The organism is Nitratireductor mangrovi, from assembly GCF_007922615.2.
In the GTDB taxonomy this organism is placed as follows: Bacteria; Pseudomonadota; Alphaproteobacteria; order Rhizobiales; family Rhizobiaceae; genus Mangrovimarina; species Mangrovimarina mangrovi.
The window spans coordinates 3,711,826-4,156,561 of record NZ_CP042301.2 but is presented as its reverse complement, the minus strand read 5'-3'; the positions used below and the strand labels follow the sequence as shown (position 1 = coordinate 4,156,561).

General features: G+C 65.2%; 443 protein-coding genes, 5 tRNA genes, 2 pseudogenes and 1 other annotated feature (2 of these 451 running past the window's edge). Of the genes and pseudogenes, 207 read left to right on the top strand and 243 right to left on the bottom strand.

Annotation, left to right across the window (positions count from 1 at the left end):
• The 8 genes from acuI to sppA all read right to left on the bottom strand — a co-directional run.
• Positions 1-550, bottom strand: partial view of an acrylyl-CoA reductase (NADPH) gene (gene acuI, locus FQ775_RS20435; RefSeq protein ID WP_146300824.1) — the 5' portion only. The gene continues 446 nt to the left of window position 1, outside the view; only the first 550 of its 996 coding nucleotides appear in the window; its start codon is at positions 548-550; its stop codon lies beyond the left edge, outside the window.
• 57 nt (positions 551-607) lie between these two features.
• A complete protein-coding gene (gene lspA, locus FQ775_RS20430) occupies positions 608-1,075 on the bottom strand; it encodes a signal peptidase II (protein WP_146300823.1) in 468 nt (155 codons plus the stop codon).
• Positions 1,072-1,929 (bottom strand): TrmH family RNA methyltransferase, encoded by an 858-nt coding sequence (locus FQ775_RS20425; RefSeq protein WP_146300822.1) that lies wholly within the window; start codon positions 1,927-1,929, stop codon positions 1,072-1,074. The genes lspA and FQ775_RS20425 overlap by 4 nt, the downstream gene beginning before the upstream one ends.
• Positions 1,926-2,978 (bottom strand): RsmD family RNA methyltransferase, encoded by a 1,053-nt coding sequence (locus FQ775_RS20420; protein ID WP_146300821.1) that lies wholly within the window; start codon positions 2,976-2,978, stop codon positions 1,926-1,928. Before FQ775_RS20420 ends, FQ775_RS20425 begins: the two co-directional genes overlap by 4 nt.
• A 70-nt stretch (positions 2,979-3,048) precedes the next feature.
• Positions 3,049-4,014 carry a bifunctional Delta(1)-pyrroline-2-carboxylate/Delta(1)-piperideine-2-carboxylate reductase gene (lhpI, locus tag FQ775_RS20415; protein ID WP_146300820.1) on the bottom strand — a complete coding sequence of 322 codons (966 nt, stop codon included), beginning with the start codon at positions 4,012-4,014 and terminating at the stop codon, positions 3,049-3,051.
• Between the two features lie 48 nt (positions 4,015-4,062).
• Positions 4,063-4,398 carry a lipopolysaccharide assembly protein LapA domain-containing protein gene (locus tag FQ775_RS20410; protein WP_146300819.1) on the bottom strand — a complete coding sequence of 112 codons (336 nt, stop codon included), beginning with the start codon at positions 4,396-4,398 and terminating at the stop codon, positions 4,063-4,065.
• Between the two features lie 71 nt (positions 4,399-4,469).
• On the bottom strand, positions 4,470-4,751 hold the full coding sequence (locus FQ775_RS20405) for an integration host factor subunit beta (RefSeq protein ID WP_146300818.1): 282 nt from the start codon (positions 4,749-4,751) through the stop codon (positions 4,470-4,472).
• Between the two features lie 46 nt (positions 4,752-4,797).
• Complete coding sequence (gene sppA / locus FQ775_RS20400) at positions 4,798-5,778, bottom strand: signal peptide peptidase SppA (RefSeq protein ID WP_146300817.1); 981 nt, start codon at positions 5,776-5,778, stop codon at positions 4,798-4,800.
• A gap of 256 nt (positions 5,779-6,034) precedes the next feature.
• Between sppA and lptC the strand changes: the two genes are divergently transcribed.
• From lptC to ptsN, 6 genes are all read left to right on the top strand, one after another.
• Entirely contained in the window at positions 6,035-6,730 is a 696-nt protein-coding gene (gene lptC / locus FQ775_RS20395; RefSeq protein WP_167813072.1) for an LPS export ABC transporter periplasmic protein LptC, read from the top strand.
• Between the two features lies 1 nt (position 6,731).
• Positions 6,732-7,298, top strand: a complete 567-nt coding sequence (locus tag FQ775_RS20390) for an LptA/OstA family protein (RefSeq protein ID WP_146300815.1) — start codon at positions 6,732-6,734, stop codon at positions 7,296-7,298.
• 104 nt (positions 7,299-7,402) lie between these two features.
• Positions 7,403-8,116, top strand: coding sequence for an LPS export ABC transporter ATP-binding protein (gene lptB / locus FQ775_RS20385; protein ID WP_246730399.1), 714 nt, complete (start codon positions 7,403-7,405; stop codon positions 8,114-8,116).
• Between the two features lie 162 nt (positions 8,117-8,278).
• Positions 8,279-9,805 carry an RNA polymerase factor sigma-54 gene (rpoN, locus tag FQ775_RS20380; RefSeq protein WP_146300813.1) on the top strand — a complete coding sequence of 509 codons (1,527 nt, stop codon included), beginning with the start codon at positions 8,279-8,281 and terminating at the stop codon, positions 9,803-9,805.
• 249 nt (positions 9,806-10,054) lie between these two features.
• Positions 10,055-10,636: a ribosome hibernation-promoting factor, HPF/YfiA family gene (hpf, locus tag FQ775_RS20375; protein ID WP_146300812.1), complete on the top strand. Its 582-nt coding sequence runs from the start codon at positions 10,055-10,057 to the stop codon at positions 10,634-10,636.
• Positions 10,637-10,710: 74 nt separating this feature from the next.
• A complete protein-coding gene (ptsN, locus tag FQ775_RS20370) occupies positions 10,711-11,175 on the top strand; it encodes a PTS IIA-like nitrogen regulatory protein PtsN (RefSeq protein WP_146300811.1) in 465 nt (154 codons plus the stop codon).
• A 31-nt stretch (positions 11,176-11,206) separates the two neighbouring features.
• Here the strand turns inward: ptsN and FQ775_RS20365 are convergent, their stop codons facing one another.
• Together FQ775_RS20365 and FQ775_RS20360 are read right to left on the bottom strand one after the other, a co-directional pair.
• Complete coding sequence (locus FQ775_RS20365; RefSeq protein ID WP_146300810.1) at positions 11,207-11,458, bottom strand: BQ00720 family protein; 252 nt, start codon at positions 11,456-11,458, stop codon at positions 11,207-11,209.
• Positions 11,459-11,518: 60 nt separating this feature from the next.
• Positions 11,519-11,944, bottom strand: a complete 426-nt coding sequence (locus tag FQ775_RS20360) for an Hsp20 family protein (protein WP_146300809.1) — start codon at positions 11,942-11,944, stop codon at positions 11,519-11,521.
• A 116-nt stretch (positions 11,945-12,060) separates the two neighbouring features.
• Between FQ775_RS20360 and FQ775_RS20355 the strand changes: the two genes are divergently transcribed.
• Positions 12,061-13,002, top strand: a complete 942-nt coding sequence (locus tag FQ775_RS20355; protein WP_146300808.1) for a nucleoside hydrolase — start codon at positions 12,061-12,063, stop codon at positions 13,000-13,002.
• A 7-nt stretch (positions 13,003-13,009) separates the two neighbouring features.
• Here the strand turns inward: FQ775_RS20355 and FQ775_RS20350 are convergent, their stop codons facing one another.
• From FQ775_RS20350 to FQ775_RS20335, 4 genes are all read right to left on the bottom strand, one after another.
• Positions 13,010-13,627 carry a LysE family translocator gene (locus FQ775_RS20350; protein ID WP_146300807.1) on the bottom strand — a complete coding sequence of 206 codons (618 nt, stop codon included), beginning with the start codon at positions 13,625-13,627 and terminating at the stop codon, positions 13,010-13,012.
• A 23-nt stretch (positions 13,628-13,650) separates the two neighbouring features.
• A complete protein-coding gene (locus tag FQ775_RS20345; RefSeq protein ID WP_146300806.1) occupies positions 13,651-14,544 on the bottom strand; it encodes a ribokinase in 894 nt (297 codons plus the stop codon).
• A 100-nt stretch (positions 14,545-14,644) separates the two neighbouring features.
• The gene (locus FQ775_RS20340) at positions 14,645-15,538 is read right to left on the bottom strand and encodes a methylated-DNA--[protein]-cysteine S-methyltransferase (protein ID WP_146300805.1); all 894 of its coding nucleotides are present in this window, start codon (positions 15,536-15,538) and stop codon (positions 14,645-14,647) included.
• Between the two features lie 82 nt (positions 15,539-15,620).
• Positions 15,621-16,106 carry a DUF2244 domain-containing protein gene (locus FQ775_RS20335; protein WP_146300804.1) on the bottom strand — a complete coding sequence of 162 codons (486 nt, stop codon included), beginning with the start codon at positions 16,104-16,106 and terminating at the stop codon, positions 15,621-15,623.
• A 21-nt stretch (positions 16,107-16,127) separates the two neighbouring features.
• Here FQ775_RS20335 and nth point away from each other — a divergent pair, with 21 nt between their 5' ends.
• Positions 16,128-16,862 carry an endonuclease III gene (gene nth, locus FQ775_RS20330; protein WP_146300803.1) on the top strand — a complete coding sequence of 245 codons (735 nt, stop codon included), beginning with the start codon at positions 16,128-16,130 and terminating at the stop codon, positions 16,860-16,862.
• 325 nt (positions 16,863-17,187) lie between these two features.
• A complete protein-coding gene (gene rpsU, locus FQ775_RS20325; protein WP_146300802.1) occupies positions 17,188-17,469 on the top strand; it encodes a 30S ribosomal protein S21 in 282 nt (93 codons plus the stop codon).
• A 121-nt stretch (positions 17,470-17,590) separates the two neighbouring features.
• Here rpsU and FQ775_RS20320 read toward each other — a convergent pair whose 3' ends face one another.
• From FQ775_RS20320 to FQ775_RS20300, 5 genes are all read right to left on the bottom strand, one after another.
• Positions 17,591-18,874 (bottom strand): polyhydroxyalkanoate depolymerase, encoded by a 1,284-nt coding sequence (locus FQ775_RS20320; protein ID WP_146300801.1) that lies wholly within the window; start codon positions 18,872-18,874, stop codon positions 17,591-17,593.
• Positions 18,875-19,048: 174 nt separating this feature from the next.
• A complete protein-coding gene (locus FQ775_RS20315; RefSeq protein WP_146300800.1) occupies positions 19,049-19,585 on the bottom strand; it encodes a GNAT family N-acetyltransferase in 537 nt (178 codons plus the stop codon).
• The gene (locus tag FQ775_RS20310) at positions 19,575-19,868 is read right to left on the bottom strand and encodes a DUF1330 domain-containing protein (protein ID WP_146300799.1); all 294 of its coding nucleotides are present in this window, start codon (positions 19,866-19,868) and stop codon (positions 19,575-19,577) included. Before FQ775_RS20310 ends, FQ775_RS20315 begins: the two co-directional genes overlap by 11 nt.
• 22 nt (positions 19,869-19,890) lie before the next feature.
• The gene (gene pyrF / locus FQ775_RS20305; RefSeq protein ID WP_146300798.1) at positions 19,891-20,589 is read right to left on the bottom strand and encodes an orotidine-5'-phosphate decarboxylase; all 699 of its coding nucleotides are present in this window, start codon (positions 20,587-20,589) and stop codon (positions 19,891-19,893) included.
• On the bottom strand, positions 20,589-21,179 hold the full coding sequence (locus FQ775_RS20300) for an NADPH-dependent FMN reductase (RefSeq protein WP_146300797.1): 591 nt from the start codon (positions 21,177-21,179) through the stop codon (positions 20,589-20,591). The genes pyrF and FQ775_RS20300 overlap by 1 nt, the downstream gene beginning before the upstream one ends.
• Positions 21,180-21,312: 133 nt before the next feature.
• Between FQ775_RS20300 and FQ775_RS20295 the strand changes: the two genes are divergently transcribed.
• On the top strand, positions 21,313-21,777 hold the full coding sequence (locus FQ775_RS20295; RefSeq protein ID WP_167813070.1) for a lysozyme inhibitor LprI family protein: 465 nt from the start codon (positions 21,313-21,315) through the stop codon (positions 21,775-21,777).
• A gap of 9 nt (positions 21,778-21,786) precedes the next feature.
• Here FQ775_RS20295 and pmtA read toward each other — a convergent pair whose 3' ends face one another.
• The 4 genes from pmtA to dnaK all read right to left on the bottom strand — a co-directional run bounded on the left by pmtA (position 21,787) and on the right by dnaK (position 26,990).
• On the bottom strand, positions 21,787-22,377 hold the full coding sequence (gene pmtA / locus FQ775_RS20290) for a phospholipid N-methyltransferase PmtA (RefSeq protein ID WP_146300795.1): 591 nt from the start codon (positions 22,375-22,377) through the stop codon (positions 21,787-21,789).
• Between the two features lie 114 nt (positions 22,378-22,491).
• Positions 22,492-23,625: a molecular chaperone DnaJ gene (dnaJ, locus tag FQ775_RS20285; RefSeq protein ID WP_146300794.1), complete on the bottom strand. Its 1,134-nt coding sequence runs from the start codon at positions 23,623-23,625 to the stop codon at positions 22,492-22,494.
• Between the two features lie 157 nt (positions 23,626-23,782).
• On the bottom strand, positions 23,783-24,892 hold the full coding sequence (locus FQ775_RS20280; RefSeq protein ID WP_146300793.1) for an acyltransferase family protein: 1,110 nt from the start codon (positions 24,890-24,892) through the stop codon (positions 23,783-23,785).
• 181 nt (positions 24,893-25,073) lie between these two features.
• On the bottom strand, positions 25,074-26,990 hold the full coding sequence (gene dnaK, locus FQ775_RS20275) for a molecular chaperone DnaK (RefSeq protein ID WP_146300792.1): 1,917 nt from the start codon (positions 26,988-26,990) through the stop codon (positions 25,074-25,076).
• 250 nt (positions 26,991-27,240) lie between these two features.
• On the opposite strand from dnaK, the gene FQ775_RS20270 reads away from it, so the two are divergent.
• Positions 27,241-28,356 carry a zinc metalloprotease HtpX gene (locus tag FQ775_RS20270; RefSeq protein ID WP_146300791.1) on the top strand — a complete coding sequence of 372 codons (1,116 nt, stop codon included), beginning with the start codon at positions 27,241-27,243 and terminating at the stop codon, positions 28,354-28,356.
• A 429-nt stretch (positions 28,357-28,785) separates the two neighbouring features.
• Positions 28,786-30,480, top strand: a complete 1,695-nt coding sequence (locus FQ775_RS20265; protein WP_146300790.1) for a glycine/sarcosine N-methyltransferase — start codon at positions 28,786-28,788, stop codon at positions 30,478-30,480.
• Positions 30,481-30,545: 65 nt separating this feature from the next.
• On the opposite strand, the gene FQ775_RS20260 is transcribed toward FQ775_RS20265, so the two are convergent.
• Both FQ775_RS20260 and FQ775_RS20255 read right to left on the bottom strand, forming a co-directional pair.
• Positions 30,546-34,175, bottom strand: coding sequence for a CHAT domain-containing protein (locus tag FQ775_RS20260; protein ID WP_167813068.1), 3,630 nt, complete (start codon positions 34,173-34,175; stop codon positions 30,546-30,548).
• A gap of 76 nt (positions 34,176-34,251) precedes the next feature.
• A complete protein-coding gene (locus FQ775_RS20255) occupies positions 34,252-35,238 on the bottom strand; it encodes a Gfo/Idh/MocA family protein (protein ID WP_146302035.1) in 987 nt (328 codons plus the stop codon).
• A gap of 199 nt (positions 35,239-35,437) precedes the next feature.
• Here FQ775_RS20255 and FQ775_RS20250 point away from each other — a divergent pair, with 199 nt between their 5' ends.
• Positions 35,438-36,439, top strand: a complete 1,002-nt coding sequence (locus tag FQ775_RS20250) for an aldo/keto reductase (protein ID WP_146300788.1) — start codon at positions 35,438-35,440, stop codon at positions 36,437-36,439.
• Positions 36,440-36,457: 18 nt separating this feature from the next.
• Here FQ775_RS20250 and FQ775_RS20245 read toward each other — a convergent pair whose 3' ends face one another.
• The 7 genes from FQ775_RS20245 to infC all read right to left on the bottom strand — a co-directional run bounded on the left by FQ775_RS20245 (position 36,458) and on the right by infC (position 42,614).
• Entirely contained in the window at positions 36,458-37,060 is a 603-nt protein-coding gene (locus tag FQ775_RS20245; RefSeq protein ID WP_146300787.1) for a nucleotidyltransferase family protein, read from the bottom strand.
• Between the two features lie 19 nt (positions 37,061-37,079).
• Complete coding sequence (gene pheT, locus FQ775_RS20240; protein WP_146300786.1) at positions 37,080-39,527, bottom strand: phenylalanine--tRNA ligase subunit beta; 2,448 nt, start codon at positions 39,525-39,527, stop codon at positions 37,080-37,082.
• 4 nt (positions 39,528-39,531) lie between these two features.
• A complete protein-coding gene (locus FQ775_RS20235; protein WP_146300785.1) occupies positions 39,532-39,948 on the bottom strand; it encodes a GFA family protein in 417 nt (138 codons plus the stop codon).
• Positions 39,945-41,030 (bottom strand): phenylalanine--tRNA ligase subunit alpha, encoded by a 1,086-nt coding sequence (gene pheS / locus FQ775_RS20230; protein WP_146302034.1) that lies wholly within the window; start codon positions 41,028-41,030, stop codon positions 39,945-39,947. The genes FQ775_RS20235 and pheS overlap by 4 nt, the downstream gene beginning before the upstream one ends.
• Positions 41,031-41,165: 135 nt before the next feature.
• Positions 41,166-41,567 (bottom strand): 50S ribosomal protein L20, encoded by a 402-nt coding sequence (gene rplT / locus FQ775_RS20225; RefSeq protein WP_146300784.1) that lies wholly within the window; start codon positions 41,565-41,567, stop codon positions 41,166-41,168.
• A gap of 37 nt (positions 41,568-41,604) precedes the next feature.
• A complete protein-coding gene (rpmI, locus tag FQ775_RS20220) occupies positions 41,605-41,811 on the bottom strand; it encodes a 50S ribosomal protein L35 (RefSeq protein ID WP_146300783.1) in 207 nt (68 codons plus the stop codon).
• 266 nt (positions 41,812-42,077) lie between these two features.
• Complete coding sequence (gene infC / locus FQ775_RS20215) at positions 42,078-42,614, bottom strand: translation initiation factor IF-3 (protein WP_146300782.1); 537 nt, start codon at positions 42,612-42,614, stop codon at positions 42,078-42,080.
• Between the two features lie 208 nt (positions 42,615-42,822).
• Here infC and FQ775_RS20210 point away from each other — a divergent pair, with 208 nt between their 5' ends.
• Together FQ775_RS20210 and FQ775_RS20205 are read left to right on the top strand one after the other, a co-directional pair.
• Positions 42,823-43,602, top strand: coding sequence for an alpha/beta hydrolase (locus tag FQ775_RS20210; protein ID WP_146300781.1), 780 nt, complete (start codon positions 42,823-42,825; stop codon positions 43,600-43,602).
• A 169-nt stretch (positions 43,603-43,771) separates the two neighbouring features.
• Positions 43,772-44,212, top strand: coding sequence for a DUF2852 domain-containing protein (locus FQ775_RS20205; protein ID WP_146300780.1), 441 nt, complete (start codon positions 43,772-43,774; stop codon positions 44,210-44,212).
• An 81-nt stretch (positions 44,213-44,293) separates the two neighbouring features.
• Here FQ775_RS20205 and FQ775_RS20200 read toward each other — a convergent pair whose 3' ends face one another.
• Positions 44,294-44,557, bottom strand: coding sequence for a hypothetical protein (locus FQ775_RS20200; protein ID WP_146300779.1), 264 nt, complete (start codon positions 44,555-44,557; stop codon positions 44,294-44,296).
• A gap of 207 nt (positions 44,558-44,764) precedes the next feature.
• Here FQ775_RS20200 and FQ775_RS20195 point away from each other — a divergent pair, with 207 nt between their 5' ends.
• Complete coding sequence (locus tag FQ775_RS20195; RefSeq protein ID WP_146300778.1) at positions 44,765-45,523, top strand: M48 family metallopeptidase; 759 nt, start codon at positions 44,765-44,767, stop codon at positions 45,521-45,523.
• Positions 45,524-45,532: 9 nt separating this feature from the next.
• Here FQ775_RS20195 and FQ775_RS20190 read toward each other — a convergent pair whose 3' ends face one another.
• A complete protein-coding gene (locus FQ775_RS20190) occupies positions 45,533-46,624 on the bottom strand; it encodes an AI-2E family transporter (RefSeq protein WP_146300777.1) in 1,092 nt (363 codons plus the stop codon).
• Positions 46,625-46,776: 152 nt separating this feature from the next.
• On the opposite strand from FQ775_RS20190, the gene FQ775_RS20185 reads away from it, so the two are divergent.
• The 7 genes from FQ775_RS20185 to FQ775_RS20155 all read left to right on the top strand — a co-directional run bounded on the left by FQ775_RS20185 (position 46,777) and on the right by FQ775_RS20155 (position 52,545).
• Complete coding sequence (locus FQ775_RS20185) at positions 46,777-47,430, top strand: phosphoribosylanthranilate isomerase (RefSeq protein ID WP_146300776.1); 654 nt, start codon at positions 46,777-46,779, stop codon at positions 47,428-47,430.
• A gap of 76 nt (positions 47,431-47,506) precedes the next feature.
• Entirely contained in the window at positions 47,507-48,727 is a 1,221-nt protein-coding gene (gene trpB, locus FQ775_RS20180; protein ID WP_146300775.1) for a tryptophan synthase subunit beta, read from the top strand.
• 36 nt (positions 48,728-48,763) lie between these two features.
• Positions 48,764-49,003: a hypothetical protein gene (locus FQ775_RS20175; RefSeq protein ID WP_146298170.1), complete on the top strand. Its 240-nt coding sequence runs from the start codon at positions 48,764-48,766 to the stop codon at positions 49,001-49,003.
• 9 nt (positions 49,004-49,012) lie between these two features.
• Positions 49,013-49,336: a divalent-cation tolerance protein CutA gene (gene cutA / locus FQ775_RS20170; protein WP_146298169.1), complete on the top strand. Its 324-nt coding sequence runs from the start codon at positions 49,013-49,015 to the stop codon at positions 49,334-49,336.
• Entirely contained in the window at positions 49,333-50,175 is an 843-nt protein-coding gene (gene trpA / locus FQ775_RS20165; protein WP_146298168.1) for a tryptophan synthase subunit alpha, read from the top strand. Before cutA ends, trpA begins: the two co-directional genes overlap by 4 nt.
• Positions 50,176-50,208: 33 nt before the next feature.
• Entirely contained in the window at positions 50,209-51,141 is a 933-nt protein-coding gene (accD, locus tag FQ775_RS20160; protein ID WP_146298167.1) for an acetyl-CoA carboxylase, carboxyltransferase subunit beta, read from the top strand.
• Between the two features lie 75 nt (positions 51,142-51,216).
• Entirely contained in the window at positions 51,217-52,545 is a 1,329-nt protein-coding gene (locus FQ775_RS20155) for a bifunctional folylpolyglutamate synthase/dihydrofolate synthase (RefSeq protein WP_146298166.1), read from the top strand.
• Positions 52,546-52,614: 69 nt separating this feature from the next.
• Here FQ775_RS20155 and trxA (FQ775_RS20150) read toward each other — a convergent pair whose 3' ends face one another.
• The 12 genes from trxA (FQ775_RS20150) to FQ775_RS20095 all read right to left on the bottom strand — a co-directional run bounded on the left by trxA (FQ775_RS20150) (position 52,615) and on the right by FQ775_RS20095 (position 70,123).
• Positions 52,615-52,938: a thioredoxin gene (gene trxA, locus FQ775_RS20150; protein ID WP_146298165.1), complete on the bottom strand. Its 324-nt coding sequence runs from the start codon at positions 52,936-52,938 to the stop codon at positions 52,615-52,617.
• A gap of 71 nt (positions 52,939-53,009) precedes the next feature.
• Positions 53,010-56,525, bottom strand: a complete 3,516-nt coding sequence (gene addA, locus FQ775_RS20145; RefSeq protein ID WP_246730189.1) for a double-strand break repair helicase AddA — start codon at positions 56,523-56,525, stop codon at positions 53,010-53,012.
• A complete protein-coding gene (addB, locus tag FQ775_RS20140) occupies positions 56,522-59,650 on the bottom strand; it encodes a double-strand break repair protein AddB (RefSeq protein ID WP_146298163.1) in 3,129 nt (1,042 codons plus the stop codon). Before addB ends, addA begins: the two co-directional genes overlap by 4 nt.
• Entirely contained in the window at positions 59,647-60,351 is a 705-nt protein-coding gene (locus FQ775_RS20135) for a nucleotidyltransferase family protein (protein WP_146301819.1), read from the bottom strand. Before FQ775_RS20135 ends, addB begins: the two co-directional genes overlap by 4 nt.
• Before the next feature lie 23 nt (positions 60,352-60,374).
• A complete protein-coding gene (tsaE, locus tag FQ775_RS20130; protein WP_146298162.1) occupies positions 60,375-61,883 on the bottom strand; it encodes a tRNA (adenosine(37)-N6)-threonylcarbamoyltransferase complex ATPase subunit type 1 TsaE in 1,509 nt (502 codons plus the stop codon).
• A 6-nt stretch (positions 61,884-61,889) separates the two neighbouring features.
• Entirely contained in the window at positions 61,890-64,430 is a 2,541-nt protein-coding gene (locus tag FQ775_RS20125; RefSeq protein ID WP_146298161.1) for a sensor histidine kinase, read from the bottom strand.
• A 199-nt stretch (positions 64,431-64,629) separates the two neighbouring features.
• Positions 64,630-66,030, bottom strand: coding sequence for an adenosylhomocysteinase (ahcY, locus tag FQ775_RS20120; RefSeq protein WP_146298160.1), 1,401 nt, complete (start codon positions 66,028-66,030; stop codon positions 64,630-64,632).
• Positions 66,031-66,294: 264 nt separating this feature from the next.
• On the bottom strand, positions 66,295-66,588 hold the full coding sequence (locus tag FQ775_RS20115) for an HPr family phosphocarrier protein (RefSeq protein ID WP_146298159.1): 294 nt from the start codon (positions 66,586-66,588) through the stop codon (positions 66,295-66,297).
• A complete protein-coding gene (locus FQ775_RS20110; protein ID WP_146298158.1) occupies positions 66,585-66,986 on the bottom strand; it encodes a PTS sugar transporter subunit IIA in 402 nt (133 codons plus the stop codon). The genes FQ775_RS20115 and FQ775_RS20110 overlap by 4 nt, the downstream gene beginning before the upstream one ends.
• A 136-nt stretch (positions 66,987-67,122) precedes the next feature.
• Positions 67,123-67,590, bottom strand: coding sequence for an HPr kinase/phosphorylase (locus FQ775_RS20105; RefSeq protein ID WP_146298157.1), 468 nt, complete (start codon positions 67,588-67,590; stop codon positions 67,123-67,125).
• Positions 67,591-67,613: 23 nt separating this feature from the next.
• Positions 67,614-69,392: a sensor histidine kinase gene (locus FQ775_RS20100; RefSeq protein WP_146298156.1), complete on the bottom strand. Its 1,779-nt coding sequence runs from the start codon at positions 69,390-69,392 to the stop codon at positions 67,614-67,616.
• Between the two features lie 29 nt (positions 69,393-69,421).
• A complete protein-coding gene (locus FQ775_RS20095) occupies positions 69,422-70,123 on the bottom strand; it encodes a response regulator transcription factor (RefSeq protein ID WP_146301818.1) in 702 nt (233 codons plus the stop codon).
• Between the two features lie 351 nt (positions 70,124-70,474).
• Between FQ775_RS20095 and FQ775_RS20090 the strand changes: the two genes are divergently transcribed.
• The 3 genes from FQ775_RS20090 to FQ775_RS20080 all read left to right on the top strand — a co-directional run bounded on the left by FQ775_RS20090 (position 70,475) and on the right by FQ775_RS20080 (position 73,394).
• Entirely contained in the window at positions 70,475-72,085 is a 1,611-nt protein-coding gene (locus FQ775_RS20090; RefSeq protein WP_146298155.1) for a phosphoenolpyruvate carboxykinase, read from the top strand.
• 104 nt (positions 72,086-72,189) lie between these two features.
• Complete coding sequence (arfB, locus tag FQ775_RS20085) at positions 72,190-72,627, top strand: alternative ribosome rescue aminoacyl-tRNA hydrolase ArfB (protein ID WP_146298154.1); 438 nt, start codon at positions 72,190-72,192, stop codon at positions 72,625-72,627.
• A gap of 248 nt (positions 72,628-72,875) precedes the next feature.
• Entirely contained in the window at positions 72,876-73,394 is a 519-nt protein-coding gene (locus FQ775_RS20080) for a transglutaminase-like cysteine peptidase (protein ID WP_146298153.1), read from the top strand.
• A gap of 154 nt (positions 73,395-73,548) precedes the next feature.
• Here FQ775_RS20080 and FQ775_RS20075 read toward each other — a convergent pair.
• A pseudogene (locus tag FQ775_RS20075) lies at positions 73,549-74,445 on the bottom strand (ATP-binding protein); the annotation flags it as partial.
• 76 nt (positions 74,446-74,521) lie between these two features.
• Here FQ775_RS20075 and FQ775_RS20070 point away from each other — a divergent pair.
• The gene (locus FQ775_RS20070; RefSeq protein ID WP_146298151.1) at positions 74,522-75,475 is read left to right on the top strand and encodes an MrcB family domain-containing protein; all 954 of its coding nucleotides are present in this window, start codon (positions 74,522-74,524) and stop codon (positions 75,473-75,475) included.
• A 775-nt stretch (positions 75,476-76,250) separates the two neighbouring features.
• Here the strand turns inward: FQ775_RS20070 and FQ775_RS20065 are convergent.
• The 4 genes and pseudogenes from FQ775_RS20065 to FQ775_RS24045 form a co-directional block, all read right to left on the bottom strand.
• Complete coding sequence (locus FQ775_RS20065) at positions 76,251-76,424, bottom strand: hypothetical protein (protein ID WP_167813064.1); 174 nt, start codon at positions 76,422-76,424, stop codon at positions 76,251-76,253.
• Positions 76,424-76,888 (bottom strand): hypothetical protein, encoded by a 465-nt coding sequence (locus tag FQ775_RS20060; protein ID WP_146298150.1) that lies wholly within the window; start codon positions 76,886-76,888, stop codon positions 76,424-76,426. The genes FQ775_RS20065 and FQ775_RS20060 overlap by 1 nt, the downstream gene beginning before the upstream one ends.
• Before the next feature lie 172 nt (positions 76,889-77,060).
• Positions 77,061-78,614 carry a recombinase family protein gene (locus FQ775_RS20055; protein ID WP_146298149.1) on the bottom strand — a complete coding sequence of 518 codons (1,554 nt, stop codon included), beginning with the start codon at positions 78,612-78,614 and terminating at the stop codon, positions 77,061-77,063.
• A gap of 37 nt (positions 78,615-78,651) precedes the next feature.
• Positions 78,652-79,299: pseudogene (locus FQ775_RS24045) on the bottom strand (magnesium chelatase domain-containing protein); the annotation flags it as partial.
• Between the two features lie 156 nt (positions 79,300-79,455).
• Between FQ775_RS24045 and FQ775_RS20050 the strand changes: the two are divergent.
• Positions 79,456-80,430, top strand: a complete 975-nt coding sequence (locus FQ775_RS20050) for an IS1595 family transposase (protein WP_146298147.1) — start codon at positions 79,456-79,458, stop codon at positions 80,428-80,430.
• A gap of 279 nt (positions 80,431-80,709) precedes the next feature.
• On the opposite strand, the gene FQ775_RS20045 is transcribed toward FQ775_RS20050, so the two are convergent.
• Complete coding sequence (locus tag FQ775_RS20045; RefSeq protein WP_146298146.1) at positions 80,710-81,573, bottom strand: DUF3800 domain-containing protein; 864 nt, start codon at positions 81,571-81,573, stop codon at positions 80,710-80,712.
• Positions 81,574-81,578: 5 nt separating this feature from the next.
• Between FQ775_RS20045 and FQ775_RS20040 the strand changes: the two genes are divergently transcribed.
• Entirely contained in the window at positions 81,579-81,734 is a 156-nt protein-coding gene (locus tag FQ775_RS20040) for a hypothetical protein (protein ID WP_167813062.1), read from the top strand.
• A gap of 4 nt (positions 81,735-81,738) precedes the next feature.
• Here the strand turns inward: FQ775_RS20040 and FQ775_RS20035 are convergent, their stop codons facing one another.
• Together FQ775_RS20035 and gshB are read right to left on the bottom strand one after the other, a co-directional pair.
• Entirely contained in the window at positions 81,739-82,470 is a 732-nt protein-coding gene (locus FQ775_RS20035) for a protein kinase family protein (protein WP_146298145.1), read from the bottom strand.
• Between the two features lie 479 nt (positions 82,471-82,949).
• Positions 82,950-83,891 (bottom strand): glutathione synthase, encoded by a 942-nt coding sequence (gene gshB / locus FQ775_RS20030; RefSeq protein WP_146298144.1) that lies wholly within the window; start codon positions 83,889-83,891, stop codon positions 82,950-82,952.
• A gap of 211 nt (positions 83,892-84,102) precedes the next feature.
• On the opposite strand from gshB, the gene FQ775_RS20025 reads away from it, so the two are divergent.
• From FQ775_RS20025 to FQ775_RS20015, 3 genes are all read left to right on the top strand, one after another.
• On the top strand, positions 84,103-85,452 hold the full coding sequence (locus FQ775_RS20025; protein WP_146298143.1) for a putative bifunctional diguanylate cyclase/phosphodiesterase: 1,350 nt from the start codon (positions 84,103-84,105) through the stop codon (positions 85,450-85,452).
• Between the two features lie 111 nt (positions 85,453-85,563).
• Positions 85,564-86,331, top strand: coding sequence for an SDR family NAD(P)-dependent oxidoreductase (locus FQ775_RS20020; RefSeq protein ID WP_146298142.1), 768 nt, complete (start codon positions 85,564-85,566; stop codon positions 86,329-86,331).
• Between the two features lie 11 nt (positions 86,332-86,342).
• Positions 86,343-87,221: an SMP-30/gluconolactonase/LRE family protein gene (locus FQ775_RS20015; protein WP_146298141.1), complete on the top strand. Its 879-nt coding sequence runs from the start codon at positions 86,343-86,345 to the stop codon at positions 87,219-87,221.
• A gap of 27 nt (positions 87,222-87,248) precedes the next feature.
• Here the strand turns inward: FQ775_RS20015 and FQ775_RS20010 are convergent, their stop codons facing one another.
• From FQ775_RS20010 to FQ775_RS19975, 8 genes are all read right to left on the bottom strand, one after another.
• Positions 87,249-87,608, bottom strand: a complete 360-nt coding sequence (locus FQ775_RS20010) for a septal ring lytic transglycosylase RlpA family protein (RefSeq protein WP_146298140.1) — start codon at positions 87,606-87,608, stop codon at positions 87,249-87,251.
• A gap of 134 nt (positions 87,609-87,742) precedes the next feature.
• Positions 87,743-89,368 (bottom strand): glycoside hydrolase family 43 protein, encoded by a 1,626-nt coding sequence (locus tag FQ775_RS20005; RefSeq protein ID WP_146298139.1) that lies wholly within the window; start codon positions 89,366-89,368, stop codon positions 87,743-87,745.
• Positions 89,369-89,392: 24 nt separating this feature from the next.
• On the bottom strand, positions 89,393-90,550 hold the full coding sequence (locus FQ775_RS20000; RefSeq protein WP_146298138.1) for a Gfo/Idh/MocA family protein: 1,158 nt from the start codon (positions 90,548-90,550) through the stop codon (positions 89,393-89,395).
• An 11-nt stretch (positions 90,551-90,561) separates the two neighbouring features.
• Positions 90,562-91,308 (bottom strand): sugar phosphate isomerase/epimerase family protein, encoded by a 747-nt coding sequence (locus tag FQ775_RS19995; RefSeq protein WP_146298137.1) that lies wholly within the window; start codon positions 91,306-91,308, stop codon positions 90,562-90,564.
• A 34-nt stretch (positions 91,309-91,342) separates the two neighbouring features.
• Entirely contained in the window at positions 91,343-92,428 is a 1,086-nt protein-coding gene (locus FQ775_RS19990) for an ABC transporter ATP-binding protein (RefSeq protein ID WP_146298136.1), read from the bottom strand.
• Positions 92,429-92,430: 2 nt separating this feature from the next.
• Positions 92,431-93,360 carry a carbohydrate ABC transporter permease gene (locus tag FQ775_RS19985; RefSeq protein WP_146298135.1) on the bottom strand — a complete coding sequence of 310 codons (930 nt, stop codon included), beginning with the start codon at positions 93,358-93,360 and terminating at the stop codon, positions 92,431-92,433.
• Complete coding sequence (locus tag FQ775_RS19980; RefSeq protein WP_146298134.1) at positions 93,357-94,274, bottom strand: carbohydrate ABC transporter permease; 918 nt, start codon at positions 94,272-94,274, stop codon at positions 93,357-93,359. The genes FQ775_RS19985 and FQ775_RS19980 overlap by 4 nt, the downstream gene beginning before the upstream one ends.
• Positions 94,275-94,382: 108 nt before the next feature.
• Positions 94,383-95,633 (bottom strand): ABC transporter substrate-binding protein, encoded by a 1,251-nt coding sequence (locus tag FQ775_RS19975; RefSeq protein WP_146298133.1) that lies wholly within the window; start codon positions 95,631-95,633, stop codon positions 94,383-94,385.
• Positions 95,634-95,987: 354 nt separating this feature from the next.
• Here FQ775_RS19975 and FQ775_RS19970 point away from each other — a divergent pair, with 354 nt between their 5' ends.
• Positions 95,988-97,022 carry a LacI family transcriptional regulator gene (locus FQ775_RS19970; RefSeq protein WP_146298132.1) on the top strand — a complete coding sequence of 345 codons (1,035 nt, stop codon included), beginning with the start codon at positions 95,988-95,990 and terminating at the stop codon, positions 97,020-97,022.
• Between the two features lie 78 nt (positions 97,023-97,100).
• Here the strand turns inward: FQ775_RS19970 and FQ775_RS19965 are convergent, their stop codons facing one another.
• Both FQ775_RS19965 and FQ775_RS19960 read right to left on the bottom strand, forming a co-directional pair.
• Complete coding sequence (locus tag FQ775_RS19965; RefSeq protein ID WP_146298131.1) at positions 97,101-98,978, bottom strand: methyl-accepting chemotaxis protein; 1,878 nt, start codon at positions 98,976-98,978, stop codon at positions 97,101-97,103.
• A gap of 35 nt (positions 98,979-99,013) precedes the next feature.
• Positions 99,014-99,592, bottom strand: a complete 579-nt coding sequence (locus FQ775_RS19960; protein WP_206064784.1) for a hypothetical protein — start codon at positions 99,590-99,592, stop codon at positions 99,014-99,016.
• A gap of 292 nt (positions 99,593-99,884) precedes the next feature.
• Here FQ775_RS19960 and FQ775_RS19955 point away from each other — a divergent pair.
• From FQ775_RS19955 to FQ775_RS19925, 7 genes are all read left to right on the top strand, one after another.
• Positions 99,885-99,961 (top strand) — tRNA-Arg (locus tag FQ775_RS19955).
• Between the two features lie 275 nt (positions 99,962-100,236).
• Positions 100,237-101,550 carry a homogentisate 1,2-dioxygenase gene (hmgA, locus tag FQ775_RS19950; protein WP_146298130.1) on the top strand — a complete coding sequence of 438 codons (1,314 nt, stop codon included), beginning with the start codon at positions 100,237-100,239 and terminating at the stop codon, positions 101,548-101,550.
• A gap of 50 nt (positions 101,551-101,600) precedes the next feature.
• A complete protein-coding gene (locus FQ775_RS19945) occupies positions 101,601-102,197 on the top strand; it encodes a carboxymuconolactone decarboxylase family protein (RefSeq protein WP_146298129.1) in 597 nt (198 codons plus the stop codon).
• Between the two features lie 16 nt (positions 102,198-102,213).
• On the top strand, positions 102,214-103,164 hold the full coding sequence (locus tag FQ775_RS19940; RefSeq protein ID WP_146298128.1) for an MBL fold metallo-hydrolase: 951 nt from the start codon (positions 102,214-102,216) through the stop codon (positions 103,162-103,164).
• Complete coding sequence (locus tag FQ775_RS19935; RefSeq protein WP_146298127.1) at positions 103,161-103,430, top strand: hypothetical protein; 270 nt, start codon at positions 103,161-103,163, stop codon at positions 103,428-103,430. The genes FQ775_RS19940 and FQ775_RS19935 overlap by 4 nt, the downstream gene beginning before the upstream one ends.
• Positions 103,431-103,461: 31 nt before the next feature.
• Positions 103,462-105,072, top strand: a complete 1,611-nt coding sequence (locus tag FQ775_RS19930; protein WP_146298126.1) for an FAD-dependent oxidoreductase — start codon at positions 103,462-103,464, stop codon at positions 105,070-105,072.
• 13 nt (positions 105,073-105,085) lie between these two features.
• Positions 105,086-105,295 (top strand): DUF2783 domain-containing protein, encoded by a 210-nt coding sequence (locus FQ775_RS19925; RefSeq protein ID WP_146298125.1) that lies wholly within the window; start codon positions 105,086-105,088, stop codon positions 105,293-105,295.
• Here FQ775_RS19925 and FQ775_RS19920 read toward each other — a convergent pair.
• Positions 105,292-105,924 (bottom strand): helix-turn-helix domain-containing protein, encoded by a 633-nt coding sequence (locus FQ775_RS19920; protein ID WP_146298124.1) that lies wholly within the window; start codon positions 105,922-105,924, stop codon positions 105,292-105,294. The two genes, FQ775_RS19925 and FQ775_RS19920, sit on opposite strands and share 4 nt — an antisense overlap.
• A 155-nt stretch (positions 105,925-106,079) precedes the next feature.
• Here FQ775_RS19920 and FQ775_RS19915 point away from each other — a divergent pair, with 155 nt between their 5' ends.
• The 9 genes from FQ775_RS19915 to FQ775_RS19875 all read left to right on the top strand — a co-directional run bounded on the left by FQ775_RS19915 (position 106,080) and on the right by FQ775_RS19875 (position 115,235).
• On the top strand, positions 106,080-107,192 hold the full coding sequence (locus tag FQ775_RS19915) for an NAD(P)/FAD-dependent oxidoreductase (protein WP_246730187.1): 1,113 nt from the start codon (positions 106,080-106,082) through the stop codon (positions 107,190-107,192).
• Positions 107,192-108,481, top strand: a complete 1,290-nt coding sequence (locus tag FQ775_RS19910) for a TRAP transporter large permease (RefSeq protein ID WP_146298123.1) — start codon at positions 107,192-107,194, stop codon at positions 108,479-108,481. The genes FQ775_RS19915 and FQ775_RS19910 overlap by 1 nt, the downstream gene beginning before the upstream one ends.
• A 48-nt stretch (positions 108,482-108,529) precedes the next feature.
• Positions 108,530-109,507: a TRAP transporter substrate-binding protein gene (locus tag FQ775_RS19905; protein WP_146298122.1), complete on the top strand. Its 978-nt coding sequence runs from the start codon at positions 108,530-108,532 to the stop codon at positions 109,505-109,507.
• Positions 109,508-109,511: 4 nt separating this feature from the next.
• Entirely contained in the window at positions 109,512-110,063 is a 552-nt protein-coding gene (locus tag FQ775_RS19900) for a TRAP transporter small permease (RefSeq protein WP_246730186.1), read from the top strand.
• Positions 110,060-111,511, top strand: coding sequence for a M81 family metallopeptidase (locus FQ775_RS19895; RefSeq protein WP_146298121.1), 1,452 nt, complete (start codon positions 110,060-110,062; stop codon positions 111,509-111,511). The genes FQ775_RS19900 and FQ775_RS19895 overlap by 4 nt, the downstream gene beginning before the upstream one ends.
• A complete protein-coding gene (locus tag FQ775_RS19890) occupies positions 111,508-112,362 on the top strand; it encodes an alpha/beta fold hydrolase (RefSeq protein WP_146298120.1) in 855 nt (284 codons plus the stop codon). The genes FQ775_RS19895 and FQ775_RS19890 overlap by 4 nt, the downstream gene beginning before the upstream one ends.
• Positions 112,359-113,354, top strand: coding sequence for an ornithine cyclodeaminase family protein (locus FQ775_RS19885; protein ID WP_146298119.1), 996 nt, complete (start codon positions 112,359-112,361; stop codon positions 113,352-113,354). Before FQ775_RS19890 ends, FQ775_RS19885 begins: the two co-directional genes overlap by 4 nt.
• A 131-nt stretch (positions 113,355-113,485) precedes the next feature.
• The gene (locus FQ775_RS19880) at positions 113,486-114,460 is read left to right on the top strand and encodes a complex I NDUFA9 subunit family protein (RefSeq protein WP_146298118.1); all 975 of its coding nucleotides are present in this window, start codon (positions 113,486-113,488) and stop codon (positions 114,458-114,460) included.
• A gap of 49 nt (positions 114,461-114,509) precedes the next feature.
• Positions 114,510-115,235, top strand: a complete 726-nt coding sequence (locus tag FQ775_RS19875) for a sulfite exporter TauE/SafE family protein (protein ID WP_246730185.1) — start codon at positions 114,510-114,512, stop codon at positions 115,233-115,235.
• A gap of 3 nt (positions 115,236-115,238) precedes the next feature.
• Here FQ775_RS19875 and FQ775_RS19870 read toward each other — a convergent pair whose 3' ends face one another.
• Positions 115,239-116,045, bottom strand: coding sequence for an undecaprenyl-diphosphate phosphatase (locus tag FQ775_RS19870; RefSeq protein WP_146298117.1), 807 nt, complete (start codon positions 116,043-116,045; stop codon positions 115,239-115,241).
• Between the two features lie 151 nt (positions 116,046-116,196).
• On the opposite strand from FQ775_RS19870, the gene FQ775_RS19865 reads away from it, so the two are divergent.
• The 12 genes from FQ775_RS19865 to FQ775_RS19810 all read left to right on the top strand — a co-directional run bounded on the left by FQ775_RS19865 (position 116,197) and on the right by FQ775_RS19810 (position 127,015).
• A complete protein-coding gene (locus FQ775_RS19865) occupies positions 116,197-116,889 on the top strand; it encodes a glutathione S-transferase family protein (protein WP_146298116.1) in 693 nt (230 codons plus the stop codon).
• Positions 116,890-116,891: 2 nt separating this feature from the next.
• A complete protein-coding gene (queG, locus tag FQ775_RS19860) occupies positions 116,892-118,067 on the top strand; it encodes a tRNA epoxyqueuosine(34) reductase QueG (RefSeq protein ID WP_246730184.1) in 1,176 nt (391 codons plus the stop codon).
• Positions 118,064-118,942: an SDR family oxidoreductase gene (locus FQ775_RS19855; RefSeq protein ID WP_146298114.1), complete on the top strand. Its 879-nt coding sequence runs from the start codon at positions 118,064-118,066 to the stop codon at positions 118,940-118,942. Before queG ends, FQ775_RS19855 begins: the two co-directional genes overlap by 4 nt.
• 74 nt (positions 118,943-119,016) lie before the next feature.
• Entirely contained in the window at positions 119,017-120,030 is a 1,014-nt protein-coding gene (gene mepA, locus FQ775_RS19850) for a penicillin-insensitive murein endopeptidase (protein ID WP_146298113.1), read from the top strand.
• 95 nt (positions 120,031-120,125) lie between these two features.
• Positions 120,126-120,539 carry a methylglyoxal synthase gene (locus FQ775_RS19845; RefSeq protein WP_146298112.1) on the top strand — a complete coding sequence of 138 codons (414 nt, stop codon included), beginning with the start codon at positions 120,126-120,128 and terminating at the stop codon, positions 120,537-120,539.
• A 5-nt stretch (positions 120,540-120,544) separates the two neighbouring features.
• Entirely contained in the window at positions 120,545-121,573 is a 1,029-nt protein-coding gene (locus tag FQ775_RS19840) for a glucokinase (protein ID WP_146298111.1), read from the top strand.
• 218 nt (positions 121,574-121,791) lie between these two features.
• On the top strand, positions 121,792-123,573 hold the full coding sequence (locus FQ775_RS19835) for an ABC transporter ATP-binding protein (RefSeq protein ID WP_146301813.1): 1,782 nt from the start codon (positions 121,792-121,794) through the stop codon (positions 123,571-123,573).
• Positions 123,570-124,385, top strand: a complete 816-nt coding sequence (gene dapB / locus FQ775_RS19830) for a 4-hydroxy-tetrahydrodipicolinate reductase (RefSeq protein ID WP_146298110.1) — start codon at positions 123,570-123,572, stop codon at positions 124,383-124,385. Before FQ775_RS19835 ends, dapB begins: the two co-directional genes overlap by 4 nt.
• Positions 124,382-124,822: an EVE domain-containing protein gene (locus FQ775_RS19825; protein ID WP_146298109.1), complete on the top strand. Its 441-nt coding sequence runs from the start codon at positions 124,382-124,384 to the stop codon at positions 124,820-124,822. Before dapB ends, FQ775_RS19825 begins: the two co-directional genes overlap by 4 nt.
• 8 nt (positions 124,823-124,830) lie before the next feature.
• The gene (locus FQ775_RS19820) at positions 124,831-125,448 is read left to right on the top strand and encodes a 2,3-bisphosphoglycerate-dependent phosphoglycerate mutase (protein WP_146298108.1); all 618 of its coding nucleotides are present in this window, start codon (positions 124,831-124,833) and stop codon (positions 125,446-125,448) included.
• A gap of 85 nt (positions 125,449-125,533) precedes the next feature.
• Positions 125,534-125,618: transfer RNA gene (locus FQ775_RS19815), tRNA-Leu, on the top strand.
• 185 nt (positions 125,619-125,803) lie between these two features.
• Positions 125,804-127,015 carry a tyrosine-type recombinase/integrase gene (locus tag FQ775_RS19810; RefSeq protein WP_146298107.1) on the top strand — a complete coding sequence of 404 codons (1,212 nt, stop codon included), beginning with the start codon at positions 125,804-125,806 and terminating at the stop codon, positions 127,013-127,015.
• Between the two features lie 10 nt (positions 127,016-127,025).
• On the opposite strand, the gene FQ775_RS24040 is transcribed toward FQ775_RS19810, so the two are convergent.
• A complete protein-coding gene (locus FQ775_RS24040; protein WP_246730183.1) occupies positions 127,026-133,898 on the bottom strand; it encodes a Calx-beta domain-containing protein in 6,873 nt (2,290 codons plus the stop codon).
• A 187-nt stretch (positions 133,899-134,085) separates the two neighbouring features.
• Here FQ775_RS24040 and FQ775_RS19760 point away from each other — a divergent pair, with 187 nt between their 5' ends.
• The 11 genes from FQ775_RS19760 (at position 134,086) to hsdR (ending at position 144,844) form a co-directional block, all read left to right on the top strand.
• Positions 134,086-134,862, top strand: a complete 777-nt coding sequence (locus FQ775_RS19760) for a hypothetical protein (RefSeq protein ID WP_146298762.1) — start codon at positions 134,086-134,088, stop codon at positions 134,860-134,862.
• Positions 134,863-134,954: 92 nt separating this feature from the next.
• Positions 134,955-136,022 (top strand): hypothetical protein, encoded by a 1,068-nt coding sequence (locus FQ775_RS19755; RefSeq protein ID WP_146298763.1) that lies wholly within the window; start codon positions 134,955-134,957, stop codon positions 136,020-136,022.
• A 92-nt stretch (positions 136,023-136,114) separates the two neighbouring features.
• Positions 136,115-136,315, top strand: a complete 201-nt coding sequence (locus FQ775_RS19750; RefSeq protein ID WP_146298764.1) for a helix-turn-helix transcriptional regulator — start codon at positions 136,115-136,117, stop codon at positions 136,313-136,315.
• 28 nt (positions 136,316-136,343) lie between these two features.
• The gene (locus FQ775_RS19745) at positions 136,344-136,790 is read left to right on the top strand and encodes a helix-turn-helix domain-containing protein (RefSeq protein WP_146298765.1); all 447 of its coding nucleotides are present in this window, start codon (positions 136,344-136,346) and stop codon (positions 136,788-136,790) included.
• 4 nt (positions 136,791-136,794) lie between these two features.
• Positions 136,795-137,895, top strand: a complete 1,101-nt coding sequence (locus FQ775_RS19740) for a tyrosine-type recombinase/integrase (RefSeq protein ID WP_146298766.1) — start codon at positions 136,795-136,797, stop codon at positions 137,893-137,895.
• Between the two features lie 94 nt (positions 137,896-137,989).
• On the top strand, positions 137,990-139,441 hold the full coding sequence (locus FQ775_RS19735) for a class I SAM-dependent DNA methyltransferase (RefSeq protein ID WP_146298767.1): 1,452 nt from the start codon (positions 137,990-137,992) through the stop codon (positions 139,439-139,441).
• Positions 139,438-140,562: a restriction endonuclease subunit S gene (locus FQ775_RS19730; protein ID WP_146298768.1), complete on the top strand. Its 1,125-nt coding sequence runs from the start codon at positions 139,438-139,440 to the stop codon at positions 140,560-140,562. The genes FQ775_RS19735 and FQ775_RS19730 overlap by 4 nt, the downstream gene beginning before the upstream one ends.
• Before the next feature lie 24 nt (positions 140,563-140,586).
• On the top strand, positions 140,587-140,817 hold the full coding sequence (locus FQ775_RS19725) for a hypothetical protein (RefSeq protein WP_146298769.1): 231 nt from the start codon (positions 140,587-140,589) through the stop codon (positions 140,815-140,817).
• Between the two features lie 40 nt (positions 140,818-140,857).
• On the top strand, positions 140,858-141,706 hold the full coding sequence (locus tag FQ775_RS19720) for a hypothetical protein (protein WP_146298770.1): 849 nt from the start codon (positions 140,858-140,860) through the stop codon (positions 141,704-141,706).
• A gap of 226 nt (positions 141,707-141,932) precedes the next feature.
• Positions 141,933-142,499 carry a hypothetical protein gene (locus tag FQ775_RS19715; protein ID WP_146298771.1) on the top strand — a complete coding sequence of 189 codons (567 nt, stop codon included), beginning with the start codon at positions 141,933-141,935 and terminating at the stop codon, positions 142,497-142,499.
• 2 nt (positions 142,500-142,501) lie between these two features.
• Complete coding sequence (gene hsdR / locus FQ775_RS19710; protein ID WP_146301862.1) at positions 142,502-144,844, top strand: EcoAI/FtnUII family type I restriction enzme subunit R; 2,343 nt, start codon at positions 142,502-142,504, stop codon at positions 144,842-144,844.
• A 310-nt stretch (positions 144,845-145,154) separates the two neighbouring features.
• Here hsdR and FQ775_RS19705 read toward each other — a convergent pair whose 3' ends face one another.
• The 4 genes from FQ775_RS19705 to FQ775_RS19690 all read right to left on the bottom strand — a co-directional run bounded on the left by FQ775_RS19705 (position 145,155) and on the right by FQ775_RS19690 (position 147,759).
• A complete protein-coding gene (locus FQ775_RS19705; RefSeq protein WP_146298772.1) occupies positions 145,155-145,349 on the bottom strand; it encodes a hypothetical protein in 195 nt (64 codons plus the stop codon).
• Positions 145,333-146,820: an adenylate/guanylate cyclase domain-containing protein gene (locus tag FQ775_RS19700; protein WP_246730397.1), complete on the bottom strand. Its 1,488-nt coding sequence runs from the start codon at positions 146,818-146,820 to the stop codon at positions 145,333-145,335. Before FQ775_RS19700 ends, FQ775_RS19705 begins: the two co-directional genes overlap by 17 nt.
• A gap of 254 nt (positions 146,821-147,074) precedes the next feature.
• Positions 147,075-147,150, bottom strand: a tRNA-Ala gene (locus FQ775_RS19695).
• Positions 147,151-147,363: 213 nt separating this feature from the next.
• Positions 147,364-147,759, bottom strand: coding sequence for a TIGR02300 family protein (locus FQ775_RS19690; protein WP_146298774.1), 396 nt, complete (start codon positions 147,757-147,759; stop codon positions 147,364-147,366).
• A gap of 267 nt (positions 147,760-148,026) precedes the next feature.
• On the opposite strand from FQ775_RS19690, the gene aroA reads away from it, so the two are divergent.
• From aroA to rpsA, 7 genes are all read left to right on the top strand, one after another.
• Positions 148,027-149,367, top strand: a complete 1,341-nt coding sequence (gene aroA / locus FQ775_RS19685; RefSeq protein WP_146298775.1) for a 3-phosphoshikimate 1-carboxyvinyltransferase — start codon at positions 148,027-148,029, stop codon at positions 149,365-149,367.
• Positions 149,368-150,018: an FMN-binding negative transcriptional regulator gene (locus FQ775_RS19680; protein ID WP_146298776.1), complete on the top strand. Its 651-nt coding sequence runs from the start codon at positions 149,368-149,370 to the stop codon at positions 150,016-150,018. It begins immediately after the preceding gene.
• Between the two features lie 13 nt (positions 150,019-150,031).
• Positions 150,032-150,733, top strand: a complete 702-nt coding sequence (locus tag FQ775_RS19675; RefSeq protein WP_146298777.1) for an SDR family oxidoreductase — start codon at positions 150,032-150,034, stop codon at positions 150,731-150,733.
• A 75-nt stretch (positions 150,734-150,808) separates the two neighbouring features.
• Positions 150,809-151,951 carry a hypothetical protein gene (locus FQ775_RS19670; RefSeq protein ID WP_146298778.1) on the top strand — a complete coding sequence of 381 codons (1,143 nt, stop codon included), beginning with the start codon at positions 150,809-150,811 and terminating at the stop codon, positions 151,949-151,951.
• A 148-nt stretch (positions 151,952-152,099) separates the two neighbouring features.
• Positions 152,100-152,609: a hypothetical protein gene (locus tag FQ775_RS19665; RefSeq protein ID WP_146298779.1), complete on the top strand. Its 510-nt coding sequence runs from the start codon at positions 152,100-152,102 to the stop codon at positions 152,607-152,609.
• A gap of 145 nt (positions 152,610-152,754) precedes the next feature.
• On the top strand, positions 152,755-153,399 hold the full coding sequence (gene cmk / locus FQ775_RS19660) for a (d)CMP kinase (RefSeq protein WP_146298780.1): 645 nt from the start codon (positions 152,755-152,757) through the stop codon (positions 153,397-153,399).
• Between the two features lie 205 nt (positions 153,400-153,604).
• Positions 153,605-155,305, top strand: a complete 1,701-nt coding sequence (rpsA, locus tag FQ775_RS19655) for a 30S ribosomal protein S1 (protein WP_146298781.1) — start codon at positions 153,605-153,607, stop codon at positions 155,303-155,305.
• Positions 155,306-155,410: 105 nt separating this feature from the next.
• Here rpsA and FQ775_RS19650 read toward each other — a convergent pair whose 3' ends face one another.
• Entirely contained in the window at positions 155,411-156,100 is a 690-nt protein-coding gene (locus FQ775_RS19650) for a TetR/AcrR family transcriptional regulator (protein WP_146298782.1), read from the bottom strand.
• 21 nt (positions 156,101-156,121) lie between these two features.
• On the opposite strand from FQ775_RS19650, the gene FQ775_RS19645 reads away from it, so the two are divergent.
• Together FQ775_RS19645 and FQ775_RS19640 are read left to right on the top strand one after the other, a co-directional pair.
• Complete coding sequence (locus FQ775_RS19645) at positions 156,122-157,234, top strand: DUF2855 family protein (RefSeq protein ID WP_146298783.1); 1,113 nt, start codon at positions 156,122-156,124, stop codon at positions 157,232-157,234.
• A gap of 173 nt (positions 157,235-157,407) precedes the next feature.
• A complete protein-coding gene (locus FQ775_RS19640; protein ID WP_146298784.1) occupies positions 157,408-159,153 on the top strand; it encodes an alpha/beta hydrolase in 1,746 nt (581 codons plus the stop codon).
• A 9-nt stretch (positions 159,154-159,162) separates the two neighbouring features.
• Here the strand turns inward: FQ775_RS19640 and FQ775_RS19635 are convergent, their stop codons facing one another.
• The 3 genes from FQ775_RS19635 to FQ775_RS19625 all read right to left on the bottom strand — a co-directional run bounded on the left by FQ775_RS19635 (position 159,163) and on the right by FQ775_RS19625 (position 161,405).
• The gene (locus FQ775_RS19635) at positions 159,163-159,867 is read right to left on the bottom strand and encodes a glutathione S-transferase family protein (protein WP_146298785.1); all 705 of its coding nucleotides are present in this window, start codon (positions 159,865-159,867) and stop codon (positions 159,163-159,165) included.
• 67 nt (positions 159,868-159,934) lie between these two features.
• Positions 159,935-161,149 (bottom strand): beta-ketoacyl-[acyl-carrier-protein] synthase family protein, encoded by a 1,215-nt coding sequence (locus tag FQ775_RS19630; RefSeq protein ID WP_146298786.1) that lies wholly within the window; start codon positions 161,147-161,149, stop codon positions 159,935-159,937.
• Between the two features lies 1 nt (position 161,150).
• Positions 161,151-161,405, bottom strand: coding sequence for an acyl carrier protein (locus tag FQ775_RS19625; RefSeq protein ID WP_146298787.1), 255 nt, complete (start codon positions 161,403-161,405; stop codon positions 161,151-161,153).
• A gap of 227 nt (positions 161,406-161,632) precedes the next feature.
• Between FQ775_RS19625 and FQ775_RS19620 the strand changes: the two genes are divergently transcribed.
• Genes FQ775_RS19620 through FQ775_RS19600 form a run of 5 tightly spaced genes read left to right on the top strand, consistent with a single transcriptional unit; the run spans position 161,633 to position 163,993 of the window.
• Entirely contained in the window at positions 161,633-162,469 is an 837-nt protein-coding gene (locus FQ775_RS19620) for an urease accessory protein UreD (RefSeq protein WP_146298788.1), read from the top strand.
• A gap of 9 nt (positions 162,470-162,478) precedes the next feature.
• Positions 162,479-162,781 (top strand): urease subunit gamma, encoded by a 303-nt coding sequence (locus tag FQ775_RS19615; RefSeq protein ID WP_146298789.1) that lies wholly within the window; start codon positions 162,479-162,481, stop codon positions 162,779-162,781.
• 12 nt (positions 162,782-162,793) lie between these two features.
• Complete coding sequence (locus tag FQ775_RS19610; protein WP_146298790.1) at positions 162,794-163,051, top strand: DUF1272 domain-containing protein; 258 nt, start codon at positions 162,794-162,796, stop codon at positions 163,049-163,051.
• 31 nt (positions 163,052-163,082) lie between these two features.
• A complete protein-coding gene (locus FQ775_RS19605; RefSeq protein WP_146298791.1) occupies positions 163,083-163,676 on the top strand; it encodes a HupE/UreJ family protein in 594 nt (197 codons plus the stop codon).
• Between the two features lie 11 nt (positions 163,677-163,687).
• Entirely contained in the window at positions 163,688-163,993 is a 306-nt protein-coding gene (locus tag FQ775_RS19600; RefSeq protein ID WP_146298792.1) for an urease subunit beta, read from the top strand.
• Between the two features lie 30 nt (positions 163,994-164,023).
• Here FQ775_RS19600 and FQ775_RS19595 read toward each other — a convergent pair whose 3' ends face one another.
• The gene (locus tag FQ775_RS19595; protein ID WP_146298793.1) at positions 164,024-164,512 is read right to left on the bottom strand and encodes a hypothetical protein; all 489 of its coding nucleotides are present in this window, start codon (positions 164,510-164,512) and stop codon (positions 164,024-164,026) included.
• Between the two features lie 98 nt (positions 164,513-164,610).
• On the opposite strand from FQ775_RS19595, the gene FQ775_RS19590 reads away from it, so the two are divergent.
• From FQ775_RS19590 to FQ775_RS19540, 11 genes are read left to right on the top strand one after another with little or no spacing between them, the layout of a single operon-like run.
• A complete protein-coding gene (locus tag FQ775_RS19590) occupies positions 164,611-165,006 on the top strand; it encodes a DUF6980 family protein (protein ID WP_206064783.1) in 396 nt (131 codons plus the stop codon).
• Positions 165,007-165,009: 3 nt separating this feature from the next.
• Positions 165,010-166,722, top strand: coding sequence for an urease subunit alpha (gene ureC, locus FQ775_RS19585; protein WP_146298794.1), 1,713 nt, complete (start codon positions 165,010-165,012; stop codon positions 166,720-166,722).
• 2 nt (positions 166,723-166,724) lie between these two features.
• Complete coding sequence (locus tag FQ775_RS19580; RefSeq protein WP_146298795.1) at positions 166,725-167,546, top strand: hypothetical protein; 822 nt, start codon at positions 166,725-166,727, stop codon at positions 167,544-167,546.
• 51 nt (positions 167,547-167,597) lie between these two features.
• On the top strand, positions 167,598-168,200 hold the full coding sequence (locus tag FQ775_RS19575) for a hypothetical protein (protein WP_167813058.1): 603 nt from the start codon (positions 167,598-167,600) through the stop codon (positions 168,198-168,200).
• Between the two features lie 37 nt (positions 168,201-168,237).
• Positions 168,238-168,840, top strand: a complete 603-nt coding sequence (locus FQ775_RS19570; protein ID WP_146298796.1) for a glutathione S-transferase family protein — start codon at positions 168,238-168,240, stop codon at positions 168,838-168,840.
• Positions 168,840-169,370 (top strand): urease accessory protein UreE, encoded by a 531-nt coding sequence (ureE, locus tag FQ775_RS19565; RefSeq protein ID WP_146298797.1) that lies wholly within the window; start codon positions 168,840-168,842, stop codon positions 169,368-169,370. Before FQ775_RS19570 ends, ureE begins: the two co-directional genes overlap by 1 nt.
• A 58-nt stretch (positions 169,371-169,428) precedes the next feature.
• The gene (locus tag FQ775_RS19560; protein ID WP_146298798.1) at positions 169,429-169,710 is read left to right on the top strand and encodes a YrhK family protein; all 282 of its coding nucleotides are present in this window, start codon (positions 169,429-169,431) and stop codon (positions 169,708-169,710) included.
• The gene (locus FQ775_RS19555; protein ID WP_146298799.1) at positions 169,707-170,363 is read left to right on the top strand and encodes an urease accessory protein UreF; all 657 of its coding nucleotides are present in this window, start codon (positions 169,707-169,709) and stop codon (positions 170,361-170,363) included. Before FQ775_RS19560 ends, FQ775_RS19555 begins: the two co-directional genes overlap by 4 nt.
• Positions 170,360-170,800, top strand: coding sequence for a DUF3995 domain-containing protein (locus FQ775_RS19550; protein WP_146298800.1), 441 nt, complete (start codon positions 170,360-170,362; stop codon positions 170,798-170,800). Before FQ775_RS19555 ends, FQ775_RS19550 begins: the two co-directional genes overlap by 4 nt.
• Positions 170,797-171,435 carry an urease accessory protein UreG gene (gene ureG / locus FQ775_RS19545; protein WP_146298801.1) on the top strand — a complete coding sequence of 213 codons (639 nt, stop codon included), beginning with the start codon at positions 170,797-170,799 and terminating at the stop codon, positions 171,433-171,435. The genes FQ775_RS19550 and ureG overlap by 4 nt, the downstream gene beginning before the upstream one ends.
• 50 nt (positions 171,436-171,485) lie before the next feature.
• The gene (locus FQ775_RS19540) at positions 171,486-172,256 is read left to right on the top strand and encodes a class II aldolase and adducin N-terminal domain-containing protein (protein WP_146298802.1); all 771 of its coding nucleotides are present in this window, start codon (positions 171,486-171,488) and stop codon (positions 172,254-172,256) included.
• Between the two features lie 123 nt (positions 172,257-172,379).
• Here FQ775_RS19540 and FQ775_RS19535 read toward each other — a convergent pair whose 3' ends face one another.
• Entirely contained in the window at positions 172,380-173,816 is a 1,437-nt protein-coding gene (locus FQ775_RS19535) for an aldehyde dehydrogenase family protein (RefSeq protein WP_146298803.1), read from the bottom strand.
• A 229-nt stretch (positions 173,817-174,045) separates the two neighbouring features.
• Here FQ775_RS19535 and FQ775_RS19530 point away from each other — a divergent pair, with 229 nt between their 5' ends.
• From FQ775_RS19530 to FQ775_RS19515, 4 genes are all read left to right on the top strand, one after another.
• Positions 174,046-175,092, top strand: a complete 1,047-nt coding sequence (locus tag FQ775_RS19530) for an MBL fold metallo-hydrolase (protein ID WP_206064782.1) — start codon at positions 174,046-174,048, stop codon at positions 175,090-175,092.
• Positions 175,093-175,201: 109 nt separating this feature from the next.
• A complete protein-coding gene (locus FQ775_RS19525) occupies positions 175,202-175,972 on the top strand; it encodes a class I SAM-dependent methyltransferase (RefSeq protein ID WP_146298804.1) in 771 nt (256 codons plus the stop codon).
• An 84-nt stretch (positions 175,973-176,056) separates the two neighbouring features.
• Positions 176,057-176,851 carry a GNAT family N-acetyltransferase gene (locus tag FQ775_RS19520; protein WP_146298805.1) on the top strand — a complete coding sequence of 265 codons (795 nt, stop codon included), beginning with the start codon at positions 176,057-176,059 and terminating at the stop codon, positions 176,849-176,851.
• Between the two features lie 328 nt (positions 176,852-177,179).
• Positions 177,180-179,675, top strand: coding sequence for a caspase family protein (locus tag FQ775_RS19515; protein WP_146298806.1), 2,496 nt, complete (start codon positions 177,180-177,182; stop codon positions 179,673-179,675).
• 113 nt (positions 179,676-179,788) lie between these two features.
• On the opposite strand, the gene gyrB is transcribed toward FQ775_RS19515, so the two are convergent.
• Positions 179,789-182,236: a DNA topoisomerase (ATP-hydrolyzing) subunit B gene (gene gyrB, locus FQ775_RS19510; RefSeq protein WP_146298807.1), complete on the bottom strand. Its 2,448-nt coding sequence runs from the start codon at positions 182,234-182,236 to the stop codon at positions 179,789-179,791.
• A 255-nt stretch (positions 182,237-182,491) separates the two neighbouring features.
• On the opposite strand from gyrB, the gene FQ775_RS19505 reads away from it, so the two are divergent.
• Positions 182,492-183,862: a cytochrome P450 gene (locus FQ775_RS19505; protein ID WP_146298808.1), complete on the top strand. Its 1,371-nt coding sequence runs from the start codon at positions 182,492-182,494 to the stop codon at positions 183,860-183,862.
• A gap of 36 nt (positions 183,863-183,898) precedes the next feature.
• Here the strand turns inward: FQ775_RS19505 and FQ775_RS19500 are convergent, their stop codons facing one another.
• The 7 genes from FQ775_RS19500 to rph form a co-directional block, all read right to left on the bottom strand.
• Positions 183,899-184,726 (bottom strand): cyclase family protein, encoded by an 828-nt coding sequence (locus tag FQ775_RS19500; protein ID WP_146298809.1) that lies wholly within the window; start codon positions 184,724-184,726, stop codon positions 183,899-183,901.
• A gap of 102 nt (positions 184,727-184,828) precedes the next feature.
• Complete coding sequence (locus tag FQ775_RS19495; protein ID WP_146298810.1) at positions 184,829-185,206, bottom strand: YraN family protein; 378 nt, start codon at positions 185,204-185,206, stop codon at positions 184,829-184,831.
• The gene (gene rsmI, locus FQ775_RS19490) at positions 185,196-186,107 is read right to left on the bottom strand and encodes a 16S rRNA (cytidine(1402)-2'-O)-methyltransferase (protein WP_146298811.1); all 912 of its coding nucleotides are present in this window, start codon (positions 186,105-186,107) and stop codon (positions 185,196-185,198) included. Before rsmI ends, FQ775_RS19495 begins: the two co-directional genes overlap by 11 nt.
• 87 nt (positions 186,108-186,194) lie before the next feature.
• Positions 186,195-187,355 carry a radical SAM family heme chaperone HemW gene (gene hemW, locus FQ775_RS19485; protein ID WP_146298812.1) on the bottom strand — a complete coding sequence of 387 codons (1,161 nt, stop codon included), beginning with the start codon at positions 187,353-187,355 and terminating at the stop codon, positions 186,195-186,197.
• A complete protein-coding gene (locus tag FQ775_RS19480; RefSeq protein ID WP_146298813.1) occupies positions 187,352-188,005 on the bottom strand; it encodes a non-canonical purine NTP pyrophosphatase in 654 nt (217 codons plus the stop codon). The genes hemW and FQ775_RS19480 overlap by 4 nt, the downstream gene beginning before the upstream one ends.
• Positions 188,005-188,415, bottom strand: a complete 411-nt coding sequence (locus FQ775_RS19475) for a VOC family protein (RefSeq protein WP_146298814.1) — start codon at positions 188,413-188,415, stop codon at positions 188,005-188,007. The genes FQ775_RS19480 and FQ775_RS19475 overlap by 1 nt, the downstream gene beginning before the upstream one ends.
• A gap of 220 nt (positions 188,416-188,635) precedes the next feature.
• Positions 188,636-189,352 carry a ribonuclease PH gene (gene rph / locus FQ775_RS19470; RefSeq protein WP_146298815.1) on the bottom strand — a complete coding sequence of 239 codons (717 nt, stop codon included), beginning with the start codon at positions 189,350-189,352 and terminating at the stop codon, positions 188,636-188,638.
• A 154-nt stretch (positions 189,353-189,506) separates the two neighbouring features.
• Between rph and hrcA the strand changes: the two genes are divergently transcribed.
• Positions 189,507-190,577, top strand: a complete 1,071-nt coding sequence (gene hrcA, locus FQ775_RS19465; RefSeq protein ID WP_146298816.1) for a heat-inducible transcriptional repressor HrcA — start codon at positions 189,507-189,509, stop codon at positions 190,575-190,577.
• A gap of 113 nt (positions 190,578-190,690) precedes the next feature.
• Positions 190,691-191,512 (top strand): methyltransferase domain-containing protein, encoded by an 822-nt coding sequence (locus tag FQ775_RS19460; RefSeq protein WP_146298817.1) that lies wholly within the window; start codon positions 190,691-190,693, stop codon positions 191,510-191,512.
• A 417-nt stretch (positions 191,513-191,929) separates the two neighbouring features.
• Here the strand turns inward: FQ775_RS19460 and FQ775_RS19455 are convergent, their stop codons facing one another.
• The 3 genes from FQ775_RS19455 to FQ775_RS19445 all read right to left on the bottom strand — a co-directional run bounded on the left by FQ775_RS19455 (position 191,930) and on the right by FQ775_RS19445 (position 192,928).
• A complete protein-coding gene (locus FQ775_RS19455) occupies positions 191,930-192,319 on the bottom strand; it encodes a hypothetical protein (protein WP_146298818.1) in 390 nt (129 codons plus the stop codon).
• 36 nt (positions 192,320-192,355) lie between these two features.
• Positions 192,356-192,649, bottom strand: a complete 294-nt coding sequence (locus FQ775_RS19450) for a MafI2 family immunity protein (protein WP_146298819.1) — start codon at positions 192,647-192,649, stop codon at positions 192,356-192,358.
• 78 nt (positions 192,650-192,727) lie between these two features.
• Positions 192,728-192,928, bottom strand: coding sequence for a hypothetical protein (locus FQ775_RS19445; protein WP_146298820.1), 201 nt, complete (start codon positions 192,926-192,928; stop codon positions 192,728-192,730).
• Positions 192,929-193,151: 223 nt separating this feature from the next.
• Here FQ775_RS19445 and grpE point away from each other — a divergent pair, with 223 nt between their 5' ends.
• Positions 193,152-193,847, top strand: a complete 696-nt coding sequence (gene grpE / locus FQ775_RS19440) for a nucleotide exchange factor GrpE (protein WP_146298821.1) — start codon at positions 193,152-193,154, stop codon at positions 193,845-193,847.
• Between the two features lie 52 nt (positions 193,848-193,899).
• A complete protein-coding gene (locus tag FQ775_RS19435) occupies positions 193,900-194,535 on the top strand; it encodes a trimeric intracellular cation channel family protein (protein WP_146298822.1) in 636 nt (211 codons plus the stop codon).
• Positions 194,536-194,640: 105 nt separating this feature from the next.
• Here the strand turns inward: FQ775_RS19435 and FQ775_RS19430 are convergent, their stop codons facing one another.
• Positions 194,641-195,657, bottom strand: a complete 1,017-nt coding sequence (locus FQ775_RS19430; RefSeq protein WP_146298823.1) for an adenosine kinase — start codon at positions 195,655-195,657, stop codon at positions 194,641-194,643.
• A gap of 154 nt (positions 195,658-195,811) precedes the next feature.
• Here FQ775_RS19430 and FQ775_RS19425 point away from each other — a divergent pair, with 154 nt between their 5' ends.
• On the top strand, positions 195,812-196,525 hold the full coding sequence (locus FQ775_RS19425) for a sulfate transporter family protein (RefSeq protein ID WP_146298824.1): 714 nt from the start codon (positions 195,812-195,814) through the stop codon (positions 196,523-196,525).
• 6 nt (positions 196,526-196,531) lie between these two features.
• On the opposite strand, the gene FQ775_RS19420 is transcribed toward FQ775_RS19425, so the two are convergent.
• On the bottom strand, positions 196,532-198,142 hold the full coding sequence (locus tag FQ775_RS19420) for a GMC family oxidoreductase (protein ID WP_146298825.1): 1,611 nt from the start codon (positions 198,140-198,142) through the stop codon (positions 196,532-196,534).
• A 164-nt stretch (positions 198,143-198,306) separates the two neighbouring features.
• On the opposite strand from FQ775_RS19420, the gene FQ775_RS19415 reads away from it, so the two are divergent.
• A complete protein-coding gene (locus FQ775_RS19415; protein ID WP_146298826.1) occupies positions 198,307-198,762 on the top strand; it encodes a DUF2214 family protein in 456 nt (151 codons plus the stop codon).
• A gap of 24 nt (positions 198,763-198,786) precedes the next feature.
• On the opposite strand, the gene FQ775_RS19410 is transcribed toward FQ775_RS19415, so the two are convergent.
• From FQ775_RS19410 to cysG, 5 genes are read right to left on the bottom strand one after another with little or no spacing between them, the layout of a single operon-like run.
• Positions 198,787-199,323 carry a DUF934 domain-containing protein gene (locus FQ775_RS19410; RefSeq protein WP_146298827.1) on the bottom strand — a complete coding sequence of 179 codons (537 nt, stop codon included), beginning with the start codon at positions 199,321-199,323 and terminating at the stop codon, positions 198,787-198,789.
• A gap of 9 nt (positions 199,324-199,332) precedes the next feature.
• Positions 199,333-200,076 carry a phosphoadenylyl-sulfate reductase gene (locus FQ775_RS19405; RefSeq protein WP_146298828.1) on the bottom strand — a complete coding sequence of 248 codons (744 nt, stop codon included), beginning with the start codon at positions 200,074-200,076 and terminating at the stop codon, positions 199,333-199,335.
• Positions 200,051-201,721 carry a nitrite/sulfite reductase gene (locus FQ775_RS19400; protein ID WP_146298829.1) on the bottom strand — a complete coding sequence of 557 codons (1,671 nt, stop codon included), beginning with the start codon at positions 201,719-201,721 and terminating at the stop codon, positions 200,051-200,053. Before FQ775_RS19400 ends, FQ775_RS19405 begins: the two co-directional genes overlap by 26 nt.
• Before the next feature lie 27 nt (positions 201,722-201,748).
• A complete protein-coding gene (locus tag FQ775_RS19395; protein WP_146298830.1) occupies positions 201,749-202,057 on the bottom strand; it encodes a DUF2849 domain-containing protein in 309 nt (102 codons plus the stop codon).
• 18 nt (positions 202,058-202,075) lie between these two features.
• Positions 202,076-203,503, bottom strand: a complete 1,428-nt coding sequence (gene cysG / locus FQ775_RS19390; protein WP_146298831.1) for a siroheme synthase CysG — start codon at positions 203,501-203,503, stop codon at positions 202,076-202,078.
• 259 nt (positions 203,504-203,762) lie between these two features.
• On the opposite strand from cysG, the gene FQ775_RS19385 reads away from it, so the two are divergent.
• The gene (locus FQ775_RS19385; RefSeq protein WP_146298832.1) at positions 203,763-204,212 is read left to right on the top strand and encodes a baeRF12 domain-containing protein; all 450 of its coding nucleotides are present in this window, start codon (positions 203,763-203,765) and stop codon (positions 204,210-204,212) included.
• Positions 204,213-204,221: 9 nt separating this feature from the next.
• Here the strand turns inward: FQ775_RS19385 and FQ775_RS19380 are convergent, their stop codons facing one another.
• The 7 genes from FQ775_RS19380 to FQ775_RS19350 form a co-directional block, all read right to left on the bottom strand.
• Positions 204,222-205,061 carry an alpha/beta fold hydrolase gene (locus FQ775_RS19380; protein WP_146298833.1) on the bottom strand — a complete coding sequence of 280 codons (840 nt, stop codon included), beginning with the start codon at positions 205,059-205,061 and terminating at the stop codon, positions 204,222-204,224.
• Complete coding sequence (locus FQ775_RS19375; RefSeq protein WP_146298834.1) at positions 205,061-206,173, bottom strand: branched-chain amino acid ABC transporter permease; 1,113 nt, start codon at positions 206,171-206,173, stop codon at positions 205,061-205,063. Before FQ775_RS19375 ends, FQ775_RS19380 begins: the two co-directional genes overlap by 1 nt.
• A 5-nt stretch (positions 206,174-206,178) precedes the next feature.
• Positions 206,179-207,177, bottom strand: a complete 999-nt coding sequence (locus FQ775_RS19370) for a branched-chain amino acid ABC transporter permease (protein ID WP_206064781.1) — start codon at positions 207,175-207,177, stop codon at positions 206,179-206,181.
• Positions 207,178-207,280: 103 nt separating this feature from the next.
• Complete coding sequence (locus FQ775_RS19365) at positions 207,281-208,000, bottom strand: ABC transporter ATP-binding protein (RefSeq protein WP_146298835.1); 720 nt, start codon at positions 207,998-208,000, stop codon at positions 207,281-207,283.
• Entirely contained in the window at positions 208,000-208,770 is a 771-nt protein-coding gene (locus FQ775_RS19360) for an ABC transporter ATP-binding protein (RefSeq protein WP_146298836.1), read from the bottom strand. Before FQ775_RS19360 ends, FQ775_RS19365 begins: the two co-directional genes overlap by 1 nt.
• A gap of 120 nt (positions 208,771-208,890) precedes the next feature.
• Complete coding sequence (locus FQ775_RS19355; RefSeq protein WP_146298837.1) at positions 208,891-210,099, bottom strand: substrate-binding domain-containing protein; 1,209 nt, start codon at positions 210,097-210,099, stop codon at positions 208,891-208,893.
• Positions 210,100-210,199: 100 nt separating this feature from the next.
• Positions 210,200-211,744: an AMP-binding protein gene (locus tag FQ775_RS19350; RefSeq protein WP_146298838.1), complete on the bottom strand. Its 1,545-nt coding sequence runs from the start codon at positions 211,742-211,744 to the stop codon at positions 210,200-210,202.
• A 113-nt stretch (positions 211,745-211,857) separates the two neighbouring features.
• On the opposite strand from FQ775_RS19350, the gene FQ775_RS19345 reads away from it, so the two are divergent.
• The 4 genes from FQ775_RS19345 to FQ775_RS19330 all read left to right on the top strand — a co-directional run bounded on the left by FQ775_RS19345 (position 211,858) and on the right by FQ775_RS19330 (position 215,013).
• Complete coding sequence (locus tag FQ775_RS19345) at positions 211,858-212,415, top strand: helix-turn-helix transcriptional regulator (RefSeq protein ID WP_146298839.1); 558 nt, start codon at positions 211,858-211,860, stop codon at positions 212,413-212,415.
• Between the two features lie 120 nt (positions 212,416-212,535).
• Positions 212,536-213,567: a TRAP transporter substrate-binding protein gene (locus FQ775_RS19340; protein WP_146298840.1), complete on the top strand. Its 1,032-nt coding sequence runs from the start codon at positions 212,536-212,538 to the stop codon at positions 213,565-213,567.
• A 136-nt stretch (positions 213,568-213,703) separates the two neighbouring features.
• The gene (locus FQ775_RS19335; RefSeq protein ID WP_146301867.1) at positions 213,704-214,402 is read left to right on the top strand and encodes a D-lyxose/D-mannose family sugar isomerase; all 699 of its coding nucleotides are present in this window, start codon (positions 213,704-213,706) and stop codon (positions 214,400-214,402) included.
• Positions 214,399-215,013, top strand: coding sequence for a nucleoside/nucleotide kinase family protein (locus FQ775_RS19330; protein WP_146298841.1), 615 nt, complete (start codon positions 214,399-214,401; stop codon positions 215,011-215,013). The genes FQ775_RS19335 and FQ775_RS19330 overlap by 4 nt, the downstream gene beginning before the upstream one ends.
• An 18-nt stretch (positions 215,014-215,031) precedes the next feature.
• On the opposite strand, the gene FQ775_RS19325 is transcribed toward FQ775_RS19330, so the two are convergent.
• The 4 genes from FQ775_RS19325 to FQ775_RS19310 form a co-directional block, all read right to left on the bottom strand.
• Positions 215,032-215,883 carry an HTD2 family dehydratase gene (locus FQ775_RS19325; protein ID WP_146298842.1) on the bottom strand — a complete coding sequence of 284 codons (852 nt, stop codon included), beginning with the start codon at positions 215,881-215,883 and terminating at the stop codon, positions 215,032-215,034.
• A complete protein-coding gene (locus FQ775_RS19320) occupies positions 215,880-216,989 on the bottom strand; it encodes a CaiB/BaiF CoA transferase family protein (protein ID WP_146301868.1) in 1,110 nt (369 codons plus the stop codon). Before FQ775_RS19320 ends, FQ775_RS19325 begins: the two co-directional genes overlap by 4 nt.
• A 76-nt stretch (positions 216,990-217,065) precedes the next feature.
• Positions 217,066-217,710, bottom strand: coding sequence for a maleylacetoacetate isomerase (maiA, locus tag FQ775_RS19315; RefSeq protein ID WP_146298843.1), 645 nt, complete (start codon positions 217,708-217,710; stop codon positions 217,066-217,068).
• 109 nt (positions 217,711-217,819) lie between these two features.
• On the bottom strand, positions 217,820-218,656 hold the full coding sequence (locus FQ775_RS19310) for an alpha/beta fold hydrolase (RefSeq protein WP_146298844.1): 837 nt from the start codon (positions 218,654-218,656) through the stop codon (positions 217,820-217,822).
• A gap of 102 nt (positions 218,657-218,758) precedes the next feature.
• Here FQ775_RS19310 and FQ775_RS19305 point away from each other — a divergent pair, with 102 nt between their 5' ends.
• Entirely contained in the window at positions 218,759-219,274 is a 516-nt protein-coding gene (locus FQ775_RS19305) for a winged helix-turn-helix transcriptional regulator (protein ID WP_146298845.1), read from the top strand.
• 37 nt (positions 219,275-219,311) lie between these two features.
• Here FQ775_RS19305 and FQ775_RS19300 read toward each other — a convergent pair whose 3' ends face one another.
• The 8 genes from FQ775_RS19300 to FQ775_RS19265 all read right to left on the bottom strand — a co-directional run bounded on the left by FQ775_RS19300 (position 219,312) and on the right by FQ775_RS19265 (position 227,295).
• A complete protein-coding gene (locus FQ775_RS19300; RefSeq protein WP_146298846.1) occupies positions 219,312-219,653 on the bottom strand; it encodes a winged helix-turn-helix domain-containing protein in 342 nt (113 codons plus the stop codon).
• Between the two features lie 64 nt (positions 219,654-219,717).
• Positions 219,718-220,821 (bottom strand): molybdenum ABC transporter ATP-binding protein, encoded by a 1,104-nt coding sequence (gene modC / locus FQ775_RS19295; protein ID WP_146298847.1) that lies wholly within the window; start codon positions 220,819-220,821, stop codon positions 219,718-219,720.
• Positions 220,818-221,519 (bottom strand): molybdate ABC transporter permease subunit, encoded by a 702-nt coding sequence (gene modB, locus FQ775_RS19290; protein WP_146298848.1) that lies wholly within the window; start codon positions 221,517-221,519, stop codon positions 220,818-220,820. Before modB ends, modC begins: the two co-directional genes overlap by 4 nt.
• A gap of 2 nt (positions 221,520-221,521) precedes the next feature.
• A complete protein-coding gene (gene modA / locus FQ775_RS19285) occupies positions 221,522-222,322 on the bottom strand; it encodes a molybdate ABC transporter substrate-binding protein (RefSeq protein ID WP_146298849.1) in 801 nt (266 codons plus the stop codon).
• A 213-nt stretch (positions 222,323-222,535) separates the two neighbouring features.
• On the bottom strand, positions 222,536-224,590 hold the full coding sequence (locus FQ775_RS19280) for a bifunctional aldolase/short-chain dehydrogenase (protein ID WP_146298850.1): 2,055 nt from the start codon (positions 224,588-224,590) through the stop codon (positions 222,536-222,538).
• A gap of 60 nt (positions 224,591-224,650) precedes the next feature.
• Complete coding sequence (locus tag FQ775_RS19275; protein ID WP_246730181.1) at positions 224,651-225,058, bottom strand: cupin domain-containing protein; 408 nt, start codon at positions 225,056-225,058, stop codon at positions 224,651-224,653.
• A 243-nt stretch (positions 225,059-225,301) separates the two neighbouring features.
• Entirely contained in the window at positions 225,302-226,927 is a 1,626-nt protein-coding gene (gene groL / locus FQ775_RS19270; protein WP_167813056.1) for a chaperonin GroEL, read from the bottom strand.
• Between the two features lie 53 nt (positions 226,928-226,980).
• Entirely contained in the window at positions 226,981-227,295 is a 315-nt protein-coding gene (locus FQ775_RS19265; protein WP_146300553.1) for a co-chaperone GroES, read from the bottom strand.
• Between the two features lie 311 nt (positions 227,296-227,606).
• Here FQ775_RS19265 and htpG point away from each other — a divergent pair, with 311 nt between their 5' ends.
• A complete protein-coding gene (gene htpG, locus FQ775_RS19260) occupies positions 227,607-229,517 on the top strand; it encodes a molecular chaperone HtpG (RefSeq protein WP_146300552.1) in 1,911 nt (636 codons plus the stop codon).
• Between the two features lie 30 nt (positions 229,518-229,547).
• Here htpG and FQ775_RS19255 read toward each other — a convergent pair whose 3' ends face one another.
• From FQ775_RS19255 to FQ775_RS19235, 5 genes are all read right to left on the bottom strand, one after another.
• Positions 229,548-230,579: a histone deacetylase family protein gene (locus FQ775_RS19255; RefSeq protein ID WP_146300551.1), complete on the bottom strand. Its 1,032-nt coding sequence runs from the start codon at positions 230,577-230,579 to the stop codon at positions 229,548-229,550.
• A 113-nt stretch (positions 230,580-230,692) separates the two neighbouring features.
• Positions 230,693-231,850: an N-acetylglucosamine-6-phosphate deacetylase gene (gene nagA / locus FQ775_RS19250; protein ID WP_146300550.1), complete on the bottom strand. Its 1,158-nt coding sequence runs from the start codon at positions 231,848-231,850 to the stop codon at positions 230,693-230,695.
• Positions 231,847-232,875, bottom strand: a complete 1,029-nt coding sequence (locus tag FQ775_RS19245; RefSeq protein WP_146300549.1) for an SIS domain-containing protein — start codon at positions 232,873-232,875, stop codon at positions 231,847-231,849. Before FQ775_RS19245 ends, nagA begins: the two co-directional genes overlap by 4 nt.
• Positions 232,872-233,663 (bottom strand): GntR family transcriptional regulator, encoded by a 792-nt coding sequence (locus FQ775_RS19240; protein ID WP_146300548.1) that lies wholly within the window; start codon positions 233,661-233,663, stop codon positions 232,872-232,874. Before FQ775_RS19240 ends, FQ775_RS19245 begins: the two co-directional genes overlap by 4 nt.
• Positions 233,660-234,538, bottom strand: coding sequence for a glucosamine kinase nucleotide-binding domain-containing protein (locus FQ775_RS19235; protein ID WP_146300547.1), 879 nt, complete (start codon positions 234,536-234,538; stop codon positions 233,660-233,662). Before FQ775_RS19235 ends, FQ775_RS19240 begins: the two co-directional genes overlap by 4 nt.
• Before the next feature lie 196 nt (positions 234,539-234,734).
• On the opposite strand from FQ775_RS19235, the gene FQ775_RS19230 reads away from it, so the two are divergent.
• The 9 genes from FQ775_RS19230 (at position 234,735) to mgrA (ending at position 244,385) form a co-directional block, all read left to right on the top strand.
• Positions 234,735-235,658 carry an N-acetylmuramic acid 6-phosphate etherase gene (locus FQ775_RS19230; RefSeq protein ID WP_146300546.1) on the top strand — a complete coding sequence of 308 codons (924 nt, stop codon included), beginning with the start codon at positions 234,735-234,737 and terminating at the stop codon, positions 235,656-235,658.
• 22 nt (positions 235,659-235,680) lie between these two features.
• Positions 235,681-236,940 carry an ABC transporter substrate-binding protein gene (locus FQ775_RS19225; protein WP_146300545.1) on the top strand — a complete coding sequence of 420 codons (1,260 nt, stop codon included), beginning with the start codon at positions 235,681-235,683 and terminating at the stop codon, positions 236,938-236,940.
• Between the two features lie 58 nt (positions 236,941-236,998).
• Positions 236,999-237,928 carry a carbohydrate ABC transporter permease gene (locus FQ775_RS19220; RefSeq protein WP_146300544.1) on the top strand — a complete coding sequence of 310 codons (930 nt, stop codon included), beginning with the start codon at positions 236,999-237,001 and terminating at the stop codon, positions 237,926-237,928.
• Between the two features lie 10 nt (positions 237,929-237,938).
• Positions 237,939-238,778 (top strand): carbohydrate ABC transporter permease, encoded by an 840-nt coding sequence (locus FQ775_RS19215; RefSeq protein WP_146300543.1) that lies wholly within the window; start codon positions 237,939-237,941, stop codon positions 238,776-238,778.
• The gene (locus FQ775_RS19210; RefSeq protein WP_146300542.1) at positions 238,775-239,836 is read left to right on the top strand and encodes a Gfo/Idh/MocA family protein; all 1,062 of its coding nucleotides are present in this window, start codon (positions 238,775-238,777) and stop codon (positions 239,834-239,836) included. The genes FQ775_RS19215 and FQ775_RS19210 overlap by 4 nt, the downstream gene beginning before the upstream one ends.
• A gap of 31 nt (positions 239,837-239,867) precedes the next feature.
• Complete coding sequence (locus tag FQ775_RS19205; RefSeq protein ID WP_146300541.1) at positions 239,868-240,866, top strand: ABC transporter ATP-binding protein; 999 nt, start codon at positions 239,868-239,870, stop codon at positions 240,864-240,866.
• 47 nt (positions 240,867-240,913) lie between these two features.
• The gene (locus tag FQ775_RS19200; protein ID WP_146300540.1) at positions 240,914-241,780 is read left to right on the top strand and encodes a sugar phosphate isomerase/epimerase family protein; all 867 of its coding nucleotides are present in this window, start codon (positions 240,914-240,916) and stop codon (positions 241,778-241,780) included.
• A 110-nt stretch (positions 241,781-241,890) separates the two neighbouring features.
• Entirely contained in the window at positions 241,891-243,306 is a 1,416-nt protein-coding gene (gene gndA / locus FQ775_RS19195) for an NADP-dependent phosphogluconate dehydrogenase (protein ID WP_146300539.1), read from the top strand.
• A 32-nt stretch (positions 243,307-243,338) separates the two neighbouring features.
• Positions 243,339-244,385, top strand: coding sequence for an L-glyceraldehyde 3-phosphate reductase (gene mgrA, locus FQ775_RS19190; RefSeq protein ID WP_146300538.1), 1,047 nt, complete (start codon positions 243,339-243,341; stop codon positions 244,383-244,385).
• A 3-nt stretch (positions 244,386-244,388) separates the two neighbouring features.
• Here the strand turns inward: mgrA and FQ775_RS19185 are convergent, their stop codons facing one another.
• Genes FQ775_RS19185 through hutI form a run of 7 tightly spaced genes read right to left on the bottom strand, consistent with a single transcriptional unit; the run spans position 244,389 to position 252,843 of the window.
• Positions 244,389-245,939 carry a TRAP transporter large permease gene (locus FQ775_RS19185; protein WP_206064780.1) on the bottom strand — a complete coding sequence of 517 codons (1,551 nt, stop codon included), beginning with the start codon at positions 245,937-245,939 and terminating at the stop codon, positions 244,389-244,391.
• On the bottom strand, positions 245,936-246,439 hold the full coding sequence (locus FQ775_RS19180; RefSeq protein WP_146300537.1) for a TRAP transporter small permease subunit: 504 nt from the start codon (positions 246,437-246,439) through the stop codon (positions 245,936-245,938). Before FQ775_RS19180 ends, FQ775_RS19185 begins: the two co-directional genes overlap by 4 nt.
• Before the next feature lie 54 nt (positions 246,440-246,493).
• Positions 246,494-247,582 (bottom strand): TRAP transporter substrate-binding protein, encoded by a 1,089-nt coding sequence (locus FQ775_RS19175; RefSeq protein WP_146300536.1) that lies wholly within the window; start codon positions 247,580-247,582, stop codon positions 246,494-246,496.
• 44 nt (positions 247,583-247,626) lie between these two features.
• Complete coding sequence (gene hutU / locus FQ775_RS19170; protein ID WP_146300535.1) at positions 247,627-249,300, bottom strand: urocanate hydratase; 1,674 nt, start codon at positions 249,298-249,300, stop codon at positions 247,627-247,629.
• Positions 249,297-250,109, bottom strand: coding sequence for an N-formylglutamate deformylase (gene hutG / locus FQ775_RS19165; RefSeq protein WP_146300534.1), 813 nt, complete (start codon positions 250,107-250,109; stop codon positions 249,297-249,299). The genes hutU and hutG overlap by 4 nt, the downstream gene beginning before the upstream one ends.
• On the bottom strand, positions 250,106-251,638 hold the full coding sequence (hutH, locus tag FQ775_RS19160) for a histidine ammonia-lyase (RefSeq protein ID WP_146300533.1): 1,533 nt from the start codon (positions 251,636-251,638) through the stop codon (positions 250,106-250,108). Before hutH ends, hutG begins: the two co-directional genes overlap by 4 nt.
• Entirely contained in the window at positions 251,635-252,843 is a 1,209-nt protein-coding gene (gene hutI / locus FQ775_RS19155; protein WP_146300532.1) for an imidazolonepropionase, read from the bottom strand. Before hutI ends, hutH begins: the two co-directional genes overlap by 4 nt.
• An 82-nt stretch (positions 252,844-252,925) precedes the next feature.
• Between hutI and FQ775_RS19150 the strand changes: the two genes are divergently transcribed.
• The 3 genes from FQ775_RS19150 (at position 252,926) to hemA (ending at position 256,459) form a co-directional block, all read left to right on the top strand.
• Positions 252,926-254,296, top strand: a complete 1,371-nt coding sequence (locus FQ775_RS19150) for a formimidoylglutamate deiminase (protein WP_146300531.1) — start codon at positions 252,926-252,928, stop codon at positions 254,294-254,296.
• Positions 254,293-254,991 carry a histidine utilization transcriptional repressor HutC gene (hutC, locus tag FQ775_RS19145; protein ID WP_146300530.1) on the top strand — a complete coding sequence of 233 codons (699 nt, stop codon included), beginning with the start codon at positions 254,293-254,295 and terminating at the stop codon, positions 254,989-254,991. The genes FQ775_RS19150 and hutC overlap by 4 nt, the downstream gene beginning before the upstream one ends.
• A 253-nt stretch (positions 254,992-255,244) precedes the next feature.
• Positions 255,245-256,459: a 5-aminolevulinate synthase gene (hemA, locus tag FQ775_RS19140; RefSeq protein WP_146300529.1), complete on the top strand. Its 1,215-nt coding sequence runs from the start codon at positions 255,245-255,247 to the stop codon at positions 256,457-256,459.
• Positions 256,460-256,553: 94 nt separating this feature from the next.
• Here the strand turns inward: hemA and FQ775_RS19135 are convergent, their stop codons facing one another.
• Complete coding sequence (locus FQ775_RS19135) at positions 256,554-257,576, bottom strand: serine protease (RefSeq protein WP_167813054.1); 1,023 nt, start codon at positions 257,574-257,576, stop codon at positions 256,554-256,556.
• A 264-nt stretch (positions 257,577-257,840) separates the two neighbouring features.
• Here FQ775_RS19135 and FQ775_RS19130 point away from each other — a divergent pair, with 264 nt between their 5' ends.
• On the top strand, positions 257,841-258,914 hold the full coding sequence (locus FQ775_RS19130) for a trypsin-like serine peptidase (protein WP_146300527.1): 1,074 nt from the start codon (positions 257,841-257,843) through the stop codon (positions 258,912-258,914).
• Positions 258,915-259,132: 218 nt separating this feature from the next.
• Positions 259,133-260,941 (top strand): MORN repeat-containing protein, encoded by a 1,809-nt coding sequence (locus tag FQ775_RS19125; RefSeq protein WP_146300526.1) that lies wholly within the window; start codon positions 259,133-259,135, stop codon positions 260,939-260,941.
• On the opposite strand, the gene amrB is transcribed toward FQ775_RS19125, so the two are convergent.
• The 5 genes from amrB to FQ775_RS19100 form a co-directional block, all read right to left on the bottom strand.
• Positions 260,908-262,674: an AmmeMemoRadiSam system protein B gene (gene amrB / locus FQ775_RS19120; protein WP_246730180.1), complete on the bottom strand. Its 1,767-nt coding sequence runs from the start codon at positions 262,672-262,674 to the stop codon at positions 260,908-260,910. The genes FQ775_RS19125 and amrB overlap by 34 nt on opposite strands.
• The gene (locus tag FQ775_RS19115; RefSeq protein WP_246730179.1) at positions 262,671-265,724 is read right to left on the bottom strand and encodes a caspase family protein; all 3,054 of its coding nucleotides are present in this window, start codon (positions 265,722-265,724) and stop codon (positions 262,671-262,673) included. Before FQ775_RS19115 ends, amrB begins: the two co-directional genes overlap by 4 nt.
• Positions 265,725-265,794: 70 nt before the next feature.
• The gene (locus FQ775_RS19110) at positions 265,795-266,463 is read right to left on the bottom strand and encodes a hypothetical protein (RefSeq protein ID WP_146300524.1); all 669 of its coding nucleotides are present in this window, start codon (positions 266,461-266,463) and stop codon (positions 265,795-265,797) included.
• Positions 266,460-266,840 (bottom strand): hypothetical protein, encoded by a 381-nt coding sequence (locus FQ775_RS19105; RefSeq protein WP_206064779.1) that lies wholly within the window; start codon positions 266,838-266,840, stop codon positions 266,460-266,462. Before FQ775_RS19105 ends, FQ775_RS19110 begins: the two co-directional genes overlap by 4 nt.
• A gap of 9 nt (positions 266,841-266,849) precedes the next feature.
• On the bottom strand, positions 266,850-269,096 hold the full coding sequence (locus tag FQ775_RS19100; RefSeq protein WP_167813052.1) for a caspase family protein: 2,247 nt from the start codon (positions 269,094-269,096) through the stop codon (positions 266,850-266,852).
• Between the two features lie 196 nt (positions 269,097-269,292).
• Here FQ775_RS19100 and rpe point away from each other — a divergent pair, with 196 nt between their 5' ends.
• The 3 genes from rpe to FQ775_RS19085 are packed head-to-tail and all read left to right on the top strand — an operon-like array spanning position 269,293 to position 271,270.
• Positions 269,293-269,979 carry a ribulose-phosphate 3-epimerase gene (gene rpe / locus FQ775_RS19095; RefSeq protein ID WP_146300521.1) on the top strand — a complete coding sequence of 229 codons (687 nt, stop codon included), beginning with the start codon at positions 269,293-269,295 and terminating at the stop codon, positions 269,977-269,979.
• A gap of 29 nt (positions 269,980-270,008) precedes the next feature.
• On the top strand, positions 270,009-270,566 hold the full coding sequence (locus tag FQ775_RS19090) for a thioredoxin family protein (RefSeq protein WP_146300520.1): 558 nt from the start codon (positions 270,009-270,011) through the stop codon (positions 270,564-270,566).
• Positions 270,563-271,270, top strand: coding sequence for an HAD-IA family hydrolase (locus FQ775_RS19085; protein WP_146300519.1), 708 nt, complete (start codon positions 270,563-270,565; stop codon positions 271,268-271,270). The genes FQ775_RS19090 and FQ775_RS19085 overlap by 4 nt, the downstream gene beginning before the upstream one ends.
• A 9-nt stretch (positions 271,271-271,279) precedes the next feature.
• Here FQ775_RS19085 and FQ775_RS19080 read toward each other — a convergent pair whose 3' ends face one another.
• Positions 271,280-272,722 carry a methyl-accepting chemotaxis protein gene (locus tag FQ775_RS19080; RefSeq protein ID WP_167813050.1) on the bottom strand — a complete coding sequence of 481 codons (1,443 nt, stop codon included), beginning with the start codon at positions 272,720-272,722 and terminating at the stop codon, positions 271,280-271,282.
• Between the two features lie 194 nt (positions 272,723-272,916).
• On the opposite strand from FQ775_RS19080, the gene FQ775_RS19075 reads away from it, so the two are divergent.
• Positions 272,917-273,351: a Fur family transcriptional regulator gene (locus tag FQ775_RS19075; RefSeq protein ID WP_146300517.1), complete on the top strand. Its 435-nt coding sequence runs from the start codon at positions 272,917-272,919 to the stop codon at positions 273,349-273,351.
• Between the two features lie 9 nt (positions 273,352-273,360).
• Here the strand turns inward: FQ775_RS19075 and FQ775_RS19070 are convergent, their stop codons facing one another.
• The gene (locus FQ775_RS19070) at positions 273,361-273,927 is read right to left on the bottom strand and encodes a LysE family translocator (RefSeq protein ID WP_146302014.1); all 567 of its coding nucleotides are present in this window, start codon (positions 273,925-273,927) and stop codon (positions 273,361-273,363) included.
• A 60-nt stretch (positions 273,928-273,987) separates the two neighbouring features.
• Positions 273,988-276,918: a DNA polymerase I gene (gene polA / locus FQ775_RS19065; RefSeq protein WP_146300516.1), complete on the bottom strand. Its 2,931-nt coding sequence runs from the start codon at positions 276,916-276,918 to the stop codon at positions 273,988-273,990.
• Positions 276,919-277,355: 437 nt separating this feature from the next.
• On the opposite strand from polA, the gene FQ775_RS19060 reads away from it, so the two are divergent.
• The 3 genes from FQ775_RS19060 to FQ775_RS19050 all read left to right on the top strand — a co-directional run bounded on the left by FQ775_RS19060 (position 277,356) and on the right by FQ775_RS19050 (position 280,098).
• Positions 277,356-277,982, top strand: coding sequence for a hypothetical protein (locus FQ775_RS19060; protein WP_146300515.1), 627 nt, complete (start codon positions 277,356-277,358; stop codon positions 277,980-277,982).
• 95 nt (positions 277,983-278,077) lie between these two features.
• A complete protein-coding gene (locus tag FQ775_RS19055; protein ID WP_146300514.1) occupies positions 278,078-279,463 on the top strand; it encodes a dipeptidase in 1,386 nt (461 codons plus the stop codon).
• Positions 279,464-279,480: 17 nt separating this feature from the next.
• The gene (locus FQ775_RS19050; RefSeq protein WP_146300513.1) at positions 279,481-280,098 is read left to right on the top strand and encodes a ribonuclease D; all 618 of its coding nucleotides are present in this window, start codon (positions 279,481-279,483) and stop codon (positions 280,096-280,098) included.
• A 29-nt stretch (positions 280,099-280,127) separates the two neighbouring features.
• Here FQ775_RS19050 and FQ775_RS19045 read toward each other — a convergent pair whose 3' ends face one another.
• Positions 280,128-281,243 (bottom strand): acyltransferase family protein, encoded by a 1,116-nt coding sequence (locus tag FQ775_RS19045; RefSeq protein WP_146300512.1) that lies wholly within the window; start codon positions 281,241-281,243, stop codon positions 280,128-280,130.
• Between the two features lie 274 nt (positions 281,244-281,517).
• On the opposite strand from FQ775_RS19045, the gene FQ775_RS19040 reads away from it, so the two are divergent.
• The 4 genes from FQ775_RS19040 (at position 281,518) to FQ775_RS19025 (ending at position 286,449) form a co-directional block, all read left to right on the top strand.
• Positions 281,518-283,707, top strand: a complete 2,190-nt coding sequence (locus FQ775_RS19040) for a transglycosylase domain-containing protein (RefSeq protein WP_146300511.1) — start codon at positions 281,518-281,520, stop codon at positions 283,705-283,707.
• A 241-nt stretch (positions 283,708-283,948) separates the two neighbouring features.
• Complete coding sequence (locus tag FQ775_RS19035) at positions 283,949-285,076, top strand: 5-methyltetrahydropteroyltriglutamate--homocysteine S-methyltransferase (protein WP_146300510.1); 1,128 nt, start codon at positions 283,949-283,951, stop codon at positions 285,074-285,076.
• A 137-nt stretch (positions 285,077-285,213) separates the two neighbouring features.
• Positions 285,214-285,729: a peptidoglycan-binding protein LysM gene (lysM, locus tag FQ775_RS19030; protein ID WP_146300509.1), complete on the top strand. Its 516-nt coding sequence runs from the start codon at positions 285,214-285,216 to the stop codon at positions 285,727-285,729.
• Positions 285,730-285,825: 96 nt separating this feature from the next.
• Complete coding sequence (locus tag FQ775_RS19025; protein WP_146300508.1) at positions 285,826-286,449, top strand: alpha-ketoglutarate-dependent dioxygenase AlkB family protein; 624 nt, start codon at positions 285,826-285,828, stop codon at positions 286,447-286,449.
• Between the two features lie 27 nt (positions 286,450-286,476).
• Here FQ775_RS19025 and FQ775_RS19020 read toward each other — a convergent pair whose 3' ends face one another.
• Positions 286,477-287,496 (bottom strand): 1-aminocyclopropane-1-carboxylate deaminase, encoded by a 1,020-nt coding sequence (locus tag FQ775_RS19020; RefSeq protein WP_146300507.1) that lies wholly within the window; start codon positions 287,494-287,496, stop codon positions 286,477-286,479.
• 140 nt (positions 287,497-287,636) lie between these two features.
• On the opposite strand from FQ775_RS19020, the gene FQ775_RS19015 reads away from it, so the two are divergent.
• Positions 287,637-288,110: an Lrp/AsnC family transcriptional regulator gene (locus FQ775_RS19015; protein WP_146300506.1), complete on the top strand. Its 474-nt coding sequence runs from the start codon at positions 287,637-287,639 to the stop codon at positions 288,108-288,110.
• 20 nt (positions 288,111-288,130) lie between these two features.
• On the opposite strand, the gene coaA is transcribed toward FQ775_RS19015, so the two are convergent.
• Genes coaA through hisB form a run of 7 tightly spaced genes read right to left on the bottom strand, consistent with a single transcriptional unit; the run spans position 288,131 to position 292,757 of the window.
• Entirely contained in the window at positions 288,131-289,090 is a 960-nt protein-coding gene (gene coaA, locus FQ775_RS19010) for a type I pantothenate kinase (protein ID WP_146300505.1), read from the bottom strand.
• A gap of 28 nt (positions 289,091-289,118) precedes the next feature.
• Positions 289,119-289,442 carry a phosphoribosyl-ATP diphosphatase gene (locus FQ775_RS19005; RefSeq protein WP_146300504.1) on the bottom strand — a complete coding sequence of 108 codons (324 nt, stop codon included), beginning with the start codon at positions 289,440-289,442 and terminating at the stop codon, positions 289,119-289,121.
• Positions 289,439-290,239 (bottom strand): imidazole glycerol phosphate synthase subunit HisF, encoded by an 801-nt coding sequence (hisF, locus tag FQ775_RS19000; protein WP_146300503.1) that lies wholly within the window; start codon positions 290,237-290,239, stop codon positions 289,439-289,441. Before hisF ends, FQ775_RS19005 begins: the two co-directional genes overlap by 4 nt.
• Positions 290,236-291,012 (bottom strand): 1-(5-phosphoribosyl)-5-[(5-phosphoribosylamino)methylideneamino]imidazole-4-carboxamide isomerase, encoded by a 777-nt coding sequence (hisA, locus tag FQ775_RS18995; protein ID WP_246730177.1) that lies wholly within the window; start codon positions 291,010-291,012, stop codon positions 290,236-290,238. Before hisA ends, hisF begins: the two co-directional genes overlap by 4 nt.
• Positions 291,009-291,659 carry an imidazole glycerol phosphate synthase subunit HisH gene (hisH, locus tag FQ775_RS18990; protein WP_146300502.1) on the bottom strand — a complete coding sequence of 217 codons (651 nt, stop codon included), beginning with the start codon at positions 291,657-291,659 and terminating at the stop codon, positions 291,009-291,011. Before hisH ends, hisA begins: the two co-directional genes overlap by 4 nt.
• Before the next feature lie 2 nt (positions 291,660-291,661).
• A complete protein-coding gene (locus tag FQ775_RS18985) occupies positions 291,662-292,138 on the bottom strand; it encodes a DUF2628 domain-containing protein (RefSeq protein WP_146300501.1) in 477 nt (158 codons plus the stop codon).
• Positions 292,139-292,148: 10 nt separating this feature from the next.
• Positions 292,149-292,757, bottom strand: coding sequence for an imidazoleglycerol-phosphate dehydratase HisB (hisB, locus tag FQ775_RS18980; protein WP_146300500.1), 609 nt, complete (start codon positions 292,755-292,757; stop codon positions 292,149-292,151).
• A 162-nt stretch (positions 292,758-292,919) separates the two neighbouring features.
• On the opposite strand from hisB, the gene hslV reads away from it, so the two are divergent.
• The 4 genes from hslV (at position 292,920) to FQ775_RS18960 (ending at position 296,392) form a co-directional block, all read left to right on the top strand.
• Positions 292,920-293,468 carry an ATP-dependent protease subunit HslV gene (hslV, locus tag FQ775_RS18975; RefSeq protein WP_146300499.1) on the top strand — a complete coding sequence of 183 codons (549 nt, stop codon included), beginning with the start codon at positions 292,920-292,922 and terminating at the stop codon, positions 293,466-293,468.
• The gene (locus tag FQ775_RS18970) at positions 293,458-294,000 is read left to right on the top strand and encodes a GNAT family N-acetyltransferase (protein ID WP_146300498.1); all 543 of its coding nucleotides are present in this window, start codon (positions 293,458-293,460) and stop codon (positions 293,998-294,000) included. The genes hslV and FQ775_RS18970 overlap by 11 nt, the downstream gene beginning before the upstream one ends.
• Entirely contained in the window at positions 293,997-295,295 is a 1,299-nt protein-coding gene (gene hslU / locus FQ775_RS18965) for an ATP-dependent protease ATPase subunit HslU (protein WP_146300497.1), read from the top strand. Before FQ775_RS18970 ends, hslU begins: the two co-directional genes overlap by 4 nt.
• A 137-nt stretch (positions 295,296-295,432) precedes the next feature.
• A complete protein-coding gene (locus FQ775_RS18960; protein ID WP_146300496.1) occupies positions 295,433-296,392 on the top strand; it encodes a DUF1402 family protein in 960 nt (319 codons plus the stop codon).
• Positions 296,393-296,414: 22 nt separating this feature from the next.
• Here the strand turns inward: FQ775_RS18960 and FQ775_RS18955 are convergent, their stop codons facing one another.
• From FQ775_RS18955 to FQ775_RS18935, 5 genes are all read right to left on the bottom strand, one after another.
• On the bottom strand, positions 296,415-296,804 hold the full coding sequence (locus tag FQ775_RS18955) for a DoxX family protein (protein ID WP_146300495.1): 390 nt from the start codon (positions 296,802-296,804) through the stop codon (positions 296,415-296,417).
• A 65-nt stretch (positions 296,805-296,869) separates the two neighbouring features.
• Positions 296,870-297,232 (bottom strand): helix-turn-helix domain-containing protein, encoded by a 363-nt coding sequence (locus FQ775_RS18950; protein ID WP_146300494.1) that lies wholly within the window; start codon positions 297,230-297,232, stop codon positions 296,870-296,872.
• On the bottom strand, positions 297,229-297,789 hold the full coding sequence (locus FQ775_RS18945; protein WP_146300493.1) for a Smr/MutS family protein: 561 nt from the start codon (positions 297,787-297,789) through the stop codon (positions 297,229-297,231). The genes FQ775_RS18950 and FQ775_RS18945 overlap by 4 nt, the downstream gene beginning before the upstream one ends.
• On the bottom strand, positions 297,786-298,892 hold the full coding sequence (gene mltA / locus FQ775_RS18940) for a murein transglycosylase A (RefSeq protein WP_246730176.1): 1,107 nt from the start codon (positions 298,890-298,892) through the stop codon (positions 297,786-297,788). Before mltA ends, FQ775_RS18945 begins: the two co-directional genes overlap by 4 nt.
• A 7-nt stretch (positions 298,893-298,899) precedes the next feature.
• The gene (locus FQ775_RS18935) at positions 298,900-299,604 is read right to left on the bottom strand and encodes a Tim44/TimA family putative adaptor protein (RefSeq protein ID WP_146302012.1); all 705 of its coding nucleotides are present in this window, start codon (positions 299,602-299,604) and stop codon (positions 298,900-298,902) included.
• Between the two features lie 213 nt (positions 299,605-299,817).
• Here FQ775_RS18935 and FQ775_RS18930 point away from each other — a divergent pair, with 213 nt between their 5' ends.
• Positions 299,818-300,321: an FxsA family protein gene (locus FQ775_RS18930; protein ID WP_146300491.1), complete on the top strand. Its 504-nt coding sequence runs from the start codon at positions 299,818-299,820 to the stop codon at positions 300,319-300,321.
• Between the two features lie 122 nt (positions 300,322-300,443).
• Entirely contained in the window at positions 300,444-300,950 is a 507-nt protein-coding gene (gene secB, locus FQ775_RS18925; protein ID WP_146300490.1) for a protein-export chaperone SecB, read from the top strand.
• A gap of 33 nt (positions 300,951-300,983) precedes the next feature.
• Here the strand turns inward: secB and dnaQ are convergent, their stop codons facing one another.
• The 5 genes from dnaQ to FQ775_RS18900 are packed head-to-tail and all read right to left on the bottom strand — an operon-like array spanning position 300,984 to position 304,713.
• Positions 300,984-301,700 carry a DNA polymerase III subunit epsilon gene (gene dnaQ / locus FQ775_RS18920; protein ID WP_146300489.1) on the bottom strand — a complete coding sequence of 239 codons (717 nt, stop codon included), beginning with the start codon at positions 301,698-301,700 and terminating at the stop codon, positions 300,984-300,986.
• Between the two features lie 60 nt (positions 301,701-301,760).
• Positions 301,761-302,354 carry a dephospho-CoA kinase gene (gene coaE, locus FQ775_RS18915; protein ID WP_146300488.1) on the bottom strand — a complete coding sequence of 198 codons (594 nt, stop codon included), beginning with the start codon at positions 302,352-302,354 and terminating at the stop codon, positions 301,761-301,763.
• The gene (locus FQ775_RS18910; RefSeq protein WP_146300487.1) at positions 302,351-303,193 is read right to left on the bottom strand and encodes a shikimate dehydrogenase; all 843 of its coding nucleotides are present in this window, start codon (positions 303,191-303,193) and stop codon (positions 302,351-302,353) included. Before FQ775_RS18910 ends, coaE begins: the two co-directional genes overlap by 4 nt.
• Complete coding sequence (locus FQ775_RS18905) at positions 303,186-303,803, bottom strand: Maf-like protein (protein WP_146300486.1); 618 nt, start codon at positions 303,801-303,803, stop codon at positions 303,186-303,188. The genes FQ775_RS18910 and FQ775_RS18905 overlap by 8 nt, the downstream gene beginning before the upstream one ends.
• A 10-nt stretch (positions 303,804-303,813) precedes the next feature.
• Positions 303,814-304,713, bottom strand: coding sequence for a pyruvate, phosphate dikinase/phosphoenolpyruvate synthase regulator (locus FQ775_RS18900; RefSeq protein WP_206064905.1), 900 nt, complete (start codon positions 304,711-304,713; stop codon positions 303,814-303,816).
• A 324-nt stretch (positions 304,714-305,037) separates the two neighbouring features.
• Between FQ775_RS18900 and hemE the strand changes: the two genes are divergently transcribed.
• The 8 genes from hemE (at position 305,038) to FQ775_RS18860 (ending at position 313,903) form a co-directional block, all read left to right on the top strand.
• Complete coding sequence (gene hemE, locus FQ775_RS18895) at positions 305,038-306,066, top strand: uroporphyrinogen decarboxylase (RefSeq protein ID WP_146300484.1); 1,029 nt, start codon at positions 305,038-305,040, stop codon at positions 306,064-306,066.
• The gene (hemJ, locus tag FQ775_RS18890; protein WP_146300483.1) at positions 306,063-306,596 is read left to right on the top strand and encodes a protoporphyrinogen oxidase HemJ; all 534 of its coding nucleotides are present in this window, start codon (positions 306,063-306,065) and stop codon (positions 306,594-306,596) included. The genes hemE and hemJ overlap by 4 nt, the downstream gene beginning before the upstream one ends.
• Positions 306,597-306,742: 146 nt before the next feature.
• Positions 306,743-308,008 (top strand): transcription termination factor Rho, encoded by a 1,266-nt coding sequence (gene rho / locus FQ775_RS18885; RefSeq protein WP_146300482.1) that lies wholly within the window; start codon positions 306,743-306,745, stop codon positions 308,006-308,008.
• Between the two features lie 172 nt (positions 308,009-308,180).
• On the top strand, positions 308,181-309,515 hold the full coding sequence (gene mnmE / locus FQ775_RS18880; RefSeq protein WP_146300481.1) for a tRNA uridine-5-carboxymethylaminomethyl(34) synthesis GTPase MnmE: 1,335 nt from the start codon (positions 308,181-308,183) through the stop codon (positions 309,513-309,515).
• Positions 309,516-309,683: 168 nt separating this feature from the next.
• The gene (gene mnmG / locus FQ775_RS18875; RefSeq protein ID WP_146300480.1) at positions 309,684-311,555 is read left to right on the top strand and encodes a tRNA uridine-5-carboxymethylaminomethyl(34) synthesis enzyme MnmG; all 1,872 of its coding nucleotides are present in this window, start codon (positions 309,684-309,686) and stop codon (positions 311,553-311,555) included.
• Entirely contained in the window at positions 311,533-312,183 is a 651-nt protein-coding gene (gene rsmG, locus FQ775_RS18870; RefSeq protein WP_146300479.1) for a 16S rRNA (guanine(527)-N(7))-methyltransferase RsmG, read from the top strand. The genes mnmG and rsmG overlap by 23 nt, the downstream gene beginning before the upstream one ends.
• 25 nt (positions 312,184-312,208) lie before the next feature.
• Entirely contained in the window at positions 312,209-313,000 is a 792-nt protein-coding gene (locus tag FQ775_RS18865) for a ParA family protein (RefSeq protein WP_146300478.1), read from the top strand.
• A gap of 39 nt (positions 313,001-313,039) precedes the next feature.
• A complete protein-coding gene (locus tag FQ775_RS18860) occupies positions 313,040-313,903 on the top strand; it encodes a ParB/RepB/Spo0J family partition protein (protein WP_146300477.1) in 864 nt (287 codons plus the stop codon).
• Between the two features lie 18 nt (positions 313,904-313,921).
• On the opposite strand, the gene holA is transcribed toward FQ775_RS18860, so the two are convergent.
• From holA to FQ775_RS18835, 5 genes are all read right to left on the bottom strand, one after another.
• A complete protein-coding gene (holA, locus tag FQ775_RS18855; RefSeq protein WP_146300476.1) occupies positions 313,922-314,959 on the bottom strand; it encodes a DNA polymerase III subunit delta in 1,038 nt (345 codons plus the stop codon).
• A 95-nt stretch (positions 314,960-315,054) separates the two neighbouring features.
• Positions 315,055-315,489 carry a DUF1284 domain-containing protein gene (locus FQ775_RS18850; protein ID WP_146300475.1) on the bottom strand — a complete coding sequence of 145 codons (435 nt, stop codon included), beginning with the start codon at positions 315,487-315,489 and terminating at the stop codon, positions 315,055-315,057.
• Positions 315,486-316,064 carry a biotin transporter BioY gene (locus FQ775_RS18845; protein WP_349291487.1) on the bottom strand — a complete coding sequence of 193 codons (579 nt, stop codon included), beginning with the start codon at positions 316,062-316,064 and terminating at the stop codon, positions 315,486-315,488. The genes FQ775_RS18850 and FQ775_RS18845 overlap by 4 nt, the downstream gene beginning before the upstream one ends.
• A gap of 98 nt (positions 316,065-316,162) precedes the next feature.
• A complete protein-coding gene (locus FQ775_RS18840) occupies positions 316,163-316,825 on the bottom strand; it encodes a GntR family transcriptional regulator (RefSeq protein ID WP_146300474.1) in 663 nt (220 codons plus the stop codon).
• 139 nt (positions 316,826-316,964) lie between these two features.
• Positions 316,965-317,039: transfer RNA gene (locus tag FQ775_RS18835), tRNA-Gly, on the bottom strand.
• A 264-nt stretch (positions 317,040-317,303) separates the two neighbouring features.
• On the opposite strand from FQ775_RS18835, the gene FQ775_RS18830 reads away from it, so the two are divergent.
• From FQ775_RS18830 to FQ775_RS18815, 4 genes are all read left to right on the top strand, one after another.
• Positions 317,304-317,822, top strand: a complete 519-nt coding sequence (locus FQ775_RS18830; RefSeq protein ID WP_146300473.1) for a prolyl-tRNA synthetase associated domain-containing protein — start codon at positions 317,304-317,306, stop codon at positions 317,820-317,822.
• Between the two features lie 26 nt (positions 317,823-317,848).
• Positions 317,849-318,805: a thioredoxin gene (trxA, locus tag FQ775_RS18825; RefSeq protein WP_146300472.1), complete on the top strand. Its 957-nt coding sequence runs from the start codon at positions 317,849-317,851 to the stop codon at positions 318,803-318,805.
• A 64-nt stretch (positions 318,806-318,869) separates the two neighbouring features.
• Entirely contained in the window at positions 318,870-319,544 is a 675-nt protein-coding gene (locus tag FQ775_RS18820) for an LON peptidase substrate-binding domain-containing protein (protein WP_146300471.1), read from the top strand.
• Between the two features lie 7 nt (positions 319,545-319,551).
• Positions 319,552-319,776, top strand: a complete 225-nt coding sequence (locus FQ775_RS18815; RefSeq protein ID WP_146300470.1) for a Trm112 family protein — start codon at positions 319,552-319,554, stop codon at positions 319,774-319,776.
• Between the two features lie 27 nt (positions 319,777-319,803).
• Here FQ775_RS18815 and FQ775_RS18810 read toward each other — a convergent pair whose 3' ends face one another.
• The 3 genes from FQ775_RS18810 to FQ775_RS24035 are packed head-to-tail and all read right to left on the bottom strand — an operon-like array spanning position 319,804 to position 325,539.
• On the bottom strand, positions 319,804-323,166 hold the full coding sequence (locus tag FQ775_RS18810; RefSeq protein WP_146300469.1) for an error-prone DNA polymerase: 3,363 nt from the start codon (positions 323,164-323,166) through the stop codon (positions 319,804-319,806).
• Positions 323,163-324,617, bottom strand: coding sequence for a Y-family DNA polymerase (locus FQ775_RS18805; RefSeq protein WP_246730175.1), 1,455 nt, complete (start codon positions 324,615-324,617; stop codon positions 323,163-323,165). Before FQ775_RS18805 ends, FQ775_RS18810 begins: the two co-directional genes overlap by 4 nt.
• Positions 324,562-325,539 (bottom strand): ImuA family protein, encoded by a 978-nt coding sequence (locus tag FQ775_RS24035; protein WP_246730174.1) that lies wholly within the window; start codon positions 325,537-325,539, stop codon positions 324,562-324,564. Before FQ775_RS24035 ends, FQ775_RS18805 begins: the two co-directional genes overlap by 56 nt.
• Positions 325,540-325,731: 192 nt before the next feature.
• Here FQ775_RS24035 and FQ775_RS18800 point away from each other — a divergent pair, with 192 nt between their 5' ends.
• Together FQ775_RS18800 and FQ775_RS18795 are read left to right on the top strand one after the other, a co-directional pair.
• Entirely contained in the window at positions 325,732-326,154 is a 423-nt protein-coding gene (locus FQ775_RS18800; protein ID WP_146300467.1) for a metallopeptidase family protein, read from the top strand.
• Positions 326,151-326,615: an NUDIX hydrolase gene (locus FQ775_RS18795; RefSeq protein WP_146300466.1), complete on the top strand. Its 465-nt coding sequence runs from the start codon at positions 326,151-326,153 to the stop codon at positions 326,613-326,615. The genes FQ775_RS18800 and FQ775_RS18795 overlap by 4 nt, the downstream gene beginning before the upstream one ends.
• A 10-nt stretch (positions 326,616-326,625) precedes the next feature.
• On the opposite strand, the gene FQ775_RS18790 is transcribed toward FQ775_RS18795, so the two are convergent.
• Both FQ775_RS18790 and FQ775_RS18785 read right to left on the bottom strand, forming a co-directional pair.
• A complete protein-coding gene (locus FQ775_RS18790) occupies positions 326,626-326,832 on the bottom strand; it encodes a DUF1737 domain-containing protein (protein ID WP_146300465.1) in 207 nt (68 codons plus the stop codon).
• Between the two features lie 45 nt (positions 326,833-326,877).
• Positions 326,878-327,756, bottom strand: coding sequence for an HpcH/HpaI aldolase/citrate lyase family protein (locus tag FQ775_RS18785; RefSeq protein ID WP_146300464.1), 879 nt, complete (start codon positions 327,754-327,756; stop codon positions 326,878-326,880).
• A 107-nt stretch (positions 327,757-327,863) separates the two neighbouring features.
• Here FQ775_RS18785 and FQ775_RS18780 point away from each other — a divergent pair, with 107 nt between their 5' ends.
• The 6 genes from FQ775_RS18780 (at position 327,864) to FQ775_RS18755 (ending at position 331,979) form a co-directional block, all read left to right on the top strand.
• Entirely contained in the window at positions 327,864-329,033 is a 1,170-nt protein-coding gene (locus FQ775_RS18780) for an NAD(P)/FAD-dependent oxidoreductase (RefSeq protein WP_146300463.1), read from the top strand.
• 207 nt (positions 329,034-329,240) lie between these two features.
• On the top strand, positions 329,241-329,699 hold the full coding sequence (locus FQ775_RS18775) for a glyoxalase superfamily protein (protein WP_146300462.1): 459 nt from the start codon (positions 329,241-329,243) through the stop codon (positions 329,697-329,699).
• A gap of 106 nt (positions 329,700-329,805) precedes the next feature.
• The gene (leuD, locus tag FQ775_RS18770; RefSeq protein ID WP_146300461.1) at positions 329,806-330,411 is read left to right on the top strand and encodes a 3-isopropylmalate dehydratase small subunit; all 606 of its coding nucleotides are present in this window, start codon (positions 329,806-329,808) and stop codon (positions 330,409-330,411) included.
• A gap of 25 nt (positions 330,412-330,436) precedes the next feature.
• Entirely contained in the window at positions 330,437-330,682 is a 246-nt protein-coding gene (locus FQ775_RS18765) for a DUF2798 domain-containing protein (protein WP_146300460.1), read from the top strand.
• A 72-nt stretch (positions 330,683-330,754) separates the two neighbouring features.
• On the top strand, positions 330,755-331,573 hold the full coding sequence (locus tag FQ775_RS18760) for an Ivy family c-type lysozyme inhibitor (protein ID WP_146300459.1): 819 nt from the start codon (positions 330,755-330,757) through the stop codon (positions 331,571-331,573).
• A 13-nt stretch (positions 331,574-331,586) separates the two neighbouring features.
• A complete protein-coding gene (locus tag FQ775_RS18755; RefSeq protein ID WP_206064778.1) occupies positions 331,587-331,979 on the top strand; it encodes a hypothetical protein in 393 nt (130 codons plus the stop codon).
• Positions 331,980-331,992: 13 nt separating this feature from the next.
• On the opposite strand, the gene FQ775_RS18750 is transcribed toward FQ775_RS18755, so the two are convergent.
• Entirely contained in the window at positions 331,993-332,970 is a 978-nt protein-coding gene (locus FQ775_RS18750) for a M23 family metallopeptidase (RefSeq protein ID WP_146300458.1), read from the bottom strand.
• Between the two features lie 126 nt (positions 332,971-333,096).
• Here FQ775_RS18750 and leuB point away from each other — a divergent pair, with 126 nt between their 5' ends.
• The gene (gene leuB / locus FQ775_RS18745) at positions 333,097-334,206 is read left to right on the top strand and encodes a 3-isopropylmalate dehydrogenase (RefSeq protein WP_146300457.1); all 1,110 of its coding nucleotides are present in this window, start codon (positions 333,097-333,099) and stop codon (positions 334,204-334,206) included.
• Between the two features lie 9 nt (positions 334,207-334,215).
• Here the strand turns inward: leuB and FQ775_RS18740 are convergent, their stop codons facing one another.
• The 4 genes from FQ775_RS18740 to FQ775_RS18725 all read right to left on the bottom strand — a co-directional run bounded on the left by FQ775_RS18740 (position 334,216) and on the right by FQ775_RS18725 (position 337,732).
• Positions 334,216-334,869 carry a DUF805 domain-containing protein gene (locus FQ775_RS18740; protein WP_146300456.1) on the bottom strand — a complete coding sequence of 218 codons (654 nt, stop codon included), beginning with the start codon at positions 334,867-334,869 and terminating at the stop codon, positions 334,216-334,218.
• Positions 334,870-334,945: 76 nt separating this feature from the next.
• A complete protein-coding gene (locus FQ775_RS18735) occupies positions 334,946-336,787 on the bottom strand; it encodes a carboxyl transferase domain-containing protein (protein WP_146300455.1) in 1,842 nt (613 codons plus the stop codon).
• Between the two features lie 75 nt (positions 336,788-336,862).
• A complete protein-coding gene (locus FQ775_RS18730; protein ID WP_146300454.1) occupies positions 336,863-337,330 on the bottom strand; it encodes a DUF6644 family protein in 468 nt (155 codons plus the stop codon).
• 12 nt (positions 337,331-337,342) lie between these two features.
• Entirely contained in the window at positions 337,343-337,732 is a 390-nt protein-coding gene (locus FQ775_RS18725; protein ID WP_146300453.1) for a DUF6152 family protein, read from the bottom strand.
• A gap of 145 nt (positions 337,733-337,877) precedes the next feature.
• Between FQ775_RS18725 and FQ775_RS24130 the strand changes: the two genes are divergently transcribed.
• Complete coding sequence (locus tag FQ775_RS24130) at positions 337,878-338,003, top strand: hypothetical protein (protein ID WP_256378194.1); 126 nt, start codon at positions 337,878-337,880, stop codon at positions 338,001-338,003.
• Between the two features lie 101 nt (positions 338,004-338,104).
• Complete coding sequence (locus FQ775_RS18720) at positions 338,105-339,139, top strand: aspartate-semialdehyde dehydrogenase (protein ID WP_146300452.1); 1,035 nt, start codon at positions 338,105-338,107, stop codon at positions 339,137-339,139.
• 35 nt (positions 339,140-339,174) lie between these two features.
• On the opposite strand, the gene FQ775_RS18715 is transcribed toward FQ775_RS18720, so the two are convergent.
• The 7 genes from FQ775_RS18715 to FQ775_RS18685 all read right to left on the bottom strand — a co-directional run bounded on the left by FQ775_RS18715 (position 339,175) and on the right by FQ775_RS18685 (position 346,099).
• Positions 339,175-340,362, bottom strand: coding sequence for a M24 family metallopeptidase (locus FQ775_RS18715; RefSeq protein WP_146300451.1), 1,188 nt, complete (start codon positions 340,360-340,362; stop codon positions 339,175-339,177).
• Positions 340,363-340,526: 164 nt separating this feature from the next.
• A complete protein-coding gene (gene rpsP, locus FQ775_RS18710; protein WP_146300450.1) occupies positions 340,527-340,979 on the bottom strand; it encodes a 30S ribosomal protein S16 in 453 nt (150 codons plus the stop codon).
• Positions 340,980-341,019: 40 nt separating this feature from the next.
• Positions 341,020-341,355: a chorismate mutase gene (locus FQ775_RS18705; RefSeq protein WP_146302010.1), complete on the bottom strand. Its 336-nt coding sequence runs from the start codon at positions 341,353-341,355 to the stop codon at positions 341,020-341,022.
• A 23-nt stretch (positions 341,356-341,378) separates the two neighbouring features.
• The gene (gene ffh / locus FQ775_RS18700; RefSeq protein ID WP_146300449.1) at positions 341,379-342,953 is read right to left on the bottom strand and encodes a signal recognition particle protein; all 1,575 of its coding nucleotides are present in this window, start codon (positions 342,951-342,953) and stop codon (positions 341,379-341,381) included.
• Positions 342,954-343,248: 295 nt separating this feature from the next.
• Positions 343,249-343,731 carry a YHS domain-containing (seleno)protein gene (locus FQ775_RS18695; protein WP_146300448.1) on the bottom strand — a complete coding sequence of 161 codons (483 nt, stop codon included), beginning with the start codon at positions 343,729-343,731 and terminating at the stop codon, positions 343,249-343,251.
• A gap of 111 nt (positions 343,732-343,842) precedes the next feature.
• A complete protein-coding gene (locus tag FQ775_RS18690) occupies positions 343,843-344,778 on the bottom strand; it encodes an AraC family transcriptional regulator (protein ID WP_206064777.1) in 936 nt (311 codons plus the stop codon).
• A gap of 82 nt (positions 344,779-344,860) precedes the next feature.
• Entirely contained in the window at positions 344,861-346,099 is a 1,239-nt protein-coding gene (locus FQ775_RS18685; protein ID WP_146300446.1) for a flavin monoamine oxidase family protein, read from the bottom strand.
• A 149-nt stretch (positions 346,100-346,248) separates the two neighbouring features.
• Between FQ775_RS18685 and FQ775_RS18680 the strand changes: the two genes are divergently transcribed.
• A complete protein-coding gene (locus FQ775_RS18680; protein ID WP_146300445.1) occupies positions 346,249-347,067 on the top strand; it encodes a lytic murein transglycosylase in 819 nt (272 codons plus the stop codon).
• A gap of 9 nt (positions 347,068-347,076) precedes the next feature.
• Here the strand turns inward: FQ775_RS18680 and pyc are convergent, their stop codons facing one another.
• The 10 genes from pyc to FQ775_RS18630 all read right to left on the bottom strand — a co-directional run bounded on the left by pyc (position 347,077) and on the right by FQ775_RS18630 (position 360,420).
• Complete coding sequence (gene pyc, locus FQ775_RS18675; protein WP_146300444.1) at positions 347,077-350,544, bottom strand: pyruvate carboxylase; 3,468 nt, start codon at positions 350,542-350,544, stop codon at positions 347,077-347,079.
• Positions 350,545-350,698: 154 nt separating this feature from the next.
• Positions 350,699-351,793: a branched-chain amino acid ABC transporter substrate-binding protein gene (locus FQ775_RS18670; RefSeq protein ID WP_146300443.1), complete on the bottom strand. Its 1,095-nt coding sequence runs from the start codon at positions 351,791-351,793 to the stop codon at positions 350,699-350,701.
• Between the two features lie 167 nt (positions 351,794-351,960).
• Positions 351,961-352,323: a DUF6867 family protein gene (locus FQ775_RS18665; RefSeq protein WP_146300442.1), complete on the bottom strand. Its 363-nt coding sequence runs from the start codon at positions 352,321-352,323 to the stop codon at positions 351,961-351,963.
• Between the two features lie 11 nt (positions 352,324-352,334).
• Positions 352,335-353,069: an ABC transporter ATP-binding protein gene (locus tag FQ775_RS18660; protein WP_146300441.1), complete on the bottom strand. Its 735-nt coding sequence runs from the start codon at positions 353,067-353,069 to the stop codon at positions 352,335-352,337.
• Entirely contained in the window at positions 353,066-354,595 is a 1,530-nt protein-coding gene (locus FQ775_RS18655) for a helix-hairpin-helix domain-containing protein (protein ID WP_146300440.1), read from the bottom strand. Before FQ775_RS18655 ends, FQ775_RS18660 begins: the two co-directional genes overlap by 4 nt.
• Entirely contained in the window at positions 354,595-355,977 is a 1,383-nt protein-coding gene (livM, locus tag FQ775_RS18650) for a high-affinity branched-chain amino acid ABC transporter permease LivM (protein WP_146300439.1), read from the bottom strand. The genes FQ775_RS18655 and livM overlap by 1 nt, the downstream gene beginning before the upstream one ends.
• Positions 355,977-356,909, bottom strand: coding sequence for an ABC transporter permease subunit (locus FQ775_RS18645; RefSeq protein WP_146300438.1), 933 nt, complete (start codon positions 356,907-356,909; stop codon positions 355,977-355,979). The genes livM and FQ775_RS18645 overlap by 1 nt, the downstream gene beginning before the upstream one ends.
• A 325-nt stretch (positions 356,910-357,234) precedes the next feature.
• Positions 357,235-358,236: a 4-hydroxyproline epimerase gene (locus FQ775_RS18640; protein WP_146300437.1), complete on the bottom strand. Its 1,002-nt coding sequence runs from the start codon at positions 358,234-358,236 to the stop codon at positions 357,235-357,237.
• A 12-nt stretch (positions 358,237-358,248) separates the two neighbouring features.
• Positions 358,249-359,508, bottom strand: coding sequence for an NAD(P)/FAD-dependent oxidoreductase (locus FQ775_RS18635; protein WP_246730173.1), 1,260 nt, complete (start codon positions 359,506-359,508; stop codon positions 358,249-358,251).
• 18 nt (positions 359,509-359,526) lie between these two features.
• Positions 359,527-360,420, bottom strand: coding sequence for a dihydrodipicolinate synthase family protein (locus tag FQ775_RS18630; RefSeq protein WP_146300436.1), 894 nt, complete (start codon positions 360,418-360,420; stop codon positions 359,527-359,529).
• A 101-nt stretch (positions 360,421-360,521) separates the two neighbouring features.
• On the opposite strand from FQ775_RS18630, the gene FQ775_RS18625 reads away from it, so the two are divergent.
• Positions 360,522-361,175, top strand: a complete 654-nt coding sequence (locus tag FQ775_RS18625; protein WP_146300435.1) for a GntR family transcriptional regulator — start codon at positions 360,522-360,524, stop codon at positions 361,173-361,175.
• A 104-nt stretch (positions 361,176-361,279) separates the two neighbouring features.
• Here FQ775_RS18625 and FQ775_RS18620 read toward each other — a convergent pair whose 3' ends face one another.
• From FQ775_RS18620 to FQ775_RS18610, 3 genes are all read right to left on the bottom strand, one after another.
• Positions 361,280-361,639, bottom strand: coding sequence for a hypothetical protein (locus FQ775_RS18620; protein WP_146300434.1), 360 nt, complete (start codon positions 361,637-361,639; stop codon positions 361,280-361,282).
• A 135-nt stretch (positions 361,640-361,774) separates the two neighbouring features.
• Entirely contained in the window at positions 361,775-362,110 is a 336-nt protein-coding gene (locus FQ775_RS18615) for a hypothetical protein (protein ID WP_146300433.1), read from the bottom strand.
• Between the two features lie 438 nt (positions 362,111-362,548).
• Positions 362,549-364,045, bottom strand: coding sequence for a CoA-acylating methylmalonate-semialdehyde dehydrogenase (locus FQ775_RS18610; RefSeq protein ID WP_146300432.1), 1,497 nt, complete (start codon positions 364,043-364,045; stop codon positions 362,549-362,551).
• A gap of 159 nt (positions 364,046-364,204) precedes the next feature.
• Here FQ775_RS18610 and FQ775_RS18605 point away from each other — a divergent pair, with 159 nt between their 5' ends.
• Positions 364,205-365,086: a LysR family transcriptional regulator gene (locus tag FQ775_RS18605; protein ID WP_146300431.1), complete on the top strand. Its 882-nt coding sequence runs from the start codon at positions 364,205-364,207 to the stop codon at positions 365,084-365,086.
• A 16-nt stretch (positions 365,087-365,102) separates the two neighbouring features.
• Here FQ775_RS18605 and typA read toward each other — a convergent pair whose 3' ends face one another.
• Positions 365,103-366,923, bottom strand: coding sequence for a translational GTPase TypA (gene typA / locus FQ775_RS18600; RefSeq protein WP_146300430.1), 1,821 nt, complete (start codon positions 366,921-366,923; stop codon positions 365,103-365,105).
• A gap of 206 nt (positions 366,924-367,129) precedes the next feature.
• Between typA and FQ775_RS18595 the strand changes: the two genes are divergently transcribed.
• The gene (locus FQ775_RS18595; protein WP_146300429.1) at positions 367,130-367,399 is read left to right on the top strand and encodes a hypothetical protein; all 270 of its coding nucleotides are present in this window, start codon (positions 367,130-367,132) and stop codon (positions 367,397-367,399) included.
• A gap of 13 nt (positions 367,400-367,412) precedes the next feature.
• Here FQ775_RS18595 and FQ775_RS18590 read toward each other — a convergent pair whose 3' ends face one another.
• The 3 genes from FQ775_RS18590 to FQ775_RS18580 all read right to left on the bottom strand — a co-directional run bounded on the left by FQ775_RS18590 (position 367,413) and on the right by FQ775_RS18580 (position 371,704).
• The gene (locus tag FQ775_RS18590; RefSeq protein ID WP_146300428.1) at positions 367,413-368,498 is read right to left on the bottom strand and encodes a site-2 protease family protein; all 1,086 of its coding nucleotides are present in this window, start codon (positions 368,496-368,498) and stop codon (positions 367,413-367,415) included.
• 101 nt (positions 368,499-368,599) lie between these two features.
• Positions 368,600-370,012: an MmgE/PrpD family protein gene (locus tag FQ775_RS18585; protein ID WP_146300427.1), complete on the bottom strand. Its 1,413-nt coding sequence runs from the start codon at positions 370,010-370,012 to the stop codon at positions 368,600-368,602.
• A 114-nt stretch (positions 370,013-370,126) separates the two neighbouring features.
• Positions 370,127-371,704: an alkaline phosphatase D family protein gene (locus tag FQ775_RS18580; RefSeq protein WP_146300426.1), complete on the bottom strand. Its 1,578-nt coding sequence runs from the start codon at positions 371,702-371,704 to the stop codon at positions 370,127-370,129.
• 212 nt (positions 371,705-371,916) lie between these two features.
• Here FQ775_RS18580 and FQ775_RS18575 point away from each other — a divergent pair, with 212 nt between their 5' ends.
• Complete coding sequence (locus tag FQ775_RS18575) at positions 371,917-372,498, top strand: VOC family protein (protein WP_146300425.1); 582 nt, start codon at positions 371,917-371,919, stop codon at positions 372,496-372,498.
• Between the two features lie 23 nt (positions 372,499-372,521).
• Positions 372,522-373,214, top strand: a complete 693-nt coding sequence (locus FQ775_RS18570; protein ID WP_146300424.1) for a glutathione S-transferase family protein — start codon at positions 372,522-372,524, stop codon at positions 373,212-373,214.
• Between the two features lie 54 nt (positions 373,215-373,268).
• Here FQ775_RS18570 and FQ775_RS18565 read toward each other — a convergent pair whose 3' ends face one another.
• On the bottom strand, positions 373,269-375,317 hold the full coding sequence (locus FQ775_RS18565) for a M3 family metallopeptidase (protein WP_146300423.1): 2,049 nt from the start codon (positions 375,315-375,317) through the stop codon (positions 373,269-373,271).
• 129 nt (positions 375,318-375,446) lie between these two features.
• Here FQ775_RS18565 and FQ775_RS18560 point away from each other — a divergent pair, with 129 nt between their 5' ends.
• On the top strand, positions 375,447-375,920 hold the full coding sequence (locus FQ775_RS18560) for a MarR family winged helix-turn-helix transcriptional regulator (protein ID WP_146300422.1): 474 nt from the start codon (positions 375,447-375,449) through the stop codon (positions 375,918-375,920).
• The gene (locus tag FQ775_RS18555) at positions 375,917-377,170 is read left to right on the top strand and encodes a multidrug effflux MFS transporter (protein WP_246730172.1); all 1,254 of its coding nucleotides are present in this window, start codon (positions 375,917-375,919) and stop codon (positions 377,168-377,170) included. The genes FQ775_RS18560 and FQ775_RS18555 overlap by 4 nt, the downstream gene beginning before the upstream one ends.
• A gap of 11 nt (positions 377,171-377,181) precedes the next feature.
• Here the strand turns inward: FQ775_RS18555 and FQ775_RS18550 are convergent, their stop codons facing one another.
• The 4 genes from FQ775_RS18550 to FQ775_RS18535 are packed head-to-tail and all read right to left on the bottom strand — an operon-like array spanning position 377,182 to position 379,780.
• Complete coding sequence (locus FQ775_RS18550; RefSeq protein WP_146300421.1) at positions 377,182-377,826, bottom strand: carbonic anhydrase; 645 nt, start codon at positions 377,824-377,826, stop codon at positions 377,182-377,184.
• Between the two features lie 50 nt (positions 377,827-377,876).
• Positions 377,877-378,653, bottom strand: coding sequence for a DUF429 domain-containing protein (locus FQ775_RS18545; protein WP_146300420.1), 777 nt, complete (start codon positions 378,651-378,653; stop codon positions 377,877-377,879).
• Positions 378,650-379,528 (bottom strand): pyridoxal kinase PdxY, encoded by an 879-nt coding sequence (gene pdxY, locus FQ775_RS18540; RefSeq protein ID WP_146300419.1) that lies wholly within the window; start codon positions 379,526-379,528, stop codon positions 378,650-378,652. The genes FQ775_RS18545 and pdxY overlap by 4 nt, the downstream gene beginning before the upstream one ends.
• Before the next feature lie 3 nt (positions 379,529-379,531).
• Entirely contained in the window at positions 379,532-379,780 is a 249-nt protein-coding gene (locus FQ775_RS18535; protein WP_146300418.1) for a hypothetical protein, read from the bottom strand.
• Positions 379,781-379,937: 157 nt separating this feature from the next.
• On the opposite strand from FQ775_RS18535, the gene FQ775_RS18530 reads away from it, so the two are divergent.
• The 5 genes from FQ775_RS18530 (at position 379,938) to ppa (ending at position 383,268) form a co-directional block, all read left to right on the top strand.
• Positions 379,938-380,567 carry a LemA family protein gene (locus tag FQ775_RS18530; protein ID WP_146300417.1) on the top strand — a complete coding sequence of 210 codons (630 nt, stop codon included), beginning with the start codon at positions 379,938-379,940 and terminating at the stop codon, positions 380,565-380,567.
• Between the two features lie 74 nt (positions 380,568-380,641).
• Complete coding sequence (locus FQ775_RS18525; RefSeq protein WP_146302007.1) at positions 380,642-381,412, top strand: TPM domain-containing protein; 771 nt, start codon at positions 380,642-380,644, stop codon at positions 381,410-381,412.
• A gap of 2 nt (positions 381,413-381,414) precedes the next feature.
• Entirely contained in the window at positions 381,415-382,053 is a 639-nt protein-coding gene (locus FQ775_RS18520) for a TPM domain-containing protein (RefSeq protein ID WP_146300416.1), read from the top strand.
• A gap of 79 nt (positions 382,054-382,132) precedes the next feature.
• Positions 382,133-382,642 carry a GNAT family N-acetyltransferase gene (locus FQ775_RS18515; RefSeq protein WP_146300415.1) on the top strand — a complete coding sequence of 170 codons (510 nt, stop codon included), beginning with the start codon at positions 382,133-382,135 and terminating at the stop codon, positions 382,640-382,642.
• A gap of 98 nt (positions 382,643-382,740) precedes the next feature.
• Positions 382,741-383,268, top strand: a complete 528-nt coding sequence (gene ppa, locus FQ775_RS18510; RefSeq protein ID WP_146300414.1) for an inorganic diphosphatase — start codon at positions 382,741-382,743, stop codon at positions 383,266-383,268.
• On the opposite strand, the gene FQ775_RS18505 is transcribed toward ppa, so the two are convergent.
• The 3 genes from FQ775_RS18505 to FQ775_RS18495 all read right to left on the bottom strand — a co-directional run bounded on the left by FQ775_RS18505 (position 383,269) and on the right by FQ775_RS18495 (position 384,619).
• Complete coding sequence (locus FQ775_RS18505; RefSeq protein WP_246730171.1) at positions 383,269-383,886, bottom strand: hypothetical protein; 618 nt, start codon at positions 383,884-383,886, stop codon at positions 383,269-383,271.
• A gap of 121 nt (positions 383,887-384,007) precedes the next feature.
• Positions 384,008-384,322 (bottom strand): DUF167 family protein, encoded by a 315-nt coding sequence (locus FQ775_RS18500; protein WP_146300413.1) that lies wholly within the window; start codon positions 384,320-384,322, stop codon positions 384,008-384,010.
• A gap of 6 nt (positions 384,323-384,328) precedes the next feature.
• Positions 384,329-384,619 carry a YggT family protein gene (locus FQ775_RS18495; RefSeq protein ID WP_146300412.1) on the bottom strand — a complete coding sequence of 97 codons (291 nt, stop codon included), beginning with the start codon at positions 384,617-384,619 and terminating at the stop codon, positions 384,329-384,331.
• A 163-nt stretch (positions 384,620-384,782) separates the two neighbouring features.
• On the opposite strand from FQ775_RS18495, the gene FQ775_RS18490 reads away from it, so the two are divergent.
• Positions 384,783-384,858, top strand: a tRNA-Ala gene (locus FQ775_RS18490).
• A 76-nt stretch (positions 384,859-384,934) separates the two neighbouring features.
• Here FQ775_RS18490 and FQ775_RS18485 read toward each other — a convergent pair.
• Entirely contained in the window at positions 384,935-385,180 is a 246-nt protein-coding gene (locus FQ775_RS18485; RefSeq protein ID WP_146300411.1) for an aminopeptidase, read from the bottom strand.
• Positions 385,181-385,393: 213 nt separating this feature from the next.
• Here FQ775_RS18485 and FQ775_RS18480 point away from each other — a divergent pair, with 213 nt between their 5' ends.
• From FQ775_RS18480 to FQ775_RS18470, 3 genes are all read left to right on the top strand, one after another.
• Positions 385,394-386,176 carry a class I SAM-dependent methyltransferase gene (locus FQ775_RS18480; protein WP_146300410.1) on the top strand — a complete coding sequence of 261 codons (783 nt, stop codon included), beginning with the start codon at positions 385,394-385,396 and terminating at the stop codon, positions 386,174-386,176.
• A 45-nt stretch (positions 386,177-386,221) separates the two neighbouring features.
• Positions 386,222-386,884, top strand: a complete 663-nt coding sequence (gene betI / locus FQ775_RS18475) for a transcriptional regulator BetI (protein ID WP_146300409.1) — start codon at positions 386,222-386,224, stop codon at positions 386,882-386,884.
• A gap of 198 nt (positions 386,885-387,082) precedes the next feature.
• Complete coding sequence (locus FQ775_RS18470) at positions 387,083-388,504, top strand: aminotransferase (RefSeq protein WP_146300408.1); 1,422 nt, start codon at positions 387,083-387,085, stop codon at positions 388,502-388,504.
• 15 nt (positions 388,505-388,519) lie between these two features.
• On the opposite strand, the gene FQ775_RS18465 is transcribed toward FQ775_RS18470, so the two are convergent.
• Positions 388,520-389,608, bottom strand: coding sequence for a citrate synthase (locus FQ775_RS18465; RefSeq protein ID WP_146300407.1), 1,089 nt, complete (start codon positions 389,606-389,608; stop codon positions 388,520-388,522).
• An 80-nt stretch (positions 389,609-389,688) separates the two neighbouring features.
• Between FQ775_RS18465 and FQ775_RS18460 the strand changes: the two genes are divergently transcribed.
• Positions 389,689-390,897: a citrate/2-methylcitrate synthase gene (locus tag FQ775_RS18460; RefSeq protein WP_146300406.1), complete on the top strand. Its 1,209-nt coding sequence runs from the start codon at positions 389,689-389,691 to the stop codon at positions 390,895-390,897.
• Here the strand turns inward: FQ775_RS18460 and FQ775_RS18455 are convergent.
• The 11 genes from FQ775_RS18455 to hemC form a co-directional block, all read right to left on the bottom strand.
• A complete protein-coding gene (locus FQ775_RS18455; protein WP_146300405.1) occupies positions 390,894-392,096 on the bottom strand; it encodes an aromatic ring-hydroxylating oxygenase subunit alpha in 1,203 nt (400 codons plus the stop codon). The two genes, FQ775_RS18460 and FQ775_RS18455, sit on opposite strands and share 4 nt — an antisense overlap.
• Before the next feature lie 154 nt (positions 392,097-392,250).
• Complete coding sequence (locus FQ775_RS18450; RefSeq protein WP_146300404.1) at positions 392,251-393,318, bottom strand: extracellular solute-binding protein; 1,068 nt, start codon at positions 393,316-393,318, stop codon at positions 392,251-392,253.
• 53 nt (positions 393,319-393,371) lie between these two features.
• The gene (locus FQ775_RS18445; RefSeq protein ID WP_146300403.1) at positions 393,372-394,178 is read right to left on the bottom strand and encodes an ABC transporter permease; all 807 of its coding nucleotides are present in this window, start codon (positions 394,176-394,178) and stop codon (positions 393,372-393,374) included.
• Positions 394,175-395,068, bottom strand: a complete 894-nt coding sequence (locus FQ775_RS18440) for an ABC transporter permease (RefSeq protein WP_146300402.1) — start codon at positions 395,066-395,068, stop codon at positions 394,175-394,177. The genes FQ775_RS18445 and FQ775_RS18440 overlap by 4 nt, the downstream gene beginning before the upstream one ends.
• Positions 395,065-396,186, bottom strand: a complete 1,122-nt coding sequence (locus FQ775_RS18435; protein WP_146300401.1) for an ABC transporter ATP-binding protein — start codon at positions 396,184-396,186, stop codon at positions 395,065-395,067. The genes FQ775_RS18440 and FQ775_RS18435 overlap by 4 nt, the downstream gene beginning before the upstream one ends.
• A gap of 245 nt (positions 396,187-396,431) precedes the next feature.
• Positions 396,432-397,166 (bottom strand): glutamine amidotransferase, encoded by a 735-nt coding sequence (locus FQ775_RS18430; protein ID WP_146300400.1) that lies wholly within the window; start codon positions 397,164-397,166, stop codon positions 396,432-396,434.
• An 8-nt stretch (positions 397,167-397,174) separates the two neighbouring features.
• Entirely contained in the window at positions 397,175-397,648 is a 474-nt protein-coding gene (locus FQ775_RS18425; protein ID WP_146300399.1) for a tellurite resistance TerB family protein, read from the bottom strand.
• Positions 397,649-397,691: 43 nt separating this feature from the next.
• The gene (locus FQ775_RS18420) at positions 397,692-399,365 is read right to left on the bottom strand and encodes a heme biosynthesis protein HemY (RefSeq protein WP_146300398.1); all 1,674 of its coding nucleotides are present in this window, start codon (positions 399,363-399,365) and stop codon (positions 397,692-397,694) included.
• A 13-nt stretch (positions 399,366-399,378) separates the two neighbouring features.
• Positions 399,379-400,893 (bottom strand): COG4223 family protein, encoded by a 1,515-nt coding sequence (locus FQ775_RS18415; protein ID WP_146300397.1) that lies wholly within the window; start codon positions 400,891-400,893, stop codon positions 399,379-399,381.
• Between the two features lie 94 nt (positions 400,894-400,987).
• Positions 400,988-401,698 carry a uroporphyrinogen-III synthase gene (locus FQ775_RS18410; protein ID WP_167813048.1) on the bottom strand — a complete coding sequence of 237 codons (711 nt, stop codon included), beginning with the start codon at positions 401,696-401,698 and terminating at the stop codon, positions 400,988-400,990.
• 5 nt (positions 401,699-401,703) lie between these two features.
• Positions 401,704-402,633: a hydroxymethylbilane synthase gene (gene hemC / locus FQ775_RS18405; protein ID WP_146300395.1), complete on the bottom strand. Its 930-nt coding sequence runs from the start codon at positions 402,631-402,633 to the stop codon at positions 401,704-401,706.
• Between the two features lie 77 nt (positions 402,634-402,710).
• On the opposite strand from hemC, the gene tsaD reads away from it, so the two are divergent.
• The 6 genes from tsaD (at position 402,711) to FQ775_RS18375 (ending at position 406,720) form a co-directional block, all read left to right on the top strand.
• Positions 402,711-403,820, top strand: a complete 1,110-nt coding sequence (gene tsaD, locus FQ775_RS18400) for a tRNA (adenosine(37)-N6)-threonylcarbamoyltransferase complex transferase subunit TsaD (RefSeq protein WP_146300394.1) — start codon at positions 402,711-402,713, stop codon at positions 403,818-403,820.
• The gene (locus FQ775_RS18395; RefSeq protein WP_146300393.1) at positions 403,817-404,803 is read left to right on the top strand and encodes an NAD(P)H-dependent glycerol-3-phosphate dehydrogenase; all 987 of its coding nucleotides are present in this window, start codon (positions 403,817-403,819) and stop codon (positions 404,801-404,803) included. The genes tsaD and FQ775_RS18395 overlap by 4 nt, the downstream gene beginning before the upstream one ends.
• A gap of 41 nt (positions 404,804-404,844) precedes the next feature.
• Positions 404,845-405,141 carry a YciI-like protein gene (locus tag FQ775_RS18390; RefSeq protein ID WP_146300392.1) on the top strand — a complete coding sequence of 99 codons (297 nt, stop codon included), beginning with the start codon at positions 404,845-404,847 and terminating at the stop codon, positions 405,139-405,141.
• Positions 405,141-405,569 carry an EVE domain-containing protein gene (locus FQ775_RS18385; RefSeq protein ID WP_146300391.1) on the top strand — a complete coding sequence of 143 codons (429 nt, stop codon included), beginning with the start codon at positions 405,141-405,143 and terminating at the stop codon, positions 405,567-405,569. The genes FQ775_RS18390 and FQ775_RS18385 overlap by 1 nt, the downstream gene beginning before the upstream one ends.
• 10 nt (positions 405,570-405,579) lie before the next feature.
• Complete coding sequence (locus tag FQ775_RS18380; RefSeq protein ID WP_146300390.1) at positions 405,580-406,242, top strand: class I SAM-dependent methyltransferase; 663 nt, start codon at positions 405,580-405,582, stop codon at positions 406,240-406,242.
• Between the two features lie 70 nt (positions 406,243-406,312).
• Positions 406,313-406,720 (top strand): DUF1761 domain-containing protein, encoded by a 408-nt coding sequence (locus FQ775_RS18375; RefSeq protein ID WP_146300389.1) that lies wholly within the window; start codon positions 406,313-406,315, stop codon positions 406,718-406,720.
• Between the two features lie 2 nt (positions 406,721-406,722).
• Here the strand turns inward: FQ775_RS18375 and FQ775_RS18370 are convergent, their stop codons facing one another.
• Positions 406,723-407,232 (bottom strand): L,D-transpeptidase family protein, encoded by a 510-nt coding sequence (locus FQ775_RS18370; RefSeq protein WP_246730393.1) that lies wholly within the window; start codon positions 407,230-407,232, stop codon positions 406,723-406,725.
• A gap of 164 nt (positions 407,233-407,396) precedes the next feature.
• Between FQ775_RS18370 and FQ775_RS18365 the strand changes: the two genes are divergently transcribed.
• Together FQ775_RS18365 and FQ775_RS18360 are read left to right on the top strand one after the other, a co-directional pair.
• On the top strand, positions 407,397-408,080 hold the full coding sequence (locus FQ775_RS18365; RefSeq protein WP_146300387.1) for a response regulator transcription factor: 684 nt from the start codon (positions 407,397-407,399) through the stop codon (positions 408,078-408,080).
• Between the two features lie 57 nt (positions 408,081-408,137).
• Positions 408,138-408,590, top strand: coding sequence for a cyclic nucleotide-binding domain-containing protein (locus tag FQ775_RS18360; protein WP_146300386.1), 453 nt, complete (start codon positions 408,138-408,140; stop codon positions 408,588-408,590).
• 23 nt (positions 408,591-408,613) lie between these two features.
• Here the strand turns inward: FQ775_RS18360 and FQ775_RS18355 are convergent, their stop codons facing one another.
• The 6 genes from FQ775_RS18355 to tesB form a co-directional block, all read right to left on the bottom strand.
• Positions 408,614-409,420: an exodeoxyribonuclease III gene (locus FQ775_RS18355; RefSeq protein WP_146300385.1), complete on the bottom strand. Its 807-nt coding sequence runs from the start codon at positions 409,418-409,420 to the stop codon at positions 408,614-408,616.
• A 117-nt stretch (positions 409,421-409,537) separates the two neighbouring features.
• Positions 409,538-410,206, bottom strand: a complete 669-nt coding sequence (locus FQ775_RS18350) for an outer membrane lipoprotein carrier protein LolA (protein WP_246730169.1) — start codon at positions 410,204-410,206, stop codon at positions 409,538-409,540.
• A gap of 74 nt (positions 410,207-410,280) precedes the next feature.
• The gene (locus tag FQ775_RS18345; protein ID WP_146300383.1) at positions 410,281-412,809 is read right to left on the bottom strand and encodes a DNA translocase FtsK; all 2,529 of its coding nucleotides are present in this window, start codon (positions 412,807-412,809) and stop codon (positions 410,281-410,283) included.
• Between the two features lie 205 nt (positions 412,810-413,014).
• Positions 413,015-414,325 carry an ammonium transporter gene (locus FQ775_RS18340; RefSeq protein ID WP_167813184.1) on the bottom strand — a complete coding sequence of 437 codons (1,311 nt, stop codon included), beginning with the start codon at positions 414,323-414,325 and terminating at the stop codon, positions 413,015-413,017.
• 70 nt (positions 414,326-414,395) lie between these two features.
• A complete protein-coding gene (locus tag FQ775_RS18335) occupies positions 414,396-414,734 on the bottom strand; it encodes a P-II family nitrogen regulator (protein WP_146300381.1) in 339 nt (112 codons plus the stop codon).
• Between the two features lie 220 nt (positions 414,735-414,954).
• Complete coding sequence (gene tesB / locus FQ775_RS18330) at positions 414,955-415,827, bottom strand: acyl-CoA thioesterase II (RefSeq protein ID WP_146300380.1); 873 nt, start codon at positions 415,825-415,827, stop codon at positions 414,955-414,957.
• 107 nt (positions 415,828-415,934) lie between these two features.
• On the opposite strand from tesB, the gene FQ775_RS18325 reads away from it, so the two are divergent.
• From FQ775_RS18325 to FQ775_RS18315, 3 genes are all read left to right on the top strand, one after another.
• Complete coding sequence (locus FQ775_RS18325) at positions 415,935-417,170, top strand: ubiquinone biosynthesis hydroxylase (RefSeq protein WP_146300379.1); 1,236 nt, start codon at positions 415,935-415,937, stop codon at positions 417,168-417,170.
• Positions 417,171-417,341: 171 nt separating this feature from the next.
• Entirely contained in the window at positions 417,342-417,779 is a 438-nt protein-coding gene (locus FQ775_RS18320) for an OsmC family protein (protein ID WP_146300378.1), read from the top strand.
• A 188-nt stretch (positions 417,780-417,967) separates the two neighbouring features.
• Complete coding sequence (locus FQ775_RS18315; RefSeq protein ID WP_146300377.1) at positions 417,968-419,119, top strand: Leu/Phe/Val dehydrogenase; 1,152 nt, start codon at positions 417,968-417,970, stop codon at positions 419,117-419,119.
• 42 nt (positions 419,120-419,161) lie between these two features.
• On the opposite strand, the gene msrA is transcribed toward FQ775_RS18315, so the two are convergent.
• The gene (gene msrA, locus FQ775_RS18310) at positions 419,162-419,758 is read right to left on the bottom strand and encodes a peptide-methionine (S)-S-oxide reductase MsrA (protein ID WP_146300376.1); all 597 of its coding nucleotides are present in this window, start codon (positions 419,756-419,758) and stop codon (positions 419,162-419,164) included.
• 173 nt (positions 419,759-419,931) lie between these two features.
• On the opposite strand from msrA, the gene FQ775_RS18305 reads away from it, so the two are divergent.
• Complete coding sequence (locus FQ775_RS18305) at positions 419,932-420,648, top strand: alpha/beta fold hydrolase (protein ID WP_146300375.1); 717 nt, start codon at positions 419,932-419,934, stop codon at positions 420,646-420,648.
• 9 nt (positions 420,649-420,657) lie between these two features.
• Here FQ775_RS18305 and FQ775_RS18300 read toward each other — a convergent pair whose 3' ends face one another.
• The 10 genes from FQ775_RS18300 to FQ775_RS18255 all read right to left on the bottom strand — a co-directional run bounded on the left by FQ775_RS18300 (position 420,658) and on the right by FQ775_RS18255 (position 428,500).
• Positions 420,658-421,305, bottom strand: coding sequence for a YceH family protein (locus FQ775_RS18300; protein ID WP_146300374.1), 648 nt, complete (start codon positions 421,303-421,305; stop codon positions 420,658-420,660).
• Positions 421,306-421,412: 107 nt separating this feature from the next.
• On the bottom strand, positions 421,413-422,501 hold the full coding sequence (locus tag FQ775_RS18295) for a glycosyltransferase family 4 protein (RefSeq protein WP_146300373.1): 1,089 nt from the start codon (positions 422,499-422,501) through the stop codon (positions 421,413-421,415).
• Positions 422,502-422,615: 114 nt separating this feature from the next.
• Entirely contained in the window at positions 422,616-422,900 is a 285-nt protein-coding gene (locus tag FQ775_RS18290; RefSeq protein WP_146300372.1) for a hypothetical protein, read from the bottom strand.
• 158 nt (positions 422,901-423,058) lie between these two features.
• Positions 423,059-424,114: an alpha/beta fold hydrolase gene (locus tag FQ775_RS24025; protein ID WP_146300371.1), complete on the bottom strand. Its 1,056-nt coding sequence runs from the start codon at positions 424,112-424,114 to the stop codon at positions 423,059-423,061.
• 81 nt (positions 424,115-424,195) lie between these two features.
• On the bottom strand, positions 424,196-424,975 hold the full coding sequence (locus tag FQ775_RS18280) for a succinate dehydrogenase iron-sulfur subunit (RefSeq protein WP_146300370.1): 780 nt from the start codon (positions 424,973-424,975) through the stop codon (positions 424,196-424,198).
• 15 nt (positions 424,976-424,990) lie between these two features.
• Positions 424,991-425,302, bottom strand: coding sequence for a hypothetical protein (locus tag FQ775_RS18275; RefSeq protein WP_146300369.1), 312 nt, complete (start codon positions 425,300-425,302; stop codon positions 424,991-424,993).
• A 14-nt stretch (positions 425,303-425,316) separates the two neighbouring features.
• Complete coding sequence (gene sdhA, locus FQ775_RS18270; RefSeq protein WP_146300368.1) at positions 425,317-427,149, bottom strand: succinate dehydrogenase flavoprotein subunit; 1,833 nt, start codon at positions 427,147-427,149, stop codon at positions 425,317-425,319.
• Between the two features lie 8 nt (positions 427,150-427,157).
• Positions 427,158-427,541: a succinate dehydrogenase, hydrophobic membrane anchor protein gene (gene sdhD, locus FQ775_RS18265; RefSeq protein WP_146300367.1), complete on the bottom strand. Its 384-nt coding sequence runs from the start codon at positions 427,539-427,541 to the stop codon at positions 427,158-427,160.
• Positions 427,542-427,543: 2 nt separating this feature from the next.
• On the bottom strand, positions 427,544-427,960 hold the full coding sequence (sdhC, locus tag FQ775_RS18260; protein WP_146300366.1) for a succinate dehydrogenase, cytochrome b556 subunit: 417 nt from the start codon (positions 427,958-427,960) through the stop codon (positions 427,544-427,546).
• A 243-nt stretch (positions 427,961-428,203) separates the two neighbouring features.
• Complete coding sequence (locus FQ775_RS18255; RefSeq protein ID WP_146300365.1) at positions 428,204-428,500, bottom strand: MliC family protein; 297 nt, start codon at positions 428,498-428,500, stop codon at positions 428,204-428,206.
• A 211-nt stretch (positions 428,501-428,711) separates the two neighbouring features.
• Between FQ775_RS18255 and FQ775_RS18250 the strand changes: the two genes are divergently transcribed.
• Positions 428,712-430,973 (top strand): caspase family protein, encoded by a 2,262-nt coding sequence (locus FQ775_RS18250; RefSeq protein WP_167813046.1) that lies wholly within the window; start codon positions 428,712-428,714, stop codon positions 430,971-430,973.
• 219 nt (positions 430,974-431,192) lie between these two features.
• On the opposite strand, the gene FQ775_RS18245 is transcribed toward FQ775_RS18250, so the two are convergent.
• Positions 431,193-431,654: a GNAT family N-acetyltransferase gene (locus FQ775_RS18245; protein ID WP_146300363.1), complete on the bottom strand. Its 462-nt coding sequence runs from the start codon at positions 431,652-431,654 to the stop codon at positions 431,193-431,195.
• Positions 431,655-431,789: 135 nt separating this feature from the next.
• Here FQ775_RS18245 and FQ775_RS18240 point away from each other — a divergent pair, with 135 nt between their 5' ends.
• The 3 genes from FQ775_RS18240 (at position 431,790) to FQ775_RS18230 (ending at position 434,457) form a co-directional block, all read left to right on the top strand.
• A complete protein-coding gene (locus FQ775_RS18240; protein WP_146300362.1) occupies positions 431,790-432,137 on the top strand; it encodes a hypothetical protein in 348 nt (115 codons plus the stop codon).
• 107 nt (positions 432,138-432,244) lie between these two features.
• Entirely contained in the window at positions 432,245-433,612 is a 1,368-nt protein-coding gene (locus FQ775_RS18235; RefSeq protein ID WP_146300361.1) for a hypothetical protein, read from the top strand.
• Positions 433,609-434,457: a COG3904 family protein gene (locus FQ775_RS18230; RefSeq protein WP_246730168.1), complete on the top strand. Its 849-nt coding sequence runs from the start codon at positions 433,609-433,611 to the stop codon at positions 434,455-434,457. The genes FQ775_RS18235 and FQ775_RS18230 overlap by 4 nt, the downstream gene beginning before the upstream one ends.
• Before the next feature lie 4 nt (positions 434,458-434,461).
• Here FQ775_RS18230 and FQ775_RS18225 read toward each other — a convergent pair whose 3' ends face one another.
• The 4 genes from FQ775_RS18225 to FQ775_RS18210 form a co-directional block, all read right to left on the bottom strand.
• Positions 434,462-435,664: a GGDEF domain-containing protein gene (locus tag FQ775_RS18225; RefSeq protein WP_146300360.1), complete on the bottom strand. Its 1,203-nt coding sequence runs from the start codon at positions 435,662-435,664 to the stop codon at positions 434,462-434,464.
• Between the two features lie 142 nt (positions 435,665-435,806).
• Positions 435,807-436,115 carry a hypothetical protein gene (locus FQ775_RS18220; protein WP_146300359.1) on the bottom strand — a complete coding sequence of 103 codons (309 nt, stop codon included), beginning with the start codon at positions 436,113-436,115 and terminating at the stop codon, positions 435,807-435,809.
• Positions 436,116-436,205: 90 nt separating this feature from the next.
• A complete protein-coding gene (locus FQ775_RS18215) occupies positions 436,206-436,451 on the bottom strand; it encodes a helix-turn-helix domain-containing protein (RefSeq protein ID WP_146300358.1) in 246 nt (81 codons plus the stop codon).
• Positions 436,452-436,453: 2 nt separating this feature from the next.
• Positions 436,454-437,002, bottom strand: coding sequence for a DUF2975 domain-containing protein (locus FQ775_RS18210; RefSeq protein WP_146300357.1), 549 nt, complete (start codon positions 437,000-437,002; stop codon positions 436,454-436,456).
• A gap of 78 nt (positions 437,003-437,080) precedes the next feature.
• Here FQ775_RS18210 and FQ775_RS18205 point away from each other — a divergent pair, with 78 nt between their 5' ends.
• Entirely contained in the window at positions 437,081-437,668 is a 588-nt protein-coding gene (locus FQ775_RS18205) for a hypothetical protein (protein WP_146300356.1), read from the top strand.
• A gap of 43 nt (positions 437,669-437,711) precedes the next feature.
• On the opposite strand, the gene leuC is transcribed toward FQ775_RS18205, so the two are convergent.
• Entirely contained in the window at positions 437,712-439,118 is a 1,407-nt protein-coding gene (gene leuC, locus FQ775_RS18200; RefSeq protein ID WP_146300355.1) for a 3-isopropylmalate dehydratase large subunit, read from the bottom strand.
• A gap of 315 nt (positions 439,119-439,433) precedes the next feature.
• On the opposite strand from leuC, the gene FQ775_RS18195 reads away from it, so the two are divergent.
• Positions 439,434-440,129, top strand: coding sequence for a BA14K family protein (locus tag FQ775_RS18195; RefSeq protein WP_167813044.1), 696 nt, complete (start codon positions 439,434-439,436; stop codon positions 440,127-440,129).
• A gap of 134 nt (positions 440,130-440,263) precedes the next feature.
• Positions 440,264-440,674, top strand: a complete 411-nt coding sequence (locus FQ775_RS18190) for a hypothetical protein (RefSeq protein WP_146300353.1) — start codon at positions 440,264-440,266, stop codon at positions 440,672-440,674.
• Positions 440,675-440,765: 91 nt separating this feature from the next.
• Here FQ775_RS18190 and FQ775_RS18185 read toward each other — a convergent pair whose 3' ends face one another.
• The 5 genes from FQ775_RS18185 to FQ775_RS18165 form a co-directional block, all read right to left on the bottom strand.
• The gene (locus tag FQ775_RS18185) at positions 440,766-441,614 is read right to left on the bottom strand and encodes a universal stress protein (protein ID WP_146300352.1); all 849 of its coding nucleotides are present in this window, start codon (positions 441,612-441,614) and stop codon (positions 440,766-440,768) included.
• Between the two features lie 63 nt (positions 441,615-441,677).
• Positions 441,678-443,162: a SulP family inorganic anion transporter gene (locus FQ775_RS18180; protein ID WP_146300351.1), complete on the bottom strand. Its 1,485-nt coding sequence runs from the start codon at positions 443,160-443,162 to the stop codon at positions 441,678-441,680.
• A gap of 69 nt (positions 443,163-443,231) precedes the next feature.
• Positions 443,232-443,287 (bottom strand) — a sequence feature (sul1 is cis-regulatory element that is thought to sense ions involved in sulfur or methionine metabolism; They are found in Alphaproteobacteria).
• An 84-nt stretch (positions 443,288-443,371) separates the two neighbouring features.
• Positions 443,372-443,905, bottom strand: a complete 534-nt coding sequence (locus FQ775_RS18175; RefSeq protein ID WP_146300350.1) for an MgtC/SapB family protein — start codon at positions 443,903-443,905, stop codon at positions 443,372-443,374.
• A 40-nt stretch (positions 443,906-443,945) separates the two neighbouring features.
• Positions 443,946-444,584 carry a class I SAM-dependent DNA methyltransferase gene (locus FQ775_RS18170; protein WP_146300349.1) on the bottom strand — a complete coding sequence of 213 codons (639 nt, stop codon included), beginning with the start codon at positions 444,582-444,584 and terminating at the stop codon, positions 443,946-443,948.
• 56 nt (positions 444,585-444,640) lie between these two features.
• Positions 444,641-444,736 carry the end of an amino acid ABC transporter permease gene (locus FQ775_RS18165; RefSeq protein WP_146300348.1) on the bottom strand. Its footprint extends 717 nt past the window's final position, so 96 of the gene's 813 nt are visible here — the last part of the coding sequence; the start codon falls outside the window, past its right edge; its stop codon occupies positions 444,641-444,643.

Here is a 444,736-nt window from a genome sequence, read left to right as displayed (position 1 = left end):
CGGTCGACGCGATGACGTGATGGCCAAGCCTCGAAAGGAGCGAAACAGCGACCGAACCGACGCCTCCTGCCGCACCCGTCACCACAACCGGACCGCGTTCCGGCGTGATTCCGTGTCGTTCCAGCGCCATGACGCACAACATCGCGGTGTAGCCGGCCGTGCCGATTGCCATCGCCTGCTGGACGCTCATGCTTTCCGGCAACCCCACCAGCCAGTCGCCGTTGACCCGCGCGCGCGCGGCATAGGCGCCCATATGGGTTTCGCCGACGCCCCAGCCGTTGAGGATGACCTTGTCGCCTTCCTTCCAGCGGGAATGGCCGGATTTGAGCACGGTTCCGGCGAAATCGATGCCTGGGACCATTGGAAACCGGCGAATCACCGGCGCTTTACCGGTGATTGCCAGGCCATCCTTGTAGTTCACCGTCGTCGCCTCGACGGCCACCGTCACGTCGCCCTCCATGAGGTCGGCCTCCGAGATTTCGCTGACGGAGACGGACTGCTTCTTTTCCTCGTCACGCGTGACGAGGATGGCTCGGAAGGTGTCGGACATTTCTCTCCCCGGTCGTTGTTCGATTGGCGAAGACTGTGCTGGGTCGCGGCAAACAGGTCAACCGCGCTGACGACGCCAGGCGAAAAACTCCTCCAGCAGCACGAGGCCGGCACCCACCGTAATCATCGCATCGGCGAGATTGAACACAGCGAAGGACCAGTTCGGCGTGTGGAACAGCACGTAGTCGACGACGTAGCCGAGCGTGACGCGGTCGATCAGATTGCCGAGAGCGCCGGCGACAATGAGCGCAAAGCCCAGCCGTGCAGCCAACTGGCTTTGATCGGTGCGCGAGGCCAGCCAGAGGATAAACAGCACCACACCGGACGTCATAATGATGAGCGACAGGTCGCCGAGCGAGGAAAACAGCGAAAAGGCGATGCCGTAGTTGTGCGCATAAAAGAGCGCCAGGAACGGCAGCAGGTCGATCTGCTCGTGCAGCGTCATGTTTTGCGTCACGAGCCCCTTGATCCACTGGTCAAGGACGATGCCCGCCGCGGCGACCAGGACGCAGGCGAGCAGCCTCATGCGCCGTCTTTCTCCAGAGTGAGTGCCGGGCGACGAATCTCGTAGAGCATGACGCCTGTTGCGACCGCGAGGTTAAGCGAATCGGCGCGGCCGGCTTGCGGAATACGCAAAAGCCGGTCGCAAGCGGCGGCCAGGGTCTCCGGCAGGCCCTGCTGCTCGTTACCCATCAGGAGCAGCACCGGCTTGCCTTCGAAATCGACGCTGCGGTAATCGACCGCGCCCTTCAAATGCGTGCCGGCAACAAGGCCGGCAAACCCGGCACGCCAGGCCAGAAAGTCCTCCTGCGTCGTCTTCACCACCGGAACGGCGAAAACAGACCCCATCGTGGCGCGCACCGTCTCGATTCCGAAGGGATCAGTGCAGTCACCGACCAGAATGACGCCTTTGGCGCCGACGGCGTCCACGGTGCGAATGATGGTGCCGAGATTGCCCGGGTCGCGGACCCGGTCGAGCGCCACCCACACGTCGCCCCGTAAAGGCGATACCTTCCCCAGCGGCATCCATCGCTGCTCGAAGACGCCGGCGACCATCTGCGGATTGTCGCGCCGGGCAATGGAGGCCATCAACTTCTCGCTCGCTTCCAGCACCAAGCCACCGGCCGCGAAGACCCGGGCCGCGGTGGCCTCGACAGTGCGGTTGCCAAGCGCTGATTTGGCCAGAATCATGGTGCGCACACGCCAGCCGAGATCGAGCGCCTCGATCACCAGCTTCAGCCCCTCGGCGAGGAAGGCATTCTGCTGGTCGCGGAATTTCTTCATCGCCAGGGCGCGGATATCCTTAACGATCGGGTTGGAGAGGCTGGTTACCTCCTTTACCTGGCCGGAACGCCGTATCTCGCCGCCGCCTGCCCTCATTTCGGAACCCAACGCGAGAAAAGCGAAGTCGACAACGCGCGGCCCGCCGCCTTTTCGCGAATCACCAGTTCGCCCGATTCCACCCGCCCGCCGAAGCCGGCAAGGGCATCGCGCATCAGCGTGTGGATCGCAAAGAAGGAGGACCGGATCGAATAGGCAGTCAGGACAAGGGCCAGGGGCCGTTCGCCGAGGATGGCCCGGCAGTTGCCGACCATGGCCGGAAGATGCTCGAAAAGCTGCCAGACCTCGCCCTTGGGGCCGCGGCCGTAGGCCGGCGGGTCGAGGAGGATGATGTCGTATTGCCTGTCGCGGCGCACCTCGCGCTCGACGAATTTCGCGGCGTCCTCGCAGATCCAGCGAATCGGTCGGTCGGCAAGCCCGGCGACCTCCTGGTTTTCGCGCGCCCAGGTGATCGCCTTCCTGGACGCATCGACATGGGTGACCTCAGCGCCGGCGCGCGCCGCCACCAAGGAGGCGAGGCCGGTATAGCCGAAAAGGTTGAGCACCCTGACCGTCCGCCCCGCCGATCTGATGCGCGCTTCCATGTCGGCCCAGTGCGAGGCCTGTTCTGGAAAGACGCCCACATGACGGAAGGAGGTGAAGCGGCCGAGATAGTCGATGCCGTCATGGCGCATCGGCCAGGTCTCGCCCAAAGGCGCTTTTGGGAACCGCCAGCGGCCCATGCCTTCTTCGTCTGTATCGCCCGTGAAGATCGCATCGGCCGCCGCCCACTCCGCGGCCGGCAGAGCCCGCGCCCACAGCGCCTGTCCCTCAGGCCGAACAATGCGATAGGGACCATACTGTTCGAGTTTTTCACCATCGCCGCTGTCGAGCAGCGCATAGTCGGCGTTGGGGTTGACTTCGAGAATCAATGGCACCGTTTCGGCTGGCAAGGCGCCGCTCGGCCGGACGGTGCGGTCGCGCTCAGCGGCTGCCGGCACCTGCCTGCGTTCTGCCTTCGCAGCTTTGCCTGATGACGACGCCCGCTCTGCGCCGGCCTTGGCCGGCGCGCGCGATCGCCCGTGGCGCCTTTCGCGCGGCTGTTTCATCTGGAGCATAGTCCACTCGGCATCGCCGGCTTTTGGCACAGCGCCCGGAAACGCGCAACGCGGTCGCCCGTCAGGAAGAAAGCGCCTTGTAGACCGCGACCCCGGCGGCAAGGTCTTCGATCGCGGCGCCCACCGATTTGAACAGCGTGATCTCGTCCGCGCTTCGGCGACCAGGTGTTTCGCCGCGGGCCAGGCCATAAAGGTCGCCGACAATCGCGTCGCGGGAAAGCACGCCGGATTCCAAAGGCTGGACGATGTCGCCGGCCTCCTTTGTGGCCCCGCCAAGCGTATCGACATAGACGCTGGCAGCCCTGATCGCGTCGTCGTCGGCCTCGCGCATCGTCGGCGTAAAACCTCCGACAAGGTCGACATGAACGCCCGGACGCAGGGCCGCGCCGGCGATCAGGGGTTCGGTTGAAATGGTGGCGGCAGAAACAATATCGGCGCGACCGACCTCCGCGGCCAAATCACCGGCAACCGAGGCCGCTATGCCCATTTCCCGCAGGTCGGCGGCCACTTTTTCGGCATTGGCGGGCGTCCGGTTCCATATCCGCACCTCGCGGATCGGCCGCACGGCCGCGTGTGCCTGGGCGAGAAAGCGGCTCAGCGCGCCCGCACCGACGATCAGCAGTCGCGCGGCGTCCTCACGGGCGAGATAGCTCGCTGCAAGCGCGGAAGCGCAGGCCGTGCGCCATTGCGTCAAGCGCTGGCCGTCGATCAACGCCAGCGGCTCGCCGGTCTTGCCGTCGAGCAGCAGGTAGAGCGCCATCACGGCAGGCTTGCCGATCTGGTTGTTGTCGGGCGAGACAGTGGCGATCTTGACCCCGACATGGCCGCCGGCGGAGGTTCCGGCGCGTGTGAAATCGTTCCAGGCCGGCATCAGCAGCAAGGTGGACGCGGCGCCATCCGGCCGTTCTATCGTGTGGTGATGCCTGACCGGCTGTACCGCGCCGTCGCGGAACGCTGTCCGCAGGGTCTCCACCAGACCCGCAAAGCTGAGCGCGGCGTCGACCTCGCTGGCGGCGATCATGCGCATGGCGAACTCCGGTACCTGTAGCGAGAAGAGCGAAAGAGACTGGCGACGTCAGCCACGGGTCGCCGGCACCCCTGTCCCGGCATCTTCCCCACCAGCCGGCGGCCGGGTCTGCTGGAGCAGGTTCTGCACCTCACGGCGTTTCTCGCGCGCCTCGCGCCGGTAGCGTCCCTGCCGGAGCCAGGTCGCTACGCTGCCCAGAACAAGACCGATCGCCAGCGAGACGAAAAGGAGGACGAAAAGAGGCAGTTCCACAGTCAGCGCGCCATTGCCGGGATTGAACGGGTCGAGCGTGAAGGCGGCCGGAGTCCGGTTGGCGACCGCCAGCGCGATCAGCACCACCGCCACCGGCACCACCACCACCACAAGCACGACGCGGTTCAACATGTGCGCTCCTGCATATCCAGACAACGCCTACCGGGTAGCGCGCGCGCCCGGGCTTAGCAAGTTCCCGGCGCCTATTTGGAGTTGAGGCGCTCGCGCAATTCCTTGCCGGTCTTGAAGAAGGGTATCCACTTCTCCTCCACCTCGACAGCATCGCCGGTGCGCGGGTTGCGGCCGACACGCGCCGGCCGGTTCTTGACAGAGAATGCGCCGAACCCGCGCAACTCCACCCTGTTGCCGTCGGCCAGCGCATCGGTGATTTCGTCGAAGATAGCATTCACGATGTTTTCGACATCGCGCAGGAACAGGTGCGGATTGCGGTTGGCAATCGTCTGCACAAGCTCGGATTTGATCATTGGCCCGTATCCTGTCTGCCCCGAAAATCATTTATTGTTCCGGGATTTATCGTTCCCCCGTCGTGCCATGATCAGGTTGCCAGAGGGACACCAGACCGTCAAGGAAGAGGCGCTCTGCGCCAAGCCTTTCCGGAAGGTTCAGGCGCCCGCCGGCAAGCCCTAGTCCTTCTGCGATTGCGGCGCCAAGAGCGTCGAGCAGGAAATAGGATGCACGGTCGGGCTTGGGCTTCCACTCGATCACCTCGAGCGAGGCGTCAACACCCTTCGATTTGAGCCAGGCGACGGCCTCCTCCTCACCGCCCAGCGTGTCGACAAGCTTGCGTTCCAGAGCCTGACGGCCGGTGAACACGGAACCGTCGGCCAGTCGCTCGGCCTCGACGCGCGAAAGCGGCCTGCGATCGGCGACCAGCCCGACAAACCAGTCGTATGAATCGAGGATCATGGCCCGCAACATTGCCCGTTCCTCTTCCGTCGTCGGGTTAAACGGCGACGGCTCCGCCTTGAGCGGCGAGGACTTCACCTCCTCGAGCTTGATGCCGACCTTGTCCATCAGCCCGGTCAGGTCGGGAAACTGGACGAGGACACCGATCGAACCGACGATCGAGGACTTGCGCGCCACGATATGGTCGGAGGCGCTGGCGATCATGTAGCCTGCCGATGCCGCGAGCGTGCCGACCTGGGCAACAACGGGCTTCTTGTCGGCGAGCTTGCGCACGGCCTCGAAGATCGCCTCGCCGCCGGCGGTAGTGCCACCCGGCGAGTCGATGTTGAGGATGACTCCCTTCACCGCGTCGGACTCGGCGATCTTGTCGAGGCGTTCAAGCAGTTCCTCGTCTTCGGTGATGGTGCCTTCAATACGGACCTTGGCGATCTGGTCGGCACCCTGTCCCGGCAGCCCGTCGCCGAAGGCCTGCCAGGCGAAGGCAGCAATCGCCAATGCCGCGACCAGCAGCGCCGCGACACGCCAGAAGGTGAGTTTGCGCCGCAACCTGCGGCGATCGATCAATTCATCGGCTCTGAGCGCCATCTCCTGCCTCGTTCGCTGGACGGAATATCCCGGCTATCTAGACCTAAAGCAGCGCGAATGAAACGCCCGCTACCCGGTCGCGCGCACGTCTATCAGCGTTGGGACGAGGCTGGAGAAAGAAAAAACGAGGGCGGGAACGCCTTTGTCATCCAAAAATAACCATATTGGACTGGAATTCGACAGACGGGCGTGTATCCCGACCCACAGGGTTTCCTTGGGGGTCGCATCACGCGGGGTATTCACCGGGCAAATGGCAATGGCGCAGACTTCCGCGGAACAGAGCAGCGTCGCCGCAGGCGGCAACGCATCCGCGCGCCGCGACGAGGCCGCCTTCCTGGAAGCAAAGCGACATTCAACGCGGGTACGCGCCGTCAAACTCGCGCTACCTGTCATCGCAGCGGCGTTGGCGGCCGGCTTCTTCGCCTATTCCTACGCGCTTTCTCCGACGGGGCTTGCCATCGATGTCGAGGCGACGGCGATCCGCGACGGCAAGCTGGTGATGGCAAACCCGAAGGTCAGCGGCTACACCGACGAAAACCTGCCCTACACCATGACTGCCATACGCGCGATCCAGGATCTGTCGCAGTCCGGATTGATCGAACTGGAGGAGATCGACGCGACGTTTCCGGTCAGCGGCGGCAATGAGGCAACGGTGCGGGCGGCGACCGGCAAGTTTGACGAGGCCGGCAATACGCTTGACATCACAAGCCCGGTTACGTTCAAGACCAGCGACGGCATGACGGCCAATCTTGAATCGGCCTTCATCAACATCGATGCCGGGGAGCTCTCGACCGAAAAGCCTGTCGACATTGTGCAGACCGGCTCGCGGATCACCGCCGACAGTTTCCAGGTGCTCGAAAAAGGCAAGGTCTTCGTTTTCGAAAAGCGCGTTCGCGTGACGATCGAGCCAAAGCAGACGTCCGGTGAACCGGGCACGGCAGCGGGTGACTGACATGAACCGGATTTCCAGCGCCCTCACCGCGATCGTGTTCGGACTTTCCCTCGCGCCCGCCTATGCACAGACCAGCGAGACGTCGCGCGTGACGGGGCTCAAGTTGTCGGGCGACGAGCCGATCCAGATCGAGAGCGACCGCCTCGAAGTGCGCGACCAGGAGGGTCTGGCGATCTTCACCGGCAACGTCAACGTGGTCCAGGGCCCGACGGTGCTCAAGTCCGGTCGCATGCGGGTCTTTTACCTCAAGCAGGATGATGGGAGCACCTCGCCGATCGCGGGCGCGGGGGCCGGCAACATCGAGCGTCTGGAAGTCGACCAGAAAGTTTACGTCAAGACCGAGACACAGGTCGCCACCGCCGACGCCGCCACCTTCGACATGAAGACCGAGATACTGGTCATGACCGGCAAGGAGGTGGTGCTGTCCGACAGCGGCAACGTGGTGGTCGGCTGCAAGCTGACCGTCCACATGGCGACCGGCCAGGCGCTTCTTGATGGCTGCGACAAGGGCGCCAACGCGACCGGCCGCGTGAAGATGCTGCTCAACCCCAAGTCACAAAGCCAGTAAGGGCCGGGCATTTGACGGTCTTCTCGCGGCTTCTCGGCAGGTCGGACGGCGACGGATCGGCAGCGACCGGCGTCCGACCGGACCGGGAACGCTACAAGGGTACGCTGATCGCAAGGGGCCTTTCCAAGAGCTATCGCGGCCGCGCGGTCGTCAGCGGCGTATCGATCGGCCTGCGCGCCGGCGAGGCCGTCGGCCTGCTGGGACCCAACGGGGCCGGCAAGACCACCTGCTTCTACATGGTCACCGGTCTCATCCCGGTCGACGAGGGCATGATCGAGATCGACGGCTTCGACGTCACCTCGATGCCGATGTACCGACGCGCAAGGCTCGGCATCGGCTACCTGCCGCAGGAAGCCTCGATCTTCCGCGGCCTCACCGTGGAAGGCAACATCCGCGCGGTGCTCGAAGTGGTGGAAAAGAACCGGCGGCGGCGCGAGGAAAAGCTCGACGAGTTGCTGGAAGAGTTTCACATCCCGCATCTGCGCAAGGCGCCGGCGCTGTCGTTGTCCGGCGGTGAGCGGCGCAGGCTGGAGATCGCGCGCGCGCTGGCCTCCAATCCCAATTTCATGCTCCTCGACGAGCCCTTCGCCGGCGTTGACCCGATCGCGGTCTCGGACATCCAGCAGCTCGTGCGCCACCTGACGGCGCGCGGCATCGGTGTCTTGATCACCGACCACAACGTTCGCGAGACGCTCGGCCTCATCGATCGCGCCTATATCCTGCACGCCGGGCAGGTCCTGACCCATGGCCGGGCCAGCGACATCGTCAACAATCCCGACGTGCGGCGGCTTTACCTCGGCGAACGCTTCACGCTGTGATTTCGGCCCTGATCGGCCCGAAGCGTTGCGAATGGTTTACCAACTCAGCGCCCGAGAGGACCGTCAGCGCGCCTTTTGCTTGACAAGCAAGACGCGGGCCAGTTTCCTTATGTGACGTAATTCGTCCGGAATTCCGCCGGATGGGGCAAACGCGGAGCCGGGATGGCCCTGACAGCCAAGTTGCAGCTGCGCCAGGCGCAGTCGCTGGTCATGACGCCGCAACTGATGCAGTCGATCCGGCTGCTGCAGTTCACCCATGCCGAGCTGGAACGCTTCATCGACGACGAGATCGAGCGCAATCCGCTGCTTGAGCGCGGCGACGACGAGGCCCCTGAGCTTGAGCCGGCAGACGATGTCCAGCGCCGCGACGACACGACCGAGGAATGGTTCGAAGCCGACCTCGACCCGAGCGCCGAGAGGCTGGCCGGGCGGCTGGACAGCACGCTGGAAAACGTCTTTCCCGACGATCCGGGCGGCGGCGACCGCCTCGGCCCGGAACTCATGGCCAGTTGGCGCTCCGGCCTGGGCGCCGGCCCGGGCACCCATGCGGGCATGACCGATGGGTTCGATCTCGAGGATGTGGTGGCCGCGGCGCCGACCCTGCGCGACCACGTCCACCAACAGCTCGTCTTCCTTTTCTCGGGCATGCGCGAAAGGTTGATTGCCGCCGAACTGGCCGACGGCCTCGACGAGTGCGGTTACCTTCGACTCGAGCTCGACGACGTCGCCGACCGCCTGGGCGCGCCGCTGGCGGATGTCGAGGGCGTGCTCGCCGCGTGCCAGACAGTGGACCCAGCGGGGATGTTTGCCCGGGACCTTGCGGAATGCCTTGCATTGCAACTCGCGCGGCGGCAGCGGCTTGACCCGGCGATGCGAGTGCTCGTCGACCATCTCGACCTCCTGGCAAGGCGCGACTTTGCGACGCTGAGAAAACTATGCGGCGTCGACGAAGGCGACCTCATCGACATGTTGGCCGAAATCCGCACCCTGGACCCGAAGCCGGGTTCGGCCTTCCTGCACGACGGGATCGAGACCATCGTGCCCGACGTCGTGGTCAAGGCGGCGCCCGACGGCAGTTGGGCGGTGGAACTCAATCCAGACGCGCTGCCGCGCGTCCTTGTCGACCAGACCTATTTCGCCCGCGTGTCGGCCGACGCCGGCTCGGATGCCGACCGGGCCTTCCTGTCGGAATGCCTGCAGAACGCCAACTGGCTGACGCGCAGTCTCGACCAGCGTGCCCGCACCATCCTCAAGGTCACCTCCGAGATCGTGCGCCAGCAGGACGCCTTTCTGGTCCACGGCATCCGCCACATGCGGCCGCTCAACCTCAAGACGGTCGCCGACGCGATAGGCATGCACGAATCGACGGTCAGCCGGGTCACTTCCAACAAATACATGATGACCCCGCGCGGCATGTTCGAACTGCGCTACTTCTTCACCTCGGCGATCGCCTCGGCGGAGGGCGGCGACGCGCACTCCGCCGAGGCGGTGCGCCACCGCATCCGCGAGATGATCGACGAGGAAACGGCGGCGAAAGTGCTCTCCGACGACGCCATTGTGGATATCCTGAGGACAACCGGCATCGACATCGCCCGGCGCACGGTCGCGAAGTACCGGGAAAGCATGAGCATTCCCTCATCGGTGCAACGCCGGCGCGAAAAGCGGGCGCTTGCGGCGGCGGATCGCTGAGCGCGCGCACCGCCGGGCGATCTTCCGTTCGGAAAAATCCTCGCGTTGACAAAGCTCCCGACAGGGAATAGAAGCCCGCCACCCGAACGGCGGCGACATGTTCGCGCCGCGGCAGGATGATGACGGTAGCTCACTCCGGAACAATGGCTTAGGCCCTGGCGTTGATGACGCTGCGAAACCTTGTGCGCAGCGGCCACGGGTATAAACTCGCAATCGTGTTTGGTCTGGAGAGGAAAGGTCGGCGTTCAGATGGGCCTGCGAATTTCTGGCAAGCAGATGGAAATCGGCGACGCGTTCCGCACCAAGATCGATGACAGGATCGCCGAGGCAGTGGACAAATATTTCGACGGGGGATTTTCGGGCCGGGTAACGGTCGAAAAGTCGGGATCCCGCTATTCGGCTGACTGCATGCTCCATCTCGACACCGGAATGGCGCTGCAGGCCGAGGGCCGGGCCCAGGATCCGCAGGCCGCGTTCGATGCGGCGGCCGACCGGATCGAAAAGCGGCTGCGCCGCTACAAGAGGCGGCTGAAGTCACACCAGGGCGCGCCACAGGAAGCGGCCTGGACCGACGCAGCCTACCGGGTCATGGCGCCGGTCGCCGAGGAGGACGAAGAGGTGCCGGAGGACTTTTCCCCGGCTGTAGTCGCGGAGTCCTCGCTGCAGTTGAGGACCATGACCGTCGCCTCCGCCGTCATCGAACTCGATACCAAGGACAGTCCGGTCTACGTGTTCCGCAACGCCGGCACCGACAGCGTCAACATCGTTTACCGCCGCGCAGACGGCAATATCGGCTGGATAGACCCGTCCGAGACATCCGGCACGGCCTAGTCCCGTTTCTGACGACCGCGCCACCCGCCCTAGAGGGCCCGGCACCGCGGGAGCAGAGGAAGGAATGCAGAAAAATGGATCTCAGCGATCTGATCGAGGTTTCGGCAGTGATGCCGGCCTTGAAGGCGAATTCGAAAAAGCAGCTGCTCCAGATGCTGGCCGAGAAGGCGAGCCAGATCACCGGTATCCCGGAGCGCGAGGTTTTCGACACGATCCTGCAGCGCGAGCGGCTTGGCTCGACAGGTGTCGGCAACGGTATCGCGATCCCGCACGGTAAACTGCCGGGCGTGGAAGCTATTACGGGACTTTTCGCGCGGCTGGAAACGCCGGTCGAGTTCGAGGCCCTGGACGACCAGCCGGTCGACCTGGTGTTTCTGCTCATCGCACCCGAGGGGGCGGGTGCCGACCATCTGAAAGCGCTGTCGCGGATCGCGCGAGTGTTGCGCGATCCTGACACCGTGGCGAAGATCCGCGGCACCAAGGACGCCGCGGCCATTCACACTTTCCTGGCCTCCAAGCCCGCCTCGCACGCTGCCTGAGCGCTCCAAGGTTCGAGGCTTGGGAAAACCGTCAGTGGATGCTGAGCGGGGTAAGGTCGTTCTGGATTGCGGCGCCTAGCGCGCTTTCGCGCTCGTCAGTCAGCATGATCGGCTGGCCGTTGGCAGCGAAGAGTGCCCACAGTTCCAGGCCCGACGCTATCTCCGGCAGATTCGGAAAGCGCCCACGCAAGTCATCGCTGGACACCTTGCGCAGATAGGCCACGGCTCCCTCGCCGAGGTGGGCGAACTGGTCCTGGCTCATGGTCAGCTTGATATCGTTCATGTCAGCCTCCATCCGGGCCGCCCATCGGGCCGACCCTGTTCAGGGCTATCGCGGCGATCGTCAGTCTTTCACCGAGATGTTTATTTTCCGTACATGGCGCTCGGGCTCGGGCCGGTCGAGGTCGACCGACAAAAGTCCGTTCTTGAGCTCGGCGCCGGTGACCCGCATGCCATCGGCGAGGACGAAGGTGCGCTGGAACTGTCTCGCGGCAATGCCGCGGTGCAGAAAATCGCGCTCCACCTCGTCTACCTGCCTGCCACGGATGACAAGCTGGTTGTCTTCGGTGGCGACTTCGAGGTCCTCGTCGCAGAACCCGGCCACGGCCAGCGTGATGCGCAACCGGTCGTCGCTGCCGTTCATGCCGCGGATACGCTCGATATTGTAGGGCGGGTAGCCGTCCGCGGACTTGGAAACCCTTTCCAGGGTCTTCTCCATCGTTTCGAACCCGAGCAGCAGCGGATTCGAAAAAGGCGTCATTCGCGTCATCGACATGTCCTCAAAGAGCGACGTGGATGGCGGAAAAACCCGGATGGCATTCTCCCGCACCCTGCTGATATGGTCCGCCGCAACAGTGACTTCAAGTGGATACCGGAGGGATGCGAATGGCCGGCGGCCGCAAGATCATTATCGACACGGACCCCGGCCAGGATGACGCGATCGCCATCCTGCTGGCGCTGGCAAGCCCGGAACTGGAGGTGATCGGCATCACCACGGTGGCCGGCAACGTGCCGCTGGAACTGACCTCCAAGAACGCCCGCAAGGTCTGCGAACTTGCCGGCCGCCCTGACATACCCGTGTTCGCCGGCGCGATCCGACCGCTGGTCAGGCATCTGGTGACCGCCGAGCACGTCCACGGCAAGACCGGGCTTGACGGGCCGGTGCTGCCGGAGCCAGCGATGCCGCTGCAGGAAAGACATGCCGTCGACTACATCGTCGAAACCCTGATGGCGGAGCCGGAGCGCAGCGTCACGCTCTGTCCGCTCGGCCCGCTTACCAATATCGCATTGGCCCTGAACCGCGAGCCGCGGATCGCTGCGCGCATTCGCGAGATCGTGCTGATGGGCGGCGGCTATTCGGAAGGCGGCAATGTCACACCGGCGGCCGAGTTCAACATCCACGTCGATCCGCATGCCGCCGACATCGTCTACCGCGCCGGCGTGCCGATCGTGATGATGCCGCTCGACGTCACCCACAAGCCGCGCACCAGCAAGGCGCGCGTCGGAGCGATCCGCGCGCTCGGCACCCCGGTCGGGCTGGCGACGGCGCAGATGCTTGAATTCGCCGAACGTTTCGACATCGAGAAATACGGTTCCGATGGCGGGCCGCTGCACGACCCCTGCGTGATCGCCTATCTGGTCAAGCCGGAACTGTTTTCCGGCCGCATGTGCAATGTCGAGATCGAGATAAGCTCGGAACTGACGATGGGCATGACGGTGGTCGACTGGTGGGGCGTCACCGAAAGGCAGAAAAATGCCATGGTGATCCGCGACATCGATTCCGATGCCTTCTACGCACTGCTCACCGAGCGGCTCGGACGACTCTGACCAAACTTCACCGCGCCCGCGAAAGCGCGACCCAGAGACCGCCGCCGATCAGTAACGAACCGCCGATGCGGGCAATCTGGCGCATGCGCCGCGGCGTCAACCGCTTGCCGAAATTGCCGGAGGCGAGCGCATAACTGCCGTCGGAGATGGCCGAGAACAGGAGTGCGGTGGCGCCAAGGATCGCGATTTGAGCAATGTGATTGGCGGCTGGGTCAACGAATTGCGGCAAAAGCGCACCGAAGAACAGAAGCTGCTTGGGATTGCCCATCGAGACGAGAAAACCTTGCATGAAGAAGCCGCGGCGCGGGGCCGCGAGGCTGGCTGGATCGTTGGACGCGGCTCCGGCGGAGCGGAACATCTTCCAGCCGAGCCAACACAGATAGGCGGCGCCAGCAAGCTTCACCCAGCTGAACCAATGGCCGGCAAGCTCTATCAGCGACGTGAGTCCGATACCGGCGATGGCGATCATGACGGTCAACGAAAGCAGTGTGCCGGCAACGTTCATCAGCCCGGCACGCACGCCATGGCGGATGCCGTTGGCGACGATCAGCATGTTGGTCGGCCCCGGAATCACCGTTGCCACCAGGCAAACCAACACATAGGCGGTATAGATTTCGATTGACATCTCTTCCTCCCTTACGCCGCCGGTCACAGCCGATCGGCAACTTCCTTCGCCCTGGGAATGGCCGGCTGGGCCCCCGGCCTGAGGCAGGCGAGCGCGCCGGCAGCGGCGGCGCGGCGCAACGCCGCTTCGAGCGTTTCGCCAGCCTCGAGCGATGCGCCAAGATAGCCACAGAAGGTATCGCCGGCGCCGACCGTGTCGACCGGCTCAATGGCCGGCGACGGCACACGCAGGAAGGTCTCCGGCGTCGCGGCAACAACGCCCGCAGCCCCAAGCGTGACGACAATCGTGCGGCCGGTCTGGGCAACGAAGGCCTTCATCCGCGCCTCCCGGTCGGAACCGGGTAACGCCAACCTACCGGCGCAAAGGTCGAACTCGGTCTCGTTGGCGACGACCATGTCGGCAAGCGCCAGGAGATCGGCGATGTCGTCCGCATAGGGCGCGGTGTTGAGGATGGACGTCGCGCCAGCGCTGCGAGCAGCCTCAAGTGCCGCGCGGACGGTCTTCAGCGGGATCTCGTTCTGCAAGAGAAGCACATCCCGCTTTTGCAGCCGCGCCTTGTCCACGTCCCCCGGCAGCACCGAATCATTGGCCCCCGGCACGACGGCGATCATGTTTTCCCCGTCCTCGGCAACCAGGATAAGCGCGGTGCCCGTGGCCGCATGCGATTCGCCTATGCCCGAGAGGTCGACGCCCCCTGCCTTCAGCAGGGCCAGCGCCTCCTTGGCGAAGGCGTCCATGCCGACGGCGCCGATTATGCGAACACTGGCGCCGGCACGCGCCGCCGCCAATGCCTGGTTGGCACCCTTGCCGCCCGGCGCGGTGGAAAAGGCGTCACCGGCGACGGTCTCGCCCGGGCCGGGCAGCCGGCCGACGGTGGCGATAAGATCGAGATTGACGGAACCAATGACAACGACCACGCAAGGCCTCCCGCGAACGCTGTCGGGAGGCTAGACGATTTTCGGCATCGATTGGAATAGGCGGCCGGCCGCAACTGCCACGGCCTGAGTGCCGATAGGTTCAGGCGGCGGTCTGGCCCGCCTCCCAGCCAAGGATGGCGCGCTTGCGCGTCAGCCCCCAATGATAGCCGGTGAGCGCACCGGACTTGCCGAGCGCACGGTGGCACGGCACCACGAAGGAGAGCGGATTGGCTCCGACCGCCGCGCCCACGGCGCGGCTCGCCGCCGGCTTGCCGATCTCCTCGGCGATCGCCGAATAGGGCCTGGCGCGGCCCATCGGAATGCGCAGCAGCGCTTCCCACACCCGAACCTGGAAGTCGGTGCCGATCAGCACGACCTTCAGCGGCTCGTCGCGGCGCCAGCGTTCCGGATCGAAAATGCGGGCCGCATAAGGTGCGGTCGCGGCGATATCCTCGACATAGTCGGCATTCGGCCAGCGGCCAGCCATGTCGTCGAAGGCGGCACGCTCGCCGCCGGGATCGCAAAAGGCGAGACCGGCCAGACCGCGGTCGGTCACCATGACAAGCGCAATACCGAAGGGCGAGACGTGGTAGCCATAACGCATCACGAGACCGGCGCCCCGGGTCTTGTAGTCCCCGGGCGACATCGCCTCGTGCGTGACGAAAAGGTCATGCAGCCGGCCAGGTCCGGACATCCCTAGCTCGAGCGCGGTTTCCAGAAGCGGCGTGCCGTCGTCGAGCAGCCGCCGGGCATGATCAAGGGTGACCGCCTGAAGGAAACCCTTGGGCGAGAGCCCCGCCCAGCGCGTAAAGAGTTTCTGCAGCCCGGTCGGCGTCTCGCCAACCTCGGCTGCAAGCGCTTCGAGCGAGGGCTGGTCGCGGTAGTCGAGGCTGATCTTCTCGATGACACGGCGGACGATCTCGTAATCGCCGAAATCGGGGTGGCCGGAGGGTGGGGTGATGTCCTTCTTGAGGACCGCGGTGTGAGCGTTCATGATCAGATCTCCTTGACCGCGAATATCGCGCCGCGAGCGTCCTTTCTCCACCCGAAACTTGCCGATATGCGCGAGATTCGACCTAACCAGCCCTGGCTGTCGCCAGCGCCCGGCCGAAGGCGGAGGCAAAGCTCTCGCGGTCTTCGGGATTGAGAAAGCCGCCAAGCGGTACACGCCTTCCCTGGCCTTCCACGGCCATGCCGGTAATGCCGATCTCTTCATGCCGGGCGACCGAGAAGCGCGCCCAGAAAGGATTGAAAAGGTGCTCCTCGGTGCGCCCCGAGGGCGCGGTCTTGCGGATATCGACAAGGGTGCGCGAAACCGAGACTTCCTCGCGGGCGCGCGCAGCGCGGTAGTTGAGCCGGAAGGCGATGTAGACCGCCAGAAGGTCGAGACCGAAGAAGCCGAACACCGGCCAGGCGCCGATCGACAGGAAAAACAGGCCGACGGCGCCCCAGCCGACCGCCAGCACACCCATCAGCACCAGGAAGCCGGTGCGGCCCAGCGACCGGTGCGGCGTGAGCAGCGCCTTGAAGATCGGCTCGTCGGCGGCATAGGTTTCAGCCATGGGAGCGATTATAGAGGCGGGATGCGAAAGCCAAAGACCAAAAATGCCGCAGGACGGTCGGCGGGCCGCAGGACAGCCAAACGGGTGCGCTCACGCTACACCGCGGACGAGGTGCGCGAGATCTTCCGGCGGTTTTCGGTACAGCGACCGCAGCCGAAGGGCGAACTCGAGCATGTCAACGCCTTCACGTTGCTGGTCGCAGTCGTGCTTTCCGCGCAGGCGACCGACGTCGGCGTCAACAAGGCGACGCGGGCGCTGTTCGCCGTCGCCGATACGCCCGAAAAGATGCTGGCACTCGGCGAGGCGAAGGTGGGCGAATACATTCGCACCATCGGTCTGTGGCGCAACAAGGCGAAGAACGTGATCGCGCTGTCTGAAGCGCTGATCCGCGATCATGGCGGCGAGGTGCCGGACGAACGCGACCTTCTCACCACACTTCCGGGCGTCGGCCGCAAGACCGCCAATGTGGTGCTCAACATGGCCTTCGGGCAGCCGACCATGGCGGTCGACACCCACATTCTCAGGATCGGCAACCGGCTCGGCCTGGCGCCGGGCAAGACGCCTGAGGAGGTCGAGCGCGGCCTCCTGGCGATCGTTCCGGCCGAATATATGCGCCATGCGCATCATTGGCTGATCCTGCACGGACGTTATGTCTGCAAGGCACGCAAGCCGGACTGCGAACGCTGCGTGATCGCCGATCTGTGCCAGGCGGCGGAAAGGACGTCGGCCATTCCCGCCCCGTTGGAACCCGTCTGAGTGGCCGAAATCGGCGTCGGATCAAGTGCTTGTCGCCGGCATGCGGGTTCCCCAGCGCGCATGCGCCATGCATGATGCCATCGCCCGACAAGGTGTCACCTTCCTTGCACTTTGTGCCCGGATCGACTACATCGTGCCCACATCCTGATTTGCCCGGCGTACTCGCGGCAGCATCGGCTGCCGGTCGCCAGTTGGCAGCAGGCGCGTCATCGCGCCTCATCCGGGCAAGAACATCGTTCCGTGTCGAGCCAATTCGAGACGCGGGCCGGAACGGCCGCAAGGCCACCCGCAACAGCGGCGCACGCCGCGCAGAAAAGGAAGAACATTGCAGGTACTCGTCAGAGACAACAATGTCGAACAGGCACTCAAGGTGCTGAAGAAGAAGATGCAGCGCGAGGGCGTCTTTCGCGAGATGAAGTCCCGCCGCTCCTATGAGAAGCCGTCGCAGAGGCGCGCCCGCGAAAAGGCCGAGGCCGTGCGCCGGTCGCGCAAGGCCGCGCGCAAGCTGGCGCAGCGCGAAGGGCTGATTCCGGGGCCGAAGCGCAAGCCGCGGCCGGCCCGGCCCGGTGCTGCCGCCCGCCCGCAGGCCGCGTCGAGCCAGAGCTGAGGCTTCACGGACACCCGGCGACGCCCTCTATCAGGGGACATAGCCGGGTAGCCTTCCTACACCCTTCGAAAGCCGCGCTACGGGCGCGGCTTTTTTCTTGCCGGATAGAGCGCCAAAAATATCAGCCGTTGGCGCCGGCGCTCTTGACGAGGCGAGGACGCACGGGCATGCGGTTTTCACGACCGTAGCTGGTCATGAAGTCGACGATGCGGGGCACGATCTCGGAGCGGAAGCGCGAACCGTTGAAGACGCCATAGTGGCCGACGGCCGGTTGCATGTAGTGCACACGCATGTCGTCGGGGATGTTGGAACACAGCGTCTGCGCCGCCTTGGTCTGGCCAAGGCCGGAAATGTCGTCGTTTTCGCCTTCGACGGTCATCAGCGCCACCGAACGGATCGCCGACGGATCGACCGGCTCGCCGCGATGCGTCATCTCGCCCTTGGGCAACGCATGGCGGATGAACACCGTATCGACGGTCTGCAGGTAGAACTCCGCGGTAAGGTCCATGACGGCGAGATATTCGTCGTAGAAGTCGCGATGCTTGTCGGCCGAATCGCCATCGTTCTTCACCAGATGCATGAAGAAGTCCTTGTGGGCGATGATGTGCCGGTCGAGGTTCATGCTCATGAAGCCGGAGAGTTGCAGGAACCCCGGATAGACGTCGCGGGCAAAGCCGGGGTTGGGCCAGGGCACCTGCATGATCGCGTTGTCGCGGAACCAGGAAAGGTCCTTTTCCTCGGCAAGCTGATTGACGGCGGTCGGGTTGATGCGGGTGTCGATGGGGCCGCCCATCAGCGTCATGGTGGATGGCGCGAAGCGGTCGCCTCGCGCCTCCATGACCGCGGCCGCCGCCAGGACCGGCACCGAAGGCTGACAGACCGCCATCAGGTGGGTGTCGGGCCCCAGCGCATGCAGCATGTCGATGACGTAGTCGATATAGTCGTCGAGATCGAAATGGCCTTCCGCGAGCGGCACCATGCGCGCGTCGGCCCAGTCGGTAATGTAGACCTCGGCATGCGGCAGCATCGCCTCGACCGTGCCGCGCAACAGGGTCGCATAGTGGCCGGACATCGGCGCGACAATCAACAGCTTCGGATCCGGCCGATGCCCGCTCGGGACTGCGCGCTCGAAGTGGATCAGGTCGCAGAAAGGCCGCGACCAGGCGATGCGCTCTGTGACCGGCACCTCCTTCCAGTCGACGACAGTCTTCTCGATGCCGAACTCCGGCTTGCCGTACCGGCGCGTCGTCCGCTCGAACATCTCCGCGAAGGCCGCCGTGGAGCGCCCCAACGATGTGTGCGACAGCGGATTGAGCGGGTTGGTATAAAAAAGCCGCGTTGCGTCCGCGACCGCCCTGAAGGGCTGGATCGCGGCATGGTTCCATTCGTAGAACTGGTAAAACATCGAAATGACCCGCCTTCCGTTTCGATGGCCGACCAGAATCGCGCCGGCGGCGTTAATTAGTTATGAACGATGACGGTATCAGCCTTTTGCTGCAATGCAATAGAGAAGGACTGCCGCGCACAGATCGTGCGCTTCGCGCACCAGCCGCGAAAGATCACGTCGTCCTATGGATCATCAGCAGCCGTTGGCTCGGGTCGACGCCGGGCGGCAGCTCATTTTCAAATGCGGTGCGGAGCGACTGTGGCGCGTCGGCGACGGAAGCTCCTCGAAGCCGAGCTTCTTGTAGAATGGCCGGTTGAACGGCACATCGCGAAAGGTCGTGAGGCTTACGCCGCCGGCGGCCTGATGTTTAGCCGCCGCAAGCACTGTCCTTACCAGAGCGGCCCCGACGCCCCGGCGCCCGTGCGCCGGGTCGACCGACAACTCGCGCAAGTGCACAAGATCATCCAATGGACCGGCGACCGCATAGCCAACTGGAAGACCTTCCGGAGCAATCGCGACCCAGACACGGTTCGCGCCAATCATCGCGCGGAAATCCTCCATGTTATCGAAAGGATCGTCCGCCAGGTCGGGGTAACCGTGATTGCGAAAGAGTTCGGCGGCCCGGTTCTCGACCACCAGCAGCAGCGGATCATCCTCTACCCGCCGAAGCCGGATGGCATAGCCGGCCGGCACCAGCCATTTCGTGGACGCCTCAGCGTCAGCCTTCATACCCGTCCACGATCACCATGTCGGCGTCGGCGACGGTAACACGGATGGCCTTGGCGGCCTGGTATTCGGGCGAGTTGTAGCAATCGGTCGCGGCCTGGAACGATGGAAACTCGATCACCACGTTGCGGGCTCGGCCGGCCCCCTCCATTACCTCGTAGCTGCCGCCGCGGGCCAGAAACTTCGCGCCGAACCTCTCGAAGGCCGGTTTTGCGGTCGCGACATAGTCCTTGTAGCGCTCGGGATCGCGGACATCGACATGGGCGATCCAGTAGGCTTTGGGCATCTCTTCCTCCCCGAAAGTTCGTTCAGGCCTGTTGCATTTCGGCGATAATTTTCTGTGCGGCGGCACGGCGGTCGCGCGCGCCAACGATCGGGCGGGCGACGACCAGATGGCTGGCGCCGGCACGGATCGCGTCGGCGGGCGTCATGACCCGTTTCTGGTCGCCATGGGCGGTGCCGGCGGGGCGGATACCCGGCGTCACCACGGCCATGTCAGTTCCGACGATGTTGCGCACGGCGGCTGCCTCAGGCGCGGCGCAGACAACGCCTCCCATGCCGGCCTCGCGAGCCTGGCGAGCGCGGCGCTCGACAAGCGCGTGGGCATCGAAGCTGTAGCCGGCCTCGGCCAGATCGCGGTTGTCCATCGAGGTCAGTACGGTCACGGCAAGAAGCGTGAGTGCGCTGCCCTCGGCCGCGTCGACAGCCGATCGCATCGCCTTCGGATAGGCGTGAAGGGTGAGCATGGTGACGCCCATGCGCACCACATTCTCGACGCCTTCGGCAACGGTGTTGTCGATGTCGAGCAGTTTCATGTCCAGGAAGACCTTTTTGCCGTCGGCCACGAGATCGCGGGCAAAATCGAGCCCGCCGGCGAAGGCGAGGCGGTAGCCGATCTTGTAGAAACGAGCGATGCCGTCGAGTTCGCGTACCGCAGTCTCGGCTTCCGCGACCGTCGGCAGGTCGAGCCCGACGATCAGCCTGTCAGCGAAATCCGTTGCCGCCATCAGACCTCCACCCGCGTCGACAGCATGCGCGCGCGCTCGATCAGCGTGCGGCAGACCTTCTCCATCAGGTTGCGCTGGCGCTCGTTCTTCAACGTGCCGTCCTCGTCGAAGGCGTCGGCCGCGCCGGAGACCGAGCATTGCGGGGTGACCACCTCGGCTCCGCAGTTCATCAACACGGCGCGCAGGTGGTAAAGGCCGCGCGCGCCGCCGAAGCCGCCGTTGGAAGACGAACATAGGCCGACAGCGAGGTTGTCGTACGGCCCCAAAGGAGCGTTGCCGTCCTTTCTCACGCGGCTGACCCAGTCGAGCGTGTTCTTGAGCAGCGGCGGGATGGAGGCATTGTATTCCGGGCTCGCGACCAGAAGACCGTCATGGCCAGCAAACAGCCGCGCAAGCTTCATCGCATTCTCGGGGATGCCCTTTTCCTTTTCCAGATCCTGATTCATGATCGGAAGCGGGTAATCCTCCAGGGAAATGCGGGTCACGTCGGCGCCCTGGATGGCCAGTTCCTTCATGGCCGCATCCGCGGTCTTGCCGCTGAACGCGCCGGTGCGGATCGATCCGGCGAAGACGAGGATTTTCGGTATCATGTTTGCGCTTCAGTCCTCCGGTGCTCTCACGGGTATAGGGGATATGCCCGCCAAATCAATCGGGGCAAGGCCCGAGCGGTTACGTTCTTTCACAGCCACAATGGCGGTAGCCGGCGCGGTGCTGACTGTTTTCGTGTCCAGACCGGCTGTCGCCGACGAGTTTGCGCCGACCGAGGCGGACCGCGCCGCGATCGGCCGTTGCATCGAAGATGTCGGGGAAGCGCTGGAAGCGGGCGCCGACGCGCCGGGCGACCGGAACGACTGCATCGGCGTCGCGAGCGGGCCTTGCCTCGACGACGAGCGCAATCAGAGCACGGTCGGCCAGGTCATGTGCCTTGCCCGCGAGTCGGCGATCTGGGATGAATTCCTCAACCGCGACTACAACGCCCTGCGCGAAAAGCTGACGGCCGCGACATTCGAGCGGCTGCAGGATGCGCAACGCAAATGGATCGCCTATCGCGACGCCAATTGCGCGATGCCGCATGCCTTCTTCGAAGGCGGCACGATGGCACAGCCGATCGGTGCCCACTGCATAATGGAGATGACGGCAAGACGCGCCAACGAACTGGCGGTCTACCTCGACTGGGCCGGCCTTTAGCCGAACGGGTCAGGATGTCAGCGGGCGGCGATAGAGCCAGAGCTGCGCCGGAGGCAGGTTGCGAACGACGAAGTCGTAATGCTCGACCGTATAGTTGCCGCGCCGAGGCGGGACCGGCGACATCGGACCGTAGGTAATCTGGACGATCGGCCGGCCGGCCGGAATGCGGTCAAGAACATGCTCGACGAAGGCGATGCGCCTAGGTACCGGGAAATTGAGCAGCGGCACCCCCGAAACCACCGAATCGAAAACGAGGTCCGGAAGATGTGACAGCGTGGTGTCGAGATCAAACGCGTCGCCCTCGATGACGTTGACGCGCGGAAAGCGCTGCTTGAGATGGCTGACGAATTCGGGCGCATACTCCAGCGAATAGAGGTCTTCCGGCTTCACGCCCCGCTCGAGAATTGCCTTGGTGATGACACCGGTGCCAGCGCCAAGCTCCAGAACCGGCAGACCCGAGCCGGTGTCGATGACCGACGCCATGCGTCGCGCGGTGACCGAACTGGTCGGCACCACCGAACCCACGGCCCGGGGCTTGTCGATCCAGCCTTTGAAAAAACGGATCTCCTCGTCGAAACGTTGGCTGAGCGCCTTGCGCATTCATGTCTCCAGCGGGCAAAGCCCTGTCGTTACGTCACCTTGATATAGGCCCGCGCGGTAGGGTTGCGAACCCCGCGCGCAGCTTTTCCTCTTAATATTCCGGAATGTTGGCGTTTATTCGCCGAAGGATTCCAAAAAGTCTTTCATGCGCGCGAAGAAGCCACTCGATTGCGGGCTGTTTTCCTTCGATGACAGCTGCTCGAACTCCTCAAGCAGCTCGCGCTGGCGCTTCGACAGGTTCTGCGGCGTCTCGACCGCGACCTGGATGATGAGGTCGCCGACGGCGTGCTGGCGCAGCACCGGCATGCCCTTGCCCTTGAGGCGGAACTTGCGGCCGTTCTGGGTGCCCTCGGGCACCTTGACGCGCGCTTGGGTGCCATCAAGCGTCGTGACCTCGAAGGAGCCGCCAAGCGCTGCCGTGGTCATGGAAATCGGCACGGTGCAGTAGAGGTTCTCTCCGTCGCGCTGGAAAAACTCGTGCGGAGTGACCGAGAGGAAAATATAGAGGTCGCCCGTCGGCCCGCCGCGCAGACCGGCCTCGCCCTCGCCCGCGAGCCGAATGCGAGTGCCGTCCTCAATGCCGGCGGGGATGTTGACCGACAGCGAACGCTCCTCGACCACGCGGCCCTGGCCGGAGCACTTCTTGCAGGGATCCTTGATGGTCTGGCCGCGGCCGTGGCAGGTCGGACAGGTACGCTCGATCGAGAAGAAGCCTTGCGCGGCGCGCACCCGGCCGCTGCCCTGGCACATGCCGCAGGTGACCGGCTGCGTGCCCGGTTCGGCACCGGTGCCTGAACACTCGGCGCAGGCGATCGACGACGGGACGCGGATTTGCGCGGTCTTGCCGGTAAAGGCTTCCTCGAGCGGGATTTCCATGTTGTAGCGCAAGTCGGCGCCGCGTTCGCGGCCACCGGAGGAGCGGCGCTGGCGGCCGCCCATCATCTCGCCGAAGATGTCCTCGAAAATGTCGGAGAACCCACCGCCGCCGCCGGGGAAACCGCCGAAGCCGGCACCGCCGCCGCCGTTCTCGAAGGCGGCATGGCCGAAACGGTCGTAGGCGGCACGCTTTTGCGGATCCTTCAGGATCTCATAGGCTTCGTTGACTTCCTTGAAGCGGCGCTCGGCCTCGCCATCGCCCGGATTGCGGTCGGGATGACACTGCATTGCGAGCTTGCGGAAGGCGGCCTTGAGGTCCTTTTCGTCCGCCTCTTTGCTTACGCCAAGGGTCTCGTAAAAATCGGCCTTCATCTGTTTGCGATAAATCCTGGTTCCCGCCGCCACGCCATCCACCCGGCGCATCTTGCCCACGATTTAGTAAAGCTGCGCCACAAGTGCCATAGCAAGCTGCGGATTTTGTCGCGGTTTTTGCCGGTTTTTCGCGATTTCGGCGTGGAATTCCCGGATTTCATTCGGCCGGAGCGAGCGGCCTGCGCATCGCCAAGCCGCCGGCAAAACGTCCGGTGATCCACTTGCCCACCGGCCGCTCGAAATAGCGGTCGGAGAGGATCGCTACGACGATCACGACCAGCGCCGGCAGCAACCAGAAGACGTAGAAGCTGACCATGCCTGTCGGCTCGACCAGCTTGCGCCAGATGATGGCGAAGAAGATGCTCTCGATGACCGGGTGGATGAGATAGATGCCGAGTGACACCCTGCCGACCGGATGCAGGAAGGCGAGATAGGCCGAGCCTTCGGGCCGGTTGCGCTCGGCGACCGCCGCGCAGAAGATCGCCGCGCCGAGAAGGGCAACGATGACGTAGGAATCCTGTCGTGTGGCCATCGCGGCGACTGCGAGCGCAAAGGCGAGCCAGGCCGGCAGATGGCTTTGCAGCCGCCAGCGGCTGTCGCGCGCCGCCATCGCCACGAAGGCGCCGAGCGCGAAATCGGCGAAGGCGCGGTAGGCGCCCCAGGTGTTGGCTTCGAGCCAGCTGTCAAACGGGATCACACCCGCCGCGACCGCGACCTCCAGCGCCACGATCGACAGCAACGCCAGAGCCGCCAGGCCCGGCTTGCCGCCCCAGGCGAAAGTGAGCACGATCACCGGCAAAAGCAGATAGCAGAACCACTCCGCCGACATCGACCAGGCGACGTAGTTGAAGGTCAGCGTGTCGGTGAGGCCCCAGGCCTGCAGGAGAAAGAGATTCGCCGGCAGCGCCGACCAGTCGTAGCGGTCGGGATTGCCGGTCGAGACGATGCCGGCATCGATGGCCAGCGCGATGACGCAGAAGAAGGCGAGCGTCACCAAGTAGAGCGGATAGAAGCGGGCGATGCGGCGGATGAGGTAGCGGCGAAAAGAACCCGCATCGCTGAGCAGGCTGTCGAAGTAACGCTCCATGATCAGGTAGCCGGAGATCATGAAGAACATCTCCATGAGCGGCATCAGGCGGTAGAGCGCAGCACTCGCCTCCTCGTGGCCGGGAGGGGCGAAGCGAAGGAAATGCCACATCATGATGGCGAGCGCCGCCACGAGACGCCACGTCTCGAAGATGCGGTAATGCGTGTTCGGCTTCTGCAAGTCGAGTTCCCTGGACCGAAGCCCATTCCTTGCCCGGCTATTGTTGCAGAAAGCCTAATTTAGGGGATTCTTCAGGTCGACCTTTGCCGAACATTAGGGTTAACGAATTCTTGCGGTCGCCGGACCGCGCAAAGAAAAAGCCCGGCGCGCGACCGGGCTTTTCCTTTTCATGACTTCTCGATCAGGCCGACTTCTTCTTGTCGTCGTCGTCGATTTCCTCGAAATCGGCGTCGACCACGTCCTCGCCCGACTTGGCTGCGTCAGCCTGGGCGTCGGATTCGGCCGCCTCGGCCTGCGAGGCCTCATACATCGCCTGGCCGAGTTTCATCGAGACCTCGGCAAGCGTGTTGGTCTTGGCCTTGATGTCCTCGACATCGTCGCCCTCGGCAGCCGTCTTGAGCGCGGCAATGGCTTCCTCGATCGCCTTGCGGTCGTCCTCGGAAACCTTGTCGCCATAGTCGGCAAGCGACTTCTCGGACGAATGGACCAGCGCCTCGGCCTGGTTCTTGGCCTCGACCGATTCGCGACGCTTCTTGTCGCCTTCGGCGTTAACCTCGGCGTCCTTGACCATCTTCTCGATCTCGTCGTCGCTGAGACCGCCGGAGGCCTGGATGCGAATCTGATGCTCCTTGCCGGTGCCCTTGTCCTTGGCCGACACGTTCACGATGCCGTTGGCATCGATGTCGAAGGTGACCTCGATCTGCGGCACGCCACGCGGCGCCGGCGGGATGCCGACGAGGTCGAACTGGCCGAGCATCTTGTTGTCGGCCGCCATCTCGCGCTCACCCTGGAAGACACGGATGGTGACGGCGGACTGGTTGTCTTCGGCCGTCGAGAACACCTGGCTCTTCTTGGTCGGGATCGTGGTGTTGCGGTCGATCAGGCGGGTGAACACACCGCCCAGCGTCTCGATGCCGAGCGACAGCGGCGTGACGTCGAGAAGCAGCACGTCCTTGACATCGCCCTGCAGCACGCCGGCCTGGATGGCAGCGCCCATGGCGACCACCTCATCCGGGTTGACGCCCTTGTGCGGGTCCTTGCCGAAGAACTGCTTCACCGTCTCCTGGATCTTGGGCATGCGGGTCATGCCGCCGACGAGCACGACCTCGTCGATCTCACCGGCCTGGATGCCGGCATCCTTGAGCGCGGCCTTGCAGGGCCCGATGGTGCGGGTGACGAGGTCTTCGACCAGGCTCTCGAACTTGGCCCGGGTCAGCTTCATCGTCAGGTGCTTGGGACCGGACTGGTCAGCGGTGATGAAGGGCAAGTTGATCTCGGTCTGCGAAGCGGACGACAGCTCGATCTTGGCCTTCTCGGCGGCCTCCTTGAGGCGCTGCAAGGCGAGCTTGTCGTTCTTCAGGTCGATGCCCTGCTCCTTCTTGAACTCGTCGGCCAGATAGTTGACCAGACGCATGTCGAAGTCCTCGCCGCCGAGGAAGGTGTCGCCATTGGTCGACTTCACCTCGAACACGCCATCGCCGATCTCGAGGATCGAGATGTCGAAGGTGCCGCCGCCAAGGTCGTAGACGGCAATCGTGCCGGCCTTCTTCTTGTCGAGGCCGTAGGCGAGCGCGGCGGCGGTCGGCTCGTTGATGATGCGGAGGACTTCGAGGCCGGCGATCTTGCCGGCGTCCTTGGTGGCCTGACGCTGGGCGTCGTTGAAGTAGGCCGGAACGGTGATGACGGCTTTCTCGACCTTCTCGCCGAGATAGGATTCCGCCGTCTCCTTCATCTTCTGGAGCACCATCGCCGAAATCTGCGAGGGGGAATATTTCTTGTCCTGGGCCTCGACCCAGGCGTCGCCATTGTCTGCCTTGACGATCTTGTAGGGGACAAGCTTCTTGTCCTTCTCGGTCACGGGATCGTCGTAGCGCCGTCCGATGAGGCGCTTGACCGCGAAAACCGTGCCTTCGGGATTGGTGACCGCCTGGCGCTTGGCCGGCTGTCCGACGAGACGCTCGTCACCGTCGGAGAACGCCACGATAGACGGCGTGGTGCGCGCGCCTTCCGCGTTCTCGATCACCTTCGCGTCCTTGCCGTCCATCACGGCGACGCAGGAGTTGGTCGTTCCCAGGTCGATACCGATTACTTTTGCCATATCTTCTCTCCGCTAGCAGGCTTTCAGGACCCGATCAGGCGTTCCGGCGAAAGCCCCTTTTCAAACGAAAGCGCTCCACACAATCCCGGGAGGCGGGGTGCCGAGCGTTCGCGGCGTATATAAGAACAGCTGTTTTGGCGTGCAAGCGCCGGCAGGGGCGGTTTTCTCCTCGAAATGCATGCAGCGATACGGTTTTTCGCCGCATGGACGCCGACTCGGCAAACGGCCGTCGAGCCCCCATATTCGCCGCATGAGCCCCGCAACCCATCTCGACATCACCGAGCAGCGGCGTAGCCGGCTGCTCAACACGGTGCATACATGGCTGCTCGCCGGTGGCAGCCTCGCCATCCTGGCCGTCTGCGCCTGGGCTTTCGGCGGGCTCATCGCCGTCTTCTACGCGATCGGCGTCGGCGCGGTGTCGATGTATTTTATGCGGCAAGTCAGCCCGCGCGCGGTCCTGTCCATGTACAAGGCCCGACCGGTCTCCCGGGCCGAGTTCCCGCAGGGCGTCGCCATCGTCGAGGAACTGGCCGCGCGCGCCGAACTGCCGGCGGCCCCACGACTGCACATCGTGCCGTCACGGATGATGAATGCCTTCGCGGTAGGGCGGCGCGAGGACTCCGCGATCGCCGTAACCGACGCGCTGGCGCGCCGCATGACGGCGCGCGAATTCGCCGGCATCATGGCACACGAGATCAGCCACATCGTCCACGAGGACGTCCGCGTCATGGCATTCGCAGACATGGTGTCGCGCTTCACCTCGCTGATGTCGACCGTGGGGCTGTTCTCCCTGATCCTCAACGTTCTCGGCTTCGCCGGCGGCTATGCGGCGCAGGTGCCCTGGATCGCCGTCGTGGTGCTGATGGCGGCCCCGACCATCGGTGGCCTTTTGCAGATGGGCCTGTCGCGGACCCGGGAATACGACGCCGACCTGGGCGCCGCCATGCTGACCGGCGACCCGGATGGCCTCGCCTCGGCACTCGCCAAGCTGGAGCGCGCGCAGGGCCGACTGTGGGAGAGCCTGATGCTGCCCGGGGGGCGCATTCCCGACCCGTCGCTGCTGCGCACCCATCCGCCGACGGAAGAACGGGTTCGCCGCCTCAACGCCCTCAAGGGCGCGCGCGACCTGCCCGACCTGCCGCCGTCGCTCGACGCGACGGGAGCGCCGCGCACACGCCGGCCAAGCTTCATCCCGAGCGTCGGTGCCAGCCGGCGACACGCGTCCGACTACCGGCGCATTGCTTCGCTGATGCCGGCAGAGCGGCTGAATTTCCCCGAAAACGGACACCCCGGCCTGCACGCCAGCATCGACCCGCCGCGTCAGCAGCCGCGACTGCGGCCCGGCCGCGGCTACGTCTGGTGGTGACGGCGCCGAAATAGAACCGGGATACGGCATGGCTGCCGGACAAGGACGGCCGGCGCCGACAAATTCATCGACGGCAATTTCAACCGCCATTCCAAGAAGATGGCGGCATTCACGCCCCGCCGTGCAAGGAATGTCGCTATCAGACCTTGCAATGTCGCTGATCGGCTATATCCTGCGCCGCAACTGAAGTGGCCGCCCCGACCTCAGGGGCCTGCGCAGTATGCGCACACCGGTGCCACTTCGTCCTCGCAGCCTACAGACCGCGCGCTCCCGGCGCGCCGCTGCGCGGACAGCGCCACGCCCGGCTGGGCCAAGGCGTTTGACAAGCGAACCACCAGCGCGGCGCCGCTCACGGCGCCGCGCGCCTAGCGGGCTGCCTGTCCCGGGCAGGCCGCCGGACCATGCCGAACCGGCGAAACGGAGAGCGAAATGAACCAAGCAGCCCTGAAACAGACAAATGCCGAGCTCGAGCTCGACGAACAGGTTTATGGCGACGACCCGCTGGCCGACCGCGAGACCGACCTCTATCGCGGCGAATATGTGATGTCGTTCGTGGAAAAGTGGGACGAACTGATCAACTGGACCGCGCGGGCCGAAAGCGAGGGCCAGTTCTTCATCGACGTGCTGCGCGCCCGCGGCAAGGAAACCGTACTCGACGTTGCCTGCGGAACCGGCTTCCATTCGGTGCGGCTCAGCGAGGCCGGATTCAACGTGACATCGGCCGACGGCTCGGCGGCGATGCTGGCGCAAGCGTTCCAGAATGCGCAGTCGCGCGGCCTGATCCTGAAGACGGTGCAGGCGGACTGGCGCTGGCTCAACCGCGACATCCAGGGCAAGTATGACGCGATCATCTGCCTTGGCAATTCCTTCACCCATCTGCACACGGAGCAGGACCGCCGCCGGGCGCTGGCGGAATTCTACGCCGCGCTTAAGCATGACGGCATCCTGATCCTCGACCAGCGCAACTACGACACGATGCTCGACGAGGGCTTCAGCTCCAAGCACAAATTCTACTATTGCGGCGACAAGGTCACCGCCGAGCCCGAGCATATCGACGACAGCCTGGTGCGTTTCAAATACAGCTTCCCGGACGGCGCCGAATACACGCTGAACCTGTGTCCGATCCGCAAGAACTATGTCCGCAAGCTGCTGGCGGAAGCCGGCTTCCAGCGCGTGCGCACCTATGGCGATTTCCAGGAGACATACGCGGAGAACGACCCCGACTTCTTCATCCATGTGGCCGAGAAGTCGACGCTGCATGTGGTGCGCTGGGGCGGCGGCACGCGCGAGCACGGCGAAACCGACATTCGCGACGTCACCGAGGATTATTATGACGGCGACGACGCCGACACCTTCTACTCCACCATCTGGGGCGGCGAAGACCTGCATATCGGTATCTACGAATCCACGTCGGACATCCGCGACGCCAGCGTGGTGACGGTCGACCGGATGGCGGCGAAGCTGCCCGAGATCCGCAAGGACACCAAGATCCTCGACATCGGCGCCGGTTATGGCGGCTCGATGCGGCACGTGGTGAAGAAGTTCGGCGGCGAGGCGACCTGCCTCAACATCTCCGAAACCCAGAACGACACCAACCGCCACAAGAACCGGCGCGCGGGGCTTGCCGACCGGATCAAGGTCGTGCACGGCGTGTTCGAGGACATTCCCGAGGCCGATGCCAGCCAGGACATTGTATGGAGCCAGGATGCGATCCTGCACTCCGACCAGCGCGAGAAGGTGCTGGCGGAAGTGTGGCGCGTGCTGAAGCCGGGCGGCCATTTCGTGTTCACCGATCCGATGCAGGCGGACGACGTGCCCGAGGGCGTGTTGCAGCCCGTCTACGACCGGCTGCAGCTCAACAGCCTGGGCTCAATGCGCTTCTATCGCGAGGCGGCGCAGGCGCTCGGCTTCGAGGTGGTGTCGCAGGAAGAGCTGACCAGCCATCTGCGCACCCACTACGATCGCGTGCGCGAGGATCTGGAGGCCAATTACGGCAAGCTGCGCGACAGCGGCGCGTCGGCCGAATATCTCGACAAGATGGTGGTCGGGCTCAAGAACTGGGTGAAGGCGGCCGATGCCGGCCACCTCGCCTGGGGCATCCAGCACTTCCGCAAGCCGGGCTGATCAGGCCGGCATCCCCGATCAAGGGCGGCACTCCGGCAACGGGGCGCCGCCTTTTTCCGTGGGTGTCAGCGCGCGGCGCCGACCAGGATGAAGGGCGCCCAGGCGGCCGGGTCGGCGCGGGCGCCGCCGGCCTCGATCTCCGCGAGCATGGCACGGCGCAGCGCCTCGGCCCGGTCTGCAGCCGGGTCGGCGACCATCGCGTAGACGGCGCCGGTGACAAGATTGACGGCGGCGTCGGACTGGACCGGCCAGTGCGAAACCAGCAGCGCGCGGGCGCCGGCATAAAAGAAGGCCCGGGCGAGGCCGGAAAGCGCCTCGCCGCCGCCTTCGCCGGAAGCCGTGTTGCAGGCCGACAGGATCACCCAGTCGGCAGCGAGCCTGAGCGCGGTGACCTCCGAGGCGGTCAGGAGCCCGTCATCCTCGAGCGAAGGCGCGGCGGGCGGCGTAAGCACGATGGCCGGCTCGGCAAGGCCCGAGAAATCGCCGGAGACGAGGCCATGAGTGGCGAAATGCACGATGGCGGCGCGGGCGAGCCGGCCGTTGCCGGAAAGGCGTTTGACCTCCGCCTCGCTGGCATGACCACCGAGGCGGAGGGCATCGTCGGGCGCGGCCAGCGCGGAGGCGATGGCGCAGGCCTCGTCGGCGGTCTCCGGCAGCGGGATCAGCCGCCGCACGGCGTCGACATCGGTGGCGTTGCCGCGGTAGAGCGTGGCGGGCTCGGGGAGCACGGCCGCCGCGACCTGCACATCCGGAGACGGTGCCGGCCCGCAATCGTCCCGCGCGAAGGCCCTGCGGTCGTCCCCCGAAGGCCCGGTCAAAAGCGGATTGGCAAAGCCCAGATAGGGCTCGCGCCCGGGCGCCGGCGGGGCAGCGGCCCCGAGCGCGGCAAGCGCCGAGACCGAGGGCAGGACGGTGATCGCGTGGTCGCGCACGACCCAGCCGGCATCGCGGTAGCGGTCGCGGCTGGCCTCCGGCGCCGGCGCCGAGACCAGCAGATGGAAAGGCAGGCTCGCCAGGCTGCGCGAGGGCACCACGACGAGCTTCTTGCCCCCGATCAAGCGGGCGGGGGCAAGGACCGCGCCGTGGAGCGAGAGGGCGGCCTCGATGACCTCGCCGATCCGGTCGGCGCCGCCGTCGAGAACCAGCGATCTGGCGCCGCGCGTCTCGGGGCCGACCCGCATCAGGCCGCGCAGGCGGGCGACCTCGGCGGAAAGGTCGCCGCTTGCCGCTTCAAGCCGCAGCCAGGTCGCGGCGCCATTCTTGGGGACGACCCAGAGATAGGTCTCGAAGCCGATGGTGCCGAGCGGGCTGGTATCGGCGTAAAAGAGCAGCACCTCGTCGGCGGCGAGCGCGGCGCGCACTGCGGCAAAGCCGACCGGGGCCGGACGGCGCAAGGCAGCGTAGTCCGGAAACGCGGACGACAGCCGCTTGTCGATCGCCTTGATACGGCGGTCGACACCGGCGAGGCGCGATTCGAGCGCGGCGAGGTCGTCGCCAGCTTTCTCCGATGACAGTGCCGCGCGCTGCGCGGTCAGGCGGCGGTCGCGGCGTTGCCAGTCCTCGACCAGGTCCTGGCGCTCGCGGACCAGAGCGGCGAGGTCGCCGCTGCCGGCGGCATTGCGCGCACCGAGCTGGGACAGGGCGGCCGATGCGCGCGAATCGATGACGCGCTGCGCGACCAGGAATGCCTTCTCGGCCATTTCGGCGCGCCGCGCGGGCCGCGCCAGGGCCAGGCGGTCATAGGTCTTGACGAGGCGGTCGAAGATGGCGCCGCGGCTGATTGCCTGGTCCTCGATGGTGCCGGTGCGGCTGGCAAAGGCATTTCTGGCGTCGATCGCCGCCAGACGCTCGGTGATGGCGACGGCACGCTCGAAGGCGCTGGCGGCGGCGGCGAGATCATCGCGCATGAACGCCGCCTCGCCGACATCGTCGAGGGCGGAGACGATGTCGCTGCCATCCTTCCCGAACCGCGTTTCCAGCCATTGCAGCGAGGCCTCGAACAGCGCGGCCGCCTCGTCGAAGCGGCCCTGCGCCATGCGGACGCGGCCGAGCAGGGAGCCGGCGCGCACGAAGGAGCGCTGCATGGCCGGGTTGCTACGATGTATTTCGCGGGCGCGGATGGCGAGACGTTCGGCTTCGTCGAGTTCGTCGCGGTCGAGCCGGATATGCGCCAGAGTCACCATAAGTTCGGCGGCCATGGGGGCATCGGCACCGCGCGCGGCGGTTATCTCTTCAAGGGAATGCCGGGTGAGGTCGGCGGCCTCGTCGAGGCGGCGCTGGCTGAAACGCGCATAGGCGAGCGCGGTGCGGGCCAGCACGACATTGTCGAGCTGGTTGCCGGCGGCCTCCATGACCGCCAGCGCCCGCAAGAGCAGCGGGTCGGCCTCGCCAAAACGCTGCTGGCCGGAATAGAGCAGGCCGAGCATGAGGAAGTCGAAACCGGTCAGGATATCGTCGGGGCCGCGGGTCGCCAGGCTGATCGACAGCGAACGCTTGGAGAATATCTCCGCCTCGGCGGTGCGGTCGCCGGCATTGGCGGCGTTGGCGATCCAGCGCGCGATCTCGCCGACGCCGGCGCCGTCCGGCCCCTCCTTGCCTTCGCGCAAGGCGAGCAGCCGGCGGAAAACCTTTTCGGCCTCGACCGGGTGTTCGCCCCCCATCAAGGCCACGCCGATACGCATCAGCAAGGCGTCGGTCGCGGGCGATTCCGCGCCGTTCAATTTTTCGCGGATCGGCAGCGCGCGGCGATAGGCGGCCACCGCCTCGTCGTCGCGCCGCTGGCGCTCCAGCGCGCGGCCGAGGCCCTCGAGCGAGGCGGCGACGGCGGCGTGCCCGGGCCCGAGGTGAGCCTCGCGCGCCGCGAGCGCGGCGCGGTAGAGCTGTTCGGCCTCGGCCGGCCGGCGGGTTGAAAAAGACAGGTTGGCCAGCCCCTGGCGCCACGAGGCGAGATGGAGGTCGCCATCGGGGAAAGCCGCCTCCGCGGCGACAAGCACCCGGCGGTAGGCAGGCTCGGCGGCTTCGAGATCGCCGGCGTCGTGGAGGATGAAGGCGCGTTCGCCGAGCCACTGGATGACGGTGCGGTCGGCCTCGCCGGCGGCAACAAGGCCGACCTCGATGGCGCTGTCGAGCCGTTGCACCGCCGCTTCGGCATCGCCGCGCGCCTGCTCGAGACGCGCGAGCGCGAACCAGGTCCTGGCGACCTCCATGTGGCTGGCGCCGAAGGCAGCCTCGCGGATCGTCATCGCCCGGCGATAAAGCTCTTCCGCCTCGTCGAAGCGCTGCAGCGACTTCAGCGTGATGGCAAGATCGTGGACGGAATTGGCGATGTCCGGGTCGCCGGCGGGAAGCTTTTCCTCGCGAACCGCGAGCGCCTTGCGAAAGACCGGTTCCGCCTCGTCGTAGCGGCGCTGCTCGAACAGCGTGTCGCCAAGCAGCCGGTAGAGATTGGCGGTCGCGACAGCATCCTCGCCGAGCGCCGCCTCGGCCGCAGCGACAGCCGCGCGTGCCGTCGTCTCGCCGTCAACGGCGCGGCCGGCATCGATCAGTTGCTGGACGGCGGCCGCGCTCGTGTCCGCATCCTCTGCCGGCCCGGCATGAGACGGCGCCGCGATTGCCAGCGAAACGGCGAGGACAAGGCTGGCGAACCTGCCGCGCCGGTGATCGCCCCGCGCATATGGCCAAGAAAAATGCTTCATTACCCAAACCCGGACGCATCGAAGCGCGCGGGGATGGCCGCAGCAAGGCGCGGCGCGGAAAAAGCTGCGAGGTCGTTCAGACCGGCTCCCAGCCGTCATGGCCGCCGGCACGATAGATCGCGTCGATCAGCTTCTGGTTGTTGACCGAATCCTCAAGCCTGAAGACCTCCACGTCCTCGCCACGGGCGGCGCGCGCGAAAGCCTCGACCTGCAGCCGGTATTGGCGGGTCGCGGGAAAGCGGAAGACCGACGCCTCGGTGTGGTCCGCATTGTGCAACTCGATGCGGTGATGATCGTAGTCGCCGGCATTGAACGGCGCGTGGACCTCGACGAACCCCTTGTCGCCGTGGAAGACCATGGACTGGCGCAGGGCCATCTGTGTCGAGCAATAGAAGGAGAGCTCGAACTCGCCGAAATCGGCCTTGATGCTGGCGTAGATATCGGTTCCGAAATTGCTGTCGCGTTCGACCACGGCCTGCACGCGGCGCGGCTCCTGACCGGTGACGAAGCGAGTGGTGACGGTCGGGTAGACGCCGATGTCGGGCAGGCCGCCACCGCCGAGCTCGGGACGATTGCGCATGTTATCAGGGTCGACATTAAAATAGGCGAAGGCGCCCTGCACATGGCGCAGCCGGCCTATGGCGCCACCGCGGACCAACTCGCGCACCTTCTTCCATTGCGGGTGGTAGGTGACCATGAAGGCCTCGACGACCAGAACGCCGTTGCGGTCACGGGCCTCGATGACGCGGGCGATGTCACCGGCGGCAAGCGCCAGCGGCTTCTCGACCAGCACATGCTTGCCGGCATCGGCCGCCTTGACCGCCCATTCGACATGCTGGGACGTCGGCAGCGGTATATAGACGCCGTCGATCGCATCAGAGGCGAGAAGTTCCTCATAGGAGCCGAAGGCATGCGGTACGCCGAAGCGGTCGGCCAGCGCTCGCGCGCGGGTGACGTCGCGGCTGGCGATCGCCGTCGCAACCCCGTTTTCGGCTTCCTGAATCTGCGGCAGCAGGTGATCGCGGGCGATCTTGGCCGTTGACAGAATGCCCCAGCGAAACAATGAGGTGTCGGTCATTTGCAGTCGTCTCCTTGAAAGCGGGTGACGCGGCATAGCACGCTACAGCAAGCGAAAGCAGCCCCGCAGGCCAACGGAGCAGTCGACTCGCAGCCGATTGCCATTGCCCCCGACGCCCTGGCCTGCGAAAATCACTTCGGTCCGGCGTCCGCCGACGGCCAATCCACGATCAGGGTGAAGTGAGATGACGACGCGAAAACTCGGCGAACTCGAAGTGTTTCCGGTGGGGCTGGGCTGCATGGGCATGAGCCACGCCTATGGCGGCCAGGACGAGAAGGACGCCATCGCGACGCTGCGCCGAGCCGTCGAACTCGGCGTGACCCTCTTCGACACGGCCGAGGTCTACGGGCCGTTCACCAACGAAGTGCTGGTCGGCAAGGGGCTGAAGCCGGTGCGCGACCAGATAAAGATCGCGACCAAGTTCGGCTTCAATATCGCCCAGGGAGAGAACGGCCCGATGCAGGTGCCCGGCACGGCGGGCCTGAACAGCCGCCCCGAACATGTGCGCGAGGTGGCCGAGGCCTCGCTGAAGCGGCTCGGGATCGATGTCATCGACCTCTTCTACCAGCATCGCGTCGACCCGGACGTGCCGATCGAGGAAACCGTCGGGGCGATGGCGGAACTGGTGCGCGAGGGCAAGGTGCGCGCGCTCGGCCTTTCGGAGGCGGGTGCGGCCACCATCCGCCGGGCACACGCCGTGCATCCGATCGCCGCCGTACAGAGCGAATATTCGCTGTGGACACGCGACCCGGAGCCCGAAGTGCTGCCGGCCTGCCGCGACCTCGGCATCGGCTTCGTACCGTTCAGCCCGCTCGGGCGCGGTTTCCTGGCCGGGGCGATCCGGTCGTCGGACCAGCTCGGCTCCGACGACTTCCGCCGCAAGCTGCCGCGTTTCGAGGAGGAAAACATCAAGCGCAACCTGGCCGCGGTGGCGAAGCTCGAAGCGCTCGCTGCGGCGAAAGGCGTGACCGCGGCGCAACTCGCACTCGCCTGGGTGCTGGCGCAAGGCGACTTTATCGTGCCGATCCCCGGTTCGAGGAAGATCGCCAATCTCGAGCAGAACGTGGCCGCCGCCTCGATCGTGCTCAGCGACGCCGAGGTGGCGGAGATCGGCGGGCTCGTCGCGCCGGACGACATCGCCGGCGCGCGTTATCCGGAACAGATGGCCCGCGACGCCAACAGGTAAGGCCGGGCCGCTCCTGCCCTACCACGGCACGACCGTGACTTCCGGCCAGTTCCGACGCGCGCGGGCGCCTTTCTCTTCATGCGTGGCGCGGTTGTCGAGCACGCGGTTCGGCGTCATGCGGAAGGAGAATATGTCGTCGAGGCCGAACGGCGCTTCCAGTTCGACCTGACCGGCATCGTCGAGGCGGATGCCGACGGCGTGGGTACGCGAGGCAAACTGAGCGATGGAGGCACGGCAGGAGGCGAGCGGCGCGCGTTTCTGCCCGAAATGGTCTTCGTACCAGAGATGGACGCGGGCCTGATTCCTGATCTCGACCGGCTTCGGCAGCCCGGCGAAGATCGCACTGCCACGCCGGATGACAGCATCCTCGGCCTCCCAGGAGAGATCGCTACCGTCGAAATAGAACAGGTCGACATCCTTGAGGCCGTGGCCTGACGGGCGTCCGGTCAGTGCGTTCCAGACAGTGTTGTAGAGTGCGCCGGAGACGATCCACCAGTCGGGCAGGCCGAGCCGGCGGGCACCGCCAAGCGCCGCAGCCACCAGCGGGTCGGCCATCACGATGTCGAGAAAGGCGGCACGCTGTACCGACCCCGGCTGACCGGCGAGGCGCAAATGATCCATGGCGCCGCGCCTCCGAAGGTCAACCGCGCAACACGCCGCCAGTCTGCTTTTTCACGTTCTCCACGATGCGGCCGGCGAGCGCCTCGAAATCCTCGTCGGTCAGGGTCTTCTCAACCGGCTGGATCTGGACCTCGATCGCGACCGACTTGCGGCCCTCGCCAAGCGACGCGCCCTCGAAGACGTCGAAGACGGACACATTGGTGATGAGCTTCCTGTCGGCGGCCGCGACGGCACGCGTCAGCACACCGGCCTCGACATCCTTTTCGACCACGAAGGCGAAGTCGCGCCGCACCGCCTGGAACGGCGACAGGTCGAGCCGCGCCTTGGTGCGCGTCGCCTTGGCCTTGGGTTCGGGAACGGCATCGACGAAAATCTCGAATCCGCAGAGCGGGCCGGAGACGTCGAGCGCCTCGAGCGTCTTCGGATGGAACTCGCCGAACGTGCCGAGCACGACCTTGGGCCCGAGCTTGATGGTGCCGGAGCGACCGGGATGGTACCAGTCCGGGCCGCCTGCCTCGACCGTCAGCTTGTCGACCGGGGCGCCGCAGGCCTCGAGTGCTGCCAGCGCATCGGCCTTGGCGTCGAAGACGCCGACGGTCGGCGCATTGCCGGCCCAGTGGCGGCCGGCACCTTCCAGCGTCGCCGTGCCACGGCGCACGCCGCTGGCGACGCGGCGCTGGTCGTCGGGGCCATCGCCCTCATAGGTGCCGGAGACCTCGAACAGGGCGACGTCGTTGAAGCCGCGATCGGCGTTGCGCTGCGCGGCGGCGATCAGCCCGGGCAGCAGCGAGGGCCGCATGTCGGACATCTCGGCCGCGATCGGGTTCGACAGCTTCAGCCGCGGCTGGCCACCGCCGAAAAGCGCAGCGTGTTTTTCCGGGATGAAGGACCAGGTGACCGCCTCCATCATGCCGCGCACGGCGAGCGCGCGTCGGGCGGCGCGGGTGCGCAACTGAAGCGTGGTGAGGATGCGGCCGTTGACGGCGTCGTGGCTGACCATCGCCTGCGGCGCGATCTCGTCGACGCCGTGAATGCGCATCACCTCCTCGACGAGATCGGCCTTGCCCTCGACATCGGGACGCCAGGACGGCACCACGAAGCGGACGTTCTCGCCGTCGGTCGCGCCCTTCGGCATGAAGCCGAGGCGCCTGAGGATGTCGATGCTTTCGGCCCGGTCGACATCGAGCCCGGTCAGACGTTTCGTCTCCGCAAGCGGGAAATCGACTTCGCGATAATGATGGCCGGTTTCGCCGACGATTTCCCCTTCGGTGGAGGTCGGCGTGCCCAGCACGATTTCGGGCCCGGTGGGCGTGCCGCCGCAGAACTCGAGCACCATGCGGGTGCCGAGCTCCAGCCCGGCGCCCATGAACTCGGGGTCGACGCCGCGCTCGAAGCGGTAGCGCGCATCGGTGATAATGCCGAGCTCGCGGCCGGTGCGCGCCGTGACCATCGGGTCCCAGAGCGCCGATTCGATCAGCACGTCGGTGGTGCTTTCATCACAGCCGGACAGCTCGCCGCCCATGATGCCGGCGATCGATTCGACGCCGTTGTCATCGGCGATCACGCACATTTCGGGCGTCAGCTCGTATTCGTAGCCGTCGAGCGCCAGCACCTTTTCACCGGCGCGGGCCCGGCGGACGACGAGATTGCCCTTGACCTTGGCGGCGTCGAAGACATGCAGCGGGCGGCCTCGGTCGAAGGTCACGTAGTTGGTGATGTCGACCAGCGCATTGATGGGCCTGAGGCCGATGGCGACGAGACGCTGCTGCAGCCATTTCGGCGAGGGGCCGTTCTTGACGCCCCTCACCAGACGGAGCGCGAAGCCGGGACACATGTCCGGCGCCTCGATTGCCACCTTCACCGGGCATTCGCCCTTGCCTTCGACCGGCTCGACAGCTCCCGGCTTCAGTGTGCCGAGGCCGGCGGCGGCAAGGTCGCGGGCAATGCCGTGGACGCCGGTGGCGTCGGGCCGGTTGGGCGTGAGGCCGATCTCGATCACCGGGTCGTCGAGCTTCGCCCATTGGGCGAAGGAGGTGCCGACCGGCGCGTCCTCCGGCAGGTCGATAATGCCGTCGTGCTCGTCGGAGAGCTGCAACTCGCGCTCGGAGCACATCATGCCGCGGCTTTCGACGCCGCGGATCTTGCCGACCGAGAGCGTGACGTCGATGCCGGGGATCCAGGCGCCGGGCGCGGCGAAGGCGCCGACGAGGCCGGCGCGGGCATTGGGCGCGCCGCACACGACCTGCACGGGATCGCCGGAGCCGGTGTCGACGATGAGCACCTTGAGCTTGTCGGCATCGGGATGCTTTTCCGCCGTCAGCACGCGGGCGATGACGAAAGGCTTCAGCGCCGCCTTGTCGTCGACCGATTCGACCTCGAGGCCGATCATGGTCAGCCGCTCGACGATCTCGTCGAGCGAGGCCTCGGTCTCGAGGTGGTCCTTGAGCCAGGAAAGGGTGAATTTCATCTCGTCATTCCGTCGGTCGGGGCACGCTGGATTTCACATGGCGCGGCAGCGAATCCGGCATGTGCACGTAAGGAAGCTGTTCGCGCACCCAGGCGTGGTGGGTGGGCTTGTAGGCCGCCGGCTGGTCCATGGCGCCGAGCATGATCCAGATGTCGGCGGCAAGCCGGCTGTCGGCATAGGCGATCGGCGAACCGCAGGAGGCGCAGAAACTGCGCGCGACCGGGCCGTTCTCATGGCGCCTCGGGGCCTCGCCCTCGAAGCTGACACTGTCGGCGGCAAAACCGACAAAGGCGGAGACCGGCGCGCCGGAGGCACGCCGGCAGTCGACACAATGGCAATAGCTGACGTGATGCGGGGCGGCCGCGGCCGAAAAGCGCACGGCCCCGCAACGGCAGCCGCCGGTGTGGGGCGTGTCGGTCACGAGCTCAGCCCCCCGAACAGCGTCGGCAGGTCGAGCGGGCGGAAGCCGTAATGCTGGAGCCAGCGCACGTCGGCGTTGAAGTAGTCGCGCAGGTCCGGCATGCCGTATTTCAGCGTCGCGATGCGGTCGATGCCCATGCCCCAGGCAAAACCCTGATATTCGTCCGGGTCGAGCCCGCCGAAGCGCAGCACGTTGGGATGCACCATGCCGCAGCCGAGGATCTCCATCCAGTCGGAGCCCTCGCCGAAACGCACCTCGCCGGGCTTCGAGCGGTCGCACTGGATGTCGACCTCGAGCGACGGTTCGGTGAACGGGAAGAAGGACGGCCGGAAACGCATGTTGAGCGAGGAGACCTCGAAGAAGGCCTTGCAGAACTCCTCCAGTACCCACTTCATGTTGGCGACATTGGCGGTCCTGTCGATGACCAGCCCTTCGAGCTGGTGGAACATCGGCGAGTGGGTGGCGTCGGAATCCTGTCGGTAGGTCTTGCCGGGGATGACGATGCGGATCGGCGGCTTCTGTGCCTCCATGGTGCGGATCTGGACCGGCGAGGTGTGGGTGCGCAGGAGCTTGCGCTCGCCGCTCTCGTCGGGCGGGAAGAAGAAGGTGTCGTGCATCTCGCGCGCAGGGTGGCCTTCGGGGAAGTTCAGCGCGGTGAAATTATAGTAGTCGCTCTCGATGTCCGGCCCTTCGGCGATGGCGAAGCCGAGATCGCCGAAGATCGCGGCGATCTCGTCGATCACCTGGCTGATCGGATGGATGCGGCCGCGCTCGGCCGGCGATTGCCGCACCGGCAGGGTGACGTCGACCTTCTCGGCGGCAAGGCGCGCGGTAATGGCGGCGTCGCGCAACTCGGCGCGGCGGGCGGCCAGCGCCTCGGTGATGCGGTTCTTGAGCCCGTTGATGGCCGGGCCCATCTGCTGGCGCTCCTCGGGGCTCATCGAGCCGAGCAGCTTCAGCCGCTCGGAGACGGAGCCCTTCTTGCCGAGCGCGGCCACGCGCACCGCCTCGATCGCAGGCTCGTCGGCGGCCGCCTCGATCTCGGCGAGCAGCGTCGCCTCCAGGGTCTTCAGGTCAGTCATCTGTTCGGTCACGACGTCGCTCTTTCGTCTCGGCTACCGTGGTGCGTAGGACGCGGTTGCAAAGAAAAACCCGCGCCGGCCCTGCCAGCGCGGGTTTCCCAATTACCAGTTTTCGAAAGCTTGGGAAGGCGCTGGTTAGGCTACAGCGCTCTCAAAAGCGTTCGGCGTGGTGTCTTTCAGGTATTCGAGCGCGCCCTTCGACTTGGCGACCAGCGCGGCGAAGGCCTGCGGCTCGTGGATCGCCATGTCGGACAGCACCTTGCGGTCGACCTCGATGCCGGCCTTGTTGAGGCCGTCGATGAACCGGCCATAGGTCAGGCCGTGCTCACGCACCGCGGCGTTGATGCGCTGGATCCACAGGGCGCGGAAATTGCGCTTGCGGTTGCGGCGGTCGCGATGGGCGTATTGCAGCGACTTCTCGACCGCCTGCTTGGCGATGCGGATGGTGTTCTTGCGGCGGCCGTAAAAACCCTTGGCGGCTTTCAGGACCTTCTTGTGCTTGGCGTGGGCGGTGACGCCCCTTTTCACGCGTGCCATTGTCGGTTCTCCTTAATCTACGCTGTCGGGACGGGGCTCAGATGCCGCCGCCATAGGGCATGAACTTCTTCACGATCCTTGCATCGGGATCGGAGAGGACGGTCGTGCCGCGCGCATTGCGGATGAACTTGTTGGAACGCTTGATCATGCCGTGGCGCTTGCCGGCGGCCTGAACCTTGACCTTGCCGGACGCCGTGATCTTGAATCGCTTCTTGACCGAGGACTTGGTCTTCATCTTGGGCATTTTGCTGTCTCCGTTGTGGCTCACGGCGTGTTCGCTTTCGCTCACCGCCTCCGCCGGGGCGGCCGATCACGGCCGACGCGCGGTCGCGCTTGCCTCGCTTCGCTCGGAAAGCGCCTTTTGAGCTGTTTAAGCATTGAGAACCGCCACGGCATGCCCTGCCGGGCGGTTCGGAACGCGGCCTTATAGCGATGCGCCCGCAAAAGCGCAAGGCATCGAATCGGCCGCCGCGGATGGAAATTGCCGGCCGGGCGTTCCCGACCCAGCCGCTATTTCGGCGCCAGCACCATCATCATCTGGCGGCCTTCGAGCTTGGGTTCGGCCTCGACCTTGGCGATCTCCTCGACCTCGGAGCGCACGCGGTTCAGAAGCTGCATGCCGAGTTCCAGATGCGCCATCTCGCGGCCGCGGAAGCGCAACGTCAGCTTGACCTTGTCGCCTTCGTCGAAAAACCGGCGCACGGCCTTCATCTTGGTTTCGTAATCGTGGTCATCGATGTTGGGGCGCATCTTGATCTCCTTGATCTCGATGACCTTCTGATTGCGCCTGGCCTCGGCGGCCTTCTTCTGGGTCTGGTATTTCAGCTTGCCCAGATCGATGATCTTGCACACAGGCGGCTGCGCGTTGGGTGAAATCTCGACCAGGTCGAGACCAACGTCCTCGGCGGCGTCGAGCGCCTGCTGTAGGGGGATGACACCGCGGTTCTGGCCGTCGGCGTCAATGAGCTGGACCTCGGTGGCCCTGATGTCGCGATTGGCGCGCGGGCCTTCCTTGACGGGCGCCGCGGCTTTGTAAGGTCTGCGAATGGTCGTGTACTCCTCGATCTGATGACGTTCGGGACGATATTAGGCGGGACAATTTCGGGCCCCGGCCCGCATCGCGCGGTCTATGTCGGTGCGCCCGGGCGCATGTCAATAGCACGACAGTGCGAAAAAGACCACGCTTGAGCGGATTGCGGGCGGCAGGCTTTGCGTCGCCTCACGGCTGTGCCACAAGGCCGGCAGGAGGACAGGCATGGCCGCATTACCGTACGAAACCATCACCGTCGACAACACGCCGATCGCCGTGCGGCGGCGGGCAGGCAAGGCGCCCGGCGTCGCCTGGCTCGGCGGCTACCGCTCGGACATGCTAGGGACCAAGGCAGAGGAGCTCGACCGATGGGCCGCCGCCAACGGCCACGCCTATCTGCGCCACGACTATTCCGGACACGGGGAATCGGGCGGCGCCTTCCGGGACGGCACCATCTCGCGCTGGCTCGCCGAGAGCCTGGCCGTGTTCGACGCCTATGCCGAAGGGCCGCAGGTGCTGGTCGGCTCCTCCATGGGGGCGTGGATCGCGCTGCGCATGGTCGAGGAACTGAACGCAGCCGGCAAGGGCGACCGCGTCGCCGGGCTGGTGCTGATCGCGCCGGCGCCGGATTTCACCATCGAGCTGATGGAGCCGCAATTCTCCGACGCGCAGAGGGCGGCGCTGGAACGCGACGGTTATTTCGAGGAGCCGTCGGAATACGGGCCGGAGCCGAACATCTATACGCGCGCACTGATCGAGGACGGGCGCCGCAACCAGGTGATGAAAGGCATCGTCGAGACCCACTGCCCGGTCACCATCCTGCAGGGGATGCAGGATCCCGACGTGCCGTTTTCGCACGCGCTGAAACTGGTCGATCATCTGCCGGCCGAGGATGTGACGCTGACCCTGATCCGCGACGGCGACCACCGCCTGTCGCGGCCGCAGGATCTGGAACTGCTGATCCGCGCCGTGGCCGACATGGCGGCGCGCGCCTCAGCGGACTGACGGCGCGCCCAGAGGGTCCGGACCGCGCGGCTTCCGTCCCGAAAAACCGTCCCCTTTACAATACTTTACAAAGGCGGGCCGGCGATCCGTCTTGAATCCTTCCATGGTTGTTCCCATTTCGAAAACACGCAGCCGGATGGGCTGCCTCGAATGGAAGGAACCGAGACAGATGACCACTAGTGCACTGATCCGTCCGGCATGGACCCCGGCCACGATCGCGCTGATGGTGCTGGGCTTCATCGTCTTCTGGCCGCTGGGCCTGGCGATGCTCGCCTACATCCTGTGGGGCGACCGGCTTGACGGTTTCAAGCGCGACGTCAACGAGGCGACGGATGGCTTCTTCGCCTCCTGCCGCAAGGCCAAGGGCCGCCATCACGGACGCCACGCGCGCACCGGCAACGTGGCCTTTGACGAATGGCGCACCAAGGAGCTGGAGCGTATCGAGGAAGAGCGCCGCAAGCTAGACGAGATGCGCGAGGAATTCGACGCTTACATGCGCGAACTGCGCCGCGCCAAGGATCAGGAAGAGTTCGACCGCTTCATGGCCGACCGCGACCGCAGGCGCAACGAGAAGCCGAGCAACGACGAGACCGGTCTGCTCGACGACTGACCTCCGGCAGCAGTTCGAAAAACGACGGCGCCGCACACATCGTGCGGCGCCGTTTCTTTTGGTGTGAAACGGGCCTGACCCTCAACGGCCGCGGGCCTGACAACCGCCTGCGGCGCGGCATGACGTCTTGGCAGGCGCCTGTTTCGAACCCTTGTCGTTCGCCGACGTCTCACGTTCGATCGAGGAGACCGGCTGCTGCTGGCGGGCCTGCTGCTGCTTCAGGAGCTTGCGATAGACATGCGGCGGCGGGCCGCCGCCATCGCGGGCATAGGCTTCGCTGGCGAGCGACAGCGCGACCGTGCTGGAGGCCGCAATCAGCGCGACGGTGAGGATTTTCCTGAACATGGCTTTCCCTTCCCTGATTGGCGGCGGGCCTTTCCCGCCGCTCACCGTTGGTCGCGGCGCGCAGGGAAAAGGTTCACGCCTCCGCCCGGCGAGGCCGGCAAGGTCGGGGTCCGCATCGCATACGGGAGACGCGGCAAAACGCCTGTCATGGAGCAGCGGCATGATGGTCGTCTCCCCGTCCGCACCCGAATCGCTTAACGTCGCGCCATGATTCCCGGGTTTCGCAAATCGTCTTCTGCTCTCCCTCGCGCGGCCGCGCCGGAGCGCGTGCACGAGGTGGGCGGGCGCGCCCTGCCGCTGAAGATCGTGGAGAACGAACGCGCCCGGCGCCTGACGCTGAGGATCGACGCCGGCGGCCAGGGGTTGAGGGTCACGGTGCCGCCGGGGCTTTCGCCGCGCGAGATCGACCGCTTCCTGGAAAACCATCGCGGCTGGCTGGAAGCGCGGCTGGAAAAGTTTCCCGACCGGCCCCAGGTGCGCCCCGGCGTGAAAATTCCGCTGCGCGGCGTGCCGCATGTCATCGTGCACGAGCCGGGCAGGCGCGGCACGGTGACATGCGGCAGCGAGGGCGGCCTGCCGGCGCTGATCGTGCATGGCGAGCGGGCCTATCTGGGGCGGCGGCTCGCCGACTTCCTGAAACGCGAAGCCAAGCGCGACATCGAGGCGCTGGTGGCCCGGCATGCCGGGCAGGTCGGCCGGCCGGCGCGCGCCATCCGCTACAAGGACACGACCAGCCGCTGGGGCTCATGCACGGCGGACGGCGTGCTGTCCTTTTCCTGGCGCATCATGATGGCGCCCCCGACGGTGATCGACTACCTCGTCGCCCACGAGGTGGCGCATCTGAAGGAAATGAACCACGGGCCGAGATTCTGGAAGCTGTGCCGGGAACTGTGCCCGCGTACCGACGAGGCCAGGGCGTGGCTGAAGCGCAATGGCGGCGCGCTGCAGGCGATCCGGTTCGCCTGACGAGGCGTATCAGTCGCCGCGCGCCTGTCGCACCGCGGGAAAGATGTTGCTGACGATGGCGTACACGATCAGCAGCGCCGGGATGGCGACGAAGCCGCCGATCGGGCCCCAGACCCAGATCCAGAAGGCGAGCGCCAAGAGCACCAGGAAAGGGTTCAGCGTCAGCGTGCGGCCGAGCACCATCGGGGTGACGAACTGCGCCTCGACCAGATTGACCGACAGATAGGCCAATGGCGGCACGAAACTGCCGCCGAGCGTGTCGAAGGTGGACAGCCCGACGCCGAAGAGCAGCGCCACCATGACTGTCGGGCCGATGTAGATGACGAAGTTGAGCAGCGCTGCAAAGGCGCCCCAAAGCGCCGGCGACGGCACGCCGACGGCCCACAGCGCCAGGGTGACCGCAACGCCGAGCCCGGCATTGATGACGGCGATCGAGAGCAGATAGCGCGACACCAGCGCCTCCACGTCACGGAAGATATGCGCCACGCGCCAGCGCAGCCTGCGGTCGAGACAGAAACGCAGGATGCCGAGGCGGATGTCGTGCCGGGTGGCGATGAAGAAGAACAGGCTGGCCATGAACAGAAGCAGCTGCGCGACCAGCGCCGGCGCCATCACGGCGACATCCTCGACGCCGGCGCCCTCATCGACCTGAACGGTGACCTGCGAGCCGCCGGTCACCGACCGCAGTTCGCTCTGCAGTTCCTTCAAGGTGTTGATGGGCTCGCGCAACTGGGCGAGCTGGAACTGCAGTCTTTCCCAGATTCGCGGCAGTTCGCCGGCCCAGTAGGTGAGAGGACCGATCAGTGCGAGGAGAACGGCGCAGACCAGCACGATGAACAAAAGCACGACGATGGCGGCGGAAAGCCAGGCGCGCAAACCGCGGCGCTCCAGACGCGTCGCAACCGGCCCGAGCATGAGCCCGACGACCACGGCGAGGGTCACCGGTGCCAGAATGAACTGACCCTGGATGAGCGCGACGACGAAACCGAGCACGCCGAGCAGGACGATCGACGCGACCGCGGCGCGCGCCAGGATGGTGTCGAGATCGGGTTTGGCCCAGGACCAGCGCCCGGCCGGCCGCGGGTCGAGGAAAGGTTTCATGAAAAGCCCGCCATACAGCAGAACGTTCAACGCGGCAGGACGCGGTTGGTTCCAACCCGTCGTTTCACTATCGCCAGCATGTGCTGGAGCCGAGGTCGGGCCCAGGGCCCGGCGGCCTCGACAATGCCGCATGCGACCGCTATTGCCACGGGATGGACATCAAGATTTGCGGGCTGAAGACGGCGGAGACGGTCGCCGCCGCGCTGGACGGCGGGGCGAGCCATCTCGGCTTCAATTTCTTTGCCAGGAGTCCGCGCTATGTCACGCCCGAGGCGGCGGGCGGGCTGCGGCATGCCGCGCGTGGACGGGCGGAGGGCGTCGCCGTCATCGTCGATGCCGACGATGCCTTCCTCGACGAGATCGTGTCGGCGATGTCGCCTGACATGCTGCAGCTTCACGGGCGCGAGACGCCGGAGCGCGTTGCCGCGGTGAAGCAGCGATACGGGCTGCCCGTGATGAAGGCGCTGGCCGTTTCCGAACCGGCCGACCTCGAGCGGATCGGACCCTATCTCGGCGTTGCCGACCGGTTCCTGTTCGACGCCAAGCCACCGAAGGGCTCCGAGCTGCCCGGCGGCAACGGCCTCGCCTTCGACTGGCGCGTGCTGGCCGAACTTGACCGCGGCGTCGATTACATGCTTTCGGGTGGCCTCGGTGCCGCCAATGTCGGCGACGCGGTGCGGCTGCTCGACCCGCCCGGCATCGACCTGTCGTCGGGCGTGGAGAGTGCACCGGGCGTCAAGGATGCCGGTCTTATCGCGGAATTTTTCGCGGCCGTGGCGGCGGCGAGGACGGAGCGCATCGCGTGACCTGATGGCGGCGGCGCCCGACGATGTTACAGCGGTACGGGCGGAGATCGTCCGGCCCGGTTTTGAGGAATAGGCCATGGAAGCCGCGACGGCTACGAACTCGTTCCGTTTTGGACCTGACGAGAGCGGGATGTTCGGGATTTTCGGGGGTCGGTTCGTCGCCGAGACCCTGATGCCGCTGATCCTGGATCTGCAGGCGCACTGGGACGCCGCGCGCAAGGATGATGCGTTCCAGGCCGAACTCGAACATCTGGGCCGGCATTATACCGGACGGCCGTCGCCGCTCTATTTCGCCGAGCGGCTGACCGGGAAGCTCGGCGGGGCCAAGATCTATTTCAAGCGCGACGAGCTGAACCACACCGGCTCGCACAAGATCAACAACTGCCTCGGCCAGATCCTGCTCGCCAGGCGCATGGGCAAGACCCGCATCATCGCCGAGACGGGTGCCGGCCAGCACGGCGTGGCGACGGCGACGGTGGCGGCGCGCTTCGGCCTGCCCTGCGTGGTCTATATGGGGGCGACCGACGTCGAGCGGCAGGCGCCGAACGTCTTCCGCATGAAGCTGCTCGGCGCGGAGGTGCGGCCGGTGTCGTCGGGCCACGGCACGCTCAAGGACGCCATGAACGAGGCGCTGAGGGACTGGGTGACCAATGTCGAGGACACCTATTACCTGATCGGCACGGCGGCGGGCCCGCATCCCTATCCGGAGCTGGTGCGCGAGTTCCAGTCGGTGATCGGGCGCGAGACCCGGGAGCAGCTGATGGAGGCCGAGGGCCGGCTGCCGGACCTGCTGGTGGCCGCCGTCGGCGGCGGCTCCAACGCGATCGGGCTGTTCCATCCCTTCCTTGACGACCGCGAGGTCGCGATCGTCGGCGTGGAGGCCGGCGGCAAGGGGCTTTCCGGCGACGAGCATTGCGCCTCGCTGACGGCCGGCCGGCCCGGCGTGCTGCACGGCAACCGCACCTATCTGCTCCAGGACGGCGACGGCCAGATCAAGGACGGGCATTCGATCTCGGCAGGTCTCGACTATCCCGGCATCGGGCCGGAGCACTCGTGGCTGAAGGAAGCGGGCCGGGTCGACTATGTGCCGATCATGGATGACGAGGCGCTGGAGGCGTTCCAGCTCTTGACCCGGGTCGAGGGCATCATCCCGGCGCTCGAGCCCAGCCATGCGCTGGCCGAGGTGGTCAAGCGGGCGCCGAGGATGGGCAAGGATCAGATCATCGTCATGAACCTGTGCGGCCGCGGCGACAAGGACATCTTCACCGTCGGCAAAATGCTGGGCATGGAGCTCTAGGCACGTTTCGAGGCAAGCCATCCGGGAGGTGGACGCATGTTCGAAATCTACCGATCCAGACACAATCCGCATCATTACGTGGCGATCCGCACCGATGATGCGCGCGAGAACCCGCAAGGCATCCGCGAAAGCCGCAACCTCGCCTTCATGACGCGGATCGAGGACGACAACGAGCCGCGCATCGCGTTTGACGCCGGCATGGCGCGCAGCCGTATCGAGCGCGACGGCTTCTACGCCTTCGCGGTCACCATCGAGGTGCGCGAACATGCCGAGTGAGGTACGGCGATGATCGAGGTCCACGTGACGTTCGCCAGCGCCGAAGAGGCGGCCAGGCTGGCGCGCGCCGTCCTCGAGGCGCGACTTGCGGCCTGCGCCAACATCGTCGAGGGCGTGCGTTCGCTGTTCTGGTGGGACGGCCAGATCGCCGACGAGGCCGAGACGCTGGCGATCTTCAAGACCGGCGCGGAGCGCGCCGAGGCGCTGGAGGCGTTCATCGCCGAACATCATCCCTATGACACGCCGGCCATCATCCGCCACATGAATGTCGGCGCAAACCCGGCTTTCGAACAATGGATCGCGGCCGAGACCACGGCAGAAGGAAACGCATGACCGAGACCCGCATCGACCGCCGCCTGGCGAAGCTGAAGGCCGAGGGACGCCCGGCGCTCGTCACCTATTTCATGGGCGGCGATCCCGACTACGAGACCTCGCTGTCGATCATGAAGGCGCTGCCGGGCGCGGGCAGCGACATCATCGAGCTCGGCATGCCGTTCTCCGACCCGATGGCCGACGGGCCGGCGATCCAGGCGGCGGGCCTGCGCGCGCTCAAGGGCGGGCAGACGCTGAAGAAGACGCTTCAAATGGCGACGAGCTTTCGCGAAGATGACGACGAGACGCCGATCGTGATGATGGGCTATTACAACCCGATCTACATCTATGGCGTCGAGCGTTTCCTGACCGACGCCAAGGCGGCCGGCATCGACGGCCTCATCATCGTCGATCTTCCGCCGGAAATGGACGCCGAACTCTGCATCCCGGCCCTCAAGGCCGGCATCAACTTCATCCGACTGGCGACGCCGACCACCGACGACAAGCGGCTGCCCAAGGTGCTCGAAAACACCTCCGGCTTCGTCTACTACGTGTCGATGACCGGCATCACCGGCTCGGCACTGCCCGACACCAGCCGCATCGGCACCGCGGTGGCACGCATCAAGCACCATACCGAACTGCCGGTGTGCGTCGGCTTCGGGGTCAAGACCGCCGAGCAGGCGCGGGTGATCGGACAGGCCGCGGACGGGGTCGTCGTCGGCACCGCGATCGTCAACGCGGTCGCCAATGTCATCGGCCCCGATGGCGCCAAGACCGCCGATCCGGCCGAGGCGGTGACCACGCTGGTCTCGGGCCTTGCCAAGGGCGTGCGTGCGGCCCGCCTTGCCGCCGCCGAGTAGCGGCCCCATCTCTTTCCGGAAACGGAGCGTTCCATGAACTGGATCACCAACTACGTCAGACCGAAGATCAACTCGATGCTGGGCCGGCGCGAGATGCCGGAGAACCTGTGGATCAAGTGCCCGGAGACGGGCGAGATGGTGTTCCACAAGGATCTCGAGGACAACCAGTGGGTGATCCCGTCGTCGGGACACCACATGAAGATCCCGGCCCGTGACCGGTTGCGGTTCTTTTTCGACGGCGGCGAGTTCGAGCTGCTCGACAACCCCAAGGTCGCCGTCGATCCGCTGAAATTCCGCGACGAGAAACGCTACACGGACCGGCTGCGCGAAAACCGCGCCAAGACCGGGCTTGACGATACCGTGCTCGGCGCCAGAGGCACGCTGGAAAGCCTGCCGGTGATGGCGGTCGTGCAGGATTTCGCCTTCATGGGCGGCTCGCTCGGCATGGCGGCCGGCGAGGCGATCATCCACGCCTTCGAGACGGCATTGGCGGAGAAACGGCCGCTGGTGCTCTTCGCCGCGTCGGGGGGCGCGCGCATGCAGGAGGGCATCCTGTCGCTGATGCAATTGCCGCGCACCACCGTCGCCGTCGACCGGCTCAAGGAAGCCGGACTTCCCTACGTGGTGGTGCTGACCAACCCGACCACCGGCGGCGTCACCGCGTCCTATGCCATGCTCGGCGACGTGCATATCGCCGAACCCGGTGCGCTGATCGGATTCGCCGGACCGCGGGTGATCGAACAGACGATCCGCGAGAAGCTGCCGGAAGGCTTCCAGCGCGCCGAATATCTCATGGAACACGGCATGGTCGACATGGTGGTGCCGCGACCCGAGCTGCGTGCGACGATTGCGCGACTGGTCAAGATCCTCGTCCATGCGCCGGCAACGCAGGCGCAGCCCGAAACGACGCCGGAAGAAGCGCCGACGCCGCTTCCCGAGGCGCCTGCCGAGCAGCCGCAGGCCTAGGATCGATCCAGGCCGGGCGTGCCCGAAGGCGGCCGCAGCGGCCACCAGAGCGGATACCGACAGGACATGCAGTCGATGACGACGAAAGCCGACCGCGAGATCGCGCGGCTGATGACACTCCACCCGAAAGGCTTCGACCTTTCCCTCGACCGCATCACGCGGCTGCTGGACCGTCTCGGCAATCCTCAGGAGAGGCTGCCGCCCGTCATCCACATCGCCGGCACCAACGGCAAGGGTTCGGCGGCGGCGTTCTCGCGTTCGCTGCTGGAGGCCGAAGGCCACAAGGTTCATGTCCACACCTCGCCGCATCTCGTGAGCTGGCGCGAGCGCTACCGGCTCGGCGCCCAGGGCGGCGGGCGACTGGTGGAGGACGATGTGCTGGCCGACGCGGTGGTGCGGGCGGCCGAGGCCAATCGCGGCGAGACGATCACGGTCTTCGAAATCCTGACGGCGGTCACCTTCCTGCTCTTTTCCGAACATCCGGCCGACGCGGCAATCATCGAGGTCGGGCTGGGCGGCCGCTTCGACGCAACCAACGTCATCGCGCGACCGGCTACGGCGGTGATCATGCCGATCTCGCTCGATCATGAAGCCTATCTCGGCGACAAGGTCGAACTGATCGCGGTCGAGAAGGCCGGCATCATCAAGCGCGGCGCGCCAGTGGTGATCGGAGCGCAGGAATCGGAAGTCGCCCGCGACGTGCTGATCGAAACGGCCGACCGCCTGGAGGCACCGGCGATCATCTACGGGCAGGACTTCCTCGCCACGCCCGAACACGGGCGGCTTTCCTATCAGGACGAGGACGGGCTGATGGATCTGCCGCCGCCTCGGCTTGCCGGGCGGCACCAGTTCGCCAATGCGGCAGCAGCGATCGCGGCAGTCAAGGCGGCCGGTTTCGCAGTGTCGCTAAACGCCGCCGAACGCGCGATGGAGCAGGTCGAATGGCCGGGCCGGCTGCAGCGGCTGGAGCAGGGGCGGCTCACCCAGTTCGCGCCGGAAGGCGCGGAGTTGTGGATCGACGGCGGCCATAATCCCGGCGCGGGCGCGGCGATCGCCGAAACGCTGGCCGAGCGGGAGGAACGGCATCCAAGGCCGCTTTTCCTGATCTGCGGCATGATCAACACCAAGGACCAGACCAACTACTTCCGGGCCTTCGCCGGGATGGCCCGGCACGTCTTCACGGTGCCGGTCAACAGCAGCGACGCCGGCGTGCCCAACGCCGAACTCGCCCTGCGCGCCGGCGAGGCAGGGCTTTCTGCGGAGCCGGTGCATTCGGTCGCCAATGCGCTGATGCTGTTGCGCGACACCTGGGACCACAAGGAGCCCACGCCGCGCATCCTGATCTGCGGCTCGCTCTATCTGATCGGCGAGGTGCTGGCCGAAAACGGCACGCCGCCCGCCTGAACACCGGCCCTGCAACGAAAAAGCCCGGCCGGAGCCGGGCTTTCGAAAACATCCTCAAGCGAAAGACCGTCAGGCGATGGCGTTGCCGATCCAGGCCGACAGCGCGGTCTTGGGCGCCGCGCCGACCTTGATGTCGGCCACCTCGCCACCCTTGAACACCATCAGCGTCGGGATCGAGCGGACACCGAACTGGGCCGCCAGTTCGGGATTCTCGTCGATATTGACCTTGGCGACCTTCACCTTGCCGGCCATTTCCTGCGAAATCTCCTCCAGCGACGGGGCGATCATCTTGCACGGCCCGCACCACTCCGCCCAGAAATCGACCACGACCGGCTCGGCGGATTCGAGCACGTCGGTCTGGAAGCTGTTCTTGTCCGTCGTTACGGGGGACATGGCGTTCTCCTAAAAAGTCGCGTCGCGCAGCATGTGGGGATGGGCGTTCAGCCCGTCAAGCATATGTTGTGTCACGCCGGCGTGAGTCGAACAAGGGCCCCGTCCATAGCCTCCGCCGGCACATGCAGGAGCATCGGCGCCTCGGTGAACAGCAGCGCCGCCGTCACGCGGCGGCCCGGATAAAGCGGGCGCAGCAATTCGCGATAAAGCGCCATCTGCGCGACATGCCCGAACGGCACCTGCGACACGTCAGACGGCGGCGGACGACCGGTCTTGTAGTCGACGATCAGGACCTCATCCCCGGCGACCGCTATCCGGTCGATCTTGCCCGAAATGGCGCGGGGCACGCCGCCGACCTCGAGCGTGCCCATCAGGGCGACCTCGGCGCGGGAGCCGGGCGCGAAGACGTCGGCGAAGCGCGGCTCGGCAAGGATCGACATCACCGCCCGCAGCGCGGCCTCGCATTCGCCCGCCGGCCAGCCGCTTCCAACGCGCTCCAGATAGGCGGCCGCAGCCTCTTCGCGGGCTGTTACCGGCAGCTGCGGCAGGCTTTGCAGAAGGCGATGCATGGCGGTGCCGCGCGCGGCGGCAAAGGAGGGTGCGGCCGGGTCGAGAACCGGCGAGACGTTGGCCGCGACCGGGCCACGATCGGGCTCGATGATCGCGGAGGCGCCCGATGGCGCCAGCGGGCGCGGCAAACGCGCGGCGTGCGGCAGCGGCGCATGCAGGAAAGCGGGAACGGCCTGCGCACGAGGTTGCGGCGCGGGTTCCTCTTCCGCCCCGGCGCGGGGCCGCGGCGCCGTCACACGGAAATGCCTCACCCCAAGATCGGCGACGGGATGGCGTTCCTCGGTCGTCACCTCGTCATCCAGCGCCGTGCGCACCAGCGTATGCCAGATGCCCGGATCGGGCTCGTTGACGCCCCGATAGCCGCAGACGATCAACCGGTCCTCGGCCCTTGTCATGCCGACATAGAGGAGCCGCCGGTATTCCTCGCGCGCCTTGGCGGCGATGGCCTGCGATATGGCCAGCGAACGCGAATTGGCGCTGTCCCTGCCGGCGCGCCAGACAAAACCCTCGCCCTGCCACAAGCCTTTTTGCGACCGCATCGGCATCAGCCGCGGCAGGTGGCTTTCAGAGAACGGCGCGCTGCCATTGTCGACCAGGATGACCACCGGCGCCTCCAGCCCCTTGGAGGCGTGAACGGTCATGATGCGGACCTCGTCGCGCGACTGGTCCATCTCGCGGCGGATATCGGGGCCGGCATTCTCAAGCGTCGCCAGGAACGCCTCCAGGCCTTCGATGCCGGCCTTTTCGGACGCAAGGCAGAAGCTCAGGAACTCGTCGAGGATGTCGCCCGCCTCGCGGCCGAGGCGGCGCACCATCTGCTGGCGCACGCCGTCGCGCCCGAGAATGGCGGCGTAGAAATCGAAGACCGTCCTCGTGTCTGCCTCGTTGCGCCAGCGCGCAAGGCGCTCCTCGACGGCGGCCCAATGCGGCTCATGCTGCGCCTTGCGGCGCAGCGCCGCATGAAGGGACAGGTCACCGCGGTCGGCCGCAACGTCGAACAGGTCTTTTTCGCCGACGCCGAAGACCGGGCTTTTCAGGAGTGCCGCCAGAGACAGGTCGTCATGCGGCTGCAGCACGAAACGCCCGAGCGCGATCATGTCCTGCACGGCGATGTGGGTGCGCAGGTTGAGCCGGTCGGCCCCCGCGACCGCGATGTGGCGGTTCTTGAGGCTGCGCGACAGGGCATGGATGAAACGGTCACGCTTCCTGACCAGCACCAGCACGTCACCGGGCGCGATGCGTCGGTCCGGGCCTTCGAGGCGTTCACCCGTCTTGAGCCAGCGGTCGATGGTGGCGGCAACGATGTCGGCCAACCGGGCGGCCGGCGCCGTGGCGTGGTCGATCGCCTCGGTCCAGTCGTCAGGTTCATCGACCTGCTGTGGTGCAATCTGCTCCCATAGCTCGACATGGCCGGGATCGCCAACGCGGATCGCGCGGTGGTCGATCGGATCGCTGTCGCGCGTCAACCCGGCGCGCGCCTCGGGGCGGCGGAAAACGCTGTCGACCGCTTGAAGCACGTCTTCGGTCGAGCGGAAGGAGTGCGGCAAGCGCACACGCTCGAACCTGTGGCCCGCCGCCTCGACCCGGGCCGCGAAGTGGCGGCGGTAGTTCTCGAACGCCTCGGGTTCTGCCCCCTGGAAAGAATAGATCGACTGCTTTTCGTCGCCGACCGCGAAGATGGTGCGGATATCGTCGTCGCGGGCGCCGCGCCCGGCGAAGAACTCCTCGGCCAGCCGCGCGACGACACGCCATTGCTGCGGGCTGGTGTCCTGGGCCTCGTCGACCAGGATGTGGTCGATGCCCTGATCGAGCTTGTACTGGATCCACGGCCCGACGTCGGTCCGCGACAGAAGCGATGCGGTGCGGTTGATAAGGTCGTTGAAATCGAGATAGCCGCGCGCCGATTTCAGGCGCTCGTAGCGGGCGATCAGCCAGTCGGCGATGACAAGCGCAGCCCGGGTCTGGCTGGCCATGTGCCAGGCGGCGAGGCGGTCGACGGTGGCGGTGAAGGTCTGGGCCGCGCGGGCGAACTCGGCCTCGAACTCAGGGAAATGCTCGGCGACGCCTGCCGCCATGATCTGCCTGGTCTTGCGCGGGACCCAGACGCCGCTCTTCTTGTTTTCCAGAAAAAGATCGCGCGCCGCGGCAAAACCCGCAGAGGGCGAGGCGTCGCAGGCAGCGGCCAGAAGCTCGCCGAACCGGGTCGCAGTCTTCTTGCCGGCCGCCCTCGCGGCCGTCTCGAGCCGGGCGGCAAGGGCGGCATCGAACCAGGGATCAGGCCAGGCTGAGGCGATGATGCTCTCTTCGTCCTCGTGACCAGAGAAGCCGAACTCTTCGGCGACATCGCCGAAAGGCGGAGCCGTGCCGGCAATCTCGGTGATGAAGGCGCGCAAGGCATCGCGCTTCTGCACGATTTCGCCCAGCAGTTCCTCCAGCCCGTGTTCCCCTCCAGCCTTCAGCACGGCGGCAAAGGCCTCCGCCAGTTCCAGCCGCGCCGGATCGTCGATGCCGGCAAGCAGGTCACGGCGGGCTTCGGCGACCAGCGCCTGTTCCATGCGGCCGTCGAGAAGTTCGAAATGACCGGCGATATTGGCTTCGAGCGGAAAGCGGTGCAGCACCGCCTCGCAGAAAGCATGGATCGTCTGAATCTTGAGGCCGCCCGGTGTCTCCAGCGCGCGGGCGAAGAGCCGCCGCGCCAGCCGCAGCCTTTGCGGGCCGGGGCGGCGCTCTTCCAGTGCCTCGACCTCTTCGGCCAGCGTCGCATCGTCGAGTGTCGCCCAGCGGGCGAGGTCGCGGAAGACGCGCGTCGACATATTGGCGGCAGCGGCCTTGGTGTAGGTCAGGCACAGGATGCGTGAGGGGTCGACCTGGTCGAGGAGCAACCGCATCACGCGCCGCGAGAGCACATGGGTCTTGCCGGAACCGGCATTGGCCGAGACCCACGCGGACAGCCGCGGGTCGGAGGCACGCAGCTGGCGCTCGGTGGTGTCGGGCGGGATGGGGTGCTTCCGGCTCACGGCTCGCCCTCCGCGTCGTCCTCGGCACCGGCCGACCATTCGAGCACGCGGGCGAGATGATCGTAGTCACCGTCAGTGTCGCCCTCGCGGAAGGGCAGCGCGCGCGACAGATAGCCGGCTTCGGGATCGGAATAATGTGCCACCAGTTGCTCGAGCCGGCGCCAGGCATCGTCGGAGAGTTCGCCCGCCGGGCGCCGCTTTCGCTTGAACTCCAGGATCGAATCGACCAGCACTTCGCCGTTCGGACGCAGCCGCACATAGACGAGGTCGGTGGGATCGGCGGCACCGAGCGTGGCAAAGCCGCCGCGCTTGAGAACCGCGCCTTCAAGGGCAAGCTGCGGAGCCACCAGCGTGTGGGCCTGGCGGCGGGACGGCGAACTGCCGGTCTTGTAGTCGAGGACATCGGCGCGGCCATCATGAAGGACGTCGATACGGTCGGCGCGCCCGGTGATAACCGCGTCGGTGGCGCCGATCGGCAACGGACTGGCGGCGACTTCGGCGTGGCGCGAGCGCAGATGGTCGACTCGGGCGCGCTCGAACGCGATGATGTGCGGCGCCATGGCGGCAAAGCGCGGCCACCACACCGCCTCGACGTCGGGCGGCAGCGTCGCCTGACCGAAGCAGGCCCGCCCGATGGCAAGCAGCGCTTCGAGCGCCCGCCGGTCACGGGCGTCGACGCCCGATTCGGTGAACCGATGCAGAATCTCGTGGAAAAGCGTGCCGCGCTCGGCGGCTCCCGGATCGCTGACCAGCGGATCGAGCGGCGCCAGCCGCAGGATGCGCTTTGCATACACGGCGTAGGGATCGCGGCGCAGCGTCTCGACCTCGGTGACCGAGAACCTCTTCGGTCGGCTGGCCAGCGGCGGTTTCGGTTCCGGCCGCGGCACGAAATCGATGTCGGGCCCGGTGTCGATGTCACGCGCCCATTCGAGGAAACGTTTGCCCCGGTCATGCAGGCCGGCTGCGGCCGGTTCGCCGACGACCGCGAGGATTCGCTGCAGCCAGCGCGAGGCGACCGAGGGTGCGTCGCCCTGGCGCTGGGCGCGCGACAGGATGAGCTGCGGGCTGCCGCAGGCCATCATGAAATCGTGCGCGGCAAGGCCGATGCGGCGTTCGGGCGGCTCGAGCTCCATGCCGGTCTTCATGATGCGCGACATGAAGCGGTCGGCTTGTGCACTCGCCGGCCAAGTGCCTTCGTTGAGGCCGCCGATCACCAGCATGTCGACGCTCTGCAGGCGGGCCTCGAGCGCGCCCCAGATCGAGACGCGGCTGTCGGACGCGACCGAAGGCTTGACGGTTTCGCCGGACATCAGCGCGGCCAAGACGTCGGGCCATTCCATGGCGGCGAAGGCGAGGCTTGCTTCGGAAGCGATCAGGCCGCGCAGGAAGTCGGCCAGCTTCTCCCCGGCGTCGCCGCCGTAGAGCGCTTCGATGCTGCCGGCAGCATCGCGGGCGAGTGTCTCGACGACGGCAACGGTATCGCGCGCAAGCGCGGCAATATCCGCTTCACCCTCGTGCCTGCGCACGACAAGCGGCGCCAGTGCCGCGTCGAGGTCGCGCAACAACGAGCGCGCGGCGGCAATGTCGGCGGCGGCGAGGCGAGGAAGCCAGAACGGCTTTCGCGGCGCGGCCGCGATCTCGGCCCAGCGGCGCTCGAAATCGGCCGCGAGCGTCGACGCGTCGGGCCGGCCGCTGCCGCCGCGCAGGACGACCAGTTCCACCAGCTCGACCAGATGCCGGGTCTCGGCGCGTCCGCGCCCGAGCCGGAACAGGGGATGCTTCATCAGGGCCAGGATCGGCAAAGGATCGCCGGTGGAAAAGGCCGCCGCCAGCAACCCCGCCAGGAAACTGCCGGGCGGAGTGCGCGACAGCGGCGTGCCGCCGGAATCATCGGCGCGAATGCCGAAGCGCAGCAGTTCGGCCGCAACGCGTCGCGCCAGCTCGCGATCGCCGGTCACCAACGCGACGTGCGCTGCTGGTTGCTCCTCAAGCGCGGCCCGCAGGGCGATGGCGACCGCCAACGCTTCCTCGCGCTCATTGGCCGCCTCGATGAGGGCGACGTCGGCAAGCGCGCCAGCCTCGAGCGCAGCGTCGATGCGGACGCCGGCCGCGACCCAGGCGTCCGTCGTCTCGGCCGGGCGAAGCGCTTCGCAAACGATCGCCGCGCGGGCGGCAAGGGCATGCGACCGGCGGCCGATCTCCGCAACGTCGCCGCGCAGCGCGCCGATCACCGACAGGAGCTTCTTGAGCCCGAATTGCGGGTGGCCGAAGGCGGAGGCCGGCGAGCGGCTTTCGCCGATCGCCTGCCAGGAGGGTTCGTCGAGTCCGACGTCAAGCCCCGGAAGCACGACCGCGCCCAACGGCAGGCGGGCGACCACCGACAGGAGCCGCGCAGTGGCGGGAATGGAGCCGGTGGAGCCGGCGGCGACCACCGGCCCCGGCGGCGGGTTGCGCTGCAGCCGGATGGCTTCGGCCGCGATCATGGCGCTGCGGTGAGCAGCGGGATTGGAGCGGTCGCGCTCTGCCAGCACGGCCGGCCAGGCCTCGGTGACGATCGCCAGGAAGTCGAGCGTCACCTGCCACCACGCGGCCAGATCGCCTTTGACCAGCGATGCGAGCGCAGTCCAGTCGGCGTCTTCGGTCTCGACCTCGTCCATCAGCGCGGCAAGGTCGCGCGCCAGCCAGATCGCGTCGGCGGTCGAGGCCGGCACGACGACATCCTCTTCGAACAGGGCCGCGACATGGGCCGGCAGCCGGCGCTTCCAGGCCCGCACCAGCGGCGCCAGCGCCAGCAGCCGGTCGAGCGCCGGGATCGGCGGCGAAAGGTCCAGTGCGGCGGGGCCTTCGATTTCGAAGAGGTCGGCATCCTCGTCGAAATCGCCGAGCGGGCGGATCACCGGCAGGATCGCCGAACCCCGGTCAAGGCGGTCGACGAAGGTACTGCGCAGGGCGCGCGCGGCGCGGCGGGTGGGCACGTAGATGGTGACGTCGGCCAGCGTGAGGGGATCGCCATCATGCGAGAAACCCGGCACCAATTCGCCCGCGAGCAGCGAGTCGGCAAGGGTCGACAGAAACGGAGCCCCCGGCGGTACCGAAAAAAGCCGCGGAGCCGCGCGGCCGGTCACGGTGCCCCGGCCATGGCCGCCTCGACCGCGGCTTCGGCAAGCGGGATCGCATCGGGCGTGCCGACGGTGATCCAGCGGCCGGTCATCCTGTGGCCGAACAGGCGCCCGGAAGCGATGGTGTCGTCGAAATAGCGATTGAGCGAATGCGGCTCGGGGTGAGCATCGACAAAGACGCGCGGATGGATGATGGCCGCGCCGGCATAGACCAGCCCGTCGGCCGCACCGGCGGCGCGGGAAAGCCGCCCGTCGCCATCGACCTGGAAATCCGTCTTGCCGTTGTGACCGGTCGTTGATGCCAGATCGACAAGCATCAGGAGGATGTCCATCCTGGCGGTGTCCCAATGCGCGGCAAGGGAGACAAGACCGGGATCGCCGGCATCGATCCAGAACGTGTCGGCGTTGACGACGAAGAATGGCTGGCCGCCGAGATGCGGCAGGGCCTTCACGATGCCGCCGGCCGAATCGAGGAGTCGCGGCGTCTCGTCGGAGATGACAATGGCCGGGGACCGGCGCGGGCTCAGGTGGTCGACGACCTGACCGGCCAGGTGGTGCACGTTGACGACGGCGCGCTCGACGCCGGCCGCCGCGAGCGCGTCGAGCCCCCAGTCGAGCAGCGGCTTGCCGCCGACGCGGACCAGCGGCTTGGGAAGCGTCTCGGTGATCGGGCGCATTCGCAAGCCGAGGCCGGCCGCCAGCACCATGGCGCATTTCGGGACGGGCACGTTCAAGCTGCCTCCTGCGGCGTGAAGCCGAACTCCTCATAAAGCCTTGCGACGGGCGCGAGAACCGGGTGGGCGAGCACGCGCAGCAGATACTCGCGGATACGCGGCAGGTGAACAATATAGACGGGCTTGCCCTCGCTGCGGTCGAGCCGCACGAAGATTCCCAGTATCTTGGAATTGCGCTGCGCCGCCATGACCGCGAAATCGCGCTCCAGCCGCGCCAGGTCGAACGCTGCTCCGGATTGCCTGGCTTCCGCGTAGGCGGCGACGATGCGGTCCTGCAGGCCGACGGGTATGGCGACGCGCGCGTCCTGGGCAAGCGAGGCGAGGTCATAGGCGGTCGAGCCGATCAGCGCATCCTGAAAATCGATGAGGCCGAGGCGGTCGAAACCTTCGCGCTCCTCGCGCCAGACGATGTTGGGCGAGTGGTAGTCGCGCAGGACCAGGCCTTTCTCGCCATCCTCGACCTGATCCAGCACGGCGTTCCAGGCGGCATGGAAGCGCGAGCGCATTGCGTCGGTCGGTTGGTGTCCGGTCGCAAACGGCACGTACCAGTCTAGGAAGAGTTCGGCCTCGGTCAGCATCGCGTCGCGATCATAGTCGGGCATGATATGGGGCGCTCCGCCGTGCACGGGCAGGCGGCGCGGCCAAGGCCGGCCGTGCAGAGCGGCGAGCAGCCGGGCCGCCTCGAGGTAACGCTCCTCCACCGGATGGCCACCAGGCGAAAGGAACGAGCCGGTGCCGAGATGTTCCAGCAGCAGCAGACCGAGGTCGAGTTCGGCGGCCTCGATGCGGGGCGCGGCAAAACCTCTTTCCCGCAGCGCATCCGCCATGGCCACGAAGGGGTGTACGGAAAGCGCTCGATGAACGATCTCGGCGTAGGAGCGGCTGCCGCGCAAAGCAGGACCCGCCGGCTGGCGCGGCGCGTTCATCAAAATCAGCTCATCGCCACCGACCACCACCGTCTCATAAGCCCGGTAGGAGGCATCGCCCTGAAGATGACGGCGGTGCGCATTGCGTTTGCCGTTCGCTTCCAGGAAAGCACGTATCCGGCATGAACCGCCAAACCGCGCAAATGCCTCGTCACCGCCCGAAACCTCGGCCAGGCGGCCGGCGCCCCGATGGTCGAGACGCACGGTCAGCGCTGCTTCGCCGAGGTGGTCACCGGCATTTTCCGGCCATTCGACCAGGACCGCACCGCGTTCGGCCATCTCGTCAAAACCGAGTTCATCGAGCTCGGCCGGGTCGGCAAGCCGATAAAGGTCGAGATGATGGATGGGAATGCGCAGTTCGTAGCTTTGCACGAGCGTGAAGGTCGGGCTTGGCACTTCGAGATCGTCGTCACCGGCGACAGCGCGGATGATGGCGCGCGCGAGCGTGGTCTTGCCGGCGCCGAGGTCGCCCTGAAGACAGACGACGTCACCCGCCCGCAGCGCGAGGGCGACGTCCTCGCCGAGCAGGATCGTCGCTGCCTCGTCCGCTAGCGCGATCTCGATCGGGCCGGATGTCATCGGTGGCTACTCCGCCGCCGCCTGCGCCCCTCGCGGCACGGTCGGGAAGCGGCAGATGACCGACGTGCCGCGCGCCTTGCCGGTGTCGATCTCGACGCTGCCGCCATGCAGTTCGACGAAGCTCTTGACGATCGACAGGCCGAGGCCGGCGCCGCGGCGGCGACCGCCATTGGCGTGAGGCTCGAAACGCTCGAAGGCGGCGTCGAGGATTTCCGGCGGCATGCCCGGCCCGTCATCATGGACGCAGAACTCGATCTGGTCGCCGTTCTGGCGGCAGGACAGCGTGATCGTGCTGCGTTCGGGGGCGTAGTTGGCGGCGTTGGAGAGCAGATTGAACAGGACCTGACGCAACCGGTTCTCGTCAGCGAACAGGGTGGGTGGCGCGGCCGCGGTATCCATCGCGATGGCGATCTGATGCTCGCGCAGCTTCTCGCCGATCAGCTCGGCCGCCTCGCCGACGATCCGTGTCACCTGCACCTCGCCGATGTCGAGTTCCATGATGCCGGCGTCGACTGTCGCCAGGTCGAGGATGTCGTTGACGATCGTCAGGAGCACAGACGAGGAGGAGGCGATATGGTCGACATATTCGCGCTGGCGCTCGTTCATCGGGCCGGTGTCCGGCATGGTCAAAAGCTCGGTGAAGCCGATGATGTTGGTGAGCGGCGAGCGCAACTCGTAAGAAACGTGCTGGACGAAGTCGTTCTTGAGCTGGTCGGCCCGCTGCAGCGCCTCGTTCTTGTCCTGCAGCGCGCGCTCGAAATTGACGCTGTCGGTCACGTCGACGAAGGTCATCATGATCTGACCGTTGGGCAGCGGAATCAGCGCGTGGCTCAGAATGGTGCCGTCGTGGAGTTCGACCTGGCCATGGGTCTCGCGCCGCTCGTCGTCGAAGCCGGTGACGGCGGCGACGAAGTCGGGCCAGGGGCTTTCCGCGCAATGGCGCTCGCAGGCCTTGCGAATGAGGGCGATGTGGGTGTCCGGTGCGATGCCCTCCTCCTCCAGCCGCCAAAGAGTGACGAAAGCCGGGTTGAAGAGCCTGAGCTTGCCGTCCGGACCGAACACGGCGACGCCCTCGGCCAGGTTGTCGAGGGTCTCGCCCTGAACGCGCACGGCGGCGTTGTAGCGGCTCTCGAGGTCGAAGCGCTCGGTGAGGTTCTCGAACACCCATGTCACGCCGCCGCTCGGATGCGGGCTGGCGACGACACGCAAAGTGCGGCCGTCGGGGATGTGCCACCAGTGTTCCTGCGGCTCGACGGAGCGGTAGGCTGAGAGCAGGTTTTCCTTCCAGCGACGCCACTCGGGCTGCTCGGCAAGCTTGCCGTCGCTGCGCAGCCGGTCGAGCACCATGGTGTTGTCGGGCTGGCTCTCGAGGAAGCCGGGCTCGAACTCCCAGAGCTTCTGGAAGGCCTGATTGAAGAAGCGCAGCTTTTCGTCGGCGTCGAAGATGGCGACCGCGGTGGAGAGCTGGTCGAGCGTCTCGGCATGGCTGCGCAGTGTGCGGTCGTGCTCGGCCCTCAAGGCCTCGATGTCGGACTTGTCGACCGCGATGCCGGCGGCAACGCCGTTGCTCGAGACGCTGGTGACCGCAAACAGCCGCCTGTCGCCGCCGACGACGATCGGCAGGGTCTGCTGGAAAAAGGGCTCGGTGAGGTGGTGACGCGCCATGTCCTCGCGCGCCCGCGTCGCCAGCAGTTCCTTGCCGGCGGCGATCGCCGCCTCGGGTGTCTCGGCCTCGACAGCAACCGCGTAGGCCTGGTTCACATAGTGGAGGCGGCCGGTCGCGCCGCGCAGCCAGAGCGGCATATCGAGGTCGCCGAGAAGCGCCTGGAGGGCTTCGTGGTCGGCCGCAAGCGACGCATGCTCGGCCTTCAGCCTGGCAAGCTCGCGCTGGCGCTCGGTCACCGAGAGGAACCGTACCACCGCATGGGCGCCGGCCTTGCGGCCCTGGACTTCGAGCAATGCGCCGGCCTGGGTCTCGGCCACAATGTCGAATTGCGTCCCCGCCTCGCGCAGCGCCGCTACCGCATTGTCGAGCGTCGCCGCCGAACGGGGCGTGAGCCAGCGGCCGAATGCGAGGAAGGTGCTGCGTTCCTCCGGCACGCCGGCGACGCCCGAAAGCATCCCGATCAGGTCGGGGCGCCGGCGATCGCTGGTCCAGACGACGGTGCGCTGGTCCTTCGTGGTCAGCATGGCCTCGGAACGCTGCAGGATGGCGTTCAGTTCGGCGATGCGCTCGCGCAGATTGAGGTTCTCGGAAGCGATGCGGGCACGCTCGCGGATCAGCCAGATGGCCGACAGCATCGCGGCACCCATGATGCCGGCGAAGGTGGCGAACTGGATAACCTCGTAGGCGCCAAGGTCGGACGAGCCGAGCACCGACAGCGGACGGTCCTGGGCCAGGGCGAAAACCGTCGAGGCGAGCCCCGTCGCCAACGCCGTGGACCCCATGAGCAGCCCACGCACCGGCGCCCGCGGCCGCGCGCCAGACGCGTTGTCCCTTGCTGTTTGCCCGCCGATCCCCAAAGCCCGCGGGGCTGGTCCTCGCATTCCCTCTTCCTCTCCGCCGCAAGAAGCCCGAGCCGCCTGGCCATCCTTCGGCGAGCCCCGCCCCGGGCGCGCCGTCATGGCGAATCACCTCACTGTACCGGCCCAGCGAATCGGCGTGAAGAAGCACAGGGCGACAAAATGAAAACGGGCGGTTTGTCAACCGCCCGTTTTCAACATCTTGTGGCTTGTGATCGTTCGATCAATACCTGTAGTGGTCAGGCTTGTACGGACCCTGCGGCGTCACGCCGATATAGGAAGCCTGGTCGTCGGACAGCTCGGTAAGCTTTGCACCGAGCTTGTCGAGATGCAGCCGCGCCACCTTCTCGTCGAGGTGCTTGGGCAGGACATAGACCTCGTTCTGGTAGTTCCGTCCCTTCGACCACAGCTCGATCTGGGCCAGCACCTGATTGGTGAAGGAGGCCGACATGACGAAGCTCGGGTGGCCGGTGGCGTTGCCGAGATTGAGGAGGCGGCCTTCCGACAGAAGCAGAATGCGGTTGCCGCCGGGGAACTCGATCATGTCGACCTGCGGCTTGATGTTGGTCCATTTGAGATTGCGCAGCGCGGCGACCTGGATCTCGTTGTCGAAATGGCCGATGTTACCGACGATCGCCATGTCCTTCATCTTGCGCATGTGGTCGATCGTGATGACGTCCTTGTTGCCGGTCGTCGTGATGACGATGTCGGCGTTCGGCGCGGCATCGTCAAGAGTGACGACCTCGTAGCCATCCATCGAAGCCTGCAACGCGCAGATCGGGTCGACCTCGGTGACCTTGACGCGGGCGCCGGCGCCGCGCAGCGAGGCGGCCGAGCCCTTGCCGACGTCGCCGTAACCGCAGACTACGGCGACTTTGCCGGCCATCATGACATCGGTGGCGCGACGGATGCCGTCGACCAGCGATTCCTTGCAGCCATATTTGTTGTCGAATTTCGACTTGGTGACCGAGTCGTTGACGTTGATCGCCGGGAAGGGCAACAGGCCCTTCTTCTGCAACTGGTAGAGGCGGTTGACGCCGGTGGTGGTCTCCTCGGTGACACCCTTGATGGCGTCGCGCTGACGGCCGAAGAAGCCAGGCGTCTCGGCCATGCGCTTCTTGATCTGGGCAAAGAGGATTTCCTCTTCCTCGTTGCCGGGCTTGGAGAGTACGTCCTCGCCGGCCTCGGCGCGGGCGCCAAGCAGGATGTACATGGTGGCGTCGCCGCCATCGTCGAGGATCATGTTGGACGGTTCGCCGTCCGACCACTGGAAGATGGCGTCGGTGTAGCGCCAGTAGTCCTCGAGCGATTCACCCTTGATGGCGAAGACCGGCGTGCCGGTCGCGGCGATGGCCGCTGCGGCGTGGTCCTGGGTCGAGAAGATGTTGCACGAAGCCCAGCGCACGTCGGCGCCAAGCGCCTTGAGCGTCTCGATCAGCACCGCGGTCTGGATCGTCATGTGAAGCGAGCCAGTGATGCGCGCGCCCTTGAGCGGCTGCGTTTCGCCGAACTCCTCGCGGCAGGACATCAGACCCGGCATCTCGGTCTCGGCGATGTCGATTTCCTTGCGGCCCCACTCGGCCAGCGAAATGTCGGCGACCTTGTAGTCCAGTTTTTCAGCCATCTTTGTCTCTCCAGAATTTCCTGCTTCGCGGCGCAAGCGCCGCATCGTCCGGCCCTGTCTGAATTCGCTTCATGGGCCGGCGCTGATGTGACTTTTCGGGCGGAGCGCCGGTAGGCGGCGCATGCGGCGGGCGACCTCGTCCAAGGCCCGGCCCTGCCCCGGCCGCGGATCATCTAGCAGATCGCCCGCCGACCGACAATAGGACATAAGGAAATCATTATCTGTGCATATGGCCCTTGCCGGACCGGCCTGCCCGTCGCGCGCTCAGCATTCCTCGCCGAAACGGTTGGCGACGAGCTCCTCGAGCGCGGCGACCGCGCGCTCCGCCTCGGGCCCGGCGGCGGAAATGCGGATCAGGCACCCGGGGCTGGCGGCCAGCATCATCAAGCCCATGATCGAAGTGCCGCCGACGGCGACGCCGTCCTTTTCCACGGTAATCTCGGCATCGAAGCCGCCGGCCACCTGCACGAAACGAGCCGAGGCGCGGGCATGCAGACCGCGTTTGTTGACGATCGTCACATCGCGGACGACCGCGGCCTGCGGAAGCACGGAGGTCATTTGCCGTTCAGGACCTGGCTGGCGACATTGATGTATTTGCGCCCCGCCGACTGCGCGCCTTCAAGCGCGGCCGGCATGTCATTGCCGACCCGCACACTGGTGAGCTTGATCAGCATCGGCAGGTTCATACCCGCGATCACCTCGACGCGGCCCGGCTCCATGACCGATATCGCGAGATTGGAAGGCGTGCCACCAAACATGTCGGTCAGGATGATGACGCCGGAACCCTCATCGACACGCGCAACCGCGTCGACGATGTCCTGGCGACGGCGCTCCATATCGTCTTCGGCCCCGATGGCGACGGTTTCGAATTTCTCCTGCGAACCGACCACATGCTCGACAGCGTGCCGGAATTCCTCGGCAAGTCGACCGTGCGTGACGAGCACGACTCCGATCATGAACGATCTGCTCCCGTCGGCGCCCTCCGGCCGGGCGCGGTTCTTCTTATGGGTCGCCGAACCGCCAACGCGGCGGCGGGTGCGCTATCTTGTCGACGCATCCGGCTTTGACAAGCCCCAATCTTGGCCGGATACGTCATCCGGCTACACCGACGCAAGCGCCGCGTGAGGCGCCGCTATCGGCAATGCGAGCCATGACGGCGGGCAAGGAAGCCGCGACCACGCGTTGCGGCACGGCGAGCGAAGGAACGGCGATGCCGACAAATTCCGCGGCCTCTGCGGGGTCGAGCCTTGGCACCTCGGAGGCGGGCAGGAGCTGCACGCAAAGGTCGATGACCGCACTCGCCTCGAAGGCAACCGGGCGCGCCCCTAAGCCGTGAATTTCTGCCAGCCCGGCAATGCGTGCGGGCGCTCGCGCCAACAGACGGCCATTGGCGGCGGAGAGGACAAGACGGTCGTCCCCGAGCAGCCAGCCCGGCGTCGCCGTCGCCGCGCAATGGCGCAAAAGCGCGAGCACAAGGGTCGATTTGCCGGCGCCCGACGGCCCGGTCACCATGATGCCGCGATCGCCGATGACGAGTCCGCTTGCATGGACGTTGGTCATGGCAATGTCACGCCGGACCCGGTTCAGCCCTCGGCGGGCAGCTTGACGATGAAGCGCGCCCCGCGCACGTCGCCGGCCTTGGAGCCGGGAATGTTCTCGGCCGTCAGCGTGCCGCCATGAGCCTCGACGATCTGGCGGCTGATCGACAGGCCAAGGCCGGAATTCTGGCCGAATGCCTCGGCCGGCGGCCGGTCGGTGTAGAAACGTTCGAAGATGCGGTCGATGTTTTCGGCGCGGATGCCGGGTCCATTGTCGTCGATGGTGACGATGACGTGGCGAGCCGAGCGGGCCAACGAGACGACGATGCGCCCGCCCTCGTCCGGCACGAAGGACCGCGCATTCTCGATCAAATTGGTGAAGACCTGGCCGAGGCGAAGGTCGTGGCCGTTGACCAGAAAGCGACGTGCGCCCTGATCGGCCTTCGACATCCGCAATTCGACCGAGACGCGCTTGCGGTTGCGGGTGTTGTCGTTGGCGGCGCCGACCAGGTCCTGGAGAAATTTCCTGAGATCGAGGCGCGCGGCGTCCTCGCGCGCCAACTCGGCATCGAGGCGGGAGGCGTCGGAAATGTCGGTAATCAGCCGGTCGAGCCGGCGAACATCGTGCTGGATGATGGCCAACAGCCGGTTGCGCGCGTCCTCGTTGCGAGCGAGGGGCAAGGTCTCGACCGCGCTGCGCAGCGAAGTCAGCGGGTTCTTCAGTTCGTGGCTGACATCGGCAGCGAAACTCTCGATGGCGTCGATGCGGGCATAAAGCGCGTTGGTCATATCGCGCAGGGCGATGGAGAGATTGCCGATCTCGTCCTGGCGTTCGGAGAAGTCGGGAATCTCCTCGCGCGCCCGCACCCCGCGCCGGACGCGAACCGCGGCGGCCGACAATCGGCGCAGCGGGTTGGCGATGGTGGAGGCGAGGATCATCGACAGGATCGCGGTTACCAGCGCGGCAACGCCGAAAACGCGGAAGATGGCCTTGCGCTCGTCGGCGACGATCTTGTCGATGTCGCCACCCTGGGTCGACAGGAGCAGGACGCCAAGCACGGCGCGGAAGCGCTGCACGGGCACGGCGACCGACACGATCATCTCACCGTGTTCGCTGATACGCACGATAAAGCCGGGCGTGCCGATGAGCGCGTTCATCACCTCGGGATAGGCGGCGCCGTTGCCGCCCGGCTGCTCGCGGTAAAGCGGCAGGTCGGAACGGCGGAAAAGCTCGGAGACGAACTTCAGCGCGCGATCGAAAACGTCGGGCTGGGCCTCCTCTAGCGGCGGCAGGTCGTAACGCAGGATCTGGCCGCGCGAATAGAGGTGGCGTGAATCGAGCAGCAGGTTGGCGTCGCGATCGTAGATGCGGGCACGGGTGCGTGTCGGCGAGATCAGGCGCCGCATCACCGGCGCGACACGCTCGGGATTGATCGGGAATTCGAGGCTGTCAAGCTGATCGGTGCCGGGCGCGATGCTCTCGCCGGCCTGCAACTCGAGCAGCTTTTCCGGATCAATGGTGATGGTGTCGGTCTCGACCGTCGCCGAGGCGGCGACCGCCGCGGCGATGATCTCGCCCTGCGTCATCAGACTTTCAACCCGCGCCTCGATCAGCCCGTCGCGGAACTGGTTGAGGTAGAGAATGCCGAGCACCAGCACGCCGAGCGCGGCCAGGTTAAGGAAGAGAATGCGCCGGGTGAGGCTGGAAAAGACGTGGTGGCCGAGAAACCGGCGCAACGGAACGGTGAGCCAGCCGACGACAGAGGTACCGCGCCGCGCACCATTCACCTCACCCGCCCTGGTATGTTCGGTTTCGGCCACCATCTGCTGCCGGGTTGCGCCCCCGACGCCCGTCAGGCCTCGCGGAAGCGGTAACCCACCCCGTAGAGCGTTTCGATCATGTCGAACTCCTGATCGACCGCCTTGAACTTCTTCCTGAGGCGCTTGATGTGGCTGTCGATCGTACGGTCGTCAACATATACCTGTTCGTCATAGGCCGAATCCATCAGCGCGTCACGGCTCTTTACGACGCCGGGGCGCTGGGCAAGCGAATGCAGGATCAGGAATTCCGTCACCGTCAGCGTGACGGGCTCGCCCTTCCAGGTACAGGTATGACGCTCCTGATCCATCACCAACTGTCCGCGCTCAAGCGATTTGGTCTGCTGGCCGGGCGACTTGGCCGCCACCTCGCGCGCATTCGCGCGGCGCAGCACGGCCTTGACCCGTTCGACGAGAAGGCGCTGTGAAAACGGCTTTCTGATGAAGTCGTCAGCGCCCATCTTGAGGCCGAACAATTCGTCGATCTCGTCATCCTTGGAGGTCAGGAAGATCACCGGCAGGTCGGTCTTCTGGCGCAGGCGACGCAGCAGTTCCATGCCGTCCATGCGCGGCATCTTGATGTCGAGGATGGCGAGGTTGGGCGGGCGGGCGGAGAACCCGTCGAGTGCGGACGCACCGTCAGTATAGGTTTCGACGCGATAACCCTCCGATTCAAGGGCGATCGAGACCGACGTCAGGATGTTGCGGTCGTCGTCGACAAGCGCGATCGTTGCCATGTCAAGCGTATCCCTCATGAGCGGGCGTCCCTTCCTGCTTCGAGAAAGGGCTATAGGCGGACAAATTGGGTACAAAATGTGGCACAGATCACAGCCCTTGTCACACAAGGGCTTGCGAGGCGCCGCGCCTCGACCTGCGCTCGGCGGTCGCGAAACACAGGCGAACATTTACCATCAGGCGAAATCCCCACACCTTTTAAACGATTTAGGAGAATTTCAAAATTTTTAAATCGATTAATGATTTGATGCAAAAGCGTTTTTCTGTTTGTCACCTTTGATCCGAGCTGCCGGGCCCACATCCTGGCGCAGACGGCCAGAACATTCGCCAGCAGACGCCAGGGAGCGAAACGAATGCGAGAGACCGGAAAACGCAATCCCGACTGCGGGATCGACGTCATGGGCCTGGGTGGCGCGGCGGCCGCGCACTACAATCTCGGGGAAGCCGACCTTTATGAGGAAGCGCTCAAGCGCGGCGAGGCAAGGCTGACCGCGCATGGCGCGCTGGTGGCGCTTACCGGCCAGCACACCGGCCGCTCGGCGAAGGACAAGTTCGTCGTCCGCGACGCGACGACCGAGCCGGCGATCTGGTGGGACAACAACAAGCCGATCTCGCCGGAACATTTCGAAACGCTGCTGGCCGATTTCCGCAAGCACGTCGGAGGGCGCGAGCTGTTCGTGCAGGATCTGGACGGAGGCGCGGACCCCGACAACCGGCTTCGGACACGCGTCGTCACCGAATATGCCTGGCATTCGCTTTTCATTCGCAATCTGCTTATCCGCCCGGAGCGTTCGACGCTCGACGGTTTCACGCCCCAGCTGACCATCATCGATCTGCCCTCCTTCCGCGCCGACCCGGCGCGCCACGGAACGCGCAGCGAGACGGTGATCGCGGTCGATCTCGACCGCATGATCGTGCTGATCGGCGGCACGTCCTATGCCGGCGAGATGAAAAAGTCCGTCTTCACGGTCTTGAACTACCTGTTGCCGGAACGCGGCGTGATGCCGATGCACTGCTCGGCCAATGTCGGGCCGGACGGGGACGCCGCAGTGTTTTTCGGCCTGTCGGGCACGGGCAAGACGACACTTTCGGCCGACCCGCGCCGCACCCTGATCGGCGACGACGAGCACGGCTGGGGCGAGGACGGCATCTTCAACTTCGAGGGCGGCTGCTACGCCAAGACCATACGCCTGTCGGCGGCGGCGGAGCCCGAGATCTTCGCCACCACGCGCCGCTTCGGCACAGTGCTCGAAAATGTGATCCTGGACGAAGACCGCGTTCCGGACTTCGATGACGCTTCGCTGACCGAAAACACGCGCTGCGCCTACCCGCTGTCCTTCATCCCGAATGCCAGCGAGACCGGACGCGCCGGCCACCCGACCAACATCATCATGCTGACCGCCGACGCCTTCGGCGTGCTGCCGCCGATCGCGCGGCTGACGCCAGCGCAGGCCATGTATCATTTCCTGTCCGGCTACACCGCAAAGGTCGCCGGCACCGAAAAAGGCGTGACGGAGCCGGAGGCGACCTTCTCGACCTGTTTCGGCGCGCCCTTCATGCCGCGTCATCCTTCCGAATACGGAAACCTGTTGCGCGAGCTGATCGCACGCCACGGCGTGAATTGCTGGCTGGTCAACACCGGCTGGACCGGAGGCGCCTACGGCACCGGATCGCGCATGCCGATCAAGGCGACGCGCGCCCTGCTCACGGCCGCACTCGACGGTTCGCTGGCCGAGGCATCCTTCCGCACCGATCCGAATTTCGGATTCGAGGTGCCGCTCGCCGCGGCGGGCGTCGATGCGACCATCCTCGACCCGCGAGCGACATGGGCCGACCCGGTTGCCTATGACCGGCAGGCCGCAAGGCTTGTGGGCATGTTCATCGACAATTTCGCCAAGTTCGAAAGCCATGTCGATGCCGGTGTCCGCGGAGCGGCTCCCCAGGTGCAGCAGGCGGCCGAGTAAGGCCGGGACCGCCAGCCAAGAAACGCCACAAAGGCCCGGGCCGCGGACCGGGCCTTTCTTTTTGGCTCGCCACGGGGCATGTCTCGAAGCCGAGGAGACAGCCCATGAGCCGCGAGGGCGAGATAGCCGTCACCGACGGCGTGACGATCGACGAAAGCGATCTTGAGGAAAACTTCATCCGAGCGTCCGGCCCGGGCGGCCAGAACGTCAACAAGGTAGCGACGGCGGTGCAACTGCGTTTCAACGCCGCCGGTGCCTCGGGACTGCCGCAGCCGGTCCGGGCACGGCTCCTGAAGATCGCCGGGCAGCGCGCCACCAAGGACGGCGTCATCATCATCGAGGCGAACCGCTTCCGCACACAGGAGCGCAACCGCGACGATGCGCGGGACCGCCTGATCGCCCTCGTCGCCAGGGCGGCGGAGCCGCCCCCTCCGCCACGCAAGAAGACACGGCCTTCAAAAGGTGCCGTCGAGCGCCGTCTCAAGGCCAAGGCCGGCCGGTCGGCGATTAAGAAGATGCGTGGCCGCGTCGAGCGAGATTAGGTTGAAGGCCTACTGTTGCACAGCGGACTCACAGAGCCGCTGCCAGTAACCATGATCTCGGGACAGTTCAGGTCGTGAATTGACACGAGCGCCCGATCACACTTAATTTTTTGTTAACAAGAACTGCGAGGCGCAGGGGGCTAGAGCAGATGCAGGGTAGGATTGCGTCGGGATTCCGGGCACTTGCGTGTGTGGCGGCGCTCGCAACGTTGCCGCTGACGCCGGCAATTTCGGGTCAAATCGATTCGATGGTGACCGGCAGCCTGACGTCGCAGCCGATCGGCCACTACGAATTCTGCAAGGCCAACCCGCGCGAATGCTCGATAACCGAAGCCGACCGCGGACCTGTGCGCATGTCCAAAGGCCTTTGGAAAGCGATGGCCAGCGTCAATTCCAGCGTGAACCGCGCGGTCAAGCCGATGAACGATATCGACGTGTTCGGCAAGGACGAGGTCTGGAGCTACCCGAACGGGGTTGGCGACTGCGAGGACTATGTCCTGGAAAAACGTCGCCTGCTGCGCAAGCGCGGCGTCTCGTACTCCAACCTGCTGATCACCGTGGTGCGCAAGGCCGACGGTGAAGGGCATGCGGTCCTGACGGTGCGCACCGACAAGGGCGACTACATCCTCGACAATCTGCGCGACGACATCCGGCCGTGGCGCCAGACCGGCTACCGTTTCCTGAAGCGGCAGGCGAGCAACCATACCGGTCGCTGGGTCAATCTGCGTTCGGAACCCGGCATGCTGGTCGGCTCCGTCAAGCGCTGAAGCGGTCATGAATCCGGAAGAAGCGGGCGCCGGCAGCGGCGCCTCTTTTTGACTGTCACAGAGGCAGAACTTTAGCTCTTGGTGCTGTCGGGACGACTGCAGCCTGGTCGTCGACCCACGCGCAGCCTGTCCACTACCTCAGCGGAGGGCACGCTCAGGCCGCCTGCGCCAGCCGCTCGGCGCCGACACGACAGGAGATCGCCTCGGCGAGATGGATGCGGCCGACATTCTCCTCGCCGTCGAGATCGGCCAGCGTGCGCGCCACCTTGAGGACGCGGTGATAGGCGCGGGCGGAAAAGCCGAGCTTGTCGCTGGCGTCCTGCAACAGGGCCGCGCCGGCGCTATCGGGCCGGGCGATCTCCTCGATCAGCGACGTCGAGCAATGCGCATTGGTCATGACGCCGGCGAGCCCCAACGCCTCGAAGCGTGCGCGCTGGATGGCACGGGCGGCGGCGACGCGAGCGGCGACATCGGCGCTGGGTTCGGCGCGCCCGGGCCGGATCAGGTCGCTCGCCGAGACGGCCGGCACCTCGATCCTGATATCGATGCGGTCGAGCAGCGGGCCGGAAATGCGCCCCTGGTAGTCGGTCTGGCAGCGCAGGCCGCGCGCACAGCGATGTCCGGGCTCGCCGGCGCGGCCGCAACGGCACGGGTTCATGGCAGCGACCAGTTGAACCCGGGCCGGATAGGATACGCGGTGATTGGCGCGCACAATCACCGCCTCGCCCGACTCGATCGGCTGACGCAGGGAATCGAGCACGGCCGGCGTGAATTCGGGCAGTTCGTCGAGGAAAAGGACGCCGTTGTGCGCGAGCGATACCTCGCCCGGCCGCACCCTGAGCCCGCCGCCGACCATCGCGGCCATCGATGCCGAATGGTGCGGGGCACGGAACGGCCGCCGGTCGGACAGGCGGCCGCCCGCCAGTTCACCGGCGATCGACTGAATCATCGAGACCTCGAGCAATTCACGCGGCAAGAGCGGTGGCAGGATCGACGGCAGGCGCTGGGCGAGCATCGACTTGCCCGCGCCGGGCGGTCCGCACATGATCATAATATTTACATTGGGTCTCAATTGCCCTGTTCGGGTTTCTGTGTATTAGTCCCTTGAGGGCTTTCGGGGGGCGGATTTGCTGGCAACTGCGTTATCGTTTGTAGGGCAACAGTATCCTCAAGCAACTGGCGAAGACTTCACCGGGCACCATGTGGCTTCGTACGTACGTGGCGAACTAGCAAATGCCATAAGGGATGCCCTTGGCACGAAAAGCTCAAGCTACATAGTTAAAGGGTCGGCTGGGCAGTCAACGTGGGCGGCAGTACCTTGGGCGTCAATCTTCGATCCTCTTGTCACGAGCGGCGCCCAGACTGGATACTATGTTGTCTACCTTTTCGCTTCCGATGGAAAGCGGGTCTTCCTTTCGTTAAATCAAGGCGCCACCGCAGTCGAACGTGAATTCGGGAGAGGAAGGCGGGATAGTGTGCTCCGTGACAGAGCTGCGCTTATGCGTGCGCGGCTGCCTGAATTCCTCGAAGGTTTTGACCTTCCTGCAATTGACCTGGCTTCGACGGCCAATCTTCCATTGGGCTATATGGCAGGCCATGCCCTTGGGAAGGCCTATGAGATTACGTCTTTGCCGTCGGAAGCAGATTTGCGCTCCGACTTGGAACACATACTACATGCATATTCAGCGCTCACTTTTCGGGGCGGTCTCGAACCGTCTCCTGAGGCCGGAGCGTTAGACGAAGACGTTCCGCCTGGGTCATCTGTGATCGAGACCAGACAGTACAAATTTCATCGCAGGATTGACCGTCATCCTCAAGCTTCCAGAATGGCAAAGCAGCATCATGGAACCAGATGCCAAGGTTGCGGTCTCTCCTTTGGCGAACGTTATGGAACGCTGGGCGAGGGGTTTATTGAGGCACACCACCTAAAGCCACTGAGCTCGCTGAAAGAGGGCGAGACGTTCCAATATGACGTCAAAAAAGACTTTGCGGTGCTGTGTAGCAATTGTCACAGGATGATTCATCGTACGTCCGATTCATCCGATTTGGAAGCGTTCAAGAAGTTGCTCGTAACGGCATGACACCACACTTCAAGAATTGCCACTGATTCCGATCTGTCGCGAGACCCCTGCCTATCTCGTTGCCCGGCGGCCGCCACCCTCATTTTGCGCAGGGGGAGGTAGTCAAGGGAGACAATAGGGAACCCATTTGGGCGGCAAGGGGGGAGCGACACCCTTTGTCACGTAGATAGGGTGTCTCGCGCGATGCACCCATTTTGCCAATCCAGTGCTAGGCACAGGGCAGACTTAGAGACCATGTTGGAAAATGGGGGGAGGATCACCCCACCCCCCGCTCATTGACAAGGAACCGCTCGCAGTGCGCTAGAGGTCAGTCACCTTGGGGCTCTATACCTAGAGGGGCTTCTTTGTCTAGTAACCGCCAATTAGCAACCTGTTGAAATAGCGTTGCTTTCTGCCTCCAACTTTAGGGAATTTTCTCCTAGTCTTGGGGAGGGGAGGATGCTTTTCCCCGCCCCCAGTTAGCACCTTCAACCTGTAGGTATCGCTTGGCGCTCCACTTCCCTTTGTAGTCCACCACGCGCAATCGTCCTGCCTTCTGATGGTGTCTCAACCAAGCCGCCACACGGTCTACGTGCCAGCCGCGATGCTTCCGCGTCATGTTCGCTGGCTTACCTTTGCGGCCCCGCCAGTCGGCATACCAAAGGTCTACCAGATCACGGGCGGTCTTGGCGTATGTCGCCCGCAGCATGTGCTGGCGGCAGCGCTCTAAGAGACCATCGGAACCTTGTACAAGGCGGAACCCTATGGGGGAGGGCTTGCGGTACGCCATGCGCCCCTAGCCCCCTTGCCGATCTTGGTGCCATGCGTCGAGCCACGGCTTGGGGTCCTTGCCTTCGCACCAGTCGGCCAGGAAGTCGGCAACCTCGAAGGCGTCCAGATGGTCGAGCGCAAAGGCGATAGCCTCGGCATCGGTGGTCGGGACGGTCGGTGCGATGGCGGTGATGGTCATTAGCTATTCTCCTCTTCCAGCCGGGTTGCAATCCTATGGGTCTCGTCGGCGGCTTCCCACCTGGCGCGGGCGATGTCTGCCCAGTTTGCGGGAAGGTCGGGGTTCATGTGCTTCGCCAGGGCGGTGCAGGCATGAATGAATGACGTGCGCGTGGCCACTTTTGCAGGCCCGCCCGTCTTGGTGAGGCAGGAGCGGCGATAGTCGGCGGTGCGCTCACCCTTGCGGCGGGTCACTTTCTCGCCCCCCTGTGCATCCATCACAAGTCGGCCAACCTGAAACGGCTTTCCGGTCCAACCTGTCAGGGTGCCTAGGCGCTTGGTATCGCTGGTCAGCTCCAGACGCAGCCAGCCGCGTTCTTGACCGCTTTCAAGCTGCTTCTCGCGGTCGCTGTCAAAGGCCCCCCATAGGGCGGCGGTCGGTGCGATGCAGAAGGCAATTGCCATGGCATCCATCCAGTCGAGCATGAAGGCGGCATCTTCTGTCCTAACCCCACATGTGCCTTCTGGTCCGCCCTCGCCCGGTCCAAGATAGCGGAGCGTAAGCGGTCCTATTCGGTGCTCTCGCCCGTCTCGCAAGCGGAGCAATTCATCATCATTCATCGGCTTCCTCTCGTGTTCGGCCATATGGGTGAGCGCACTAGGAGATACGGCCAAAGCCTCCTATCGACATGTCGGTTTCCCCGCCTTGCAGCCAATGGAAGGTGAGGGATGATGCGCGGCCCGCTTCCTCATCGCGCGGCCACACGGTGACGTATTCGAGGGTTTCCCGGAGGCGAGCGTTCACAACGCCTGGGTCGAGGGGATCGGCTTGCAGGGCCGCTTTCAGGGCCGCTAGACGGCCAGCGAGCATGTTCGGGGTCTCCCGTGCCAGCCGCTCGGACAAGGCCCGCGTGGTCTCCTCCAAGGCCCGCAGATTGGCTTCTTCGCGGCGTAGAGCGTCAGCAATAGCGATAGATGCACCGCCCCGTGCAAGCTCCTGTGCGAGCCTGTAGACGGCTTCCTCTGAGCCCGCCCGCTCGGCTTCAAGGCTGGCCCATTCCTGCCGCGATGCTTCGTTACCGCTAGGGGCTTCATCGACCCACGCCGCATCGTCATCCGTTAGGGCGTCAATCACTTCGGAGAGGGGAATGCTGCGATATTTGCACCCTGCGCTCACCTTCGCCCTAGAGCACACCAGACGGGGTGTTGAACGGCTTCCCTTCTGGACGCGTGTCATCGTCGCGCCGCAGTCCCCGCACCGCGCCAAGCCTGCTAGGGGATTGGTGATCGCATTGCCTTCCCGCCGATAAGTCGCCCGTGTGCCGTCAAGGCGGTTCTGCACGGTGGCGAATACCTGGGGGTCTACGACTGACGGATAATAGCCCTCGACGGGAGCACCATCGGGAATACGCTTCCGCTTGCCGCTTCCGTCATCGGCCACGCGATGCGGCTGGTAGGTCCCCACCGCGGCAGCATTGCGCAGTATCTTGGCGACCGTGCTCTTGTGCCAGCGATCACCACGTCCGAAGGTCGGAACATCATCGGCGTTGAGGCTGCGAGCGATAGCTTCCTGCCCAGCACCATCAAGGAACTGCTGGTAGATGCGCCGCACGATCTCGGCCCGATCTTCAAGGATAGTGAACCCTGCGCGGTCCTCGTTGAGCGATAGCCAGTAGGGGCAGATGGCAGTCAGCTTCTCGTCTGCTGCGCGGCGCCTCTTTGCGGCCCACGCCTCTCCTACGCGCCGCCCCTTTTTGGAGCTCTCTTCGTTGGCACGGATCGCCACTAGGTAGGCGACCATGAAGCACATCGGTTCGCGGTCTAGTCGCGCGGTGTCGTATTGCTGACCATCGTCTAGCGTCACCACAACAACGCCAGCCTCGCAGATTTCCTCTAGGAGGCGCACCGCCTTCCGGGGGATGGAGCGGCTGAGCCTGTCCATGCTCTCAACCAGAAGGACACTGCCGCGAGGAATGTCTCCCGCTTCGACGGCATCAAGGAAGGTTCGCAGCGATCCTTCGCGGGCGTTCTTGCCCCTATAGGCCGAGACGCCAAGGTCCGTATAGGCGCGTTCATCCAGTGCCAGCCCATGCCGCTCCGCATACCGCCGAGCCGCTTCGGATTGACGTCGATAGCTGTCTCCGCGCTGCTGCTCTGGCGTAGAGAAGCGCACGTAGGAGAAGGCGAGGGTTTGATGATCCGTCGTGTTCATGGCCACCACATAAATCGAAAGCGGGGTCCAATGTCAACACATTAATCAGATTGTGGCCGCCGGCAGCGGCGACCTCGAGCGCCCGCTTGGCGCTTTCCTGACCCTTGATCTCGGCAAGGTCCGGCAAGGTGGCCGCGGGTGAGTGGATCTTCGCCTCCGGCCGCGACAGGACTTGCGTGCCGCGGAAATGATTGGCGATGGCAATCAGGCTGCGTGGGGCGAGAATGTCCATCTCGGCGTCCGCCCAGGCGGCCTCGGCGCCGGAGGCCTGCGGACAGATCAGGCCCTTGCCCTGCGCATTGGCGCCGATCGCCGCCGGCAGCGTCCCGTCGACATGGGAAATCGTTCCGTCAAGCGAAAGCTCGCCAAGCACCACGTAACCCTGGAGCGCATCGCCCGGGATGGCGCCGAGAGCCGCCATCAGGCCAAGCGCGATCGGCAGGTCGTAATGACTGCCTTCCTTGGGCAGGTCGGCGGGCGCCAGATTGACGGTGACCTTCTTCGGCGGCATCGACAGGCCGGAGGCATGCAGCGCGGCCTGGACCCGCTCCCGGCTCTCGGCCACAGCCTTGTCCGGCAGGCCGACGATGTGCATGTTGATCTTGCCCGGCGCGATCATCACCTGCACGTCGACCGGAACCGCCTCGACGCCCTGGAAGGCGACCGTGCCCACCCGAGAAACCATGTGCGCTGCTCCCGTCCCGGAGCGCCCCTGCCACAACCCTAGGAGTTGTCAGCAGACCGCGCTCGCGCATGACTTAAGCACAGCTTGGCGCAGAGCGGGGATATTATACTTGACAAACCAAGGGCTGACTCCTAAATAAGAATCAAGGAGTTAGCCATGTCCATTCTTTCCCGCCCCTACTTCCACGATGAAGCCGCCGCTTTCGAGCATGTGGAAAGCATTCTGTGGCCCCAGGGTCCGGTTTGCCCGCACTGTGGAAACATGGACAAGCACTACAAGCTGACCGGCGTCCGCACGAAGCCCTCCAAGAAGAACCCGGAAGGCATTGAGCGCCACGGCCTCTACAAGTGCGCCGAATGCAAGAAGCAGTTCACCGTCCGCATTGGCACGATCTTCGAGGAAAGCCACCTGCCGCTTCACAAGTGGCTACAGGCAATCCATCTGGTCTGCTCGTCCAAGAAGGGCATAAGCGCGAACCAGCTTCACCGCGTCTTGGAAGTCACGCTTAAGACCGCGTGGTTCCTCGGCCATCGCATTCGCGAAGCCATGCGCTCGGATGACTTCACTCCGCTTGGCGGCGCAGGTCAGACGGTCGAAGCGGACGAAACCTACATCGGTCGTCTTGCTGGCGTTCCCGTATCGCCCGGCAGCGCTCACAAGAACATGGTGCTGACCCTTGTCGAGCGCGGCGGTCGCGCCCGTTCGTTCCATATCGACAGCGCAACGGTTGCCCGCGTCATTCCCATCGTTCGCGAGAACATCGCGAAAGAAAGCCAGCTAATGACCGACGAAGCGTTGCACTATCGCCGCGTCGGCAAGGAGTTCACCATGCATGGCCGCGTCGAGCACGGCGCTAAGGAATATGGCCGCAAGGAGTACCGCCTAGAGGGCGACACCGTGACCGACGTGAACATCAACACGAACACGGTCGAGGGCTACTATTCGATCTTCAAGCGCGGCATGAAGGGCGTGTACCAGCATTGTGCGGAACACCACCTTCACCGCTATCTCGCAGAGTTCGATTTCCGGTATTCCAACCGGATCGCATGCGGCGTTGACGACACCGCTCGCGCCTTGCTGGCGCTGACAGGGGTCAAAGGTCGTCGCCTGACCTATCGGAGAGTTGGCTGACACGAAACGAACGCGGCCTAGGAAGGCCGTCCAGTTGCAATTGCCGCTTTGGAAAGGGGTGCCGCGGAAGCGCCAAAAGTGATTCTCGATCAAGCAGTTACGCGATAACTAGTTGATTCACTTTACTTTTCGGCCAAATCACCCCATATTTGTGAGTGGCGGGAAACGCCGGGAAAAACTTCGGGCGGCACCCTAGGTGTCGCAGTCTCTAGGACGGTCCCTCAATTGGATGGGGGCCTACAAAGCCGGGGATGGTAACGAAGCCGGGGCCCGCCGCCTCTACATTTGATATCCGTAGAACCGGAAGATCGACTTCTGTGCGGCTGTTAGCCGGCAGGTCCAGTTTCTCCACGGCAAGAGGGTCACTCCCTCATTTGCGTAGCCCTCGCTGGTCGAGGCCATTCTGGGCTTCAACGATTCCGCGTGAGCCGTATTCCATTTTTTCGTGCCAGCGTTTGCTGCTTGAAAAAACGCGCTGGCGACAACGTCCGCGATTTGACAGCCGGCGCTCTTATTGTGGTCGATCACCTCTATGAGGCGATGGTCAATGACCCGAAAATCGGGAACACGGGCCGTCTGGTAGATGCGGCCGTCCCTCACTTGATTGGCCAAGAGGTGGATGTACGTCTGGATATGGCGGTATGAATGACCGCCCCGGCGAGAGAAGACCAACTTGACGTGTTTAGGCTCGCCGGTCTCATTGATGGAGCGAGCAGCACACCAATCGCTAATGCGCTCCAGGGCAACCCTAATGCAATAGTTGTAGAAGTAGTCATTCGGGTGAACTGACAGCTTCTCGGCGGCTGGGTTCCGATATCGGCGCATATTGGGCTTATGCGAGACCACCACGAAAAAGCGCATCGGTTCGGCTGCGAAAGCCTCGCATACCGCCTTCTTCTTGTGTTCCTTCAGGTTCCGATAATGCAGGTCGGGGCTCTGCGTGGAAAAGATAGACGCTTTGATGTCCCGCACTAGATCCACTAGATTAGGTTCGTTCGCAGCACGCACGACGGCACAACCTAAGGTGAACCACTCACTGGCCCCATTCGGGTCGATAGGTGCTACAGTCTTGATGCCCGGATCGCCCGCTTCATCAAAGTAAGCGACGAAGTAGGGCTCTGGGACGCTCCCCTCAGAGGTCATGTAAAATGAAGACGACCGACACGCCAAAGAGTCAAGTCGACAAGTTCCGTGAAGCCGCCCGCGAGCTCGAAACCGACGATTCCGAAGAGCGCTTTGACCGGCTTGTGAAGGACGTTGCGAAGGCGCCGAAGCCGAAGGACGGCGACGCGGAGAAGAAGTAGTCCTTCAGCTTTGCGATGGCTCTACGTCGGGACGTTGAGTTGGCGTTGGTGCGGAGTCGGGTAGCGAGGGCGAATTTTCATGCTTGGAAAGCTTTTTGGCTTTGGCCTTCTGCCTTCGGTCGCGTCTCTTAGACTTCTTGGGAGCGACATAGACACGATCCGTGCGAGCTTTTTGTTCGCCTTCAACAAGAACCGATTTTACCTTGGCTTTTGCCTTGGCTGGGTTTGCGCTTTCAGCGTCAATACCCTTGCCGTTCTCTACGTTTTCTAGGATCGCAAGGGCTGCCTTGTAGAACTCAGCCGATGCGGCGCTGTCCGCCTTTTGTAGCTCGTAAGATGACCATTGGATATATAGGGTGATTATCGCGGCGAAAACGCCGACTGCTCCACCTATTTTCAACGCCCGTTCAAGAATTCGGGCCCAGCGAGAGTCGATCTTGCCGGCTTCGGCAATGGCCTCCTGAGGTGTTATCTCGCCAGACTGCGCTTTTTGCGCAATGTCCCGAAGATGTTCCAGTATCGCCTTTGTCAGCGGTGGCCCTGATACAAATTCCAGGCCCTTACCTCTCTCATTGAAGGTGCCATTTACCAACCGAGCCTCGCTGCCGCAGCGGGGGCAGCGAGTGATAAAATTTGCTGAGAGTCTGATGTTCAGGGAATGTTTGATGTTGATGACGTTGTTGACGAAAACGGCGCCGCATTTTCGGTTGGTGCAGTATGCGGGTATGCCAGCCATCTAGATCGTCCTCAACACGGGAGATTGGTCATGGACGCGATCAGATTTGCACTGATCCGCCTGCTTGCCGGCAGGCGGATTGTTGTGCTGAATGCGCATATCGCTTCGGTTCAGCCTTGAACCCAAGCGTCTTTCTTGTCCCATGTGTGGGTATTGCCGCACGCAGGGCAAGAAACTGAGTTGCCAGACATGCTCGATGACTGGAACGACCCCTTATCCATTCCGATTCCGGTTGGAATCACTTTGCCGGTTTTCGGGCATTTGATGACTACCATTCCCATTGATGCCGACTCCTATGGTTGCCGCGTCAATGCTTGTTCAACCTATACGATTCGCGTGGGTTTGTCAGGTATAATATCCCCGCGCAGAGCACAAGAACATTAAGGGAACAAACAAACGCATAGGCTGCAGCCGGGTTGCGAGCGGTTGCAGCGGTCGAACGGAACGGAAACGCCAAGGGTGCGGAAGCGGGAGTGGCCTCAGCCACGCCTGGCTTCGACCGCGTCCCAGAACAGGGCGGCAATGTCGGCGCCGCCGAAACGTTTCACCTCGCGCACGCCGGTCGGCGAGGTGACGTTGATTTCGGTCAGCAGTCCGCCGATGACGTCAATGCCGACCAGAAGGAAGCCGCGTTCCTTCAGCGCCGGACCGATGCGGGCACAGATCTCGCGCTCGCGTTCGGTCAGATCGGCATGCTCGGCGCGGCCTCCGACATGCATGTTGGAGCGCGAATCGTGCTCGGCCGGCACGCGGTTTATGGCGCCGACCGGCTCGCCGTCGATCAGGATGATGCGCTTGTCGCCGGCGCGCACCTCCTTCAGGTAACGCTGAACGATGAAGGGCTCGCGGAACATCTGCGCGAACATCTCGAGCAGCGAGGCGAGGTTGCGGTCGGCCTCGTGCAGATGAAAGATGCCGGCGCCGCCATTGCCGTAGAGCGGCTTGACGATGATGTCGCCATGGTCCTTGCGAAAGGCGTCGACCTCGCGCGGATCCTTGGTGATCAAGGTCTCGGGCATCAGGTCGGGGAACTCGGTAACGAAGATCTTCTCCGGACTGTTCCTGACCCAGGCCGGGTCGTTCACCACCAGGGTCTTCGGGTGGATGCGCTCCAGAATGTGGGTGGTGGTGATGTAGTTCATATCGAAGGGCGGATCCTGGCGCAGGAGCACCACGTCGACGCCGGCAAGATCGAGCTTTCGCGGCCCACCCAGAGTGAAGTGCGAACCGGCGACGTCGCGCACCTCAAGCGGCTCGGCCCAGGCATAGACCTCGCTGCCGCGCATCGACAGCCGGTCCGGCGTGTAGTGGAACAATGTGTGTCCGCGTCGCGCGGCTTCAAGGGCGAGCGCGAACGACGTGTCCCCGGCTATCGAGATTGTCGAGACATGGTCCATCTGCAATGCGACAGTCAGCGGCATCGGGTGCTCCGGCAAGGCTGCGAGGAAGGCTCAGGCGATGTAGCCAATTCACCGCCTTTTGCCAATCGGCCAGCCATGCCCATTCTGTGCAACCAACGGTCGTCGGCGCGATGATATGACACCCAAATAATGGGGATCGCCGCGATACGGTTCCTAAACGCTTTTCAGCAAGAATGTACTGAATGAGCCAAACCTAAAACAAGAAAGTTCCATGAACGGGCCGATGCTTGGCGCAGACGCGAGTGGGGACCACGGCGACCTGGCATACACCGACCCTCTGACCGGGCTCGGTAACAACAGGCGCTTCACGACCAAGATCAAGAGGTTGATCGGCGAACGCGCCGACGACCCGGCTCCGTTCGCCATCGGTATCATCGACCTCGACGGCTTCAAGCCGATCAACGACCTGTTCGGGCGCGCCGCCGGCGATGAAATCCTGATGCAGGTAGCCTTGCGCCTGCATGCGGCAATGGACCGGCACTCGACGGTGGCCCGGATCGGCGCCGACGAATTCGCGTTCCTGTTTCCGATGACCTTCAGCGAGGCCGCGGTCGCCGAGCAGGCGCGCATGCTGATCGAGATCCTCTCGGCACCCTATGATCTCGGTGAGCGCAGCGCCAGACTTTCGGCCTCGGTCGGCTGCTCGCTCTACTATATCGGTAACGAGACGGCGGAAGACCTGATCCGCAAGGCCGAAACCGCACTCTATCACGCCAAGCGCAGCGGCCGCGGCCGCGTGGTCGTCTACACCCAGGAGATGGAGGAGGCGGCGAAGCGAATGACGCGCATCGAGCAGGCGTTGCGCCGCGCGGTCTCCGCGGAAGAAGTCGAGCCGCATTTCCAGCCGATCGTCGAGATGACGACGAAGAAGGTGATCGGTTTCGAGGCGCTGGCGCGCTGGACCGACAAGGATCTCGGTTTCGTTTCGCCCGGCCTCTTCATCCCGATCGCCGAGGAGCGCGGGATCATCAGCGCACTGTCGCAACTGCTGCTGCGCAAGGCCACGCGGGCGGCACAGGACTGGCCGGACGAACTCTTCCTGGCGTTCAACCTGTCGCCGTCGCAGCTCGTCGACCAGAACACCGCCGAGCAGATCCTATCGATCCTGCGGCGCGCCGAGTTCGAGCCCAGGCGGCTCGAGGTGGAGATCACCGAAACCGGTATGATGAGCGACCCGGCCTCGGCGGAAAAGATCGTCCAGGACCTGCGCGCCGAGGGCGTCCGCATCGCGCTCGACGATTTCGGCACCGGCCAGTCGAGCCTGGGCCGACTGCGCGAGTTCCACTTCGACAAGCTGAAGATCGACCAGGCCTTCGTCGCCTCCATGTTCGAGGACCGGTCGTCCGAGCACATCATCCGGGCCATCCTGGCGATGTGCGAGGGCCTCAACATGGAAGTCGTCGCCGAGGGCATCGAAACCCAGGAACAGGCGGCCCGCCTCAGCGAAATCGGCTGCCGCGGCGGCCAGGGCTATTTCTTCGGCCGACCGGTCGACGCCGCGGCCACGCTGCGCTACCTCGGGACCAGCGCGAGCACGCCGCCAATCGCACGCTTCGGCTGACCAGCCACCGTTTCATCACTGGCGGAACGCTCCCCTTTTGCAGGCTTGCAACGCCGGCCGCGATGGCGAATGGTGTCGCCCGCCTGAAAGAGCGAGGGGGAAGCCGGCGCCATGATGACAGATGCGAACTATCCGGACCTGAACGGAGCGTCCGTGCTGATCACGGGCGGCGGGACCGGCATCGGCGCCAGCCTGACCGAAGGCTTTGCCCGCCAGGGCGCCAAGGTTGCGTTCATCGACATCGCCGAAGACGAGAGCCACGCGCTTTGCGACCGCGTGGAGGCCGGCACCGGAAGACGGCCGCTGTTCCTTGCCACCGACCTGCGCGACATAGCGGCCTTGCGCGCGGCGGCGGAAAAGGCGGCCGAAAAGCACGGGCCGGTGAATGTCCTGGTCAACAACGCGGCGCGCGACGATCGCCACAGGGTCGAGGAGGTGACGCAAGAATTCTGGGACAACAATCAGGCGATCAATCTGAGGCCGCAATTCTTCGCGATCCAGGCCGTCGTGCCGGCGATGAAGCAGGCGGGCCAGGGTTCGATCGTCAACTTCACCTCCACCTCCTATATGATCAACGGTGGCGGCTTTGCTTCCTATACCGCCGCCAAGGCGGGCGTGGTCGGCCTGACCAAGGGGCTGGCCGGCGAACTCGGCCCCTTCGGCATCCGGGTCAACGCGATCGCGCCCGGCTGGGTTTTGACCGAGCGCCAGCGCCGGCTCTGGGTCACCGAAAAGGGACTGAACGCGCATCTCGACCGGCAATGCCTGAAGGAAGAAATGCACCCCGATGATATGGTCGGCCCATGCCTGTTCCTGGCCTCGTCGGCCTCGCGCATGGTCACGGCCCAGACGCTGGTCGTCGACGCCGGCTCGGTTTGAGGGGGAACAGAATGACCGACGACGTCAGCATCTTCTGCGACATCGCCTGCGAACTCGGCGAGGGACCCGCCTACGATCCCGACCGCAACCGGCTCTACTGGTTCGACATCAGCGGCAAGAAACTGCTGGAAAAGGCGTGGCCCGACGGCACGACGGTCGTTCACGACCTGCCCTTCATGGCGAGCGCGATTGCCGTCATCGACGACGAACGCCAGTTGATTGCCGCCGAGGACGGCCTGCATGTGCGGGACGCCGCATCCGGACGGCTCGAGCGGCTGGTCGCGATCGAGGCCGACAACCCGCTGACGCGGGCCAACGATTCCCGGGTCCATCCGTGCGGTGCATTCTGGATCGGCACCATGGCCAAGGACGAAGGCGGCAGCGCCGGCTCCATCTACTGGTTCTTCAAAGGTGAGTTGCGCCGCCTTTATCCTGATATCGGCATCCCCAACTCGATCTGCTTCTCCCCCGACGGGCACATCGCCTACTTCACCGACACGCCGAAGGGACTGCTCCACAGGGTCGCTTGCGACCCATCGACAGGCTTGCCGACCGGGGAGCCGGCGGTTTTCCTCGACTGGCGCGGCAAGAAGGGCTTCATTGACGGTTCAGTCGTCGATGCCGACGGAGTGCTATGGAATGCTCGCTGGGCCGGTGGCGCCGTCGACGCATGGTCGCCCGACGCCGAGTTGATCAGGACGCTGAGCGTACCGGCTTCGCAGTCGACCTGTCCGGCCTTCGTCGGTCCCGATGCCTCGCGGATGATCGTGACGTCGGCATGGAAGGGGCTGAGCGAGGAAAAACGTCGGTCGCAACCGCATGCCGGCAAGACCTTCCTGCTCGATGTCACCGTGCGCGGGCGCTTCGAGCCACGGGTGAAGATCGCCTGACGGGAGATGTACGCCGGGCGGCTGGCGTCAGCCAACCGTCGTCATGCAGACCTTGGCGTGGCCGGCGCGAATGAAGCCGAGCTTCTGTGCCGCCGCCTTCGACAGGTCGAGCACGCGGCCGCGGATGAAGGGGCCGCGGTCGTTGATGCGTACCACCACCGAGCGGCCATTGCGCTGGTTGATCACCTTGAGCCGTGTACCGAAGGGCAACGTGCGGTGGGCAGCTGTCATCGCCGCCGGATTCATTCGCTCGCCTGACGCGGTCCTGGAGGTGAGCGCATACCAGGAAGCGCGACCGCATTGTGCCGAGGCGGCGCCGGTGGTCGCGGCGAGAACAAGGCCGACGGCCACGAGACGCGCGGCGGGCGCGTGGAATGCTGATTTCATGTGGTGGCCCGTCCCAGGCAGTTTTCGATCGGTGGTGGGCTATGGCCGGAATGTGGCACGGAATGGGCCGGCGCGGCCGGGTTCCATCACGTTGGGAGTCGCCGGGTCACACGGGTTGAGGCGTCGGGTGGCGCTCAACCGTCCCTGCCCTCATAGGTAAAATGGGCGAAGTCGGCCGGCAGCGCCGCGCCACTTGTATCGAAGGCCGCCATACCGATGAAGGCGCCGGTGAAGGAGCCATGCTCGCCGCGACCGCCTTCGTCGGAGATGACACTGGCGTCCAGCACCCGGCCGATCGCCTGCCAGTCGGTGCCTTCCTGCTTCCAGAGGAACTTGAGGCTCGCGCCGTCCACGTCGGCAGCCAGCGACACCGGGCCCTCCGCAGGCAAGGGAACGGGTTCGGCGAGCGGAAACTCCAGCTTGCCGTCGGGCCATTGACCGGGACAGGACATGATCGTCAGTACACGTCCGTGACGCACGTCGTGGGTAATGGCGAGAAAATGCAGCTTGTGGCGGTTGTAATAATGCACGAGGCCCGCCGCCTGCTGGAAATGCGCCGGCGCTGCATCGACAAGCGTTTCGGCACGGAAGGAAAAATGCTCCTGGCGGCGCGCAACCAGCGCCTGCTCGAACCAACTGCCGAGCGATTCACGGCCGATCAAGCGCAGGAAGCCGGGTCTGGCGGTGAGCGAGAAGATGCGCTCGGCATAAGGCGTGCGCAGCCACTGGAATTCGGGCGGCAGGTCGGGCGTGTCGAAATCGCGCCGCAGTCGGTTTTGTCCGGGGGGCGGAGGAGAAGCCCCATTTCCGCCCGGCGCAGGCACATCCAGATCAGGCACGAAGCCGCCCTGGGCAAGGCGCAACCAGCCGTCCTCGCCCCAGACGCATTTCTGGATCGCGGTTTCGCGCCCCAGCGGCGATCGGCGCAAGCCCGGTAACGGTCGCGAGCAGAGATGGGTGTGATAGGCCTCGCCTTTCGGCGTCTCCACCAACTGTCCGTGTCCGGCGCGCTGCAACGGAGCGTCAGGCGCATCCTTCGACGTAATCAGATGCGTGTCGGGATGGAGTTCGTACGGCCCATCGATCGAGCGCGACCGCGCCATGGTGACCGCATGGTCGTAGCCGGTACCGCCTTCCGCAGTAGTCAGGTAGTACCAGCCATCACGCTTGAAGAGATGCGGACCCTCGACGAGCCCGTGCGAGCTGCCGGCAAAGATATTCCTCGCCTCGCCAACCAGCTGACCTGCGACCGGATCCCATTCCTGCAACAGGATGCCGGCAAAGGAAGGGTGCTTCGGCTGGCCGCCGACACCTTGCGAGACATGGTTCCAGACCATGTTCAGGAACCATTTGCGCCCGTCATCGTCGTGGAACAACGAAGGGTCGAAACCGGACGAGTTCACGTAGACGGGGTCTGACCAGGGACCTTCGATCGCTGGAGCGGTGACGATGTAGTTGTGCGCGTCCTTGAAATTGCCGTCGAGACGCTTGACGTCGGTATAGACCAGCCAGAACAGCCCGTCGGAATGGCTGAGGCATGGTGCCCAGATGCCGCCGGAATCGGGATTGCCGCGCATGTCGAGCTGGCTGGCGCGCTCCAGCGGCCGCTTGGCCAGCCGCCAGCTCGCCAGGTCCGTCGAATGGTGGATCTGGACGCCAGGATACCATTCGAAGGTCGACGTCGCGATGTAATAGTCCCCGCCGACCCGGCAGATGGACGGGTCGGGATTGAAACCGGGAAGGATGGGGTTGCGGATCATGCGCCGGCTACCGACCCGTTCCGCTCACGCAGCCTTCGCCTGCCGCCTGCGGGCCAGCAGAGCGCGCGCGTCCTTGACGCCGAGCGCGGCGGGCCGCTCGCAGCTCGTCTTCATCTCGACGAACCGGCCATTGTCGCCCGACTTCAGGATCGCCGTCATGACCTCGATCGTGTGCAGGGCCAGATCAAGACCGCAGCGATGCGGCCGATCCTCCAGGATGGCGATCGCCATGTCCGCGAGGCCGGCAGTGCGGTAGTTGGCCATCATGCCTTCGGAATGCTTGCGGTTGGGAATGCCGAGCACATGGTCCCAGCGCGGCGCCTTGCGGACGAACTTCGTTCCTTCCGTGAACCGAACCTCGCCGCCGAAGAAATTCGGATCGGGCACGTGGAGAGTGCCATTCTCACCGTAGAGCTCCATCGGCGCATGGCCATGGTCCCAGACATCCCAGCTGGCGTTAAAGGTGACGACGGCACCGCTCGCGAATTCGAGCAGCGCGTGGATCGTCGTCGGGGTCGTCACAGGTATCTTTTCGCCGTGGCGAGGCTGAGAGGTGATCGTGCGTTCGCTCGCCGGGATCGACGTCAGCGCGCCGACGCGCCTGACCGGTCCGATCAGATGGATCAGATTGGCGATGTAGTAGGGGCCGAGGTCGAGGATCGGCCCGCCGCCGGGCTGGAAGAAGAAGTCGGGATTGGGGTGCCAGTGCTCCATCCCGTGGCTCATGACATGCGCCGTGCCACTGGTGATGCGCCCGACCCTGCCGGCATCGATCAGATGGCGGGCAAGCTGATGGCTGCCGCCGAGGAAGGTGTCCGGCGCAGAACCGATACGCAGTCCCTTCTTCCTGGCCCGCTTCGCAAGGTCCAAGCCCTTCTTGACCGACAGAACGAAAGGCTTCTCGGAATAGACGTGCTTGCCGGCCTTGAGGATCGCCCTCGATACGTCATAGTGCGCCGACGGCACCGTGAGGTTGACGACGATGTCGATATCCCTCGCCGCGAGCAGCTTCTCGACGGATTCGGCGCGGACGCCGAATTCACGGGCACGCGCTTCGGCGGCTGCCATGTCGATATCGGCGCAAGCGCGCATCTCGATGCCACGAAAAAGCGGTGCGAGGCCGAAATAGGCGGCCGAGATGTTGCCGCAGCCAATCACCCCAACGCCAAGTGTCCGGGCCATGTTCGTCGTTCCTACCAGCTCTGGACCGCCTCGAGGGACCGGCGCGCGAAACGCGCATAGTCGCTGGGACGGTCATGTTCCATGATGAAGTGGCGCGCCGGCGTCCGGGCACGAAGCGTTTCCAGCAGCCCGCGCCAGTCGATGATGCCGTGGCCGACATCGGCCCAGCCATCCTCGTCGGCGGCCTCGCCGTCCGGTGCGATGTCCTTGACGTGCACGGCAACGATGCGGTCGGCGTAGTCCTTGACCCATTGATCGACATCAGCGCCGCCGCGCACCACCCAGGCGACATCGATCTCCCAGCCTACCTCGGGTGCGGCGTCGAAGATCAACGCCTGCGGGATCGAACCGTCGGGAAGCCGCTGAAACTCGAAGTCATGGTTGTGCCAGGCGAAATCGAAGCCGGCCCAGCGCGCCGCCTCGCCAACCTTGGCCAGGCGCTTGCCGAATGCCGTCCAGCCCGCGGCATCGCCTGGCCGCTGCTCGGGCGGCAGGAACGGACAGGCGATCAGCGTGACCCCGAGCGCCCTGGCGATCTCGCGCGCCGCGGAAAAGTCATTCTCGAGCATTTCCAGCGAGAAATGCGCGGTGGGCATTGCGAGGCCGTGGCGGTCGAGTTCGGCGCGGAACCCTTTCGGGTCGGCGAAGACGGCGCCGAAGCCTTCGACGTTGCGGTAGCCGACGTCCGCAAGCGTCGCCAGAACGTCTTCCCAGGGTTGGAAATTGCGGGCGCTGTAGAGCTGAAACGACCAGGTCATATCTGTCCTCGTGAAACGGGCATTCGGAAATCTGTCAGAGACGGTCGCCGCTCGATGAATCGAACAGGGACGCACGCCCGGGGTCGAAACCGATGGTCACCTTCTCGCCAACGCGCACCGGCTTTTCTGCCTCGACCCTGAAGGAGAAGTCGGCACCGCCAAAGCGGGTCCAGACCAGCGTGTCGGAACCCATCGGCTCGACGATCTCGATCCCGACCTCGCGCTTGAAAGGCATTGCGGCGGCGGCATCGCCGAGTGCGACGTGCTCGGGGCGTATGCCAAGCGAGCAGGCAGTGCCGTCGGAGCCGCCGCGATCAAATTCATAGCGCTCGAGCGGCACGTCGACGTCACCTGCGGCGAAGGCAGGCGCGGCGCCGCCATCGATGCGGCCCTCGACGAAGTTCATGCCCGGAGAGCCGATGAAGCCGGCTACAAAGCGGTTGACCGGCCGGTTGTAGATCGCCTGCGGCGCGTCGAGCTGCTGGATCACGCCACCCTTCATGACGGCGATGCGGTCGGCGAGCGTCAACGCCTCGATCTGGTCATGGGTGACGTAGATCATGGTGTTTTCGAGCCGCTGGTGCAGGCGCTTGATCTCGACACGCAGTTCGCCCCGCAGCTTGGCGTCGAGGTTGGAAAGCGGCTCGTCGAACAGGAACACGTCGACGTCGCGCACCAGCGCACGCCCGATGGCGACACGCTGGCGCTGGCCGCCGGACAGCTCCGCCGGCTTGCGGCCCAGAAGCGGCTCGATCTGCAGGATTTCAGCGGCGCGCGCCACCCGCCGCTCGATCTCGTCCCTGGGCATGCGGGCAACACGCAGGCCGAAGGAGAGGTTTTTCTCCACCGTCATCTGCGGGTAGAGCGCATAGGACTGGAACACCATGCCGATGCCACGGTCCTTGGGCTCCTCCCAGGTGACGTTGCGGTCCTTGATGAATATCTGCCCGTCGGAGACGTCGAGCAGCCCGGCGATGCAGTTCAACAGGGTGGACTTGCCGCAGCCGGACGGTCCGAGCAGGACGAGAAACTCGCCTTCCTGGACATCGAGATCGAGCGACTTCAGCACCGACACGGCGCCGAAATCCAGGGAGAGGTTCTTGATCGATACGCTGGTCATTCCTACCCCTTGACCGCACCAGCGGCGATGCCGCGCACGAACCATTTGCCGGAGATGAAATAGACCGCCAGCGGAACCGCGGCCGTCAAGATGGTCGCCGCCATGTGAACGTTGTATTCGCGGATGCCGGTGGTCGTGATAACGATGTTGTTGAGCTGGACGGTCATCGGCATGTTCTCGCGGCCGGCGAACACGACGCCAAACAGGAAGTCGTTCCAGATGCCGGTGACCTGGATGATCACCGCGACAATGGTGATCGGCACCGACATCGGCAGCATGATCATGACGAAGATCTGCCAGAAGCCGGCACCGTCGACGCGGGCGGCCTTGAACAGTTCCGCCGGCAGCGCGCCAAAGAAGTTGCGGAACAGCAGTGTCAGGATCGGCATGCCGAAGATGGTGTGGATGATGATGATACCGGGCAAGGTGGCGAAGATGCCCATCTCGCGAAAGGCGATGATGAGCGGATAGATCACCACCTGATAGGGAACGAAGGCGCCGAACAGCAGCAGCCCGAAGAAGATTTCCGAGCCCCTGAAGCGCCAGTAGCTGAGTGCGTAACCGTTGATGGCAGCGATGACGATCGAGATGATGACGCTCGGGACCGTGATCTTGACGGAGTTCCAGAAGCCCGGGCGCACGCCCTCGCAGTCGCGCCCGGTGCAGGCCTCAGACCATGCCTGTATCCATGGCTCGAAGGTGAGCTCGGACGGCCAGGCAAAGAGATTGCCCTGACGGATCTCCGGCATGGTCTTCAGCGAGGTAACGATCATCACCCAGAGCGGAATCGTGAAATAGATCGCCGACATGACGAGGAAGGCATAGATGCCGATGCGGGCGATCGAGATGCGCCTGGGCTTCGGACCGCGCGGCCCGTCCAGCGCGACGGAGCCGGCGACGACCGCTCCCCGGTCCATGGCGAGCGTCGTCATGTTCGCGCCTCCATCGCAGCCTGGGCGCGTCTCGCCGCGCGCGAGGAGCGCCACTGGAAGTAACCGCGCAGGCCGACCAGAGCCATGATCGGCAGAAGCATCATGGTCGCCGCGGCCATGCCGATGCCGGCATTCTGGCGATTGGTGATGTGCTCGATGACGAAGACCGCAGGCATCTGGGTCGCGATGCCCGGGCCGCCCTGCGTCATGGCGACGATGAGGTCGTAGACACGCACCACCGAAACGGCCTGCAGCACGAAGGCGGTGGCAAGCGCGCCCTTGATCATCGGCAGCACGATGAAGATGTAGGTGCGCCAGTTGGGAATGCCGTCGACACGCGCCGCCTTCCATATCTCGGCATCGACGCCGCGCAGGCCGGCGAGCAGGATCGCCATCGTGACGCCGGTGCCTTGCCAGACGCCGGCGATGATGACGCCGTAAATGGCGGTGGCGGGATCGGAGATCGGCGCGAACTCGAAGCCGGCGAAACCCCAGTTCTGCATCGCCGCCTCGATGCCGAGATTGGGGTCGAGCATCCACTGCCAGACCAGGCCGGTGACGATCAGCGACAGGGCGAAGGGGTATAGGAAGATGGTGCGCAGCAGGTCTTCCTGCTTGATGCGCTGGTCCATGAAGGCGGCCAGCAGATAGCCGAAGATCATGTTGAAGCCGATGACGAGGACGCCGTAGAGCCAGATGTTCTGGACCGAGACGATCCAGCGTGGCGTGTCCCACAGCCGCTCATACTGCATCAGCCCGACGAAATCGAACTTCGGAAACAGCCTCGAATTGGTGAAGGAGAGCGTGATCGAATAGGCGATGCAGATGACGAATACGCCCACCGACACCGCGATCATCGGAATGCAGCCGATCATCGACTGGATGTTGGGCAGACGCCGCGGGCGGCTGGCCATGATATCCTCCCCTTCGCGCGAGCCGGCCTGGCGCGGCCAGCCGGCAGCATTCCCCGAACGGCGCCGAGGTCGCGGCGCCGTCCGGATTTTTGCCTATCCTACGCCTTGTCAGTCGGCGTTTTCGAGGATGGTCGCGAAGCGCTCCTGAGCGTCCTCGATCGAGACCGAGCTGTTGAACGAGAACTCGGCAACCAGGTCGTTGATCTGGCCCGAAGTGTCCTCGGTCAAGAAGCGGTTGGTCGCGGTGATGACCGTCTCGGGGTCGTCGAGCAGCGCCAGGCCTTTCTTCATGCAGGCGTCGGCGAGCGACAGGTCGACGTCGGCGCGAACCGGCAGCGAGCCCTTGGCCAAGTTGAACAGCGCCTGGACGCGCGGGTTGATCATCATCGACGCCATCTTGAGCTGGGCCGCCTCGACCTCGGGATCGTCCTGCTTCGGGAACAGGAAGATGTCGCCGTCGGTGGTCAGATACGGCGTATCCGACGGGCCCGGCAGGCACTCATAGTCGACGCCCGGCTTCTCGCCGGCGACGGCGAATTCACCCCGGGCCCAGTCGCCCATGATCTGCAGGGCGGCCTTGTCGGTGATCACCAGATTGGTGGTGTCGTTCCAGTTGCGGTTGGCCGAACCTTCGTCGATGTAGGAGACCAGCTCGCGCCAGATCTTGAAGACCTCGGTCACTTCGGCGGAGCGGGCGTATTCGGCGTCCTTGTCACGGAAGAGCTTGTAGTAGCCCTCCTTGCCGATCACGCTGACGATGACGGCATTGTTGAAAGCGCCCGAATGCTGCCAGGTCTCGCCGCCGATGGCGAAGGGGATAAAGCCCGCTTCCTTGATCTTGGGCGCGGCCTTGAGGAAGTCCTGCAGATTGGTCGTCACCTCGACACCCGACTTCTCGAAGACCGGGATCGACGCCCAGCCCCACTGCCAGGAATGGATGTTGACCGGCACGCACCAGATCTTGCCGTCCTTTTCGCAGGCGTTGGTCAGGATGCTCTCGGGACGGATGAAATCCTTCCAGCCCTCCTTCTCGGCGAGCTCGGTGAGGTCGAGCAGGTAGCCGCCCTCGATCAGCTCTTCATACTGGCGGCCGGGATTGAACTGCGCCGCGCCGGGCGGATCGCCGCCAAGCACGCGCTGCATGGTGGCCGCGCGCGAATTCGGGCCGCCGGCGATTGCCGTATCGAGCCATTTGTCGTCGCCGAGCTTGTCGAACTCGTCGGCGAAAACGGAAACTGCGGCCTGTTCGCCGCCCGAGGTCCACCAATGCATGACCTCCACCTCGGCGGCAGAGGCGGTCTGGGCCATCGGCACGGCGACCGATGTCGCCAGCAAGGCGGTCAGAAGTCCGTAACGCATGCCATTCCTCCCATTTCTGTAACGTTACAGTTTCTGAATAGGGGAAACGCCGAAGCTCCGCAAGCCGATTCAGCCGATTTTTTTCGATAGGCGAATTAAAAAGGCCTCGATTCTGATTCTGCAACGCAATATTTGCTATTGCACTGCAACATCTCCGACATTTTGTTGCGCTCCCAGGTCCGGATCGGATCGATCGCACGCACAATGGAGACGGCCTCCTGACGCCCGATACCCCTCATTTGCGCATGCAGAAACTCTCCTGTAACGTTACAGCTTGTGGGCATGGAGAGGGATTTCGGTGCACTCCCGCAATACGGCGATTGCCGCCGGCGAACCTCGCTGGTAGGCGAAGACATGGACAAGCGCAGCCCTCGCGCCGCGGCGGTGGAACCCGGCCGCCCGACGCTCAAGACGATTGCCTTCATGACCGGGCTCGGCGTCACGACGGTCTCGCGGGCGCTCAAGGACGCCCCCGAGATCGGCGAGGAGACGCGGCGGCGTGTCCAACTGGTGGCGCGCCAGGTCGGCTACCGGCCGAACCGCGCGGGGGTGCGCCTTCGCACCGGCAAGACCAATGTGATCAGCCTGGTCCTCAACACCGAAGAACAGATCGGCGGCTTCGTGTCGGCGCTCATCTACGGTATTTCGGAGCGGCTCGCCGCAACCCCCTACCACCTGATCGTCACCCCTTATTCGCGCTCCAACGACCCGCTGGAATCGGTCCGCTACATCGTGGAGACGGCATCGGCCGACGGCATTATCATCTCGCGCATCGAACCGGAGGACGCGCGGGTGCGCTACATGGTGGAGCGAGGCTTTCCCTTCGCCACCCACGGCCGCACACATATGGGCATCGAGCATCCCTATCACGATTATGACAACCACGCCTTCGCACTGGCGGCGGTACGCCGGCTTGCCGCCGCCGGCCGCAAGCGCCTTGCCCTGCTGGCCCCGCCAGCGGTGCTGAGCTACCACCACCACATGCGCGACGGCTTCCTGGAAGGGTTGCACGAGGCCGGCCTGTCGGAGGTCTCCTTTCCACATGCGACCGTCGACGACCGCATCGAGGTGATCCGGGCACGAACGCGCGAACTCATGCAACGCAAAACACGGCCTGACGGGGTCATCTGCGGCAGCGGAGCGGCGACCTTCGCCGTTGTTGCCGGCATGGAGGACGAGGGGCTGGCGGTCGGCCGTGACGTCGATATCGCGGCCAAGGAGTCCGCCGGGCTCCTCAACCTTTTCAGGCCGCAGATCCGTGCCTACCACGAGGACGTCAACCTCGCCGGCAGCGAGGTGGCGCAGGCCGTGCTCGGCGCGATCGACGGTCAGCCGGTCGCGCGCCTGCAGAGTCTCAGTGCGCCGCGCGAGATCAACAAAACCTGCTGACCAAGAACAAAGGGCCGGATTCCTTGCGGAACCCGGCCAGTCTGCGGTCACCCCTTGCGGGATTCGCTGCAAAGGACGCTAGAACTCCTGCCAGCCATCCTCCTCAACCTCTATGTCGAGCGCCGTGGCGCCATCGGTGACGGCGAGCCGAACCGGCGGCCGGGTGGGCTGTGGCTGCCGTGCAGGCTCCGCCGGCTGACGGTGAGCCCCGGCTTCGGTACGGAAATGTGAAATCAGCGCCATCAGTTCAGCGCCGTCGCGGGCCAGATTGTGGCTTGTCGCGGTGAACTGTTCGGCCATCGCCGCACCCTGCTGGGTGGCGGTATCGATGCCGCCCATGGCCGAATTGATGCCGCGCAGGCTCTCGGCCTGGTCCTCAGCCGCCCTGGCGATCTCGACAACGATCTCGTTGATGCTGCCGACCTTGCCACTGATACGGCCGATGAACTCGCCTGTCTCGCCGACCAGCTTTGCGCCGCTCTTCACCTGGGCCTCGGACGCCTGGATCAGGCCCTTGATCTCGCTCGCAGCTTCGGCGGAACGCTGCGCCAGCGAGCGCACTTCCTGGGCGACGACGGCGAAGCCGCGTCCGGCCTCGCCAGCACGCGCGGCCTCGACCCCGGCATTGAGCGCCAGGAGGTTGGTCTGGAAGGCAATCTCGTCGATGACGCCGATGATCTTGGTGATTTCGCGCGACGACTTTTCGATACCGTTCATGGCGCTGATCGCCTGGCCGACGACCTCGTCACTTCGGCCTGCGTCGCGCGCCACCTCGGTGACCGCGTCGCGCGCCTCGCCGGCGCCCTTGGCGGTCGACGTCACCGACGAGGTGATGTCGTTGACGGCGGCGACGGTCTCTTCCAGCGTTGCCGCCTGCTGCTCGCTGCGGCGGGCCAACTCGTCGGCGGCACGGCGGATCTCGCCGGTGCCCAATTCGAGTTGACGGCCGGTGTCGACGATGCGGTTCATCGCATCCTGGAGCCGGTCCATGGCCCGGTTGAAATCATCCTTCAGCTTGCGGTAGTCGGCTGGGAAATCGACCTTGAGCCGCGTGGTGAGGTCGCCCTCGGCGAGGCGGGCCAATGCCGCCCCGAGGAGCTTGACGACGGCGGCCTGCAGCTTTGCCGTCGAGGCGCGCGCGGCCTCGTTCTGCGTGCGCTCCTCCTCGATGCCGACGCGCTGGGCCTCGAGTTCGCGATCAGCAGCCATCTTCTCCACCGACGCGACACGGAAGCCGTCGAGCGCCCGGGCAATGACGCCGACCTCGTCGCGGCGATCGAGATGTGCCACCGGCGTTTCGAGATCGCCTGCGGCCAGCGCCTCGATGCGTCCGGTGACGGCTTTCAAAGGCCGGCCGATCACCATGCGGATGGTGAGGAACAGCAGGATCACGAGGAGGGCAGTGGACGCGGTCTGCACCAGCGCGGAGCCGCCATTGAGGGAATCGCGGATATCCTCGACCGCAGCCGTGTTCCAGGCGAGGCCGACATGGCCGAGCGGCTTGCCGTCTGAGGTGCGTCCGGACGGCGCGACCATGACGATGCTGCCGTCAAGCCTCCTGGTCACGATCTTCTCGGGCGCGCCGGCGACGATCTCGGCCATCGCGGCGTCGATCGCCGTTGTTTCCGTTTCGGGCGCGGCGAAGGCAGCGAGTTCTGCCTTTTCGGCATCGAAGGCGATGGCTCTCAGCAGCGCCTTGTCGGGATCCGTCTCGTAGGCCGCATAGGCTTCTGCGACCACGTCGGGCTTCTTCCACTTGATGCCGCCGGCGGCCGCTTCCGCGACCTGCCCGGTCTGCATCGTCCAGCCGTCGATGGCCAGATCGTAGAGGCTGCCTTCGGCGGTGCGGTCGACGAAATAGATCGACGCGGCGAGGCCCGCCACGTTCACGATGACGGCTGCCAGGATCAGCTTGAAGGTGATCGACAGACGGCCGAAGACACTGAACATACGCATACGGTCCTTTCGCGGCTCCCCGTTTGCGACGGCCTTCAGAGGCCGTCGACGTTGATGCCGACCGTGATGGCTCCGATGACCTCACCGCTCGCCGGGTCGGTGATGGCGATGCTTGCCTGCGACTGCAGCGTCTGGGTCGATTCGTCCTTCTCGACCTCGTCGACGAAGATCGCACCGGCGCCGGCGCCATATGATTTCTGCCACTTGGCCTCGTCGCCCTGCCAATAGTCCGAGGTGACCGCGCTCTGGCCGACATTGAGGCCCTTGTTGTCCATGACGAAGGCCTCGGTGATCATGCCGCCGGCCTCGTCCTGCTTGGCGGACAGGAACTGCGACAGCGCGTTGGCAAGCACCTTGTCGATCAGCGGCCGGTCGCTGGCCTCGGTTTCGGCCCGCCACTGCTGGTCGAGCTTGTCGATATCGGCCTGGCCAAGCCCGGCATTGGCGGCGTTCTGCTCCTTGATGGCGGAAACCACCACGGGATCGACGAGCCAAGGCTCGATATTGGCCTTCACATAGTCGGTGACCGGGCCGACATGGTCCTGCGCCATCGCGCCGGTGACCATCATCATCGCCGCGGCCGGAATCGCGGCAAGCTTCAGATATCGGATCATGAATCCCCCTTTGCCCCATGCCCTCGCCCGTCTCGGCGCATGCCGAATCAGGGGCGGGCCTGACGGAGGATGGCCAACAAATCTTGCTCGAATCTTACTGGGCGGTGAAAAAGATCGTTCCAATGCGGCTAATCCCGGAGCGGCGGGAAGGTTGGACCCGGAAGGTTCGACACCCCGGCGGGAGCGGCGGCGAACGCGCCGGATGGCAGCGCCGATCAACGGTTGATGGTGTCGCGGCGTTCGGCTATGTAGCGCCTTGGCCGTCCGCAGGGGCGGCGCCGGCCCCTGGCCTGCACCCGTAGCTCAGCTGGATAGAGCGCTGCCCTCCGAAGGCAGAGGTCACAGGTTCGAATCCTGTCGGGTGCGCCAATCCATTTTGATCTGTCCCGGACGCGGCGGCTTCCTACGAAAGCGCGGGACGTCCTTGTCAAACTCCTGCTGCCCCCGCCGTACCGGGCGGCGTAGTGCTACACGGTTGCGGCTCAAGACTGGCTCTGCTGCCATCGTCCCGACCCCGCGCCGCGCTTGCCCGTCGGCGGCCCGTCGCTGCGTTCGCCTGCCTGTTCTCGCCTTCCCGTTGATAGTTACATATTCGATGGTTACGAATGCAACCAAATGGCTGCAACCGCCTCCGGGAGGCAGAGATGAGCTTTTCCTACATGCCGGGCTTCGGCAACGATTTCGAGACCGAGAGCCTGCCGGGTGCGCTGCCGCAAGGCAGGAACTCGCCGCAGCGTCCCGCCTACGGGCTTTATGCCGAGCAGCTGTCGGGCTCGCCCTTCACCGCGCCGCGCGGCACCAACGAGCGCTCCTGGCTCTACCGGATCCGGCCGAGCGTGCGCCACACGGCGCGCTTTGCCGCCTTTGCGCAGCCGCACTGGAAAAGCGCCCCCAACAACGGCGATCACGAGTTGGCGCTCGGCCAGTTGCGCTGGGACCCGGTGCCGATACCGAACGTCGAGACCGACTTCGTCGCCGGTATCCGCACCATGACGACGGCCGGCGACGTCTTCACTCAGGTCGGCATGGCCGCGCATGTTTTCGTTGCCAATACCGACATGGTCGACGACCATTTCTTCAACGCCGACGGCGAGCTGCTGGTGGTACCGCAGGAGGGCGGCGTGCGCTTCGTCACCGAGATGGGCGTGATCGAGGTTACGCCGGGCGAGATCTGCGTGCTGCCGCGCGGTCTGGTCTTCAAGGTCGAGCTCGTCGACGGCCCGGTTCGCGGTTATTTGTGCGAGAACTACGGCGCCAAATTCACGCTGCCCGACCGCGGCCCGATCGGCGCCAACTGCCTGGCCAATCCCCGCGACTTCAAGACGCCAGCGGCATGGTTCGAGGAGAAAGAAACGCCCTGCCGACTGATCGTGAAATGGTGCGGCGCCTTCCACGTCACCGAGATCGGCCATTCGCCGCTCGACGTGGTGGCCTGGCACGGCAATTACGCGCCCTACAAATACGACCTTTCGACCTATTCGCCGGTCGGCGCCATCCTGTTCGACCACCCCGACCCTTCGATCTTCACCGTGCTGACGGCACCATCGGGCGAGGAGGGCACGGCCAATATCGACTTCGTCATCTTTCCGCCGCGCTGGCTGGTGGCGGAGGATACCTTCCGCCCGCCCTGGTACCACCGCAACATCATGAGCGAGTTCATGGGTCTGATCCACGGCCAGTACGACGCCAAGGAGGAGGGTTTCGTGCCCGGCGGCATGAGCCTGCACAACATGATGCTGGCGCACGGACCGGACGCGACGGGTTTCGAGAAAGCCTCGCGCGCGGAGCTGAAACCGCAGAAGCTCGACAACACCATGGCCTTCATGTTCGAGACACGCTTCCCGCAGATGCTGACCCGCTACGCAGCCGAACTCGACACCCGGCAGGACAATTACATCGACTGCTGGAGCGACCTGAAGAAGCGCTTCAACGGCACGCCTGAAGGCGACTGGAGTTGAGGGCCGCCTGAAAGGCCCCAAGCCTCGCGCCCAGCGAGGGAGGAGACGACATGCCCCATGTGACGCCTCTGGACCGTGCGGAACTGCCGCAATTCGCGGAGTTGTTCGAGCGCTATGACCGGATTCGCGGTTTCCTGCCGAACTCGATCCTGACCATGGGCAGGCGCCCGGCGATCGCCGAGGCCTTCATGCGCCTCAACCAGGCAATCCTATATGAAGGCACCGTGCCGGAAGCCTTGAAGATGATGGTGGCCTATATGGCGAGTTCGGCTGCCGGCTGCCGCTACTGTCAGGCGCACATGGCCAACCTTTCCAGCGTCTACGGCGTGGCCGACGACAAGATCCGCGCGATCTGGGAGTTCGAGACAAGCGACCTTTTCTCCGACGCCGAAAAGGCCGCGTTGCGACTGGCGCTTCACGCCGGCAGCGTTCCGAACACGGCGGCGGCAGCGCATTTTGATGCCTTGGAGGCCCATTTCACAGACGCCGAGATCGTGGAGATCGTCGCCTCGATCGCGCTCTTCGGATATCTCAACCGGTGGAACGACACCATGGCGACCGAAATAGAGGGCGTGCCGCAAAACCTCGCCGAACGCGCGATCGCACCGGCCGGCTGGCAGGCCGGCAAGCACGGCGCACAGGACTGAACAGGAGCTGACCCGCATGGCCAAACAATTCGCCTCTGCCGGCGACATGACCGAAAAGAAGGTCTCGTTCACCGAGATCGGCCGCGACCTCTGGGCCTTCACCGCCGAGGGCGATCCCAATACAGGCGTCATCATAGGCGACGATTCGGTGATGATCGTCGACGCGCAGGCGACGCCGCGGCTCGCCAACAAGGTGATCGAGAAGGTGCGCTCGGTGACCGACAAGCCGATCAAATATGTGGTGCTGACGCATTACCACGCGGTCCGCGTGCTCGGTGCGTCGGCCTACGGCGCGTCGGAAACGATCATGTCCGACAAGGCACGCGCCATGGTCGCCGAACGCGGGCAGGAGGACTGGGATTCGGAATTCGCGCGCTTCCCGCGCCTGTTCCAGGGCCATGAATCGATCCCGGGCCTCACCTGGCCAAGCCTGACCTTCTCCAGGAGCGCCACCCTTTTTCTCGGCAAGCGCCGCGTCGACCTGCGCTTCCTCGGCCGCGCCCACACGGCCGGCGATATCGTCGCCCTGGTGCCTGACGCCAATGTCATGTTCACCGGCGACATCGTCGAATACCACTCGGCCTGCTATTGCGGCGACGGGCATTTCAAAGACTGGCCGGCGACGCTGGCCGCGATCAAGGGGTTCGGCCTCGACGCCATTGCGCCCGGGCGCGGCGACGCGCTGGTGGGCGAAAAGATGGTGAATGCGGCGCTCGACAACACTGCCGACTTCGTGACCTCGACCTACCGGCCGATCGCACGCATCGCCCAGGGCGGCGGCTCGCTGAAGGAGGCGTGGGACGCCTGCCGCGCCGTCTGCGATCCGAAGTTTGCCGACTATGCGATCTACGAGCACTGCCTGCCCTTCAACGTCGCCCGCGCCTATGACGAGGCGCTCGGCATCGACACGCCGCGCATCTGGACGGCGGAGCGGGACAAGGAGATGTGGGAAAGGCTGCAGGGTTGAGCACGGGTTGGGCTACGATCGAGGTTGCCGGCGCCTGGTTGTTTCTGGCCGGGCTGATCGCCTGGACCATCGGTGCCGGTCTCCATTTCCGCTTGAACTCCGAGCAGTGGAACCGCTGGTTGTCTGCTAGATCGTTTGCCGAACACAAGAGGCAGTCCTGGGATACGCTGCGCGATATCTTTGGCGATCATCGTTCACGATGGCCCGCACTGTTCGGTGCGATTCTGACACTGGCAGGAATCGGGGTTCTGCTGGCTGCGTCATGACAACCGAAATGAAACCGGCAAGGTTGAACGCATGACCCGCATCTTCGAAACACCGCTCTATCCCTACCGGCGCTCGCCCGACCAGGACGCGGCGCGCCCGGTGCGCCATCCGGTGATCGTCGTCGGCGCGGGGCCGGTCGGGCTGGCGCTGGCGATCGACCTTGCCACACAGGACGTGCCGGTGGTGGTGCTCGACGACAACGACAAGGTGTCGTTCGGTTCGCGCGCCATCTGTTTCGCCAAGAGGCCGCTGGAGATCCTCGACCGGCTCGGCTGCGCCGACCCGATGGTCGCCAAGGGCGTGACCTGGAACCTGGGCAAGGTCTATTTCGGCGACCGCCGTGTCTACGAGTTCAACCTGCTGCCGGAGGCCGGTCACCGGCGGCCGGCGTTCATCAACCTGCAGCAGTTCCATTTCGAGAAATACCTCGTCGACCGGCTGCGCGAACTGGAAGCCGCGGGCAAGCCGGTCGAAATTCGCGGCAACAGCCGGGTGACCGGGGTCGAGCAACAGAATGACGGCGTCACGCTGACCGTCGACACCCCGGAAGGCCCATACCACGTCGAGGCCGACTGGGTGGTCGCCTGCGACGGCGCCGGCTCGCCGATCCGTTCCCTGATGGACCTCGATTTCGTCGGCCGCGTCTTCGAGGACAATTTCCTGATCGCGGATGTGCGCATGGAGGCGGAGTTTCCGCCCGAACGCTGGTTCTGGTTCGATCCGCCTTTCAACAGGGGACAGTCGGCGTTGCTGCACAAGCAGCCGGACGGGATCTGGCGTATCGATCTGCAACTCGGATGGGACATCGACCGGGAGAAGGAAAAGAGGCCTGAGAATGTCATTCCGCGGCTGAAGGCGATGCTCGGCGAGGACGCAAAATTCGAGCTCGAATGGGTGTCGATCTACACCTTCCAGTGCCGGCGCATGGAAAAGTTCCGGCACGGTCGCGTGGTGTTTGCCGGCGACTCGGCACATCAGGTCTCGCCGTTCGGGGCGCGCGGCGCCAATTCCGGCCTGCAGGATGCCGACAACCTTGGCTGGAAGCTTAAGCTCGTCACCGGCGGGCTGGCGCCGGAAGCCCTGATAGACAGCTACGATGTCGAGCGCATTCAGGGCGCGGACGAAAACATTCTCAATTCCTCGCGGTCGACCGACTTCATCACGCCGAAATCGGAGACGAGCCGGCTGTTCCGCGACGCCGTGCTCGACCTTTCCGAACGCTTCGAGTTCGCGCGGCCGCTGGTCAATTCCGGCCGGCTCTCGGTTCCCTGTATCCATGACGGCTCGCCGCTCAACGGACCAGATGTGGAAGGCATGCCGGCGCGCACACGGCCGGGCGCGCCGGCACCCGACGCCGAACTCGCCGGCAGCTGGCTGCTCGGCCGGCTCGGCGGCCGGTTCCAGCTGCTGACCATCGACGCCGAGGCGCCCGACCGGATCGACGTCGGCGGCATCACGGTCGAGCGCGTCGCGCTGGCTGCCAAGGACGATGCAAGCGGCGCGCTTGCCGAACGCTATCTGGGCACGGCGAAGAGCGCCGTCTATCTCATCAGGCCCGACCAGCATGTCGCCGCCCGCTGGACGTCGTTCGATCGCGCGGCGGTCGAGGCGGCGGTCAACCGCGCCACCAGCAGGCCCTGAAAGGCAAAACCGCATGGCCAACCTCGTCACATCACCGAACATCACCGGTCCGGACGACTTCTACGAGGAACTGCTCGCGCTGCACGACGGCTTGAGCAAGGAGGCGAGCGACGCGCTGAATGCGCGGCTGATCCTCATCCTTGCCAATCATATCGGCGACCGCGAGGTGCTGAAGGAAGCTTTCGAGGCGGCAGCGCTGGCGAAACAGCAAGCCGGCTACTAATATCGGGCTGCTTCTTCCTTCGCAGCGTCACCGAAGCCCCTCGTACAGACAACGAGGATGCGCGCGCCGTCGGTTCCGGCTGCGGCGTAGAGATGGCCGCGGCCGGAATCGAAATAGATACTTTCGCCGCGATCGAGAACCACCGGAGACTTGTCCTCCAGATGGACAGTGACACGGCCGTCGACAACGAACAGGAACTCCTCGCCTGCGTGCTTGACGAAACGGTCGAAGCGCATCGTCTCCAAAGGGCGCAAGGTGCCGAGCATCGGCGTCATCGCCTTGCTCCACAGGTCCGGGAACAGCATCTCATAGGCATAGTTGTCGGTCTCGTGCAGGCGGAACTCGCCAAGCCGCGCCACCGCCACCTCGCCGGGCCGGAACCGCTCGCCATGTTCCGAAAACAGCGCCGCGACATCGACACCTAGCCCGTCGGCCAGCTGGCTGAAACGGTCATAGGTCAGCGCCATCAGCCCGCGCTCGACCTTCGAAACCGTGGAGACCGCCAAACCGGAACGCTGCGCGACCTCGGCCAGGGTCAAGCCACGTTCGTGGCGGATCTGGCGCAACCTCTCCCCCATCCGGGCGCGGCGGTCGGCAGGGGCCATCACTCCGGGCGCAAGCTGGTCCATTGCCGGAATCTAACTCCGCGCCGACGTCGCGTCCACTTTTTCCGATCGGAAAATTTTGCCGTTTTCTTATTGGAAAATCGTTGCTAGGCTCCGCTTCGAGAATATGCGTTTGAAGGGGGCGTAGCGTGCGGGAAAGCAGGATTGGAACCTGCGACGTGGCCGTCATCGGAGCGGGCATTGCCGGCGCGTCGGTCGCGGCCGAACTGGCGAGCGACGCTCGCGTGATCCTCATAGAGCGGGAGGCCCAACCCGGCTACCACACCACCGGACGTTCCGCGGCTCTGTTTTCGGCCATCTACGGCCCAGCACCGATCCGGGCGTTGACACGCGCCTCGGCGCCGTTCTTCGAAGGCCCGCCTGACGGTTTCTCAAGCGCTCCATTGCTCTCGCCGCGCGGCGCGCTCATGATCGGCCGCGAGGAACAGCTGGGTGCGATCGCCGCCATGGAATCCGAGATCGCGGACGCCGGCGGTATCCGCCGCGTCGAGCGCGAGGCGCTCGAACGCATGGTGCCGCTCTTGCGCAGAGGTTATGCCGCGGCCGCGATCCATGAAACCGATGCGCGCGACATCGACGTGCATGCGTTGCATCAGGGCTATCTGCGCCGTTTCCGTTCAGCCGGGGGAGAGATCGTCAACAACGCGGAAGTGCTGTCGATCGAGCGCGACGGCGACGGGTGGCGAATCGAAACCAGCGCGGGGACGATCGCGGCGGAAAGCATCGTGAATGCCGCCGGAGCCTGGGCCGACGAAATCGGCGCCATGGCTGGCGCTACCCCCATCGGACTGGTTCCGAAACGGCGAACCGCGGTTATCGTTTCGGTACCGGAAGGATATGACGCAGCCGACTATCCGATCGTCGTGGACATCGAGGAAGAATTCTATCTGAAGCCGGATTCCGGGCGCCTCCTGATTTCGCCGGCCGACGAGACGCCGTCGCCCCCCTGTGACGCCCAGCCGGACGAACTCGACGTCGCGATCTGCGTCGACCGCATCGAAAAGGCGTTCGACCTTTCCGTTCGGCACATCGAGAACAAATGGGCCGGCTTGCGCAGCTTCGTCGCCGACAAGGTGCCGGTCGCGGGCTATGATGGCGACGTGCCGGGCTTCTTCTGGCTTGCCGGACAGGGCGGATACGGCATCCAGTCGGCACCGGCGCTGGCGCGGACCGCGGCCGCGCTGGTCATGGGACGCCCAGTGCCAGGCGATGTTCTCGACCAGCGGCTCGACCCGGCCTCACTGTCGCCGGCAAGGCTGGAGCGCGGCTGATGGCCCTGCTTGTCCCGATCGCGGCGCTGTTGTTGCTGCTGTCGGGGCTGGCGCTCGCCTATGTGATCGGCGCCTCCGCCGTGCTGGCCTTCCTGGCGACGGACAATGGGCGCTACCTCGCGATCCTGCCGCAGCAAATCTTCTCGCGCATCGATGTCTTCGCGCTGATGGCGATGCCGCTTTTCATCCTCGCCGGCGAGATCATGAACCGGGGCGGCGTGACGCGTACCCTGATCGACCTGTCGATGGCACTGGTGGGTCGCCTGCGCGGCGGGCTCGGCCACGTCAACATCATGACCAGCGTGTTTTTTGCCGGCATCTCCGGTTCGGCGGTTGCCGACGCGGCCGCCCTTTCCAACACGCTGGTGCCGGCCATGCGTGAACGCGGCTACACGGCCACCTATGCCGGCGCTGTCACTGCCGCCTCCTCGATCATCGGGCCGATCGTGCCGCCCTCGATCATCCTGATCTTCTACGGCGCGCTGATGGGCACATCGGTCACCGCGCTGTTCCTTGCCGGTATCCTGCCCGGCCTGCTGCTCGCGGCGGCACTGTTCGCCGTCAACGCCTTCTTCGCCTGGCGCGACGAACATCCGCGCATGACCCGGGAGGAGGCACCGCCGCTCCTGCCGACCCTGCTGCGCGCGCTGCCGGCCCTGTCGCTGCCGCTGATCATCGTCGGCGGCATCGTACTCGGCTGGATGACACCGACGGAAGCAGCCGCCGTCGCCGTATTCGCGGCGCTGGCCGCCGGAAGTTTCTACGAAGGGTTCAGCCGCACCGGGCTGATCGCCGGCCTGCGCCGCACGGCCACGCTTTCGGGATCGATCTTCATGATCATCACGGCCATTGCCGCGCTAGGTCATCTCGGCTCGCTGGAGCGCCTGCCTGAGGCGATCGCCGCCACGGTGACCGAACTCGGGCTCGGCCCGATCGAATTCATGATCGCCATGAACGTGCTGTTCCTGCTGGCGGGAATGGTGCTCGACGTGCCCGTGGCGCTGGCGCTGCTGGTACCGCTGCTGGCGCCGGTGGCCCTCGCGCAGGGGGCCGAGCCTGTCCATCTCGGCATCGTGCTCTGCTTCAATCTGTGTATCGGCCTGGTTTCGCCGCCGCTCGGCGGCTGCCTGCTCGTGGTCTCGGCGGTCACCCGGACGAGCTATTGGCGACTGGCACGGGCAATACTGCCTTTCGTCGTGGTCGAGATCGGAGTGCTGGCGTTGCTGGTTGCGTTTCCTGGCATCAGTCTGTGGCTTCCGCGTGCCTTCGGCCTCGCCGGTGGAGGATGAGGACGCCAAAAATACCGATGAGAATGAACAACAACAGGAGGTAGGAACATGAACATAGCCAAATGGACTTTCGCCGCGACCCTCGTCGCCGCGTTGGCCGCCGGCGCGCCGGCGGCAGCCCAGGTCAAGGTGGCGCTCGACAGCCCACCCGACCTGGAAGGCTCGGGCAGCTATGTCTGGGCGCACGCCTTTGTCGAAAGCCTCAACGCCAGCGGCATCGAGGCCGAGGAGTATCAGCGCGGAGCGCTCGGCGGCGACGACGAGCTGTTCGATCAGGTCAGCCAGGGCCTGCTCGAGGTCTCCATGTCGCCGCTCGGCATCGTCGGCTCACTCGACAAGCTGATCTACGGCCTGAGGCTGCCGTACTTCTTCGACAACATGGCAGAGGTCGACAAGGCGCTCTACGACGGTGGCATGCTGGCCCGGATCAACGAGGCGACGGCGCCCAAGGGCGTGCGGGTGCTTGCCGTCAACACCGTCGGCCAGGGATCTGGCATCTTCAACACAAAGAAGGAGGTGCAGAGCGTCGCCGACATGGCCGGCCTGCGCATGCGGGCGCTCGACGAGAGCCAGATCGAGCTCTACGAGGCGTGGGGAGCGTCCGGCACCATCGTCAGCTGGGCCGAGGTGCCCAATGCCCTGCAGACCGGGGTCGCGGACGGCTATCTGAACCCGCCCATCGTGCCGCTGCTGTTCGGACATACGGACTTCATCAAGTTCTTCACCGACGCGGAGATCACGCCGTCGTTGCGCATCACCATCGTCTCCGAAGACTGGTACCAGGGCCTTTCGGAGGAAGAGCGCGGCAAGGTCGACGCGGCGGCGGATGCCGCCAACAAGGCCAATCGCGACTGGCTGGCCAAGCAGGACGCCGTCTATGGCAAGCTTGAAGCTGCCGGTGTTGCCATCGTGCGGCTGAGCCCGGAGGCGCGCGCAGCGTTCCGGACAGCGTCACAGCCGGCCTACGAGAGCGGCCTGATCTCGGCAGAGCAGATCAAGGCCTGGGAAGCGGCAAAGGGCATGTGACCCGGTGAAGGCGGCGGCAAACCTCCTCGACCGGGTCTCGGCCTGGCTCGACAGGATCGCGCTCACCGGCGCGATCCTGGCCGTGCTCGTCATGGCATTCGCTGCCGCCTACCAGGTCGTCGCCCGCTACATTTTCGATGCGCCGCCGGTATGGACGGAGGAACTCGCGCGCCGTGCCATGGTCTGGGCCGGCATGCTCGGCGCCTCGGTCGCTTTTCGCGAGCGTTCCGATCCCAACCTGTTCCCGGACCGGGAGGGGATGACGGGCCGGAGCGGCATGGCGCTGGCCCTCATCCGCGCCGCAGGCGTCACCATCTTCGCCTTTCCCGTTCTCTACTACTCCCTGTTCGGGCCGGGCATGAGCCTGGCGCGCGGATTCCTCGGCCGCAGCCTCGACCGCAGCGCCGAGATGATGAACATCCCGATGATCTGGTTCACCGCCGCCGTTCCGGCGGCCTTCGCCATCATCATGATCCACGTTCTGGCGGATCTCGCCAGCCGATTGTCCGTTACCGAGATGGGACCGGGCGGAGAACAGGAACAACGCATCGCATGAGAGTCTTCATCGCCAGCCTGAGCACCGAGACGAATTCCTTCTCGCCGCTGCCGACCGGCCAGTTGAGCTTCGAGGAGGGCGCGATCGCGCATGGCGACGCCACCAGGCACAAGGTCGAATACTGGTCGGCTCCGATGCACATCTGGCGGGAAATGGCAGAGGCGGAGGGCTGGGACGTCGTCGAAAGCCTGACCGCACACGCCCAGCCGGCGGGGCCGACCGTACGCGACGTCTACGAGTCGTTCCGCGACGAGATCCTCGGCGATCTCGAGCGGGCGGGAACGGTCGATATCGTACTTTTGTCGCTGCACGGTGCAATGATCGCCGACGGCTACGACGACTGCGAGGGTGACCTGATCGCGCATTGCCGCGCGCAGGCCCCCGACGCAGTGATAGGCGGCCTGCTCGACCCGCACTGCCACCTGACCCCGGACATGCTGGAAAAGGCAACGCTGCTGGTTGCCTACAAGGAATATCCGCATGTCGACATTCCGGATCGCGCGCGCGACCTGTTCCGACTGGCTGCCGATGCGGCGCGGGGCAAGACAAAACCTGTCATGCGCGACTTCGATTGCCGAATGATCTGCGCCATGCACACGCCCTATGAACCGATGCGCGGCTTCGTCGACGCGATGAGCCGGAGGGAAAGCGAACCGGGCGTGCTGTCGCTGTCACTGGCACACGGCTTTCCGTGGGGCGACCATCCGCGTGTCGGAGCGCGCGCCCTTGCCATTACCGATGGCGATCCGCAACAGGCGGAAGCGATCGCCCACGAACTGGCAGAAAAGCTGTTCGCGCTCCGCCACGAAATCATGCGGCCCTATCCGGACATAGAAGCCGCCCTCGACCGGGCATTGGCTGCTTCGTCCGGACCTGTCGTGCTGGCCGACGTTGCCGACAATGCCGGCGGTGGCGCGCCGAGCGACTCCACCTTCGTGCTCGAGGCCATGCTACGGCGCGGCATCACCAGCGCCGCCACCGGCATCTATTGGGATCCTATCGCTGTCCGCATCTGCCGGGAGGCCGGCGAGGGCGCTTCGCTCGACCTCAGGCTTGGCGGCAAATGCGGCCCGATGTCGGGCAACCCGCTCGACCTGCGCGTCACCGTCAGGAAACTGGCATCCGGCCTGACCCAGCGCTTCGGCAAGCTCCCATCCTCGCTCGGCGAAGCGGTATGGCTGCACGCTTCAGGCATCGACATCGTCGTCAACGACCTGCGCACGCAAACCTTCCATCCCGAGGCCTTCACACAACTCGGCATCGCGCTTGACGAAAAGAAGATCGTCGTTGTCAAATCCTCGCAGCACTTCCACGCAGGCTTCGCGCCGATCGCGTCGGAGGTGATCCACATGGCCACGCCGGGCGCGATCGCGCCCGACTACGCCAACATCCCCTATACCCGTCGTGACGGGAGTTACTGGCCCAAAACGGAGAATCCGTTCGCATGACCAATGCCCTGATTGCCGACCGCGACCGCTTCGCAGCATCCCATCCGGAAAAGCGGGTAACCGTGAACGGCCGCGAATGGGGCATGATCGCCGCCGGCGAGGCTGGCCCGGCGCTGGTGCTCATTCCCGGAACGCTCGGCCGCGCCGACATCTTCTGGCAGCAGATCGAAGCGCTTCGGGGACGGGTGCGCATCCTGTCTCTGTCCTATCCCAGCACCGGCGGCATCGTGGAATGGGCCGACGATCTCGCCGAGTTGATGCGCCGGCAAAACATGGACACGGCCACCGTTCTCGGCTCCTCGCTCGGCGGCTATCTGGCGCAATATTTCGCCGCCGCCCACGCGGACCGGACGGAGCGGCTGATCGCCGCCAACACATTGCATTCGGTCGAGGCGATCCAGCAGCGGCCGCCCTACAATTCCGATCTCGACGGCGGCCCTATCGAGGAGTTGCGCGCCGGGTTCGGCCGCGGGCTGACGGCCTGGGGCGAAACCCACCCCGAACAATCCGATCTCGTCGAGATGCTGATGGCCGAACAGGGCGGTCGCATTCCGGAGCCGGAACTGCGCTCGCGGCTGAAAGCCCTGAAGCATGGTCCGGAACTGCCGCCGCCCGGCATTCCCGCCGACCGGATCGTTACAATTGAGGGTGACGACGACCCGCTGGTCCCGCCGGACATGCGTGACGCCGTGCGCAAGCGGTTGAAGCCGGCGGTCGCCTACCAGTTCGCCTGGGGTGGGCATTTCCCCTATGTCGTGCGGCCTACCGAATACACCACGCTGCTCGAGGAGCAGCTGGGGCTCGAACTGACCGGCGAAGGCTGGGGTGAGGGACGGGCGCGGTCGAAATGATCGTGCTTTCCAATGATGACGTCGCGCAGCTGCTTTCGATGCGGGATGCGCTGGACGTCGTCGAAAGAGCAATGCTTGCCGTATCGGCCGGCCGGACCAATCTGCCGCTGCGCTCGGTGATCGACGTCGGAACGCCCAACCGGATGGGCATCATGCCGGGTGCGGTGCTTCAGGGCGATGATCGCCTGCCGCAATGTTTCGGCATCAAGCTTCTGAGCCTGTTCCCGGGCAACCCTGACGCCGGCTATTCGTCCCATGAAGGCGCCTATGTGCTCTTCGAAGGCGAACACGGCTCCGCCGTTGCGATCATGAATGCAGGCCTCCTGACCGCCCTGCGCACCGCCGCGGCCAGTGGTGTGGCGACACGGGCGCTTGCGCGCGAAGATGCCTCCGTGCTTGCGCTCATTGGAGCGGGCGAACAGGCCGAGCATCATCTCGACGCCATGGCCGCTGTGCGGCCGATCCGCGAGGTCCGGGTCGCCGGACGCCGGGCGGAAAAGCGTGACGCCTTCATAGAGAAGGCGGTCGAGAAGTATCCAGGGCTCGATTTTGTTGCCGCGGACACGGTCCGGGACGCCGTCTCAGGGGCCGACATCGTCTGTACCGTCACCTCATCGGCGGAACCGGTGCTTCTCGGCGAGATGGCCGAGCCCGGCATGCATCTCAACATCGCCGGCGCTTCGGTACCCTCCAGCCGGGAGGTCGACGAAGACCTCGTTGCCCGGGCGGCGCTCTTCGTCGATTACAGGGCCTCGACCTTCGCCCAGGCCGGCGAGGTGATCGCGGCCATGGAGAGCGGCCGCATCACACGCGAACACGTGCGCGCCGAAATCGGCGAAGTGCTGTCCGGGGCGCATGGCGGCCGCGGCAACGCGACGGAGATCACGCTCTACCGCTCGCTCGGCGTCGCGGCGCAAGATCTGGCTGCCGCCTGGCATTGTCTCGAACAGGCCAGAGCGCGCGGGCTTGGCGCCGAGGTTTCGCTGGGCTAAGCGGCGGAAATGCCGCGCCTGCGCGCTGTCTCTACCCTTTGCGGCACGGTCGAAACGGACTATGAAGCGGTGAACGTCGCACACACAAGGGAGCGGCGCCAAAGGCTGCAGGTCGCGGAGAGAAAGACGCCATGACGACGATCGTGTCCAAGCCCAAACGGATCACCGTTTTTGGCGGATCCGGCTTTCTCGGACGCCACGTCGTGCGCGCACTCGCCAGGCGCGGCTATCAAGTGCGCGTGGCGTGTCGCCGGCCCGACCTCGCCGGGCATTTGCAGCCGCTCGGCAATGTCGGCCAGATCCAGGCCGTGCAGGCCAACCTGCGCTACCGCTGGTCGGTCGACCGCGCGATGGAGGGCTCCGACCATGCCGTCAACATGGTCGGCATCCTCGCCGAATCACGCCGCCAGCGCTTCGACGCCGTGCAGGATTTCGGCGCCCGCGCCGTGGCGGAAGCAGCACGCGCGGTCGGCGCCGGCATGACCCAGATCTCGGCCATCGGCGCTGATACCGGCTCCGCCTCTGCCTATGCCCGCACCAAGGCGCTGGGCGAACAGGCGGTGATGGAGACGATCCCACAGGCTGTGATCTTCCGCCCGTCGATCATGTTCGGCCCGGAGGACGAGTTCTTCAACCGCTTTGCCAACATGGCACGGTTCTCGCCCGTGCTGCCGCTGATCGGCGGCGGCGAGACCAAGTTCCAGCCGGTCTATGTCACCGACGTCGCCGAGGCGGTCGCGCGTGCGGTCGATGGCAAGGTCGGCGGCGGCGCCATCTACGAGCTCGGCGGCCCCGAGGTGCTCAGCTTCCGCGAATGCATGGAACACATGCTCGAGGTGATCGGGCGCGACCGCGGCTTCGTCAACCTGCCGGTGTCGATTGCCCGGCTGCAGGCATGGTTCCTGGAATTCATGCCCAACCCGCTGCTGACGCGCGACCAGGTCACCCAGCTGATGGTCGATAATGTCGTCTCCGAAGCTGCAATGGCCGAGGACCGTACCTTGCAAGGGCTCGGCATCCGGCCGCAGGCGATTGAAACCATCCTGCCGACCTATCTGTGGCGCTATCGCAAGACCGGTCAGTTCGTCACCGGCAAGGTGGCCTGACCTGCTCCTGGAGACTTTCGCCGGTTTTCTCCCCGATGCGCTGCCGGGCTTGCCTGCCGCCGTCCTGGTCGTCGCCAGCTTCTTCACCTCGGCGTTGACCGCCGCCTTCGGGGTCGGCGGCGGCGTGGCCATGCTGGCGCTGATGGGGCTGTTCATCCCTGTCGCGGCGTTGATCCCGGTACATGGTGCGGTACAGCTCGGCTCCAACACGGGCCGCGCCTGGCACCAGCGCGCCAATGTCCGGCTTGGCATTGCCATCCCGTTCGTTATCGGCAGCATCGTCGGCGCCGTCGGCGGCGCATTCTTCGTCGTGCAGCTTCCCGACGCCTTGCTCAAGCTGGGCCTCGGCTTGTTCGTGATTGCCGTGACCTGGACCAAGATTCCAGGCGCCGACCGGCTGGGAGCCGCCGGGCTCACACTGGGCAGCGCGGTGCTCGCCTTCGTCACCATGTTCGTCGGCGCCACCGGCCCGCTGCTTTCGGCGTTCTTCGCACAGCTCTTCCCGGACGACCGCAGGGCGCTGGTGGCAACGCACGCCGCCGGCATGACCGTCCAGCATGCCCTCAAGATCGTCGTCTTCGGACTGGCCGGCTTTGCCTTCTGGCAATGGCTGCCCCTCATCGTGCTAATGATCGGGTCAGGCTATCTGGGCACGGTCTACGGAACGAGATTGCTCGAGCGGCTGCCTGAGCAGAGCTTCAGGCGCTGGTTCCGGATCGGCATCACGCTGCTGGCGCTCGACATGATCCGACGAGGCCTAATGGCGCTGATCTGAGGCTCAACCCCAGATCAGCAACGCGATGAGACCGACGCTGCCGACGACGAGCCGCCACCAACCGAACAGGCTGTAGCCGTGGCGGGACACGTAATCGAGCAGGTAACGCACCACAATGACCGCCATCACGAAAGCCAGGACGAAGCCGACCGCGATGATCGGCAGGTCGGAGGCCGAAAGGATGTCGCGGTTCTTGTAAAGATCGTACGCGAAGGCGCCGGCCATGGTCGGCATGGCGAGGAAAAAGGAGAACTCGGCCGCCGACCGCTTATCTGCACCAAGGAGCAGGGCGCCGACGATCGTCGCGCCCGACCTCGAGGTGCCGGGAATCATCGCCAGGCACTGGAACAGGCCGATTTTGAAACAAAGCCCTATCGGATAATCCATCACCTCGGTGTGGCGCGGTTCGATCGCCCAACGGTCGACCCAGAGCAGGATGACGCCGCCGATGATCAGCATCACGCAGATCAGCATCGGCGTTTCGAAGAGCACCGTCTTGATGAAGCCATGTGCGCTGGCGCCGATGACCGCGGCCGGCAGGAAGGCGATCAGAATACCGAGAACGAATCGCCGGGTGCGCGGGTCGGACGGCAGATCACGCAAAATCTGCAGCAGCCGGCTGAAATAGACGGTCAGGATCGCCAGGATCGCTCCGAGCTGGATCAGCACCTCGAACGCCTTGCCGGTCGATTCGAACCCCAGAAAATGCCCTGCCAGCAGGATGTGGCCGGTCGAGGACACCGGGATGAACTCGGTCAGCCCCTCGAGGAGGCCGAGCATCGCCGCATCGACGATCGTCTGCTGTGCCATCGTGATTCTCCGGAGTGCCGATGCGGCTGCGGCTTGCGTGTGCTGTTGCGCGCCCCTAAGAGACGGGCCCTGATTTGCGGTCAGGCGAAAGGCGCGCGAGACTTAGCCCGCCGGCCGCGAAAAGGCCATAGGCTTGAGCACATTGCGGACCATGCTGACACTGTTTCATCACCCTCTTCTTGCCTCCTGTCGTTTCGTCCGGCTCGCCTTCGGCGAGTATGGCGAAGAGCTGCAGCTGATCGAGGAAAAGCCGTGGGCGCGGCGCAAGGAGTTTCTCGAGATCAACCCGGCCGGAACCCTGCCAGTCCTTCTGGCGGAGGGTGATACGCCGATCGTGGGTGCCGGTGTTGTTGCGGAATACCTTGACGAGACGCGCGGCGCGCTGATGCGCGAGCGGCGGCTGCAGGCCGACGATCCCTTTGCACGCGCCGAAACACGGCGGCTGATCGACTGGTATCTGGTGAAGACAGACAATGAGGTCACGCGGCATCTGGTGCGCGAGCGCGCCTTCAAGCCGATGATGACCAGCATGCAGGGCGGCGGCGCGCCCGATTCGACGGCGATCCGGGCGGCGCGCGCCAATGTGAAGCCACACCTGAAATACACCAACTGGCTGGCCGGTACCCGCGACTGGCTGGCCGGCGAACGGATCTCCTATGCCGATCTGGCCGCCGCGGCCGCACTTTCGGTGCTCGACTATCTCGGCGAGGTGCCGTGGGAGGACTACCGCGCGGCGCGCGAATGGTACGGCCGGATCAAGTCGCGACCTTCCTTCCGGCCGCTACTTTCCGACCGTGCCTCCGGCCTGTCGCCGGTCTCGCATTACGCGGACCTGGATTTTTGACCGTGGCTTCGTCCGCGCGGCATGACAAGAGCCCCCTGCGGACCCTCGTTCAACGCGAGGCCAAAGCGGCCGGCTTCGATCTGGTGCGCATCACGCGGCCGGACGCGGTGCCGCAACTGCCCGAACGGCTGCAGGCCTTCGTTGACGCCGGACATCACGCCACAATGGCGTGGCTGGCGGAGCGTGCGGACACGCGCGCCGATCCGCGCCGGCTCTGGCCCGACGTGCGATCGATCATCATGCTGGGCATGAATTACGGGCCCGAGCACGACCCCCTTCTCGATCTTCAGAAGCGGTCGTCGGGCGTGATTTCGGTCTACGCGCAAAACCGCGACTATCACGACGTCGTCAAAGGCAGGCTGAAGCTCGTCGCCGGCAAGCTCGCCGCGCGCAGCGGCGCCGGAGTCAAGGTGTTCGTCGATACCGCCCCGGTGATGGAAAAGCCGCTGGCCGAGGCGGCAGGGCTCGGCTGGCAGGGCAAACATACCAATCTCGTGAGCCGCGACTACGGCTCATGGCTTTTCCTCGGCTCCATCTTCACCACGGCTGACATCGCACCCGACGAAGCGGAAGAAGATCATTGTGGCAGTTGTCGCGCCTGCCTCGACATCTGCCCGACCGACGCCTTTCCCGCGCCCTACCAGCTCGATGCGCGGCGCTGCATCTCCTATCTCACCATCGAGCATCACGGTCCGATCCCGCGCCAGTTCCGCGTGGCGATGGGCAACCGCATCTATGGCTGCGACGACTGCCTGGCGGTCTGCCCGTGGAACAAATTCGCGCAGCGCGCGTCAGAGGCGAAGCTCGCGGGCCGTGCGGATCGCAAGGCGCCGAGGCTGAACGAACTGCTGGCGCTCGACGACGCCGCGTTCCGCCAACGCTTCGCCGGCTCGCCGGTGAAACGGACCGGGCGCGATCGCATGGTCCGCAACGCGCTGGTGGCGGCCGGCAATTCGGGCGATGCCACGCTGGTGCCGAAATGCCGCGACCTGCTCGACGATGCCGCGCCGGTGGTGCGCGGCGCGGCGGTGTGGGCGCTGTCAAGGCTGATGCCGGCTGGGCATTTCCGAGCCGTTGCCACGGAACAACCGGCAGAGAGCGACGAGGGCGTGAGGCAGGAATGGCGCGATGCGCTGGCCGAGACCGGCGGCGCGCGAGGAACGCAGGAGCACGCATGAGGCTGTTCATTTTCGGTGCCGGTTTCTCCGGCCGCGCGATCGCGCGCAGGATGACCGGTGAGGCCGAAACGATCGTCGGCACGACACGCTCGGCGGAGAAGTTCGGTCTGCTCCACGCTTCCGGCATTGATCCCGTCGTCTTTGACGGCCAACTGGATGCGCGGGCTTCCGAAGCGCTCGAGACCTCGACGCATCTCGTGGTCTCGGTTGCACCAGGCGCCGGCGACCCGGTCCTGCAAGCCGTTGGGGACGTCCTTCGCGACCGAATGAAAAACCTCGTCTGGATCGGCTATCTCTCGACCATCGGCGTTTATGGCGATCATGATGGCGACTGGGTCGACGAAGAGACACCGCCGGACCCGGCCTCGCGCCGTTCCGTTGAGCGGGTCGCCGCCGAAGCGGAATGGCTGGCGCTCGGCCAGTCGGTCGGTGTTCCCGTCGCGGTGCTCAGACTGTCCGGTATCTACGGGCCGGGCCGCAACGCCTTCCTCAACCTCAAGAATGGCAAAGCGCGGCGGATCATCAAGCCGGGCCAGGTCTTCAATCGCATCTTCGTCGAGGACATCGCCGGCGCCACCGCGCATCTGGCTGCGGGCAAGACCGGCGGCGTCTTCAACGTGACCGACGACCTGCCGGCGCCACCACAGGACGTGATCGCCCATGCGGCGCAACTGATGGGTGTGGTACCGCCTCCGGAGATCCCGTTCGAGGAAGCGGAGATGACGCCGATGGCGCGGTCTTTCTGGGGCGAAGCCAAACGTGTTTCCAACCGCCGCATCCGCGCGACCGGTTACGAATTCGTCTGCCCCGATTATCGCTCCGCACTCGCCCGAATGTGGGAGGCCGGAAACTGGCAGGCCGAACCCGGCGCCTGATCGCGTCGCGCCTGGCCGGCGGGCATGATATGATTCGCGGGTGGGGGCTCGATCCGATTGTCCGGGAGCGAATGATGCGATTTTTCCGACTGCGCCGCCTTGCCGCAATCCTCGCCGTTCTCGGGGCGGCGGCATCGGCATCGGCCACGCCCGCCCATTCCGAGCAACTGGCCAAGAATCTTTTCGGCCACAAGCAGTTGCCGGCGGCCACGGCGCCGCAGTCCTGGGGCTTTTACTCCAAGGGGTGCTTTTCAGGCGGTGTCGCCATCGCGGTCGACGGCCCCAACTGGCAGGCCATGCGCGTCTCGCGCAACCGGCGCTGGGGCCACCCGCAGATGATCCGACTGATCGAGAGGCTGTCGCGCGAGGCAGCCGCCGACGGCTGGCCCGGCCTGCTCGTCGGCGACATCTCGCAACCCCGCGGCGGACCGATGCTTTCCGGCCATGCCTCGCATCAGATCGGGCTCGACGCCGACATCTGGCTCACCCCGATGCCGAACCGCCGGCTGACGGCGACGGAACGGGAGAACATGAGCGCAACCTCGGTCTTGAAAGGCGACTCGCTTTACGTGGACGATCGCATCTGGACGCCGGCACATGCGGCATTGCTCAAGCGCGCGGCAAGCTATGGCGCCGTTGAGCGCATTCTGGTTCACCCGGGCATCAAGAAGAAGCTCTGCGACACGGTCAGCGGTGACCGGTCATGGTTGCGCAAGATCCGCCCGTTCTGGGGCCATCACTATCATTTCCACATTCGCATCGGCTGTCCGGACGGCTCGCCCGGCTGCAAGGGCCAGCAGCGTACCGCGGCCGGCGACGGCTGCGACAAGTCGCTGGCCTGGTGGTTCACCGACGAGCCATGGCGTCCGGCCAAGGGCCCGGCCAAGCCCAAGGCGCGCGACATCATGACGATGGCGAGCCTGCCGGCTGCCTGCCGCCAGGTGCTCGAGGCTCCCTCGCCGGTTTCCGAGGCTGTGGTGACGATCGACGGTGCCGATGCGGTCGTCGCGCCGCCGGTTGCGGCCAGTGCCTTCGCACCGACACCCGCACGCGAGATTCCCCTGCCGATGCCGCGTCCCTCGCCTTGAGGCGCGACTTCGCCGAAACAACGCGCTTTTCAGCCTGCGGCACTTCGCCTATACGGTTTAAACCGTTTTAGCCGGAAGCGGGACAGCGAGGGGAAATGGCTGCGAAGCTGCGTCTGGCGCTGATCGCGCACGACCAGAAGAAGGACGATCTCGTCGCCTTCGCCGGCAGGCACGAGGCGATGCTGTCCGGCTGCGCCGTGTTTGCCACGGGCACGACAGGCGGCCGCATCGCCCAAGCCTGTCCGTCGCTCGACGTGTCGGCCATGAAAAGCGGACCGCTCGGCGGCGACCAGCAGATCGGCGCGATGATTGCCGAGGGTGGCATCGATGCCCTGATCTTCTTCGTCGATCCCCTGACCGCCATGCCGCACGATGTCGACGTCAAGGCCCTGATGCGGCTCGCGATCGTCTATGATATTCCGATGGCTCTCAACAGGTCGACCGCGGAGATGGTTCTGCAACATCTCCGGCGCCCGACCGGCAACCAGAAGCGAAACGACGGCAAGTGAACATCATGTCCCCTGCAGGTGACGCCGAAACGGTCATCAAGTTCCCGATCCTGATCGGCGATATCGGCGGCACCAACGCCCGTTTCGCGATCCTCGTCGATTCCTATGCCGAGCCCAAGGAGTTCCCGATCGTCGCCACCGCGGATTTCGCGAATATCGACGACGCGATCCAGAGCGCGATCCTGGACCGGACTTCGATGATCCCGCGCTCCGCCGTTCTGGCCGTCGCCGGCCCGATCGACGGCGACGAGATCGCGCTCACCAACTGCGACTGGGTCGTGCGGCCGAAGGTGATGTCCCGTGACCTCGGCCTCGAGGACATTATCGTGCTCAACGATTTCGAGGCGCAGGCGCTCGCCGTGGTCGCGCTTGGCGCGGAACACATGGTCAAGATCGGCGGCGGCGAAGCGGAGCCCAATGCGGGGCGGATCGTGCTCGGTCCGGGTACCGGCCTTGGTGTGGCCGGGCTGGTTCACGCCTGTCACACATGGATTCCGGTGCCCGGCGAAGGCGGCCACGTCGACATGGGGCCGCGGACGGCGCGCGACCTGCAGGTCTTTCCGCATCTGGAACAGATCGAAGGCCGCATATCGGCCGAGCAGATGTTGTGCGGCCGCGGGCTCGTCAACCTCTACCGCGCGGTCGCCCGCGCCGACGGCGGCAAGGAAGCGCTTTCGACGCCGGCCGAGATCACCGCGGCGGCCATCGAGGAGACCGATGCGGTCGCGGTCGAAGCGCTGTCGATGTTCGTCGTCGGCCTCGGGCGGCTTGCCGGCGACCTGGCACTCGTCTTCATGAGCCGCGGTGGCGTCTACCTGACCGGCGGCATCGCACAGAAAATCGTGCCGGCGCTCAAAAAGCCGGCCTTCCGCGAAGCGTTCGAGGACAAGGCGCCGCACAGCGAGCTGTTGCGGGACATTCCCGTCTACGTGATCACGCATCCCCTCGCCGCCCTGACCGGCCTTGCCGCCTACGCCCGTACGCCGTCACGCTTCGGCGTCGAGATCGATCACCGGCGCTGGGTCACGCGGTGACCGCCACGCCGCTCACCCAGCGGCGCAGCTTGACGGCTGTGTTGCGCTGAAGGCATAGGCAACCGGACGACAGGACGCTAAGAGGTATCGCCGCAGCCGGTAGGGCCTCGTCCGGCCGTTGCCCGTGGCCGAAACGATCGGAACAGCACTTGACGATACCCGCAAGCAACAGGGAACCGGTCGATCCCGGCGAAGTCGTTGCGATCCTGCGCCGCGTCATGCGCGAGAACGGGCGCGAATACATCCCGCACTACGCCGTGGCGCTGGTCTGCCTGTTGGCCGTGGCCGGTACCACGGCCTTTGTCGCCTGGATCATGAAGGATGTCGTCGACGGCATCTTCAACGAACGGCGCTATGACCTGATCGCTCTGATCTGTGGCAGCATTGCCGCCGCCTTCATCCTGCGCGGCCTAGCCACCTACGGCCAGGCGGTGATGCTGGCCAAGATCGGCAACAATCTGGTGGCCCGCTATCAGCGGCGCCTCTTTGCCCATCTGATGCGCCTCGGGGTAGACTTCTTCGCCGACCACAGGTCGGGACAGCTCGCCGCGCGCATCAACGAGAATGTCAGCGGCATCCGCGACCTGCTGGCGATGACGGTCACGTCGATCGCTCGTGACGCCGTCCAACTGGTGGCGCTGGTCATCGTGATGATCATCCAGGACCCGCTGCTGTCGCTCGTCGCCTTCCTGATCGGCCCGCCGCTGATTTATACGGTCAACCGGCTGATGCGGCGGCTGCGGCGCGTGACGCGCGAATCGGTCGAGATCAACTCGCACCTGATCGGCGCCATGCAGGAAGCCGTGCAGGGCATCACCATCGTGAAGGCCTTTACGATGGAGAGCCAGCTCTCGGAGAAGCTGTCGCGGCTGATCGCCGATGCCGAGCACCGGGCCAACAAAATCGCCCGCGTTTCCGAGCGCACGACCCCGATCGCCGAAATCCTCGCCGGTTTCGCGGTGGCTGGGGTCATCGCTTATGCCGGCTACCGCGCCGCCTTCGAGCAGGAACCGCCCGGCGCGGTATTCTCCTTCATCACCGCGATGCTGCTGGCCTACGATCCGGCGCGCCGCCTGGCGCGCATCCAGGTCAACATGGAGCGCTCGCTGGTCAATGCCCGGATGATCTACGAGATCCTCGACATCCAGCCGCTGCAAAAGGACAAGGCAGACGCCGCGGAGGTCGAGATCGCGCATGGCGACATCCGCTTCGACCATGTGACCTTCGGCTACCAGCCGGGTCACCCGGTGCTGCAGGACGTGACGTTCAATGCCGCGGCCGGCCGCACGACGGCCATCGTCGGCGCCTCCGGCGCCGGCAAGACGACGATCATCTCGCTGCTCCAGCGCTTCTACGACGTGTGGGGCGGCAGCATCTCGATCGACGGCCAGGACATCGCCAAGGTGACCAAGAGCTCGCTGCGGCGTTCGATCGCCTATGTCTCGCAGCAGCCCTATCTGTTCGAGGGAACCATTCGCGAGAACATTCGCTACGGCCGTCCCGACGCAAGCGACGCCGAGATCGAGGCCGCCGCCGCACAGGCCCATGCCGACGCCTTCATCACCGGGCTGCCACACGGTTACGACACACTGGTTGGTGAGAACGGCATGTCGCTGTCTGGCGGACAGCGGCAACGGCTGTCGATCGCCCGCGCCATTGTCCGCAACGCGCCGATCCTGCTGCTCGACGAGGCCACCTCGGCGCTCGACAATGAATCGGAGGCGCGTGTCCAGCAGGCGCTGGAAACGGTGATGCAGGGACGAACGACGATCGTGGTCGCGCACCGGCTTTCGACCGTGGTCAATGCCAACCACATCGTGGTCCTCGACGATGGCCGCCTGATCGAGGAGGGCAGCCATGCCGCGCTGATGCGCAACCGCCATGGCGTCTACTACCGCTTCAATCAAATGCAGGGCGCCAAAAACCTGGAACTGGTGCGCGACGTCGCAGACGAGCCGGAAACACGCGGCGGGCGCAAGGCTGCCGGGGGTCCGTCATGAGCGACATGAACCTGGTCGTTGTGGGGGCGGCCGGCCGCATGGGCCAGGCCCTGATCCGTGTCATCCACCAGACCGAGGGCGTGCGTCTGTCAGGCGCTGTGGAACGCTCCGGTTCGCCCTTCGTCGGCCGCGACGCCGGCGAGCTTGCCGGCATCGGCATCCTCAACGTGGCGGTCAGCGACGATCCGCTGCCGGTTTTCGCGGCCGCCGACGGCGTGCTCGACTTCACCACACCTGCCGCCACGGTCGAATTCGCCGGCTACGCCGCGCAGGCGCGCATCGCCCATATCGTCGGCACCACCGGCTGTTCGTCGCAGGACGATGACGCCATCGCCGCCGCGGCGCGACACGCCACGATCGTGAAGTCCGGCAATATGAGCCTCGGCGTCAATCTGCTCGGCGTTCTGGTGCGGCAGGCGGCGGCCGCGCTCGACGAGGCGTTCGACATCGAAGTGGTCGAGATGCATCATCGCCACAAGGTCGACGCGCCCTCAGGGACGGCGCTGCTGCTCGGCGAACAGGCGGCAGCCGGGCGTGGGTTCGAGCTTGCCGACAACAGCGTCAGGGTGCGGGACGGGCATACCGGCCCGCGTCCGGGCGGCGCCATCGGCTTTGCCACGCTGCGCGGCGGATCCGTCGTCGGCGAGCATCAGGTGATCCTGGCCGGCGAGGGCGAGCGGGTCGTGCTTTCGCACCTGGCCGAGGACCGTACCATCTTCGCGCGCGGCGCGGTGAAGGCGGCGCTGTGGGCTCACGGCCGCAAGCCGGGGCTTTATTCCATGCTCGACGTGCTGGGGCTCGCGGACAAATGACCAGTCACTGGATCGGCACGGCCGCGGCCGTCCATGTGAAGATCGCCGTCGATGGCGGCTTCGCGATGTTCTCGCATGGCGAACTGAAGGCGATCGAGAAGGTGCTGCCGGGTGACCGGGTCGCCTATTATTCACCGCGTGAAGGCTACAAGGAAGGCGCCGAACTGCGCGCCTTCACCGCCATCGGCACGGTACTGGAAGGCGGCCCGGCCGAGCGCGAGATGACTGCCGGCCATGTCGGCTGGTATCGGCCCGTGCACTGGCTGGCGGCGAAGCCCGCCGACATCTATCCCCTTCTCGACCGCTTCTCCTTCGTCAAGAAGCGCAGCCATTGGGGCATGTATTTCCGCAAGTCACTGTTCCGCATCGGGCAGGACGACTTCAACCTGATCGCCGAGGCCATGGGCGTCGGTGACGATTTCGACCGACAGCAGTAGGAGCTTTCATGTCCGGCACCCTCGTCCTCGTGCGCCACGGCCAGAGCGAATGGAACCTGAAGAACCTCTTCACCGGCTGGCGCGATGTCGACCTGACCGAAAAGGGGCACGAGGAGGCGAAGGCGGCCGGGCGCATCCTCAAGGATCGCGGCTTCTCCTTCGACATCGCCTATACGTCGGTGCTGATGCGGGCACAGAAGACCTGCCAGCATGTGCTCGACGCGCTCGGCCAGAGCGACCTCGAGACGGTGCGCGATCTGGCGCTCAACGAGCGCGACTATGGCGACCTGGCCGGGCTCAACAAGGACGACGCACGTGCAAAATGGGGCGAGGAACAGGTGCACAAATGGCGCCGCTCCTACGACATCCAGCCGCCTGGCGGCGAGAGCCTGAAGGATACCGGCGCGCGGGTCTGGCCCTATTACCTGCACGTTATCCAGCCGCACGTGCTGCGCGGCGAGACGGTTCTGATCGCGGCCCACGGCAATTCGCTGCGCGCCCTGATCATGGCGCTAGACGGGCTGGCACCGGAGGAAGTGGTCAAGGTCGAGATCGGCACCGGCATCCCGATCATCTACCAGCTCAACGCCGATTCGACGGTTGCCTCGAAGGAGATCGTCGACTGATCCGGCCTGCCGTCATTGCCGGCCACAGGCCGGCAAAAGCCGATTGACACGGCCATGCCGCCCGCATAAACGGGGCGGCGCACCTGCCCAGGTGGCGGAATTGGTAGACGCGCACGGTTCAGGTCCGTGTGCCGCAAGGCGTGGAGGTTCGAGTCCTCTCCTGGGCACCAAATCGCTGTTTCACGCAGTCCGAATAAGACCCAGAAACAGCATCAGAAGCCCGGCTAGCCGGGCTTTTTGTTGCCGGCTAGTCCGGGGCGGTCCAGCGCTGGCCGTTGGTATCCCGAAGGAATGTTGGTATCTTTGTTGGTACACAGCTGACGAAGATAGTCGGCACTGACCTAGGATACCAACAATGGCTCTTTCAGACGTCCAGTTGCGATCACTGAAACCCTCTTCAACGACACGGAAAATCAGCGACGGTGGCGGTCTCTTCGTACAAGTGACGCCGAGCGGTTCAAAGCTGTGGCGGCTGGCCTATCGGTACGACGGCAAACAGAAGCTTCTTGCCTTCGGCAGCTATCCTGCCGTTTCGCTGGCGGATGCTCGCACAAGGCGGGACAATGCAAAGCGATTGCTGGCGTCGGGGATCGACCCGTCCTCTCATGCCAAAGCCGAAAAGGCAGCGAGACGGGCGGCCGTCGAAGACACCTTTCAGGCGGTCGCAGACGAGTTCCTGGGCAAAGTCGAGCGCGAGGGAAAGGCCGATGCAACTTTGAAGAAAAAGCGCTGGCTTATCGGCCTCGCTGCCGCTGACATTGGACGGCAACCCATCTCCGACATATCGGCAGCCGACGTACTGGCTCCATTGCGCAGGGTTGAAGCTCTCGGGAACTACGAGACGGCGCGCCGCCTCCGAGCTGTCGTAAGCCAAGTCTTCCGCTACGCTATCGCGATTTCGAAGGCGACCAACGATCCCACATTCGGACTACGGGGCGCCCTGGTCGCGCCCAAGGTGACGAACAGGGCAGCTCTCACGGACTGGCCGAACTTCGCCGGATTGCTTCGAGCGATCTGGTGTTACGAAGGAACCGTAGAGACACGCGCCGCCCTCAAGCTCATGGCGCTGCTATACCCACGCCCCGGTGAATTGAGACAGGCTGAATGGAAAGAATTCGACCTCAACGACGCTACCTGGACCATCCCCGAGTCGCGCAGCAAAATGCGTCGCCCGCACTGTAAACCTCTCCCGGCGCCTGCGCTCGAAGTGCTGCGCGGTCTCAAAGAGCATACTGGCACGCGCCGACTGGCCTTCCCGTCAATACAGTCCCCCGAGCGACCGCTAAGCGAAAACACCATGAACGCTGCTCTTAGGCGCATGGGCTTCTCGCAGACCGAGGCGACATCGCATGGGTTCCGAGCGACGGCATCTACCCTACTGAACGAAAGCGGAATGTGGTCACCAGATGCGATTGAAGCGGAATTGGGACATGTCGGCGCCGACGAGGTCCGTCGCGCCTACCACCGCGCCCGCTACTGGGAAGAACGGGTGAAGATGGCCGAATGGTGGGGGGCGGCCATCCTCAGCAACTCTCGTGGTCGAGTGATCGACGCCGGTAAGTCCTAATGCCTTTACCTCAGGCGACGAGGAAGTTGTCGTTGGTGAGGGCGAGGCCGGTCGAGAGCGATGCGAACTGGACCTGCCCCTGCGCGCCATTGCCGTCGACGTCGAAGAACAGGCTCCCGGTGCCGGCATTGTAGATGATGCGGTCGTCGGCATCGGCCGCGGCCGCGCCAACGCGAAACGCTGCGGCGGTCAAGCCCCCGGCGCTCAATCCGGTAAAGATGCTTGAAGCGAGGCGGATCATGTCGTCCGCGACCACGAAATCGAGGATCGCATCGATATTGCCGGCGCCGAGCGCGGTGTCGAAGATGAAGAGGTCGTCACCGCCTCCGCCCACAAATATGTCGGCCCCCTCCTTGCCGTTGATCTCGTCGTCGCCGGCAAGACCCTCGATCCGGTTGGCGCCCGCGTTACCGGTCAGGAAGTCGGTCAGCGCAACGTTGGTGCCGATCAGGTTCTCGATGCCCGACAGCGTGTCGCCATGAGCGTCGCCACCCAATCCCGCGCCGGTCGACAGGTTCACGTTTATTCGGCCCGTCGAGGCGGAATAGTCCGCCGTATCGACGCCGCTACCGCCGATCAGAACGTCGGCCCCGCCAAGCCCGGCGAGCAGATCATTACCCGCCAGCCCCTGGATATGATTGGCGCCACCATCGCCGGTCAGAAAATCAGTCAACACCGAGTTGGTCCCGATCAGGTTTTCGATGCCGGACAGTATGTCGCCATGCGCGTCACCGCCCAGCCCGGTGCCGTTCGAGAGGTTCACGTTGATCCGCTGCGTCGAGGCCGAGTAGTCCGCCGTGTCGAGGCCGGTTCCGCCAACAAGGACATCGGCCCCGCCGAGCCCTGTCAGGATGTCGTTGCCGGCAAGACCCTCGATCCGGTTGGCGCCACCGTCACCAGTGAGAAAATCGGTCAGCGCGACATTGGTGCCGATCAGGTTCTCGATGCCCGACAGCGTGTCGCCATGAGCGTCGCCACCCAATCCCGCGCCGGTCGACAGGTTCACGTTTATTCGGCCCGTCGAGGCGGAATAGTCCGCCGTATCGACGCCGCTACCGCCGATCAGAACGTCGGCCCCGCCAAGCCCGGCGAGCAGATCATCACCCGCCAGCCCCTGGATATGATTGGCGCCGCCATCGCCGGTCAGAAAATCAGTCAACACCGAGTTGGTCCCGATCAGGTTTTCGATGCCCGACAGCGTGTCGCCATGCGCGTCACCGCCCAGGGCAGTGCCGTTCGAGAGGTTCACGTTGATGCGGCCCGTCGACGCAGAGTAGTCGGCCGTGTCAACGCCGCCCATGCCGTTGATCTGGTCGGCGCCGGCCAGCCCGGCAATGACGTTGTTGCCACCATCTCCAGTCAGGAAGTCGCTCAATGACGAATTGGTGCCAATCAGGTTCTCGATGCCCGACAGCGTGTCGCCATGCGCGTCACCGCCCAGGGCAGTGCCGTTCGAGAGGTTCACGTTGATGCGGCCCGTCGACGCAGAGTAGTCGGCCGTGTCGACACCCCCCATGCCATTGATCTGGTCGGCACCCGCAAGCCCGGCAATGATGTTGTTGCCACCATCGCCGGTGAGAAAGTCGCCCAGCGACGCGTTGGTGCCGATCAGGTTCTCGATCCCGGATAGCGTATCGCCATGCGCGTCGCCGCCCAGCCCGGTGCCGTTCGACAGGTTCACATTGATGCGCTGCGTCGAGGCCGAGTAGTCGGCCGTGTCGATGCCGCCCATGCCATTGATCTCGTCGGCACCCGCCAGGCCGGCGATCGTGTTGGCGAACGCGTCGCCGGTCAGGAAGTCGGTCAGCGACGAGTTGGTACCGATCAGGTTCTCGATCCCGGATAGCGTGTCGCCATGCGCATCACCGCCCAGCGCCGTGCCAGTCGAAAGGTTGACGTTGATCCGGTTTGCCGAGGCCGAATAGTCCGCCGTGTCGATGCCGGTGCCGCCGATCAGAACGTCAGCCCCTGCAAGGCCAGCCAGGAAGTCGTTGCCCGCCAGTCCCTGGATGTGGTTGGCGCCACCATCTCCAGTCAGGAAGTCGCTCAATGACGAATTGGTGCCAATCAGGTTCTCGATGCCCGACAGCGTGTCGCCATGCGCGTCACCGCCCAGGGCAGTGCCGTTCGAGAGGTTCACGTTGATGCGGCCCGTCGACGCAGAGTAGTCGGCCGTGTCGACACCCCCCATGCCATTGATCTGGTCGGCACCCGCAAGCCCGGCAATGATGTTGTTGCCACCATCGCCGGTGAGAAAGTCGCCCAGCGACGCGTTGGTGCCGATCAGGTTCTCGATACCCGAAAGCGTATCGCCATGCGCGTCGCCGCCCAGCCCGGTGCCGTTCGACAGGTTCACATTGATGCGCTGCGTCGAGGCCGAGTAGTCGGCCGTGTCGATGCCGCCCATGCCATTGATCTCGTCGGCACCCGCCAGGCCGGCGATCACGTTGTTGCCGGCATCGCCGATGATCACCTGGGCGAATTCGTTTCCGATCAAACTTACGCCTGTGGAAGCTCCCGAGTTTGCGGCGGCCAGAACTTCGATCTCCGAGGGGGCGGCCAGACGGTAGTCGACCAGCGCGAATACACGATCAAACCCCTGTCCGATATCCTCGGAAACCAGATCGAAACGGCTGTCGACAAAAAAAATGTCATCACCGTCGCCGCCAAAAAGATGATCGTCGCCGCGGCCGCCATCCAGAACATCGTCGCCCGCATAGCCGAAAATCTTGTCGTTGCCGCCGCGTCCGTCAACGTGGTTGGCCGCGTTGTTGGCCGACAGGACGTTCGCCAGTTCATTGCCGACAATGTCTACCGAAGCGCCGCCTGACAGGAGGAAGGTGCTCTCGTCCGGCCCAAGGACGTAGCTGGTGCCGCTTTGCGGATCACGCTCGGGCATGACGCCGTCGTCGTTTCTGATGACGCCCGAAGCCTGAGCCTTGCCGAGTTCAAACCCAGCGCTCGGATTGCGAAGCATAACGGTGAACGTTTCATCAGCCTCAGGGACAGTGTCCGCGGAGACTTCCACCTGAAGCAGCTTGGACGTCTCGCCTACCGCGAAACTGATCAGGCCGGATGGGAAGTTGGGCCCGACGAAATCTCGCACGTTGGCCGGATCGATCCCTTCGCCAAAGCTGAACCATTCCACACTTGCGGCCTCACCAGCAAAGGCCTCGGGCCGGAATACCTCAAATACGAACTGGGCAACTCCGCTGTTCGACTCAGCCCGTTCCGCATGATGCGCCCGAACCTCAAATTCGGGATTCGGATTCGGATCGTTATCGAGCAACGTGTATTTGACAACGTGCTCGGGTGCGCCGTTGGGCAGAACCGCACCTGACACGTTCGTAATCACGGCCAAAAATTCTTCCGTACCTTCATATTTATTGTCATCAATCAAAAATATAAATTCTGGATCAGAAAGTATATTCCCTGACGTTATTGTCGCGGTGAAGGCTTGCTGCCGGTAGTCGACGTCTGCTTCTGCCGAAAGAGGCCGCAGAAAAAAATCGAATGTCACATCATGATCGACAGCATGTGACAGCCGCACCGAGTACGCGCCGCCGATCAGGCCCTCCTTCCCGGTTCCTTCCGGCAATTCTATCCCACCGGAAGTGACATTGTTCGGGTCGATCCAGATGAGGGGTTCGTCGCTTACCAGCGGAGACCCGATGAGGCTGAAAGTGTTGGGGCCGTCGGGTACCGATTCTTCCTGCTCCAAGAGGAGAAAATACTCGCCCGGCTGGAGGGCGGCGCCCTCGGCCAGGGCGTTGGCAATGTCATTTACTTCAATGCCGTCGAACCCTGGCACGTCAGCGAAAACCAGTTCGCCGGCTCCGTCAAAGATAAACTGCGGCCACTCGCCGAAGGAAACGAGGGTGAGCGGTTCGTCAAGCTGGATTCGGTAGATTTGGCTTGTTTCCCCCGGGCCAAACTGCAGATGAAGTCGCTGCATCGAATAAGGATCGATGGTGCCTAGGTCGATGGCCTTGTTGGCCATTTCTTCGGCATTGGTCGGAAAAGGATCCGCGGAATCGTCGTCGACGATTACGATTCCAGTGTCCCAGTCGTCGATCGACCGGCCGAAATAGCCGTTGACGAGGTTTGACAACCTGACGTCGACGACTTCAAGTCGCTCGGCGATGTCGTCGCCATGCAATGTAACAGCAATCTCACCGGAGGTCTGTCCGGCGGCAATCGTGAGAGTTCCGGCGACCGGCACGAAGTCGTCGCCCACGGTTGACGGGAACCCGTTCGAGCCTCGAACGTAGGCCTCGTAGTCCAGTGATACCGCCTCGGAAAGGGCGTGACTGAGCTCGACCTTAAGGATAGCCGTCTGGTTGGCGTCGGTTTCGTAAGCGAGAGTCGGCATGACCGTGACAAGGGGCGGATTGGGGCCATCGTCATTCAAGATCGTGGCCGTCGCCTGCCCGTCTGCAATGAGAACGTTGTCATAGTCGGGATGCGCACGAACGCCGAGAACGAGCGGTTCGTCCGGTTCATTGTCGGCATCGGTGCGGACGGGCACATCAAAAACAATGCGATCCTCACCAATACCAAACGTGAACGTACGGCTGCCCAACCCCCATGTAGTATCATCATTCAGGCTTTGCGGGGTGGTTCCGAGCGTACGTATACCAACACGAACACCGCTCTCCTGATCAAGGTCCCCAGCGCGTGTCAGCTCGAAGCGAAAGTTTGTCGTTCCATCGGGCGAACCATCGCCGTCTACATTCGTCCCTTCCGGCAATTCTGTATCCAGCGCCCTGATCGATACGTAGACATCCCCCGCAGGCGAAGCTGGCGTGTTCCCATCATCGTTGATTATGCTAGCGTAGGCGGTATCATCGAGAACTTTGACGCCCGGGGACCGGGCTTCAGCCGTTACGCGGAAATATTCGTGGGGCTCGCTTTCTCCGTCTCCCCTGACACGAACGTGGAAGTGCTCCCTGGTATCGCCCGGGCCGAAGGTGACATTTAGCGAAGGATAGCCGCCTCCCACAAAATCGTCCGGATCGGCCGCGGCCGCGCCATAACCCTCTACCTCAAAACGCGCCTTGGTGGTCACGCTCAGGTCGCCCGAGCGGTGCAGCGAAAATTCGTAGACGGTTTCCGTACCTTCCGGCCCTTCAACCTGGCTGATCGACGTCTCACGAAGTTCCAGAAACACCGGCCCCGGCGGCATCGTCTCCGGTTCCGGATCGGGGGTAGGATCGCTCTCACCGTCATCGTTGCGGATGACGCCTTTCCTGATTGCGATCAGATCGCCGGAGGCCAGTTCGGCACCGCTCAGGTTGGAAACAATAATCGAGTAGGTTTCATCCGGTTCGATGTCCCGGTCGCCCAGGATGACCACCGGTACGCGGGCCGTCAACGCGCCTGCGGGCAGGACGAAGGTGGTCGCATTGAATTCCAGGTCGACATTGGTTGTCGCCTCGCCATATTTCGTTCCGCCGAGGGCCGAGTAGATGAACGACACGGGGCTTTCAGCCGCGTGGGAAAGATTGACCTCGAAGTAGGCCGTTCGGGTGCCGGAATTCCCCTCCACCACACTTTGCGGAGCGTTCACAAACAACAGGGGTTCCGCCGAGCCGGGCGGCGGCAGGCCGGGCGGAGACGGGTCGGCCTCAGGCAGCGGATCATGCGTAGGCGGCGGGTCATCCTCGAATCGTTCAAGAAAATCCGTCACCCCGATCTCAAAGCCATCAAATATGAGAGATTCGATCTGGACCAGTCGGTCGATACCCTGATCAAATCTCGTCGCCTCAAGGCGGAAATCCAACGGGTTCGCAGCGCCGACCAGCTGATAGTATTCCACGCCATGTTCGAAGACAGCGCGGTCAAAACCGGCGCCGCCATGAAGCGTATCACTTCCGTCGCCGCCAGCGAGGAAGTCATTTCCACCTCGCCCTGAGAGGATATCGTTACCTCCGCCGCCATCGAGAAAATCGTCGGTATTCACCGAGGAGCTTGAGAAAAATTTCTCTGCTCCCGGTCCACCAATGAAAAGCTCGTTTTGTGCCCCGTCCGAGAAGAATTCTCGATTGAGATCGTCGCCAATCGTAATGCTTCGATCAATCCAGTCGTCCTCAAATACATTCCTCAGCAAAGACTCTGATATGGATGTGATTGATCTTTTGTATGGAACATCTCCTCCAAACATTCGATGTTCGTCGACCACCAGATGGAATCCGGGTATCTCTATATCAACAACCCTACCCGAGTGCCGGTCACCCGAAACAATTTTTGGTATTATTCCGTTTGAAACTATGTCTTCCGTGTGGCTTATGTTAACAACTTCTCTCTCCGTCTTTGTGCCATTTATTAGATTTGATCCCGGGGAGCCAAATGTCACTATTCTATATTCAAATTGTGAGTAAAGGGGGTCGTTTTCTGCTTTTGCGGCAAACCTCTCTGCCATAGATCCACCAAGACTATGGCCGCTTATTAATACTTTGTTTATGCCAATGCTTTTTGCATAGCTCAGAGCGCCATCTATCAAAGGTGTAAGCAGTTGAAAGTGGTCATGCTGAGTAACTGCATCAAAATAGTCTTCTAACAGTTTGTAAATAGGGCCGTCTGATCTATATATAAAGCTGGTCGCTGCTCTCAATATTTCGAACTGTGATCCGGAAAACGAGATGGCTAAAGTATCGTCTACTACTGCGGCAAACCCCGCTGCGTTTTCGTTCTGGTAGCGTCCGCCGTCGCCGATCCAGGATTGATTGAGGGAGTAGCGAGCGCCATTCGTTGGCTTCAAGTCCTCAAAAGTGAGGGCCCTCCAATCTGAAGTCGCCAGCTCATTGCGCAGATCGTTGTCATTGTAGTAGGCCAGCGAGGCGAGCCGGGCAAAAACCGGAAGTTGTGAAGCCTTGATCGACATGTTCCACTCCCGCACCAAGGAGGCGCACATGCTCCGCGACTTCTTTGAACCCAATGGTCAAGACAGCCTCGCGGCAAGCACGATCTAGTGTATGCCTGAACTGCGTTTCTATTCTGAATTGTAGCACTGGCCGCCCGCGAGTCTATCGCATAACCTGCAATCCAAATGCGAACGGCGGGGGCATTGCGTGGGTGTCGTCGGTCTCAAAGGCGAACTTCTCAAAGACCTGCTCGAAGCGCAGCGGCGCTCCGGCGGCAATGATCTTGCTGCCTTGTGGGACCGCGTGCCTGGCGGGGCGGCAAAGGAAGAGCCACCCCCGAGCCCCGACAATGCAACTGTCTATCGCTGGATACAGGGGCAACTGCCGCGCAAGAAGTCGTTCATGCGATTGTGCGCCGTGCTGGATGTCGATCCGCTTGCGCTGCTCACCGCGCGCGACGGAGACATGGACAGGGCGATCGAGCACCTTCTCAGTTCCTTTCAGCTCGAGCATTGGCACAATCCGGCCCTGTCCTTTCTGAAGGACTTCTTCGGCCGTCAGAAAAGCTGGCCTCCGGCCGCGTTCGCGCGTCAATGGTACGGGCGGGATTGGATCGAGCAAGACTTCGAACATGAGGCAAGCTCGAAGAGGAACTACTATGCAACGGTCGAGATCGCGGGTTGCGGTCCCGTCTTTTCCGAGCGCCCGCAGATTTGCCATTTCGCGTTTCGTATCCCGGGATTTTTTCGCAACCGCTGGCTGGAATTCGGGATTGTCGAGCGACATGGACGTCAGGTGCGCCTTTTCCACATCAATGGCCATGTCGACAGCTACGTGGCAGAGGATCCGTCCGATCCTTCTCTCGTCGAGATGTGGTTTGGTCCCGGCCCGGCAGTGTTCCGGGTCGCATCGCTGCATGCGTTCTCGTCCAGGGTGACAGGCGAAAGCCGTCCCGATCAGGTGAAGGTGCGCTTCCCGGGCTGAGCGAGCAGTCCGGTTCCGATCATTGGCGACCATACCGAACTTGGCAGTATACTACTCCGCGAATCGTGGAGAGCGAGACAGGTACCCTGCCGGTGGCGAAACTGCCGCAGTTCGATGGGATAGAATATCTTGTTCGCAGGCGTCATCCCGACGGATGCTTGTCGCTACCTGCGGTCGACTCATCATCAAGGCTCAGTCCGGCGCAGCGCGGAGCAAAGGCACTTGCAGATACCTATCGGGCAGAACTTCGCGCCCTGCCGACCAGTGAACTGCAGCGGCTAGTCGATGATGAGCGGGCCGTCGAAGCTGACGAAGCGCGCCAGAAGGCAGTGGCCGACGAGACTGCCCGCCCCTTCAACCGGCCGGATGCCCGGGCAGACTTCAAGTATTGGGCCAAGGCATCCTATTGGACTGTCGAAGAAGCCGTCGCACTGTCGCTCGGCCGTGATCCGCGGTTTGCCAGTTGGGACTATCTCAAGACCCTTGCGGCGACTTCTCCATTCGCCGTGGAGTACGCTGCCAAACGCGAACTGGTCATGCGGGCAAAGACCATGGGCCAGCTGTGGGACCAGACGAGCCCGTCAACCTTCCTCGCATGGGCTGACAGAATGCGCTTCGCGATGCCCGTCGAACTGGTGGAAGCAGTCACGGCGCTAGGCATCCAGATATGCGACTGGAGGACACTTTACGAGCAACAGAAGACGTTCACGGATCAAGCAAGGGAAGAGCTTGCGAAAGAACGCGCCGCTCACGCGGCCGCGCTTCAAGATCATAGCGAATCGCTGGCGAAATCGCGCGATCAGCAAGCCGAACTGACCGAAGGCTACAAGAGATTGCTCGACAAGAAAGATGCGGTCCTAGCGGAGCGAGATGAACAGATCGCTCGCTGCCAAGCACGGATCGGAGAACTTGAAGCGGCCGCGACTACGATTGCGGAAAAGTCACTCGGCACGAAAGAACGCGACAGCCTTCTCAGGATGGTGGGCGGCATGGCAGTCGGCGGCTACGGCCTCACGCCAACAGAAGGCCGGCACAGGCAAACCAAAGAGATCGCCGACGACCTCGAACGTGCCGGCGTACCGATCGACGTTGACACGGTCCGCAAATACCTTGCCGAGGCCAAGCAGCTCCTTCCGGGCGAAGAACCAAGCAAGGACTGAAACCGAATTCGGTCAGGCCCAAACCGAATTCGGCCACCATACCAGCCGTCCTTTCTAGAACCGCCTCACCCCCAACAGCACGAGGCGGCACCATGACAAACGAACTTCCCGTGACCGGCTTCGTCCGGCTTGCGTCGATCCTCTCGCCGGGCGGCCCAATCCCGGTGAGCAAGTCGACCTGGTGGGCGGGCATAAAGGACGGCCGGTTTCCGAGACCTGTCAAGCTGGGCGCGCGCATCACGGTCTGGCGTGTCGAGGACATACGCGCGCTGATCGAGAACGGGGCGGACTGACATGGCGCCCCGCCGGTCCGGACGAGGCGTGAAGCTGCATCGCAGCTACACCGTCGACGAGGCGGCGCGCGCAACCGGAGCCAGCAAGGGCACAGTGCGGCGCTGGCTCCGGAATGGCCTGCCCGCGATCACGGACCAGCGACCTCTCCTGATCATCGGCGAAGACCTGATCGCTTTCCTCGGTCGACAGAAGCGCCAGCGCCAGCAATGCAAGCTGCACGAATGTTATTGCTTCTCGTGTCGCCGGCCGCGTTCGCCTGCTTTCGGTGAAGCCGAATTCTTTCCTCTTTCGGCATCGAGCGGCAATCTCCGCGCGCTTTGCGAGACGTGCACAACGATCATGCACAAGCGCCTCGCGGTGTCGAAACTGGACGAACTGGGCGCAATTCTCGATGTCACGATCCAGCAGGCCGACCAACACCTAAGTGAGATGCCGAAGCCCTGCCCGAATGATCACTTCGCAAAGGAGGGTTGATCCCATGCGAAAGCACCATCCGAAGAACGAAAGGATCAAGCGCCGCTATCTGGCCTATCTGGAAGAGGCGAAGCGCCAGTCGCCGGCCAGTGTCGACCAGGCGGCGGCGGCGATCGCGCAATTCGAGGCGTCGACCCGCTGGAGGGATTTTGCCCGCTTTCATATCGAACAAGCGCGAGCCTTCAAGCGCGAATTGGCCGCTCAGAGAAATGCCGCGACGGGCAAGCCGCTGGCGAAAGCTACGATCCATTCGCGGCTGATGGCGCTGAAGGCGTTCTTCCACTGGCTGGCGGGCCAGTCGGGCTATCGCCGGATCAGCTATTCCGACGTGGACTATTTCAACCCGTCTGCCAATGACAGCCGCGTCGCCACCGCGCGGCGCGAGAAACCGGCGCCGAGCATCGATCAGGTGCGCCATGTGGTGAACTCGATTGCCATCGAGAACGACATCGACCGGCGCGACCGCGCATTGATCGCCTTCGCGCTGCTTTCGGGTGCGCGCGACGACGCCATCGCCTCTCTAGCGCTTCGCCATGTCGACACCGAGCGGCGAACCGTGTTTCAGGATGCGCGTTGCGTGCGCACCAAGAACCGCAAGACCTTCACGTCATGGTTCTTCCCTGTCGGCGATGACATCGAGGCGATCGTCACCGACTGGATCGCGCATCTGAAATGCGATCTCCTGTTTGGGCCGGATGATCCGCTGTTTCCGGCAACCCGCGTCGCGCTTGATCACAACGGCTATTTCGGCCCGGCCGGTGTCGACCGCACATTCTGGAAATCGGCGGATGCGATCCGTCGCATTTTTCGCCAGCGCTTCGCGGCGGCAGGCTTGCCCTATTTCAATCCGCATTCGCTCCGCACGACATTGGCGCGGCTGGGCGAAAAGGTTTGCCAGTCGCCGGAAGCGTTCAAGGCCTGGAGCCAGAACCTCGGCCACGAACAGGTGCTGACGACGTTTACCAGCTATGGTGCTGTTGCCAGCCACCGGCAGGCCGAGATCTTCGATGCGTTGCGCAGGCATGGCGGGGGGCTTCGCGATGGCGCGCCGGACGCCGCAACGATACAGCATGTGCTGGATCATCTGCGCGAAAACGCAGGTTAGTCAAGCTGACGTCGCCGGGTTGCGTCACGGCCTGTTTCCGATTCAATAAGTGCGAGGGCAGAGCGACGGCGGTCGCAAGTCAGTCGGGGATGGAATGTACGAAAACGCATTCAACCAGATCGAGCGGGCGCTGCGCGCGGAAGAGGGCGTGGCCAACGAGCTGGACTATGTCGAGCAGACCTCCTGGGTGCTGTTCCTCAAATATCTGCACGACCTCGAAAGCGAGCGGCGCGACCGCGCCGAGCTGAACGGGGAGGCCTACCAGCCGATCATCGACGGGCCGCACCGGTGGGATGTGTGGGCAGCGCCTAAGGACAGGGCGGGCGACTTTGACCACAACGCGGCCAAGGTTGGCGACGATCTGGTGACCTTCGTCGACCGCGAGCTCTTTCCCTATCTCGCGTCCTTCCGGCAGTCGGCCACCGGGCCGCGTACCATCCAGTACAAGATCGGCGAGGTGTTCACCGAACTCCGCTCGAAATTCCGTTCAGGGTATATCCTGCGCGACGTGCTGGAGATCATCGACGGGCTGTCGTTCAACACTCAAGATCAGCGCCACGAGCTGTCGCAACTCTACGAGACGCGCATACGCCGCATGGGCAATGCGGGCCGCAACGGCGGCGAATATTACACTCCACGGCCGCTGATCCGCGCCATGATCAAGGTCGTCGATCCGAAGATCGGCGAGACGATCTATGACGGCGCCGTCGGCTCGGCGGGCTTCCTGTGCGAGGCCTATGACTATTTGCGCGCCGGCAAGCTGTCGGCGTCCGACTACGAGACGCTGCAGACCAAAACCTTCTTCGGGCAGGAGAAGAAGGGGCTGGCCTACATCATCGGCATCATGAACATGATCCTGCACGGCATCGAGGCGCCGAACCTGGTCCACACCAACTCGCTCAACGAGAACGTGATGGATATCCAGGAGAAGGATCGCCACGACCTCGTGCTGGCCAATCCGCCCTTCGGCGGCGGCGAGCGGCGCGAGGTGCAGCAGAACTTTCCGATCCGCAGCGGCGAGACGGCCTATCTCTTCCTGCAGCATTTCATCAGGAAACTGCGCGCCGGCGGCCGCGCGGCGATCGTCATCAAGAACACGTTTCTGAGCAACACGGACAACGCTTCCGTGGCGCTGCGGCGCGAGCTGCTGGAGGCGTGCGAGCTGCACACAATCCTCGACTGCCCGCAGGGCACGTTCCAGGGTGCCGGCGTCAAGACCGTGGTGCTGTTCTTCGAGAAAGGCGCTCCGACGCGCGACATCTGGTTCTATCAGCTCGACCCCGGCCGCAGCCTTGGCAAGACCAACCCGCTCAATGACGACGACCTCGCCGAATTCGTGACGCTGCAGAAGACGCGGGCGACCGGGCCAAAGAGCTGGATCGTCGACCGCGCCGGCCTCGACGCCGAAACGTGCGACATATCGGTGAAGAACCCCAACGCGCCGGCGGCGGCGGCGCTGCGCAACCCTGAAGAGATCATCGAAGCTATGCTGGCGCGTGACGCCGAGACGGCGGCGATCCTGGAAAACATCCGGGGGATGCTGTGAAAGCGGGGTGGTCCACCAAGAGGCTCGACGCAGTCGGCACTCTTCAGCGCGGCTTTGACCTGCCCGCACCACAGCGTACGCCAGGACCTTATGCACTCGTCACGTCAAGCGGTCCCACCGACACACACACTGAAGCGAAGGTCAGAGGGCCGGGAGTGGCAACAGGGCGTAGCGGTAGCATCGGGAACGTCTTCTTTGTCGAAGGCGACTTCTGGCCGCTCAACACGGCGCTGTATGTCAAGGATTTCCACGGGAACGAACCTCGGTTCGTCTACTACCTGCTGCAGCTCATCGGGCTGGAGCGGTTTGCCACAGGGGCCGGCGTACCGACGCTCAATCGAAATGACGTTCACGGCGAGCTTGTAGCAGTTCCAGATTCACGCGACGAACAGCGGCGGATCGTTGCCATTCTGGACGAGGCTTTCGAGGGGCTGGACCGCGCCCGCGCAAATGCCGAGGCCAATCTAGCAAGCGCGCGGGAGTTGTTTGAGGTACGCCGTGCGGAAATCTTCTCTCGGGACGCGGAAGGCGAAGACGTTGCCCTTGGAGAGGTTTGCACCAATTTCGAGTATGGGACGGCGGCAAAATCGAAGCCTACTGGTGCGATACCAGTACTGCGGATGGGCAATCTTCAGGATGGCGAGATTGACTGGAGTGATCTTGTCTATTCTGACGATGAAGCAGATTGTTCGCGCTACCTGCTGAGAGCTGGAGACGTCTTATTCAATCGAACGAATAGCCCGGCACACGTCGGCAAAACTTCGATATTTGATGGCACGCGTCGCGCAATCTTTGCCGGGTATCTCATACGGGTAACCCCTGACAAGAAGAAGCTACGGCCGGAATTCCTGAATCATTTTTTGAACAGCGACATTGCGAGGGAATACGGTCATTCGGTGATGGGAACCAGCGTTAATCAAGCTAATATCAGCGCCGGGCGCCTGAGGGGCTATAGGATGCGGTTGCCATCACTTGCTCGGCAATCTGAACTTGTCGACGAACTTGATGAATTGAAGAGAGCCATAAAGCCACTTCAGGCGACCTTCCGTGCGAAAATTCGAGATGTCGCTGACCTTCGCCAGTCTCTCCTACAAAAAGCCTTCGCAGGCGAGCTGACATAGTCCCAACCGGGGGGGCCGATCATCATGACCACTTCAAAGCGCAAGCCCGGCGACATCAATCCGAACGACCAGATACTGATCGCGCGGACGGACCGGCCGGGCACCGACCACCTGCAATATGTCTGGGTGCTGGTCTGCGCGCGGCGCGAGCCCGGCGGCGCGATCTGCGGCCACCGCTACGGGGCGAACGGCTCCGACTTCCACCTACGCAAATGCCCCAAATGCCAGGGTGGCGCGCCCGGGCTGGAGATCTAGGGGCTGTTGTGAGCGGTGCAGGAACAAGCAAGGCGAGTTGATGCCTTTTCGCGGACCGACCGACCTAGCGACAGACTGGGCGAGCAACCACGATGGCAGTCTGGAGGCGCTTCGCCGCGTCCAGGGCAATCTTACGGTCGACCTGATCATGGTGCGACGGGACGCCTTCGACACATGCTCGCTCGATGAAACAGCCGCCCAGATCAAGCGGCGCAACGCCAAACAGTTCAGTTATTTCCCAGTTGCCGACGCCGAGGAGCAGATACTCGGCCTCTACAATGCAGAACGGTGGTTCACAGTCGTCCCGCCGGACACGAGAGTGGCGGACGATTTCGAGGGGCTGTCCGAAGACATGCTCATCGGCGCGGACGCAAGTATTGTGGACTTTGTCGTCCAGGCCGACTCGCATCCGACCAACCTCGTCGTTTCCGGTCGGCAGATCGCTGGACTGGTCAGTCTTTCCGACATTCAACAATTGCCGGCGCGCGCTGCGATTTTCGCATTGATCACCAGCCTTGAAATGGCAATGTCCCTGGCGATCTCAGGGCGGTATCCTAACTGCGGCGACTGGATGGCCTTGCTCAGCGAGGAACGACGCATTGGACTCCTGGAGGAAATCGAGAAGGCCCAGCAACGAGACATATTCCTCAGCGAAATCGCCTTTACACAAATCCACGACAAGGCATGTATCGTGGGCAAGTCGGGGCTGCTGGACCGTAGCCGGACCAGCGTCGAAAAATCGTTCAAGAAAATCCGCGCGCTACGCGACAACGTCGCGCACGCGAACAACTATGCAGCGACCCCTGCCGAAGCACGTAGCGTTTGCGGTGTCGTCCGAGACGTTTACAAAATGAAATCAGAGTTGTTGAAAGTGATCGAGCAAACGTAAGAGTTGCGGCTAGTCGAGTCCACGGGCTGAGCGGACTCGGAAACATGGCTCTAGAGGGAGACGCGGGGTGCCTCCTCCCATCGAGAAGAAACTGCGACTGCCGATCCGACTGGTCGACGGAACCTGGGAGCTTGAGTTCGGGGGAACGATCCCGGTTCGCGACGGTCAGATCGCCGAACTGGTCGTGCCGGTTTCCGCGATCACAGACCCGCGGCTGGTTCACGCCATGAGGTCGGTCGCCTTTATCAATATACTGAAACGCGGCACGAAGCTGCGGGCCCATCTCGCAACAAAGGACTTCGAAGGCGTGTCCGACGACCAGCGAAAGTGCCTGCTGCGGTGGAATGATTGGCGGAAGGAAGTGGCGTCGGCGGGGATCGAGAACTGGAGCGGCGGGCCGTTGCACTTCTTCGAACTGACGATCGGACCTGCGACGGAAAAACAATCACGCGATCTGCTCACGTCGACGGGCGGGCTCTGGTTGATCGTCAAGGGCGGCAAGGCGAAGGGGCTGCAATCTTCGCAGTTCGAACTGCCTGCCTGTGTTTCCGACAAGCCGGCCGGGAGCCTGAACCATGCCTTCACGATCCTTTCGGAAGTCTACGAGCCGTGGCGCATCTCGCACACCGGCAACGTCTACGATCGGTTTCTCTACAAGGAAGCAAACGGGCTCTGGTATCCGCTCTCGCATCTTCGCGATTTCAGATTGGCAAAACAGGAAGAGGCTATCGCGTATGGTCTCTGGCAGCAGTTCCTAGGCCGCATGTCCAGCGCGGGAGCCGGAAGGCCGTGAGCATCTACGACGAGACCGAAGCCGAGACCCGTACAAACCGCATCCTGCCGGTGCTGCAGGCGGCCGGATGGGGCAAGATTGACGGTTCGCGAATCCGCGAGGAGCTGATCTGTCCGGGCCGCATCCAGTCGGGGGGAACGCGCGGTAAGGCGCTGTCCTGCGATTACGTGCTCATGCACAAGGGGCACAAGCTGGCGGTGCTGGAAGCAAAGCGCGCCGGCATCAGCCATCGCAACGGCGTCGGCCAGGCCAAGGACTACGCCGGGCGGCTCGGCGCGCGCTTCGCCTACGCATCCAACGGGCTTACCTGGTACGCCATCGACATGGCGAGCGGCGCGGAAGGCGACCTTACGCTTCCCTTCCCGACGCCCGACGAGCTTTGGGCGCGAACCTTCGCCGATCACAATAACTGGCGCGAGCGCTTCGGCGCGGTCGATTTCGAGACCGACGGCGGCAAGTGGGAACTGCGTTACTACCAGCACAAGGCGATTACCGCAGCACTTGAGGCCATCGCCAAGGGCGACCGACGCATCCTGCTGACGCTCGCCACCGGCACCGGAAAAACATCGATCGCCTTCCAGATCGCGTGGAAGCTGTTCCATGCAAAGTGGAACCTGACAGGCGAGCCGGTGCGCCGCCCCCGCATCCTGTTCCTCGCGGACCGCAATATTCTCGCCGACCAGGCCTACAATTCGTTCTCGGCTTTCCCGAGCGATGCAGTGACGCGGATCGACCCCGACACGATCCGCAAGAACGGCGGCCGGGTGCCGAAGAATGCCAGCATCTTCTTCACGATCTTCCAGACTTTCATGGTCGAGCGGGGCATGACCGGCGAGAGCGAACCGGTCTTCACGCAATATCCGGCCGACTTCTTCGACTTCATCATCATCGATGAATGCCATCGCGGCGGCGCCAACGACGAGAGCGAGTGGCGTGCGTTGCTGGAGTATTTCGAACCGGCCGCGCAGCTTGGCCTGACGGCAACGCCGAAGCGCAAGCACAACGCCGATACCTACGCCTATTTCGGCGAGCCGGTTTACACCTATGCGCTGCGCGACGGCATCGAGGACGGCTTCCTGACGCCGTTCAAGGTTCGCCAGATGGCGAGCACGATCGACGAATACGTCTATGATGGCAGCGACCAGCTTATCGCCGGCACGGTTCAAGACGGCGAGAGTTTCGGCGAGCGCGACTTCAACACGCGCATCGTGATCCGCGAACGCGAGCTAAGCCGCGTCAGGGAATTCATGAACCAGACCGACCAGCGGCAGAAGACGCTGGTCTTCTGTGCCACGCAGGACCACGCGGCACTCGTGCGCGATCTGATCAACCAGGTGAAGACCAGCACAAATCCGAACTATTGCCACCGCGTCACCGCCAATGACGGTGCCGTTGGCGAACAGCACCTTCGCGACTTCCAGGACAACGACAAGACAATCCCGACAATGCTGACCACGTCACAGAAGCTTTCGACCGGCGTTGACGCGCGCAACGTGCGCCACATCGTCCTGATGCGGCCGATCCGTTCGATGATTGAATTCAAGCAGATCATCGGGCGCGGGACGCGAACCTATGAGGGCAAGGACTTCTTCACCATCTGGGATTTCGTGAAGGCGCACGAGAATTTCAACGATCCCGAATGGGATGGCGAGCCGCTGGAGCCGGAACCGCCCGGCGATCCACGATTGCCGAAACCGACCGGCGAGGGCGCCGACGGCGAGCCGGAAGGCGGCGGCGAAGATGGAGGCGATGACCAGCCGCCTCGCGAGAAGATCAAGGTGCAGCTTTCCGACGGCAAGGTTCGCGCGATCCAGTACGTAGCCACCACGACCTACTGGAGCCCGGACGGCAGGCCGATTTCGGCCGCGCAATTCCTGGAGCGGCTGTTCGGTGACCTGTCGGCGATGATCCCTGACGAGGATGCGCTCCGCAAGGTCTGGAGCGACCCGGACAATCGCGAGCACTTCCTGCAGCAGCTTCTCGATCGCGGCTACGATCAAGACCGGCTAGACGACATGCGCCGGCTCATCGACGCGCCGGACAGCGACCTCTTCGACGTGCTGTCCTACATCCTCTTTATCCATCCACCTAAGAGCCGCGTCGACCGGGCCAACCATGTCAGGGCTTCCGGCATGTCCGATTTCGAGGGCGAGATGCGCGAGCTGATAGCGAGCATCCTGCAGGCCTATGCTGCCAACGGCGAAGGCGAACTGGGAACCCAGAAACTCGGCCATTACCTCACTGCGCGTTATGGCAGCGTCGGCGAGGGCAAAGCGAAGCTCGGCGATCTCGGCACGATACGCGGCGCTTACAGGACCATGCAGCAGAGGCTTTACGAGAATTGACGCGGGCGGTGCTGCGGCAGGCTGTCGCACCGTTCGCGTGATCTGCAATGCCAGGCGCTTTTGGGCATTTACGACGGGATTTGTTGGTATCTTTGTTGGTATCGTGAGAATCGAACAGAAAAAGATTTCATTATAACAATCCCATAGTTCGAGAGTGCGATGCCTCTCCTGGCACCAGTTCACCTTCCCGAAGGTGAACGCGAGCTGTCAAGGCCTCGCCATCTCGCAAGATCGCCTGGCGGGAAGCGCGCGAGACCCATCCTCGTCAGCCTGCCACGCCCCTCTGCGGGCAGTGCCCCGACGAAGGCGCTCATTCATTGCCGGGATCGGCGTTGCGTGACCGCCCATCGGCCACCGCCTTGGCGATATCCTCGATACTGCGCAGGGCGATGTCGCGCTGCGGGAACGGAATTCCGATTCCGGCCTTGGCGAGCTCGCGATAGACCTCGAACGCCAGCTCCGAGCCGGGAACGCGCCATGCTGAGATTTCAGCGATTGGCGGCACCGCGTGAACGCACCGCGCCGAGCGCCTTTTCCAGCGTCGCTTCGGCACGGCGGCGCGCCTCGGCGTCGAGCTTGCCGACGTCGAGGAAGAGCGAAAGGCCGCTTCCGGTTTCGCTGATCGTATCCGGCTGGTCGCCGCCGCGCTCGTAAATGCCCTCGACCGCATAAGGCACGACCTCGCCCGAAATGCCCTTCAGCGTGATCGGCTCGAGCACCCGGGCACGCACCCGCTCGCGCACATGCGCCCAGGTCTCGTAGGCGATCACGATGCCGCCCGGTTCGGCGATGTGCTGCAGACGCGCGGCAAGGTTCGCTTCGGCGCCGATGATGGTGTAGTCCATCCGGTCTGCGGAGCCGAAATTGCCGACATTGCAGTAGCCGGTATTGATGCCCATGCGGACCTCGAACGGCTTTTCGATGCCGCGCCGTCGCCATTCGGCCTTGAGCTCGACCATCCGCCGCTGCATGGCGATCGCCATGTCCAGACAGGCGTTGGCATCCTCGCGCGCACCCTTCGTGGTGGGATCGCCGAAGAACGCGAGGATGGCGTCGCCGACGAACTTGTCGACGGTCGCGCCGTGGGCGTGGGCAATCACCGACATTTCCGTGAAATATTCGTTGAGCAGGCTGGTGAGCTCCTCCGGCTGGAGGTGTTCCGACGTTTCGGTGAAGTCCTTGATGTCGGAAAAGAAGATCGTCAGCTTCTTGCGCTCGGTCGAAAGCGTTACGTCCTTCTCGCCCGAGAAGATGCTCTTGTAGACCTGCGGCGACAGATATTTCGAGATTTTCATCGAGACCGAAGCGAGGAAGCCGTTGGCCTCCTCCAGCTCGCGGTTCATGCGCCGGAACGCGTTTGCCTGGCGCCAGTTGAGACCGGTAAGCGCGATGCCGAAGGCGCCGGCGGCAGCGAAATACAGGAACAGATATTTGAAAGAGAGGATATTGGTCGCGATCGGCTGGTGAACGGTGATCGCCTGGATGCCACGGACGTCGCCGACCTGCCAGTCATGGCGGGGGCTGAGCGGATGCGAATTGTGGCACGACACGCAGGCCTGACCCAGCACCACAGGCACCGCCATGCGAATGCGGCGTTCGAACAGCGAACCCTCGATTTCACTCGCCACCGCTTCCGGATCGCGCGAGGCACGAAAAGCGGCAAGCGCAGCCTTCTCGAACGTGTCGAGGGTGTGCGGCGCCCTGTTGGCGAATGTGGCGTCCGACACGAAACGGTAGCCGATCTCCTCGCCGCCACGCGTCCCGATGACGTTGCCGAGCTCCAGCGAAAGCGTAGCCGGAATGGGCACGGCACCGGGAATGTCCTCATAGTTGTGCGCGGCAATACTGTCGCCTTCGAATCCCTGCACCCGGGCGACGACGTTGGCGCCGTAGTAGCCGCGGATGTCGTTCAGCATGCCGTTGAGTGTCCGGGCCTGAACGGTCAGGGCGCGATCGGACAGGTTCTTGAGGTCCATCCAGACCGCGACCGGAAGCAGGACCAGCGCCAGCGCGACGACGGCGCCAAGCAGCCACGGTCGCTCCGCTGCGTAAAGCCATAGGCGTTCAACGGGGCGTTCGGCATTGTCGGCGGAGGTCGGCACGGGCATTCTCCGTTCTTGCCGGTAAGGGCAGGACGCGAAGATAGCCAAACGCCGGGCGCGTGACGAGCCGGCTTCCACGCGCGGCTGCTACAGCGGCGAAAGCGACGGAGTTAGCACGAGAGAGATATTGGTGGAGCCAAGGGGAGTCGAACCCCTGACCTCTTGAATGCCATTCAAGCGCTCTCCCAACTGAGCTATGGCCCCACACCCGGCCGAAGCCGGCGCCGTTTCCGGCGAAGAGGTCTTGCTTCGGCGGACCGAAGCCAAGTGCTGGCGGCTTCTATCTCCGCGCGCGGCGAAGATCAAGCCCGGCGGACGGCCTGATCCGCAAATTCGTCGCAACCCGATATCGGCGCCGGAGGAACCCATGGATCGAAGCGACGCCGGCCGCGAAAATCGCGTCGGCGGATGGCCGGATCAGGTTTCCTCGTCGTCCTCACCGCCAACGCCAATGATGCCGCTGACGTCGTCATCCTCCTCCTCGTCTTCGAGGAAGGTATCGTCGTCATCGTCACCAAGGTCGACGTCGTCATCATCGTCGTCGCCATCGACGTCGGGTGCATTGTCCGACGACTTGCCGGATTCCTCCTCGTCGGCCTCCTCGAGCGAGACGATTTCGGCGCCGCTCTCCTCTGCATCGAGTTCCTTTTCGACCACTTCCTCTTCCTCCTCCACCGAGGAGCCATCCTCGAAGTAGGAGAGCGGGTAGGTCGCGCCAGTATAGGGCGACACGATCGGATCCTTGTTCAGATCGTAGAATTTGCGCCCGGTCTCGGGGCAGATGCGCTTGGTGCCTAATTCCGGTTTCGCCACGGCAACCCTCGTCGTGATGGCGGCCCGCATCCGTCCGGCTGTGCCGCCGGGCGCCTCGTTTCTGGCGGGCCTGCTTCCTGAAAAAAAGATCGGTCCCCATAAACACAGAATGCCCGGCTGTCAAAGGCAAATGGCTGCAGTTTTTCCCGGTGCGCGTCGGCTTGCCGGGCAGGGATGACCGGCATGCAAAGCCGTGATAGGAAACCGCCGCCGGCGAACCTGAATCCCGCTTCGGATGCGGACGCCGGAGACGCCGGGACCAGCACCATGAACGCTCACGCCAAACCCATGCCGGCAACGGCCAGCAAATCGCCAGCGCTCGCAGGCCAAGTACGGGTGCCGGGCGACAAGTCGATCTCGCACCGCTCATTGATGCTGGGCGGGCTCGCCTCTGGCGAAACCCGCATCACTGGCCTGCTGGAGGGCGAGGACGTCCTGCGCACCGGCGATGCCATGCGCGCCATGGGCGCCCGTATCACTCGGCAAGGCTCGGAATGGATCGTCACCGGCACCGGCAATGGCTGCCTCCTGGAACCGGAAGCGCCGCTCGACTTCGGTAATGCCGGCACCGGTTCGCGCCTGACGATGGGCCTGGTCGGTCCCTACGAGATGACGACGCGCTTCATCGGCGACGCATCGCTGTCGAAGCGCCCGATGGGCCGTGTGCTCGACCCGCTGCGGCAGATGGGCGTGCAGGTTCTGGAAGCCGGCGCCGGCGATCGCATGCCGCTGACGCTGCGCGGGCCGCGCCACGCCGCGCCGATCACGTACCGGGTGCCGATGCCGTCGGCGCAGGTGAAGTCGGCCGTGCTGCTCGCCGGACTCAACGCGCGCGGCGTCACCACAGTCATCGAACCGGTGAAAACACGCGACCATACCGAAAAGATGCTGGCCGGCTTCGGCGCGGCGATCGAGGTCGAGACCCCGGCCGACGGCGAACGCCACATCCGCGTCGAAGGGCAGGGCAGGCTGGCGGGACAGGTGATCGCGGTGCCGGGCGACCCGTCGTCCGCCGCCTTCCCGCTGGTGGCGGCGCTGATCGTGCCCGGTTCCGACGTCGTGATCGAAAACGTGCTGATGAACGAAAGCCGTACCGGGCTGGTTACCACCCTGATCGAGATGGGTGCCGACATCTCTTTCGAGAACCGCCGCGACACCGGCGGCGAAGAGGTTGCCGATCTGCGGGTACGGGCCTCGGAACTTGCGGGCGTTGTCGTGCCGCCGGAACGCGCGCCGTCGATGATCGACGAATACCCGGTGCTCGCCGTCGCCGCCGCCTTCGCGAAAGGCGAGACCAAAATGCTGGGCCTCGATGAATTGCGGGTCAAGGAAAGCGACCGCCTTGCCGCTGTGGCGCGCGGGCTGGAAGCGAACGGTGTCGACTGCGAAGAGGGTGCCGACACGCTCGTCGTGCGCGGCCGTCCCGACGGCAAGGGCATCGGCGGCGGCACGGTCGAGACCCACCTCGACCACCGCATCGCCATGGCGTTCCTGGTGATGGGCCTGGCGGCAGAAAAGCCGGTGACGATCGACGACCGGGCCATGATCGCGACCAGCTTCCCCGAATTTCTGACGCTGATGACGGGGCTGGGGGCGGAGATTGCGTAGATGTACCAGCCGCCGCATTTCCGCGAGGACGATCCTGCGACGCAGCATGCGCTGATAAGGGCGCATCCGCTCGGCCTGCTGATCACCGCCGAGGCCGACGGCGCGCCGGTCGCCAACCTCATTCCGTTCCATCTCGACGGCGCGCCCGGCAAGGGGCGGCTTCTCGGCCACATGGCGCGCGCCAACCGGCAATGGCAAGCCATCCGCGACGGCGCCAGGGTACTGGTCGTGTTCCAGGGTGAAGAGGCCTACATCTCGCCGAGCTGGTACGCCGCCAAGGCCGAGACCGGCAAGGTGGTGCCGACCTGGAACTATGCCGTCGTCCAGGTGCGCGGCCCGGCGCGGGCGATCGAGGATCGCGACTGGCTCCGGCACCAGGTCGGCCTGATCACCGGCGAGCATGAAGGCAAGCGCGCCGCTCCCTGGGCCGTCGAAGACGCGCCGCCGCCCTTCGTCGAGGCACAGCTGAAAGGCATCGTCGGCGTCGAGATCGCGATTGCCGAAATCGAAGGCAAGTGGAAGGTCAGCCAGAACCGGCCGGAGGCCGACATCGCCGGCGTGACCGCCGGACTGGAGGATGCCGCGAGCGCGCATAACAACCCGGCGATGGCGGCTTTGGTGCGCGAACGCGGGTCAAAACGCCAAAGCTGAAAGGAAAGACCAGATGGCAGTCAAGGTCGCGATGATCGTCGGCGGCGGATCGGGCATGGGTGCGGCCGCCGCACGCAAGCTTGCGGGCGACGGATTTTCTGTCGCGGTGATGTCGTCTTCGGGCAAGGGCGAAGCGCTCGCCAGGGAGTTGGGCGGACTCGGCTTCACCGGCTCCAATCTGGAACCCGACGACCTGAAGCGGTTCTTCGAGCTGACCATGGAACGCTTCGGCCGCATCGACGCCGTGGTCAACGGCGCCGGCCATGGACCAAAAGGCCCGGTACTGGAGATCAGCGACGACGACTGGCACCGCGGCATGGATTTCTACCTGCTCAATGTCGTGCGCATGGCGCGCCTGGTGACGCCGGTGATGCAGGCACAGAAATCGGGCGCCATCGTCAACATCTCGACCTACGCCACCTTCGAGCCTGAGGCGGCGTTTCCGACCTCCGGCGTCTTCCGCGCCGGTCTCGCCGCCTTCACCAAGCTTTTCGCCGACGAATATGCCGGCGCCAATATCCGCATGAACAACGTCCTGCCGGGCTTCATCGATTCCCTGCCGGAGAAGGAAGACCGCCGCAGCCGCATCCCGATGGGCCGCTACGGCACGGTCGACGAAGTGGCCGAGCTGATCGCCTTCCTGGCGTCGGAAAAATCCGGCTACATCACCGGCCAGAACTTTCGCATCGACGGCGGCATCACCAGGGGCGTGTGAGGGCTGACGAGCGGAATCTTGTCCACTAGGACATAATTCCTCTTACTCTTCAGGCTCCGAAGAAAGGAGCCGTCGATGCCTATTCCTTGCTTGCCTGACACAAACGTCATGGTGCGTATCCGAGCCGAGATGGCGGCGCTACGCCTTCGTTTCGCGTTCGAGCGGCTTCGAATGAAGGCCGGTTTCAATCCCAACCAACCGCGCGTGCCGGCAGGCAACCCGGATGGCGGGCAATGGACAGCCGGGGAGATGGGCCGCGGGCCGTCGGCGAGGCTGGGAAGGGGGCGCCGTTCGCACACATCAGCAACGACCAGCGCTGACGGATCGCTGAATACACGCATTGTCCGCGACCGTTCCGGCGACAAACCCTGGTCATCCTATGCCGAAAGCCACCGTCGCTCCGACGGGAAGCTCGTCTCGCGAACGGTGACGAACCGCGATGGCAGCCGAATTGGCGCAGAACCACTGTCTCCACGGGCTGAACGGAATACGGTCACCCTGAAAGATGGAGTTCGCTTCACTTTCGAGAACGATGGCGACACTTTCCGGGTGATCGACAGCAAAGGGCGCCTCATCAGCGAGGCCGTCTGGACCGCGAACGGTCCCAAGCCACAGCCCATCCCGACGCCAGCCTTCATCGACTCACGCAGTGCCAACGACACGCTACTTGCAGGGGCCGCTCTATTCAATTGGCTCTCCAGTCTGGAAACTCCTGGTCTGGCGGCCGTCGCCGTATTCAACGCTACTGAGTTCCTGAGCCGCGACGGGCGACCGAGGCTTCAAGCTGAATGGCTTGGGCAGAGAGCGGACCAGGAGATCGACACGCTTTGCAAGAAGTCTGGACTGGTAAAGGAACTCGCGGAGGGCGCTGCCGCCAGTTCGCCTCAGGGATTGTACCGTAGCGCAGCGGCTAGAGGGACCGACATCCACGTCAAGGTCAAGAAGGAAGTCGACAAGCTTGCGAACGATGACTTCCGGGCGGAGCTATCAATTCTTAAGGCAGCCGAAGATAGGCGCGCTGAGGTATCAAATTACGGTATGCGAGATTCGATTCGAATCGACATCTTCGAGAGACTCGGCGACCTGGTATGTGTCTACGATCTGAAAACCGGCAAAAGGCGTCTGAGCGGAGGTCGTATTCACGAAATCGCAGACAATGTTTACAGCGTCTACCCACGGACACGCCGTATCCTCGTTATCGAAGTGAGGGTAAAGTGAAGTAGGTCGCATGAGCAGCCCATCTCGCACGAAACGCCTGCTTACGCCCCTCTTGAGGCGCAATTCCGATGTCGTCTACACAAGAGACCGGGCCGTGCTGCTACCAATTCGCAATGTGCTTCGGTCCATTCACCTCGACCAGACCTCCATGAAGGGCATCTTTCGACCCGCTTGGTCCGTGACGGACCTGCTCTTCATGCAGCCTTCACCGGGCATTGACGGTTTCATCTTGTACCATCGTTACAGCACGGGCCCAGACTTCTATGGCGATCTGGACGAGCAAGCTCAATCGGACACGCTGTGTGCGCTGATCGAAGAGCACACGATACCATTCCTAAGGTCGGTTGATTCGTTCGAAACATACTATCGGCTTCGGATCCATTGCCTTCAGCCGATCGCATCGTGGCCGGCCATGCATTTCCGCCTGGAACTTGCATTGGGACATTTCGAGATCGCGCATTACCTCGTCAGCAAACACCGCAGCGAGTGGTTTGCCAACCCAGAGTTTAGCAAGACGCAGTCGCTGGTTTCTCTTCTCGAAAAACATGACCACGCGGGTATTGCCGCGCTCCTCCACGAATGGGAAGCGATCACGGCAAAAAACTTCAAGATCGAGCATCTCTGGGAACCGACGCCCTTCCCCTTTGAGACGGCTTGAAGGCAGGCGGTGCATCGATCCTCCGCTAGGCGCGCTGCAGGCCGAGTGGCGCGCGGAAAGCGCAAGCGCCGGCCGGCGGAAGAAGAATGATCGCCCGCGTCATCGCGCCCTTGCCTTTCGACATGCCTTCCGCTTCAACCCCGGCATGAGCTTGATCATCGCCATCGACGGGCCGGCCGCGTCCGGCAAGGGCACGCTGGCGCGCCGGCTGGCGGTCCGATACGGGTTGCGCCACCTCGATACCGGGCTCACCTACCGAGCCGTCGGTCATGCTCTGCTGGCAGACGGCAAGCCTCTCGATGACGAGGCCCTCGCGCTGGAGGCGGCGCGCGGCATCGATCCTGGCGCGCTCGACCGGACGGTTTTGTCGCAACATAGCGTCGGCGAAGCCGCCTCGAAGGTCGCCGTGATGCCGAGGGTACGCCAGGTGCTGGTCGAAAAGCAGCGCGCCTTCGCCGCCGCGCCGCCCGGCGCGGTGCTCGACGGCCGCGATATCGGCACCGTGGTGTGCCCCGACGCCGCAGTGAAGCTCTACGTGACGGCAGGTGCCGAGGTCAGGGCGACGCGGCGCTACCGCGAGATCGTCGACGGCGGCGGGACGGCCGACTATGCCGCGATCCTCGCCGACATCGAGCGCCGCGACGCGCGCGACATGGGACGGGCCGATTCGCCGCTCAAGCCGGCGGCCGACGCGCACTTGCTCGACACGTCCGAAATGGATATAGAAGCCGCGTTCCGGGCGGCGAAGGCGATCATCGACGACCGCATCGCGGCGCGGAACACGCTCTGAGGCAAGGCGGCGTCCCGCTTTCCCCGCCAGACGGGGAAGGGGCGAACCGCCCTTTTGCTTTGGAGGGTCAAACAGCCCGTCCGCATCCGGATGCACCGGACCGCCGCCGAAAGCGGCAATTGCTCGATCAGAGCGGGGTGCGGGACAGGCCAACGCAACACGAACCGCCGGTGCCGCCCGCCATGCCGGGCACCCAGGAGTTTCAATGTCACAATCCAATCCCACCCGCGAGGATTTCGCGAGCCTTCTCGAAGAGTCCTTCCAGGAAACCAATGCCGGCGAAGGCCAGGTCGTGAAGGGCACGGTCACCGCCATCGAGAAGGACATGGCCATCATCGACGTCGGCCTGAAGGTCGAGGGCCGCGTTCCGCTGAAGGAGTTCGGCGCCAAGTCGAAAGACGGCCAGCTCAATGTCGGTGATACGGTCGAGGTTTATGTCGAGCGCATCGAGAACGCGCTTGGCGAGGCGATGCTGTCGCGCGAAAAGGCCCGCCGCGAGGAGAGCTGGGCGCGCCTCGAGGAGAAGTTCGCCAAGAACGAGCGCGTCGAGGGCATCATCTTCAACCAGGTCAAGGGCGGCTTCACCGTCGATCTCGACGGCGCCGTGGCCTTCCTGCCTCGCTCCCAGGTCGACATCCGGCCGATCCGCGACGTCACCCCGCTGATGCACAATCCCCAGCCATTCGAGATCCTCAAGATGGATCGCCGCCGCGGCAACATCGTCGTATCGCGCCGCACGGTTCTCGAAGAGAGCCGCGCCGAGCAGCGCTCGGAGATCGTGCAGAACCTCGAAGAGGGCCAGGTGGTCGAGGGTGTGGTCAAGAACATCACCGATTACGGCGCCTTCGTCGACCTCGGCGGCATCGACGGCCTGCTCCACGTGACCGACATGGCGTGGCGCCGCGTCAACCATCCGACCGAAATCCTGTCGATCGGCCAGACCGTCAAGGTGCAGATCATCCGCATCAACCAGGAAACCCACCGCATCTCGCTCGGCATGAAGCAGCTCGAAGCGGATCCGTGGGAAGACATCGGCACCAAGTACCCGCTCGGCAAGAAGATTACCGGCACGGTCACCAACATCACCGACTACGGCGCCTTCGTGGAGCTGGAGCCCGGGATCGAGGGCCTCATCCACGTGTCCGAGATGTCGTGGACCAAGAAGAACGTGCATCCGGGCAAGATCCTGTCGACCTCGCAGCAGGTCGACGTGGTGGTGCTCGAGGTCGACCCGCAGAAGCGCCGCATCTCGCTCGGCCTCAAGCAGACGCTGGAAAACCCGTGGGAGGCGTTCGCCGCCAACCATCCGATCGGCAGCCAGGTCGAGGGCGAGGTCAAGAACAAGACCGAGTTCGGCCTGTTCATCGGGCTCGAGGGCGATGTCGACGGCATGGTGCACCTTTCGGACCTCGACTGGACGCGTCCGGGCGAGCAGGCGATCGAGGAGTACAACCGCGGCGACGTGGTCAAGGCCCAGGTGCTCGACGTCGACGTGGAGAAGGAACGCATCTCGCTTGGCATCAAGCAGCTGTCGCGTGATGCCGTCGGCGATGCCGCGGCCTCCGGGGATCTGCGCAAGAACGCCATCGTCACCTGTGAAGTCACCGCCATCAAGGACGGCGGCATCGAGGTGCGGCTGGTCGACCACGACCTGGACAGTTTCATCCGTCGCGCCGACTTGTCGCGCGACCGCGACGAACAGCGTCCGGAGCGTTTCGCGGTCGGCCAGAAAGTCGACGCCCGCGTGACGATGTTCGACAAGAAGACGCGCAAGATCAACGTGTCGATCAAGGCGCTCGAGATCGCCGAGGAGAAGGAGGCGGTGGCCCAGTACGGCTCGACCGACTCCGGCGCCTCGCTCGGCGACATTCTGGGCGCCGCGCTGAAGAAGCAGGGCGACAACTGATCAGCCTGAGCGGCGGTCGGATCGCCGACCGTCAAGCGTGAAGACAAGGCCCCGCTGGTTTGCGCCGGCGGGGCCTTTTCCTTGCTGGCCTCCGAGCGGAAGCAGTCAGTTCGCGGCGACCTCGCCTGCAAGCAGCCACATGCACATCGCCTCGATATCGGCGAGCCAGCGCTTGCGGTCGAAATGGCGCGGTTCCGCCAAAACGACGTATCGGCGCGCGCCGAGCGCGGCCGAAAACGCCGCCTCGACCTCATGGTCGGCAGGCCGGCGCGGCAGGTCCGTACATGCCGCAACCGCGCGCTTCCAAGCCCCGAGCAGTTCCTCGTAAGCGCGGCGGTGGTGCTTCGGCTCGGCATACTCGTTTTCGATCAGGAGCATCGTGCGGTCGAAATAGGGAAGGTCGGCCGGCTTCGGGTTGGCGGTCAGCCGCACCAGAAGCCCCAACCGCTCACGCCATGTGCCGGCAGCTGTAATCACATCGACCTCGATGCGATCGAGCAGTTCGTCGATGGCATGGCGTTCATAGCCGGAAAGCAGCGCCAGCCGGTTTGGGAAATAGTCGTACAGCGTACCGACTGCGATGCCCGCCTCGGCGGCAACGTTGCGCGTCGTCACCCGATCCCAGCCGTCACGGCACAGAATCCGAACAAAGGCCTCGTAGATGGCCTTGACCGTCGCCCTGGCGCGCGGCTGGGCCGGGCGTTTCAGCGGTTTGCGACGCGCTTCGGCAACCTTCCCGACATCCCCCGCAAATCCGAACCGGGCACGGCCAACGCGATGATATGGTTGCTTCATGCGAAATCCGGGAGGAACGGGATGGACAAGGCAACGGCAAGCATAGCGCGGATCGAAACCAACAAGAACGACCTTGGCAACATTCGGGTGATCAGCGGGCCGGCCCCGGCAGCGGCGGGCGACGGCGAAGTGGTGCTGCGGCTCGATCGTTTCGCGCTGACCACCAACAACATCACCTACGCCGCGTTGGGCGATGCGCCAGGGCTGACCTATTGGCAATTCTTTCCGACAGACCATGAGGGCTGGGGCCATATGCCGGTCTGGGGGTTCGCGGATATCGTCTCTTCCGGCGTCGAAGGCATCGAGGTCGGTGAACGTTTCTACGGCTATTTCCCGATCGCCGAGATGCTGCGCATGCACCCGATACGCGTCAGCCCGCGCGGCTTTTATGACGGCGCCGAACATCGGCAAGGGCTCGTATCGGCCTACAACCAGTATCAGCGCTGCTCGACCGACGCGGCGTATGTCGCCGACCGCGAGGCGCTGCAGGTGATCCTCCGGCCGCTCTTCATCACCTCCTTCGTGCTCGACGACTATCTGCGCGACAACGACTTTTTCGGCGCCGAGCAGATCGTCGTCTCCAGCGCTTCGGCCAAGACGGCATTCGGAGCCGCGTTTTGCATGAAGGCTAACGGTGCGCCGCATCGCATCGGCCTGACCTCGGCGGCAAACCGGGATTTCGTCACCGGCCTAGGCTTCTACGGCAGCACGGCGGTCTATGAGGAGATCGAGCAACTCGACGCGTCCGTACCCACGATCTACGTCGACTTTGCCGGCAAGGACACGCTCAGGCAGCGCATGCACGCGCGTTTCGGCGGCAAGCTGGTCCATGATTGTCTTGTCGGCGCCACCCGGACGTCGACCTTCGACGCCACGACGGCGCGGGACGGAGGCCCGACCTTTTTCTTCGCGCCGAATCAGATCCGAAAGCGCAATGCCGACTGGGGTGCGGCCGAAATGACGCGCCGCTTCAACGAGATGCAGATCGCCTTCTTCACCCACCTTGCGACATCCGGCGCCGGCGCACTGGTGGTCGAGGACCATCGCGGCGCGGAGGCGGCCGCACAGGTGATCCGCACGCTGACCGCAGGCAGTTCCGATCCGCGCAGCGGCCACGTCGTCAGCATGGGTTGAACCGCGCCGGCTGACTGCCCAACCGCAAATATTCCACATTCAGCATCAAGATTGCTCGGTGAGGTGGCCGTCCGCGACGCTTCTCCTTCACCGAATTGTCGCGCAGCCGCAATATTGGCTAAAACAGGCTGGCCCCTGGGCACGGGCAGCAGCGAATCAAGAGCGGGTGGGTGATGGCTTTCTGGCGGCTTGGCATTTTTCTTCCAGGGCAATGGGCGTGCGCCGTCGCGGCGCTGGCGCTTTCGGCGAGCGTGACCGCGGGCTCGGCGGCGTTCGACCCGCTGACCGGCATCCGGATCGAGCAGGCGATTGCCGCCGGCGATGTCGAGACGGCTGCAAGCCTGATCGAAACCGCGCTCGAATCCGAAAACGACCAGCGCGCGATCAAGGACCTGCTCGCCCGCAAGGCCGACCTTGAAGCCGCCAGCGGCGATCATGCGGCAGCGGCGCAAACACGCTTGCAGCTGGTAGCTGTGATTGAAGCGGACGAGGGAGCGACTGCGCCGTCGCTCGTCGCACCGCTGCGTCAGGCGGCGGAAGATCTTCTCGCCGCAGGCAATCAGCAGGAAGCCGTCGACCTTTTGGCGCGCGCGCTGGCGATCATCCGCTCCTCGGCACTCGAAAACGCCGCCGAACCGATCCTGGAAACACTGAAAAGCATCGCTGTGGCCGGCGAGGGAACCGAGGCCGGTGAAACGGCGAGCGAGACGGTCAAGGTGCATGAGGAGAGCGGGCGTGGATTCTCCCCGGACGGAGGCCAGAAATTCACCGAGGTCAAGGTCTATTACGCGACTGACAGGGCTCGCTCGGGCAGCGAAGATCCGAACGAATTCTACGGTGGACAGCGCGGCGAGCTTGAGATGGGCACCGCGATCGTGAGCATTCCCGACGTCCACCGCCCCGGCCAGATCGAAAAGCCGACATGGTGGACCTTCCAGTTCCGCGAAGACCCGGAACGCCACATCGTGCTCCACTCGGTGACGCCGAAATCGGGCGACGACGTCTTCGCCGAGATGCGGGCGCAGACGGAGGAGATGGAGTCAAAGGAAGCCTTCGTCTTCGTCCACGGCTTCAATGTGCCCTTCAACGAGGCTGCCCAGCGCACCGCGCAGATGGCGCACGACATGAATTTCGACGGCCTGCCTGTGCTTTATTCATGGCCCTCGCGGGCTTCGGTGATGAGCTACATCGCCGACACGGCGGTGGTGAACCTGTCAGGCCGACGGCTCAGCCACTTTCTCGAGGACCTGGTGGCCCGGTCGGGAGCAACTCGAATCCACCTGATCGCGCACTCGATGGGCAACCGGGCGATGACGGACGCGCTGGAACTCTTCGCGTTGCGCTACCAGGGTCCGCGACCGGCGTTCGACCAGGTGCTTTTCACCGCTCCCGACCTCGACGCCGGCCTCTTCGCCGAGATGATGAAGACCATCCGCCCGGTCGTGAACCGGATCACCCTCTATGCATCGAACAAGGACTGGGCGCTGGCCGTTTCACGTCAGCTGCATGGCGACGCGCCGCGCGCCGGCCAGGGTGGCCGCTCGATCCTGCATACCGCCGAGGTCGACAGCATCGACATGACCGAGATCGGCGAAGACATGCTCAAGCACAGCTACTATGCCAACAACCCCTCGGCGTTGACCGACATCCTGTCGCTGTTCTGGCGCGACGCGCCGCCGGACAAGCGCTGCGGAATGACGCGGGCCGAAGGTGAACATGGCACCTATTGGCAATATTCGCCCAATGCCTGCGGCAATGACGACGTTCTGCTCAGCACGCTTTCCTTCCTGCGCCACGGCAGTGTCGGCAGCTTCAAGGAGGCGCGGCAGTTCTTCGACTACTACCTCTCCTCGCCAAACACGGACCCGGAAGAGCGCTCGAAGGTCCGGCAGGCGCTCAGCAAGCTTTTCGGCCAGTAGACCAGCCGCTCAGGGGCGCGGCGGAATGTTGAGCGCCTTCCTGCTGGCGGGGCGCTCCAGGCAACGTTCCAGCCAGTCGATCACCCTCGGGAAGCGCACTATGCCGACGATGTCGCCGGCCTGGTAGAAGTCACGCAAGGTCCGCACCCATGGAAAGCAGGCAATGTCGGCAATCGTGTAGTCGTCGCCCATGATCCACTGGCGCCCCGCAAGGCGCGCCTCAAGCACGCCGAGCAGACGCGTCGATTCCTTGACATAGCGCTCGAGCGGCCGCTTGTCCTCGATGTCCTTGCCGGCAAATTTGTAGAAGAAGCCGACCTGGCCGAAGATCGGGCCGATGCCTCCCATCTGGAAGAACACCCATTGCAGCGTCTCGTAGCGGGCGTCGTCGTCGTGCGGCGTCAGCTTGCCGGTCTTGTCGGCGAGATAGGCGAGGATCGCGCCGGATTCGAACAGGCCGAGCGGCCGGCCGCCCGGGCCGTCCGGATCGATGATCGCCGGAATCTTGCCGTTCGGGTTGAGCGCCAGAAACGGTTCGGTCCAGGTCTCGTTGTCGAGGATGTTGACCAGATGCGCCTCGTAGGGAAGGCCGCTCTCCTCCAGCGCCGCTGACACCTTGATGCCATTCGGGGTGGGAAAGGAATAAAGCTGAAGGCGGTCCGGAAGTGTGGCCGGCCAGCGCTTGTGGATGGGGAAATCGCTCAGCCTGTTCATTAGACCCTCGTCAGCATAGCAGTTCGCGGCCGCTCGACCCGCTGTGTCTGGCGGCAATCCCCGACGTCTAGATCTGCTTGACGGCGATCACGGCATTGGTGCCGCCAAAAGCGAAGGCGTTGCTCAGGGCGGCGCGCACCGGCCGCTCCCTGGCCGTGTTCGCCGTCACGTCGAGCGGGCAGTCGGGATCGGCTTCGCGGTAGCCGATGGTCGGCGGCACGATGCCCTCGCGCACCGCCATGACGCAGGCTATCATTTCAAGCGCTCCCGACGCGCCGAGGCAGTGAGCGTGCATCGACTTGGTCGACGACACGGACAACGCGCCCGAGTGATTGCCGAACACGGTCTGTATGGCGCGCGTCTCTATCAGGTCGTTGGCCTTGGTCGCGGTGCCGTGCGCGTTGACGTAGTCGATCTCGTCATTGGCAAGGCCTGCATCATCGAGGCAGGCACGCATGGCGGATACCGGCCCCTCGAGTGTCGGGGCGACGATATCGGAGGCGTCGGCCGACATGCCGACGCCGGCAAGTTCGGCAAGGATCGGCGCTCCGCGGGCGCGAGCATGTTCGTAGGTTTCAAGCACCGCCACGCCGGCGCCCTCACCGAGCACCAGCCCTTCCCGGTCGGCCGAAAACGGGCGGCACGCCTCCCTGGCGAGCACCCGCAATGCCTCCCAGGCCTTCAGCACGCCGTAGACAAGCGGGGCGTCGCTGCCGCCGGCGAGCATCACGTCTGCGCGGCCGGCGCGCAACTGGTCGGCCGCGGCGGCAAAGGCGTGATTGGACGAAGAACAGGCCGACGTCACCCCGAAGACAGGGCCGCGCAGGCCGTGAACCATGCTGACCTGGCCGGCGGCGGCGCCCGGCATGACGCGGGGCACGGTGAACACGTTGGCGCGCGATTTGCCGGCAAGGAAAACAGCGCGATAGCTCTCCTCGATCGCTTCCCAGCCACAGACCCCGGTACCGATGACGGCGCCGATGCGGCTCCGGTTCATCCTTTCCATGTCGACGCAGGCGTGGCCCAGGGCCTCGCCGGCGGCGATCGTCGCCAGTCGGCTGAAGCGGTCCATGGTCACGAGCTGGCGCCGCTCGAGGCCGGTGTCGGGCAATTCGGCGATCTCGCCGCCGATGCGGACCTTGAGATCATGCAGCGGCACGGTTTCGATCGGACCGATGCCGTCGCGCCCCTCGGTCATGGCGCGCCAGATCGTCGGGGCGTCGCAACCCAGCGAACAGATGCCGCCAAGGCCGGTGATGACGATCCGTGGCCGCTCCGTCATGTCAGGATTTCGCGTCAATCAGCTTGCGCAGGGCCGCCACCACATCGCCGACATTCTTCAGCTTGCTCCAGGCCTCCGAGGTGTTCATCTCGATCTCGACATCGTACTGCTCCTCGATGTCGAAGATGATCTCGGTCAACTCCAGCGAATGGATGCCGAGTTCCATGAGGTCGGTGCTCAGCGAAATATCGTTCTTGTCGAGCCCGGCGTGCGCGGCGACCTTCTCGACAATGTCGGCTTCAAGTTGATCGCTCATTGTCGCGATTTTTCCCCCTTCCCCGACACGGATCGACGGGCCTTCAAACCTTCTAATCGCTTAACCGCCCCGCCACAACCGCGCTGTTCTTCACAGGCAAGACGGCGAGAACGAGCGACGGACCGGGAGGATGCCGACCGCCGGCCCTTTTGGACCGCGAGCGAAACAAAAAGATGCCAATGTTGGCCGTGAACCACTAGTCTCGTTTCCAGCAAGACAGGACAGGCATGGAAGCGGCACTGGATATCCGGCATGAGGACAAGGCGCAGCGCGTCGACGCGCGCGCCCGGCTTGTCGTCACGCATGACGGCCGGCGCACGCGGGTTGCGCGGCTCTTCCAGGAAGGCGCCGCCAAGATCAGATGGCCTCGGAGCGATACGGAGCAACTGGAGGCCGTGCTCATCAACACTGCCGGGGGGCTGACTGGCGGCGACCAGTTGTCGTGGTCGTTCGACGTCGGCTCGAATGCGGCGCTGTCGCTGACCACCCAGGCCTGCGAGAAACTCTACCGCGCAAGCAGCGGGAGCGCCCGCGTCGCGGCCGAAATCACGGTGGGCGACGGGGGGCGTATCGACTGGTTGCCGCAGGAAACCATCCTCTTCGATGGCGCCGCGCTGCGCCGCACGCTCGACGCCGACCTGGCGCCTTCGGCACGCGGCCTGTTCGTCGAGGCGACCATCTTCGGCCGCGGCGCCATGGGCGAGACCGTCCGCCAGGCCTCGATGGCCGATCGCTGGCGTATCAGGTGCGGCGGACGGCTGGTGCATGGAGAACACCTTTTCATCGGCGGCGACGTCGAAGAAACGCTGGCACGGCGCGCCACGGCCAATGCCGGCCGCGCGGTGGCGACGGTGCTGCTGGTGGGTGAGGACGCGCCGGCGCTCTGTTCGCAAGCGCGGGCGATCGTGGGAGACGGTGGCGTCTCGGCCTGGGAGGTCGGCGGATATGGCAAGCTTCTTGCGAGGCTGGTTGCCGGCGACGGCTACGAGTTGCGAAAGCGGCTGGTGCCGCTGATCGGGCTGCTCAGCGGACAGGCAGCCGCGCCCAAATTGTGGTCACTTTAGGAAACGCGCATGCATCTGACGCCGCGGGAAAAAGACAAGCTGCTGATCGCCATGGCCGCGCAGGTGGCGCGCCGGCGGCTGGAGCGCGGGGTGAAGCTCAACCATCCCGAGGCGGTAGCGCTGATCAGCGATTTCGTCGTTGAGGGCGCGCGCGATGGCCGCTCCGTTGCCGACCTGATGGAGGCCGGCGCCCACGTCGTGACGCGCGGGCAGGTCATGGAGGGCGTGGCCGAGATGATCCACGACGTGCAGGTCGAGGCGACCTTCCCCGACGGGGTGAAGCTGGTCACCGTGCACGAGCCGATCCGCTAGGAGGCATAAGCGATGCTCGCACTCAGGCCGAACTGCGAATGCTGCGACAAGGGTCTGCCGCCCGACGCACCGGACGCGATGATCTGCACCTTCGAATGCACCTTTTGCACGGATTGCGCCACCGGCGTCCTCGCGGGCGTGTGCCCGAACTGCGGCGGCAATTTTTCGCCGCGGCCGATCCGGCCGGCGCACCTGCTGAAAAAGTTTCCACCTTCCGACAAGCGTGTCCTGAAGGCCGAGGGCTGCGCTCCGGCCGGCCGGGCCGCCTAGGTACAATCGTGGGCAAATCTAGAGGAAACAGATGATCAGGAAATCCGCTATCGCCGCCGCTCTGCTTGCGGCCAGCACTTTGCCCGCATTCGCGCATCTCGACCCCGGCGAGCACGGGTCGTTCATGGCCGGCTTCTCGCATCCGCTCTTCGGAACCGACCACATCCTCGCGATGCTCGCCGTCGGCCTGTGGGCAAGCCTGCTCGCAACTCGCAAAGCCCTTTGGCAGGTGCCGGCGGCGTTCGTGGGAACCATGTTCGCCGGCTTCCTCGCCGCGATGGCGGGCGTGCCGCTGCTCTTCGTTGAACCCGTCATCCTCGCCTCGGTCATCGTGATCGGACTGCTCGCAGCCGTCGCGCTCAGCGTCCCGGTACCCGCCGCCATGGCGATGGTCGGTTTTTTCGCATTCTTCCACGGCTATGCACATGGCGGTGAGATCGGCGCCGCCGGCGCCACCATCTACGCGCTCGGCTTTTCGCTCGCGACCGCTATCCTGCATGCGGCCGGCATCGGCTTCGGCATATGGCTGGGGCGGGCCTTCGGCGCGCGCTCCGGGCGAACTGTTGCGCGGATCGCCGGCGGCCTGGCCGCCACGGGCGGGATATTGCTGGCCCTCGGCGCCTGACGGGGGGAAAGATGATACCCGGCGAGATCATCACGGCCGAAGGCGACATCGAGCTCAACGCAGGCGCACCGACCGTCACTCTGAAGGTCGCCAATAGCGGCGACCGCCCGGTGCAGGTCGGCAGCCACTACCATTTCTTCGAGACCAACCCGGCCCTGCGCTTCGACCGCGACAAGGCGCGTGGCATGCGGCTCGACATCGCCGCCGGCACCGCGGTGCGTTTCGAACCCGGGCAGGAGCGCGACGTCACGCTGGTGCCGCTCGGTGGCGGGCGCGCCGTCTACGGGTTCCGTCAGCAGGTGATGGGGAAGCTGTAGGTGGCCAAGAGCACCGCCCGGCAGACGAACCTACTCGACCGGCTTTGCCGCGGCAAAGATGGTCACGCCGTTATCGGCGTCGAACTCGACGGCGAGAACGTCGCTCATCATGACCGAGCGGGAATCGATCGCATGGTAGAGCATCGCGTTGCCCTCGATTTCGCGGCGAAGATCGGCGATCTCGTCCTCATGCTCGGCCAGCTTGGCGTCGATCTCCGAAGGCGCCTGGTCGTCGGCCGCGTCGGGCAGGAAGACGATGTCGATGCGGTCCAGACTGAACTTGCGCCGCACCTCACGGGTGTTCGAAGCGGTGTTTTCGATCGCGCTCACGATTCGCTCGGGCTCCGCCGATGCCTGCTTTTCCTCCTTGACCACCTCGGAGCCGACGATCTTGTCGATCGCCTCCTCGCTCTCAAGCCCCTGCGCCAGAAGCGGCGCGCCGGGCGCGACCGCCGCGATCAGCACCGCGCCGAAAAGCGCATGGAGCAGCCGGTGGTCGCGATCCATCGTTTCGAGCATGCAAAAATCCCCTTCCTTTCGCTCGTCTCGGCCGTGTGCTCTCCCCTGAGAGCAAACGTTTCGCCGGCCATTGTCGTTCCCAATCGGTCGAGAATGTGATGTCGCAGCGGCTTTTCCCGGATTACCGCGTGCTCTGGATGGACCCTGACGGCGTCCCTGCGAGCTTTGCGGAGCCGGCCGTCGCGCATTGCTGCGACGACATGACGGCGGCGATTGCCAACGACTGCATCGAGCATGCCGACGACCCATTCGCCTGCGCCGACATGCTGATCGCCTACAGCCCGGTCATCGGCGAATACGGGCTGATCGTCCATGATGGCGGCGCCTCGACAGTGACCATCCGCCATTGTCCGTGGTGCGGCGCCAAGCTTGCCGAAAGCCAGCGCGAGCGCTGGTTCGACGAACTCGAAGCTCTCGGCTTCGACGACCCGCTCAGCCAGGACATCCCGCAAGAATACCGCTCCGCCGCTTGGCGGTCAAAAAAGGAGGCCTAGACCGTGCCGGCAAGGATCTCACGCTCAGCCTATGCGCAGATGTTCGGGCCGACGGTCGGCGACAAGGTTCGCCTGGCCGACACCGAGCTGTTCGTGGAGGTCGAGAAGGATTTCACCGTCCGCGGCGAAGAGGTGAAGTTCGGCGGCGGCAAGGTCCTGCGCGACGGCATGGGCCAGGGCCAGGCGAGCCGCGCCGACGGCGCCGTCGACACTGTCATCACCAATGCGCTGGTTGTGGACGCGACCGGCATCTACAAGGCCGATATCGGGTTGAGGGACGGACGGATCGCGGCGATAGGCAAGGCCGGCAACCCCGACACCCAGCCGGGCGTCACCATCATCGTCGGCCCGGGCACCGAGGCGATTGCCGGCGAGGGCCGCATCCTCACCGCCGGCGGCTTCGACGCCCATATCCACTTCATCTGCCCGCAGCAGATCGAGGAAGCGTTGATGTCGGGCGTCACCACCATGCTCGGCGGCGGCACCGGCCCCGCTCACGGCACGCTCGCCACCACCTGCACGCCGGGGCCGTGGCATATCGGGCGCATGATCCAGTCCTTCGACGCCTTCCCGATGAATATCGGTCTCGCCGGCAAGGGCAATGCCTCGCTACCGGCGGCGCTCCACGAGATGGTGCTGGGCGGCGCTTGCGCGCTCAAGCTTCACGAGGACTGGGGCACCACACCTGCGGCGATCGACAATTGCCTGACGGTCGCCGACGAGCACGACGTGCAGGTGATGATCCACACCGACACGCTCAACGAGAGCGGCTTCGTGGAGAGCACCGTCGAGGCCTTCAAGGGGCGCACGATCCATGCCTTCCACACCGAGGGTGCCGGCGGCGGTCACGCACCCGATATCATCAAGGTCTGCGGGCTTCAAAACGTCATCCCGTCCTCGACCAATCCGACCCGGCCCTACACGGTCAACACCATCGCCGAACATCTCGACATGCTGATGGTGTGCCATCACCTGTCGCCGTCGATCCCGGAGGACATCGCCTTTGCCGAAAGCCGTATCCGCAAGGAGACGATCGCCGCCGAGGATATCCTGCACGACTTGGGCGCCTTCTCGATCATCTCGTCGGACAGCCAGGCCATGGGCCGGGTCGGCGAGGTGCTGATCCGCACCTGGCAGACCGCCGACAAGATGAAGCGCCAGCGCGGCCGCCTCGCCGAGGAAACCGGCGACAACGACAATTTCCGGGTCCGCCGCTACATCGCCAAATACACCATCAACCCCGCCATCGCGCAGGGCATGGCGGCCGAGATCGGCTCGATCGAAGTCGGAAAGCGCGCCGATCTGGTGCTCTGGAACCCGGCCTTCTTCGGCGTCAAGCCGGACATGGTGCTGGTCGGCGGCTCCATCGCCGCGGCCCCGATGGGCGATCCCAACGCCTCGATACCGACTCCGCAGCCGGTCCACATGCGGCCAATGTTCGGCGCCTTCGGCAAGGCGGTCACCAATTCCTCGGTCACCTTCGTCTCCAAAGCCGCGCTCGACCGCGGGCTCAAGGCAGCGCTGGGCGTCGAAAAGGACATGGTGGCGGTGGCAAATACGCGCGGCGGCATCGGCAAGAAGGCGATGGTGCTCAACGACGCCACGCCGCATGTCGAGGTCGACCCGGAGACCTACGAGGTGCGCGCCAACGGCGAGCTTCTGACCTGCGAGCCGGCGACGGTGCTGCCGATGGCGCAGCGGTATTTTCTGTTTTAGCCATGGCCTGGTTCTGGCGCACGCGGTCACTGCTGGAACCGGATGACGAGGAATGGCTGCTGGCGTGCTGGCATTGGCTATCCGAAAAGTTTCCCGGCACGGGCCTGCAAAGCGACCGCGAACTGGTTCTGCCCACTGCCGCGTTCTTCTCCGTTGCCACAGGCGATGGACACGAGGCCGCGCTGCATTACTCTACACAGGTCGCCAGCCACCTCGGTGTCGATCCAGGCCAGTTCGAACTCGTGGCCCAAGAGGCGTCTGTGGATGCGATTTTGGGCCCGATGCAGGTCGTCGAGAATGCGCCCGGTGGGCCTGCGGGCACATTCTCCGTCGACGGCGAGCGTATGGTCATTACCTACGAGCCGAGCCTCGTGAACCATCCGATGGAACTGATCGCCGCATTTGCTCACGAACTGTGCCACCCGCTGTTGTTTTCGATTGGTGAAGGTCCGCCGGGCGGCGAGGACATGGAGGAATTCGCAACCGACCTTGCGTTACCAATTTCGGTTTCGGGATTTTCAACTGCAACACCGCATCGCAGTTCCGGCAGTACAGCGATGCAGCCACCGGCACCCAGGGTTGGTCTTTCAAGCGACAGGGTTACCTTTCACCAGCCGAGCGGGCCTTTGCCCTCGCGTTGTTCGTCATCCACGATCCGGCCTGGCAGGCGCTGGCTCGCTCCCATCTCGGCAGCGGGCCCGCCGCCTATTTCCGCAAGGCGCTGCGCTATCTCAAGGCGAACCCGGGTGTCACCGACCGCAGCGGCGCGTGACGCACCTCGCACCGAAATGTCAAGGTTGCGCTACGACCGTTACGGAGCATGATGGCGATCCTGCAGTCAGCGGTGTCGCTCCGCATATGATCGATCGCGAGCAATGACCGAGAACGCAACGGCGCAGGCCGCCATCGGCGAAATCTTTCCCCATATCCGCATCGTCATGGGCATGGTGATCGGGCTTGGCGTCACCCGATTGCTCTCCGGGGTGGCGCGCATCGTGCAGCATCCGCGCCAATACCCGCTCTATCCGGTCCATCTGGCCTGGGTCGCCTCGCTGCTGCTGATGCTGGTGCATTTCTGGTGGTGGCAGTTCGGCCTGTTCCACATCGAGGAATGGACCTTCGGCGTCTATTTCTTCATCCTCGCCTATGCCGTGCTCCTGTTCCTGCTCTGCGCGCTGCTCTTCCCGGATTCGATGTGGGACTACGCCGGCTACGAGGAGTTCTTCTTTGCGCGGCGGGCATGGTTTTTCGGGCTGCTTGGTGCGACGTATCTGTTCGACGTCGTCGACACGCTGATCAAGGGCGAGGCGCATTTCGCCCGATTCGGCCACGAATATCTGGTCCGCACCATCGTCTTCGCGTCGCTTTGCCTGGTGGCGATCGCCACCACAAACCGGCGTTTCCACGTCGCCTTCGTTGCCTTCACGCTCGTCTACCAGATATCGTGGATCTGGCGCCTGTTCGACACGCCGAGTTGAGGCGGGAGCGGACGGCTAACAGTCGGGGAGTGTGCGAATGTACAAGGCGGTCGGATCGCGCGGGTCGAGGGTCAGCCGCGTCCTGTGGATGCTGGAAGAGCTTGGCGAACCCTACGAGTTCTCCGAGGTCAAGATCCGCTCGCCGGAGGCCTATGCGCTCAATCCGTCGGGCAAGGTGCCGATGCTGATCGACGGCGATCTCGTCATCACCGATTCCGCTGCGATCTGCTGCTATCTTGCCGAAAAACACGCCGACAAGGGCATGGGTCCCGAGCCCGGACTCGCCGGTCGCGCCGAGATGGACAGCTGGATGTTCTTCATCCAGTCGGAGCTGGAGGCACCGCTGTGGAACAAGCTGCGCCACCGTTTCCTGCTGCCGGAAAAGCTCCGGGTCGATGTCGGGCCCGCGACGGCCTTCGACTTCGGCAACGAGATCAAGGCGCTCGACCGACGGCTCGATGGCCGCAACTATGCGCTCGGCGACCGCTTCTCGGCCGTCGACGTGATGCTCGGCGACATCGGCAGTTGGGCGCGCGGCGGCAAGTTCGCCGTCGAATCGGACCGCGTGAACGCCTATTTCGACCGCGTGCTGGCGCGCCCGGCAAGAGCGCGCTCGCAGGCCAATGGCGGCAGCTTCTGATGCTGCGGGCGACCACATTTCGGCGCGCCGCCAACGTCGCAGCCGACCCGGGCCGGCCGCTGCCGTTCGATGTCGCGGTGCTTGCGCATGACGAGCGTCATCTGCGTCGCAAGGCAGTGTCCCTTGCCCATGGCGACAAGGTACTGGTCGACTTTGCCGAACCGGTGGCGCTGGAGGCGCATGACGTGCTGGTTCTGGAGGACGGCCGTCACGCCGAAATCATCGCGGCCGAGGAGGACCTTTTCGACGTCCGCGGCCGCGACCGGCTGCATCTGGCCGAACTCTGCTGGCATATCGGCAATCGCCACCTCGCCGCGCAGATAGAGGACGACCGCATCGTGATCCTGCGCGACCATGTCATCCGCACCATGCTGGAGGGGCTGGGCGCGGCGGTGCGCGACATCTCCGAGCCGTTCACACCGTTGCGCGGTGCCTATTCCGGGCAAGGTCACTCCCACGCTCACGCGCATCACCACGACCACTCGGACGACCACGAACATGCCCATCACGCCGGACATGGCCACGGCTGAGTGCGCCGCGCCACGGCCGTACAACGGCAAACCACAAGCCTGAGCGAGGACGGACGAGATGGTCCTATTCGATCCCGACAACCGGTCGCGCTCCGACCGCCACCGCCGTATCTGGGCCGCCTACGAACTCGGCTACACCGTCGTCGACTTCTGCGCTGCCCTGCTCTTTCTCGTCGGATCGGTGCTGTTCTTCTATCCGGCGATCGAGACCGCAGCGATCTGGTTCTTCGTTGTCGGCTCCGCCTTTTTCGGCCTGAAGCCGACCATCCGGCTCGTGCGTGAACTGCACCTCCTGAGGATCGGCGACCTCGACGATCTCGCCGCGGCGGCCAAGCGGTGACGACCGGCCTCGTCCGTTTGCTCGCCTGGCTGTCGCCGGCATTTCCGGTCGGCGCGTTCAGCTACAGCCACGGGCTGGAAAGCGCGGTCCATGACGGACTGGTCAACAACCCGGTCACGCTCAGCAACTGGATCGAGACGCTGCTGCGCCAAGGCTCGGGCTGGAACGACGCCGTGCTGTGCCGCGAAGCGTGGCGACAGGCAGGCGACGGCGGCAACCTCGCCGAACTGAACGAACTGGCCGAGGCGCTCGCCGGCTCGAAGGAACGGCATTTGGAAACGATGCTGCAGGGCATGGCGTTCCGGCAGGCCGCCGCTGCCTGGCCCTGCGAAACGCTGGCGCGGCTGCCGGAAGATTGCGCCTATCCGGTCGCGGTCGGGGCCGTCTCCGGCGGCCACGGCGTCGCGAGCCGCGACGTGCTCGCCGCCTACCTTCAGGCTTTCACCTCCAATCTGGTGCAGGCGGCAATCCGTCTCGGCGTCACCGGGCAGAAGGACGGCGTCGCCGTGCTGGCCGAACTCGAACCGACGATCGAGGCGGTGGCGGAATGCGCCGACAGCTCGACGCTTGACGATCTCGGCGGCGTGGCGCTCATGTCGGAAATCGCCGCGATGCGGCACGAGACGCTGCATACGAGGCTTTTCCGCTCATGATCCTGATCGCCTTTGCCCTCGCGGCGGTTCTGTTCGCCATTGCCGCGCTGCACGCCTATTGGGGCATTGGCGGCGTCTGGCCGGGAGAGGACGAGCGCTCCTGCGCCCGCGCCATCGCCGGCTTCAAGGGTATCGAGCGAATGCCTTCGACAGCGGCGAGCTTCGCCGTGGTCGCTGCCTTACTTGTTGCCGCGCTGGTTGCCCTCTCGCTGGCCGGCGCCGTCGTGCTGCCTGTTCCTTCAGCGTTCGCCATGATCGCAGGAGCGGGTGCGATGCTGGTGTTCCTCGGCCGCGGCGTCGCCGGCTTCACGCCGGCATGGCGGCGGTTGACGCCGGAGCAGCCTTTCGCAACGCTGGACGTGCGCTATTATTCGCCGCTCTGCCTCGCGATCGGCGCCGGCTTCCTGTTGCTGATTTTCAAGGGATATTTCGCATGAACTCGCAAAACGGCCCGCTTCGCGTCGGCATCGGCGGCCCGGTCGGCTCCGGAAAGACGACGCTGACCGAAAAACTGTGCAAGGCAATGCGCGAGGAATTCTCGATCGCGGTCGTCACCAACGACATCTACACGACCGAGGACGCCAAGATGCTGGCCCGGCTGCAAGCGATCTCGGAAGACCGCATCATGGGGGTGGAGACCGGCGGCTGCCCGCACACGGCGATCCGCGAGGACGCCTCGATCAATCTGCAGGCGATCGCCGAGCTGAACCGCAGGATTCCGGGCCTCGACATCGTCTTCATCGAATCCGGCGGCGACAATCTGGCGGCGACCTTTTCGCCCGACCTCGCCGACCTGACGCTCTATGTGATCTCGGTCTGCCAGGGCGGCGACATCCCTCGAAAAGGCGGGCCGGGCATCACGCGTTCCGACTATCTGGTGATCAACAAGGCGGACCTGGCGCCGCACGTCAATGTCGACCTCGAACAGATGCAGGCCGATGCGGGGCGCATGCGTGGGACAAGGCCGTTCAGCTTCACCGACCTGTCGCGCGGCCGCGGGGTGGCGGAGATCGTCGACTTCATCGTCGAGAACGGCGGATTGCGGCTCGAAAACCCGCGGAAAACAGCCTGAAACCCACGGAAAATTCGGGCAGAAACAGGAAAAATCGGGAGAAACGAACCATGATCGTCACCCCTTTGCAGGCCGACCGGAAGCCGAACCTGACCTTCTACGAAGAACGCGTCGACCTCGCCGCGGCGTTCCGCTGGACGGCGCGGCTCGACATGCACGAGGCGGTCGCCAACCATTTCTCGCTGGCGCTCGACGAGAGCGGCCGCCGCTTCCTGATCAACCCGAACATGATGCATTTTTCGCGCATCCGGGCGAGCGACCTCCTGGAGCTGGACGCCGACGATCCGGAGACCATGGAGCGGCCCGATGCGCCGGACCCGACCGCCTGGGGCCTGCACGGAGCACTGCACCGGCACTGCCAGCATGCGCGCTGCGTCATGCATGTGCATTCGGTGCATGCAACGGTGCTGGCCTCGCTCGCCGATTCGACCCTGCCGCCGATCGACCAGACCTCGGCGACCTTCTTCGAACGCGTGGTGGTGGACGAGGGATATGCCGGGCTGGCCTTCGAGGAGGAGGGCGAGCGGTGTGCGGCGCTGCTGTCGGACCCCAAGGTCAAGGTTATGGTGATGGGCAATCACGGCGTTCTGGTGATCGGCGACAGCGTCGCGGAGACCTTCGACCGGCTTTATTATTTCGAGCGTGCCTGCGAGACCTACATCAAGGCGCTGTGGACGGGAAAGCCGCTGAGGCGGCTGCCCGACGAGGTGGCGCGCAAGGTGGCTCAGCAGATCGACGACTACCCCGTGGCCGGGGCGCGCCGGCACCTCGACGAACTCAAGGCGATCCTCGACGAGGAAGGCTCGAACTTTCGCAACTGAGCGCGGCGTTTTCTGCCGCGCGCAAGGCCGCAATACCCGGATCGCGCGCGGCCTTGCCTGACAGCCGCTCGAGGCGCCGGAACGAACTCCGACGCCCGGCTCCGGTGCCGGACTCCGGCACCCCTACTCCCAGCCGGCGACCGACTTGACCTCGAGAAAATCCTCCAGGCCCCAGCGCCCGCCCTCGCGGCCAAGGCCGGACTGCTTATAGCCGCCGAACGGCGCGCCCGCCGAGCGCCAGGCACCGTTGAGATGCACCATGCCGGCGCGCAGCCGGCGGGTGACGCGGCGCAGCCTCTCGACATCGCCGGACTGCACGTAGCTCGCCAGCCCGTAGGGCGTGTCGTTGGCGATCTCGACCGCCTCGTCCTCGCCGTCGAACGGAATCATCGCCAGCACGGGCCCGAAAATCTCCTCGCGCGCGATCCTCATCTCGTTGCTGACGTCGGCAAAGACGGTCGGGCGCACGTAATAGCCACGGTTGAAACCTTCCGGCCGCCCGAGGCCGCCCTCGACCAGGCGCGCGCCTTCCTTGATGCCGGCCTCGATCAGCGCCTGCACCTTGTCGAACTGCACCTGTGAGGAAAGCGGGCCGATATGGTCGCCGTCCTCGGCCGGATTGCCGACCTTCTGGCCACGCGCGAAATCGGCGGCGATGCCGACCGCCTCGTCATAGACGGAGCGCTCGACCAGCATGCGGGTCGGCGCGTTGCAGGACTGGCCGGTGTTTTCGAAGCAGTGCGCGGCGCCGCGCCTGACCGCGTCGGGCAGGTCCGAATCGGCAAAGACGATGTTGGGTGACTTGCCGCCGAGTTCCAGCGTGACGCGCTTGACGGTGTCGGCGGCGGCCTTGCTGACCGCCACGCCGGCCCGGGTCGAGCCGGTGAACGACATCATGTCGATGCCCGGGTGGCGCGACATCGCCTCGCCGACGCCGGGGCCGTCGCCGTTGACCATGTTGTAGACGCCGGCCGGGAAGCCGGCGGCGTCCATGATCTCGGTGAAGACGATCGACGAGATCGGCGCGATCTCGGATGGCTTGAGGATCACGGTGCAGCCGGCGGCAATCGCCGGCACCACCTTGAGCGTCACCTGGTTCATCGGCCAGTTCCACGGCGTGATCAGCCCGCAGACCCCGACGGGTTCGTGCATGATCATGTCGCGCGGGCTGCGCTCGTTGAGGATGTGCTCGAACTGGAACTCCTTCAGCGTGCGGATGAAGGTCTTGATGTGCCCGAGCCCGGCTGCGGCCTGCGATTCGGTGGCGAGCCTGATCGGCGCGCCCATCTCGTCGGAGATCGCTTTCGCCATGTCGGCCATGCGCGCCTTGTAGGCCTCGGCCAGCCGTTCGAGGGCAGCGATGCGCTCCTCCTTCGGCGAAACGCTCCAGGCCGCGAAGGCACGGCGGGCCGCGGCGACCGCCGTGTCGACATCGGCCTTGCCGCCCAGCGAGATGACGGCGAAAGGCTGCTCGTTGGCCGGATTGACGACCTCGAGCTCGTTCGGCGCCGCCGGCGCCACCCATCTGCCGTCGATGTAAAAGTCGGTCCTGCGCAGCATGAAACACTCCCCGAGAACGAATCCGATCGCGATCCCCTGCACATAGGCGATCACCAAGGCCGGCGGAAGCCGCCGCGGCGACCGCGGCCGCCGGAACGCACAAAATCGGTTGGCCCAGCGGCCGGAGAGAAGCTAGCGCGCGCCCGCGCCCGGGCGCGCAGGCCAACGACGCCGGCTTGTGAAAGAACGACATGTGGGCTAGGCCGGACCGTCAATCGGAGACCCGGACTTGGCCGCAACCACCCACCAGGACAGCCTGATCTATCCCTTCCCCGAGCCGCCGGCGCCGGGCGCGGTGACCGAGGTGGCGCCGGGCATCTTGTGGGCACGCATCCCGCTGCCGTTCCGGCTCGACCACGTCAACATCTTCCTGATCGAGGATGGCGACGGCTGGGCGGTGCTCGACACCGGCATCGCCAATGATCCGACGCGGGCGATCTGGCAGGCGCTCGCCGACGGGCCGCTGGCCGGGCGCAGGCTCAGCCGGCTGATCGTCAGCCACTACCATCCCGACCATATCGGGCTCGCCGGCTGGCTGTGCGAAACCTTCGACCTGCCGTTGCTCACCAGCCATTCGGCCTATCTCGGCTGCCTCAACATCTCGCTCAGCCCGGGCGCGCTGGAGGCCAAGCCCTATCACGATTTCTACCGCCGGCACGGCATGCCGGAGGAGATGGCGCAACTGGTCAGCACGCAGGGCCACAACTATCTGCGCATGGTGACGCCGCTGCCGCCGACCTTCCGGCGGCTGGTCGCCGGCGACCGGCTGACGCTGGGCGGGCGCGATTTCGAGGTGCTGTCGGGCAACGGCCACGCGCCGGAACAGCTGATGTTTTACTGGCGCGACGGCAACGTGCTGCTGGCCGCCGACCAGGTGCTGGCCAAGATCACGCCCAATATCAGCGTCTGGGCAGTGGAGCCGGAGGGCGACCCGCTGGGGCTCTATCTGCGCTCGCTGAAGGCGCTGGAGGCCGACATCCCGGCCGACGCGCTGGTGTTGCCGGGCCACCAGCTGCCGTTCCGCGGCCTGCACACGCGCTGCCGGGAACTCGCCGAACACCATGACGAGCGCTGCGCGATCATCGCCGACGCGTGCCGCGAGCAGGCGCGCTCGGTCGCCGGGCTGCTGCCGTTCGTGTTTCCGCGCAAGCTCGACCCGCACCAGACCAGCTTCGCCTTCAGCGAGGTGCACGCGCACGTCAACCGCATGCTGTGGCAGGGCGAACTGGTGCGCGACGAAGCGAGCGAGGACGTGCACCGCTACCGGCTCGCCTGAGGCGCGCGGCGAGACAGTCCCGGAAAGTCTTGCAGGCAGGAAGACGCCCCCAAGGTTTGTGCGACGGGGGAGTGTGCTAAGCAAGCCCGCGAACAACGGGGACCGGGCTATGGCGCGCGACCATCTCTTAATCAACCGGGATCTGTGGGATGCCGACGCGGCCAACTGGGTTGCGGTCGGCGAACGTCTCTGGAGCCTCGACAGCCCGGAATGGGGCAACTGGGGCAACCCGGACGAGGGCCTGAGCCTGCTTCCGCCCGACATGACGGGCATCAAGGCCATCGAACTCGGATGCGGCACGGGCTACGTCTCCGGCTGGATGGCCCGGCGCGGGGCAAGCGTCACCGCGATCGACATCTCCACCGAACAACTGGCCACCGCACGCCGCCTCGCCGCCGAACACGGTGCGGACATCACCTTCATCGAGGGCAACGCCGAAACCACCGGCCTGCCCGACGCCGCGTTCGACTTCGCGATCTCGGAATATGGCGCGTCGATCTGGTGTGTGCCGGAGAAATGGCTGCGGGAAGCATGGCGCCTGCTGCGGCCGGGCGGGCGGCTGGTCTTCCTCGGCAACCATCCGCTTTCCCTGATCTGCTCGCCGCTCGACGGGTCGCCCTGCGACCGGACGCTGCACCGGCCCTATCGCGGCATGTGGGGCGCCGACTGGACCGAGGTCGAATTCGAGCCGAGCGGCGTCTGCTTCAACCTGACGATTTCGTCCTGGATGGAATTGTTCGCAGCCATCGGCTTCGATGTTGCCGGGTACCAGGAAGTCTTCGCGCCCGAGGGGGCCTCGGGGACGCGCGCGGCGATCCCCGCCGACTGGGCCAGAAACTATCCGGTGGAGCAGGTCTGGCAGATCAAGAAGCCTGGATGACAGGCCGTCGGCCAATCAGCGCCCATGCCTCCGTTGGCGATGTTTCTCGAAATCGATAAGGTCTTCTCCCAGGGAGAGCATGCTATGTCAGGTTACTTCGGTTCGGAGGAGCAACAGCGCTTGCAAAGGCAGGCTGAGGCGAACGCCGATCTAATCACCAATACACCCGGCGCATGCCAAACGGGCCGCACGATGGGTTGTGATGACCCCGATAAACTGGGTTGGGATCGGATTACCGAATTTCTTGATCGCGACGGCATCTGCGGGTTCCGCCTTCTCTCCCCCGAGGCGGCTGACCAGATCAGGGCTCGGCTTCTGGGACAGGATTATCGGTTCGATGCGTGGGATGTTTTCCTCGCCCCGCGCGCCGCTGCGCTCGCCGCTGCGGAAGCAATCCTAGCTCGTGGGCTACCAGACGGGTTGGCCGAACTGGACCGGCCGACCGATCCGAAAAGCGAATACGTCACGAAGATTCAGGTGCTGATGAACGCGGCGGGGGTAGTACCGTTCTCTGGCTCACTACTCGTCGGAGCCCTTGGTCCGGCGACGACCACGGTCATAGGTGATAGGCACGGGGAGATAGTGGCAGCCGCACATTGCTACCTGCCTCACAATGCCCACAGCCCCTATCACCGATATGCTTGGGGAGGACTCGTCGCCGTATTGGAGTCGAAAAGGGGAAGCGGGCTTGGCAGCTACATCAACGCCCGGATGATTGTGAGTGCCTTTCGCGACCTCGACGCAACCCACATATACGAGCTCGTATCGGCTACCAACGTCAGCTCGCGAAAAATGGTCGTGGCGTCCGGCCTCCGGCTCGAACCAACACTGATCTGTGGTGTCGTTGCAGCGAAAAAAGGCGCTCGCTTCACCCGATAACTGACGCGACAGGCGTCTTGTTGGCGCATGAGACAGAATTTGCAGTTCTGGCTCACCGTTAGCACGACCATGGCAACCTGAGCGTGCGATATCCTCCGCTGGGCCTGTCCACAGGCAGAGAGGCCAGCCGCCCCGACGCCTTCGCGACGGCCTAAAGCCAGCGCCCGGCCCGAACTTTTGCTCGAAAGGGCGCTGCTCGCGCAGGACAACTAATTGACCTGGCTAGGAGTATGTCCGGAAGCGCGACCCGCCCCTGCAAGATCATCCTTGCCTGCGCCATATTGCTGTTTGAGTATGCTTACCGACCCCTGGGCTTGGGAGATTGCCGGTGCGGATCGTCTTTGCGGCGATATTTGTTGTCGTCACGGCAAGCGCGGCTTTCGCGGAACGGCGCGTGGCGCTTGTCTTCGGCGCCGACCGCTACGAGGCGATCCGCCCGCTCGCCAATGCCGTCAACGACGCCCGCGCGGTCGAGGAGGCGCTCGACGCGCTCGGCTTCGAGGTGTTTTCCGAGGCAAACCGCGACTTGCGCCGCATGCGCCGGGCCCTGGAGGATTTCGCCGAGGATGCGGCCGGCGCCGACGTCGCCCTGATCTTCTTCGCCGGCCACGGCGTCGAGGTCGCCGGCGAGAACCGTTTGCTGCCGACCGATGCCGACGCCTCCTCGCTGGAGGCGCTGGAGGCCAGCTCGCTGCCGCTGGAGGAACTGCGCCGGACGGCGGCCGAGGTGGCGGACATCGCGCTGATCGTGCTCGACGCCTGCCGCAACGATCCTTTCGGGGCATCCCCCGACCCGCAAGGGCGCGGCGCGAAGGCGCTGAGGCTGCCGGCGACGGTCAAGCCCGGATTGGGCCGGCTCGGCCGCGCCGAGAACACGCTGTTTGCCTTTTCCGCCGCGCCGGGCGAGACGGCGGCCGACGGCGAGGGAGACAATTCCCCCTTCACCACGGCGCTGGCCAAATATCTCGGGACCGAGGGGCTGGAGATCCGCTCGGTGCTGACGCTGGTGCAGCAGGAGGTCTACGACCGCTCGCGCGGCGCGCAACTGCCCTATGTGGAAAGCGGCCTGCCGGCGCTGTTCTTCGCCTCGGAGGCCTCCGGCGACCTGCCCGAGCGGGAGCGGCTGCTGCTTGCCATGGCCGATCTCAGCCCGCAGATGCGGGAAGACGTGGAGCGCATCGCAGCGGACGCCGGCATGCCGCTGGCGCCGCTTTATGGCGCGCTGATCGGCGGCGATGTCGCCGGCCTCAACCGGGAGGAGCGGACCGAGAAGCTGCGCGAGGCGGCCGCTTCGTTCACCAGGGTGCGCGACGAGCTTCGCACGCTGCGTTCCGGCGACGAACGCGTGACCGCGCTGCGCCGCGCGGCGGAAGAGCAACTGGCGCTCGGCGCGTTCGACGGCGCGCGGGCGAAGCTGAGCGAGGCGGCAAACATCGACGCGACCTCGCGCGAGACGCTGAAGGCGAACTATGTCGAACGGACCCTGTCGGAAGCGGCGACCCACTACCTGAACGGCGGCGCGGCGGCGGCGGAACTGAAATACCAGCTCGCCATCGCCGACTACGAAAAGGCGGCGGCGCTCTACGCGGAAGTCGACGGGGAGCAAACCTTTTCCGAGCATGATCACTTCCAGTATCTGCGCGTGCTGTGGTCACTTGGAGAAACACTCGAGACTACCGGCAACGCTCCCGCCGCATTCGAGACGTTTGGCGTTCTGCACGAAAGGGTCAGAGAGCTCGCAAGTTCCGATCCGACCGACGTCGTGTGGCAGCAAAATCTGTCAGCCGCCTATGACAGACTGGGCAATATTCAACTTGCCTTAGGCGATCTGGACGCAGCATTGTCTACCTTCGAGCAAGGTCTGCAAATCGCCAAAAGGCTTGCAGCTTCCGAGCCCCAAAACCTAACTCGGCAACAAACACTTTCGGCGTTTCACCTTAGCAAGGGGGATGTACAGGTTTTGCTCGGCAAACGGGCCGCCGCCAAAATATCATTCAATGAAACTCTGGCGATCAGCAAAAAGCTGATGGTTGAGCACCCGGAAAACAGGGGCGTACTGCACGATTTGATAGCTGCATACCAACGGATCGCCAATTTGGAGCTGGCGCAAGGCGACCTGCCCGGCGCTCTCAAATCTTACATGGCAATATCGGTGTTCATCTATGAGAACGCCGGAGACGAGTGGGACGACCCCACAATGCAGCGTAACCGCTCGGTCGTCTATGGCAATATCGCTAGAGTTAAGTCGAGGCTTGGCGATCTGGAAGATGCCCTAAGGTACAATATTTTCAGCGTCGCGATAGCCGAGCGGCTCGCGGCGTCTGATCCTGGCAATGCTCGGTTACAGCACGATCTGTTGGCGGCTTACACGACGGTTGGCGACGTGCGGACGGCTCGGGCCGAACTTGCTGATGCAGCGGTCGCTTACGGTGATGGCCACGTAATTGCCGAGCGGCTGGCGACCTCCAATCCGGACCATGTCGGCTGGCAGCGCGGTCTGGCGATCAGCCACGGCAAGATCGGCGACGTGCGCAAAGCTCAGGGCGACCTCGCCGGGGCGCTTACCGCCTATGAGGCCGGTCTTGCCATCGCCGAACGGCTCGCCGCCGCGGATCCGGGCAATTCGGAATGGCTGCGCGACCTGGTGGTTGTGTATTTCCAGATGGCCGAAGCGGGCAGCGAACCGCGTGAGAACTATCAAAAGGCGCTCAACATCATACTGAAGATGCAGGAGAGCGGCATACTCGCGCCGTCCGATGCGTCCATACTTGGTATCCTGCGCGGCAGGCTCGAAGGTCTGGGGACGCTAGAAGCCGCCGAATGATCTCACGCTCGTCATAAATGACAGCATCGCCTTGCCGGCAACGCTTGCCCCTTGGCAACAGCAAGATCGCAACTGGCAGATCGACGGCGCATCATGCGGGCGGGCGCCCGCCCTCAGATATCCAGATTGGCGACCGACAGCGCGTTGTCCTGGATGAATTCGCGGCGCGGCTCGACCTCGTCGCCCATCAGGCGGGCAAACAGCGCGTCGGCGTCGGTGGCGTCGGCGACCTTGACCTGCAGCAGCGAGCGCGCCTCGGGATCGAGCGTGGTTTCCCAGAGCTGCTCGGCGTTCATCTCGCCAAGGCCCTTGTAACGCTGCATGGTGATGCCCTTGCGCCCGGCAGCGAAGACCGCGTCGAGCAGCCTGATCGGGCCTGACATCGCCTCCGAAAACTCCTTGCGGCGCAGCACCGGCTGGGTGCGGTAGACCTCGTCGAGGCGGCCGGCATAGCGGTGCAGCGCGCGCGCGTCGGCGGAGCCGATCAGCGCCATGTCGAGATGGACGGCGTCCTTCACGCCGCGCACGGTGCGCTCGAAGATGAAACCACCGCTGCCCTCGTTGGAGGTCGCGGTGCGGCCTTCCCAGCCGCGCTCGGTGTCCTCCGAGATCATGTCGAGGCGCTCGGCGATCGTCTGCGCCATCTGGTTGGCGCGGCCGAGGTCGATGAAGACCTCCGGCGTGAGCGCGCCGGCGATCGCCGCCTGCTCGACCACGGCGCGGTCGTAGCGGGTGTGGAGCCCGTTGATGAGCGAACGCACGGCGAGCGCGTCGTCTATCGCGGCGCGCAGATCCTGCCCGGCGCGGACCTCGCCGCTGGCGAGCTCGAGCGCGGTCTCCTCGAGGCCGCCGGCGATCAGATATTCCTCGAAGGCCTGCTCGTCCTTGATGTATTGGGTGCTCTTGCCGCGCGTCACCTTGTAGAGCGGCGGCTGCGCGATATAGAGGTGGCCGCGCTCGATCAGCTCCGGCATCTGGCGGAAGAAGAAGGTCAAGAGCAGGGTGCGGATGTGGGCGCCGTCGACGTCGGCGTCGGTCATGATGATGATCTTGTGGTAGCGCAGCTTCTCGGGGTTGAACTCGTCCTTGCCGATGCCGGTGCCGAGCGCGGTGATCAGCGTGCCGATCATGTCGGACGACAGCATGCGGTCGAAGCGGGCGCGCTCGACATTGAGGATCTTGCCGCGCAGCGGCAGGATCGCCTGGTTCTGGCGCGAGCGGCCGCCCTTGGCCGAGCCGCCGGCCGAATCGCCCTCGACGATGAAGATTTCCGACTTGGCCGGATCGCGCTCCTGGCAGTCGGCGAGCTTGCCGGGCAGCGAGGTGATGTCGAGCGCGCCCTTGCGCCGCGTCAGTTCACGCGCCTTGCGGGCCGCCTCGCGGGCGGCGGCGGCCTCGACAACCTTGGTGACCAGGGTTTTCGCCTCGCCCGGATGCTCTTCGAGCCAGGTGTTGAGCGCCTCGTTGACGAGGCCCTCGACCACCGGGCGGACCTCTGAGGAGACCAGCTTGTCCTTGGTCTGCGAGGAAAATTTCGGATCCGGAACCTTTACCGAGAGGACCGCGGTCAGCCCCTCGCGGCAATCGTCGCCGGTGAGCGAGACCTTCTCCTTCTTCACGATGCCGGCGTTCTCGGCATAGCCGGTGACCTGGCGCGTCAGCGCGGCGCGGAAGCCGGCGAGATGGGTGCCGCCGTCGCGCTGGGGGATGTTGTTGGTGAAGCAGAGCACGTTCTCGTGGTAGGAATCGTTCCACCACATGGCGACCTCGACGGTGATGCCGTCGCGCTCGGCGCGGATCGAGATCGGGACCGGGATCAGCGACTTGCGGGCGCGGTCGAGATAGCGGACGAACTCCTCCAGCCCGCCGTCGTAGAGCAGTTCGTGAGTGACGACGTCGGCGTGGCGGCGGTCCGACAGGACGATGCGCACGCCGGAATTGAGGAAGGCGAGCTCGCGCAGCCGGTGCTCCAGCGTGCCGAAGTCGAACTCGGTCTTCGAGAAGGTCTCGGGCGAGGGCAGGAAGGTGACCTCGGTGCCGGTGTCGGAACCGGCATCGCCGGTGACGGCGAGCGGCGCGTCGGCGACGCCATGGGTGAAGCTCATCTCGTGCAGCTTACCGGCGCGGCGGATGGTGAGCTTGAGCGATGTCGAGAGCGCATTGACGACGGAGACGCCGACCCCGTGCAGGCCGCCGGAGACCTTGTAGGAGTTCTGGTCGAACTTGCCGCCGGCATGGAGCTGGGTCATGATCACCTCGGCGGCGGAAACGCCCTCGCCGGGGTGGATGTCGGTCGGGATGCCGCGGCCATTGTCGGTGACGGTGACAGAGCCGTCCGGGTTGAGCGACACCGTCACCCGGTCGGCATGGCCGGCCAGCGCCTCGTCGATGGCGTTGTCGACCACCTCGTAGACCATGTGGTGCAGGCCGGAGCCGTCATCGGTGTCGCCGATATACATGCCCGGGCGCTTGCGGACCGCATCGAGGCCCTTGAGGACCTTGATCGATTCCGCGCCATATTCGGGCTCGGCGCCTGGCCGTGTCTCGGACGATTCGCTCATGGACTACCGCTGTTTTCTGCCGCTGGGACGGCGCGCCCGCTTCACCCCGAATCACGCGCCGGAAGATGCCCGAGATATAGGGGTTTCGTGGCCAAATTCCAAATCGGCGCGGGCTTTTGCCGCTGCTGCCGGCGACCTTTCCAGAGGCTTCCGCAACGCGGCCCGCTCATCTTGCCGCGTGAGCGAAAATTTGCCGAAACTTTGCGGCGATCCTAAGTTGTCGGGCAGATGATTGCGTCCGCCCGGAAGACGACCATGGACACCTCGCCCGCCCCCTTCGTGCCGCCGGCGCCGAAGCCGCGCAGCTCGCCGCCCTCGACGCTGCAGATGATCCGCATCGTCTACAGGAACCCGCTCGAACTGTGGGGCGAGCCTTCCTACAACGAAAAATGGATATCGATCACCACCGGGATCGGCGGGCCGCTGGTGATCGCCAACGATCCGCGGCTGATCAAGCGGGTGCTGGTCGACAACGCGAAGAACTACAAGATGGCGCGGGTGCGCCAGAAGATCCTGCGGCCGATCCTGCGCGACGGGCTGCTGACGGCCGAAGGCGAGGTTTGGAAACGCTCGCGCAAGGCGATGGCGCCGGTGTTCACGCCGCGCCATATCCACGGCTTTGCCGGGCCGATGCTGGAACGGTCGCGGCTTTTTGCCGAGCGCTACGAAGACGGCGCAACGGTCGACGTCGCCCGCGACATGACCATGCTCACCTACGATATCCTGGCCGAGACGCTGTTTTCAGGCGAGATCGCCGGCGAGGCCGGCAGTTTCGCCAAGCAGGTCGACCATCTGTTCGAGACGATGGGCCGCGTCGACCCGCTCGACCTGCTCGGCGCACCGGACTGGCTGCCACGCATCACGCGGCTGCGCGGGCGCAAGACGATGGCCTTCTTCCGTCAGATCGTCGCCGACACAATGGCAATGCGCAAGGATCGGCTGCGGGCCGACCCGGACGGGGTGCCCAACGATTTCCTGACGCTGCTCCTTAAGGCGGAGGGCCCGGACGGGCTCGGCGCCGACGAGATCAAGGACAACATCATCACCTTCATCGGCGCCGGCCACGAGACGACGGCGCGCGCGCTCGGCTGGACGCTCTACTGCCTGGCCGAGGCGCCATGGGAGCGCGACAGGGTCGAGGCCGAGATCGACGCGGTCACGGCCGGCGAACCGGACCCGGTGAAGTGGCTGGAAAAGATGCCGGCGACGCGCGCCGCCTTCGAGGAGGCGATGCGGCTCTACCCGCCGGCGGCCTCGATCAGCCGCGAAGCGGTGGAGGAGGACAGGTTCGAGGACCTCCGCATCGTCAAGGGTGCGCAGATCCAGGTGATGCCTTGGACGGTGCACCGGCACCGCAAGCTCTGGGACAACCCGGAAGCCTTCATGCCGGCGCGCTTCCTGCCGGAAAACCGCGACCGGATCGATCGCTTCCAGTATCTGCCGTTCGGCGCCGGGCCGCGGGTGTGCATCGGTGCCAGCTTCGCCATGCAGGAGGCGGTGATCGCGCTCGGCGTGCTGTTGTCTCGCTACCGCTTCGACACGGTCGCCGAAACGAAACCGTGGCCGGTGCAGAAGCTGACGACACAGCCCGAGGGCGGGCTGCCGATGCGGGTCAGCCGGCGCTAGCACAGAGCGCCGGCCAAACAGCTGCCGCGCGCCGCCTCAGACCATGGCGAACAGCCGCGACGGGCCGCCGGTGCCGCCGCGCAGCTTGGGCGCGCCGACGATTAGGGTCGCGCCGCTGGCCGGCAGGCTTTCCAGGTTGGCGACACATTCCAGCCCCCAGCGCCCCGAGGGCAGCCAGGCGTAATGGACGGCGAAATCCGGCGAAGGGCCATGGTCGAGCGACAGCGTGTCGACGGCGATGCCCTTGACCGAGGGCGCCTCCATCAGCATCTCAGCCGCCTCGATGTGGAAGCCGGGGAAATGCATGATCTTGCCGTCGGCATCCGGATTGCGAAACTTGTCAGTGCCGAGATGCGCGCCCCAGCCGGACAGCATCGCCACGCAGGCGCCTTCGGGAATATCGCCATTGGCGCTCGTCCAGGCCAAGATGTCGTCGGGCGTGACCTGTGCGTCGGCGTTTTCGGCTGCCTTCTCGCGAATGTCGACGATGACCAGCGGGCAGACGAGATCGTCGACGGGGATTTCGGCAACCGACCTGCCGTCGGCCGAAAAGTGCAAAGGCGCGTCCATGTGCGTACCGGTGTGCTCGTTGAAGCGCCACTCGTTTATGTTGAACTTGTGCTCGTCATAATTGAAGAGCACCTCTTTGAACAATTGCTGCTGATTGAAGAAGGTCGGGAACTCCTCGTAGAGCTCGTGGGTCAGGTCCTCGGCCCTGGTCGGCATCGCCTTCTGGGCGAAAAGCGGCGCAGGCGCGGCGGCCGATGCTACGGCGGCCGCGCCGGCGACGGCCGAACCCTTGAAGAAGTCGCGGCGCGAGAGCATTCGCTCCTTGACGCTGTCGATGACGCAGTGATGGCACATTTCGATTACTCCTGAGGGAATGATCCTGCCGCATCAGCGGCAGAATGGTCCCGACAGGCTGTTGACGCAAGGGAAGGCATGCCCCGTGTCGCGGATGCTGCTTCAGAAGCGGCCGGAAAAGACGTTCTCGACGTGGACCGGCCAGCGCCAGGGCAGGATGGCGACGAGGTCGAAGCGGACGGAAAGGCGGGCGTAGTCGCGCTGGCGCGACAGCCACATGTCGGCCGCACCCTCGATGCGGCGCGCGGCGAGCGGCCCGACCGCCTCCATCGCCGCGGCGAGCGTCGGACGCGCCTTGACCTCGACGAAGGCAACGAGATCGCCGCGCCGCGCGATCAGGTCGATCTCGCCGAGCCGGGTGCGGTAGCGGCGTGCGACGATGCGGTACCCCTTGGCGCGCAGCGCCAGCGCGGCAAGGCGTTCGCCGTAATGGCCCTTGCGGTAGGCGCGTTGCCGGCGCGCGGGGCCGTCAGCTTCCACGATTGCTTTCCTTGAGGGCGACCAGGCGGCGGTAAAGCTCCTGCCTCGCCAGCCCGGTCTGGCGCGCGGCCTCGGCCGCCGCCTTCGCCGCCGGCATCTCGGCGACCAGCGACAACAGCAACGCGTCAATGTCGACATCGACCGGTGGTGCCCCAGCCTCGGGCGGAGCGACGCAGACCACCACCTCGCCCTTCGGCGCGCCGGCTTGATCATAATGCGCAGCAAGTTCGGCGAGGGAACCTCGGCGGGTCTCCTCGAAGGCCTTGGTGAGTTCGCGGCAGACGGCGGCGCGGCGCGCGCCGCCGAGCGTCTCGGCCATGGCGGCGAGCGAGGCGGCGAGGCGGCGGGGCGATTCCAGAAAAACGAGCGTGCCGGGAACGGGCGCGATTTCCTCCAGCCGGGTGCGGCGCTGGCCGGCCTTCACCGGAAGGAAGCCGGCAAAGAAGAACGCGTCCGAAGGCAGGCCGGAGGCGACGAGCGCGGCCAGCACGGAAGATGCGCCGGGGATCGGTACGACCCGGTGACCGTCTGCGATCGCCTCGACGGCGAGCCGGTAGCCGGGATCGGAGACCAGCGGCGTTCCGGCGTCGGAAACGAGCGCGACCGAACCACCATCGGAGAGCGCCGCGAGCAGGCGCGGGCCGGCCTCGGCGGCGTTGTGCTCGTGGTAGGCCATCATCCGGCGCCTGATCCCGTAGCGTTCGAGCAGGATTCGGGTGACGCGCGTATCCTCGCAAGCAACGATGTCGGCGCCGGCCAGAACCTCGAGGGCACGCAGCGTGATGTCGGCGAGATTGCCGATCGGGGTTGCGACCAGATAAAGCGCCGACTCCAGCGGCCGCGCCGTCATTTCGGCCTGTCCGATCACATAACCGCGCTTCTTGCCGGGCCTCTCGTCCATGCCGCTCCGGTTCCGCTTCGACCGCCGAGTCTTCGCATGTGCGCACCGGCTTGCAAAGTTGCCGGCAGCGCAACGCTGGCGACGCGCTCAGCGCGCCAGGTCGGCGACGACGGCGTCGAGCACGATCATGCCAGCCGGGGTGGCACGCAGGCGCGAATTGCCGATCGGCGCCAGCAGCGCCTCGCCCGCCAGCAGCGCGATGCGGTCATTGGCGAGCGGCTTGCCGGACAGTGCCTCGTAGCGGGCAAGGTCGATGCCCTCCGCAAGGCGCAGCCCCATGAGCAGGAACTCGTCGGCCTCCTGCGAGCGGGTCAGGATTTCGCCGTCGACGACACCATGGCCACGATCCTCGACCAGGCCGCACCAGGTCTCTGGATGGCGCTCGGTGATGGTGACGATGCGTCGGCCGTCCTCGACAAAACGGCCATGGGCGCCGGGGCCGACGCCGACATATTCGCCATAACGCCAGTAGACGAGGTTGTGGCGGCTTTCCGCGCCGGGGCGGGCGTGGTTCGAAATCTCGTAGGCGGGCAGGCCACGCGCGGCGGTGACCTGCTGCGTCATCCGGTAGAGTTCGGCGGCATGCTCGCCGTCGGGCACGGCGAACTTTCGCGCGGCATGGAGCGCGAAGAAGGGCGTGCCTTCCTCGATGGTCAACTGGTAGAGCGACAGGTGATCGGCGGCGAGAGCGATCGCCTGTTCCAGTTCCGCGCCCCACGCCTCCGGGGTCTGGCCGGGGCGGGCATAGATCAGGTCGAAGGAGAGGCGCGGGAAGGTGTCGCGGGCAATCTCGATGGCGCGGCGCGCCTCGGCGACGTCGTGCAGCCGGCCGAGGAACCTCAGGTCGGCATCGTTCAGCGCCTGCACGCCGAGCGAGACGCGGGTGACGCCTGCGGCGCGGTAGCCGCGGAAACGCTCGGCCTCGACAGAGGACGGGTTGGCCTCGAGAGTGACCTCGGCATCACCGGCGACGGTCCACAAGCGCCCGATCGCGTCGAGGATCGCGCCGACGGTCGCAGGCTGCATCAGCGACGGCGTGCCGCCGCCGATGAAGACGCTGGTGACCTCGCGCGGGCCGGTGCGGGCGCGCATATGGGAAAGCTCGGCTTCGAAAGCGCGCACGAAATGCGCCTGGTCGACCGGCTGGTGACGGACATGGCTGTTGAAATCGCAATAGGGGCATTTGGCGGCGCAGAACGGCCAATGCACATAGACCCCGAATCCGGGAGCGCGGTCGGGGTCGGTCATGCCGGTTCCAGCATCGCGGTAGCGAATTTGGCGAAGGCGCGGGCGCGATGCGACAGGCCAAGGTCGCCGCGGCCGGCTTCCCAGGCGTGTTTTTCGCCGGCGCTCATCTCGCCGAAGGTCTGATCGTAGCCGTCGGGCTTGAAGACGGGATCGTAGCCGAAGCCCCGGTCGCCGCGCGGCGGCCAGACAAGCGTACCTTCGACCTCGCCGCGAAAATATTCGGCATGCCCGTCCGGCCAGGCAAGGCAGAGCACGGCAACGAAGCGGCCGGCGCGCTTGTCGGCCGTGGTTGCGTCCTGCTCCTGAAGGCGGTCCTCGACCGTCCGCATCGCCATCAGAAAGTCGCGCCCGGAACCGTCGGGCTTCTCGGCCCAGTCGGCGGTGTGGACGCCGGGCTCGCCGCCAAGCGCGTCGACGCACAGGCCCGAATCGTCGGAAAGTGCCGGCAGGCCGGTGGCCAAGGCGGCCGCAAAGGCCTTGGTGTAGGCGTTTTCCTCGAAGGTGGTGCCGTCCTCGGGCGGCTCGGGAAGACCGTAGTCACCCGCCGACTTCGCCTCCAGCCCGTATGGCGCGATGAGCTCGGAAATCTCGGCCAGCTTGCCCTTGTTGTGGGTGGCGACCACGATCCTTGTCGTATCGAGACGGCGCATCAGAGGCCCCAGATTTTCGGTTCGGCGAATTCGAGCGAATTGCCGGCGGGATCGCGGAAATAGATCGAGCGGCCACCCTGCGGCCATTCGAAATCGGCCTCAATCGCCACGCCGGCATTCTGAAGACGGGCTTTCCAGCGTACGATTTCGTCGCCGGAAGCGGCAAAGCAGAGATGGCCGGGCCCGCGCGCGCCGTGCGGCGGCACCGGCAGGCGGGCATCCTGCGCCGGCGGTACCTCGGTCGCTTCGGCATCGAAGAGCAACACCAGGGCGCTCCCACAGCGGAAAAAAACGTGGCGGCCCTCGACTGCGGAGATGCGCGTCAGTCCCAGGGTCTCGCCGTAAAAGGCCTCGGCTGCGTCGAGGTCGTCGACATAGAGCGCGGCTTCGAGGATGGCGGCGGGGGTCATGGCGCACTCCGGGCAGGCAGGAGAGGCGCTCGGTCGCGCCCCCCTCTGTCCTGCCGGACATCTCCCCCACAGGTGGGGAGATCGGACGGCTGCAAGGACTTCGCCAACTGCCGGGGGCCGGCAGAGAGCGCCTTCGACAGCGACGGCAAATCCGCCACCTGACGAGCACGATGCCCGGCAAGCGTTTGAACGGCACGGTCAAGCACCGAGGCCATCGGCCCTACCCGATCGCCATCTTCTGCAGTTCGACGAGTCGGCCGATGCCCTTGCGGGCAAGCTTCATCAGTTCGGAGAACTGCTCGTCGGTGAAGGGCTCCCCCTCGGCCGTGCCCTGGATCTCGACGATGCCGCCCTTGCCGGTCATGACGAAGTTGGCGTCGGTGCCGGCGGCCGAGTCCTCCAGATAGTCAAGATCGAGCACCGGCTCACCATCGTGGAGGCCGCAGGAGATGGCCGCGACATGGTCCTTCAGCACTTTGGAGACCGAGGTCATGCTGCGCACCTCCATCCAGGCGAGGCAGTCGTGCAACGCGATGAAGCCGCCGGTGATCGAGGCGGTGCGGGTGCCGCCATCGGCCTGCAGCACATCGCAATCGACAGTGATCTGGACCTCGCCCAGCGCCTCGAGATCGACGACGGCGCGCAATGAGCGGCCGATCAGGCGCTGGATTTCGAGCGTGCGGCCGCCCTGCTTGCCGCTGCTGGCCTCGCGTCGCATGCGGTCGCCGGTCGAGCGCGGCAGCATGCCGTATTCGGCCGTCACCCAGCCGCGGCCGGAATTGCGCAGCCATGGCGGCACCCGCTCCTCGAGGCTGGCCGTGCACAGGATGTGGGTGTCGCCGAACTTGACCAGGCAGGAGCCCTCGGCATGTTTGGAGACGCCGCGCTCGAAGCCGATGGCGCGCATCTCGTCGGGCTTCCGTCTGGAAGGGCGCATGATGTGATTCCCGTTCAGGCTTTGCTTGAGAAGGCGCTTTTAGCGGTCCGGCCAGCGCGACGCAAAGGAAAAGCCGGCATTGCGGGCTTTGCCGGTGCCCTGTGGAGGACTATATATTGCCTCAGGCTATCGTCATGGCAGACCACTTGAGAACATGACCAAACCGCTGCTCGATCAGACACTTGAAGCGCTCGACAGCCGCTCGCGCGACATCTTCCGGCTCATCGTCGATTCCTATCTGCGCGACGGCGACCCGGTCGGCTCGCGCAATCTGTCACGCATGCTGCCCTCGTCGCTGTCACCCGCGACGGTACGCAACGTGATGAGCGATCTGGAGCATCTCGGGCTCATCTATTCGCCACACATCTCGGCGGGCCGGCTGCCAACGCAGAAGGGCCTGCGCTTCTTCGTCGACGCCTTCATGGAGATCGGCGACCTGTCGGAAGACGACCGGCGTGTCATCGAGGCGCAGGTCAAGGCCTCGGGCAGCGACGCCTCGCTGGAGCACATGCTGACCGAGGCGAGCCAGATGCTCTCGGGCATGTCGCGCGGCGCAGGGCTGGTGCTGGCGGCCAAGAGCGAGACCGGGCTGAAACATATCGAGTTCATCCAGCTGGAGCCGCAGAAGGCGCTGGCGGTGCTGGTTTCGCAGACGGGAGACGTCGAAAACCGCATCATCGAACTGCCGGCCGGGGTTACGGCGGCGCAGCTTCACGAGGCGTCGAACTTCCTCAACGCGCATATCCGCGGCCGCACGCTGGGCGAGGCGCGCGCGGAGATCGCACGGCTGATGGAGGAGACCCGTGCGGCCCTCGACACGCTGTCGCAGGATCTCGTCGAAAAGGGCCTCGCGGTCTGGGCCGGCGCGGACGCCGGCGCGCCGGCGCGGCTGATCGTGCGCGGGCGCGCCAATCTTCTGGAAAACCTCACAGCCGAGGCCGACATCGAGCTCCTGAAACATCTGTTCGACGATCTGGAGACCAAGGAAGGGCTGGTGCAACTCCTGAACCTTGCCGAGGAAGGCTCGGGCGTGCGCATCTTCATCGGTTCCGAAAACAAGCTCTTTTCGCTGTCGGGCTCATCGCTGATCGTGGCGCCCTATCGCGACCAGGAATCGCGGGTGATCGGCGCGCTCGGCGTGATCGGTCCGACCCGGCTCAACTATGCGCGCATCGTGCCGATGGTCGACTATACGGCGCAGGTGATCTCGCGGCTGATGCAGTAGGCGTGCGGCGTGGCTGCCTGTGCCCGTCGCTGGCCTCGGCTTCAAAGGACATCGTTTCCGACATAATGTGGGTGGGCTGGCGAAAACCGCCACGACGGTCGCAGGGCAGGATCATGGGTTCAGACGAAGACTTTGCCGCGCTGGAACGGCGTGGATGGGCCGAGGAAGAAACAGCCAAAGCCTATGCCAGAGATTTTGCAAGGGCATCCGAAATGGCGGTTCCTCGCCTTGTCTCCGATGTGATGGCCAAGCGTGGAATGAAGGTGCTCGATCTGTGTTGCGGTCAGGGCATCGTCGCGCGTGGCCTGGTTGAAGCCGGCGCCGAGGTAACGGGGCTAGATTTTTCACCCGCCATGCTGGTCATTGCCTCCGATGAAGTCCCAGAGGCGACCTTTGTCGAAGGCAACGCTATGGCTATGCCCTTCGAAGATGCGTCCTTCGACGCAGTGACAATGGGTTTCGGAATGCCGCACGTACCAGATCCGCCGGCAGCGATGGCAGAGGCCCGCAGGGTCTTGAAACCCGGCGGCCGCTTCGCCTACTCCGTCTGGCAAGACACCGAACTTTCGGCTTTCACCTACGTTTTCACGGCCATCGGCAGACACGGGTCGCCGCACATCACCTTGCCGCCCGGACCCGGCGCAACCGATTATGCCGATCCGGCGCGTGCATTTCCGGCGATGGAGGCGGCAGGCTTCACGGAGGTAAGTTTGGGCGAGGTCGACAGCCGCTGGCACATCGACAATCCGGGCGCTCCCTTCGATTTCTTCCTTGAGGGAACCGTACGGGGAGGTTCGCTCCTACGTCCGCAACCGGCCTCGAGCAAGAAAGCGATCCGTTCTGCGGTCGCTGACATCGTGATGGCGAATCATGGACCAAACGCACCCTGGGACGTTCCCATGCCGTCCGTAGTTGTTTCAGGCACGGCGGAATGATCGCAGAACGAGCATAAGCCACGGTGACCGTCCTTGACGCCGCGTCCGACGCCTGTCCGCAGCGTATATGACCGCATTGCCCGACCAGTGCACTTCGCAAGCCGTCACCGCCACCTGTCCTTCCCCTTAGGCCTGCGCACGGTGTTCCTGACGACCTAGTCTAGACCTTTCGGATACCGATGTTTCTCGGTCGCGCTGGGCATGCCGCATGTTTGACGGACCCAGGCCGATCAATGCTTGTCTTGGGATCGATCAGGGCACTGACGTCCTGCGTGTACGGCTCGAGCCTCCCGCACGAGTCAAGCGCTCGTGCGGAGACCACGCTCAGGCTTATGCAAAGATACCGAATGCAACGTTAGGTAGGCGGTTGAGGGCGATCCCGTCGGCGCAAGGGAGGGGTATTCACTCAGCGTGATCCTAGATGAGCCCATCCAGGCCTGCGTCGATACGTTCCAGAGCCCGCAACAAGGTGCCGCTCGCAAAAGCTGGCGCCAATGCGCCTTTTGCCCATCGATCACCAGATATGTTGATCTTGAGGCGCAGAAGCAACTCCGCCGTTTCGATGCCGTCGAGAGCGCCAACGTCGATCGGGAGCCAGGCTTCGCTGGAGTGCCCATGGCGTCGCAGAAACTCTTGCAATTCCGGGGCCGGAGGGTTCAAGCTCCAAGCAAAACGAGCGATCTTGTCTCGCACCGGGTGATAACTCAGCGAGGCAGGGGAGAAAAACTCCTCGGATAGCAGTCCTCTCAGTTCGGACAAGATCGCGTTCAACAGCTGGCGCGCGTCGTCTCTAGGGAGATTTTCCATGCAGCGGAGTCCTGCGATCTAGGCGTACTTTCGATTCTATTCGGACCTTCGATAAATACAAAAGTCCAGGTAGTTGAGTTTTCCCAATACCTCCTTCGTCACAACGAACTCTATTTCTAGGCTATCAAGCTTTGCCGGGTGGCCCGCGTCGAAATTTGTTGCAACGACCTCAGCATTCTCCCGCTCTATCTCTGTAGGCTCGCTTTCCATATAGAATCGAAATTTGGCTGAAACCCCGCGGTAGCCGAATGCGATGGCCCGCATGTGCCGGGTAACTTCTCCGCTGATAGAGCGCAGTGCCAAGACAATTATGTCGTCCGGTGGTTTCATCGCGGAGACTCAATCACCTTGCTTCGAAGCGATGAATAGCCGCCAATCGACTTAATCCAGGAAATCCCATGATATCTCTCATTTGAACATCGCAACGGTCTGTTCCGACAGCTCCAACGGAACCTCGACCCTATGGAGGGTTACTTCGCGGCTTCGTTTCGTATCGTCGCGGAAAATCTCCAATACCAAATCGCCGTCGATCAAAAGCTGGACACCGATTCCGTCGCGATCGCCTACTTCGCTTGCGATCATCCAGGTTATCTTCGGCTCGGCGGCCATGGAACCTCTGAGTACGTGGCGAGATGAAGAAGTTTGCCCAAGGATCAAGGTCGCATACCGGCGACGAAACAGAAACAGCGAATACCGAGGTAGAATGCAGTGCTTTGCCCGTGCCGCGTCAACAGCACCACCTCTCTACTCGACCCCACCCCTTGATTTTTGGCCTCCAAGACTCGATATCGGGCGCGAAACCAACCAGTTTTGCGACATACGGGATCAGTCGATGAGCGACCATCCAAAGGATGAACACGGCGCCGGGGACAAGGCGGAAAACCCCGACATCGCCGCCGCCAAGAGCCAGTACGCCGAAATGGGCTCGGATGCGGCGGCTGAGGCCGCCGAAACCGGTGACGCCGAGGAAGCCTTCGACGCCGAGCGCGAGGCGCTGCTGCGGCTTGCCAAGGAGAACGAGGAGCTGAAGGATCGCGCCCTGCGCCTGGCGGCGGAGATGGAAAACCTGCGCCGACGCACCGCGCGTGACGTCAGCGACGCCCGCAACTACGCGATCGCCAATTTCGCCCGCGACATGCTGTCGGTCTCCGACAACCTGCGCCGGGCGCTCGACGCGATCCCGGCCGAGGCGCGCCAGGAAGGCGGCGCCGGCTTCACGGCGCTGATCGAAGGCGTGGAAATGACCGAGCGCGCCATGCTTTCCGCACTTGAGCGGCACGGGGTGAAGAAGATCGAGCCCGAGGGCGAGAAATTCGATCCCAACTACCACCAGGCGATGTTCGAGGTGCCCAACGCGGATGTGCCGGCCAACATGGTGGTGCAGGTGGTTCAAACCGGCTACGTGATCGGCGAGCGGGTGCTGCGGCCGGCGATGGTCGGCGTCTCCAAGGGCGGACCCAAACAGGCGGCCGGCAGCGGCGAGCCGGAACCGGGGCCGATCAACGAGCAGGCCGAAAAGGACGCCTGATCTTTCAGGCGACCCGGCCTTCGGCTACCGATAGGGCGGGAGGCGCTGCCGGATGGACCCGATCCTTTTGCTCGACTATGCCGGGGTGGCGGTGTTTGCCGCCACCGGCGCGCTGGCGGCCTCACGCAAGGAACTCGACTTCATCGGCTTCCTGTTCCTGGCCGGGGTGACCGGCATCGGCGGCGGCACGCTGCGCGACGTCGTGCTCGGCGACCTGCCCGTGTTCTGGGCGGAAAACCCCGACTATCTGCTGGTCTGCGCGACCGTGGCGGTCGTGATCTTCTTTTCCGCGCATCTGGTTGAATCCCGCTACAAGCTGCTCCTGTGGCTCGATGCCCTGGGGCTGTCGGCCTACAGCGTCATGGGCGCGGCGATGGGGCTGGCGGCGACCGGTTCGCCTGCGGTGGCGCTGGTGACGGGCGTGATGACGGCGACTTTCGGCGGCATCCTGCGCGACTTGCTGGCGGGCGAGCCGTCGGTGCTGCTGCGGCCGGAAATCTATGTGACGGCGGCGCTTGCCGGCGCGGCAAGCTTCATCGCGCTGTTTTCGGCCGGGGTCGAACTGACGCTGGCGGCGATCGCCGCCTTCGCCATCGCCTTCCTGGTGCGGGGCGGCGCGCTGCGCTTCGGCTGGACCTTCCCGCGCTACAAGAGCCGGCCGGGGCGGCGGCCCGAGGACATTCCCTGAGCCTCGAGCCGTTCATCGTTTCAAAAGAATCGTCGAACGGCTCTGACCGCTTGTTCCTGCGCAGTTCCGGACGGAGAACCGGTTTCCACTTATCCCGGAATTGCTTTAGGCCGCGTCCGGCGCCAGCAGTCCCGACTGCTCGGCAGCCTGGCGCAAGTTCTTCTGCGGGCGCGGGCCGATCTGCTGGATCACGATTCCAGCGGCAAGCGAGCCGAGGCGGCCGCAATCGGCCAGGCTGCGCCCGGTCACGTAGCCATAGAGGAAACCGGCCGCATAGAGATCGCCGGCGCCGGTGGTGTCTACCAGTTCGTCGATCGCGATGGCCTCGATGGGGATGATCTCGCCGCCGCGCACGATGACCGAGCCAAGCTCGGAACGGGTGACGGCAGCGAGCTTGCAGTCCTTGCCGATCTGTTCGAGGCCGGCTTCGAAGGACGAGGTCTGATAAAGCGATTTCAGCTCGCTCTCATTGGCAAAAACGATATCGACCGTGCCCGAGCGCATGAGCTCAAGGAACTCGTCGCGGTAGCGGTCGACGCAGAAGGAATCCGACAGCGACATGGAGACTTCGCCGCCGGTCGCGTGAGCATATTGCGCGGTCAGCCGGATCGCGTCCTTGGCGCGCGGCGGATCCCACAGGTAACCCTCGAAATAGACGAGCTTCGCCTTCTCCGCCTTGTCGCGCTCGACATCTTCCGGTCCGAGCTCGACGCAGGCGCCGAGATAGGTATTCATGGAACGCTCGCCATCGGGCGTGACGAAGATCATCGAGCGCGCCGTCGGCGGTTCGCCCTCGAGCGGGCGGGTGTCGAAAGCCACGCCCTGGGCGCGGATGTCGTGCGCGTAAATCTTGCCAAGATGATCGTTGGAGACCTTGCCGAAGAAGGCCGAGCGGGCGCCAAAGCTGGCAATGCCGGCCGCCGTGTTGCCGGCGCAGCCGCCGGAGGCCTCGATCGCCGGACCCATTCGGCCGTAAAGCAGTTCGGCGCGTTCGGCATCGATCAGGTTCATGGCGCCCTTCACGATGCCATTGGCGACAAGGAAGTCGTCATCACAGCGCGCGAACACGTCCACAATCGCATTTCCGATACAAAGCACGTCAAACTGTTTGGCTAAGGTCACCTTCACGTTCCGTTGGTTGTTGAGGGGAAGTGCCCGCCGGTTTAACGCATCGCCGACAGGATACAAGGCCCCCGGCCGCGTGAGCCGCGAGTAGCGACGGCTTGCGGGCGCCCTTCGGCCTCCCTATGTCGCGAGCAGAGCGACGGAGAATGCAATGATCCTCGAGGCAGCACGCGCGGCGGCCGGTCACCTGTTCACGGCCGAGTTCCGGGCCGTGTTCTGGAAGTCGCTCGGGCTCACCGTGCTGGCGCTGGTGGCGCTGTGGTTCGGGCTGCAGCAGACGTTCGACGCGCTGGCGATGCCGTGGATCGACGCCCTTTTGCCGGGTTTTCCGGCATGGGCCGGCTGGCTCGGCACGATCGCGGCGATCGCGGCCGGCATCGGACTGGCGATCGGCCTCGCACTGCTCGTCGCGCCGGTGACGGCGCTGGTCGCCGGGCTGTTCCTCGACGACGTCGCCGAACTGGTGGAGCGGCATGATTTTCCGCTCGAACCGCCCGGGCGGGCCTTGCCGACGGGCCAGGCGATGTGGCTGGCCGTCAAGTTCTTCCTGGTCGTCGTCCTTGCCAATCTGGTGGCGCTGCTGCTGCTCCTGATCCCCGGCGTCAACATCGCCGCGTTCTTTCTGGTCAACGGTTACCTGCTCGGACGCGAATTCTTCGAGTTCGCTGCCATGCGGCACCGTTCCGAAACCGACGCCAAGGCGCTCAGGCGCCGGCATGCCGGCATGGTGTTCGTGGCGGGGCTGGTGATCGCCGCCTTCCTCGCCGTGCCGCTGCTCAACCTTCTGACACCGCTTTTCGCGGCGGCGATGATGGTGCATCTGCACAAGACGCTGTCGGCCGACTTGCCGCGCACGATAGCCTGACGCCGCTCAGGCGGCGTCGGCTCGGATCATTTCGGCCGCCTTTTCGGCGATCATGATGGTCGGAGCGTTGGTGTTGCCCCCGACAAGCGTCGGCATGATCGAGGCGTCGACGACCCGCAGGCCTTCGAGCCCGTGAACGCGCAATCTCGGATCGACGACAGCCATGTTGTCGGTGCCCATTCGGCAGGTGCCGACGGGGTGGTAGATCGTGTCGGCGCGGGCGCGGACATGCTCCATCAGTTCGGCGTCGGTCTCGTCGCCACGCAGATAAAGCTGCTTGCGGCGATAGCGCTCCAGGGCCGGGGCCGAAAGGATCGACCGCATCATCTTTGCACCCTTGAGCATCAGGGCGGCATCGCGCTCGTCAGAGAGATAGGCCGGGTCGATCTCCGGCGGCGCGAGCGGATCCGCGCTTGCCAGCCTGACCGCGCCACGCGAATGTGGCCTAAGCACGCAGACATGGCAGGAAAAGCCGTAACCGGCGTGGAGGCGGCGCGCATGGTCGTCGACGACCGAGATGACGAAATGAAGCTGCAGATCAGGGCGCTCCACGCCGGGGTCGGACTTCAGGAACGCGCCGGCTTCGGCGAATGGAGTCGCGATCATGCCCGCGCCGGTGCGCCGCCATTGCAGGATGTGGCGCAGGATGTTGACGCCGGCGCCGAACCCGAGACCGAACATGTCGGTGTCGGCCGATTTCCACGACATGATGAAATCGAGGTGGTCCTGCAGGTTGCTGCCGACACCCGGCAGATCCTGGACCGGGGCGATGCCGTGCCGGGCGAGTTCGTCAGGCGCGCCGACGCCCGAGAGAAGCAGGAGTTGCGGCGAGCCGAAGGCGCCGGCCGAGAGGATCACCTCGCGCGAAGCCTCGACCCGTTCGTCACGGCCGCCACGCCGGTAGCGCAAACCCACCGCGCGGCTGCCGTCGAATACGATCCCCGTCGCATGGGCCCTGGTCAAGACCGTCAGGTTCGGCCGGTCCATGACCGGGTGCAGATAGGCGGCGGCGGCGGAGCAGCGCTCGCCCTTGCGCGGCCCGTCCCAGAACTGCGTCACCTGGTAAAGCCCGGCGCCTTCCTGTTCGGGGCCATTGAAATCGGCATTGCGGCGCACCTGCGACTGCGCACAGGCCTCGACAAAGGCACGGCTGATGGCGCGCGGGCTCTGCTGCTCGCCAACCCGGAGCGGGCCTTCGTCGCCGTGCAGCGCATCACCGCCGCGCTGGTTGGCCTCGGCGCGGCGGAAGAGCGGCAGCACGTCTGACCATCCCCAGCCCTCGCAGCCTGCCGCAGCCCAATCATCGTAATCGCCGGGATGGCCGCGGACATAAAGCATGGCGTTGATGGCGCTGGAACCGCCAAGCGCCTTGCCGCGCGGCTGATAGCCGCGGCGACCGCCAAGTCCGGGCTGCGGGACCGTCGAAAAGGCCCAGTTGTTGATCTTCGGCCGTCCTGGCAGCAGCGCGACAACGCCGGCCGGCGCGCGGATAAAGAGATCGCGGCCCTCGCGCCCGGCTTCGACCAGGCAAACGGAGATCGAAGGGTCTTCCGAAAGGCGCGCGGCGAGGGTTGCTCCGGCGGAGCCGCCGCCGGCGATCACATAGTCATACGGCATCGAAGTCCCCTCCCAGGACCGGCCGGTTGCACCGACCTCTCTGACGCCATGAGAGCAGGCCGCCAAGCGGGTGTAAAGCGGTCGTCACTTGATATTGACACTGTCAAGATCGATGCCTATGTCCGACGGACACATGCAACCCGAAACGTCATGGAGCGTCCGACATGATCGCCGACTTCGTGCTGGCCTCGATCCATCACGTGCTGGTCTTTTCGCTGGCCGGCATCATTGCCGCGGAGTGGATGCTGATCCGCCCCGGCCTTACCGGCAACGCGCTCGGGCTGCTGGCCAGCATCGACCGCGTTTACGGCGGGGTCGCCATGCTGGTGCTGGCGGCAGGATTTCTGAGAGTCTTCCATGGCACCAAGGGCTCGGAGTTCTATCTCGAAAACCCGGTTTTCTGGACCAAGATCGGCCTGTTCGCGCTGGTCGGGCTGCTGTCGGTGCCGCCGACGCTCAGGATCATGCGCTGGGGCAAGGCACGGCGTGAGGACGCCGGCTTCGTCGTGCCGGAGACGGAGGTGCAGGCGATGCGGCGCTACGTGCACGCCGAGGCGGCGCTGTTCCTGCTGATTCCGGTCGCCGCCGCGGCCATGGCCCGCGGCTACGGCTACATCTGACCGGAAAAGCCCAGGCAGGCGAGATCAGGCGGCGGGGCGGCGGCGCCAGGAGTAGCGGGCGCCCTTGTCGGCCGGCTTCGCCGCCGGCTGGTAATAATGCGGCAGGCCGCCGACACGGCCGGCCTCGAGCCGGGCGAGCGCGGTCGGATGCGAGACCTCGAACTCGTCGAAACCGGTCCTCAGCATCAGCGGAATCTGGTCGATCAGCACCTGGCCGGTGGCGCGCAGCTTGCCTTGATAGCCATAACGGCTGCGCAGCAGTTCGGCCTTGGAGAAGCTGCGCCCGTCATTGAAGGCCGGGAAAGCGAGCGCCACCAGCGGAATGTCGGCAAGGTGGCCGGCAATCTCGGCAAGCTCGTCGCCCGGCGCCAGAAGCACGCCGATGCGGCGGGCCTGGGCGGCGCGGGTTTCCGCGTCCAGGCCCTTCCAGACCGCGAGCGGCAGGATGACACCGCCATTGCCGGCGAGCCCCTCGGCATCCTTGGCATGGCGCCATTCGTCATCATGGAACCCGTCCTGGGTCCAGAGCCGCGCAGCGGTCTCGTTCGCAGTCTCGGTCATCAAACAATCCTAATGCGAGGCCTTGGCCGCCGATTCCATGCCGGGGAGATGAATGCCGCACTCGGTCTTGGCCTGACCGGCCCAGCGCCCGCTGCGCGCATCCTCGCCGGGCTTGACCGGCTCGGTGCATGGGAAGCAGCCGATCGACAGATAGCCATAAGCGACCAGCGGGTTCTCGCGCAACTGGTGGCGGCGCATGTAGTCGGCAAGATCGCTGGTGCCCCAGGACGCCAGCGGGTTGATGCGGATGCGCGGCCCGACCGCCTCGAAGACGGGCAGTGCAGCGCGGGTCGTCGCCTGGAACCGCTTGCGCCCGGTGAACCAGGCACCGAAGGGCTCGACGGCCCGGGCCATCGGCTCGACCTTGCGGATGTCGCAGCAGGCATCGGTGTCGCGCTGGTGCAGGGTGCCCTCGGGATCGTACGCCACCAGGAGATCGTCGCGCGGCGTGACGATGCGCAGATCGCCAATGCCGAGATCGGCGGCGAGCAGGTCGCGATATTCCAGCGTCTCACCGAAATGCTTGCCGGTGTCGAGGAAGAGCACCGGCACCGACGGGTCGACGCCGGCCAGCATGTGAAGCAACACCGCCGAGTCGGCGCCGAAGGAGGAGACGGCGGCGACATCGTCGGCGAAAAGCTCCTTCACCGCGGTCTCGATCACCGCGGCCGGAGCCAGTCCGCCGTGACGCGCTTCGAGTTCGGCGGCGAGCGCTTCGGCGTCGGCCTCAGGCAGCCTTGGCTTCGTGGCCATAAAGGGCCTCCTTGAACGGTGCAGCACCGACGCGGCGATAGGCGTCGATGAAACGCTCGGACGGATCGGTGCGCAGGCCGAGATAGGTGTCGACGACGGTCTCGATGGCGTCGGTGACCTGGTCAGGCGCAAAACCACGACCAACGATCTCGCCGATCGAGGTGTTTTCGTCACCGGAGCCGCCAAGCGTGATCTGGTAAAGCTCGGCGCCCTTCTTCTCGACGCCGAGAATGCCGATATGGCCGACATGGTGGTGTCCGCAGGCATTGATGCAGCCAGAGATCTTCAGCTTCAGCTCGCCGATGTCGCGCTGGCGCTCCAGCGAGGCGAAACGCTCGGAGATCTCCTGGGCGACCGGGATCGAGCGCGCATTGGCGAGCGCGCAATAGTCGAGGCCGGGGCAGGCGATGATGTCGGTGATCAGGTTGGAATTGGCCGTCGCCAGACCGGCCTCGGCCAGCGCGGCGTAGACGGCCGGCAGGTCGGCGCGGGCGACATGAGGCAGGATCAGGTTCTGCTCGTGGCTGACCCTGATCTCGTCGAAGGCGTATTTTTCGGCCAAGTCGGCGACCAGCTCCATCTGTGCGTCGGTCGCGTCGCCCGGCGCCTCACCGATGCCTTTCAGCGAGATCGTGACGGCGGCGTAATCGGGATGCCGGTGCGTGGTGAGGTTTTGTTGCGCCCAATCGGCAAAGCCCCTGGAATCGAGCCCGGCGACACGAACCGCCTCATCACCTTCGGGCCTGTCGACCAGAGCTGGCGGAGCGAAATAAGCCTCGATGGCGCGGATATCGGCGTCGGGCAGCTTGAGTTCGGTGTCCTTCAGTGCCGCGAACTCGGCCTCGACCTGGCGCGTCAGTTCCTCGGTGCCGGTCTCGTGGACGAGAATCTTGATGCGTGCCTTGTATTTGTTGTCGCGACGGCCGTGCAGATTGTAGACGCGCAGGATCGCGGTGCAGTAGGCGAGCAGATCCTGCTCGGGCAGGAAGTCCCTGATCTTCTTGGCGATCATCGGCGTGCGACCCTGACCGCCGCCGACATAGACGGCGAAGCCGAGCTCGCCCTCGGCGTTCTTCTTCAGATGCAGGCCGATATCGTGGACCTGGATCGCCGCGCGGTCGCGCTCGGCGCCGGTGACCGCGATCTTGAACTTGCGCGGCAAATAGGAAAACTCCGGATGAACGGAGGACCATTGCCGCAGGATCTCGGCATAGGGGCGCGGGTCGGCGACTTCGTCGGCGGCGGCGCCGGCGAAATGGTCGGCGGTGACGTTGCGGATGCAGTTGCCCGAGGTCTGGATAGCATGCATCTCGACGCTGGCCAGGTCATCCAGGATCGCCGGGATGTCGGACAGCGCCGGCCAGTTGTACTGGATGTTCTGCCGCGTGGTGAAGTGGCCATAACCCTTGTCATAGGTGCGCGCGATATGGGCAAGCATGCGCATCTGGCGCGCGCTCAGGGTGCCATAGGGGACGGCGACACGCAGCATATAGGCGTGAAGCTGCAGGTAGACGCCGTTCATCAGCCGCAGCGGCTTGAACTGATCCTCGGTGATCTCGCCGGCCAGGCGGCGCTCGACCTGGTCGCGCAGTTCGGCGACGCGGGCGTTCACGAAACTCTGGTCGAATTCGTCGTAGCGGTACATGGCTCTGGTCTCTTTCAGCGCGCCGCATCAGGCGGCGTGCGTATCTTTCGCGGTGGCCTGCTTGCCGAGATCGAGTCGGTTGGTCGGGCCGGCGGCGCGGATGCGCTCGCGCAGCCTCTTCGGCACGATGACGCCGCCATCGAGATCGACGTCGATCAGGTCGACGTCGACGACCTCGTTGTTGGCGGCCGCCCTTTCGCCAATCTGGCGCAGCTTCTCCTCGTTATCGCTGTCGCGCGCGATCTCAGCGCCGGCGATCACCTCGATCCAGCCGTTGTCGGCGGAAAACCAGACGGCTTCCCCATCAACGAGCCGGTTTGCGGTCAGAACCTTCATGGCTTCTGTTCTTTCCGGTCAGGCCGCCATTGCCGCGGTCCTGCGGGCGGCGAGCGGGGTCGAGCGGTCGAAATTGGCGCCGGCCACCGCATCGCCGATGATGGTCATGACCGGGCCGGTCAGGTCAGCGCGGTCCTGGAGCGCGGGCAGGTCGGCGAGGGTGCCGTGATAGAGCCGCCGGCCTGACAGGCTGGCGTTCTCGACCACGGCGACGGACGTGTCGGACGAAAGGCCCGACGCGATCAGCCGGCCGGCGACCTCGGCGGCGACCGAGCGGCCCATATAGACGGCGACGGTGGCACCGGAGATGGCGAGGCGCGCCCAGTCGGGCAAGGTGTTGCCCTTGAGGTCGTGACCCGTGGTGAAGACCATCGAGGAGGTTACCCCACGCAAGGTCAGCGGCAGCTCGAAATCGGCAGCAGCGGCAAAGGCGGCAGTCACGCCGGGCACGACCTCGTAATCAATGCCGGCATCGCGCAGCGCCTGCATTTCCTCGCCGGCGCGGCCGAAAACCAGCGGATCGCCGCTCTTCAGGCGCACCACGCGCTTGCCGGCCTCGCCGTAGGCGACCAGCATGGCGTTGATCTCGGCCTGCGACTTGGAGTGGCAGCCCTTGCGCTTGCCGACCGCGACACGCTCCGCATCGCGCCGGCCCATCTCGACAACCGCTTCGGGCACGAGCGCGTCGAAGAGGATGACGTCGGCCAGCATGAGCAGGCGCTGGGCACGCAAGGTGAGAAGGTCCTCGGCGCCGGGCCCCGCGCCGACCAGCGCGACGTGGCCGCGCTGGGCAGTCTCCTGATGCAGCAGCCGTTCGGCGGCCTCCTGCGCCTCGGAGATGTGGCCGATCTCCATCAGCCGGGCAGGCTCGCCTTCGAAGAAGTCGCGCCAGAAGCGCCGCCGCACGCTGCCGCGCGGCAAAAGCCGCTCGACCGCGTCGCGGTAGGCGGCGGCCATGCGCGCCAGCGGGCCGAGTGCCGGCGAAAGCATGCGGTCGATGCGGGCGCGGATCATCTGGGCGAGCACGGGCCCGGCGCCTTCGGTGCCGATCGCCACCGCGACGGGGGCGCGATTGACGATGGCCGGGGTCAGGAAATCGCAGATCTGCGGGCGGTCGACGGCGTTGACCGGGATCTTCCGCAACCGCGCATCGGCGACGATGCGGCCGTCGGCGGCCTCGTCGCCAGTCGCGGCGAAGACCAGCACGGCACCGTCCAGATGCGCATCGCGATAGGGCTCAGTGATGAACTCGGCGTCGAAACGTCGTGCGAAGGCCGCGAGTTCTGACGCGGGCTGCTCGGCGACGAGGCGGATTCTGGCCGTGCACTGCGCGACGAGCCGCGCCTTGGCGAGCGCTTCCTCGCCGCCACCGACGATGACGACGGTCCGGTCCTCGACCCGCATGAAGACGGGAAAGGTGTTCAGCTTGCCTGCGTCCGCAGCCATTGCGGCCATTCTCCTTCGATTGGCGCAATTGTCGTCGAATGGCTCGTTTTGCAGAAGAAACCGCCTCGCGCTGGCGGTTACGGGCCGCAATCCGTTTTCTGTGCTGCGCCCCAGAGCGGGAAAAAAATTCCCCGCTCACCATGCGCCGGGACAGCGACAGGAACGCAATTCTTTGCGATACGTTTCCGATAGTCGGAGGCGGCGGTACCCACGACGGCCGGCTTGCCTCCCGTCAAGGACAAATCACTGGGAGCATGACATGGCGCTCGCGAAACTGGAAACCGGCACCTGGGTGCTCGTGGCAGACGGCGAAAGGGCACTGTTCCTGCGCAACGAAGGGACGGCCTTCGAGCCCCGGCTCGAAGTGGTCGACCGGGCCCAACAGGAAAACCCGCCAACGCATGATCAGGGCACCGACCGCCCGGGGCGGCTCAATGACGGGTCGGACCACCATCGCAGCGCCGTCCAGGAAACCGATTGGCACCGCATCGCCAAGGAGCGCTTTGCCGACGAGATCGCGGACAAGGTCTCTGCCCTCGCGCTGAAGGATGCCTTCAAGCAGATCGTGCTGGTCGCGCAGCCGCATGTGCTGGGTGAACTGCGCAAGAAGCTGCACAAGGAGGCGGAAGGGCGGATAAAGGCGGAAGTGCCGAAGACCCTGACCAACCACTCCCTGCCGGAGATCGAAAAGGTTCTGATGGACGGCTGATCGGGGCCGCTACTGGGCCAAGAACTCGCGCAGAAGGGCAATTTCCGCCTCGCTCGCCAGCGTCGGAGCATGGCCGCAATCGGGAAAGGTCACCAGCCGCGGTTTGGGGCCGCGTCGGGTCATCTCCTCGGCGACGGCTGCCGGCAACACGTCTGAGGCGGCGCCGCGCAAGAGCAGGCTCCTGGCGGTGACGGCGTCATATTTGTCCCAGACGTCGAGGTCGCCCTTGTGGAGCGTGAACTGGGTGACGATCGCCGGGTCGTAATGGACCGTCACCTTGCCGGAATCGGTACGGCGCATAGAGGTGTCGGCCATGCGGCGCCAGAAAGCGTCCGTGTTGGCGCCAAAGGGCGCGTAGTTCTCGCGCAGCCAGGCCTCAAGCTCGGCAACGGTATCATAGACCGGCGGATTGCCTACATAGGAAGCGATGCGGCCGCTGCCCTCGGCGGGAATGTCGGGACCGATATCGTTGACGACGAGGTGGCTGATGCGATCCTTCAAGGCGCCGGCGGCGAGCGTTACCCCGATCAGCCCGCCCATCGAGGTGCCGACCCAGCGCAGCCGGTTGATGCCATAGTGTTTCAGCATGGCAAGCGCGGTGTCACCGAAGGTCTTGTACGAATAGTCGCCGCCGCCGGGCCGCGACCAGCTCGACAGGCCGCGCCCGAGCGTGTCCGGGCAGAGCACGAAATATTCGTCGGATAGGGCGGCGGCGGCCTCGTCGAAATCGCGGCCGGTGCGGGCCAGCCCGTGCCACATGACGAGCGCCGGACGGGCCGGATCGCCCCACTCGGTGACGTGCAGCTCGTGCCCGGCGGCGGGAACATAGGTCGAGCGTGGCGAATGCATCAATGGTTTCCCTTTTTCATGAGGGTTCCCGCGATTCCCGCCGGGAAAAAATACACCAGCAGGATGAACAGCACGCCGAGCCACAACAGCCAGCGGTCGGGATTGAGGAGCTCGGGCAAGAGCGGCACGCCGGCAGTCGCCTCCGCCGCGACCTCCATCAGGTCCTTGAGGTAGAACTGGGCGAGGCTCATCAGCACAACGCCGATGACGGCGCCGATCAGCGTGCCCATGCCGCCGATCACCACCATCAGCAGGATGTCGATCATGATCGCGAAGGAGAGTACGACCTCGGGCCCGACATATTTGAGCCAGACGGCACGCAGAACGCCGGCGAGCGCGGCGATGACGGCGGAGATGCAAAAGATCGCGGTCCGGTAGCCGACGACGCGGTAGCCGATAGCCTCGGCGCGCAATTCGTTCTCGCGGATCGCCTGCAGCACGGTGCCCATCGGCGAGGCGACGATGCGCATCATGAAGAGGAAGAGGAGAAAGCTGCCGACGAAGACGAAATAGTAGGCGGCGATCTTGCCGTTGATAGCGACATCGAAGAAACGCAGCGTCTTTCCGTCGGCGTCGGTCAAGAGCTTGAAGGCCGGCGAGAACAGCCGCGGCACCTGGTAGGTGAAGCCGTCCTCGCCGCCGGTGAAATCCGACAGCTGATTGGCAAGCACCATCATCACCGAGGCGGCGGCGAGCGTGACCATCGCGAAGAAGATCGCCTTGACGCGCAGCGACAGCATGCCGATCAGCACCGCCAGCACGAAGGCGGCAACGACCCCGGCGCCGCCGCCGATGATAATGGCGTCCCAGCCCGGGCCCCAGCTCTTCAGAGCCATGGAGGTGCCATAGGCACCGAGGCCGAAGAACATGGTGTGGGCGAAGGAGACGATGCCAGTGTAGCCGATCAGGAGATCGTAGCTGGCGACCAGGACGATGAAGACGCAGATGCGCGCGGCAACCTCCTGGGCGCGGACATCGGGAAACAGGAACGGCGCGAAGGCAAGGCAGAGCCCGATCGCCAGCGCAATGGCGTAGACCGCGAGGCGGCCGACGGGAATGCGGCGCGGGCGTGCCGGCGCGGAAGCAAGGTCGGAGATCGACTGGTCGGACATGGCCGCTACCCCCTGATCGCCGGCTTGAGCCCGAACGGACGCCACAGCAGGATCGCCATCATCAGGATCATGTTGGAGGCGAGCGAGAGCTTCGGGAACAGGAAGGCGACATAGTTGGAGAGGAGCCCGACCAGGATGGCGCCGAGGAGCGATCCCTCGATGGAGCCGAGGCCGCCGATGATGACGACGATGAAGACCAGGATCATCAGTTCCCCACCGAGCGCCGGCGTGATCAGTCCCTGATAACCGGCCCACATGGCGCCGCCCATCGCGGCCAATGCCGACCCGGCCATGAAGACGCCGATGAACAGCCGGTCGATGCGGAAGCCGAGCGCTTCCACCATCTCGCGGTTCTCGACGCCTGCACGGATCAGCAGCCCGATGCGGGTGCGGTTGAGCGCATAATGCATGGCGACGTAGACCAGAAGCCCGAGCAGGAAGGCAAAGATGCGGTAGATCTCGATCGCCACGTCGCCGATGATCAGCGAGCCGTCGAGCACGCGCGGACGCGGCACCGCGACCGGGGCGCCGCCCCAGATCGCCAGCAGAAGCTGCTCGGCGACGATCAGCGCGCCAATGGTGATCAGGATCTGGCGCAGATGGTCCTTGTAGACGGGCTTGACGATGACGCGCTCGAAGAACCAGCCAGCCCCGGCCCCGAAGGCGGTGGCAGCGGCGATGGCGAGAATCAGCGCCGCGACGTTGAGCACGGCACTTTCGCCGCCGACCCAACCGGCCAGCGCCGCCAGTGCCGACGCGGCGATGAAGGCGCCGAACGAGACGAAGGCGGAGTGGCCGAAATTGAGGACGTCCATCAGCCCGAAGATGAGTGACAGGCCCGACGCCATCAGGAAGATCATCATGCCCATGGCGAGCCCGGCGACGGTCAGCGTGACCCAGGTCGACGGCGCGCCGATGAGCACGAAGGCGAGGAGCGCGATCGCGACGGGCAGGAGGTAGACGCCGCCGAGGCGGCTCAGCATTTCGGAGAACGCGTTCATCATGCGCCCCCTCCACCACTTTCGGTGGTCCTATTTCCCCGCTCCGCAGGGGAGGATGTGCGCCCTCCAGGCAGGATGTCTGCGGCGAAAATCACGGTTCGGTCCCTCAATGCGCTTCAAGCGAAAGGCTGAGCAGTCTGGTCTGCAAACCCTCGTCCGCGGCGAGGGCTGCCATGTCACCGTCATGAACAATGCGACCGTCGTCGATGACGGTGACGCCACGGCCCAGCGAACGGGCAAAAAGAAAATTCTGCTCGACCAGCAGGATGGTGGTCTCGGCGGCGATCTCCCGGAAGGCGTCGATCATGGCGCGGATGATCGCCGGGGCAAGGCCCTTGGTCGGCTCGTCGATCAGGATCATCTCACGCTTCTCGATGATGGCGCGCGAGATGGCGAGCATCTGTTTCTGGCCGCCGGAGAGCGCAAAAGCCTGCTTCGCCCAGAACTTTTCCATCGCCGGGAACAGCGCGAAGACGCGGTCGAGCCGGTCCTTGTCGAACTGACCCGAAGTGGTCGCCAAACGCATGTTCTCCTCGACGGTGAGGCCGCCGAAAATGCCCATGTTCTCCGGGACGAAAGCGATGCCGAGACGAGCGATGTCGGGCGTCGGCATGGCGGTGATGTCGTGATGGCGGAAGACGATTGCTCCCTTGCGCGCCCGCCACAGCCCCATGATGGTGCGCAGCGTCGTCGTCTTGCCGGCGCCGTTGCGGCCGAGAAGCACGTGAACACCACCTTCCGGCACGTCGAAGGAAACGCCATGCAGGATCTGGTACTGGGCGATATCGGTGTGGACGTCGTCGAGCCTAAGGATGGCGTCGCTCATCACGCGGCCTCCTCGTCGGCGCCGACGCCGAGATAGATCTCGCGCACGATGTCGAGCGCCATGACCTCGTCGGGCTTGCCGTCGGCGACGAGTTCGCCGTTGTGCAGGACGACGATGCGGTCGGCGAGCGCCCGCACCACATCCATCTTGTGCTCGACCAGGAGCACGGTCTTGGACGTGTCCTTCTTGATTTCGGCGATCAGGTCGAGGATTGCCGGCGCCTCGTCGACCGACATGCCGGCAGTCGGCTCATCGAACATGTAGATGTCGGGCTGCATGGCAACCAGCATGGCGACCTCGAGCTTGCGCTGATCGCCATGCGGCAGCGCGGCAGCGGGATAGTCGGCGACCGCGGCAAGCCTAGCGCTTTCGAGATGGCGGGCGGCTTCGGCGCGGACGTCGTGAAGCGCGGCAGCGCGGCGCATGATGCTCGGCCCGGCGCCCTGCCGGGCCTGCACGGCGAGGCGGACGTTTTCGAGTACCGACAACCGGGGAAACAGGTTGGTGAGCTGGAAGGCGCGGCCGATGCCGGCCTTGGCGCGCGCCGAGGGCGCGAGCCCGGTGATGTCCTGCCCGTCCTTGAAGATACGCCCCTCGCTCGGCCGCAGCTGGCCGGAGACGAGGTTGAACCATGTCGTCTTGCCGGCGCCGTTGGGACCGACGATCACGGTCAGCTCGCCCGGCCTGAAGGCGCAGGTGACGTTGTCGACAGCGGTGTGCCCGCCAAAGCGGATCGTCAGGTTTTCGGTATGGAGCGAGGGGCCAGGCATCGTTCCCAGGTTTCTGTTGCCGGCTATGGATAGCCTTATCCGTCGGCGACTCTTCCAGAGGGTGGCCGAGGAGAGCGAGGTCGGATGAGGGGTGCCGCAAGAGCACCCCTCGGCTGCATCCTATTCCTGGTTGTTCCGGCCGATCGGGATATCCATCTCCTCCGGCTTGATCTCGCGGACCAGCTCGGGGATCGCCCAGTCGACATTGTCGTCGACCTTGATCTTGAAGTGGTACATGGACTGCAGCGCCTGATGATCCTCGGGGCGGAACATCATCGTGCCCTTCGGCGTCTCCCAGCTCATGCCTTCCATGGTCGAGATCAGGGTTTCGGTCTCCCAGTCCTCGGCGGTTTCCAGCGCCTTGACGATGGCGAGTGCGGCCGCCATGCCGCCGGCCGTGAAGAAGTCCGGAGGCGAACCGAAGCGATCCTGGTGTTCCTTGACCAGCCAGTCGTTGATCTCGTTCTTCGGGTTTTCATAGTAATAGTAGATCGCGCCTTCCATGCCGGGCACGCGCTTGTAGGTCGGCAGCACCGGCAGGATGTGGCCACCGGTCGAGATCTCGATGCCGTAGCGGGACGGATCGGCCGAGACCAGTGCGCCCATCGGGTCACCGGAGCCGGCGACGTAGATCAGCACGACCTTGCGGCCTTCCTTGTCCTTGAGCGCGTTGAACAGGCGCTCGATGGTGGCCGTGTAATCCGTAGTCTTGAGCGGCACATATTCCTCGGCGACGACCGTCGCGCCGGTGCCCTCGAGCGCCTTCTTGAAAGCGGCGATACCGTCCTTGCCGAAGGCATAGTCCTCGGCGAGCGTCGCGACACTGAGGTTCGCGTCCGGCTTCAGGGCCAATGCCTGGGCCTGCATGTCCATCGACGAATTGCGCGAGGTCTTGAACACGTAGCGGTTGGAATCCGGGCCGGTGAGGGAGTCGGCGACGGCCGGCTCGACCAGAAGAATGCGTTCATATTCGGCGGCGATCGGCAACATTGCCGTGGTCACGCCCGAAGACGTGCCGCCGACGGCGATCAGCACCTCGTCGTCGCCATAGGCTTCGGCGAGCACCGAACGTGCGACGTCTGGCTTGAACTGGGTGTCCTTCTCGATCACCTCGATCTTGCGGCCCTTGACCTCCATCGAACCGCCGGTGGCGTATTCGAGGCCGAGGTTGAAGCCGTTGGTGGTCTGCTTCGAGAACGCCTCGAGCGGCGAGCCCGAAAGGCCATGGATCAGGGCGATCTTGACCGGCCCGTCCTGCGCCAGCGCGCCGGAGAGACCGCCGACGGCGAGCGCCGTGGCAACCGTTAGTGCCGATAGAAGTCTTTTCATCGGTTTTCCTCCTTTGGATATGCGAAACTCCTAGCGCCTCGCCCGGCCGCCAAAGGCAGGCAGGACAGTGCTATGATGAGTGTGTGCGGGGCGCTCGACATCAAGCGTCCTCCCGGTGCGGCCGCGCGGCCAGCATGGTGCGCAGCTCGGTCTTCAGCACCTTGCCGTAATTGTTCTTGGGCAGCGCCTCGACAAAACGATAGGTCTTCGGCCGCTTGAAGCGGGCGATACGGTCAAGGCAATGGCCGTCGAGGAGCTTTTCGGACGGCGAGGTCCCCGGTCGAGCGACGACGAAGGCAATGACGGCCTCACCCCATTCGGGATCGGGCTCGCCGACGACCGAAACCTCGTGAACGTCCGGATGGGACAGCAGCGCCTCCTCCACCTCGCGCGGATAGATGTTGGCGCCGCCGGAGATGATGACGTCCCTGGAGCGATCCTTGAGCGTCAGGAAACCGTCGGAGTCGAGCGCGCCCATGTCGCCGGTCCAGAGCCAGCCATCGCGCAGAGTGGCGGCGGTGGCCACCGAATTTTGCCAGTAGCCGCGCATGACGGGCGCGCCGCGCACCACGACCTCGCCGGTCTCGCCTGCAGGCATGTCGCGGCCTTCGGCATCGACGACGCGGACCTCCACGCAGGATTGCGCGATGCCGACCGAGGCAAGGCGCTCCCGCCAGCGCGGGTGGGAGCGGCTAGCGACGAGATCGCGCGCAAGCGCGGTGATCGTCATCGGGCTCTCGCCCTGACCGTAGATCTGGCAGAAGCGCGGCCCCATGACGTCGACCGCTTCGACGATGTCGGCGAGATACATCGGCCCGCCGCCATAGACGATGGTGCGGATGCCGTCGCCATCTATGCCCGCGGCCTTGGCGGCGTCGACCAGACGGCGCACCATGGTGGGTGCCGCGAACATGTGCACGTCGCGCAACCTGGCGGCGTCCTCGAAGATTTCGGCCGGGTCGAAACCGGCGGATTCAGGCACAACGTGGCGGGCCCCCTTCAGCACGTGCTGGACGTTGTAGAGCCCAGCGCCATGGCTCATCGGCGCGGCATAGTAGGCCGCGTCGCTCGAAAAGACGGGATCGACGTCGACAAAGTAGGAAAGGGCCATGGCGTGGACATTGCCATGGGTGATCATGACACCTTTCGGCTTGCCGGTGGTGCCGGAGGTGTAGAACAGCCACGCCATGTCGTCGCGGCCGCGCGATACCGGCGCTGACAGCGAGTCGCTTGCGCAGGCTGAAGTGAACTCGGCCGAGCCAAGATCGATCATTTCGCGGCAGCTAGCCGGCATCTGCGGCGTCAGATCGTTGCCGAGATTTTCGGAGACGAAGGCAAGCTTGGCGCCGGAGTCCTCGAGAATCCACGCTGCCTCGCGCGGATGCAGCTTGGCGTTGACGGGTACCGCCACGGCGCCGGCGAACCAGATACCGTAGAAGGCCTCCAGATATTCGGTCGAATTGGCGGCGAATATTGCGACGCGGTCACCCGGCGCAATCCCCAAACGGGCACGGAGCGCATGGCCGAGGCTGGCGGCGCGTGACGCGAAACCGCGATAGTCCCGCACCACGGACGTGCCGCGCAGCAGCGCCGGTTCATCCGGGCGCATGGCCGCGCTTCTGACCAGCCATTCGGCCAGGTTCATGCCAGTCTTCCTCCCAACGCACTTCGCCGCCGCATCCATTCTTTTGTTGCGGGACGGCACGCAGTGGTACTATCCGACTGGCAGGGTCAGGGCACAATATCGTACAAATACGCATGACGGACCGCGAAGACACGCTTCGGGAGCTCGCCTTCGAACACGCGCCGGTGGGCATCGTGCTGACCGAAAACCGGGTCATCCGGGCCTGCAACATCACCTTCGCCGAGATGTTCGGCTATGCCCGGCACGAGCTTGTCGACCAGCTGTTCGTGATTCTCTATCCGTCCTTCGAGGAGTTCGTGCGCATCCGCGACGTGGGCGTCGAGCCGCTCAGGACGACGAACCGCTATTCCGACGAGCGCATCATGGCACGCAAGGACAAGAGCCTGTTCTGGTGCCGGGTGCGCGGCCATTCCTTCACTCGCGAGGAGCCGCTGGCGCGCGCGGTCTGGACCTTCGCCGACCTTTCGGCCTCGCGCCCGGTGATGCGGCTGACGACGCGCGAACGCCAGATCGTCATGCATCTGGGCGAAGGCCGCACCAGCAAGGAGATCGCGCGGCTGCTGTCGATATCACCGCGCACGGTGGAAGCGCACCGGGCACGGCTTCTGAAGAAATTCCACGCCGCCAATGTTGCCGAGCTGCTCGCGAGCTTGAGCGGCATGCCGCATTGAGCCAAGGCCAGGCCTAGGCCTGGCGGCGCCGTCGATCGTGTTAACGTTGGCTCAAGATGCATCTGTACGCAGAATTAGTTCTGCGATATAACAATGAGGGTTCCACGGGAGGAGAACGCCATGACCACCCTGAAGAAGATCATCATATCCGCTGCCGCCTTCGGCGCAATGACTGCAATGTCGTTCGCACAGGACGTGACACTGCGGCTTCACCAGATGCTGCCGCCGCAGGCGACCATTCCGGCCAAGGCGCTGACGCCCTGGGCCGAAAAGGTTCAGGCCGAATCGAACGGCCGCATCAAGATCGACCTGTTCCACGCCATGTCGCTCGGCGGCAAGCCGCCGGAACTCTACGACCAGGCAAAGGACGGCGTGGTCGATCTGATCTGGACCGTCATCGGCTACACGCCGGGCCGCTTTCCGGCCACCGAAGCCTTCGAGTTGCCTTTCATGATGACGACTGGGGAGGCGACTTCGCGCGCCTTCCAGGAGTATTGTGAAAAGCATTGCATGGACGAGTTCGCCGGCGTGAAGGTCATCGCCTGGCACGCCCACGGCCCCGGACTGATCCACTCCAAGAACCCGGTCAACAAGCTCGAGGACATGAACGGCATCAAGATCCGCGGCGGCTCGCGCGTCATCAACCAGATGCTGGAGAAGCTGGGCGCAACGCCGGTCGGCATGCCGGTGCCGGCGGTTTCGGAAGCCCTGTCGAAGGGCGTCATCGACGCCACGACCATTCCCTGGGAGGTGACACCGGCGCTCAAGGTCAGCGAACTGGTTAAGAACCACACCGGCTTTTCGGGCAAGAACGGCCTTTACACGCTGACCTTCGTGTTCGCCATGAACCAGGATGCCTATGACAAGCTGCCCGACGACCTGAAGGCGGTGATCGATGCCAATTCCGGCATGGAGGCCGCGGCCATGCTCGGCCGGACCATGGATCAGGGCGACGAGATCGGGTTGTCGATCGCGCAAAAGCTCAACAACAACATCATTACCCTCGACGAAGCCGAAACCCAGCGCTGGAAAGATGCGGCGACGCCGCTGATCGAGGCCTGGCAGGCCGAGATGGACGCCAAGGGCCTCGACGGCAAGGCGCTGGTCGAGGAAGCGCGCGCGCTGGTCGAAAAGCACTCCGCCGGCATGTGACGCGATCAACAGGGCTCCCATGAAGCTTGACGGCCGCGGCCCCGCCGCGGCCGTTTTTTGCGACCGTGCGGGCCTTCCACGCGAGATTTCCGGCCGCTAATTTGGAGCCTCACGGGAGACGCGCCGGATGGCTTCGATGAAGCGCTCAACGGTCAACAACATCATCGCCGAAGCCGACGGCTTCATTCGCTCCTTTGGCTACAGGCTGCCGCCCTTCGCCTATTGGAGCCCGTCGGACATGAAAGCGCGCCGCGACGAGATCGGCGGTATCGTGGATGCCAGGCTCGGATGGGATATCACCGATTACGGCGAGGGCCGGTTCGATGAGCTCGGCCTGTTCCTGTTCACGGTGCGCAACGGCCGCGCCGCCGACCTCACCGCCGGGCGCGGCATGCTTTACGCCGAAAAGATCATGATCTCGCGGCGGGACCAGCTGTCGCCGATGCATCGCCACGTGGTGAAGGCGGAAGACATCATCAATCGCGGCGGCGGAACGCTGGCGCTGGAGCTTTTCGCCTCCGGGCCGGACGGCAGCATCGACCGCGCGGCACCCGTCGCGGTGCCGACCGACGGCGTCACGCGTCACCTTGCCGCCGGCGACGTCCTGAAGCTCGCCCCGGGCGAGAGCGTGACCTTGCATCCCGGCGTCTGGCACGCCTTCTGGGCCGAAGACGACGATGTGCTGATCGGCGAGGTGTCGACGGTGAACGACGACCTGACCGACAACGTATTCGCCGAGCCGCTCAGCCGCTTCTCCGGCATCGAGGAGGATGCTGAACCCCGCTACCTGCTTGTCTCCGACTACGAGGCGTGGCTCGGGGCGGCAGGCCGATGAGCGAGATCGCGCATCTGGCCGCGACGGTGTTCCGCCGCGCCGCGGGCCGCTCCCGCTTTGTCGTCGGCATCGCCGGACCGCCGGGGGCCGGCAAGTCAACCCTGGCGGAGGCGCTGCTGCCGCTGCTTCCCGACGGCTCCGCCGCGGTCGTGCCGATGGACGGCTTCCACTACGACAACGCAGTCCTCGACGAGCGCGGCCTGCGGGCCAGGAAGGGAGCCCCGGAAACCTTCGATTTCGACGGCTTGCATGTGCTCCTGAGCCGCCTTGCCGCCGGTGAGGCGGAAGTCGCGGTGCCGCTTTTCGACCGCGCCGCCGATCTGGCCCGCGCCGGCGCCGCCATTATCGCACCGGCGGTCCGCTTCATCCTCGTCGAAGGCAACTACCTGCTGCTCGACGAGGCCCCATGGACGCAGCTCGCGCCACTTCTGGACCATACGGTGTTTCTGGAGGTCGACGAAAGCGAACTCGAACGGCGGCTGGTGCAGCGCTGGCTCGACCACGGCCACGACGCCGAGGCGGCGCGGCAGCGCGCGCTTTCCAACGACATTCCGAACGCGCGCCGCGTCGCCGAAAGACGGCGCACGGCCGACCTCGTGCTCAGGCTCTGAGATCCGCGCCGGCCGCCGCTACCACTCCGCTTCCGCGCGGATATGCGGGTTGTCGCGGTCGTTGCCGGTCCACAGATCGGCGCCGCCCTCGCGGTTCAGCCCCTTGCAGATAATGTCGCCGCCGTCGATCAGCGGCCTCTGGCCACGGAACGAGAACCGCCGCGGCGGAACGCCGTCATGCATGCGCTGCGCAAGAACAAGTAGCAGTGCCGCCTGCAAGGGCCCGTGCACGACAAGCCCGGCATATCCTTCGATCCCGGTCGCATAGCTGCGATCGTAGTGGATGCGGTGGCCATTGAAGGTCAGCGCCGAATAGCGGAAGAGCAGCGTCGGCGTCGCCGCAACCTTGGTCACCGCATCCGCCGGCGTATCGGCGAAGGAACTATCCTCTGCGGTCGCCTGTGGGGCGCCGGCGGTTTCCGCGCGGTAGACGAGGTCCTGCTCCTCGCGAACCGCAAGTCCGCGCCCGGTCGAAATTTCGTGCTGCACGGTAACGAACCAGAGTTCGCCGCTGCGACCCCGCTTGTGCTCGATGTGGCGCACGGTGGAGATCCGCTCGACCGCGTCGCCGACCCGCAGGGCATCCAGAAACTCCAAGCGGCCGCCAGCCCACATGCGCCTTGGCAGAGGCACCGGCGGCAGAAAGCCACCGGTGGCCGGGTGGCCGTCGCGCCCGAGAGCGCCCATTGGCAGGCTCGGCGGACAGAGGCACCAATGGATACCTTGCGGCGCGGCGTCGCCTTCGATCGGCTCCTCGATTTGGTCGAGTACGGTCGCCGCATAAGATTGCGCCAGCCGCCCGGTCAGAACGTCCTTTTGCCGCTCGCAGCGGCCGATCCACGCGGTGAGGTCCGACATTCCGCCGTTCATGGAGCCTCGCCCGCTATTGCATCCGCAAACTCGCGCCTGACGGCATCCGTATGTTCGCCCAGCCGCGGAACCGGCCCGAAGGGGCCGCGAGCATAAGGAGGCGCCGGGTAGGCGATCGCGCCGCCGACCGTCCCAACCTCGATGCGTCTCAGATGCGGATGACGGGCAAGGTCGGCGAGCGTGCTGACGCGGGCGAACGCGATATCGGCCGCCGTCAGTTCCGACGCGAGTTCATCAGCGGTCAGGGTAGCGAACACGGCGGCGACCGCGGTATCGGTCTCCTCGCGAACCGCGCAGCGCGCATCGTTGGTGGCAAAGCGCGGGTCGGTTCCGAGGTCGGCGCGGCCGAGCACACGTTCGGCCAACACCCGCCATTCACGGTCGCTCTGGATGGAGATCAGGAAGTCGCTGCCGTCGGCGGTACGAAACACGCCATAAGGCGCGATCGAGGGGTGCGCCAGGCCGACCCGACCGGGAGATTTGCCGCCCTCGTGCTGAAGCAGCGGCACCGTCATCCAGTCGGCCATGGTGTCGAACATCGAGATCCGGATATCGGCGCCCCGGCCGGTGCGCCCCCGCGCGATCAAGGCCTCAAGGATCGCCTCGTAGGCGGCAAGCCCGGCTGCGACATCGACCACCGAGACGCCGACGCGCGCCGGCCCGTCCCGCCCCCCGGTGATGCCGGCGAGCCCGCATTCAGCCTGGATCAACAGGTCGTAGGCCTTGCGCGTGGCGTAGGGGCCGCTGTCACCATAACCCGAGACCGAACAGATGATGAGGCCGGGATAGGCCGCGGCCAGCCGCTCGCGCGCGAAGCCAAGCTTTTCCAATGCTCCCGGCTTGAGGTTCTGGACAAAGATGTCGGCGCGGGAGAGCAGGGCCTCCAGCAGGGCACGATCACCTTGATCGGCGAGGTCGAGGCAGACAGATTGCTTGCCACGGTTCAACCACACGAAATAGGCGCTCTCGCCGCCGGCGAGGCGGTCGTAGTAGCGGGCGAAGTCGCCCTCCGGCCGCTCGACCTTGATCACCCGCGCCCCGGCGTCCGCCAGGCGGGCCGAGCACATCGGCGCGGCCACCGCCTGTTCGACCGAGACGACAAGCATCCCGGAAAGCGGCTTCGTGCTCAATGCGGGCCTCCCATCACCCCACCATCCGGTCCGTCAATACGCCGGAACACGCTCAGCCCGCATCCCCCTGCATCTCCGGCGCGGCGACCCTGAACGGCTCAAGGGCGTTGCAATTGTCGGCAATCGCCGTGATCGTCGGGAAATCGATGAGCGGGCATTCGAAGCGCCGCGCATTATAGACCTGAGGCACCAGGAACGCGTCGGCCAGGGTCGGGCTGTCGCCGAGCGTGAAAGCGCCGGTGCGGCCGGCCCCGACAAGCTGCGCCTCAAGACCGGCGAAGCCGACCGCGACCCAGTGGCGATACCAGGCAATCCTGGTGTCGTCCCCGAGTTGCAACGGTCCCGTCAGATGGTTGAGGACGCGCAGATTGTTGAGCGGATGGATGTCGCAGGCAACCGCCGACATCACCGAACGCACATATGCACGTTCGACCGCATCGGCCGGCAGCAGCGCGGGCTCGGGGTGCCGTTCCTCGAGATATTCGCAGATCGCCGTCGACTGCGTGAGCACGGCGTCGCCATCCTCAAGCGCGGGAACCAGCCCTTGCGGGTTGACGGCGCGATAGCTGCTGGACCGGTGCTCGCCGCCATTGTTGACCAGGTGGATGTATTCAGGTTGCCAGGCGAGTCCCTTGAGGCCGAGCACGATGCGAACGCGGTAGGCGGCCGAGGAACGGAAATAGGTATAGAGCTTCAAGACGATTGACCCCGGGCGTGCAGCAGGAAAGGGCGACGGGGTTTGCGTCCATCATTTCCGGGCGAAGGTCAAGCTCCGAGCCAGCACCAAGCCCCGCGCCTATGCGCATTCAGCCGGCTGCATGCGTTGCAATCGCGTCGATGATCGCTCCCCAGTCGTGCGGATGCAATTCGTGCCCGCCACCCTCGATACAGACCAGTCTCGATCCCGATACTTCAGCGGCGAGCGCCTCGCCATGATCGAGCGGAAAGATGGGGTCGCTGGTGCCATGGATGACGAGGAGCGGCGGCTCGAGTTTCGCCAGCGGCGTGGCCGGTCGCGCGCCGGCCCCGACCATGAAGTGGTTGGTGGCGCTGAGATAGCCGCCGGAGCGATCGCAATCACGCTCGATGAAGGCGCGGGCGGCCGCGCTATCGTGCGCGTGCGCTGTGCTCGCGATCTGGCGCGCATCTTCGGCGACATAGGCCACGGCCTGCGCGCGATCCGACCAGTCCACGGCCTCGCCCCTGGCCGCATGGGCCTGGTAGGCCGGCGTCATGCCCGGCAGGCGCGAGGCGTCGACGCCTATCGGCGAGGTGCTGATCGCGGTCAGCGTGCGCACCCGCTGCGGCCGCGACAACGCGGCGATCTGGGCAATCATGCCGCCCAGCGAGATGCCGACGAGATGCGCTGCATCGAGACCGTGCGCGTCGATGACGCGAAAGGCGTCATCAGCCATGTCGGCCATCGAATAGCCCGGTTCACCCACAGGGAACCGGCTCGACAGCCCGGTGTCGCGATTGTCATAGCGGATGACGAAGAACGCACGCGCGGCGAGACGCTGGCAGAAAGCGTCCGGCCACCACAGCATGGAAGCCATGGCACCCATGATGAGGAGCATGGCCGGGTCGCGCGGCGTACCGAACGCCTCGGTTGCGATCTCCAGATTGCCATCGCGCACGATCATGACGGTTACCTCCACTCGCTCGATCAAAGTGATTGCTTTTTGCAAGCGGTTATCGTATAGTTCGAGCAGTTCGGAAATGCAACCGGTTTTTCGAGGCGGGTGATGAACGAGACACACAGGTCGGGTTGTCCCATCAACCTGTCGCTGGAGGTTTTTGGCGACAAGTGGTCGCTCTTGATCCTTCGCGACATGATTTTCGGCGGGAAACGCCATTTTCGCGAGCTTTTGCGCTCCGAAGAAGGGATCTCGTCCAATATTCTCGCCGACCGTATGCGGATGCTGGTCGAAATCGGCATGCTGACCAAGGCCGGCGACCCGAGCCACAAGCAGAAGGCGATCTACAGCCTGACCGAAAAGGCGATCACCCTGGTTCCGATCATGGCCCATCTCGGCGCCTGGGGCCGGCACTGGCTCCCGGTCACCGAAGAGCTGAGCATCCGCGCTAGGCTGATGGAAGAAGGCGGCCCCGAACTCTGGGAGGAGTTCATGGATGATCTGCGGGAAGAGCATCTCGGCATCGTTTCGCCTACGAAAGGAAGCCGTCTCACAGTACGCGAAAGACTTCAGGAGGCCTATCTGGAAGTCGTGGCGCGAAACCGGGGAGACGTGCCGGCCTGATCCGCCTTGCCCGTCGAGCAACACACTTTGGCGTCGGTCAGGCGGCGTCGATCTCGGCCTGCAGGGCCTCGATGTGTTGCGCGGCGGCGCTGCCGGCCGCGCGCTCGATGGCCCGAAAGCGGCTGACCACGGCGAGCCCCGCCGGCGTCAGTTCGGCGCCGCCGCCACGCTTGCCACCGGTGCGCGCCGCCACCAGAGGCTTGCCGAAGATGCGGTTCATCTCTTCGACCAGATCCCAGGCGCGCTTGTAGGACATGCCCATGCCGCGAGCAGCCGCGGATATCGAACCGAAGGCGGCGATGTTCTCGAGCAGGTCGATCTTGCCCGGTCCGATGCGCCCTTCCGGGTCGAGATTGATGCGCAGGCTGAGAGCCGGCATGCCTTTCTCCTGTGCCTGCATCCTGTCCTAGGTCGAGAATGCGCAAATGGGAAGGCCCGGCCACCTACGCGGCAGGCGCCGGCCGCGCCGTGTTGTGGCTGTCGAAGCTGATCGTCTTGACCACGGCAAACACGGCGCCGCCGGGCACGAGGCCAAGGGTGGCCGCCGACTGCCGGGTGATGCGCGCGACCAGAATCTCGCCATTGCAGTCGATCGAGGCGTCGAGCGCCGCTCCCTCGCGTGGCTCCAGCGCCCGAAGCGTGCCGGGCACGACGTTGAGCGCACTGAGACCCTCCGGGCGCCGCGTTGCCACGAGAACGTCGCGCGCCCTGATCCGAACGCGCAAGGTACTGCCCTCGGAAGCCGCGATTCGGGGCAGCCGGAAAGTCCCGGCCCGGGTCCGGAGCTCGGTCACGTCGAAGTTGTCGTCATGGCCGATGACGGTGCCGTCGAGCACGGCGCCGCCTTCGGGCTGTTCCTCGGCGCTCAGCAGGTCGAGCCGCTGCATGATCGCGGCGGTCGGCCCGGAAGCCGAAACACGGCCGCCTGCCAGCACCACCATGTCGGTGGCTAGGCGGCCGACCTCGGCTATCGAGTGACTGACATAGACGATGGGAATGCCGGCCTCATCGCGCAGCCTTTCGACATAGGGCAGAATTTCACCCTTGCGGGCGTCGTCGAGCGCGGCGAGCGGCTCGTCCATCAGGAGCAGGCGCGGGCTGGCGAGCAACGCACGGCCGATCGCCACTCTCTGCTTTTCGCCGCCCGACAGACCGGCGGGATGACGGTCCTGCAGATGGCCGATGCCGAGCAGATCGACAACGTGGTCGAAGTCGGCGTAGCGCTCGCCGGCAGGCACATAATTGCGGCCGTAGCGCAGATTGGCCGCCACGCTCATATGCGGAAACAGCCGCGCATCCTGGAAGACGTAGCCGACGCGGCGCCGGTGCGGCGGCAGGAACAGGCCGCTACCGGTGTCGACCAGAGCGCGGCCGTCGATCGACACGACGCCGCGCCGGGGCCGCACGAGGCCGGCGATGATGTTGGCGAGTGTCGTCTTGCCCGAGCCCGATGGCCCGAACAGCGCCGTAAGCCGCCCCTCGCTGTCAAAACGGCAATCGAGCGTAAAGTCGCCCTGCCGATGGCTGACATCCACGGACAGCATCAATCGGCCCCCGCGCCGCGGCCGGCGCGTCGCGCCAGAACCTCGGAGACAAGCAGCGCGGCCATGGCGATGGCAACCGAGATCAGCGTAAGGCGCAATGCCCCGGCCTCCCCGCCCGGCACCTGAAGGAAGGTGTAGATGGCGGAAGGCAGGGTCTGCGTCTCGCCCGGGATGTTGGAGACGAAGGTGATGGTGGCGCCGAACTCGCCCATCGCCTTGGCGAAGCAGAGGATCATGCCGGCGATGATGCCGGGGGCGATCAGCGGCAGCGTCACCGTCGCGAAAACGCGCAAGGGATTGGCGCCCAGCGTGGACGCAGCCTGTTCAAGGCGCCGGTCGACGGCCTCGATCGAAAGCCGCATGGCCCGCACCATCAGCGGAAAACCCATCACGGCGGCGGCCAGCGCGGCCCCGGTCCAGCGGAAGGAAAACACGATGCCGAACCAGGCTTCGAAGAGGCCGCCGATCGGCCCCTGGCGACCGAAGCCGAGCAGCAGGACGTAGCCGGTGACCACCGGCGGCAGGATGAGCGGCAGATGCACGACACCGTTCAGCAGCGACTTGCCGCGGAAGCGCCCGCGCGCCAGCAGCATGGCCGTCGCAAGCCCGAACGGCAGGCTCGCGAACATCGCCCACAGCGCCACCTTCAGCGAGAGGCGAACCGCGGTCCACTCCTCCGCGCTAAGGGCAAGCCAGTCCATGCTCAGTTCGAGAGCACCGGCGCAAGCACGGAAAAGCCTTGCGCCTCGAAGAGGCCCCGCGCGCTGTCCGACTGCAGGAATTTCAGGAAGGTGGCGGCATCGGGATGGGCCGACCCACCCACAAGCGCGGCCGGGTAGACGATGGGCGGGTGCGTTTCCGGCGGAAACCTGCCGACCACACGAACGTCGGGATCGGCGGCGGTGTCGGTCTCGTAGACGATGCCGAGCGGAGCCTCGCCCGTGGAGACCAGCGCCAGCGCGGCGCGCACGTTTTCGGCCTGGGCGAGGCGGTCGCGTACGCTTTCCCAAACCCCGAGCGTTTCGAGGGCGGCCTTGCCGTAGCGCCCTGCCGGCACGGCGTCGGTGTTGGCCATGGCAAGACGGCCGTCGCCAATGAGACCGGCAAGGCCAAAGCCGGGTTCGATTTCAATGGTTGCGTTGGACGTCGCCGGCGCGACCAGCACGATGCGATTGCCAAGCAGTTTCACCACGCTCGTCTCTTGCACCAGGCCCTTCGCTGCAAGATGCGCCATCCACTCCAGATCGGCCGAAACGAAGATATCCGCCGGCGCGCCGCGCTCGATCTGCCGTGCCAGCGCGGAACTGCCCGCATAGGAGATCACGACCCTTTGTCCGGTTTCCCTCATCCAGGCGTCAGCGGCGGCGTCAAGGGCGTTCTTGAGGCTGGCGGCGGCGAATACCAGCGGCCCGTCCGCCGCGACGGCACGGGGGGTCGTTACAGCAAGACCGACGACGATGAACAGAAGTGCGGCGAGCCCTCTGGCGGCATGGGCAAAGCGCATTAAAGCAACACCCCGGCGAGTACGGTTCGGACGGCAAAGCGATATATACAGTCAAACATAACCGCAATGCGACCGCAAGCGCGCCCGTGTCGTGCGAGCAGGACTTCAGGCTACGGCTGCGTTACCCGGCGGCGGGCCTCGATGGCAGGGCGGGGCGTGGATTTTTGCCCCGGAACCGCGCCGGCAGCTGTCAGCGATGCTGCCGGGCGAGGTCTAGCGAAGCGCGGCCGCGATGTTGCCGCCATCGACGGTGGCAACGCCGCCGGTGGTGCGGTCGGCCAGCGCGAGGTCGAGGAAGGCTTTGGCGACGTCGCGCGCCGTCACCTCCTGCCCAAGCAGATTTCCGGACAGATAGTCCTTCTCGGATACCTTGCGTGCCCTGGCACGGCTGGTAATCATCTCGTCGGTCAGCAGACCCGATCGGATACGGTCGGCGTTGACGGCGTTGGAGCGAATGCCGATCGCGCCGTATTCGAGTGCATATTGCCGCGACAGGAACAGGGTCGCGGCCTTGGGCAGCCCATAGGCGCCGAAATTGGCCCCGGGGTTCACGGCCTGCTTGGAGGCGTTGAAGAGCAGCGCGCCGCCCGTCCGCTGCTGTTTCATGATCCTGACCGCCTGTTGCGCGACTGCCTGGTGAGCAAAGAAATTGAGCTCGAAGCTTGCCCGCAGATCCTTGTCGGCAATGGTGCCGATTTCTCCTTCCGTCGCCGCACCCGCGTTGGAAACAAGAACGTCGACGCCGCCGAAGCGCGCGACCGCGGTCTGGAAAAGAGAGGCGACGCTTGCGGCGTCCGTCACGTCGCAGGCGACGCCGATCGACTGGTTGCCGGCGTTGCGGGCCGCCGCCTCGGCCGCGGAACGATCGAGGTCCGCGACCACCACGTGGGCGCCGTTCTCGGCAAAGAGCCTTGCCGTCGCAGCGCCGATCGCGCCGCCACCCCCGGTGACCACCGCGACCTGGCCGGTGAGCGGCAGGTATTTGGCGCCGGCGAGCTTAGCCTGCTCGAGCGACCAGTATTCGAGCCGAAACAGCTCGTCTTCCGGCAGCGGCGTAAAGCGGCCGAGCTTTTCGGCGCCGGTGACGGCCTCAATCCAGATCTCGCCGACATCGGCCGAAATGCGCGCGTCCTTGGCGGTGCGGCCGAAACCGAACAGCCCCAGCCCGGGCACCAGCGCGACGCGCGGCATCGGATCGAGCATGGTCCGCTCAATGTCGTCGAGGGCGTCGCAGCGTGCGAAGTAGGCCGAATAATAGTCGACGAAATCGGCGACGGCGCGCCGGGCCCGATCCGCCCAGCCGTCCAGATCATTGCCGTCCGGCGCCGGCAGGATGACCGGCCGGTTCTTCATGCGAATGGTAAGGTCGGGCGTCGAGACGCCGCGCGTGCCGTAGTCGGCGAGGTCGGCGCCGTCGACGAACCGGCGCACTTCGTCGGAGGTGCGGAACTCAGCGACAAAGCGGGTGAAGCGGCCTTCGCCGAGCGCCTGCGCGACAGCACCGCGAAGGATCGGCGCGATCGCTTCTGCGGGCGCAATCCCGGCCGGAAGCTTTGCCGGCGAAAAGACCGCCTTGCCGTTGGCCGCAACATGCGCTTCGGCGAGGCTGACGTAATGGATCATGCGCTCATAGGCCTCGCGGGCATTGTCGCCGAAAGTGAAGATGCCGTGCTTGTCGAGGATCAGCCCTTCGACCGACGGGTCGGCTTCGTAGACTTCCGCGGCCACCTTTGCGAGCTTGAACCCAGGCATGATGTAAGGAACGAAGCCAAGTTTCCGGCCGAACACCGTCCGGCAGATCGCTTCGCTGTCTTCCTGATCGACCAGCGCCAGGATCGCGGTGGAATGGGTATGGTCGACGAATTTGTGCGGCAGGAATGCGTGCAGCAGCGTTTCAACGGAGGGGTTGGGCGACTTGGGATCGAGCAGATTGAGCCGCTGCAGCGCCACCATGTCCTCGTCGGCAAGCGCGTCGAGCGCACGGGCGCGCAGCAGCGGCGCGAGTTTCACCGCCGGCAGGCCGGCGGGTTCGATCACCGCCATGTCCCAGCCGCTGCCCTTCACACACAGCACGTCATGGGTATCGCCGATCAGGTCCGTGCTGCGGGTCTTGTAGGAAGTGTTGCCGCCGCCATGCAAAACCAGGCTCGGATCGCCGCCGAGAAGCCGCGTCGTGTAGACGCGGAGCGCCATGTCGGCCTCGACGCCCTTTTTCGCGTATTCGGCGACGATCTTTTCGGCTTCGGTGTCGTTCCAGCGGCTGTCCATGGATTCCTCGATTTGTGTGCGAGCTTGCGGCGGGTCACGGCCGGCACCGGCGCGCGCGCCTCAGTTCGTTTCGTTGCCTTCGTCTTCGAGATTCACGTAGCAGTCCGGCGTGAAACGCGGTGTGCAGACGCAATAAAACTCGAGCTCCTCGCTTCCGTCATTGGTAATACGCTGTGCGGCCCCGGCGGCGATCAACGCCTGATCCCCGGCCATCAGCGGCTGGCGGCGCCCGTCGACTTCGAGAACGCCACGCCCCCTGCGGACCACATAACGTTCCACCACGCCGGCAAGGCAGTGCAACTGCGTCGTCACCCCAGGTTCCACGCGGGCGATGGCCAGCGAAACCTCGGGCGAGGCCGACGTGTTCAGCAACTCCGTGATGAAGCAGCGCTCCGCGGTCCAGAACTCCGCCGCAGCCGCGCCCGGAACAAACCAATCCGGCACCATCTCGTGCTGTTTCTCCCGCATGGATAGCGAGTTCGTAACCCAGAGATTGACAATTGTCAAAGTCATTGCGTTTTGTCAGAAACGAATCTTCCCGTTGTTGCAGCCGGCCGTCCGACAGCGGCGTCGTGCCGTTTGCGCACTGCCTGCTGCCGTGGCGATCAAGCGTGAGGATGGCGGACCAGGCTGGTAGGCCGGCACGTCAAGCAATGAAAAAGCCCGCCCCGGGGAGGAGCGGGCTTCCCGTGCTGGCGAAGCTCGAGTGGCTCAGAAGTCCATGCCGCCGGGCATGGCCGGGGCCGGCGCGTCCTTCTTGGGCTTTTCGGCCACCATCGCCTCGGTAGTGACCAGCAAACCGGCAACCGAGGCGGCGTCCTGAAGCGCGGTGCGCACCACCTTCACCGGATCGATGACGCCCATCTTGTACAGATCGCCATATTCGCCGGTCTGGGCGTTCCAGCCATAGCCGAAATCGCTCTTCTCGCGCAGCTTGCCGACGATGATCGAGCCTTCCGCGCCGGCATTGTGCGCGATCTGGCGCACCGGGGCCTCAACAGCGCGGCGAACGATCTCGATGCCGAACTTCTGGTCCGGGTTCTCGCCCTTGACCTTGTCGAGCACGCTGATCGCGCGCAGCAGTGCCACGCCGCCGCCCGGCAGGATACCCTCCTCGACCGCCGCGCGGGTGGCATGCATGGCATCGTCAACGCGGTCCTTGCGTTCCTTGACCTCGACCTCGGTCGAGCCGCCGACGCGGATGACGGCGACGCCGCCGGCGAGCTTGGCCAGACGCTCCTGCAGCTTCTCGCGGTCGTAGTCGGAGCTGGTCTCTTCGATCTGCTGCCTGATCTGGGCAACGCGGCCCTCGATCTCGGCCTTCTTGCCGGCACCATCGACAACCGTGGTGTTCTCCTTCTCCACGATCACCTTCTTGGCGCGTCCGAGCATGTCGAGGCCGACGTTCTCGAGCTTGATGCCGAGATCCTCGGAGATCACCTGACCGCCGGTGAGGATGGCGATGTCCTCGAGCATGGCCTTGCGGCGGTCGCCGAAGCCGGGGGCCTTGACGGCCGCGACCTTCAGGCCGCCGCGCAGCTTGTTGACGACCAGCGTGGCCAGAGCCTCGCCCTCGACGTCCTCGGCGATGATCAGCAGTGGTTTCGACGACTGAACGACCGCTTCCAGAACCGGGAGCATGGCCTGCAGGTTGGAGAGCTTCTTTTCGTGCAGGAGGATGTAGGCATCCTCCAGTTCGACCCGCATGCGGTCCTGATTGGTCACGAAGTAAGGCGACAGATAGCCGCGGTCGAACTGCATGCCTTCGACAACCTCGAGCTCGGTCTCAGCAGTCTTGGCTTCCTCGACCGTGATGACGCCTTCGTTGCCGACCTTTTCCATCGCGCGGGCGAGGAAATTTCCGATCTCAGGGTCACCATTGGCGGAGATGGTGCCGACCTGGGCGATCTCGTCATTGTTGGAGATCTTGCGCGCCTTGCGCTTCAGTTCGCCGACCAGCGCCTCGGTGGCCTTGTCGATGCCGCGCTTCAGGTCCATCGGGTTCATGCCGGCGGCCACGGCCTTGGCGCCTTCCTGCACGATCGAATGTGCAAGCACGGTCGCGGTGGTGGTGCCGTCGCCAGCGATGTCGCTGGTCTTGGACGCGACCTCGCGCACCATCTGGGCGCCCATGTTCTCGAACTTGTCCTCGAGTTCGATCTCCTTGGCGACGGTGACGCCGTCCTTGGTCACCCGGGGGGCGCCGAACGACTTGTCGATGACGACGTTGCGGCCCTTGGGGCCGAGCGTCACCTTCACCGCATTGGCGAGGATGTCGACGCCGCGCAGCATGCGCTCGCGCGCGTCGCTATGAAATTTGACCTCTTTCGCTGCCATGTTTCCGTTCCTTCAACGCAATATAGATTGAACCTTTCGGCAGTCGCCAGCGATCAGGCGGCCTTGCGAAGGGCCGTGCCGTTGTCGATGATGCCCATCACGTCGCTTTCCTTCATGATGAGAAGGTCTTCGCCGTCGAGGCGGATCTCGGTGCCGGACCATTTGCCGAACAGGATGCGGTCGCCCACCGCGACGTCGAGCGGCTGGACCTGGCCGGCCTCGTTGCGGGCGCCCGGTCCGGCAGCGACGACTTCGCCTTCCATCGGCTTTTCCTTCGCGGTGTCTGGGATGATGATCCCGCCGGCGGACTTCTCCTCGGCCTCGACGCGACGGACGAGAATGCGGTCATGCAATGGACGAAATGTCATGGGTGTTCTCCTCTTGGGACAAACTGGTTCAAGAGCCCTCCGCCCCGGGAGACCGGTCTCTGCGGGGCGGTCGCGCGACCCGTTCTGCGGCATCGCGCGCGCGCCTGATCTGGTCGGCGGAAAATCCGGTTTCAAGAGCGCCGTCGCAAAATTTTAGCACTCTCCTGCCGAGAGTGCCAAGCGTGGCCGTCGATCCACCAGACTTCCGCCCGCACACGTCGCGGCGCGGTGGCCCAAGGGCTTGAAATTTTGGTCGCGACGCCTTTTCTCTAGCGGACCTCAATGGCGAGACACCGACTTCACAAACGACGATGACCAAAACCGACAAAACCTCCGAGAGCCATGTCTTCGAAGCCGATGTCGCCCGGCTGCTGCAGCTGATGGTGCACTCGGTCTATTCCGACCGGGACGTGTTCCTGCGCGAGCTGATCTCCAACGCCGCCGATGCCTGCGAGAAACTGCGCTACGAGGCACTGCAGACGCCGGAGTTGCTTGGCAAGCAGCCGGAGATGCGCATTGTCGTGACGGCCGATCCCGAAAAGCGGGTCCTGACAATCGCGGACAATGGCATAGGCATGTCGCGCGACGAACTTGTCGAGTCGCTCGGCACCATCGCTCGCTCCGGCACCAGGGCTTTCCTCGAGCGCGTCGAGGCCGCCGGCGGTGAGAAGTCGCCGAATGGCGACCGCCTGATCGGCCAGTTCGGCATCGGTTTCTACTCCGTCTTCATGGTCGCCGACAGCGTCGACGTCTTGTCACGCCGCGCCGGAAGTACGGATGCCTGGCGCTGGACGTCTACGGGCTCGGGGAGCTACGAGGTGGCGCCGCTTGCCGCCGCAGACGCGCCGGAGCGTGGCACCCATGTCGTCCTGCAGCTCAAGGAAGATGCCGGCCGCTACGCCGAGCGCGCCACGCTCGAGCGCATCATCAAGGCGCAGTCGGGCCATGTCGCGGTGCCGATCGCGATCGCCGACACCTCCGATGCGGAACCGGTGGAACTCAGCGACGGTTCGGCGCTATGGGCCAAGGCGAAGGCCGAAATCAGCGAGCAGGAATACACTGATTTTTATCGCGGCCTTTCGGGCCACTATGACGATCCGGCCCTGACCGTGCATTTCCGCGCCGAGGGCCGGCATGAATATTCGGCGCTTGCCTTCGTGCCCGGGTCGCGACCGTTCGACCTGTTTGATCCCGACCGCAAGGGGCGGATGAAGCTCTACGTCAAGCGCGTCTTCATCACCGACGATGCCGAACTCCTGCCGCGCTATCTGCGCTTCATGCGCGGCCTGGTCGACACGGCCGACCTGCCGCTCAACGTGTCGCGCGAGATGATCCAGGAAAGCCCGATCCTGACGAGCATTTCCCGCGGGCTGACCAGCCGCGTCTTGACCGCGCTGGAGAAGCTCGCCGACAGCGATGGCGACAAGTTCGAAGCGGTTTGGAACAATTTCGGCAGCGTCATCAAGGAAGGCATCTACGAGGATTTCGAGCGCCAGGAACAGTTGCTCGGGCTTGCCCGTTTCCGCAGCACCGCCGGCGAGGGCTGGCGGTCGCTGAAAGACTACGTCGCCGACATGCACGACAAGCAGGAGGCGATCTATTTCCTCGCCGGCGACAATCTCGAGCGGTTGCGGTCTTCGCCACAGCTCGAGGGTTTTCGCGCCCGGGGGCTGGAAGTGCTGTTGCTGTCCGACCCGGTCGACAGCTTCTGGGCCGCCACGGCGAAGCCTTTTGCCGACAGGCCGTTCAAGTCGGTCACACAAGGCGCGGCCGACCTCGCGGCGATTCCCCGACCGGGCGCGGACGCCGCTGATGAAACCGACAAGGGCAAGGCAAGCGATACCGAGCTTGCCACGCTGATGGCTTTCGCCAAGACGGTGCTGGAGGAGAAGGTTTCCGCCGTGCGCGCCTCAGACCGGCTGACCGACAGTGCGGTGTGTCTGGTGGCGCCCGAAGGCGGTCCGGACCGCGAACTGGAGCGCATCCTGCGCGGCGCCGGGCAGGCGTCCACGGCAACCAAGCCGGTGCTGGAGATCAATCCGTCGCACGCCCTCGTCAACGCCCTTGCAAAAAACGCCGGTGGCCAGAAGGCGCTGCGGGAGGACGCCGTGCGCCTGCTCTTCGACGAAGCGCTGGTCATGGAAGGCGAGCGCATCGACGACGCGCGCGGCTTTTCCGAACGGCTGGCGCGTGTGCTCGGCCACGCGTTGGCCGGCAAATAGACGCGCCACTACCAAACCGAAATGCAGGCGTCAGCCGCTTTCGAAGCCGGTCAGCACGCCGACCGCATTGATTCCGATCTCCTCGACCGCGTAGCCACCCTCCATGACGAACAGCGTCGGCAGACCTATTTTCGCCAGACGCGAGCCCATCTTCGGGTAGTCGTCCGATCTCAGGCGGAAATGGCTGATCGGATCGCGCTCGAACGTGTCGACGCCAAGCGAAACGATGACCACCTCCGGGGCAAAGCCCGACAACTGGCGCAGGGCATCCTCCAGCGCGGCGTTCCATGCGGCCCAATCGGTACCGGCCGGCAGCGGGTAGTTGTGGTTGAAGCCCTCGCCATCGCCGGTGCCGTGCTCGTCGGCATGGCCGAGGAAGTGCGGATATTCGGTCAGCGGATCACCGTGGAGGTTGATCACCTGCACGTCGCCGCGAGCATAGAATATCTCCTGCGTGCCGTTGCCGTGATGATAGTCGACGTCGAGGATGGTCACCCGTTGCGCGCCCTGGTCGCGGAACCATTGCGCGGCGACCGCGGCGTTGTTGATGTAGCAATAGCCACCCATCGAGGCGCTGCCGGCATGATGGCCGGGCGGGCGGCAGAGCGCGAAGGCGCTGCGTTCGCCTTCCTTGACCAGCGATGCCGCCGTCAGCGCCGTATCAAAGGAAGATTTGATCGCCTCCCAGGTGCCCTCGACGAAGGTCGCGCCGGCATCGAAGGAATAATAGCCGAGCAATGCTTCGATCGTATCAGGCGGCACGTCCGATCGCAGGCCCGGCGCCGGCCAGACGAAGGGCATGGCAGGAGTCGAATGACCAGCCACCCGCCACATCGGCCAGGCGTTGGGAAGAAAGTCGACATAGTCCGGCTTGTGCACGCGCTTGGCGAGCGCGATGTCGTGCGGACCCGGCTCGATCACCGGGCCGAGCCCGACCGCGTCGATGCGCTCGCGAATGAAGCGCGCCCGCGACGGGTTTTCGAAGCCGGGAACGATTTCGCCGCCGACAAGCTCCGTCTGCCCGGAATGCCCGGCGTGGCGAGGTGAAAAGACGGTCTTCATGAAACCTCCGGCGTGGCTGCAGGCTGCCCTGCAGGAGCCAGCCCTGCGTTCCGCATGACTGAAGTCAGCGCCATACTCAAGAGGCGCCCCTTGAGGGTTTGCGTCGCGCGCCGCTAGTTTTGGTGCATCTGCTCACCCGCAATCCAGACGGATTTGATGCCAAGGCCATCGTCGAGCTGCACGAAGTCGGCCCGCGTGCCCCTGCCAAGCTGGCCATGGTGGGCATCGAGCCCCATCGCCCGCGCCGGATAGAGCGACGCCATGCGCAAGGCCTCCTCGACCGGAAGGCCGATCGTTTCGTGCATGAACCGGACCGCCGAGATCATGTCGAGATCGGCGCCGGCCAGCGTGCCGTCCTCGAGTGTCAGCCGACCATCCTCGCGCCGGATGGTGCGGCCATTGAGCGTGAAGGCGGTCATCCCGGTGCCGATCGTCGCCATGGCGTCGGTGACCAGAAAGATGCGACCGGGAAGGCTCTTGGCCTTGAGCGCGGTGCGGATGTTGGCGGGATCGACATGAATGCCATCGGCGATCAAGCCGGCCGAAAGGCCGCCAAGATCGATCGCGGCGCCGACGAGGCCCGGCTCGCGGTTGGCGATCTGGCTCATGGCGTTAAAAAGATGAGTTACCATCGAGGCACCGGCGGCGGCGGCCTCCGCCGCCGTTTTGTAGCCGGCATCCGAATGGCCGAGGCTGACGACGATGCCGGCCGCCTTGAGCCGAGCGATGCGCTCGGGCGAGACCGACTCAGGCGCCACGGTGGTGAGCAGTGCCGGCAGGTTCCTGCGCGCGGAGATCAGGAAGGCTTCGTCGCCGTCCGTCATCGGCCGGATCAGCGCGGGGTCGTGCGCGCCCTTGCGCGCCAGCGAAAGATGCGGGCCTTCCAGATGCAGTCCGAGAAATCCCGTAACCTGCTCGCGCGCCGCCGCTTCGGCGGCGTCGACTGCTGCGCGCGTGACCTTCGGCGTGTCGGTGATCAGGGTCGGCAACAACGCGGTGGTGCCGAAGCGCGCATGCGCCGCGCAGATGGTGCGAACGGCATCAATGTCCTGGCGGTCGTTGAGCATGACGCCACCGCCGCCATTGACCTGCAGGTCGACGAAACCCGGCGCTATCAGGCCGTCGAGTTCGATCACCGCATCCACCGCCGGCATTCGGGACGTGTCGGTGATCGCGGTGACAACGCCGCCCCGTACGACGAGGGCCTTGTCGACATGCGTGGTCTCGCCGTCGAAGATGCGCGCGCCGCGAAATGCGGTAACCCTCGTCATAGCGTCTCGGTCACCTTGCGCAGGTTTGGCGGCGTGTCGGGGTCGAGCCCGCGGCCGCGCGCGAAAGCCTCCACGAAGGCATAGAAGGACGCGATCAGCGCCAGCGGATCGGCAAGGGGGTGGCCAGTCGCGGCGAAGGGCAGGCGATGGCTGGCTGCGACGCCGTCGGTGGTCGCAAAGACGGCAGCTCCACGCTCGGCCAGCGCGGCGGCTGCCTTGACCAGCGAAGGTTCGGCCGCGTCGCGGGCGGCAAGCAGCAAAACCGGAAAGCCGGGCTTCACCAGGGCCAGGGGACCGTGCATGACCTCCGCCGCCGAATAGGCCTCGGCATGAACACCGCTGGTTTCCTTGAACTTCAGCGCCGCCTCCTGGGCGATCGCCATCGACGGGCCACGCCCCAGGATGAACAGCGATTCGTGCCCGGCAAGCGCCTCGGCCAGACCCGACCAGTCACAGGAGATGGCGCTGCCGAGATCGTCCGGAAGCCTCGCCAGCGCCGCCGCGAGGCCGTCGTCGGACGTCCAGCGCGCGAGCAGCGACAGTCCTGCCAGCGCCGAGTTCACGAAGGTCTTGGTCGCCGCGACACTGCGCTCCGGCCCGGCCATGATGTCGGCGGCATGCCTGCATGCCTCGGCGAGCGGCGACGCAGCCGCGTTGGTGAGGCCGATGGTCAGCGCGCCACCCCTTGCGGCCATCTCGGTCATGGCGACAATGTCGGGGCTCTTGCCCGACTGCGAGATCGCAACCGTCGCGGCATGGTCGAGACGCAGGGTGACACCGTAGATCGAGGCGATCGACGGGCCGAGCGAGGCGACCGGTATCCTGGCTGTGATTTCGGTGGCGTATTTCAGGAACGACGCGGCATGGTCAGACGAGCCTCGCGCCACCGTGGCAAGCATCGCCGGCTCGAAAGCGCGCAGGGCTTCGCCAGCGGCCGCGAGAGCGTCGCTCCCAGTCACGATGAGCCGTGCCGCGGCCTCGGGGATCTCGCCGATCTCGCGCGCCATATGGGTGCGCCCGCTCATGCCGGCACCGCTCCCGGTGTTTGTGCCGGTTCGCTCAGCCGCAGCTCGGCGACGAAATCATAGGTGTCGCCGCGATAGACCGACCGCGTGAACTCGATCACCCGACCGGACGCGAGATAGGAGATACGCTCGATGCTGAGACCGGCGGCCCCGGGCGCCACACCGAGCAGTTCGGCGTCGCCCTCGCCAAGGTTGGTCGCCGAGATGCGCTGTACCGCCCGCACCGGGCGGTTGCCCGTCTTCTGCAACTCCGCATATAGCGAACTGTCGACTGTCTCAGGCCTTGGTAGGACGCTGGCGGAAAGCGACGCGCGCTCGATGGCGAGCGGGGTATCGTTGGCGAGACGCAACCGGGCCAGCCGTGCCACCATCTCCCGCGACGACAGGCCGAGCACCATCATCTCTTCGGGCGAAGGCGGGTAGACACCCTGGTCGAGCCAACGTGAGCGCGCCGTCATGCCGCGCCGCGCCATGTCTTCGGTAAACGATGTCAGTCGCGACAAGGACTGCTCGACGCGGTCGACCCGAGGCGCAACGAAAGTCCCCGATCCGCGCCGTTGCACCAGCAAGCCGCTACGGACGAGATCCTGCACGGCCTTGCGAACGGTGACGCGCGAAATGTCGGCCTGCGCAGCGAGATCGCGCTCTGATGGCAAAGCGTCGCCGGGCCGGATCACGCCGGCCTCGATCGCCTCCTCGATACTGCGTTTCAGGCGCAGATAAAGCGGTGTTCCCTGACCGGCGGCCTGGTCGAGCGCAAGGCGGATGCGGCTGGCAAGATCGCTCATCTGGCTACCGCCGTCTCACCGTACCGCTTCACGGCCAGCGCCACGGCGCCGCCCAGCGCGTCGGCCAATGGTTCGGCAAGGAAAGCCTTGAACGGCGCCGAAAGCCTGGGCGCGATCTGTTTTGCCAGCCCGCCCAGCAGGCAAAGCCGGTCACCGTCGCGCAGGCCGAGCGCCGCCAGCGCCTCCTCGATCTGGCGGACCGACCGGCTCAACAGCCGCTCGGCAGTCGGATCGCCTACGGGAGCGTGCTCAAAGACCAGCGGGGCGAACTGGCCGTAGTCTCGTGGCCGGGCGCCGGCCGCGAACCGCACGACCTTGCGCGGGTCGTTATCGAAACGTTCGAGCACCGCACGGGTCAGACCGGTGCCCGTGCGGATGCCGTCATGCGCCAGGAGCGATTCTTCCAGAAGTTCGCGGCCGAGGCGGGCGCCGCTGCCGAGGTCACTCAGCGCAAAACCCCAGCCGCCGATGGCGCGCGATTGCCCGTCATGCCTGACCATGAAAACCGAGCCGGTGCCGATGATGGCGATGGCGCCGTCATGTTCCCCCAATGCGCCATGCAAGGCGATCAGCGCGTCGCTCTCGCAAGCGCTTTCGCGGAAAGGCAGCATCGCGGTCAGCCGGTCGCCAAGATCGGCGACGTTGGCCCCGGCCAGGCCGAGAACGGCATCCGTCTCGGCGGCGCCGGCAAAATCCGCTCCCGCATCGGAGAAGGCATTGCGCGCCGCCTCGATGACGCTGTCGCGCGTCCCTTCGAGGTCTGTCATGATATTGGCCGGCCCGCCGGCGCCGCGGCCGATGACAACACCTGCCATCGTCGCAAGCGCGGCGCGACAATTGGTTCCTCCGCCATCGATGCCCAGGACCAGTCGCACGAACGCTCCTCCTTTCTGGATAATACCAATAAAATACCAATAGCCAAGCGTTAATTTCTCCCCGCGAGCCGGCATCGTCAATTTTCATCAATTTCAACTACTTAAGCTGCCGCGACAGCAGTCGTCAAACGAAAAACGTTAACGCCGCTGGACAAGTGGTATTTTTTTGGTATTTTCGCGGAAACAGGAGGAACGCATGGCCTTGCGCCGCACCGAGCAGCAGCATCCGGACGCCGGCGGCCTCGACCTCAAGGCCCCGCTCGAGGTGTCGCGTCTGCTCGCCGATGCACAGCTGGCGGCGGCCGGGGCCGTCCTCGGCGCAGTGGGGCCGCTTTCCGACGCCGCAGCAATCGTGGCCGACACGCTGCGCGGCGGTGGACGTCTTGCCTATGCCGCAGCGGGCAGCTCGGCGCTGATGGCGCTGGCGGACGCCCTGGAACTGCCCGGCACCTTCGGTATCGCGCCTGAGCGAGTGGTGGTGCTGATCGCGGGGGGGCAAGCGGCCCTTTCCCACCTCGCCGGCGGGCCGGAGGACGATCCCGACGAAGCGCGCCACGCGATCGGCAAGGCAGAGCTGGGCGCCGGTGACTGCCTGATCGCCATTTCCGCGAGCGGCTCCACGCCCTATGCGGTCGCAGCCCTCGCCGAGGCGCGGCGGCGCGGCATGCCCACGATCGCCATCGCCAACAACGCAGCGACGCCGCTCGTCGAGGGTGCCGACATCGGCATCGCGGTCGAGACACCACCGGAAATCATCGCGGGCTCGACCCGCATGGGAGCGGGTACCGCCCAGAAGATTGCACTCAATATGCTGTCGACCCTGGCGGCGATCCGCCTCGGTCACGTCCATGACGGCTACATGGTCAATCTGCGCGCCGACAATGCCAAACTGAGGGACCGCGCGGCGCGCATGGTGACGGCGATCGCCGGCTGTCCGCCCGAAGAGGCTGCCGCGCTGCTCGACCAGGCAGAGGGCTCGGTCAAGGTGGCGGTGCTTCTGGCGGCCGGCGCGCTCGACGGCGCTGCGGCGCGGGAACTGCTCGAAAGCGAAGGCGGCATGCTGCGCGCCGCGCTTTCGCGGCTGGAAAGCGGGAACGACGCCCGCAAACACGGAACCTGAGAGGGTAACAGGGAGAACGACAATGAAAAGCAGGACGCTTACCGCACTTCTCCTGGGAACGAGCATGCTCGGTTTTGCCGGGACGGCTTTTGCCCAGGACACCACGCTTACCATCGAGAGCTGGCGCAACGACGACCTTGCCATCTGGCAGGAAAAGCTGATCCCGGCCTTCGAGGCCAAGAACCCCGGAATCAAGGTGGTGTTCTCGCCGTCAGCGCCGACAGAATACAACGCCGCGCTCAACGCCAAGCTCGATGCCGGTTCGGCGGGCGATCTCATCACCTGCCGTCCCTTCGATGCCTCGCTGGAGCTCTACAACAAGGGCCATCTCGCCGACCTCTCCGGCCTTGCCGGTATGGAGAACTTCACCGACGTGGCGAAATCGGCCTGGTCGACCGATGACGGCAGCGCCACCTTCTGCGTGCCGATGGCCTCGGTGATCCACGGCTTCATCTACAACAAGGACGCATTCGCCGAGGTCGGCGTCGAGGTGCCGACGACGGAGGACGAGTTCTTCGCCGCCCTCGACAAGATCAAGGAAGATGGCACCTACATTCCGATGGCCATGGGCACCAAGGACCTCTGGGAAGCCGCCACCATGGGCTACCAGAACATAGGCCCCAACTACTGGAAGGGCGAGGAAGGCCGGCTGGCGCTGATCAAGGGCGACCAGAAGCTGACCGACGAGCAGTGGGTCGCTCCCTATGCGACGCTGGCCAAATGGAAGGATTATCTTGGCGACGGTTTCGAGGCACAATCCTATCCCGACAGCCAGAACCTGTTCACGCTGGGCCGCGCCGCGATCTATCCGGCCGGTTCCTGGGAAATCTCGCTGTTCAATTCCCAGGCCGATTTCGAGATGGGCGCCTTCGCCCCGCCTGTGAAGGCGGGCGGCGACACCTGCTACATCTCCGACCACAACGACATCGCGATCGGCCTCAACGCCAAGAGCGCCAATGCCGAGGCGGCGAAGACCTTCCTGTCGTGGGTGGCCTCGCCGGAATTCGCGACCATCTACGCCAACGCCCTGCCCGGCTTCTTCTCGCTGTCGTCGACCCCGGTCGAGATGGAAGACCCGCTGGCGCAGGAATTCGTCTCCTGGCGCGAGAGCTGCGAATCGACGATCCGTTCGACCTACCAGATCCTGTCGCGCGGAACGCCCAATCTCGAAAACGAGACCTGGGTGAAGTCGGCCAACGTCATCAACGGCACCGAGACGCCGGAAGCGGCCGCCGCCGAGCTCCAGAAGGGTCTCGCCAGCTGGTACGACCCTCAGAAATAGGCTGACGACAAGGATGCGCGGGCCGCCCATCGGCGGCCCGGCACGGGGGGAAACGGCGATGGCGACAGGCAAGTCGGAAAGAACGCCGATCCGCTGGCACATCGCCGTGTTCCTGGCGCCTGCGGTGTTGATCTACAGCGCGGTCATGATCGTGCCGCTGTTCGGCACGCTGCAGCTTTCGCTCTTCACCACCATCGACAACGAGCAGGTCTTCGCCGGCATCGACAACTTTCGGACCCTGTTCGGCGATGAGCGCTGGTCGGTGAGTTTCTGGAACGCGCTCTGGAACAACACCTGGTTCTTCATCATCCACATGCTGGTGCAAAACCCGGTCGGAATCCTGCTCGCCGCCCTGCTCAGCCACCCGCGGCTGCGCTTTTCGGCCTTCTATCGCACGGCGATCTTCATCCCGACGATCCTCTCCTTCGTCATCGTCGGCTTTACATGGAAGCTGATCCTGAGCCCGCTCTGGGGTGTGGCGCCAGACCTGCTCGACATGGTTGGGCTCAAGCACCTGTTCACGCCATGGCTCGGCAAGGAGGAGTATGCCCTCACCACACTCGGGCTGATCTCGGTGTGGCAATTCGTCGGCATCCCGATGATGCTGATCTATGCGGCGCTGCTGTCGATTCCGGACGAAATCCTCGAAGCGGCCGAATGCGACGGCATCACCGGCTTCTCGCAATTCTGGAAGATCCAGCTACCGCTGATCCTGCCGGCCATCGGCATCATCTCGGTGCTGACCTTTGTCGGCAATTTCAACGCCTTCGACCTGATCTATTCCGCGCAAGGGGCGCTGGCGGGCCCGAACTATTCGACCGACATTCTCGGCACGTTCCTCTACCGCACCTTCTTCGGCTTCCAGTTGCAGACCGGCGATCCGAACATGGGCGCCACCATCGCCTCGATCATGTTCTTCATCATCCTGACCGGCGTGTGCATCTACCTGTTCGCCATCCAGACGCGCCTCAGGCGCTACCAGTTCTGAGGGCGCGACGGTGAGCCAGGCCAGAACCTCCCCAGCGCGCACCTTCGCCGCCCACGCGATCCTGATCGTCTACACCGTGATCGCGCTGTTTCCGGTGCTGGTCGTGGTGATGAACTCGTTCAAGTCGCGCAAGGCGATTTTCCGCTCGCCGCTGTCGCCGCCGACGGGCGAGACGTTCGACATGATCGGTTACGAGACCGTGCTGTCGCAGGGCAACTTCCCGCTCTATTTCCAGAACAGCGTCATCGTCACGGTCGTCGCGCTGGCCATCGTGCTGATCTTCGGCGCAATGGCCGCCTTCGCGCTGGCCGAGTACCGCTTTCGCGGCAACACGCTGATGGGACTATACCTGGCGCTCGGCATCATGATTCCTATCCGGCTCGGCACCGTCGCGATCCTTGAGATGATGGTGGCGAGCGGGTTGGTCAACACGCTGACTGCCCTGATCCTGGTCTATTCGGCGCAGGGCCTGCCGCTGGCGATCTTCATCCTGACCGAGTTCACGCGCCAGATCTCCGACGACCTGAAGAATGCCGGGCGCATCGACGGGTTGTCGGAATACCGCATCTTCTTCCAGCTCGTGCTGCCGCTGCTGCGCCCGCCGATGGCGACCGTCGCCGTCTTCACCATGATCCCGATCTGGAACGATCTCTGGTTCCCGCTGATCCTGGCGCCGGCCGAGTCGACCAAGACCGTGACGCTCGGCGCGCAGCTCTTCCTCGGCCAGTTCGTCACCAACTGGAACGCGGTGCTGGCCGCGCTGTCGCTGGCCATCCTGCCGGTGCTCGTCCTTTACCTCATCTTCTCGCGGCAGCTGATCCGCGGCATCACATCCGGAGCCGTCAAGTGAACGCAACGAACCCGATCCGCGTCGTCGTGGCAGGTCTCGGCAATATGGGCCGCAGCCATGCGCTGGCCTATCACGACAATCCCGGCTTCGAGATCGTGGCGCTGGTCAACCGCTCGAAAGTCGAGCTGCCTGAAGGGCTTTCGGGTTACGGCATTCGCCCTTCGTTCGATGACACGCTGAAGGAACTGCGACCGGAGCTCGCCTCGATCAATACCTATTCCGACAGCCATGCCGACTATGCGGTCATGGCCTTGGAGGCGGGCGCCCATGTCTTTGTCGAAAAGCCGCTGGCGACCTCGGTCGCCGACGCCGAGCGCGTTGTGGCGGCGGCAAAGGCCAACGGTCGCAAGCTCATCATCGGCTATATCCTGCGCCATCACCCTTCATGGGTGCGGCTGATTTCCGAAGCGCGTGCGCTCGGCGGACCCTACGTCTTTCGCATGAACCTGAACCAGCAGTCGCGCGGACCGACCTGGGCGACGCACAAGCAACTCATGCAGACGACTTCCCCGATCGTCGATTGCGGCGTGCATTATCTCGACGTCATGTGCCAGATCACCGATGCGCGGCCGGTCGAGGTGCGCGGCATGGGGCTGAGGCTGACCGACGAGATCGCCCCTGACATGTACAATTACGGCCACCTGCAGGTGCTGTTCGAGGACGGTTCGGTCGGCTGGTACGAGGCGGGCTGGGGCCCGATGATCTCCGAGACCGCCTTTTTCGTGAAGGACGTGATCTCTCCCAACGGCTGCGTTTCGATCGTCATGGACGAGAATGCCAAGTCCGACGACATCGACACCCACACCAAGACAGCCGTGATCCGGATACACCGCGCCGAAACCGGCCCGGACGGCCGGTTTGCCTCCCCGGACGAGCATCTGTCGATGGAAGGCGAGCCCGGGCACCAGGCGCTGTGTGACCGCGAGCAGGCCTTCGTGCTTAACGCGATCCGCGAGGATATCGACCTGTCGCGCCATATGGACGATGCGGTCAAGTCGCTGCGGGTTTGCCTTGCCGCCGACGAAAGCGTGCGAACCGGCAAGGCAGTGCGGCTTTGAGAGCGCCGGAGGAGAGGGTGGGAGAGACGGCATGGACGCGCTGAAGCTCGAAGACATCCGCAAATCCTTCGGCCAGGTCGAGGTGCTGAAAGGTATCGACCTCGAGGTTGCCGACGGCGAATTCGTCGTCTTTGTAGGCCCGTCCGGCTGCGGCAAGTCGACCCTCCTGCGCGTCATCGCCGGCCTCGAGGACGCAAGTTCCGGCGATGTCATCATAGCCGGCGCGCGGGTCAACACGGTGCCGCCTGCCAAGCGCGGCATCGCCATGGTGTTCCAGACCTACGCGCTTTATCCGCATCTGACCGTGCGCAACAATATGGGGCTCGGGCTCAAGCAGTCCGGTGCGCCGGCGGCCGAGATCGCCAGGCGCACCGACGCCGCCTCGGCGATGCTGTCGCTCGAACCCTATCTGGAGCGCCGGCCGGCGGAGTTGTCGGGTGGCCAGCGTCAGCGCGTCGCGATCGGCCGCGCAGTGGTACGCGAGCCGAAACTGTTCCTGTTCGACGAGCCGCTGTCGAACCTCGATGCGGCGCTCAGGGTCAACACACGGCTCGAGATCGCCCAGTTGCACAGGCGTCTCAGGGCGACGATGATTTACGTCACCCACGACCAGGTCGAGGCGATGACGCTCGCCGACCGTATCGTCGTTTTGAACGAGGGCCGGATCGAGCAGGTCGGCCCGCCGATGGAGCTTTACAATAACCCGGCCAACGAATTCGTTGCCGGCTTCATCGGTTCACCCAAGATGAATTTCATCGATGGCGCGCGCCTCGGCGAAACAGTCAAGACGGTCGGCGTGCGGCCGGAACATCTCAGCGTCGATCGCGACAAGGGCGACTGGAAGGGCACGGTTGTTCACGCCGAGCACCTTGGCGCCGACACCAATCTCTATATCGAAACCGAGAGGGCGGGCCTTCTGACGGCGCGCATCTTTGGTGAATTCCGGGCCGAACCCGGCGAAACCATCTTCGCCACGCCCGATCCCGAGCGCACTTGCCGTTTCGACGCCGAAGGCCGTACCGTGCGCTGAACGAGAGCCGCGGCCCGGCCGCGCTCATCGGCTTGGGGGAGATTTCGATGAAGGTCGGCTTTTGCCTGTTTCTGTGGACGACGCACGTTACGGCAGCGCATGAGGCGTTGCTTCGCGACCTGAAGAAGACCGGCTATGACGGCGTCGAGATTCCGGTGTTCGAGGGTGAGCCCGACGACTACCGAAGGCTCGGCGCACTGCTCGACGAGATCGGACTGGAACGGACCGCGGTGTCGGCCATGGGCGACCCGGCAATGAACCTGATCTCGGCTGATGGTAGCGAGAGGGCAGCCGGCGCTTCGTACATGCAGTGGGCGATCGATTGCAGCGCAGCGCTGGGCGCCGACACGCTGTCGGGTCCGCTGCATTCGACGCTCGGCCATTTTTCCGGCGAAGGCCCGACGCGGGCCGAGTTCGAACGCTCGATCGCTGCGCAACGCACAATCGGCGATCATGCCGGCAAGCACGGCGTCACCGTCGGGCTCGAGGCGCTGAACCGCTTCGAATGTTACCTCGTCAACACGATGGACGACCTCTGCGCCCATCTCGACGAGATCGACCATCCGCATATCAAGGCGATGTATGACACGTTCCACGCCAATATCGAGGAGCAGGACCCGATCGGCGCCTTCGAGCGCAATCTGCGCCATATCGTGCATGTCCACATCTCGGAAAACGATCGCGGTGTACCCGGCCGCGGCAACATCCCCTGGGAAGAGACCTTTGCCGCTATCCGCGGCTCCGGCTACGACCGCTGGCTGACGATCGAATCCTTCGGCCGGGGACTGAAGGATCTCGCTGCCGCAACCAAGGTCTGGCGCGACTTTGCCGAAAGCCCGGAGGCTGTCTATCGCCAGGGTTTCGCTCATATCCGCGACGGCTGGGCCGCGGCCGGCCAGGCCAAGCGCTCCTGAGTACCGAGACCGTTCCAGCCAACGAAAAATCTCGCTGTCGGGGCGTACTCATTCGGCCGCAACACGGATAAGGTTCACGCGGCTGTCGGCAAACCGGGAATTTCGCAATCATGGAAAAGGCGGAGATCGGCCTCATCGGGCTTGGGGTCATGGGCGCCAACCTCGCCCTCAACATTGCCGAAAAGGGCCACCGGATAGCGGTCTGGAACCGGACGACGGAAACCACCCACGCCTTTGCCGCCGACGCCGGTCCGCTTGCCGAGCGCATCATTCCTTGCGAAACGCTGGCGGAGCTTGTGACCGCCATCCGCCCGCCGCGCCCGCTTATCCTGATGGTGCCGGCCGGGGCCGCGGTCGACCAGCAGATCAAGGCATTGAGGCCGCTGCTTTCGGTCGACGATATTCTGATCGATGCAGGCAATGCCAACTTCCGCGACACGATGCGGCGCTTCGAGGAACTGGAGGGCACCGGCCTTTCGTTCATCGGCATGGGTGTCTCCGGAGGCGAGGAAGGCGCACGCCATGGCCCCTCGATCATGGTCGGCGGCAGTGCGCAGTCATGGCTGCGGCTGAAGCACATTCTGGTGGCGATCGCGGCGCGCCACGACGACGAACCCTGCGTCGCCCATCTCGGGCCGAATGGCGCCGGCCATTTCGTCAAGACCATCCACAATGGCATCGAGTATGCCGACATGCAGATGATCGCCGAGATCTACGGCATCCTCCGCGACGGTGCAGGGCTGCAGACACCAGAAATGGCGCGGCTTTTCGAGACCTGGAACAAGGGCAGGCTCGAATCCTATCTGGTCGAGATCACGGCCAAGGTGCTCGCAGCGACCGACCCCGAAACCCAGGCGCCCGTTGTCGATATCATCCTCGACCGAGCCGGCCAGAAGGGCACCGGACGCTGGTCGGCAATCGAGGCCCAGCGCGCCGGCGTCGCCGCGACCGCGATCGAGGCGGCGGTGGCGGCGCGCAGCCTTTCGGCCCTGAAGCAGGAACGCGAAGCGGCCGAAGCGGCATACGGTTTGCCGGCGCCGGCCTTCGCCAAGGCGGACAAGCGCCGCATCGTCGACGATCTCGAACTGGCGCTGTTCGCCGGCAAGATTGCCGCCTATGCGCAGGGCTTCGCAGTCATGGAAGCCGCGTCGCGCGAATTTGCCTGGGGCACACCACTGGCGACGGTGGCGCGCATATGGCGTGCCGGCTGCATCATCCGCTCGCAGTTCCTCGGCGCCATCGCGGAGATCTATGACGAGGGTCCGGTCGCCAATCTTCTGGTCGCGCCGCGCTTCGTCGAGGCGATGACAGAGGCGCATCCTGCCTTGCGCCGCGCGGTGGCCCGCGCCGCCGAGGCCGGCATTCCGGTGCCGGCCCTCTCCTCTGCCCTTGCTTATTTCGACACCTATCGCACGGCGCGCGGCACGGCCAACCTGATCCAGGCCCAGCGCGATTTCTTTGGTGCGCATGGCTTCGAGCGCATCGACGCGGACGGCGCGCATCACGGGCCGTGGCAGGCCGTCTGAACCATACCGCTACCGAAACGAAGAGGGACGACATGGCTTGGCATCCTGCCGACGACCGTTACGACAAGATGAGCTACCGGCGCTGCGGCCGGTCCGGGCTGAAGCTTCCGGCGGTATCGCTTGGCCTTTGGCACAATTTCGGCGGAGACACGCCGCACGAGACCAAGCGCGCGATCTGCCGCAAGGCCTTCGATCTCGGCATCACCCATTTCGACCTTGCCAACAATTACGGCCCGCCGCCGGGCTCTGCCGAAACCGCTTTCGGCGAGATCCTGCGCACCGATTTCGCCGGCTTCCGCGACCAGCTGATTATCTCGACCAAGGCAGGCTACGACATGTGGCCTGGCCCTTACGGCGAATGGGGCAGCCGCAAATATCTGCTCGCCTCGCTCGACCAGAGCCTGAACCGGCTCGGCCTCGATTACGTCGACATCTTCTACTCGCACCGTTTCGACCCGGACACCCCGCTGGAAGAGACCATGATGGCGCTCGATCAGGCGGTCCGTTCGGGGCGGGCGCTTTACGCCGGCATTTCCTCCTACAATTCGCAACGTACTGCCGAGGCGGCCGCGATCCTGCGTGACCTCGGTACGCCCTGCCTGATCCACCAGCCGAGCTATTCGATGATCAACCGCTGGATCGAGGAGGACGGGCTGCTCGACACGCTCGACGATCTCGGCATCGGCTCGATCGTGTTCTCGCCGCTGGCCCAGGGCATGCTGACGGCGAAATATCTCGACGGCGTTCCCGAGGGTAGCCGCGCCACGCAGGGCAAGTCGCTGCGCCAGTCCTTCCTCAACGAAGGCACCCTCGCCAACATTCGCGCCCTCAACGAGATTGCCGAAAAACGCGGCCAGACCCTGGCCCAGATGGCGATCGCCTGGGTGCTGCGTGGCGGTCAAGTGACCTCGGCACTGATCGGCGCCAGCCGACCGGAGCAGGTCGAGAACTGCGTCGGAGCGCTGGCCGGGCTGGACTTCACCGACGCCGAACTGTCGGCGATCGACCGCCACGCGCATGACGCCAACGTCAATCTCTGGGCGGCGTCGGCCGAGCGCAAGGGGCCGCCGCGCAAGTAGGCATCAGAAGATGATGGCGGGCAGCCAGGTTGCGATGCCGGGCAGTAGCCAGATCACCGCAACGCCGACGATCTGCAAAAGGATGAAGGGCGCCACGCCGGCATAGATGTGGCCGGTGGTGATCTCCGGCGGTGCCGCCCCGCGCAGATAGAACAGCGAGAAACCGAAAGGCGGCGTCAGGAACGAGGTCTGGAGGTTGATGGCGAGCAGGATCGCCAGCCATACCGGGTCGTGTCCCATCAGGATCAGCACGGGCACGATCAGCGGCAGCAGGATCACGGTGATCTCGACGAAGTCGAGGAAGAAGCCGAGCACGAAGACCAGCGCCATGCAGAAGATCAGCGCTCCGGTCGGTCCGCCTGGCATCGCGGTCAGGATCTGCTCGATGCGTTCTTCGCCACCCAACCCGACGAAGACCAGCGAAAAGATGCTCGCGGTCAGGATGGTAGCGAAGATCATCGCCGTCACCGTCATGGTCGAGGTGAGCGCAGGTTTCAGCATCCCGGAGCGCGCAATGCGAAGGAGAGAAGCCAGGATGGCGGCGATGCCGAGGAGGGCGAGGCCGGCATAGGCGATGCCCTGGGCCCAGCCGAGCGCAGTGACATCGCTGCGCTGCAGCCTGACCGGCGCCGCACCGGCGGCGACCGCCAGCAACAAGAGCGCGCCGGCGCCGAGGAAGATCAGCCGCGGCGAAACGCCGTTGCGGTGCCCGGCCATCAGAACCGCACCGACCGCGCCGACCGAGGCCGCCTCGGAGGGGGTGGCAACGCCGCCGAGGATGGCGCCGAGAACGGCGACGATGAGCAGGACCGGCGGAACGATGGCGCCGGCGACCTCGCGCAGATTTGGGCGCGGCTCGGAGGTGTCGGAGGCCGGGGCGTCGTCCGGCACAAGCAGGGCACGGACCAGCACATAGGCGATGTAGATCGCCACCAGCGTCAACCCCGGCAGCAGCGCCGCGGCGAAGGTCTGACCCACCGAGATGGTCTCGACGGTAAACTTGCCCTGCTCGAACTGTGCCTGCTGGTAGGCGTTCGACATCACGTCGGAAAGGATGATGAGCAGCGTCGAGGGCGGGATGATCTGACCGAGCGTGCCGGCGGTGCAGACGACGCCGGAGGCGAGTCTTGGGTCGTAGCCGTTCCTGAGCATGGTCGGCAGCGCGATCATGCCCATGGCAATGACGGTGGCGCCGACGATGCCGGTCGAGGCGGCCAGCAGCGCGCCGACCAGGACGACCGAGACGCCGAGGCCGCCGCGCAGCCCGCCGAACAGGCGGCCCATCGTCTCCAGCAGTTCCTCGGCGACCCGGCTGCGTTCCAGCACCACGCCCATCAGCACGAAAAGCGGGATGGCGATCAGCACATCGTTGGTCAGGACGCCGAAGACGCGCTGGCCGAGCGCACCGAGCAGGGTGATGTCCATGACGCCGCTGAGCCAGCCGAGAAAGGCGAAGGCGGTCGCCACGCCGGCGATCGAAAACGACACCGGAAAGCCGATCAGGATGCAGCCGATCAGCGCCGCGAACATCAGGAGGTCGAGATAAAGGCTCACGCGCGGGCCTCGCGCAGGCGTACCACGTCGCGCAGCAGGCAAGCCACGGACTGGATGATGAGCAGCACGCAGAAGGCCGGTATCAGCGACTTCAGGAGGAACGAAGCCGGGATGCCGCCGACCGAGATCGGCCCTTCCAGAATTGCCCAGGAATTGCGCACCGAGGGCCATGACCACAGGAGCAGCACGGTCATCGACGGCAGCAGCAGGAAGAGATGTCCGAAAAGGTCGATCGCCGACTGCCGGCGCCGGCTCGCCTTGGCGTAGAAGATGTCGACCCTGACATGGCCGTCAACGAGCAAAGTATAGCCGGCGCCGAGCATGAACAGGGTCGCGTGCAGGTAAAGCACGCTTTCGTTGAGCGCGATGAAGCTGACGCCGAAGACGTAGCGCAAGACGACGATGCCGAACTGCACCAGCACCATCAGAATCGCGCACCAGCGCACGATGTCGCCGACCGCTCGGTTCACGCTGTCGAGCCGCTCGGCGAGCGTGTTCATTCCGTCCCCCGCGATGTGGGTGGCCGGCGCAGGGTTCCGCGCCGGCCGTCCCGGTCAGTAGTTATAGTCCATGGCGCGGGCGTTCATCTGCCCATTGTCGGCATAGACCATATAGCCGGCTACCGACTTACGGTAGGCGAGGAAGCTTTCGACGATGCGGCGTACCAGTTCGTCGTCGCTTTCGCGGAGTTCGGCCATGACCTCGCCGGCGGCGTTGCCGAGCGCGACAATGACGTCGTCCGGCAGCTTCTTCACCTGCACGCCCTCCTCGGCGACCAGCTTCTCCAGCGCGAGCGCATGCTTGGTGGTGTATTCGGTCCAGACCGGGTTGTAGAGGCTCTCGCAGGCGAGCGAGACCGCGGCCTTCAGGTCGTCCGGCAGCTCCTCATAGACCTTGGCGTTGACCGCGCATTCCTCGGCCGAGGAGGGCTCGCCGACGCCCGGCCAGTAGTAGTTCTTGGCGACCTGCTGGAAGCCCAGCGCGCTGTCGGTCCACGGGCCGATGAACTCGCCGGCGTCGAGGGCGCCCGACTGCAGGGCCTGGAACATGTCTCGGCCGCCCATCGCCTGTACGGCCATGCCGATCCTGGCGCACATCTCCGACGCCAGACCGGTGGTGCGGAAGCGCAGCCCCTTCAGGTCATCGACCGAATTGATCTCGCCGCGGAACCAGCCCTGCCATTGCGGACCGGAATTGCCGCACAGGAACGGCTTCAGGCCGAAGCGGGCATAGATCTCGTCGTACAGCGCCTGGCCGCCGCCATGGGCAAGCCAGCCGAACTGCTCGTCGGCGCGAAGCCCGAAGGGCTGCGAGCCGAACAGCAGGATGCCTTTCGACTTCGAGCCCCAGTAGGCCGGCACGGCATGGTAGAGTTCGGCCGTCCCTTCCGAGACGGCGTCGAAGACACCGTTGCCGGGCACCAGCTCGCCTGCGGCGTAGAGCTTGACCTCGATGCGGCCACCCGAAAGCGTGGTGATGCGGTCGGCCAGCATCTGCGCGGCAACGCCCGGTCCGGGAAGGTTCTTCGGCCACGCCGTCACCATCTTCCATTCGCGCTTGTCCTGGGCGATGGCCGGTGTCGCAAGTGCAGCGGTCGCGGCTCCGCCCAGTGCGGCATTTTTCAGAAAGTCCCTGCGCTTCATCGTGCTTTCTCCTGTCGAGGTTCCCTTGGTTGGAAGTATGAAGGTCAGTTGCCGAGGATTGCCGGCAATCTCAAACCCTTTTCGGTGGCGCATTCAATGGCAACGTCGTAGCCGGCATCGGCATGGCGCATGACACCGGTCGCCGGATCGTTCCAAAGCACCCGCTCGATGCGCCTGGCCGCGGCCTCGCTGCCGTCGGCGCAGATGACCATGCCGGCGTGCTGCGAAAAGCCCATGCCGACCCCGCCGCCATGATGCAGCGACACCCAGGTGGCGCCCGAGGCGCAATTGAGCAATGCGTTGAGCAGCGGCCAGTCGGAGACGGCGTCGGACCCGTCCCTCATCGCCTCGGTCTCGCGGTTCGGCGAGGCAACCGAACCTGAATCGAGATGGTCACGGCCGATCACGACGGGCGCCTTGAGTTCACCCTTTGCGACCATCTCGTTGAAGGCGAGGCCCAGCTTGTGCCGGTCGCCGAGCCCGACCCAGCAGATGCGCGCCGGCAGGCCCTGGAAGGCTATGCGGTCGCGAGCCATGTCGAGCCAGCGATGCAGGTGCTCATTGTCGGGAAGCAGCTCCTTCACCTTTTCGTCGGTGCGGTAGATGTCTTCAGGATCGCCGGAAAGTGCTGCCCAGCGGAAGGGCCCGATGCCGCGGCAGAACAGCGGCCGGATATAGGCCGGTACGAAGCCCGGGAAGGCGAAGGCGTTTTCGAAACCCTCCTCCTTGGCGACCTGGCGTATGTTGTTGCCATAGTCGAGCGTCGGCACGCCCATGTTCCAGTAGGCGACCATTGCCTCGACATGCTCGCGCATGGAGGCGCGCGCGGCCTTTTCCACCGCCTTGGGATCGCTTTCGCGCTTGTCGCGCCATTCGGCCAGCGACCAGCCCTTGGGCAAATAGCCGTTGACCGGGTCGTGGGCAGACGTCTGGTCGGTGACCATGTCGGGCCGCACGCCGCGGCGCACCAGTTCCGGCACGATGTCGGCGGCGTTGCCGAGCAGGCCGACCGATTTCGCCTCACCGGCCTTGGTCCAGCTCGCGATCATGGCCAGCGCCTCGTCGAGCGAGGTCGCCTTTTCGTCGACATAGCGGGTACGCTGGCGGAAATCGATGCGGGTCTCGTCGCATTCGATCGCCAGGCAACAGGCGCCGGCCATCACCGCGGCCAGCGGCTGTGCGCCACCCATGCCGCCGAGGCCCGCGGTCAGGATCCACTTGCCTTTCAGGTCGCCGTCATAGTGCTGCCGGCCGGCCTCAACGAAGGTTTCGTAGGTGCCCTGCACGATGCCCTGGGTGCCGATATAGATCCACGAGCCGGCCGTCATCTGGCCGTACATCATCAACCCCTTGCGGTCGAGTTCGTTGAAATGCGCCCAGGTCGCCCATTCCGGCACCAGGTTGGAGTTGGCGATCAGCACCCGCGGCGCGTCGGCATGGGTGCGGAAGACGCCGACCGGCTTGCCGGACTGGACCAGCAGCGTCTCTTCTTCCGTAAGCGTCCTCAGCGTCGCGGCGATGCGGTCGAAGTCGTCCCAGGTGCGCGCCGCCCGACCGATGCCGCCATAAACCACCAGCTCGTTCGGGTTCTCGGCCACATCGGGATCGAGGTTGTTCATCAGCATCCTGAGTGGCGCCTCGGTCATCCAGCTCTGTGCGCTGAGCTCGGAGCCGCGCGGACTGCGCACTTCGCGGATGTTGTGGCGGGGATTGCTCATGCCTGGCCTCCGGACATCATGGAAAACGCGATCGCCTCGATACGCGTGAGAATGCTTTTCAGGTGCACGCGAAGTCGCTCCGCCTTCTCCTCGTCGTAGGCGAAGGGCGGCTCCTCGCCGGCGAGATGCGTCGCCTGAGTGAGTTCCATCTGGATCGCATGCACCTTGTCGACCGGCCGCCCGTAGTGACGCGTTGTCCAGCCGCCACGAAAGCGGCCGTTGACGACGTGGTCGTAGCCTTCCGCCGCCGAACAGATGTCGGCGACCGCCAACTCGATCGCCGGCGCGCAGGTGGCGCCATTGTCGGTGCCGATGTTGAAGTCGGGCAGGCGGCCGTCGAACAGGAACGGACAGACCGAGCGGATCGAGTGGCAGTCGTAGAGAATTGCCATTCCGTGCTTCGCCGTCACCCGGGCGATCTCCGCCGCCAGTGCGGCGTGATAAGGCTGGTGGAAATTTTCAAGGCGGGCCGCGATGTCCGCGGCCGTCGGCCCGAGCCCTTCGCGCCAGATCGGACGCTGGTCGAAATCGATCACGGGTACCAGCCCGGTCGTATTCTGGCCCGGATAGAGGCTCTTGCCGCCCGGGTCGCGATTGGCGTCGATCACGTAGCGGTGGAAGGTGGCACGAACGGTCGTCACGCCGGGCAGCAGACCGTCATAGAGCCGGTCGACATGCCAGTCGGTGTCACGCAGCAATTCGCCCTCGCCGTTGAGCCGTTCCCGAATGTCGGCCGGCACGAAAGTGCCGGTATGCGGCAGACCGAGGATGACGGGCGAAGAGCCCTGGCGAACTTCGACGGGGTTCATGCATCCAGCTCCGGCAGTATCCCTTCGCTCACGCTCGCATTGAGCGCGCCGGAACGCACGAGTTCAGCCGCCGCCTCGAGGTCGCCTGCCATGAACCGATCATCGCCGAGCGTCGGAGATGCGGCGCGGATCGTTTCGAGCGCGCGCTGAAGTTCAGGGCCGGTCTTCAGAGGCGCGCGGAACTCGACCCCTTGCGCGGCGGTCAGCGCCTCGATGCCGACGATGCCGGCGAGATTGTCGGTCATGGCGAGCAGCCTCCGGGCGCCGTGGCAGGCCATCGAAACGTGATCTTCCTGGTTGGCGGAGGTCGGGGTCGAATCGACCGAGGCCGGATGCGCCATCTGCTTGTTCTCCGACATCAGCGCCGCCGAGGTCACCTCGGCGATCATCAGGCCGGAGTTAAGCCCCGGCTTCGGCGACAGGAAGGCAGGCAGCCCGAAGGAGAGCGCCGGATCGACCAGCAGCGCGATGCGTCGCTGCGCGATGGCTCCGATCTCGCACGCGGCCAGCGCGATCTGGTCGGCAGCGAACGCCACTGGTTCGGCATGGAAATTGCCGCCCGACACGACCCCGTCGGAAAGCACCAGCGGATTGTCGGTGACGGCGTTCGCTTCGATTGTCAGCGTGGTTGCGGCCATGCGCAAAAGGTCGAGACAGGCGCCATCGACCTGCGGCTGGCAGCGGATGCAATAGGGATCCTGGACGCGCTGGTCGCCTTCGCGGTGGCTTTCCCTGATTTCCGACCCGTCGAGCAGCGCGCGCAGGGCCGCCGCGGTGTCGATCTGACCGCGATGACCGCGCAGCGTATGGATCTCCGGGTGGAAAGGCGCGGTCGAGCCCATGGCGGCATCTGTCGAAAGCGCCCCGGTGATCAGCGCCGAACGCGCCGCCCGGTGGGCCCGGAACAGGCCGGCGAGCGCCAGCGCGGTCGAGACCTGGGTGCCGTTGATGAGCGCCAGCCCCTCCTTGGCGGCCAAGACGATTGGCGCCAGGCCGGCCCTGGCCAGCGCCTCGGCAGCGGGCATGCGCTCGCCGTCGAGGAAGGCCTCGCCCTCGCCGATCATGGCCGCCGTCATGTGGGCAAGGGGCGCGAGATCGCCGGAAGCGCCGACCGAACCCTTTTCGGGGATCACCGGAACGACACCGCGTTCCAGCATGGCCTCGATCAGCGCCACCGTCTCCGGGCGGATGCCGGACGCGCCGCGTCCAAGCGAGATCAGCTTCAGCGCCATGATCAGGCGCACGACATCGGCGGAAAATGGCGCGCCAACGCCGCAGCAGTGCGACAGGATCAGGTTTCGCTGCAACGTTGAGACGTCGTCCGGCGCGATGCGCACGCTGGCAAGCTTTCCGAAGCCCGTGTTGATGCCGTAAACCGCCTCGCCGCCGCCGGCGATTTCCGCGATACGCCCGGCCGCGGCGGCGATGCCGGGCCGGAAGCTGTCGTCGAGCCGCACCGGATCAGCACCGCGACAGACCTCTTCGAGCGTGGCGAGCGAGACGGAGCCGGGGTGGAGGACGATCGTCACGGCGCGGCCTCCACGATCCTGCGATGAAGCGGATTGTCGCCGATCCGATACGCAAGCTCGGCTGGCTCGGTTACGTCCCAGACGGCCAGCTCGGCGCGTTTGCCCGGCGCGATGGTGCCAATCTCGTCGGCAAGGCCCAGCGCGCGCGCGGCCTCGCGCGTGACGCCCGCCAGCGCCTCTTCAGGCGTGAGGCGGAAGAAGGTGCAAGCCATGTTCATCGCGAGCAGCAGCGACGTCATCGGCGATGAGCCAGGATTGCAGTCAGTCGCCACCGCGATCGGAACGCCGGCCGCGCGCAGCCCTTCGACCGGCGGCTTCCGGGTTTCGCGCAGGAAATAGAACGCGCCCGGCAGCAACACCGCGACGCTGCCCGAACCGGCCATTGCCGTGATGCCGTCGGCGCCAAGATACTCCAGATGATCGGCCGAAATGGCGCCGTAGGATGCCGCGAGCTTTGCTCCGCCGAGGTCGGAGAGCTGTTCGGCATGCAGCTTCACCGGCAGGCCAAACTGCTTCGCCTTATCGAACACGCGCGCCATCTGTTCCGGGGAAAACGCGATGCCTTCGCAGAAACCGTCGACGGCGTCGGCCAGGCCTTCCGCATGAGCGGCTTCCAGCCCCGGAATGGCGACCTCGTCGACATAGGCGTCGGCGCGACCCTTGTATTCGGGTGGCACGGCATGGGCGCCGAGATAGCTGGTCCTTATCCGCACCGACCGCAGCTTTTCGAGCCGATGGGCGGCGCGCAGCATCTTGAGCTCGTCGTTGATGGTGAGGCCGTAGCCGGACTTCACCTCGACAGTCGAGACGCCTTCGGCGATCAGCCGGTCGAGCCTGGGGAGTGCCGTTTCCACCAGTTCACGCTCGGAAACCGCCCGGGTCGCCGACACCGTCGAAACGATGCCGCCGCCGGCGCGTGCGATCTCCTCGTAGCTCGCCCCTTCCAGCCGCATTTCGAACTCACGGGCACGGTTGCCGCCGTGGACGATGTGCGTATGGCAATCGATGAGTGCGGGCGTCACCAGCCGGCCCTCGAATTGCTCCGCCTCGACGCTTTTCCAGTCCGACGGAATCGTGTCGACGGTCGCTACCCACGCCACGCGGCCGTCCTCGATGCCGATGGCGCCGTGCTCGACCATTCCATAAGGAACGTCGGCAGCTTGCATCGTCGCAATGCGCAGGTCGGAGAGGATTTTCCGCGGCATCGGGCGTGTCGATTTCCGGTTTTCAATTCTGCGATTAATGCTATTATGTCTAGACATAATGAGTCAATTGGGAAAGCACGGCATGGCGACGATTTTTGCCCGAAGAGCCCTGACGGGTAAGGTCTGGCAGGCGGATGTCGTTGTCGAAATCGCCGCGGACGGGCGCATTGCAGATGTCTCTTCGGGCGTGCATCCGGGCGCCGACAATGTGTCCGTGGATGTGCTTTTGCCCGCCCCCGCCAATCTCCACAGCCATACCTTTCAGCGCGCCATGGCCGGACTTTCCGAGGCGCGCGGTCCCTCGGTCCACGACAGCTTCTGGACCTGGCGCGAGATCATGTACCGCTTCCTCGACATCCTCTCGCCGGAGGAGATCGAGGCGATCGCGGCGCTGGCTTTCATGGAAATGCAGGAAGCCGGCTTCGCGGCGGCGGCCGAATTCCACTACCTGCATCATCGTCCGCGCGGGCTGCCCTATGACGACCTCGGCGAATTGTCCGCCCGAATTGCCGCGGCCGCCGGCGAAACCGGAATTGGCTTGACGCTGCTGCCGGTTCACTATGCCCAGGGCGGGGTCGACGGGCGGCCGCTCGGCGGCGGCCAGCTGCGCTTCGGCAATGATCTCGACCGCTACATGAAGCTTGCCGACCAGGCGGCCGGGCTGGCGGCGTCCCTGCCCGCCGACGCCGCGACCGGCCTTGCACCGCATTCACTGCGCGCGGTCGGCGCTTCCGACCTCAAGCATCTGGCCGAGCATCGCGGCACGCAACCATTCCACATGCATATTGCCGAGCAGGAAAAGGAGCTGGAGGAGACACTTGCGGCTTATGGTGCGCGACCGGTCGAATGGCTGCTCGACAATGTCGCCGTCGATCACCGCTGGTGTCTGATCCACTGTACCCACATGCAGCCTGCCGAGACCGAGGGTCTTGCCGCCTCGGGCGCCGTTGCCGGCCTGTGTCCGGTAACCGAGGCCAATCTCGGTGACGGCATCTTCGACGGCGCGCGCTTCCTGGCCGCCGGCGGTGCCTTCGGCATCGGCTCCGATTCCAACATCCGGATCACGGTTGCCGGCGAGTTGCGCCAGCTCGAATATTCGCAGCGCCTGCGCGACCGCCTGCGGGTGGTGCTGGCCGGCGCCGGCGAGTCGAGCGGGCGCAAGCTCTACGATACCGCGCTTGCCGGTGGCGCACGTGCACTCGGGCGCCAGGCCGGTGCGATCGCACCCGGCATGTGGGCCGATCTGGTCGCGCTCGACCTGTCGCGCTCGTCGCTCTTCGGGCTCGACGCTGACCGGTTCCTCGACGGCTGGCTGTTTGCCGGCGGCAATGACGCGGTCAGCGATGTGTGGTCGGCAGGCCGCCACATGGTCAGGGACGGCCGCCATGTCCGGCGCGACGCGATCACGGCCCGCTATCGTAAATGCATGAATGCCGTCATGGCGCGGCTATGAACGAGCGCCGCACTTCTTTTCGTGACATCAAATCGGAACTCGAGCGCCGCATCGCCCGCCGCGTCTGGCCGCCCGGCGCCATCATGCCGGGCGAAGAAGCCCTGGCCGCCGAGTTCGGCGCGGCGCGGGCCACCGTCAACCGCGCGCTACAGGAACTCGCCCGCTCCGGCCTGATCGAACGCAAGCGCAAGTCGGGCACCCGCGTCGCGCTCTATCCGGTGCGCGAGGCCAGGCTCGCCATCCCGCTGGTACGCAAGGAGATCGAAGCGAAGGGCGCGCGTTACGCCTATTCGCTGCTTGGCCGCGAAATCGTCGCCGCGCCCGACTTCCTGCGCGCCCGCCTCGACTTGCCCGAGACGGCAAGGGTTCTGCATCTGCGCTGCCTTCACCTCGCCGACCGCGCCCCGTTCCAGTACGAGGAGCGCTGGATCAGCCTCGATGCGGTGCCGGACGCGGCCGACGAGCCTTTCGACGAGACCGGCCCGAACGAATGGCTGGTGGCCAACGCGCCCTTCTCGCGCGCCGAATTCGTGTTCCGTGCCGCGCGAGCCGGTCGCGAGGAGGCCGCGTTGCTGCAACTCGTCGAGGGCGAAGCCGTCTTCATCGGCGAGCGCATGACCTGGCTTGCCGACAGGCCGATCACCTTCGTGCGCATGGTTCATCCGCCAAGCCACCGCATGGTGACGGAAATTTGATCGCCACCCTACCCTGACCATCGCGAACTCCGGGTTCTTGATCGCGTGTGCCTTACCGTCGCGCCGGCAGCGACATTTTGCGGCAGGTCAAGGCATTGGGTGCCCCGGTATGGCATGAGCGGCGCAACAGGGCGCGAATGCTCTGGACCTAATGCAATCAAATATGCAAATGTTTGCATGGAACTTTTTGCCGCGTCTCGCAGGGGAGACAAACCGGCAGCCAAAGGTTAGAACGGTTCCAAGGAGAATGCGCATGGACTTCGAAGCGTTTTTTGCCACGAAGCTGGACGGCCTTCGGGACGAGGGCCGCTATCGCGTTTTTGCGGAACTGGAGCGCCACGCCGGGGACTTTCCGCGCGCCACGCGCTTTGTCGGCAACGAGACGCGCGACGTCACCGTATGGTGCTCGAACGACTATCTCGGCATGGGCCAGAATCCGAAAGTGATCGCGGCCATGCACGAAGCGCTCGACCGCTGTGGCGCCGGCGCCGGCGGCACGCGCAATATCTCCGGCACCAACCACTATCACGTGCTTCTGGAGCGTGAACTCGCCGACCTGCACGGCAAGGAATCGGCACTGATCTTCACCTCCGGCTATGTCTCCAACTGGACCTCGCTTTCGACGCTCGGGGCCAACATTCCCGGCTGCGTGATCCTGTCGGACGAGGGCAACCATGCCTCGATGATCGAGGGCATTCGCCATTCGAAGGCCGAAAAGCGCATCTGGAAGCACAATGACGTGCGCGACCTCGACCGTCTCCTGTCCGAATACGGTCCCGACCGGCCCAAGATCGTTGCCTTCGAGAGCGTCTATTCCATGGATGGCGACATCGCGCCTATCCGTGAGATCCTCGATGTCGCCGAAAAGCACGGCGCCATGACCTATCTCGACGAGGTCCATGCCGTGGGCCTCTACGGACCGCGCGGCGGCGGCATCGCCGAGCGCGAAGGGCTCATGGACCGGGTGACCATCATCGAGGGTACGCTCGGCAAGGCCTTCGGCGTCGTCGGCGGCTATATCACCGGCTCGACGGCGCTTTGCGACTTCGTGCGCTCATTCGCCTCCGGCTTCATCTTCACCACAGCGCTGCCGCCGCATGTAGCGGCTGGCGCGCTCACCTCGATCCGGCACCTGAAGGAGAGCCAGATCGAGCGTGCCCGCCATCAGGAGCGCGTCGCCAAGGTGCGCGCGCGGCTGGAGGCGATCGGCATCCCGACACTGCCCAATCCGAGCCATATCGTTCCGGTGATGGTGGGCGACGCAGCCAAGTGCAAATGGATCTCGGACCTGCTGCTCGACAATTACGGCATCTACGTGCAGCCGATCAATTATCCGACGGTGCCGCGCAAGACCGAGCGCCTGCGCATCACCCCGTCGCCGCTGCACACCGACGCCGATATCGACCGGCTGGTTCGTGCGCTCTCGGACCTGTGGTCGCAATGCGCGCTGGCCCGCGCCGTCGCGTGAAGCGGACGAGACTTCGCAAGAAAAAGCCCCGGTTCGCGAGAACCGGGGCTTTCGTTTGTGCGGGTGCAGAGCCGGGGACGCGGCTCGGCTGGTCTCAGTTGCCGCCCGTCTTCTGGTTTACCCAGTCGGTAAATTGCGACAGGCGCGTATAGACGCCATAGGCGTTCTCGTGCCCGCAGGCGATGTTGGAATCGAGCGGGCCCTCGCCCCAGCTCACGATGCCGACCTGGACCGGACCACCGTCGCCGCTGGTGAACAGCGGACCGCCGCTGTCGCCATTGCAGGCGTCGCGCGCCCCGCTCGGCACGCCGGCGCAGATCATGTTGCCGGTCAGCGGGTCGGGCAGTGTTTCGGCGATCAGGTTCGCCGCCTTCTCGATCCCTTCCTCGGTCACCCGCATGCGCCGGCCATAGTCGCGCAGCACCAGCATGATGTCGCGCCGGTAGAGATCCTTGATGCCGGCGTTGCAGGCGTCGTTAGCGAACAGCTCGACATCGGCCTGCATCAGCGTGTCGGGGAAGCCGCCATCATCCATCTTCCCCCAGCCGATCACTGTCGCCGCTCCGGCTTCCGTGTCGCTCTCGGTCATCTTGATCGCAGCCTGCGTCGCCGGCTTGGCAAGGCGCAACAAGCCGACATCATTGTCGAAAGCACGAGGGTCGTAACCCTCATGCGCGATGATCTCGGCAACCTCGATGCGTTCGCCTTCGGTCAGATGCGTGGCGCCCACTAGCGCCGTGATGCTTTCCGGCTTGACCAGTTCGCCAAACTGGAACAGGCAGTGCGCCGCCGTCAGCACCCATTCCGGCGCGATCAGGCTGCCGCCGCAAAACTGGGCGTCGAGATGCGTCACCGGGTCTTCGTTGAGCAGGTCCGAGGTCAAGAGCGCCACTTGGAACGGCCACGCATCCTTTTGCGCCGCGGTGCCGCCGATGACCCGCTGGTCTTCGCCGCTCGCTCTTGCCGCCGCGCGCGCCGCCGGGACGCGGCTCATCGGCGCCGCTTCCGGTTTCACGCCGGCGCGGGTAGCGTCCTGCGCCCAGGCGAAGGTCGAGAAGGCGGCCAGCGTCATTGACGCCGCCGCGGCGATGGGAATCAGTCCGGAAATGCGCTTCAATGTTACCTCCTGAGACGATGCGGCCCTGATGTTGCAAGCTTGGCCGCGCGTTGCTGCCATCTAAAGCCCGGTAGCGGCAGAACGGAAGCCATTTCTTCCGGCCAATATGGGAGGAATTGCGGCGATGCGTCCCTCGGCGCGCACCCGCGCGGCCTACCGGAACCGCGCGGATGGCGGAAAACCGGTCACACGGACGTGATCACGATATGGACATTTTTTATCTGTTGTGTTCGTTATCTCAATGGGCTTGGGAGACTACCAATCATGTTTGGAAATAGAACTGCTATTATCGCCGCGTCTCTACTTGCGGCTGTAGCGCTGCCGACCACCACCCTGGCGCAAAGCGTCCCTGGTGGCGAAGGCAGCGGCGAAGCGGCTCGCGGCTCGCTCGAGGCGCCGGACTTCAAGAGCCGCAGCCTCGTCGACCTCACCCCGAAAGTCACCGACGAGGCAAGTCGCGACTTCTCCATGCCGACCGAAGAAGAGCTGCAGAAGGGCTTTTCGACCCGGTCGCGGTCGCGCGACGGCGAAGTGACGCCGCCGAGCGATGAGCTGAAGAAGATCATCGAGGAGATCGTCAGGGGCACCGCCGCCGAGGCGGTCGAAAAGCCGGGGCTCACCGAAGAGCCGCCGCTCGACGAAGCCTCGCGCCAGGTGATCGGCGATGACGACCGTGTTCAGGTCACGCAGACGCGTCAGTACCCGTTCAACGTGATCGGCCAGATCTGGTCGAAGACCAATGACGGCAAGTGGGGCATCTGCACCGGAACCCTGGTCGGCAAGCGCGCCGTGCTCACGGCAGCACATTGCCTCTACAATCACGATGCCGGCGGCTGGCTCGCCGACTACGAATTCTATCCCGGCCTGAACGGGCAGGACGACGCGCCCTACGGCAAGTTCGGCTTCGTCGACGCCTATATCCTCGAAGGCTACATCTCGAATTATCAGGGTGTCTACGGTTCCGTCGTTCCCTGGGATCTCGGCATCCTGATCCTCGACAAGCCGGCGGGCGATCAGGTCGGCTGGCTCGGCTACGCCACCTACGATCCGCCCTATCCGTTCACGGCCAACGTTGTCGGCTATCCCGGCGACAAGCCGACGAGCACCATGTGGCGGACGAGTTGCCCGGTCGATCCGGCAACGGCCACGCAGAACAACTTTACCTATCTCTGCGACACCTATCCCGGTTCGAGCGGCAGCGCCGTCTATGAATATCACGGCGACACCAAGGCGCGTTACGTGGTCGGCGTGAACATCGCCGAGACCGAGACCTTCAACATCGCCTTGCGCCTCAACGGCCCGTACTTCCAGTGGGTCCGCGGCATCGCGCAGGAATAGCGTCGAGACCACATGGCAAGACCTGAAAGGGCGGTCGCCGGCGCGGCCGCCCTTTTTGCTGCCGCGACCGGGCGGCGTGTCCGGAGTGGAGGTTCGACCAGAAGCGAACGCCCGGTACGCCCCTAATAGTCGGATTTGTCCCACTATGCCGTTGCGCATGGCCTGCCGACAGGTCTTAATTGTGGCGGGGCTCCGGCAGGGTGAATTGGGGGAACGCCATGAATATCCTTCGCGCCACTGGCATCGTTGCCATCGCGTTGTTTGCCATATCCGCGCTGCAACCAGCCATCGCCAACGAAGGCGCGTGGAACGAGCGCGTGCAGGTGTTCCTCGGCGAAGACGGCCGCTCGGTGCAGCGCCATGCGATCCGGGTCTGGGACGCATGGCCGGAGAAAAACCTCGATTTCATCTGGGAGCCGGCGAAAGGCAGCAAGCCGGCGATTGGCGCCGACGGCACCGTCGCCGGGCGCGGCAAGCTGGTCTGGAGGGTGCGCGGCTCGGCAAGTTACGACCCTGCCGCGGTCTATGCCGTCTATGAAGGGGAGATGCAGAATGGGCGGCCGCATGGCGACGGCCGGCTCGAATTCCGCAGCGGCGAGACCTTTGCCGGCCGCTGGCACGCGGGACACCTGAACGGACCTGGCTACCACGTCGATGCCCGTGGCAACCGCTACGAAGGGATCTTCGAGGATGGCGTGCTCGAGGGCCGTGGCCGCCTGCTCTCGGTCAATGGCGAGATCTACGAAGGCCCGTTTCGCGCCGGCCAGCGCCATGGCCGGGGCCGCACCATTCTGCCGGGCGGAACCAGCTACGCCTCCTCCTGGGAGCAGGGACGTGAAACCGGAGAACGTCCGGACATCGTCGCCGACGCCGATGCCGGTGGCCTGATCCGCATCCAGACCGGCAATGACGACGCGGCGAAGACCGAATTCTCCATCACGGTCGATGAACGCATGAACCAGCAATCGGAGGCGCGCTACACTCACCTGATGCGCGAGGAGGACATCGCCATCTATCCCGAGCTCAAGGAGATGAACGACGCCTGGAACGGCACCGGCGAGATCTGGGAGTACGGTTACGTCTTCACCGGTATCGACTGGGAAAATTCACCGGTCTTCGTCGAGGCCGAGCTTACGACCACCGACAATTCGCGGGTGAAGATCGACAGCATGGCGCTGGAGGTGGCCGATAGCCTTGCCTACCGCAAGCCGATGCTGGCGCTACAGGGCCACCGTGGCTGTGTCGGTTTCCGGCCGACCTTCTCGCTGGTCAATCATGGCTGGGGCAAGGTCGAGAACGCTCGCATTGCAGTGCGCTTCACCGAGGCGCGCAGCTATGAGGAAAACCCGCCGCCACAGAAGACGACGCGCGAATTCACCGGTGCAATCGACGATTTCGACGAGGGCACCGACATCTATCTGAAGGACGCGCTGGCCGAGGCGGGCGTCGACGTCGACGCGCTGGAGACGCAACGCTTCTCCTGCCCCTCGATCGACAGCCTGCCCGTTTGCCGCAGCCAGGTCTTCAACTCCGTCGGCTTCGGCGAGCTTGCCGACGTCGTCTGGGGCGACCGTTTCCTGATGACCCGCGCGGTCGGCACGCTGACCTACAACTGGTCCGACGATCGCGGCAACCGCCACGAATCAAGCGAACCGTTCTCCGTCGACATCAATCTGGCGGTGATCGAGATGGACGAAAGCACCGCTGAGTGCGGCGACGCCTTCGGCGGCTCGCCCGAGGCGTTGCGTTACATCGATATCAAGCTGCCGGTCGAGCAGCAGAACTATGCCATCGACCTGCCGATGCGCGGCAACCGCAACCTGCGCCAGTACACCGCGCGCATGAAGATGTCGGCGGAGATGTCCTCGCTGCACCATTTCCAGACCGTGGCGCGGTTCGCCGATGGCAGCGTGCGCCGCAGCAAGCCGGTGTCGCTGTTCTATTTCCGGCCGCGGTCCGTAAACTGGGTCCCTAAGGTCCAGGTGCCGGCGTGCTACCTGTCGCCGGACGATATCCCGACCTGCTGACCGGCCGCCTCTTGGGCGAGGTCGAACAGGTTCGGCAGCGGCATCAGCCGCCCGAAGAAAGTGCCCTGTTCGAAGATGCGCAACTCGACGATTGCGCCGGACGCCTTTTCCGCCGTCTGGTCAAAGAGGAAGTTGCCTAGCGAATAGAGATGCAGCGCATCTCCACCGGCGAGCGCCTGCATCTCGCTGCTGGCGACATGGGAATGGCCGCCAAAGATGCCGGAGACGGCGCGGCGCGCCAGCGCCTCGGCCAGGAACTTTTCTCGTGGCCCCGGCGTGTCCGCATACTCCCTCCCCCAATGCACCATGGCCACGAGCGGCCGGTCGCCGGCGCCATTGGCGATGCCGGCGAGGAGGTCAGCCGTGATCAGGTCGTTATCGTAGGAACCGTTGACGTTAAGGTCGGTCAGCGCGACAAGATCAACGCCTGCGACCCGGATCGTTTCACCTTGCCCGGCATGAATGATGCCCGCCTCATCGAGCGCACGCCGCGTTTCCGACAGGCCCTGCTCGCCGAGATCGAGCGCATGGTTGTTGGCGAGGCTGACGGCGGCAACGTTGAGCCGCTTCAGCCAGGCGATCGCGAGGTCCTGAGGCATGGCGAGCGTCATGTCGTCGATGCCGGCCGGCACGTTGGGCAGGATCACGCCTTCGAGATTGACCGCCAGCGGTCTGCCCCCGGTCCGCCGCAGGACCGCCTCGGCCACACGCTCGGCGGCCGGTTCCCGCAGCAAGGCGTCCTGCATGGCGCGCGCGAAACTGGTATCTCCGGCGAGATAGAGAAACCGCGTGCCCTCTGCATCTGGGGCCGGCACGTCGTCAGGGAAGCGGCCAAACTGAATGACGACATAGCTCGTCGTCTCCGCGACCGGCAGCGGGTCGTATTGCTGCTGGTTCTCGTTCGCCACCACCAGCGGCGTCGTGCCGGCGTGCCCGCGCTGGAGCTTGAGCTGAATGTAGAGCGCGCCAAGCGAGTCGACGTGATCCGGCTGGCGAAGGAGCGCGATCTGGTCGAAGGTGCCCGCCGCGATCAGGTTCAGCGTCTGCTGGTCGTGCCGGCGCGCTTCGTAATGCGGCAGATAGTGGGAAAAATCGGTCGATTGCACCACCAGCGTGTCGTCGTCGAGCAGCGGGGCAAGCGCGGCGGCTGCCGCCTCCCAGTCCTTGCGCTTGCTGCGGATCGAGATCGCCAGCGGCACGATGCGCGCATCCGGGAAATGGTGCCGGATGAAGGGCAGCATTGCCTGCAGTCCGTGGTCTTCGGCAAAAAGGCACGCCTCGGCACCCACAGCCGGCGCGCCGGCGACAGCGGCAAGCGCCTCGACCGCTTCTTCGTCGCTGTCGACCCGACCGAAGACCGTTTCAAAATCACGGCTGATGGTCGCGAACATGCCCCTGGTGGCGCGAAAATGATCGGGAAAGAGGACGATGACCCGGCGATATGTCGCGTCCGACGCCGCCTCGAAACCTCTCGCGATCAGATGCGCCGCAAGAAGGTGGTGCGGCACCGTGATGCCGGAAAGCTTTGTCGCAGCCGCCGGCGTGGTATCCGCCGCCTCGATGGCGTCGCGGAATGGCGTCTCGTTGGCATAGAGCGACGGGATCGGCCTTGCCGCATCCTCGCAGTCCCGCGCTATCGCCGGGCCAAAGGCGAGCAGGAGAAGGCTTGCCGTGAGGGCCAGGACGAGCCGCGCTCGCCCCGTCGACAGGTTGTGCTGGCAGCCTCGCGTCACGGCTTCGCGACCAGAAAATTGTCGATCTTGGAGATGTAATATTCCGGCACCTGCCGTGACGCGGTGAGCCGGCGTACCTCGCGGTCGACAAAATCGGCCAGCGCCAGCAGTCGGACCCCGTCACCGGTCGGATCGGCGCCGCCCTTGAGGCCGGCGAGCAGCGAATGGGTAAAGACGCCATGGCCGAGTTCCGGCAATTCGGCCGCAGTGTTGTTGGCCGCCGTCGCCGAGAACACGATGATGCGTGCGTCCTCGGCGTCCTTCTCCAACCGCGGATTGAAGGCGTTGGCTGCATGGCAGGTATCAAGCAGCATGAAGCGTCGGCCCTTGGCGCGCTCCACGGCGCGCTGGATCGTCTCCCAGTCGACAAGCGAGCTGCGCCGCCAGCGATCGTCGCGCTGGCGACCGTCGGTCGGGATGAAATAGTAGTCTTCATCGATATTGATGCCATGCCCGGCCACGAACACAATGGTGGTATCCTGCGGCCCGGCCTGATCGAGGAAATATTCGATCTCGTCGAGGATCAGGTCGGCCTCCGGCTCAAACATCTTGGTTTCGCCGGGCAAGGCTGCCAGCGCCGCGGCCAGCTCGGGATTTTCGTCCACTGCTTCTTCGTTGACGAAAACCTGACTGCGCATCTTCTCGTAAAGCGGCGCCGTTCTTTCGGCGACGAGACGGACAAACTCGACCGCGTCGTCGACCGGGTAGGCAAGATCGCAAGAGCGGCCGCCGCAAGCTTGCGGCAGGTGCGGATAGTCCTCAACGCCAATCGCAAGCACATGCAGCGTGCCGGCCCGCTCGTCCTTCGCCACGCTGCGGCCAATCGCCTTGACCGCGCGCTCGGTGAGGTAGCCGAATTCGTTCAGACCGGCGATGGAAATCTCGTTCTCGCCCTCCGTCACCGGCACCTCGATGATGATGCTGTCGCCGCCGCCGGAGGCAGAACGGGTCGCAAAGCTGTCGATGCGGCGATCATTGGCGGTGATCGCGAAGTCGGCAACGCTGGTTCCGGTTTCCTGCGCGCCGGTGATCTCGATCGAGACGAACCCTTCCCGGCCCTCCTCGTCCTGCTCGACAACGCGGATCTCGAATTCCGGCGGCTTGCGTTCGAGCAGCCGGGCGAGCTCGGTATCGGCGCCCCTGAGTTCGCGAACCGCCGCCGTCGCATCGCCGAGCACGATGGCGCGGCGCACGATCTCCGGACTGAACAGGTATTGCTTGAGCTGCCGCGCCTTGACGAAGCGGGCCTCGCTGTCGGCACCCTGGTTGACATGCCATCCGACCAGCGCGTCGCCGCCGGGCGAGGAATAATAGTAGCCCTGCGGTACCCAGATGATCCATTCGTCCTCGGCGAAGAACATGGAGACGATCACCTTGCGCGTGGTCAGGTTCCAAAGCCGCATGGTCTGGTCGGCACTGCCAGTCAGGAGCAGCCCCGCGTCTGGTGCTTCGGCAATGGCATGGATTTCGCCCGTATGCCCGTCGGGGAAGTCGCCGCGCCAGTTGCCGTCGCGCCGGTCATATTCGGTCAACGTACCGTCGGTCCCGCCGGTGACGAGGCCGGCGCCGTCAGCGAGCAACGTGAAGGCGGCATGCGCGAAGCCGCTCGTCGCATCGTTCTCGATCGTTGCCACCACCAAGCCGTCGCGTGCGATTTCGAGCGCCGCGTTCTCCAGCTCCGCCGAGCCGCCCTTTACCGCAGTCAGCGTCCAGCCGTCTCGCTCATGGACGGCGCGCGCGAAGCGGTCGCCTTCTTCGCGCAAAGGTACCGGACGCTCGAAAAAGCGATCCTTGGTCGGCAAAAGGAGCGTGCGGACGAGGTCACCCTGCACTTCCGGACAGGCGACACGCTCCGGGCAGGGATGTTCGTTGCCCCAGGCGATCTCGCCACCATCCACGGTGATGCCCGAGGCGGTCACCGGCCTGCCGTTGCCGACGAGCGTTGCACGCCGTTCCCCAGTAGCCGGGTTCCAGAGATGTATCTCGTGTCGCGTGCCGCCGGCGGTGGCCACGAGGCCACCGGACGGCGCCGTCGCCGAGGCGAACACGGTGCCGTCATGGCCGCGATATTCCAGCGCGTGGCTGTTGCCCGCAAGATCGATGACCGATTCCCTGTTTTGGTCGGCGCAACGGTAGCCGCAGGAGGCGACCAAGCGCTGGCCGTCCGGCGAGAACGCCAGCGCGGCGACAAGGAACGGCCGTGGCGGAAGCGTTTCGAGCAAGGTGCCGTCGGCAGCGCTCCATAGATGCAGTTGGCCGTCATCGGCACCGGTCGCGAAACGTTCGCCGTCGGGGGAGCTTGCCAGCGCACGCACCGGCACGTCCTGCAGGATATCGGCCGCCGGGAGTTCGATGGCCGCCACCTCGGCCAAGTCCCACAGCCTGATGCCGTAGTCGGTCGTGGTCGCGGCAAGACGGGTGCCGCCGAGCGCGAAGGCGACCTTCTCGATCCGATAGGAATCGGCGTCGAGGCGCGTTTCCGGCTGCAGGGCGCCCTGCCCGTCCCGCTTCCACAGATAGACAAAACCGTCCTGGCCTCCGGCGGCCAGCCGTTCGCCGTCGGGAGAGAACGCAAGATCGTAGACGGCGTATTCATGCCCAGACAGGACCTGCCTCAGCCGCCCGCTGCGAAGATCGAAGATGCGCACGTCGCCATAGGGCGGCTCGGTCCCGGAAGTCGGGCCGAACCAGCCGGCAGCGGCGATGCTGGCGCCATCGGGCGAAATGGCGATGGCGAAGACCTTGCCGTCATGGCCCGGGCCGATCTGGCCGCGGATTGTGCGCAGCGTTACGCCGGCCTGCCAGTCCCAGACGCGGATCGTCTTGTCGTCGGAGGCGCTGACCAGCAACTCGCCGTCAGGGGTGAAGGCCAGATCCTTGATGAAGGCGCGGTGGCCGCCCGTGTCGAGATCGAGGAAAAACTCGGGCGCCTGCGCGGAAGCCGCCGAGCATACGAAAAGGACGGCGAGCACGAGCGCTGGCAGGCGCCACCACGCGTCGTGGCGTGGCGCGGCCGCAAGTCGCCGCAGTTCGTATCTGCCCAGTCGCACCAGCCGCCACAACCTCCCTGTCAGACCGGTTGTGGCAATGGGTGCAGGAAACATTCACGATTTCAAGGGGTCAGCGCTCGACCGCGACGTACTCCTCGATCGCACTGGCGAAATTGACCGCTCCGCGTCGCCGTTCCTGCTGCACGAAGCCTGAGAAATAACCCCAGAACGATTTCGCGAAATCGAGGAAATAGGCATCGGCTACGGAGCGGTCGCAGAGATTGCCTTCAACGCAGAACCCCACCCTGCTGAGGAAATAGACGATGCGATCAAACTCGTCGCGGAAATCCGCCAGGGCCATGTCGCCGCCGCTTGCCTTCATCGCCTCGCTGCCGATCTGCTTGTAGTAGATGGTGAGGTCGCTTGCCTTGGGATCGGTGGGCAGAAGGTTCGCGAAGCGTTCGTTGAGCGCGCTCAAGCGCCGGTTCAGGGCCCTCTGCGCCGACTGGTATTCGCTACGCTCCCAGAGTTCCACCAGCTCCAATGTTCGCTCGACCCGTTTTTCCTGGCGCGATTGCAGATATTCGTAGACCGAGAACACGGTCACCAGCACCAGCACGATACGGAGGGCGAAACCGGTCCAGGCATAGCCGAGCATGCGCCAGTCCGGGTCGTTGAAAGGGTTCGCTTCTTCCTTGAGTTCGTGAGCGGGAACGTCGGGAAACGCGGTCACCGTCTCCGGCAACCGCTTGCGCCGGCGTCGCGTTTCCGGCTTGCGTTCGGTACGCTCGCCGCTCATTCGCAGGCACCCAGATCAATGCGGGTCAACGGATCGCGCACCAGCCCCGGCTTTTCGAGCTGGGTCTTGAGACAGTCGAGTTGGGCGCGCGACAGCATGAACTGCAGATCCGGCTCGTCTTCGGTCGACTGGCCGACGGATGGCAATGACGCAACGATGCCTCGGTCCCTTTCGCAATCGCTGAGGTCGACGGCGATGACGCCGTTGCCACGCGTGGCAAGCACGGCGTAGCGCTCGAGCAGGCAAGCGGCCAATGGCGGGTTGATGGCGACCTCGCGAGCGCAGAGCCCGCATGGTTCCACCGACAGGGCGGGGACGGCGGCGACGGTCAACACCATTGCCATCGCCGCTGACAGGAGTTGAGACCGGCGCTCCATCCTCGCTCCTCAGGGCTTGACCGTCCGGACAGGGAGAAGCTGCACCGAGCCGCGCGGGGTCGTTTTGGCCATCCCGCCGAGCGGCTTGACAGCACGTGTTGCGCCGGCATTGCCCATGACCCGGATCAGGTCGGCGATGCTCGCTGGACCGCCGCTGCGCATCACCTGGCGCAAACCATCCTGCGCCAAAATCCCGAGGTCCTCCGTGAGCGTGTTCGGCAGCGCCTCGGTAAAGACCGCAACCATGGTTTCGAGGCCGTAGCTGTCGGTGGTGAACTCCAGGATTTCGGCAGGCACACCCGAGCCCGGCAGGCTTGCGCCCGGCTGCAGCCGCTCCTTGGCCAGATGCGTGATCGAGTAGTCGCTGCCGATGTAGAGAACGTTCAAATCGACCAGCGTGCCGGTATTGTTGGTCGCCAGTAGCGACACGCGGTCGGGCGGCTGGGCAAACGGCATGTTCGTCGACGTGATCGTTTCGGTCGCACCCGAACCCGCCCGTTTCAGAACGAATTCGGCACTGACCTCGCCCGGAGCGAAATCGGACGCCTGGCCGATGCGGCCGAGATTGGTCGCCCGGTAGATACGCGCCAGGTATTGGCCGATCGTCGTGCCGATCGCATCGGCATCGTCGCTCTGCATCACGATCGAAGGCGGTTCGCGTCCGTCCTCCAGCGAAAGCGCCCCGGATTCCGGCAGGAACCACAGGACCGGATCGGGACTGGCGTCAAAACCCGCATCCGGCAGGTCCGCCTTCGCCATCACGGCAAGCCTCAACTCGGCCGCCGCGCCCGGCTCGACCAGTGCGATACGAAACGGCGCCGTCTCACTGGCAGCCAACCTGTCCAGCTGCTCATTCACCAGCGCGAGCTTTTCGGGATGGTTTTCGGAAGGCGCCGGCCGCGCAACGCGGAGCGTGAAGTCCAGATTGCTCGTGATCAGGCGCGCATAGGCGGTTGCCGGGATGTCGCCAGGCGACTTCACCTTGAGCGGGCTCGCGGCAGTTTTGGCCACTTGGCCAATGTCTTCGTTTGCGTCGTCCTTCGCGTCTTCCGGAACCTCGACTGTTACCCGGCTTATGAAATTCTGTGCCGATGTAACCTTGAGGTAGCCGATCGCCTCGTCATCGGTCGCGCCGGGCGTCTCGAGGATAGCCAGGCGGGCACCGGGGGTCACGCCATGCACTGCGCCGGCGGGCAGGGTCACGCCGGTATCGCTGACCGTGATCGGCCATTGCGGCACCACGTCATCGATCTCCGTTCCGAACACCGGCGCGTCGAGATCGCCTTCGAACAGGGGCGTGGTGTCCTTGCGGTTGATGCTCACATAATGCTGCAGAATGCCCTGAGCGAGCTGCCGGTAGCTGACATTCGGATTGGCGCCGATCTGCGAGAAGATCGTGTGCGTGAAAAGGCCGTATTTGGTCGCATCCTTGGCGCCGAGCGGCAGCGGCATCTCCGGCGTCGTCTCATTGGTCTGCGCAGCGAAGAAGGCGACCATTCCACCCTTCTCGCCAGTGCCGGAGCCGGTATCGCCGAACTCCACAGGGGCGTCCGGCTTCATCGGCGTACCGCCCGACAGATCGCGCGTCGCGGCGCCCTCGTAGAGCACCTCGCTCGGCATGCCGACCGCCTCCGGGCCGATCTTGCGTTCGACAACGTCGTCACCCGGTGCGGCGCGGGTCGCAGTGCCCGAATGGCAGGCGTCGAAGACCACCCAGACGAAAGCGCCCTTGCCGCGGATCTTTTCCAGCGCCTTGCCGATGTCGTCGTCGACGAGTGCATTGGGCATGCCCTTGCTGCGGTCGACCCAGCGACCAGTGTCCTTGGGCAGGAAGATTTCGTCGAGCCCGTCGGTCTCGGTCGAAGGGTCGGCAGCCGTCTGCTGGAAGCCATGCCCCGAAAACTGAAGATAGACGAAGTCGTCGCGCTCGACCTTGGCGGCGAGTTCGTCGAGCGACGACAGGATATGCGCCAGCGTCGGCTCGCGCGCGCCCTCGACATCATCGGCGAGCAAGAGCACGTTGGCCTCATCGAACGGCACGTGCGACTGGGTGGTCAGGAAGTCGCGCACGAAGATGGCGTCGTTGCGCGGCCCGATGAGCCAGTTGCTCTTGGAAAGGTTGGGATAGGCGGTAACGCCCACCACCATTGCGTAGTTGGTGCGCGCAAGCGCGGTGCCGCCCGCGGCGAGGACAACCGCAAGCGCGGTACCGCCGACCAGCCCGGCTGCACGCCGAACGAATTTCGTGAACGTCATCATTCACTCCCAAGCCCAGTTTGCCCCAGCGTCATATGGGTTCCCCAACAATGGGGCCGTTTTTTGGAGCGCCATTTAAGGCGCGCGGCGTGATCGAAGGCAAGAGCCCACCATCACCCGCGTGGCGGCGGCGGTTGACAATGCGCAGGGAGGGCGGCAAGCCGTTGGTGTTGCAAAAGGCAAGAGACGCTCGGCGATGACGATTGGAACCATTATTGCGCCATCGGTGCTCGCTTCCGACTTCTCGCGCCTCGGCGAGGAAGTGGAAGCCGTCGCCGCGGCCGGCGCCGACTGGATCCACCTCGACGTCATGGACGGCCACTTCGTGCCCAACATCACCTTCGGCCCATCGGTGATCAAGGCGATCCGGGATCGGACGGACAAGATCTTCGACTGCCACCTGATGATCGCGCCGGCGGATCCCTATCTGGCCGCGTTCGCCGACGCCGGCTGCGACACCATCACCGTGCATGCCGAGGCCGGGCCGCATCTCGACCGCTCGCTGCAGGCTATCCGCACGCTCGGCAAGAAGGCTGGCGTATCGCTCAACCCTTCCACGCCGGAAAGCGTCATCGAATATGTCCTCGACCGGCTCGACCTCATCCTCCTGATGACGGTCAATCCGGGTTTCGGCGGCCAGGCCTTCATCCCCGCGATCGTGGAGAAGACACGCCGCGTCAAGGCGATGATCGGGGCGCGTCCGATCGACATCGAGATCGACGGCGGCATCACGCCGGAGACCGCCCCGCTGGTTGCCGCCGCGGGCGCCAATGTTCTGGTCGCCGGCTCGGCGGTGTTCAAGGGCGGTTCGGAAGCAGCCTACCGCCGGAATATCGGGGCGATCCGGGCCGCGGCGGACGCGGCGCGCGCCGAGGCCGCGTGATGGGCGCATCCCAAGAACGGAGGTAAGAAATGGCCGCCACACCCCCTGTCTGCGAATTCGGCTGGCCGGCGGTCGACGCCATCCTGCCCGGCACGGACGGCAACCAGCATCAGATCTCCGATCTTTGCGGGCCCGGCGGTCTGGTCGTCGCGTTCATCTGCAACCACTGCCCTTACGTGAAGGCGGTGATCTCGCGCATCGTTCGCGACGCCAACGACTTGCAGGAGCACGGCGTCGGTTTCGTTGCCATCAGCGCGAACGACGCCGTCGCCTATCCCGAGGATTCCTTCGACAACATGAAGCTGTTCGCCGAGCGGCATCGCTTCCCTTTCCCCTATCTCTACGACGAGGACCAGCGTATCGCCCGTGCCTATGGCGCTGCCTGCACGCCGGATTTTTATGGGTTCAATGCCGACCTGAAGCTCCAGTATCGCGGCCGCCTCGACGCCTCGCGGCGCGAGGAGGGCCCCGCCGATCTCAGGCGTGACCTTTACGAGGCCATGCTCCAGGTCTCGCGCAGTGGCGAGGGTCCGAAAGACCAGATCGCCTCGATCGGCTGCTCGATCAAGTGGAAGGACGCCGCTTGAGCCGGACCGCAATAGGGTTGCCGGTGCGCGCGGTGCTTTTCGACCTCGACGGCACGCTGGTCGATTCGGTGGCGGACCTGGCTGCAGCCGTCAACGCGGTGCTGGCCGGGCATCGCGAAGCACCGCTGCCGGTCGGCGCGGTGCGCGGCATGGTAGGCAACGGCATTGCCAAGCTAGTCGAGCGAGCCTTTGCCGCTTCAGGCAAGCCCCTGGAGGGGCAGACGCTCGACGAGGCGGTCGCGGAGATGATGGACGCCTATCAAGGCTGTTTGACCGAGCGCACGGTGCTGATGCCGGGCGCGGTCGATGCGGTGGAGTCGCTGCGGGAAGCCGGCTTGCTGCTCGGTCTCGTCACCAACAAGCCGCAGGACGCGACGGGCGCCATCATGGACCATTTCGGCCTTGCCGCCCGGTTCGGCGTGATTGTCGGCGGGCGCGCCGATCTTGCCAGAAAGCCGGCGCCGGACATGCTGCTCGCCGCGCTCGCGCAGTTGTCGGTTGATCCCGAGAATGCGGTCATGGTCGGCGACAGCGCCATTGATGTCGAGGCAGCGCGCAACGCCTGCGTGCGATCAGTGCTGGTGCGCGGCGGCTATGCCGAAGCCGATCCCGATACGCTCGGAGCGGACATCGTCATCGACAATCTGACAGCGCTTGCGGAAGCGTTATTGGCACCACGCGACGTAACCAACGCGATTGCCTGAGAAGCGGCGTCAGGGCTTGTAGCCGATCCGGAAGCCGCCCCAGTGGCGGTTCTTAACGTAGATCGGCGCGGATACGTCCTTCATCAGCACGAAATTTCCGCCACCCATGTCGCGCCGATAGGTCTGCAGCAGGAAGGGTCGCGTGTTGCGGCCGGCGCCGAGCCCGGTGCGGTCCTTGAATATCCGGTGATTGCGGCAGTTTGCGGCGTTCCACACCGGGTCGTCGCCCTGCGGCTTGGAATAGACGAGATTGTGCGTCGGCAGGTAGCCGTTGCGATCGACGGCGGCGCAGAACGCAACGCGTTCGCTGAATTTCAGGATCGGCTCCTGGATTGCCGGCAGCACGCGGTCGGTGAAGGTCGTGAACCGGGTCAACACCTGTTGCGGGTCGGTGCCCGGTACCGGCTCGTAGTTTTCGTCGAAAAGGTCCGAGATGCCGACCTCGCCGGCCTCGACCGCCTGCTCGAAAAGGGCCGCAATCTCGGCGGCGGTGTCGCGGGCCAGCCTGATGAAAGGCGTGTCCGGGGTTTCGATGCCGCTTTCGGCAATGAAGAGGATGAAATTCTCGGAGATGTCGAGGATCGCCTCGGAACGGTCGCCGGCAGCGTCCAGCTTTTCCTGGCAGGCGCGAGCGAGCGTCGCCAGTTTTTGAAGGTCCTCGCGCACCTTCGAGCTCGACACGATGTTGCGCTGCACCGGGTCCGACATGCCGACGATCTTGTCGGTCAGCCCTTCGACGATGGCGACCAGCGACTGGATCGTTCGCGTCGACTCGGCTGCCTGCCCGGAGGATTCGATCGCCGCTTCGGCCGTCGAGGCGCTTTCGCGGCTGTGCTCGAACAGTTCGTCGAGTATTCCTTTCAGCGAGGTGAGGCTCACCTCGTTCTGCTTGGCAAAGGAGCTGATCTGGTCGGCGAGCGTCTTGACCGCGCCGCCTATGACCGCGAAGCCCTTGCCGGCGTCGCCGAGGCGCGCAGCCTCGATGCTGGCGTTGAGCGCGACAAGTTGGGTCTCGCGCGCGATCTCGTTGATGGAGGCGCTGGCGTCGCTGACCTTCTTGATGGTTTCGGCGACCTTGTCGAGCGACGTCGTAAAGCCAAGGACCCGGTTGCTCAGGCCCTGCAGATGGTCGACGGCGCTTCCGATCGTGTCGGCGACCTGGTCGGCACTGGTGCTGAGCACCGTACGCGTTTCCTCGGCCGAGGTCCGCGCCTCCGCCATGGAGGAGGCGAGCAATTCGTTGGTCTTGGCTGTCTCGCGCGCCGAGGTGACGACGGCGCGTACTGATTCCTGCTGATTCTGGCCAATCTTCTGCAGATCTTCGACGATGCCTGCAATATCCGCGATCTCGATTCCGAGCCGGCTGGCGCGGGGGCCGATATCGGAGATGTCGTTGCCCTCGGCGGCGGGCGCAGTCTCATCTGGCTCGATACGAAACTGGGCGATGTTCATGGCACGTCCGGGCTTGCTCAGGTTTAGATCAAATAATCCCATTGCGCTTTACGAATGGTTAAGCCTGTTTGCCTTGGGAGCAACGGCCGCCGGCGCCCATCTCCAGCCTCCGTGCGCTTGCGCCCGCGGCCCGGCTGGCGCACAAAGGCCGCAGTAGAGACAATTTTTCCGGCCATTGTGTGCCAACGATGAGCATGACCGACCAGACCATTGCAGCCAGGGCAAGCCTGACCCGCAACCAGTTGCTGGTGCTCGAAAAGCTTGAGGATGCGGCCGGCCCGCTGAGCGCTTACGCACTGCTCGACCTTTTGCGTGAGCACGGCTTCCGTGCGCCGCTGCAGGTCTATCGGGCGCTCGACCGCCTGATGAAGGACGGCCTTGTCCACCGCCTCGAAAGCCTCAACTCCTTCGTCGCCTGCACCGGAGAGCATTCCCACCTGCACGGCATCACCGCCTTTGCCATTTGCGAGACATGCGGCCAGGTGGCCGAGTTCGCCGACCCGGTCGTCGGCAAACGCCTGGAGAGCTGGGTCAGCGAAAGCGGCTTCCGGCCCAACAAGGCGGTCATAGAGTTTCGTGGGCTGTGCGCGCCCTGTGCGGCCGCCGAGCGCGACCATCGCGCCCGCTGAGGGATCGCCCTACTGCGCGGTCGAGAAGCCGAACCAGATGGCGACCGCGGCCAAAAGCAGCGAGAGCCCGCGGCGCGCCATCTTTTCACGCCTTGGATCGTTCAGCGTCGGTTCCAGCGTGCCCGCGAGAACAACGATGACCGCGTGCACCACCGTCGCCACACCCACAAAAACAGCGGTCAGCGCCAAGGTCTGTTCCGCAACCGGGCGGGAAGCATCGACAAAGGTCGGCAGAACCGTGACGTAGAACAAGGCTGCCTTCGGATTGAGCAGGTTCGTGATGAGCCCGCGGTAGAAGTACCGGCTTTGATGGCCATCCGCCGACGCCACGACGTCTCCCGTACCGCGCCACCCTTCCCAGGCGAGATAGAGCAGAAATGCGATACCAGCCCAGCGCAGCCCCTCATAGAGAAGCGGCGAGGCCTGGATGAGTTCGGCAACGCCGAAAGCCGCGATCGTGCCGACAACCGCCAGGCCGAGAGCGATGCCGGCGACCGTGGCGAAGCCGGCGCGTCGTCCTTCTCCGGCCGAAACGATGGCCAGATAGGTCATGTTGGGACCGGGCGTAAGCTCCATCAGCAGCGATGCCAAGGCAAACGACAGCAGGGCGGACAGGCTTGGGCCGAGGGCTTCCAATCAGTGTGCCTCGTCCCAGTTGTCGGCGGCGCGGGCATCGACCTGCAGCGGCACAGCCATCGAGATCGCGGGCATCGCCGCGTTCTCCATGACCTCTCGGATCACCGGAATCGCCTTGTCGACGTCCGCCTCGCGCGCTTCGAAGATCAACTCGTCATGCACCTGCAGCAGCATCCGCACCTCGGCTAGGCCCGCATCGGCGAGTGCCCCATCCATGCGCACCATGGCACGGCGGATGATGTCGGCCGCCGAGCCCTGGATCGGTGCGTTGATGGCGGCACGCTCGTTGAAAGCGCGATGATGCGGGTTGGACGAACGGATTTCGGGGTAGTGCGCCCGCCGGCCGAAGATGGTCTCGACATAACCTTTTTCGCGCGCGTGTTCCTTGGTCCGGTCCATGTAGTCGCGGATACCGGGGAAGCGCTCGAAGTATTTCTTGATGTAGGCGCTCGCCTCCTCGCGCGGGATCGAAAGCTGGTTCGCAAGTCCGAACGCCGAGATGCCGTAGATGATGCCGAAATTGATCGCCTTGGCCCGCCGCCTGACGTCTGGCGGCATGTCCTCGACCGGCATGTTGAACATCTCCGAGGCGGTCATGGCATGGATGTCGACGCCATCGGCGAAGGCCTGCCTGAGCTGCGGAATATCGGCGATGTGCGCCAGCACCCGCAACTCGATCTGGCTGTAGTCGGCGGAGATCAGCCTGTTGCCTGGCTCGGCGATGAAGGCGGTGCGGATCTTCCGCCCTTCGACCGTCCGGATCGGGATGTTCTGCAGGTTCGGCTCCGATGACGAAAGGCGTCCGGTCGAGGTCGAGGCAAGCGCATAGGACGTGTGCACCCGTTTGGTTTCCGGGTTGATGTAGCCGGGCAGCGCGTCGGTATAAGTGGATTTCAGCTTGGTCACCTGGCGCCAGTCGACGATCTTGCGCGGCAGTTCGTGGCCCTCGGCGGCGAGATCCTCCAAAATTTGCGCCGAGGTCGACCATTGCCCGGTCGCCGTCTTGCGTGCACCGGAAAGGCCCATCTTGCCGAAAAGGATGTCGCCGAGTTGTTTCGGGGAGCCGATATTAAAGCGCTCGCCGGCGGTCTCGTAGATCTCCTCCTCGATAGCCGCCGCCGTCTGCGAGAAGTCACCGGAAAGCCGCGAGAGTATCTGGCGGTCGACGGCGATCCCGCGCTGCTCCATGCGGCCGATCACCTCGACGAGCGGACGCTCGAGACGCTCATAAACACTGACCAGACCGTCCGCGGCCAGCCGCGGCTTCAACACCTGCCAGAGCCTCAGCGCGACGTCGGCTCCTTCGCCCGCATAGGGCGTGGCGTCGGCTATCTCGACGGTTTCGAACCGAAGCTGGTTGCGGCCGGAGCCGGTGATTTCCTTGAGCGGCATGGGTGCGTGTCCGAGCCAGCGTTCCGACAGCGCTTCAAGGCCCTGCGCCCCGAGGCCGGCATCCAGTACGTAGGAGATCAGCATGGTGTCGTCGACCGGCGTCACGGCGACCCCGTGCTGAAGCAGAAGCAGCCAGTCATGCTTGATGTTCTGGCCGACCTTGAGCACCCCTGGGTCGGAGAACAGCGGCGCCAGCGCATCCAGGGCGGCGCGCAGAGAGACCTGCCCCTCGACAAGGCCGCCGCCGAGAAGATCGCCGTCGCGCGACTTGTGGCCGAGCGGCAGATAAGCGGCGCGGCCCGGCGCAACGGCGAGCGAGATGCCGGTCAGATCCGCCTGCATCGGGTCGATCGAGGTCGATTCGGTGTCGATGGCCACGACGCCGGCTTCTCGCGCTTCGGCAATCCACGCGTCCAGCGTCTTGATATCGACGATCGTTTCGTAGCCAGAACGGTCGAAAGGTATCGCGCCGGCCATCTCGGCGCGTTTCCCGGCAAGCTCGGCGGGCGTCGCATAAACATTGCCCGTGTCCGGTCTGGTCGGTCCGCCGAGAGCCTTGGCGGCGGCCTTGCCGGCCCCGACGTCCGGCCCGTGAGCGGCCGCGCCGGCCTCGATCTCCAGTGCCGTCGCCGCTATGCCGCTCGGATCGGCGCCGGTCGCCTCCGCCACCCGTCGCGTCAGGCTCGAAAATTCCATGGCCTTGCAGAAGGCGATCAGCTTCGGCCCGTCGGGCGGCCTCAGTACGAAGTCGGCAAGGCCCTCGACCACCGGCGCGTCGTCCTTGAGCCGGACCAGTTCACGCGAGATGCGCGCCTTGTCGGCATTCTCGATGATGTTTTCGCGCCGCTTGTTCTGCTTGATCTCGCCAGCACGCGCCAGAAGGGTGTCGAGATCGCCGAACTCCTCGAGCAGTTGCGCCGCCGTCTTCGGGCCGATACCAGGTATGCCGGGTACGTTGTCGACCGAATCGCCGGTCAAGGCCTGCAGATCGATCATCTTTTCCGGCGGCACGCCCCATTTCTCGATCACTTCCGGCACCCGGATCTCACGATCCTTCATCGGGTCGTACATCGACACGGCATCGCCCACGAGCTGCATCAGGTCCTTGTCGGACGACACGATGGTGGCGTCGCCGCCTGCCTCGCGGGCCAGCCGCGCATAGGTGGCGATCAGGTCGTCGGCCTCGTAACCTTCCAGCTCGATGCAGGGCAGGTCGAAGGCGCGCGTCGCCTCGCGGATCAGTCCGAACTGCGGCACCAGATCTTCAGGCGGCTCCGAGCGGTTGGCCTTGTATTCGGGGAAGATCTCGCTGCGAAACGTCTTCGAGGAATAATCGAAGATGACGGCGAAATGGGTCGGCGTAACGCCGACGTCCGTGTTGCGGGCGTCCTGAAGCAGCTTCCACAGCATGTTGCAGAAGCCGGAGACCGCGCCGACCGGCAGGCCGTCCGACTTGCGCGTCAGTGGCGGCAGCGCGTGATAGGCGCGAAAGATGTAGCCGGAGCCGTCGACGAGGAAGAGATGATCGCCTTTTTTCATGGCGAGAAGGGATAGCGTGCCGGGTCTGTGAAATCCATGCGAAACGACGCCGGAACCCCGCCCTCCTGCCAGATGGCCGGCGCCGCGTTATTCACGGGTTTGTTACACAGTTGTAATGTTGGCGCCCTTGAATCGCCATTTTCAAAAACCATCTTCCAAGGCATCGGCAGTTTTTGCCGAGTTCGGTCAAAGGCCCGTCCCCCGCCTCGCCGGACAACAGCGGCAGCCGCATCCCCCCTCTCCGGGCTGCCGCACATAGTAAGGCCACCGTGGTTCCCCCCTCCACCACGGTGGCCATTTTCTTTTCCGGGCCACTGTTTCGGCCCCCTCGCGAAGCGCGACATCGTCGGTTGGTTTAACGGAAAGATTGGCAATTCGACGCATCCTGCGTTCGTTGGGCCCCGTGGCCGATCAGCATGCCAAGAATACAGGGCGCCATGACCGAAAGCCTTCGTTTCGTCCAGAAAAGAGCCGCGGTTGCTGACCTGCCCGCGGGAATCGCGGTGCGCTATGAGGTGTGCCCGGAGCAGGACGGCGACATGCAGGAGCCTCGTTTCGTTTTCGATCTGCCAAAGGCACATCTTGGCAACGGCGCGCATTGCCGGCGCGCCGACGGCGCTGCGTTCGAGGTCACCTGGTCGGCACGCGAACCTGGCACCTGGCGGCTCAAGGAGTCTTCCGGCGATCTCGTTGCCGTCGCCTCGCGGCGCGGTGCGCTCAAATCCGGCATCCGCCTGACCGGGGCTCGTGGCGATACGCTGGCCGAGTTCGTGGACCCTGCCGGCCTGTCCGAACAAATCCTCCGCTCAGCCCTCAGCAGCGGCAACGACACTTACGTCTGTCTTGCCGGCGGCAAGCCCGTCGCCCGACTGGCGCGCTTGCCGCGCGGCGGCGAGAGGCCGTCCGGCATGCTGGGTCGGCTGAAAGGCCTGCTTGCGACCTTCGACTGGGTGCTCGTCCCACAGGATGGCGCTACGGCCTGCCTCCGGGAAGAGGTGGAGCCGTTGCCCCTGTGCTTTGCCGCATTGGTAGCGATCGTAGATCTGGAATTCGCCGGCGCCTGAAATCTCGGGGTGGTCATCTCGACGCCTTTCCTTTCCCCGCCGGACGGGGATAGGATCGCGCCCGTTTCCAGAACTCCCGCCGATCGAGGAACTTCATGCCCGCACTTGCCTCCGTCCTGTCCCGGATCGACACCGATCTCGACGCCAGCCTCGAACGCCTTTTCGCGCTGTTGCGCATCCCCTCGATCTCCACCGATCCGGCATACCGCAAAAACTGCCGCGAAGCGGCCGAATGGCTGGTCAAGGACCTCGAATCGATGGGTTTCTCGGCGTCGGTGCGCGATACGAAAGGCCATCCAATGGTCGTCGCGCATCACGACGGTGCCACGCCGGACGCGCCGCACGTGCTCTTTTACGGGCATTACGACGTGCAGCCCGTCGACCCGCTCGATCTTTGGCAAGACGATCCGTTCGCGCCTGCGGTCAAGAACGGCGCCGGCCGCAAGATCATTACCGGACGCGGCGCGGCGGACGACAAGGGTCAGCTGATGACCTTCGTCGAGGCGTGCCGGGCATGGAAGGCCGAGACCGGCAGCCTGCCGGTAAAGGTTACCATCCTGTTCGAGGGCGAGGAGGAATCGGGCTCGCCGTCGCTTAAACCCTTCCTCGAGGCCAACGCCGACGAGTTGAAGGCCGATTTCGCCATGGTCTGCGACACCGGCATGTGGGATGCCGAGACGCCGGCCATCTCCACCGCCCTGCGCGGGCTGGTCGGCGACGAGATCAAGGTGAAGGCTGCCAATCGCGACCTGCATTCCGGGCTCTACGGAGGTGCCGCCGCCAATCCCATCCACATTCTCGCCAGAGTGCTGGCCGACATCCACGACGAAACCGGCCGCGTCACCATCCCGGGCTTCTACGACGGCGTCGAGGAAACACCGGCGGACGTGCTCGCGACCTGGGAAAAGCTCGGCCGCGGCGCCGACACTTTCCTCTCCGATATCGGACTGTCAATACCGGCCGGCGAGAAGGGGCGCTCGGTGCTGGAACTCACCTGGGCGCGTCCGACAGCCGAGGTCAATGGCATTTCCGGCGGTTACGAGGGCGAAGGCTTCAAGACCGTCATCGCCTCGGAAGCCTCGGCCAAGGTCTCGTTCCGGCTCGTGCACCGGCAGGATCCGGTCAAGATACGCGCCGCCTTCCGCGAGTTCGTAAAGGCGCGCATCCCTGCCGACTGCTCCGTGTCCTTCACCGAACATGGCTCTTCACCCGCGATCCACCTTCCTTTCGATTCGCCGCTGCTGCAGAAGGCCAAGGCCGCACTTTCGGACGAGTGGCCGAACGAGGCGGTGATGATCGCCATGGGCGGCTCGATCCCGATCGTCGGCGATTTCCAGAAGATGCTCGGCATGGACTCGCTGCTCGTCGGCTTCGGCCTGCCCGACGACCGCGTCCATTCGCCCAACGAGAAATACGAGATGTCGTCCTTCCACGGCGGTCAGCGCTCCTGGGCGCGCATTCTCGACGCCATCGCCCGCTGAGCCGCCGGAGCCGCACAATGACCATACGCTTTCACCGCAACGATCTGCCCGACCTTGCCCGGTACGATGTCGAGGCGATCGCCATAGACACCGAGACGCTGGGGCTGAACCCTCATCGCGACCGGCTTTGCGTCGTCCAGCTATCGCCCGGCGATGGCTCCGCCGACGTCGTCCAGATCGACCGCGGCCAGAAGAAGGCGCCCCATCTCGTCAGCCTGCTGCGAAACCGCAAGGTCACCAAGATCTTCCACTATGCCCGCTTCGACCTGGCGGTGCTGTCGAACGCCTTCGGGGCGATGCCGCAGCCGGTTTTCTGCACCAAGATCGCCTCCCGGCTCACCCGCACCTATACGGACCGCCACGGTCTCAAAGACATCTGCGCCGAGTTGCTGGGCGTACCGCTGTCGAAGGCGCAGCAGTCATCCGACTGGGCGGCCGAGATCCTTTCAGCGGAGCAGCTCGAATATGCCGCCTCTGACGTGCTCCATCTCCATGCCTTGCGCGAAGCGCTGGTCGGGCGGCTGGCGCGGGAAGGCCGCACGGCCGAGGCCGAGGCCTGTTTCCGCTTCCTGCCGACCCGCGCGCGGCTGGACCTGATGGGCTGGGGAGAAGAAGACATCTTCGCCCATAGCTGAGGCTTGGCCCGAAGGCCGCACGCCTCGATCTAGTCTGCCCCGGCTCCGGCAACGTGTCGACGCGGTGCGACCGGCCGGTCAATCACAGCCCAGCCCGGACGCTCGAACAGGAAGCCGCCGTAGCCGGTGAGCCTGACCAGCGCGTAAAGCACCACCGGCCCGGTGACGCCGGCCAGCGTCGTGAGCGCGCTGATCGTGCCGACGTCGGTGATGATGCCTGTCTTCAGCAATACCAGGCGGGTCGTCGCCATCGGCAGGAAGAAGGCGAGATAGACGACGATCGAGTGCGCACCCAGCCAGCGCAGCCATCTCACCCAGGGAGCGCTCGCCAGCAGGGCGGCGACCGCAACCACAACGAGGGTGCCGACCGTGCCCAGGACGATCGACACGAACGGCAGTTCGGCAATGCCGCCGGTGCTGCCTGAATCGCCGATGTCAAGCTGCAGGAACGGGGCCAGCGCCTCCGGCGCCGGGGTGAAGACCAGAGCCGCATTGACAGGCGCCCAGAGTGCTATGGCGATGAGCGTCAGCGCAGGATTGCGCCTGGCCCTTTCCGCAAAGGCGAAGATGAGCGGCGCGAAGGCATAACCAACGAAGAAATAGAAGAAGCGGCCCGCGAATTCGTCATAGGTGATCGATCCGGTACGTACCGGCAGGATCTCCATCACCGCCGCCCAGCACAGCATCAGCCAGAGCGGCAGGCTTGCTGTCAGCCGGGTAAAGACGAAGAAGATCGGCAACAGGTAGATGAACCAGAGCGTGCCGAACGGCTGCACGAAGGCAAAGAGATAGGCTTCAAGAGGTGCGCTCCACCCGCCGTCCACTACCATGCCCGGCGCCTTGAAGACGAACTGGATCGTCAGCCACAGTACGTAGAAATAGACGAAATGCACGACCTTACGGTCGAGATAGCGCCGCCACGGCCGGTCGATGACCAGACCCAGGAACAGACCCGAAATCAGGAAGAAGTCCGGCATGCGGAACGGCCGCGCGAAAGCGACGGCGTAGTGCATCCAGCCATCCTCGCCGGCGGCGACCTCGACCCCGAGCGTGGCGTGAACCATCACCACCAGGATGATGCAGAACCCCTTGGCGAGGTCGACCCAGTCGACCCGATCGCCGTAATGTCCGCTTGCGCGCAGCATGAGCCCTCTCCGATAAGGCGGAATCTAGCCGCAAGCGGCGACGAAAGGCTTAAGCCGACCCCGCCGAAGACGTTGGGCTTCGCCCTTCGGGCAACATGGTTAGGCGGAGGTTAGCACTGCGCGCGGGCTTGGAGGCGCGGCGGCGGCAAGTTGTCTCTTTGCGTTCCTGGGAGACGGAACGAGCCTCGCCAGCCGCCAACCGCCGCTTAACCCGCCCTTAAACCCCCGAACCTACTGTCCAATTCGCGTCCGGAACGGGGATGGCGGACAGTTCATGACGAGGCGAAAGCCAACAGCGCGGATCGAGCCGACCTTCGAGGGATCGAGGGCAAAAAGGCGCGCGCCCGCCGGTGGCGCGGCCCGGCCGAAATCCTCCAAGGCGGCGACTGGGAAGTCCGGCGGCAACCGCAAGACGCCGGTTCGGGGCGGCGGCGCCCGCCGCAAGACGACCCGGCGCGCACGTGGCGCGATCTGGTCGCTCATCCGCGGAGCGTCCTACTGGGGGCTGGTCTTTGCCATCTGGGCCGGTATCGCGGGCGCGGCGCTGGTCGCCTTCTACGGCGCGCGCATGCCCAGCGCGACCACATGGTCGGTGCCGGACCGGCCGCCCAACGTCAAGATTCTTGCGGTCGATGGCGACCTAATCGCCAATCGCGGCATGACAGGCGGCGAGGCGGTCGGCCTGCACGAGATGTCGCCCTACATCCCGCAGGCCGTCATCGCCATCGAGGACCGGCGCTTCTATTCGCATTTCGGCGTCGACCCGCTCGGGCTGGCCCGCGCCATGTTCGCCAACATCGTGGAGGGGCGTCTGGTCCAGGGCGGCTCTACCCTCACCCAGCAGCTTGCCAAGAACCTGTTTCTTGAGCCCGACCGCACCATCGAGCGCAAGGTGCAGGAGGTGCTTCTGGCGCTGTGGCTGGAGCACAGGCATACCAAGGCCCAGATCCTGGAAATGTATCTGAACCGGGTCTATTTCGGCTCCGGTTCCTATGGTGTCGAAGCGGCGTCGAGGCGCTATTTCAACAAGTCGGCGCGCGAAGTCTCGCTGCCGGAGGCAGCCCTTCTCGCAGGGCTCCTGAAGGCACCGTCGCGGCTGTCGCCGGCCCGCGATCCGAAGGCCGCCGAGGCGCGCGCGCAGCTGGTGCTCGCCGCCATGAACGACCAGGGCCTGATCAACGGCCGCGAGCTGACGACCGCCATGAGTGCACCGGCAACGCGCGCAGCGGCCTACTGGACGGGTTCGGAGCACTATGTCGCCGACCGCATCATGGAGGAACTGCCGGGGCTGATTGGCGATGTACGTGCCGACGTCGTCGTCGAGACGACGGTCGACCTCACCTTGCAGAAGCTCGCAGAACGGTCGATCCGCCGCCTGATCGGCGAAAACGGCGACAAGCGCCGGGTCAGCCAGGGCGCCCTGGTCTCCATAGACGGAACCGGCGCCGTGCGCGCCATGGTCGGCGGCTACGATTATGCCAACAGCCAGTTCGACCGCGCCTCGGAGGCGCGCCGCCAGCCGGGCTCGGCATTCAAGCCGTTCGTGTTTCTGGCCGCACTCGAAGCCGGCCGCACCCCGGAAAGCATGCGCAACGACGCACCGGTACGGATCGGCAAATGGACGCCCGACAATTACAACGGCAAATATTACGGACGCGTCACGCTGGCCACCGCGCTCGCCAAATCGCTCAATTCGGTCTCGGCCCAGCTCGCCATGGAGGTCGGCCCGCGCGCGGTCGTGGATACCGCGCGCCGGCTCGGCATCGAATCGAAACTTGCCGCCAACACGTCGATCGCTCTCGGCACCTCGGAAGTAACGCCGCTCGAAATCACCGCGGCCTATGTGCCCTTTGCCAATGGCGGCTATCGTCCCTCGGTGCATTTCGTAAGACGGGTAAAGACGTTGACCGGCAAGCTGCTCTACGAGCACAAGCCGGCCTCGATTCCGCGCGTGATCAGCGCCGAGCACGTCGCCATGATGAACCAGATGATGGCCGAGACCGTGCGCTCGGGCACCGCGCGAAACGCAGCCTTTGGCTGGCCGGCGGCCGGCAAGACCGGCACCAGCCAGAATTCGCGCGACGCCTGGTTCATCGGCTACACGGCAAACCTCACTACCGGCGTCTGGTTCGGCAATGACGACGGCACGCCGACGAAGAACGTTACCGGCGGCTCGCTCCCGGCTCTGGCCTGGCACGAATTCATGGTTGCCGCCCACAAGGGCGTCGCAGTGAAAGTGCTGCCCGGCGCCGGCTGGCGTGGCCCGGTGACCGCCGAGACACGGGAAGCCGCCCCGCGTCCGGTAAAGCCGGTCGGTACCACCTCGGTCGGCGAAAGGGATGCGGACGGCTTTGCACCACCGGTCGAACGCTCGACCACCGCCTCGATCCCGCGCCCGAAGGCCGAGGTCGGCGGCGAACGCCGCTCGACCGGCTCCATCATGGATATCATTCTCGGAAACTGAATAAAGCCAACGCCGCCTTGGCGGCACGTACCCGGCTTGAACATGCCCGGCCCTACTACCAACGAGACCGGATCAGGCTGTGCGTTCTCCGGTCGAACTCCGACATATTGCGGCCCGACGGGTTGATCGTGGCTCGCCGCAGAATGTATACACGGCGACGGAATTTCGATTACCGACGTGACGACCGCAGACCGCTTCCCCGACGCGCGACGTGTTCTCAACGCCGGGTCAGGGAGACATCATGCCAGCCACCACCGCCACACCGCCCTATCGCGCAGACCATGTCGGCAGCCTGTTGCGGCCCGCCGCCGTCAAGGAGGCGCGCAAGCGCTTTTACGAAGACAAAGCTATTGACGCTGAGGAACTGAAAGCGGTCGAGGACGAGGCGATCCGCGACGCGGTGAAAATGCAGGAAAATGCCGGGCTGCTCGCGGTAACGGACGGCGAGTACCGGCGCTCGTTCTGGCACTACGACTTCATGGGTGGCCTCAGCGGCTTCGATCTCGAAGAACGCGACGAGGGCGTGCAGTTCCACGGCGTCAAGCTGAGGCCGATCTTTCCGACGATCAAGGACAAGCTCGATTTCCCCGACGACCACCCGATGCTGGACCATTTCAGCTACGTTGCGTCGGTCACCGGGGTGACGCCGAAAATCTCGATCCCTGGCCCGTCCTGCTGCCATTTCCGCACCGCCAAGGCCGACATCCATCCGAAAGAATATGCCGACGACGAGGTGCTGTTCGCGGATATCGCCAAGACCTATGCCAAGGCAGTGAAGGCCTTTTACGACGCCGGCTGCCGCTACCTGCAGATGGACGACATCTTTTTTGCCTATCTGTGCGACCCCAAGCACCGCGCCGACAAGCAGGCCGTGGGCGAAGATCCCGACTGGCTGATCGACCGCTATGCCTGGATGATGCACGAAGCGATCAAGGACCGGCCCGATGACATGCTGATCGGCATGCATATGTGCCGCGGCAATTTTGTCTCCACCTACGCCGCCGAGGGCGCCTACGACCCGGCTGCCGACGCGATCTTCAACAAGACCGGCGTCGACATCTACTTCATGGAATACGACACCGAACGCGCCGGCGGACTGGAGCCGCTCAGGCTGCTGCCGAAAGGCAGCAAGCGCGTGCTGCCGGGCTTCATCACAACCAAGGTCGGTGAACTGGAGAAGCTCGACGAACTCAAGCGGAAGTTCGACGAGGCCGGCAAGCATGCCGATATCGGCCAGCTCGGTATTGCCCCGCAATGCGGCTTCGCCTCGACCGAGGAGGGCAACAAGGTCACCGAGGACGACCAGAAGCGCAAACTCGACCTGGTGGTGAAGACGGCCGAGGCGATCTGGGGCGGCGTCGACAAATAGGGGTTCCGGCGGGGGCCGGGTTCCGCCGGGCGGGTCGCCGAGATTCGAGACCGCCCGGCGGAAGCTCCACGGTCTTCCATTTGTCGCAGGCAAATGCAAAGTTTTCGAGCTGCAACATCAAGTGGAGGCCTGGTGCCATGGGAATCTTCGACTTCGTCAAATCTGTGGGAAAGAAAATCGGCATCGGCGGTGACGACGAAGCGCCGGACGCCGACGCCGTCAAGAAGGAGCTCGATTCCTACAAGCTCGGCACCGACAAGGTCGACGTGGCCGTCGAAGGCGACAAGGTGGTTCTGAAGGGCGTGGTTTCCGACCAGTCGGTGTTCGAGAAGGCCGTCGTCGCGGTCGGCAACACGCTCGGCATCTCCAAGGTCGAGGCAGGCGAACTCAAGGTCGTGGCGCCAGAATCCGGACTGAAGCTCGACAGCGTCGACATGACCGAGCTGGTGGCGGCGGCAACGCCGGCCAAGGCGCCGGTCTTCCATACGGTAGAGAAGGGCGACAATCTCTGGAAGATCGCCGAGAAGGCCTATGGCAAAGGCAAAGGTAACAAATACACGGTCATTTTCGAGGCCAACCGGCCGATGCTGTCCGACCCGGACAAGATCTATCCAGGGCAGGTGCTGCGTATCCCCGAGCTTGCCGACGCATAGACTTCGGCGACGCCAGCCCGTTTTCGGGTTGTCATCGACAAAACGGCGGGACAGGGTCTCGCCGTTTTTCATGGGATAGGCCCGAAGGAGCGGCCGATGGTGGTCCTGCCGCACGGCGTGCGCCACATGCCCGGGCATCTTTCGCCAGCGGAACAGCAGGCGCTGGTGGACGACGTCCGTGCCGTGGTGGCGGAGGCGCCGCTCTACACGCCGGAAATGCCGAAGACCGGCAAGCAGATGAGCGTGCGAATGACCAATTGCGGGGCGCTCGGCTGGCTGACCGACCGCGAGCGCGGCTACCGCTACCAGGCAACGCATCCGGTCACCGGCGAGCCATGGCCGGCCGTCCCGGAACGTCTCCTGGCGCTTTGGGACGAGGTCGCAGATTACCCTCACCCGCCCGAGGCCTGCCTGATCAACTTCTATGGCCCGGAAGCGAAAATGGGACTGCACCAGGATCGCGACGAGGACAATTTCGACGCTCCCGTGGTCTCGGTGTCCTTGGGTGACGCCTGCCTGTTCCGCGTCGGGGGAACGACGCGCGGCGGACGAACCGTCTCGTTCCGGCTGGACAGCGGCGATGTCGTCATCCTCGGCGGCAAGGGGCGGCTTTGCTACCACGGCGTCGACCGCATCTATCCGTCGACCTCGGATCTGCTGAAACGTGGTGGCAGGATCAACCTGACCCTGAGGAGGGTGACAACGCCGGACCATGCCTGAGTGACGCGGGGGCGAAGCCGCCCGAGGCTAGCCGTCCTTGTAATAGGAGGCGTAGCCATTGATCGCCGGGGCGCCGCCAAGATGCGCATAGAGCACCTTCGCGCCGTCCGGGAAGAAGCCCTTGCGCGTCAGGTCGATCAGACCTTGCATCGACTTCCCTTCATAGACGGGATCCGTGATCATGGCTTCCGTGCGCGCCGCCATGCGGATTGCTTCATTGGTCTCGTCCGAGGGGACGCCGTAGGCGGGATAGGCGTAGTCGGGGTTGATGACGATCTCGTCATCGCCCACCGCGCGTCCGAGCCCGACCAGCTCGGCCGTGTTGTCGACGATGCTGCGCACCTGCGCCCGCGTCTGTTCGACCGTGCCGGACGCATCGATGCCGATCACCCGCTCCGCTCGGCCCTGCGCGGCGAAACCCACGATCATGCCGGCCTGTGTGGAACCGGTCACCACGCAGACCACGACATAGTCAAAGCGGAAGCCCAGATCCCTTTCCTGCCTCGCCACCTCCTCGGCGAAGCCGACATATCCAAGTCCGCCAAATTTGTGCACCGATGCGCCCGCCGGAATCGGATAGGGCTTGCCGCCGGCATCCTTCACCGACTGGATCGCTTCCTCCCAGCTCCTGCGGATGCCGATGTCGAACCCATCGTCGACGAGGCGGCTGTCCGCTCCCATCAGCCGCGTCATCAGAATGTTGCCGACGCGGTCGTAGACGGCGTCGTGATGCGGCACCCATTTCTCCTGGATCACCACGCATTTCATGCCGATCTTGGCGGCGGCCGCGGCGACCATGCGCGTATGGTTCGATTGCACGCCGCCGATCGAGACCAGCGTGTCGGCACCCGAGGCGATCGCATCGGGCACGATGTATTCGAGCTTCCTGAGCTTGTTGCCGCCCATCGCCAACCCGGAATTACAGTCGTCGCGCTTGGCGAAGACCTGCACCTTGCCGCCGAGCGCGGCCGAAAGGCGCGGCAGCGGCTCTATCGGCGTCGGGCCGAATGTCAGCGGATAGCGTTCGAACTTTTCGAGTAGCGGCACTGTCGGTCTCCGGATCGGTTGTTGGCACAACGATAGCCGAACGCTATCGGAAGGTGCTCTCAAAAACGACGCGGCAGCTTCTCAGCCTGAGGAAAAGTGACTAGAGTTGTTTCTGTTTTATCTCGCAGGTTGGCTTATCTATGGAAGATTCTTTCACGACTCTCGACCGGATCGATATCAACATCCTGCGGGCCCTGCAGGCCGAAGGCCGTCTGACCAATGCCGAACTGGCATCGCGCGTGAATGTCAGCCCCGCAACCTGCCATCGGCGGACTCAGCGCCTGTTCGACGAGGGTTGCATCAAGGGCGTCCGGGCGGAGATCGCGCCGGCGGCGGTAGGTCTCGGCGCGCTGGTGATGGTCGGCGTGGTGCTCGACCGCTCCACACCCGAGAGCTTCGCCGCGTTCGAGGGTGCCGTACACAAGCTCAAGGAGGTGCTCGATTGCAACCTTGTCGCGGGCGACTTCGACTATCTGCTGAAGATACGGGTTCGCGACATGGCCGATTTCAACAAGTTGCACGGCCAGAAGTTGATCGCGCTGCCCGGCGTCCGTCAGACGCGAACATTCTTCGTCATGAAGGAGGTCAAGGAGAGCGCCCGGCTGCCGTTCTGACCCCACCGCACTGCTGCGGGCTACAACTTCCTGAGCGCCACTTCCTGGACAAGGTGATCGGCGCCCTTGCGAAGGATCAGGTCGGCGCGCGGCCTCGTCGGGACGATGTTCTCGCGCAGGTTCTTGAGGTTGATGTTGGCCCACAGGCCCTCACCGATGGCGCGGGCGGCATCCTCGGAAAGCTGCGAATAACGGTGGAAGAAGGATTGCGGGTTGCGGAAGGCAGTCTCGCGCAGCCGCATGAAGCGGTCGATATACCATTTGTGGATCAGGTCCTCCTCGGCATCGATGTAGATCGAGAAGTCGAAGAAGTCCGACACCACCGGCACGGCGCGGCCGTCCCTGGGCAGTTCGCGTGTCTGTAGCACGTTGATGCCCTCGAAGATCAGGATGTCGGGGCGGTCGATGATCACCTGCTCGTCGGGGATGACGTCATAGGTCAAGTGCGAATAGACCGGCGCCGGCACGTCGGGTTCTCCCGACTTGATTGCGGACAGAAAGCGCAGCAGTGCGCCGACGTCGTAGCTCTGCGGGAAGCCCTTGCGGTCCATGATGTTTTCGCGGCGCAGGACCTCGTTGGGATAGAGGAAACCGTCGGTGGTGACGAGATCGACCTTGGGGCTCGACGGCCAGCGCGCCAGAAGTTCCTTCAGGATGCGCGCCGTGGTCGACTTGCCGACCGCGACCGAGCCGGCGATGCCGATGATGAAGGGCGTCTTCACCACGTCGGGAACGTTGAAGAAAACCTTGCGCTGGTGGAAGAGCAGTTGGCTCGCCTCGGCATGAGCCGAAAGCAGCCGCGACATCGAGAGGTAGATGCGGCGGACCTCCTCAATATCGACGGGATCGTTGAGCGAAGAAAGGCGGCGGACTTCGTCTTCGGTAAGCGTGAGCGGCGTGTCGGCGCGGAACCCGGCCCAGCGTTCGGCGGAAAAGAAACGGTAGGGCGAATATTTCAGGTCCGGCGCGAGCTGGTCCATGATCCTCCCGTCTCCGTTCCGCTTCGCCTCAGCCGTCCTTGCGAGCCGCCTTTTCAGCGATGCCCGACTGCGCCGTGCGCCGCTCGAGCTCCCGCATGACCTCGGCCAGCGGGATATCGGCCAGCGCGAGCACGACCAGCCAATGATAGAGGAGATCGGCGCTTTCGGAAACGAGGCCGTCATGCTCCCCCTTCATCGCCGCGATCACCGTCTCGACCGCCTCCTCGCCGAGCTTCTTGGCCGCCTTTTCGGTGCCGCCGGCGAAAAGCCTCGCCGTCCACGATTGCGTGTCGCCGGAGCGCGCCCGCTCGGCGATGATCTTCTCGAGGTCGGTCAGGGAGAATTCGCTCATGCCGCCTGTCCCGTCATGGCCGGGTCGAGGCGCATCGGAATGCCGGCAGCCGCCATATGCGCCTTGGCCTCGGCGATCGTGAAGGTGCCGAAATGGAAGATCGATGCCGCCAGGACCGCCGTGGCGTGGCCGTCGCGAATACCCTCGACCAGGTGGTCGAGCGCGCCGACACCGCCCGAGGCGATCACCGGGGCACGCACCGCGTCGGCGACTGCGCGGGTCAGCGGCAGATCGTAGCCGGCCTTGGTGCCGTCGCGGTCCATCGAGGTCAGCAGGATTTCGCCGGCGCCGCGCGCAACCATCTCCTGCGCGAAGGCGACCGCGTCGATGCCCGTGCGCTCGCGCCCGCCATGGGTGAAGATCTCCCAGCGGTCGGCCTCGCTCGGCGCGGACACCTTCTTGGCGTCGATCGCCACGACGATGCACTGATTGCCGAATTTGTCGGCCGCCTCGGCGACGAAATCGGGATTCTTCACCGCGGCTGTGTTGATCGAGACCTTGTCCGCGCCGGCCAGAAGCAGCTTGCGGATGTCGGCGATGGCGCGTACGCCGCCGCCCACGGTGAGCGGCATGAAACATTGCTCGGCGGTGCGCGCGACGACGTCGAAGATGGTCTCGCGGTTGTCGGACGAGGCGGTGATGTCGAGGAAGCAGAGCTCGTCGGCACCGGCCGCGTCATAGGCCTTGGCGGCTTCCACCGGATCGCCGGCATCGACGAGATCGACGAAATTGACGCCCTTGACGACGCGGCCGTCCTTCACATCGAGGCAAGGGATGACGCGGGCTTTAAGAGTCATGATCGCCCATCCTCGAACATCGCCGGTTCGACTTCGATATCGCCCCGTAGCACCGCCAGCGCCTCAGCGGCATCGATGCGGCCGTCATAAAGCGCGCGGCCGGAGATCGCACCTTCCAGACGTGCCGCGTCGGGCATGGTCATGCGCACGATATCGGCGATCGAGGCGAGGCCGCCCGAAGCGATGACCGGGATCGTTACCGCGTCGGCAAGGTCGATGGTTGCCTCCCAGTTGATGCCGGCAAGCACGCCGTCGCGGTCGATGTCAGTGTAGATGATCGCCGCCACGCCAGCCCCCTCGAAGCGTTGCGCGAGCTCGACGACGCCGAGTTCGGAAGCCTCGGCCCAGCCCTCGACCGCGACCTTGCCGCCCCTGGCGTCGATGCCGACCGCGATCTTTCCGGGAAAGCGTTTGCACGCTTCCCTGACGAGACCGGGATCGCGCACCGCGACCGTGCCGAGAATGACGCGGGCAAGCCCCTTGGCGAGCCAGTTCTCGACATGGTTCAGTGTGCGGATGCCGCCGCCGAGCTGAACCGGATTTTTCGTTGACTTCAGGATCGCCTCGACAGCCGCGCCATTGCGGCTTTCACCGGCGAAGGCACCGTCGAGATCGACGACATGCAGCCACTGGAATCCCTGATCCTCGAAGGCTTTCGCCTGCGCCGCCGGGTCGGCGTTGTAAACGCGGGCGCTCTCCATCGCGCCGAGTTCGAGCCTCACACACTCGCCGCCCTTCAGATCGATGGCCGGGAAGAGGATCTTGGTCGTCACGGCTTCCACCTCAAAAAATTGGCGATCAGGGCGAGGCCGAGTGCCTGGCTTTTTTCGGGGTGGAACTGGGTGCCGACCAGATTGTCGCGGCCGACCGCGGCCGTTACGGGCCCGCCATAGTCGGTGACGGCCAGCAGCTCGTCGGCGTTCTTCGCTTCAAGCTGGTAGGAATGGACAAAGTAGGCGTGCAGGCCGTCGGAGCCCGTCGCAATGCCGTTGAAGAGAGGGTGGTCGCGTGTCAGTTCGATCGTGTTCCAGCCGATCTGCGGGATCTTCAACGCCGGGTCGGCCGGTTTGATTTCCTTCACGTCGCCGGCGATCCAGCCGAACCCTTCGCTGATCGTCTTTTCCAGCCCGCGCTCCGACATCAGCTGCATGCCGACGCAAATGCCGAGAAAGGGCCGCGCCCGTTCGATCGCCACCGCCTCGATCGCCTCGACCATGCCCGGCACTGCGTTGAGCCCGGCGCGGCAGTCGGCATAGGCGCCGACGCCCGGCAACACGATCCGGTCGGCGGAGCGCACCCTGTCCGCGTCGGCTGTCAGGTCGACCTCGGCGGTCGTGCCGCTTTCACGCGCGGCACGTTCGAATGCCTTCACGGCGGAGCGGAGATTGCCCGAACCGTAGTCGATGATCGCGACCCGCATCGTCAGCCTCGACCGGGATAATCAAACAGGCCGAGTGCCGGACCGTCGCCGGAGGTGGCCGTACGGTTAGGCGTCATCGACGCCGGAGCCAGAGCCGGTTGTGGCGACGGCGCATCCCGCATCGCTTCGGCGACATAGCGGGTTTCGGCGTCCTCGCGCGATTCAGCCTCCACCACGCCCCATTCGTTCCAGCCGCGACGGCGCCAGGCAAAAAGGCGCAGTGCTGCACCCTCAAGGCCGACGAACAGCGCCAGCAGTAAGGACAGCACCGGCACGATCGCGGCGCCGGCGCCATATTCGGCCCACACACCAAGGCCGAGCGAAACCGCGAGGAAAAGCAGCGCCTCGATCCAGAGCCGGTGCCACAGGAGCCAGACGAGGGGCAGGATGAGCCCGAGCCAGGCAAATCCGTCACGCACGAAAACCGGATCGGCCGACGGCCGGTCGCCGGGCGGTTCCATGACGACATAGCTTGCCATGTTCCGCTTCCTAGCCGCCGAGCGTGCCCTTGGTCGAGGGGATCGCACCATGCTGGCGCCGATCGGCCTCGAACGCAGCACGCAGCACGCGCGCCACTGCCTTGAAGCAGGTCTCCGCGATGTGGTGGTTATTGGCGCCGTAGCGGTTGGTCACATGCAAGGTGATGCCGGCGTTCTGCGCCAGCGCCTGGAAAAACTCGCGCACCAGCTCGGTATCGAAACTGCCGATCTTGGGTGAGGAGAAGGCGACGTTCCAGACCAGGAACGGCCGGCCCGAAACATCGACCGCCGCGCTTGTCAGCGTCTCGTCCATGGCGAGATCGAGCGAGGCATAGCGCGTTATCCCGCGCCGTTCGCCGGAGGCCTGCGCGATCGCCTGGCCGATCGCGATGCCGGTATCCTCGACCGTATGGTGGTCGTCGATGTGAAGATCGCCCTCGGCCTTGACGGTGATGTCGATCAGCGAATGACGCGCCAGCTGCTCGAGCATATGGTCGAAAAAGCCGACCCCGGTCGATATGTCGAACTTGCCGGTACCATCGAGCTCGACCGAGACCGAAATCGCGGTCTCGCTGGTCTTGCGGCTGATGGTGGCGCTGCGGCCGGTAGCGGCGTCCATACGCGAATTCCCCGAAGAAAGCTTCGGCGCAGCTTCTACCAGCAGCCGCTGCAATATGCCAGCAAGGCGGCCACGACGCCGGCGGGATTTGCATTTGGGCCGCCCCTGCATAAATAAGGCCGGTTGAACCGGCATCCCGCGCGCTGACCACTGGAGCATTTGATGTCTGACGAAATCCGCATGCACGCCACGACCATCGTGACCGTCCGCAAGGGCGGCAAGGTGGTGATTGCGGGCGACGGCCAGGTCTCGATGGGCCAGACGGTGATGAAGGGCAATGCGCGCAAGGTGCGCCGCCTCGGCAAGGACAACGTGATCGCCGGCTTCGCCGGCGCGACAGCCGACGCCTTCACGCTGCTCGAGCGGCTCGAGACCAAGCTCGAACAATATCCCGACCAGCTCACCCGCGCCTGCGTCGAACTGGCCAAGGACTGGCGCACCGACCGCTATCTGCGGCGGCTGGAAGCGATGATGCTGGTGGCCGACAAGAACGTCACCCTGGCGCTGACCGGCACCGGCGACGTGCTGGAACCCGAACATGGCGTCATGGCGATCGGTTCGGGCGGCAACTACGCACTGGCCGCGGCGCGCGCGCTGATCGACACCGAAACGGACGCCGAGGCGATCGCGCGCAAGGCGATGCAGATTGCCGCCGATATCTGCGTCTACACCAACCAGAACATCGTGGTCGAAACCCTCGATGCGGATTGACACCGTCGAATTCTCGTTCAGGCCGGTCGTTCCAGGCGACTACGCCATGCTGCGCGACTGGCTGGAGCGGCCGCACATGCGTGAATGGTGGGGCGAGCCGGAGGAGGAGCTCGGCTTCATCCGAGACATGGTGGAAGGCCGCGACTCGTCACGTCCCTTCATCATCCTGTTCGGCGAGACGCCGGTCGGCTACATCCAGTATTGGCACCTCGGCGACCACCAGAACGCCGAATGGATCGAAACGCATCCATGGCTGGCGGAGTTCCCCTCCGAAACCGTCGGTGTCGACATCTCGCTGGCCGATCCGGAGAACCTTTCAAAAGGCATCGGATCGGCGGCGGTGACCGCCTTTACCGGCATGCTGCGCGCCGAGGGCTATTCTTCGATCATCATCGACCCGGATCCAGCCAACCGCCGTGCCATCCGCGCCTATGAAAAGGCGGGCTACCGTCCCATTCCGCACCTGGTCGGCCGCACCGGAGACTGTCTTTTGATGCAGCACGGCCTTGAAACGAACGAGATCAGAACATGACCACATTCTCACCGCGCGAGATCGTTTCCGAGCTCGACCGCTACATTATCGGCCAGAAGGACGCCAAGCGCGCCGTCGCGATCGCGCTGCGCAACCGCTGGCGGCGCCAGCAGCTCGAGGGCCAGATGCGCGAAGAAGTGATGCCAAAGAATATCCTGATGATCGGCCCCACCGGCGTTGGCAAGACGGAAATCTCGCGGCGCCTGGCCAAGCTCGCCGGTGCGCCGTTCATCAAGGTCGAGGCGACCAAGTTCACCGAGGTCGGTTATGTCGGGCGTGACGTCGAGCAGATCGTGCGCGACCTCGTCGAGGTGGCGATCGGTCTGGTGCGCGAAAAGATGCGCGAGGACGTCAAGGCGCGGGCGCATATCAACGCGGAGGAGCGAGTGCTCGAGGCGCTGGTCGGCAAGACCGCAAGCCCGGCAACGAAGGACAGCTTTCGCAAGAAGCTGCGCAATGGCGAACTCGACGACAAGGAAATCGAGATCGAGGTGGCCGACAATTCCGGGCCGACGCTCGACATTCCGGGCATGCCCGGCAATGTCGGTGTGCTCAACATCAACGAGATGTTGTCGAAGGCAATGGGCGGGCGCACCAAGACGCGCAAGACCACGGTCAAGGAGTCCTACCAGCACCTCATCGCGGACGAGTCCGACAAGCTGCTCGACCAGGACGAAGTGGTGAATCGCGCTTTGGCCAACACCGAGAATGATGGCATCGTCTTCCTCGACGAGATCGACAAGATCGCGGCGCGCGACGGCGGCATGGGCGCGGGCGTGTCGCGCGAGGGCGTGCAGCGCGACCTGCTGCCGCTGGTGGAAGGCACCACGGTGGCGACCAAATACGGGCCCGTAAAGACCGACCATATCCTGTTTATCGCGTCGGGTGCGTTCCACGTCTCGAAACCCTCCGACCTGCTGCCGGAATTGCAGGGCCGGCTGCCGATCCGCGTCGAGCTCCGGGCGCTGGAGAAGGAGGATTTCCGGCGTATCCTGACCGAGACCGAGGCGAGCCTGATCAAGCAGTATGTGGCGCTGATGGAAACCGAGGGCGTGACCCTGGAATTCACCGACGACGCAATCGATTCGCTCGCCGGCATCGCCGTCGACCTGAACGCATCGGTGGAAAACATCGGCGCACGGCGGCTGCAGACCGTCATGGAACGGGTGCTCGACGACATCTCCTACGATGCGCCGGACCGTTCCGGCACGACCGTGAAGATCGATGCCGACTACGTGGCCAAGAATGTCGGCGACCTTGCCAAGAACACAGATTTGTCGCGTTTCATTCTATAACGGAACAAGAGCCGGGCGGGGTATTTCCGGGCCGTCGCGAAGACGCGGCGCAAGGGCGAGTTTGCATACTCGACTCTTCGGGAGGCATTGCCTACCGTTTGCGGCACGACAGGCAACAGGCAACGTTCTCCGGTTTCATGGCCAGACTTTCCGCCGTCTTCCTTTCCCTCGCGGCGTCGATCATTGCGTCGGCGGCGCTGTCCGCAACACCGGTGCCGCCGGGCAATCGCCACGCCGAACAGCCGGAAATTCCTTTCGGCTCTTCTTCGCGAACCAGTGCCCTGAAGACAACCTTCGAGAAGAAATACCAGAAGGTCTACCGGCTGCTTCAGACCGACGCCAAGCTGCGCGGCAAGATCACGGACGCCGCGCGCCAATATGGCATTTCCCCGATGCATATCGTCGGCGCCATCGTGGGCGAGCATACCTACAATGTCGACGCCTATGACCGGCTGCAGACCTACTACGTGAAGGCGGTCTCGTACCTCGGCTCGAACTTCAGCTTTTCGTTTGACGGCGAGGATGTCGACGACTTCATCAAGCGCTCGGAATTCTCGGTCTGCAACGGCTTGTCGGACAGCTACGACCTCTGGACATGCCGAGAGGAGGTCTGGGATGGCCTGTTCCGCGGCCAGCAGGTGGGCGGCAAGGCGTTTCCGAACAACCGTTTCAGCGCGGTGTTCTTCCAGCCCTTCTATGCTGGGCAGACCTTTGGCATCGGCCAGCTCAACCCGCTGACTGCTCTGCAGATGAGCGACACGGTGAACCGTATTTCAGGGTTGCCGCAGCTTGATCATCGCGACCCGCAAGAGGTCTACCGGACCATCATGGATCCTGACCTGACGCTGCCCTATGTGGCGGCGACACTGCGCAAGTCGATCGATGCCTACAATGCGTTCGCCGGCTTCGATATCTCGGCCAATCCCGGCATTACCGCCACGCTCTACAATGTCGGCAATCCGGTCGAGAGGGCGCGCGCGTTGCGGCGCGAAAACGCCGAACGGGTGGCCAATGGCGAGGAGCCACGGTTGCCGGAGGAGAACTATTATGGCTGGCTGGTCAATGACCGGCTGGCAGAGTTGCAGGCGTTGTTCTGAGATCGAAGCCGCCGCGGCTTCGTCAGTCGCGGCGCCACGGAAACAACCTGCGCAGGGCCGGATCGCGCAGCCACAGCCCGCCCCACATGAAAAGCCCGAGATAGATCGAGAACAGGGTGTGGGAGAAGAGCGGGTTTTCGACACGCAGCTGCGTTGCCATCGCGCCACCCAGCAAACCCATCATCAAGACGGCGCCCAGCACGCTTGTCCTGGGGAAGAGATAAAGCAACAGGCAGCCGAGCTCGATCAGGCCGATCAAAAGCACGTAGCCATCCGGCCAGCCGAGCTCGCGCATGATCTGATGGGATATCTCAGCGCCCAGAAGCTTGGGCGCGATCGACGCGCCGAGAAGGAAAATCGTCAAGAGGCTGGTCAGAACCCAGCCGGTCATCTTCATAGCGCGGTCGGACATTCTCTCTACTCCGTGGTCCATGCCGACCAAGGACGATCCCGCTGCCGCGATCCCGACAGGGTTGCCTACGATTTCGTGCGCAAGGCGATGATCGCGTTCAATTCGCCTAGGGCTTCCTCGTCCAAATTACCAATCTCGGCCGCCAGCCTGTTGGCCAGCGCCGTTGCCGCCGGCGACAGGCCGGCGGTGTCGATGACCACGCGTGGATGCGAGCTCTCTGCGATGCGGACAAGTTCCTCGGCATCATCCCAGATGACGTTGAAATAGCCGAGCACCTTCTGCAGGAAGGCCCAGCTCGGCGCCCCGCGATGGCCACGCTCGAGGGCGGAGAGGTAGGCAGCGCTGACGCCAAGGGCGCTGGCCATCTCCTTCTGCGTCACACCCCGCGCGGCCCGCATTTCGCGCATCTTCTGGCCGAACGGCGTCATGGCTCCGTCCCGGCGCGGCGCAGCCTGATGTATAGCGCGCCAGCGCCGCCATGGTGGCGGGCGGCCGACTCGTAGCCGCCCACCAGCGGCTGGAATGGCCCGGTGGCGAGCCAAGACGGCACGGCGCGGCGCAGCACGCCGTCGCTGCCCAGCGACGCGCCCTTGCCGGTGATCACCAGCACGTGGCGGATGCCGGCGGCGTGGGCCCGCGCCAGGAAGGAGAGCAGAAGCGCGTGCGCCTCGTGCTGGGTAAGCCCGTGCAGATCGACGCTTGCCTCCAGCGGCACGCGGCCCTTGGCGATCTTCTGCGTCGTCGGCTTGTCGAGCGTGCGCAGAATCTGGTTCACGCTGCGGGCACGACCTGCACCTTCGCCGGGGCTACCGGTGGCCTGACGCTGGTCCGATACGGATTTTCCGGTTGCCTCTGACGTAGCCAGCAGCGGCTCCGACGCTGCCGGTTGGGGCAGTTTGCGACCGGGCAGAGGGGTCGCCGTTCGGGCGACCTGCTCCCACAGGATTCGATCTTCGGCCGAAAGCCTTTTTTCCCGGCTGCTCAAGGGTTTGCCTCCAGCAAGGGGCGCGGCACGAGGGCGAAGAAGTCGGCGTCGTGGCGGATCACGCCGGCGATTTCACCGGCCGCGTCGCCGGAGCCGGCGAAGAGGTCGCCGCGCGCCGATCCCGTGATCGCCGAGCCGGTGTCCTGCGCGATCATCAGGCGGGCGAAGGGCCTGGCGCCGAAGGCGTCGAGGTCGGGTGCATGAACGAAAATCGGGGTGCCGAAGGTGTGCAGGAGGCGGTCGACGGCAATCGAGCGGCCAGCAGTCAGCGGCACCTTGGCGGCGGCCACCGGCCCGAGCGAAAGGTCGTCAACCGGCGCTTCGCGGAAGAAGATGAAGGACCGGTTCTGGTGCAGTATCTCGGAAATCCGGGCGGGATTCTCACGGAAAAATCCGCGGATTTTCTGCATTGTCACGGATTCCAGGGGAATTTCCCCGAGTTCTGCGAGGATGCCGCCGGGACCCGTGAACCGGTGCCCCGACTTGGCGGCATAGGTCACCCGGCGCGCCGAGCCGTCGGGCATGATCAGGCGCGCCGCGCCCTGGACGTGGATGAAAAAGACATCGACCGGATCGGCGAGCCAGGCCATTTCGAGCCCCCGACCGGCAAGCGCGCCACCTTCGATTTCGGCGCGGTCGAAATATTCGACGATCCCGCCGTCGCTCAGGCGGCCGAAGGCAAAATACGGATCCATGTCCGCTGGCCGGTTGTCTTCGCCGACGTCGACGAGATCATCCGGACGGCGGTAAAGCGGAAAACGGAACCGCTCTGTCAGAACCTCGGATGCCTGCATCTGTGGTTCGTAGAAGCCGGTGACGAAGCCACGTGGACGGTCATCAGGCGTGATCCGGCAAGGCCGAAAAAACGCCTCGAAGAAGCGGCGGACGTCGTCGGCAGCAGAAAGCGGCGTCGCCCGCGCGGCCTTGAACGCGCCGGCGAAAGCCGATGCCTCGATGCCAAGCGCACCGGTCCGGTAGGGCTTTTCGAGGAAACGGACAGCACTTCGCGCGAAGGCGCCGTGGGCGGTCGCCATGCCCTCGTCGTGGGACCAGCCAGGGATTTGATCGAAGGCGACCGGCCGCAGTAGGGGCGACAGGGGCACCGCCGGTTCAGTCTTCGGCTTCGGTCGCGACCAGCTTCCAGTTCGGATCCCGCGACCGCGTGTCGCGGGCGAAGGTCCAGACATCCTTGACCTCGGCCACCGTCTCGGGATCGCCATCGATCACCTCCCCGGTACTGTCGCGGGTGGCCGAGATCAGCTCGCTGATGATGCGCAGCGTGAGATGGGCTTCCGAGCCCTTCATCTCGGCGGCGACGATCTCCGCCTTGTCGATGCCGACAAACGAAGACTGGACCTTTTCCGACTTCTTCTCGCGCTCGTTGATGGCAGCGACAAAACCTTCGAAGACCTCGCGCGACAGCAGGTTCTTGAGTGTCTTGCGATCACCATCGGCGTAGGCCATGACGATCATCTCGTAGGCGAGCTTGGCACCATCGACGAAACCGCGCGGTTCAAATGACGGATCCGCATCGCGAATCGCCCGCAGGCCCTTGTTGAGATCGCTTCCCGCCTCGGCGTAGGCGTCGATCGCCGCATAGGGCGATTCCGCCTCGCCGCCGCTTTTGCGACGCGGCAGCGAAACAACGTTGTCCTTGGCGGCACCGTTCTCGGTTTCACGGCTGCGGCCAGCCGTGTAGGGGTCGAAAGGCGGCTTTTCGCTGCCGGTCCGGCGACCGAGCACGTTGCGCAGCTGGATGAAGATCACCACTGCGGCGACGATGAAGAACAGAGTACCGATATCCAGAAATTCCATCGTGTCCGCCGACCTGCCTCGAAAGTGGACTTTCGCCGAGGTCATCCCGTCACCCCGGGCGTCATCGTCCTGACAGATGCATATAGAACGCAACCGGCGATCATTCAAATCCGGCCGCAGAATTACTATGTTGACGGCGATGCCCTTCGCGCCTGCGCTGTTTGCGCAGTCCAACCCAGCCATCCCTGCAACGGGACAAACGAAGTCCGGATCGTGCGATTTCCCCTAATTTTTGCGATTTTCCTTATCGTGCCGATGCTCGAGATCGCCGCCTTTGTCGTCATCGGCGGGCGGATCGGCGTCGCGGCGACTCTCGCGATCGTGGTGCTGACGGCGCTGGTCGGCTCCATCCTTCTGCGCGTCCAGGGTTTCGGACTCCTGCGCCGCATCCAGGAAGAGACCGATCAGGGGCGCGTCCCCAAGCGCGAGGTGGTGCACGGGGCCATGATCCTGTTCGCCGGCCTCCTGCTCCTTCTGCCGGGCTTCGTCACCGATGCGGTCGGTTTCACGCTGTTCATTCCGGCAATTCGCGACGCCATCTGGGGCTTCGTCAGTTCAAGACTGAAGGTCAGGTTCAACGTCGGCATCGATCCCGACGACCTGCGGCGACCACGACCGCCAGGAGACGGGAAGACCATCGACCTCGACCCTGACGATTTCTCGAGCGCCGGCAGCGCCGAATCGCCGTGGCGCGATGATCCAAAACAGCGCCATTAACTCCGCTTGAGGAAGGCAGTCGGCGATTACGCCGTTGCGCGCTTGTCTCACCGGGCCCACCATGCTAGCGAACCGCGAAATTCGGGCCGTTGAAGGCCCTTCCTGACGCAAAGGCTTTACGAATGGCGGACGACAACAAGGAAACCGGCGCGGCAGGCGGCGCGGCCAATCAGGGCAACGGTGCCCAGCCCTCCCTCAACGTGCTGGCTCAGTACGTCAAGGATCTCTCCTTCGAGAGCCCGGGCGCGCCGAACTCGCTGCGCGGCCGCGAGCAGGCCCCGAACATCAACATCAATGTCAACGTCAATGCGAACTCGCTGACCGACAACGAGTATGACGTCAACCTGATGCTGTCGGCCAAGGCCTCGCACGGCGAAAGCGTGCTCTTCAACGTCGAGCTCGCCTATGGCGGTGTCTTCCGCGTCGCAGGGTTTCCGAAGGAGCATGTGCTGCCGGTACTTTTCATCGAGTGCCCGCGGCTGCTGTTCCCGTTCGCGCGGCAGATCATTGCCGACGCGACCCGCAATGGCGGCTTCCCGCCGCTGATGCTCGATCCGATCGATTTCGCCCAGATCTTCCAGAAGAAGGTCGCCGAGGAACAGGCCAAGGCGAAAGTCCAGGTCAGCTGACCACCCGGCTATAAGAGCGTTGGGCGGCCGGCGCTATCCGGCTGCCGCCTGACGACCGGAGAAACGCCGCCAAAGCGCGGCGTCGCCGATTTCCTCCACCATCGCCGCATGCGCTTCACGGTCAGCGGCAGTCAGCCGCGACGGAAGCGGCTGCGGCCGTTCGCCGAGCGGGATCACGACCTCGACCGTATCGGTCCGGTCATCGGCCTCGACCCTGACCTCGAGACCGAGTGCGGCCTGCTTGCCGCCGACAAGCTCGATGTAGACCTCGGCCAGAAGTTCCGAGTCGAGCAGCGCTCCGTGCTTGGTGCGATGGCTGTTGTCGATGCCGTAGCGTCGGCACAACGCGTCGAGCGAGTTCGGGCCCATCGGGTGCTTGCGGCGTGCGATCGCCAGGGAATCGATGACGCGGTCGGCCGCGATCGGTTCGCGTGACAGCCGCGACAGTTCGCGATTGATAAAGGCGATGTCGAAGGAGGCGTTGTGCGCAACGAGCTTGGCACCGTCGACAAAGGCACAGAACTCCTCGGCGATCTCCGCAAAGACGGGCTTGTCCTTGAGGTCGGCGAGGCTGATGCCATGCACGGCCTGGGCCTCGTGGTGGATCGCACGACCATCCGGATTGATATAGGCATGGAAGGACCGCCCCGACGGGAAGCGGTTGACCAGCTCCACGGCGCCGATCTCGATGACGCGGTCGTCCTGGGCGTCGAGTCCGGTCGTCTCGGTATCGAAAATGATCTCGCGCATGGCTGGTCCGGCAACGAATCGGGTTCCGCAGCTTAGAACAAGCGTGGCGGAGACAAAGCCTCAGCCCGGCCGTTTTTCCGCCAATTCACCGATGATTTCGGCGACCCGACGGCGGACCGGCTCCATTCCCAGACTGGTATCGACTATAAAGTCGGCACGGCGGCGCTTCTCGGCATCCGGCACCTGGCGGGCAAGGATCGCCTCGAACTTTTCCACCGTCATCTCCGGCCGCGCCAGGACGCGCTGGCGCTGGATCTCGGCGGGCGCGGTGACGACAACGATGCGGTCGACGCGGTCGGCGCTGCCGGTCTCGAAAAGCAGCGGAATGTCGAGGACAACCAACGGGACGCCGGCGGCTCGGTGTTTGTCGAGAAAGGCTTGCTCTGCGGCACGGACCAGGGGATGCACGATGGACTCCAGCTTCCGCAGAGCCGCCGGATCGTCAAGCACGATCGCCGACAGGCGGGCACGGTCCACCTTGCCGTCACGGATGGCGTCCGGGAAAACCTCGCCGACCGGCCTGACGGCCTCGTTGGCATAAAGGGAATGGACCGTCGCATCGGCATCATGAACGGGCACGCCCTGCTCGGCGAACATCGCCGCAGTGGTGGATTTGCCCATGCCGATGGAACCGGTGAGGCCGAGGACGATCATGTGTGGTCACCCAGATCGGCGACGATAAGGTTCCGCAGCTCCGGGGTGACCTCGGGGCGCCGGCCGAACCATTTTTCGAAACCGGGCGCCGCCTGATGAAGCAACATGCCAAGACCGTCGACCGTTGCAAGACCACGGGCGAAGGCGGCGGCAAGCAGCGGCGTTTCCAGCGGGACATAGACGATGTCTGTCACGATGGCTGAATCCTTCGCCCCGGAAAGATCGATGGAGGGCTCCGCTGCCCCGTCCATGCCGAGCGAGGTCGTGTTGACCAGCAGGTCGGCAGTGGCGAGCAACTCCGGCAGCGCGGCCCAGCGATGTCCCTTCGTGCCGCCGCGGAAACGATCTGCCAGCGCCAGAGCCCTTTCAGGCGTGCGGTTGACGATCGCAATGTCCCGGTAGCCCACCTTCTGCAAGGCGTGAATGACGCCCCGCGCCGCGCCGCCGGCACCCAGCACGATCGCCTCGCGACCCCGGCGCCACCGGGGCACGGCCTTATCGAGGTTTGCGGCAAAGCCGCTCCAGTCGGTGTTGCCGGCACAAAGGCGTCCTGACTCGAACCAGAGCGTGTTGGCGGCACCGATCAACTCGGCGGCCTCGTCGCGGACCGCGGCAGCTGTCGCGGCCTCTTCCTTGTGCGGGATGGTGACGTTGCCTCCGGCCCAGCCCTGGCCGGCAAGGACCCCCAGAAATGCCGGGAACGCCTCCGGGGCAACGTCAATGGCCTCATAGCTGCCGGCAATGCCATACCGTTCCAGCCAGTGGCGGTGAATCAGCGGCGAGCGCGAGTGCGCCACCGGATGGCCGCAGACGAAGGCGCGCGGCCCGGTTTCAGCCATCGATCGCCCCAAGGTCGCGCAGACGGGCAAGAAGCGTCAGCAAGGGCAGGCCGACGATGGTGAAATAGTCGCCGTCGATCCGCTCGAAAAGCTGGATACCCTGACCCTCGATCTGGTAGGCGCCGACGCTCGACAGCGCGGCCTGACCGACGCTGGCGAGGTGGCGCCCGATGAATTCGGGAGTGAGCGGGCGCATGGTCAGGTGCGCGACCGAGACATGCCGCCAGACCGTCTCGCCTGAGCGGACGAGGGCAACGGCACTGTGGAGCTGGTGGGTTCGGCCGGAGAGCCGCAGAAGATGCCGGCGCGCCGCCTCCATGTCAGCGGGCTTGTGGAAGAGCTCATCGTCGAGCGACAGCGTCTGGTCGCATCCGATCACCAGGGCATCCGGACGTTTTTCACCGACGTCCAGCGCCTTCGCTTCGGCGAGTACTTGCGCGACATCACCGGGTGTGGCGCCGGTTTCGGCGAGCGGCGCTTCGACCGCCCTTTCGTCGATCCCGGCGGCAAGGGCCTCAAACGCCAGTCCGGCCGCCTGCAGCATGTCGCGCCGAAACGGACTTTGCGAAGCAAGGACAAGCGGTGGCGCCGAGGATGCCGAGATGTTCATGCTTGCGGAGCTAGCGGCTGCGCGTGCGCAAGGCAAGGATCGCGGCCGCGGTTTCCTCGATTGAGCGGCGGCTGACATCGATCATCGGCCAGCCATTCCTGGTGCAGATCTGCCGCGCATAGCCGAGTTCCTGCATGATCTGGGCACGATCGGCATAAAGTTCGGCGTCATAACCGGGCGTGGAGCCGAGCAGCCGGTGCTGGCGGACGTGTGAAATGCGTTCGGCGGAAGCCACAAGACCGACGATCAGCGGCTTTCTGGCTCTCGTCAGGCTTTCCGGTATCGAAACACCGAGAACGATCGGCACATTGGCGGTCTTGATGCCGCGATTGGCGAGGTAGATGCTGGTCGGGGTCTTGGAGGTGCGCGAGATGCCGACGAGGACGACGTCGGCCTCGTCGATGTCGGCCGGCAACTGGCCGTCATCGTGCTCCATGGTGAAGTTGAGCGCATCGATGCGGCGGAAATAGTCGGCATCCAAGGCATGCTGGGCGCCGACACGGCGCCCGGCCGGCGCGCCGAGATAGGACTGGAACACCGACAGCACCGGCTCGAGCACAGAGACGCAGGGCAGGCCCATGGCCGCGCAGCGTTCGTCGATGGTGCGCGCCAGCGTCTGGTCGACCACGGTATAAAGCACGATGCCGGGCTCAGCATCGATTTCGTCGAGCACGGCGGCCAGCTGCCGCTCGGTGCGGATCAGCGGATAGATATGCTCTACCGCACGGGCGTCCTTGTATTGCGCCGACGCGGCGCGTCCGGCGGCAAGCAGCGTCTCGCCTGTGGCGTCGGAGATCAGGTGCAGGTGGAAAAAGCTCTGGGGTTTATTCACAGGTGGGGCCGAGTATTCCCGGGTTGTGTGGAAATCTGGCGGCGAATGCCGGCCGCTCGCGACCGGACTGTAGCAGATGGCGCTTCATCCACAATGAGGCCACCTGTCGACAAGAGTCCGCTGTTGTTGAGTGCTGAGTGCCTGGCCGGGCACTTTCCACATGCCTGTCGGGGCCTGCGCGATGAGTTGTAAGCCTATCCTATTGTTTAGTTAAATCTTTTTCCAGTTATCCCCGATATGAACCTTTGCTTGGCTACAGAGACCGAATCCCGCCAGCCGGCAGCTTCCCAGCATCGATTGGGGACAATGGCCAATTCCCGCTTTCACCAGAGTCATAGAAAAAGAAAAATTCCTTTCAGGAATCTCTTTCTTTATTGAAGCCCTCGACTGAGAGGTTCCGACATGGGCAATGAACGCCGGCTGATCCGTGTTCTGAGAGGCGAAAGCCTGTCGCCAGCGCCGATCTGGCTCATGAGACAGGCTGGGCGGTACCTGCCCGAATACCGGCAATTGCGGAAACAGGCCGGGAGCTTCCTCGACCTCTGCTACAATCCCGATCTGGCGGTGGAGGTGACGCTGCAGCCGATCCGACGGTTCGGGTTCGATGCGGCTATCCTGTTTTCGGACATTCTGGTGGTCCCGCATGCGCTCGGGCGCGATCTGCGCTTCGAGGAAGGTGTCGGGCCATTGATGACGCCAATCGATGCGGCCGGCATTGCGGCCATCGAACGTGCGTCGTTCCACGAGCGGCTGGCGCCGGTCTACGAGACCGTCGGGCGGCTGCGCAAAGAGTTGCCACGGGAGACGGCTCTGATCGGCTTCTGCGGCGCGCCGTGGACGGTGGCGACCTATATGATCGCCGGGCGGGGCACGCCGGACCAGGCGCCGGCGAGGCTGTTTGCCTATTCGCAGCGCGAAGCCTTCGAGGCACTGATCGCATCGCTGGCCGAGGTTTCTGCCGAGTATCTGCTGAAACAGATCGAGGCTGGCGCGGATGCGGTCCAGATTTTCGATTCCTGGGCGGGCGTCCTCGGCGAGGCCGAGTTCGAGGCATTCTGCGCAAAACCGGTGGCGGCGATGGTGGCGCGAATCAGGGAACGCCATCCCGATGTCCCGGTGATCGGCTTTCCGAAAGGGGCTGGCAGCCTCTACAACGGTTACCGGCAGGCAACCGGCGTCAGTGCATTGGGGCTCGACTGGTCGGTGCCGATGTCGCAGGCAGTGCGGCTTCAGAGACAGGGCGCGGTTCAGGGCAATCTCGATCCGCTGCGGCTGGTTGCCGGCGGCGACGCGTTGCGGCAGGGCGTCGATGCTGTCCTCGAGGCGCTTTCGGGTGGTCCTCTGGTCTTCAATCTTGGCCATGGTATTACGCCGGAGACACCGATCGGGCATGTCGAGGAGATGATCGCGCGGGTACGGGGGCAGACATGAGCAGCAATGGCGAGCGCACGGTTACGTCGCCGGTCGTTCGAGCGGTTGTCGCGTTGCTGATCCTGGGCGGCCTGACGGCGATGGTGTTCGCGGTCGACCTTTCGCGGTTCTATCTCTGGATCAAGGCCTTGCACGTGGTCGCGGTGATCGCCTGGATGGCCGGCATGCTCTATCTGCCGCGGCTCTTCGTTTATCACTGCGATGCGGAAGCGGGCTCGGTTCAGTCCGAGACCTTCAAGGTGATGGAACGGCGGTTGCTGCGCGCCATCATCAACCCGGCGATGATGGTGACCTGGGTGCTGGGCCTCTGGATGGCCTGGCAAGGGTTCGGGTTCTCGGGCGGCTGGTTGCACGCCAAGATCGCGCTGGTGATCGCGATGTCGGCCATGCATGGTTATTTCTCGGCGGCGGTGCGGCGTTTTGCCGAAGACCGGAACGAGAAACCGGCGCGGCACTGGCGGATGATGAACGAGGTGCCGACGGTGCTGATGATCGCCATCGTGGTTCTGGTGATCGTCAAGCCGTTCTGATTGCCAAAGCCTGCTTGCGCTTTTATATGGGAGGCGATAAGGAACGATCCTTCCCTCCCCCGACAGCGCAGCCGCACAGCATTCGATCCCTGCCGCCGGCGTCGTCGCTCACGCTCTTTCCCCTCTCCGCCTTTCGAGCTCGCATCATGCAGGAAATGAAACTCCAGGACCTCAAGAACAAGAAGCCGACCGATCTGATCGCTTTTGCCGAGTCGCTCGAGGTCGAGAACGCCAGCGTCATGCGCAAGCAGGAACTGATGTTCGCCATTCTCAAGAAGCTGGCGACGCAGGACGTCGAGATCATCGGCGAGGGCGTGGTCGAGGTGCTGCAGGACGGTTTCGGCTTCCTGCGGTCGGCCAATGCGAACTATCTTCCGGGTCCCGACGACATCTACATCTCGCCGTCGCAGATCCGGCGCTTCTCGCTCAAGACCGGAGATACGGTCGAGGGGCCGATTCGCAGCCCAAAGGAAGGCGAGCGCTATTTCGCGCTGCTGAAGGTCAGCACGATCAATTTCGAGGATCCGGAGAAGATCCGGCACAAGATTCACTTCGACAATCTGACGCCGCTTTATCCGAACGAGCGGATCCGGATGGAGATCGACAACCCGACGTCGAAGGACATCTCGTCGCGCGTCATCGATCTGGTGGCGCCGCTTGGCAAGGGACAGCGCGCGCTGATCGTGGCGCAGCCGCGAACCGGCAAGACGGTGCTTCTGCAGAACATTGCGCATTCGATCACGACCAACCATCCGGAATGCTTCCTGATCGTGCTGCTCATCGACGAGCGGCCGGAAGAGGTGACCGACATGCAGCGCTCGGTGGATGGCGAGGTGGTGTCCTCGACATTCGACGAACCGGCGGCGCGTCACGTGCAGGTTGCGGAGATCGTGATCGAGAAGGCCAAGCGCCTGGTCGAGCACGGCCGCGACGTTGTCATCCTGCTCGATTCGATCACCCGGCTGGGGCGCGCCTACAACACCGTGGTGCCCTCTTCCGGCAAGGTGCTGACCGGTGGTGTCGACGCGAATGCGCTGCAAAGGCCGAAGCGTTTCTTCGGTGCGGCGCGCAATATCGAAGAGGGAGGTTCGCTGACGATCATCGCCACTGCGCTGATCGACACCGGCAGCCGGATGGACGAGGTCATCTTCGAGGAGTTCAAGGGTACCGGCAACTCCGAGATCGTGCTGGACCGCAAGGTGGCGGACAAGCGCATCTTCCCGGCGATCGACATCCTCAAATCGGGCACGCGCAAGGAAGACCTGCTCATCGCGCGCCAGGATCTGCAGAAGATCTTCGTGCTGCGCCGCATCCTTTCGCCGATGGGAACCACGGATGCGATCGAGTTCCTGATCGACAAGCTCAAGCAGACGAAGAGCAATTCGGACTTTTTCGACTCCATGAATACCTGATCGAGCGAAGCAGGGCCGACAAGGCTCGATTCGACTCCGAAAGGAACCGCCGCTCGTGAACGGGGACGGCAAGGCGCGATAACCGATTCGCATCCGGAACGGCCGTCGGGTATTTCGTGTCGTGCGGCGGCGGTGACGTTTCGGCGTTGTGGCCACCAGGTGCCGACCGCGAATGACAGCCAGCCCTTTCAGCGACACCATCTACGCCCATTCAAGCGGCGCGCTTCCCAGCGGTGTGGCGGTGATCCGGCTCTCGGGGCCCGACGTCCGTGCGGTACTCAAGGGAGTAACCGGGACGGACGTCGCGCCCAGGAAAATGCGCCATACGCGATTTCGTAGCCAGGACGGGGAGCTGATCGACAGCGGGCTCGTGGTGTATTTCGCGGCGCCGGCGAGCTTCACGGGCGAAGATTGCGGCGAGTTGCACCTGCATGGTGGCCGCGCGGTGGTCGCGGCGATGCTGGCGGAACTTGCTCGGTGGACAAACCTGCGGGCGGCGGAAGCGGGTGAATTCACGCGCCGAGCGCTTGCGAACGGCAAGGTCGACCTACTTCACGCCGAGGCACTCGCCGATCTGATCGATGCCGAGACGGAGGCGCAGCGACGCTTTGCGCTCGACAATGCCGACGGGCGACACAGCGCTCTTTATGTCGGCTGGCGCGAACGCATCCTGAGAGCGAGGGCCCTGATCGAAGCAGAACTCGACTTTTCCGACGAAGGTGACGTGGCGGGCGGCGTGGCGGCCGGCGCGTGGGCTGATATCCGCTTGCTGGCAGATGAGGTCGAGCGCCATCTGGCGGGGTACCACCAGGCGGAAATCATTCGCGAAGGTTTCAGGGTGGCGATCCTGGGCGCGCCGAACGCCGGCAAGTCGAGCTTGCTCAATGCCCTGGCGCGGCGGGATGTGGCGATCGTTTCCGAAGAACCCGGAACGACACGCGATGTCGTACAGGTGGAGCTCGACCTGCGGGGATTGAAAGTCGTGTTTTCGGATACGGCGGGGCTCAGGGAAGAAGCCGGCACAGTCGAACGGGAAGGAATGCGCCGCGCGTTGGCGGCCGCACGTGATGCCGATCTGGTTCTGTGGCTGAGCGACCTGACAGGAACGGGTATCGATACCGCTCGGGAAGCGGCGCCGAAACATCTCCACGTTGGGACAAAGCTCGACCGGCTTGGGAACGAGCGTAGCGTTCGACCTTCGACGGATGTCGACATATCGGTGGTCAATGGGGCTGGTCTCGATACGCTGCTTGGCTTGATACAAGGAGCGGCGGCGGGAGCGGCGAATCACGGGGGACAGCTCGTGCCGTTTACGGCGCGGCACAGGGACGAGCTGGCGAGGGGCCTGGCGGCGCTTCGGGAAGCGGAAACGAATGACGGGCTCGGTACGGAGTTGCGTGCGGAGGAGCTGCGGATTGCCTCCGGAGCTTTCGGTCGGATCACGGGCGTGATTGATGTCGAGGATGTGCTCGGAGCGGTCTTTTCCCGCTTCTGCATCGGGAAATGATTCACGTGAAACAGCAAGCATGGCAGCACGGAGCAAGCGATTCACGTGAAACACGGGCAAAACCCGGGCAAGAACCCGGGCCAAGCGTTTCACGTGAAACATTCTTTCGCGATTTCTTGACAAACACCGTTGGCCGGCGCATCTGACCGCCGGTCAGGGAGTTGAACAGTGAAGACCTCTTTCGACGTGATCGTGATTGGCGGCGGGCATGCCGGCTGCGAAGCGGCCGCTGCCGCGGCGCGGGCCGGGACCGAGACCGCGTTGATCACGTTGCAACGCGAGAAGATCGGCGTGATGTCCTGCAATCCGGCCATTGGGGGGTTGGGCAAGGGGCACCTGGTGCGCGAAATCGATGCGCTAGACGGCTTGATGGGGCGCGTAGCCGATGAGGCCGGGATCCAGTTTCGCATGCTCAATCGCCGCAAGGGGCCGGCAGTTCGCGGTCCGCGCACACAGGCCGATCGCAAGCTCTATCGCCTGGCCATGCAGGCGGCGATCGCGCATCAGGAGCGCCTGAGCGTCATTGAGGACGAGGTCGTAAATGTCAGCGTTCACGATGGCGCACTGACCGGCATCGAACTGGCGAGCGGCAGGGTCCTGCAATGTGGCGCGGCAGTGCTAACGACAGGGACCTTCCTGGGTGGGCTGATCCATATCGGGGAGCGGCGAATCGCAGCGGGGCGCATGAATGAGAAGGCCAGCTACGGGCTGTCGCGGCTCCTGCGCGAAGCGGGGTTCGCGGTCGGCCGCCTGAAGACGGGGACGCCACCGCGCCTCGATGGCCGGACAATCGACTGGTCGGGGCTGGACATGCAGGCGGCGGATGACGATCCGGTGCCGTTTTCATTCCTGAGCAAGGGCATTCGGCAGCCGCAGATCGAATGTGGCATTACCCGGACAACGGCGCGGACGCACGCCGTGATTCGCGAGAACCTGCATCGGTCGGCGATGTATTCGGGACAGATCGATAGCGTCGGGCCGCGTTACTGCCCGTCAATTGAAGACAAGGTGGTCAAGTTCGGCGATCGGGGCGGGCACCAGATTTTCCTGGAACCGGAAGGCCTCGACGACCCGACGATCTATCCGAACGGGATCTCGACATCCCTGCCGGAGGATGTGCAGGCAACGCTTCTTGCGACGATCCCGGGCCTGGAGAAGGCCACCATTTTGCAGCCTGGCTACGCGATCGAGTACGACCATGTCGACCCGCGGGAATTGCGGGCGACGTTGGAGACACGGCGTATCAAGGGTCTGTTCCTTGCCGGGCAGATCAACGGCACGACGGGATATGAAGAGGCGGCTGGGCAGGGATTGGTGGCCGGCATCAACGCGGCACGCAAGGCAGGCGGCGAGGAGCAGGTGACGTTCAGCCGGACGGAGTCGTATATCGGTGTGATGATAGACGACCTCGTGACCCGCGGGGTGAGCGAGCCGTACCGGATGTTCACCTCGCGAGCGGAGTTCCGGCTCGCGCTTCGCGCCGACAACGCCGACCAGCGCCTTACACCGCGCGGGATCGAGCTCGGGATCGTCTCAAGGGAGCGCTGCGCCTCGTTCAGTGCCAAGATGAGGGCTGTCGACCGAGCACGCGAGCTGCTGCGCTCCGTCTCGATCAGCCCGTCGGCTGCTGCAGCGCGCGGCCTGGCCATCAATCAGGATGGTGTGCGCCGAACCGCCTATGAGCTGCTTTCCTATCCGGAGCAAAGTGTGGAAGTGCTGACCGAGCTGTGGCCGGAGTTGAAGGACATCGGCCAGGTGGAAGCTGAGTTGCTGGAGACGGAGGCGCGCTACGCTGTCTATCTCGATCGCCAGGCCGCTGATGTCGCGTTGATGAAACGCGAGGAATCGCTGCGGATCCCGGAGAGCTTCAGCTACGGGGATATTCCCGGGTTGTCGAACGAGTTGAAGCAGAAGCTTGCCGCGCGCCGTCCCACATCGGTCGCCGAGGCCTTGCGCATCGATGGCATGACGCCGGCGGCCATGGCCATCGTGGTTGCCCGACTAAGGAACTCTGGGCATGGCGGTCGCAGTGCCGCCTGACGATTTCGACCGCCTGTGTACAGTCGCCGGTCCGGTTTCACGTGAAACATATGGCAGGTTGCGTGCCTTCGAGCGCCAGTTCGAGAAATGGGCGGCGCGTATCAATCTGGCTGCTCCGTCGACGCTGGGCGATATCTGGACGCGGCATATTCTCGACAGCGCTCAGCTCCTGCCGCTGGCGCCCGAAGGGCGGAGCTGGGTTGACCTGGGGTCGGGGGGCGGCTTCCCCGGCGCGGTACTGGCGATCCTGTTGCAGGGGCGGTCCGGGGTCTCCGTGATGCTGGTGGAAAGCAACCGCAAGAAGGCGGCTTTCCTGCAGAACGTGCTGGCCGAGCTGGCGCCCGGCGCCCGGGTCGTAGCGCGGCGAATCGAGGAAGCGACAAGATCCAGCGCCGCACCCGATATCGTTACGGCGCGTGCGCTGGCGCCTCTCGACCGGCTGTTGCAGCTTGCAGAACCGTGGCTGGCCGCAGGGTCACGAGCCTTGTTTCACAAAGGCCGCGATAGCGGTGAAGAAATCAAAGTAGTGCATGACACGTGGAATCTCGATCTGGTAGAACATCGAAGCGCCATCGATGAGCATAGCGTGATCCTGGAAATCACGCGGGCAAGCCGCCGACAGGCGTGATCCGGCAACGGGATTTCTGATAAAGATGCTCAGCGCTCCACGTATCATCACCATCGCAAACCAGAAGGGTGGCGTCGGCAAGACGACCACGGCCATCAATTTGGCGACCGCGCTGGCGGCGATCGGCGAACGCGTGCTGATCGTCGATCTCGACCCGCAAGGCAATGCCAGCACTGGGCTGGGCATCGACCGCCATGACCGCCTTACCTCGGCCTATGAGGTGCTCACCGGCGAGGCCTCGATCGAGGAAGCGGCCATGCGGACGGCAGTGCCGCAGCTTGCCATCGTTCCGTCGACCCTCGACCTGCTTGGCGTCGAGATGGAGATTGCAGGCGCGTCTGACCGGGCCCTGCGGCTGCGCAAGGCGCTTCGCGACACCCGCCCCGGCGCCTATTCCTACATTCTGGTCGACTGCCCGCCGTCGCTCAACCTGCTGACCATCAATGCGATGGCGGCAGCCGATTCGGTGCTTGTGCCGCTGCAATGCGAGTTCTTCGCCCTCGAAGGCCTGAGCCAGCTGCTGGAGACCGTCGAGCAAGTGCGCGCCGGAATCAATCCGGGGCTCGACATTCAGGGTATCGTGCTGACCATGTATGACGGGCGCAACAACCTCGCCAATCAGGTCGTCGACGACGTTCGCGAGCATATGGGCGACAAGGTCTACCAGACCGTCATTCCGCGCAACGTTCGCGTTTCCGAAGCGCCATCCTACGGCAAGCCGGCCATTCTCTACGATCTCAAATGTGCCGGCAGTCAGGCCTATCTGCAGCTGGCCTCGGAGGTCATCCGGCGCGAGCGCCGCCTGCGGGCAGCCTAGAATTGATTCACGAGCGAAACGATGTCGGGACGGCAAACCATGAATGAGGATCAATCCAAGCGGCGGCTGGGGCGGGGGCTCGCAGCGCTGATTGGCGAGATTGACAAGCCGGCCGCGGCGGAAGCGCCGGAGCAGCCGGACCGCGTCGTTCCGGTCGAGTTCCTGACCGCCAACCCGCGCAATCCGCGGCGGCAGTTTCCGGAAGCAGACCTTGTCGACCTGTCGCAGTCGATCCGCGAGCACGGCATCGTGCAGCCGATCCTGGTACGACCCAAGGGCGACCAGTTCGAGATCATCGCCGGCGAACGGCGCTGGCGCGCGGCGCAGCGAGCCGGACTCGACAAGGTTCCGGTGCTGGTCCGCGAGGTCGACGACCGAACCGCACTCGAGCTGGCCATCATCGAGAACGTGCAGCGCGCGGATCTCAACCCGCTCGAGGAAGCAGCGGGCTACCAGCAGCTGATCGACGAGCATCAATACACACAGGCCGATCTCGCCAGGGTGATAGGCAAGAGCCGCAGCCACGTCGCCAACACTTTGCGGCTGATGAAGCTGCCGGATGTGATCAAGGACATGCTGGTCGACGGATCGCTGTCGGCTGGCCACGGCCGCACGCTGGTCTCGGCCGAAAACCCGGCAGCACTGGCCCGCAAGATCGTCGACGAGGGCCTTTCAGTTCGTCAGGCTGAAGCGCTGGTGCAGGCGCCGGAAACGAAAAGCGCAAAGACGCCGAGGGAAACGACGGACAAGGACGCCGACACGCAAGCGCTGGAGCGGCTGCTTTCCGACGTCACCGGGCTGGCCGTTTCGATCCAGCACCGCGAAAAGGGCGGACAGGTGAAGATCACCTACAAGACGCTGGAACAGCTTGACGAAGTCTGCCGGCGCCTGCAGAATCACTGATCATTAGCCGGCGAATTTTCAGCGAGCGCGGGCCGAAAACCGGCAAAGCGACAGCAGCAGCTGTCGGGTCAGGCTGGCCGCCAACTCGGGCTGCTGGCGGGTTTGCAGGACGGTTGCCTGCAACCTCGCAAGCGCCTCGGTAAGGGCACCGGCGCTCCAGCGCGCCAACGCCGTTTCCATGACCGCGCGGCGGGCAAAGAAGATCGGCGGGCGGGCACTCGCCACGACGGCGCCCGGCTTGCGACCCGATCTCTCCATCTCGTCGCGCAGCGCCGACAGTGTCTGGAACTGGCGCATCGCCGCCGACAGCATCAGGAAGGGCGGTGTGCCTGCGGCCAGCAGCCGGCGCACCTGCCGGTCCATCTCGGCGCCGCTTCCGGCCAGCACGCAGTCGACCACATCGTCGGTCGAGGTCGCCGAAACGTCGCCCACGGATTCACGAATGTCGGCGACGGAGATCTCGCCGCCGCCCTGGCAATAAAGCATGAGCTTTTCCAGCTCGCCGCGGCTTGCGAGCCTGTCGCCGCCGAGGATGCCGCGCAGATAGTGGCGCGCGTCCGGCCCGATGGTGAGCCCGGCCTTCTGGAGTTCGCCATCGACAAGCTGGTCGAGGTTGCGTCCCTCGTCGGCATAGCAGGGCAGGGCCATGGCGGCGGTCGCCTGCTCGGCCGCCATGCGCAGCGGCGCATTCTTTCTCAGTTCGCCGGCCTCGATCAGGAGGACCACGTCGTCCAGGGCGTTCTTCGCCAGATCGGTGACGGCATCGGCGAGGAACTTCTGGGTACCGGCGTTGCGTAACCACACGAGCCGCTTGCCGCCGAAGAGCGGACGCGTGGCGATCTCGTCGAACAGGCGGCCCGGGTCGGTCTCGATGTCTGAGATGTCGAACTTGGCGACGGCGAACGGATCGTCGAGCGGCAGGCCGGTTGCAGCGGCGAAGGCGCTGGCGCGTTCGCTCACCATGCCGCGGTCGGGACCGTAGAGCAGAATGACGCAGAAAGCCGGGTCGGGTCTGGCCAGCCATCGGCCGACCTCATGTGCCTTTTTCTGCGCCATGAGCGACGGCTAGCACAGCGGCGCGTCCGCCGCATCCGCAATTCCTTGGGGCGTGACGTCTTTTCTCAGTGGTGCAAGTTCGATCCGGCCCGCACTTACGTCGCGGTGCCGGCCGCGATTCGGACCTCTGCGTAACCGTCGCCGGCGATCGAGCTGCACAATGGTGCCCAGGCGCAGCCGGTGCAGGCCCGGCGAATGGCCCCCCGCGCGAATGCCTCTCGCATGTGGACAAGTGTCGCGTCGTCCAGAACCAGTCGTTCGCCGACGGCTACGGGGCGGGAAAGCAACTCGGCCAGCGTCTCGGCGGCCTGCCGGTCACGCCTGACGACATTTGCGCCGTGGCAATGCGGATCAGCATCCGCCAGAAGAGGCGCGCAGATGTCGTCGGGGCCGGAGACGAGGACGACGTCCTCGCCTCCGGCGATCCGCCCGGCAATCGTGTCGTAATTGGCGACGAAGGCCGGATTGTAGCCCTTGCCGGCATAGGTGAGGATGCAGAGCAGATGATGCGCGCGCAGGCGGACCGTCACGCCTTTCCTTTGCGGGCAAGGACCATGAGCGTCGCGGCGGCCAGCGCCGACTTCAGCGCGTCGCCGAGGAGGAAGGGCAAGACGCCGGCGGCGATCGCCTTTTCGACGCCGACAAAGCCCGAAAGCCACGCCGCGCCCATGGCCAGGCAGATGGCGCTCGCCGTGAGCATGGCGAGCAGGGCGAGAAGAGGACGGTGGCCGTTCCAGCCGCGCTCGACCAGCCAGCCAACCAGCGCAGTGATCAGCGGCCAGGCGATGATGTAGCCGGCGGTCGGCCCGGCGAAGACGGCGAGGCCGCCGGTCCCGCCGGCCAGCACCGGCATGCCGATGGCCGCCTGGCCCAGCCAGGCAAGCACCGTCAAGGTGCCCATCCGCCAGCCATAAAGCGCCGCGACGGCGAGGATCGCGTAGGTCTGCATCGTCACCGGCACCGGGTACATCGGCACTATGACGTAGGACGACAGCGTCAACACGATGGTGCCGAGCACCACGGCGGCGATCTGGATGCCCAATGACCGGCTTTCGAGCCGCAACGGGCTGCGGGACTGGCTGAGCATGGCGGCGGACTGGCTCAAGGGACTTCCTTTCAAAAATAATCTATAATCTTTGGCTTGCATCTATCAAAAAGCCACAACTCGACTGCCGGTGCAAGCACGCGGTGCTTCGCGTCCGGTCAGCCTATGATGGCAAAGGCGTCGCGGGTCGCGCCGGACGCTGTCTTGAACGGCCGCTTGCCGATGCGCTGAACATGACGCGCCAGGATCGCGGCGGCATGGTCGACATCGCCCTGCCGAAGTGCCGCAAGGATCGCGCGGTGGTCCTGGTCGGTGCGGACCTCCCAGTCCGAGCGCCACGCCGTGAACAGAAACCGCGCGCTCGCCAGGTGCAGGTCGTCGATCGCGGCAAGCAATCGCGGCATGCGGCAAGGGGCCAGTATCGTGGTGTGGAAGTGACGGTTGGCATCCTCCCATGAGCGGATATCAGCGGCGGTCTCGCCAAGATGATTGGCCTCCTCGGCGTCGTCGAGGATCGCTCGGGTGAGATGTGGCGCGGCCTGGCGCAGCGCCAAACCTTCAAGAGCGGCCCGCATTTCGGCAACCTCGCGGACCTCGCCGATGTCGAAGGTGGCGACCCGCACGCCGCGCCGCGGCTCGCTGACGGCGAGGCCCTGCGCCTCGAGGCGGCGGAACGCCTCCCGCACGGGGACATGGCTGGTGCCGAATTCCTCGGCGATATGGTCCTGCCGCAACCTGGATCCAGGCTCGAGCCGTCCTGAGACGATCCGCTCGGCGAGGCTGTGGGCAATTTGCGCGGCGCGCGTGTCTTTTGTGCTCATGTTTATAGATAATTTGCAGGCACGGCGATGTCGATGACCCTTTCCGCGAAGGGTTCGTTTGGCTGCCGCCCTGCGCGCGCCAAGACAGCAAAAAGGCCCGGATACCCCGAGCCCTAAGCCATTCAAATCTAGGGAATTCTGGAGCGGGCGAAGGGATTCGAACCCTCGACCCCAACCTTGGCAAGGTTGTGCTCTACCCCTGAGCTACACCCGCTCGCGCGGCACGCTGTGCCGCAAGCCGCGCCTATATGACCGAAACGCAATCCGAATGCAACAGGGAATTCCGGAGCGAAAGTGACGTGCGCGAGGCTGCCTGCATTGGCGGTTCCGGCGCGATCCTGCGGCAGCCGCGTGCCCACGCAGCGCGGTGGCGAGCGATGCGCGGGCAGGTCTCCGGCGGTCGCCAGGCAACTGCACCCGGCTTGCCGCGAAGGCACGGTATGGCATAGACACGTCCGCAGACCGAACAGAGGCGCGAATGTCAGCCACGACCACCCCCGACGATCTTCTTGCCTTCCTGGAGCGGCTCGGCATTTCGGTGTCGACGGTGAAGCACCCGCCGCTCAACACGGTTACCGAATCGCAGGCGCTGCGCGGCGAGCTTGCCGGCGGCCACACCAAGAACCTGTTTCTCAAGGACAAGAAGAGCCAGTACTTCCTGGTCACCGTCGGCGAGGAGGCGGAGGTCGACCTCAAGGCGCTGCATCGCCTGATCGGCGCATCGGGCCGGGTCTCGTTCGGCAGTGCCGAGGCGCTCATGGAGCTGCTGGGGGTCAGACCCGGCGCCGTGACGGCCTTCGGCGTCATCAACGATCGGGACAAGCGCGTGAAGGTCGTTCTCGATGCCTCGCTGCTGGGCCACGAGGTGATAAACTGCCATCCGCTGACCAATGACGCGACGACGCAGATCGCGCGCGACGATCTCCTGCGCTTCCTGAAGGAGACCGGGCACGAGCCGGCGATCTTGAACGTCAGCGGCGGATCGCCACATTTGTGAACCATGACCAAGCGAGAGAGACAGGCATGAGCGCGAAGGACAACCCGTTCGCAGGCCCGGCCGGCGGCTACAAGACCGAGATTTCGTTCGAGGCGCCGGGAGCCGGCATGACGGCCGCCGAGCAGGATCTTGTCCGCGACACCACAACCGCCAGCTTTACCGCCGATGTCATCCAGGAATCGCGCAACCAGCCGGTGCTGGTCGATTTCTGGGCGCCGTGGTGCGGCCCGTGCAAACAGCTGACGCCGCTGCTGGAGAAGGCGGTCAGAGAGGCGCGGGGCGCGGTCAAGCTCGTCAAGATGAACATCGACGAACATCCCTCGATTGCCGGACAGCTAGGCGTGCAATCGATCCCGGCGGTAATCGCCTTTCGCGACGGCCAGCCGGTCGACGGTTTCATGGGCGCGGTCCCGGAAAGCCAGATCCGGGAGTTCATACAGCGGCTCGGCGGGACCGGCGACGCGACCGAGGCGGCGCTCGAACAGGCCCGCGAAGCCGCCGCTGCCGGGGATGCGAACCTTGCGGCCCAGATCTATTCGGCGGTCCTGGCGCAGGCGCCCGACAACGTGGCGGCGATTGCCGGCATGGCCGGCCTTCTGCTCGACCAGGGAGATACGGAACGGGCACGGGAGCTGGCGGCACAGGTGCCAGATACCGACACAAGCGCGGAAATTGCCGGCGTGAGGGCGCGCATCGCGCTCGCCGACGAGATGAGCCAGCTTGGCGATCCGGAGGAGTTCAAGCGGCGACTGGCCGCCGATCCGAACGATCACGAGGCGCGCTTCGAACTCGCCAAGATCCAGAATGCGATGGGTGATCGCGAGGGCGCGGCGGACAGCCTGCTTTACATCGTCGGCAAGGATCGCGGCTGGAACGACGACGCTGCCCGTGCGCAATTGCTGACCTTCTTCGAGGCCTGGGGCCTTACCGACGAGGTGACGCTGTCGGCGCGGAGAAAGCTTTCCTCGATGCTGTTTTCCTAGGCCGTTCGTGTCCTAGATACGTCAGGGCCGGAGAAGGCGCGGCAAGGGAGTTGAGGAGACAGACGTGCAGGCCGGGAATGCCCATTACAACAAGGCTGACGACCTGCCGCAGTCGATCCCGGTGTTTCCGCTTGCGGCGGCCCTGCTGCTGCCGGGCGGCCGGTTGCCGCTCAACATCTTCGAGCCGCGCTATCTCCAGATGGTCGACGACGCGCTGGGACGCGATCGCCTGATCGGCATGGTGCAGCCGCGCCTCGATGGCGGGCTGAAGGCCAATGGCGAACCGGAGCTCTGCCAGGTGGGGTGTCTCGGCCGGCTTACCTCCTTCGCCGAAACCGGTGACGGCCGCTACCTGATCTCGCTGCAGGGGATCGTGCGGTTTCGGGTACTTGAAGAACTCGGGGGCCGCTGCGCCTATCGGCGTTGCCGGGTAGCGCCGTTCGCGAGTGACTTCGGCGAGGACGAAGACGAGGCGGCGGCCGTCGACCGCAAGGCGCTCTTGAAGACGTTCAAGGCCTATCTGGACGCCAACGGCCTGGAGGCAGACTGGGACAGTATCCGCAAGGCCGAGAATGCGACCCTGGTCAACGCGCTGTCGATGATGTCGCCTTACGGGGCGAGCGAGAAACAGGCGCTGCTGGAGGCGCCCGACCTGAAGACGCGCGCCGAGACGCTGGTCGCGATCACCGAGATGCTTCTGGCCCGAAACAGTGACGAAACCGGCAGCAGCCTGCAATGAGGCCCGGATGGTGACCAAGCAAGCCGATAATGCCGGCATCGACCGCAAGCTGCTGGAACTGCTGGCCTGTCCCTTGACCAAGGGACCGCTGACCTTCGATGCCGAACGATCGGAGCTGATCTCGCGCTCGGCCGAACTCGCCTATCCGGTGCGCGACGGCATTCCGATCATGCTGCCTTCGGAGGCGCGGCGGATCGGCGATGACGCGGCGCCGCCGTCGTCATCACGCTGACGGGGATCCCGAAAGCTTCTCACCACATTAGTGAAAATTGCGGCCTTTCGGCATCACCTGCCGGGTCTGCTCTGCCAACTCCCGATTTGCGGCAGCCGGGTTTGGCGGGACAAGCTTGTCCGCCGGCGAGGCAAGCCGGCGCCGTCCGGCGGTCGGAGACGGGGCCGATGGATCTTCCTGAAGAAGCACGCTCAGCCGGGGCGACAGATCTTCCAGGCTCTCCGCCACGATATGAATGACGCCCGATGCCGATTGCAGCCGGCCGCGCACCCGCACGAACCGCGCGCCGAGCACGATCGGCCGGAAACGTTCGAAAACCTTCGGCCAGACGATGATATTGGCGATGGCGCCCTCGTCTTCCAGTGTCATGAAGATGACGTTGCCCTTGCCGGGACGCTGGCGGACCAGGGTCAGCCCGGCCACGCTCACGCGCCGCCCGTTCGGCACGTCGGGCAGCCGAATGGCGGGCAGGACGCTCTCGGCGTCGAGGCGCGAGCGCAGAAACTGCGCCGGGTGTCCTTTGAGCGACAGCGCCAATGTGCGGTAATCGTGAAAAATGTGCTGGCCGGGCGGCATCGGCGGCAGCGAAATGTCCGGCTCCATGTCCCGGAGGCCGGCATCGGCGCGATCAAAGAGCGGCAGGCGTTCGGCCGCGCTCTTGTCGTCGAGCGCCTTGGCCGCCCATAGCGCATCGCGCCGGTCGAGACCGAGCGAGCGGAACACGTCGGCTTCGGCCAGACGGGCAATCACGCTGGCAGGGAGGCCGGAGCGCAGCCACAGGTCACGCACCGAATCATAACCCTGCCCCCGCCTCTCGACGAGCAGCTGGACGTCGCCTTCCGACAGGCCCTTGATGCGGCGAAAGCCGAGGCGAACCGCGTGGCCGGCCCGGATGACGCCGGTCATTTCCCTGTGCCGGCTTGCGATCTGCTTCGGATCGAAATTCGCTTCCTCCAGCGTGGAGTCCCAGAAGGACGCATTGATGTCGGCTGGCCGGACGTCGACGCCATGTTCGCGCGCGTCGCGCACCAGCTGCGCCGGCGCATAAAACCCCATGGGCTGGGAATTCAGGATCGCGGCGCAGAAGACGTCCGGGTAGAAGGTCTTGAACCAGCAGGAGGCATAGACCAGCAGCGCGAAGGAGGCGGCGTGGCTTTCCGGGAAGCCGTAATCGCCGAACCCTTCGATCTGCCTGAAACAGCGCTCGGCGAATTCCTGTTCGTAGCCTCTCGCCACCATGCCGCTGATCAGCTTTTCCCTGTAATTGTGGATGGTGCCGTTGCGCCGGAAGGTGGCCATGGCGCGGCGCAGCTGGTCGGCCTCGCTCGGGGTGAAACCGCCGGCGTCGATCGCGATCTTCATCGCCTGTTCCTGGAACAGCGGCACGCCCTTGGTTCTTTCCAGGATGCGCCTCATTTCCGGGCTCGGATAGACGATCGGCTCCTTGCCTTCTCGGCGGCGCAGATAGGGATGCACCATGTCGCCCTGGATCGGGCCGGGACGCACGATCGCCACCTCGATGACCAGATCGTAGAACGCGCGCGGCCTGAGCCGCGGCAGCATCGACATCTGCGCGCGGGATTCGATCTGGAAGACACCCAGCGTGTCGGCACGGCAGATCATGTCGTAGACGCGAGAATCCTCCTTCGGAATCGTGGCCAGCGTCAGCGGAAGCCCGAAATCGTCCTTTTCCTCCGGGTAATGCTGTTCCAGAAGTTTGAAGGCGCGCCGCAGGCACGACAGCATGCCGAGCGCCAGCACGTCGACCTTGATCAGCCCGATCGCATCGAGGTCGTCCTTGTCCCATTCGACCATCTTGCGCTCGTCCATCGCCGTCTTGATGATAGGCACGATCTCGTCGAGCCGATCCTTGGTGATGACGAAACCGCCGACATGCTGCGAGAGATGACGTGGAAAGCCCATGATCTCATTGGCCCGTTCCATGACATGCCGCGTGACGGCGTCGTTTCCGGCGAGGCCGCCGGCCTTTGCTTCCCTGTCGGTAAGCTGGGAGGCCGACCAGCCCCAGATCGAACCCGATAGTGCCGACTGGACGTCCTCCGAAAGCCCCATGGCCTTGGCCACCTCGCGCATCGCCGAGCGGCCGCGGTAGGTGACCACCGAAGCGGCCAGGGCTGTCCGCGTTTCGCTGTATTTCTTGTAGATATAGGCGATGACCTCGTCGCGCCGTTCGTGCTCGAAATCGACGTCGATATCGGGCGGCTCGTCGCGTTCGGTCGAGACAAAACGCTCGAAAAGCAGATCCGTCAGCGTCGGATCGACCTCGGTGATGCCCAGGCAGTAGCAGATGACGGAATTGGCGGCCGAGCCACGCCCCTGGCAAAGAATCTGCCGGGATTTGGCGTATTCGACGATGTCGCGCACAGTGAGGAAATAGCGCGCATAGTTCTTTTGAGCGACGATCGCCAACTCATGCCGGATCTTGTCGGCAAGGCCGTCCGGAAGACCTTTCGGGTAGCGCTTGACGGCGCCTTCCCAGGTCAGCTGCCGCAGTTCAACCTGCGGATCGACGCCGGGCGTCGAGGTTTCTTCCGGATAGTTGTGGCTCAACTCCCGCAGCGAGAATTTCAGCCTTTCGGCAAAGCGGACGGTTTCGGCCAGGGCGTCCGGGTGCCTGTTGAACAGCCGCGCCATTTCCGCCGGCGGCTTCAGGTGGCGTTCGGCATTGGCGACGAGCGCGAAACCGGCCTGTGCGACCGTCGTATTGAGGCGGATCGCCGTCATAACATCCTGCAGCGGACGTCGCTCGGATGCATGATAAAGCACGTCATTGATCGCCATCAGCGGCACGCCGGCTTTGGCCGCCATGCTTGCGGCCTGCTCGATCCGGAAGCGGTCATTGCCGCCATAGGACGGTGCGACGGCGAGCCAGACCGAAGCCTCGAAACGATCGCGAAGCCGATGCAGGAGTTCAAGTTCGCGCGTTGCGTCCGCGGCAAGCCGCGGGATCATCGCCAGGGAAATGTGCCTTCCCCATTCGAAGAGATCATCGCGATAGACCAGCGGCGCGCCCTTTTCACTGTCGGGGCGCATATTGGCCCGGGTCAGCAGGCGGCACAGATGGCCCCAGCCCTGCCGGTCCTGCGGATAGGCGAGCATGTCGGGTGTTTCGTCGGCAAACACCAGCCGGCAACCGGGATAGAAGTCGATCCGGGTCGGAGCGGCCGTTTCGGAAAGCTTGATGTGCTTGGACTGGCTCCATGCCCGCACGACGCCCGCCACCGTGTTGCGGTCGGCAAGGCCGACGGCGGCATGGCCGAGAAACTTGGCCGCGACCACCAGCTCTTCCGGCCGCGAGGCGCCGCGCAGGAAGGAGAAATTCGACTGCACGGCGAACTCGACATAAGAGGGGGCAGGAAAAGTGTTCATGCAAAAATCCCATGCATGAACCAGCGCGGCATGGTCTCCGCAGCGTAAAAGCCCTGCCGGAAGAGCCAGTAGCGGCGGCCGCCATCATCCTCGATGCGGAAGTAGTCGCGCGTCGGTGTCTCGTGCGGTTCGCGCCACCATTCCGGCGCTATGCGCTCCGGCCCCTCGGAGCGGATGACACGATGGACCGCGCGGCGCCAGCGGAAACGCAGCGGCGGCCCCTCGGGCACTTCGGCGGCGACGACCTCGACCGGTTCGGGACGGGCAAAAAGCCGGATCGGGCGCTCAGCCTCGCCAGCGGCCGGCGCCGGCAGCGATGGCCCGGCGCCGGCCGAGCGGTGAAGGGCGGGCGCAAGGGCGGCGGCGCACTCGGGAAGATGGCTTTCGGCAAGAACGGGCCGCAGAAGCGCCTTCTCGCCGAGCCGGGCACGGATACGGTCGGAAAAAAGCGCCAGATCCGCGTCGTCGTCGTTTCTTTCGCCGGCAAGATCGGTCTGCGTGAGCGCGAAGGGCGAGGCTTTCAGGACCGACAGCCGCACCAGTTCGAACCCGTAACCGGCGTCGATCCTGTCTTCGAGCGCGGTGAGCCGTTCCTTGAACAGATGCTCGATCAGGAGCGGATCCCGCAAGGGGCGCGAGGCGCCAACGGCAAGGCGGTTCATCATGCCGTCGACCCGGAAAAGGGCGAGCTGGAGGGCATGGGCGCCCTCGCCGCGGCGCTCGAGCTCGCCCCGCAGGGTCCGGGCCAGCATTCCGACGAGCTGGAGGACGTCGCCGGTGTGCAGGATCGGCTCGGCCAGATGCCGCTCGACCGAAAGCGGCGGGACGGGCAGGCGCGGGGTGATCGCCTCCTCGATGCGGCCAAGGGCCTGGTCGAGCCGCGTCACGAGCGTGGCGCCGAAGCGGCGGACAAGCGGTGCGCGCGGCGCGGTCATGATGGCGCCCACGGTCCTGAGCCCGACGCTCTCCAGGCTCGCCCGGGTCGCAGGCTCGATGCGCAGCGCGGCCAGCGGGAGCGGCGCCATGGCCCCGGTTTCCTCGCCGGGCGTGACGATCCCCCGGTCCAGGAAGCGCGCCGCCGCCCAGGCCATGCCGGGGTTCGACCCGAGCCCGGCACGCACGTCGAAGCCCTGCTGGAAAAGACGCGCCAGAACATCCTCCAGCATACGTTTCTCATTGCCGAAGAGATGGACGCAGCCGGTGATGTCGAGGAACAGGCCGTCGCTGCCTTCAAGCGCGACGAGCGGCGTATAGCGGTCACACCAGTCGGCAAGGCTTTCCAGCAGGCGGCGGTCGGCCTGTGGCGCCTCCTCGACAATCTCGACATCGGGATGCATGGCGCGGGCATCGGCAATGCCGATGCCCCGCTTCAGGCCGCGTGCTTCGGCATGCTCGTCAAGCGCTGCGATGCGCTGGGTGTTGTTTTCGCGATGGCTGACCAGAAGCGGCATGCGCCGGGTCTGCGGGCCGCAGCGCCATGACCGTCCCTGTCTTTGCCGGATGATCCTGTCGGTGGCCAGATGTGGGAACCAGAGCGCCAGTATCCTCTGGCCGGATTTCGCGGAAACGGATGTCATCGGGGCTCCACTCCAGGATGAACCGTCCGGCATGGGCGGTTCGGCTTTTGGTGACGGTGACGGCAAAGGCCGCATGGCCGATCGAGCCCGCCAGCGGTCCCGCCAGTGTCGAACGCAGCGCGGCCGGCGCGGGCGAAACGGCAAGGCGGACGGGCGCTGCCGTCGGTGCCGCGCCGGCAGCCTCGCGGATCAGGAAGACAGGGCGACTTGCCGCCTGCGCCCGGCGGTGAAGGCGCCTGGTCGCGGTCAGGTCGAGACGCGCCGGGTGGCCGCGCATCTCCAGGATGATGGCCGCGAAAGCCTGCTGGCGTGTGGCCTCTTCGGCAATCCAGAGCGCATCCCTGGGATCGTTGGGGGCGCAGACCATGAGGCCGTCGGGTGCGAACCCGAAAGGGCGCCGCAGGCCGGGGAGATAGGGCAGACCCGCTTCCCGGAAGATATCCTCCGTGCCGATCCAGCACACCGCGCCCGATCCCGCGGCAGGACCGGCATTGCGCAAAAGTCCGGCAAGGCAGAGGACGAAACCCGCCACCGCACCGGCATTGCGCGTTTCAGTTCCATGAAATTCGGTCAGGGACGCCCGCGGCAACCCCTCGCCCAGAGCCGCATCGAAGCCGGGCACGCCGGTTCGCACAAAGGCCGGCATGCTTGTAGCCGCGCGCCGGGCGGCGGGGCCATGGCGCAGGACAAGGCCGTCTTCGGGCGCCGCCAGCCTCTCCGGAAGGACGCCTTCGATCCTCGCAATCTCGCTGCGCAAGGCAAAAACGACCTCGCGCGCCGCGGCGGACGTCGCCATGGCCTGAACTTCCGTACATTTGTTCCTGTTATGTTCTTATGGATTCCAGAGCCCGAACCAAGAGTCAAGCAGCCTGGAGGAGAATTTATTCCTTGCCGTGCCGGTCCGCGACCCCTGCACCCGGCGCGCGAAGGCGCGTTCCCCTCGAAAGCGCCGGCGCAAAAGGCTATATGGCCGCCAAAGGAACAGGAAATGGCACGCATATATTCGACCCGCGCCTGGCACGACCAGCTCTCGCCGTCGATGGACGAACTGGAGCTACTGGCGCTGGAAGCCTATGCCCATCTGCCGGAGACATTCCGCCAGCTGACCGGCGAGATCGTCATCCAGATCGCCGAATTTCCGACCGAAGACATCATGGACGACCTGTCGCTGGAGACGCCGTTCGATCTTCTCGGGCTGTTCGAGGGCCGCGGCATCGCCGAACGCTGGAACCCGGCGACCGGCGAGGGACCGAACCGCATCACGCTCTACCGGCGGGCGATCCTCGACTACTGGGCCGAAAACGAGGAAACGCTGGGCGACATCGTCACCCATGTGCTGATCCACGAACTCGGCCACCATTTCGGCCTGTCTGACGAGGACATGGAGAAGATCGAAGAAAGCGTGGCATGACGACGCTCCGCCGCCCCCGGCCCGCGGCTCGGCTGTTCGTCATCGGACCGGACGACCGGCTGCTCCTGTTCCGCTTCGTCTACCGCTCCGGTCCGCAGGCAGGGTTTTCCTTCTGGGCGACGCCCGGAGGCGCACTCGATCCCGGCGAAAGCTTTCAACAGGCGGCACGCCGCGAGCTTTACGAGGAAACCGGCCACGATGTTGCCATCGGTCCGCAGGTTTATGCCCGGATCAACGATTTTGATCTCCCGGACGGCACGCCGGTCCGGGCAGAGGAACGCTTTTTCCTGGTCAAGCTCGATCACCACCGCATCGCCGGCGACAATCCGGACGCGTTCGAAAGCGAGATGATTGCCGGCTGGCGCTGGTGGAGCGCTCCCGAGTTGGTCGAAACCGCCGAGACGGTCTTCCCCGAAGAGCTTGCCGAACTCATGCCGGGGCTCGTTGCGCGGCGCGCATGATCGACCGGGCCTAATAATCGCCGAGCTTCATCGCGGGATCGTAGTCCTTTCCCTCGACATCCTTCACCACGGCCTGGCCGCAGCGCATGGTCTTCGTCTCCGGGTCGAAGGCATAGCTCGGCGAGCCGAACAGGTGCCAGCCCTTGTCCAGGGCCGCGGACACCTTGTGGCAGAAGCTAGAATCGTCGGGTCCGGTGAGAAAACGGTAGAGTTTCATCTTGTCCTCACGAGCTTTCCTTGCGGGCAGGATATGCCATTCGGCTCACGCCTGACCGCGGCCGGCGCGCGCCAGCAGTTTCCTCGCCTGGTCCAGATGCAGGCGCTCGATCATGCGGCCATCGGCCTGGATCACGCCCTTGCCGGCGTTTTCGGGTGTGGCAAACGCCGCGACGATCCGTTCGGCCTCGGCGACCGCGTCACCGGAAGGTGAAAAGGCGGCATTGGCCGCCCCGATCTGCGCCGGGTGGATCAGGGTCTTGCCGTCGAAGCCCATTGCCGCGCCTTGCAGGCACTCGCGGGCGAAGGCGTCGAGGTCGCGGAAATCATTGCTGACCCCGTCGAGAGCGTCGAGGCCGCCGGCGCGGGCGGCGAGCACGATCTGCAACAGCCACGGAACCAGCCATTGCCGACCGCCGGCAGGCGATATCCCGGTTTCCTTGACGAGGTCGTTGGTTCCGACCACCAGACAGGCAAGCCTGGCGCCGCGGTCGCGGCCAAGCTCGGCGATCGGGCCGAGGTTCAGAACGGCGCGCGGCGTTTCCACCATCGCCCACAGCGCCAGCTCGGGAGGCACCTCGGCGGCATCCAGAATGTCGTTGGCCTCCAGGATGTCGCCAGGCGTGTCGACCTTGGGCAGAAGGATCGCGTCCGGCCTCAGGGCGCGGGCGGCCTCGAGATCGTCCCGGCCCCACTCGCCGGCAAGCGCGTTGATGCGGATGACGAACTCCTTGTCCGCGCGCCCGGCCTCGGAAAGGAAGCGGACAAGCGAGCGCCGAGCGGTCACTTTCTCCTCCGGCGCGACGGCGTCCTCGAGGTCGAAAATCACGGCGTCACAGGCGAGGCTCGCGATCTTGGCGAGCGCCTTGTCATTGGTCGCGGGCACATAAAGGACGGAACGGCGCGGGCGGGGAGCGGTTTGCATCGCTCCTAGATGACGTCCCGGCAGGATGCTTGCAAGCGGAACCGCACCTGTCCCTTGCGGCCGGGCGTCCGATCCTGCACGGATGCGATGATCGCAAGGAGATTCGCGTGAAACGCTATGACATCGTCATCGTTGGCGGCGCCATCGTCGGCAGTTCCATCGCATGGTACCTGCGCGAGGAGGGCTTTGCCGGAACGATCGCGCTGATCGAACGCGATCCGCAATTCACGCAGGCGGCGACGACACTCTCCTGCGCCTCGATCCGGCAGCAGTTCTCGATCCCGGAAAACATCCGCCTGTCGCAATTCACGCTCGATCTGTTTCGCCGGCTGAAGGATGAGTTCGGCCCGGACGCCGACATCGGGTTCAAGGAAAAAGGATACCTGATCCTCGCTTCGGAAGACGGGTTGCCGATCCTCGCAGCCAATCACGAGGTTCAACAGGCCGAGGGCGCGGACATCGTGCTGGAGGATGCCGCGACACTGGCGCGCCGCTTTCCGTGGCTTTCACCCGAGGGTGTCGCCGCCGGCGCTTTCGGAAGAAGCGGCGAGGGCTGGTTCGACGCACATGCACTGCTGATGCTGTTGAGAAAGGCACTGCGTGGCAAGTCGGTTGATTTCATCCAGGCGGCGGTCACCGGAATCGAGCGCAACGGCGACTGCATCGAGGGGGTCGTGCTCGACAACGGCGAACGAGTAACCGCTGGGACCGTCGTCAATGCCGCCGGGCCGGCGGCGGGCAGACTTGCCACGATGGCGGGCCTGTCGTTGCCGGTCGAGCCACGCAAACGCACTGTCTTCGTCTTCGAGGCGCGCGAACGCTACGAGGACATGCCGCTGATCGTCGATCCGAGCGGTATCTATGTCCGCCCGGAAGGTTCGGTCTACATCACCGGCGGAGCCGAGACGGCGGCCACCGACGCGCCGGCCGAGCCGGGCGACTTCGATCCCGACTGGGCACTGTTCGAGGATGTGATCTGGCCGACGCTGGCAACCCGCATTCCCGCTTTCGAAGCCATCAAGCTGCAGCGCGCCTGGGCAGGGCATTACGACTACAACACGCTCGACCAGAATGCGGTCGTCGGTCCGCATCCGGATGTCGGCAACTTCCTTTTCGCCAACGGCTTTTCCGGGCATGGCCTGCAACAGGCGCCGGCCGTCGGCAAGGCGCTGGCGGAACTGGTGGTTCATGGCGGCTACCGCACGGTCGATTGCTCTGCCTTTGGCTATGGACGCATCACCGCCGGGCGTCCGTTCCGCGAACTCAACGTGATCTGATCCTGCGGTCGGGCGCCGATTGACCTTTTGCCGGCGAGTGCCTATCTGAGCCGCTCGAAAGGGCCGGAAGCCCCTGCCGCCCGCGGCGAAAGCCATGGTGAAGCTTCCGATCAGACATCGTTTCCCTGTCGATGCGACGGCCGGAACGGCAAGGCGGGCCCCCGTGACCAGTAGCCGGTCGCAGACAAGCGATAGGAGACAACGGTGATGGCGACATCCACCGACTACAAGACGCATGCCCGGCGCCTGCGCGAGGCGCTTGCCGCCGACGGCATGACAATCTCGCACGGCAAGGCACTGGAACTGGTCGCCCGCCAGCACGGCGTGCGCGACTGGAACACGCTGGCCGCCGCCCGCAAGGAGAACGGGTCAGCGCCCGCCGACAAGCCTGAAAGCCGCCCCGCTGCTCCGTTCGCGGTTGGCGAGCGGGTGGAGGGCCGCTTCAACGGCCGGCCAGCGCAGGGCCGCGTGATCGGACTTTCGGAGACGATCAAGCCCGACCTGTGGCGCGCCACCGTGGCGTTTGACCCGCCGGTCGACGTCGTGACGTCGGAGCTGTTTTCGTCCGAGCGCCGCCGCATCACCATGATCGTCGGCACCGACGGCCGCTCGCGGCGGCTGACGGGAACGGAAACCGGTGTCATGGCGCTGCAGCGGGTTTCCTGAGCCATTGAAGGGCGGCGTGGCGTGCACAGCGCCGCCCTTTGATTTGACGCGCGGTTGCGTATAAAGCGGTCGTCAAAGAAATCCGGGAGAAAAGACGGGCGAGCACATGGACAAATTCACCACCCTGACCGGCGTCGCCGCGCCATTGCCGATCGTCAATGTCGACACCGACATGATCATTCCCAAGGATTACCTGAAGACGATCAAGCGCACCGGGCTCGGCAAGGGTCTGTTCGCCGAGATGCGCTACAATGAGGACGGTTCGGAAAACCCCGATTTCGTGCTCAACAAACCCGCCTATCGCGGCGCGAAGATTCTGGTTGCCGGCGACAATTTCGGCTGCGGGTCGAGTCGCGAACATGCGCCATGGGCCTTGCTTGATTTCGGCATCCGTTGCGTGATCTCGACGTCCTTCGCCGACATTTTCTACAATAACTGCTTCAAGAACGGCATCCTGCCGATCAAGGTCAGCCCGGAGGACCTCGAAAAGCTGCTCGACGACGCCGAGCGCGGCGCCAACGCCACCATCACCGTCGACCTCGAAACCAAGGAAATCCGTGGCCCCGACGGCGGCGTTGTGACATTCGACCTCGACGAGTTCCGTCGCCATTGCCTCCTCAACGGTCTCGACGATATCGGTCTGACCATGGAAAAGGCGCCGTCGATCGCGGCCTTCGAGGAAAAGCTCGCCGACGCGCGTCCCTGGACCTGAGGCCCCGCGGAGGTCGAGCATCTCGATGAAACCGTTTGTGCCCAAGCGGCTGGAGCCGATCGCGTTCGGTCTGCTCCTGTCGGGGCTGATGTCGTTCATCGTCTCCGGTCTTTCGACCGCAATCGCGCGGGGAATCGCCGCCACCTTCGCCGGCTACTGGCTGGCGGCATGGCTGCCGTCCTGGGCGATCGCCTTTCCGGCCGTGCTGTTCGTCGCTCCGCTGGTGCGGCGCATTCTCCGCCGGATTGTCATCGAAAACGCGGCCGGCTGAAGGACGAACGGACGGGGTGATGGCGGATTGATTTGCCGCTAAGCTGCCGGTCGTTTCGATCCGGAGGTTGCGATGATTTTTTCCAATCGTCTTGCTGCGGCAATACTGGCAGCCGTTATGGCGAGTTCCCTGGCCTTCGCGCAGGACGATCGCCAGGAGGTCGATTTCGCCGGCGGCACGCTGAGTGTTGCCAAGGACGGCTGGGAGCGTGTGCTCTCCTTCGACGGACGCGAACTTCATCGGGCCTACTTCATCGGCGTCGATCGCATCGTCACCGTGCAGGAAACCGACGTGGCGATCTTCGAGGCGGGCAATGGCGGCAATGCCTGCGGCGCCTATCCGATCATGGTCTGGCAGCGGGAAGACGGCGATATCGAAACCGCGATCACCGGCGAGGATTGCGGGGCGCCATCGCCGGCGGTGGCCAATGACCGCATCTACTTCGTGCCCTATCTGCGGCCCGGCGAGGAAACCACGATGCAGGCCTGGACGCCGGATGACGGCTTCCAGACGGCAGGCACGATCGCCTTTGCCCCCCAGACCGGAACCGACTGGTCGACATTCGACGCACAAGCGATCGGCCACCCGATCGATCTCTTCCGCAACGCCGCGATCTATCGGGCGGCGGAAGCCCTGCTTGGCGAGGAACTGTTCTCGGTCGCAACGGGGCTGCTGGTTGCCGGTGCGCCGGAGGTCGACGCGGAGGGCCTTCTGACCGCTCAGGGCTGCGTGCCGCATGCATGCGGCGCGGCGGATACCTTCATCGTCGTCGATCCGCGCAACGAAAAACTCTATTTCGCGCAAAAGCAGCCGGAGCCCCAACCGCGCCTGTGGCCCGCGCGCTGGCCCGACGCGCTTCTTGCCAAACTGCCCGCCGACTTTCGCCCCTAGGCAAACAAAGCCCATGGACAAGGAACCTCGACACCATTGCCCGGGATGCGGGGCGGCGCAGGATCGCTTCGACCGCTACCCGTGGTATTTCTGCCAAGAGTGCCTGCTGCGGGCCGAAGATGCCGAGGGGCGCCGGCTCGTCTTCGGCAACGTCTCGTTTTCCGGCGGGCTCATGTGGGCCTACGCCGACGAACCGGCACGCTACGACGACAAGGCGCTGGGCGTGGTCTGCCTCATCGACACGCGGCCCGTCCTCGTGCACGAGGCCCGTTTCGGGGGCGTCGTTGCCGAACCGCTGACCCGCTCGGAGCCGAGGGGCAAGAATGATCGCGAGGTCGTGCTCACCCACGGCAACGCGATCGCGCAGGCGCGAAGCCGGCTCAAAGGGCACGGCCAAGGCCGGTAGCGAAAGCGCCGCCCTATTCGATCGTCACCGTCGCCGACCTTTCGAAGATCGGCACGCCATCGCGGATAAGTTCGGCCGAAACGCGGTAACCGCCCGGTGCTGGCCTGCCGCGCTTCCCCGCATAGGCCGAATAATCAGCCTTGTGGCGGTCCGCCGGCTCGGTGGTCTGCCGGGCCAGAATGTTGCCATCGGGAGTGATCACCGTCAGCCGGATCCGGTCGCCGAGACGCAGGTTGGAAAACCACGCCCAGCCGACCGTTGCGCCCGAGCTCGGCGTTGCTGACGGCGGCGGGCCGTGAGCGGTCAGGGCCGCGTGATCGACGACATCTCCGGCAAGGCCGAGCGCCAGCACGCTCGTCACCCCCTCGGCAAGAGCGCGGGCGATGGCGGGCTTGAAAAGTGACGCCGCCAGGGATGGGTCGTCGCCGCAGCCGGCGCCGAGTGCGCGGCCGGTGAGCGGATCGATTTCGACGCCGTCCTTGCGCACCGCGACGTGGACGTGCGGAAACTGCGCCATGCCGGAGGCGCCGATCGCGCCGAGCCGGTCGCCGCTTGCGACCCGATCGCCCGGCTTCACCGCGACGCTGTTCATGCGCAGGTGGCAATATTGCGTTTCGAAGCCGCCGTCATGCGCCATGACGATGCCGTTGCCGCATTCGCGACCGGCTGCCGCCTGGCGATCGCGGTCGGTGGTCACGAGGCGGTCGGTAACGCCGTCGCGCACCCGCAGAACGCGGCCGGGGGCCATCGCCAGGACCGCGACGTCGGCTGCGATGTCTTCCATGGAGAGAAGGCGGATGTCGGTGCCCTTGTGGCCGTCATAGGTCGCCGCGCCACAGAGCGGGTCGACGGTGCCGGGGCCGGGATCCATGTCGGCGAACTGCTGCAGAAAACAGGTTTCGCCGATCACGCAGTCGGCAGGCATGTCAAGCTCGAGCGCCACGGCCGACGTGGCGCTGGCGAAAATCAGAACTGCCAGGAGTTGTCGCATGCATCGAGCCTATCAGTTGCGGGCGCCGTTCGTCGCGTTCGGCCGCGGCGAGTGCGATTCGCCTTGCGAACCCCTCCCGCTGCCGTTAGCAAAGCCGCACTCCGTGGCAATCAGAAGGCTATCTCCATGACGCGCAAACTCCTGCTTCTTCCCGGCGACGGCATCGGCCCCGAGGCGATGGCGGAGGTGCGCAAGCTGATCAGCGCGATGAACGAGCGGTTCTCGTCCGGCTTCGAGGTCGAGGAGGGCCTGGTTGGCGGGGCGGCCTACGACGCGCATGGCCAGGCGATCTCGGATGCGGACATGGCCAAGGCGCTTGCCGCCGACGCCGTGCTGTTCGGCGCGGTCGGCGGGCCGAAATGGGACGGCGTACCCTATGAGGTGCGTCCCGAAGCCGGCCTCCTGAGGTTGCGCAAGGAAATGGAGCTTTTCGCCAATCTGCGCCCGGCCATCTGCTATCCGGCGCTCGCGGCATCCTCCTCGCTCAAGCAGGAGGTCGTCGAGGGCCTCGACATCCTGATCGTGCGCGAACTCACCGGCGGGGTCTATTTCGGCGAGCCCAAGGAGATCATCGATCTCGGCAACGGCCAGAAACGCGGCATCGACACGCAGGTCTACGACACCTTCGAGATCGAGCGCATTTCGGGCGTCGCCTTCGAGCTGGCCCGCACGCGGCAGAACAAGGTGTGCTCGATGGAAAAGCACAATGTGATGAAGTCGGGCGTGTTGTGGAAGGATGTCGTCGCAGCGACGCACAAGGCGAAATATTCCGATGTGGAGCTTACCCACATGCTGGCCGATGCCGGCGGCATGCAGCTGGTGCGCTGGCCGAAACAGTTCGACGTCATCGTCACCGACAACCTGTTCGGCGACATGCTGTCGGACGTGGCGGCGATGCTTACCGGCTCGCTGGGCATGCTGCCTTCGGCCTCGCTGGGCGCGCCCGATGCCAAGACGGGCAGCCGCAAGGCGCTTTACGAGCCCGTGCATGGCTCGGCACCGGACATTGCCGGCAAGGGACTGGCAAACCCGATCGCCATGATCGCCTCCTTCGCCATGTGCCTGCGCTACTCCTTCAGCATGATCGCCGAGGCTGACCGGCTGGAGGCGGCGGTCGCGGCCGTGCTCGATGACGGGCAACGCACCGCCGACATCATGTCGGACGGCAAGACGCAGCTTGGCACCGGGGCGATGGGCGACGCGATCCTCGAGAAGTTCCTGGCGCTTTCGGCCTGAGGCCGACGCTCAGGACGGGACCGGACCCCACCGGTTGTCGTTCTTCTGCGAGGGGATCAGGCAGAAGACGAGGATGATGAGGTTGCCGACGGTCGGGATGAAGCCGAGCAGGATGAACCATCCCGACAGGCCGATATCGTGCAGCCGGCGGATCGTCACTGAAAGCGACGGCAGGATGAGCGCCAAAAGCAGGACGCTCGTCAGGCCGATGGTGAGAACGGGTTCGTCGCTGTCGAGATTGCCGACCATGGCGTCGACGATCAGCCCGCCGAAGATGGCGACGACCAGAAACAGGAACATGAACAGGGCAAAACCCCAATACTCGCGGCGCGGCGCGCGGCCGGAAAAGCGCAGATAGTTGCCGGTCACGCAGGCAAGGAAGTGACCGAACAGCGAGCGCCGGCCTTGTTGGGGTGCATCGGCTGCGACCTCGCCATCGATCGGCGCGGCGACATGTGCCGGCGCGGCCGGCGCCCCCGCGCCCCCGGTCACGATCACCTCGTGCGCGCGGTTGCCCTCGGTGGTGAATTCGACGGCGACGCCCTTGACGGGGCGGGAGGGCGTCGCAAGGTCGGCGCTGGCGAAGTGATAGCGGTTGCCGTCATCGCCGTTGATGAAGCCGATGCCGCGTTCGGCGTCGAAATAGAGCACTTCCCCACGCATGCCTGCTGCCCATGGTCGCCAATGTCGGGCGCCAGTTTCCGCCCCGCAGGCGGGATGTCAACGTCGCGGGTCGCGGTTACCAGGCATCGATGAAGCGCGGAGCCGGCCCGGAACCAGCCCTTCCTGGCGAAGAAAGGGCGCGGAGTACCCAGCGGCGGGTCTCCGCGGGATCGATGACCGCGTCGAATTCGACCAGGCTCGCGGCGTTGGCCGCCTTGCCGCGTTCATAGGCACGGGCGACCAGCTTGTCGAAGAGCGCCTTGCGCTTGTCTTCATCTTCGATTGCGGCCAGTTCGGTGCGGGCGCCCAACCGCACCGCACCCTCAAGTCCCATGGCGCCGACTTCGCCTGTCGGCCATGAGACCGTGAAGCGCGAGCGATGGAAGCTGCCGCCGGCCATTGCCTGCGCGCCGAGGCCGTAGCCCTTGCGCAGGATGACCGTGCAAAAAGCGCCGCGGAAATTCGCGCCGGCGAGGAAGAGCCGGCCGGTGTGGCGGACCTGGGCCTGGGCCTCGATCTCTGGTCCGACCATGAAGCCGGGTGTGTCGCACAGTGACAGCATCGGCAGACCGAATGCGTCGCAAAGCTGCAGGAAGCGGGCGGCCTTGTCGCAGGCCTCGGGGTCGATCGCCCCGCCGAGATGCAGCGGGTTGTTGGCGATCAGCCCGAGCGGCTTGCCGGCAATGCGGATCAGCGCCGTCACCATGCCGGGGCCGAAGCCGGCGCGCATTTCGAGCACCGAACCGCTGTCGGCGAGCGTTTCGATCACCTTGCGGATGTCGTAGGCGAGTTGGCGGTCCTCCGGCACGGCGACGCGCAGATGGTCTTGGTCGGACGTCGTCCACTCGGCCAGTTGGCCCTGGAAGTAGCCGAGATATTTCTTGGCCACCGCGACGGCTGCCGCCTCGTCCTCGACCAGAAGATCGGCGACGCCGTTCTTCCATTGCGCTTCTGCCGCCCCGATCGATTCGGGCTCGAAACGACCCAGGCCGCCGCCTTCGATCATGGCCGGGCCGCCCATGCCGAGATTGGCGTCGCGGGTCATGATGACGAGATCGGCGCAACCGGCGAAGGCGGCGTTGCCGGCAAAGCAGCGGCCGGCAACGATCGCGACCCGTGGTGCGCGACCCGAAAGCTGGGCGAAACGGTAGAAACTCGGCACGTCGAGGCCGGAAAAGCTGATGTCGGAAAGATCGACATCGTTGGGCCGGCCTCCACCGCCTTCTGCGAAGACCACCAGCGGGATCGGGTCGTCACGCAGGACGCCGAGCAGGCGATCGATCTTCTTGTGGTGGAAGTAGCCCTGTGTGCCGGCCATGACGGTGTAGTCGACCGCCATGACGGCGCATGCAGAGGCCACCTCGCCGAAGAGCCCCGCATTGACCGTGCCGATGCCTGTGATGATGCCGTCGGCGGGCGATTTTTCGCGCAGCGTCTCGATCGCGAACTTGCGCCGCTGCGCCGCCACTGCGAGTGCGCCATATTCAACGAAGCTGCCGGGGTCGACCAGATCGGCGAGATTGGCGCGGGCGGTGCGCATGCCCTTGGCCTGTCGGCGCGCGACAGCCTCGGACCGGGCGCTATCTTCCAGGGCCGCGTGCTTGTCGACGATGTCCTCGAGCAGGCGCGGTGTTGAGATTTCAGCCGAAGCCGTCCCGCCCTGACTGTCCGTGTTCTCCTCGGTCCGCCGCAGGCGAACGAGTATGGTGCCCGGCTCGAGGATGTCACCTTCGCGCGCGTTGACAGCGTCTATCAGGCCGCCAGCCGGCGCATGGAACTCCTGCCGCATCTTCATGAGTTCGGTGGTGGCGAGCAGTTGCCCGTTACCGACGCGGTCGCCGGCAGCAACGAGGATGGAGGTCACCACGGCCGACGTTTCCGACTTGATGTCGATCATGTCCTGCCTGTCGCCGGTCATGCGTCCCTCCCGTCTGTCTTGCCACGCCACCTTAGCCGGGATCGTGCACGTTTGAACGGTTTTTGGACCGCCTGATCAGAGAAAGCCGATGAACCGGCCGCAAATCAGGACGCCGAGCCAGAGCATGAGCGACAGTGCGGCCTGTGCGCGGACGGTCGCGCCGGGGTTGCTGTACGCCGACCGGGACGAGGCGAGCTGCCGTCGGAGCAGCAGCATGTTCAGCCCGGCGGCGAGGATCACGACCAGCTTGAGCAGAAAGGCGGGGTTGGCCACATATTCGCTGGCGCGGATGGTGAACATGGCAAGGCCGGTCGCCGCCGCGCCTGCAAAGCCGGCGAGTGCGAAACCGTGCAGCCGGCGCACGAAATCCTTCGTGTCGAATTCGCGCAGGAAACCGAGCAGGCGCAGGTCCATCAGCGCCACGGTGGTGATCAGGACGCCTATCGACAGGATGTGCGTTGCGTTGACCAGCGGATAAGCGACGAAAGACCGCTTGAGCGCGGCCACCGGCGGCAATCCCTCGATCCAGATCAGGAGATCCAAGGGGGCGTCAGCTCAGGACGGCGCGCGGTTCGGGTAGACGTCGTAGGTCTGGCCGTTGACGATGATGCGGACCGCCTTCATGCGCCTCTCGTTGGAGTCGAGCGAGCGGTTGCCGATCGCGGTCACCTCGTCGCCCGCCCTGGCGACATCCTCGGTGAAGCCGGCCGCGATGGTGCGCGACGGCGGCGCCAGTTCGACCCGCCAGATCTCGCCTTCGACATCGACATCAAGCGTGGCGTGCGGATTGCCGACATAGACGCCGGCAATGACGCCTTCGAGCTGGAAGAAGCCGTCCTCGGTCCACGACCAGCCATGATGGGCGAGCGCCGGATAGCCGGCAGCCAGGGCGAAAGCGCCAGCAGCGCCAGCCGCGATGATCAGCCTGCGGGAGATGGAACGCATGTGCTTGTCTCCTTTCAGGTTCCGCCCGCGTGGAACCTAGGCCGCCACCGCCTACCGTCAAATGAATTGAGGGTGATCGCCGCCGCACGTGCGATTGACTCTGCGGGCAGAACGGGTAGAAGCGATGCGTTTTGCGGAGCACGTCATGAGCAGCCCTGTTTCGGCAGCCCGACAGATGTCTGAGGCCGGTGTCGCCACCGGCGTCATCTCCTTGCGCGCTCTGTGCTTCACCTCGAAAACCCGGGCCAAAACGACCGCGACGACGGTCTGACCTTTCTCGGCCTTTCCGCCCTCCCCGGGTCTGGCCGGGGAAGCGCCCGCGGTGGCCGGCGGGTTCCTGAAAAGGACGGGGAGGCACAGGAGACAATCGAAATGGGTTTCAAGATTGCAGTCGCCGGCGCTACCGGGAATGTCGGCCGCGAAATGCTCAACATTCTCGAGGAGCGCGGCTTTCCGGCCGACGAGATCGTGCCGCTGGCGTCGCGGCGCTCGGTGGGTACCGAGGTTTCCTATGGCGACCGGACGCTGAAGGTGAAGGCGCTCGACAATTACGACTTCTCCGATACCGACATCTGCCTGATGTCGGCTGGCGGCAACGTGTCGAAGGAGTTTTCGCCGCGCATCGGCAGGCAGGGCTGCGTCGTCATCGACAATTCCTCGGCATGGCGCTACGACGCCGAGGTGCCGCTGATCGTGCCGGAAGTGAATCCCAATGCGGTCGACGGCTTTACGAAGAAGAACATCATCGCCAACCCCAATTGCTCGACCGCCCAGCTCGTGGTGGCGCTGAAGCCGCTACATGATGCGGCCGGGATCAAGCGCGTCGTCGTCGCCACCTACCAGTCGGTGTCCGGCGCCGGCAAGGAAGGCATGGACGAACTTTTCGAGCAGACGCGCGCGGTCTTTGTGGCCGACCCGGTCGAGGCGAAGAAGTTTACCAAGCGCATCGCCTTCAACGTCATCCCGCACTGCGACGTCTTCATGGAGGACGGCTCCACCAAGGAAGAGTGGAAGATGGTGGCCGAGATCAAGAAGATGGTCGATCCCAAGATCAAGCTGACCGCAACCTGCGTGCGCGTGCCGGTCTTCATCGGCCATTCCGAGGCGGTGAATGTCGAGTTCGAAAGGCCGATCACGGCCGAAGAGGCGCGCGAGATCCTGCGCGAGGCGCCGGGCTGCCTGGTCGTCGACAAGCACGAGGATGGCGGCTACGTCACCCCGCTGGAATCGGCGGGCGAGGACGCGACCTACATTTCACGCATCCGCGAGGATGTGACGATCGAAAACGGCCTCAGCATGTGGGTCGTTGCCGACAATCTGCGCAAGGGCGCGGCTCTCAACGCGGTGCAGATCGCGGAACTCCTGATCGCGCGCGGACTGATCACGCCCAAGAAGCAGGCGGCCTGATCAGGCCTCCGGATGGCGGGTCCTTTCCCAGAAGGTCAGTCCCGGCCGCGGTTCCAGCCGCGGCCGCGATCGCCGATCAGTTCGAAACCGTCTTCGGTCACGGCCACCGTGTCCTCCAGCTTGATGAAGCCGCGCGACGGGTGCAGCATGGTCGTCTCGACCGAGATCACCATGTTGGCTTCAAGCGGCCTGTCGGCGTCCACGCCTTCATAGGCCACCGGATGGTTGGTCATCAGGAACGGCGCCTCGTGGCTGATAAGCCCCATGCCATGAGCGAAGAAGTCGTTGCAGGCGGCGTTGGGCAGGGATTTCAGAACGCCGTCGGCGTGCGCGATCATGTCGGCGCCAGTGGCGCCGGCGCGAATCTTCGAGAACGCCGCCTGCTGCACCGTCTCGACCTCTTCGAGCAGGTCGCGAAGTTCGGAATCGGGCTCGCCGAGCACGCCCATGCGACACAGGTCACCGATATAGCCGTGATAGTTGCCGCCGGAATCGAGGGAGAGCACTTCACCCTTTCGCCAGGTTTGCGGTGAGACGGCGCGATTGTGGCTCGCGCCGACGGTGATCAGGCAATATTCGAACTGCAGGCCACGTTCGGTCTCCTCGCGGCGCAGCGCGTCGACCAGTTCGGCCTTGCTGGCCCCCTCGCCGTGGCCGGCAAAAACCGCCTGCATGGAATCGGTGATGAGCTCCGACGCCTTGCGCAGCCTGTCGAGCTCGGCCGGGGTCTTGATCGCACGAAGGCGCTCCAGAACCGAGGTGGCGTCGACGAAACGCGCGCCCTCGAGGCCAGAACGCAATGCATCGGCGGCATCGGACGGCAGGAAGGGCGGCTCGATGCCGATGCGGGCGCCGGCCTGGCCCAGCGCCTTAACGTGATCGATCGCTTCCGCCGCCGCGTCGACCGTTCCCCAGCAGGTCGTGCGCACCTTCGGCGTCCAGAACGGGTTGACCTGCTGCTCCATGCCCTCCATGCGGTTGCCGACATAGGCGGCGTTGCCGGGGCGGCCCTTTTGGTAGACGACAACCGGCAGGTAGCGGCTGTGGCCAATCGCCTCCATGGCGTGGAAGAAGATGTAGCGATAGCCGCCGAGCAGGTACTGGACGTTGTGCTTCGATGTCGCGAGCAAGACGTCGATGCCCGCTTCCTCCATCAGAGCATCAAGGCGCGCCTGATCGAATGGCGTGACGGCGCCCGTCGCGGCGGCCGGCTGGACGTTCATGAATTCCTCCCTCGGGAAGGCCGGCGCATGTGCCGGCAATCTGGTCCTACCAGATTGCCTCAACGATGCGGCGCGGGTCCAGAGGATTCTTCAGCCGGACGGCGCAAAATGCGAACGGCGGGCCCATGCCCGCCGTTCGAGATGCCCGGAAACGTCCGAAACGATCAGGACGTCGTCTCTTCCTTGTTTTCCGCTGCCGGCTCTTCGGCAGGCGCTTCCTCGGCCGGCGCAGCGGCAGCCTCCTCGACCGCGGCCTTTTCCTCGGCCAGCTTGGCGGCCAGTTCTTCCTCGGCCTGCTTGATCAGGGCCAGGCGCTCCTGCGCCTTCTTGCCCGGCTCGGCCTTTTGCGGGTTGTTGCGGGCGGGACGCTTGGCGAGGCCGGCGGCGTCGAGGAAACGCAGCACGCGGTCGGTCGGCTGGGCGCCGTTGTCGAGCCAGTGCTTGATGCGCTCCTCGTTGAGCTTCACGCGGTCGCCGTCCCTGGGCAGGGTCGGGTTCCACGAACCGACCTGTTCGATGAAGCGGCCGTCGCGCGGGCTGCGCACGTCGGCGATCACGACATGATAATAGGGGCGCTTCTTGGAGCCCGCGCGGGCCAGTCTGATCTTCAGTGCCATTTCATTTCTCCTGATGTCTCACTGATGGGTGCGGCCGGCATCAGCCGGCATTCTCGATGCCGGGGGCGGCGTTTGTGCCGCCTTCCCGGGCAATCATTTCATGGTGGCGGATCACTTCGCGCACGATGAAGTTCAGAAACTTCTCCGCGAAATCGGGGTCGAGCTGGGCGTCGCGGGCAAGCTGGCGCAGGCGGGCGATCTGCTCGGCCTCGCGCGTCGCGTCGGCGGGCGGCAGGCCGTGCTCGGCCTTGAGCACGCCGACCGCCTTGGTGCAGCGGAACCGCTCGGCCAGCATGTGGATCAGAGCGGCGTCGATGTTGTCTATCGAGGCGCGATAGCCGGCGAGGATCGCGCGCGCCTTCTCGGCATCGGACATCGTGGTCACTGGCGCTCCCCCGCTCATTTCTTCTTCGGCAAGCCCGGAAGGCCGCCGCCACCTATGCCGGGCAATCGCGGGCCGCCCGGCATGCCCGGCAATCCACCGCCACCGGGCAGGCCGGGAAGACCGCCGCCCTGGCCAAGACCTGCAGCTTCTGCCTGCTTCTTCAGCTGCTCGATCTGCTTGGGGTCCATCTTGGACAGGTCGGGCATGCCGCCCATGCCTCCGAGGCCACCAAGCCCCATCTTCGAGGCCATGCCGCCCATCATCTTCTGCATCATGCCGGCGCCTTTGCCCTTGCCGCCCATGGCCTTCATCATGTCGGCCATCTGGCGGTGCATCTTCAGAAGCTTGTTGATGTCGGCCGCGCTGGTGCCGGAGCCGGCGGCGATGCGTTTCTTGCGGCTGTGCTTCAGGATATCGGGATTGGCCCGCTCCTTCTTCGTCATCGACGAGATGATGGCGAGCTGGCGTCCGAACATCTTGTCGTCGAGCCCGGCGGCAGCGAGCTGGTCCTTCATCTTGCCCATGCCGGGCATCAAACCCATGATGCCGCCCATTCCGCCCATCTTCTGCATCTGGCGCAGCTGGTCGGCGAGATCGTTCAGGTCGAACTTGCCCGACTGCATCTTCTTCGCCATCGCCGCGGCCTTTTCCGCGTCGATGGTCTCGGCAGCCTTCTCGACGAGGCTGACGATGTCGCCCATGCCGAGGATGCGGTCGGCGATGCGCTTGGGATGAAACTCCTCCAGCGCGTCCATCTTCTCGCCGGTGCCGATCAGCTTGACCGGCTTGCCGGTGACGGCGCGCATGGAAAGCGCCGCGCCGCCACGGCCGTCGCCATCCATGCGGGTGAGCACCAGCCCGGTGAGCCCGACGCGCTCGTCGAAGGAGCGGGCGAGGTTGACGGCGTCCTGGCCGGTGAGAGAATCGGCGACCAGCAGGATCTCGTGCGGGTCCGACACCTTGCGGATGTCGGCCATCTCGATCATCAGCGGCTCGTCGATATGGGTGCGGCCGGCGGTATCGAGGATGACGACGTCGTGGCCACCGAGCTTGCCGGCCTGGACGGCGCGCCTGGCGATGTCGACCGGCGACTGGCCGGCGATGACCGGCAGGGTGGCGACGCTCACCTGCTCGCCGATCTGGCGCAACTGCTCCTGCGCGGCCGGGCGGCGCGTATCGAGCGACGCCATCAGCACCTTCTTGCCCTGGCGCTCGGTGAGCCGTTTGGCGATCTTGCCGGTGGTGGTGGTCTTGCCCGAGCCCTGCAGGCCGACCATCATGACGACCACGGGAGCCGGCGCGTTGAGGTCGATGGTTTCGCCTTCGGAGCCGAGCGTGGCGACGAGCTCGTCATGGACGATCTTGACCACCATCTGTCCGGGCTTGATCGACTTCAGGACCTCGGCGCCGACGGCTTTCTCGCGCACGCGGTCGGTGAAGGAGCGCACGACCTCGAGCGCCACGTCGGCCTCGATCAGCGCGCGGCGCACCTCGCGCAGCGCAGCCGAGACGTCGGCCTCCGACAGCGCGCCGCGGCCGGTGAGGCCGTTCAGGATCGAGCCAAGGCGTTCCTGCAGCGATTCAAACATCGTCCGTCCTTCTTTCTCCGGTCGTTACCGCCCAGAGAGGTAATGCGTCCGCGGCTGTTGTGAAACCGGAGCCCAAAGCCAAAAGCACCCGGGGGCGCATCGCGCTGCCGGGTGTTGACCTCCGGGATCGCTGTTCGCCCTTTGTGGGCGTTCGTCCCGGTCGGCTGCTCGGAGTTGTCACTCGTCGCGGAATTTGCGCCGGATAGACAGGAAAGCGGCAGAAGAGTCAAGCAAAAGCGCTGGAGGACGCGATGGGAGGGCCGGCCGCCGTGTGGCACGGCTGCCGGCCCTGGCGTCAGAGTTCCCCGGCCGCCTTGCCGCGAATGTCGGTCCAGTTGCGGTCGGCCTTTTCGATAGCGCCGGCGACGTCCTTGTTGAAGGTGTCGCTGATCTCCTCGTTGAGGTTCAGGTAGAGCCTGCCGTCGGCGACCTTCCAGAAGTTGGGATCGCCGTCGAATTTCTTGCCGACCGAGACGCCATAGGCGCAGAAACCGCCATATTGCGGCAGGTATTTCGCCGGGTCGGCCTCAAACATTGCCAGATGCTCGGCATTGGCGAAGCGGTAGGCCGCGCCGTCATGGACATGCACGAGACTGTCGGACCCGCGCATGGGCTTGCCTTCGGTGAAATAGGCGACGGGATCGTAGCCATGGACGGCAAGCGGCGCACCGGCGATCGAAAGGCCGGGCACGACATTGAGTTCGTCGGCGGCAAAAGCCGGCGCGGCGCCGAGGAGGGCCGACAGCGCCAGCGCTCCGGCGAGAATCTTGAGGGACATGCGAATACTCCTTGGTTGTTGGGACGCGGCGAGGCCGCGACCGCAACTTCCAGCAAAGAACGGACGACAAGCAATCTCTATGCCCGATATCCGGCATCCGCGCACGATCTTTCAGACGATCTGCATAGCGGCGCCGTCGCGCCTGACCTGGCTCGGCGTCAGCCCGTAACGCTCGGCAAAGGCGCGCGCGAAGGCAGCCGGCGAACGGTAACCGACGATCGCAGCCACGCGCTGTACCGGCTCGGGCGAGCGCTTCAGCAGCGACATTGCTTTCTGCAGGCGCAGTTCGGCGAGATAGGACATCGGCGCGCAGCCCATCATGGCGTTGAAGAGCTCGGCGAAGCGGCTGCGCGACATGCCGATTTCGCCGGCGATCTTTTCGATGGTCCATTCGGCCTCCGGTGCACGGTGCATCAGCGCCAGCGAACGCGAGATGCGCGGATCGGTCAGCGCTCCGACGACACCCTCGAGCGCGACGGCCTGGCCCGCGCATGCTTTCAGCGCCTCGACGAACATCGCTTCGGACAGGCGCTTGACCGAGGCGGCGCTGCCGGGCGCGCCAGAGAACATGCGCCGCGCAATCAGCCGCATGATGTCGTCGAGCCAGCTGTTCTGAGCCCGCATCTCGGCCGTGACGACCAGCATGTCCGGCAGGGCTTCGAACAGCGGATGACGGGTTTCCTCGGCGAAAGTGAAATGGCCGCAGACGAGTTGTGTCGGCCGGGCCACCGGATCGTCGCCACCGAACACCAGCACGCCGTCGCCAGAAAAGCCGGACTTCTTCACGACGCTGTCCAGTGCGACTGGTTCAGCGCCCTCGCGGTCGCTCAGGACATGGCCGGCGCCGTTGGGAATGATGACGAGATCGCCGGGGTCAAGCTGTGCCGTCGCCTTGTCGCCGACGGCGACCCAGCACCGGCCCTGGACGGCGAGGTGAAATCGGGCCGCCCGGCGCAGGGGCGGGACAGCCACCGACCAGGGGGGCGTGAACGAGGTGCGGAAATAAAGCGCACCGCGCAGTTCGATCAGGTCGAGGAGGTCACTCAACGGGTCCATATCATCGATGCCAATCGTCCGGTTTCATCGGACAAGTAGCATAGAGATTGCAGATGACGCCGCCTCCAGCCGATCACGTTCGCTTGAGCGCCGCCACCACGTCTTGCGCCACGGCTTCACCGGAGAGCCGCGCGCCGCCGCAGGTCTGGATCAGTGGCCCGGCCAGATGCTCGCCGGCGAAATAGAGCCGTTCTGCGATCGGCTGCCCCAGGGTCGCACGGGCTTTCGCCTTGCCGGGTCGGGCCGCGGCGTAGGCGCCGCGCACGAAACGTTCGGCGCCCCAATCGGTCATCATGGCGCGGCCGATGCGCTTGCGGACGTCATTGCCGAAAATGTCGCACAACCGGTCGGCGACGAAGTCGATGCCGGCCGCCTCGCCGGCAACCGACATTTCCCAGGCGAAGTCGCCGCCGATGAAGCCGACGAGCAGGTCGCTATCGAACGGGAAACACAGGAAGTAAAGGTCATGGCGGGCATGGCGCTCGATCAGCAGATCATCGAATGGCGACAGGCCAAAGCGCTCTCCTTTGATCTCGACCGGAATCTTGGTGAGCATGCCCATCGGAAGGTCGAAGACGGCTTCCTCGTACTCGGCCGGGAGGTCGGGCGTGAACGCGATCTCGCCATAGGCCAGCACCGCCGGCGAGCAGGTCAGGATGGCCGCGGCGGCGCGGATTGTGCCGCGATCGGTCTCCACCGCCACGCCCGGACCGTGCCAGCCGATGCGCCGCACGGGGGTCGAAAGTTCGACCGGGACGGCGGTGCCGAAACGGGCCACGAGTGCGCCAAAGCCCTCCCTGGTGAAATAGTTCGGATCGAGGTCGGCGGCGGCGCGGAAATCGGCAATCGAGATCTCGTCATCATCCTTGCCGAAATCCATCGGCCCCGAAAAGGTGGCGGCCGCGCGCACGGCATGGCCCTTGGCCAGCAGCGATGAAAGCCGGTCATCGTCCGAGCTGTGGCTTTCGAGCAGCGCCGACAGCGACGCCTCGGCCGCCTTCATCTGGGCTTCCTCTTCCTCGCTCGCCTTGCGCTTGCCGTAGTAGAGGTGGTCAATGTTCATGTCGTGGTGGAACAGCGTCCAGCCGGCAGCGCGCGCATCGTCGTAGTAGGGATTGCGGTCGGCAGCATGCAGCCAGGCGCAACCTATGTCGAAAGGGATGCCGAAATCTTCGTTCGAGGTCCAGGCGCGGCCGCCGATGCGGTCCATCGCCTCGAGGACGCGGAATGACACCCCCCGCGCCTGGAGTGCCCTGGCAGCCGCAAGACCAGCCGATCCGGCGCCGACGATCACCACATCGACGTCCGGCATTCGTGCAACCCCCCGTTAACCGGCCCAAGAATAGACTTGTTTTGAAACTAGCTCCATACTTTCATTTGACTTGCACGTCGCCTCGCACCTGAAATCCGAACGATGCGGGGCGGCCAAACGCTGGTCGAAACAGGCAACGGGAGAATCTCATGGCGTTGAGGTCGAAAGGCTTGCTGCTGGCGGCGGTCGTGGCCGCGAGCACCTTCGGAAGCGGGGCGGCCTGGGCCGCGCAATGCGGCAACAATGCCGGCGGGTTCGAAGCCTGGAAGCAGCAGATGACGGCGGAAGCGCGCTCCCGCGGAATCGGCCAGCGCGGCCTGTCGGCGCTGCAGGGCACGCGCTACGCGACGGCGACGATCCGCGCCGACCGCGGTCAGAAAAGCTTCAAATATTCGCTGAAGAAGTTCATGCAGGTGCGCGGCGCGTCGACGATCGCGAGCCAGGGCAAGCGCCTCAAGAAGCAGCATGCCAAGCTGTTCGCGAATCTCGAGCAGCGCTACGGCGTGCCGGCCGGGCCGCTGATCGCGATCTGGGGCATGGAGACCGCCTTCGGCAAGTTCCTCGGCAACTCCAACCTGCTCTCGGCAACCGCGACGCTTGCCTATGATTGCCGACGTTCGGACTTCTTCACCGGCCACCTGATGGCGGCGTTGACGCTTGTGGATCGCGGGGTGATCTCGGCGAGCACGACCGGCGCCAAGCACGGCGAACTCGGCCAGACGCAGTTCCTGCCCGGCAGCGTGCTTCGCTACGGCGCCGACGGGGACGGCAATGGCCGCCTCGATCTGGTGCGTTCGCGCGCCGACGCTCTGGCGTCGACAGCAAACTTCCTGCGCGCGCATGGCTGGCGCCGTGGTGCCGGCTACCAGCCGGGGCAGGCCAATTTTGGAGCCATCAAGGGCTGGAACGCGGCGAGCGTCTACCAGCAGGCGATCGCCATTATCGCCAAGCAGATCGACGACGGCTGAGCGCCGTCGTCATCCGGCTTCGGCATAGGTGACGAGCAGGTCCTTGGCGTCGATCTGATCGCCGGCGGCGACCAGCACCTCGGCGATCGTGCCGTCACGCTCGGCGTGGAGCGCGGTCTCCATCTTCATCGCCTCGATCGACAGCAGCACGTCGCCGGCCTTGACCACCTGCCCGGCGGCAACCGCCAGCGTCGAGACCACGCCCGGCATGGGAGCGGCGACATGCGCCTCGTTGCCTGCTTCGGCCTTGCGCCGGGCCTTGCCGTTCGAGGCACCATGGGCACGGTCGGGAACCTTGACGCGCCGGGGCTGGCCGTTGAGTTCGAAGAAGACCGTGACCATGCCCTTTTCATCGGTTTCGCCGATCGCCAGGCAGCGAACCACCAGCGTCTTGCCGCGCTCGATGTCGACGAAAATTTCGTCCTCGGGCTTCATGCCGTAGAAATAGGTCGGGGTCGGCAGCACGCTGACCGGGCCGTAACTCTCCTGCGCGGCGGCGAAGTCTGAAAAGACCTTCGGATACATCAGCCACGAAGCGAATTCGAACTCGCTGATGTCGCGGCCGATCTTTTCCTGGGCCTCACCCCGCGCGACGTCGAGATCGGCGTCGGCCAGCAACGAACCGGGCCTCGCCGTGATCGGCTTGTCGCCCTTCAGCGCCTTTTTCTGCAATGGCGCCGGCCAGCCGCCGGGGGGCTGGCCAAGGTCGCCGCGCAGCATCGCCACGACCGAGTCCGGGAAGGCGATGTCGCGCGCCGGGTTTTCGACGTCGGCCACCGTGAGATCCTGGCTGACCATCATCAGCGCCATGTCGCCGACCACCTTGGATGACGGCGTCACCTTGACGATGTCGCCGAACATCAGATTGACGTCGTGATAGGCCTGTGCAACCTCGTGCCAGCGCGCCTCGAGCCCGAGCGATCGCGCCTGCTCCTTCAGGTTGGTGAACTGGCCGCCGGGCATTTCGTGCAGATAGACCTCCGATGCAGGACCCTTGAGGTCGCTTTCGAAGGCGGCGTACTGGTTGCGCACCGCTTCCCAATAGAAGGAGATGCGGCGAATCCATTCGGGATCGAGGCCGGGATCGCGCTCCGAGCCCTTCAGCGCCTCGACGATCGAACCGAGGCATGGCTGCGAGGTGTTGCCGGAGAACGCATCCATCGCGGCGTCGATGGCGTCGACACCGCTTTCCACCGCGGCCAGCACCGTCGCGGCGGCAATGCCCGACGTGTCGTGGGTGTGGAAATGGATCGGCAGGTCGGTCGCCTCGCGCAGCGCCTTGAACAGGACCCGCGCCGCCGACGGCTTCAGCAGGCCCGCCATGTCCTTGACGGCTATGATATGCGCGCCTGCGGCCTCCAGCTCTTCGGTGAGCGAGACATAGTATTTGAGGTCGTATTTCGCGCGCGCCGGGTCGGCGATGTCGCCGGTATAGCAGATCGCCGCCTCGCAGAGCTTGCCCTCTTCGCAGACGGCGTCCATGGCGACGCGCATGTTCTCGACCCAGTTGAGACAGTCGAAAACGCGGAAGAGGTCGATGCCACCAGCCGCGGCCTGGCGGACGAAATGCCTGACGACGTTGTCGGGGTAGTTGGTATAGCCGACACCGTTGGCACCGCGGAGCAGCATCTGCAGAAGCAGGTTCGGCGCGCCCTTGCGGACGAGGTCGAGCCGCTCCCAGGGATCCTCGGTGAGGAAGCGCATGGCGACGTCAAAGGTGGCGCCACCCCAGCACTCGAGCGACAGCAGTTGCGGCAGCGCCCGCGCATAGGCGCCGGCGACGCGAGCAATGTCGTGGGTGCGCATACGGGTTGCGAGCAGCGACTGGTGGCCATCGCGCATGGTCGTGTCGGTGACGAGCACCTGCGTCTGGTCGCGCATCCAGCGTCCGAATTTTTGTGGTCCGAGCTCGTCGAGAAGCTGCCTGGTGCCGTCCGGCACGTCGCCGCCGACAAAGGGCAGTACCGGCGCGGCGGCGTCGGCCGCCGGCAGCGGGCGTCCGCGGGCCTCGGGATGGCCGTTCACCGAGACGTCGGCGATGTAGTTCAAAAGCTTGGTGGCCCGGTCCTGCCGCTTCACCTGTGTAAAAAGTTCCGGCGTCTCGTCGATGAAGCGGGTCGTGTAGGAATTGTCGCGGAAGGCCGGGTGGCCGACGATCGCCTCGAGGAAGGTGAGGTTGGTGGCGACGCCCCGGATACGGAACTCGCGCAGGGCGCGGTCCATGCGCGCGATGGCTTCTCCGGGCGTCGGTGCCCACGCCGTCACCTTCTCGAGCAGCGGATCGTAGAAGCGGGTGATGACCGCGCCGGAATAGGCGGTGCCGCCGTCGAGTCTTATGCCGAAGCCGGTCGCGCCACGATAGGCGGTGATGCGGCCATAGTCGGGGATGAAGTTCTGCTCCGGATCCTCGGTAGTGATCCGGCACTGGAGCGCATGGCCGTTGAGCCTGATGTCGGCCCGAGCCGGCACGCCGGATTCGGGCGTTCCGATCGCCGCGCCATCCAGGATGTGGATTTGCGCCTTGACGATGTCGATGCCGGTCACCTCCTCGGTCACCGTATGCTCGACCTGGATGCGCGGATTGACCTCGATGAAGTAGAAGGCGCCGGTGTCGGCATCCATCAGGAACTCGACCGTGCCGGCCCCGACATAGCTAGTGGCGTCGGCGATCTTGAGCGCGTAGCCGCAGAGTTCGCCACGCTTGGCGGCGTCGAGATACGGCGCCGGCGCCCGTTCGACGACCTTCTGGTTGCGGCGCTGGATCGAGCAGTCGCGCTCGAAAAGATGGACGGTATTGCCGTGGGTGTCGCCCAGCACCTGGACTTCGACGTGGCGGGCGCGCTCGACCAGCTTCTCCAGATAGACCTCGTCCTTGCCGAACGCCGCCTTGGCTTCACGCTTGGCCTCCGTCACCTCGCGGGCAAGGTCATCCGCCGAGCGGATCGCGCGCATGCCGCGCCCGCCACCACCCCAGGAGGCCTTGAGCATGACCGGATAGCCGATGGCGGCGGCCATCTCGGCCACCGCCTTCATATCGTCCGGCAACGGCTCGGTGGCGGGAACCACGGGCACGCCCACTTCGATCGCCAGATTGCGCGCGGCGACCTTGTTGCCGAGCCGGCGCATGGTGTCCGGTCGGGGGCCGATGAAGATGATGCCGTTCTCGGCACAGGCCTCGGCAAACTCCGGGCTTTCCGACAGAAGGCCGTAGCCCGGATGGATCGCATCGGCGCCGGAGAGTTTCGCGACGCGGATCACCTCGTCGATCGACAGATAGCTCTCGATCGGTCCCATGTCCTTGCCGAGATGCGGGCCGCGCCCGACCTGGTAGGATTCGTCGGCCTTGAAGCGGTGCAGCGAGTATTTGTCTTCCTCGGCCCAGATGGCCACGGTGCGGATGTCGAGCTCGTTGGCGGCGCGGAACACCCGGATGGCGATTTCGGATCGGTTTGCGACGAGGATTTTCGAAATCGGCACTAGGCGGGCTCCGCTCGGGTTTCACGGTCGGACGTCATCAATAGACGGAAAATGCTGCACCGCAAACTATCCGTGCCGGCGCAACAAGAAAAGGCCCGGCGCATCGCTGCGCCGGGCCTCCTGTCGTGATCGGATCAGTCGCGAGATGCGACGATCACAGATAGTCGTACTTGCCGCTCTTCCACTCGTAGAAGACGTAGCCGGGCAGCGTGACGTCGCCGGTTTCGTTGAACTCGAGCTCGCCAAGCACGGTCTTGAACTTGCCGTCGTTAAGCGCGCTCACCACCGGGTCGAAATCGGTCGAGCCGGCCGCCTTGGCGGCATCGGCCCAGGCCTGGATCGCGGCGTAGGTGTAGAGCACGTAACCTTCCGGCTCGATGTTCTTGGCGCGGAACTTCTCGACCAGCGGCGCTGCGTCGGGATTCTTGCGCGGATCGGGCGAGAAGGTCATCAGCGTGCCTTCGCCGGCATCGCCGGTGATGGCCCAATACTCGTCGGTAACCAGCGCGTCACCCGAGACGAGGATCGTGTCCATGCCCTGTTCGCGCATCTGGCGGACCATGAGGCCGGCTTCGGTGTGATAGCCGCCGACATAAAGCACGCCGATACCTTCGGCCTTCAGCTTCGAGACCAGTGCGGTGTAGTCCTTCTCGCCGGCGGTGTAGGCTTCGTAGAGAGCCGGCTTGCCGCCCGCAGCCTCGAAGGCCGCCATGGTGGCGTCGGCAAGACCCTTGCCGTAGGCGGTCTTGTCGTGGACGAAGGCGATCTTCTTGTCGGCGAAGTTTTTGGCGAGATAGTTGCCCGCCACGTCACCCTGCTGGTCGTCGCGGCCGCAGACGCGGAACACGCCGTCGCCGGGGCGTTCGTCGGTGAACTTGGGGTTCGTCGAAGCCGGCGAAATCTGGACGATGCCCTCATCGGCGTAAACCGAAGAAGCGGGGATCGAGGAGCCAGAGCAGAAATGCCCGGCCACGAACACGACGCCCGAGCCGGCAAACTGGTTGGCAACGGCCACAGCCTGCTTGGGATCGCATGCGTCGTCGCCGATCTCGAGCTTGAGCATTTCGCCATTGACGCCGCCGGCGGCGTTGATGTCCTCCACCGCCTGCTCCGCGCCGGCCTTCATCTGGGCGCCGAAGGAGGCGTACTGCCCCGTCATCGGACCGGCCGTGGCGATAACAATGTCCGCATACGCGGCGGTCGACATTGCAAAGGTCAGCGCAACGCCTGCCAAAAGTGCCTTTTTCATGGTGACTCCCTTAAAACACCTGACAGATGGATGAAACCGGCGGCGATGGTGTCAGTCTCCGGTCCGGTCGCATGCGGGGTTCCCTTCCCGCTTGTCGACATAGAAGCCCAATTCCGCAGGGAAATAAAGGGCTTCAAGTCGATCTTCGTAAACGGCCGACAGGCCGCCTACGACCCGGTTTCGCGCGGTTTCCAGCCCAGCGGGCCGGTCCGCTCGAAAGCGAAGCCATATTGCGTCGCCATCTGGTAGGCGCGGGTGATGCGCTTGCCGGTGAAGGCGATCACGAGGAGGACGATCAGGTCCACGACGAAATAATAGAGCGTAAGCAGCGTGCCCTCGAACAGCGCGAAATGGATGAAGCGTGTCGCCGCGGTGAGCAGCAGCACATAAAGCACCAGCTGCCAGTTCGGCAGCCAGGTGCGCGCGGCGGCGCGTCCGGTCATGTAGGCGGCCGCGCCGGCCAGGATCACGGTGACGAACAGGAACTCCCAGACCGTCACTTCCCACACGAGCGTGTTCTGATTCTCCATTGCCGCGACTCCTAGTGCCTGCCGCCCTCGAGATAGGCCGCACGGACCTCCTCGCGCTTGAGCAGCTCGGCGCCGGTGCCGCTCATGGTGATCTTGCCGTTGACCATGACATAGCCCCGGTGGGCGAGCTTGAGGGCATGGAAGGCGTTTTGCTCGACAAGAAAGACCGTCAACCCGTCGCGCCTGTTCAACTCGCCGATCACCTCGAAGATCTGCTTGACGATCAGCGGCGCGAGACCGAGCGAGGGCTCGTCGAGAAGCAGCAGCTTCGGGCGCCCCATCAGCGCGCGGGCAATCGCCAGCATCTGCTGCTCGCCGCCCGAAAGCGTGCCGCCGCGCTGGGAGGCGCGCTCCTTGAGCCGCGGGAACAGGTCGAAGATACGCGCCAGATCGCCGTCGAAATGCTCCTCGTCGACCAGCGAGGCGCCCATCTGCAGGTTTTCCAGCACCGTCATGCGCGGAAAGATGCGCCGCCCTTCCGGCGATTGGGCGATGCCGAGACGGATGATCTCGTGCGTTGGCGCAGTGGTGATGTCGTGTCCGTCATAGACGATTTCGCCGGTGCGCGCCTGCGGGCTGCCACAGATCGTCATCATCAGCGTCGACTTGCCGGCGCCATTTGCGCCGATCAGGGTGACGATCTCGCCGCGGAACACGTCGACGTCGACGCCGCGCAAGGCGATGATCTTGCCGTAATAGGTCTCGACATTGCGGACCCTCAACAAAGGCTGGCCGGCCTCGCTCATGCCTTGCCTCCCTTGCCGCGGTTCCGTTTAGGCGTCGCCTTGCTGGTCGGAACCTCGCCCTTGTCGACGCGCTTGGAGAACGCCGTCGCACCGCCCTTGGCGAGCGTCTTTGCCTGTTTCACCCATTCCTCGCGCTCGATACGTCCGGGGAAGGACAGCCACGCGCCGACCCAGTCGACCTCACGCGCCTTCCAGGTGGCGATCTGTGAGAAATGCCAGATGCCGAGCGCGTTGAGCTTTTTCTCGTTGGCGGGCCCGATGCCCTTGATGCGGGTCAGATTGTCGGGAGCGCCGGCCGCCGGCTTCCTGGTGCCATGTGGCTGGCGGCCGGGATAATCGGCGGCGTTCTTGACGACGACCTCGCTCTTGACGGGTTCCGCCGCCTTTTTCGCGGTGCGGGTCGTGGCAGGCTTCTCCAAGGTCTTGGCGCCACCGGCCTTGGCGCCACCGGTTCTGCCGGCGGCCTTGGCGCGCGCGGACTTGCTGGCCGGTTTCGCCCTTGCGGCCTTCCGCTGCGCCGCCGCCTTGTCGGCCTCGGCCAGTTCCTCGGCTTCCTCGATGACTTCCTCGACGTCGTGCTTGATCTCGGGCACGTCGATCTCGGCTTCATCGTCGACGCCGAGATAGGCGGCGATGACGCGCGGGTCGCTCTTCACATGCTTGGCGTCGCCGTCCGAGATCTTCACGCCGTAGTCGAGCACGATGACATGGTCGGAGATTTCCATCACCACTCCCATGTCGTGCTCGATGAGCAGGATCGACGTGCCGTGTTCGTCGCGGATGAACTTCAGGAGTTCATTGAGTTCGTGCGACTCGCGCGGATTGAGTCCGGCCGCAGGCTCGTCGAGGCACAGAAGCAGCGGATCCGTGCACATGGCACGCGCAATCTCCAGGCGCCGCTGAGCGCCGTAGGGCAGGTCGGCGGCCGGATCGTCGGCACGCTCGGTCAGGCGAACCTGTTCGAGCCAGTATGTCGCCCGTTCGATGGCCTTCTTCTCGGCCTGCTTGTACCCGGGCACGGCGAGGATGCCGCCGATCGTGAACAGCGATGCGGACATCAGTGGATTGTGTTGCGCGACCAGCAGGTTCTCGAGCGCGGTCATGCCACCGAACAGGCGGATGTTCTGGAACGTGCGGGCCACCCTGGCACGGTGCGCGATCTCGAAATCCGGCATGCGCTCGAGCAGGAAGACCCCGCCGCTGCCGGATTCCGAAAACCGCAGGCCGGAACGCGTGACGTCCTCGATGGCGGCGGCCTGCAGGCCATCGCCATGGCGCATGACCGTGCGGCCCTCGGTGGGCTTGTAGAAGCCGGTGACGCAGTTGAAGACCGTCGTCTTGCCGGCCCCGTTCGGCCCGATGAGCGCCGTGATGTCGCCGCGACCCACATTGAACGACAGGTCGCTGACGGCGACCAGACCGCCGAAGCGCATCGTCAGATGCTCGACGGTCAGAATCGGGCTTTCGTCCCAACGTGCCGGCCCGTGGCCTGCGATCCGCGGATTTTCCTGCAACGCCGTAGCCATCAGTGACCTTCACCCTGTGCGACCATGTCGGCCCCGATACGCTTCTTCTGCTTGAGAACCGCGGTGGGCTCGCGCGTCGTGATCAGGCCGCGCGGGCGCCAGACCATGATGAGGACCATAGCGAGGCCGAAAATCAGCATGCGGTACTGGGTCGGATCGAAGGTCGGCCCGAAAATCTCCTGCAGGAAGCCCAGATTGCGCAGCATCTCGATGCCGCCGATCATCACGATGGAGGCGATGACGACACCGATCTGGGAGCCGAGACCGCCCAGAACGACGATTGCGAGGATGATCGCCGATTCCAGGAATGTGAAGCTCTCCGGCGAGATGAAACCCTGGCGGGTCGCAAAGAAGGAGCCGGCGAAACCGCCGAACATGGCGCCGATCGAAAAGGCGGTGAGCTTCGTGTTGGTCGTGTTGATGCCGAGGGAGCGGCAGGCGATTTCGTCTTCGCGCAGCGCCTCCCAGGCGCGACCCACCGGCAGCCTGCGCAAGCGCATCGTCACGATGTTGGTGATGATCGCGAGAATGAAGATGATGTAGTAGAGGTAGATGAAGCGGTGGATGCTGTCGTAGGGGATGCCGAAGAAGTCGGCGAATCCACCCTCGCCGCGCGAGAACTCTAGACCGAAGAAGGTCGGGCGCGGAATACCCGAGATGCCGTCCGGGCCGTTGGTGAACTCGTACCAGTTGAGCAGCACCACGCGTATGATCTCGCCGAAGGCGAGCGTGACGATGGCGAGATAGTCGCCGCGCAGGCGCAGCACCGGAAAGCCGAGGATAACGCCCCAGAAAGCGGCAAGGATGCCGGCCAGCGGCAGCGCCATCCAGAAACCGAAGCCGAAGTTCTGGGCCAGCAGGGCGAAGGAATAGGCGCCGACGGCATAGAAGGCGACGTAGCCGAGATCGAGCAGGCCGGCGAGCCCGACGACGATGTTCAGGCCCCAGCCGAGCATGATGTAGGTCATGATCAGGATCGCCAGGTCGATATACTGGCGGTCCTTGCCGGGGAAGAAATAGGTGAAGAAGAACGGCAGCACGATTGCGAAGGCGAAAAGCGCCCGCGTCAGCCACTTGCCGACGCCAGCCATGCTGTCGCCGGCATTGGCCGCCAAGTCCCCCAGCTTGCCGGTGACGGGCGTCGCGGTCTTGAAGACGAACAGGTTGAGCAGCAGCCGGCCGCCAAAGACGATCGCCACGGCGGTGAAAAGCAAGCCCCAGCGATAGGTGAGCGCGAGGCCGCCCGGTGCGATATCGCTGCGCACACCGAGGAAGAAGAAGCCGAGCGTGAAGACGAGCAATGCGGCGATGAAGGCGTCGCGCAAGGAATCGTTGAGGCGGTTGGCGTCCCTAGACGCCGTCGTCGTGGTTCCGGTTGCCATCAGACCTTCTCCACTTCCGGTTTGCCGAGCAGGCCCGAGGGCAGGAAGATCAGCACGATGGCGAGGATCGAGAAGGCGGCAACGTCCTTGTACTCGACCGTGAAGTAGCCGGACCAGAACACCTCGATGAGGCCGATCAGCAGGCCGCCGAGCATGGCGCCCGGCAGCGATCCGATGCCGCCGAGGACGGCGGCCGTGAACGCCTTAACGCCGGCCAGAAAGCCGATATAGAAGTCGATCACGCCGTAGAGCAGCAGGAACATCAGGCCTGCGACGGCAGCCAGTGCGGCGCCCATGACGAAGGTCAGCGAGATGGTGCGGTCGACATTGACGCCCAGGAGGGCGGCCATCTTGCGGTCCTGCTCGCAGGCTCGCTGGGCGCGGCCGAGCGGGGTCTTGGCGATCAGCAGGGTGAAGCCGACCATCAGCACCAGCGTGGTGAGGATGATGATGATCTGCATGTAGGAAAGCTGGACCAGGATCGCGCCGGTCTCTGTGTTGCCTTCCATGAGCGTGATCCCGCCCTGGATCTGCGGCGGCAGAGGCTTGACGCGGGCGCCCTGGGTCACCTGGACGAAGTTCTGCAGGACGATCGACATGCCGATCGCGGTGATCAGCGGCGCCAGCCGGAACGATCCGCGCAGGGGACGGTAGGCAAAGCGCTCGACGGTCCAGCCCCAGGCCGACGTGAAGAGCATGGCGATGATCAGCACGATCAACAGCACCACCGGCAGGAAGGCAAAACCGAATACCGTGGTCAGGATCAGGAAGGTCGCCAGCGCGATGAACGAGCCGACCATGAAGATGTCGCCATGGGCGAAGTTGATCATGCCGATGATCCCGTAGACCATCGTGTAACCGATCGCGATGAGGCCGTAGATCGACCCCAGTGTCAGCCCGTTGATAAGCTGCTGGACGAAATATTCGAACATGTATGCGGCTCCCCGCCGAATGTCGCCCGGACGGGCGCATTCCTTATTGTATTTCCCCTAGTCGTAGACCTTCGAAGCGGGATTGCAACGGGAAAGTTCCCGGTCGCAGCCGCACCGCCGACCTCGCTCTCAGCGCCGCATTCGAGGCCGGCGAGCGTTTGGACCAGCGCGGAAGCTAGCATTGGCATAACGCAATGTCCTTGCCAAATCTGCGCGACGCTTGCCTCTTCGCCGTGTTTCGTTGCGCAAATGGTCCGCAAGGCGCACGAAACGTGCATGGTGTCGAGCCACTTCGTTGCCAGCGCAGGGCTGTTTCGGCGATCGCTCATCGAACCACAAAACCATGCGCGAACGGGTCGCGGTCGTCGATGAAGATGGTGTTGTAGCCGGTGACGCGTGCCCAGCCGCCGATCGACGGAATGATGGCTGGGCGACCTTCAACGGCCGCCTCTTCTTCGACGCGGCCATGAAACAGCGAGCCTATGATCGATTCATGCACGAAGCTGTCGCCGGCGCGCAAGGCGCCCCTGGCGTGAAGCTGGGCCATGCGCGCCGAAGTTCCGGTGCCACAGGGCGAGCGGTCGATCGCCTTGTCGCCGTAAAAGACGGCATTGCGGGCGCTGGCGCCGTCGACGGTCGGCGCGCCGGTCCACAGAATGTGGGAGAGGCCGCGGATCGAGGCGTTTTCCGGGTGGACGAAAGTATGAGCCGCGTTGAGGCGCTCGCGCAGGATCGGGCTCCATGCCACGAGCTCGCCGGCCGAATAATCCGCCATGTCGCGATAGTTCGCCTGCGGTTCGACGATGGCGTAAAAATTGCCGCCATAAGCGACGTCGACGGTGAGCGTGCCGAGGTCGGGGCATTCCACGGCAAGAGCTTCGGCATGGAGAAAGGACGGCACGTTGGTGATGCGGACCTCCTCGACATGGTCCCCTTCCTGCCGGTAGCGCGCGACGACGAGGCCGGCCGGCGTGTCGAGGCGGAGTTCGCCCGGCGTTTTCGGCCGCACCAGGCCGTGTTCGAGGGCGAAGGTGACCGTCCCGATCGTCCCATGGCCGCACATCGGCAGGCAGCCGGAGGTCTCGATGAACAGGATGCCGATGTCGCAATCCTCGCGGGTCGGCGGATAAAGGATCGAGCCGGACATCATGTCGTGGCCGCGCGGCTCGAACATGAGCCCGGTACGGATCCAGTCGAACTCGGCCAGGAAATGCGCCCGCCGCTCCATCATCGTGCGGCCTTGCAGCAACGGCCCGCCACCAGCGACGAGACGCACCGGATTGCCGCAGGTGTGGCCGTCGATGCAGTGGAAGGAGTGACGCGCCATAGGGAAACCGGATCAGAAACGCTGCGGGCTGAACGGGGAAAGCTCGATCGGCGGAGATTCGCCCGAAACGAGATCGCAAATCAAGCGGCCGGTAGCGGCGGCCTGGGTCAGGCCGAGATGGCCATGGCCAAAGGCATAGACGATATTGCCGGCCTTGCGCGCGCGGCCGATCACGGGCAGGGAGTCAGGCAGGGACGGCCTGAAGCCCATCCATTCGCGGCCGCCTTGCGTCTCCAGTCCCGGCATGAAGCGCGCGGCCTTGGCCAGCATCGCCTTCGCGCGCCGGAAATCAGGCGGCCGGCGCAGCCCGGCAAACTCGACCGCGCCGCCGACCCGTATGCCGGTTGCGAGCGGTGTGACGACGAAGCCGTGCGCGGAAAAGATGAGCTGGCGCCTGAGGTCGAAGGCGCCGGCCGACAAGGTCGTGTTGTATCCGCGCTCCGTCTCGAGCGGGATCTTGTCGCCCGTCGACCGCGCCAGGAGATGCGACCATGCGCCGGCGGCGATGACAAGGTTCCTGGCCAGCAGCGTCCGGCCTTCACGCAACTGAATGGCGATACGGTCGCCGGTCGGAACGATGAGCGCGACGTCGCCCTTCCGGAACCCGGCACCGCGAGCTTCCGTGGCGGTCCAGATCGCCTCGCCGAGGCGTTTCGGGTCGGCCACCGTCTTCCAGCCCGGCACGAAGGTCCCGCGCACGAACTGGCGCGACAGGCCGGGCTGCAGCTCGGCAATGCCTTCGCTGTCGAGATGGCGAAAGTCGATGCCGAAACGCTCGCGGGCCGACCAGCCGGGCAAGGAGGATTGGAACTCCGCATCGCTCTCGTAAAGCTCCAGCGAACCGTCCGCGCGCAGCATCGTTCCGGTGCCGGTCCGATCCATAAGGCTTGACCACTCCGCTTCCGCCAGCTTCATCAGCGAGGCCTGTGCGGCGAGGGCCGCGTCGTAGCGCGACGGGCGCGACGCTGAGGCAAAGCGGAGAAGCCATGGGAGCAGTGTCGGGAAATAGGAAGGCGGAATCGAGAGCGGGCCGAGCGGATCGCGCAGCCATCGGGGCAGGTTGCGGATCATGCCCTTCTGGGCAAGCGGCAGCACGTCGGAAAAGGCCAGTGCGGCGGCGTTGCCCGAACTGGTTTCCTCGCAGATACCGCTGCGGTCGATGACCAGCACATCCCGACCCGCGTGGCAAAGATAGTTAGCCGCGCAAATACCTACAATGCCGCCTCCGATGATGGCGACATCGATCTCCGGGGAGCTGGTGACATCGGCCACGCGCCCGGCCCCGTCCGCTCAGAAGCCGGGCAGTTGCGGACGGCTGGCGATGGCCGCCCGGACGATCTGCTCGACCGCGGCTCGCCTTTCGCCCGAGAGCGGCTGGCGCGGCATGCGCACCCGGTCGTTGGTGCCGATTTCGAGCACCTCCGCCAGCTTGATGTTCTGAACGAGGTAGGTCGAGACATCGAGGTCGAGCAGCGGCCGGAACCAGCGATAGATCGCGAGCGCCTCGTCGCGGCGACCGGCCTTCATCAGGCGATAGATTGCGACCGTCTCGTGCGGGAAAGCGGTGACAAGCCCGGCCACCCAGCCGACCGCGCCGACCGAAAGCGCTTCGAAAGCGAGGTTGTCGACACCCGTGAAGAGGTCGAAGCGGTCGCCGAAAGCGTTGATGATGTCGATGGAGCGGCGGATGTCGTCGGAGGATTCCTTGATCGCCACGAAACGCGAGTCGCCGGCCAGCCGCTCCATGACCGGGATGGTCACGTCGACCCGGTAGGCGATGCGGTTGGAATAGATCATCACCGGCAGGTCGCCGGCCGCGGCGACGGCCGAAAGCGTAGCGACGGTTTCGTCGGGGTCGGTGTGATAGATCGGGCTCGGCACGACCATCAGCCCGTCGGCACCGGCCGCGGCCGCCTTCTTCGCCATCGCGCAGGCTTCGCGCGTCCCGGCCTCGTTGACCGTCAACAGGACCGGCCTGCCGCCCGCCGCCTTTCTTGCCGTGGCGAGGACATCGAGCTTTTCGTCTTGGGACAGCATCGGCCCTTCGCCGAGCGAGCCGGCGACGATGAGCCCGTCACAGCCGGCGTCGATCTGCAGGCCGAAGCAGCGCTCCATCTCGTGGTGGTCGAGGCCGTCGTCCTTGGTGAATTTGGTCGTGACGGCAGGGAAAACACCTGTCCACATTGTTCCGCTCCATCTGATATATCAAAGATATATCTGTGACCGTCAAGCGTTGTCAAGCGCCGCCGGTCAGTGATATATCAAAAATATATCAAGGAGCAGCCGTGCCTTCAGAGCAAATACCGAGCGAACCCGCGGCGGCGCGCGCCTACCGAGCGCTGGAAAGGCTGATCGTGACACTCGATCTGGCGCCCGGCAGCGTGACCACGGAGACGGCGCTGGTCGAGCGGATCGGGCTCGGCCGGACGCCGGTACGGGAGGCGATACAACGCCTGTCGTGGGAAGGCCTGATGGAAATCCGCCCACGGGCCGGCATTGCGGTCGCGGCACTTCATGTCGGCGACTGGCGCAAGGTCATCGACGCGCGTCGTGGCGTGGAGATCCTGCTGGCCCGCCAGGCGGCACGCAATGTCGCCAACGAGGCGGCAGAGCAATTCCGCGAGGCGGCACTCGCGATGCAGCGCGCGGTGATCAACGGCAACGTCATCTTTTTCCTCGAGGCCGACAAGGCGCTCGATGAGGCCATGGCGCTCGCGGCGGAAAACCCCTACGCATCACGCCTCGCCGCACCCCTGCAGACCCATAGCCGCCGCTTCTGGTTCCGCTACAAAAGCGATACGGGGCTCACGGAAGCGGCCGAGCATCATGTCGGCATCATCAAGGCGATCCTCGATCGCGACGAGGAAGCCGCCGGCAAGGAAGCGAAACGGCTCATGGCGCTGTTGCGCTCACACGCGGAAGCCGCCGTCCGCCGGTAGAGCCGTTCATCGTTCACAGGATCGTCGAACGGCCCCAACTGCTTGTTTCTGCGCAATTCCGGTCGGAATACCGATTTCCACTTCTCTTGGAATTGCGCTAGCGCCTAGCTGTCGGCGGCCTGCTGAACCGGCTTGCCGGTGTCGAAACCGTCGCCCGCGGCGACGACGCAACTGGCGCCGTCGGTGCCGGTGGCGAGGATAGTCCAGGTGCCGGAGTGCGAGACAAAAATCTCCATGATGGCGCTTCGGTCGACGAGGCCGGTCGCCACCTGCAACTCGCCGAACTGGCGCTCGAGTTCCGCGGCCAGCATGGCCCGTTCGCCACACATCCGGCCGGGCGCCAGCCTCGCCGTCGTCTCGGCTCCGGGTTGTTCCGCTCGATCGCGGCTTGAGGGCATGAGTTGCGATGCAAAGGCGGGAACCACGATCGCGGCCGCAACTGCCGATACCAGAATACGTTTCATGTCTGCCTCCAGAGCGGCACCCGCCCGGCCATCAAGGCGCGGCGGCCTCGCTGGGAGCAGAAAGCGCGGGACGGCCACGCGGTTCCATCACGGAATAAAAGGTGTCGAAAGAAACGCGGCGCGCCGTTGCTGAATCTAACGATCACCCGCAGGCTGGGCCGTGTCCTCAATCGGAGGCTCGACGTCCGTCCAGGAGGTACCAGCGGCCATCAGGCAGGAGCGTCCGGTCGTCCCTGACAAGAGGATCGTCCAGGTTCCCTCTACAGAGGTGAAAAGTTCCAGCAGCGCCCTGTCGCCGGCAAGTCCGAAGCCGCTCTGGCTTTCGCCGTGACGTTCATCGAGCCATTCGACGATGCTGTCGCGGTCGCCACAGGGCCCGCGCGGCAATATCTGCGTCCAGCCCTGGGCCGGCATGAGAGCGACGGATGAGATCAGGAGCGCCGCGGCCCCGCGTATCGCCTTCGTCAACATCACACATCTCCTTGCCTGGTTCCGGCGAAGGAGATGAAAGGCGTCTCGCTACGCCGGAACGGTTGTTGCCGGAATTGACGTCTCCATTGCGTCACCCCTTGTTCTGTTCCGGTTTGCCCTTGGCGGGAACACATTTGTTCCCGCTCTGTTCAGGAATATGGTGACGGGCGTTGCCGGGGGCAAGATACAGTGCTGCTAAGCACGCAGATGTGTCCGCCCGATGAAGCAGCGAAGGCGCGGCCGAAAAGCCGCGCCCTTGAACTGTCTTTCGGGAGCTTCGTGGCTGCCCGCGCGCCCACAGCCGAAAGGCGAGAGCGCGCTCGAGGAAAACGGCCCGGTCAGTTCATGGTCGGAATGACGAACTTGGCCCCGTCCTTGATGCCTGCCCCCGCGACCGCAGCCGAAAGGCGAGGACGCGCAGGCGGAAAGACCGTCCGGTCAGTTCATCGTCGGTATCACGAATTCCGCTCCGTCCTTGATGCCGGACGGCCAGCGCGACGTCACCGTCTTGGTCTTGGTGTAGAAGCGGAAGGCGTCGGGGCCGTGCTGGTTCAGATCGCCGAAGGCCGAGCCCTTCCAGCCGCCAAAGGTGTAATAGGCGATCGGCACCGGAATCGGCACATTGACGCCGACCATGCCGACATTGACGCGGGCGGCAAAATCGCGCGCGGCGTCACCGTCGCGGGTGAAGATGGCGACGCCGTTACCATATTCGTGTTCATCCGGGAGCTTCAGCGCGTCTTCATAGTTGGCGGCGCGCACGACCGACAGCACGGGGCCGAAGATCTCTTCCTTGTAGATGCGCATGTCCGGCTTCACCTCGTCGAAAAGGCAGCCGCCCATGTAATAGCCGCCTTCGTAGCCCTGCATGGAGAAGTCGCGGCCGTCGACCACCAGCTTGGCACCTTCCTTGACGCCGAGATCGACATAGCCCTTGACGCGCTCCAGCGCCTGCTTCGTGACCAGCGGCCCGAAATCGGCGGACGAATCGGTCGAGGGACCGACCTTGAGGCTTTCGACGCGGGGGATCAGGCGCTCGACCAGCCGGTCAGCGGTCTCCTTGCCGACCGGTACGGCGACCGAAATCGCCATGCAGCGCTCGCCGGCCGAGCCGTAGCCGGCGCCGATCAGCGCGTCGACGGTCTGGTCCATGTCGGCATCGGGCATGACGATCATGTGGTTCTTGGCGCCGCCGAAGCACTGGGCGCGCTTGCCGTTGGCCGTGGCGCGCGAATAGATGTACTGCGCGATGGGGGTCGAGCCGACGAAGCCGACCGCCTTGATGTCCGGATCGTCGAGAATGGCGTCGACCACCTCCTTGTCGCCGTTGACGACATTGAGGATGCCGGCCGGCAGCCCCGCCTCGATGAAGAGTTCGGCAATGCGCATCGGCACGCCGGGATCGCGCTCGGACGGCTTCAGGATGAAGGCGTTGCCGGAAGCGATCGCCGGGCCGATTTTCCAGAGCGGGATCATCGCCGGGAAATTGAACGGCGTGATACCGGCCACGACGCCGAGCGGCTGCCGCATGGAATAGATGTCGATGCCCGGGCCGGCGCCTTCGGTGTATTCGCCCTTCATCAGATGCGGGGCGCCGATGCAGACCTCGATTACCTCGAGGCCGCGCTGGATGTCGCCCTTGGCGTCGGCGATCGTCTTGCCGTGCTCGCGGGCGAGCAGTTCGGCGAGGCTGTCATACTCCTGCTGGACCAGATCGAGGAACTTCATCAGGACGCGCACGCGGCGCTGCGGGTTGGTCGCGCCCCAGGCCGGCTGTGCCGCCTTGGCGTCTTCGACCGCCTTGCGCAAATCCGCTGCCGATCCGAGCGCGACCTTGCCGCGCACGGTGCCGTCCATGGGCTGCATCACGTCCTGGCTGCGCCCGCCGGTGGCTGCAACATGCTTGCCGCCGATGAAATGACCGAGTTCCTGCATCGTCTCGCTCCCTGAATTGCTTTGACTGCATTGTCACGCTTAGCCTGGGCGAATGCAACGCGACGCGTCTCGCAACCGTTGTGCAAGAATTGACTAACGAGACTGGCTTGTTCATTATTATTCGCAAAAGGCAATCTCGCGGCATCGGGAGGAGGCGGGATGAATTGGGACGATGTCCGCATTTTCCTCGCGGTGGCGCGCGCGGGCCAGATTCTGGGCGCGGCGCGCCGGCTCGGGATCAATCATGCGACGGTCTCGCGCCGCATCGCCGCGCTCGAGACCAGTCTGAAGACGCGCCTTTTTCGCCGCACGACCTCCGGCAGCGAACTGACCGAGGCCGGCGAACGCTTCCTGGGTGTTGCCGAGCGCATCGAAGCCGACATGATCGCGGCGCGGGCCGAGATCGCCGGCGACGGCGACGAGATTTCCGGAACGGTCAGGATTGGAGCGCCGGACGGCTTCGGCGTTGCTTTCCTCGCGCCCCGTCTGGGCGCGCTCACGGCACGGCATCCCGATCTCGCCGTGCAACTCGTCCCCGTGCCGCGCTCCTTCTCGCTGTCGCGCCGCGAGGCCGATATCGCGATCACCGTCGAACGGCCGACCGAGGGGCGGCTGGTGGCGGCGAAGCTGGTCGACTACACGCTGGGCCTCTACGCCTCGCGTGAATATGCCGAACAGAACGGCCTGCCGGCAACGCCGCGCGACCTGACGGCGCACCGCCTCGTCGGCTATGTCGCGGACCTCGCCATCAGCGCCAGCCTTGACTATGCGGCCGAATTCGCGCCGGCCTGGAACGCGCGTTTCCAGATATCTTCAGCGCTCGGCCAGACCGAGGCCGTACGCGCCGGCGCCGGAATCGGCATCCTGCACACTTTCATCGCGCGCAGCCATCCGGACCTGATCCCGGTCAAGGCCGTACCGCCGATCCGCCGTGCCTACTGGATCGTCTACCACGAAACCGTGCGGCCGCTGCAGCGCGTGCAGGCGGTGACGTCGTTCATCGGGGCCGAAGTCGAAAAGGCAAAGGCGCTGTTCGTGTGAGCGGCCGTGCACTGCGTCAGGCGGTGGCCTTCTGCTTCTCGAAGCGCTTGCGCTCGTGCGGGTCGAGATAAAGCTTGCGCAGCCGGATCGACTTCGGCGTCACCTCGACCAGTTCGTCGTTCTCGATCCAGGCCAGCGCGCGCTCCAGCGTCATGCGCACCGGTGGCGTCAGCTTGACGGCGTCATCCTTGCCGGCGGCGCGCACGTTGGTGAGCTTCTTGCCCTTGAGCACGTTGACCTCAAGGTCGTTGTCGCGGCTGTGGATGCCGACGATCATGCCCTGATAAACCTTGACGCCGGGATCGATGACCATCGGACCGCGATCCTCCAGATTCCACAGCGCATAGGCGACGGCCTCGCCGGGTTCATTGGCGATCAGCACGCCGTTGACGCGGCCGGGCAGTTCGCCCTTGTAGGGCTGGTATTCATGGAAAAGCCGGTTCATCACCGCGGTGCCGCGAGTGTCGGTCAACAGTTCCGACTGGTAGCCGATCAGGCCGCGCGTCGGCGCATGGAAGACCAGCCGCTGGCGGTCGCCGCCGGACGGCTTCAGTTCGACCATCTCCGCCTTGCGCTCGCTCATCTTCTGGACGACGATGCCGGAATGCTCCTCGTCGACGTCGATGACGACCTCCTCGACCGGCTCCAGAAGCTGGCCCGAGTCGTCCTTCTGCATCACGACGCGCGGGCGCGAGACCGCGAGTTCGAAACCTTCGCGGCGCATGGTCTCGATCAGCACGGCAAGCTGCAACTCGCCGCGGCCGGACACGTAGAAGGAGTCCTTGTCGGCCGATTCCTCGATTTTCAGGGCGACGTTGCCTTCGGCTTCGCGCAGCAGACGGTCACGGATGACGCGGCTCGTCACCTTGTCGCCCTCGGTGCCGGCAAGCGGCGAATCGTTGACGATGAAGGACATGGTCACGGTTGGTGGGTCGATCGGCTGGGCCGGCATCGCCGCGCTCACGGCGGGATCGCAGAAGGTGTCGGCGACGGTTCCCTTGGAAAGTCCGGCAATGGCGACGATGTCGCCGGCCTGGGCAGACTCGATCGGCTGCCGCTCCAGCCCGCGGAAAGCAAGGATCTTCGACACACGGCCGCTCTCCAACAACGTGCCGTCGTGATGAAGAACCTTCACGGCCTGGTTGGGCTTCAGCGAGCCGGCCTCGATGCGGCCGGTGATGATGCGGCCGAGGAAGGGGTTGGCCTCCAGGATGGTGCCGATCATGCGGAACGGGCCGTCGGCGACATTCGGCGCCGGTACATGCTTCAGGACAAGGTCGAACAGCGGCGCCAGGCCTTCATCCCTGGGCCCCTCCGGGTTTTCGGCCATCCAGCCGTCGCGGCCCGATCCATAAAGGATCGGGAAATCAAGCTGTTCGTCGGTCGCGTCGAGCGCAGCAAAAAGGTCGAACACCTCGTTGATGACCTCGTCGGCGCGTGCGTCGGGCCGGTCGATCTTGTTGACGGCGACGATCGGCCTCAGGCCGACCTTGAGCGCCTTGCCGACGACGAACTTGGTCTGCGGCATCGGGCCTTCGGCGGCGTCGACCAGAACAATGGCGCCGTCGACCATCGACAGGATGCGCTCGACCTCGCCGCCGAAATCGGCGTGGCCGGGGGTATCGACGATGTTGATGCGGGTGTCCTTCCATTCGACCGAAGTCGCCTTGGCGAGGATGGTGATGCCGCGTTCCTTCTCCAAGTCATTGGAATCCATGGCGCGTTCGGCCACGCGCTGGTTGTCGCGCACGGCGCCGGACTGTTTCAGGAGCGCGTCGACGAGCGTGGTCTTGCCATGGTCGACATGCGCGATGATCGCGATATTGCGGAGGTTCATCTGTCTCTCGGGGGCTGAAAGGCGCGGCAATCGCGGCGGCGCCCGTTTCGTTGCCGCGCTCATACAGCGTTTTTCGCATCTGCGAAAGAGGCTTGGCGCTAAGCCGGCGCGCGGCCGCGTGTCGCCGGAACCTCGGGATTTTCCGCTGAAAAATCACCGAAATTTACGGAACGTTCACCAATTTCCCGCGTTCTAGGCGAATGATGATGCGCCTTCTCGCCCTCAGTCTGATCGTTTCGACCGCTGTCGCCGCCGGCATGTCCGGGTCCGCGCATGGCGAGGCGCCGCCGAAGCAGTCGCCGGTCGCCATGACCGACGATCTCGCCGCCAGCGCCGGCAAGGGTGACGCAACACTCGCCTGGGTCGATCCCGTGGTGACGGGGCCGGTCTCGCCGGAGTTCAAGCGCCGGCAGAAGGAACTCGGCTGCGCGGAGGCCGACTGGCCTCATATCCCCCGCGGTTGCTTCCCGGACTGAGCCATCCAGCTGATTACGTGCCCATTTGCGCGGCACGCAGCATCACCAGTTCGCCAAGATTCTCGATCGTGACATAGCCGACCAGTTTTTGGTCGGCGCCGACAATGCCGACGGCGGGCGCGCGGTCTTGTTGTAGCGCTTCCAGAGTATCGGGGAGCGAGCCTGTCTCTGCAATCAGTGGAATGTCCGTCGTCATGACGTGCAGGACCGGGGTATCGGGTCCGCTCTCGCGCATGCCTTCCACCAGCCCGGCGCGGGTAAGAAATCCGCGCAGCCTGCCGGCTTCGTCGACGACCGGAAATTCGTGCTGCGTGGTGGCGAGAAGCAGATCGGCAGCGTTTGCCAGCGTGGCGTTGGCGGCTAGGCTTTCGAAGGATGTGATCATGGCGTCACGAAGCGCTACGGAACGGACCGCGTCCTGCAGCCCGATTACCTGGGTTTCGGCGGTGGCCGCGAGATAGACGAAGATGGCCACGAAGATCAGCAGCGGGTTGCCGCCGACCAGCCCGAGAAATCCGAAGACGAAGGCGGCGATCTGGCCGACAGTGCCTGCGATCCGGGTTGCCTGGATCCGCGGGTAGCGTATCGACAGGAGCGCGCGCAAGACACGGCCGCCGTCCATCGGAAAGGCAGGGATCAGGTTAAACAGCACCAGCACGATGTTGACGGCGGCGAGCCGCGCCAGGAAGCCGCCGGCTGGATCTTCCAGCGCCGCGAGAGTGTCGGCGTCGAAACGCGCGCCGAGCACGAGCATCAGCGCCCCCGCAATAACGACGTTGACGAGCGGCCCAGCCAAGGCGACGATGATCTCCTCGGACGGCTTTTCCGGCATCTTTTCAAGTTCGGCTACGCCTCCGATCGGCAAGAGCGTGATGCGCGGCGTTGCAATGCCGTAGCGTTTGGCGGCGAGAGCGTGGCCGAGCTCGTGCAAAACCACGCAGGCAAAGATGGCGATGACGAAGGCGATGCCTTCCATTGCCTGGGCCGAACCGCCGCCGCGGAAATGGACAATGCCGATCCAGGCCAGAAGCAGGAAGAAGGTCAGGTGAATCCTGATCTCACTGCCGGCGACGCGGGCAATCGGAAAGGACCATTGCATGGCGATTTCTCCAGCATATCCGATCGAGTCACGCATAATATAGGCGCGCGAGAGGCCCGATCGACAGGCGCCGTGTCGCTGGCGCCTCCGAACCGCCGCCGTTACCGCGCGGCCAGGAGGCGTTCCACCTTCGGCCAGTCCGCGACCGACCAGAGCCTCGGCAGCAGAACGTCGAGTTCTTGCGGCGAGGCAGCACTGCCGTAAAGCGCCAGCGCGCGGGCCTTGGCCTCGATCTCGTGGCGCGAGAGCGTATTTCCGGGATCACCCTTCGGTTCGTCGACGCGCCCCTCGAGGACGTGGCCGTCGCGCGTTTCGACGCTGATCTTTCCGATCCATTGCCGCGGGTAGGCCGCATCCACTTCCGGATCGAGCCGCATCGTCACCCGGTCATTGAACGAACGTGTGGCCGCATCCGACGGGAAGGCGTCGAACTCGGCCATGCCCGCCCGGCCGTGCACGGCGATCAGGCCGAGCGTCGCCGGCATGGAGAATTTCGCCTGGTGTACGCTTCGCGGGTCGGTGACCGGACCCAGCACGTCGATGGCGCCCTGATGGACGTGAGCCGTGATCCTGGCGATGTCTTCGCTCGACAGGCCATGCGCGTGCATGACGGAAAGCAGGGCGTCGGCCGCCGGATGGGTATGGCGGCAGGAGGCGTGGTACTTGAAGGAGGTCTCGGCCAGCGCCCAGCGGGTACCGAGCCGGTCGACGAGCCTTGACGGGTCGGCGTCCTGCGACATGCCGGCGGCCATGCCTTGCGGGCCTTCGAGGATGCGGCGGGCACCGGTGAAGCCGTCGCGGGCGAGCCAGGCGGAGATAAGCCCGTCGCCGGCAGCCTTGGCGGTATGCAACTGCTTGGAATCGGCCGCGTCGCGCAGAAATTCCCACAGGCCCGCGGCCTGGGTGCCGGCCGAGCCGAAGGCGTTCAGCATCCGCTCCGGGTCGAGGCTCAAGAGCCGCCCGACGGCCGCGGCGGCAGCGACCGTTCCCGCCGTCCCGGTTGTGTGGAAGACCTTGTAATGGCTGCGCCCGAGAAACTCGCCGACGCGGATCCCGACTTCGTAGCCGGCCACCGCCGCCGTCAGAACCTCGCGACCGCTGGCGCCGGTCGCCTGCGCCACCGCGAGGACTGCCGGGAAGACAACGGCGCCGGGGTGGAAGACCGAACCATTATGCACGTCGTCCTGTTCGGAAATGTGCGAGGCCGCCGCATTGACCATGGCGGCGAAAAGCGGCGAGGTCGACCTGCGCGAGACCAGAATCTCGGCCGGCCCGTCCGAGGGGCCCATGGTTTCGGCAAGGCGCTCGATCGCGACGATGGCCGGTTTTCCCTTGCCCGAAAGCGCCGAACCGCCCCAGTCGACAAAAAGCTCGACGGCGCGGGCAATCACGCTGGCGGGAATGTCCTCGAAGCGCATCCCGGCCGCGAAGCAGGCCAGGGTCGCGCTTTCCTCGCCTGCCGTCTCGGCGGCGCGGAGCGTGCTCGCGTGTTGCGGATCGGCATGCAGGGTCATGCCACCGTTCTAGCACGGCACGGTTCGATCGCCACCGGCGCGAATCGGCAAAAAGCGGCCCGCCCTGAGGGCGGGCCTCCATGTTTCGTCGCCGGGCGGCCCGGGCCGACCGACTCAGGCCGGGCGGACCGGGTCGAGCGTCGTCTTCCATAGCTCGTTGTCGTCGCGGTCCATCAACCGAACGGTCAACTGTTCGGTCTGCCCGTCGATGTCGACGAGGCCGAAGAACTGCAGCCCGGCGGATGGCGGCAGGTTGACGCCCTGGTCCGGCGCCGGCGCCTTCACGAAACGCACTTCGGGCCCGAAGGTCATGTCGAGGTCGTTGGGGCCGAAGGTGCCGGCATGGATGGGGCCGGAGACGAATTCCCAGAAGGGCGTGAAGTCCTGAAACTGTGCCCGCGAGGGGTCGTAATGGTGCGCGGCCGTGTAGTGGACATCGGCCGTGAGCCAGACCGTGTTCTCGATGCCGGCATTCCTGATGAAGCGCAGCAGGTCGGCGACCTCGAGCTCGCGCCCCTTGGCCGGGCCGTGGTCGCCATTGGCGATCGCCTCGGTGCCTGCCCGCTCGGAGAAATTGTCCCAGATGATGAGGCCGATCGGCATGTCGGAGGCAATCACCTTCCAGGTCGCCTTGGAGGCGGCAAGCTCGCGCTTGAGCCATTTGATCTGCTCGGCCCCGAAGACACGCGACGCGTCCGTCATCTCGTCTTCCATCGACGGGCCGTTCGGGCCGCGATAGGAGCGCAGGTCGACGAAGAAGATGTCGAGCAGCGGCCCGTAGGCGATCTTGCGATAGACGCGGCCAGGCTCGGCCGGCTGGTATCGGATCGGCGTCATCTCGTGGAAGGCGCGTGCGGCACGGGCCGCGAGCAGCGCGACCGACTTCTCGGTGTAGCGATCGTCGCCGGCAAGATCCTTGGATGCCGACCAGTTGTTCACGACCTCGTGGTCGTCCCACTGGAAGAAGGTCGGGCAGGCCGCGTTGAGCGCGCGGCAATGCTCGTCGAGAAGATTGTATTTCCACTGGCCGCGATATTCGTCGAGCGTCTCGGCGACCTTGCGCTTTTCGTCCGGGAGGACCTTGTTGAGCCATTTGGAGCCGTCCTTCAGCTCCACCTCGTCCTTCATCGGCCCGTCGGCATAGATCGTGTCGCCGGAATGCAGGAAGAAGTTCGGCTGGTGCCTGGCCATCGTCGCGTAGGTGTACATGCCCTTGTCGTCGATGCCCCAGCCCTGACCGGCGGTGTCGCCCGACCATGCAAAGCGGATATTGCGCCGCGAGGCGGGCGCGGTCCTGAACCGGCCGACGATCGGCTCGGATGCCGCGTTGGCGTCGGACAGGTCGGTGGCGACCATGCGGTAAAAGACCTCCTGATCGGCGGGCAAGTTTTCCAGCAGCCGCTTGACGGCGAAATCGCTCTCGGGAAGCGCGTCGAGCGGCGCGAGCCGCGCGGCATCGGCAAAACTCTCGGTCGACGCCACTTCGAAGGCAACCTTCGCCGGGCGGTCGACCCGGGCCCAGATGACGCCGGAGCTCATGTCGACGTCGCCTGACTGGACGCCGTGGGTGAAGACCGGGCGCGCATTGGCACGGGAATAGTGTGGGAGGGCGAGCCCCGAGCCGGCGACGATGCCGGCGGCACCGGCACCCGCGAGCAGGCTGCGACGGGACATTCTTGTCAGTTGGGTCATGGCTGTCTTCCTCGATGGCTGGACAGCGCGCACGATCGGAGCCTTACGTTGCAGGTCTTTGTCGGCTGCATGAAATATTTCTGACGTTGCACGAAAAATCCGTGGCGTCGCCGGTGGCCTTCGCGCCATGATGTCGTTGCCGCCGAGGAACATCGCCGCTGCGCACAGCAGCCGAAACCGGACAAGTGCCGAAACGCAGGAAGGAGGCCCGCATGCAGAAACTCCAGTCACAGGGCGTGCACCACATCACGCTGGTCGGCGCGGATCGCCAGACCTCGATCGATTTCTGGGAAGGCGTCCTCGGCATGCCGTTCATCTTCGAGCAGCCCAATCTCGACAAGGCGAGCGAAAGTCACCTCTACTTCGATCCGGGCGACGGGCGGCTGATCACGATCTTCACCGACGAGGAGCGCCGACCCGATCCGGAGCGAACTTCCACGGGGATCGGCTGCGTCCACCACATCGCCTTCAACGTGGCGCGTGTCACCTTCCTGCAGGCGGTAGAGCGGCTCGATGAAAGGAAGATCAATCACAGCGGGGTGAAGGATCGCGGCTTCATGGACTCGATCTACTTCCAGGACCCGCTCGGGCTGCTGATCGAGCTCGCTTCCTACCGGTTCGAGCCGCCGCACGGCTTCACGCATGCCGACGTCCTGATGGAGGCGCATGGTGTCCGCGTCGCGCGTGGCGACTACAATATCGCCGAAATTCACCTGGCCGACGCGATCGAGGCAATGATCAAACGTTCGCGCGCGTCGCTCTCGGACGACCGGTCGGCGAAAGACCCGTACTGAGCCAAACCAGAGGGAGGACGGAAATGGCCGATATCAAGCTCAACGTCATCAAGCCAAGCGTGAACAACATGGCGGCGCGTGTCTTTGTCCGCGCCGCCGGCCTGACTTTCGATGAGAACGACGTCTACGGGCAGACGCGCTCCGACGACTTCCTTGCCCGCAACCCGGCGCATCTGACGCCGATGATCGAGGCGAAGGCCCTTCCGAAGGGCGCCTTGTGGGAAAGCTGCGCGATCATGCAGTATCTGTGCAACAAGCACGGGCTAGAGCAATTCTACCCGACAGATCCGGAGCGGCGCGCGATGATCGACAGCGCCATGTTCTATCTGATCGGCACGCTCTATCCGCACCTGGCGCGGGCTACCTACCCGGCGCTGGGGTTTCCGCAATATGCCGGCGAAGTTGGTGCCAGCGAGGCCGGTGCGGCTGAAAAGGAGACGGCGCGCAAGGCGGCCGCCGATGCGCTGGCGGAGCCGCTCTCGGTCTTCGAGCGGTTCTATCTCGACGGGAAACCGTTCATCGGTGGCGACGCTCCTTCGATCGCCGACATCCGGCTTGCCTCCACGCTCGAATTTCTGGCGGCGATCGACTACGCGCTGCCGGGCTGGGCGTCGGACTATGTCAAGCGCATGGAAGCGACACTGGGCGACGCCTATGCCGAGCCGGCAGCCGACGTTCGCGGCTACATCGCCTATGTGAAGTCGCAGAAGGCCTGAGGCAGCAAGGGCATTCAACAGCCACCGCTTTGTCGGCCGGTGGCTAGGCCAGGCTCAGGCCAGCCCGCGCTTCTCCATCATCGCCTCGGGCGATGGCATGCGGCCGCGAAAAGCGAGGTAGAGCTCCTCGGGGTCGCGGCTGCCGCCTGCGGCGTAGATGTGCTCACGCAGCTTGGCGGCGCGTTCGGGGTCGAACGGGTCTCCCGTTTCCTCGAAGGCGCGGAAGGCGTCAGCGTCGAGGACTTCCGACCACATGTAAGAGTAGTAGCCGGCGGAATAGCCGTCGCCTGAGAAGACATGCAGGAAGTGCGGCGTGCGATGGCGCATGGCGATCGCTTCCGGCATGCCGAGCCGCTGAAGTGTTTCGGCTTCGAAACGAAGCGGGTCGGCCGGTGCATCCTCGCGGGCATGATAGGTCATGTCGACCAGGGCGGAGGCGGTGAACTCGATCGTGGCGAAGGCAGCGTCGTAGTTGCGCGCCGCCTGCATGCGCTCGGCGAGTTCTGCCGGCATCGGCTCGCCGGTGCGGTAATGACGCGCATGCCGGTCGAGCACGTGCGGCACCGTCAGCCAGTGCTCGTATAGCTGCGAGGGCAGTTCGACGAAATCGCGCGACACCGACGTGCCGGAGACCGACGGCCAGGTGACATCGCTCAGCATGCCGTGAAGGGCGTGGCCGAACTCGTGGAACAGTGTGCGCGCCTCGTCGAGCGACAGCAGGGCTGGCTGCCCCTCGGGCGGTTTCGCGAAATTCATGACATTGAAGATGATCGGCTTCGAGCCCTCGCCGAGCGTCCAGGCGGAAGCGAGCCGGCTCATCCAGGCCCCGGACCGCTTCGAGGGGCGATTGAAATAGTCGGCGAGAAAGACGGCGCGGTGCGAACCGTCGGCGTTGAACACCTCGAAGACGCGGACATCCTCATGCCAGGCCGTGACGCCGTGGCGTTCCTCGAAGGCGATGCCGAACAGGCGCGTGGCGACGTCGAAACAGGCTGCGATGACGTTTTCGAGCTGGAAATAGGGTTTGAGGGCGCTGTCATCGAAGGCGAAGCGCTCGATGCGCAGCTTCTCCTGGTAATAACGCCAGTCCCAGGCCGCGATCCGCTCGTTGAGCCCGTCCTCCGCGGCAAGGCGCTGCAGTTCGGCCTGATCGGCGGCGGCCTTCAACCGGGCCTTCTCCCAGACCGGGTCGAGCAGACCGAAGACGGCGTCCGGCGATTTGGCCATGGTGTCGTCGAGCTTCAACGCGGCGTAGCTGTCATAGCCGAGCAGCCTCGCTTTTTCGGCCCGCAATTCGAGCGTCCTGCGCACGACCTCGCCATTATCGCTTTCGCCGCCCATGGCGCCACGCGACACGAAGCCCGTGAACGCCTTCTCGCGCAGGTCGCGTCGTTGCGAAAGCTTGAGAAACGGCTCCATGATCGACCGCGAAAGCGTCACGGCGAAGCATCCGGACTGGTCTCGGGCTTGCGCCGCCGCGGCCATGGCATCGCGCAGGAACTCCGGCAGGTCCTCGACGTCGCCGGCGTCGAGGAACAGCGCCCAGTCGCGTTCGTCGGCGAGCACGTTCTGGCCAAAGCGGGCGCCGAGACCGGCGAGCTCCTCGTTGATGGCCGCCAGGCGCTTCTTGTCGGCATCACCAAGTTGAGCACCCGAGCGGACGAAACCTTTCCAGGTCAGTTCGAGAACGCGCGCGGTCTCGGGGTCGAGCCCGAGTTCGGCGCGGCGGGCATAAAGCCCGTCGATGCGCGCAAACAGGCGCTCGTTCATCGCGATGGCTGAGAAATGCCGCGCCATCTTCGGCGATATGTCGCGCTCCAGTTCCTGGATGGCCTCGTTGGTGTGGGCGCCGGCCTTGCACCAGAAGATCGCCGATATGCGCGACAGCGGCAGGCCGGCGAGTTCGAGGGCGGCGAGCGTGTTTTCGATCGTGGGCGGCGCCGCGTTCGACGCAATCTGCTCGATCTCGCGGTCGTGGGCGGCGAAGGCGGCTGCGAAGGCGGGCGCGAAATCAGCGTCGGTGAAGGCGGAAAAGTCCGGAAGGCCGAGCGGGCCGGTCCACGCGGAGAGCGGATGGGTATCGAGATCGATCGCGTGCGTCATCGGCCTGGCTGTTCCTGTGGTATGTCGTCCGGCGGCACCGATGTAGGCCCCGGCGATGTCGGGCGCAATGGCTTGACGACGGCCGGGCGGGATAATAAGTAAACCTTATTATCAGGAAGGCTTAGTATCGTGCCGCACAACATCGACCCCGACACCTTCGGTTTCGTCGTCGGGGACATTTCCCGCCTGATCCGCTCGGAGATGGAACGCCGGATCGCCGATGCGGGCCTCGCGGTCACGCCCGGCGAGGGACGGACCCTTGCCAATATTGCCCGCATGGGCACCGTGCGCCAGAACGTGCTGGCCGAGCGGATGGGCGTCGAGGCGATGACGCTGTCATCCTATCTCGACCGGCTGGAGGCGCGCGGCCTCGTCGGGCGCGAGCCCGATCCCGCCGACCGGCGTGCGAAGCTCGTCAGCCTGACGGCCTCGGCCGACGACGTGCTGCTGCAGATCCGCGAGATCGGCGAGGACATCCGCGCCGATCTTTCGCGGGGTGCGACGCCGGACGAGTGGAACGCGCTGGTGGAGACGCTGAAGCGCATCCGCAACGGCCTCGTCGAGTTACGCAGCGGCGCCAGCGACGAGGGGCGGGCGGCATGAACGTCATGGCCGGGGAGCCGGCCCGACCACTGATGTCGGAACGGCGTGTCGGACTGATCGGTGCGCTGCTTGTCGCCATCGGTCCGGTATCGATGGCGCTGTTCACGCCGGCAATGCCCGAGATCGTACGCGCCTTCGGGACCACCGAGGCGGCAGTGAAGATGACGTTGTCGCTTTATTTTGCCGGCTTTGCTTTTGCGCAACTGGCCTGCGGCCCGCTGTCGGATGGCTACGGCCGCAAGCCGGTGACGGTTGCGTTCATGGGCATCTACCTCGCCGCCAGCCTGCTGGCACTCGCAGCGCCGACGATCGAGGTGCTGATCGCGGCGCGCTTCCTGCAAGGCATCGGCGCGGCCGTGGGGGTCGCGATTGCACGCGCCGTGGTGCGCGACCTGTTCGTCGACGAGCGCGCGGCCCGGATCATGAACCTGATCGGCATCATCCTCGCCATCGGACCGGCGCTGGCGCCGACGATCGGCGGCGTGACGCTGCAGCTGGCCGGCTGGCACGCCATCTTCGTGCTGATGGTGCTGATGGGGCTAACGGTGGTCATCGTGACCCAGGTGAGCCTGCGCGAAACGGTCGTTCGAGACCCTTCCCGTATACGGCCGGCGGCGCTGCTGCGCTCCTACGCCTCGCTGCTCGGCAATGCCTATTTCATGCTGTCGACGCTGGTGATCGCCGGCACCATCGGCGCGCTCTACACACAGGCAACCGTACTGCCGTTCATTCTCATGGACCGGGTCGGGCTGACGCCGACGGAGTTCGGCATGGGCATGCTGATGCAGTCCGGGATGTTCTTCGCCGGCTCGCTGGCGGTGCGCCAACTGATGCGATTGATGCCGGCAGCGCGGCTGGTGCCGATCGGGCTTGCCTGCGTCGGTTCAAGCAGCGTGGCGATCGCCATCCTGCTCAGAACCTTCGAGCCCACCTTCCTGACGGTGATGGGGCCGGTCGGCGTCTATGCCTTCGGCATCGCCTTCGTCATGCCGGCCATGTCCGTTGCCGCCATGGCGCCGTTTCCGCGCATAGCCGGGTCGGCCTCCTCCGTGACGGGCTTTTTCCAGATGGGAGCCGGGCTCTTGGGGGGCACGCTCACGGCGCTGATCGGCGAGCCGGTGCTGGCGATGGCGATCGTGATCCCGGCCATGGGCGCCACCGCGATCCTGTGCTGGATCGTCTGGCGGCTGCTGCCGGAGCCGGCGCCGATGACGGTGACACCGCCGCGGCACAGCGGGCCGGTCGCCTGACGAGCTGCGGGTCAGTCCAGCTCGGGACGCTGGAAGTCGCCGGTCTCGCGGTTCATCACCCAGAGTTCGCCGGACGAGATGTCGAACCAGGCGCCGTGCAAGGTGAGCCTTCCCTTGTCCTCGAGGATCTTGACGCAGGGAAAGCTGCGCAGATTGGCGATCGAGTAGCGGATCGAGATGCGTTCGAGCGCCGTCTGGCGTTCGCCCGAGGTCATCAGGCTGTTGCCGGCGACGGCCTCTGCGGCGGGTGCCACGAGGCCCATCCAGCGGCCGATGAAATCGCCCGGCGACAGCGGCTCGGCGGTCGGGTCGAGTGCTGCCCGGATGCCGCCGCAGCGGCCATGGCCAAGGATGACGATATGCTTGACCTTCAGGCTCTGGACCGCGAATTCGAGCGCGGCCGATGTCGAATGGTGGCGGTCGTCCGGCTCGTAGGGCGGCACCAGGTTGGCGACGTTGCGCACGACGAAGAGCTCACCGGGGCCGGTGTCGAAGATGGTCTCCGGCGCGGCGCGTGAATCACAGCAGGCGATCACCATGGTTTCCGGCGACTGGCCCTTGGCGGCCAGTTCGCGGTAGCGCGCCGTCTCGGCCGCGTAGCGGCCGGACATGAATTGCCGGTATCCGGAAAGAAGTCTCTTGGGCAGATGGTCCATGGCGTCCGTTATCGGGAGATTTCGCTTCGGGTCAATCGGAAAGGCAAGGCTCAGGCGTGAATGGCGATGGGCAGGCCGTGGGCATCGCGGCCCGGCGGGTCGGGAAACGAAATCGCCTCACCCCGTGCGAACCGATGCGCCGTGAATAGCACGGCGGCCGCGTCGAGGAGGTCGTCCTCTGCCGCGCCGCGCGGCGGCGGGCTGTCGAGAAAGGCGCGCGGCAGCCCGCTGGCGGCGAGCAGCGCCTTGCGTTCCTGCATGCCGGCCGGGTTCACGCGGCCCTTGATCTTCTTGGGCAAAGCCATCGGCTGGCTGCCGGCCAGCCGCCAGAAGGCGATCTCGGGATGGGCCTCGATGACGCGGTCGGCGAGCCCGGGTCGCTCGCGCAACAGGCCATCGAGCTCGCGGATTTTCGGGAAGATGCCGAAGGCCTGGATGGAGACCGCGCGCGGCGGGTCCGACGTCTCTCGCGCGACGGCGTTCGCCCGGCGGTGGGCGGCATACCATGCCTCGATGGTCGTGAAGCCGGCAGGTTCGGCGTAGACCGCGGCGCGCGAGGGGATCGAAAAGACGCTCGACTGGCGCTGGCCGAGCCGGGCGCGGACCAGCCGTTCCGGACCGCGGCCGCCGTCGCCGCAACGCTCCGGCAGCCCGATCGGCATGTCGACGGCGACGACGGCATCAGCCGGCAGCGCATCGATCAGGCCGGCGAAGTCGGCAAATATTGCTGCGTGCGGCCCGGAACCGGGAGCGAGCACGACCGCAACCCAGCCTGCCTTGCAGCCGTCGACCCCGGCGATCGTGCGATCCGCCGCGGCGAGGCTCATGCCGGCCGGTCCCGCTCCGGCTCGCGAAGGTGGCGGAGCTGCACCATCGCCATCGGATGCGAGAGGCTCGCAGCGTCGGTTTCGATCTGCAGCTCGTCACCGCCACGGCCGACGGTGCGCGCCAGGATCTCGAACACCGAGGCCGTCGTCGACTTCAGCGCCTTGTCTTCCTTGTCGCCGGCCAGAAGCCGGGCCAAGAGCAGCGCCGCGGTGAGGTCGCCAAGTCCGTTGGGCGGCCGCTCGATCACCCGGTGTTCGGCGAGCCAGGCATTGTCAGCCGTCACCAGCAGATTGGCGGTGCCGCCGGCCATCATCGCCGGCGCCGAGGTCACCAGCATGGTGTTCGGTGCGGCATCGCGCGCCGCGTCGATCACGGCGTCGCGGCTGTCGAGGCTGCGGCCGAGCAGCCATTCGAGCTCATACCGGTTGGGGGTCGCGATGTCGGCGACCGGCAGCAACTGATCGCGGATCGCCTCGGCAAGACTTTCGGCGACATAAAGGCCGCCGGTATCGCCGATCACCGGGTCGCAGACGAAGCGCGCCGCCGGGCGACGCGCCTTCACCGCCGCGACCAGGGAGCGCACCGCCGCGGCCTGCGCGGGGCTGCCGAGATATCCGGAAAGCACCGCCCCGACCTCGCCGATCCATGGTGCGTTTTCGAGGTCCTTCAGGAGAGAGGCAAAGGCATCGTCCTCGGGGACGATGCGGGTCGCAGGGCCGTGGCCCGGGTGCCAGGGCAAGGTCACGGTCGGCACGGCCCAGACCGGGTGGCCGAGCGTTTCGAGCGCGAAGACGGCGGCGCGGTTGCCGACCGAGCCGCGCGCGACATGGCTCGAGATCACGATGACTGCGTCGCGGCCGCCGTTCTGCGCCATGGCTCAGCCGCCGAAAAACATCGAGGACAGCCAGCCGACGAGCACAACAAGCAGGATCAGCCCGAGGATGCGGCCGATGCGCGTTCCCCAGAGCTCGATCCAGTCCTCCTGATCGGCATCGCTTGCCTCGACATGATCGCGCACCTTGCGCGTCGCGCGCGTCATCAGCGAGCCGGACGGATCCGACTCCTGGCCGATACGGTTCAGGATGCGCCGGGCTTCCTCGTCGTCGCGATTGTCTTTGCTGGCCATCGCTCGTCACCGGGGTTTCGATCGCTTCTAGCGAATTCGTGCCGACAGGCACAGAGGTTTTGCCCATGGCCGCCTCGTCGTCGTGCCGGCGCCGAAGCCGCTTGCAACCGTCCGGCGCCGCGATACTCTGCCGACGTGCCACCGGAGGAACCACCGCATGTCCACCGCATTCGCCGTGCCGTCACGACAGGCCCGCAACCTGCTGGCGATCCTGTTGCTGGCGCCGCTGTTGGCAGCCTGCGGTTTCAACACCATCCCGACGGCGGAGGAGCGGGCCAAGGCGGCGTGGAGCGAGGTGCTCAACCAGTATCAGCGGCGCGCCGACCTCATTCCCAACCTGGTGGAGACGGTCAAGGCCTATGCCGCGCATGAGCGCGAGGTCCTGGAGGCGGTGGTGGAAGCGCGCGCCAAGGCGACCGACGTGACCATTTCGCCCGAGATGCTGGCCGATCCTGAAGCCTTCAAGGCGTTTCAGGAAAGCCAGTCGGCGCTGACCGGCGCGCTGTCGCGGCTTCTGGCGGTGGTCGAGAACTATCCCGATCTCAAGGCCAACCAGAACTTCCTGGCGCTGCAGGCGCAGATCGAGGGTACCGAAAACCGCATCGCGGTGGCGCGGCGCGACTACATCGAGGCTGTGCGCGTCTACAACACCTCGCTGAAGACGTTCCCGTCGATGATCTGGGCCTGGCTCTGGTTCACCGACAACGCGCCCTATCAGAATTTCACGGTGGCCGACGACAAGATCGAGGCGCCGAAGGTCGATTTCGGCACCAAGCAGGGCGGCTAGGAACGGCCTGGCGGGGGCGGATCGTGAGACCCTGGCTTCCCCACGGCGGCGCATGGCCGGTCCTGCTCCTGGCCATGGCGTTGCTCTGCCCGCTCATGACGGGCGTGAAAGCGGGCGAACTTCCAGCCCTCACCGGCCGTGTCGTCGACAATGCCGGACTGATCGACGCCGCGACCGAAACCGACCTTATCGCGACGCTGGCCGCCTTCGAGCAAAAATCCTCCGACCAGATCGTGGTCGCCACCATCGAGAGCCTCGACGGCGAGGCGATCGAGCCGTTTGCGAACCGGCTTTTCCGTGCCTGGGGGCTCGGGCAGGCGGGCGAGGACAATGGCGTGCTGCTGCTGGTGGCCAAGAACGATCGCCGTATGCGCATCGAGGTTGGCTACGGGCTGGAAGGCACGCTGACCGACCTGCATGCCAAGCTGATCATCGAAAACACGATGGTGCCCGCCTTCCGCGCCGGCGACTTTGCCGGCGGCATCTCGCGTGCCGTCGACGACATCATCACCGTTTTGGAAGGCAATGCCGCCGAGCTTGAGGAACGCGCCGAACGCAACCAGCCCTCGGGCTGGAATTTCGAGCCGGAAATCATCTTCATCATTCTCTGGTTCGGGCTGTTTTTCGGCGCCTTCGGCTTCGCGCTGTTCGCGCGCATCTTCGGAAAGAAGATCGGCCCGGGCCGCTATCGATGGCTGGGCATCGAGGTGACCTACGGCTCCTCGGGCGGCTCGTCCTCCGGCAGCTACTCCTCGGGCGGGTCGAGCTGGTCGTCGGGAAGCAGCGGCGGCTTTTCGGGCGGGGGCGGCTCGTCCGGCGGCGGCGGCGCATCGGGGAGCTGGTAGCCATGGGCAGCGACGTTCTTTCCCCGGAAGACCGGGAACAGATCACACGGGCGATCCGCGACGCGGAAACACGGACCTCCGGCGAGATTTACTGCGTGCTCGCAAGGCAGAGCGACGATTATTTTCTCGCGGCGGCCTTCATGCTGGCAGTCGGCACGCTGGTCGCCAGCCTTGTCGCAGCGTTGGCGGTGGAAATGCTCTGGCTCGGCGTCAGGCTGCCGCACTTCGTCCTGGCGCAATGCGCTGCGCTGGGGCTCGGGCTCGTCGTGATCTGGTGCCTGCCGGCCGTGCGCATCCATCTTGTCCCGCGCCGCATGCGCTACCGCCGCGCGCACGAAAACGCCGCGCGCCAGTTTCTGGCCCACAACGTCCATGTCACGCGCGAGCGGACCGGGGTGCTGGTGTTCCTGTCGCTGGCCGAACGATATGCAGAGATCGTCGCGGATGAGGGAATCAACGCGGTCGTTCCGCAGGAGACCTGGAACGAGATGGTCGCCGGGCTGACCGCCCAAGCGCGCGGCGACCGGATCGCGCAGGGCTTCAGCGAAGCCGTCGGCAAGGCCGGCGCGCTGCTCGCCGCGCATTTTCCGGCGCGCGAGCCCGAGCCGAACGAACTCCCCGACCACCTCGTCGTGATCTGAGGCTTTCCTCCAAAGATTGCCGGACAGGCTGCAAGGCGGCTTGCCGGAGGACGCGTCGCGGCGTTATGGTTAACAAATCATGAAGACCGCGCTGACCATAGACATCCGCCGCGCCGAGGAAAGTGACGCCTCGGCGATCGCGGACGTGCATATGGAAGCCTGGCGCGGTGCCTATGCGGGCATCATTCCCTACCGGGCGCTGGCGAAGATGATCAACCGGCGCGGCGCCGCCTGGTGGGCGAGCGCCATACGGCGTGCCGCCTCGGTGCTGGTGGTCGAATGCGGCGGCGAGATCGCCGGCTATGCCACGCTCGGCCGCAACCGGGCCCGCGAACTGCCGCAGCAGGGCGAGATCTACGAGCTCTATCTGCGCCCGCAATATCAGGGCGTCGGTCTCGGGACGCGGCTTTTCGCCGAGGCGCGCGACAAGCTCGCCGCGCATGGGCTGAAGGGCCTCGTCGTGTGGGCGCTGGAGGAAAACGGCAACGCCGTTTCCTTCTATCAGGGCGCCGGCGGCCGCGATGTCGCCGAAGGCGTCGAGGTCTTCGACCAGAAAGCAATCCGCAAGATCGCCTTCGTCTGGGACTGAACGGCCGGCGTTGCCGCCGGTCGGGGAAAGCGACCGCGCCGCTTGTGTTGCAGTGCACAAATCGCTATGCGCAGGGCTGACCTGAAGGAGCCGCGCCCATGCGTATCGATGCCATTGCCATCGGCAGCAATCCGCCCGAGGACGTCAACGTCATCGTGGAGGTGCCGGTCGGCGGCCAGCCGATCAAATACGAGATGGACAAGGAAGCCGGCACGCTGGTGGTCGACCGCTTCCTCTATACGCCGATGACCTATCCCGGAAACTACGGCTTCGTGCCGCACACGCTTTCCGGAGACGGCGACCCGATCGACGTGCTGGTCTGCAACACGCGCCAGCTCATCCCGGGCTGCGTGATCAATGTTCGCCCGATCGGCGTGCTGATCATGGAAGACAATGCCGGCCAGGACGAGAAGGTCATCGCGGTGCCGTCGCCACACCTGACGCGGCGCTACGAGGACGTCGACAACTTCACCGACCTGCCCGAGATCACGCTCAAGCAGGTCGAGCATTTCTTCGAGCACTACAAGGATCTGGAAGCCGGCAAGTGGGTCAAGATCGGCGGCTGGCACGATGCCAGCGTCGCCCGCACGATGATCGTCGAGGCGATCGAGCGGGCCCGCCGCTGATCAGTTCTCGGCTCGGTTGAAGGGCGGCAGCGGCAGGCTGCCCTGGTCGATCACCGGCTGGTCGGCGCCGCAGGCAAATTCGCGCGCCTGAAGGTCGGCGATCCTGCGCGCCTTTTCATTGGCATCCGGATTTCCCGTCGCCACGACATATCCGACCGCGCAGCCGTCGCGCTCGTGAGGCTGGCCGACCTTTTCCACGACCAGCACCTCGATGTTTTCGCTGGCATCGTCCGGATCGCTGACGAACCAGCGATGGATGGTGGCGAAGGGGACGGCGCCATTGCCGTCGGTCTCCAGGCGCCACTCGATCTTCGGGCCGGTGGAGTTGAAGGCGTCGAAGCTTTCCCACACCGGGGCGAGGTTGCCGGCCGGCGGAAAGCCGTAAAACAGCGATTCGCGCGCGTCGCCGTAATAGATGAAGACCGGATAACCGCGATAACCGTTGCAGACCAGATTGGCCCAGTCGCCGCCCTCGTCCCGGTCGGCGGCGGCGAAGGTGGTGCAGTCACGGTCGGCGACAAGGTCGGTATAGGCACTGGAGACCTCGCCGGCGGCCGCGGCGGTCCAAAGCATCGCGCCGACGGCTGCAAGCAGCAAGATGTTCGGTTTCGGCAGCATCTCCGGCCCTCCATCAGCTCAATCCGACAGTAGCGCCGAACGGGGACAAGGTCACCGCGAATTGCGTCATTGTCCTGGTGGTTCGCCTGTCGAGGCGCGGGATCGCGCGATGGTTGCAGCCTTACCGGGCCAGTTCGGCAAGCGCTTGCGAAAGGTCCCGCGCGTCGCCGCTGATGCGGACGGTCTTCAGCCTCGCCGTCGCTCCGGAAATGATCTCGACCCGGCTGATGCCGATGCCGAGCCGACTGGCCAGCAATCGCGCCAACGCCGCGTTGGCCGCGCCCTTTTCGGGAACGGCGCGCACACGTGCCTTGAGATATTGCCTCCCGGAGGAATCCTCGGCCACGCCTTCAATGGCGTCGGTGCCACCGCGCGGCGTCAGGCGGACGGCTATTTCCACGCAGTCCTCGCGCTGGCGCAGGAAGCCGTCGGCCAAGGCGGATCAGAGCAGCGCCGGGGCGATCGTGGTGCGGATGAACTCGCGCAGGAAAAACAGGATCAGGAGCAGGATGATCGGCGAAATGTCGATGCCGCCGAGATCGGGCGTGAAGCGGCGGATCGGCCGCAATGCCGGCTCGGTCACCCGGTAGAGGAAATCGCCGATCGTGGCGACGAACTGGTTGCGGCCATTGATGACGTTGAAGGCGAACAGCCACGAAAAGATCGCCGAGGCGATGATCAGCCACCAGTAGATGTCGATCGCCAGAAGGATGGTCTGGATCAGGGCGAGCATCAGCGTCTCCGTTCGGTTTCGCGAGATGTAGCCATTGAGGGCCGACGCGGCAAGTCGCGCGCGCAAATCGCCGGCCAGCGGGCGTTCGGCGGCATCGCGAGATGCCGTCAACCGGCGCTTGACAGAAAAGGGCGCGCAAACGTAAATGCCGCCACCGTCGGACGGGGCTGTAGCTCAGCTGGGAGAGCGCGTCGTTCGCAATGACGAGGTCAGGGGTTCGATCCCCCTCAGCTCCACCAACGGCGGTCTTTTCCCATGTTCCTGGCGCCCGGTTGAACCCTCGCGGTCGCGTGCGATCTCACGATCGGCGCCGTGCTAGCGGCCCGCCTTGCCGAGCTTCGCCAGCCAGTCGCGACCGATCCCGCGGTCGCGGATGACGGCGAGCGGATCCTCCGCGTCCAGGCGTGAGCAGATGCGGTAGACTTCCAGAACCTCGGCGCTCATCTCGCTGCGCTGATAGAAAAACATCGCCGCCGCGTAGCGCGCGCGGCCGGACCACTCTTCGCCGGGGGGCGTTGCGATCAGCGTCCAGTTGCGTGCGGTCTCGTCGTTTTCGTCCATGAGCGCAGGTTCCTTGGCACCGTTGCGAGTGAGCGTCCGAAAAGAACTATCCAATCCGTGCCGAAGATTCTCGTCCGCCACTTGGCTCGGACTTTCTGCCACGATGCAAGGATATCGTCCACATCCTGAATGAATGTTCAGCAAGCGATATTGTATTTTCGGTAACAGATGCTAGGCTTTGAGCAGTACTGGACGGTCCGAAGCGCGCGGGAAATGACCGAACTTGACCCGGAATATGATGGCGATGCCATCCGGTTCCTCGAGACCCTGTGGGGGGACGGATTTTTGTCACCCGGCGGTCCGGAGGAAGTCGACCGCGTTCTGGCCGGACTGACGCTTGACGGTCTCTCGGTGCTCGATGTCGGCTGCGGGTCCGGCGGCATCACCATCCATCTGGCCGAACAGCACAGGGCGGGGCAGATCACCGGGTTCGATGTCGAGCTGCCGGTGATCGAGGCGGCGAGGCGGCGCGCGTCGGAGAGGGGGCACTCCGACCGCGTCCGCTTCGTCCAGGCGCCGGCGGGCCGTCTTCCTTTCGCAGATGCCGAGTTCGACGTCGTCTTTTCCAAGGACGCGCTGGTGCACGTGCCGGACAAGGAGGCGATCTTCGCCGAGATATTCCGGGTGCTTAAATCGGGCGGCACCTTTGCCGCGAGCGACTGGCTGACCTCGCATGACGGTGAGCCCTCGCCCGACATGAAGGGCTACCTCGCCGCCGAGGGCCTGAGCTTTGGCATGGCCTCGCCCGACCGTTATCGCCGGGCTATGGAGCATGCGGGCTTCACCGATATCGTCACCGTCGACCGCAATATCTGGTATCGCGAGGTGGCCCGCGAAGAACTGGCGCGGCTGCAGGGCCCGCTTTACGAGGCGGCAAGCCGGGCCGCCGGGGCCGATTATGTCGACAAGAACATCCGCACCTGGACGGCGATGCTCAAGGTGCTTGACAGCGGGGAACACCGGCCTACGCATCTGCGGGCGACAAAGCCGGCGTGACACAACGCGACGGCGACGCCCGGGATCGGTGACAGCGGAGTGCCCATGAAAAACCCATCGCCAGACGCAGCCGCAGAGGGCGAACGCAAGGGGCGCAAGGCGTCCAAGGAAACGCGCCGGCTGCAGCTCATCGAAGCGACGATCGATTCGCTGGCAAGGCGCGGCTACTCCGAAACCACCATGGCCGACGTCGCGGATGGCGCCGGCCTGTCGCGCGGCATCGTTAACTTTCATTTCGAGAGCAAGGAGAAGCTGCTCGTCGCCACGCTGCAGCACATGTCGGAAGAATATGCCGGCCACTGGCGCAGCGCCCTCAGTAAGGCCGGTACCGACCCGGCCGAACGCCTCCTGGCGCTGGTGTCGGCGGATTTCGACCGTTCGATCTGCAACAAGCGCAAGCTGGCGGCGTGGTGCGCCTTCTGGGGCGAGGCGAAGTCGCGCCCGACCTACCAGGCGCTGTGCGGGTCGCGAGACGAGGCCTATCAGGACGTGCTCGCCTCACTGTGCGGCGCGCTGATCGAGGAGGGCGGCTATCGGCTGGACGCCCGCAACGCGGCCATCGCCCTCGACGCGCTGCTCGAGGGGTTGTGGCTCAGGCTGATGATGGCCAGCAGCGGCATGGCCCGCCAGACGGCACTGGACGCGGCGAAGACGGTGCTGGCGACGATGTTTCCGAAACATTACGGATCCCATACGGCAGCTGCCTAGACGCTGCCGCAAGGACGGCGGAGCGACAGGGAAAGAGGCTTCCCCGGTTCGCCCGGTGACACGTCAGGCCAGCGTTGAAATCACGGCCCTTCTCTGCGATATTGATTGAACGGACATTCAATATAGACCGTGGCAGCGTTCGATTCCGGGGACTTGGCGATCGACGGCAACGAGGTCACGGGCGGGCAGAGCAAGTGCATGGCAGTCTCCAAGAGGGCATCGTCGTCCCCGGCAAGCAGTGGTGAGGCGGCGTTTGAACCGACCAGGGCGGCCCGGCGCCATCTGGTGCAGCCGTGGCCGGTGGCGGGCGAGATCGGCGACGAGGCGCGGGGGCTGATCGGCGAAGGCGACGGCGTCCACGTCAGCGACGGCGAAGGCAACTGGCTGATCGACGGCCCGGCCGGCATGTGGTGCGTCAATGTCGGGCACCGCCGGCGCGAACTCGCCGAAGTGCTCCACGACCAGGCGATGGCGCTTTCCTACAACTCGCCCTGGTACACGATGAACGAGCCCTCGGCCCGGCTGGCGGAAAGGATCGCGGCGCATGCGCCGGGCGATCTCGACCATGTCTTCTTCACCACGGGCGGGTCGACGGCGGTCGAAAGCGCACTGCGCTTCATGCAGTTCTACAACAATGTTCGCGGCCGGCCGGAAAAGAAGGTGATCCTGAGCCGTGGCGGTGCCTATCACGGCTCCACCTTCCTTTCGGCTTCCCTCAACGGCAGGCCGCGCGACCGCGACTGGATGGACGGCGTCGACGATCTTGTCGTGAAGCTCTCCTGTCCCGACCCGTTCCGGCGCCCGGCCGGCATGAGCGTCGAGAGTTTCTCGGACAAGCTCGTCGCGGAGTTTGCCGAAACGGTCGAGCGCATCGCCGCGGAGCGGATCGGCGCCTTCGTCGGCGAACCGATCATGGCCTCGGGCGGCGTCATCGTGCCGCCGCCGGACTATCTGAAACGCATTGCCGCGATCTGCCGCGACAACGACATCCTGTTCGTGTCCGACGAGGTGGTCACGGCTTTCGGGCGGCTGGGCGAGGTCTTTGCCTCGCAATCGGTGTTCGGCATCGAGCCCGACATAATCACATTCGCCAAGGGCGTGACCTCCGGCTATTTCCCGCTTGGCGGCATGGTGGTGTCGGCACGGCTGTTCGACGAGATAAGACGCTCGAACCGCTCCGAGGCGATGTATGCGCATGGCCTCACCTATTCGAGCCATCCGGTCGGCTGCGCCGTCGCGCTCAAGAATCTCGATCTGCTCGAAGGCGGCATCCTGGAGCATGCGCGCGAGATCGCGCCCTATTTCCAGGACCGGCTGAAGAGCCTGGAGGAGTTGCCGCTGGTCGGCGAGGTGCGCGGCGCCGGCCTGATGGCCTGTGTGGAATGCGTGGCCGACCGCGAAAGCCGCAACCCCCTCACCCTCGACAAGGAAGTGGGCAAGCGCATCGACGCCCACTGCCATGAGCTCGGGCTCCTGGTGCGGCCGCTGATCCATATGTGCGTGATGTCGCCGCCGCTGATCATCACGCGCGAGCAGATCGACCGCATGGTCGCCATCCTGCACGAGGGTATTTCGCGCACGATGGACGACCTGCGGCAGGAAGGTCTCTGGAACGGCTGAGCCCCTGTCGCGCCTTCAGACCGGGACAGGTCCCGTGTAGGAGGAGGCCGGCCGCAACAGCCGGCCGGTGCGCTGCTGTTCGATGGCATGCCCGACCCAGCCGGCAACCCGAGCCGTGGCAAAGACAGGCGTGAAGGCGTCGCGGGGGATCGCGAGCGCATCGAGCATGATCGCGGTGTAAAACTCGACATTGGTGTCGAGCGGACGGTCGGGCTTGGCCCTTGCCAGGGCGGCACGCGCATACGCCTCGACTTCGGCGGCAAAGCCCAGATCGACCGCGCCGGCCTTCAGCGTGGCGACGGCGCGGCGCAGCACATCGGCACGCGGATCGCGCACCCGATAGATGCGGTGGCCGAAACCCATCAGCCGGTCGCCGCGGGCAAGCGCCGCGTCGATCCAGGGCGCGATGCGGTCCGGCGTGCGAATCTCGTCCAGCATAGCCAGCACCGGCCCCGGCGCGCCGCCGTGGAGCGGACCGGTCAGGGCGCAATAGGAGGCGGTAACGGCCATGAAGAGATCGGCCCCGGTGGAGGCGACGACACGGCCGGCAAAGGTCGACGCGTTCATGCCGTGGTCGGAGGCGGTAACCAGATAGGCATCCAGGGCGGCCGCTTCCGCGGTTGTCGCCGGTTCGCCGCGCAGCATGTGCAGGAGGTCGGCAGCGTGTCCGGCCTGGGGATCGGGCGCGACGGGCGCCTTGCCGGCCGCCTGGCGGACGAGCGCGGCGGTGATGACCGGCATGGCGCCCGCGAGCATTGCGGCGTCTGACGAATCCTGCTGTGACCGCATCGCCGCCAGCGCTGCGCGGAAGCCGCTGGCGACCTCAGCGCCGCGCGTGACCGCGAGAATGGAGGGAAGCCGCTCGTGGGCGGCCAGGCGAGCTGCACCAAGCTTTGCGCGGACGGTTTCGCCGGAAATCGCCTCGCCGCTCGCAAGCGACCAGAGCCGGGCCGTGATGGTCTCGAAGCTCGTGCAAGGAACGAGGTCGCCGACAGATGTTCCCGCGATCAGCAACTCGCCGCGCTCGCCATCCACATGCGACAGCGCAGTGGCGGCGGCAACGACGCCATCAAGTCCCTCGGGATGTTTGGGATGAACCGTCATGGCCGTGCTCCTTCGTTTCGCTCGTCGCGCGAAGATGAGGAGACTTTTCATATTGATCAATCTTGATTAAGCTAATCAATATGAAAAACTTGCCGGAACCTCTTTACCTCTCGGCGCGCGAGGCGGCGGCCGAACTGGCGATCTCGCCGGCGTCGCTTTATGCCTATGTCAGCCGCGGCATGATCCGGTCCGAACCGGAGCCGCAGTCGCGCGGCAAGCGCTACCGCGCGGAAGACGTGCGGGCCCTCAAGAACCGGCGCGCGCCGCCCGCCGGCGTCGCGCGGGCGGGCGAGGCGGATATGCCGGTGCTCGATACCGCCATCTCGACCATCACCGAGGCCGGCCCGCTTTATCGCGGCGTGCACGCGGTGGCGCTGGCGGATCACGCGACGCTCGAACAGGCGGCCACGCTGCTCTGGGACACAAGCGGTCCCGATGCGTTCGCCGCCGGCAACCTTCCGGTGATGAACGCGGCCATGTGCGCGATCGTCTCCGCGACAGCGGAGGCGGCGGCGATCGAGCGGGCGATCGCCGTCCTGGCACTGGCCGGCGACGCCGATCCGACCGCTTTCAACCGTTCCGCCGACGGGCGCGCGCGGACTGGAGCGCGGCTGATGCGTCTGGTCGCTGCAACGATCCTCAAGACGCAACCTTCATCCTTGCCGCTGCATCGCCAGATCGCGCAGGGATGGGCGCCCGGCAATGCGGCTGCGACCGACCTTATCCGGCGCGCACTGGTGCTTCTCGCGGACCACGAACTCAATGCCTCGACCTATACGCTACGGTGCGCGATCTCGACCGGGCTCAACATCTACGACGCGGCAATCGCCGGGCTGGCCGCGCTGAAAGGCCCGAAGCACGGCGGCGCCGGCCCGCGCGCCGCCCATCTGGTCAAGGATCTGGCTGACGGGAGCCTGGCGTCGAAGGTACGGGAGCGCGTGTCGACGGGAGAGCGCATTCCCGGCTTCGGGCATTCAGTCTACAAGAATGGCGATCCCCGCGCAGCGTATCTTCTTGCGGCATTGTCGAAGGCGGGCGCCGAGGAAAGGCTGGCCGCCGAGGCGCCGTCCCTGATCACCGAGGCAACGGGGCTTTATCCCAATATCGACTACGCGCTCGCGGTCATGATGCGACTGCTGGGCCTGCCGATCGGCCACGAGACGGCGCTGTTCGCGATGGCGAGGACCGCCGGCTGGGTCGCGCATGGCATCGAGCAGCTGCGCGCCGACACGCTGATCAGGCCCCGGGCGCGCTACGTCGGCCCGGCGCCGCGCGGATCCACGGATTAGCGCTTGCGCGCCAGCATCGCGCTGTTGAGGGTCGCCATTTCGTTCTCGGCCGGCGCGTGCTCCTGTTCAAGCACAGGCAGCACCGCCCGCATATGGTCGTGGTGCGTGCGGACCCCGTATTCGAGGTCGGAAAGGAAGAAGCCGGAAAAGGCCTTCGAGCGCATGGATTCGTTCGACCAGATGGTCAGCTGGACGTCCTCCTCCATCGTGTCGCGGTCGATCCGGTAGGCAAGGTAGCGCGCCGCGGCCTGGCGCCTGTCCTCGTCGCGGTAGCGGTAGACGGCACCGCGCAGCAGGGTTTCGCCGGTCGACAGCGGAAACTCCTGGTAGAACTGGCAGCTTTCTGGAGTCAGCCCGATCACAGCGTTGGGGAAGAGCCCGTAATAGACCCAGGCCTTGCGAAGGTTGTCGGGCAGGTTTTCGGCCTGCGGGGCGATGTTGATGTAGTTGCGCACGCTCCAGCGCCGGCCGGCATGAGGATTGTAGGTCGCAAAAGCGCGGCAGACGCCGTCGACGAACGGCTCGTCATAATAGCTTGCGCCATAAAGGTCCTGCAGCGCGGGGTGCGCCATCGCCACATGGTAGCCCTCATTGTCGACATCACGCACCGACTTCCAGTTGACCGGGGAGGTCTGGGTCCAGATGCCCGCCGTGGGCACCATGTCTGCGGTGTCGTAGTGTGTGATCTCGGGTTCGAACGGCTTCATGAGCCGCGCCACCGGCGGCTGCGGCCCCTCGCGAAACCGGATGAAGACAAAGCCCATCCAGATTTCCAGTTCGAGCGGCATGAGGCCGAAGGCGGCCTTGTCGAGTTCCGGAAAGGAGCGCGGACGCGCGGCGCCGCGCAGCGTGCCGTCGAGGTTGTAGACCCAGCCGTGGAAGGGACAGACAAGCGCGTTGCGGCAGTGCCCCTTGTCGTCGGCCACGACGCGGCTGCCGCGATGACGGCAGATATTGTGGAAGGCGCGCACGATGCCGTCCTGACCGCGCAGCACGATCGCCCGCTCGCCGACGGCGTCGAGCGTCATGTAGTTGCCCGGCTCGGGAATGTCGGAGACATGACCGACGATCTGCCAATGCGTGCGGAAGAGATGCTCCCGCTCCAGCTCGAGCAGTGCCTCGCTGTGATAGGCCCAGCCGGGGAGCCCGGCGCGGTCCCAGTCATTGGGCGTGGAGATGTCCCGCGCAGGCGCAGTCACGGCGAACCTCGTCTATAATGATTGAACGTTCATTCAATATAGCAGGCTTTGCCGTTCCCAGGCAATGCCTTGGGAAAAACCCGAGTTGATCCATACGAATCAGAAAAGGCGCCTGGCGGGCGGAGGCCCGCCCGCCGGCGCATTGGAGCAGCGATCAGGACTTCAGCTTGGTCCAGACGCGTTCGCGCAGGTCACGCGACTTCTCCGAGCAGGCTTCGTAAGGCCGCAGCCGCTCGCCATACTCCTCCGGCGTATTGACCGCGGGATCGCCGCGCAGGTCTTCCTTGAGGAACTCGCCGGAACCCTTGATGGCATTGGAGTAGCCCGTGTAGTTCGACGCCTCGGCGGCGATCTCCGGCTTCATCATCCAGTTGATGAAGGCCTTGGCGTTTTCCAGGTTGGGCGCGCCCTTCGGTACCGCCATGGCATCGGTCCAGAAGGTGGTTCCTTCCTTCGGGTAGACATAGACGACGTCGGGCTTCTTGGCCTTGACGCGGTGGGCGGCGCCGTTCCACTGCATGTGGACCGCGACCTCGCCGGCGACCATGCGGTCGATGGTGCCGTCGTTGGAGTAGAGCTTGACGTGCGGCTTCTGGGCCATCAGCAGATCGAGAATCTGCTGGGCCTCGGCCGCGTCCTCGGTGCATTTGCTGATGCCGAGATAGTAGGCGCCCGCGTTCCACACGTCAGACATCTCGTTGAGCATGGCGATGTTGCCCTTGAGCTCGTCGGCGGGTTCGAACACCGCCTTCCAGCTCTCGGCCAGTTCGCCGCCCGGCACCATCGCCGGATCGTAGGTGAAGCCGGTGGTGCCCCACATGTAGGGCGCGGAGAAGACCCGTTCCTCGTCGCCGGCGATGGTCTGGTGGGCGTCGAGGACGTTGGCGAAATTCTCCATCTGGTTGACGTCGATCTTTTCGAGCAGGTCCTGCTTGACCATCACGCCGAGCGTCGTGGTGCCCGGAAAAATGACGTCGTAGCCGGCACCGCCGGCCTGCAACTTGGCGAGCAGGTCTTCTTCGGAGGCGTAGTTGTCGATCGAAACCTTGGTGCCCGTCTCCTTCTCGAACCGCTCGAGCAGCGATGGCGGGAAGTAGTTGGACCAGTTGTAGAGGCGCAGTTCGCCGTCGGCCGATGCCGTCGTCGCGGAAGCTCCGACAATGGCAAGTGCCGCAACGCCGGCGCAAAGCGCCAGCGGCAGTCTCTTCTTTCGGGTGGTCATGCTTTCTCTCCTTCTCCTGGCGTGTCGACGAGCCTTGATTGCTGCCACCGGGCTCATCCCGAACGGTGATCCGACCGGCCCAGGAACAGCGACAGCGAAACCAGGGCGATCGAGACAAGCAGCATGAGAGCGGAAATGGCGTTGACCTCCGGCGTGACGCCCGTCCTGACGAGGCCGAAGATGTAGATCGGCAGAGTTGTGGAGCCAGCGCCGCCAACGAAGAAGGTCGTCACGAAATCGTCGAGCGAGATGATGAAGGCCAGCACCAGGCCGGACAGGATGCCCGGCGTCAAAAGCGGCAAGGTTACCTTGATGAAGGTCTGCCCCGGGCCGGCATAAAGATCGGCCGCGGCCTCGCCGAGCTTGGGATCGAGCCCTTCGAGCCGGGCCCGGATCGGCAAATAGGCGAAGGGGATGCAAAAGACGGTGTGGGCGATCATGACCGTGCCCAGACCGAGCGTGACGCCGAGGCTGGCGAAGAACATAAGCGTTGCGACCGCCGGCACGATTTCGGGCACGGTGATCGGCAGGGCGATCAGCGCGTTGACGCCGGTCTGCCCGGCAAAACGGGTGGTCGCCATGCGCACGGCGGCAAGCGTGGCAAGCGCGGTCGCGGCCAGCGAGGCAACGGTGGCAATCAGCAGCGAGTTGCCGGCGGCGCGCAGCATGGCGTCGTTTTCGAACGCCATGGCGTACCATTCGAGCGAGAAGCCGGTCCAGACGGTGACGACGCGGTTTTCGTTGAAGGACAGCGCGACCAGTATGAGGATCGGCAGGTAGACATAGGCAAAGAAAAGGGCGGCGGCGAAAGCCAGCCCCGGCCATCGCCGCGCGTCGCCAGCGGCCTGCCGGGCGCTCATGTGACCCCTCCGGCGCGGCGGCCGCGCAGCGCATAGATGGTCATTGCGATCAGGACCAGTGCCAGCAGGAAGAGGCCGAGCGCGGCCCCGAAGGGCCAGTTTCGCGCCGAGCCGAACTGGTGGCCGATGAGATTGCCGATCATCAGCGTCTTGCCGCCGCCGAGAAGCTCAGGGGTCACGTAGGAGCCGAGCGCCGGCACGAAGACAAGAATGCAGCCGGCGATGATGCCCGGCATCGCCAGCGGCAGGATCACGCGCCGCAGCGCCTGCCAGCGATTGGCGTAGAGGTCGAAGGCGGCCTCCACCAGCCGCAGGTCGATCTTCTCGAGGCTGGCATAGATCGGCAGCACCATGAAGGGCAGAAACGAGTAGGTGAGCCCGACGGCGACGGCGAACTGGTTGTGGAGCAACGGCAACGGCTCGGAGATGATGCCAAGCGACAGGAGGAGCCCGTTGATGGTGCCGTGATCGCGCAGGATCAGGATCCAGGCGTAGTTGCGTACCAGAAGGTTGGTCCAGAACGGCAGCGTGACCATGAAGACCAAAAGGGTCCGCCAGCGCTCAGGCCGCGTTGCCATGAAGAACGCGGTCGGAAAGCCGACAAGAAGGGCGATGACCGTGGTCACCGCCGACAGCCAGACGGAGCGCAGGATGATCGACAGGTAATTGAAGCTCCAGACCAGGCTGTCGTCGAGCTGGCGCTCGAAGATGAAGCGCAGCCAGGCGTCCGCGGTCAGTTCGCCCCAATGGACGCCGCCGCCATAGCTGCGCGCCTGGATCGATATCCACGCCATCATCGCAAGCGGAATGACCATGAAGATGACGATGGCGAGGGCAGCCGGGCCGACGAGGGCCAGGGTCGCCAGCCGGCGTTTGCGCGCCAGCTTCATGCGCTGTCCTCGGCGATCACCGCGACGGCGTCCGGGCGTGCGCTCCAGCCGATCCGGTCACCGGGGCGCCAGGCCGGCTCGTGGCCGTCGCTGTTCTGGGCCCGGGCCCGCATGCGCGAGCCGTCGCCGAGCGTGAAATGGTAGATCGTGTCGGTGCCGTGATAGACGACATTTTCCAGCCGGCCGGTCAGATCGCCCGTCGGCGGCCCGAGCGTTATGCGCTCCGGTCTGATGGCAAGGGTGAGGGGTTGACCCTCGCTCGTGCCCGGTGCCCGGTCGAAGCGGATCGGCCCGACGCCGGCGATGTCGGCGACGCATTCCGTTTCGCCGCAGCGGCTGACCGACCCTTTCAGGAAATTGATGTCGCCGATGAAGTCGGCGACGAAACGATGCGTCGGGTGGTTGTAGATCTCGCGCGGCGAACCGATCTGCAGGATGTCGCCCTGGCTCATCACCGCGACGCGATCCGACATCGTCAGCGCTTCCTCCTGGTCGTGAGTGACGAAGACGAAGGTGATGCCGGTTTCGGTCTGCAGGCGCTTCAATTCGACCTGCATTTCCTTGCGCAGCTTGAGGTCGAGCGCCGAGAGCGGCTCGTCGAGAAGCAGGACCTTCGGCTTTGGAGCCAGCGCGCGAGCAAGCGCGACGCGCTGCTGCTGGCCGCCGGAAATCTCGCTGGTCTTGCGGTCCTTCATCGCCTCCATGCGCACCAGCCGCAGCATTTCCTCGACAGTGGCGGCGACCTCGTCGCGCGGACGCTTGAGCATCTGCAGGCCGAAGGCGACGTTTTCGCTGACCGTCATGTGCGGGAACAGCGCATAGCTCTGGAAGACGGTGTTCACCGGCCGGCGGTAAGGAGCGAGATTGGCGATGTCCCTGCCTTCGAGCAGGATCTCGCCGCTCGAAGGCGCCTCGAAGCCGGCAATGAGGCGCAACAGCGTGGTCTTGCCGCAGCCCGAAGGCCCGAGCAGGGTGAAGAATTCGTTGGTCCGGATGTCGGCGGTGACGCCCTTCAGGGCGACGAAGGCGTTGACGCCGCTGCCGAAGGCCTTGCCGACATTGCGCAATTCGATCGAGCTTGCCACGTCTGCTTGTGCAGCCGGTACGGCATCCGGCATCCGCGTTCCACCTCCGCTTGCGGCCGCGTTCCCTCGCGGCGTCTTTTGGCACGACCATGAAGCCAGTGCCAATCTGAACGTTCTAACTTATTCTTATGTCAGAGAAATCATCATACATACTGAATATACGTTCAGCAACTACCTTGATGCGAATGACTGTCTGCGGTGCGTCGACAGCGCCCTGTTTGCCGTTCGACGAGCGCTGCAACATCACGATTTTTCAACGGGATTGCCGGCACGCGCGGTCAGCCGGCGCGTTCCCCGGGATGCAGGCGCGGGCTGTGGAAGATGAGGTCGAGAAACTCGACCAGCCAGCGCTTCAGATGCATGTCCCAGATCATGCGGCCGCCGAGATGGTCGCGCCCGGGCTGCGCGCCCGGCAGCGTGAAGCGGTGCGCGCCGCGCACCACCCAGCGCTGCATCATCATGCGGGTCAGTTCGGCGTGGAACTGGATGCCCCAGGCGTTCTCGCCATAGCGGAAGGCCTGGTTCGGATAGGCTTCGGCCGTGGCCAGCAGGGTGGCGTCCCTGGGCAGCGAAAAGCCCTCGCGATGGAACTGGTAGACCATGTCCGGCCAGTGCATCAGGTCCTTGCCGGCCTCCGTCGGTTGCAACGGATACCAGCCGATCTCGACGAGACCCGCCTCGTGGCCCTCGACCTTGCCGCCGAGATGGTTGACCAGCATCTGAGCCCCGAGGCAGATGCCGAGAAACGGCTTGTTCTCGGCCAGCGGCACCTTCAGCCACTCGGTTTCGCGCCGCACGAATTCGTCGGTGTCGTTGGCGCTCATCGGGCCGCCGAAAATGACGACGCCGGCATGGTCGGTCAGGGTTTCGGGCAGCGGGTCGCCGAGCGGCGGGCGGCGCATGTCGAGTTCGAAGCCGCCTTCGATCAGGAGATGACCGACGCGGCCGGGGCTGGACAGTTCCTGATGCATGACGATCAGGATCTTCGGCTTGTCGGAGTTTGCGGCAGGCATGAGGGTGCTTAGTGTTCCGTGCCGGTGCTGTCGTCGGGGTTGGCGCGCTGCCGCATGGCAATGCGGTCGCGGCGGTCGACGCCGATCAGTTCGGCGACGCGCCAGACGACATTGTCTTCCAGTTCGCTCAGGTCGCCGTCGGCAAACACCATCTCCCACATGATTCCGATGAACTCGATGCGGGCCTGCTCGTCGAGATGACGCTTGAGCACGCTGGTGAACGCGTAGAGATCGACCGATTCGCGTTCGGCGGTCTCCGCCCGTGCGATGAATTTCTGCAGGTCGCGGCCTTCAAGCCCATAACCGCGCGTCAGGGCCTCCGCGAGCTTCTCGCGCTCGACGTCGAGACGCACGCCGTCGGCGTCCATGAGGTGGACAAGCAGCGCGGCAGCGGCAAGTCGCGGATCGTCCTCGTGATGCTCGGACCTGGCGGCCGGCGGACCGGGCATGCGCTGCAGGAAGGAAATCAGGCGATCTAGCATTCAAGGCTCCGGTTGGCGGGGCACGGCGGGGCCGGACGCGGGGTCAAAACAGCCGGAACCGCCTGGCCCGCGCGTCCTCCTCGGCCTCCTCGGGATCAACCCCGGGATCGTCTGGACGGGGCACGGCGACCGGATCCGCTTCCCGCGCCTCGGCGTCGTCGTTGGCGGCGCTCTGTACAGCCGCGGAAGGCTTTTTCTCCGGTTCGGCCGACGCCGGCGCATCGTTCGCCGCCGGCTTCTCGTCGCTGCCGTTTGCCGGCGCTATGGTCGGTTCATCGTCCAGCGTTTCGGCGTCCTCGATATCGTCGACGGGCTCAGGCTCCGCTGCCGGCGGCGCTGGCGCCGGTTCCGGGGTCGCCACGGCTACTGCCGCGGGCAGGAGGACAGGTTGGCGCAGTTCCTCCTCGTCCTGCTCGATCATGGCGGCCGAGCGTTCGACCGGAGCGCGCCATGCGAACGCGTCGAGCTTGCCGGTCACCGGCGAAAGCGGTGCCCATTTGTCGTAGACGACGCCATCGGCGATCCAGACCGGGTCGCGCGGCGCCCTCACCGCCCGGGCCAGCCACTGGCGGATGCGGCCCTCGTCGCCGGTCTCGGTTTCCTCGATGTCGGCGAGCAGCAGAAAGGCGCTCTCGCGCGGCGCGATGCGCAGCGCCTCCTCGGCGGCCGCGCGGGCCTCCTTCAGTTCCTCGGCCTCGAGCGCGGCGCGTGCCACCACGAGGGCGGATTCGGCGTTGTTCTGCCGTTGCGACTTCAGCTTTCTGGCGCGTATCAGCCTGTCGTGGGTGGAATCGCCGTGACGCGCATGCACATAGGCGTTGGCGATTTCCGGGTGCGCCTGCTTGCGCCAGGCTGCTTCGAGGATCTTCGAGCCCTTGCGCAGATCATCCTGCCTGAACAGGGCCCTGGCGGCCGTCACCGCGGCGGGAACGAGATCCGGCGCCAGCCGGTTGGCCTCGATGGCGGCGTTCCTTGCAGCCAGCGGATCGCGGTCGATCAGTTCCTGGGCCTTGGCCGTGAGCAGCACGGCACGCTTGCGGTTTGCCTCGTCCTTGTCGATTTGCCTGGTCGACCGACGCGCCTCCAGCAGCGCCAGCGCACCATCCCAGTCGCCGGCGGCGGTCTTTGCCTCCAGCGTGGCATTCGAAGCCCAGCCGAGCTGCGGCGCGATGTCGGCGGCACGCCCGGCATAGTGGCGGGCGGCGTCACGGTCGCCGAGCCTCTGCGCCTCGAGATAGAGCCCGCGCAGGCCGAGCATGCGCATCTCGGGATCGTCGAGCATGGCCTCGAACTTCTTGCGGGCGCCGTCATGGTCGCCTTCCAGCAGCGATGCCTGGGCATCGAGAAGATGGATCAGCGGTTCCTGATCGGCGCTGATCAGCTTCATGGCTTCGCGCTTCTTGGCGCGCGCCAGGCCGGCATCACCTGCGCCGGCGGCGATCATGCCGGTCGACAGCGCCTGATAACCGCGATCGCGCCGGCGCACGCGGAAATAGCGCGCCACGGTACGCGGGCTGTTCCAGATCGACTTCAGCAGCCACCAGACGATCATGACCGCCGCGACGATCGCGGTGACGAGGATCGCGGCCACCATGAGGGTGACCTCGTACTGATAGCCGCCGAAGGTGACGACCATCTCGCCCGGCCGCTCGGCAAGCCAGGAAAAGCCGAGGCCGAGAGCGAAAACGACGAGGAGGAACAGGAAAATGCGTATCATCGAACTCCTCCGCTCACGCCCTGAGCGCGCCCGTCAGCGCCTTCTCGACCAGCGCGTCGGCGGTGCTGCGCGCGCGGACCTTGGCCATGAACGGCTCGCCTGCGGCCCGTACCGGCTCCGGCAGGGTTTCGAATTCGGCGATGGCCTTGTCGTAGTTGCCGGACCGGACGGCGGTTTCGAGACGCGCGACAGTCGCTCCGACGCCTTCGCCTTCCACCTCGCCGATCGGTCGAACCTTGACCAGTGATTCCAGGCTGGCGAGCAGGCGCTCGAACAGTCCGGCGTTCTCGTCGACCGGGCTTGCGGCTGCGACCATCAGGTTGGCGGCGTCCGCCACCTCCTGCTCGATCTGCGTGCGGGTCGGCACGCCAGCGGCCGCCAACTCGCGCAGCTGGGCGATCTCCGGTGCTTCCGGCGCAATGGCCGCATAGGTTTCCAACTCGGCCATGAAGGGCACGCCGCGGTCGATCGCCGCCTTGAGGCCGGCCGCCGCGATGGCCAGCGCGATCTTGGGGTTCGAGGCCTGGGCGTCGACGCGCTCGGAAAGCGCCTGGAGTTCGGCCTCCAAGGCGGCCAGCTTCTCGGCATTCGCCGACGCGGCCGACTGGGCCGCGGTCGCTGCATCCCGCGCCGCGCCAAGCGTCGTTTCCATGCCGACAAGGCGCTCGGTCAGCGCTGCCAGCGCCTCATTCGTCGTGTCGCCGCCTCCTTCGCCGAGGGAAGCGATCCGCTCCTCGAGGCTCTTCAGGCGCGCGTCGAGCGCTTGCAACGCCGCATCCTCGCCGGCGCCGCCGCCGGCGATCGATGACTGGATGTCGGCGACCTGCGTCCTGAGCGTCTCGATGTCGCTCGAAAGTGTGTCGATGCGGCCGTTGGCCGCCGCGATCGCCTCGGCGCCGCCACCGTTTTCGCCGCCGGCCGCGATTCGCTCCTCGAGTGCGGCGATCTCGGCCCGGATCGCCACGAGTTCGGCTTCGTCAGAGGGCCCGGCCGGCGCCGGCAGCAGGCCGGCATATTGCGCCGCGCCGCCGCCGAGCAGCGCGATGACGCCGCCGAGCAGGCCCGCCGCGACAAGGGAGATACCGCCGCGCCTCGGCTGCGCCGGCCTGGCGGCTGTCTCGCCACGTCCCGACGCATTGGCGCCCCCGTCCTTGCCGGTTGTAGCACCGGCGGACGAGCCAGTAGCGCCGCGACCGAAACCGGCGCTGCTCGCCTCCGGTTGCGCTGTCTTTTGCGCCGCTTTCGTCTCCGGCTTGTCAGAGGCTTCGGGCTTTCCCGCAGGCTTCGAGGCGGCGGTCTCCGTCGTCGCCTTGGCGGCGGCCTCCCCCGCCTTGGCGTTGGCGCTGTTCTCCTGCGGCTTCGGGGCCGCGCCGGTGGTCTTTTCGGAGGTGGCGGCGGTGGTGCCGGTCTTTTGCGAATCCTCGGAAGGCCGCGAAGCGGTCTCCTTCTTCGCATCCGTCGGCTCGTGGTCGATCGTCACGGGCTCGCGCTGCGACTTCGAGTGCCGGATCTTGGGCGGTTTCACCATGCCTTGCTCCGAAATCCTTCCTGGTTTGACCTTAGCGCCCACCTGACCTGGCTACATTCGCACGTGCAACATGCGCTTGTGTAGCCCCTTTGCGTCAGCAGCGAGGAAGCTGCGACAACAGGGCCTCCTCGGAAGGCTCGGGGCTGACGAGCACCGGGCGATGCCCGGAAGCCAGTCGGTCGGCGACCGCCTTGGACAGGCAAAGGAACGCCGTTCCACGAAAAAGAGCCGTGTTTTCACGATGTTCGACGATGGCGCGCAAAGCTTCGGCCCCGCGAGCCGAATAGACGAGCGCAAAGTCGGGCGGTCCGGCCCCGGCGACGCGTGCAAGCTCGGATGCGGAAGGGCTTCGATAGGTGATGGCGTAGGTCTCGACGGGGAGAACAGGGATGCCCTGACCGGCAAGTCCGTCTTCGAAGGCGCCGTGCCGCACGCTTCCGCAAAGATAAAGCAGCTTGCCTGCGGCCACCGGAGTATCGGCGACCAGCCGCGCCAGCGCCGCGCCGTCGCCCTGGCCAACGATGACCTCGCGAAAGCCCGCTTCGCGCGCAGCCTGGGCCGTCTTTTCGCCGACCGCGAAGAAGGTCTTGGCCAAGAAAGGCGACAAATCCCTCTCGGACGCGTGCCGGAGCGCATTGACGCTCGTGGCCGCCACCGCGCCGATCCCGTCGGGGTCGGGAAATGCGCCTTCGAGCGGCCGCGTTTCGCTCAGCGGCAGGAGGAGCGGCTCGTGACCCTCTTCGCGCAGCCGGCGGGCGGTCGCGGTCGCACCCGGTTCAGGTCGCGTGACGAGGACGCGCGCCACGCCGGCTAGACCCAGCTGTCGAAGAACCGCGCGCCGGCCCTGGCGCGGATCTCCTCTCCGGCCCGGCGGCCTATGGATGCCGCTTCCGTGACCTCGCCTTCGACCGTAATGTCGTGCGCCTCGACGCCGTCGGGCGTCAAGATCAGTCCGTGGAAGCGAAGGGCCTGGCCTTCGAGCGTCGCATGACCCGCGATGGGCGTGCGGCAGGAACCGTCGAGGGCGCCAAGAAAGGCGCGTTCGCAGGCAAGTGCGGCTCCGGTCCCGCCGTGGTGGATCGACTCAAGCATCTGTTCGATGCGGCGGTCGCCGTCGCGATGCTCGATGCAGATCGCGCCCTGCCCTGGTGCAGGCGGAAAGGTATCGAGCGGCAGCAATTCGGTGATGACCTCGGCCATCCCGAGGCGGCGCAGGCCGGCGTGAGCGAGCAGCGTGCCATGAACCTGGCCTTCGGAGAGCTTGCGCAGGCGCGTCTGCACATTGCCGCGGAACATGACGACGGAGATGTCGGGCCGGCGGCGGCGGATGAGGGCCTGCCGCCTGAGCGACGAGGAGCCGACCGTGGCGCCTTGCGGCAAGGCGTCGATGGTTTCGGCGGCACCACCGATGAAGGCGTCGCGCACGTCTTCGCGCTCGAGGAAAGCGCCCAGCACCAGCCCGTCGGGCAGTCTTGTCGGCATGTCCTTGGAGGAATGGACGGCGATGTCGATGCGGCCGTCGAGAAGCGCTTCCTCAATCTCCTTGGTGAACAGGCCCTTGCCGCCCGCTTCCGACAGAGGCCGGTCCTGGATGCGGTCGCCGCTGGTCGATATCACCTCGATCGCGAAGGCGTCCTCGGCGAGCCCGTGCGCCGCCATCAGCCGGTCGCGGGTCTCGTGAGCTTGCGCCAGCGCCAGCGCGCTGCCGCGGGTTCCGATCCTGAGCTGTCCAGTTTGCATGCGGATTTGTCCGTGCTAACCCGTCGCGGCGGAGGGCCTTTTGGCCTTCCTATCGGGGAAAGGACCATCCGGCAATCATGCGGCCCGACCATGCCGAAATCCGTGTTCTCGGTATCGAGACGAGCTGCGACGAAACTGCCGCCGCGGTCGTTTCCTGGGTGCCGGGCTGCGGCCCGCTCATTCGCTCCAACATCGTTCTGAGCCAGATCGGCGAGCATGCGGCTTTCGGCGGCGTCGTGCCGGAGATCGCGGCGCGCGCCCATGTCGAAGCGCTCGACGGCGTCATCGGCGCCGCACTTGCGGAGGCCGAGACGACGCTTGGTGAGGTCGACGCGATCGCGGCGACCGCCGGCCCCGGCCTGATCGGGGGCCTGCTGGTCGGGCTGATGACCGCGAAGGCGCTGGCGGCGGCCGGCGGCAAGCCGCTGGTGGCGGTCAACCATCTCGAAGGGCATGCGCTTTCGGCACGGCTCCTGGAGCGGCTAGGCTTTCCCTATCTGATGCTTCTCGTTTCGGGCGGGCACACCCAGATCGTGCTGGTCAAGGGTCCGGGCGATTACGAACGCTGGGCGTCGACCATCGACGATGCGCTCGGCGAGGCGTTCGACAAGACCGCGAAGCTGCTCGGCCTGCCCTATCCGGGCGGTCCGAATGTCGAGCGTGTCGCGGCCGGCGGCGACGCGTCCCGCTTCGACCTGCCGCGCCCGCTGAAGGGCGAGGCGCGGCTCGATTTTTCGTTTTCGGGGCTGAAGACGGCGGTGCGCCAGGCGGCGACGGCAATCGCGCCGCTGGGTGAAGGCGACGTCGCGGACATAGCCGCTTCCTTCCAGCGTGCGATCGTCGAGACGCTGGACGATCGCGTCGGGCGCAGCCTGCAGAGGTTCCGGGAGCGGTTTCCCGATGCTGCCCAACCCGCGCTGGTGGTCGCCGGCGGTGTGGCCGCCAATGCGGCGATCCGGGAAGCGCTCGAGAACCTTTGCCGGCGCAACGGCTTCACCTTCCTGGCGCCGCCGCCCGAACTGTGCACCGACAACGCGGCGATGATCGCCTGGGCGGCGATCGAGCGGCTGCGGGCCGGTATCGATCCCGCAGAAGATCCCATGCTGACAGCGCCGCGCTCGCGCTGGCCGCTCGACGAAACGGCGGCGCCGCTGATCGGGGCTGGCAAACGCGGAGCCAAGGCATGAGCGAAACCAGGCCGGTCGCCGTCCTCGGCGGCGGCGCATGGGGGACAGCGCTGGCCCAGGCGCAGGCGATGGCAGGGCGCGAGGTGCGGCTTTGGGCCCGCGATGCCGACACGGTGGAAGCGATCAACCAGCGGCATGAGAACCCACGCTATTTGCCCGGCGCAAGGCTCAATCCCGCGGTTCGCGCCACCGGCGATATCAGCGCGGCTGTTGCCGGTGCCGGCGTCGTGCTCGCGGTCACGCCGGCGCAGACGGTGAGCGGTTTGTGCGAGGTGCTGGCGCCTCAGGTGGCCGCGGACACGCCGGTCGTGCTGTGCGCCAAGGGCATCGATGCCGAAAGCGGCCGGCTGCTTTCCGACATTGCCGCCGAAAGGCTGCCGCGCAACCCGATTGCGGCCCTTTCAGGGCCGAGCTTCGCCGTTGACGTCGTTGCCGGTCTGCCGACGGCCGTCACAGTGGCCGCCGCCGACGTGGAAGCCGCCGCGGCGCTGGCGGCGCTGATCTCGACGCCGACGCTGCGCTGCTATTCGAGCGACGACCTGGCCGGCGTCGAGGCCGGCGGCGCGCTCAAGAACGTCCTGGCGATCGCCGCCGGCGCGGTGATCGGGGCTGGACTCGGCGCCAGCGCGCAGGCGGCGCTAGTCACGCGCGGCTTCGTCGAGCTCAGGCGGATCGCGGCCTCGTTCGGTGCGCGCCAGGAAACGCTGATGGGTCTTTCCGGCTTTGGCGATCTGTTCCTGACCTGCGGGTCCGGCAAGTCGCGCAATTTCGCCTATGGCGAGGCGCTCGGACGGGGCGCGGCGCTGGAGGGAATGAGACTGGCAGAGGGCGTCGCCACCGCCGCCATCGCCGATCGCATCGCCCGCGAGCGCGGCATCGATGCCCCGATCACGCAAAACGTCGCGCTCATCCTTGACCGCGCGATCACGGTGCGCGAAGCCATGATGGCGCTGCTTTCGCGCCCGCTCAAAAGCGAGACCTGATACGATCGCCGCGTCCTGCGCGCCGAATCTCCGGAGGAACCATGCTTTTTGCCTTTGTCTGCACCGACAAGCCCGGCCACCTCGAAGTGCGCCAGTCGACACGACCCGACCACGTCGCTTATCTGGAGGGCCTCAACGCCAAGGGCACGCTGAAATTCGCCGGACCCTTCCTCGATGACGACGGCAAGCCGTCGGCCAGCCTCGTGGTCGTGGAGGCCGCCGACCGCGCCGCTGCCGCGCTGATCGCCGAGGCCGATCCCTATGCACGCGCCGGGCTGTTCGCGTCGGTGGACATCCGGCCGTGGAACTGGGTCTTCAACAAGCCGGAGGCAGCGTGATGGCGTATTGGCTGTTCAAGTCGGAACCCTCGACCTGGTCGTGGGAGATGCAGAAGGCGAAAGGCGAGGCCGGGCAGGAATGGGACGGGGTGCGCAACTACCAGGCGCGCAACAACATGCGCGCGATGAAAATCGGCGATCGCGGCTTCTTCTACCATTCGCAAGAGGGGCTAGAGGTCGTGGGCATTGTCGAAGTGTGCAAGCTGGCGCATCCCGATTCGACCTCCGACGACCCGCGCTGGGAATGCGTCGACGTCCGGGCGGTGCGTGACGTGCCGCAGCCGGTGACGCTGAACGACATCAAGGCCAATCCCAAGCTTTCCGAAATGGTGCTGGTGCGGAATTCGCGCCTGTCGGTGCAGCCGGTCAGCGACGACGAATGGGCCGAGGTCAACCGCATGGGCGGGCTGAAGCCGGGAGAGGCCTGACGGCACAGCAATGAGCGGCAAGGTGTTGACGCTGGACGAGGCCGAAGCCTTCATCCTCGCCAATACCGCCCTAGTGGCGCCGCCGCATGTGCCCGAAATCCGCCTCCACCTCGCCGACGAGGCGCATGAATTGTGGCTGAAGACGGAGGAGGAGCTTGAGGCCATCGGCCTGCCACCGCCGTTCTGGGCCTTCGCGTGGGCGGGCGGCCAGGGCCTGGCGCGGTTTCTTCTCGACCATCCGGAGACCGTTGCCGGCAAACGCGTCCTCGACTTCGCCTCCGGTTCCGGCCTGGTCGCCATCGCCGCACTGAAGGCGGGCGCCCGCAGCGTGTTGGCGGCCGACATCGATCCGTTCTGCCGCGCCGCGCTGGCGCTCAACACGCGTGCCAACGGCGTCGAGGCGGAGTTTCGCGGTGAGGACCTGATCGGAGAGGACGAGGGCTGGGATGTCGTGCTCGCCGGCGACGTCTTTTACGATCGCGCGCTCGCGGAACGATGCGCGGCGTGGTTCGAGGCGCTCGCCGGGCGCGGCGCGACGATCCTCGTCGGCGATCCGGGCCGGCACTATTTGCCGCGTGAGCGGCTCCGCGAACTGGCATGCTACGAAGTGCCGGTCACGCGTGTGCTGGAAGACGCCGAGGTGAAGCGCACCATCGTCTGGCGCTTCGATTGACGAAGCCCTGTGCACGGCGTTCTATTCGGCCCGGAAGCGCCCTGACGGCGCGATGACGGGAGCGACAGCGATGGATTTCGGCGGAATGAGCTATCTCGCGGTGCTTTTGGCCGCGGTCGCGGCGTTTGCCTTCGGCGCCGTCTATTACGGCGCCCTCGGCACACCGTGGATGAAGGCGGCGCGCATCAAGCCGGAAGAGGCGAAGATGGAGCCGGTGCTTTTCGTGACCAGCTTCGTTTGCGAGCTTGTCATGGCCTGGGTTCTCGCCGGCATCATCGGCCATCTCGGCTCGGGCCAGGTCACGGCATGGAACGGCATCGTGTCCGGCTTCTTCATCTGGCTAGGCTTCATGGCGACGACGGTTGCCGTCAACCAGCGCTATGAGGGCTTCGGCTGGGACCTGACGCTCATCGATGCCGGCCACTGGCTCGGCGTGGCCCTGATCATGGGCGCCATCATCGGCTGGTGGGGCGTCTGAACTCAGGGCGCGACGCGGATCGGCGTGCCGCGCCGCAGGCAGGGCAGCAGACGCATCATCGTCGCGCGCGAGACCGCGATGCAGCCTTCGGTCGGCAGGTAACCGGGCCGCGCCAGATGCAGGAAGATGGCGCTGCCGCGGTTGCGCGCGGCGGGACGCATGTTCCAGTCGAGCACGATGACGATGTCGTAGAGATGGTCCTCGCGCCGCATCTTCTCGTGGCTGGCCGGGTAGGGAAGCGCCACCGGCCGGTTGTAGTTGCGGTCGCCGGAGGCGTCGCACCAGCCCTGTTCAGGCGAGGTGCGCCGCCACTGCAAGGCGTTGGCCGGAACCGGCCCCCGGTCCGGACGGAAGTAGCCCCAGAGGACGCGCAAGGGGCCGCGCGGCGTGGCGCCGTCGCCCTCGCGCTTGAGGCTGGTGATGCCCGCGCGGCCGAGGGCGCAGGCGAATGTCCGCTGCCCAAGCGCGAGGATGCCTTGCGTCGGCCTTCCCGGGCGTGCCCGCACGATGATCGGCCGCCTGCCTTTCCCGCGCCGCGTGCCTGCCGCATTGCGCTCACGTTTTTTGGAGTATGATGGCGAAAATGTACAAATCACGGTGAGCGGCTTTCACGATTCGTGCACGACCCATAGATGACGTTGCGACGGGCCTTCAACAATTGCTTATGGATTGAGACATGACCTCACGCACTATCCTGATCGTCGACGACGATGACGACCTGAGGGCGACCCTTGTCGAACAGCTTTCGCTCTACGAAGAGTTCAGGGTGATCCAGGAGGCCACCGCAGGCAAGGGCATCCAGACCGCGCGCGGCGGCTTGATCGACCTGCTGATCATGGATGTCGGACTGCCGGACATGGATGGCCGCGAAGCCGTCAAGCTCTTGCGCAAGGGGGGCTTCAAGGCGCCGATCATCATGCTGACCGGACAGGACACCGATTCCGACACCATCCTCGGATTGGAGGCCGGCGCCAACGACTATGTCACCAAGCCGTTCCGATTCGCCGTGCTGCTTGCCCGCCTGCGCGCCCAGCTGCGCCAGCACGAGCAGAGCGAGGACGCCACCTTCGCCGTGGGGCCTTACACGTTCAAGCCGAGCCAGAAGCTGCTGATCGACCAGCGCGGCGGAAAAGTCAGGTTGACCGAGAAGGAAGCCTCGATCATCAAATACCTCTACCGGGCCGGCCAGAAGGTCATCACCCGCGACGTCCTGCTCGAGGAGGTATGGGGCTACAATTCGGGCGTGACCACCCATACGCTGGAGACGCATGTCTACCGGCTGCGCCAGAAGATCGAGCGCGATCCTTCCAATGCTGAAATTCTTGTGACAGAAAGCGGGGGTTACAAGCTCGTCCCCTGAGTCGAAAGGCGCCGGTAGGGCCGGGCGTTTTCGCTCTCGAAGGCCCGGGACACCTTCATGGCGCTTGATGACGACATCAGCATTCTGGCCGGCGCAGGCATTTTCAGGGAATTCACCCAGGATCAGCTCCGCCTCCTCGCTTTCGGGACGGAGCGGCTGCGGCGTGCCGCCGGCAAGGAGATCTACCGCGAGGGCGCGGCGGCCGACTGCGCTTTCGTGGTCGTCGCGGGGACGGTCGCGCTTTTCCGCGAGCGGGATGGCGAACGTGTGGTCGTGTCGCGCCTCGGCGCCGGCGCGGTTCTTGGCGAACTGGCGCTGATCGCCGATACGCGCCGCCTTACTGGCGCCATTGCCGAGACCGAGGTCGAGCTCATGCGTCTCAACCGCGCTTTGTTCCAGCGCATCCTGGTGGAATATCCCGACGCCGCCGCCAAACTGCACCGCCGCCTGTCGGCAGACCTTGCCTCCATGGTCTCGCGCATCGAGCGGCTGGCGCCGAAATTTTCCTGAGCAGGCGACGATGAGCCGGACGGCTATTCGTAGCCGAACCGCGCGATCACCGGCACGTGGTCCGATGGCCGTTCCCAGCCGCGGGCCGCACGAACCACTTCGACCTCGCGCATGTCGGCAGCCACATTGGGCGAGGTCCAGACATGGTCGAGGCGCCGGCCGCGGTCGGAAGCCTCCCAGTCGCGGGCGCGATAGCTCCACCAGGTATAGAGCCGTTCCTCGGGCGGAATGTGCGCACGCATGAGGTCGGTCCAGCCGCCCCCCGTACGCATCGATTCCAGCCCCTCGGTCTCCACCGGCGTGTGGCTGACCACCTTCAGCAATTGCTTGTGGGACCAGACGTCGGTCTCCAGGGGCGCGATGTTGAGGTCGCCGACCAGGATCGAGCCCGATTCGCCGTCATGCCCGGCGCGCACGTCGCGCATCTCGGCGATGAAGTCGAGCTTGTGCCGGAATTTCGGATTGATTGCCGGATCGGGCTCGTCGCCGCCTGCGGGAACGTAGAAATTGTGCAGGAGCACCGTCCTGCCGCCGGCCGAAAAGCGCGTCGACAGGTGGCGGCGGTCGCCCATCTTGCAGAAATCGCGTTTCTCGACGATGTCGATCGGCCGGCGAGAGAGCGTGGCGACGCCGTGATAACCCTTCTGACCGCTGATCGCGATGTGCGAATAGCCGAGGGCCTCGAAGGCCTCAGCCGGGAAGAATTCGTCCGGGCACTTGGTTTCCTGCAGGCACAGGATGTCAGGCTGGTAGCGTTTCAGGAACTGTTCGACCAGCGGCAAGCGAAGGCGAACGGAATTGATGTTCCACGTGGCGATCGAAAAACTCATGGGAAGTTCCGGCTGGAATGCGCGCCGGAAACTGCCAGCCAGGGTTTCCCCTGACAAGCAAAAGCAGCCGGACCCGTGCCGGTCCGGCCGTCATCCACAGGCGTGTGCGGGTCGCTGCTACCGGCCGCTGGTGTGGCCGCGGGCGCCGTGGCGCGAAATGTGCTGGTAGTCGATGGCGAACACGCTCGGATCGAAGGTAACGCCCTGCTCGACGTTGAAGATCATCACCGTGGTGTCCTTGCCCTGGGCGTCGGTGATCGTCCACTGCCGCAATTCGTAGGATTTTGGGTCGAACATCATGGTGATGGTAGAGTCGCCGAAGACCGACTTGTCCTGCAACTGGATGGTGGTCAGGTCCTCGTTCTGCTGCACCTTGCGGACTTTCTCGCCGGACAGATCGATATTGTCGTCGAGCAGCAGTTTCAGCGGCGTCTTGGAGAGCGGGTAGAGGTCCCAGGTCTTCAACTTCTTGTTGTTGATGACGACCGACTCGCCATCGGCGATCACCTGGACGGCGGCCGGCGCCTCATAGTTGAAGCGGATCTTGCCGGGGCGCTCGATATAGAACTTGCCGCCGGTCTGTTCGCCGCGCGGTCCGAACTGGACGAACTCGCCCATCATTGTGCGAATCCGGGTGAAGTGGGTGGCGATCTTCTGGGCTTCGCCGGTCGCTGCCTGGGCGCGGCCGGTTGTCGAGGGTACGACGAGTGCCGCGGCGCAGACGGCAAGCGCGAGGCTGCCGCTTAGGGCGAGGCGCCTGAGAAGATCGGGGCGGTCGGGGAACATCGGAATCAGTCTCCAAACGTGCATTGGGCTCACCTAGGCGTGGAGTGCGGCGTTAGTTTGTCTGCACGGCCCGGTCAGAACTTGTCGTCTTCGGTCGGAACCAGGATCTCGCGCTTGCCGGCGTGGTTCGCGGCCCCGACGATGCCCTCCTGCTCCATGCGCTCGATGATCGAGGCGGCGCGGTTGTAGCCGATGCCGAGCCGTCTCTGGATATAGCTGGTGGACGCCTTGCCGTCGCGCAAGACCACGGCGACGGCCTGGTCGTAGGGATCTTCGGAATTGTCGATGTTGCCGCCGCCGGAACCCGTCGCGCCGCCGTCTTCGCCGTCCTCGTCTTCCTCGGTGATGGCGTCGAGATACTCGGGAACGCCCTGCAGCTTCAGATGGGCGACCACCTTCTCGACCTCGTCGTCGGAAACGAACGGACCGTGCACGCGCTGGATGCGGCCGCCGCCGGCCATGTAGAGCATGTCGCCCATGCCGAGCAGCTGTTCGGCGCCCTGCTCGCCGAGGATGGTGCGGCTGTCGATCTTCGAGGTCACCTGGAAGGAGATACGGGTCGGGAAGTTCGCCTTGATGGTGCCGGTGATGACGTCGACCGACGGACGCTGCGTGGCCATGATGACGTGGATGCCGGCGGCGCGCGCCATCTGCGCCAGACGCTGGACGGCGCCCTCGATGTCCTTGCCGGCCACCATCATCAAATCGGCCATCTCGTCGATGATGACGACGATGTAAGGAAGCGGTGCCAGGTCGAGGCTCTCGGTCTCGTAGATGGCCTCGCCGGTGTCGCGGTCGAAGCCGGTCTGGACCGTGCGCGAAATCGATTCGCCCTTCCTGGCGGCCTGCGCGACGCGCTGGTTAAAGCCGTCGATGTTGCGCACGCCGACCTTCGACATCTTGCGGTAGCGGTCCTCCATCTCCCGCACGGTCCACTTCAGCGCCACCACCGCCTTCTTCGGATCGGTGACGACCGGGGTGAGCAGATGGGGGACGCCGTCATAGACGGAGAGCTCGAGCATCTTGGGATCGATCATGATCAGCCGGCACTGTTCCGGCTTCATGCGATAGAGGATCGACAGGATCATGGTGTTGATCGCCACCGACTTGCCCGAGCCGGTGGTGCCGGCCACCAGCAGATGCGGCATCTTGGCGAGGTCGGCAATCACCACCTCGCCATTGATGGTCTTGCCGAGCGCGAGGCCGAGCCTGGCCTTGGTCTGCTCATAGTCGCGCGAGGCCAGGAGTTCGCGCAGGAAGACGGTCTCGCGGCGTGCGTTCGGCAGTTCGATGCCGATGGCGTTGCGGCCCGGCACGACGGCAACACGACAGGCGATCGCGCTCATCGAGCGGGCGATGTCGTCGGCAAGGCCGATGACGCGCGAGGATTTGATGCCCGGGGCCGGCTCCAGCTCGTAAAGCGTCACGACGGGGCCGGGGCGAACATGAATAATCTCGCCCTTGACCCCGAAATCCTCAAGGACGCCTTCCAGCAGGCGGGCATTCTGCTCCAGCGCATCCTTCGACAGGCTCGGGTCGCGGGCCATGTTCTTGGGCTCGGCGAGGAAATGCAGCGACGGCATCTCGAACTCGGCCATGCCGATGAAGGAGGTCTGCGCCTCACGCTGTACCCGCACACCTGGCTTCGGCCGTGGCGCCGGGTTTTCGACCCGTGCGGCGGCGGCCACCGGCTCATCCGGGAAATCGTCCGGAGCCATTTCGGTTGCGAAATCGAAATCGCCGGGTTCGGGCATGAAGGGTTCGGCCGCCCGCGACATATCGAACTCCGGTTCGACGCGCCGGCCGGGCCGAACGTCGGAAAGATCCATCAGGCCGTCAACATCGTCCTCGTCGTCATGGGGCATGCGGTGGCGTGCGGAAAGCCGGCGGACGAAGGCGCGCGCAGACAGCCACCAGTGCACGACCGCGCCGAGCGCCAGGGCGCCGTCGCTTTCATCGTCGTCGTCGGCCTCGATGTCGTCTTCCAGGTCATCCGCCGCATCGGCTATTTCGTCCTGCGGTTGTGGGCGCCGGGCGAGGATGCCGGCGGCAAAAAGGGCAAGCCAGAGCGCCGGGAACCCGAACAGGGCGCCGGTCAGGACGGCGAAGATGCCCTGCGGGTATCCGCCGGCGAAGAGCCCCGGCAGTTTCAGCACCATGTCGCCGAAGACCCCGCCGAGTCCGGTCGGCAGCGGCCAGGTCGGCGGCGCCGAGAAGCAACCCGCGACCGCCGACGCCAGGATAGCCGCGACCAGCCATGCGACGCCCCGCCTTGGCAGCCGGTCGGGCAACCGCGCGGCAATCATGAAAAGGCCCCAGGCGAAGGCCGGAACCAGGGCGGCGACCGAGGCAAGGCCGAAGAACTGCATGCCGATGTCGGAGAAGATCGCGCCGGGATAGCCCATGGCGTTGGTGACGACATTGTCGGTGGCGTGACTGAAGCTCGGGTCGGCGACGTTCCAGGTGGCGAGTGCCGCGACCGCGAAACCGCAAAGGCAAAGCAGCGCGACGCCCGCCGCCCGCAGGATCAGGCGTTGCAGGAAACTCTGGATGCCGTGGCCGATGCCGGAGAGGGCGAACGTCGCCGAATTGCCTGGTCGCATGCGTGGTTCCTTCAGACGCGGACCGCCGTCCGCGCCACAGGTGCGGGGCGGGTCCACGCACACACTAGGAAGCCAGGGTTAAAGCGGCATTAACCATGCCGGCGCCGGCGCCGGGCGGCGCACAAAAAAGAGGCCCAGCGCGGGCCGGGCCTCTTGCGAAAGATTGCGAGGGGAGGCCAGAGGCCCCTCCCCGCGGTCTCATGGCCTATGAGTGGTAGGCGGCCTCGCCGTGCGAGGTGAGGTCGAGCCCCTGACGCTCGGCTTCCTCGGTCGGCCGCAGGCCGACGACCAGGTCGACGATCTTGAACAGGATGGCCGAAATGACGCCGCACCAGACGACGGTCACGAGGACGGCGACGATCTGGATCCAGACCTGAGAGGCGATCGAGAAATCCTCGCCCCCCGTGCCGCCAAGTGCCGGCGCGGTAAAGATGCCGGTGCCGATGGCGCCGACGATGCCGCCGATGCCGTGGATGCCGAACACGTCGAGCGAGTCGTCGTAGCCCATCTTGATCTTCACGACGGCGACGAAGTAGTAGCACACCGCACTGGCTAGGGCTCCGAGCACGATCGCGCCGATCGGACCCACCGAGCCGCAGGCCGGCGTGACGGCGACGAGGCCGGCGATGATGCCGGAAGCCGCGCCCAGCATCGAGGCCTTGCCACGCACGAGGCTTTCGATCACCACCCAGGCGATGGTCGCGCCGGCGGTGGCCACGAAGGTGTTGATCATGGCAAGCGCCGCGCCGCTCGTTGCCTCAAGGTTGGAGCCGGCATTGAAGCCGAACCAGCCCACCCACAGCATCGACGCGCCGACCATGGTCAGGGTCATGGAATGCGGCGCCATGTTGTCCTTGCCGTAGCCGACACGCTTGCCGACCATGATGGAGCCGACGAGGGCGGCAATGCCTGCATTGATGTGCACCACCGTGCCGCCGGCGAAGTCGAGCGCGCCGAGGTTGAAGAGGTAGCCGGCGCCATCCCAGACCATGTGCGCGATCGGGAAATAGACGAACGTCACCCAGAGGATGGTGAAGACCACCACCGCGGAGAACTTGATGCGCTCGGCGAAGGCGCCGACGATCAGGGCGGGCGTGATCACGGCGAAGGTCATCTGGAAGCAGATGAAGATGTACTCAGGCAGCACCACGCCGTCGGTGAAGGTCGCCGCGGTGGAATTCGAATCAACGCCGGCGAGGAACAGCTTGCCGAAGCCGCCCCAGAACGGGCTGGTGCCGCCGCCGAAGGCGAAGGAATAGCCCCAGAGCACCCAGATCACCATGACGATGGCGGCGATCATCGTGCACTGCATGAGCACCGACAGCATGTTCTTGGCGCGCACGAGCCCGCCGTAGAAAAGCGCCAGCCCGGGCATGGTCATGAAGAGAACCAGAAGGCTGGCCGTCATCATCCAGGCGGCGTCGCCCTTGTCCATGACGGGAGCGGCTTGTTCGGCGGTCTCCTGCGCGAAAGCCGTCAGCGTACCAAAGGCGGCCAGGCCGGCACCGCCAAGCATGGCGGGCCCGATCCCGCGCTTGATGAGGGTTGGAATGGTCATGACTGTCTCCTTGAAATCGAAATGGCGTCTAGAGCGCATCGACGTCGGTCTCGCCGGTGCGGATGCGCACGGCCTGGTCGATCCCGTAGACGAAGATCTTGCCGTCGCCGATCTGGCCGGTCTTGGCGGCGCTGCCGATCGCCTCCACGGCCTTGTCGACCATGTCGGAGCCGACCGCGACCTCGATCTTGACCTTCGGCAGGAAGCTGACGGCGTATTCGGCGCCGCGATAGATTTCCGTATGACCTTTCTGTCGCCCGTAGCCCTTCACCTCGGTGACGGTCAGGCCCTGGATGCCGACATTGGTCAGCGCTTCGCGGACCTCGTCGAGTTTGAACGGCTTGATGATAGCCATCACGATTTTCATCAGGTTTCACCCTTCGTTTGTTGCGGGTCCCCCGCGTTCGTTCGCACTGCGACCGCCGCTGACGGCCGAAGAGTGAGAAGGGTGATTCAAGCTCCGTGCCAGATTCGGCAACGAAGTGTTAACTTTCTGGATTTGTTGGCCAATTCAACAGCCCGGCAGGCTGTTGCTGCGCCTGCGTAAAAGCGAACTGCACAAAATATGTGCAGATTCGGATTTTTGCCTAGTTCGCGGGCTTGGTGCGCGGCCGGATCAGCCCTTCCTGCGCCACGGAAGCGATCAGGACGCCGTCGCGGCCGTAGATGGCGCCGCGGGTGAAGCCGCGTGCGCCGGACGCCGAGGGACTGTCCTGAGTGTAGAGCAGCCAGTCGTCGAGCGTGTGTTCGCGATGGAACCACATGGCGTGGTCGAGGCTCGCGACCTGCAGGTCGGGATCGAAGATGGCGCGGCCATGGGCGAAGGTCGACGTGTCGAGCAGCGTCATGTCCGACAGATAGGCAAGGACGGCCGCCTTCAGCGGCCAGCTGTCGGGTACGGGGCCGGTAGTGCGTAGCCAGATGTTCTGCTTCGGTGGCAGTTTTTCACGGGTGACATAATGCTCGAGATTGACCGGCTTGATCTCCAGCGGCCGTTCGCGCGCCCAGAAGCGGCGGATGATGTCCGGCACATTCTCCATGTGGTCGAGCAATTCGCGCTGCGTCTTGAGTTCTTCCGGCGGCGGCACGTCGAGCGGCATAGGGAACTGGTGGTCGAGACCGGGCTCGCTGAGCTGAAACGACGCCTCCAGCGAAAAGATCGCCTTGCCGTGCTGGGTCGCGACCACCCGGCGTGTCGTGAAGGAGCCGCCGTCGCGGATGCGGTCGACCTCGTAGACGATCGGCACCTGGGTGTCGCCGGGCCGCATGAAATAGCCGTGCAGGGAATGCACCTGGCGATCCGCCTCGACGGTTCGCTGCGCCGCCACCAGCGCCTGGCCGATGGTCTGGCCGCCAAAGACGCGTTGCCACGCGGTCTGGGGGCTGCGACCACGAAACAGATTGTGTTCCAGCCGCTCGAGGTCGAGAATGGCCAGAAGTTCCTGCATGGCTGGCGACATCGCCACGTCCCCGCTCGTCGATACGCCTGATTGTTCAGACTTGGCGGTTTCGACCAGTTGAACAGGCGGAAGTCAAGCGGGAGGCTGATAGCGGAGATGACGAACTGATGGCGAAGACTGGCAAGGACGAGCGGATCGACATCCTGATCGCGGGCGCCGGCTATGTCGGCCTGGCATCCGCCGTCGCGATTGCCGCCGCCCGGCCCGAGCAGCGCATTACCGTGGCCGATGCCGCGCCCGCCGGCGTGTGGCAGCGCGACACCCGCGCCTCGGCGATCGCGGCGGCCGCCTGCCGGATGCTGTCGCAGCTCGGCTGCTGGGACGAGATCGCCCCCGAGGCGCAGGCGATGACGGAAATGATCGTCACGGATTCACGCACCTCGGACCCGGTGCGGCCGGTTTTCCTGACCTTCGATGGCGAGGTTGCCGACGGCGAGCCGTTCGCGCACATGGTGCCGAACAAGGTGCTGAATGGCGCCCTGCGCCGCCGCGCCGCTGAACTCGGCATCGACATCGTCGAGGGGGTCGCCGTCGCGGGTTTCGACACCGGGCCGGCCGGTGTCACCGTGGCACTGGCTGACGGCGCGAACGTGGAGGCTCGGCTTCTGGTCGCCGCCGACGGCGTGAAATCGCGCCTGCGCGACATGGCCGGCATCAAGACGGTGCACTGGGACTACGGCCAGTCCGGCATCGTGTGCACCGTCGCGCACGAAAGGCCGCACAACGGCCGCGCGGAGGAGCATTTCCTGCCCTCGGGGCCGTTCGCGATCCTGCCCCTGACCGGCAATCGCTCGTCGATCGTATGGACCGAGCGCACCGAGGAAGCCGAGCGGCTGGTCGCGGAGGACGAGATCGTCTTTGAAGCGGAGCTGGAGCTGCGCTTCGGGCTCAAGCTGGGCGAGATCCGCGTCGAGGGCAAGCCGCGTGCATGGCCGCTCGGCCTGACGCTGGCGCGCGAGTTCGTGGCGCCGCGACTGGCGCTGGTGGGTGATGCCGCCCACGGCATCCATCCGATCGCCGGCCAGGGGCTCAATCTCGGCTTCAAGGACGCCGCGGCGCTTGCGGAAGTGGTGGTCGAGGCCGGACGGCTCGGCGAGGATATCGGCGCGCTCGACGTGCTGGAACGCTATGCACGCTGGCGGCGCTTCGACACCGTGCAGATGGGGATCACCACCGACGTGCTGAACCGAATGTTTTCCAACGATTTCGGCCCGTTGCGCGCGGTCCGCGACATCGGCCTCGGAATGGTCGACCGCATGCCCGGACTGAAGCGCTTCTTCATCAGGCAAGCGGCGGGGCTGGCCGGCGAAGCGCCGCGGCTGCTTCGCGGCGAGGCGATCTGAGCAATTCGCCCGGCCCGAGCACTTGCCAGGACCGCCGGCTCGGGCGGTAGGTCGCGGACCCTTACATCTCGTCACGGGAATTTCATGGCCGTGCCATCACGCCGACGCGCGCGATCGGCTATCATGGGCGGCGGCGCGTGTCGGCGCGCCTGCCAACCCACGGAGACAGTCATGCATCGTACGTCCAAAGCCGTCTGGAAGGGAACGCTCACCGAGGGAGCGGGCACGCTCGACAGCCAGAGCGGCGCCCTTGCAGGCCTGCCCTATTCGTTCAAGGGACGTTTCCAGGACGAAAGCGGCCAGTCGGGGACCAACCCCGAGGAACTGATCGCCGCCGCGCATGCCGGCTGTTTCGCGATGCAGCTTTCTCATTTCCTGGCCGAGAACGGCACCCCGGCCACCGCGCTCGAGGCCTCGGCGCGTGTCGAGTTCGGCCCTGCCTCCGGCGGCGGCTTCGAGGTCACCGCGAGCAGGCTTTCGCTCACCGGCACGGTGCCGGGCATCGATCCCGCGAAATTCAGCGAGCTGGCGGAAAAGGCCAAGCAGAGCTGCCCGATCTCCAAGGCGCTCGGCGCCATCGAGGTGAGCCTGGAGGCCAAACTCACCTGAGCCGCGCCGTTCCGGGCGAACGAGGCCAGCGCGCACGATTGCGAATGTCTTCGCCGCCCTTTGCGCAAGGTCAGGTCGTCACGTATCGCGAGTTCGAAACCAAAAATCGCCGATTTCGGCCTATGTTCGCATATGGTCGGAGGATTCCCATATTCAGATGGTGGACGCCTCGAAGCGGAGGAAAATCCATGCTGCATGCCGTTGAGCCGCGCACCGTGAAGGTGCCGGGGCGCAAATCGACACTCACCCTTTCGGATATCACCGAGGACGCGCGCGCGCTGCCGGATTTCGCCGGCCATGAGCAGATATGGCTCGGCCGCGACCGGGAGCGCGGCCTTACCGCGATCGTGGCCGTCCATGACACCACGCTCGGTCCGGCGCTCGGCGGAACGCGGGTGTGGCCGCATGGCAGTTTCGAGGCCGCGCTGACTGATGCGCTGCGGCTTTCGCACGGCATGACGCTGAAGGCGGCGGTGGCGGGACTGGCGCTGGGTGGCGGCAAGGCGGTGATCGTTGCCGATCCGAAAACCGACAAGACACCGGAACTGCTGGAAGCCTATGCCGAGATGTTGGCGGCGCTGGACGGTCAGTACATCACCGCCGAGGATGTCGGCCTGACGCTCGAGGATGCGGATTTCCTGCGTTCGCGCACGCCCAACGTCACCGGCACGACGCGCGGCGGCAGCGGCAATCCTTCGCCCGTGACCGCGCAAGGCGTCTTCCTGGGCATCAAGGCAGCCCTGCGCCATGCCAGGGGGTCGGAAAAGCTCGACGGCGTCCGCGTGGCCGTCCAGGGCCTTGGCGCGGTCGGCTGGTCGCTCGCCAAGCGGCTCAGGGGCGAGGGCGCCATCCTGACCGTCACCGATATCGACCCGGCGCGCGCCAACAAGGCGGTCGAGCATCTCGGCGCGACGGCGGTCGAGGGAGATGCCATCATCACCGCCGATGTCGACGTCTTCGCACCCTGCGCCCTCGGCGCAGTGCTGTCGGAAGAGACAATCCCGCAGCTGAAGGCCGGGATCGTGGCGGGTTCGGCCAACAACCAGCTGGCCACTGCCGACGATGCCGAACGGCTGCGCCAGCGCGGCGTGCTTTATGCGCCGGACTACGTGATCAACTCAGGCGGGCTGATCAATGTCGCGGAGGAGTTAACGCCGCCTGGCTACGACGCCGACGCGGCGATGAAGCGGGTGGCCGTCATCCCGAAGACGCTCGGCGCCATCTTCCGCCGCGCGGCGGCCGAAGGCCGCACGACCGATGCCGTCGCCGAGGCGATCGCGATGGAACGCATCGAGGCTGCTCGCAAAAGGAAATCGCACGCGGCCAAAACCGGCCGCTGATCAGGCCCGTTTCGTCACAGGGCCGACGCCGGGCTCTGCCATCTAGTGCGCCATGATGCCCTGGTGGGCGGACGCGCCCCACAGCTCCGCGATGCGATCGTCGCGGCCGCAGGCGTAGCGGTAATATTTGTAGCGCAGCGGATTCTTCTCGTAATAGTCTTGGTGGTAACCTTCAGCGTCCCAGAAGGCGCTGGCAGGTTCGACCGGGGTGACGATCGGCTTGCCGAGTTCGGCCTCGGCTTCAACCCTGGCCTTCTCGGCCACCGCCTGCTGTTCGTCGTCGAGCGCGTAGATCGCGGTCGTGTAGGAATGGCCGCGATCGCAGAACTGGCCACCGGCGTCGGTCGGGTCGACGGAACGAAAGAAGATATCGACCAGCGTCTTGTAGTCGACCTTCGAGGGGTCGAACTCGATCTTCACCACCTCCCGATGGCCGTTGTGGTTCTGGTAGGTCGGGTTCTCGATCTCGCCGCCGGAATAGCCCGACACGGTCGAGGTGACGCCCGGTACGTGGTCGAAGTTCGATTCCACGCACCAGAAGCAGCCGCCGGCGAAGATGGCGGTCCCGGTTTCCTGCGCGGCCAGCGGCAGGGGCGCGGCAAGGGCGATCAGTGTGGCTGCTGCAAGCTGGCGGATCATGCGGAAAACTCCATGACGATGAATGGTCACGCTAATCGTGGCCGCTGGCAAGGCAATTCACGGCCTAACACGAGCGTGTGACCCGGCTGGCGTGCCGGTAGTGCTCCGGAATCGGGTGGTCGTTGGCGGGCGAACCATGCAGAACCGCGCCGCCCCACAAACGGAGAACCATCATGGCGCATTACCTGCTTATCCACGGCAGCTGGCACGGAGCCTGGTGCTGGTACAAGATCGTGCCGCGGCTTGCCGCGCACGGAAACGTGTCTAGCGTGAACCTGCCCGGCCGTGGCCGCAATCCCGCGGTGCCTGCCGAGGTCGGACTCGAGCGCATGGCGGACGCGGCGGCGGCCCACCTCGCCGACGACGGAAAGACGACGATCGTCGTTCACAGCCGCTACGGCATCGTCGCCTCGGCGCTTGCCGAACGTCATCCCGAACGCGTGCGCAGGATCGTCTACCTGGCGTCCTTCATGCTGCCGGCCGGCGATCGTGTGGCGCAGTGGTCGATAAGCGACCGGGAGTCGCTCATTCCTGCCAATCTGGAGCTCAATTCCAGCGAATATTGGGACTGGCTCAAGCCGGAGGCCCATGTCGAGGCGCTCTATGCCGATTGCGGCGCCGACGACGTCTCGCTGGCGCGCACGCTCTTGTGCCGCGAGCCGTCGCGGCCTGCCGGCGAACCGCTGCGGTTGAGCGACGAACGTTATGGCCGGGTGCCGCGGGCCTATATCCGGCTGACCGAGGACAGGGCCGTTTCGCCCGCTCTGCAGGACAGGCTGATCGAGGCGAGCCCGCCGGAGCGAGTCGAGAGCATCGCGGCCAGCCATTCGGCCTATTTTTCGCAGCCGGACCGGCTGACGGAGACCATCGTGAGGATCGACCGCGACTGAGGCAAGGCGCTAACCGGTGCCGGCCAGCGCCGCCAATTGCCGTCGCAGTTCGGCGACCTGCTCTTCCAGCGCGGCGACACGATCTTCGAGGTTGCCCGCCGCGTCGCCGTCGGCGGAGATCGGGACCGCTGCGGAGCGCACCGGCGCCGCGACCGCACCGGAGAGCAGGTGCATGTAGCGGTCCTCACGCTGGCCGGGCCCGCGCTCGACCAGTTGCACCAGCGGCGGCCTGCGCCCCATCAGAAGGTCGAGGTCGCCGCTCAGTTCTTCGAGCGAGCGGTAGCGGGCCATCCTTTCGCTGCGTGCCAGGAGTTCGTGCGCGGTCTGCGGGCCGCGCAGCATCATCAGCGCGAGAAGCGCGCTCTGGCCCTGCGTCAGAGAAAAGCGCACCGCCAGCAGGTGTTCGTAGCGCTCGACGCGCGAGCCGGACACCTGGCGCACCAGGCCCTTCTGCTGGAGCTGCGACAGGGCCCTGTGCAGCAGCGCCGGCTCGATCGCCATCACCGGTTCGCGCGCCGTCTTCTGGTTGGCGGCGGCAACCAGCCCGTTGAGGCTCATCGGATAGACGTCGGGCGTCAGTTCCTTCTTCTCGGCCAGCGAGCCGAGCACGCGCGCCTCGACCGGGTTGAGGATCGGCAGCGAAACGGTGTCGTTCATGTCAGGATCGCCTGCACTAGTAGCGTCTTGCGTCGCCTTTCTTTACAGCGCCCGATTTAGGGTGTCATCCGCGCGGCAGCTGCGTGGTGAGCCCCGGCTCCGGGTGCTCAGCCTCCAACATCCCCGGCACGCTGCGCGATGCGGCGCGCGTAGATGCGTTCCAGCTGGTCGGCGACCGCCTCGACCGAAAAGCGCGTCCGCATCCGTCGCCGCGCCTCGGCGCCCATGGCGGCCAGCCGTTCCGGATCGCGCATCAGTTCGCGGATGGCGGCGGTCCAGGCCTGCGCGCGTGGAGGAAGCGCCAAACCGGAAAAGCCGTCCTCGATCAGGTCGGCGGTACCGCCGAAGGCCATCGTCAAAACCGCAAGGCCGGCCGCCATCGCCTCCGCCGGCGCCATGCCGAAGGATTCGCCGGGCATGCGCGTCGGGGTCGCATAGAGGTCGAAGACGGGCATGATCCCGGCGGCGTCGGGAATCGGGCCAAGCTCCCTCAGGCTGTCGCCTCCCGCCTCGCTCAGCGCCGCCTGCAAGGTGTCGTCGCCGGGCCGGCCGACAACGGCCAGCAGGCAGCCATCGCCGACCGCGCGCACTGCACGGGCCAGGAAGACCAGGTTCTTGATCGGCCGGACGTTGCAGACCGTGCCGACGATGAAGGCATCGGCCGGCAGTCCGAGCCGCTCGCGCAAGGCGACGCGGTCTTCGGCCGAGGGGTTAGCCGGCATCGGGACGGGATGATGCAGCACCTCGCAACGCGCCGGCGGAAGGACGCGCCGTAGCAGGGGACGTCCGACCCAGTTGTTGAGCATGGCGTAGGAGGGGATCACCACGGCGTCGACCCGGGCGCTGAAATGGGTCAGCCAGTCGATCGGGTTGGTCAGGCCGAGCCCGCCGATGGCGCCACGCTCGAAGAGCATCGCCGGCCGCGGATTGCCGCGCAACGCCAGGCGCACGGCAAGGGCAGTCGCCCGGCTGGCGGTCACCTGGATGATGTCGGGTTGGAATGCGCCGATTTCGCGCCGCAGCAGGTCGAGGAGCGCCTTGCCCGGCAGGTAGCGGGCGATCTTGCGCAGGCGCTTCGCGCGCGGCCGGTGCTCCGCGAGCGTCAGCCGGCGCACAACATGGCCGCGCGCCTCCAGTTCGCGGAAGGCGTCGTCGTAGAGCAGCCAGTTGTCTTCGGAAACGATCAGGATGTGCATCGGCGTCGCGCTCGGCTGGCTATCCTGCCGTCGTCGGCGGGCACCATGACGCTCTTGTTGCAGAAGCGGGACGGTGCGGCAAGCAACGCGCCTTGGGCCGGTGGCGCTGCGCCGTCAACTGCCGGGATTGGCGGCTGCCTGATCGTCGAACCAGGCCCTTAGGCGACCGTAGTCGCCGTTGAACGCCTCCTGTTTCAGTACTTCGTAGATGACCGAACAACGCATGGCTTCCCCGCCGGAGGTGATCTTCACCTCTGCGCGCTGCTCGCATTGCAGATAGCTGCTCTTGAGTTGCTCCAGCGACAATTCCGGTGCGGATTGGGAGAAGGCAGAAGGGACAGTGACGAGAAAGATGGCCGCGACTGCCAGCTGGCATGATGGGCTTGGAAAGATGGCCACGATAGCCTCCCGGGTTCCAAATGGTCGAAAAGTGGAACTGGAAGGTTAGGCGCTCGCGGTCCTGCCGGAATGAGGCCGGTGTCCCGTGCGGTTCGACGCCGGGTGTATTTCAGCCCAGGTCAGGCGGGACATTCGTCCCGGTTGGGCGATTTGCGGGATCAGGTTCCGTAGCCGGCATCGCGCGCGGCAACGACCGCCTGGGCCCGGCTCGTTACTCCCAGTTTGGCGAATATGCTGGAGACGTGATTGCGCACCGTCTTCTCGCTTATGTCGAGACGCGCGCCGATTTGGCGATTGTCGAGGCCCTGCGCCAGAAGGCCGATGACCTCCCTTTCGCGTGCCGTGAGTCCGGCGAATGGTCCGGCCGCAGGTGAGGACGGCAGGAATTCGTACAGCGCTTCCACAAGTTCGCGCCAGGCCGGTTCGCGGGCAAGCATGAAATGGTTGGGGCTGTCGAGCTGGAGAAAGCGGGCGTCTGGAATGAGCTGCGCCAGCAGTTGCCCTTCCCGCAACGGCGAGACGGCATCCCTGTCGACGTGAGCGACAAGGGTGGGGCAGCGGATGCGGGCCGCCGCCTCGGTGACGTCTATGTCGAACATCACGCGAGTGAGTTCGACGGCGTTGGCCGGCGAGGTCGCCTTTCGCTGCAACTGGCACCATGAGCGCAGGTGCTCGAGATCGCCTTCGGGCTGAAACTGGGTGGCGAATGTCCGCATGAAGGCGTGATCCTCGTCGCCCCAGCCGAGCTTCAGCATTTCGAGCATCAGCTTCGCCTTTTCGGGTTCGAGCGCGATATCTCCGCGCCGGTTCCGTCCGCGGGCATAGGTACCGTAGAGGACGAGCCTGTCGATACGCTCGCTTTCGCGCCCGGCATAGGCGATGGCAACGGCGCCACCCTGGCAGGTCCCGACCAGCGAGAACCTGTCGAGATCGAGCGTGCGGACCAGACTGTCGAAATCGCGGATCCAGGTCTCGAACGACAGGTTGTCGGTGTTGCGGGCGGACAGGCCGCATCCCCGTGGGTCATAGCGAACCAGCGTGTAGCGTGAGGAGAGCGCGTCAAGCCAGGGTTGCCAGGCCACGCTATGCTTCTGATACTCAAGGTGGGTGAGCCAGCTTGGCATCAGCACCACAACCGGGCCGCGGCCGCTTACCGAATAGGCGATCTCGGCACCGTCAAAACTCTTGCAGAACCGCACGTGTTGCCGTGACATGATCACATCCTCGCGCGCCGTGACGGGGCAGCGAGCTTAACGCGATCGCGGAAACGGCGAAACCGCCTGCGTCTTCGGGCGTCAGACCCGCCTTTCCACCATCATCTTCTTGATCTCGGCGATCGCCTTGGCGGGGTTGAGTCCCTTCGGACAGGCTTGCGCGCAATTCATGATGGTGTGGCAGCGATAGAGCCGGAACGGGTCTTCGAGGTTGTCGAGCCGCTCGCCTGTTGCCTCGTCCCTTGAATCGATCAGCCAGCGATAGGCCTGCAAGAGCACCGCAGGGCCGAGATAACGCTCGCCGTTCCACCAGTATGACGGGCACGAGGTCTGGCAGCAGAAACACAGGATGCACTCGTAAAGGCCGTCGAGCTTGGCGCGGTCCTCATGGCTCTGGCGCCATTCCTTGGCCGGCTCCGGTGACACCGTCTGCAGCCAGGGCTGGATCGAGGAAAGCTGTGCGTAAGGCACGGTGAGGTCGGGCACCAGATCCTTGACCACCGGCATGTGCGGCAGCGGATAGACCTTCACCGAACCGTCGATCTCGTCCATGCCGCGGGTGCAGGCGAGCGTGTTGGTGCCGTCGATGTTCATGGCGCAGGAGCCGCAGATGCCCTCGCGGCAGGAGCGGCGCAAGGTCAGCGTCGGATCGACCTTGTTCTTGATCCACAACAGCGCGTCCAGAACCATCGGCCCGCAATCGTCCATGTCGACATAATAGGTGTCGACGCGCGGGTTCTCGTCATCGTCCGGCGACCAGCGATAGATGCGGAATTCGCGCACATTCGCCGCGCCTTCCGGCTTCGGCCAGGTCTTGCCTTCGCCGACCTTGGAGTTCTTGGGAAGCGCGAGTTCAACCATTTTCCGGCTTCTCCACTACTGGTTCTGGCACTGTTGCGGCGTCATCGTCATGAAGTTCGCCATTTCCATCATTTCTTCGCCGCTCAGCGCCATCTGGGCCTTTTGCTGGGTGGCGGTATCCTTCTTGATCGCAGCGACGAAGAAGGCGAGCTGCTTGTCGTTCAAGGTCGAATGAACCTTGTCCAGCACACAGGCGCAGCCGGAATCCGAAAGCTGTAGGTCGGTCTTGCAGGAGGCGAGAATTGCCGCGTCATCCGCCATCGCGACTTCGGCCGCGAACAGCGTCATCGCGGTAGCGGACAGGATCATCGGAATTCGCGGTGACATCGGCGTCTCCTCAATCAATAGACCCGCTTCTTGGGCGCTATCTTCTTCAGCTCGATGCCCCCGTCGGCTTCCTGCAGCAGTGGTTCGGTGTGTACGGGCCGGTAGCTCAAGGCCACCTCGCCCTTGTCGTCGACCCTGGCCAGGGTGTGGTGGCGCCAGTTCTTGTCGTCGCGCTCGGCAAAATCCTCGCGCGCATGCGCGCCGCGGCTCTCCTTGCGCGCCTCGGCGCCGTAGACGGTGGTGATGGCGCAGGCCATCAGGTTCTCCAGCTCCAGCGTCTCGACAAGGTCGGAGTTCCAGATCATCGAGCGGTCGTAGACCTTGAGGTCGGAAAGCTCTCCCCAGATCCCGGAAATGCGCTTGCAGCCCTGCGCCAGCGATTCCTGGGTGCGGAAGACGGCGGCGTCCTCCTGCATGGCCTTCTGCATCTTGTCGCGCAGCTGCGCGGTCGGCGTGCCGCCGTCGGCATGACGGATGCGGTCGAAGCGCTCCATGATCCTGTCGACCGACTTTTCGTTGATCGCCGGAATGGCAGCCGCCCGGTCGATCACCTCGCCGGCGCGGATCGCGGCAGCGCGGCCGAACACGACGAGGTCGATCAGCGAATTGGAGCCGAGCCGGTTGGCGCCGTGGACGGAGGCGCAACCGGCCTCGCCGACCGCCATCAGCCCTGGGGCGATGCGGTCGGGATCGTCCTTGGTCGGGTTCAGCACCTCGCCCCAATAATTGGTCGGGATGCCGCCCATATTGTAATGCACCGTCGGCAGCACCGGGATCGGCTCTTTGGTGACGTCGACGCCGGCGAAGATCTTGGCCGACTCGGAGATGCCGGGCAGGCGCTCGGCCAGCACCGCCGGGTCGAGATGGTCGAGGTGGAGGAAGATGTGGTCCTTCTCCTTGCCGACCCCACGGCCTTCGCGGATCTCCATGGTCATGCAGCGCGAGACGACGTCGCGCGAGGCGAGGTCCTTGGCCGACGGCGCGTAGCGCTCCATGAAGCGCTCGCCCTCGGAATTGACCAGATAGCCGCCCTCGCCGCGGGCGCCCTCGGTGATCAGGCAGCCGGCGCCGTAGATGCCGGTCGGGTGGAACTGGACGAATTCCATGTCCTGCAGCGGCAGGCCGGCACGGGCGATCATGCCGTTGCCGTCGCCGGTGCAGGTGTGCGCCGAGGTCGCCGAAAGATAGGCGCGCCCGTAGCCGCCGGTCGCCAGCACCACCATCTTGGCGGCGAAGCGGTGGATGGTGCCGTCGTCGAGGTTCCAGGCGACGACGCCGGTGCAGGTGCCGTCATCGTCCATGATCAGGTCGAGGGCGAAATATTCGATGAAGAACTGCGCGTTGTTCCTGACCGACTGGCCATAAAGCGTGTGCAGGATGGCGTGGCCGGTACGGTCGGCGGCGGCGCAGGTGCGCTGCACGGGCGGGCCCTCGCCGAAATTCTGCATGTGGCCGCCGAAGGGGCGCTGATAGATCTTGCCTTCCTCGGTGCGCGAGAACGGCACGCCGTAATGTTCCAGCTCGTAGACAGCGGCCGGGGCCTCACGGGCAAGGTATTCCATGGCGTCGACGTCGCCGAGCCAGTCGGAACCCTTGACGGTGTCGTAGAGGTGCCACTGCCAGTGGTCGGGGCCCATGTTCTGCAGCGAAGCGGCGATGCCGCCCTGCGCGGCGACGGTGTGCGAGCGGGTCGGAAAGACCTTGGTGATGCAGGCCGTCTTCAGCCCCTGCTCGGCCATGCCGAGCGTGGCGCGCAGGCCTGCGCCGCCGGCGCCCACGACCACCACGTCGAACTTGTGGTCGACGAACTCGTAGGCCCTGCCGCCCGCCTTTGCCTGATCCGCCATCCGCGCCTTCAACCTCCGAACGCGATCTTCAGAAGTGCGAACACGCAGGCGACGCCCACCGCGAACGCAAAGAACGTATTGAGCACGACAAGCGCGATCTTCAGGCCCTCGTCGTGGATATAGTCCTCGATGATCTCTTTCATGCCGATGCGCATGTGGATCAGGGCCGAGACCAGCACCAGGATCATGACCAGCGTCACGAAAGGATTGGCGAGCGTGGCGCGGACCTCGTCGTAACTGGCGCCGTTGAGCGCGATCAACAGCCCGACGAAGAAGAGGATCAGCGGGACGTTGGCGATCGCGGTCAGGCGCTGGCGCCAGAAGGTGTCGGTGCCGTCCCTGGCCGAGCCGAGGCCGCGGACCTTGCCGAGCGGGGTGCGCATGTCGTTCATGGTCATCCTCCGCGTGCCATATAGCCGACGATCCAGACCAGCACGGTCAACGTCACCGAGGCCGCGCCGGTCGCCCAGGCGAGCCTTGTCGAGGTGTTTTTGTCCATCAGCGCGCCGGTGTCCCAGACCAGGTGGCGCAGGCCGCCAAGCATGTGGTGGAGCAGGGCCCATGTGTAGCCGAACAGCACCAGCCGGCCGATCCAGGAGCCGTAAACCCAGCTGACGAAGTCGAAATAGCTTTCCGAGGTGGCGGCCGCCACCAGCCACCAGGCGACCAGAAGGGTACCGAAATAAAGCGCGCCGCCGGTGATGCGGTGGACGATCGACATCAACATGGTCGGGATCAGGCGATAGACCTGCAAATGGGGAGAGAGCGGGCGTTCTCTCATGCCGGGTCGGGTGGCTGTGGACTGGCTCATGGCTCCCCCAGATCGGAAGGCGCTGGATGCGACAGGAAGATTGCCGATAGCGGCTTCGCGCCCGTTTCTAATGATCTTTTTGCAGCGCGTCAAAGCCGGAAAATCCGGCCCGCCAAGGACTTTGGTCGAACGCTGTCTGAGGCCAGACGCTTCAATCGATTGAAGCACTTAGCAGCCGTCGGTGCAGCCTGAACGAAGGTCCGTCGCGGCTTTTTCGAACGCAGTGTTGCCGTGGTTCTGGGTCTAGCGGCGGCAGGTGTTGGGTTCGGCGCCGGACTTCATCAGCAGAGCCTCCTCGCGGTCGAGAAGGAGTGCATAGGGAGCGGCGCCGTAGCGGATGCGCGAATCGGCGGGCGAGGCCGGCAGTTCGATCGGCTCGCTGTCGTCGAGGGTCAGGACAACCGAGCTGCCGCGATTGTCGACGGTCATTCGCGCGCCGTCTGAACAGCGGTAGACCGTGCGTCCATGGGCGGCGCTGGAGGAGCCGAAGGTCGCGGCGGTGTCGACGCCGACGCATGCGGAAAGCAGCAGGACGGGCAACAGGATCAGTGTTTTTCTCAGGATTTTTCCCCGGTTTTCCGGCCGAAACGCCGGAAACTATGCGCAAGGGCGGCAAAAGATCAACCTGCGCTGCGATGACTCGACGGAAACCGGTCGCGGCGGCTGCCGGCCCGTTGTCGCGCCACAGTGTGCCCGTATTCGGCCGCTTCAATCGCCGCGCGAATTGCGGCAGGGTGGGCTTGCCATGCGAATGTCGAAATCAGCGATCGGGCTGCTCGGCGCCGTTTGTTGCGCCGTTCTCTTCATTGCCTCGCCGGCCGGCGCCGCGGGCCGGGTCGCGCTGGTGATCGGCAACCAGGCCTATGAAAACCTGACCCCGCTTGCCAATCCCGGCCGCGACGCCGGAAGGCTGGCCGAACTTCTTGCCGCGAACGGCTTCGAGGTGATGAGCTGCGACGGCGAGCGCGCCGGATGTTTCGACCTCGACCGCAGCGCCATGACCGACGCCATCGAGGATTTCGGCTTCGCCGCCCGCGATGCCGAGGTGGCGCTGTTCTTTTATGCCGGCCACGGCATGCAGACCGGCGACGGCAATGTCATCGCTCCGGTCAACATGGAACTTGCCTGCGACATGCTGGCGGCCCGGCGCGGCACCATGCTCGACGACGTGCTTAACGAGATGGCCGGGGCGCGGGAAAAGATCGTCATCCTGGATGCCTGCCGCAACGACCCGCTGAAGGCGCAGCGCTGCGCCACCCGGGGCGCCCGGCCGCTTTCCTTCGGCAGCTTCGCGGTTCCCGACAGCGTGTCGCGCTTCCTGCTGTTGAGCTCGACGCAGAACGGCCAGGTGGCGCAGGACGGCCTGCCCGGCGGCCATTCGCCCTTCGCCGAAAGCCTGATCCAGTGGATGGAGCAGGCGCCGCAGGCCCGCTTCGGCGAGCTTTTCGACCGGGTCAGCAAGCAGGTGATCAAAGAGACCGCGGCGGCGAACTTCACCCAGGTGCCGGAAATGCTTATTCGCGGCGGCGCGCCGGAGGCCTGTCTCGGCGGCGGCGACTGCGCGGCCAGTGCCGAGGCGATCGCGCTGCGCGCCGAGGTCGAGGCGCTGGAGGCCGAAAACGCCCGCAACCAGGACTATGAGGAGATCGTCGTCGCGCTCTTGCGCAATGCCGGCTACGACGACCCGCAGACGCTGTCGGACGGCGAACGACGGCGCGTCTTTGCCGAGATCATGGCGGCGAGCCGGGCGCTGGCCGAACGCGGCGCCGAGGGCGAGGCGGCGCTGGCCGCCCTGCGCGAGGGCGACGACAGCGGCGCGGAGGCGATCTTCAGGCGCGATCTTGCCGACGGGCCGGTGGCCGATCCGGAGGCCGGATCGCCGCAGCCGGCGGCCTCGCTCCTGCATCTGGCGGCGATCGCCCGGCTGACCGATACCGGCCGCGCCGTCGAACTCTACCAGCAGGCGGTCGCCATCGACCCGGACAATCTCGAAACGCTGATCGCGCTCGCCGAGACCTCGCTCGCAGCCGGCAAACGCGAGCAGGCGCGTCAGGCCTATGAACGCGCGGCGGTGCTGGTCGAGCAGGACAGGGGCACCGCCGAGCAGCAGGTCTGGGCCACGGAAGGGCTGGCCGACATGGAATGGGCCGACGGGCGCAGCCTGACGGCGCTTGAGCTTTACCTGAAGGCGAACGCGGCGGCGCGCCGGGGATCGGCGCAGGAGCCTGACAACACCGGGCTGAAGCGGGGCATCCTGGTGACGCGCTACAATATCGGCCATCTGAAGATGGATTCGGGCGACATCGACGGCGCGCTGGAGGCCTTTCGCGACGGCCTCGCGGTCGCCGAGGCGCTGGCTGCCGAACATCCCTTCGACCCGCGCTGGGCCTTCGATATCGGGCGCGGCCACGAGCGCATCGGCCGCGCGCTGCAGCGGCGCGGCGACCTCGACGCCGCGCTGGCCGAATACGAGAAGAAGCACGCGGTGATGACGAGGGTCGCCGCGGCCTTCCCGGACCACCCGGTCTGGCAACGCGACCTGGCGCTGGCCGACGAGTTTCTGGGCGACATCGCCACCGCAAAGGGCGACCATGCCGGCGCGGCGCGGCACTATCGCGCCAGCCTGCAACGCATGATCCCGGTGCGCGACGCCAATCCCGGCCATACCGGCCATCAGCGTTTCACTGCTGTGACGCACCTGGCGCTCGGCGATGCGCTTTACAAGACCGGCGCGGTGGCGGAGGCGGTCGAGAACTACCGCGCCGGCATGGCGGTCAGCCGGAAGCTGGCCGCGACCGACCCCGGCAATGCGCAGTGGCGCTGGGACCTCTTCCGCGCCCATCAGCGGCTGGCGTCGTCACAGCCGCCGGGTGCGGAATGGCATGCCAAGGCGCTGCAGACGATCGAGCGGCTGGAGGCCGACGGGCTGCTCGCCGAACACAACCGCAAGTGGATCGGGATCACGCGGCAGCGGCTGGAAGAGACGCGGGAGGCTGAAAGCGGTTCGCGGTGAGCGGATGCCGCCGAACCGGCGATTTGTCGAGCCAACGTTGAGGGCCGGCTTTGAGGGCGCCCCCCTCACCCGATTTGCCGAACCGCTCAGCTGCGCTATCGCGGGGCAAATCGACCTCTCCCCGAGGGGAGAGGAGGGCGGATGCGGCGCGCCCGGCAAAGCCCAACGTTTCCCGGGGGCGAGGCGCGTGTTCGGGAACCGCGGCGATGCGCCCGCCCGCTACTTGCTGTCGAAGCGGATGATGTAGCTGGTCCAGTCGGCGGGGGCGGCGATCTGCTCGTAGAGTTTCCTGCCGTCCTCGGGCTGGCGCGGGGCGTTGAGCATCAGCTTGGTCCAGCCGCGTTCCTCGGCGCGGTCGGCGAGCACGTCGATCATCGCCTTGGCGATGCCCTTGGAGCGGTGCTCGTGATGCACGTAGATGTGATCGCAGGCGCCGCAGCGCATGCCCGAGACCGGCTCCGGCAGGTCGGTGAAGATGGCGAAGCCGACCAGCTTGCCGTCGATGCGGGCGCCGAGCACCTCGGCCGTGCGGTCCTGCAGCAGCGCCTCGGCGTAGTAACGGTCGGGCCGGCGCGGGGCGCCGCGCTTCAGCGCCTGGGCGTAGGCGGCCAGCAGCGGCGCGAGGTCGAGGGCGTCCCTGAGGCGCAGGAGGGCGATGTCGATGGCGGGCTGGTCGGTCATCACTCCCCTTTGGGGATATTAACCATGTCTGTCAATTGCCCGGTCCCGACACCCCCCGGACCCCGTGACAAAGGTTAAGAAAGCGTTAATGTTTGCGGCGAGGAGGCTTGGACCCCCAAGCGGAAGGACGCGGACATGCGCCTGATCAAGCAGTTTTCATTCGTGGCGGCCGGCCTGGCGATGGCGCTGGCCGGTCTTGCCGGCGGCGCAAGCGCCGGCAGCTACGACAAGGTCTATGCCGACAGCTTCGGCAATCTGATCATCCACAGCCCGGCCGGCTACAAGCGCATCGTCGTCGGCCAGGGCCATCTGGCCGAGGAGCTTGCCGCCTATTCGCGCGCCGGCGCGGTGCCGGACGTGGTCTATCTGGAAGGCGAGGGCCGGCGCGACTGCGCCCGCTACGGCGCCTTCGAGCGCGGGCGCGGCTACATGTACGGCCTGCCCGACAATGCGGTGCCGGTGCTGGTCGGCCCCTGCCGCTGACGTTTCGCCCGCGATGGCGCGGGCGGCCCTGATTTGGTCAAGTTCATGCCCCTTGCTCGGCGCCGGGTGCCGCTGCGGGGCTGGACCGTGACGGGACGGGAGTCGAGATGAGTGAAGCCGCGACAGCCCGCAGGCTGAAGGACCATGCCGCGTCGCTGACGACGATGACGCGCTTCGTGCTGGCGACGCTGGCGCTGGCGTCGGGCGTCTACACCTATCTCGGCGTCAGGAGCCTGCTCGACGGCTCGGCGACGATCGTGTTTTTTGCCGCCGTCGTCTATTCGGCCGCGGTCTCGGTCGGCATCTACGGCTTCTGGACCTATCTGATGCGGTTCCTGCCGGAGATGCGCGACGGCGCCTCGCGGCTGGCGCTGATCGGCGTGATGGCGGTCGGCTCGGCGATGATCGTCGCGATGTCGTCCTGGCTCAACGCCGCCGCCCTCGCCGGCTCGGCGGCGGTGGAACAGCATCTGGCGGAAACGCTGGAGGACTACACCTCCGACCTCGACCAGGCCAACACCAACGCGCTCGGCGCGCTGTCGCTCCTGCCCGACATCCAGCGCGCCGGCGAGCGTTTCGCGCGGCTGGCCGATGACGAGCGCGAATCGGGCGCGCTGACGGGCACCTCCGGCTCCGGCAGCGTGGTGCAGCTTCTGACCCAGATGGCAGCGCAGATGCGTGAGCTCGAGGCCAACATCCTCGCCTCGCGCGAGAAGGTGGCGCTGCTCTTCCAGGAAGGCCAGGAGCACCTGGCGGCGATGCGCGGGCTGGTCTCCGAATCGGGCGCCATCGCGCCGCGCTCCGACCGCTTCGCCGAGCAGGCGGTGGCGCTCGCCGGCGTCATCGCGGCGCTGGAGCAGACCTCGGTGGCGCCGTCGGTGATGCGCGCGGCGGCCGACCTCTCGGTCGGCTTCATCGCGCCGGTGGCCGACGGCTCGACCGCCGACCTTGCCGGCCGCCAGGACCGGGTGATGGCGACGATCCGCGCCTCGGTCGATGCGCAGTCGAAGGCGCTTTCCGGCGCGGCGGCCGAGATCCTGGCGCAGCCCAAGGTGCCGGAGCGGCGCTACGTGCCGCTGTCCTCGGCCGAGGCGGTGCTGCGTTATGGCGGCGATTTCGTGCCGAGCTGGGCCGGCGCGATCTCGATCGACCTCCTGCCCGGCGTGCTGGTCGGGATCATGGCCGTGGTGCAGGCGGCGGTGCGCCGCGGCGAGGAGCAGATGGCCGATACCGACCGCATCACCGCCGCCGACATGCTGCGCTCGCTGGAGATCCACGACGCGCTGCTGGCGCGGCGGGTGGCGGCGAAGGCGGCTGAGGAGGCGGACGCCGCGCAAGAGGAGCAAGCGTCGTCAGAGGAGGAGGCAGCGGACGTGGCGGACGCGCCCGAAACCAGGGTCGAAAGGCCTGCGTCGCCGGCTGCCGAGAACGTGACGCCGCTCGCCCTTTCCGAACGCAAGCGGAGCGAGACATGAGCACGGCCGGCGATGCGCCCGCCCTTGCCGGCCAAGGCGGCGACCGCCATCGCGTGCGCGCCGCGCTGGCGCGCTATTTCGCCCGCTTCGACGAAGGCGAAGTCATCCGCTGGGCGTTCCGGGGATTGCTGATCGGCGCCATCGGCGTGCTGGCGCTCGACCTCAACGACATGACCAGGGCCAACCGGACCGGCAGCGCCCGGGTGCCGACCGAGGTGACGGCGCCGATGCTGCCGCCGGCGGTCATCACCCGCGACGGCGAGGCGCCGGTGACCGTCGACCCGCGCGACCACGTGACCGGCGACGAGGAGCGGCTGCGGTTGCCGATCACCTTCACGCTGGAACCGGGCGGGGTGCTGTCGGCGACCGGTTTCGTCGATGTCGGCGCACGCAAGCGCTTTGCCGAGGAGCTACAGCAGCGCGGCGAATATGTACGCTCGGTGGCGCTCAACTCGCCGGGCGGCTCGCTCGACGACGCCATCGCGATCTCGCGGCTCATCCGCGAGCGCGGGCTTGCCACCAGGGTCGAGGACGGCGCCTTTTGCGCCTCGTCGTGCCCGCTGATGCTGGCCGGCGGGGTGGCGCGGCGCGTCGGCGAGAAGGCGGCCGTCGGCGTGCACCAGTTCTACGCCATCAGCGGCGCGCCGGTGGAGCCGGAGCAGGCGATGGCCGACGCGCAGGTGACGACGGCGCGCATCTCGCGCCATCTGTCGGAGATGGGCGTCGACCCGGCCCTGTGGCTGCATGCGCTGGATACACCGCCGCGCGCGCTCTATTACCTGACCATGGATGAAATGCGCGGCTTCGGGTTGACGACCGATCAGTCGCTCGCCGCCAGCCAGTAGCGACTCAGCTCGCCGTACGGCGGAGGCGGCGCTCGCCGGCATTCGATGCCGCCATTACCGGTGCGACGCGCACGCAGTTGCGGCCGCTGTTCTTGGCCTCGTAGAGCGCCAGGTCGGCGCGGCGCAGCATGTCCGACAGCGTGTCGGCCTGGCGAAGCTCGGCGACGCCGAAGCTGGCGGTGAAGCGCTCATCCTCGGGCAGACCTTCGATCTCGGCCTCGGCGAAGGCGCTGCGGATGCCCTCGGCGAAGAGGCGGGCCGACATGGCGTCGGAGCCGGGCAGCAGGATGGCGAATTCCTCGCCGCCGATGCGGCCGGCGATGTGGTTTTCCATCGCCGCGGCTCTCAGGTGTTCGGCGAAGGCGAGGATCACCAGATCGCCGCCGGCATGGCCGTAGCCGTCATTGACGGCCTTGAAGTGGTCGAGGTCGCAGATGACGAGCGCCGCCGGCATGCCGGTCTCCGCCAGTCCTCGGGTGATCTGCGGCACGCGGTCTTCGAAACCGCGCCGGTTGAAGAGGCCGGTCAGCGGATCGGTTTCGGAGCGCGCCGTCGCCTCGGCGAGAAGGTCGCGCACGAGGATCAAGGCGACGAGCAGGCCGGTGGCGACGATGAGCACCGAACCCATCGACTGCGATATCAGCGCATAGATGCTGTCGACATAGCTTTGCGGCCGGTCGCCGGGTCCGAACATGACCGCCAGGAAGGGCTTGCTGAGAAAGTGCAGCGCACCGGCGGCGAGGAGCCATGTCAGCACATGGTCGAGGGCGCGCTTGCCGGGCGCGCGGATGAGCTGCCAGACGGCGACCGTCTGGATCGCGAAATAGGGCAACTGGTAGAGCAGCACCCGGACGAAAGACGTCCGCGGCATGTCGTAAATGGCGAGGTTGAGCGGCAGCGAGACGGCGACCAGGAAGGCCAAGACGCGCCATGGCACCGCGACGGCGTATTTGCGCAGGATGCCGATGTTGAACACGGTCATGCCGACGATCGAGACGGCAAAGGCCGCAAAGACGACGAAGCGCGGATCTTCCACTGCGGAAACCAGCCATTCGACGCCGAAATTCGCCATTCCGAGCAGGAAACTGGCGCAAATCCAGCGTGCGGGGACGCGAACCTTGGCGAAAAGGCTGATCCATCCGAAGACGCCGGCAAACAGGCCGGCGACAAGGAGGTTGATTGCCAGAATATATCCGGCAGCGCTCATGCCCGGCTCCCTTTCACCCGTCGGGCATGCATAAACCACAGGTGTCGAAAAAGTCGTTAATGGGCGCGGGCTTTTTCCCCTACGCGACGGGAACGCCGTCCTGCCGCCGGCCGTTGTGGTCGGGCCGGCGGCAAGGCAACGGTCACTGGCGGGCGAGTTTGCCTGCCGATCCGATCTTCGGCAGCCTGCTGGTGGCGACGCGCTCGACGGTGCCCCCGACGCAGTCGCCATTCTCCTTGCAGTCGATGAAGCCGTTGTCGGTCACGCAGCCGTAGCCGCCTTTCTTGGCGTGGGTGCCGTAGCCGATGTTGTCGGGATTCTTTTCGCAGGCTTCGCGGACCTGCTCACGGCTTGCCTTGAGTTTCTTGGTCTTCATCTCGGCGAAGGCGGAGCCGGCCGACATGGCGACAAGCGCGGTGGCGAGCGATGCGGCGATGAGTCTGGCGTACATGGCGGTTTCTCCCTCTGGCCTCCGGCCTTGCTCCAACCGGAATGTCGCCATGTTGCCGCCGGGAGCTTGAACCGCCGCTGAGCGCCGCGTTCATTCGCGGTTCACGGCGGCGGGGCCGCCAGCGGGTGCGTCTTCGTCGCGATATTCGAGAATGTCGCCGGGCTGGCAGTCGAGCACATGGCAGATCTTCTCCAGCGTCTCGAAACGCACGCCGCGGACCTTGCCCGACTTGAGCAGCGACACGTTCTGCTCGGTGATGCCGATCTGCTCGGCAAGCTCCTTGGAGCGCATCTTGCGCCGGGCCAGCATGACGTCGAGATTGACGATGATCGGCATCTTCAGACGATCGCGCGGTGGTCTTCGCGGATTTCGGCGGCGCCGGCGATGATGCGGCCGGTGATGAGCAGGACGCCGGCCATGAGGAAGGCCAGAAGGTCGGGAGAACCAAGCGAGACCGAAAGGGCGCGCTCGCCGGGCGGATTGGCGAAGGTCAGGGCCGAAACGACCGCCGTGCGCATCAGAACCGACGTTGCGGCGGTGGCCAGGAAGGCGACGCCCGCCCGGTGCATCCAGTTGGCGGCATCGGCCGTCAGCGGCTCATCCGACGCGAAGGCGCCGAACATGCGCCAGAGGCAATAAAACGCCGACATCAGGATCGCCAGCTGGATCGCCAAGAGCACGAGCGTGACCGTCGTCGAGGCCGGCGTCAGCGCGATCCGGTGCCCCTCGGCGAAGGAGTCCTCCAGGATATTGCGGAACGTTGGTGCGTCCACCGAGGCGACGATAAGCAGGCCTCCGGCAGCCAGCAGCACGGCGGTGGCGAAAAGCGCCGTCACATGGCGCATGCGGCTGCTGAGGCGGCGCGCGCGGTCGAACTCGGTTGTCATGTCGGACTCCTGTTTGACAAGATGAAATTAATGTAAGACAATAATTTAATCCTGTCCAGCATAATCTGGAAACGCGCCATGACGATTTCTCGCTTCGCCATTCTTGCCCTTGCCGCCGGCCTTGCCGGCTGTGCGAGCCTGTCGCCCATCGCGGCCGTGAGGCTTGCCGCGTTCGATCCGCTCGCGGCCGATCCCGCGGGCATCGCGGTCGCCGTAAAGACCTCGGAGCGGCTGCATGTCGGCGACGGCAACGTCATCCTGCGGCTGGCGCTCGCGGCCGACGATCCCGCTCTCGCTTTCGACGAGACGTTCCGCCTTGCGGTTTCCGGGGTGAGCGCAGGGTCCGCTTTCCCTGACCGGATCGAGCAAGGCGAGCATGTCCGCATCGCGACCGTGCGGGAAGCGGACCGGGCCCGTCTTGCCGCCGCGCAAGCCAAGGCGCGCGCCGCCCGCGAGACCGGCAACAAGGGCAAGGGCACGCTGTCGGTGTCGGTCACCGGCGGATGCCGGACCGGGCCGATCGACGGGCAGCAAACCAGGCTCGGCACCTATATGCGCACGGAGCGCGAGGGGGCGTTCTTCGCACTGACGCGCGGGACGCGCCTCGCCGAGGCGATCGGCGCAGATAAGGTGGCGGCCATCCCCGAATGCGAGAGCGCCGGCTGACGCCGGCGCTCATGTTTCGATCTCGACGGGTGGCCCCGCCCGGTTACTTCCAGTCGCGGATGTCGACGAAATGGCCAGCGATCGCCGCCGCCGCGGCCATGGCCGGGGAGACCAGGTGGGTGCGGCCCTTGAAGCCCTGACGACCCTCGAAATTGCGGTTCGACGTCGAGGCGCAGCGCTCCTGCGGCTTCAGACGATCCTCGTTCATGGCGAGGCACATGGAGCAGCCGGGCTCGCGCCAGTCGAAGCCGGCCGCCTGGAAGATGACGTCGAGGCCCTCGGCCTCGGCCTGTGCCTTCACCAGGCCGGAGCCCGGCACGATCATGGCGTCGACGCGCTCATTGACCTTGCGGTCCTTGACGATCTTCGCCACGGCGCGAAGGTCCTCGATGCGGCCATTGGTGCAGGAGCCAATGAAGACGCGGTCAAGCGCGATGTCGGTGATCTTCGTACCCGGGGTCAGGCCCATATAGTCGAGCGCGCGCTTCTTGGAATTGCGCTTGTTCTCCTCGGGGATGTCGGCGGGATCGGGCACGACGCCGGTGACCGAGGCGACATCCTCGGGCGAGGAACCCCATGTGACGATCGGCGGCAGGTTGGCGGCATCCAGCACCACGGTCTTGTCGAAATGCGCGCCCTCGTCGGTGTGCAGCGTCTTCCAGTATTCGAGCGCCATGTCCCAGGCCTTGCCCTTCGGCGCGCGCGGCTTGTCCTTGACATAGGCAAAGGTGGTCTCGTCGGGGGCGATCAGGCCGGCACGGGCGCCGCCCTCGATCGACATGTTGCAGACCGTCATGCGGCCTTCCATCGACAGCGCCCGGATCGCCTCGCCGGCATATTCGATGACGTGGCCGGTGCCGCCGGCGGTGCCGATCTCGCCGATGATGGCGAGGATGATGTCCTTGGCGGTGACGCCCTCGGGCAGTTGCCCGTCGACGCGCACCAGCATGTTCCTGGCCTTGTTCTGGATCAGCGTCTGGGTGGCGAGCACGTGCTCGACCTCGGAGGTGCCGATGCCGTGGGCCAGCGCGCCGAAGGCGCCATGAGTGGAGGTGTGGCTGTCGCCGCACACGATCGTCATGCCGGGCAGGGTGAAACCCTGCTCGGGGCCGACGATGTGGACGATGCCCTGCCGCATGTCGACCTCGTTGTAATAATCGATGCCGAAATCGGCGGCGTTCTTGGCCAGCGCCTCGACCTGGATGCGGCTTTCCTCGTTGGCGATGCCGTGCGAGCGGTCCGTGGTCGGCACGTTGTGGTCGACGACGGCGAGCGTGCGCTCGGGATGGCGCACCGGGCGGCCGGCCAAACGCAGGCCCTCGAAGGCCTGCGGGCTCGTCACCTCGTGGACGAGATGGCGGTCGATATAGAGGAGGCAGGTGCCGTCGTCCTGACGGTCGACCAGATGGTCTTCGAAAATCTTGTCGTAAAGGGTTCTGGGGGCGGTCATTGTCTTGCGTCCGTCGATAAGGGAGCTGGATCAGGCCGGCGCTGGCCGGAATGACGGGGCTAGGAAAGCCGGGTCAAAAGCGCGCCGGAGATGCGCGCGAAAAAACGCGCCGGCAGGCGCTTCCTGTCCTGCAGGGCGAAGCGCTTGTAGGCCGGGTTCCCGAACAGCTCTTCCATGGCGTGGCTCATACCAGCAAACTTGGGGACCGGCAATCTTGGGCGGCGCGCAGCCGTCGGCGCCATGTCTTTATGGGTTCTTCACGGAACCGACAAAGAGCTGCCGCATTTGCCTCCCGAGGAACAAGGAGGAGAGCAGATGAAACCTCTGCTGGCGTTCATCGGCGGCTTTGTTGCCGCGCTCGGGATTTTCGGAAGCGGCGTGTTTGCGGCGATCGTCTTTCTCAACGCAGAACCTGTGCCCGCGCAATCGAAGGGGCAGAACATGGCCGAGCTCTGGAGTTCCGTACCACGGCCGGTCCAGAAGGCCGCCCAGAGCTTCGAGCGCGTCGCCGGGAAAGCGATGGCCAATGAAGTTACCGACACCGAAGAACGGCATGCAAGCGTCCGGGACGAGAGACACGCCCCCCCGGTCCAAGAGACCGTCGATCCCATGACGACAGCGGCCGTTCGCCGGGACGCGACGGAACAGCGCGAAGCCTCGCCACGCCGCGTGAAAGCCGCTGCGGCCCATGTGGCCTGGTGTTCGCACCGATACCGCTCATACCGGCCGGAAGACGACAGCTACACCCCCTACAGTGGCGGCCGCCAGCGCTGTGTGTCGCCCTACTCCGACGTCCTGTTTGCGGATGACGGCGCAGGCGAAGAGGCGCCGAAACTGCAATATGTGGTTCGGGTCGATCAGGCGCGCCACGGAAAACTGGTGCCTGCGACGGGGCCGATAGAACTCTCGGCGGAGCACATAAGAAGCTGCTTCAGCCGCTATCGTTCCTATCGCCCCGAGGACAACAGCTACCAGCCCTTTGGCGGGGGTCCCCGCCAGCAATGCCTCTAGCGCGCCTGCGGCAGGCCGTGGGGAAGAGCGGCGTCCGGTACTCGCTGCTCGCGGATGACAGGAGAAAGCCGCAGGCCCCTTGCGCATCCCGGCATGAGCCTTGAAAAAGTCAAGGTTTTCGAGGAACGGCGCCGATGGCATTCGTGATCAAGGCCGCCGTCGACGACCCGCAGGCAGCCACCTTCGTCTTTGTCGCGCAAAAGACGATGTATGGCGGCAAGCGCATCGCGGAGGGTGATATCATCTATCTGTTCGCGAGCGAGAACGAAGGCGGGCAGGGCCTCATCGCGCGCGGCGTGGTTACTTTGGCCGAAGAGGTTGCGAAAGAGCCCGGCATTGCCCGGCAGACGCCGCGGGTGAACATTTCCGTTCGTCGTACGGGGTCGGCAAGGCGCCCGTTGGGACGGCGCGAACTGAAGCCATTTGCCAACTGGGGTGACGGCCGGCCCGCAACCGAACTCAATTTCAAGTTCTACCGGCAGGCGACCAACAAAATCGGCGGCATCTCGGATGAAGCCGCCGCGTTCCTGGACGGCTTTTTCTAGGCTGGGGCGTTGCCGCGCGTCACCAAGCGCCGGTCGCCGTGCGTCGGGTTCCACGCTGGATCGTCGCCTTGCGCGTGTTTGCGCCCGGCCGCTAGCGGAACAAAAACACCGGGATCTTGCAGGCCCGGATCATCTCGCTGGTCGTGGAGCCGATGATCATGCTGCGGATGCGCGAGTGGCCGTAGGCGCCCATCACCAGAAGATCGATCCCGTCGCGTTCGACGCGCTCGGCGATCACCTTGTCCGGCTGGCCGGGCGCAAGTTCGGCCGCGGCCGTGTGGCCGGCCGCTTCCAGCGCTGCGCGCGCGGCTTCGATGCCACGACGGTTTTCCGCCGTGTCGGCGCCGACCCGCAGCAGATGGATGTCGAGGCCGGCCAGCAGGGGCGAGGCAGCGATGTGGTCGATTGCGCGACCGATGCTCGGCCCGCCATCGTGGGCGATCAGCACCTTTGCGACCGGCCGCCAGGCGCGGGCCGCGACGTAGACCGGGCGCGTCGCAGAACGGGCGATACGCTCGAGGTTGGAGCCGAGATGCAGTCTGGCGAAGTCGGCACCTTCGCCGCGCTTTCCGATCACGATCAGCCCGGCCTGCTTCTCGGCCTCCGCAACCGCCTCCAGAAGGTCGCCGTTGCGCAGCCGCATCGTTGCCGTCACGCCGGCCTCGGCAAGCGTCGCCTGGGCATCTTCCAGGATGGCGCGACCGCGCTTTTGCGCCAGTCGCGCCCGGGTCTCGTCGAGCGCGCTGAGTTCGGCCAGCAGGGCCGAGCGCGCGCCGAGCGAGATGGTGCCGGAAAGGTCGGCGGAGGCGGTCTCGCGCCGTCCGAGGACATGGACGAGCTCCACCGCGGCATCGGTGCGCCGTGCGATCCAGGCCGCATTGTCGCACACACTTTGCGAATAGGTGGAACCGTCGATGAGCGCGATGATCTTGGATGTCATGGTGTTCTCCTGACCGGGAAGATATCCGCATGAGGCCAGCGGCCGCGAAGATCTGGCTGGCCGTCAATGCGCCATCAGCTTGTCGAGCGCGTTCGGCTTGTCGTGGATGGCGAGGCGATCGACGATCGTCTCGCTCGCGGCGTTCATGCCGACGATCTCGACCTCGGCGCCGTCGCGACGGAATTTCAGCACCGCCATGTCGAGCGCGGCGACGCTGGAGATGTCCCAGATATGGGCGCGCGACACGTCGATCGTGACCTTCTCGAGTGTCTCCTTGAAATCGAAAGCGGCCATGAAATCCTCGGCCGAGGCGAAGAAGAGCTGGCCTTCGACGATGTAGGTGCGGCTGCGGCCATCGTCGCTCAGGGTAGACGACACGCGGAACAGCTGGGCGATCTTCCAGGCGAAGAAGATGCCCGACAGCAGGACCCCGACGAGGACACCGATGGCCAGATTGTGGGTGAAGATGACGCAGATCACGGTCGCCAGCATGACGATGGAGGACGAGCGCGGATGATCCCTCAGATTCTTCACCGACGACCATGAGAAGGTGCCGATCGAGACCATGATCATGATGGCGACCAGCGCCGGCATCGGGATGCTGCTGACGAGGTCGCCCAGCACGAGGATCATGAAAAGCAGCAGAACGCCGGCCGCGAAGGTGGACAGCCTGCCCCGTCCGCCCGACTTCACATTGATGATCGACTGGCCGATCATGGCGCAGCCGGCCATGCCGCCGATGAAGCCGGTTGCAGTGTTGGCGAGCCCCTGGCCGATGCATTCCTGGTCGCGGTCAGAAGACGTGTCGGTCAGATCGTCGACGATCTGGGCGGTCATCAGCGACTCCAGCAGGCCGACGACGGCGACGGCGGCCGAATAGGGCAGGATGATCAGCAGCGTTTCGAGGGTGAGCGGGATGTCGGGGATAAGGAAGACCGGCAAGGTAGAGGGCAGTTCGCCCATGTCGCCGACCGTGCGCACGTCAAGGTCGAGCGCGATCGCCGCCGCCGTCAGCACGACGATGCAGACCAGTGGCGAGGGTACGACCCTTGTGAGGTAGGGAAACAGGTAGATGATCGCCAGTCCGGCCGCGACCATCACATAGGTCAGCCCGGTCACGCCGACGAGTTCGGGAAGCTGTGCCATGAAGATCAGGATGGCGAGCGCGTTGACGAAGCCGGTCATCACCGAGCGCGACACGAAGCGCATCACCTGACCGAGCTTCAGCAGCCCGGCGCCGATCTGCAACAGCCCGGCCAGAACCGTCGCGGCCAGCAGATATTGCAGGCCGTGATCGCGCACCAGCGTCACCATCAGCACCGCAGTTGCCGCCGTCGCGGCCGAGATCATGCCGGGACGGCCGCCGACGAAGGCGATCAGGACGGCGATCGAGAAGGAAGCGTAGAGGCCGACCTTCGGATCGACGCCGGCGATGATCGAAAAGGCGATCGCTTCGGGGATGAGGGCGAGGGCGACGACAAGCCCGGCGAGGAGGTCGGCGCGCACATTGGAAAACCACTGTGCACGATAGGCATAAAGTGATGGCATCGGTATCCGGGACGTCAAAGGATGGGCGCGACCCGGCAGAAGGGCCGCAGGCGGGGAGGCGTCAGTAGTGATTGTCCGGCGGGTCGGCGGCCGGAAGAGCCACCCGGGTTCTCACCGGGTCCGAACGGATGTCACTTTCCTAGCCCGTTTGATGCTGCGGCGCAACATGCGGAGCGGCGGCGAAGGTGTTCACGCGGCGCGGAGGCCGTTCAGTCGCCGGCGTTCTTGCCCTGGTTCCGGTCTTCCCCGTCCTTGCGGATCATGCCGGAATCGTCCTCGAAAGGCCTTTCGACCAGCCGCAGCAAGGCCAGGACGATGACCGCGAGCACGGTCGCCATCACGGCGATCTGCCAGAAACCGAGCCCGCAGGCGAGGCCGATGGCGCCGGCAAGCCACATGCCGGCACCGGTGGTCAGGCCATGGACCTCTCCGCGCGCGAAGACGATGAGGCCGGCGGCAAGGAAGGCAACGCCGGCGGTGACGGCCTCGACGAGGCGGATCGGGTCGATGCGGACCGCCTCGTCGGAGAAGGCGGGCAGATGGGTGATCTCGATGGTGAGGATCGCGACGGTGGCGGCGGCCAGGCAGACAAGGATATGGGTGCGCAACCCGGCAGGGCGCGCTCGCCACTCGCGCTCGAGGCCGACGACGGCGCCAAGCGCAGTCGCCAAGAGCAGCCGCGTCGCGATCACCGTGACCGGCAGCCAGCTCGCGCGGCCGAAATCGGAGAGGAACTGGTCCATACAGGTGCCTTAACGCCGGCGTGGCGCCAGGGTTCCGGGCTCAACCGACCTGAAACACGAACGACTTGACCAGAACGTCCGGTTCGCCGACGGCGAAGGCGCGGAAAGGCTGGCTTTCCTCGACCGGTCGCCATTTGCCGGCGGCCGTCAGCGCGTCGAAGCGTTCGCGGAAGCCGGCGCTGTCGATCAGCAGGTCGCGGACGGTGAAGATGGCGTGGCCGCCGGGCGCGGTGATGCGCGCCAGTTCGTCGAGGCCGGAGGCCGGTGCATGGCCGGCGGTGAAGACGCCGGCGGCGATAAAGGCGCGGAAATGCCCGTCGGGCCAGGGCAGCGGTTCGCCGAGCGCGGCCTTTTTCAGCTCGCCATAGGCGTTGCGGGAGCGGGCAATGGTCAGCATCTCCTCCGAGAGGTCGAGGCCTGCGAGGCGATCGTAGCCGAGCGCCTTGAGGAACGGGCCGGACAGCCCGGTGCCGCAGCCGGCATCGAGGATCGGGCCGGCGCCGGCCGGTACATGCCGAGCAAGCCAGCCGGTAATCAGGAAGGGCAGGCAATAGCCAAGCTCGGCGGTCTCGCGGTCGTAGCTTGCCGCCCATGCGGCATAGGCGTCGGCAAGTTCGGCCTCGCTGCTCGCGGCATAGACGAGGTCGAGCGGGCGGGGTGAAGGGCTGTCGTCGGTCATGCCGACAGGCTAACGCTTCGGGGCGGGCTCCGCCAGAGGCGCCGGTCCGGCCATCCTCAGCCGGCCTGCTTGCGGCGCAGGCGCCTTTCGAACGCACGCAGGCCGAGCGACAGGCCGACGGTGAGGATGAGGTAGATATAGGCGACGATCGA

What these genes read in the sequence shown, in the direction of transcription:
- FQ775_RS18325 (WP_146300379.1), top strand. Translation starts at nt 415,935, where the DNA reads ATGGCGAAGACTGGCAAGGACGAGCGGATCGACATCCTGATCGCGGGC.
- hslV (WP_146300499.1), top strand. Translation starts at nt 292,920, where the DNA reads ATGTCTGACGAAATCCGCATGCACGCCACGACCATCGTGACCGTCCGC.
- gshB (WP_146298144.1), bottom strand. Translation starts at nt 83,891, where the DNA reads ATGCCGCTGACTGTCGCATTGCAGATGGACCATGTCTCGACAATCTCG.
- FQ775_RS19245 (WP_146300549.1), bottom strand. Translation starts at nt 232,875, where the DNA reads ATGAGCGGGCGCACCCATATGGCGCGCGAGATCGGCGAGATCCCCGAG.
- FQ775_RS18220 (WP_146300359.1), bottom strand. Translation starts at nt 436,115, where the DNA reads ATGTACGCCAGACTCATCGCCGCATCGCTCGCCACCGCGCTTGTCGCC.
- rpmI (WP_146300783.1), bottom strand. Translation starts at nt 41,811, where the DNA reads ATGCCCAAGATGAAGACCAAGTCCTCGGTCAAGAAGCGATTCAAGATC.
- FQ775_RS18395 (WP_146300393.1), top strand. Translation starts at nt 403,817, where the DNA reads ATGAGCGAAACCAGGCCGGTCGCCGTCCTCGGCGGCGGCGCATGGGGG.
- leuB (WP_146300457.1), top strand. Translation starts at nt 333,097, where the DNA reads ATGACGCGCAAACTCCTGCTTCTTCCCGGCGACGGCATCGGCCCCGAG.
- FQ775_RS18785 (WP_146300464.1), bottom strand. Translation starts at nt 327,756, where the DNA reads ATGCAAACCGCTCCCCGCCCGCGCCGTTCCGTCCTTTATGTGCCCGCG.
- FQ775_RS19575 (WP_167813058.1), top strand. Translation starts at nt 167,598, where the DNA reads ATGACCGAGAACGCAACGGCGCAGGCCGCCATCGGCGAAATCTTTCCC.
- FQ775_RS19125 (WP_146300526.1), top strand. Translation starts at nt 259,133, where the DNA reads ATGAATATCCTTCGCGCCACTGGCATCGTTGCCATCGCGTTGTTTGCC.
- FQ775_RS18170 (WP_146300349.1), bottom strand. Translation starts at nt 444,584, where the DNA reads ATGACCGACGACAGCCCTTCACCCCGCCCGCTCGACCTCGTCTATGCC.
- ffh (WP_146300449.1), bottom strand. Translation starts at nt 342,953, where the DNA reads ATGTTTGAATCGCTGCAGGAACGCCTTGGCTCGATCCTGAACGGCCTC.
- FQ775_RS19090 (WP_146300520.1), top strand. Translation starts at nt 270,009, where the DNA reads ATGGCCGCCACACCCCCTGTCTGCGAATTCGGCTGGCCGGCGGTCGAC.
- dnaQ (WP_146300489.1), bottom strand. Translation starts at nt 301,700, where the DNA reads ATGCGCGAGATCATTTTCGATACCGAGACGACCGGACTCGACGCCCAG.
- FQ775_RS18725 (WP_146300453.1), bottom strand. Translation starts at nt 337,732, where the DNA reads ATGCGTTCCATCTCCCGCAGGCTGATCATCGCGGCTGGCGCTGCTGGC.
- FQ775_RS20205 (WP_146300780.1), top strand. Translation starts at nt 43,772, where the DNA reads ATGACCACTAGTGCACTGATCCGTCCGGCATGGACCCCGGCCACGATC.
- FQ775_RS20260 (WP_167813068.1), bottom strand. Translation starts at nt 34,175, where the DNA reads ATGAAGCATTTTTCTTGGCCATATGCGCGGGGCGATCACCGGCGCGGC.
- FQ775_RS20010 (WP_146298140.1), bottom strand. Translation starts at nt 87,608, where the DNA reads ATGAAATCAGCATTCCACGCGCCCGCCGCGCGTCTCGTGGCCGTCGGC.
- accD (WP_146298167.1), top strand. Translation starts at nt 50,209, where the DNA reads ATGAACTGGATCACCAACTACGTCAGACCGAAGATCAACTCGATGCTG.
- FQ775_RS19425 (WP_146298824.1), top strand. Translation starts at nt 195,812, where the DNA reads ATGATCCTCGAGGCAGCACGCGCGGCGGCCGGTCACCTGTTCACGGCC.
- FQ775_RS19220 (WP_146300544.1), top strand. Translation starts at nt 236,999, where the DNA reads ATGGCGACAGGCAAGTCGGAAAGAACGCCGATCCGCTGGCACATCGCC.
- rho (WP_146300482.1), top strand. Translation starts at nt 306,743, where the DNA reads ATGCAGGAAATGAAACTCCAGGACCTCAAGAACAAGAAGCCGACCGAT.
- FQ775_RS19870 (WP_146298117.1), bottom strand. Translation starts at nt 116,045, where the DNA reads ATGGCACAGCAGACGATCGTCGATGCGGCGATGCTCGGCCTCCTCGAG.
- FQ775_RS18685 (WP_146300446.1), bottom strand. Translation starts at nt 346,099, where the DNA reads ATGCCGGACGTCGATGTGGTGATCGTCGGCGCCGGATCGGCTGGTCTT.
- FQ775_RS18435 (WP_146300401.1), bottom strand. Translation starts at nt 396,186, where the DNA reads ATGCCGGATGCCGTACCGGCTGCACAAGCAGACGTGGCAAGCTCGATC.
- FQ775_RS18415 (WP_146300397.1), bottom strand. Translation starts at nt 400,893, where the DNA reads ATGGTGAAACCGCCCAAGATCCGGCACTCGAAGTCGCAGCGCGAGCCC.
- FQ775_RS18960 (WP_146300496.1), top strand. Translation starts at nt 295,433, where the DNA reads ATGGCCAGACTTTCCGCCGTCTTCCTTTCCCTCGCGGCGTCGATCATT.
- FQ775_RS24035 (WP_246730174.1), bottom strand. Translation starts at nt 325,539, where the DNA reads ATGGCGACGTCCGCCGCGGCGCGCGAGGTCGTTTTTGCCTTGCGCAGC.
- FQ775_RS19720 (WP_146298770.1), top strand. Translation starts at nt 140,858, where the DNA reads ATGCCTTTTCGCGGACCGACCGACCTAGCGACAGACTGGGCGAGCAAC.
- rsmI (WP_146298811.1), bottom strand. Translation starts at nt 186,107, where the DNA reads ATGGACGAGAGGCCCGGCAAGAAGCGCGGTTATGTGATCGGACAGGCC.
- hrcA (WP_146298816.1), top strand. Translation starts at nt 189,507, where the DNA reads ATGACCAAACCGCTGCTCGATCAGACACTTGAAGCGCTCGACAGCCGC.
- FQ775_RS19580 (WP_146298795.1), top strand. Translation starts at nt 166,725, where the DNA reads ATGGCCTGGTTCTGGCGCACGCGGTCACTGCTGGAACCGGATGACGAG.
- FQ775_RS19205 (WP_146300541.1), top strand. Translation starts at nt 239,868, where the DNA reads ATGGACGCGCTGAAGCTCGAAGACATCCGCAAATCCTTCGGCCAGGTC.
- FQ775_RS19475 (WP_146298814.1), bottom strand. Translation starts at nt 188,415, where the DNA reads ATGACCCCCGCCGCCATCCTCGAAGCCGCGCTCTATGTCGACGACCTC.
- FQ775_RS18495 (WP_146300412.1), bottom strand. Translation starts at nt 384,619, where the DNA reads ATGCTCGCCCTGATCCAGACCATCCTTCTGGCGATCGACATCTACTGG.
- FQ775_RS18715 (WP_146300451.1), bottom strand. Translation starts at nt 340,362, where the DNA reads ATGAACGTCCAGCCGGCCGCCGCGACGGGCGCCGTCACGCCATTCGAT.
- FQ775_RS19940 (WP_146298128.1), top strand. Translation starts at nt 102,214, where the DNA reads ATGGCCAAACAATTCGCCTCTGCCGGCGACATGACCGAAAAGAAGGTC.
- FQ775_RS18480 (WP_146300410.1), top strand. Translation starts at nt 385,394, where the DNA reads ATGACCGAACTTGACCCGGAATATGATGGCGATGCCATCCGGTTCCTC.
- FQ775_RS18950 (WP_146300494.1), bottom strand. Translation starts at nt 297,232, where the DNA reads ATGACGCCGTTCGGCCAGAAGATGCGCGAAATGCGGGCCGCGCGGGGT.
- FQ775_RS18425 (WP_146300399.1), bottom strand. Translation starts at nt 397,648, where the DNA reads ATGCTAGATCGCCTGATTTCCTTCCTGCAGCGCATGCCCGGTCCGCCG.
- FQ775_RS18760 (WP_146300459.1), top strand. Translation starts at nt 330,755, where the DNA reads ATGATTTTTTCCAATCGTCTTGCTGCGGCAATACTGGCAGCCGTTATG.
- hutC (WP_146300530.1), top strand. Translation starts at nt 254,293, where the DNA reads ATGAACGAGCGCCGCACTTCTTTTCGTGACATCAAATCGGAACTCGAG.
- FQ775_RS18180 (WP_146300351.1), bottom strand. Translation starts at nt 443,162, where the DNA reads ATGCCATCACTTTATGCCTATCGTGCACAGTGGTTTTCCAATGTGCGC.
- FQ775_RS20355 (WP_146300808.1), top strand. Translation starts at nt 12,061, where the DNA reads ATGGCCGGCGGCCGCAAGATCATTATCGACACGGACCCCGGCCAGGAT.
- FQ775_RS19985 (WP_146298135.1), bottom strand. Translation starts at nt 93,360, where the DNA reads ATGACGACGCTCGCCATGGACCGGGGAGCGGTCGTCGCCGGCTCCGTC.
- FQ775_RS18515 (WP_146300415.1), top strand. Translation starts at nt 382,133, where the DNA reads ATGAAGACCGCGCTGACCATAGACATCCGCCGCGCCGAGGAAAGTGAC.
- rpsP (WP_146300450.1), bottom strand. Translation starts at nt 340,979, where the DNA reads ATGGCACTGAAGATCAGACTGGCCCGCGCGGGCTCCAAGAAGCGCCCC.
- FQ775_RS20410 (WP_146300819.1), bottom strand. Translation starts at nt 4,398, where the DNA reads ATGTTGAACCGCGTCGTGCTTGTGGTGGTGGTGGTGCCGGTGGCGGTG.
- holA (WP_146300476.1), bottom strand. Translation starts at nt 314,959, where the DNA reads ATGGCGCAGAAAAAGGCACATGAGGTCGGCCGATGGCTGGCCAGACCC.
- FQ775_RS18610 (WP_146300432.1), bottom strand. Translation starts at nt 364,045, where the DNA reads ATGCAGGAACTCGGTCATTTCATCGGCGGCAAGCATGTTGCAGCCACC.
- FQ775_RS20270 (WP_146300791.1), top strand. Translation starts at nt 27,241, where the DNA reads ATGAGCCCCGCAACCCATCTCGACATCACCGAGCAGCGGCGTAGCCGG.
- betI (WP_146300409.1), top strand. Translation starts at nt 386,222, where the DNA reads ATGAAAAACCCATCGCCAGACGCAGCCGCAGAGGGCGAACGCAAGGGG.
- FQ775_RS19110 (WP_146300524.1), bottom strand. Translation starts at nt 266,463, where the DNA reads ATGAGCGGCGAGCGTACCGAACGCAAGCCGGAAACGCGACGCCGGCGC.
- FQ775_RS19405 (WP_146298828.1), bottom strand. Translation starts at nt 200,076, where the DNA reads ATGGCCACGAAGCCAAGGCTGCCTGAGGCCGACGCCGAAGCGCTCGCC.
- FQ775_RS19525 (WP_146298804.1), top strand. Translation starts at nt 175,202, where the DNA reads ATGGCGCGCGACCATCTCTTAATCAACCGGGATCTGTGGGATGCCGAC.
- FQ775_RS19400 (WP_146298829.1), bottom strand. Translation starts at nt 201,721, where the DNA reads ATGTACCGCTACGACGAATTCGACCAGAGTTTCGTGAACGCCCGCGTC.
- FQ775_RS19865 (WP_146298116.1), top strand. Translation starts at nt 116,197, where the DNA reads ATGCTGACACTGTTTCATCACCCTCTTCTTGCCTCCTGTCGTTTCGTC.
- FQ775_RS18440 (WP_146300402.1), bottom strand. Translation starts at nt 395,068, where the DNA reads ATGAAGCTGGCGCGCAAACGCCGGCTGGCGACCCTGGCCCTCGTCGGC.
- rpoN (WP_146300813.1), top strand. Translation starts at nt 8,279, where the DNA reads ATGGCCCTGACAGCCAAGTTGCAGCTGCGCCAGGCGCAGTCGCTGGTC.
- hutG (WP_146300534.1), bottom strand. Translation starts at nt 250,109, where the DNA reads ATGAACCCCGTCGAAGTTCGCCAGGGCTCTTCGCCCGTCATCCTCGGT.
- FQ775_RS19380 (WP_146298833.1), bottom strand. Translation starts at nt 205,061, where the DNA reads ATGCATTCGCCACGCTCGACCTATGTTCCCGCCGCCGGGCACGAGCTG.
- FQ775_RS20360 (WP_146300809.1), bottom strand. Translation starts at nt 11,944, where the DNA reads ATGACGCGAATGACGCCTTTTTCGAATCCGCTGCTGCTCGGGTTCGAA.
- aroA (WP_146298775.1), top strand. Translation starts at nt 148,027, where the DNA reads ATGAACGCTCACGCCAAACCCATGCCGGCAACGGCCAGCAAATCGCCA.
- FQ775_RS18205 (WP_146300356.1), top strand. Translation starts at nt 437,081, where the DNA reads ATGACGATTTCTCGCTTCGCCATTCTTGCCCTTGCCGCCGGCCTTGCC.
- FQ775_RS19845 (WP_146298112.1), top strand. Translation starts at nt 120,126, where the DNA reads ATGGCTGCGAAGCTGCGTCTGGCGCTGATCGCGCACGACCAGAAGAAG.
- FQ775_RS20405 (WP_146300818.1), bottom strand. Translation starts at nt 4,751, where the DNA reads ATGATCAAATCCGAGCTTGTGCAGACGATTGCCAACCGCAATCCGCAC.
- FQ775_RS19230 (WP_146300546.1), top strand. Translation starts at nt 234,735, where the DNA reads ATGGCCTTGCGCCGCACCGAGCAGCAGCATCCGGACGCCGGCGGCCTC.
- FQ775_RS19435 (WP_146298822.1), top strand. Translation starts at nt 193,900, where the DNA reads ATGGACCCGATCCTTTTGCTCGACTATGCCGGGGTGGCGGTGTTTGCC.
- FQ775_RS19410 (WP_146298827.1), bottom strand. Translation starts at nt 199,323, where the DNA reads ATGACCGAGACTGCGAACGAGACCGCTGCGCGGCTCTGGACCCAGGAC.
- FQ775_RS19335 (WP_146301867.1), top strand. Translation starts at nt 213,704, where the DNA reads ATGAAGCGCTCAACGGTCAACAACATCATCGCCGAAGCCGACGGCTTC.
- FQ775_RS19345 (WP_146298839.1), top strand. Translation starts at nt 211,858, where the DNA reads ATGACGGACCGCGAAGACACGCTTCGGGAGCTCGCCTTCGAACACGCG.
- polA (WP_146300516.1), bottom strand. Translation starts at nt 276,918, where the DNA reads ATGAAAAAAGGCGATCATCTCTTCCTCGTCGACGGCTCCGGCTACATC.
- FQ775_RS19560 (WP_146298798.1), top strand. Translation starts at nt 169,429, where the DNA reads ATGGTCCTATTCGATCCCGACAACCGGTCGCGCTCCGACCGCCACCGC.
- hslU (WP_146300497.1), top strand. Translation starts at nt 293,997, where the DNA reads ATGACCACATTCTCACCGCGCGAGATCGTTTCCGAGCTCGACCGCTAC.
- FQ775_RS19680 (WP_146298776.1), top strand. Translation starts at nt 149,368, where the DNA reads ATGTACCAGCCGCCGCATTTCCGCGAGGACGATCCTGCGACGCAGCAT.
- FQ775_RS19280 (WP_146298850.1), bottom strand. Translation starts at nt 224,590, where the DNA reads ATGGACAGCCGCTGGAACGACACCGAAGCCGAAAAGATCGTCGCCGAA.
- FQ775_RS18445 (WP_146300403.1), bottom strand. Translation starts at nt 394,178, where the DNA reads ATGAGCGCCCGGCAGGCCGCTGGCGACGCGCGGCGATGGCCGGGGCTG.
- FQ775_RS19455 (WP_146298818.1), bottom strand. Translation starts at nt 192,319, where the DNA reads ATGGAAAATCTCCCTAGAGACGACGCGCGCCAGCTGTTGAACGCGATC.
- FQ775_RS18390 (WP_146300392.1), top strand. Translation starts at nt 404,845, where the DNA reads ATGCTTTTTGCCTTTGTCTGCACCGACAAGCCCGGCCACCTCGAAGTG.
- FQ775_RS20155 (WP_146298166.1), top strand. Translation starts at nt 51,217, where the DNA reads ATGACGACGAAAGCCGACCGCGAGATCGCGCGGCTGATGACACTCCAC.
- FQ775_RS18735 (WP_146300455.1), bottom strand. Translation starts at nt 336,787, where the DNA reads ATGACCGGCGACAGGCAGGACATGATCGACATCAAGTCGGAAACGTCG.
- FQ775_RS19365 (WP_146298835.1), bottom strand. Translation starts at nt 208,000, where the DNA reads ATGAGCGACGCCATCCTTAGGCTCGACGACGTCCACACCGATATCGCC.
- FQ775_RS19300 (WP_146298846.1), bottom strand. Translation starts at nt 219,653, where the DNA reads ATGCCGGCTCTCAGCCTGCGCATCAATCTCGACCCGGAAGGGCGCATC.
- FQ775_RS18865 (WP_146300478.1), top strand. Translation starts at nt 312,209, where the DNA reads ATGCTCAGCGCTCCACGTATCATCACCATCGCAAACCAGAAGGGTGGC.
- tesB (WP_146300380.1), bottom strand. Translation starts at nt 415,827, where the DNA reads ATGTCGCCAGCCATGCAGGAACTTCTGGCCATTCTCGACCTCGAGCGG.
- FQ775_RS20300 (WP_146300797.1), bottom strand. Translation starts at nt 21,179, where the DNA reads ATGATACCGAAAATCCTCGTCTTCGCCGGATCGATCCGCACCGGCGCG.
- leuC (WP_146300355.1), bottom strand. Translation starts at nt 439,118, where the DNA reads ATGACCGCCCCCAGAACCCTTTACGACAAGATTTTCGAAGACCATCTG.
- FQ775_RS19980 (WP_146298134.1), bottom strand. Translation starts at nt 94,274, where the DNA reads ATGGCCAGCCGCCCGCGGCGTCTGCCCAACATCCAGTCGATGATCGGC.
- pdxY (WP_146300419.1), bottom strand. Translation starts at nt 379,528, where the DNA reads ATGGCGCAGAACGGCGGCCGCGACGCAGTCATCGTGATCTCGAGCCAT.
- FQ775_RS20310 (WP_146300799.1), bottom strand. Translation starts at nt 19,868, where the DNA reads ATGCCCAAAGCCTACTGGATCGCCCATGTCGATGTCCGCGATCCCGAG.
- secB (WP_146300490.1), top strand. Translation starts at nt 300,444, where the DNA reads ATGGCGGACGACAACAAGGAAACCGGCGCGGCAGGCGGCGCGGCCAAT.
- FQ775_RS18645 (WP_146300438.1), bottom strand. Translation starts at nt 356,909, where the DNA reads ATGTTCGAATATTTCGTCCAGCAGCTTATCAACGGGCTGACACTGGGG.
- FQ775_RS18295 (WP_146300373.1), bottom strand. Translation starts at nt 422,501, where the DNA reads ATGCACATCCTGATCGTTTCCGAAGACAACTGGCTGCTCTACGACGAC.
- lhpI (WP_146300820.1), bottom strand. Translation starts at nt 4,014, where the DNA reads ATGCGCATGATCGCCGCCAGCGAGGTCGACGCCGCGCTCAGCTTTGCG.
- FQ775_RS19005 (WP_146300504.1), bottom strand. Translation starts at nt 289,442, where the DNA reads ATGAGCGAATTCTCCCTGACCGACCTCGAGAAGATCATCGCCGAGCGG.
- FQ775_RS18485 (WP_146300411.1), bottom strand. Translation starts at nt 385,180, where the DNA reads ATGGACGAAAACGACGAGACCGCACGCAACTGGACGCTGATCGCAACG.
- FQ775_RS20110 (WP_146298158.1), bottom strand. Translation starts at nt 66,986, where the DNA reads ATGATCGGAGTCGTGCTCGTCACGCACGGTCGACTTGCCGAGGAATTC.
- FQ775_RS20265 (WP_146300790.1), top strand. Translation starts at nt 28,786, where the DNA reads ATGAACCAAGCAGCCCTGAAACAGACAAATGCCGAGCTCGAGCTCGAC.
- FQ775_RS18420 (WP_146300398.1), bottom strand. Translation starts at nt 399,365, where the DNA reads ATGATACGCATTTTCCTGTTCCTCCTCGTCGTTTTCGCTCTCGGCCTC.
- FQ775_RS19105 (WP_206064779.1), bottom strand. Translation starts at nt 266,840, where the DNA reads ATGGAGCGCCGGTCTCAACTCCTGTCAGCGGCGATGGCAATGGTGTTG.
- FQ775_RS19520 (WP_146298805.1), top strand. Translation starts at nt 176,057, where the DNA reads ATGTCAGGTTACTTCGGTTCGGAGGAGCAACAGCGCTTGCAAAGGCAG.
- FQ775_RS18740 (WP_146300456.1), bottom strand. Translation starts at nt 334,869, where the DNA reads ATGCGTGGGGAAGTGCTCTATTTCGACGCCGAACGCGGCATCGGCTTC.
- FQ775_RS18275 (WP_146300369.1), bottom strand. Translation starts at nt 425,302, where the DNA reads ATGTCACCGCGAATTCCGATGATCCTGTCCGCTACCGCGATGACGCTG.
- FQ775_RS19810 (WP_146298107.1), top strand. Translation starts at nt 125,804, where the DNA reads ATGGCTCTTTCAGACGTCCAGTTGCGATCACTGAAACCCTCTTCAACG.
- FQ775_RS18315 (WP_146300377.1), top strand. Translation starts at nt 417,968, where the DNA reads ATGCTGCATGCCGTTGAGCCGCGCACCGTGAAGGTGCCGGGGCGCAAA.
- modB (WP_146298848.1), bottom strand. Translation starts at nt 221,519, where the DNA reads ATGGACTGGCTTGCCCTTAGCGCGGAGGAGTGGACCGCGGTTCGCCTC.
- gyrB (WP_146298807.1), bottom strand. Translation starts at nt 182,236, where the DNA reads ATGAGCGAATCGTCCGAGACACGGCCAGGCGCCGAGCCCGAATATGGC.
- FQ775_RS18765 (WP_146300460.1), top strand. Translation starts at nt 330,437, where the DNA reads ATGAAACCGTTTGTGCCCAAGCGGCTGGAGCCGATCGCGTTCGGTCTG.
- FQ775_RS19715 (WP_146298771.1), top strand. Translation starts at nt 141,933, where the DNA reads ATGAGGTCGGTCGCCTTTATCAATATACTGAAACGCGGCACGAAGCTG.
- cutA (WP_146298169.1), top strand. Translation starts at nt 49,013, where the DNA reads ATGATCGAGGTCCACGTGACGTTCGCCAGCGCCGAAGAGGCGGCCAGG.
- FQ775_RS18185 (WP_146300352.1), bottom strand. Translation starts at nt 441,614, where the DNA reads ATGACATCCAAGATCATCGCGCTCATCGACGGTTCCACCTATTCGCAA.
- FQ775_RS19570 (WP_146298796.1), top strand. Translation starts at nt 168,238, where the DNA reads ATGTACAAGGCGGTCGGATCGCGCGGGTCGAGGGTCAGCCGCGTCCTG.
- FQ775_RS19310 (WP_146298844.1), bottom strand. Translation starts at nt 218,656, where the DNA reads ATGATCGTGCGCGATGGCAATCTGGAGATCGCAACCGAGGCGTTCGGT.
- FQ775_RS20420 (WP_146300821.1), bottom strand. Translation starts at nt 2,978, where the DNA reads ATGAAACAGCCGCGCGAAAGGCGCCACGGGCGATCGCGCGCGCCGGCC.
- FQ775_RS20020 (WP_146298142.1), top strand. Translation starts at nt 85,564, where the DNA reads ATGATGACAGATGCGAACTATCCGGACCTGAACGGAGCGTCCGTGCTG.
- FQ775_RS18470 (WP_146300408.1), top strand. Translation starts at nt 387,083, where the DNA reads ATGGCAGTCTCCAAGAGGGCATCGTCGTCCCCGGCAAGCAGTGGTGAG.
- sppA (WP_146300817.1), bottom strand. Translation starts at nt 5,778, where the DNA reads ATGGCGCTCAGAGCCGATGAATTGATCGATCGCCGCAGGTTGCGGCGC.
- FQ775_RS19725 (WP_146298769.1), top strand. Translation starts at nt 140,587, where the DNA reads ATGACCACTTCAAAGCGCAAGCCCGGCGACATCAATCCGAACGACCAG.
- FQ775_RS24040 (WP_246730183.1), bottom strand. Translation starts at nt 133,898, where the DNA reads ATGTCGATCAAGGCTTCACAACTTCCGGTTTTTGCCCGGCTCGCCTCG.
- FQ775_RS18555 (WP_246730172.1), top strand. Translation starts at nt 375,917, where the DNA reads ATGAACGTCATGGCCGGGGAGCCGGCCCGACCACTGATGTCGGAACGG.
- FQ775_RS19610 (WP_146298790.1), top strand. Translation starts at nt 162,794, where the DNA reads ATGCTCGCACTCAGGCCGAACTGCGAATGCTGCGACAAGGGTCTGCCG.
- FQ775_RS19340 (WP_146298840.1), top strand. Translation starts at nt 212,536, where the DNA reads ATGACCACCCTGAAGAAGATCATCATATCCGCTGCCGCCTTCGGCGCA.
- rsmG (WP_146300479.1), top strand. Translation starts at nt 311,533, where the DNA reads ATGGCGGTCGCAGTGCCGCCTGACGATTTCGACCGCCTGTGTACAGTC.
- FQ775_RS19880 (WP_146298118.1), top strand. Translation starts at nt 113,486, where the DNA reads ATGACGACGATCGTGTCCAAGCCCAAACGGATCACCGTTTTTGGCGGA.
- FQ775_RS20100 (WP_146298156.1), bottom strand. Translation starts at nt 69,392, where the DNA reads ATGGTGGCCGAAACCGAACATACCAGGGCGGGTGAGGTGAATGGTGCG.
- FQ775_RS18215 (WP_146300358.1), bottom strand. Translation starts at nt 436,451, where the DNA reads ATGCCGATCATCGTCAATCTCGACGTCATGCTGGCCCGGCGCAAGATG.
- FQ775_RS19735 (WP_146298767.1), top strand. Translation starts at nt 137,990, where the DNA reads ATGTACGAAAACGCATTCAACCAGATCGAGCGGGCGCTGCGCGCGGAA.
- sdhA (WP_146300368.1), bottom strand. Translation starts at nt 427,149, where the DNA reads ATGGCGGATCAGGCAAAGGCGGGCGGCAGGGCCTACGAGTTCGTCGAC.
- FQ775_RS18665 (WP_146300442.1), bottom strand. Translation starts at nt 352,323, where the DNA reads ATGGAGAATCAGAACACGCTCGTGTGGGAAGTGACGGTCTGGGAGTTC.
- FQ775_RS18585 (WP_146300427.1), bottom strand. Translation starts at nt 370,012, where the DNA reads ATGACCCTGCATGCCGATCCGCAACACGCGAGCACGCTCCGCGCCGCC.
- FQ775_RS19670 (WP_146298778.1), top strand. Translation starts at nt 150,809, where the DNA reads ATGCCTATTCCTTGCTTGCCTGACACAAACGTCATGGTGCGTATCCGA.
- FQ775_RS19595 (WP_146298793.1), bottom strand. Translation starts at nt 164,512, where the DNA reads ATGCTCGAAACGATGGATCGCGACCACCGGCTGCTCCATGCGCTTTTC.
- hemJ (WP_146300483.1), top strand. Translation starts at nt 306,063, where the DNA reads ATGAGCAGCAATGGCGAGCGCACGGTTACGTCGCCGGTCGTTCGAGCG.
- FQ775_RS19960 (WP_206064784.1), bottom strand. Translation starts at nt 99,592, where the DNA reads ATGATCCGATATCTGAAGCTTGCCGCGATTCCGGCCGCGGCGATGATG.
- FQ775_RS19385 (WP_146298832.1), top strand. Translation starts at nt 203,763, where the DNA reads ATGGCGCTCGCGAAACTGGAAACCGGCACCTGGGTGCTCGTGGCAGAC.
- FQ775_RS20125 (WP_146298161.1), bottom strand. Translation starts at nt 64,430, where the DNA reads ATGCGAGGACCAGCCCCGCGGGCTTTGGGGATCGGCGGGCAAACAGCA.
- FQ775_RS19460 (WP_146298817.1), top strand. Translation starts at nt 190,691, where the DNA reads ATGGGTTCAGACGAAGACTTTGCCGCGCTGGAACGGCGTGGATGGGCC.
- FQ775_RS20245 (WP_146300787.1), bottom strand. Translation starts at nt 37,060, where the DNA reads ATGGATCATTTGCGCCTCGCCGGTCAGCCGGGGTCGGTACAGCGTGCC.
- FQ775_RS18570 (WP_146300424.1), top strand. Translation starts at nt 372,522, where the DNA reads ATGGCCGATATCAAGCTCAACGTCATCAAGCCAAGCGTGAACAACATG.
- FQ775_RS19700 (WP_246730397.1), bottom strand. Translation starts at nt 146,820, where the DNA reads ATGGACCTCAAGAACCTGTCCGATCGCGCCCTGACCGTTCAGGCCCGG.
- FQ775_RS24130 (WP_256378194.1), top strand. Translation starts at nt 337,878, where the DNA reads ATGAGCAGCCCTGTTTCGGCAGCCCGACAGATGTCTGAGGCCGGTGTC.
- ptsN (WP_146300811.1), top strand. Translation starts at nt 10,711, where the DNA reads ATGGATCTCAGCGATCTGATCGAGGTTTCGGCAGTGATGCCGGCCTTG.
- lptC (WP_167813072.1), top strand. Translation starts at nt 6,035, where the DNA reads ATGGCGCAGACTTCCGCGGAACAGAGCAGCGTCGCCGCAGGCGGCAAC.
- FQ775_RS20025 (WP_146298143.1), top strand. Translation starts at nt 84,103, where the DNA reads ATGAACGGGCCGATGCTTGGCGCAGACGCGAGTGGGGACCACGGCGAC.
- FQ775_RS19970 (WP_146298132.1), top strand. Translation starts at nt 95,988, where the DNA reads ATGGACAAGCGCAGCCCTCGCGCCGCGGCGGTGGAACCCGGCCGCCCG.
- lysM (WP_146300509.1), top strand. Translation starts at nt 285,214, where the DNA reads ATGGGAATCTTCGACTTCGTCAAATCTGTGGGAAAGAAAATCGGCATC.
- FQ775_RS19015 (WP_146300506.1), top strand. Translation starts at nt 287,637, where the DNA reads ATGGAAGATTCTTTCACGACTCTCGACCGGATCGATATCAACATCCTG.
- FQ775_RS18240 (WP_146300362.1), top strand. Translation starts at nt 431,790, where the DNA reads ATGCGCCTGATCAAGCAGTTTTCATTCGTGGCGGCCGGCCTGGCGATG.
- FQ775_RS18465 (WP_146300407.1), bottom strand. Translation starts at nt 389,608, where the DNA reads ATGACGGTTCATCCCAAACATCCCGAGGGACTTGATGGCGTCGTTGCC.
- FQ775_RS19605 (WP_146298791.1), top strand. Translation starts at nt 163,083, where the DNA reads ATGATCAGGAAATCCGCTATCGCCGCCGCTCTGCTTGCGGCCAGCACT.
- nth (WP_146300803.1), top strand. Translation starts at nt 16,128, where the DNA reads ATGCGAAAGCCAAAGACCAAAAATGCCGCAGGACGGTCGGCGGGCCGC.
- FQ775_RS20185 (WP_146300776.1), top strand. Translation starts at nt 46,777, where the DNA reads ATGGACATCAAGATTTGCGGGCTGAAGACGGCGGAGACGGTCGCCGCC.
- rph (WP_146298815.1), bottom strand. Translation starts at nt 189,352, where the DNA reads ATGCGCCCTTCCAGACGGAAGCCCGACGAGATGCGCGCCATCGGCTTC.
- FQ775_RS19740 (WP_146298766.1), top strand. Translation starts at nt 136,795, where the DNA reads ATGCGAAAGCACCATCCGAAGAACGAAAGGATCAAGCGCCGCTATCTG.
- FQ775_RS19075 (WP_146300517.1), top strand. Translation starts at nt 272,917, where the DNA reads ATGACCGACCAGACCATTGCAGCCAGGGCAAGCCTGACCCGCAACCAG.
- FQ775_RS19370 (WP_206064781.1), bottom strand. Translation starts at nt 207,177, where the DNA reads ATGATGAACGCGTTCTCCGAAATGCTGAGCCGCCTCGGCGGCGTCTAC.
- hemA (WP_146300529.1), top strand. Translation starts at nt 255,245, where the DNA reads ATGGACTTCGAAGCGTTTTTTGCCACGAAGCTGGACGGCCTTCGGGAC.
- FQ775_RS19905 (WP_146298122.1), top strand. Translation starts at nt 108,530, where the DNA reads ATGAACATAGCCAAATGGACTTTCGCCGCGACCCTCGTCGCCGCGTTG.
- groL (WP_167813056.1), bottom strand. Translation starts at nt 226,927, where the DNA reads ATGGCAGCGAAAGAGGTCAAATTTCATAGCGACGCGCGCGAGCGCATG.
- FQ775_RS20000 (WP_146298138.1), bottom strand. Translation starts at nt 90,550, where the DNA reads ATGGCCCGGACACTTGGCGTTGGGGTGATTGGCTGCGGCAACATCTCG.
- modA (WP_146298849.1), bottom strand. Translation starts at nt 222,322, where the DNA reads ATGCGCTTTGCCCATGCCGCCAGAGGGCTCGCCGCACTTCTGTTCATC.
- coaA (WP_146300505.1), bottom strand. Translation starts at nt 289,090, where the DNA reads ATGGACCAGCTCGCGCCGGACCTGAAATATTCGCCCTACCGTTTCTTT.
- FQ775_RS18910 (WP_146300487.1), bottom strand. Translation starts at nt 303,193, where the DNA reads ATGGCTGAAACCGGGCCGCGCGCCTTCGTCTGCGGCCATCCGGTGGCG.
- FQ775_RS18375 (WP_146300389.1), top strand. Translation starts at nt 406,313, where the DNA reads ATGGATTTCGGCGGAATGAGCTATCTCGCGGTGCTTTTGGCCGCGGTC.
- FQ775_RS18305 (WP_146300375.1), top strand. Translation starts at nt 419,932, where the DNA reads ATGGCGCATTACCTGCTTATCCACGGCAGCTGGCACGGAGCCTGGTGC.
- FQ775_RS18430 (WP_146300400.1), bottom strand. Translation starts at nt 397,166, where the DNA reads ATGCCTGCCGCAAACTCCGACAAGCCGAAGATCCTGATCGTCATGCAT.
- FQ775_RS18590 (WP_146300428.1), bottom strand. Translation starts at nt 368,498, where the DNA reads ATGCAATGGTCCTTTCCGATTGCCCGCGTCGCCGGCAGTGAGATCAGG.
- arfB (WP_146298154.1), top strand. Translation starts at nt 72,190, where the DNA reads ATGAGCCGCGAGGGCGAGATAGCCGTCACCGACGGCGTGACGATCGAC.
- FQ775_RS19965 (WP_146298131.1), bottom strand. Translation starts at nt 98,978, where the DNA reads ATGCGTATGTTCAGTGTCTTCGGCCGTCTGTCGATCACCTTCAAGCTG.
- FQ775_RS20095 (WP_146301818.1), bottom strand. Translation starts at nt 70,123, where the DNA reads ATGGCAACGATCGCGCTTGTCGACGACGACCGCAACATCCTGACGTCG.
- FQ775_RS19150 (WP_146300531.1), top strand. Translation starts at nt 252,926, where the DNA reads ATGGCGACGATTTTTGCCCGAAGAGCCCTGACGGGTAAGGTCTGGCAG.
- FQ775_RS20105 (WP_146298157.1), bottom strand. Translation starts at nt 67,590, where the DNA reads ATGACCAACGTCCATGCAAGCGGACTCGTCATCGGCGATCGCGGCATC.
- pmtA (WP_146300795.1), bottom strand. Translation starts at nt 22,377, where the DNA reads ATGCGCAAGGCGCTCAGCCAACGTTTCGACGAGGAGATCCGTTTTTTC.
- FQ775_RS19240 (WP_146300548.1), bottom strand. Translation starts at nt 233,663, where the DNA reads ATGAGCGATCTTGCCAGCCGCATCCGCCTTGCGCTCGACCAGGCCGCC.
- FQ775_RS20200 (WP_146300779.1), bottom strand. Translation starts at nt 44,557, where the DNA reads ATGTTCAGGAAAATCCTCACCGTCGCGCTGATTGCGGCCTCCAGCACG.
- ahcY (WP_146298160.1), bottom strand. Translation starts at nt 66,030, where the DNA reads ATGGCTGAAAAACTGGACTACAAGGTCGCCGACATTTCGCTGGCCGAG.
- grpE (WP_146298821.1), top strand. Translation starts at nt 193,152, where the DNA reads ATGAGCGACCATCCAAAGGATGAACACGGCGCCGGGGACAAGGCGGAA.
- FQ775_RS18935 (WP_146302012.1), bottom strand. Translation starts at nt 299,604, where the DNA reads ATGGAATTTCTGGATATCGGTACTCTGTTCTTCATCGTCGCCGCAGTG.
- FQ775_RS18195 (WP_167813044.1), top strand. Translation starts at nt 439,434, where the DNA reads ATGAAACCTCTGCTGGCGTTCATCGGCGGCTTTGTTGCCGCGCTCGGG.
- FQ775_RS20365 (WP_146300810.1), bottom strand. Translation starts at nt 11,458, where the DNA reads ATGAACGATATCAAGCTGACCATGAGCCAGGACCAGTTCGCCCACCTC.
- FQ775_RS20080 (WP_146298153.1), top strand. Translation starts at nt 72,876, where the DNA reads ATGGTGACCGGCAGCCTGACGTCGCAGCCGATCGGCCACTACGAATTC.
- FQ775_RS19505 (WP_146298808.1), top strand. Translation starts at nt 182,492, where the DNA reads ATGGACACCTCGCCCGCCCCCTTCGTGCCGCCGGCGCCGAAGCCGCGC.
- mnmE (WP_146300481.1), top strand. Translation starts at nt 308,181, where the DNA reads ATGACAGCCAGCCCTTTCAGCGACACCATCTACGCCCATTCAAGCGGC.
- FQ775_RS18615 (WP_146300433.1), bottom strand. Translation starts at nt 362,110, where the DNA reads ATGTTGACGAAGGCGATACGCGGGGCCGCGGCGCTCCTGATCTCATCC.
- nagA (WP_146300550.1), bottom strand. Translation starts at nt 231,850, where the DNA reads ATGACGAGGGTTACCGCATTTCGCGGCGCGCGCATCTTCGACGGCGAG.
- FQ775_RS19035 (WP_146300510.1), top strand. Translation starts at nt 283,949, where the DNA reads ATGCCAGCCACCACCGCCACACCGCCCTATCGCGCAGACCATGTCGGC.
- FQ775_RS18720 (WP_146300452.1), top strand. Translation starts at nt 338,105, where the DNA reads ATGGGTTTCAAGATTGCAGTCGCCGGCGCTACCGGGAATGTCGGCCGC.
- FQ775_RS19640 (WP_146298784.1), top strand. Translation starts at nt 157,408, where the DNA reads ATGGCTTTCTGGCGGCTTGGCATTTTTCTTCCAGGGCAATGGGCGTGC.
- FQ775_RS19175 (WP_146300536.1), bottom strand. Translation starts at nt 247,582, where the DNA reads ATGAAGCGCAGGGACTTTCTGAAAAATGCCGCACTGGGCGGAGCCGCG.
- ureG (WP_146298801.1), top strand. Translation starts at nt 170,797, where the DNA reads ATGAACTCGCAAAACGGCCCGCTTCGCGTCGGCATCGGCGGCCCGGTC.
- FQ775_RS18350 (WP_246730169.1), bottom strand. Translation starts at nt 410,206, where the DNA reads ATGTTCCCCGACCGCCCCGATCTTCTCAGGCGCCTCGCCCTAAGCGGC.
- hmgA (WP_146298130.1), top strand. Translation starts at nt 100,237, where the DNA reads ATGAGCTTTTCCTACATGCCGGGCTTCGGCAACGATTTCGAGACCGAG.
- FQ775_RS18525 (WP_146302007.1), top strand. Translation starts at nt 380,642, where the DNA reads ATGGCGTTGCTCTGCCCGCTCATGACGGGCGTGAAAGCGGGCGAACTT.
- FQ775_RS18660 (WP_146300441.1), bottom strand. Translation starts at nt 353,069, where the DNA reads ATGAGCGAGGCCGGCCAGCCTTTGTTGAGGGTCCGCAATGTCGAGACC.
- hisH (WP_146300502.1), bottom strand. Translation starts at nt 291,659, where the DNA reads ATGCGGGTCGCGATCATCGACTACGGTTCGGGCAATCTCCGCTCCGCC.
- FQ775_RS18345 (WP_146300383.1), bottom strand. Translation starts at nt 412,809, where the DNA reads ATGCGACCAGGCAATTCGGCGACGTTCGCCCTCTCCGGCATCGGCCAC.
- FQ775_RS18565 (WP_146300423.1), bottom strand. Translation starts at nt 375,317, where the DNA reads ATGACGCACGCGATCGATCTCGATACCCATCCGCTCTCCGCGTGGACC.
- FQ775_RS18190 (WP_146300353.1), top strand. Translation starts at nt 440,264, where the DNA reads ATGGCATTCGTGATCAAGGCCGCCGTCGACGACCCGCAGGCAGCCACC.
- FQ775_RS18320 (WP_146300378.1), top strand. Translation starts at nt 417,342, where the DNA reads ATGCATCGTACGTCCAAAGCCGTCTGGAAGGGAACGCTCACCGAGGGA.
- FQ775_RS20350 (WP_146300807.1), bottom strand. Translation starts at nt 13,627, where the DNA reads ATGTCAATCGAAATCTATACCGCCTATGTGTTGGTTTGCCTGGTGGCA.
- FQ775_RS20340 (WP_146300805.1), bottom strand. Translation starts at nt 15,538, where the DNA reads ATGAACGCTCACACCGCGGTCCTCAAGAAGGACATCACCCCACCCTCC.
- FQ775_RS19925 (WP_146298125.1), top strand. Translation starts at nt 105,086, where the DNA reads ATGGCCAACCTCGTCACATCACCGAACATCACCGGTCCGGACGACTTC.
- FQ775_RS19355 (WP_146298837.1), bottom strand. Translation starts at nt 210,099, where the DNA reads ATGAAAAGACTTCTATCGGCACTAACGGTTGCCACGGCGCTCGCCGTC.
- FQ775_RS20195 (WP_146300778.1), top strand. Translation starts at nt 44,765, where the DNA reads ATGATTCCCGGGTTTCGCAAATCGTCTTCTGCTCTCCCTCGCGCGGCC.
- FQ775_RS18815 (WP_146300470.1), top strand. Translation starts at nt 319,552, where the DNA reads ATGGTGACCAAGCAAGCCGATAATGCCGGCATCGACCGCAAGCTGCTG.
- FQ775_RS19645 (WP_146298783.1), top strand. Translation starts at nt 156,122, where the DNA reads ATGGACAAGGCAACGGCAAGCATAGCGCGGATCGAAACCAACAAGAAC.
- lspA (WP_146300823.1), bottom strand. Translation starts at nt 1,075, where the DNA reads ATGAGGCTGCTCGCCTGCGTCCTGGTCGCCGCGGCGGGCATCGTCCTT.
- trxA (WP_146298165.1), bottom strand. Translation starts at nt 52,938, where the DNA reads ATGTCCCCCGTAACGACGGACAAGAACAGCTTCCAGACCGACGTGCTC.
- FQ775_RS18955 (WP_146300495.1), bottom strand. Translation starts at nt 296,804, where the DNA reads ATGTCCGACCGCGCTATGAAGATGACCGGCTGGGTTCTGACCAGCCTC.
- pyrF (WP_146300798.1), bottom strand. Translation starts at nt 20,589, where the DNA reads ATGGCGGCAACGGATTTCGCTGACAGGCTGATCGTCGGGCTCGACCTG.
- FQ775_RS24025 (WP_146300371.1), bottom strand. Translation starts at nt 424,114, where the DNA reads ATGTCACGGCAACACGTGCGGTTCTGCAAGAGTTTTGACGGTGCCGAG.
- FQ775_RS18655 (WP_146300440.1), bottom strand. Translation starts at nt 354,595, where the DNA reads ATGGCTACGGCGTTGCAGGAAAATCCGCGGATCGCAGGCCACGGGCCG.
- FQ775_RS19835 (WP_146301813.1), top strand. Translation starts at nt 121,792, where the DNA reads ATGCGCGAGAACGGGCGCGAATACATCCCGCACTACGCCGTGGCGCTG.
- FQ775_RS18505 (WP_246730171.1), bottom strand. Translation starts at nt 383,886, where the DNA reads ATGCTGCCGAAACCGAACATCTTGCTGCTTGCAGCCGTCGGCGCGATG.
- FQ775_RS19910 (WP_146298123.1), top strand. Translation starts at nt 107,192, where the DNA reads ATGGCCCTGCTTGTCCCGATCGCGGCGCTGTTGTTGCTGCTGTCGGGG.
- FQ775_RS18300 (WP_146300374.1), bottom strand. Translation starts at nt 421,305, where the DNA reads ATGAACGACACCGTTTCGCTGCCGATCCTCAACCCGGTCGAGGCGCGC.
- FQ775_RS19255 (WP_146300551.1), bottom strand. Translation starts at nt 230,579, where the DNA reads ATGAAGACCGTCTTTTCACCTCGCCACGCCGGGCATTCCGGGCAGACG.
- mepA (WP_146298113.1), top strand. Translation starts at nt 119,017, where the DNA reads ATGCGATTTTTCCGACTGCGCCGCCTTGCCGCAATCCTCGCCGTTCTC.
- FQ775_RS18450 (WP_146300404.1), bottom strand. Translation starts at nt 393,318, where the DNA reads ATGACCACCCGAAAGAAGAGACTGCCGCTGGCGCTTTGCGCCGGCGTT.
- FQ775_RS18905 (WP_146300486.1), bottom strand. Translation starts at nt 303,803, where the DNA reads ATGAACATCTCGGCATCCTCGGCGCCACCGCTTGTCCTTGCTTCGCAA.
- FQ775_RS18775 (WP_146300462.1), top strand. Translation starts at nt 329,241, where the DNA reads ATGGCGACATCCACCGACTACAAGACGCATGCCCGGCGCCTGCGCGAG.
- FQ775_RS18340 (WP_167813184.1), bottom strand. Translation starts at nt 414,325, where the DNA reads ATGCTTGGCGGTGCCGGCCTGGCCGCCTTTGGTACGCTGACGGCTTTC.
- FQ775_RS18810 (WP_146300469.1), bottom strand. Translation starts at nt 323,166, where the DNA reads ATGAACACTTTTCCTGCCCCCTCTTATGTCGAGTTCGCCGTGCAGTCG.
- FQ775_RS19050 (WP_146300513.1), top strand. Translation starts at nt 279,481, where the DNA reads ATGACCATACGCTTTCACCGCAACGATCTGCCCGACCTTGCCCGGTAC.
- htpG (WP_146300552.1), top strand. Translation starts at nt 227,607, where the DNA reads ATGACCAAAACCGACAAAACCTCCGAGAGCCATGTCTTCGAAGCCGAT.
- FQ775_RS18530 (WP_146300417.1), top strand. Translation starts at nt 379,938, where the DNA reads ATGTCCACCGCATTCGCCGTGCCGTCACGACAGGCCCGCAACCTGCTG.
- FQ775_RS20210 (WP_146300781.1), top strand. Translation starts at nt 42,823, where the DNA reads ATGGCCGCATTACCGTACGAAACCATCACCGTCGACAACACGCCGATC.
- FQ775_RS18620 (WP_146300434.1), bottom strand. Translation starts at nt 361,639, where the DNA reads ATGAAACGTATTCTGGTATCGGCAGTTGCGGCCGCGATCGTGGTTCCC.
- FQ775_RS18385 (WP_146300391.1), top strand. Translation starts at nt 405,141, where the DNA reads ATGGCGTATTGGCTGTTCAAGTCGGAACCCTCGACCTGGTCGTGGGAG.
- FQ775_RS19045 (WP_146300512.1), bottom strand. Translation starts at nt 281,243, where the DNA reads ATGCTGCGCGCAAGCGGACATTACGGCGATCGGGTCGACTGGGTCGAC.
- FQ775_RS18355 (WP_146300385.1), bottom strand. Translation starts at nt 409,420, where the DNA reads ATGAGTTTTTCGATCGCCACGTGGAACATCAATTCCGTTCGCCTTCGC.
- typA (WP_146300430.1), bottom strand. Translation starts at nt 366,923, where the DNA reads ATGAACCTCCGCAATATCGCGATCATCGCGCATGTCGACCATGGCAAG.
- FQ775_RS19825 (WP_146298109.1), top strand. Translation starts at nt 124,382, where the DNA reads ATGACCAGTCACTGGATCGGCACGGCCGCGGCCGTCCATGTGAAGATC.
- FQ775_RS19395 (WP_146298830.1), bottom strand. Translation starts at nt 202,057, where the DNA reads ATGAAGGTTCTGACCGCAAACCGGCTCGTTGATGGGGAAGCCGTCTGG.
- FQ775_RS18695 (WP_146300448.1), bottom strand. Translation starts at nt 343,731, where the DNA reads ATGTCCCTCAAGATTCTCGCCGGAGCGCTGGCGCTGTCGGCCCTCCTC.
- FQ775_RS18235 (WP_146300361.1), top strand. Translation starts at nt 432,245, where the DNA reads ATGAGTGAAGCCGCGACAGCCCGCAGGCTGAAGGACCATGCCGCGTCG.
- FQ775_RS18245 (WP_146300363.1), bottom strand. Translation starts at nt 431,654, where the DNA reads ATGACCGACCAGCCCGCCATCGACATCGCCCTCCTGCGCCTCAGGGAC.
- rpe (WP_146300521.1), top strand. Translation starts at nt 269,293, where the DNA reads ATGACGATTGGAACCATTATTGCGCCATCGGTGCTCGCTTCCGACTTC.
- FQ775_RS18750 (WP_146300458.1), bottom strand. Translation starts at nt 332,970, where the DNA reads ATGCGACAACTCCTGGCAGTTCTGATTTTCGCCAGCGCCACGTCGGCC.
- FQ775_RS18230 (WP_246730168.1), top strand. Translation starts at nt 433,609, where the DNA reads ATGAGCACGGCCGGCGATGCGCCCGCCCTTGCCGGCCAAGGCGGCGAC.
- FQ775_RS18970 (WP_146300498.1), top strand. Translation starts at nt 293,458, where the DNA reads ATGCGGATTGACACCGTCGAATTCTCGTTCAGGCCGGTCGTTCCAGGC.
- pheS (WP_146302034.1), bottom strand. Translation starts at nt 41,030, where the DNA reads ATGACTGACCTGAAGACCCTGGAGGCGACGCTGCTCGCCGAGATCGAG.
- FQ775_RS18335 (WP_146300381.1), bottom strand. Translation starts at nt 414,734, where the DNA reads ATGAAAATCGTGATGGCTATCATCAAGCCGTTCAAACTCGACGAGGTC.
- FQ775_RS20250 (WP_146300788.1), top strand. Translation starts at nt 35,438, where the DNA reads ATGACGACGCGAAAACTCGGCGAACTCGAAGTGTTTCCGGTGGGGCTG.
- FQ775_RS19620 (WP_146298788.1), top strand. Translation starts at nt 161,633, where the DNA reads ATGGAAGCGGCACTGGATATCCGGCATGAGGACAAGGCGCAGCGCGTC.
- hemC (WP_146300395.1), bottom strand. Translation starts at nt 402,633, where the DNA reads ATGCAAACTGGACAGCTCAGGATCGGAACCCGCGGCAGCGCGCTGGCG.
- cmk (WP_146298780.1), top strand. Translation starts at nt 152,755, where the DNA reads ATGAGCTTGATCATCGCCATCGACGGGCCGGCCGCGTCCGGCAAGGGC.
- FQ775_RS19650 (WP_146298782.1), bottom strand. Translation starts at nt 156,100, where the DNA reads ATGAAGCAACCATATCATCGCGTTGGCCGTGCCCGGTTCGGATTTGCG.
- sdhC (WP_146300366.1), bottom strand. Translation starts at nt 427,960, where the DNA reads ATGAGCCAGTCCACAGCCACCCGACCCGGCATGAGAGAACGCCCGCTC.
- FQ775_RS18545 (WP_146300420.1), bottom strand. Translation starts at nt 378,653, where the DNA reads ATGAGCCTCGCCGCGGCGGATCGCACGATCGCCGGGGTCGACGGCTGC.
- hemW (WP_146298812.1), bottom strand. Translation starts at nt 187,355, where the DNA reads ATGACCGACCCCGACCGCGCTCCCGGATTCGGGGTCTATGTGCATTGG.
- FQ775_RS19025 (WP_146300508.1), top strand. Translation starts at nt 285,826, where the DNA reads ATGGTGGTCCTGCCGCACGGCGTGCGCCACATGCCCGGGCATCTTTCG.
- FQ775_RS19675 (WP_146298777.1), top strand. Translation starts at nt 150,032, where the DNA reads ATGGCAGTCAAGGTCGCGATGATCGTCGGCGGCGGATCGGGCATGGGT.
- FQ775_RS20390 (WP_146300815.1), top strand. Translation starts at nt 6,732, where the DNA reads ATGAACCGGATTTCCAGCGCCCTCACCGCGATCGTGTTCGGACTTTCC.
- FQ775_RS18840 (WP_146300474.1), bottom strand. Translation starts at nt 316,825, where the DNA reads ATGAGCACAAAAGACACGCGCGCCGCGCAAATTGCCCACAGCCTCGCC.
- FQ775_RS18210 (WP_146300357.1), bottom strand. Translation starts at nt 437,002, where the DNA reads ATGACAACCGAGTTCGACCGCGCGCGCCGCCTCAGCAGCCGCATGCGC.
- FQ775_RS20135 (WP_146301819.1), bottom strand. Translation starts at nt 60,351, where the DNA reads ATGGTGCTGGCGGCCGGCCTCGGCTTGCGAATGCGCCCGATCACCGAG.
- FQ775_RS19855 (WP_146298114.1), top strand. Translation starts at nt 118,064, where the DNA reads ATGAGGCTGTTCATTTTCGGTGCCGGTTTCTCCGGCCGCGCGATCGCG.
- FQ775_RS19180 (WP_146300537.1), bottom strand. Translation starts at nt 246,439, where the DNA reads ATGAACACGCTCGCCGAGCGGCTCGACAGCGTGAACCGAGCGGTCGGC.
- FQ775_RS19375 (WP_146298834.1), bottom strand. Translation starts at nt 206,173, where the DNA reads ATGTCCGACCAGTCGATCTCCGACCTTGCTTCCGCGCCGGCACGCCCG.
- FQ775_RS20175 (WP_146298170.1), top strand. Translation starts at nt 48,764, where the DNA reads ATGTTCGAAATCTACCGATCCAGACACAATCCGCATCATTACGTGGCG.
- FQ775_RS18280 (WP_146300370.1), bottom strand. Translation starts at nt 424,975, where the DNA reads ATGGTTGAACTCGCGCTTCCCAAGAACTCCAAGGTCGGCGAAGGCAAG.
- FQ775_RS19480 (WP_146298813.1), bottom strand. Translation starts at nt 188,005, where the DNA reads ATGCGCCGTCTCGATACGACAAGGATCGTGGTCGCCACCCACAACAAG.
- FQ775_RS19750 (WP_146298764.1), top strand. Translation starts at nt 136,115, where the DNA reads ATGACAAACGAACTTCCCGTGACCGGCTTCGTCCGGCTTGCGTCGATC.
- FQ775_RS18460 (WP_146300406.1), top strand. Translation starts at nt 389,689, where the DNA reads ATGAAAAACTTGCCGGAACCTCTTTACCTCTCGGCGCGCGAGGCGGCG.
- FQ775_RS20115 (WP_146298159.1), bottom strand. Translation starts at nt 66,588, where the DNA reads ATGACCTCCGTGCTTCCGCAGGCCGCGGTCGTCCGCGATGTGACGATC.
- FQ775_RS19890 (WP_146298120.1), top strand. Translation starts at nt 111,508, where the DNA reads ATGACCAATGCCCTGATTGCCGACCGCGACCGCTTCGCAGCATCCCAT.
- FQ775_RS19100 (WP_167813052.1), bottom strand. Translation starts at nt 269,096, where the DNA reads ATGACGTTCACGAAATTCGTTCGGCGTGCAGCCGGGCTGGTCGGCGGT.
- FQ775_RS20015 (WP_146298141.1), top strand. Translation starts at nt 86,343, where the DNA reads ATGACCGACGACGTCAGCATCTTCTGCGACATCGCCTGCGAACTCGGC.
- FQ775_RS19275 (WP_246730181.1), bottom strand. Translation starts at nt 225,058, where the DNA reads ATGCGGGAGAAACAGCACGAGATGGTGCCGGATTGGTTTGTTCCGGGC.
- hisB (WP_146300500.1), bottom strand. Translation starts at nt 292,757, where the DNA reads ATGGACGCCGCTACCGGCCGCAGCGCCACCATCAGCCGCAAGACCAGC.
- coaE (WP_146300488.1), bottom strand. Translation starts at nt 302,354, where the DNA reads ATGATCGTCCTCGGCCTCACCGGTTCCATCGGCATGGGCAAATCCACC.
- hisF (WP_146300503.1), bottom strand. Translation starts at nt 290,239, where the DNA reads ATGACTCTTAAAGCCCGCGTCATCCCTTGCCTCGATGTGAAGGACGGC.
- ppa (WP_146300414.1), top strand. Translation starts at nt 382,741, where the DNA reads ATGCGTATCGATGCCATTGCCATCGGCAGCAATCCGCCCGAGGACGTC.
- tsaE (WP_146298162.1), bottom strand. Translation starts at nt 61,883, where the DNA reads ATGACATCCGGCCCGATCGAGATCGCGCTAGCGGACGAGGCAGCGACG.
- FQ775_RS20335 (WP_146300804.1), bottom strand. Translation starts at nt 16,106, where the DNA reads ATGGCTGAAACCTATGCCGCCGACGAGCCGATCTTCAAGGCGCTGCTC.
- trpB (WP_146300775.1), top strand. Translation starts at nt 47,507, where the DNA reads ATGGAAGCCGCGACGGCTACGAACTCGTTCCGTTTTGGACCTGACGAG.
- FQ775_RS18790 (WP_146300465.1), bottom strand. Translation starts at nt 326,832, where the DNA reads ATGAAACTCTACCGTTTTCTCACCGGACCCGACGATTCTAGCTTCTGC.
- gndA (WP_146300539.1), top strand. Translation starts at nt 241,891, where the DNA reads ATGGAAAAGGCGGAGATCGGCCTCATCGGGCTTGGGGTCATGGGCGCC.
- FQ775_RS20190 (WP_146300777.1), bottom strand. Translation starts at nt 46,624, where the DNA reads ATGAAACCTTTCCTCGACCCGCGGCCGGCCGGGCGCTGGTCCTGGGCC.
- FQ775_RS19200 (WP_146300540.1), top strand. Translation starts at nt 240,914, where the DNA reads ATGAAGGTCGGCTTTTGCCTGTTTCTGTGGACGACGCACGTTACGGCA.
- hutI (WP_146300532.1), bottom strand. Translation starts at nt 252,843, where the DNA reads ATGCCGCGGAAAATCCTCTCCGACCTGCGCATTGCGACGATGCAAGCT.
- FQ775_RS19130 (WP_146300527.1), top strand. Translation starts at nt 257,841, where the DNA reads ATGTTTGGAAATAGAACTGCTATTATCGCCGCGTCTCTACTTGCGGCT.
- sdhD (WP_146300367.1), bottom strand. Translation starts at nt 427,541, where the DNA reads ATGAACGACATGCGCACCCCGCTCGGCAAGGTCCGCGGCCTCGGCTCG.
- FQ775_RS18520 (WP_146300416.1), top strand. Translation starts at nt 381,415, where the DNA reads ATGGGCAGCGACGTTCTTTCCCCGGAAGACCGGGAACAGATCACACGG.
- FQ775_RS19360 (WP_146298836.1), bottom strand. Translation starts at nt 208,770, where the DNA reads ATGCCTGGCCCCTCGCTCCATACCGAAAACCTGACGATCCGCTTTGGC.
- trpA (WP_146298168.1), top strand. Translation starts at nt 49,333, where the DNA reads ATGACCGAGACCCGCATCGACCGCCGCCTGGCGAAGCTGAAGGCCGAG.
- dnaJ (WP_146300794.1), bottom strand. Translation starts at nt 23,625, where the DNA reads ATGAAGGCCGATTTTTACGAGACCCTTGGCGTAAGCAAAGAGGCGGAC.
- FQ775_RS19325 (WP_146298842.1), bottom strand. Translation starts at nt 215,883, where the DNA reads ATGAACGGCGGAATGTCGGACCTCACCGCGTGGATCGGCCGCTGCGAG.
- FQ775_RS19445 (WP_146298820.1), bottom strand. Translation starts at nt 192,928, where the DNA reads ATGGCCGCCGAGCCGAAGATAACCTGGATGATCGCAAGCGAAGTAGGC.
- FQ775_RS19040 (WP_146300511.1), top strand. Translation starts at nt 281,518, where the DNA reads ATGACGAGGCGAAAGCCAACAGCGCGGATCGAGCCGACCTTCGAGGGA.
- hemE (WP_146300484.1), top strand. Translation starts at nt 305,038, where the DNA reads ATGGGCAATGAACGCCGGCTGATCCGTGTTCTGAGAGGCGAAAGCCTG.
- FQ775_RS19625 (WP_146298787.1), bottom strand. Translation starts at nt 161,405, where the DNA reads ATGAGCGATCAACTTGAAGCCGACATTGTCGAGAAGGTCGCCGCGCAC.
- cysG (WP_146298831.1), bottom strand. Translation starts at nt 203,503, where the DNA reads ATGGCTGCGGACGCAGGCAAGCTGAACACCTTTCCCGTCTTCATGCGG.
- FQ775_RS19225 (WP_146300545.1), top strand. Translation starts at nt 235,681, where the DNA reads ATGAAAAGCAGGACGCTTACCGCACTTCTCCTGGGAACGAGCATGCTC.
- FQ775_RS18755 (WP_206064778.1), top strand. Translation starts at nt 331,587, where the DNA reads ATGGACAAGGAACCTCGACACCATTGCCCGGGATGCGGGGCGGCGCAG.
- FQ775_RS18380 (WP_146300390.1), top strand. Translation starts at nt 405,580, where the DNA reads ATGAGCGGCAAGGTGTTGACGCTGGACGAGGCCGAAGCCTTCATCCTC.
- FQ775_RS18175 (WP_146300350.1), bottom strand. Translation starts at nt 443,905, where the DNA reads ATGGACCAGTTCCTCTCCGATTTCGGCCGCGCGAGCTGGCTGCCGGTC.
- FQ775_RS20090 (WP_146298155.1), top strand. Translation starts at nt 70,475, where the DNA reads ATGCGAGAGACCGGAAAACGCAATCCCGACTGCGGGATCGACGTCATG.
- FQ775_RS18595 (WP_146300429.1), top strand. Translation starts at nt 367,130, where the DNA reads ATGCGCCTTCTCGCCCTCAGTCTGATCGTTTCGACCGCTGTCGCCGCC.
- FQ775_RS18800 (WP_146300467.1), top strand. Translation starts at nt 325,732, where the DNA reads ATGGCACGCATATATTCGACCCGCGCCTGGCACGACCAGCTCTCGCCG.
- FQ775_RS18550 (WP_146300421.1), bottom strand. Translation starts at nt 377,826, where the DNA reads ATGGACCATCTGCCCAAGAGACTTCTTTCCGGATACCGGCAATTCATG.
- FQ775_RS19930 (WP_146298126.1), top strand. Translation starts at nt 103,462, where the DNA reads ATGACCCGCATCTTCGAAACACCGCTCTATCCCTACCGGCGCTCGCCC.
- FQ775_RS18805 (WP_246730175.1), bottom strand. Translation starts at nt 324,617, where the DNA reads ATGCCGCTTCTGGTCAGCCATCGCGAAAACAACACCCAGCGCATCGCA.
- FQ775_RS19055 (WP_146300514.1), top strand. Translation starts at nt 278,078, where the DNA reads ATGCCCGCACTTGCCTCCGTCCTGTCCCGGATCGACACCGATCTCGAC.
- FQ775_RS18795 (WP_146300466.1), top strand. Translation starts at nt 326,151, where the DNA reads ATGACGACGCTCCGCCGCCCCCGGCCCGCGGCTCGGCTGTTCGTCATC.
- FQ775_RS19995 (WP_146298137.1), bottom strand. Translation starts at nt 91,308, where the DNA reads ATGACCTGGTCGTTTCAGCTCTACAGCGCCCGCAATTTCCAACCCTGG.
- FQ775_RS20040 (WP_167813062.1), top strand. Translation starts at nt 81,579, where the DNA reads ATGAAGACGACCGACACGCCAAAGAGTCAAGTCGACAAGTTCCGTGAA.
- FQ775_RS20315 (WP_146300800.1), bottom strand. Translation starts at nt 19,585, where the DNA reads ATGAAGGCTGACGCTGAGGCGTCCACGAAATGGCTGGTGCCGGCCGGC.
- FQ775_RS19590 (WP_206064783.1), top strand. Translation starts at nt 164,611, where the DNA reads ATGTCGCAGCGGCTTTTCCCGGATTACCGCGTGCTCTGGATGGACCCT.
- dnaK (WP_146300792.1), bottom strand. Translation starts at nt 26,990, where the DNA reads ATGGCAAAAGTAATCGGTATCGACCTGGGAACGACCAACTCCTGCGTC.
- FQ775_RS19450 (WP_146298819.1), bottom strand. Translation starts at nt 192,649, where the DNA reads ATGAAACCACCGGACGACATAATTGTCTTGGCACTGCGCTCTATCAGC.
- FQ775_RS18830 (WP_146300473.1), top strand. Translation starts at nt 317,304, where the DNA reads ATGTCAGCCACGACCACCCCCGACGATCTTCTTGCCTTCCTGGAGCGG.
- FQ775_RS20320 (WP_146300801.1), bottom strand. Translation starts at nt 18,874, where the DNA reads ATGTTTTACCAGTTCTACGAATGGAACCATGCCGCGATCCAGCCCTTC.
- FQ775_RS18640 (WP_146300437.1), bottom strand. Translation starts at nt 358,236, where the DNA reads ATGGCGCGTCACTCCTTCCACTGCATCGACGGCCACACCTGCGGCAAT.
- FQ775_RS19500 (WP_146298809.1), bottom strand. Translation starts at nt 184,726, where the DNA reads ATGTGCCATCACTGCGTCATCGACAGCGTCAAGGAGCGAATGCTCTCG.
- hpf (WP_146300812.1), top strand. Translation starts at nt 10,055, where the DNA reads ATGGGCCTGCGAATTTCTGGCAAGCAGATGGAAATCGGCGACGCGTTC.
- FQ775_RS19080 (WP_167813050.1), bottom strand. Translation starts at nt 272,722, where the DNA reads ATGAACATCGCCCAGTTTCGTATCGAGCCAGATGAGACTGCGCCCGCC.
- trxA (WP_146300472.1), top strand. Translation starts at nt 317,849, where the DNA reads ATGAGCGCGAAGGACAACCCGTTCGCAGGCCCGGCCGGCGGCTACAAG.
- FQ775_RS19990 (WP_146298136.1), bottom strand. Translation starts at nt 92,428, where the DNA reads ATGACCAGCGTATCGATCAAGAACCTCTCCCTGGATTTCGGCGCCGTG.
- FQ775_RS20005 (WP_146298139.1), bottom strand. Translation starts at nt 89,368, where the DNA reads ATGATCCGCAACCCCATCCTTCCCGGTTTCAATCCCGACCCGTCCATC.
- FQ775_RS19635 (WP_146298785.1), bottom strand. Translation starts at nt 159,867, where the DNA reads ATGAACAGGCTGAGCGATTTCCCCATCCACAAGCGCTGGCCGGCCACA.
- FQ775_RS19305 (WP_146298845.1), top strand. Translation starts at nt 218,759, where the DNA reads ATGAACGAGACACACAGGTCGGGTTGTCCCATCAACCTGTCGCTGGAG.
- rplT (WP_146300784.1), bottom strand. Translation starts at nt 41,567, where the DNA reads ATGGCACGCGTGAAAAGGGGCGTCACCGCCCACGCCAAGCACAAGAAG.
- FQ775_RS20055 (WP_146298149.1), bottom strand. Translation starts at nt 78,614, where the DNA reads ATGAACACGACGGATCATCAAACCCTCGCCTTCTCCTACGTGCGCTTC.
- FQ775_RS18985 (WP_146300501.1), bottom strand. Translation starts at nt 292,138, where the DNA reads ATGGCAAGCTATGTCGTCATGGAACCGCCCGGCGACCGGCCGTCGGCC.
- FQ775_RS19350 (WP_146298838.1), bottom strand. Translation starts at nt 211,744, where the DNA reads ATGAACCTGGCCGAATGGCTGGTCAGAAGCGCGGCCATGCGCCCGGAT.
- FQ775_RS18225 (WP_146300360.1), bottom strand. Translation starts at nt 435,664, where the DNA reads ATGAGCGCTGCCGGATATATTCTGGCAATCAACCTCCTTGTCGCCGGC.
- FQ775_RS19840 (WP_146298111.1), top strand. Translation starts at nt 120,545, where the DNA reads ATGTCCCCTGCAGGTGACGCCGAAACGGTCATCAAGTTCCCGATCCTG.
- pheT (WP_146300786.1), bottom strand. Translation starts at nt 39,527, where the DNA reads ATGAAATTCACCCTTTCCTGGCTCAAGGACCACCTCGAGACCGAGGCC.
- FQ775_RS18605 (WP_146300431.1), top strand. Translation starts at nt 364,205, where the DNA reads ATGAATTGGGACGATGTCCGCATTTTCCTCGCGGTGGCGCGCGCGGGC.
- FQ775_RS20045 (WP_146298146.1), bottom strand. Translation starts at nt 81,573, where the DNA reads ATGACCTCTGAGGGGAGCGTCCCAGAGCCCTACTTCGTCGCTTACTTT.
- FQ775_RS19535 (WP_146298803.1), bottom strand. Translation starts at nt 173,816, where the DNA reads ATGCTGCGCAGGACCGACTTTTACATCGACGGCAGATGGGTGGCGCCG.
- FQ775_RS20425 (WP_146300822.1), bottom strand. Translation starts at nt 1,929, where the DNA reads ATGAGGGCAGGCGGCGGCGAGATACGGCGTTCCGGCCAGGTAAAGGAG.
- FQ775_RS19975 (WP_146298133.1), bottom strand. Translation starts at nt 95,633, where the DNA reads ATGCGTTACGGACTTCTGACCGCCTTGCTGGCGACATCGGTCGCCGTG.
- FQ775_RS19920 (WP_146298124.1), bottom strand. Translation starts at nt 105,924, where the DNA reads ATGGACCAGCTTGCGCCCGGAGTGATGGCCCCTGCCGACCGCCGCGCC.
- FQ775_RS18580 (WP_146300426.1), bottom strand. Translation starts at nt 371,704, where the DNA reads ATGACCCAACTGACAAGAATGTCCCGTCGCAGCCTGCTCGCGGGTGCC.
- FQ775_RS19630 (WP_146298786.1), bottom strand. Translation starts at nt 161,149, where the DNA reads ATGACGGAGCGGCCACGGATCGTCATCACCGGCCTTGGCGGCATCTGT.
- FQ775_RS19265 (WP_146300553.1), bottom strand. Translation starts at nt 227,295, where the DNA reads ATGACATTTCGTCCATTGCATGACCGCATTCTCGTCCGTCGCGTCGAG.
- FQ775_RS19820 (WP_146298108.1), top strand. Translation starts at nt 124,831, where the DNA reads ATGTCCGGCACCCTCGTCCTCGTGCGCCACGGCCAGAGCGAATGGAAC.
- FQ775_RS18680 (WP_146300445.1), top strand. Translation starts at nt 346,249, where the DNA reads ATGGCGTTGAGGTCGAAAGGCTTGCTGCTGGCGGCGGTCGTGGCCGCG.
- FQ775_RS18670 (WP_146300443.1), bottom strand. Translation starts at nt 351,793, where the DNA reads ATGAAAAAGGCACTTTTGGCAGGCGTTGCGCTGACCTTTGCAATGTCG.
- FQ775_RS18360 (WP_146300386.1), top strand. Translation starts at nt 408,138, where the DNA reads ATGGCGCTTGATGACGACATCAGCATTCTGGCCGGCGCAGGCATTTTC.
- FQ775_RS18250 (WP_167813046.1), top strand. Translation starts at nt 428,712, where the DNA reads ATGTCGAAATCAGCGATCGGGCTGCTCGGCGCCGTTTGTTGCGCCGTT.
- FQ775_RS20050 (WP_146298147.1), top strand. Translation starts at nt 79,456, where the DNA reads ATGTCCATTCTTTCCCGCCCCTACTTCCACGATGAAGCCGCCGCTTTC.
- hutU (WP_146300535.1), bottom strand. Translation starts at nt 249,300, where the DNA reads ATGAGCAATCCCCGCCACAACATCCGCGAAGTGCGCAGTCCGCGCGGC.
- FQ775_RS18575 (WP_146300425.1), top strand. Translation starts at nt 371,917, where the DNA reads ATGCAGAAACTCCAGTCACAGGGCGTGCACCACATCACGCTGGTCGGC.
- FQ775_RS19420 (WP_146298825.1), bottom strand. Translation starts at nt 198,142, where the DNA reads ATGCCGTATGACTATGTGATCGCCGGCGGCGGCTCCGCCGGAGCAACC.
- FQ775_RS19895 (WP_146298121.1), top strand. Translation starts at nt 110,060, where the DNA reads ATGAGAGTCTTCATCGCCAGCCTGAGCACCGAGACGAATTCCTTCTCG.
- FQ775_RS20035 (WP_146298145.1), bottom strand. Translation starts at nt 82,470, where the DNA reads ATGGCTGGCATACCCGCATACTGCACCAACCGAAAATGCGGCGCCGTT.
- FQ775_RS18705 (WP_146302010.1), bottom strand. Translation starts at nt 341,355, where the DNA reads ATGTCCGATGCCGAGAAGGCGCGCGCGATCCTCGCCGGCTATCGCGCC.
- tsaD (WP_146300394.1), top strand. Translation starts at nt 402,711, where the DNA reads ATGCGGCCCGACCATGCCGAAATCCGTGTTCTCGGTATCGAGACGAGC.
- msrA (WP_146300376.1), bottom strand. Translation starts at nt 419,758, where the DNA reads ATGATCCGCCAGCTTGCAGCAGCCACACTGATCGCCCTTGCCGCGCCC.
- FQ775_RS19070 (WP_146302014.1), bottom strand. Translation starts at nt 273,927, where the DNA reads ATGGAGCTTACGCCCGGTCCCAACATGACCTATCTGGCCATCGTTTCG.
- FQ775_RS18365 (WP_146300387.1), top strand. Translation starts at nt 407,397, where the DNA reads ATGACCTCACGCACTATCCTGATCGTCGACGACGATGACGACCTGAGG.
- rpsA (WP_146298781.1), top strand. Translation starts at nt 153,605, where the DNA reads ATGTCACAATCCAATCCCACCCGCGAGGATTTCGCGAGCCTTCTCGAA.
- livM (WP_146300439.1), bottom strand. Translation starts at nt 355,977, where the DNA reads ATGGCAACCGGAACCACGACGACGGCGTCTAGGGACGCCAACCGCCTC.
- FQ775_RS19060 (WP_146300515.1), top strand. Translation starts at nt 277,356, where the DNA reads ATGACCGAAAGCCTTCGTTTCGTCCAGAAAAGAGCCGCGGTTGCTGAC.
- FQ775_RS19615 (WP_146298789.1), top strand. Translation starts at nt 162,479, where the DNA reads ATGCATCTGACGCCGCGGGAAAAAGACAAGCTGCTGATCGCCATGGCC.
- FQ775_RS19330 (WP_146298841.1), top strand. Translation starts at nt 214,399, where the DNA reads ATGAGCGAGATCGCGCATCTGGCCGCGACGGTGTTCCGCCGCGCCGCG.
- dapB (WP_146298110.1), top strand. Translation starts at nt 123,570, where the DNA reads ATGAGCGACATGAACCTGGTCGTTGTGGGGGCGGCCGGCCGCATGGGC.
- FQ775_RS20060 (WP_146298150.1), bottom strand. Translation starts at nt 76,888, where the DNA reads ATGCTCGACTGGATGGATGCCATGGCAATTGCCTTCTGCATCGCACCG.
- ureE (WP_146298797.1), top strand. Translation starts at nt 168,840, where the DNA reads ATGCTGCGGGCGACCACATTTCGGCGCGCCGCCAACGTCGCAGCCGAC.
- FQ775_RS18630 (WP_146300436.1), bottom strand. Translation starts at nt 360,420, where the DNA reads ATGTGGACAGGTGTTTTCCCTGCCGTCACGACCAAATTCACCAAGGAC.
- FQ775_RS19320 (WP_146301868.1), bottom strand. Translation starts at nt 216,989, where the DNA reads ATGCTTGTCGTCTCGGTCGAACAGGCGGTGGCCGCGCCGATGTGCTCG.
- FQ775_RS19600 (WP_146298792.1), top strand. Translation starts at nt 163,688, where the DNA reads ATGATACCCGGCGAGATCATCACGGCCGAAGGCGACATCGAGCTCAAC.
- FQ775_RS19415 (WP_146298826.1), top strand. Translation starts at nt 198,307, where the DNA reads ATGATCGCCGACTTCGTGCTGGCCTCGATCCATCACGTGCTGGTCTTT.
- mgrA (WP_146300538.1), top strand. Translation starts at nt 243,339, where the DNA reads ATGGCTTGGCATCCTGCCGACGACCGTTACGACAAGATGAGCTACCGG.
- FQ775_RS19665 (WP_146298779.1), top strand. Translation starts at nt 152,100, where the DNA reads ATGAAGGGCATCTTTCGACCCGCTTGGTCCGTGACGGACCTGCTCTTC.
- FQ775_RS18535 (WP_146300418.1), bottom strand. Translation starts at nt 379,780, where the DNA reads ATGGCCAGCAAAGACAATCGCGACGACGAGGAAGCCCGGCGCATCCTG.
- FQ775_RS19540 (WP_146298802.1), top strand. Translation starts at nt 171,486, where the DNA reads ATGATCGTCACCCCTTTGCAGGCCGACCGGAAGCCGAACCTGACCTTC.
- leuD (WP_146300461.1), top strand. Translation starts at nt 329,806, where the DNA reads ATGGACAAATTCACCACCCTGACCGGCGTCGCCGCGCCATTGCCGATC.
- FQ775_RS20065 (WP_167813064.1), bottom strand. Translation starts at nt 76,424, where the DNA reads ATGACCATCACCGCCATCGCACCGACCGTCCCGACCACCGATGCCGAG.
- FQ775_RS19945 (WP_146298129.1), top strand. Translation starts at nt 101,601, where the DNA reads ATGCCCCATGTGACGCCTCTGGACCGTGCGGAACTGCCGCAATTCGCG.
- FQ775_RS18860 (WP_146300477.1), top strand. Translation starts at nt 313,040, where the DNA reads ATGAATGAGGATCAATCCAAGCGGCGGCTGGGGCGGGGGCTCGCAGCG.
- FQ775_RS19550 (WP_146298800.1), top strand. Translation starts at nt 170,360, where the DNA reads ATGATCCTGATCGCCTTTGCCCTCGCGGCGGTTCTGTTCGCCATTGCC.
- FQ775_RS19885 (WP_146298119.1), top strand. Translation starts at nt 112,359, where the DNA reads ATGATCGTGCTTTCCAATGATGACGTCGCGCAGCTGCTTTCGATGCGG.